At 35.1% G+C, this 337850-nt stretch carries 215 protein-coding genes, 2 pseudogenes and 1 riboswitch (1 of these 218 only partly in view); of the genes and pseudogenes, 103 read left to right on the top strand and 114 right to left on the bottom strand.

Annotated elements, in window-relative coordinates; genetic code table 11:
* The 10 genes and pseudogenes from EAH81_RS27835 to EAH81_RS11230 all read left to right on the top strand — a co-directional run.
* Window positions 1-193, top strand: a pseudogene (locus EAH81_RS27835) (integrase); the annotation flags it as partial.
* Window positions 194-788: 595 nt separating this feature from the next.
* Complete coding sequence (locus EAH81_RS11270; RefSeq protein ID WP_140507013.1) at window positions 789-4835, top strand: two-component regulator propeller domain-containing protein; 4047 nt, start codon at window positions 789-791, stop codon at window positions 4833-4835.
* A gap of 709 nt (window positions 4836-5544) precedes the next feature.
* Window positions 5545-6942 carry a hypothetical protein gene (locus EAH81_RS11265; protein ID WP_140507011.1) on the top strand — a complete coding sequence of 466 codons (1398 nt, stop codon included), beginning with the start codon at window positions 5545-5547 and terminating at the stop codon, window positions 6940-6942.
* Window positions 6943-6988: 46 nt separating this feature from the next.
* On the top strand, window positions 6989-10021 hold the full coding sequence (locus EAH81_RS11260) for a SusC/RagA family TonB-linked outer membrane protein (RefSeq protein WP_140507009.1): 3033 nt from the start codon (window positions 6989-6991) through the stop codon (window positions 10019-10021).
* Between the two features lie 11 nt (window positions 10022-10032).
* Window positions 10033-11634 carry a RagB/SusD family nutrient uptake outer membrane protein gene (locus EAH81_RS11255; protein ID WP_140507007.1) on the top strand — a complete coding sequence of 534 codons (1602 nt, stop codon included), beginning with the start codon at window positions 10033-10035 and terminating at the stop codon, window positions 11632-11634.
* Window position 11635: 1 nt separating this feature from the next.
* Window positions 11636-13270 carry a glycoside hydrolase gene (locus EAH81_RS11250; protein ID WP_140507005.1) on the top strand — a complete coding sequence of 545 codons (1635 nt, stop codon included), beginning with the start codon at window positions 11636-11638 and terminating at the stop codon, window positions 13268-13270.
* Window positions 13271-13521: 251 nt separating this feature from the next.
* Entirely contained in the window at window positions 13522-15108 is a 1587-nt protein-coding gene (locus EAH81_RS11245) for a glycoside hydrolase (protein WP_140507003.1), read from the top strand.
* A 111-nt stretch (window positions 15109-15219) separates the two neighbouring features.
* Window positions 15220-17640, top strand: coding sequence for a sugar-binding domain-containing protein (locus tag EAH81_RS11240; RefSeq protein WP_140507001.1), 2421 nt, complete (start codon window positions 15220-15222; stop codon window positions 17638-17640).
* A gap of 182 nt (window positions 17641-17822) precedes the next feature.
* Window positions 17823-19193 carry a glycoside hydrolase family 27 protein gene (locus EAH81_RS11235; protein ID WP_140506999.1) on the top strand — a complete coding sequence of 457 codons (1371 nt, stop codon included), beginning with the start codon at window positions 17823-17825 and terminating at the stop codon, window positions 19191-19193.
* Window positions 19193-21127 (top strand): family 43 glycosylhydrolase, encoded by a 1935-nt coding sequence (locus EAH81_RS11230; protein WP_140506996.1) that lies wholly within the window; start codon window positions 19193-19195, stop codon window positions 21125-21127. The genes EAH81_RS11235 and EAH81_RS11230 overlap by 1 nt, the downstream gene beginning before the upstream one ends.
* 83 nt (window positions 21128-21210) lie before the next feature.
* Here EAH81_RS11230 and EAH81_RS11225 read toward each other — a convergent pair whose 3' ends face one another.
* A complete protein-coding gene (locus EAH81_RS11225; RefSeq protein ID WP_140506994.1) occupies window positions 21211-21543 on the bottom strand; it encodes a YegP family protein in 333 nt (110 codons plus the stop codon).
* A 262-nt stretch (window positions 21544-21805) separates the two neighbouring features.
* On the opposite strand from EAH81_RS11225, the gene EAH81_RS11220 reads away from it, so the two are divergent.
* Window positions 21806-22318: a copper resistance protein NlpE gene (locus tag EAH81_RS11220; protein ID WP_140506992.1), complete on the top strand. Its 513-nt coding sequence runs from the start codon at window positions 21806-21808 to the stop codon at window positions 22316-22318.
* Between the two features lie 139 nt (window positions 22319-22457).
* Here the strand turns inward: EAH81_RS11220 and EAH81_RS11215 are convergent, their stop codons facing one another.
* The 16 genes from EAH81_RS11215 to EAH81_RS11140 all read right to left on the bottom strand — a co-directional run bounded on the left by EAH81_RS11215 (window position 22458) and on the right by EAH81_RS11140 (window position 50555).
* Window positions 22458-23870, bottom strand: coding sequence for a serine hydrolase domain-containing protein (locus EAH81_RS11215; protein WP_140506990.1), 1413 nt, complete (start codon window positions 23868-23870; stop codon window positions 22458-22460).
* Between the two features lie 120 nt (window positions 23871-23990).
* Complete coding sequence (locus tag EAH81_RS11210; RefSeq protein WP_140506987.1) at window positions 23991-24551, bottom strand: DUF2911 domain-containing protein; 561 nt, start codon at window positions 24549-24551, stop codon at window positions 23991-23993.
* Between the two features lie 101 nt (window positions 24552-24652).
* Window positions 24653-26476: a glycoside hydrolase family 2 protein gene (locus tag EAH81_RS11205; protein ID WP_140506985.1), complete on the bottom strand. Its 1824-nt coding sequence runs from the start codon at window positions 26474-26476 to the stop codon at window positions 24653-24655.
* 568 nt (window positions 26477-27044) lie between these two features.
* Entirely contained in the window at window positions 27045-29441 is a 2397-nt protein-coding gene (locus tag EAH81_RS11200; protein ID WP_140506983.1) for a glycoside hydrolase family 2 protein, read from the bottom strand.
* A gap of 143 nt (window positions 29442-29584) precedes the next feature.
* On the bottom strand, window positions 29585-30769 hold the full coding sequence (locus tag EAH81_RS11195; RefSeq protein ID WP_140506980.1) for a glycoside hydrolase family 88 protein: 1185 nt from the start codon (window positions 30767-30769) through the stop codon (window positions 29585-29587).
* 437 nt (window positions 30770-31206) lie between these two features.
* Window positions 31207-32718 carry a RagB/SusD family nutrient uptake outer membrane protein gene (locus tag EAH81_RS11190; RefSeq protein WP_140506978.1) on the bottom strand — a complete coding sequence of 504 codons (1512 nt, stop codon included), beginning with the start codon at window positions 32716-32718 and terminating at the stop codon, window positions 31207-31209.
* 209 nt (window positions 32719-32927) lie between these two features.
* The gene (locus tag EAH81_RS11185) at window positions 32928-35930 is read right to left on the bottom strand and encodes a SusC/RagA family TonB-linked outer membrane protein (RefSeq protein WP_140506975.1); all 3003 of its coding nucleotides are present in this window, start codon (window positions 35928-35930) and stop codon (window positions 32928-32930) included.
* A 213-nt stretch (window positions 35931-36143) separates the two neighbouring features.
* Window positions 36144-40235, bottom strand: a complete 4092-nt coding sequence (locus tag EAH81_RS11180) for a two-component regulator propeller domain-containing protein (RefSeq protein ID WP_140506973.1) — start codon at window positions 40233-40235, stop codon at window positions 36144-36146.
* A gap of 273 nt (window positions 40236-40508) precedes the next feature.
* The gene (locus tag EAH81_RS11175) at window positions 40509-42152 is read right to left on the bottom strand and encodes a DUF4955 domain-containing protein (RefSeq protein ID WP_140506970.1); all 1644 of its coding nucleotides are present in this window, start codon (window positions 42150-42152) and stop codon (window positions 40509-40511) included.
* A 227-nt stretch (window positions 42153-42379) separates the two neighbouring features.
* Window positions 42380-43753, bottom strand: a complete 1374-nt coding sequence (locus EAH81_RS11170) for an MFS transporter (RefSeq protein WP_140506968.1) — start codon at window positions 43751-43753, stop codon at window positions 42380-42382.
* 177 nt (window positions 43754-43930) lie between these two features.
* Window positions 43931-45343 carry a glucuronate isomerase gene (uxaC, locus tag EAH81_RS11165; RefSeq protein WP_140506966.1) on the bottom strand — a complete coding sequence of 471 codons (1413 nt, stop codon included), beginning with the start codon at window positions 45341-45343 and terminating at the stop codon, window positions 43931-43933.
* 212 nt (window positions 45344-45555) lie between these two features.
* Entirely contained in the window at window positions 45556-46740 is a 1185-nt protein-coding gene (gene uxuA, locus EAH81_RS11160; RefSeq protein ID WP_140506964.1) for a mannonate dehydratase, read from the bottom strand.
* Window positions 46741-47277: 537 nt separating this feature from the next.
* The gene (locus EAH81_RS11155; protein WP_140506961.1) at window positions 47278-48090 is read right to left on the bottom strand and encodes an SDR family oxidoreductase; all 813 of its coding nucleotides are present in this window, start codon (window positions 48088-48090) and stop codon (window positions 47278-47280) included.
* A gap of 104 nt (window positions 48091-48194) precedes the next feature.
* Window positions 48195-48875, bottom strand: coding sequence for a bifunctional 4-hydroxy-2-oxoglutarate aldolase/2-dehydro-3-deoxy-phosphogluconate aldolase (locus tag EAH81_RS11150; RefSeq protein ID WP_140506959.1), 681 nt, complete (start codon window positions 48873-48875; stop codon window positions 48195-48197).
* A 4-nt stretch (window positions 48876-48879) separates the two neighbouring features.
* On the bottom strand, window positions 48880-49329 hold the full coding sequence (locus EAH81_RS11145) for a YhcH/YjgK/YiaL family protein (protein ID WP_140506956.1): 450 nt from the start codon (window positions 49327-49329) through the stop codon (window positions 48880-48882).
* 218 nt (window positions 49330-49547) lie between these two features.
* The gene (locus EAH81_RS11140; RefSeq protein WP_140506954.1) at window positions 49548-50555 is read right to left on the bottom strand and encodes a sugar kinase; all 1008 of its coding nucleotides are present in this window, start codon (window positions 50553-50555) and stop codon (window positions 49548-49550) included.
* A 72-nt stretch (window positions 50556-50627) separates the two neighbouring features.
* On the opposite strand from EAH81_RS11140, the gene EAH81_RS11135 reads away from it, so the two are divergent.
* Entirely contained in the window at window positions 50628-51716 is a 1089-nt protein-coding gene (locus EAH81_RS11135) for a LacI family DNA-binding transcriptional regulator (protein WP_241676554.1), read from the top strand.
* A 331-nt stretch (window positions 51717-52047) separates the two neighbouring features.
* Here EAH81_RS11135 and EAH81_RS11130 read toward each other — a convergent pair whose 3' ends face one another.
* Genes EAH81_RS11130 through kduI form a run of 3 tightly spaced genes read right to left on the bottom strand, consistent with a single transcriptional unit; the run spans window position 52048 to window position 54865 of the window.
* Window positions 52048-53217 carry a DUF4861 family protein gene (locus tag EAH81_RS11130; protein ID WP_140506952.1) on the bottom strand — a complete coding sequence of 390 codons (1170 nt, stop codon included), beginning with the start codon at window positions 53215-53217 and terminating at the stop codon, window positions 52048-52050.
* A gap of 12 nt (window positions 53218-53229) precedes the next feature.
* Complete coding sequence (locus EAH81_RS11125; protein WP_140506949.1) at window positions 53230-54021, bottom strand: gluconate 5-dehydrogenase; 792 nt, start codon at window positions 54019-54021, stop codon at window positions 53230-53232.
* A gap of 4 nt (window positions 54022-54025) precedes the next feature.
* On the bottom strand, window positions 54026-54865 hold the full coding sequence (kduI, locus tag EAH81_RS11120; RefSeq protein ID WP_140506947.1) for a 5-dehydro-4-deoxy-D-glucuronate isomerase: 840 nt from the start codon (window positions 54863-54865) through the stop codon (window positions 54026-54028).
* 257 nt (window positions 54866-55122) lie between these two features.
* Between kduI and EAH81_RS11115 the strand changes: the two genes are divergently transcribed.
* From EAH81_RS11115 to EAH81_RS27830, 6 genes are all read left to right on the top strand, one after another.
* Window positions 55123-55761 (top strand): HAD family hydrolase, encoded by a 639-nt coding sequence (locus tag EAH81_RS11115; RefSeq protein WP_140506944.1) that lies wholly within the window; start codon window positions 55123-55125, stop codon window positions 55759-55761.
* 1201 nt (window positions 55762-56962) lie between these two features.
* Window positions 56963-59893 (top strand): triple tyrosine motif-containing protein, encoded by a 2931-nt coding sequence (locus EAH81_RS11110; protein WP_140506942.1) that lies wholly within the window; start codon window positions 56963-56965, stop codon window positions 59891-59893.
* An 879-nt stretch (window positions 59894-60772) separates the two neighbouring features.
* Entirely contained in the window at window positions 60773-64738 is a 3966-nt protein-coding gene (locus tag EAH81_RS11105) for a family 16 glycosylhydrolase (protein WP_140506940.1), read from the top strand.
* 557 nt (window positions 64739-65295) lie between these two features.
* The gene (locus EAH81_RS11100; protein ID WP_140506938.1) at window positions 65296-67965 is read left to right on the top strand and encodes a beta-1,3-glucanase family protein; all 2670 of its coding nucleotides are present in this window, start codon (window positions 65296-65298) and stop codon (window positions 67963-67965) included.
* A 198-nt stretch (window positions 67966-68163) separates the two neighbouring features.
* Window positions 68164-69801, top strand: a complete 1638-nt coding sequence (locus tag EAH81_RS11095; RefSeq protein WP_140506936.1) for a glycosyl hydrolase family 18 protein — start codon at window positions 68164-68166, stop codon at window positions 69799-69801.
* A 412-nt stretch (window positions 69802-70213) separates the two neighbouring features.
* Entirely contained in the window at window positions 70214-73078 is a 2865-nt protein-coding gene (locus EAH81_RS27830; protein ID WP_241676553.1) for an RICIN domain-containing protein, read from the top strand.
* A 271-nt stretch (window positions 73079-73349) separates the two neighbouring features.
* On the opposite strand, the gene EAH81_RS11085 is transcribed toward EAH81_RS27830, so the two are convergent.
* Window positions 73350-73724, bottom strand: a complete 375-nt coding sequence (locus EAH81_RS11085; RefSeq protein WP_140506934.1) for a YdeI/OmpD-associated family protein — start codon at window positions 73722-73724, stop codon at window positions 73350-73352.
* Window positions 73725-74058: 334 nt separating this feature from the next.
* On the opposite strand from EAH81_RS11085, the gene EAH81_RS11080 reads away from it, so the two are divergent.
* Window positions 74059-76032, top strand: a complete 1974-nt coding sequence (locus EAH81_RS11080) for a metallophosphoesterase family protein (RefSeq protein ID WP_140506932.1) — start codon at window positions 74059-74061, stop codon at window positions 76030-76032.
* Window positions 76033-76366: 334 nt separating this feature from the next.
* Here the strand turns inward: EAH81_RS11080 and EAH81_RS11075 are convergent, their stop codons facing one another.
* Window positions 76367-77428, bottom strand: coding sequence for a phosphatidylinositol-specific phospholipase C1-like protein (locus EAH81_RS11075; RefSeq protein WP_140506930.1), 1062 nt, complete (start codon window positions 77426-77428; stop codon window positions 76367-76369).
* A 443-nt stretch (window positions 77429-77871) separates the two neighbouring features.
* Between EAH81_RS11075 and EAH81_RS11070 the strand changes: the two genes are divergently transcribed.
* The 8 genes from EAH81_RS11070 (at window position 77872) to EAH81_RS11035 (ending at window position 88561) form a co-directional block, all read left to right on the top strand.
* The gene (locus EAH81_RS11070) at window positions 77872-78396 is read left to right on the top strand and encodes an RNA polymerase sigma-70 factor (protein ID WP_140506927.1); all 525 of its coding nucleotides are present in this window, start codon (window positions 77872-77874) and stop codon (window positions 78394-78396) included.
* A gap of 284 nt (window positions 78397-78680) precedes the next feature.
* A complete protein-coding gene (locus tag EAH81_RS11065; RefSeq protein ID WP_140506925.1) occupies window positions 78681-79604 on the top strand; it encodes a FecR family protein in 924 nt (307 codons plus the stop codon).
* Window positions 79605-79677: 73 nt separating this feature from the next.
* Entirely contained in the window at window positions 79678-82968 is a 3291-nt protein-coding gene (locus tag EAH81_RS11060) for a SusC/RagA family TonB-linked outer membrane protein (protein ID WP_140506922.1), read from the top strand.
* 3 nt (window positions 82969-82971) lie between these two features.
* Window positions 82972-84744, top strand: coding sequence for a RagB/SusD family nutrient uptake outer membrane protein (locus tag EAH81_RS11055; RefSeq protein ID WP_140506920.1), 1773 nt, complete (start codon window positions 82972-82974; stop codon window positions 84742-84744).
* Between the two features lie 720 nt (window positions 84745-85464).
* Window positions 85465-86112, top strand: a complete 648-nt coding sequence (locus EAH81_RS11050) for an outer membrane beta-barrel protein (RefSeq protein ID WP_140506917.1) — start codon at window positions 85465-85467, stop codon at window positions 86110-86112.
* A gap of 162 nt (window positions 86113-86274) precedes the next feature.
* Window positions 86275-87054 carry a DUF2490 domain-containing protein gene (locus EAH81_RS11045; RefSeq protein WP_140506915.1) on the top strand — a complete coding sequence of 260 codons (780 nt, stop codon included), beginning with the start codon at window positions 86275-86277 and terminating at the stop codon, window positions 87052-87054.
* 637 nt (window positions 87055-87691) lie between these two features.
* A complete protein-coding gene (locus tag EAH81_RS11040) occupies window positions 87692-88066 on the top strand; it encodes an STAS/SEC14 domain-containing protein (RefSeq protein ID WP_140506912.1) in 375 nt (124 codons plus the stop codon).
* Between the two features lie 87 nt (window positions 88067-88153).
* A complete protein-coding gene (locus tag EAH81_RS11035) occupies window positions 88154-88561 on the top strand; it encodes a hypothetical protein (protein ID WP_140506910.1) in 408 nt (135 codons plus the stop codon).
* Window positions 88562-88717: 156 nt separating this feature from the next.
* On the opposite strand, the gene EAH81_RS11030 is transcribed toward EAH81_RS11035, so the two are convergent.
* The 3 genes from EAH81_RS11030 to EAH81_RS11020 all read right to left on the bottom strand — a co-directional run bounded on the left by EAH81_RS11030 (window position 88718) and on the right by EAH81_RS11020 (window position 89994).
* Window positions 88718-88999, bottom strand: a complete 282-nt coding sequence (locus tag EAH81_RS11030; RefSeq protein WP_140506908.1) for a PrgI family protein — start codon at window positions 88997-88999, stop codon at window positions 88718-88720.
* Window positions 89000-89030: 31 nt separating this feature from the next.
* Window positions 89031-89429 carry a hypothetical protein gene (locus tag EAH81_RS11025; protein ID WP_140506906.1) on the bottom strand — a complete coding sequence of 133 codons (399 nt, stop codon included), beginning with the start codon at window positions 89427-89429 and terminating at the stop codon, window positions 89031-89033.
* Window positions 89430-89631: 202 nt separating this feature from the next.
* Window positions 89632-89994 carry a hypothetical protein gene (locus tag EAH81_RS11020; protein WP_140506904.1) on the bottom strand — a complete coding sequence of 121 codons (363 nt, stop codon included), beginning with the start codon at window positions 89992-89994 and terminating at the stop codon, window positions 89632-89634.
* A gap of 1132 nt (window positions 89995-91126) precedes the next feature.
* Here EAH81_RS11020 and EAH81_RS11010 point away from each other — a divergent pair.
* Complete coding sequence (locus EAH81_RS11010; protein WP_140506900.1) at window positions 91127-91513, top strand: helix-turn-helix transcriptional regulator; 387 nt, start codon at window positions 91127-91129, stop codon at window positions 91511-91513.
* 6 nt (window positions 91514-91519) lie between these two features.
* Here the strand turns inward: EAH81_RS11010 and EAH81_RS11005 are convergent, their stop codons facing one another.
* Window positions 91520-91948, bottom strand: a complete 429-nt coding sequence (locus EAH81_RS11005; RefSeq protein WP_140506898.1) for a DUF6326 family protein — start codon at window positions 91946-91948, stop codon at window positions 91520-91522.
* A 291-nt stretch (window positions 91949-92239) separates the two neighbouring features.
* Between EAH81_RS11005 and tnpA the strand changes: the two genes are divergently transcribed.
* The 4 genes from tnpA to EAH81_RS10985 all read left to right on the top strand — a co-directional run bounded on the left by tnpA (window position 92240) and on the right by EAH81_RS10985 (window position 95032).
* Window positions 92240-92701 (top strand): IS200/IS605 family transposase, encoded by a 462-nt coding sequence (gene tnpA / locus EAH81_RS11000; protein ID WP_140507032.1) that lies wholly within the window; start codon window positions 92240-92242, stop codon window positions 92699-92701.
* 127 nt (window positions 92702-92828) lie between these two features.
* The gene (locus EAH81_RS10995; protein WP_140506896.1) at window positions 92829-93227 is read left to right on the top strand and encodes a hypothetical protein; all 399 of its coding nucleotides are present in this window, start codon (window positions 92829-92831) and stop codon (window positions 93225-93227) included.
* 707 nt (window positions 93228-93934) lie between these two features.
* Window positions 93935-94414: a TlpA family protein disulfide reductase gene (locus EAH81_RS10990; protein ID WP_140506895.1), complete on the top strand. Its 480-nt coding sequence runs from the start codon at window positions 93935-93937 to the stop codon at window positions 94412-94414.
* A gap of 3 nt (window positions 94415-94417) precedes the next feature.
* Window positions 94418-95032, top strand: coding sequence for a thioredoxin family protein (locus EAH81_RS10985; RefSeq protein WP_140506892.1), 615 nt, complete (start codon window positions 94418-94420; stop codon window positions 95030-95032).
* Between the two features lie 53 nt (window positions 95033-95085).
* On the opposite strand, the pseudogene EAH81_RS10980 reads toward EAH81_RS10985, so the two are convergent.
* The 5 genes and pseudogenes from EAH81_RS10980 to EAH81_RS10960 form a co-directional block, all read right to left on the bottom strand.
* Window positions 95086-95658, bottom strand: a pseudogene (locus EAH81_RS10980) (Crp/Fnr family transcriptional regulator).
* Window positions 95659-95662: 4 nt separating this feature from the next.
* Complete coding sequence (ribB, locus tag EAH81_RS10975) at window positions 95663-96325, bottom strand: 3,4-dihydroxy-2-butanone-4-phosphate synthase (protein ID WP_140506890.1); 663 nt, start codon at window positions 96323-96325, stop codon at window positions 95663-95665.
* 156 nt (window positions 96326-96481) lie between these two features.
* Window positions 96482-96775, bottom strand: a complete 294-nt coding sequence (locus EAH81_RS10970) for a DUF3861 domain-containing protein (RefSeq protein WP_140506888.1) — start codon at window positions 96773-96775, stop codon at window positions 96482-96484.
* Window positions 96776-96788: 13 nt separating this feature from the next.
* Entirely contained in the window at window positions 96789-97520 is a 732-nt protein-coding gene (locus tag EAH81_RS10965; RefSeq protein ID WP_140506886.1) for a LytR/AlgR family response regulator transcription factor, read from the bottom strand.
* The gene (locus tag EAH81_RS10960) at window positions 97517-98566 is read right to left on the bottom strand and encodes a sensor histidine kinase (protein ID WP_140506884.1); all 1050 of its coding nucleotides are present in this window, start codon (window positions 98564-98566) and stop codon (window positions 97517-97519) included. The genes EAH81_RS10965 and EAH81_RS10960 overlap by 4 nt, the downstream gene beginning before the upstream one ends.
* A 265-nt stretch (window positions 98567-98831) precedes the next feature.
* Here EAH81_RS10960 and EAH81_RS10955 point away from each other — a divergent pair, with 265 nt between their 5' ends.
* The 4 genes from EAH81_RS10955 to EAH81_RS10940 all read left to right on the top strand — a co-directional run bounded on the left by EAH81_RS10955 (window position 98832) and on the right by EAH81_RS10940 (window position 105311).
* Entirely contained in the window at window positions 98832-99989 is a 1158-nt protein-coding gene (locus tag EAH81_RS10955; protein WP_140506882.1) for an efflux RND transporter periplasmic adaptor subunit, read from the top strand.
* A 9-nt stretch (window positions 99990-99998) separates the two neighbouring features.
* Window positions 99999-103166, top strand: a complete 3168-nt coding sequence (locus EAH81_RS10950) for an efflux RND transporter permease subunit (protein WP_140506880.1) — start codon at window positions 99999-100001, stop codon at window positions 103164-103166.
* A gap of 19 nt (window positions 103167-103185) precedes the next feature.
* On the top strand, window positions 103186-104589 hold the full coding sequence (locus EAH81_RS10945) for an efflux transporter outer membrane subunit (RefSeq protein WP_140506878.1): 1404 nt from the start codon (window positions 103186-103188) through the stop codon (window positions 104587-104589).
* 206 nt (window positions 104590-104795) lie between these two features.
* Window positions 104796-105311 (top strand): hypothetical protein, encoded by a 516-nt coding sequence (locus EAH81_RS10940; protein WP_140506876.1) that lies wholly within the window; start codon window positions 104796-104798, stop codon window positions 105309-105311.
* Window positions 105312-106496: 1185 nt separating this feature from the next.
* Here the strand turns inward: EAH81_RS10940 and EAH81_RS10935 are convergent.
* From EAH81_RS10935 to EAH81_RS10920, 4 genes are all read right to left on the bottom strand, one after another.
* Complete coding sequence (locus EAH81_RS10935; RefSeq protein WP_140506874.1) at window positions 106497-107504, bottom strand: FAD:protein FMN transferase; 1008 nt, start codon at window positions 107502-107504, stop codon at window positions 106497-106499.
* Between the two features lie 458 nt (window positions 107505-107962).
* On the bottom strand, window positions 107963-110152 hold the full coding sequence (locus tag EAH81_RS10930; RefSeq protein WP_140506872.1) for a PepSY domain-containing protein: 2190 nt from the start codon (window positions 110150-110152) through the stop codon (window positions 107963-107965).
* 233 nt (window positions 110153-110385) lie between these two features.
* Window positions 110386-110865: a DUF2271 domain-containing protein gene (locus tag EAH81_RS10925; protein WP_140506869.1), complete on the bottom strand. Its 480-nt coding sequence runs from the start codon at window positions 110863-110865 to the stop codon at window positions 110386-110388.
* A 96-nt stretch (window positions 110866-110961) separates the two neighbouring features.
* Window positions 110962-112440: an ankyrin repeat domain-containing protein gene (locus EAH81_RS10920; RefSeq protein WP_140506867.1), complete on the bottom strand. Its 1479-nt coding sequence runs from the start codon at window positions 112438-112440 to the stop codon at window positions 110962-110964.
* Window positions 112441-113204: 764 nt separating this feature from the next.
* Here EAH81_RS10920 and EAH81_RS10915 point away from each other — a divergent pair.
* Both EAH81_RS10915 and EAH81_RS10910 read left to right on the top strand, forming a co-directional pair.
* Window positions 113205-114179, top strand: coding sequence for a ribonucleotide-diphosphate reductase subunit beta (locus EAH81_RS10915; RefSeq protein ID WP_140506865.1), 975 nt, complete (start codon window positions 113205-113207; stop codon window positions 114177-114179).
* A 10-nt stretch (window positions 114180-114189) separates the two neighbouring features.
* Window positions 114190-115887 (top strand): ribonucleoside-diphosphate reductase subunit alpha, encoded by a 1698-nt coding sequence (locus EAH81_RS10910; RefSeq protein ID WP_140506863.1) that lies wholly within the window; start codon window positions 114190-114192, stop codon window positions 115885-115887.
* A gap of 1604 nt (window positions 115888-117491) precedes the next feature.
* Here the strand turns inward: EAH81_RS10910 and EAH81_RS10905 are convergent.
* Window positions 117492-119951 carry a hypothetical protein gene (locus tag EAH81_RS10905; RefSeq protein WP_241676552.1) on the bottom strand — a complete coding sequence of 820 codons (2460 nt, stop codon included), beginning with the start codon at window positions 119949-119951 and terminating at the stop codon, window positions 117492-117494.
* A gap of 552 nt (window positions 119952-120503) precedes the next feature.
* On the opposite strand from EAH81_RS10905, the gene EAH81_RS10900 reads away from it, so the two are divergent.
* Window positions 120504-125069 (top strand): alpha-L-fucosidase, encoded by a 4566-nt coding sequence (locus tag EAH81_RS10900; RefSeq protein WP_140506861.1) that lies wholly within the window; start codon window positions 120504-120506, stop codon window positions 125067-125069.
* Window positions 125070-125200: 131 nt separating this feature from the next.
* On the opposite strand, the gene EAH81_RS10895 is transcribed toward EAH81_RS10900, so the two are convergent.
* Together EAH81_RS10895 and EAH81_RS10890 are read right to left on the bottom strand one after the other, a co-directional pair.
* Window positions 125201-125527 carry a DMT family transporter gene (locus EAH81_RS10895; protein WP_140506859.1) on the bottom strand — a complete coding sequence of 109 codons (327 nt, stop codon included), beginning with the start codon at window positions 125525-125527 and terminating at the stop codon, window positions 125201-125203.
* A 179-nt stretch (window positions 125528-125706) separates the two neighbouring features.
* Window positions 125707-126270, bottom strand: a complete 564-nt coding sequence (locus tag EAH81_RS10890; RefSeq protein WP_140506858.1) for a Crp/Fnr family transcriptional regulator — start codon at window positions 126268-126270, stop codon at window positions 125707-125709.
* A 286-nt stretch (window positions 126271-126556) separates the two neighbouring features.
* On the opposite strand from EAH81_RS10890, the gene EAH81_RS10885 reads away from it, so the two are divergent.
* The 3 genes from EAH81_RS10885 to EAH81_RS10875 all read left to right on the top strand — a co-directional run bounded on the left by EAH81_RS10885 (window position 126557) and on the right by EAH81_RS10875 (window position 129813).
* Window positions 126557-127570 carry an alpha/beta fold hydrolase gene (locus EAH81_RS10885; protein WP_140506856.1) on the top strand — a complete coding sequence of 338 codons (1014 nt, stop codon included), beginning with the start codon at window positions 126557-126559 and terminating at the stop codon, window positions 127568-127570.
* Window positions 127571-127594: 24 nt separating this feature from the next.
* On the top strand, window positions 127595-128614 hold the full coding sequence (locus EAH81_RS10880) for an MBL fold metallo-hydrolase (RefSeq protein ID WP_140506854.1): 1020 nt from the start codon (window positions 127595-127597) through the stop codon (window positions 128612-128614).
* A gap of 353 nt (window positions 128615-128967) precedes the next feature.
* Entirely contained in the window at window positions 128968-129813 is an 846-nt protein-coding gene (locus EAH81_RS10875; RefSeq protein WP_140506852.1) for an oxidoreductase, read from the top strand.
* Between the two features lie 273 nt (window positions 129814-130086).
* Here EAH81_RS10875 and EAH81_RS10870 read toward each other — a convergent pair whose 3' ends face one another.
* The 3 genes from EAH81_RS10870 to EAH81_RS10860 all read right to left on the bottom strand — a co-directional run bounded on the left by EAH81_RS10870 (window position 130087) and on the right by EAH81_RS10860 (window position 134486).
* On the bottom strand, window positions 130087-132537 hold the full coding sequence (locus EAH81_RS10870) for a histidine kinase dimerization/phosphoacceptor domain -containing protein (protein WP_140506850.1): 2451 nt from the start codon (window positions 132535-132537) through the stop codon (window positions 130087-130089).
* A gap of 435 nt (window positions 132538-132972) precedes the next feature.
* Window positions 132973-133785 (bottom strand): SDR family NAD(P)-dependent oxidoreductase, encoded by an 813-nt coding sequence (locus tag EAH81_RS10865; protein WP_140506848.1) that lies wholly within the window; start codon window positions 133783-133785, stop codon window positions 132973-132975.
* Between the two features lie 113 nt (window positions 133786-133898).
* Complete coding sequence (locus tag EAH81_RS10860) at window positions 133899-134486, bottom strand: TetR/AcrR family transcriptional regulator (protein ID WP_140506846.1); 588 nt, start codon at window positions 134484-134486, stop codon at window positions 133899-133901.
* Between the two features lie 382 nt (window positions 134487-134868).
* Here EAH81_RS10860 and EAH81_RS10855 point away from each other — a divergent pair, with 382 nt between their 5' ends.
* The gene (locus EAH81_RS10855) at window positions 134869-135360 is read left to right on the top strand and encodes a GNAT family N-acetyltransferase (protein ID WP_140506844.1); all 492 of its coding nucleotides are present in this window, start codon (window positions 134869-134871) and stop codon (window positions 135358-135360) included.
* A 2-nt stretch (window positions 135361-135362) separates the two neighbouring features.
* Window positions 135363-135848, top strand: coding sequence for a MarR family winged helix-turn-helix transcriptional regulator (locus tag EAH81_RS10850; protein ID WP_140506842.1), 486 nt, complete (start codon window positions 135363-135365; stop codon window positions 135846-135848).
* 153 nt (window positions 135849-136001) lie between these two features.
* Here EAH81_RS10850 and EAH81_RS10845 read toward each other — a convergent pair whose 3' ends face one another.
* Together EAH81_RS10845 and EAH81_RS10840 are read right to left on the bottom strand one after the other, a co-directional pair.
* A complete protein-coding gene (locus EAH81_RS10845) occupies window positions 136002-136823 on the bottom strand; it encodes a helix-turn-helix domain-containing protein (protein WP_140506840.1) in 822 nt (273 codons plus the stop codon).
* A gap of 253 nt (window positions 136824-137076) precedes the next feature.
* On the bottom strand, window positions 137077-137538 hold the full coding sequence (locus tag EAH81_RS10840) for a hypothetical protein (RefSeq protein ID WP_140506838.1): 462 nt from the start codon (window positions 137536-137538) through the stop codon (window positions 137077-137079).
* 490 nt (window positions 137539-138028) lie between these two features.
* Here EAH81_RS10840 and EAH81_RS10835 point away from each other — a divergent pair, with 490 nt between their 5' ends.
* Window positions 138029-139255: a PQQ-dependent sugar dehydrogenase gene (locus EAH81_RS10835; protein WP_140506836.1), complete on the top strand. Its 1227-nt coding sequence runs from the start codon at window positions 138029-138031 to the stop codon at window positions 139253-139255.
* 104 nt (window positions 139256-139359) lie between these two features.
* Here EAH81_RS10835 and EAH81_RS10830 read toward each other — a convergent pair whose 3' ends face one another.
* From EAH81_RS10830 to EAH81_RS10810, 5 genes are all read right to left on the bottom strand, one after another.
* Window positions 139360-139776, bottom strand: coding sequence for a hypothetical protein (locus EAH81_RS10830; RefSeq protein ID WP_140506834.1), 417 nt, complete (start codon window positions 139774-139776; stop codon window positions 139360-139362).
* Between the two features lie 581 nt (window positions 139777-140357).
* Window positions 140358-140699: a hypothetical protein gene (locus EAH81_RS10825; protein WP_140506832.1), complete on the bottom strand. Its 342-nt coding sequence runs from the start codon at window positions 140697-140699 to the stop codon at window positions 140358-140360.
* Between the two features lie 31 nt (window positions 140700-140730).
* A complete protein-coding gene (locus tag EAH81_RS10820) occupies window positions 140731-141276 on the bottom strand; it encodes a hypothetical protein (protein ID WP_140506830.1) in 546 nt (181 codons plus the stop codon).
* A 193-nt stretch (window positions 141277-141469) separates the two neighbouring features.
* Window positions 141470-142465 carry an SDR family NAD(P)-dependent oxidoreductase gene (locus tag EAH81_RS10815; RefSeq protein ID WP_140506828.1) on the bottom strand — a complete coding sequence of 332 codons (996 nt, stop codon included), beginning with the start codon at window positions 142463-142465 and terminating at the stop codon, window positions 141470-141472.
* Window positions 142466-142791: 326 nt separating this feature from the next.
* Entirely contained in the window at window positions 142792-143460 is a 669-nt protein-coding gene (locus EAH81_RS10810) for a response regulator transcription factor (protein ID WP_140506826.1), read from the bottom strand.
* Between the two features lie 189 nt (window positions 143461-143649).
* Here EAH81_RS10810 and EAH81_RS10805 point away from each other — a divergent pair, with 189 nt between their 5' ends.
* From EAH81_RS10805 to EAH81_RS10795, 3 genes are all read left to right on the top strand, one after another.
* Window positions 143650-145686 (top strand): ATP-binding protein, encoded by a 2037-nt coding sequence (locus EAH81_RS10805; protein WP_241676551.1) that lies wholly within the window; start codon window positions 143650-143652, stop codon window positions 145684-145686.
* A 235-nt stretch (window positions 145687-145921) separates the two neighbouring features.
* Window positions 145922-146503, top strand: a complete 582-nt coding sequence (locus tag EAH81_RS10800) for a TetR/AcrR family transcriptional regulator (protein WP_140506824.1) — start codon at window positions 145922-145924, stop codon at window positions 146501-146503.
* Between the two features lie 60 nt (window positions 146504-146563).
* Complete coding sequence (locus tag EAH81_RS10795) at window positions 146564-147778, top strand: MFS transporter (RefSeq protein WP_140506822.1); 1215 nt, start codon at window positions 146564-146566, stop codon at window positions 147776-147778.
* A gap of 76 nt (window positions 147779-147854) precedes the next feature.
* Here EAH81_RS10795 and EAH81_RS10790 read toward each other — a convergent pair whose 3' ends face one another.
* On the bottom strand, window positions 147855-148967 hold the full coding sequence (locus tag EAH81_RS10790) for a PepSY-associated TM helix domain-containing protein (protein ID WP_140506820.1): 1113 nt from the start codon (window positions 148965-148967) through the stop codon (window positions 147855-147857).
* Between the two features lie 951 nt (window positions 148968-149918).
* Here EAH81_RS10790 and EAH81_RS10785 point away from each other — a divergent pair.
* Window positions 149919-152306 (top strand): TonB-dependent receptor, encoded by a 2388-nt coding sequence (locus EAH81_RS10785; protein ID WP_140506818.1) that lies wholly within the window; start codon window positions 149919-149921, stop codon window positions 152304-152306.
* A 751-nt stretch (window positions 152307-153057) separates the two neighbouring features.
* Here EAH81_RS10785 and EAH81_RS10780 read toward each other — a convergent pair.
* From EAH81_RS10780 to EAH81_RS10745, 8 genes are all read right to left on the bottom strand, one after another.
* The gene (locus EAH81_RS10780) at window positions 153058-154446 is read right to left on the bottom strand and encodes an AMP-binding protein (protein ID WP_140506816.1); all 1389 of its coding nucleotides are present in this window, start codon (window positions 154444-154446) and stop codon (window positions 153058-153060) included.
* A 15-nt stretch (window positions 154447-154461) separates the two neighbouring features.
* The gene (locus tag EAH81_RS10775) at window positions 154462-154704 is read right to left on the bottom strand and encodes an acyl carrier protein (protein ID WP_140506814.1); all 243 of its coding nucleotides are present in this window, start codon (window positions 154702-154704) and stop codon (window positions 154462-154464) included.
* Between the two features lie 289 nt (window positions 154705-154993).
* Entirely contained in the window at window positions 154994-156400 is a 1407-nt protein-coding gene (locus tag EAH81_RS10770) for an MATE family efflux transporter (protein WP_140506812.1), read from the bottom strand.
* Window positions 156400-158232 carry an IucA/IucC family protein gene (locus EAH81_RS10765; RefSeq protein WP_140506810.1) on the bottom strand — a complete coding sequence of 611 codons (1833 nt, stop codon included), beginning with the start codon at window positions 158230-158232 and terminating at the stop codon, window positions 156400-156402. The genes EAH81_RS10770 and EAH81_RS10765 overlap by 1 nt, the downstream gene beginning before the upstream one ends.
* 291 nt (window positions 158233-158523) lie before the next feature.
* Window positions 158524-159885 carry a lysine N(6)-hydroxylase/L-ornithine N(5)-oxygenase family protein gene (locus EAH81_RS10760; protein ID WP_140506808.1) on the bottom strand — a complete coding sequence of 454 codons (1362 nt, stop codon included), beginning with the start codon at window positions 159883-159885 and terminating at the stop codon, window positions 158524-158526.
* 17 nt (window positions 159886-159902) lie between these two features.
* Window positions 159903-162344 carry a GNAT family N-acetyltransferase gene (locus EAH81_RS10755; RefSeq protein WP_140506806.1) on the bottom strand — a complete coding sequence of 814 codons (2442 nt, stop codon included), beginning with the start codon at window positions 162342-162344 and terminating at the stop codon, window positions 159903-159905.
* Entirely contained in the window at window positions 162322-163845 is a 1524-nt protein-coding gene (locus EAH81_RS10750) for a pyridoxal phosphate-dependent decarboxylase family protein (RefSeq protein WP_140506804.1), read from the bottom strand. The genes EAH81_RS10755 and EAH81_RS10750 overlap by 23 nt, the downstream gene beginning before the upstream one ends.
* Before the next feature lie 30 nt (window positions 163846-163875).
* On the bottom strand, window positions 163876-164508 hold the full coding sequence (locus EAH81_RS10745) for a nitroreductase (protein WP_140506802.1): 633 nt from the start codon (window positions 164506-164508) through the stop codon (window positions 163876-163878).
* A gap of 267 nt (window positions 164509-164775) precedes the next feature.
* Between EAH81_RS10745 and EAH81_RS10740 the strand changes: the two genes are divergently transcribed.
* Window positions 164776-165891 carry a taurine catabolism dioxygenase TauD gene (locus EAH81_RS10740; RefSeq protein WP_140506800.1) on the top strand — a complete coding sequence of 372 codons (1116 nt, stop codon included), beginning with the start codon at window positions 164776-164778 and terminating at the stop codon, window positions 165889-165891.
* Between the two features lie 87 nt (window positions 165892-165978).
* Here EAH81_RS10740 and EAH81_RS10735 read toward each other — a convergent pair whose 3' ends face one another.
* Entirely contained in the window at window positions 165979-166509 is a 531-nt protein-coding gene (locus EAH81_RS10735) for an NAD(P)H-dependent oxidoreductase (RefSeq protein WP_140506798.1), read from the bottom strand.
* Between the two features lie 162 nt (window positions 166510-166671).
* Here EAH81_RS10735 and EAH81_RS10730 point away from each other — a divergent pair, with 162 nt between their 5' ends.
* Together EAH81_RS10730 and EAH81_RS10725 are read left to right on the top strand one after the other, a co-directional pair.
* Window positions 166672-167040, top strand: a complete 369-nt coding sequence (locus tag EAH81_RS10730; RefSeq protein ID WP_140506796.1) for a winged helix-turn-helix transcriptional regulator — start codon at window positions 166672-166674, stop codon at window positions 167038-167040.
* A gap of 133 nt (window positions 167041-167173) precedes the next feature.
* On the top strand, window positions 167174-167596 hold the full coding sequence (locus EAH81_RS10725; protein ID WP_140506794.1) for an MgtC/SapB family protein: 423 nt from the start codon (window positions 167174-167176) through the stop codon (window positions 167594-167596).
* A 344-nt stretch (window positions 167597-167940) separates the two neighbouring features.
* On the opposite strand, the gene EAH81_RS10720 is transcribed toward EAH81_RS10725, so the two are convergent.
* The 38 genes from EAH81_RS10720 to EAH81_RS10540 all read right to left on the bottom strand — a co-directional run bounded on the left by EAH81_RS10720 (window position 167941) and on the right by EAH81_RS10540 (window position 224759).
* Complete coding sequence (locus EAH81_RS10720) at window positions 167941-168789, bottom strand: outer membrane beta-barrel protein (protein ID WP_140506792.1); 849 nt, start codon at window positions 168787-168789, stop codon at window positions 167941-167943.
* 50 nt (window positions 168790-168839) lie between these two features.
* Window positions 168840-178094 (bottom strand): T9SS type A sorting domain-containing protein, encoded by a 9255-nt coding sequence (locus EAH81_RS10715; RefSeq protein WP_140506790.1) that lies wholly within the window; start codon window positions 178092-178094, stop codon window positions 168840-168842.
* Between the two features lie 14 nt (window positions 178095-178108).
* Window positions 178109-179047, bottom strand: coding sequence for a formyltransferase family protein (locus tag EAH81_RS10710; protein WP_140506788.1), 939 nt, complete (start codon window positions 179045-179047; stop codon window positions 178109-178111).
* Window positions 179044-180174: an ABC transporter substrate-binding protein gene (locus EAH81_RS10705; RefSeq protein ID WP_140506786.1), complete on the bottom strand. Its 1131-nt coding sequence runs from the start codon at window positions 180172-180174 to the stop codon at window positions 179044-179046. The genes EAH81_RS10710 and EAH81_RS10705 overlap by 4 nt, the downstream gene beginning before the upstream one ends.
* A gap of 72 nt (window positions 180175-180246) precedes the next feature.
* Window positions 180247-180786, bottom strand: coding sequence for a phage tail protein (locus EAH81_RS10700; RefSeq protein WP_140506784.1), 540 nt, complete (start codon window positions 180784-180786; stop codon window positions 180247-180249).
* 16 nt (window positions 180787-180802) lie between these two features.
* Window positions 180803-181342 carry a phage tail protein gene (locus EAH81_RS10695; protein WP_140506782.1) on the bottom strand — a complete coding sequence of 180 codons (540 nt, stop codon included), beginning with the start codon at window positions 181340-181342 and terminating at the stop codon, window positions 180803-180805.
* A 35-nt stretch (window positions 181343-181377) separates the two neighbouring features.
* Window positions 181378-181917: a phage tail protein gene (locus EAH81_RS10690; RefSeq protein ID WP_140506780.1), complete on the bottom strand. Its 540-nt coding sequence runs from the start codon at window positions 181915-181917 to the stop codon at window positions 181378-181380.
* Window positions 181918-182589: 672 nt separating this feature from the next.
* Window positions 182590-183756, bottom strand: coding sequence for a hypothetical protein (locus EAH81_RS10685; RefSeq protein WP_140506778.1), 1167 nt, complete (start codon window positions 183754-183756; stop codon window positions 182590-182592).
* Between the two features lie 63 nt (window positions 183757-183819).
* Window positions 183820-184929 carry a hypothetical protein gene (locus tag EAH81_RS10680; protein WP_140506776.1) on the bottom strand — a complete coding sequence of 370 codons (1110 nt, stop codon included), beginning with the start codon at window positions 184927-184929 and terminating at the stop codon, window positions 183820-183822.
* A 55-nt stretch (window positions 184930-184984) separates the two neighbouring features.
* Window positions 184985-186856: a hypothetical protein gene (locus tag EAH81_RS10675; RefSeq protein WP_140506774.1), complete on the bottom strand. Its 1872-nt coding sequence runs from the start codon at window positions 186854-186856 to the stop codon at window positions 184985-184987.
* A gap of 27 nt (window positions 186857-186883) precedes the next feature.
* Window positions 186884-187942: a DUF4157 domain-containing protein gene (locus EAH81_RS10670; RefSeq protein ID WP_140506772.1), complete on the bottom strand. Its 1059-nt coding sequence runs from the start codon at window positions 187940-187942 to the stop codon at window positions 186884-186886.
* Window positions 187943-188131: 189 nt separating this feature from the next.
* On the bottom strand, window positions 188132-188497 hold the full coding sequence (locus EAH81_RS10665) for a hypothetical protein (protein ID WP_140506770.1): 366 nt from the start codon (window positions 188495-188497) through the stop codon (window positions 188132-188134).
* A gap of 75 nt (window positions 188498-188572) precedes the next feature.
* Window positions 188573-189652 (bottom strand): DUF4157 domain-containing protein, encoded by a 1080-nt coding sequence (locus EAH81_RS10660; RefSeq protein WP_140506767.1) that lies wholly within the window; start codon window positions 189650-189652, stop codon window positions 188573-188575.
* Window positions 189653-189680: 28 nt separating this feature from the next.
* A complete protein-coding gene (locus EAH81_RS10655) occupies window positions 189681-191390 on the bottom strand; it encodes a DUF4157 domain-containing protein (protein ID WP_140506765.1) in 1710 nt (569 codons plus the stop codon).
* Between the two features lie 73 nt (window positions 191391-191463).
* Window positions 191464-193581, bottom strand: coding sequence for a DUF4157 domain-containing protein (locus tag EAH81_RS10650; protein WP_140506763.1), 2118 nt, complete (start codon window positions 193579-193581; stop codon window positions 191464-191466).
* Between the two features lie 5 nt (window positions 193582-193586).
* Window positions 193587-194408, bottom strand: coding sequence for a GH-E family nuclease (locus EAH81_RS10645; protein ID WP_140506761.1), 822 nt, complete (start codon window positions 194406-194408; stop codon window positions 193587-193589).
* Window positions 194409-194453: 45 nt separating this feature from the next.
* Window positions 194454-195092 (bottom strand): glycoside hydrolase family 25 protein, encoded by a 639-nt coding sequence (locus EAH81_RS10640; protein ID WP_140506759.1) that lies wholly within the window; start codon window positions 195090-195092, stop codon window positions 194454-194456.
* A 324-nt stretch (window positions 195093-195416) separates the two neighbouring features.
* Window positions 195417-195986: a hypothetical protein gene (locus EAH81_RS10635; protein ID WP_140506757.1), complete on the bottom strand. Its 570-nt coding sequence runs from the start codon at window positions 195984-195986 to the stop codon at window positions 195417-195419.
* A 6-nt stretch (window positions 195987-195992) separates the two neighbouring features.
* A complete protein-coding gene (locus EAH81_RS10630) occupies window positions 195993-197360 on the bottom strand; it encodes an ATP-binding protein (RefSeq protein ID WP_140506755.1) in 1368 nt (455 codons plus the stop codon).
* Entirely contained in the window at window positions 197350-198273 is a 924-nt protein-coding gene (locus EAH81_RS10625) for a hypothetical protein (protein WP_140506753.1), read from the bottom strand. Before EAH81_RS10625 ends, EAH81_RS10630 begins: the two co-directional genes overlap by 11 nt.
* Before the next feature lie 144 nt (window positions 198274-198417).
* Window positions 198418-199269, bottom strand: coding sequence for a hypothetical protein (locus tag EAH81_RS10620; RefSeq protein ID WP_140506750.1), 852 nt, complete (start codon window positions 199267-199269; stop codon window positions 198418-198420).
* A 12-nt stretch (window positions 199270-199281) separates the two neighbouring features.
* Window positions 199282-201228, bottom strand: coding sequence for a hypothetical protein (locus tag EAH81_RS10615; protein ID WP_140506747.1), 1947 nt, complete (start codon window positions 201226-201228; stop codon window positions 199282-199284).
* Between the two features lie 596 nt (window positions 201229-201824).
* Window positions 201825-205520: a contractile injection system tape measure protein gene (locus tag EAH81_RS10610; RefSeq protein WP_140506745.1), complete on the bottom strand. Its 3696-nt coding sequence runs from the start codon at window positions 205518-205520 to the stop codon at window positions 201825-201827.
* Window positions 205504-208254, bottom strand: coding sequence for a hypothetical protein (locus EAH81_RS10605; RefSeq protein WP_140506742.1), 2751 nt, complete (start codon window positions 208252-208254; stop codon window positions 205504-205506). The genes EAH81_RS10610 and EAH81_RS10605 overlap by 17 nt, the downstream gene beginning before the upstream one ends.
* Window positions 208255-212043 carry a hypothetical protein gene (locus EAH81_RS10600; protein WP_140506740.1) on the bottom strand — a complete coding sequence of 1263 codons (3789 nt, stop codon included), beginning with the start codon at window positions 212041-212043 and terminating at the stop codon, window positions 208255-208257.
* Window positions 212040-212477: a GPW/gp25 family protein gene (locus tag EAH81_RS10595; RefSeq protein ID WP_140506738.1), complete on the bottom strand. Its 438-nt coding sequence runs from the start codon at window positions 212475-212477 to the stop codon at window positions 212040-212042. Before EAH81_RS10595 ends, EAH81_RS10600 begins: the two co-directional genes overlap by 4 nt.
* Complete coding sequence (locus tag EAH81_RS10590) at window positions 212470-212769, bottom strand: PAAR domain-containing protein (protein WP_140506735.1); 300 nt, start codon at window positions 212767-212769, stop codon at window positions 212470-212472. The genes EAH81_RS10595 and EAH81_RS10590 overlap by 8 nt, the downstream gene beginning before the upstream one ends.
* A gap of 668 nt (window positions 212770-213437) precedes the next feature.
* Window positions 213438-215234, bottom strand: a complete 1797-nt coding sequence (gene vgrG / locus EAH81_RS10585) for a type VI secretion system tip protein VgrG (protein ID WP_140506733.1) — start codon at window positions 215232-215234, stop codon at window positions 213438-213440.
* Window positions 215234-215908: a hypothetical protein gene (locus tag EAH81_RS10580; protein ID WP_140506731.1), complete on the bottom strand. Its 675-nt coding sequence runs from the start codon at window positions 215906-215908 to the stop codon at window positions 215234-215236. Before EAH81_RS10580 ends, vgrG begins: the two co-directional genes overlap by 1 nt.
* Window positions 215909-216603: 695 nt before the next feature.
* Window positions 216604-216774 carry a DUF5908 family protein gene (locus EAH81_RS27410; protein ID WP_161595803.1) on the bottom strand — a complete coding sequence of 57 codons (171 nt, stop codon included), beginning with the start codon at window positions 216772-216774 and terminating at the stop codon, window positions 216604-216606.
* Between the two features lie 6 nt (window positions 216775-216780).
* Window positions 216781-217239, bottom strand: coding sequence for a phage tail protein (locus EAH81_RS10575; RefSeq protein WP_140506729.1), 459 nt, complete (start codon window positions 217237-217239; stop codon window positions 216781-216783).
* On the bottom strand, window positions 217239-217712 hold the full coding sequence (locus EAH81_RS10570) for a phage tail protein (protein ID WP_140506726.1): 474 nt from the start codon (window positions 217710-217712) through the stop codon (window positions 217239-217241). The genes EAH81_RS10575 and EAH81_RS10570 overlap by 1 nt, the downstream gene beginning before the upstream one ends.
* Before the next feature lie 54 nt (window positions 217713-217766).
* Complete coding sequence (locus EAH81_RS10565; protein ID WP_140506724.1) at window positions 217767-219344, bottom strand: phage tail sheath family protein; 1578 nt, start codon at window positions 219342-219344, stop codon at window positions 217767-217769.
* Window positions 219345-219380: 36 nt separating this feature from the next.
* Window positions 219381-220220 carry a hypothetical protein gene (locus EAH81_RS10560; protein ID WP_140506721.1) on the bottom strand — a complete coding sequence of 280 codons (840 nt, stop codon included), beginning with the start codon at window positions 220218-220220 and terminating at the stop codon, window positions 219381-219383.
* The gene (locus EAH81_RS10555; protein ID WP_140506719.1) at window positions 220217-220786 is read right to left on the bottom strand and encodes a Pvc16 family protein; all 570 of its coding nucleotides are present in this window, start codon (window positions 220784-220786) and stop codon (window positions 220217-220219) included. Before EAH81_RS10555 ends, EAH81_RS10560 begins: the two co-directional genes overlap by 4 nt.
* A gap of 835 nt (window positions 220787-221621) precedes the next feature.
* Window positions 221622-222482: a helix-turn-helix transcriptional regulator gene (locus EAH81_RS10550; RefSeq protein ID WP_140506717.1), complete on the bottom strand. Its 861-nt coding sequence runs from the start codon at window positions 222480-222482 to the stop codon at window positions 221622-221624.
* An 898-nt stretch (window positions 222483-223380) separates the two neighbouring features.
* Entirely contained in the window at window positions 223381-223815 is a 435-nt protein-coding gene (locus tag EAH81_RS10545; protein ID WP_140506715.1) for an META domain-containing protein, read from the bottom strand.
* Window positions 223816-224288: 473 nt separating this feature from the next.
* Entirely contained in the window at window positions 224289-224759 is a 471-nt protein-coding gene (locus EAH81_RS10540) for an Lrp/AsnC family transcriptional regulator (protein ID WP_140506712.1), read from the bottom strand.
* A gap of 188 nt (window positions 224760-224947) precedes the next feature.
* Between EAH81_RS10540 and EAH81_RS10535 the strand changes: the two genes are divergently transcribed.
* The 9 genes from EAH81_RS10535 to EAH81_RS10495 all read left to right on the top strand — a co-directional run bounded on the left by EAH81_RS10535 (window position 224948) and on the right by EAH81_RS10495 (window position 246731).
* A complete protein-coding gene (locus EAH81_RS10535) occupies window positions 224948-225763 on the top strand; it encodes a DUF1338 domain-containing protein (RefSeq protein ID WP_140506710.1) in 816 nt (271 codons plus the stop codon).
* Between the two features lie 226 nt (window positions 225764-225989).
* Window positions 225990-227543 carry an aldehyde dehydrogenase family protein gene (locus EAH81_RS10530; RefSeq protein WP_140506707.1) on the top strand — a complete coding sequence of 518 codons (1554 nt, stop codon included), beginning with the start codon at window positions 225990-225992 and terminating at the stop codon, window positions 227541-227543.
* A 159-nt stretch (window positions 227544-227702) separates the two neighbouring features.
* Window positions 227703-230825 (top strand): SusC/RagA family TonB-linked outer membrane protein, encoded by a 3123-nt coding sequence (locus tag EAH81_RS10525; protein ID WP_241676550.1) that lies wholly within the window; start codon window positions 227703-227705, stop codon window positions 230823-230825.
* A gap of 23 nt (window positions 230826-230848) precedes the next feature.
* Entirely contained in the window at window positions 230849-232348 is a 1500-nt protein-coding gene (locus EAH81_RS10520) for a RagB/SusD family nutrient uptake outer membrane protein (RefSeq protein ID WP_140506705.1), read from the top strand.
* Between the two features lie 401 nt (window positions 232349-232749).
* Window positions 232750-234756: an MGH1-like glycoside hydrolase domain-containing protein gene (locus EAH81_RS10515; protein ID WP_140506703.1), complete on the top strand. Its 2007-nt coding sequence runs from the start codon at window positions 232750-232752 to the stop codon at window positions 234754-234756.
* Between the two features lie 694 nt (window positions 234757-235450).
* A complete protein-coding gene (locus EAH81_RS10510) occupies window positions 235451-237586 on the top strand; it encodes a beta-galactosidase (RefSeq protein ID WP_140506701.1) in 2136 nt (711 codons plus the stop codon).
* 462 nt (window positions 237587-238048) lie between these two features.
* Window positions 238049-240346 carry an aminotransferase class III-fold pyridoxal phosphate-dependent enzyme gene (locus EAH81_RS10505; protein ID WP_140506699.1) on the top strand — a complete coding sequence of 766 codons (2298 nt, stop codon included), beginning with the start codon at window positions 238049-238051 and terminating at the stop codon, window positions 240344-240346.
* A 390-nt stretch (window positions 240347-240736) separates the two neighbouring features.
* Window positions 240737-243688, top strand: coding sequence for an FAD-binding and (Fe-S)-binding domain-containing protein (locus EAH81_RS10500; RefSeq protein ID WP_140506696.1), 2952 nt, complete (start codon window positions 240737-240739; stop codon window positions 243686-243688).
* A 628-nt stretch (window positions 243689-244316) separates the two neighbouring features.
* Window positions 244317-246731, top strand: a complete 2415-nt coding sequence (locus EAH81_RS10495; RefSeq protein WP_140506694.1) for a TonB-dependent receptor — start codon at window positions 244317-244319, stop codon at window positions 246729-246731.
* Between the two features lie 261 nt (window positions 246732-246992).
* Here the strand turns inward: EAH81_RS10495 and EAH81_RS10490 are convergent, their stop codons facing one another.
* The 5 genes from EAH81_RS10490 to EAH81_RS10470 form a co-directional block, all read right to left on the bottom strand.
* Window positions 246993-247676, bottom strand: coding sequence for a cytidylyltransferase domain-containing protein (locus EAH81_RS10490; protein WP_140506692.1), 684 nt, complete (start codon window positions 247674-247676; stop codon window positions 246993-246995).
* A gap of 225 nt (window positions 247677-247901) precedes the next feature.
* Complete coding sequence (locus EAH81_RS10485) at window positions 247902-248552, bottom strand: delta endotoxin C-terminal domain-containing protein (protein WP_206669082.1); 651 nt, start codon at window positions 248550-248552, stop codon at window positions 247902-247904.
* Between the two features lie 369 nt (window positions 248553-248921).
* Window positions 248922-250385, bottom strand: coding sequence for a glycoside hydrolase family 30 protein (locus EAH81_RS10480; RefSeq protein WP_140506689.1), 1464 nt, complete (start codon window positions 250383-250385; stop codon window positions 248922-248924).
* Between the two features lie 119 nt (window positions 250386-250504).
* Complete coding sequence (gene mgrA / locus EAH81_RS10475; protein WP_140506687.1) at window positions 250505-251500, bottom strand: L-glyceraldehyde 3-phosphate reductase; 996 nt, start codon at window positions 251498-251500, stop codon at window positions 250505-250507.
* Window positions 251501-251519: 19 nt separating this feature from the next.
* Window positions 251520-251960, bottom strand: a complete 441-nt coding sequence (locus tag EAH81_RS10470) for a GlcG/HbpS family heme-binding protein (RefSeq protein WP_140506684.1) — start codon at window positions 251958-251960, stop codon at window positions 251520-251522.
* Between the two features lie 318 nt (window positions 251961-252278).
* Here EAH81_RS10470 and EAH81_RS10465 point away from each other — a divergent pair, with 318 nt between their 5' ends.
* The 11 genes from EAH81_RS10465 to EAH81_RS10415 all read left to right on the top strand — a co-directional run bounded on the left by EAH81_RS10465 (window position 252279) and on the right by EAH81_RS10415 (window position 276044).
* The gene (locus tag EAH81_RS10465; protein WP_140506682.1) at window positions 252279-252860 is read left to right on the top strand and encodes a Crp/Fnr family transcriptional regulator; all 582 of its coding nucleotides are present in this window, start codon (window positions 252279-252281) and stop codon (window positions 252858-252860) included.
* 694 nt (window positions 252861-253554) lie between these two features.
* Window positions 253555-255510, top strand: a complete 1956-nt coding sequence (locus tag EAH81_RS10460; RefSeq protein WP_241676549.1) for an alpha-galactosidase — start codon at window positions 253555-253557, stop codon at window positions 255508-255510.
* A 10-nt stretch (window positions 255511-255520) separates the two neighbouring features.
* The gene (locus EAH81_RS10455) at window positions 255521-257497 is read left to right on the top strand and encodes a sialate O-acetylesterase (RefSeq protein WP_140506678.1); all 1977 of its coding nucleotides are present in this window, start codon (window positions 255521-255523) and stop codon (window positions 257495-257497) included.
* A 19-nt stretch (window positions 257498-257516) separates the two neighbouring features.
* Window positions 257517-259721, top strand: a complete 2205-nt coding sequence (locus EAH81_RS10450) for an alpha-galactosidase (protein ID WP_140506675.1) — start codon at window positions 257517-257519, stop codon at window positions 259719-259721.
* A 68-nt stretch (window positions 259722-259789) separates the two neighbouring features.
* Window positions 259790-260806: a GntR family transcriptional regulator gene (locus tag EAH81_RS10445; protein WP_140506673.1), complete on the top strand. Its 1017-nt coding sequence runs from the start codon at window positions 259790-259792 to the stop codon at window positions 260804-260806.
* Between the two features lie 3 nt (window positions 260807-260809).
* Window positions 260810-262402 carry a solute:sodium symporter family transporter gene (locus tag EAH81_RS10440; protein WP_140506671.1) on the top strand — a complete coding sequence of 531 codons (1593 nt, stop codon included), beginning with the start codon at window positions 260810-260812 and terminating at the stop codon, window positions 262400-262402.
* A 669-nt stretch (window positions 262403-263071) separates the two neighbouring features.
* Complete coding sequence (locus EAH81_RS10435) at window positions 263072-266095, top strand: SusC/RagA family TonB-linked outer membrane protein (RefSeq protein ID WP_140506669.1); 3024 nt, start codon at window positions 263072-263074, stop codon at window positions 266093-266095.
* A 33-nt stretch (window positions 266096-266128) separates the two neighbouring features.
* The gene (locus EAH81_RS10430; protein WP_140506667.1) at window positions 266129-267658 is read left to right on the top strand and encodes a RagB/SusD family nutrient uptake outer membrane protein; all 1530 of its coding nucleotides are present in this window, start codon (window positions 266129-266131) and stop codon (window positions 267656-267658) included.
* A 193-nt stretch (window positions 267659-267851) separates the two neighbouring features.
* Entirely contained in the window at window positions 267852-270797 is a 2946-nt protein-coding gene (locus EAH81_RS10425) for a discoidin domain-containing protein (RefSeq protein WP_140506665.1), read from the top strand.
* Between the two features lie 78 nt (window positions 270798-270875).
* On the top strand, window positions 270876-273215 hold the full coding sequence (locus EAH81_RS10420) for a glycosyl hydrolase family 95 catalytic domain-containing protein (protein WP_140506662.1): 2340 nt from the start codon (window positions 270876-270878) through the stop codon (window positions 273213-273215).
* A gap of 561 nt (window positions 273216-273776) precedes the next feature.
* Window positions 273777-276044 (top strand): GH92 family glycosyl hydrolase, encoded by a 2268-nt coding sequence (locus EAH81_RS10415; RefSeq protein WP_140506660.1) that lies wholly within the window; start codon window positions 273777-273779, stop codon window positions 276042-276044.
* A gap of 229 nt (window positions 276045-276273) precedes the next feature.
* Here the strand turns inward: EAH81_RS10415 and gldM are convergent, their stop codons facing one another.
* From gldM to EAH81_RS10390, 5 genes are all read right to left on the bottom strand, one after another.
* Window positions 276274-277818 (bottom strand): gliding motility protein GldM, encoded by a 1545-nt coding sequence (gldM, locus tag EAH81_RS10410; RefSeq protein ID WP_140506658.1) that lies wholly within the window; start codon window positions 277816-277818, stop codon window positions 276274-276276.
* Between the two features lie 48 nt (window positions 277819-277866).
* Entirely contained in the window at window positions 277867-278514 is a 648-nt protein-coding gene (gene gldL, locus EAH81_RS10405) for a gliding motility protein GldL (RefSeq protein WP_140506656.1), read from the bottom strand.
* A 558-nt stretch (window positions 278515-279072) separates the two neighbouring features.
* Window positions 279073-282387, bottom strand: coding sequence for a DUF5107 domain-containing protein (locus tag EAH81_RS10400; RefSeq protein ID WP_140506653.1), 3315 nt, complete (start codon window positions 282385-282387; stop codon window positions 279073-279075).
* A 21-nt stretch (window positions 282388-282408) separates the two neighbouring features.
* The gene (locus EAH81_RS10395) at window positions 282409-283815 is read right to left on the bottom strand and encodes a sugar porter family MFS transporter (protein ID WP_140506651.1); all 1407 of its coding nucleotides are present in this window, start codon (window positions 283813-283815) and stop codon (window positions 282409-282411) included.
* Window positions 283816-283943: 128 nt separating this feature from the next.
* Window positions 283944-284852, bottom strand: a complete 909-nt coding sequence (locus EAH81_RS10390) for an AraC family transcriptional regulator (RefSeq protein ID WP_140506648.1) — start codon at window positions 284850-284852, stop codon at window positions 283944-283946.
* A gap of 136 nt (window positions 284853-284988) precedes the next feature.
* On the opposite strand from EAH81_RS10390, the gene EAH81_RS10385 reads away from it, so the two are divergent.
* From EAH81_RS10385 to EAH81_RS10355, 7 genes are all read left to right on the top strand, one after another.
* The gene (locus tag EAH81_RS10385; RefSeq protein ID WP_140506646.1) at window positions 284989-286029 is read left to right on the top strand and encodes an aldose epimerase family protein; all 1041 of its coding nucleotides are present in this window, start codon (window positions 284989-284991) and stop codon (window positions 286027-286029) included.
* Window positions 286030-286265: 236 nt separating this feature from the next.
* Window positions 286266-288197: a glycoside hydrolase family 97 protein gene (locus tag EAH81_RS10380; protein ID WP_140506644.1), complete on the top strand. Its 1932-nt coding sequence runs from the start codon at window positions 286266-286268 to the stop codon at window positions 288195-288197.
* 597 nt (window positions 288198-288794) lie between these two features.
* Window positions 288795-289352, top strand: coding sequence for an RNA polymerase sigma-70 factor (locus tag EAH81_RS10375; RefSeq protein WP_140506641.1), 558 nt, complete (start codon window positions 288795-288797; stop codon window positions 289350-289352).
* 116 nt (window positions 289353-289468) lie between these two features.
* Complete coding sequence (locus tag EAH81_RS10370) at window positions 289469-290389, top strand: FecR family protein (protein WP_140506639.1); 921 nt, start codon at window positions 289469-289471, stop codon at window positions 290387-290389.
* Between the two features lie 300 nt (window positions 290390-290689).
* Window positions 290690-294076, top strand: a complete 3387-nt coding sequence (locus tag EAH81_RS10365; RefSeq protein WP_140506637.1) for a SusC/RagA family TonB-linked outer membrane protein — start codon at window positions 290690-290692, stop codon at window positions 294074-294076.
* A 20-nt stretch (window positions 294077-294096) separates the two neighbouring features.
* Entirely contained in the window at window positions 294097-295632 is a 1536-nt protein-coding gene (locus tag EAH81_RS10360) for a RagB/SusD family nutrient uptake outer membrane protein (protein ID WP_140506635.1), read from the top strand.
* 468 nt (window positions 295633-296100) lie between these two features.
* Window positions 296101-297924, top strand: a complete 1824-nt coding sequence (locus tag EAH81_RS10355) for an alkaline phosphatase (protein WP_140506632.1) — start codon at window positions 296101-296103, stop codon at window positions 297922-297924.
* Window positions 297925-298087: 163 nt separating this feature from the next.
* Here the strand turns inward: EAH81_RS10355 and EAH81_RS10350 are convergent, their stop codons facing one another.
* From EAH81_RS10350 to EAH81_RS10335, 4 genes are all read right to left on the bottom strand, one after another.
* On the bottom strand, window positions 298088-301684 hold the full coding sequence (locus EAH81_RS10350) for a hypothetical protein (protein WP_140506630.1): 3597 nt from the start codon (window positions 301682-301684) through the stop codon (window positions 298088-298090).
* Between the two features lie 24 nt (window positions 301685-301708).
* A complete protein-coding gene (locus EAH81_RS10345; protein WP_140506628.1) occupies window positions 301709-302494 on the bottom strand; it encodes a hypothetical protein in 786 nt (261 codons plus the stop codon).
* Between the two features lie 40 nt (window positions 302495-302534).
* Complete coding sequence (locus tag EAH81_RS10340; protein WP_140506626.1) at window positions 302535-307829, bottom strand: CHAT domain-containing protein; 5295 nt, start codon at window positions 307827-307829, stop codon at window positions 302535-302537.
* Between the two features lie 467 nt (window positions 307830-308296).
* Window positions 308297-308647 (bottom strand): winged helix-turn-helix transcriptional regulator, encoded by a 351-nt coding sequence (locus EAH81_RS10335; RefSeq protein WP_140507024.1) that lies wholly within the window; start codon window positions 308645-308647, stop codon window positions 308297-308299.
* Between the two features lie 273 nt (window positions 308648-308920).
* On the opposite strand from EAH81_RS10335, the gene EAH81_RS10330 reads away from it, so the two are divergent.
* From EAH81_RS10330 to EAH81_RS10300, 7 genes are all read left to right on the top strand, one after another.
* Complete coding sequence (locus EAH81_RS10330) at window positions 308921-309664, top strand: SDR family oxidoreductase (protein ID WP_140506623.1); 744 nt, start codon at window positions 308921-308923, stop codon at window positions 309662-309664.
* 377 nt (window positions 309665-310041) lie between these two features.
* A complete protein-coding gene (locus EAH81_RS10325; protein ID WP_140506621.1) occupies window positions 310042-311343 on the top strand; it encodes an epoxide hydrolase family protein in 1302 nt (433 codons plus the stop codon).
* A gap of 413 nt (window positions 311344-311756) precedes the next feature.
* Entirely contained in the window at window positions 311757-312164 is a 408-nt protein-coding gene (locus EAH81_RS10320; RefSeq protein WP_140506619.1) for a cupin domain-containing protein, read from the top strand.
* A 156-nt stretch (window positions 312165-312320) separates the two neighbouring features.
* Window positions 312321-313334, top strand: coding sequence for an alpha/beta fold hydrolase (locus tag EAH81_RS10315; RefSeq protein ID WP_206669081.1), 1014 nt, complete (start codon window positions 312321-312323; stop codon window positions 313332-313334).
* Between the two features lie 211 nt (window positions 313335-313545).
* On the top strand, window positions 313546-313956 hold the full coding sequence (locus tag EAH81_RS10310; protein ID WP_140506617.1) for an organic hydroperoxide resistance protein: 411 nt from the start codon (window positions 313546-313548) through the stop codon (window positions 313954-313956).
* 314 nt (window positions 313957-314270) lie between these two features.
* The gene (locus EAH81_RS10305) at window positions 314271-315287 is read left to right on the top strand and encodes a sensor histidine kinase (protein ID WP_140506615.1); all 1017 of its coding nucleotides are present in this window, start codon (window positions 314271-314273) and stop codon (window positions 315285-315287) included.
* The gene (locus tag EAH81_RS10300; RefSeq protein ID WP_140506613.1) at window positions 315268-316035 is read left to right on the top strand and encodes a LytR/AlgR family response regulator transcription factor; all 768 of its coding nucleotides are present in this window, start codon (window positions 315268-315270) and stop codon (window positions 316033-316035) included. The genes EAH81_RS10305 and EAH81_RS10300 overlap by 20 nt, the downstream gene beginning before the upstream one ends.
* Before the next feature lie 464 nt (window positions 316036-316499).
* Here the strand turns inward: EAH81_RS10300 and EAH81_RS10295 are convergent, their stop codons facing one another.
* Both EAH81_RS10295 and EAH81_RS10290 read right to left on the bottom strand, forming a co-directional pair.
* Entirely contained in the window at window positions 316500-317312 is an 813-nt protein-coding gene (locus EAH81_RS10295; RefSeq protein WP_140506611.1) for a DUF1223 domain-containing protein, read from the bottom strand.
* A 120-nt stretch (window positions 317313-317432) separates the two neighbouring features.
* Entirely contained in the window at window positions 317433-317831 is a 399-nt protein-coding gene (locus tag EAH81_RS10290) for a DoxX family protein (RefSeq protein WP_140506608.1), read from the bottom strand.
* A 206-nt stretch (window positions 317832-318037) separates the two neighbouring features.
* Here EAH81_RS10290 and EAH81_RS10285 point away from each other — a divergent pair, with 206 nt between their 5' ends.
* The 8 genes from EAH81_RS10285 (at window position 318038) to EAH81_RS10250 (ending at window position 326019) form a co-directional block, all read left to right on the top strand.
* Window positions 318038-318613, top strand: a complete 576-nt coding sequence (locus EAH81_RS10285; RefSeq protein ID WP_140506606.1) for a Crp/Fnr family transcriptional regulator — start codon at window positions 318038-318040, stop codon at window positions 318611-318613.
* Between the two features lie 685 nt (window positions 318614-319298).
* Window positions 319299-319832, top strand: coding sequence for a YceI family protein (locus tag EAH81_RS10280; protein ID WP_140506604.1), 534 nt, complete (start codon window positions 319299-319301; stop codon window positions 319830-319832).
* Between the two features lie 26 nt (window positions 319833-319858).
* Window positions 319859-320077: a tautomerase family protein gene (locus EAH81_RS10275; protein ID WP_140506601.1), complete on the top strand. Its 219-nt coding sequence runs from the start codon at window positions 319859-319861 to the stop codon at window positions 320075-320077.
* A gap of 4 nt (window positions 320078-320081) precedes the next feature.
* On the top strand, window positions 320082-320816 hold the full coding sequence (locus EAH81_RS10270) for an SDR family NAD(P)-dependent oxidoreductase (RefSeq protein ID WP_140506599.1): 735 nt from the start codon (window positions 320082-320084) through the stop codon (window positions 320814-320816).
* Between the two features lies 1 nt (window position 320817).
* Complete coding sequence (locus EAH81_RS10265; protein ID WP_241676548.1) at window positions 320818-321273, top strand: nuclear transport factor 2 family protein; 456 nt, start codon at window positions 320818-320820, stop codon at window positions 321271-321273.
* Window positions 321274-321291: 18 nt separating this feature from the next.
* A complete protein-coding gene (locus EAH81_RS10260; protein WP_140506596.1) occupies window positions 321292-322377 on the top strand; it encodes an NAD(P)H-dependent flavin oxidoreductase in 1086 nt (361 codons plus the stop codon).
* A 588-nt stretch (window positions 322378-322965) separates the two neighbouring features.
* Window positions 322966-323065, top strand: a riboswitch (SAM riboswitch).
* Between the two features lie 297 nt (window positions 323066-323362).
* Window positions 323363-324352, top strand: coding sequence for a TlpA disulfide reductase family protein (locus tag EAH81_RS10255; RefSeq protein WP_140506594.1), 990 nt, complete (start codon window positions 323363-323365; stop codon window positions 324350-324352).
* A 191-nt stretch (window positions 324353-324543) separates the two neighbouring features.
* Window positions 324544-326019, top strand: coding sequence for an aminotransferase class V-fold PLP-dependent enzyme (locus tag EAH81_RS10250; protein WP_241676547.1), 1476 nt, complete (start codon window positions 324544-324546; stop codon window positions 326017-326019).
* 138 nt (window positions 326020-326157) lie between these two features.
* Here EAH81_RS10250 and EAH81_RS10245 read toward each other — a convergent pair whose 3' ends face one another.
* Complete coding sequence (locus EAH81_RS10245) at window positions 326158-326541, bottom strand: winged helix-turn-helix transcriptional regulator (protein ID WP_140506590.1); 384 nt, start codon at window positions 326539-326541, stop codon at window positions 326158-326160.
* Window positions 326542-326633: 92 nt separating this feature from the next.
* Between EAH81_RS10245 and EAH81_RS10240 the strand changes: the two genes are divergently transcribed.
* From EAH81_RS10240 to EAH81_RS10200, 9 genes are all read left to right on the top strand, one after another.
* A complete protein-coding gene (locus tag EAH81_RS10240; protein ID WP_140506589.1) occupies window positions 326634-327632 on the top strand; it encodes an NADP-dependent oxidoreductase in 999 nt (332 codons plus the stop codon).
* The gene (locus EAH81_RS10235; RefSeq protein WP_140506588.1) at window positions 327629-328093 is read left to right on the top strand and encodes a cupin domain-containing protein; all 465 of its coding nucleotides are present in this window, start codon (window positions 327629-327631) and stop codon (window positions 328091-328093) included. The genes EAH81_RS10240 and EAH81_RS10235 overlap by 4 nt, the downstream gene beginning before the upstream one ends.
* A gap of 516 nt (window positions 328094-328609) precedes the next feature.
* Window positions 328610-330820: a lantibiotic dehydratase family protein gene (locus EAH81_RS10230; RefSeq protein WP_140506587.1), complete on the top strand. Its 2211-nt coding sequence runs from the start codon at window positions 328610-328612 to the stop codon at window positions 330818-330820.
* Window positions 330817-331725: a thiopeptide-type bacteriocin biosynthesis protein gene (locus EAH81_RS10225; RefSeq protein WP_140506586.1), complete on the top strand. Its 909-nt coding sequence runs from the start codon at window positions 330817-330819 to the stop codon at window positions 331723-331725. Before EAH81_RS10230 ends, EAH81_RS10225 begins: the two co-directional genes overlap by 4 nt.
* A 123-nt stretch (window positions 331726-331848) precedes the next feature.
* Entirely contained in the window at window positions 331849-332013 is a 165-nt protein-coding gene (locus tag EAH81_RS10220) for a class I lanthipeptide (RefSeq protein WP_140506585.1), read from the top strand.
* Window positions 332014-332078: 65 nt separating this feature from the next.
* On the top strand, window positions 332079-332900 hold the full coding sequence (locus tag EAH81_RS10215; RefSeq protein WP_140506583.1) for an alpha/beta hydrolase: 822 nt from the start codon (window positions 332079-332081) through the stop codon (window positions 332898-332900).
* Window positions 332901-333007: 107 nt separating this feature from the next.
* Entirely contained in the window at window positions 333008-334219 is a 1212-nt protein-coding gene (locus tag EAH81_RS10210) for a lanthionine synthetase LanC family protein (RefSeq protein ID WP_140506582.1), read from the top strand.
* A 17-nt stretch (window positions 334220-334236) separates the two neighbouring features.
* Complete coding sequence (locus tag EAH81_RS10205; RefSeq protein WP_140506580.1) at window positions 334237-336429, top strand: peptidase domain-containing ABC transporter; 2193 nt, start codon at window positions 334237-334239, stop codon at window positions 336427-336429.
* A gap of 2 nt (window positions 336430-336431) precedes the next feature.
* Window positions 336432-337721, top strand: coding sequence for an HlyD family secretion protein (locus EAH81_RS10200; RefSeq protein WP_140506578.1), 1290 nt, complete (start codon window positions 336432-336434; stop codon window positions 337719-337721).
* A 108-nt stretch (window positions 337722-337829) separates the two neighbouring features.
* On the opposite strand, the gene EAH81_RS10195 is transcribed toward EAH81_RS10200, so the two are convergent.
* On the bottom strand, window positions 337830-337850 hold the 3' end of the coding sequence (locus tag EAH81_RS10195; RefSeq protein ID WP_140506576.1) for a tRNA1(Val) (adenine(37)-N6)-methyltransferase. 687 nt of this gene lie beyond the right edge of the window; 21 of the gene's 708 nt are visible here — the last part of the coding sequence; its start codon lies beyond the right edge, outside the window; it ends in the stop codon at window positions 337830-337832.

The following is a 337850-nucleotide window of genomic DNA, read 5'->3' as shown; positions in this document are numbered from 1 at the left end:
GAACTTAGTCTATATCCGTGATTTATTGGGACATGTTTCCATCCAAACGACGGAAATATATGCAAAGGCAGATTCAAGATTTAAAAGGGAGGCTTTAGAAAAAGCTTCGGAAAACTTTTTTAATGTGGATATAAAAGAAGCTTCCTGGAATGATGACAAAGAACTGAAATCGTTCTTAAAGGGACTAGCTTAGTATATTATTATGAAAAGCTGTTTTTTAGAGTATCTCTGTAATTAATTGATTATCAAAGATTCTAAAAAACAGCTTGTGATAATTTACTTCTTCTGATTTTCAATATWATCAAAAGATATTGATAATATTGAAGAATCAAAAAAATAATATTTGTATTCAAAGACAAAAACCTCGTTTAAGAAATTAAACGAGGTTTTTTTATGCCTTGTCCTGAACGGAACCACTTAGTTACATAATCAGAAATAATAATGACCGTTGGGCAATGTCATTTAGTTAAGGAAAAATTGCGAAAATGATTGATGAAATTTGATTAACGATTTTTGATTTCAGATGTTTGAAGCAGTGTAAAATAGACAATCTTAATATTTACCATTATTAAATCAAAATCAGCAATCATTAATCTTCAATCTAAAATCAAGTCGGCTTTTAAGTGTATTGTTATTTTATAGGGATTGGTTTATTAAAAATATGAAATAAAGAAATAGTTGATGTAAATAAAGAGTAAACATGAATTTTGTTTGCAGTTTATTGTTAAATATATATAAAATTAGGTTATAATTGTACTTTATACACAAAATCAAAAAACACCTTTATTTTGAAGTATTTTGTTCTGCATTTTCTATTATTAATTGGTTTTACACCCATAATTAATGCACAGGATAATCCCGTTAAATTTCTGGATATATCCGATGGCTTATCGAACAATTCTGTAACAACAATATTTCAGGATAGTGATGGCTATTTATGGTTTGGAACCTATGACGGATTAAACCGTTACGATGGATATAATTTTAAAGTGTACCGGAATAGAATCAACGACAAAAATTCTTTGTTGTTTAATACCATTTACAATATCGAAGGCGATTCAGGAAACAATATCTGGATAGGAGGTTCTAACGGAATTTGTATTTACAATAAAAAGAACGCAACATTTCGTCCTGTTGAATATATTGTTTCAAACCAAAAGCCAAAAATCTTAAAAGATATTATTCACCAAACCAGCGCCGTTTCTGATAAGATAGTTTTGGTGGCATCACAAAATTTAGGATTAATTAGTTTTGAAAATGGTTCGCTTATTGGAAAACATATTCCGCTTCAAGCAGAAGGAAATAAAACCAACATCGATAATTATGATGCCATAGCAATTCAGGACGACAAGGAAAAGGCACATTCCTGGATCTATGTCAGAAATGTTGGTGTTTGCAGTTACAGTTATGGAACTAAAAAATTAAAAGTTGTTTTTCCGCTTTCGATCGAAGTAAAAGCAATGAAACGCACTGTTGATGGAAATCTTTGGTTGGGAACAGACGAAGGGCTTTTTTTATTTAATACGCAATCCGCCACTCTTTCGGAGAATTATTTCCCAAGTAAATGCAGTGTTACAGACATTCTTTTGGATAAGAAAAAAGATGTTTGGGTTACCACAGATGGCTGCGGAATTTACAGAGTGATTGGCAACAATAAAAAAGCAATCGCTTCGAATACTATAAAAGATAATAATCTTGTAAAAAGTAATTCGGTTTGGAGTTTGTACGAAGACAAATCAGGAAACAAATGGTTTGGTACTTTGCGAGGCGGAATCAGTATGTTGAGCAATACGCCCAAATATTTTAAAAGCATTCGATATAATGCCAATAATCCTGCAGAAAACTTTATTTTATCATTCTGTGAAGACGAAAAAAACAACATTTGGGTTGGTACAGACGGAGCAGGATTAAAATATTGGAACAGAAAAAACAATACCTACATCAATTATAGTAACAAGCTTTCGAGCTCATTTATTACAAGCATTATTAGGGACAATAATAACGAAATCTGGCTTTCGACGTGGGCGGGCGGCGTGAATAAAATAAACCCAAAGAACAATACCGTCACACATTATTCCTGTTACAATCCGTTTACGAAACAAACGGAAAAAAACATTTGGTTTGTTTACAAAGATTCCAAAGCCAATATTTGGGCAAGTGCCACAAACGAAGGTTCATTATATCTCTTTAACAAAGCTCAAAATAATTTTGAGCTCTTTGATAAATCGATAAATAATTTGCAATGTCTTACCCAAACCAGTGATGGTAAACTTTGGGGCGGAAATTATACGTCGTTATTTTCTATAGAAAAAGAAACAAGAAAAATCAATAAAATCACCATCGGGAATCCCGTAAGATGTATTCACGAAGACAAAGACAAGAATCTCTGGTTGGGCACTCAGGAAGGTGGTTTGTTATTATTTGATCGAAAAAAAAACACTTTCAAAAGATTAACTACAGATGACGGTTTGCCATCGAATACCATTTTAAGATTACTGGAAGATAAAGAAGGAAATCTCTGGATGAGTACCTATAATGGCGTTTGCAGATTTGATAAAAAGAGAAAAACTTTTAGAAATTTCTCTGTAAACGATGGACTTCAAAGCAATCAATTTAGTTTTAATGCCGGCATTAAATTATCAACTGGAGAATTTTTATTTGGCGGAATTAATGGTTTTAATATCTTTTTTCCGGAAGCCATAAAAGGATACAATCAGGAAAATAACCTTTTGCTAACAGATTTTTATGTAAACAATCAACCTATTGAAGACAGCAAAACAGATTTAGTTTCAGAATGGGATTCGGGGAAAATCAAAGAAGTGAGTTTGCCTTATGATCAAACTACATTATCGCTCGAATTTGTTGCCTTGGATTATAATAATGCCGACAAAATAAATTATGCTTATTTCCTCGAAGGCTGGGACGAACAATGGAATTTTGTGGGTCAGGCCCGAAAAGCAAATTATTCAAGACTGCCCGAAGGAAAATATACTTTTAAGGTTAAAACAACCAATTTTAAAGGTGGTTGGAATGCAGCAGAAAGTCTTATTACCATAAACGTTTTACCGCCATGGTACAGAACCTGGTGGGCATATACGCTTTATTTATTAGCAGGTATTGCAAGTATTTTTGCTTATTTGGAATACCATAAAAACAAAGAAAAACTAAAATATAAGGTTAAAATCGCCGAGCTGGAAAGCAAGAAAGAAAAGGAAATTGCCGAAAAACAATCTTCGATGTTTACGTATATCTCACATGAGTTTCGCACACCGCTTTCGCTAATTATAAATCCTTTGAAAAAAGCAGTTCAGAAAGAAAGTGTCCAAAACGGATCTTCAGGGAGTGATTTGGCTATTGCGCACAGAAATGCAAGACGACTTTTGAGTCTTGTCGATCAGTTATTGCTTTTTAGAAAAGCCGAAAACGATGCTGATTCACTAAGATTATCAACAATCAATGTGAACAGTTTATGCAATGAAGTTTATCAGTGTTTTGTAAATCAGGCAAAAGATAAAAACATCAATTACAATTTTAATATTCCGGATCACGAAATTGAGATCATAGGAGATTATGAAAAAATCGAAATCTCGTTATTCAATTTAATGTCAAATGCTTTTAAATACACGCCAATTGGCGGAACAATTAATCTTAATCTGGATGAAAATGATCGTGAAGTAATTCTCGAAATTGCTGATAATGGCGACGGAATCGAGAAGAAAGATATTGATATTATTTTCGAAAAATTCAAACAAATCAATTCAAAAGTTTCAGTAGGAACCGGTTTTGGAATTGGACTTTATATCGTGAAATATTTTGTAGACAAACACAAAGGTTCCGTAAGCTGTACGAGTGAAATAGGAAAAGGAAGCATTTTTAAGTTAACTTTTCTAAAAGGAAACAGCCATTTTGAAGATGTAGAGATTACAAATGAAATTCCGCAAAGAAGTCAGTTGTTTAATGAATTGATCGTTGATGAAATCGAAGAGAATAATCCGTTTTCTACTTCAATTTCAGAAAATGATTTCCAAAGAATTATGCTTACGGATAAACGCACCGTTTTAATAATTGATGATAATGCCGAAATCAGGGCTTATTTGATAAAATTATTCTCAGCTAATTATATTGTTTACAGTGCCGAAAATGGGGAAGAAGGTTTAAAATTGACCAAAAAACACATGCCGGATTTGGTTATAAGCGACATTACCATGGAGCAAATGGACGGTCTGGAATTGTGTCGAAAAATAAAAGAAGACAGTGCTTTATCTCATATTCCGGTAATCTTATTAACGGCCTCAAAAAATCCCGAAACACATCTACAGGGAATCAGCGATGGAGCCGATGATTATATCACAAAACCTTTTGATGATGATATACTTGTAGCGCGCGTAGAATCATTGTTAAGAAACCGCAGTAATCTTAGAACGTATTTCTTAGACAGTATTACACTTAAAGAAAACACGCAAAAAGTTCCCGTAGAATATCAGGAAATTCTAAAGAAATGTATTGATATTGTAGAAGCTAATATTCATAAAAGAGATTTCACCATTAAAAACTTTGCTCTCGAAATGGGAATGAGCCACAGAACGCTTTACACCAAAATCAAAATCATTTCCGGACAAACCTTAAACGCTTTTATCCGCTCAGTCCGGATTCGAAGAGCTGCCATGTTAATGCTCACCGAAGATATTAATATTACTCAGGCAAGTGCCGAAGTTGGTTTTGAAGATCCTAAATACTTCAGACAACAATTTGTGAAACTGTTTGGCATGACACCTTCAGAATACATTAAAAAATACAAGAGTTCGTTCAACGCAGATTTGAATGTTATCAAGTAAACTCTTTATTGTCAATTTCGACCGAAGGGAGAAATCACACTAGAAGCTCCGCACAGATAATTGTCAATCTTTGTCGAGTTACGAGTGTGATTTCTCTCCCGAAGCCTCGGGATCGAAATGACAAAGTAGACGTGCTTAGGTTTATGAAATATTCTTAAAAAATAACCGCAAACGTTTTAGTCGTAAAAACGTATCAAAATCTAGTAATTGCGTATTGTTTAAAAAAATGTAGTTATTTTTTCATAATCAGTAATTTTTAACCTAAAATAATAGTTAATTGCGATTTTGACCTCCTTTTTTTTCCATTTTGTCCCTCCTTAAAAGTTTAAACTCGACATTACTTTGCACTTATAGCAATATTTAAGTTGTATTACTGTGTATGTTATAAGTGTTTATTTTACGATAAGTTTTTTATCTGTTTAAAGGAATTGAGCCTTCTTTAAAATAAGATAGTAAGAGTTGGTTTTACGTAGTACTTATCATTCCCGCAGTCATGAAAAAGCTGCGGGTTTAAATAAATTTCAAAAGAATAATCAATTAGAAAATGAGATAATTAGTCAATTAAATAATTATTGTTGATGATCAATTTTCTCGTTATCGAATTATAAAAAAATAGAAAATGCGAAAATTATTAATCAGGCCAATTATCTAATTATCTCATTTTCTTATTATCAAATTAACTAACTAACCTAACCTTAAAATTAACGAAATGAAAAAAAATGTATTTTTATTTTTTCTCGCCCTTTTTGCCGTCCTTTTTAGCGGATGTCAAAATAACGAATCAGATTTCCCAAGTTCTGATAATCCTACGGTAGTAGTGTCTACAAAAGAAATTTACGGTGCACCAAGTAGAAAATTTGAAATCAAAGCCGCTTTGGCAGATGATTTAGGATTAAAAAGCGTACAAATTCAGATTCCGGAATTATCTCTGGATAAAGTAATCAGCTTTGCAACAGATCCTTTACTTAAATCGTATGATTTGAGCTATTTCTTTGAAATTCCCGCAAACAGAGGAACTTCTGAAGCTTTCAAAATAAAATTAATTATAACAGATGTTTCGGGTAACGCCATTAATGAAGAGATTAATTTACGTTTAGACGGAGAATTTGCTGCACCGGCAATCACAATGATAACGCCAAAAGAAGGAGCTGTAATTTTATTGTCGACAAGCAAAGAAATGCCCGTAAACTTTGTCGTTAACGACGATTCAGGAATTGATTATATCGAAGTTAAATGTGCTGAATTAGGCATTGATGAAATGGTTCAGCTTCAAGGAGCGCCACAATCTTACACCTTCAATAAAACATATACTTTACCTGTTACAGCGGCAAATTATGTATTGACAATTACGGCAAAAGATAAATTTGCGATTCCTAATACAGGAACACTAAATGTCAATATCGTAGCTACAAACGAGTATCCGGCAATCTATTTATGCGATCAGCCAAAAGGCACTAATCTTACTACAGATGCTGTTGGAGTACCAATGTATTTCCACGAGAAAAACGGACAAGATTTCGAATTCAAATATTATGCTGACAAAGACAATAAAGAAGTTTATTTCTTAGGTCAGGAATCAGACTTTGCCCCACATTGTTTTGGATTGAACGAAGCAGGAACTTTGGTTGATGATGTTGTTTCAACACCAATTATTTTGCCAACAAAAGGATATTACATTATAAAAGTAAATCCAAATACTTTGACTTATTCTGCTGTAAAATACACGCCATCAAGCAAAGTTTGGGCAGATGTTGCCAACGGTTTATGGCACGATGACGAAGCACAAAGAAGACCTTTCGTGAGTGTTTGCGGCGCCGGAATTCAAGGTGCAACATGGGATACATGGGACGCTTGGGTTCAAACAGGATTACACTTGGCAAACAACCCAAATAACCCTTACCAATTAGTAGGAGAATATACTTTGACAGGACAATTGGAAGCGACTTTTACAGGTCAATGGTGGAGTCCGTCATGGAGATTAATCAAAAATGGTATTTGTACAATGTCACCGGGAGAAAACGGAAATGCTAAATATCCTGCCGCACCGGGAGTCTATAAAGTCATTCTGGATACGGAATTGGAAAGAGTATTTATCACAAAAAAATAAGTTGTTGTAATCCCGTTATGACATTTAACTAATAAAAGATATTAAGATGAAATTTAAATATATAGGATTTTTTATTGCCCTGATGTGCACCGTTGCATCGTTTGGACAAATAAAAGTAAAAGGTACTGTAAAGGACAAAGGCAATGTGCCAATTCCCGGAGTTAACCTGCTTGTTAAAGGTACAGCTACCACAACCGCCACAGATTTTGACGGAAATTATGTAATTACCGTTCCGAATAAAAACGCACAAATCGAATTTTCATTTGTTGGTTTTACCAATAAAACGATTCCAGTAGGCGATAAAACCGCGATTGATGTCATCATGGAAGAATCCAGTCAGGCATTAGACGAAATCGTGGTTGTAGGATATGCCGCTGTAAAAAAGAGCGATATAACGAGTTCAATTTCTTCCATAAAAGGAAAAGAACTCCAAACAATGACCGTTGGTAACGTTGCAGAATCTTTGCAGGGAAAAGTTTCAGGAGTTCAGGTTACAGGACAAGGAGGTCCGGGAGCTCAGCCAAGAGTTTTAATTCGCGGAATTTCTACGGTAAACCTTAGCACAGATCCGCTTTATGTAGTAGACGGAATCCCAATGGGAACAAGTATTAACTTCTTGAGCAATAACGAGATCGAATCTATGGAAGTTCTTAAAGATGCTTCTGCAAGTGCTATTTACGGTTCTCGTGCATCAAATGGAGTTATTTTGATCACGACTAAAAAAGGGAAAGCGGGTAAAACAAGATTCAATTTTGATATGAGTTCAGGAATGCAATTGATGAATAATCCGTATCATATGGCTGATGCCGAAGGTTATGCTTCAATTATGAATAAGGCCTATAACAACTCTGGTTATGCTGATTATTTGCCAAATCCTTCTCAATATAGAGGAAAAACTACAGATTGGTGGGATGCCGGAATCAAAAAAGCTTCTCCCGTAACCAATGCTTCTTTGGGAGTTAGCGGAGGTTCTGATACACACACTTACTCAGTTAGTTTGAATTACTACAATTCAGAATCTATTTATGAAGTTGGAGGATGGGAAAGAATCACGATGAGAATTAACAATGATTTTAAATTCTCAGATAAATTTTCGGCAGGAGTTACTTTAAATCCACGTTATGAAACTTATGGAGCACCTGGAAACTGGGCAGATTTTGATAAAATCGATCCAATTACGCCAATCTATAAACCGGCGAGCCAATTAACAGGATTAGAAAATGAATACAGTATTTATGCCCGTTCTCCATCTTATATATGGAATCCGGTTGCCTCTGTAAAACGTTATGATGATTATACAGATCAGTACAATTTAAATACAAACGGATACTTGCAATACACGCCAATTAAGGGATTAGTGTTTCGTACACAAGCGTCTATAGAAGTTGGAGATAAAGTAAGAAGCAGATTTAATCCGGATTTCATCATCGATGCTGCACACGAAAAAGCAGAGATTAATACGATCGAAAGATGGAATACTACAAATGTCGACTGGACATGGCAAAATACAGCAACATATTCTAAAACAATCGCGGACAAACACAATGTTTCTTTAATGATTGGTAATACCATGGAAGAGTATAATGGTAAGGATCTTTGGGGATATGGAGAAGGCGTTCCTAACAACAGCGATGCAATGAGAGAGTTGAATGCAGCAACCAAAAACCGCAATAGTGGCGGTAACAGCTGGTCAAGTTCGTTGATGTCTTACATTTCTCGTTTTTCTTATAACTATGATAGTAAATATTACTTTACAGGAACCTTTAGACGTGATGGTTCTTCAAAGTTTATGACCAATAACAAATGGGCAAATTTTCCTTCGGCTTCCGTTTCATGGAGAATTCTTAATGAAGGATTTATGGAACCTGCAAAAGATGTTCTAAGCGATTTAAGATTTAGAGCAGGTTGGGGTAAAGTAGGAAATCAAGGTTTGCCAACAGCCGTTTATCAATCAAACATTGGGCAAGGTTTTTATCCTATTGGATCCGTGGTTACCGATACTTCTTTCCCTTCATCAATGGCAAACAAAGACATTAAATGGGAAACAGTTGAAGACATCAGTTTTGGACTTGATTTTGGATTATGGAAAAACAAACTTTCAGGATCATTAGAATATTATCAGAAGAAAACAGAAGATATGTTGTTTAAGAAACAATTTCCAACGTACAGCGGTTTTCCAAATTATTCAACAATCTGGACAAACGTAGGATCGATGCAATCGAGCGGAATTGATTTGTTGGTTTCTTATAAAGATAAAAAAGGAGATTTCACGTATGGAGTTGATATGACTTTTACGACTGTAAATGTAAAAATGTTGTCATTATCTGCAAACGGAGAAAGATTATACGGTGCAGGAAATAGAACATTAACTGTTCAAGGTGAAGAACCGGGATATTTTTACGGATATGTAGCTGATGGTTTATTCCAAAATCAAACGGAATTAAATGCTCATACAGACGAACACGGAACTAAATTACAACCGTATGCACAATTAGGAGATGTTCGTTTTAAAGATGTAAATGGCGACGGAAAACTGGATGATAAAGACAGAACTAAAATTGGTTCTCCGTGGGCAGATTATAACGTTGGTTTGAATTTTAATCTTGCTTACAAACAATTTGATTTAGTAGCAAATTTCTATTCAAGCATAGGAAATGATATCGTAAATCAAAATATTTCAGATTTATACAATGGTACAAGCCTTACAAACAAAGTAAGCGGATTAGAGCAAATGGCTTGGCATGGCGAAGGTACTTCAAACTCTGTTCCGCGTTTGTCTAAAGACGATAATAACGAAAACTACACCAAATTCTCTTCTCTTTATGTAGAAGATGGTTCTTATGTGCGCATGAAAAACCTTCAGGTAGGATTTTCATTCTACAATAAATTTGGGTTAGACAAATTGAGAATCTCATTATCAGGTCAGAATTTATGGACCTGGACAAAATACACGGGAGTTGATCCTGAAGTTGCTGGTGGAGATCCTAAGCAAGATGATGGAGTTAAAGGATCAGGTTTTGGAGGATGGAACTATCCGGTTCAGCCAACAATTTTGATGGGTCTTAATGTAGCATTTTAATAAAAAACGACATGAAAAAAATAATAATAGCAATAGTAACTTTTTCATTACTCGCAGTTTCATGCAGTGATTTTATCGAAAAAGAAGAAAGAGGAACTCAAACCCTGGAGAATTATTTTCAAACTGCGCAGGAATGCGAGAATTACGTTAATGAATTGACACGTAGGTTGTTGATTCCTAACGATTGGTACGCATTAGTAGCACCAAGAGTTACCAACGAAATGTCTACAGATGATGCCTGGATGGGAAATACAGGTCAGGACAACAGTGCACACAGACCATGCTCACAATACGTGATTACGCCTGATAATATGGGAGATATGAACAGTATTTATACCGCTCATTATTACACGATTCAATCGGCTAATATTGGTTTGGAAAAAATGGCTGCATCGCCAATTTCAGAAACTCAAAGGAATCAATATATGGGAGAATCATTATTCGTGCGTGCTTATTGTTACTACGAATTAGTGAATCTTTTTGGAGGAGTTCCGTTATATACAAAATCTCTAGGTACCGCCGATTTAAAATTACAACGCAGTTCTGCTGCCGACGTTTATGCACAAATTGAAGCCGACCTTAAAGAATCTGCTGCAAAATTAGAAACCATTCCGGTAAACAGAGAAGGAAGAGTAAACAAATGGGCAGCGTATGCTTTATTAGCTCGTGTATCTTTATTTCAGGAAAAATGGGCACAGGCAAAACAGTATTCAAACAAAGTAATTTCAGAAGGACCTTATGCTTTAGAAAGTGATTTCTTAAACATCTGGAATGTAAACAATCATAACGGAGTAGAATCGATTCTTGAAGCACAATCATCTTCGGTTCAGGATAAAAGTTTGGGTTCGATGTTGCCAACATTAGCCGGAGCAAGAGGCGAGGACAAAAAATATTTCCCAAGCAATGATGCCGTAGATGTTCTTGACGGATGGGGATGGTGTATGCCAACCAGCGATCTGGAAAATGCCTATTTGTCTGAAAATGATGAGATACGTCGCAGAAGCACAATCACCAAATGGGGAGAAGCAGCTTATGGAGACGAAGTTTTAAATCCAACACACAAATTCAGTTTAAACGATAATAAATCAGGACGTATCTGTCGTAAATATTATATTCCGGTAGCAACACGTCGCGCATTAGACAAAAAAGACGGGCATTTACCATTAAATATTCCGTTGATTCGTTTGGCCGAAATGTATTTGACAAGAGCAGAAGCAAATTATCATACAGGAGGAGATGCTTTGGCAGATATCAACATCTTAAGAGCGCGCGTAAAATTAGATCCAAAAACAGGATTGGCAGGACCAACACTTTTAAAACAAATCTATAAAGAACGTCGTCTGGAATTGGCTTTTGAAGGATTGCGTTTATATGATATCCGTCGTGAAAAAGATCCAACAACAGGAAGACCTGTAATTGAAGGTTTAATGGGACCAAGCGGAACTTTTGTTCAATACAATCTGAACTCTACAGATCCGTATGAAACTACAAACTTAAGAGAATCACAAGACAAAGGAATCAATTTTAATCCGGCTAAAAACCTTTTGTGGCCAATACCACAATTAGAAATTGATTTAAGCGGAGGTTTAATTACACAAAATCCTGGTTACTAAAATGAAGTTTATCAACAACAATAAAGTAAGTCTGCTATGTGCAGGCTTGCTTTTCGCAAACTCCATTTTAGTGAGTTGCGATTCCGAAAATAACAATTCAAACACTGAAAATACCACAACCGAGTTAAGTATCAATCTCGATGCAAATCTTCAAACAATGGAAAGTTTTGGAGCTTCAGATGCATGGCAATGTAATTTTATAGGTAGAAATTGGCCTTCGGATAAAAAGAATAAAATAGCCGATTTACTTTTCAGTAAAGAACTCGATACAGACGGAAATCCAAAAGGAATCGGATTATCTCTATGGCGTTTTAACCTTGGATCAGGAAGTTCAGAACAAGGAGATGCAAGCGACATTGGTGACGAATGGAGACGTACAGAATGTTTTACAACAGATGGCGTAACCTATAACATGAACAAACAAGCCGGACAGGTTTGGTTCATGAAAGCTGCAAAAGAACGTGGTCTTGAAAAATTGTTGGCATTCACTAATAGTGCTCCGGTTTATTTAACTCAAAACGGAAAAGCACACGCAACCATCAAAGAGTTTTATAATTTGAAAGATGGAAAAATGCCGGAATTAGCAGATTTTTGGGCAACATCTTTGGACAAATTAAAAACAGAACAAGGTTTAACAATCGATTATGTAAGCCCATTTAATGAACCGCAATATGAGTGGGACGGATCCGGACAAGAAGGTTCACCGGCTACAAATGCAAATATTTACAGTTTTGTAAAAGTTCTTTCTCCGGCATTACAGGCAAAAGCATTAGAGTCTAAAATTATAGTAGGAGAAGGCGGTTCTTATGAGCCACTTTACAAAACAATTTCAGGAAAAGAAAGCAGATCCAACCAAATTGATTATTTCTTTGGAGTAAATTCAGCTAAAAATATTGCAGCATTAAGCAATGTCAAAAAAACAATTTCGGCACACAGTTATTGGCAAGCGTGGCCTTTGACAGAGTTGGTATATTCAAGACAATCAGCCGCAACAAGAACACAATCTGTTGCAGGATTGAGTCTTTGGTCTTCAGAATATTGTGTTTTAGAAAGTCCGGGAACTTCAGAACTTCCGGGTGGCGGAGGTCCGGGAAGAGATTTAGGAATGCAAACCGCACTTTGGACCGCACGTATTATCAGCACTGATATTGCCGTTGGAGGCGTAACGTCCTGGCAATGGTGGACAGCCATTAGCCGTGGAGATTACAAAGACGGTTTAATTCACATAGACGATGGTTCAAGCAACGGTGCAGGAAACGCAGATTATTGCAAAAATGACGGCTATATCAGAGATGCAAAAACACTTTGGGCTTTAGGAAACTTCTCTTTCTTCGTAAAACCGGGAATGGTCAGAGTTCAAATTCCAAGTGTTGATAATGCCACTTCTGTGAATGATGTAATGGTAACCGCATACAAAGATCAGGCAACAAAAAAACTGGTAGTTGTGGCAGTTAACATCAGTAAATCGGCGAAAGCCTACAAATTGAATCTTGCCGGAGGAGCTTTAACAGATAACAAATTGACTCCGTATATAACTTCAGAAACATTGAGTTTGAAAAAAGGAACCGCAGTTGATGCAGCGAATTTTGTAATTCCAGCTAAGTCAGTTGTGACTTATGTTGGTAGTTATAAGTAGAAGGTTCTAAGGTGCTGAGGTACTAAGTTGCTAAGGTTTTGAGATACTTTGGCAAAGATAATACTCACAAAGTTTGTCATTTCGACGGAGGAGAAATCACACTAGAAGCTCGACAAAGATTGGCGACTTTAGGAACGGAGTTACGTGTGTGATTTCTCCTCTGTCGAAATGACAAAATTACGGAAAGAAAAGATTACGAAAAGACAAGAATTCGATTGAAAATAAAGAATAAAAACATTAGCATAAAATAAATGAGAAAAGTATATATCTCGCTTTTATTGGTCATGAGTTCGCTGTCATTTGCGCAGCGAACCGTAACCATTAGCACAGATAATGTAGTTCAGACAATGGATGGTTTTGGAGGTTCTGATGCCTGGAGATGTCAGTTTGTTGGGGAAAATTGGCCCGACCAAAAAAAGAAAGCCATTGCCGATTTACTTTTTAGTAAAGAAATTGATGCACAAGGAAACCCTAAAGGAATTGGACTTTCGATCTGGAGATTTAATCTTGGTGCAGGAAGTACAGAACAAGGCGAAAACAGTAAAGTTTCGGACGAGTGGAGAAGAAGCGAATCTTTTTTGCAAGCTGACGGAACTTACGATTTCAATAAACAAGAAGGGCAAAGATGGTTCTTGCAGGCAGCCAAAAAACGCGGAGTCGAGAAATTCCTGATTTTTACCAATAGTCCGCCGGTTTATATGACAAACAACGGATTATCTTTTGCAACTCAAAAGAATAAACTGAATCTAAAAGATGGAGCAATTCCAAAATTTGCCGATTTCTTAGTTCAAAGTATTCAAGGATTGGAAAAGAAAGAAGGAATTAAATTCGATTATGTAAGTCCAATAAACGAACCGCAATGGGAATGGATGCCAGGTAATAACGGAACAAACAGTCAGGAAGGAACGCCGGCAACCAATCCCGAAATTTATGATTTGACCAAATCACTTTCAGAAAAATTGAAGGCAAATAAAATGAGTACCGAAATTGTAATTGCAGAAGCGGGACAAATCAATTATTTGTACGAAAATGTAAATTCAGAAAACAGAGACAATCAGATTGAGTATTTCTTTGGAAAAACAAAAACAAATATTTCGAAATTTTCCAATGTAAAAAATGTGATTTTAGGACACAGTTATTTTACAACATGGCCAGTGGAGAAACAGGTTTTAAGCCGAAAATTAATCGCCGCAAACATAAAACAAAATCCGGGATTGAAATATTGGCAATCTGAATATTGTATTTTAGAAAATCCGGGAGAAGCAGAGATTCCGGGTGGTTCAGGCGGAGGAAGAGATTTAGGAATGCAAACCGCATTATTCGTAGCACGTTTAATTCACAATGATATTGCAGTTGCAAATGCCGCTTCATGGCAATGGTGGACTTCTCTCACACGTGTTGATTATAAAGACGGTTTGATTTATCTAGACGACGGAAAAAGCAACGGAGGAACAGCACCGGATTATGTTAGAAACGATGGAGAATTTCACGACTCTAAACTACTTTGGGCTCTAGGGAATTATTCCTTGTTTGTACGTCCCGGAATGCTTAGAATCGATGTTCCAAATCAAAACGAAATTGACGCTGCAAACGACGTAATGTTAACCGCATACAAAGATGTACAAAACCAAAAACTAATTGTAGTGGCTGTAAACTGTGGAAAATCTCCTCAGAAATACAAATTCAATTTATCAAAAGGAACTGTAAAAGACAACGAAGTAATACCATACATAACTTCTGAAAATTCAAATTTAAAAAGAACCAACACTCAGAAAATCGATAATCTTGAAATCCCTGCAAGATCTATTGTCACGTTCGTTGGAGAATTAGAATATTAGTATTCAGTCTCAGTTTTCAGTCTCAGTTTGAAAACTGAATACTGCGACTGCGACTAAAAACTTGAAACAAGAAAAACCTGAAACTAAAAAAACAACAGATAAAAATAAAAAATGTTTACAAAAAAGATCTTACTACCCGTACTTCTCTTCTCGTGTTTGTCTGCGTTCAGTCAGATATCGTTTGGAGATTCAAAAAAAATCAATGACAACTGGAAGTTTAATTTACAAGACATTCCTGATGCGCAAAAAATAACTTACGACGATAGCAATTGGCAATCTGTAAATGTGCCGCACGACTGGAGTGTAAAGGGACAATTGAGTCCAACATTAGCAAGCTGCACCGGTTTCTTGCCAGGCGGAATTGGCTGGTATCGAAAATCAATTAATATTCCGCAAGCCAAAACAGGCGAAAAAGTCTATCTCTATTTTGAAGGTGTTTATAACAGAAGCGAGGTTTTCATCAACGGACATTCATTAGGAAAACGTCCAAACGGGTATATTTCTTTTGCTTATGATGCAACTCCATATATAAAATACGGAGCAGAAAATATTATTTCAGTTCGTGTAGATCACAGTCAAAGTGCCGATTCAAGATGGTACACAGGTTCTGGAATTTACAGAAATGTTTGGTTGGTTTATGCCAATCCGGTTCATATTGCACAATGGGGCGTTTACGCTTATCCCGAAGTAAAAAACGGAACAGGAACTTTAAATGTTGAGGTTGATGTAGAAAATGGCGCTTCGACAAAATCAAGCGTTACTGTAATTAATGAATTGATTGCAAAAGACGGAAAATCAGTTGCAAAAACATCTTCTAAACTTGAAGTTGCAGCCAATAAAACCGGAAAAATTTCGACTAAGATAAACGTAAAAAATCCGCAGTTGTGGGATTTAGAAAATCCAAATTTATATCAGCTTAAAACCACCGTTTTAAAAGACGGAAAACAAATCGATGAAACCGTTACAAAAACAGGTTTTAGAACTTTTACTTTCGATGCAAATAATGGTTTTGCATTAAACGGAAAATGGATGAAGATGAAAGGCGTTTGTTTGCATCATGACGCGGGAGTTTTGGGTTCAGCAGTTCCAAGAGAAGTTTGGGAAACAAGACTTAAAACATTGAAAGAAATTGGCGTAAATGCCATTCGTACCAGTCATAATCCGCAAGCGCCTGTTTTTTATGAGCTTTGCGACGAATTAGGATTATTGGTTTTAAACGAAGCTTATGACGAATGGGAATTTCCAAAAAGAAAATGGTTAGAAGGTTGGAATTACGGAACTCCGGGATTTGAAGGTTCGTTTGATATTTTTGCCGAGTATGGAGAAAAAGACCTTGAAGATTTCGTACGTCGCGATAGAAATCACCTTTCAGTATTTGCGTGGAGTATTGGTAACGAAGTAGATTATCCAAACGACCCGTATTCTCACCCAGTTTTAGACAAAGGAAAAGAAGGTTTTGGTCAAGCTGCTTATGGTGGTTACAAGAAAGATGCACCAGATGCCATGCGTCTTGGCGTAATTGCAAAACGTTTGGTTGCTGCCGTAAAAAAATACGATAAATCACGTCCAACTACGGCAGGATTAGCGGGCGTTGCAATGTCTAACGAAACAGAATATCCGGGAGCATTAGATATTACAGGATATAATTATACGGAAAGTAAATACCAATCAGATCATGAAAAATATCCAAATAGAGTTATTTTTGGAAGTGAGAATGTGCATGATATGGCACCTTGGTTAGCGGTAAAAAATAACAAACATATTTTTGGACAATTTCTTTGGACAGGAATCGATTATTTGGGAGAATCAGGAAGATGGCCTTCAAGAGGATTTTACTCCGGATTGGTTGATTTTGCAGGAGTTATCAAACCAAGAGGATATTTCCGTCAGTCATTATGGTCAGATAAACCAATGGTATATATGGGAACTTATCCGTTGAAAGATGTAAAAGATGTTTCTAAGGACGCATGGGCAATCTGGAATTACACTCAAGGTGAAATGATTCGCGTGGTGTGTTATACAAATGCAACAAAAGCACGATTGGAATTAAACGGAAAAGTAGTTGGTGAAGCAAAACCTTACGACGAAAAAACAGGAATTATCTATTGGGATATTCCATTTGCATCAGGTAAATTAGAAGCAATTGGTTTAGATAAAAATGATAAGGAAGTAAGCAGATATGCAATCTCATCAACACAACAACCTGTTGAATTGACAATTGCCGATAAAAACATCACAATCTCAAAAGACAAAGGAGTTGCAAAAATAATGGTTCAGGTAAAAGATCAAAATGGTTTACCGATTATGCTTTCAGACAATGAAGTGACGTGTACGATTTCAGGACCAGGTGTCTTATTAGGACTTGAAGCCGGAAACAACAGCGACATGACAGATTATACAGATAATGTTCAAAGAGTTTTTCACGGACATATTGCCGCTTACATTCAATCAACTGGAGAAGCACAGCCTATAAAAGTAACGTTTACAAGTCAGTGGTTAAAACCCGTTGAAGTTACGATTAATGTGAAATAATTTAGCGTAAAGAAAGTTGGCAACGAAGACCTAACAGGTTTTTAAAACCTGTTAGGTCTAATCAATGCAATGTTATAAAAAATTAACCTGTCAGTCTTTTTGGTAAGCCTACAGGTTAATTTTATATAGTATCAAAAAGTTTATTATATTTAAAGTGTAAATTATACACATATTTAATTAAAATGAAAATAAAAAATATAATTACCCTGATAATCGGAGTTGTTTTGGCATCAATTTCTTCCAATGCACAAACCACAACTTCCAAAAAATCAGAGTTCAAACAATGGGCGCAAAGACCGCCAATGGGTTGGAACAGTTGGGATTGTTATGGTTCAACTGTTGAAGAACACGAAGTAAAAGCCAACGCCGATTATATGGTTAAAAACCTAAAAAAATTTGGTTGGGAATATATCGTTGTAGACATCAGATGGTTTGTAGAAAATGATAAAGCAGGAGGATACAACCAAACAGATCCGCGTTATGTAATCGATCAATACGGAAGATATTTGCCGGCGGTAAATCGTTTTCCATCGGCGAAAGACGGACAAGGATTTAAACCTTTAGCAGATTATATTCATAAAAAAGGATTGAAATTTGGTATTCACATTATGCGCGGAATCCCTAAAAAAGCGGTTGAAGACAAAATGCCAATTAAAGGCACAAACGGAATTACTGCAGATCAAATTTATACAACAGCTTTGCAATGCGAATGGCTAAAAGATAATTACACAATCTTGGCAGACAAACCGGGAGCACAAGAATATTACAATTCAATATTTGAACTTTATGCGCAATGGGGCGTAGATTTTATCAAAATTGACGATTTGTCAAGACCGTATCACGAAGGGGAAATCAACCTGATTAGAAATGCAATCGACAAGTGCGGACGTAAAATTGTATTGAGCACTTCGCCCGGAGAAACGCCTATTTCTGCAGCTTCACATGTAAAAGAACATGCCAATATGTGGCGTATGGTTGATGATGTTTGGGACACTTGGCCGCACATTACACATTTGATGGAAGTAAGTCAAAAATGGTATCCGTACATTGCAGCAGGAACCTGGCCAGACTGCGACATGATTCCGCTGGGACGTATTTCTTTAAGAGGCGAACGCGGTGAAGACCGAATGACCCGTTTGACAAAAGACGAGCAATATACGCTGATTACATTTTTTAATATCTTTAAATCACCGTTGTTTTTTGGTGGAGATTTACCAAGTAATGATGCATTTACTCTATCATTGTTAACCAACAAAAATGTGGTAAAAATGCATAACGAAAGCAATGATGTAAAACAGCTTTTTCAGAAAGAGGGTAAAATTGCGGTGACTTCAAAAAATCCCAAAGACGGAAGTGTTTATTTGGCTTTGTTTAATATCTCGGATAATGGTTCTGAGAAAATAGCGGTGAATTTTTCAGATTTGGGAATTTCGGATAATATTGAAGTTTTAAATATGTGGACTGGTGAAAAATCAAAGGTTTCTGGTAAAGAGATTTCTGCAGAATTGAAGCCGCATAGTTCTGTTTTGTATCAATTAAAAGGTAAAAAATAATGAGAAAATTACAATTTAGCTTTGTACTGTTTTTAATGATTTTTAATTTTTTACAAGCTCAGAATAACACAAAAGGGACTCCGCCAATCCTTGCTGACAAAGATTTAACAGCCTACTTATTTGTTTATTTTACAGGAAATAATATCGAAGAAGAAGCCGTAAGATATGCCATTAGCGCAGACGGTTATCATTATTATCATCTCAACGATAACCAACCTGTTATTGACAGTAAAACGATAAGCTCGACAGGTGGCGTTCGTGATCCGCATATTTTGCGTGGCGACGATGGTAAAACATTTTATATGGTTTTGACGGATATGACTTCGTCAAAAGGCTGGGATAGTAATCGCGCAATGATTTTACTTAAAAGCACCGATCTTGTAAAATGGGAAAGTAGTGTGGTGAATATTCAAACCACTTTTTCAGGAAACGAAAATCTAAAACGAGTTTGGGCGCCACAAACTATTTATGATGCCAAAGCTGGTAAATACATGATTTACTTCAGTCTTCAATATGCCGGAGGTCCTGATAAAATTTATTACGCTTATGCAAATAAGGATTTTACAGCTCTGGAAAGTGCGCCAAAATTATTATTTGTACCAAAATCGGAAAGAGCTTGTATTGACGGAGATATTATTGAGAAAGACGGAATTTATCATCTTTTCTGTAAAACCGAAACGGAGAAAGCAGGAATAAAAGTAGCGACAACAACAGATTTAACTTCGGGAAAATGGATTGAAAACGATAATTATCTGCAACAAACGAGTGACGGAGTTGAAGGTTCCAGCGTTTTTAAACTCAACAATTCTGATGAGTATATTTTGATGTATGACGTTTACACGAAAGGGAAATATCAATTTACAAAAACGAAAGATTTAGAAAATTTCACGGTAATTGATAAGAATATTTCCATGGATTTTAATCCGCGTCACGGAACCATTTTACCAATAACCCGTTCTGAATTAAAAAGATTGATTGCAAAATGGGGAGTGCCGAAGCAATTTCCAAAAATAAACAACAATCCGGTTCTTGAAGGTTATTATGCAGATCCTGAGATTTTATATTCAAATAAAACAAAGAAATATTATATCTACCCCACAAGCGATGGATTTGATGGCTGGTCAGGAAATTATTTCAAGACTTTTTCATCAGATAATCTAATCGATTGGAAAGACGAAGGAATTATTGTTGATCTTAGAAAAGATGTTTCATGGGCAAACAGAAATGCTTGGGCGCCTTGTATTGTAGAGAAAAAAATCAAAGGAAAACACAAGTATTTCTACTATTTCACAGCGGCTCAAAAAATAGGTGTTGCTTCTTCGGATAATCCAACGGGACCTTTTAAGGATAGTGGAAAAGCTCTAATTAGTGCAAGACCGGAGGGCGTAAAAGACGGACAGGAAATTGATCCGGATGTTTTTACAGATCCTAAAACCGGTAAAAGTTATTTGTACTGGGGTAATATGTATATGGCTGTAGCCGAATTAAATCCTGATATGGTTTCGATAAAACCGGGAAGTACCAAACTAATTAAAGTGAATGATAGTTTTCGCGAAGGAACGTATGTAATTTACAGAAATGGGCAGTATTATTTCTTTTGGAGTGAAGATGATACCCGAAGCCCGAATTATAAAGTAAGATACGGAATTTCAAAATCTCCTTTAGGTCCAATTGAAATTCCGGAAAATAATATCGTAATACAAGGTATTCCGGATCAGGGAATTTATGCTACCGGACATAACTCCGTATTACAAATTCCAAACAAGGACGAATGGTATATTACGTATCATCGTTTCTCTTATCCAACGGGAATAAAAATGGGTGATGCAGCAGGTTTTCATCGTGAAGTTTGTATCGATAAACTCGAATTTAATCCCGATGGAACTATAAAACAAGTAATTCCAACTCATACAGGAATTAACGCAATTAAGTAATTTTAGAATTGAGTTTTCATAAAAAATAAAAGACTGTTTCGATTTAAGAAACAGTCTTTTGTTTTTTTATGATAAAATACTTTTTACGCCGTTTGATCGTCTGTAGTAGCTGACGGAGCATTTGTTTTTACTGATTCAATGCCATTTTCTCTTGCAGATGTGCTTTCATACATTTCGCTGGCACCAATAATTTGACCGTTAGTAGCTTTCAAATTAAAATATGGTTTTCCATTACTAGATTCTTTTCTGTCAAATTTACTATCATCTTGTGAGTTTGTTTTCACAGATTCGATACCGTTTAGACATGCAGCTTTTGTTGTGTAGCCTTCACTTGTTAAAATTGTCTGACCATTACCTGCTTTTAAATTAAATTGAAATTCGCCGTTAGTTCTTTTAGTAATCACAAATTTTCCCATATAGTTTTTTATTTAAGTTAGGTATTAAATTATTTTGCTATCCATAAAAATACAAAACTTCACTATACAAATTATGTTTCGCTAAAATAAAATTGTAAGAAGAAAAAAAAGCAATAAATTTAGTTTTAAAGAGTTCCTAATATTAGAATATAATATCTTAATTCAGTTTCTGATATTTTTGTTTTCTAAATTTATTCAGTAAAAAAAATATTATTATATAAGTAAATTCTGTATTTTTGAATTTGTTTTAAAAAGTATAATTATGAAAAAATTAGTGCTAATATTAGCTATTTCAAGCCTTATAATATCTTGTAACAGTAAGAAAAAAGAAAACTTAACGAATACTTCAATTGATAGTACTGCTGCTATTATAGATGATACGAGAAGTCTGGTTTCAGAAAGTGAAAGCCTTGGCGAAGCAAAAACATATGAAGGAGTATTGCCTTGTGCTGATTGCAGCGGAATTAAAACGGTATTAAAAATTTATGCGGGAGATGGAACAATGGAAACTCACAAATTTGATTTGTCCAGTGTTTATCAAGGAAAAGGAGATGGAAAAGAGTTTACACAAAAAGGCAATTACAACACAGAAAGAGGATTAGAAGACGATCCAAACGGAACAATTTATGTCCTTAATTATGATAAACCAGAAGGAGAACAAATATTCTATGGCTATTCTGCCAAAAGTCCCGATAAATTATTTTTGCTGGACCATGATCGCAAAATAATAAAAACAAAACAAGTTTATGCGTTGACATTGCAATTAGATAATTAGAAAATTTGATAATTAGATAATGCAAATTGGAACTATAAATTTTCAATATAAAAAAAGGCTTTCAAAAATATTGAAAGCCTTTCTCCTTTTTTTAATTATCTAATTTTCTAATTGGCACATTATCTAATTGACACATTATCTAATTAGAGCTTTTTTTCGCACTAAACGAAGCCAAAATATATTTCTGGATCAATTCGTCACTTGGTGATTGTGAATTATAGTTTCCGCCTGTAATAATGGTCACCATATTTTGTTCTTCCCAGATATAAATTTTCTGTCCGCCGTTTCCTTGTGCCGCTTTTCCATTAAATTTAACTCCGTCGACATTTAGGTATTTAATCCACCATAGATAACCATAATTTACGCCCTGAACAACAGAATGTTTGGTAAGTGATTCTTCAACCCAGGCTTTAGAAACAACCTGTTTGCCATTCCACAGCCCTTTATTTAGATAAAGCAAACCAAATTTTGCCATATCACGAGAGGTTAAATATACCTGACAAAAGGTTTCGGCACTTGAAGCATCAGGTTTAAAATTCCATTTAAAATTCTTAATTCCAAGATCTTTAAACAGCGTTTGTTTGGCAAATTCAGGCAAAGGCATTTTTGTCGCTCTTTCGATAATTTTCCCCATTGTGATTGGATTTCCGGAGCAATACATTCCTTTTCCACCCGGAACATCGACCATTGGCAAATCCAAAGTAAATTGAATCCAGTCATCAGAATAATTCATGGTAGTTTCATTCCCTTCAGCTTTAGGATTACTCACATCACAATCCAATCCGCTTTGATTGGTTAAGAGATTTTCAATCGTAATTTGCTTTTTGTCATCGGTAAGATTTTTAAAAGTATAATCAGGAAAATAGGAGAGAACCGTTTCGCTTTTATCTTTAATAAATCCTTTATCAATTGCAATTCCGGTTAATGCCGAAACAAAACTTTTTGTGGCCGAACGAAGCTCGTGCAATTTAGCTTTGTTATTGTCATAGAAATATTCTTCAAAAACTAATTTTCCATCTTTAATAATCAAAACACTGTGAACATTTTGATAAGTTCCGTCGACAATTTTCTGCATCATTTCGTTCAATAATGCTTTATCAAGACCGGTATTATCGAGAGTTCCGGTTACTAAACCATCTAAGTCTTTTTTAGGCGGTTGATATACATATTTATAATCCTTTGAAGCATTTAATCTTGGGTACCACATTTCTTTCGGGAAAATGACTTTTTTGCTGATTAATTTATATGTTTTTTCATCAGAAGTATAACCAGTAATAACAGAAGCTTTATCTCTCAGGAAAATAACTTTTTCTTTGGCCATGTTTAGAAAAACATCTTTTTCAGATGGTTTCAGCGCATATTTACTTTCGTTGATAATCGCATACAAAATCGTGTCTTTTGGCGAAGCGGCAATTTGTAATGTTGTATTGTTTAGATATTCATAAATGCCTTCATACTCTTTTAATTGGTCATAGGTAATTTTAAACTTTTCTTGCGAGTATCCGAAATAAAAAGTCAACAAAAACAGTAGAAGTAAATTGGTTTTTTTCATTCTTTTGGTTTTTAGGTTAGTTACTGGTTATGAAATAATTGACCTCCGAAAAGATATAAAAAAAAGAGACACTTAATTAAAAAATTAGTGTCTCTTTATATAGGGAATTAATTGTAACAATTATTTTATTGTAATTGGTACTTCAACCGTTGTTTTATCCCAGCCTATCACAAGATTTGCAACAGAACCTTCAGTTGTAAAAGCAATTGATAAAGCTTCGATTACAGTTGAAACAGACTTAACCGGAACAGTTACTTTAGCAATATTTTTACTTTCGTCATAAGCATATGCGCCCCACATATCAACTTCTTTATTGATGATAATAGTCCATTTGTCTTTTTCAGGAATGGCAAATAAGCTATAAGAACCGGCAGGAATATTTGTACCTCCAATTGTAACAGCTTTGTAGAATTTGATTTCAGTATTTTCGTTTGCACCAACGCGCCAAACTTCTCCAAACTTAATTAAATCCCCAAAAATAGTACGTCCTTTAACCGAAGGTCTTGAGTAAATTACCTTAATAGCCGGAGATGGATTATCTGTTTTTTTGAATTTTACAGCTTTATTTGGGAAATAAGAAATGTCAACCGGACTTGCGTCAAGCGGAGCAAATTTAACTTCTTGTGCATTGACAGAAAAAGCAGTCAATAAGATAATTATTAATAAATTAAAATTTTTCATAGTTGTAAATGATTTATTATAGTTTACACAAAGTAAGTTAATAATGAAGAAAAATCATATAAGTTATAACCTGTTTTTTGTTAATGAATTGGTAATGGTTATTAGTTTTGCTCTTTTTTCTTCTTTGCGTACCAATTCTGCATGATATAAAAAGCTTTCTTTTTTTGACCGTCATTTGAGATCAGACCTTTTCTGTTATATTCGTCCTGAATTCCCGGTAAAAGTCTTCTAGGAGATCTGAAATCTACCAGAATCCAAGGGCTTGTACCACTAAGATGAGGTATTTTTTCGATCATTTTCAAATTCTGAATGTATAAGTATTCCTGAAATTCCTCAGTCCAGCGCTCATTTTTTTCTCCGTGTAAACCAGCTTTTGCATCACCGCCAAATTCAGAAACAATAACCGGTTTGTTGTATTTTGTTTTCCAGAAGATTTTTTCAGCATCTTCCAAATTTCCGCCGTACCAGCCTAAATATTGATTGAAAGCAATAATATCCAAATAATCACCAATTGCATCGTTGATAGTTCCAAATCCGGCGCTGTCACTTTGCGTCAATAAAGCCGCGCTGATTAATCTTGTATTGTCCAGAGATTTGGTGTGATCGACTAATTTTTTGATAAAAGCATTTCTGGCGTCAGATATTGGAGTTTCATTTGCCATCGACCAGATAATAATACAAGCCCTGTTTTTATCTCTCGTAATAGCTGCCGTCAATTGATCTTCGGCATTTTTGTAAGTAGCTTCTCTTGTAAATTCAACAGTCCAATATACCGGAATCTCTTCCCAAACCATTAATCCCATTTTATCAGCCGCTCTGATAATATTTTCGTTATGCGGATAATGTGCCAAACGAACATAATTACAACCCAATTCTTTAGCCCAGTTTAGTAAACGTAAAGCATCTTCCTCAGAATTGGCACGTCCGCCTTTTGCATTTTCTTCGTGAATCGAGATACCTCGTAAGAAGATTTGTTTTCCGTTTAATAAAATTTTGTCCTCTTGCGTTTCAATCGTTCTGAAACCAATATTATCTTTCAGTTTTTCTCCGTTGTAATTGATCGTTACATCATATAATTTTGGATTTTCAGGAGACCAATAAGAGATTTTTTTAGCAGGAATTTCAAAATTTACAATTCCGTCAGCGCCAACTTTTCCTTTGTAATTAATTTTTAATTCGGGAATAGAAATCGTTACCGCATTCAACGCAGGATTAGAATTACTGATTTTAACAAAACCCGAAATCAATTCCTTGTTACCTTTTTTAAGCTGAATATTGTAGTCTTCTACAAAAGAATCATTCTCTTCAATCAAAGTCACATCGCGCGTGATTCCGCCATAATTCCACCAATCTGTGTTAATAGTCGGAACATCTTCTTTATGTCTTGTATTATCCACTTTAATAACCAAATAATTGTCCTTTGGTTTTACAATCGAAGTAACTTCATAATTAAAAGGTGTAAAACCGCCTTCATGAGTTCCAAGTTTTTTTCCGTTCAAATAAACATCAGCTTTGTAATTGATGGCACCCAAATAAACAAAAAGACGTTTTTTAGCTTTCAAATCATAATCAAAAGATTTCTTGAACCAAACATTTCCTTCGTAATATTTAAGCTCCGGAACTTGCGAAGTCCAATCGCCCGGAATATTTATTTTTGGAGATTTATCAAAATCATATTCCACCAATTCTTGTTTATTTACCGCATGATAATTATTGAAATAAGCAGCATTGGAAGGTTTTGCCTGTTTATCATATTGATCGTGATGAAAGCTGTAAAAACCAGTTTCATAAGGATCGACAATATAATTCCAAACGCCATTTAAAGAAGTTGTGTTTCTATTGGGAACATTGGAGATTAGACTTTGATTTTGCGCTTGCGCGAAAATTGAAAAGGTTAGGAGTAATGTGGTTATTAGTTTTTTCATTAGTAAAATTGTTTTTGTTTTTATTTTTTTTCTGCCACGAAGGCACTAAGGCACAAAGTTTTTTTGTTTCACGCAGATTTGTTCCTTTTTTGTCATTTCGACGGAGGAGAAATCACACCAGAAGCTCCACATGCAAAATCGCCAATCTTTGTCGAGTTGTATGTGTAATTTCTCCTCCGTCGAAATTGACAAGTCAGCCCTTAATACAGATGATAAAAAATCTGCGATATCTGCTTAAATCATTTTAAAATCTGCGTGAAACAAAAAAATATGCAAAATCGCTAATCTTTGTCGAGTTCTATGTGTAATTTCTCCTCTGTCGAAATTGACAAGTCAGCCCTTAATACAGATGATTAAAAATCTGCGCAAATCTGCTTAAATCATTTTAAAATCTGCGTGAAACAAAAAAATATGCAAAATCGCTAATCTTTGTCGAGTTCTATATGTGATTTCTCCTCCGTCGAAATGACAAGTCAGCCCTTAATACAGATGATAAAAAATCTGCTCAATCTGCAAAATCTGCGAGAAAAAAAAAACTTTGTGCCTTAGCGACTTCGTGGCATTATTTTTATTGTGGCATTATTTTCAAATATTCTCCTTTAAAGCTCTGATTCAAAGCCGTCATTTCAATCGGTATTCCCGAACCATCAGGAACAACTTCAATAGACGCTTTTCCGTTTGCCATTTGAATCGATTCACTTCCTGTTGGCGTTCCTTGATTTTTCATTGTTTTTCCGCCTTTCAAACACTGAAAATAAACACTTTCTTCATAATCCAGACAACGCAAATTACCATTATCAATCGCAATTGCTGTAACCAGATAATTGCCATTTTTTAATTTTTCGAATGATAACTGTAAAGAAGTCGCCGTATCATTTTTCTTAAAGCGATAATTTATCTTTAAAGTATCCGAAACTTTTTTGCCATCTTTAGTCTCACCAATAGCAATCAGCGTGTTTTCTCCCTTTAAAAAATTCACGTCCCAAGTTAAACCATTTGCAGGATATAGCGAAAGATTTCTTTGTTTTTCTCCAAGAGATTTTCCTTGATGATAAAGCGTAACCTTCTCACAATTACTGAAAACGCTCAAAGTTCTTGGCGTATTTTCAGGTCCTTGACGCTCCGTCCAGGTATGGGATTCTATGTAAGTAAAAGGTACTGCGCTCCAATAACTTTTAAAAACGTAATAAGCATCTTTCGGAATTCCGTTTCGGTCTACAAGTCCTTTTTGATTCATATACGGAATAGCATCTTCGGGGCGCAATGGCGTTGCAAAATCCTTAAACGCCCACTGAATGTTACCCACAAACATCGGGTCGTTCTCGGATATATGCAAATGCCAATCGAATAAATCAACGATATAATTCTCGCTCCAATCGCCAATTTGAGCAATATTTGCCACTTTGGTTTGTACAATTGCTTCTTCCCAGCCTTCGGCTTTTATGACGTTTTCACCCGTAATTGGGTTTTCGCTGTGACGCCCCACGTGACTATCTCCACCATATTCGGCATGGATAAAATGTTTGTATTCTTTTTTGTAAACATCAATTGCTTTTTGATAGCTTTTATAACTTCCGGAATACCAGCCAGACCAGATAGAAGGAGAGAAGACATCGACAATTTGCGAACCTTCATAATATTTTCTAATTGCCGTTTTTCGGCTTGGATCCATTTTGTGAGCAATATTGTTTAATTCTGTCAGGAATGCATTTGTCTTTTCGGTATTATCACCATCAGGAAAATCAGGAAGCCAGTTCATTTCGTTACCCAAAGACCAGATAATAATACTTGGGTGATTGTAATTTTGATTGATAATTTCGGCAAGCATATTTTTAGTATTCGTTTGCCAAAGTTCATCACCAATTCCGCCGCGACACCACGGCAATTCATCCCAAACCAAAAGACCAAGTTCATCACAAGCTTTATAAATTTCAGGATCTTGCGGATAATGCGCCAAGCGAACAAAGTTTGCGCTCATACTTTTAATAGATTCCATATCGGCACGATGTTGCGCGTTGCTCATTGCGGCTCCAACTCCGGCTTGTTCCTCATGACGATGTGTACCACGAATCAGCAATCTTTTTCCGTTAAGAAAAAAAGGTCCGTGATCTTTAAATTCAAACCATCTAAAACCTACTTTTTCAGCAACAGTATCTTTAATTTGATTTTTCTCTGATAAAAAAGCGGTAACCGAATATAGATTCGGTTTTTCCGTATCCCAAAGCTCCGGATTTTTGATATTTTCAAATTTAATAGAAGAAGTTTTATCCAAAACAGAAACCGTTTTACTCGCAACTTTTTTCCCTTTCGGATTTTTAAGAATGACCGTTAACGATAAAGCTGCAGAATTTTCAGGATTCACAATAGATGCCAAAATATTTACAGAAGCATTTTTTGCAGAAACCTGAGGTGTTGTAATTTTTAAATTATCAATATGGTTTTTATATTGAGATACGAACCAAACATCTCTTGTGATTCCTCCATAAATAAAAAAATCACTCTTTTGAGACGGAATAATTTCAATATCATAACTATTGTCTACACGAACAAAAATATCGTTATTTCCCTCGTTTATGAAGTTGGTAATATTGATGCTAAAACCAATATATCCGCCAATATGTCCTCCGGCTTCTTTACCGTTTACATATACTTTTGTAGTAATATTTGATCCTTCAAAATATAAAGAATAACGTTGGTTTTTATCTATTTTCGGAATATTCAATTTCTTTTGATACCAACTTGCATCACGTCGGTAACCCGGATTCAGGTCCGTTGCATCTTCGGCATTCCAGGTGTGGGGTAAATTTAAAGAAGTCCAATTTGTCGCTTTTTGGGCTTCGTTAAGGTTTAAAGTATGGTTTTCTAAATAAAGCCAATTGTCATTAATATTCATTTTTGTCTGAGCAAAAATACTGCTCAGACAAATCTGAAAAAAAAACAAAAGCGCAAAAGTGTAATTTTTCATAAATTTTTAGGTTCAGAGGTTTTCAGGTTCTAAGGTTCAAAGGTTCAAAGGTTCAAAGGTTCTCAGGTTCAAAAGGCTGAAAAACCTTTGGCGCTCTGTAACTTTGTACCTCTGCACCTTTGAACCTTTGTACCTCTGAACCTTTAATATTTACTTTTTCTCAATAACGCTTCCAGAAAATAATAATCGGCATAGATTATAGGTTCGTCAATTTCGTCGTGTTTTGGCCAGTTTCCGGTGCTGTGATCCAGAATAAAAGGCGCTTTTACATTTGGACTCAAAACATATTTATCAGAACTTAAGGATGCGATTATTTTATCGGCGAAAGCCAAATAACTTTTGTTTTTAGTATAGCTGTAAAGTTCATATAAACCCGAAGCCATAACAGCCGCCGCAGATGCATCACGTGGTGAATTTGGAATACTCGGATCTTTAAAATCCCAATACGGAATCCCGTCTTCCGGTAAGTTTTTATTGTTCATGAAAAATTGCGCTGTTGCTTCGGCTTGTTTTAAATAAGCGGGATCTTTGGTATATCTGTAACACATTGTAAATCCATAAACCGCCCAACCTTGCCCACGCGCCCAAACCGAATCATCGTTATATCCCTGAAGCGTAGTTTTCTTTCTTACCGCTCCCGTATTTGGATCATAATCGATAACATGATAACAACTATTGTCTGCTCTAAACTGGTTTTTAAGTGTAGTATTGGCGTGTTTTACAGCAATATCATGATACTTTTGATTTCCTGATAATTTTGAGGCTTCAAAAAGCAATTCCAGATTCATCATATTGTCTATAATTACTGGGAAATCCCAAACATCTTTATTAAAATCCCAAGATCGTAATGAACCTACTTGTGCATTAAATCGTGTACATAATGTTTCGGCACCTTTAATGATAACGTCTTTGTATTCTTGCTTGTTTTCCACTTTTAGCGCTTCACCAAAACTGCAAAACACTTTGAATCCAACGTCGTGCGAATTACTATTTACACTTTCTTTTTTGCTAAAAGGAGTCCATTTTTCGGCTTGTTCTTTATATTTTTTATTGCCTGTAAGACGGTACAATTGCCACAAGTTTCCGGCAAAAAATCCGCTTGTCCAGTCTCTTGAAGGAACTTTTTTAATCAGATCGCTTTTTATGGTCATACTTCTTGGCATCGACATAGAATCTACGGGATATTCCAGTAACATTTTGTATCTCGCGTCGAGAAGATTATCTGTGGTTGCCGAGGTAACTTTTGTCTTAGAATTAATTCCGGATTTGCACGCTGTCGCCAGCAGTGCAAACCCAAGAATTAAAGAAATGAAACTAACTTTATTCATACTTACTAATCTTATTTTTTTGAATTAAAAATTGAGAATTAAAAATTAAAAAATCTGCGATCGTTTTGTCGTTTTGATTTTGATGATAAAAACTTTTTTTTTCAGGAGCTAATCCGGCTATTCGTTTCAAACGAAGTTCACTGAACTCCGAAATAAAATAAAAATTAAGTGAAGTAATCTTTTGTGTCCGCCGCGGCGGACACAAAAGGATTTCCTCCCGAAGCTTCGGGACTATCGGGGCTAGGCAATCATTTTCATAACAATATTTTCGTCTAGTTTGTCATTTCGACCGGAGGGAGAAATCACACTCGGGATTCGACAAAGATTGGCGATTTTGCATGGAGAGTTTCGTGTGTGATTTCTCCTCCGTCGAAATGACAAAACGATTGCAGATTTTTTAATTTTTAATTCTAAATTTTTAATTCATTTTTAATGTTTTAATACCCAGGATTGTTTGGAGCTAAATTAGGATTGATTGCTAACTCAGTTCCCGGCAATGGGAATAAATAATCTTTGTTCGGATTAAAATTCGCATGTGGTTCTAAACCGTTTGGACCAAAAACTTCAGGTCCGTTTTGCAGCCTTTTGATATCATACCATCTGATGTATTCAAAAGCAAATTCTAATCTTCTTTCGTCAATTACCATTTTTCTAAAGTCTGATTGTGATAATCCCGGCGCTACATTTGCAGGAAACGAAACCTGTTTTCCGGCTTTATTTCTTGCTCTTGCACGCACTCGGTTTACATAACCATTAGCTTCCGCAGTTCCCGGAGTGATTTCGTTTAGAGCTTCTGCCGCGGTCAATAATACTTCTGCAAAACGCATTGTAATATAATTGTGTTGCGAAGTTCTTCCGTTAGCGCCTGCTTTTCCCGGAAAACGGTAATATTTTGCAATATGCGGACGTGGCGCTTTTTCATTATCACTTGAAGGGAAAATTTTCAATTCTCCACCTACTTTTTTTCTAATAATAGTATCAAAACTCACAGCACGTCTGTAATCTCTTTGATCCCAAGTATTAAATACTTTTAAAGAAGGCACAGCAACCGAAAATCCTTGTCCGTAGCTATAAGTCTCATCTTTAAGCGAACCCGTAAAAAATGCCGTATAATCCTGACCGTAATTTCCTGATACTAAGTTATTAAAATCAATTGTAAACAAAGGCTCTTTTAACGAAGCTGCTTTTGTAGCATTAAATAAATCCTGAAAATCTGCATCTAATCCTAAACCAAATTTTGCTTCATTAGTAATAACGTATTTAGCTTCATCATAAGCCTTTTGGTAATTTTTTAAAGTCAAATAAACAGAAGCCAAATAACCTGCAGCAGTACCTTTTCCGGGAACAGCTTTTACTTTTGGTTTATCGTCTAAGTATTGTTTTGCAAATTCTAAATCTGCAATGATTTTAAGATAAACATCAGCTTCTTTGGTTCTTTTTAGAGAATTTACCTGAGAAACGTCATTAACCACAAAATCAACATACGGAATATCTCCAAAGATTCGAACCAGATGATAATACGTAAAAGCCCTTGCAAAGTGAGCCTGAGCTACAATTGCATTTACTTTTGCAGGATCTCCCGGTGTTTTTTTGGCACCTTCAATGGCTTGATTTGCAGCAGTAATAATGATGTAGGATTGTGGCCAGAAGTTCGCAACAAGTCCGTTAGTATCATTCATTTTCATGTCATTAACGTCGATACGTGCCGCCTGAGTGGTTCTGTCGCCAATATCAGCCATATCATCGCGCAACATCAGGGCAATTGTAAATTCGCGTCCCCAATAATTATTGTGAGCAATGTTGGCAAAAGCTCCATTTACGGCAGCTTGTAAGTCATCAGTATTGTTAAAGAAATTGTCAGGACGAATAATTCCGACTGGGTGTTCTTCAAGATCAGAACATCCAAAAGCGAATATTCCCAAGAAAAGAAAAGCTATATATTTTTTCATAATATTATTTTTTAGGTATTGGGTGTAATAATTTAACACATAGTCCCGAAGCTTCGGGATAGCTTTTCGGAACACTAAATAAGGCATTTCACTTGCATTAATAATCATAGCATTTTGCGTAGAGCTATGTGTGAAAACTAGTTTTTTTAATTTCCTCCTTTTGAGAAATAAAAACCTCTGTTTCTATGTGTTTAATATTATTTTTTAAACTAAAATTTTAAATTAAATCCGAAAGTAAAAGTTCTCACATTTGGATAACTTCCGTACTCTAAACCTAAGTTGGTATTACTTCTCGCATTAGTATCATTCAGGTAATTTCCTTCAGGATCAGAACCCGGATAATCCGTAATTGTCCAAAGGTTTTGCGCACTGATGTAAAAACGAACTTTACTCAAACCAATTTTCGAAACCACTTTTTCGTCTAAACTATATCCTATCGAAACGTTTTTTAGACGAATATAACTTCCATCATACACAAATCTTGAGGTAACTCTTTTTGTTCTTGCAGCATTTGCAGGAACATTAGTATCTGTGTGCGTTGGCGTCCATGCATCAAGAACTTCAGTGGTTGCATTGTTGTTTCCTGATGCCAATTCCATTAAAGTATAATTCAGGATTTGGTTTCCTTCAGAGCCTTGAAAGAAGATATTCAGGTCAAGATTTTTATAGGTGAAATCATTGTTTAAACCAAAGATAAAATCAGGATTTGGATTTCCGATAATCGTTTTATCCTGAGAATCCAGTTTTCCGTCACCGTTTACATCTTTGAATTTTTCTCCACCCGGAGCCGTTTCAAAATTCCCCGGAAGAACCGTTTCGCCTTGTTGAATTACACCATCATAAATAAAACCGTAGAAAGAACCAACTGGCTGTCCAATTCTCAAAATCTGAGAATCTGTGGCTAGAAAATGCCCAGGCGTAGAGTTGATTATAAGATCTTTATTATCGGCTAATTTCAACATTTTATTCTTGTTCGAAGAGATGTTGAAACTTGTTGACCAAGTGAAATCAGCACCAATAAAGTTTTTAGAATTAATTCCCAATTCCCAACCTTTGTTTTCTAATTCTCCAACGTTTTGAAGCTGAGAGGCAATTCCTGAAACTCCCGGTAAAGGTCTGTTGAACAACAAATCTTTAGTAATTGTTTTATAATAATCTGCCGTAAGGCTAATTCTGTTATCAAATAAACCTAAATCGATTCCGTAATCTTGTTGATAAGAGGTTTCCCATTTTAGATTCGGGTTATTCAATGAAGTCAATTGAACCGCATTTACAATCACGTCACCGCTTACATCATAAATTTCAGAAAATCTCGATAAAGTAGAGTAGGCGCCAATAGATGGATTTCCGGTTGCACCATAACTCGCTCTCAATTTAAGATTTGAAATTGTTTTGTTGTCTTTCAGAAAGTTTTCCTTACCAATATTCCAACCCACAGCTCCCGAAGGGAAAGTTCCGTATTTGTAGTTTTCACTAAAGCTTGACGAACCATCACGACGCGCTGTAAACGTAAATAAATATTTGTCGTCATAATCAAAATTCAACCTTCCGAAAGCCGAAATTAATTCCGTTTCAGATAAATTAGAATCAGGTTTTAAAAATACAGTTCCGGCACCTAAATTATGGTATGAATTTGTATTCGTCAAAAATCCTCTTGAAGCAGCATATGAACTTTCGTTTTTGTTTTTTTGATACGAATAACCACCAAGAACCGTCAGGATTCCTTTTGCGATAATTTCTTTTTTATACGTCAGATAATTTTCCGTTAGGAAAGAAGAAAATCGAGTATTGTTTACAGAAGCTTCACCCTTTATATTTTTTCCTGCAATCAAAGTTGATGGAATATATCGACCAGTTTGAGAGTTATTATCGGTTAGACCTAAAGTAGTTTTAAAGTCTAAGTCTTTAGTAATTTTATATTGAGCAAAGAAATTTGATCTGTTTACAATAGAAACAGTTTCCAGAATATTTTCCATTGCCGTTGCATACGGATTATCAATATCGTCCCCAATTGGAGCCGTTGTGGTATAAGATCCGTCTTCGTTATAAATTCCTTTATCAGGCATGAATCTGTAAGCCGCAGCAATTACACCAGCAGCACCAGTTCCTCCCGCACTTGTTTGGGAAACAATTCCATCTTTGTTTTGTTTGCTTTGAAATAAATTCAAACCAACTTTAAATCGGTCAGATAAATCAGCTTCAAGATTACTTACGATCGTATATTTATCGATTCCGGAATTAATTACAACCCCATTTTGATTAAAGTAGTTTCCTGAAACATAATATCTCACATTCTCAGATCCTCCGGAGAACGAAAGCGAAGTATTCGAAATCATTCCTTCACGATAAATTACATCCTGCCAATCTGTGTTCTCACCGCCCGGAGTATGTGATGTAAAGCTTTTTCTATACGCCACAAACTGATCTCCGGTTAATAAATCCAGTTTATGATTTACAGATTGTACCGAAGTTGAGTTACTGAATTCGATCACAGGTTTTCCTGGTTTACCTTTTTTGGTTGTAACCATAATAACCCCGTTTGAACCTCGTGATCCATAAATAGCCGTTGCAGACGCATCTTTAAGAACCTCAATAGAAGCAATATCCTGAGGCGCCGGCATAGAAACACCTGCAAAACCGTCAACTACAATAAGTGCATCACCGCTCGCATTGATCGAAGTTCCACCACGAACCCTGATTTTTACAGGAGCACCCGGTTCACCACCATTATTCGATTGTACTGAAACCCCCGCTGCACGACCTTGCAAAGCCTGTTCAGCATTTAATAAAGGATAAGCAGTCAGTTCTTTTGCCGTTACAGAGGATACAGATCCAGTAATATCGCTTTTTTTACGCGTACCGTAACCTACAACAATAACTTCATCAAGATTTTTAGTATCAGGTTTTAAGCTTACGTTTACGACAGTTTTATTTCCTACCGGAACTTCTACAGTTTGATATCCTACAAAGTTAAAAACTAAAACAGCATTTTTTTCAGAAACAAAAACACTGAAATTCCCATCCATATCCGCAGTTCCTCCCACAGATGAGCCTTTAACATATACATTCGCACCAGGAAGCCCGAGTAAATCTTCGCTCGAAGTAACTTTTCCGGTCACTTTTCTTTCCTGTGCATTCACAATGATATTTCCCAGTAAAAAAACTACCAGAAAGCACCATTTAAGCGACTTAATTTTTTGGTTTGTAAACATTCATTTTTTGGTTTAAGGTTAATGTTAGATAAAATAAAAAAGCAATAAACTCATTCCTATTATTAGCAATACAAATAAAATTTGAAGCAATATGAATTTTGTTTTTTTGAATTTCATACCGCAAATGTATATTTCGAAAACGATATAGAAATACAAAAAAGGGTATCTAAAAATACAGATACCCTTTTTTAAGCCTTGAAAACACTGGAATTTTTAAAATACCGACATTGGTTTCGAAAATTTGTCAGCAAATTGTGACGGAGTTTCTCCATATCTTTTTTGGAAGCATTTGCTAAAGTATTTCGGATTGTTAAAACCAACTTTATAACTCACTTCTGAGATGTTTAATTTGTTTTGTTCTAAAAGTTGCGCCGCACGTTTTAATCGAATTTCATGAATAAATTCGTTTGGCGTATAATTCGTCCAAGCTTTAATTTTTAAGAATAGCATCGTACGGCTAACGCCCAATTCTGAACAGAAAAACGGAATATCAAAAAGCTCGTTCGAGATATTATCTTCGACAATCTTAAATGCTTTTTTCAATAATTCCTCGTCCAGAGAAGAAACCGTGATTTCTGACGGAATAAAATTGTCTTCGCTTGAAAATTTAAGTTTCAGTCTTTCGGTAGAATTCAAAAGGTTTTTTACGCGAAGTTTAAATTCTATTAAATTAAATGGTTTACTGATATAATCATCTGCACCGCTTTCCAACCCTTCAAATTTATAGACTAATGATGATCTCGAAGTCAGTAAAATTACCGGAATATGACTCGTTTTTAGATTTTCTTTTATTCTAGAACAAAGTTCAGTTCCTACCATTTCCGGCATAATAACATCACTGATAATTAAATTCGGAACATATTGCAGGGCTTTTTCCAAAGCGACTTTTCCGTTATCAGCCTCAATAATATTATACTCTTTTTTAAGTAGGTTTTTCATGAAAGTTCTCAAAACCTTATGATCTTCAACAATTAGAATTGTTTGTTTTTCGGCATTGACAACAAGATCGTCAATGTCTTCATGAATTGCGATTTCCTGTGTTTCCAGTTGAGCCGTATATTGGGCAATATCATCGCTTATTTTGAAATCTTCGATGATTTCGCTGTCCAAAAGATGCGCGCGACCCAACGGAAGCGTGACTTTAAAAACAACACCTTCCGGTTTTTTATTGATCACATCGATGCTTCCTTTATGAAGTTTTACAATGTTTTTGACAATAGAAAGTCCAATTCCTGTTCCTTTATTGTAATTTTTCTGAACGTTATTGTGTAGCGGAACTTCAAAAAACAAGTCAAAAATTTTATCAATATGTTCCTCGGCAATTCCAACTCCGGAATCTTCAACCGCAATAAAAAGATTCTCGTGATCGTGATTGATTTTAATGTTGATATTTCCACCTTTTGGAGTATATCTAAAAGCGTTTGAAATCAAATTATAAAAAACACGCTCTAATTTATAACGATCAAAATACACCAGAATTTCCTCTTCAGACGATTCAAAAGTGTATGTATAGCCGCCGTCTTTGGCATATTCGATAAAAGACAAAAAGATTTCTTTAGTGAATTTTACAATATTTCCGTTAGCCGATTCCAGCGTAACCTGATCGTTTTCGAGTTTCCTAAAATCCATTAAGCGATTAATCAGGCTCAAAAGATGATTTGCGCTTCCTTCAATAACCAACAGTTTTTTGTACATTTCATTCGTTCCGTTATAATCGCCTAAAATCTGTTGTAACGGTCCTAAAATCAAAGTCAAAGGCGTTCTGAATTCATGCGAAATATTGGTGAAAAAGTCGAGTTTTGCACGATTATTTTCTTCGATACGTTTCGTTTCCAGATATTCCAGTTCCAGTTTTTGTTTCAGGCGAGCTTTCGATTTCATAATCCAGATTAAACCGTATAATCCCAAACCTATAACAATTCCATAAAATAAAAATGCCCAAATACTGCGCCACGGAGCAGGTTTTACAACAACTGTTAATGTAGTCGGAATGTGATTCCAAACGCCGTCATTGTTGGCGCCGCGAACTTCAAAACGATACGTTCCAGGATTCTGAATTGCAAATATGGCTTCGGTGTTTTTGGTAATCGTCCAGTTGTTTTCTAAGCCAATTAGACGATAACTGTATTGATTGTTTTTGGATCGAATGTAATTTGGAATCGCAAAACTAATCGAGAAATTTGCCTTGTCGTAATTCAAAGTTATATTTCGGGTATAACCAATGCTTTTCTCCAGAATTTTATCTTTTCCGTTTGGATTAATGGTCTCGTTTTTAATTTTCAAACTTGTAATTAAAACCTGAGGCGCATAGTCATTCAAAGAGATTTTCTTGGCATCAAAATAAGTAGCTCCAGACGGACTTCCGAAATAAAACTTATTCGAATCTAATTTTAAAGCTGCATTGTCATTAAATTCATTACTCGCCAAACCATCTTTCTGGTCATAAAGAACGAGCTTTTTCAGCGTTGTACTGTATTTTATAATTCCCTGATTAGTACTAATCCAAAGGTTTTTTTCAGCATCTTCAAGAATAGAATGAATCGAAGTGATAATCGTGTTTCCTACTTTAAGATTGATTTTGTTAAATTTTTTTCCATCAAAATAATGCAATCCTTTGGCTTTAGTTCCAACCCAAACTTTGTTTTGACTGTCCTTAAATAACGTTAGAATATCATCGCCGGACAAAGCCGAAGCATCAAAAAAGTAATGTTCTATTACATATTTATTTTGCTGAAAATCCTTTAGCGAAATACAATTCAGACCGTTTTGAGTTCCAATCCAAAGTTTATTTTTATCAACCAAAATAGTTCGAACGATATTATTCGTCAGGAAATTGGCGGAAGCCGAATCATTCCCAATGACCTGAAAAGTTTTGGAAATCGTGTTATACCGAATCAAACCTTTGCCAAAAGTACCAATCCATAAAATTCCGTTACCTTCTGTTTTAAGGGAATAAACACCACTTTCTTTCAGTAAATCACTTAATTCAGGAGCAATTCTATTGTCTTCAATTCTTTTTGAAATCGTGTTATAAGCCGATAATCCCTTAGAGAAAGTTCCAATCCAGAGAATATTATCTTCAGAAAGGCACATTGATTTAATGTCGTTTTTATTCGTCTGATTTGTTTTACTGTTGATGTAACTTACGGCTTCGGTATTTTTGTTGAAAATCGTAATTCCGCCGCCTTCGGTTCCAAAATAAATATTCTGATTCTTGTCTGAAATAATCGAACTTACGACATCAAAACTCATCGGAAGCTTTTTAGAATTCTGATTGTAATTCGAGAAATTCACATTTGAAACATCCCAAATATTCACGCCTTTATAATAACAGCCAATCCAAACCGAACCTTTTTTATCAATAAATACCGATTTTACCTTATCGATTCCGTTATTATTGGTACTGTTATTTATTTTCTGAATGCTCTTGTCTTTTCCTAAAATATAGATTCCGTCATAAGCTCCAATCCATAAAGAACCTTGATTATCAAAAGCTAGAGAACGAATATCAGTATTGATTTCTTTGTATTTATCAGCAGGTAAAAAAGAAATAAATTTGTTATCAGAAGTGTCAAATTTTAAAAGCCCTTTGTTTTTTGTTCCAATCCATAAATTCCCGTCATTATCTTCTTTTAGAGATTGAACATTAATAAGATCAGTATTGTTTAAACGATAATTTATAAAAGAAAGTTTCCCGAATTTCCTGCTTTTTACCAGACATAAACCTTTGGTGGTTCCAACCCAAATTTTTCCACTTTTGGTTTTTAAAATAGTGGTAATATTATTACTCGCCAATGTTGAATTATCAGTATCCGAATGAAAAACAGAGGTAAATTTACCTGTATTTCTATTATAAATCGTCAATCCTTTTGACGTACCAAACCACATTTCGTTGTTGATTTTCCTGATCGACCAAACGGCGTTATTGCTGATTGTATGATTGGTTTTGGTGTGCAAATATCTTTTAAAAGTATTCGTAACCGGATCATAACAGTTTAATCCGTTGTAGGTTCCAACCCAAATTTCCCCTGTATTATCCTCTTCAATAGACAAAATATCATTGTTGCTGATCGAGGTTTTATCTGTAACATCATTTCTATAAACAGTAAATCGGCTTCCATCATATTTATTAAGCCCGTCGCGGGTTCCAAACCACATTTGCCCAAATTTATCCTGATGAATAGCAATGACAGAACTCTGCGAAAGCCCGTCAGTAGTAGAAATATTTTTTAGGCGGTATTTATTTTGAGAGAATATATTCCCGGAAATAAATAGGATTACGAGAAAGGCTATTTTGTATTTCATAGCTTTTTTTTAAGGTGCAAAAGTTCAGAGTTGCAAAGGTTCAAAGGCTTTTTAGCCACGAATTCACGAATTTTTTATAATTATTATGCGCAATCATTCGTGAATTCGTGGCTATTTTTTTTTAACACATAGAAACATAGATTTTCTTTGTAAAAAGAAGGCAATCAAAAAAACTAGTTTTCACACATAGCGATACGCAAACTACTATGATTATTAATGCAAGTGAAACGCCTTTTACTTTCCAAAAAACTATGTTTCTATGTGTTTAAAATTTTACTTTTTCAACCGCTTTTTTAATTGATAATCATACAACGAAGGCACTTTGTCCATCGGTGTATTTAGGAATTCAATATAAGCGTCAGGATCATATTTTACTTCGAATTTAGCATTCCCATTCACGCCAATAATTCGGGCAAAAGGTCCATCTTTCATTCCATAAAGTAAAACGGGTTTTGTGATTTTTTCAGCATTTGTTATCTGAACATTCAGATTCCAAAAAGTACTGAAAGGTCCGTGTGAAGGTTTCCAGTAATCAGCGCCACCGCCACCAAACAAGGCGTAGCTATTATTATTGTCCGGCATTAAATGCACCGTAATATTGTCGAATAAATTTTGATGATTTGCTCCCGAATGTTGGTCCAAAACCGGATCAGCAAAGATTTCACAATTCTGATAGACATTTTTAGTCGCAAAAGTATTGAAGCTCAGCGGATGAACAGCTTTATTATAAATCTTTAAATTCTTAACCAAAACATTATGAACGCCGCCTAAAGTCACTGTATAATGCGCCATATGATTTCCATCCGTCACAATATCCTGGATCGTTACGTTCGAAATTTCTTCTCCCAAAATACCGCTGTCAGCATTAGTAATTGTAACATCTTTGACCCAACTATTAAAAACACGAGTTAAAAATATAGCATTATTTCCCGGTTCTACGTGATGCGCAACTCTTGGAATATCAGGAAAAGTAAAGCGAATATGTTCAATTCCAACTTCGTTTAAATGTTTCCATTCGACCAATTGCGCCTGATAACTTGGTTTTATGGCAATTGTCAAAGGCGTTTTTATGGTAATTTTAGAACCCGAAATTTTTACGATTTCGACTTGTTGTCTTACGATTGGTAATTTTGGAAATTTCCAATGATGAGAACCCGGTTTTACTTTGGCACCTTTGTATAAATCAGTAATGATTTCTCCATTTTCGCCATCTTTATTAAACAATTGAAGTTCTACGATATCACCAACTTTTAATCCTTTAACTTCAGAAGCAATTATAGTATGTTCGCCCATATTTCCCGAACTAACTTTAGCCAAAAAGCTTGGTGTTGGTTCGTATTTATCCAAATATGATTTTACACGTTCGCCAGGAATTTGTGTCCAAATAAACCCACCTGACCATGCATATTGCGAGAAAGGCAAATCAATATTATTTTCAGGTTCGCGTTGTCTTTTATCAAATGTGGTAAGATATTCTCTTAATTCCGCCAGAGATTCTGGATCTTTTAGATACATCATAGGTCTTGGGAAGTATATCTCAGTTCCGTTTTCTCCGGAACCTGTTCCGCGAAGTACAAAATTGCTTCTTTCGATATATAAAATATCACTCAGAATAATTTTCCCTGCAGGCAATTGCAAAATCACATTTCCTTCAACTGCATTTGCTGCTTTTACGGCTTTTAATAAAGCTTTAGAATCGTCTAAACCATCATTAGCTTTTAGACCAAAATCTGTGGCATTGATGATTTTTCCGCTAACTTCAGGGATTTGGCTTTCGCCGAAATGATATCCCGCATAACTAAAATCAGGAAGATAATTAGTCACAGGTTTCTGCGTAAGAATCTTAGGCAATTCTTGTCCAATCACATTTATACCGATGAAAAGGCTATAACAGATAAAAAGGGTTTGACGTTTCATGTTTTGTTTTTTATGGTTTATGAAATTGCCCGCGGATTGTACGGATTAAACGGGTTTACAAGGATTTTTTAATCATTTTAATCTCTTAATCTGTGGCAAAACTTTCACGCAATCTTGTCATTGCAAGGAAAGTCAAGTTTTGCGGCCTATTGTTAGTGTGATTACTTCGTTTCGCAATGACATAACCAGCGTAAATCCGTTTAATCCGCCAAATCCGTGGGCTAACATTACAAATCAGTAATTAATTTATATTTTGGAACCAATGTTTTCATGATGCTCCAAGCCACAAGATAGGCTACGGCGCAAAGCACAAACATGATTGTATATCCGGTTTCAATATGTCCCAAATCTTCGTAATAATCAAAAAGAGCGCCGCCTAATTTTGACACGATTACACCGCCAAGTCCGCCCGCCATTCCACCAATTCCGATGATGGAACCAATGGCTTTTTTTGGAAACATATCAGAAACCGTAGTAAAAATATTAGCCGACCAAGCCTGATGCGCTGATGCTCCAACACCAATTAAAAGAACCGGAATCCAGAAACTAATATAACCCAAAGGTTGAGCTAGAAGTACAAACAGTGGGAAAATCGCAATAATAAGCATTGCTTTCATTCGTGCTTCATAAGGATTGTGTCCTTTATTTATAAAATACATAGGGAAATAACCACCATAAATACTCCCAACCATCGTCATGCTGTATAAAACAGCTAAAGGAATCGTAATTTCGGTTTTTTCCATCCCAAATTGAGCTTCCAGATATTTGGGTAACCAAAATAAAAAGAACCACCAAATTCCGTCTGTCAGGAATTTTCCAATCGCAAAGGCCCAGGTTTGTTTGTAGCTTAAAAGTTTTAGCCAGGAGATTTTTTCAGGTTTTGCATTTTCGTCAGAAGGTTCTTGAAATGCGTCTCCTTCACTTATATAATTAAGTTCGGCCTGAGACATTCTTTTTTGATTTCTTGGTTTTTCATAAAACATATACCAGAAAAACATCCATATAAAACCAATTGCCCCAATGATGATAAATGCCATTTGCCAGCCCCAATGCACCGCAATCCAAGGCACAGTTAACGGCGCCAGAATTGCCCCAACATTCGAACCCGAATTAAAAATTCCGGTGGCAAGAGAACGTTCTTTTTTTGGAAAATATTCGGCAGTAGCTTTGATCGCTGCAGGAAAATTTCCGGATTCTCCAAAGCCCAGAAAAGCTCTCGAAATCATGAAACCGGCAATCGAAACGGGAACAGCACCAATACCAACCCAGACTAATAAGTTATTAAAAGTACTGCCAATCGGGATTGCATAAGCATGCATTATCGCACCAATTGACCAAATAAAAATGGCTAGAATATACCCCAGTTTTGTGCCTAATTTGTCGATAAGTCTTCCTGCAAATAACATCGAAAGCGCATATACAAACTGAAAAACGGCTGTTATATTGGCATAATCAGTATTACTCCAATGAAATTCTTCGGATAGGCTGGGAGCCAGTAAACTCAGGACTTGTCTGTCCAGATAATTCACGGTAGTAGCAAAGAAAAGTAATCCGCAGATGGTCCAGCGGTACTTCCCGATAGGTTCGTTTTTGATAGTCATGATAGTTAGTTAAGAGCATTTTGTTTTTAAATTGTAAAAGCCTGAGATGGTTATAAAAAGTAGTTTTTCAAACTCTTTTTCTCAAACTGTAATCTTGTTTTTATTCTTATAAATTATAATAGCCACAGATTAAAAATTAAATCTGCTCAATCTGCAAAATCTGCGAGAAAAAATATTTTATTTCTTAAAATTAAAGTAATGCTCAGCATTGCCACTGCAAATATTTTTCACCAGTTCACCAATAAGATTTATATCATTTGGCAACTGACCATTTTCAACTTCTTCTCCTAAAATATTACATAAAATACGACGGAAATATTCGTGACGCGGAAAAGACAAAAAGCTTCTCGAATCCGTTACCATACCCACAAATCGGCTTAGTAACCCAAAATTAGATAACACATTTAATTGTTTTTCCATTCCGTCTTTTTGGTCTAAAAACCACCACGCGGCTCCGTATTGCATTTTCCCGGGAATCAAATCATCATTAAAATTTGCCGCCATAGAAGCAAAAACTTCATTGTCACGCGGATTCAAATTATATACAATTGTTTTTGCCAAACCGTTTGCAGAATTTAATTTATCAAAGAAACCACTCATATTATCAGCCATATTCAAATCTCCAATCGAATCAAATCCCTGATCAGGACCAATGGATTGCATCATTTTGCTGTTATTATTTCTGATGGCACCTACGTGAAATTGTTGCGCCCAAGATCTTTTGTGATTCAATAAGGCAATCTCAAAAAGTAACGCCGATTTGAATTTTTCAACTTCAATCGTACTCAATTCCGAAACATTTAATCCTTTCTTAAAAATGGTTTCAATTTCTGATTCCGTATAAGGAGACGCATAAAATTTTATATGTCCGTGATCAGAAATTCGGCAGCCCATTTCATGAAAAAAGTCATGTCTTAAGGCGATGGCTTTTATAAAATCTGCATATTCTTTTATAGAAAAACCAACAGCAGATTCCAATTTCTGAGCCCAGTTTACAAACAATTGTCCTTTCTCGATTTCCGTTGCTTTATCAGGTCTGAAAGAAGGCAGAACTGAAATTTCGAATTGATCGTCACGAAGCTTTTTATGAAATTGCAAATCATCCGTAGGATCATCAGTCGTTCCCACAACTTTCACATTCATTCTTTTAAGCAGGTTTTTGACACTGAATTCAGGCTTTTTCAGCAATTCATTACAAGTATCAAAAACTTCCTTAGCAGTATCTTTATTCAATAATAAATCAATCCCAAAATAACGTTTCAATTCCAGGTGTGACCAGTGATACAAAGGATTTCTTAAAGTATGTGGCAATGTTTCAGCCCATTTTTCAAACTTCTCAAAGTCAGAAGCATCTCCCGTAATATATTTTTCAGAAATACCATTGGCACGCATCGCTCTCCATTTATAATGATCGCCTTCAATCCAGATTTGAGTAATATTTTCAAACTGACGATTTTCGGCAATATCTTTTGGAGACAAATGACAATGATAATCGATGATAGGTTGTGCTTTCGCAAAATCATGATACAAGGAAATTGCTGTTTTATTATACAGCAAAAAATCCTCGGTAATAAATTTATTTTCAGACATAAAATTGATTTTATAAACGTATTGGCGCAATTAATTTTAACACATAGAAACATAGATTTTGTACTCTTAAAAAAGACGTTTCACTTGCATTAAGTCACATAGCTATGTGTGAGAAACCTGTTTCTTTTTATTCTCTTTTTATTTATTCTACACATAAAATCTATGTTTCTATGTGTTAAATAAAATTTTAATAATTACAGCAAATAGGTATTTTATAAGCTTTTTTTAATTCCCATTTCAAGACCTCTTAACTCCGCTAAACCTCGCAAACGCCCAATTACTGAATAACCCGGATTTGTTTTTTTATTCAAATCATCCAGCATTTGATGACCGTGATCGGGACGCATTGGTAACGAAATATTATTTCTCTTTTCAACCTCAATAATCGCTTTTACGACTTCATACATATCGACATCTCCTTCAAGATGATTGGCTTCGTAAAAACTGCCTTCTTCGTCTCTTTGAGTACTTCTTAAGTGAATAAAATTCATTTTATCTCCGTGACGCCTCACAATTCCCGGTAAATCATTGTCGGCTCTTACACCGTAGGATCCCGTGCACATTGTGAATCCGTTTGATTTTGAATCGGCTGCAGCCATTAACTCTACTAAATCTTCCTCCGTACTTACAACTCTTGGCAAACCTAAAATAGGGTAGGGCGGATCGTCAGGATGAATTGCCATTAGAACGCCTTTACTTTCTGCAACCGGAATAATTTCTCTTAAAAAGAAGAAAAGGTTTTTCTTCAAAGTAGAGCTGTCAATATGATTATAACCACTTAAAGTCACCAGAAAATCCTCTACCGAATACGCTTCTTCAGCTCCGGGAAGTCCGGCAAGAATATTTTGCTGTAATTTTATTTTATCGGCTTCAGTCATCGCTTCAAAATATTTTGTAGCTTTTTCAATCTGAGTTGCCGAATATTCTTTTTCAGCGTTCGGTCTTTTCAAAATAAACAATTCAAAAGCCGCAAAAGCATTGATATCAAAACGCAAAGCCTTTGAACCATCTGCAACTTCATAAGCCAAATCAGTTCTCGACCAATCTAAAACCGGCATGAAATTATAGCAAACACATTTGATTCCGCATAAAGCCAGATTCCGAATACTTTCTTTATAATTCTCAATGTATTGAAGGTAATTTCCCGTTTGTTTTTTAATGTCTTCGTGAACCGGAATACTTTCTACAACTGACCATGTCAAACCCGAAGCGCCTTTTTTTGGATCTCCGTTTTGATGTTCAATTTCAACTTTTCGTTTTATAATTTCGTCAATACTCCAAACTTCTCCGTTTGGAATATGGTGTAATGCGGTTACGATTCCGGTTGCTCCCGTTTGTAAAATATCTTGTAAAGAAACAGGATCATTTGGTCCGAACCATCTTAATGTTTGTTCCATTTTGACTTATTTTTTGGTTTTCCTGCAAGGTTTTCAAAACCTTGTAGGTATGATTTTTATTAATATTTAGAAGCTATTCCCGCACCCGAGCCTGAAAGTGCGAACTGGCGAAGCAATGCGTTTCAATCTTTTGTGGCTCCCGAAGCCTCGGGACCGCCACAAAAGGATTTCCACTGCTATCGGGGCTAGGGCTCATATTTTCAAAAGAACTATTTCCTCAATTTTGTCATCCCGAGGAACGAGGGATCTCCGCAAGAAGCTCCATTAAGTGAATCGTCAATCTTTGTCGAGTTACTTGCGGAGATCTCTCGTTCTGCCAATAACGTTTCTAATTTTTCACAATCCCTTTGCGATCTCAAAGCAAAGCGGAATAAAGAGAAAGCTTTGCGAACTTTGCGTAAAAACCTTTGTGTGTCTTTGCGGTTAAATGTCATTTATATTGCTTTTTTTAATAACAAACAAACCTTGGTATGACAAACTAATTATTTAATACCTACAAGGTTTCGAAAACCTTGCAGGAATCGTCGAAATCAGATTTTAAATGCTTGATGCCGAAAATCCTCCATCGACTTTTATAATAGTTCCGGTAACAAATTTGGACATATCACTGCATAAAAATAAAAGTGCACCATCAATATCTTCCGGTTTTCCAAATCTTCCCATTGGCGTATGATCGATAATTTTTTCACCACGAGGTGTTAATTTTCCTTCCGGAGTCAATAATAAAGCTCTGTTTTGTTCTCCGATAAAAAATCCCGGAGAAATAGCATTCACACGAATTCCTTCACCATATTTTGAAGCCAGTTCAACAGACATCCATTGCGTGAAATTATCAATAGCCGCTTTTGAAGCCGAGTATCCCACAACTCTCGTCAAAGGTCTTTGCGCTGATGCCGATGAAATATTGATGATGATTCCTTGTTTTTGTTTGGCAAAAAGTTCTGAAAAAACCTGCGATGGAAGCATCGTTCCAATAATATTAAGATCGACTACTTTTTGTAAATCATCGACTTGCATATCATAAATCGCCTGATCAGGACTTATCGTCGCGCCGGGCATATTTCCACCCGCAGCATTTATAAGGATATCAAGTCGACCGTATTTTTCTACGATTAAATCTTTGGCTTTTTCCAGTTCTTCTTTGTTTAAAACATTTGCCTGAATCGCAAAAGCTTGTCCGCCATTATTTTCAATTGCTTCTACGGTTTTATTGGCTTTTTCAATCGATTGAGAAACGATTCCCGTGATAACGCCTTGTTTGGCTAAAACATTCGCAAAATTACTTCCTAATACGCCGGCACCACCAGTTATAAGTGCAATTTTACCTTTAAGATTAAATATTGAATCCATGTATATTTTTATGATTTTTCCAATTTGATTTATATGGAATGATTTTCTTTTTTAAGTAGAAACATAGTTTTCGAACTCACAAAAACTATGTTTCTATGATTTAATTATACAACTGCTTTTTTCTCGTTTTGTATAATCTGAACGATCTCAATCGCTTTTATAACTTCATTTTCAATTAGAGTGAAATCTCTATCCTGCATGCGTTTTTTACTGATAAGCTGACTTCCCATTCCAACAGCCGAAGCTCCGGCAGAAAACCAACTATTGATATTGGTATAATTAGATTCAACACCGCCTGTTGTCATAAAATAAAGCGATTGGAAAATGTCTTTTATGCTGCTCAAAAATTCAGGTCCTAATATGTTTCCCGGAAAAAGTTTAATTAATTTTATTCCTGCATTTTCAGCAGCAATAATTTCTGTTGGCGTCATACAACCCGGACAGTATAATATTTCTTTATTTTTTAAGAAATCCCAAACCTCAGGTACAAAACCCGGACTGATAAAAAAGTCTGCACCAACGGCATGAAATTCTTTTGCCTGATCAAGATTTTTTATTGTGCCAATTCCTAACAACATTTCAGGCATTTCGGCATTTCTAACAGCAACCATTTTTGCGAAATTCGGTAAAGCCTGCGAACCTCTGTTGGTATATTCTACAGCTCTGATTCCAGTTCTGTAAAGGGAACGTAAAACTTCAATACTAATATTTTCATCAGTATTAAAATACAAAGGCAAAATCCCTTGTTCCGAAATAATCTCAATCGTATTTTGAATTGTTTTCATGACTTTATATTTTAACTTTAATCACTATTTTTTTTAGTAATCCTTCGCCAATCATGGCTGCGTGAACATCTTCGGGAAATAATATGGAAAATTGTTCTTCCTGTAGTTGAAAAAACATATCTGGTTTATCATAAAAAAAGCGAACATCTCTTTCGTCACTATAATCCCCATTTGGACTAATGCATTTTTCTCTTGGTTTCCAGGCAAAAGTTTCTGGTCCTTTTATTGAAATCTGAATGTCAATATTTTGATCATGACATTCAAAACCTTTGATACTTTCTTCTCGTGTTGTCCCTTCACCAACAATTACAATCACTTTTAAACCTTCTGCAATTTCAAAAGCTCCTTCTTCAAGAACCGAAATATCATTCTGTTGCACATATTCAAATGCCTTTCGAAAATTAGGGTGTAAATCGTAATATTTTTTTGCGTTGTGTAATGAATCTACTATCATTTTTTTGTTTTTATATTTTAAGTTAATACATAGAAAGGTAGAAGTTTAAACTTAAATAAGTGTTTCATTTTTTCTAAAATATTATGTACAAATGTTAAATATTATCGTCCTGTTTTGTATTCTCTTTTAGAAAAAAATTATATTTCTATGTATTAAATAAATCAGTATTAATCTGTCAAATCTGTTTATCCCGATAGCTATCGGGAGTGGGCAATAAATTAACGAATAACCCGTCCGCCGCTTGCACCATTCATAAGCGCCGTAACATCATTTACGCTCGATAAATTAATATCTCCCGGAATCGAATGTTTAAGGCAGGAAGCTGCAACAGCGTATTCAAGTGTTTTTTGATAGGATTCCGGCCAGGTTATGAGTCCGTAAATTAATCCCGCCATAAAAGCATCACCGGCACCAATTCTGTCAACTATATGTGAAATCTTATATTCTTTAGATTTTAATAGTTTTTCATCGTTCCATAAAATGGCTCCAATAGTATTTGATGAAGCATTCGCATCATAACGCATTGTAGATACAATTGTCTTAAGTTTTGGGAATTGTTTTTTCCATTTTCTAAAAACAGAATCCATACTTTCCGACTCTTCAATTTTGATATTCAGACATTTTTCAGAATCATCAGAACCGCCCAATAATACATCGCAATACTGAACTAAATCCGGCATAATTTCAGAAGCTTTTTTGCCATAATTCCACAGCGTTGGGCGATAGTTTAAATCGGCTGAAATAGTTAATCCTAATTTTGAAGCTGCTTCGAGGGCTTCTTTTGATAGTATAGCAAGATCTTCGGTTAATGATGCTGTTATTCCTGACCAGTGAAACCAATCAGCGTCTTTGAAAATTACTTCCCAATCTATCATTCCTTTTTTAAGATTGGCAAATGAAGAAGCATCTCTGTCATATAAAACTTTCCCCGGTCTTTCAGAAGCACCTTGTTCAAAGTAATAAACTCCCAAACGTTTCCCTTGTTTTACAGCAATTGGTTCCACACCATACGAACGTAATTCGCTTAAAGCGGAATCTCCCAATTCGTTATCAGGAACTGAGGTTACAAATTTTACATCACATCCAAATAAAGCCAAAGATGCGCCAACATTTGCTTCAGCGCCACCATAATGCGCTTCAAATGTTCTTGATTTATAGAGTTTTGAATGGTTAGGAGGTGAAAGTCTTAGAAGGATTTCACCAAAAGTTATGATTCTTTTTGACATATCTGTAATTTTACGTGTACGCACACGGGTTGTTGCAAATGTATATAAAAAGTTAACTAAAACAACTTATCTTTGATAAAAAAAATTAATTTTACACTCTTACAGAATCTTTTTAACTTAAAAACAATCAATATCATAACGATTAAAAAAATTGCAGAACTAGCCAATGTTTCGCCGGGAACCGTTGACAGAATTATCCATAATCGGGGGCAGGTGACTCAGGAAAATGTCGATAAAGTAAATGCTATAATCGAGCAATATGGTTATAAGCGAAATATTCTGGCAAGTAATCTGGCGTTGAATAAGAAGTTTCATTTTGCAGTTTTCTTACCTAAATATGAAGATCTCGAATATTGGAAAAGTCAGATTTCAGGAATAGAAAAAGCAGCCGTAGAATTCAGTAAATTCGGAATCGTTTTGGATTATTTCTTTTATGATTTTAATATTTCTTCCTTTAAGGAATCAGTCAAAAAAGTACTGGAATTTGATTGCGACGGATTGTTATTTGCGCCTATTTTTTATGAAGAATCGGTTCGTTTTTTAAATGAATACGAAAAGAAAAATATTCCGGTTGTAATGATTGATTCAAATATAAAAACCAATGAAAATCATGCTTATGTGGGACAAGATGCTTTTCAAAGCGGATATTTAGCGGGAAGATTAATTAGTTTCGCAGTAAAAAACGAAAGACAAGTATTGATTTTTAAGATTACCAGAGAGATCGAAAGTACATCAGTTTACCTGCAGCGTATTGATGGTTTTTACTCCTTTTTTAAAGATCATGACGAACTTCAAAACTTCAAATTTTCAGAAGTTACAATCAAAGATTCCGGAATTGATCAATTGAATCTAGAAATGTTTGCAGGAATAAATAGTGTTTTTGTACCCAATTCAAGAGCTTATATTGTGGCAAGATTTTTAGAGCAAAACAATATCAAAGGCGTTCGGATTATTGGTTATGATTTACTAAAAGATAATATCGAATACCTGAATAAAGGCGTAATTGATTTCTTGATCAATCAAAGACCCGAAGAGCAAGGTTATATGGGAATCAACCATTTATACAAGAAATTAGTACTTCAGGAACCTGTTGAAGACACGCATTATATTCCGCTGGAAATTATTTTAAAAGAGAATTATTTTCCGGCTAGAAAAGCTTAGTTTTTGGCCCACGGGTTTTGCGGATTTAAACGGGTTTTGCACGGATTTATTTGTCATTGCGAGGAACGAAGCAATCTCACTTGCTAAATCAAACTTTGTGTCTTATTGTTAGTGCGGTTGCTTCGTTCCTCGCAATGACTTTGATTGTGAAATTTCTTTAGTTGCGCGTAATCTTGTCATTTCGACGGAGGAGAAATCACACTAGAAACTCCGTTGCTAAAATCGCCAATCTTTGTCGAGTTACGCGTGCGATTTCTCTTCCGTCGAAATGACAAAAAAAGAAAAAATCCGCGTCAAATCCGTTCAATCCGCCAAATCCGCGGGCAAAAAACTATTTCTTAACTTTCACAATAAGAGGATTATTTATTTTAGAAGCAAACGAACTCAAATAAGCTTCCCATTCTGCTTTAGTTTGAAACGGACTTCCTTTTTTCCATCCAAAGCCTGTATAATAAATCACTTTATTGTTTTTTACGGTTAGGTTTGCGTATAAATTACTGAGGTCTTTATCGTTTGTAATATAGTTGTCAAATCCTGTTAAAGTGTTTTTTGGAGCCACCAAACCAGTTCCTAATTCTGAATCGTCAAGAGGCTCCCAATGGCTGATCCAGCCTTCTTTTACATTAGTACCAATAGTTCCTTTTTTATCATGAAGTGTTAGTCCGGCAGCAATTTCTTTTGTGCCTTTTATGTTGATTTCAAAACGAGAAAGATAATTTCCATAATCGAGAGTAATTAGTTTAGATTCGGTTATTTTATTGCCTTTTGCATCCCAATTGGCATACGTCAGGATAAAACTCGTTCTGATTGGTCCTGTTGTAATGGTTCTCCAAGTCGTAAAATTTTTAGAAAAATAGTATTTATTATCCACTTTTACAGCGATTCCGCCCACGCCGCGACTGTCGCCAACATGAAAATTATCCAAACCTTCACCAGTATCTTTATGATACGTTCCGGTTCCTAAAGTTGCTTTTTCGTACCATTTATTAATAATAGGATAGTCAACTCTTTTTAGCCAGGCGTCAATTCCGCTGGTCAAAGTTCCGCCTTCGATATGATCTTCGACCATTTTTTGAGCAACGGGACCATAAGTTCTAAAAGCTACTTTATTGTTTTCCCAAGCATAATCATCGGTTCTTTCGGGAACAAATCTCGAATAGCAATTCACCACTTTTGTTGCATCCGGATTTGTAGCTACTAAAACCTGAAAATCTTTGTGTGAAGAAGCATTAATTTTGGGCTGAAATAATAATATATCTGTATTTCCGTCTCCATCAGTATCTACGATTTGGCTTTCTAAAAAGTTACCTGAACCTGATTCTTTAATTACATAATCTTCCAGTTTTGCCGAAGAAGGCAAACCGAGGGATTTCTTAGTTAATTCAATCGTTTCAAATTCTCTGTCAACAGAAAGAGAATTGGTAACGGTTATGGTTTTATTTTGCGAATGAACAGCAAAACTACTTGCCACAATTGCGGTTAGTAAAAGATGTTTTTTCAAAATTTGAGGGTTTTAGTTTTCGTTAGAAGGTTTGCCAATTGTAGCCAGAATTCCACCGTCTACATATAAAATGTGACCGTTTACAAAGTCACTTGCATTAGAAGATAAAAAGATTGCTGCTCCGGCCAAATCACTTGGATCGCCCCATTTTGCAGCTGGAGTTCTACTGATAATAAAATCATTAAACGGATGTCCGTCAACTCTGATAGGTTTTGTTTGTTCAGTAGCAAAATATCCCGGACCAATTCCGTTGATTTGAACATTGTATTTTGCCCATTCCGTTGCCATGTTTTTGGTCAGCATTTTCAAACCGCCTTTTGCCGCAGCATACGCGCCAACTGTGTTACGGCCTAACTCGCTCATCATCGAACATATATTGATTATTTTACCTTGTCTTCTTTCGATCATTCCTTTCGCAACGTGCTTGGAAACGATAAAAGGAGAAACCAAATCAATATCAATTACTTCTTTAAAATCGGCAACTTCCATTTCGATTAACGGAATTCTTTTGATGATTCCGGCATTGTTAATCAGGATTGCAATTGGTCCAACTTCACTTTCAATTTTCCTGATTGCGGTTATAACTTCTTGTTCATCGGTTACATTAAATTTATAACCAACCGCATTTATTCCTTCACTTTGAAGTGCTGCCACAGCTTCATCAATTTTTTGCTGAGAGGAGTTTCCGTTAACTATAATTGTTGCTCCGACTTGACCTAAACCTTTTGCCATTGCCATTCCCAGTCCGTGTGTACTTCCCGTAATGAGGGCAATTTTTCCTTTTATATCAAATAAGTTTGTCATGTTTTTATCTTAAATCAGTTATTTTAGCAACATCCATATCTCCGTAATCCAGATTTTCTCCAGCCATTCCCCAAATAAAAGTATAATTAGAAGTTCCTGAACCTGAGTGAATTGACCAGGGCGGAGAAATTACTGCCTGATGATTGTTCATCCAGATATGTCTGGTTTCCTGTGGTTGTCCCATAAAATGACAAACTGCTTGATTCTCCGGAATATCCAAATAGAAATAAACTTCCATTCTACGATCGTGAACGTGTGCTGGCATAGTGTTCCAAACGCTTCCCGGTCTGAGTTCCGTCATTCCCATTTGTAATTGGCAAGTCGTTACGATTCCGCCAATAATCATTTGATTTACAGTCCTGTGATTTGCCGTTTCCATCGTTCCAAGTTGTAGTTTATTGGCTTCAGCCAAACTTACCTTTTTGATCGGATGTTGTGTGTGAGCAGGAGCGGAGTTTAGGTAAAATAAAGCAGGATTTTCAGGATCATCACTTTTGAAGATCACTTCTTTATTTCCGCTTCCAATGTATAAAGCATCTTTATGACCTAATTCATACGAAGTTCCGTCGACTTCAACTGAGCCTTTTGCACCAACATTGATGACTCCTAATTCACGTCTTTCGAGAAAATATAGTGCTTTTAGAGGATCAATAGTTTCGAGTTTAAGCGGAGAAATAGGAACAGCAGAACCTGCAATATAACGATCGTAATGAGAATAGGTAAGAGCGATTTCCCCCTTTTTCATTAGATTGTCAATCAAAAATTCAGCTCTTAATTGTGCAGTGTCGTATTGTTTTACAGCTTGCGGACTTGACGCATATCGGGATTCATAGAATATTGACATTTGATATTTTTTTGAGTTCAAATAGGAATTTTATAACTCTATAAAAATACAAATCAAATGTTTAATAAAAATACATTATAGGGGTAAAAACGTCCAAAAGCTTGTTAATGAATTTATTATTTGTTTTGAATTGGGAATTTTGATGTATTGGAATGTCTTAATTTGTTTATTTTATTGTTGATTAATTTGATTTTTTTGTAATTTACATTGTCATCTGATTAAAGTTATCAGGTTATTTAAAATTGTAAATAAAGAATATGGAAGTTAAGTGTATTATTTTTGATTGTGATGGTGTTCTTGTTGATACTGAAAAAATTGGTAACGGAATTTTACTTTCTATGGCTGCCGAACATGGTTTTGAAATGAAATTAGAAGATGCGTATCGCGATTTCAACGGACGCAATTTGAAAGAATGTTTTTTACATATCGAAGATGCTATTGGTAAAAATCTTCCCGAAAATTTTGAAAACGAATATCGCCAAAGAAGTTTCGAAGCTTTCAAAACTCAGGTTAAACCAATGGAAGGCATAGTTTCATTCCTGAATAAATTAAAAATTCCGTATTGTGTAGCTTCCAGCGGTCCGGTTGATAAAATAAGACTGAATCTTGAAGTAGCAGGTTTATTGGATAAATTCGAAAATAAAATATTTAGTTCGTATCAGATTAACAGTTGGAAACCGGATCCCGGAATTTTTCTGCATGCTGCAAAAGAAATGGGTTTCGAAGTAAAAGATTGCATCGTCATTGAAGACAGTAAAGCGGGAGTTATAGCCGGAATCAATGGCGGTTTTAAAGTCTATGGTTTTGCGAATGGTTATAACAATCAAGATTTAGAGAAAGAAGGAGCGATACTTTTTAGTGATTATGAAGAGTTGAGTTTTTTGTTTCAGGTTTAGAAAGTTTCAGGTTTTCTTTGTTTCAAGTTTCAGGTTTTCAGTCTCAGTTTTCAGTATGCGTTTCGGAGGAGCAAAACATATTTTAGGTATGTCCCGATCCCGAAGCGCAATGTCATTAAGTTAAGGAAATATTGCCGAATAAATCTCGCGCAAAGTCGCAGTCCCGAGGCTTCGGGAGCAAAGAAAATGTATGTAAACTTGGCGGCTTTGCGACTTTGCGCGATTTTTTTGCAGTCTTAATTATCTAAAAAAGCTTAACTTAATGACATTGCCCGAAGCGTCGGGACGGGATTAATCCATTCTTCGCAATCCATAAATCCAATCTTGCACCAAACCCGACAGGTTTTTAATCCCGAGGCTTCGGGAGTGTTGCGTTTAAATTGTGTGCATTTCTCGTATAATTTCACAATAAAACCAATCGTATATGTGTAGTCCCTACAGGACAAATGTTTTGTGGGGATAATGAATATTCTACCAACAGATAATCTCTCCGAGATATACTTTTTGGATCGAATATTAGATGAAAAAATCGAATCAAAATAAGCCATTTCTCTGGAGTTTTAGAAAACGTTCCGAAGGAACAAAATATATTGTAGGGATGTCCCGATCCCAAAACGTCGGGACGGGATTAATCCATTTATCGCAATCCATAAACTCAATCTTACGCCAAACCCGACAGGTTTTTAATCCCGAGGCTTCGGGAGTGTCAGGTTTAAATTGTGAACATTTCTCGTATAATTTTGCAATAACCTCAATTGATGTGTAGTCCCTACGGGACAAATGTTTGCTGGGGGATAATGAATAATTCTACCAACAGATAATCTCTCCGAGATATTCTTTATGAATATTTGCAGAACAAATTACACATTCTATTTTCACATTTCACTAATTCTCTCATTATCTAATTCTCTCATTATCTAATTGACTCATTATCTAATTGACTCATTATCTAATTTCAAAATTGCCCCATTTTTCTCATTGTCAAATTATCTAATTAAAATGTAATTTGTTGCATTAAAATAAAATTTTATATATTTGGATATAGAGATTCATTTTTTTTATGGCTTTCAGTTATCAAATTATAATTTCTAGAGCCATAATAAACAACTTTATTTTGCCTTAAAAACAGCCTCTCCCCAAGTCGTTGTTTTTAAGATTGTGGGACTCATATACCACAAAATAACCTACACACCGCAGCAAAATGACGAAAACTTTTATTAGACTTTTAGGTCTATTCCTATACTTTATACCTATAATTGGAAATGCTCAAATTAAGAAAATTGGCGTTCCTTTTATCACCAATTACAATCCGAAAACATATAAAGCGGCTTCAGAAAACTGGGATCTTTTACAGAATTCTAAGGGAATGCTGTTTTTTGCCAATCATTTTGGGATTATGCAGTTTGACGGCGTGCGTTGGAGTATTGTCACGCAACCGGAAAACAGGAGCATGGTTCGTTCTCTTGCGATTGATAAAAACGATAAAATGTACGTGGGTGCTCAGGGCGATTTTGGCTATACAGTTCAGTTATCAAACGGGCAATATAAATATACATCTTTGGTGAAATTACTTCCGGATTCGGCTAAGAATTTTGGGGATGTTTTGCATACCGTTATTCGGAATAATGAAGTGATTTTTTTCTCGAATGAAGAAATATTTATTTATAAGAATAATAAAATCAAAGTAATACGTCCAAATGAGAAATTTGACGAGTTTTTTGAAGTCAATAAAGATATTTATGTTTCGGATGATGTGAGAGGATTGTTGAAACTAAAAGACGATGCTTTGGTTGAAATTCAAAATAGTGCTCAATTTATCGGAATGAAGATTCGGAAGATTTTCGAAACCAAGAACGGTTTGCTATTTCTGACGCAAAAAAAAGGACTTTTTCTGTATCAAAACAATCAGTTAAAACCCTTTGTAACCGAGGCAGATTATTTGTTTAAGCCGTATCAGATTTCAGCGGGAATCCAACTTTCTGATGGATATTTTGGTATCGGAACACGTCAAACAGGGTTGATAGTCATTGATAGTGCAGGACATTTGATTCAGCATATCAATAAACAAATGGGTTTGCAAAATGATTATGTAACCAACCTTAAAGTCGATACGGCAGGGAATTTATGGGTAACGTTAAAAGAAGGAATTTCAATGATTCAGATTGCTTCGCCATTATCCCGAATATTGGACAGTTCGAATGCCGAAACCAAAATATATTGCAGTCAAATTTATCAAAACAAACTATACATTGCTACAGATAATGGAGTTTTTTGGCTCGATTGGGAAGCTTATAAAAAAGGTGAAAATGAAAATATACGTTTTCAGCATATCTCAGGAATGTCTGAAAATGTCTGGAATGTTGGTGTTTTTGGAAATTCGCTTTTGGCTTTTGAAAAAAATGGAGTTTTCGAAATAAAAGGAAATTCCGCTCAATTATTAGCCAAAACAGATGGAGCCTGGCAAGGCGTACTAATTCCGAATCATCCTGACTTATTACTTGTGGGTGGTTATAACGGATTATATTTATTGAAAAACATCAATAATTCCTGGGTTTATCAGCATAAAATAAAAGGTTTTGATGAAAGCAGCAGAATTATTGTAACCGAAAAAAACGGGAGTATCTGGATTGCTCACGGCTATAAGGGAGTCTACAAAATCAAATTCAATACGACATTCGATGCCGTTTTAAATGTAGAGTTTTACAATCAGGAGGCGGGTTTTCCGTCGAGTTTGTTTTTGAATACTTTCAAAATAAACGATCAGATTTTGTTTGGAACAAGGAAAGGAGTTTACAAACAAGATTCTCATTCGAAGAAAATGATTCCCGACGCTCTTTTCAAAAAATATCTGGGATTAGAAAGTCATATTCGGTTGCTTAAAGCAGATAACCAAAACAATATCTGGTATATTTCCGGAGAAAATACAGGAAAAATGACTCAAAAAGCTAGCGGAAAGTTTGCTGTCGAAGAATTGCCTTTTAGGAAACTAAGGTATTTATATGTTCCGGGTTTCGAGAACATTCAGACAACTGCAAATGGTGATGTGTTTTTTGGTACACAAGAAGGTTTAATTCATTATAATGCGACCAAAAGCAGAAAATATCAATCCAAATATAAGGCAATTATTTCTGAAGTAAAATGCATTTTCCCGAAGGATAGTTTATTGTTTTCGAGTCGATATGATGTGCTTCCAACCAATACAGAATCTGCAAATGATACCCTTTCTCCAGTTTTGTCATATTCGAATAATGCGCTGCACTTTTCGTTTGCATCACTTTGTTATGACGAGGCTGATGCTACAAAATATGAATATTGGCTCGAAGGTTTTGAACCAAAATGGTCAGATTGGAGTCTTCAAACGGAGAAGGAATACACGAATTTGTCGGAGGGTGAATATGTTTTTCACGTGAGGGCAAAAAATATATATGATGTGGTGAGCGAAGAAGCCGTTTTTAGATTTGAGATTTCACCGCCCTGGTATCGTACAAGTTGGGCTTATATCTTGTATTTGATGCTCTTTGGAGTTTTGATTTATGCGATTATCAAGTACCAAAAGAATCTTGCAGAACGGGATCGTGAACAATTAATTCTGAATCAGGAGAAGGAATTGTTGCGAAATCGTGCCGAATTAAACGAGCAAAAATTAGCATTAGAACAGCAAAATATGACGATTATGCGGGAGAATCTCGAAACAACGATCAATCTTAAAAATGCAAAAGTTGCTTCAAGTACCGTGAATCTTATTCATTTGAATGAAATTTTACTTTCGATAAAAGAACTTATCGGGCAAATTGATAAGAAGAATGATCAAAATGTAAATTTCAGTTTACTGACAAAAATCAACCGAATTATTGACCACGAATTAAAGGGAGATCAGCATTGGAACGAGTTCGAAGAAATTTTTAATCAGCTTCATGATAATTTCATGCAACGCCTAAAGTCGAGTTTTCCGGAATTGACTCCGCGTGATATGCGATTGTGTGCTTATTTGAGAATGAATTTCAATACGAAGGAAATTGCTCCTCTTTTAGGAATTTCTGTGAGAGGAGTAGAAGATACCAGATATCGCATTCGTAAAAAACTGCAGCTTTCATCTGAAGCAAATATCACAGAATTTATTTTGAATTTTTAAATGGTTTTTCACGCAGATTTTGAAAGGATTTTAGCAGATGCACGCTGATATTTTGTTTTTATTTTTGAACGGATTAAAATCCTTCGCAATTATAATAACCGCAATCTTGTCAATTTCGACCGAAGGGAGAAATCACACGCGGGAAGAACGCACTGTTATTGAGCCTCTTTATGCGATTTACTTCGTCTGTTCGCTATCGCTCGGGTCTCCCTTCGGTCGAAATGACAAATTGTGGCGAAAATGCAATCGTTTCTAAACCCGACAGGTTAAAAAAACCTGTCGGGTTTGCTGCTCGGAATTTTACTAGCGTTCCATAGGAACAAAATATATTGTAGGGATGGATTTTAATCCATTCTTCGCATCGTAACCACAATCTTGTTCTGCGTACCATAACCGCAATCTTGTCATCCCGAGGAACGAGGGATCTCCGCAAGTAGCTCGACAAAGATGGGTGATTTTGATTGCGAAGGATGGATTAAAATCCATCCCTACAATATAAATCGAGCCGAAGGCTCTTTACAAAAGTTACGGAGGAACGATCTGTTTTGTAGCAACAGATTTTTATCCGTTGTAAAATAAAATTAATCTGCAGAATCTGCCTAAATCTTTTTAAATCTGCGTGAAACAAAAAATTATATCTTAAAATAACCCCACAAATTGAGCTTTTTATTATTAAGTAAAATCTGAAGTGGTTTTACGGGTTTTGACGCCTATTTATTACATTTTTTTACAAACACCGTAGTCAAACCGTATCCCTAAAATGACGTTTTAGGGCGTTTATTTGTTAATATTGTCATCTTATTAATACAAGACGATACTATTTTACCCAAAATAGGCTTTTGTTGTGTTAATAGACTTTACTAACAAAAAACTAAAAAAATGAAACAAAAAGACTCTTTTTTCGGCCGACCACCGAGAAGCAATTACTATTTTTTGAAGAGATGCCTCGTGCTGACAATCTTATTATTGTCTCCTTTTCTAAAACTTCACTCACAATGCAACACACTAGTTTGGTCAGATGAATTTAATGGTACAACAGTAGACGCAACCAAATGGCAAAGCATTTCCGGAAACGGTTGTCCTTCGCTTTGCGGTTTCGGGAATGGTGAAGCAGAACGTTACGATCCTAATCAGGCAACAATTGTCAAGGAAGGAACAAACAGTTATTTGAATATTGAAGCGAAGTACGATCCAAATGCTCAATTTCCGGCACAACCGTATTCTTCTGCAAAATTAACGACAGAAGGCAAATATGCAATAAAGTACGGAAGAATTGAAGCCCGTATGAAGTTATCATCGGGAATGGGCGCTTGGCCGGCATTCTGGATGTTACCAGCGGGGACTTCAAATTGGCCTTTTACAGGTGAAATTGATATCATGGAAGCCAAACACAGAAACCCAAAATCTATAGATGGAACAATTCACTATGATGGCGGCGGATATCATTATACAGGCAGAAGTTATAGTTCTCCAACAGATTTGTCTACAGAATTTCACGTGTATGCAGTAGAATGGGGACCAAATATCATAAAATGGTTTATTGATGGAAACTTATTTCATACAGCAACGCCACAGACGACTGTAAATGGTGGGTGGCCTTTTAATGATCAGCAGTTTTATATTATACTAAATCTGGCTGTTGGTAGTGCAGGAACACCGTATACAAGTGTAAACGGTGTGGGAGTTGAACCAATTCCGGCTGATTTTCCTTCGAAACTGCAAGTAGATTATGTTCGCGTTTACAGCGGTAGTTTTACCTATGGTGTTCTTGGTGATGCAAAAGTCTACAACAATGAAACCAACAAAACGTATTCTATAAATGCGATTGCAGGTGCCAGTTATAATTGGACAGTTCCTGCGGGAGCAACGATTACTTCGGGACAAGGAACAAACACGATTACTGTAAACTGGGGAACTTCTGGGGGAGATGTTTCTGTAGTAGCTACAGTTTCGGGTTGTGTTGCGAATACCTATAAATTGGCTGTAACGACAGAAGTGCCTTTGCCGGTTGAAAGAATTTATGAGGATTTTCAATCGAACAGAAATATTGTGTACGGACTTAAAACAGGAGTTTTGACGGAAGCAGTTGCAAATCCATCGGCTACGGGAATAAATACCTCAGCTTTGGTGGGGAAATATGTTCGTAATACAGCTGAATTATACGATGTTATGAATATCAAAAATGTTGTAATCAGCAATGCTAATGATTATGTTTATGGCAGAAAGAAAATCTCTTTTGATATCTATACTTCGGCACCGGTTGGAACTAAAATTTCTATGCAATTAGAGAATAGTCTGGTAACAACAGCTACTAATTTTCCGTCAGGAAGACATAGCGGTTACAAAGCCACAACAACGGTACAGAACAAATGGGAAACCATTGAATTTGAATTCGAAAAAGTCATCGATCCAAATACAAGTGCTTTGTCTATCAATAATGTAGTATTCCTTTTTGAATCCAATTCAAATTCAGGAACGACTTATTATTTTGATAATTTACTCACAAAAGCAGCGCCTGAAAAACCAATTATTGCGACAGATGTTTTACAAAACTATGACGGCATTAATAAAATCATCAAGGGAACTACAACGGGAGTATATTCTATTGTAGCAAATCCGGGTTCAAATTCGGTTAACAATTCTGCAAATGTGGCAAAATATGTCCGTAATGTTACGGAACAATATGATGTGCTTTTCTTTAATACACAAGATAACATTGAAGATGCAGGATTATTAAAAAATCAGACCAAAAAAATCATGATTGATGTTTATACTTCGGCACCAATTGGTACGGTGGTAAGTCTGAATTTAGAAAATAGTGCAACATCGCTTCCAGCTAATTTTCCAACCGGAAGAAACAGTAATTATGTTGCAATCACGACCAAACAAAATCAATGGGAAACGCTGACATTCTATTACAATTCAAGCCCTGACGAAGGAACTTCAAATCTGGCGGTAAACCAAATGGTGATATTAGCCAATTCAGGTTCTTATACAAGTGACACATATTATTTTGATAATATCAGAATTGGTTCTACGAAACTTCCGGATACTTTCACGCCTGGAGTTGTGTATGAAGATTATCAAACGGTACATAATATTACTTTTAGAGATGCTATTGGAACTTATACTCCAAACACAGCAAACCCAAGTGCAAGCGGAATCAACACCTCTTCAAACGTTGGAAAATATGTTAGAAAATCAACGGAGTTGTATGATAACTTTTCATTCAATACAACTTTAACTAATATTGGAGAATTCAAAAGCGGAACCAAAAAATTCGCAATGGATGTTTATACTTCTGCTCCGGTTGGATCCGTGATTTCATGGCAGGCAGAAAGCAGTGCTTCAATTCCGTCAAATTATCCTGTTGGAAGACACAGTATTTATCAAGCCGTTGTAAAACAAACTAATACTTGGCACACATTAGTATTTACTTATGCAAGTGCGCCGGATGCTTCAACATTAGATAGCGAAGTAAATCGTTTTGTTTTCTTGTTAGAACCGGGAACGAGTTCAGGAAATACTTATTACTTTGATAATATCAGAGCTGTAAATTTAGTGGGTACAGAAAATCCTCCTGCAACTTTACCTGCTCCGTGGGTGAGCACAGATTTAGGTGCTGTAACTCCTGTTGGAGAAGCTACTCACGCAAGTGGAACATTCACAATCAAAGGATCTGGAAATGATATTTGGGATACAGGCGATCAGTTTCAGTTTGTAAATCAATCTATTACAGGTGATGCCGAAATTATTGCCAAAGTAAATTCACTTACCAATACCAATACGTATGCAAAAGCGGGAGTTATGTTCCGTGAAACGCTTACGTCAACGTCTAAACATGCCATGACAGATGTAAGTGCAGCGGCAGGTCTGGAATTTTTAACGAGAGATACTGTTTCGGGAATTACAACTGCTACGGTAGCTGCAGGAACGGCTCCAAAATGGATTCGTGTTACAAGAGCAGGAAATGTATTTACATCTTATACTTCGGATAATGGAACTACATGGACACAATTGGGTACGCCAAAAACAATTGCCATGGCAAGTACTATCTATGTGGGAATGGCGGTAACTTCTCATGCAAACGGAACTTTGGCAACAGGAGTTTTCAGCGATGTTATTGTTCGAAATATTACTCCGCCTGTTAGCAATGTCAATTTGGCTCTAGCCAAAACCGCTACAGCTTCAACAGAAGAGAATGCAACATTATCTGCCAGTAAAGCAACTGACGGAGACGGCATAGGAACAAGATGGGCAAGTTCTTTTGCTAATGCATCAGAATGGATTTATGTTGATTTAGGAAGTAATTACAACATCAATCGTGTGATATTGAAATGGGAAGCAGCTTTTGCAACGCAATACAAAGTTCAGATTTCGACAGATAATGTTTTCACCGAAAATGAAACCGTAAACACACAAACTACCAGTGATGGAGGAACAGATGATTTGGTGGTAAGCGGAACCGGAAGATACATTAGAATTTTATGTACTACAAAAGCTTTGGCTCCATACGGATATTCTCTTTATGAAATTGAAGCTTACGGATCTGCATCAACTGCGAAGAAAGCAGCAGCTATTATGGAAGAAGCTGAAGCCGAAACAACAACATTTGCTATGTATCCAAATCCGGCGAGTAATTATGTTCAGCTTTCATTGCCTGAAAAATTAGACAACAAAGTCGTAACGATTTATGACGATGCAGGAACATTGGTTGCAGAAAGCAAATTTGATGCTAATGCTACTGAAGCTACAATTGATATCAGCAGACTTCGAAAAGGAATTTACATTCTGAATTTCAAATCTGATCAAAAAAGCTGGACTAAAAAAATGATTAAGCAATAACCAAAATACAGTTGGGTGTAATGATCCTTAATAGTTACATCCAACTTTTTATTAACCTTAATCCGTTAAAAATTATTTAACACATAGAAACATAGGTTTTATATATGAAAAAGAAGGCAAAAAAACATAATTTCTTGCACATAGTCCCGAAGCATAATGTCATTAAGTTAAGAGGGGATCTATCAAATTACTTAACAGTTTAATCTAGAAAGTAATTAGAAAAATCCGTTTTTATCAACGTTTTCGCTTTAGCGAATCAGTAAAATCAGCGTCTAATTTTAACGCGGATAAAACAGATTTACTTCGTAAAAACGCGGATAAAAACAGATTTGATCTGCAATAATTTTATTTTTTAAAAGCTTAACTTAATGACATTGCCCGAAGCATCGGGATGTGTTTTAAATAAGTGAAACGCCTTTTTTAGAATACAAATTCTATCCCGCCCGGACGTTTCGGGATTGGGACTATGTGTTAAAATTATACCCAATAGATTACCCATATTTTCTCATTCTTACTAATTAATTAAAGCAAGTTTATTAACCCAAAAAAATTAAACAATGAGAAATTTCAGATTACAAAAAAACATTTTTACGGCATTGCTGTTGGCATTGCTATTTAATTTTAGTTACGGTCAGGGCCCAATACCGTTTACGATAAGTAATGCCTCAACATTTAATGACAACGAATTGTATGTTGCCATTGTGGGGATTGATTATAATACGGGAAATCACGTTTGGGTGGATGCCAAAACGAGTCAGGTTTTACCCATGAGTTCGTCTTATAATACTGTTACAGGGCCTACAATTGGTGGAAATACCGGACCGGGACAAAACTCAAAATATGCCAATTGCTTTACCAAATTGAGTGATATTCCGAACAAAACTTTTACGCTTCCGCAAATTGCAGGCTGCAGGGTTTTTATCGCCAAAGGACAACAATTGTATTTCTACTTTTTTGGTGCAAGTGGCGCTCCTTCAGGATATACGTCACCGAATCCGTTGAATGTTACGGATCCAAATCAGGGAATTTTATATGAAATTATCGAATTGACGAATAATCAATATGGTTTCTTCGGAAATCCTTCAAGAGTAGATTCCTATAAATACCCAATGGGATTGGAATTATTTGGTGCCAATGGATATCAAAAACGAGTAGGAGAATTAAAGAAACATGCTGATATTGTGGCGGCTTTCAAAGCCAATGTACCTGCAGAATTTCAAGGTTGTGTAAATGATGCAACGGGCGAAATTACAGCACCATCAAAAACTCCCGCTTTCGCAGATGGAACAGGAGGAACTTCAGTTGGAGCACAAGCCAATTATTTAAAATCATATATCGACGCCATTTGGAATAAATACAAAAATGAAGATTTAATATTTTATGCCGGAGATGCCGGTGTTTTCAAAGGAAGAGTAAATGGTGAACAACTGGAAATGGTTGGACAATCTGGGGGTTTTGTGGGGCGTACAGGACGCGTTCAAAACAGACCATCGACTCAGGAAGCTCTTGAAGGAAAAGGTGTTCTGGACAGAAGATTGGTCGACGGAGATTTAGATCTTGTAATTCAGGCGCAATTAACCGCGGCGATAAATAGACACGTTGTAAATACTACAACGCCAAATCCGGGACAGCAAAACTGGTACGATGCAACGAAATTTTATCAGGTAAATCCAACGAATCATTATTCTAAATTTTGGCATTTACCGGGAATAAGTGTTGACAATCTGGCTTATGGTTTTGCGTATGATGATGTGGCAGATCAATCGCCATCGCTTCATACTCCGCAACCTACAAAAGTAATTGCCACTTTTGGCGGATATGCCGGAACAGTGCCATCAGTTCCTGCGACTACAGATGTAATTACGGTTTATAAAGATTGCAATTATACCGGATTTTCAGGAGGTTTAACGATTGGAGATTATAATTTGGCACGTTTAAATACTTTAGGAATTTTAAATGACGACGTTTCATCGCTTAAAATCACGCAAGGATTTCAGGCAATTTTATATCAGGATGATAATTTTACAGGAGCTTCAACTGTAATTAATTCTGATAATGCTTGTTTGAATACAACCTGGAATGATAAAGTAACTTCTATCCGAATTCTTGCCAACGGAACTACAACTTTAGGAAATCAAACTTTCTATTTACAAAACAGAAACAGTAATTTATACATGGATGTCTGGGGTGCGAGTTTGTCTAATGGCGCAGCAATTAATCAAGGAGCTTTAAACTCAGGAAACAATCAGAAATTTACGTTTACGCATATAGCTGATGGATTGTACAAAATTATAGCCAATCACAGCGGTCAGTCTTTAGATGTAAACAATTTCAATAAAGCCAATGGTGCTCATGTAGAACAATATCCATACAATGCAACTACTAATCAGCAATTTGTATTGGTTTCTACAGGTGACGGATTTTATAAAATTGTTGCAAGACACAGCGGTAGAATTGTTGAAGTGGCTGGAGCAAGCACAGCTTCTGGCGCAGTTGTACAACAATGGGATAACAACAACCAAACTTGCGGACAATGGAAATTAGTTCCTGCGACAACATCACAAACTTCTGTTTTAATTCAGGCGGAAGATTACTCATCTATGAGCGGAATTCAGGTTGAAGCAACTACAGATACCGGAGGAGGTTCAGATGTTGGTTATACTGAAACTGGAGATTGGTTGGCGTACAACAGCATTAATTTCCCGACTACAGGTTCTTATTTAATCGAATATCGAGTAGCAAGTGCCGTAACTGGAGGTAAATTATCTTCTGATTTAAACGGTGGAACTATTGTTTTAGGAAACGTTGATATTCCGAATACCGGAGGATGGCAAAACTGGCAAACCGTTTCGCAAACCGTAAACGTGAATGCGGGAACGTACAATTTCGGAATCTTTATTCAGAATACAGGAATGAATATCAATTGGATTAAAATTACCAAAGTTGGTGCTGGTTTAACCGCTAAAACAGTAGCTCCGGCAGTTGAAGAAGAGTCGATTAATTCGGCTTTAAATGTATATCCGAGTCCGGTAGAAAACACGCTTTTTGTTACGACAAATGTTACCGGAGAAACTATAAGTATTGTAGATTCTCAAACCGGAAGTATCGTTTCAAAACAGAAAATCACCAACAACAGTATAGATGTTTCGAATTTAAGAAGAGGCGTTTATTTGGTAGTTTTTGAAAAAGACGGCACAAAAACGATTAAGCGTTTTATTAAAAAATAGTTTTAAAAAGAGATTGTAGACTTTAGATTTAAGATTGTAGACTTTAGATTGTAGATTGAAATTGGTACCGATATTATTGATTCCAACTTCCGTTACACAGAAAATCTAAAGTCTGCAATCTAAAATCTACAATCAAAAATCAACAATAAAGTTTCCCCCATTATTTACAAATTTTTATTAATCTATTAAACAATTATTATGAAAAACAATTACAAAAAAATGCCGCTAAAATGGATGATCATTTTAGTTTTGGGAGTTTTCAATTTGTCAATGGCCCAGAAAAAAGTAATAGCGTATATCCCCAATTGGGTTGATCTGAATTCGTTTTCAAGCAGCGTTCAGTACAGCAAATTAACGCATATTAATATTGCTTTCGAAAATCCCGATGCAAACGGATATCTTTCCTGGAATTCAGGAAGTACTACCATTATTAACGCAGCGCACGCACAAAACGTAAAAGTATTTGTTTCCCTAGGTGGAGGCGCAGTATCTGAAGGAGGCGCTATTCGTGATAATTATTTCAATCTTATTACGAGTGGCAACAGAACGGCTTTTATTCAAAAAATATACGATTATGTCGTTGCTCACAACTTTGATGGTGTCGACGTAGATCTTGAAGGTCCGGCAATTAATGGTGATTATGGCGGATTTGTAATTGCTCTTGCAGCTAAATTACATGCAAATGGCAAGTTAATTTCGGCTGCACTTTCAGAAGGATATGGTGGTGCAAATGTACCTTCGTCTACTTTTGCGGCTTATGACTGGATTAATATTATGGCTTATGATGCTACAGGTCCGTGGGCTCCGGGAAGTCCGGGACAACATTCTCCTTATAGTATGGCTGTAAACCAGTTTAATTATTGGACAGGAAGAGGATTACCGGCAAGTAAAGCCATCATTGGACTTCCGTTTTACGGATACGGTTTTGGAGCTTCAGCTAATCAGGGGATTTCTTATGCTAATATCGTAGCGCAATATCCTGGAGCAGAAAATCTGGATCAGGTTGGAAACACGATTTATTATAATGGAATTCCAACGATCAAAGCAAAAACAACTTTTGCAGTTCAAAATGCGGGCGGAGTTATGATTTGGGAATTATCTCAGGATGCCACAGGAGCAAAATCATTATTGACAGCCGTAAATCAGGTTATTACGGGTAGTAATCCTCCAGGAACAGGAACTTTAATTCAAGCAGAAAATTACTCCACAATGAGCGGTGTTCAGACTGAAGCGACAACAGATACCGGAGGAGGATTAAATGTAGGTTACGCAGATGCAAATGATTGGATGGCATATTACAATATCAATTTCCCAACTTCAGGTAATTATGTAATTGAATATAGAGTTGCAAGTGCCGTAAATGGAGCCAGAATATCGTCTGATTTAAATGCAGGAACAATTCAGTTAGGAGCAGTTAATATTCCAAATACCGGAGGATGGCAAAACTGGCAAACGGTATCTCAAACCGTAAATGTGAATGCAGGAACTTATAACTTCGGAATCTTTATACAAGCTTCAGGTGTGAATTTAAACTGGTTCCGAATCACAAAATCTGCAGCAGGATTAGCAGCAAAAACAGCTTCACCGCAAATAGCAGCTCAGGAAGATTTTGCAAGTTTAAATGTGTATCCAAATCCAACGCAAGACACACTTTCCTTTACTACTGAAGTTTCAGGAGCAAATGTAAGTATTATAAATTCTGAAGGAGGTGCTACGGTTTCTTCACAAAAAGTTAATAACAACAGTGTTGATGTTTCGGGTTTAAAATCTGGAATCTATTTGGTTTTAGTAGAAAAAGACGGAATCAAAACGGTTAGACGTTTTATCAAAAAATAAGTTTTTTAAAATCACTATTTCTTCTTTTTAGCGAAAGAAGGAATGTGATTTTTTTATTTCACGTAGATTAAAGAAGTAAAATAATTTTTCTCGCAGATTTGGCAGATTGAGCAGATTTTTATTTCCCGTTTGAGTGTAGCTTGTCATTTCGACGGAGGAGAAATCACACTAGTAATTCGACACAGCTTAACTTTTGTTTGCGGAGTTTCTTATTGTGATTTCTCCTCCGTCGAAATGACAAAAAAAGGAATAAAATCTGCTCAATCTGCCAAATCTGCGAGAAATAAAACACACCGCTATGTGAATTTAAATCAAGTGAAACGCCTTTTTTATTTTAACAAATGTCTATGTTTCTATGTGTTTAAATACATATAACGTATTTAAAAAGTAACCCCAAATCCCTAAATTAAATATGAAAAACAATTACAAGTTTCGATTAAGCCTGCTCGTATTTCTAGCTTTCGGAAGTTTTGCCATTGCACAGACTTCTTTAGGTTCTAGTAAAACATTTCTGAATCACATAAAGAAAGAACTCGTCAATTCTGTAACTTCAAAAAGTACCGAAAGAACAGTTTTGCTTCAGGTAGACAATTCAAAAAACTTTAACGGAAAAATAAATTATAAAGAATCAAATGCTTCAAGTGAATTTTTGATTGGAGAAATCAAGAATGTACCCGAATCTTCTTTTTACATTAAAGTAAAAGATCAATCGCTTGAAGGTCATATCATTTTAAAGAAAACAAAAGAAGCGTACAAATATTATTCAGATGCACAGGGAAACGCTTATGTATCCAAAGTTGATATTAATACATTAGTTTGTATTGATTACAGAAATGTTCCTTCAAACACCAAAACAACCAGTAAAGTTGAAGCTTCTCAAATAGCACCTGCTTTATTGAATTTGCAAAGTTTACCGGGTGCGGCAGGTTGTGTTTTATTAGATTTCGATGGCTATAATATGCCAGCAGGAAATCTTTGGAACAATGGTAATGCCATTAATGCAGCACCATCAGGAATGAGCGATGCCGATGTACAGCAACATTGGGAAGTAGTTTCAGAAGATTACAGACCTTTTAATCTGAATGTAACGACGAGTGAAGCGGTTTTTAATTCGTATCCAAGAAACAGAAGAATGCGTGTGGTGGTAACTCCAACCAATACTGCAGCTCCGGGAGCAGGAGGTGTCGCTTATATTGGTTCCTTCAATTGGGACAATGATGTACCTTGCTGGGTATTTATTACTTCGGGTAAATCTGGTGGAGATGCCTCTGCGCATGAAGTAGGGCATACTTTTGATCTTGGTCATGATGGCCGTACAAATCCCGCAGAAGATTATTTTGTGGGTATCGACGGAACTTCATGGGCGCCAATTATGGGTGCAGGATATTACAGACCAGTTGTGCAATGGAGTAGAGGTGAATACAATTATGCCAACAATACTCAAGATGATGTAGCTTCTATTGCGGGTGCAAAATTTGGAGTAGGATATCGTGGCGATGATTACGGAAATACAACAGCTTCGGCAGCCACTTTAGATTATAACGCCAGCGGAGCCATCAATCAAAAGAATGGTATCATTTCAAGTGAAGCCGATTATGATTTCTTTACGTTTACAACCGGTGGAGGAAATGTTTCTATCAATGCCAATACTGTTGGAAGAGATGGAAATCTGCACCTTTTAATCCGATTGTATAATTCGGCAGGAGCCGAAATGGGAACGTATTGGAACTCTGATCCTTTTGCACTAAATGCTTCTATGAATGTAAATTTGCCAGCCGGTAAATATTTTATAGGTATTGATGGAAACGGAGCTGGAAACGTTGGCTATGGCGGATATTCGGCTTATGGTTCTATCGGAAGTTATTCGGTTACAGGAACGATTCCGCCGGGAGGAAATATCGCTGCTTCAACAGATGTAATTACCGTTTATAAAGATTGTAATTATACCGGATTTTCAGGAGGATTAACTATTGGAGATTATAATATGGCGCGTTTGAATTCGTTAGGAGTTTTAAACGATGATATTTCGTCGCTTAGAATTACTCAGGGATTTCAGGCGATTTTGTACCAGGATGATAATTTTACCGGAGCTTCAACCGTAATTAATTCTGATAATTCTTGTTTGAATACCACGTGGAATGATAAAGTGACTTCTATTAGAATTCTGGCAAATGGAGTTACGACTTTAGGAAATCAAACCTTCTTTTTGCAAAACAGAAACAGCGGTCTAAATATGGACGTTTGGAGTGCCAGTTTATCAAATGGAGCAAATGTAGCACAAGGAACGCCAAACTCAGGAAACAATCAAAAATATACCTTTACACATTTAGGCGATGGTTTGTACAAAATCATAGCCAATCATAGCGGACAATCTCTTGATGTAAATGGTTTCAATACAGCAAATGGCGCCAATGTAGAGCAATATCCGTATAACGGAACAACGAATCAACAGTTTGTTTTGGTTTCTACAGGAGATGGATTTTATAAAATAATCGCCAGACACAGCGGTAGAGTAGTTGAGGTTGCCGGAGCAAGTACTGCAAATGGTGCCAATGTTCAGCAATGGGATAATAACAACCAAACTTGCGGACAATGGAAATTAATCTCGACAACTACAACGCAAACCTCAACATTAATTCAAGCGGAAGATTACTCAGCAATGAGCGGAATTCAGGTTGAAGCAACGACAGACGCAGGCGGAGGTTCGAATGTTGGTTATACCGAAACTGGTGATTGGTTGGCATACAACAGTATTAATTTTCCAACAACAGGTTCTTATACGATTGAATATAGAGTTGCAAGTGGTGTAACAGGCGGAAGATTATCATCTGATTTAAACGGAGGAACTATTCTTTTGGGAAATGTCGACATACCAAATACCGGAGGTTGGCAAAATTGGCAAACGGTGACACAAACCGTAAACGTGAATGCCGGAACCTATAATTTCGGAATTTATATTCAGAACACGGGAATGAATATTAACTGGATCAGAATTACCAGAATTGGCGCTGCAGCAGCAACTTTGCCAGTTATGGAGGAAAAAACAGATTCGTTAGCCTTAAATATTTATCCAAATCCGGTTGAAAATATACTTTTTATTACCACAGATTTAACGGGAGGAAATATAAGTATTGTAGATTCTCAAACAGGAACTATAGTTTCAGGACAGAAAGTCTATAATAACAGCATCGATGTTTCTGGTTTGAACAGAGGTATTTATTTTATTGTTTTGGAGAAAGACGGAATCAAAACGATAAAACGTTTTATAAAGAAATAAATAGTTAGTTATATTTATTTTAACCTTTGTCAAAGTTTTAACCTTTGACAAAGGTTAACTCTCAAAGCTTATATGCGCATTTTTGTCATCCCGAGGAACGAGGGATCTCCGCAAGTAGCTCGACAAAGATTGATAATTTACTTTGTGGAGATTCTTCCTCCGTCAGGATGACAAGATTGTAGCTTTTCTTTATCAAAGTTGAGCACTTTGATAAAAATTTATACTCAAAAATTGTTTGTTAGTTGAAGGCTGTCAGAAATGGCAGCTTTTTTTATACAGATTCCCATTTTCCGTTTTGCTTCGCGATATCGATCAAAAGCTGACCGTGTTCCGTCATTAAACCTTGCTCAATCATTCTTTCAGCACGATCTCTGTTGGGTTGGCTCCATTTACTTTTTTTGGGATTTCTGGGTGTGAAAGTCAGATAATAACTTTCGCCATCCCGTTTTTTACATAAGCTATCAATCCATCCAAAACATAAAGCTTCTTCTGTGGCATCGATAAGATTAATGCTTTCAACTTTACTTTTTTTATGGTATAAAATCAACCAGACCGATTTCTCAATTTGACTGTTTTGCAGGAGCCAATTGCGCCAATCTTTTCTGGTTTGAGCATAAACGGCTATTTTTCCATCTTTTGTTTCCATAAGCTTAGAATTGAAAATGGATATAAATTTAATGAAATTTTACTGGAAAGTTGAGGTGATTTTACAGCAAAGTGCACAAAGGTTTTTTCTCACGTTGCGAGTAGCAAACACAAAGTTCGCAAAGCTGATTATCGACAAAGCTTTGCGAACTTTGTGTTTTTATAAATTCATGCATATAAAAAAACTTTGTGCACTTTGCGGTAAAATTTTAAACTACAATAAACATTATCATTCGATAACAATAGGGTAAAGGTCTTTCCGTATTTAATCCATAAAATTGCAAGTTCTTTTTATGATTGCGCCACTTCATAAATCCCTTTAAAATTTTAACCTAATGAATTTAAAAATTATATTCAGTCCTAAAACCTATCTTATATTTCTATTTTTTCTTTGTTTTTATTCTACTATTTCAGCTCAAAAAACAAAGAATCTTGATGGAACTCAAATTGCTTTTTTATCCGATGTTCATTTGCAGGATTTGTTCGGAACATTTTCAGATAATGATTATAAAGGTATTTTAAATCCGAAAACAGGCAAATATGTTTTGATGAGAACGATGGCTTCTCAGCTGCATTCAACCCGAATCTTCAATGAAAATTACTTTGCTTTTATAGCCGCTTTAGAAGATATCGCCAAGCGAAAGATAAAATACGTCGCACTTCCGGGCGATTATACAGACGATGGTCAGCCAATTCATGTAAAAGGTCTGGAAAAAATCTTAGATCAATATCGAAAAAAATACAATATCGAATTTTTTATCACTACAGGAAATCACGATCCCGTAGGACCTTTTGCACAAGAAGCAGGTAAAGAAGATTTCTTAGGTACTGACGGAAAAAATCAACCTATTTATAGCAAACAAGATTTGTATAAACCAAATTTAAATTTAGAAAATCCTGTCGTTGTAACCGCCGATATTGCAAAAATGGGATATCTGGGAATTACCGACAATCTGAAAGATTTTGGCTTTTATCCAAATAAAAAATACAAATTCTGGGCAACGCCATTTTCTACTTATACGAGTCAGAATTATAGTTTTGAAAAAGCTAATCAGGCGGCTCAATTGTCAAATCGAGTATATAATGTTGCACCGGGTTATGAAGTTCCGGATGTGAGTTATGTCGTAGAACCTGTTGAAGGGCTTTGGTTAATGGCGATTGATGGCAATGTTTATATTCCGAAGAAAAATGATGGAGATCCTAAAGATCCCAAAAACTATTCAGAAGCAAGTACGGGTTATAATAATGTACTTTCGAATAAAAAACATCTGATAAAATGGGTCGAAGATATTTCGGCGCAAGCCAAACAGCAAGGCAAAACCTTAATCGCTTTCAGTCATTTTCCGATGATTGATTTTAATGATGACGCTTCCGCGGAAATAAAAGAGTTACTTGGACCCAATAAATGGCAATTGAACCGTGTTCCGGTCGAAGAAGTAGCGCAGGTTTTTGCCGACGCGGGATTAAAAATTCATTTTGGCGGACATATGCATATCAATGATACAGGAGTTAGAACAACTGCAAAAGGAAATACGTTGGTAAATATTCAGACACCATCATTGGCAGCGTATATTCCGGCGTATAAATTATTGACGATTCAAAAGGATAATCTTGTAGACATTCAAACCATAACAATTGATGCCGTTCCGAGATACAATGAACTTTTTGATTTGTATAAAATGGAATATAAATTTCTGGAAAGTCAAAACACAAAAGACATTTGGAATATCGATATTTTAAAAACTAAAAACTATCATGATTTCACCGATTTTCATTTGAAGGAATTAGTTCGTTTGAGATTCCTAAAAGATGATTGGCCAGAATCTTTCAAGAATTTTATTTTGAAGGTTTCTGCAAGAGATTTGTTCATTTTAGCTAATATTCAATCTGATAAAGATTTTGATTATTGTCTTCAGCATAAAGATGATTTTCAAAAACAATGGATTGAGGCTGAAATTAAAACAGATATGCTTTTACAGCAAAAGAAAATAAAACCTGAAGATTTAAATTGGACAGGTTATGATTTATTGGTTGATTTCTACCGTTTTAGAAGTGCCGATGAACTGGCTTTAGCCGATGTTGGAACAGAAAGAGCCAAGCAATATAAACTATTGTCTCAATTGTTTTTTGAAAACCATAAAGATGATTCCTCTAAAGAAAAACCTTTGCAAAACCAAATGCGATTGTTCCTAATTATCTTCAATAAATTCATGCACGAAGTTCCGGCAGATCATTTTAGTGTTGATTTGAAAACGGGGGAGATTAAAAGTCTTCAGTCTCGGTCTCAGTTTTCAGGTGGGAAAGATTAAGAGTTTGAAATGAGAATTGGCACACGGATGACGCGGATTTAAGCAGATTTATGCTGGTTTTATAATGCATTAATCGCAATATTGTCATTTCGACGGAGTAGACTCGAGCGATAGCGAACAGGCGAAGCAAATCACACACGAAACTCCGTTTCCATAATCGCCAATCTTTGTCGAGCTACTTTATGTGATTTCTCCCTCCGGTCGAAATGACAAAAAAATACGGCTAAAACAAAAAAATCCGCGACAATCCGTTTAAATCCGCGTCATCCGTGTGCCATACATAAGTCCCAATTTTCAGTCTCAGTTTACTAAAAACTGAGACTGAGACTGAAAACTATTTAACGCCATTAACAGGATTAACTCTCACATAACCCCCATTATCATACTTTATCTGATAAGGAGAATTAAAAAAGGTACTTGGCAAATAATAATCTGTGGTGATGATTTGTGCGCCTGATTTTTTGGCTGCTTCGAAGTGTGAATAATCATTTTTGCGGGCTTCTTTAGTGTCAGAATCGGCTCTGGTGCGGATGATGTATCCTTTTTTGACTAAATCTGTAATCTTTGGATCTTCAGAATTACCAATTAATAATGCTGCGGCTTCCGGTTTTCCCGGTTCTGCGCAAATGAAAGCGGCACGTCCTTTTAACGAAGGATGATTTAAGGCATACAGATCTCTTTTGGCTCCGTTATTATCCAAAATAAACAAGAACTTACCTTTTGCTTTTTTCAACGTTGGCCAATTGTTTTTTAAAACTGCTTCTTCAAGGGTTTTGTATTTCCCACGAACCATATCCGGCGTGATTAGTTTATTTCCTAATCCTTTGCGAAGTTCTTTGTCTAAAGCATCAAATAATTCAGAAGTAAATTTCTCCGCTTTTGTACCTAAGAAACTGTCATCATCTTTTGGTTCCAGCGTAATAAAAACGGGAACGTGATTTGGGTTTGCATCAGACCATTTTTTTAATTCGGCAAGAGCGATTTGTAGCGTATAACAAGAAGTTCTGAAATCAATATCGATCATATGAAAAACTTTGAAACCTGGTTTATTCATTTCACCTTTTGGATCATAAGCGGCTTCAGATTTTACAAGATCCAATCCTTTTGGATGTGCATATTTTCCGCCTTTAGAATCAGGCTGAACATCAATTTCTAAATTCCTAAGACCTTTATTTAATTGTTCTGTTAGCGAAATATGCGTGTATTGTAGCCCTTTTAAGGAGCGAGAAGTATCTTTTGCCTGAATAAGATTGTATAAATCTTTTTCGATATTCTGACGATAGCTATTATGCGATCCGATTACTTGAATTTGATTGATTTTTAAAGTGTCATTTTGCGCTTGAATGTTGTGGTGTATTGCGCCGATAAGTAATAATGTAAACAGAATTTGTTTCATGATTTAAAAGTGTAAAATTTCTATTAATACTATGGACGCAGCATTAGAAAATTACCTTTTAGTCAACATGTTGACATAAATATTCTAAATCAGTTTAGAACACGAATTGCACGAATTTGCACAAATTTTAATGCGTTAACCTTGTTTGTGAAATTAATTTCACGAATGAATTAGTGACAATTAGTGCTCCCGAAGCTTCGGGATCGTGTTATTTTATACTTGTATTCAAACGGTATTTTAGAGAGCACTAAATTAGAAGCTGTGTTTGGTTTTTGTGTTATTTAAAGAAAAAGAAATTGCAAGCCAATTGTCATTTTTGCTTTAAAATAGTAGTATTTATACATCAAAATAATTCTTTATTTAATTTAAACATAACCTTCAGGCAAAAAACTTTGGTATAACATTTTATTATTTTACATCACCAAATAGTTCCCAAATAAGTTATGAAAAACCCTGAAATTTTTGAAAAAACGTATAATGAGTACTGGAAAAAGCTCAATGCCTTTTCATATACAATGACTCAGGATAAAGACTTGGCACAGAATATCGTGCAGGATGTTTTTATTGATTTATGGGAAAGAAAAGATGATCTGAATATAAATGCAATCGAACCTTATTTGTTTCGGGCTGTAAAAAATCAGGTTTTTAAACATTATCAAAATAACCGCTTTGATAAGACGATTCTGGAAGATCAATTTGAAGATTACATTATAGATAATTTTGCGACGATTGATCCTGAATTAATGGATTTACTTTATTCCTTATTAGATAAACTTCCGGAGAAAAGAAAAGAAGTTTTATTAATGTATAAATTTCAGGATATGTCGATTGATCAAATTGCGGATGAATTGGGAATTTCCAAACAAACCGTTAAAAATCAAATTTCTTCTGCCTTAAAACAATTACGAGAAGGCTTAAAAGACCTTGCCTGGCTTGCTCCATTCATTATTTTGAATCAAAAGTTTTAAGATAACTTTCTGTTAATGGTTTCATAATATTTCCCGATAGTACGATTTCATGATTCGGGTACTTATAGGTAACAATAACCTGTTGCGTGTGATTAACAATTTTATTTTAAACACATAGAAACATAGATTTTTCTTTAAAAGAGGGAATTTAAAAAACTAGTTTTTACACATAGCTAAACGTGAACTGCTATGATTATTAATGCAAAGTGWAACGCCTTTAATAAGTAAAAAAACTATGTCTCTATGTGTTGAAAGAATTACACCAACAGTGACCAATAAGTATTATGATAAAAAGAATAAAACATAGTTTAGAATATCTTATAGATAAAAGTTCTCGCAATAAAACTTCAATAGCAGAAGAAAATCTATTAAACGATTTCGCTTTTACGCAATATCAACTTTCAAAATGGAATGATGCTTCGATGGGAAATTCAGATGAAGTTTCTCAGGAGATCTACGATAATATACAACTTAGAATAGGGAAAAAGAGAACCTTTGGCCCTTATTTAGAATACATGGCAGCTGCCAGCATTCTTTTTCTTGTTGGTTTGGGATTTTTCTTCCAACCAAATATTGCCTTCGAAAAGCAACTGTCATTTAAAACCTCAGATTCCCCCAAATCTATCGAATTAAGTGATGGCTCGAAAATTTATCTGGCAGCAAATTCATTATTTCAATATCCTGAAAAATTTGAAGGAGACGAAAGAAAGGTTTCGCTATTAAAAGGAAATGCATTTTTTGAAGTTGCCAAAGACAAAAAGCATCCTTTTATCATTTCTTCGGGCGAAATAAAAACGAGAGTTGTGGGAACTTCATTTCACATTCAGTTATCAAAATCAAAATGCGAAGTAATTGTCGTTACCGGAAAAGTAAATGTTTCCTCAAAAGGACAAAGTGTTGATCTGGTTCCAAATGAAGAAGCTTTGTTTGAATCTCAAAAACTGAGCAAACTGATGGCGGATAAAGCATTTTTGGTCAATTGGTACAATACTGATTTAACGCTGAATCAAACTACACTTAAACAGGTTATTACCATTTTACAATATAAATACGGGGTTTCATTTCAATACAATAATGAGCATGTATTAGCAACGCCATTAACGGTGTTCATAAAGAAGGACGCATCATTAGAGAATGTTTTAGAACAAATTAATTATATCACAAACCTAAAATTCAAAGTTTATGGCGAAATAGTAAAAGTGAATTAAAAACAAAAAAGCAGTTGCTGAGAACAACTGCGATTAATAATTAAGTATCGATAAAAAACCAATAACTTAAATCATGTATTTTAAACTTTCCTATTTAAATCTAAAGAGAATTGTCTTTTTAGTACTGGCGTTACTGGCCATTCAAAATGGTTACAGTAAAACTAATCTTCTTAAGAATTCAAAAGTAAAAAATAAAACAGAAAAAGCTACGCTTGTTTCTATTTTTTCAAAACTAAGCAAACAAACCGACTATAAATTTAGTTACGGACAAGCAATTATTACTGATAATACGGTATATACTGTAGATTTTTCAGATGATTCTGTAGCTTTAATTTTAAATGATCTTTCTAAAAAAGCTAATTTCAATTATAACATAAACGGAAAATTAGTTCTAATTCAAAAAACAGAAGCACCTAAAACTATTTCGCGTAAAGCAATAGACAGAGTTAAGGTAAAAGGAAAAATTGTTGACGAAAACAAAGTGCCAATTCCTGGTGCGACTGTTATGGAAACGAATTCGTCAAACGCAACCACTTCTAATTTTGATGGAGAATTTGAAATCACAGTAGGCGAAGGCAAAACAATCGACGTTTCGTACATGGGTTATAAAACCAAAACTGTTGTTGTACAAAGTAGTTTCATGACGATTCAGTTAGAACCAAATACAGCTGAACTAAACGAAGTTTTGGTTGTGGGTTATGGTAAACAAGCTAAAAAAGACGTTACCGGAGCTGTTACACAACTTGAAGCAGCAAATTTTAGACAAGGAGTTACGATTTCGCCGGATAATTTATTGCAGGGAAAAGTAGCCGGAGTTCGTGTTGTAAGTACAAGTGGAGAACCGGGAGCAGGAGTAAATGTTACAATTCGTGGTGTTGGATCCATCAGAAGCGGAAGTACGCCTTTGTTCGTAGTTGATGGTATGCCATTGTCTAATGATGATGTAAGCCCAAGCGGAACTAATGTTGGTTTTGGAAGTTCAACTGCAAAAAATCCGTTAAACTTTTTGAATACAAGTGATATCGAATCGATTACAGTTTTAAAAGACGCTTCTGCATCGGCTATTTATGGAGCAAGAGGGTCTAATGGAGTTGTTTTGGTTACGACTAAAAAAGGTTCTAAAGGTGAAGGAACATTAACTTTTGATTCTTATATGGGAGTTTCGAATGTGGCTCACAAATTGGACGTTTTAAATGCAGGTGAATATAGAAATGCGATAAAAGATAAAGCATTTGATCATGGTGGAAACACAGACTGGCAGGATGTAATTTTTAGATCTGCGATTACTACAAACAACGCTTTGTCTTTTGCTAAACAAACTGAATCAGGGAATTATTATGCATCTGTTGCACAAATGGATCAGGAAGGGATTATTCGTAACAGTAATTTCAAACGTCTTTCTGGTAGAATTAATGCTGCTGAATCGTTTTTGGACAACAAACGTTTAAAGTTAAAAGTGAATCTTACGGCGAGCCAGACTGTAGATGATGGCGTTCCTACAAGTGATGACGGTGGTTCTAACGGACAATTGGTCGTACATACTTTGATGGCCAATCCAACAAGGTCGGTTTTTGATGCAAACGGAAACTACACCAACTTTAATATGAATGCACATTATAATCCTGCTTATTTATTAAGCATTTATGAGGATCAAACAAATACGTTGAGAGTTTTAGGAAATATTGAAGCTTCTTTCAGAATTGTGAACGGATTAGAATATAAATTGAACATTGGTATAGATCGTTCGACTTCTGAAAGAAATACTACTATTTATCCAAACATAACTGATATAAGTAAAATAGGTAAATATGTTCAAAATAATTTGGATTCAAAGAATTCATTAGTCGAGCATTATTTAACCTACAACACCACATTTGGCAAACATAAAATCGAAGCTTTGGGTGGTTTCTCTTATCAAAAATTCGAAAGATCAGGTACAAGTTTTAGTATTGAAGGTATTACTGAAAAAGGGGTTGGCGTAAAACCGGAAATCAATCCCGGATTTAAAGGTATACTTCCTATACTTTCCGGATATGCTCAGGAAAACGAATTGCAGTCTTATTTTGGCAGATTGAATTATACTTTTAATGATAAATACCTTTTAACGGCTTCGATGAGAGCGGATGGTTCGACTCGTTTTGGTGATAATAACAAATACGGTTACTTTCCTTCATTTGCTTTAGGATGGAATATTTCTAAAGAAAGTTTCTTAGAAAATGTAGAGGTTCTAAACAACTTAAAGTTAAGAGCAAGCTGGGGACAAACAGGAAATCAGGAAGTTGAAAATAAAATTACGAAAGCAAGTTATTCTTTATCTGGTGCTGACGGGTATTATTTATATGATGATTTAAATTTAGTAAACGGAGTTTCTGTAGTTAGAACACCAAATCCTGATTTAAAATGGGAGGTTGTAACACAATACAACGCAGGTTTAGATTTTAGTTTATGGAAAGATAAATTGTACGGAACACTTGATTATTTCAACAAAACGACTACAGATGCGATCTTAAATATTCCTTCGCCGCCATTAAGCCCAACACCAACAATTTGGACGAATCTTAGCAATCAGGGTAAAATCATAAACAAAGGTTTTGAGTTTATGTTAGGATCAAAATTAATTGACACCAAGGATTTTAGCTGGAATGTTGATGTGAACGGAGCAACATTAAACAATAAAATTGAAGATTTACCAATTTCAGAAATCTTAACAGGAACTATTTCAGGTCCCGGGCAATCTGGTGTAAATGCTAATATTTATAAAAGTGGTTATGCTGCAGGATCTTTCTACTTGTTGCAACACATAGGATTTGACAGTAAAGGCGGAAACATCTTTAAAGACCAAAACGGTGATGGTAAAATTGATAATAGCGACAGAGTTATTATCGAAGGAGCTTTACCAACTTTTTACTACGGGATTAATAGTGATATGAGATACAAAAACTTTAGTTTTTCATTCTCAATCATTGGTCAGACAGGAGGTTATTTGTTGAATAACACAGGATTAAACGCCTTAAATATCAATAATCTGGCTTCTGACAGAAATGTTGCTACAAATTATTATGAGTCTGGTGCAAACCCAACAAACTCGCCAATATTGTCGACTCTTTTCTTAGAAAAATCTGATTTTATCCGATTAAATACAGCACGTATTGGTTATAATTTCGACTTAAAAGGACTGAACTGGTTAAACGGATTAACACTTTATGTAACTGGAAATAACCTGATTACAATAACACATTACTCAGGATTTGACCCCTTAATTAACAGCCCGAAATCAAACGGAGGAAACCAATCTATAGGTATTGATTATGCGGCTTATCCAACTTCGAGAACGTTCAGTTTTGGAGCAACTTTAAAATTATAAATCATGAAGACAAAGACATTTTTTAGCATAAAAATTTTAACAATATTCTCTTTTATTTTTCTCTTAAACAGTTGTACTGATTTAAATGAAGTTGTTTTAGATGAAAAATCAGGAAATGCTGTTTCAGATCCTGCCGGCTCACTTGCTGCAGCGTATGACAGACTTGGAGATGGGACTTTTACAGATCACGGAGCAATTTTTGCAATGCAGGAATACACTACTGATGAAGCTATTTTGCCAACTCGCGGAAGTGACTGGGGAGATGGTGGAAAATGGAGAGATATGCATGAATTCACCTGGAGTTCAACGAATGCTATTATCGTTTCTAACTGGGATTTATTGAATAACGGAATTACACGTTCTTTGACGGCAATTAAGTCAGCACAAGAAGGCACTTTTTCTGAAAAGACATTGTTTTTGGCAGAATCAAAAGCACTTTTGGCTTATTATACCTACACAACATTAGATCTATACGGACAAGCGCCATATAGAGATCCGTTGAATGTAACAGCACCTTTGCAAATTTTAAAAGCGGATACACAAATTGACCAATTAATAAAAGATGTTGAAGCGCTAATCCCTGATTTGGCTGATTCTGGTACTCAAAGAACACACCACGGAAGATTTACCAAACAAGCTGCTTATGCTTTTTTAGCTAATATGTATTTGAATCGTGCAGTTTTTAAAGATCGTTTCAATGCTTCATCTGCTTTTAATTTTAATGAACCGGCAGTAGCAGGAAGTACAGGAACAGATATGGACCGTGTTATTTATTATACATCATTACTAATCGATTCAGGAAAATACAGCTTAGAGAGTGATTTTTTCAAAAACTTTGCAAGAACTAACGAAAATGGTACCGAACTTATTTTTGCGATTTCTCAAAAGATAGATTATATCCGTAATGGTTCTAACAGTTTTGCTTATGTAAGTATGGAGCGTAACCAGAGAACATCTGCGGCAAACAGAGGAACAAATGCTGCTTGTACAACTCCGGAATTCTACGCATCATGGGATGGTAATCATGATGATCCGAGATTTGAACAGCATTACCAATATCCTGATGGAACGTGGTTTATGAATGATGGTACAGATGTAAGTGTTCCTGCAACAGACATTGTACCTAAAAGCAGTCCGGCGTTGCCTTGGTTCCATTTTAACAGAGGAATTCAGGCGGGACTTCAATATGGTCCTATATTATTACCTTCAGGATCTCTTGAAATGACAGGGAATCGTATAAAAGTTTCTCCATTAGTTATGGAAAAAAGTACGACTACAAGAATGAATTTTACACCATCATTAACATTTGCAGATCCTACTAAATCTGTTTTTGCCCAAAACGAAATCAATCAGGGAGCGCGTGTTTTTAAATATGAATTTGACCCAGAAGGAGGAAACGGTAACAGTAATGTTGATATGCCATTATTCCGTTTAGGGGGAGTTTATGCGATGAGAGCTGAAGCTTATTTTAGAAAAGGAAGTGCAGGTTTAGCCATGATCGATCTTAATAAATTGCGTACCAGCAGAAAAAGAGAATCGTTATTTGGAAACGCTCCCGGAAAAGCACTTACAACGTTAGACTCCGATCAGCTGTATAAAGAATTAGGTTTTGAATTGTACTGGGAATTACAAAGAAGACCGGAAAGTATTCGTTTTGGAAAATTCGATTTACCGGGAACTGCAAAAGCAGCTACTCAACCGTTTAGAAGAGCATTCCCAATTCCGCAAACCGTTATCGACCAAAAGGTATTCAAACAAAATCAAGGATATAATTAAAAGTTTTGTGTTAGTTTTATTTTTTTACAAAATGCCTGTTTCGAAAGAAGCAGGCTTTTGTTGTTATAAGGTAATTCATAATTTACAGATTTTAATTTTTAGAGATGTCCGTAGAGGTACACAGCAGTGCGTCTTACGTTCCAATTGTCGACTTTTGTTGAAGACATGCTTCATGTCAGATGCACTGCTGTGCATCTCTACGAAAAAACCTTTATCCCTTTGCGCCTTAGAACCTCAATAACCTCAAAAATAGGGGCATGCCACCATCCCGATAAGAGGGCAAATTTACTTTACGGTTATTCGCCCTCTTATCGGGATGCTGTCGCGCTATCCACGTTACTTCGGTAACTTGCTCCTATCGCTCATGCGGGATTCGGATTCAAAATAAAATTTAAGATATAACAAATAATGAAATTTGAATTGTAAATAGATTGTGTTAGATGCACTGCTGTGCATCTCTACGGAAAAACCTTTGTCCCTTTGTAGCTTAAAAACTTAGAACCTCAGAGCCTCAAATCCTAAAAATAATGGTTTCAAATTAGAATTTGCAACCATTAAAGGGCTTTATCTTAAACATTTTTATTTTCATTTTGGATAATTTTGGGAAAATGTAAAATCAAAGCTATAGAAGGGATTAACAAAAGTATTGTAAGGGAAAATTTATAATATAAAACATTAAACTGCTGTAGTAAAATTGCAACCCATTAAAAAAATCAAATTATGAAAAAGAATCATTTATTATTCGTTGTTTTTTTCTTCTCGCTGGCAGTTTCTGCCCAAAGTTCAAAATCATTTTTATTAAATCTGTACGGAGGATATACTTTCTCTGATAACGTAGATTATGGTAATTCTTATGGTTCTGTAGAAGATGGTTTTGAGTATGGCATAGGATTGGAATATTTCTTTATGGAGAATAGTTCTATTGAGTTAAAATATAACAGACTTGATACAAGCATGCCTCTATATACAAATGTTGCCATACCTAGTAGAGGTATTGCCGCCGGAACTCAGCTTAATGCCGGAGATGATAAAGGTGCTATTAATTATATATTAGCAGATTATACGTATTATTTTGGTCCAAGTACACAAAATTTGCAACCGTTTTTAGGAGCCGGCGCAGGTGTTTCGATTCTTGAAACACCAAATAGTGGCAGCGGAACTTATTTTGCCTGGGAAGTCAAAGGTGGTGTAAAAATAAAAACCAGTTCGCCATTATCCATAAACCTTCATGCTTATTTGCAATCAATGTCGGCAGCGGTTGGTAATTCTTATTACTGGACTTATTATGGTCCTGTTGGTGTAACAGATTATGTATCAACATATCAATTTGGTTTAGGAGCTTCTTTAAGTTACGATTTCAGTAAATAAAAAAGCATCTTAAAAGCTTCAATTTATTGTTGATAAAAGAATAATTTAGATAAAAGCGAAAACACATTCAATTGTGTTTTCGCTTTCTTAGCTATCTGTATTGCCTTATAGGATTATATAAACAAAAGTAAATTCAGTCTTACTTCAGACACGAAATAAAGGATGAGATATATTATTTATTTTATTTTACTGACATGCACAATCGTGAATGCACAAACTGACGAGCGAAATCAGTTTTGGAATGAATACATTTTTACAAAAGATTTAAGCCAGAATTGGGTAGTCGAGTTAGACGGAGGTTTAACTACCAGCAGCACACCGGAAAGCAAAAATCTTTTTCATGATATGACCCAAGCCTACATAAGAGGCTGGGCGCATTATTATCCCGGCGATCGATGGAAAGTATCCATTTTTTATGCCTATTATTCAAATAAGAACGTACCGGAACTCAATCAGGCAGAAGCACCGGAATGGCGTTCAGCACTACAGGGAACCTATAGCTTGTTAAAAGATTATAGAATAAAAGTAAATTTAAGGTTCCGACTTGAAGATCGGCATTTACATAACGACGAAGGCTATTTTGAAGCTGTAGAGCGTTTTAGGCTTCAGGTCAAATCAGTATATCCTATCAATGATGTAAAAGTACACAAAGGAGTATTATATACTTTTGCTGAAGATGAGGTTTTCTTTAAAACCAAAAGTCAGGTGAGTGGCCCTGAAAATTTTGACAGAAACAGATTTACATTAGGTCTTGGTTATTCGTTTGAAAACGATTTGCAGGTTGAGGTTTCTTATGCCAATGAATTCATGCCAAGAACGGACGTTGATAAATTTGTCAATGCCATACAGGTACATGTTATCTTTAATAACTTCCTGCCAGACCTTATAAAAACATTCAAACGAACCAAAAAAGTAGTCGACGAAGGAAATGGAGGGTCGTAGAAACGCAGTTCTCCGTATTTAGTAAACAGTCACAGTCTCAGTCTCAGTCTCAGTATTTAGTAAACAGTCTCAGTAAACAGTATTCAGTAAACAGTCACAGTAAATAGAGATTGGAAAAAACTTGTAATTCAATGTCATTAAATTATTTTTTTTGATTATAATTTTTTTCTTAAAGTAGCCAAGTTTAAACACAATCTTGTCATTTCGATTTCTATAATATATTCGTACGAAATTTCAGAAAGAGTTCCGGAGGAACAAAATATATTGTAGGGATGGATTTTAATCCATTCTTCGCCAAGTTTAAACAGGATCTTGTCATTTCTCCTTAGTCAAAATTGACAAAACCTTTCTGATTTTGCGGTTTTGTGGAAGATTTATTCAGTAAAGCATTGTAGCAATTTCTTTAACTTTATGAAATTGCCTTAAAACCTCAGAACCTCAGTACCTCAGTACCTCAGTACCTCAGTACCTCAGTACCTCAAAAAAAACACATTGTTATTTTATAAAAATACAATGAGATGATATAATACCCCAATACTATTCTATAGGTATTTTTGATATGTTCTTTCAATAAAAAAGTAATTAAAAATTGAAAGTCACGATAACCCGGCATTAATAACATTCAAATAGAAATATCATGATACATCAAATTGACACTACAGATAATATCGTAGCATTTAGAGCATTAGCAGAAGTAACAAAAGAAGATTTTCTGGCTGTAGTAGTTCCTGCAGTAGAACATCTGGTAAAACAAACAAATGAAGTTAATTTTTTATTGGTTCTGGATACTGATCTCGAAAATTTTACAGCCGGAGCGTGGCTGCAGGATGCCTTACTGGGACTCAAACATCTTGGAAAATGGAACCGAGCCGCCATTATTTCCGATTCGGAAGAAATAATTTCGTTCACCAACGGATTCAGTTACGTAGTTCCGGGAGAATTTAAAGGATTTAAAAAAACAGACTTCAATAAAGCCCTCAATTGGGTTGAAGGAAATATAGAAGTTAAATAATTCGTGCCTGCACGTCTATAGATTGATTTTGATTAAATAACTTTAATTTAAGATTGGTCTACCCATTATTAATTAAAAATCAATAGTATGAAAAATTTATTCTTAACATGTGCAATGGTTTTGTTTACAGGAGCTGTATTTGCCCAGCAGCCTGGCCAAAAAAGCAACACTACAAAAATAGTATCAGATCCAACGGCAAATCCTAATAAGATCGATACCATAAAAAACACTGCAAGTACGTCTCAAAAAAGGCATTCTCAAAAAACAGAAGCAGGAAAAAAACAAAAATCCAATACAACCAAAGTAGTGTCAGATCCAACGGCAAAACCAATGAGTATTGATACCATAAAAAATCCTGCGAGTACTTCAAAGAAAAGAAATTCTCAACAAGTAAATAATGGAAAAAAACAAAAAGCAAACACTACAAAAGTAGTATCGGATCCAACGGCACATCCAGTCAGTATAGATACGATTAAAAATCCTGCTAAAAAGTAAGTCTTAGTTTAGTACTCAGATTAAGTACAAAAAAAACAGCCACGAATTCACGAATGATTGTCTACAATAATGTAGAAAGATTCGTGAATTCGTGGCTATTTTTTTAGACAAAGGTAAAAACCTGAAACTTGAAACAAATTTTAACCCTGATTTTTTTTAATGATTATATTCAATACCACTACTGTCTTTTAATTCGCTTTTCGCCTTCGATACTTTGCAATATTGTTTGTAGGCAGCAGAAGCTATTAAAGGCAATCCAATACTGCCAACAATTGCAGCTGTTTTATTTTGCCCTGCTTTTTTTAGAAGAGCACTTGCGATAAGCGAACCTACTCCTGCAAAAAGCAATTGTTTTGTAGATAGATTTGGAATTTTGTTATTTGTTATTTCAGGAGTAATTCCGTGAAGTAGTGGGTCTATGAAATTTAAATTTTCCATGATTTTTTGAATTTTGTTTGTTATACTTAATTTAGTTAGATAGCTTTTCGGTATCAGTTTCCTGTTCGATTTTTTCAATTTCGACTTTTTCTTTTTTAATGGCTTGTCTTAATAACGCAAAAAGGCTCATATATACATTTGCCAAAAAAACGAGCGAAAACCCTGCCAAAATATAGCCTCGCCAATCATTTAAGAAAAGTTTATAATTACAAAGAATCAAAAAAGCAATTGTGACATAATGGCTAAAGCAATACTCGCAGGTAAAGAGATAGAATAGTTTTCTGCCCAAAAGTGTTTTTTCGTTTTTAGAATGTTTTACACACCATTCGCGGGGTTCTTTGAATATTTCTTCATGCGTTACCGTCCAACTGATACAGGCAATTGGAATGGCAAGAACAAAGAGCCAAATGATTTGAATCGTAATATCCATTATCTATCACATTTTCTAAAATCAATTTTAGTTTGTTAAAATTGATAGCTTAAAATTACTGTAATCCTAAGTAAAAAAATTATATAGTTTTGATTTTTTATTATAGAATTACATCTTGTAAACATTTCAAACCCGACAGTTTTTACCCCGAGGGATTCGGGACTGTCGGGGTTTGAAATGTTTACAAATGCTAAAATCTAATCTAGAAGTTTCCCGGATCAAGACTGGGAAAAGGGTCGTGAGATACATCTTCAAGATCATCATCAGAATCGTTGTCATCATCAGAATCATCATCGTCAAGATCGCCGTCTTTTTCTAAAGTGTCATCTAGGTTTTCCGGATCTTCATCATTCGTAATTTGATCTTCTCCATTAATGATTCCTTCTTGATGCGGATTATTTTCGTTTCTGTTAAAATCATTTGTTTCATGATTAACATCATTTATCAATTCTTCATGATTTTGATCTTCGGCATTAAAAATGGTATCAGAATAGTTTTTTTCATTTTCGATAAGAGTATCAAGATCACTATAATCGCGATAATCCTGGTTGTGTAGCTTTTCCATGATAATTTTTTTAAGTAATTTTTTCGGCTTGTTTTCGGACTAATTTTTACTGGCTTATAGATTTACTAAATTTACTCCAGTAATTTACGCAAAATATTACAGAAAAAGCGTTTCCATTTCTATAATTATCAGTTGTTTAGGATGTAATCTTTCTTAAGAATCATATAACAGGACTTAACTAATAACTTTTGTTTTCTTATTTTGGAAGAGAAAAAAAAATTTGAAAAAACCTCAAAATTGTGTATGTCTAAAAAAATAATTTTATGTAAGAGCGGGAATGCTAAAAAGCAAGACATGGTTTACACAAAAAAGGTAATTATAGTTAATAAATTGAGTTTTGGATTTAATTATAACTTTTAGTTATAATCTATGAGATGTATTGTAAGAAAAAAAAGAAGTTATTGCGTAATATTGCGGAGGGGAGTTGTTATGCATAAATGTAGCACAATATTCCTTAAACAAAGTCCTAAATTGTTTTTTTACCACCATTATTATGTTTGTTACCCTTACCCCAAATCAAGTCCATTTTCGTTATGGCAAAAATCAATGGCAATATACTTTTGATGAAATAGCTGAACTAGGTATATCACGAAAAAAGAAAACTTATTTTTTCGTTAATACCCTGTTTATTCTCGTCACGGCGATAGCGTATTATTGCATGATTTTTTCAGATATAATCGAAGTGTATTATATCATTCCAACCCTATTATGTTATACTTTTCTTATTATTCTGAGATTTAACGATCGAGCAGAATTTGAATATTCTGTTTTGGTTCGGGATATTTATGAAAAAGAAACTACAATCAAAATCAAAGCCGAAGATCGGAATCTCATAGGCAGGCAAATAGATCAGTACTTAACCCTACAGTTTGATCGAATGATAAAGAAAACTGCCTAATCTTCTAAAAATTACCTAATGTTATTATCCCTAATTTCCAGTTACGATTTAGTATGTATCGTTATTGCTGTAGTATACGGATTTGTGATTACTACCAGAAAAAAATAACAAAATATTCGATTTCATTTATCTACAAATGAAAAAGTTTTAGCATGCATTTCAAGATGGAACCGCTGTAATACTAAATTCTGGTATTGAGTTGTTTCAGCTATTCCACATCCCAAAAGAAAAAATATGCCCACTTCAATAAAAAATAAAATTAAAAGTATCAGAGAGCTAAAAAATTATACACAAGAATATATGGCAGAACAACTTGGGGTTACCCAGGCAGGTTATAGCAAAATTGAAAAAGGAAAAACCATTTTATCCTATATTAAACTCGTTGAGATCGCCCGTATTTTAGAAGTCAGTGTCGAGGATATTTTAAGCTTTGATGGTCAGAGATATTTTGGAAATTTCAATAAAGTGATAGGAAATAATAACGGAAGTATCCTGATTAATACCGAAAATACTACGACTCTAAAAGTTCTGTATGAAGACAAAATAAAGCTGCTGGAAAAACTTCTTCATAAAACAGAAGCCGAATTGGAAAGATATAAAGAAAAATTTGGAGAGATTTAGAGATTATTATACTGCTTTTGGCCATTTCCAGGCAAAAATGACAATCAAAATTGTAATGGCACTTTCGAGTAAAGCCAGAAAAACATAAAAAGTTTTCCACGGCGTTAGCGATGTAAAAGCAATCAAAACCATTATCAATGTAAAAAATAGTCCAAAAAAGATATTGAGAAATCTATTGATTTTGGGTTCTAAGAGAATAGAAAAAAACACCATCACAGCCGGAATAGCAAGTAAAAATGCAGTCATAAATAATTTTACGGGATTATCAAGCAAATTATCTCTACTTACAAGTCCTGCAGTTTTATTGGGAACGTACAATTCAAAATAGTCTCCGTATAAATAACACAAGGTTACCGATGTCCAAAGAAAGGCAAGTTTGATTTTGATATTTACTTCGAAATCTTTTAAACCGTTGGCATTCTGTTTTGTATCCATGATTTTTAGTTTTTAAGTATGACGAATTATGGGAGTTTTTGTTACATATTGCCGATTTTTAAATTGGTAAAATTTGCCTTAATTTAATATATCTAAATCTTTTTAAGAAAACATTCATATTCAAAATTTTATAGTTTTGAAAGGTTTATACAATGAATCTTTACAAATTAATTTTGGTAAAATCAGGAGATGCATATTTTGTATAGAACCAAATGTTCCATCGGAACATTTCGTCGGTAGATAATGAAAAAATAATGGTTTTTAATGTTCCATCGGAACATCTCATTGGTAATGGCAAATACATACACACAGTTGCATATACAATTTGTTTTCGCAGTAAAATATCGTAAGGCATTAATTGATAAAGAATGGAAAGACAGATTACATCAATTTATAACTGGCATAGTTCAGTCAAATCAGCATAAAATGCTTTGTATAAACAGCATGCCGGATCATATTCATATATTTATAGGAATGCGTCCAACACAATCTATTTCCTCGCTTATTCAAAATGTAAAAACAGAAACAAGTAAATGGATTAAACAAGAAAAACTATGCTTGGCTTTTGCTTGGCAGGAAGGTTATGGTGCTTTTTCATACTCAAGAAGTCATGTACCCAATGTAATTCGATATATACAAAATCAAGAGCAACATCATAAAAAAGAAACATTTTTAGAGGAATACCAAAAACTACTGAAGGCATTTGAAATAGAATATGATGAACAATATATTTTTAAAGAACCAATTGTATGATTCTACAACCAACTAGATGTTCCGATGGAACACGAACTTTTTATCAATTAAATGTTATTTTTGTAAAAGGAAAAACAGTTTCTAAAATAGGAGTAAAACTCAACCTAACAACTAAACAATAAAAAACATGAAAAAGCTATTTTTAATTTTACTATTGTTATTACAATTCCCTACAATCTTTGGAAATAACCAGGAAGAAGATCCTTCATCAAAAAAAATTATTGGAACTTGGTATAATAGCCAAAACCACAGTACAAAATGGGTGTTTACCCAAGACGGAAAAGTTTACAATTATCTCAATGATGCTTTCAAAGTAATGTATCGATATACAATTTCTCATTCCTGCCAAAATAATTCAAGTGATAATGTTGAGTATATAAATTTAATGGACAAAGACGGGAATGAATTTTGTTTTAAAATAAATGGCATAAACGAAAATAAAAATGGCATTTTGTCCCTGATTAATATGAGTAATATGGAACCGCTTTTGTTTGTGAACAGTTTAAATATAAAAACAGGGAATTAGCCTTTTGCAATTCGAATTAGAGGTTAAAATATCACCAACAAGATTTTGTTCCATCGAAACATTTCATTGGTAGCCCCCGATAATAAAGTGTTTTTTGCATTCCGTAGGAACGTTTGGCTGATGGTAATAACAAATAAATGCCAATACAATTTATTAAACATCCCTACGGGCAATGTCATTAAGTTAAGAGGAAATCTATAAAATACTTAACAGTTTAATCCAGAAAGTAATTAGAAAAATCCGTTTTTATCAGCGTTTTCGCTTTAGCGAATCAGTAAAATCAGCGTCTAATTTTGACGCGGATAAAACAGATTTACTTCGTAAAAACGCGGATAAAAACGGATTTGATTTGCAATAATTTTATTTTTTAAAAGCTTAACTTAATGACATTGCCCTACGGGATGATATCGTACCATATGCATTTTTTTTCTACCGATGAAATGTTCCGATGGAACAATATCTAATGGAAATAGATGTTTTTATATTGTATTTAAAATAAAATAAATTTTTAATTATCGAAATAAATTATACCGTTTAACTGTCGATAACAAGATTTTGTTCCGTTGGAATATATTTAAATGAATGGCTCTCTAAAGAAATCTTAGCATCTTCGTGATGAATTTTCGAACCATTAAACTTTCATTAACAAAAAATAGTTTTTCATTAGTTTATATTTGTAAGGCATATCACCTTAAGTATTTACAAATATGAAAATCCACGCTTTTAAAGTATCCACTTTTTTGTTTTTTGCTTTTTCGATAACGTCTTTCGGTCAAAACGTAAAGCTGATTAATATCGATCAGTTAAACGAAAGAATTAAAAACGGAAAAGACAGTACGTATGTCGTGAACTTTTGGGCGACCTGGTGTGCGCCGTGTATTAAGGAACTGCCTCACTTTGAAAAACTGAATGCAGATTTTAAAAAGGAGAAATTGGCTGTATTATTAGTCAGCGTTGATTTTAAATCAAAACTGACATCGGCTGTAATTCCCTTTGTAAAAAGAAAAAACATGAAAAGTGAAGTTTTTCTTTTGAATGAAAGCAATCCACAAGAATATATCGACCGAATTGATAAATCATGGTCTGGAAGTATTCCCGCAACACTTTTTATTAAAGAGGATAAAAGAAAATTTATCGAATCGGAATTTACTTACGAACAATTATTAACTGAATATAAAAAACTATAAATTATGAAAAATTTTATTACTGTTGTGACAGTGTTTTTATTTAATATGTTGCTTTCTCAGGCACAAACTACAACACTTAAAGCCGGAGATACTGCACCGGATTTCAAATTGAAAAATGTAGATGGTAAAGAAGTTTCTTTTGCGAGTTTTCCAAAAGCCAAAGGATATATTGTTGTTTTTACCTGTAATACTTGTCCATATGCAGTGGCGTATGAGCAAAGAATAATTGAGTTGGACAAAAAATTCAAATCACAAGGATATCCGGTAATTGCGATTAATCCAAATGATCCTGAAGCTTCAAAAGCTGATTCGTATGATAAAATGCAGGATTTAGCAAAAGACAAAAAATATCCTTTCCCTTATTTATTTGACGCTGGACAAAAAGTAACAGATGAATACGGAGCAAAACATACACCACATCTTTTTATTGTGTCCAAAACCGATAAAGGAAATGTTGTAGAATATGTAGGAGCAATCGATAACGATCCGGAAGGAACTAAAGCGGAAAAAACAAAATATGCCGAAGATGTAATTGCAGCATTAAAAAGCAATCAAAAACCAGCAATTACACAAACTAAAGAAATTGGCTGTACCGTAAAAAGAAAAGCAAAAGCTTAATTTTAGAAATATGGTTTATAAAAAAAGTGTTGATTATAAGATCAACACTTTTTTTAAACCTTAGATTTTAATCGACTCAAAGTTTCCTGAGAGATATTAATATAAGAAGCGACTACTTTATTAGGAAGTCGTTTTACAATAATCGGATTTACTTTTAGCAATTGAGTGTATCTTTCTAAAGCATCCATAGTTGTAAACTACATTAGTCGATTGGTATTATTTACATATGCTTTTTCTAGATAGTGGCAGTAAAATTCTCTCCATTGCGGAACAATTTTCATTAAATGATTAAAATCATCATGGCTAATATGTAAAAGCTCTGATTTTTCGATTACCTGAATGGATTCCATCGAAGGCAATTTGGTTATAAAACTCACTAATGCTGTTGCAAATTGATTTTCGAAAGTAATATAACGCGTAATATCTTTTCCTTCTTCATTTATAAAAAAAAATCTCAAACATCCTTTACCTACAAAATAAGTTCGCTGGCTTATTTCTCCCTGCGAAAGCAACAAATCATTTTTATTATGCTTGTGAGGTTTAAAATAAGAAAGAATAGTGTTTAAATCCTGATCTGTAACAGCAATACTCTTCTTTATATAGGCAGCAAGTTGATCGTATATCATAGGGTTAAATATAGTCTCGGACAAATTTACGGTAATAGATAATATCTTCGATTGATAAAACCATTAAATCGTGTTCTTCTGCAAAGCTTATAATTTTGCCAAGTTTAGCCATACTGCCATCTTCATTCATCAATTCGCACAGTACCGCTTCGGATTTTAATCCGGCTAATTTCATTAAATCGACACTTCCTTCCGTATGTCCATTTCTTTCCAGAACACCATTGTTTTTTGCACGTAGCGGGAAAATATGTCCGGGTCTTGCCAAATCTGAAGGTTTTGCATTTTCATTGCAAGCCGCCTGAATAGTGGTGATTCGGTCCGTTGCTGAAACTCCAGTTGTTACACCTTTTTTGGCTTCGATTGTAATTGTAAATGGAGTTTGAAAAGTACTGGTATTTTCTTTTACCATGTAGGGAAGATGTAATTGGTCCGCTTTTTCATTCGTTAGGCAAAGACAAACAATACCGCTGCATTGCCTAATCATTAAAGCCATATTTTGGACATTTATATGTTGTGCCGAAAAAATTAAATCAGCTTCATTTTCTCTGTTTTCATCATCTGTGAGTAAGATACCTTTTCCGTTTTGCAGCTGTTTTAAAGCATTTTCAACACGTTCCTGACTTGTAAAACCAAATTTATATAACGGATTTAATTCTGTGCCTATCATTTTAATATGTAAAAGTTTAGATTTATGAAATAGCAAATCTAAAGTTGTTTATCCTCTAAAAGTTTGATGTAAGTCAATAAAATGAAGTTTTTGATTTATTTTTTATTTGGAAATAAATAAAAAAACGCCTCAATTATTGAGACGTTTTCTATGATTTTACAAACTTTTCAATTTTTTCATAAATGCAGGAAATACTTCATTTAATTCTTCAAAAAGCGGGTTCTTGCGGTGCTTCAATTTTATTTCGCTGAACAATTTTAAACCTATTGCAAATTGTGTGGCTTCGGATGCATTGCTAAATATGTTTTTTCCTTTAATTTTTTCGATGATGCCAAATATTTCGTCGTGATTGTCAAATTCTATTCCGAGTTCTTTTGCAGGTTCCGTTTCTCCGTTTGCGTATTCCTTTAAGCTTAATGTAAGGTAATATTTATTCGATTTTTTTTCCATGTGGTATTTATAATTATTTCAACCATTTTTCGACAATGGTTTTAAATGCTTCTTTGTATTGTTCTCCAACCGTTATTTCGGTTTTACCAATAAATATTGAATTTTTGCTTATCGCATTTATTTTCTCCAATGAAACAATAAATGATCGATTGATGCGCATAAATTTTGCTGAAGATAATTTTTCTTCCAGTGCTTTAAGCGAAATCAAAGACATTAGAGATTTCTGGGAATCTTCGAGATGAACCTTAACATAATCCTTTAAACTTTCGATATATAAAATATCTTTCAAAGGAATTCGAACCCATTGATATTCGACTTTTAGAAAAATAAATTCATCATCGGCCGAAATGGAGTGAAATTGATTCGCTGCTTCTTCAGATAATTGTAAAACCTTGTTGGCGGCTCTTAGAAACTCTTCGTAACTAAAAGGTTTCAGTAAATAATCGACCGCGTTAACCCTGTAACCTTCAATTGCATAATGATTGTAAGCGGTTGTAAAAATGATTTTTGGCAACGGTCCGGGTTGTTCCTGCAAAAGTCTGGCGAGTTCCATACCCGTTAAGTTGGGCATATTGATATCCAGAAAAACAATGTCCGGTTGTTGCTCCCGTATTAAACTCATGGCTTCAACAGCATTATCACAACTGCATGCCAATTGCAAAAACGGAGTTTGTTCTATAAAGGTTTCCACCAATTTTAAGGCAAGTGGTTCATCGTCTACTGCTATACATTTTAATACAATCATTGTTCTAAAGTTATTTGCAGATTAACATTGTATTTCCCTTTTTGGTCAATACCGGCGGTCATAAAATGCTTATTTGGATAAATTAAATGTAATCTGCGTTTTGTATTTGTTAATCCAATTCCGCCCTGATCAGTTGTAGAAGTTTTTTCGAAGAAAGTATTTTCTACTTCAAATTCAAGATCGGCTCCTTTTTGCTTTAGCGAAATATGTATTTCACTTTTATCAATCGCATTTACACCATGTTTAAAAGCATTTTCTACTAAAGGTAATAATAACATTGGGACAATTTGAAAATCATGAATTTTTTCCGGAATATCGGTTGTTATGGTTAATTTTTTATTGGCACGGAGCTTCATCAAAGCGATAAAATCTTTCATGAATTCGACTTCTTTTAATAATGTAGTTCGTTCACCTTCTGTACTGTAAAGTAAATATCGCATCATACGGCTTAAGGTATGAAGGGCACTACGGGAATCTTCAATGTTGGTATACGTAAGGGAATAAATACTATTTAGTGAGTTAAAGAAAAAATGGGGATTAATTTGCGCTTTCAACATCGCCAATTCTGCCATGGTTTTGTCCTGCTCTAATTTTTGTTTGTGCTGTGCAGCTTTTTGCCAATGCTGTAACATGGCATAACTGGTACTGATTCCTAAAACCAATAAGGTTAAGCTGAAAACGTAATTGTCAAAATAATTGTTTCTGTATTTTTTAAAACCCAAAAGAAGCGCCAGTTTATTATGCAAGTCAGTGTTTGTATTGTATAAGTAGGCAACAAGCTGCATGGCAAAAATACTCCAGAGTGCCCAAAATAAAAAAGGTCCAATTTTGTCTTTTATAATCGTTTTCGGGACTATTATTTTGGCATTGTAGTAAAAAATCAGAATCATAAAAAATAAGACGATCGTTTGCCAAAGCCAAAAAATCGGTGGAAGTACAAGATTCCACGTAAGTGGTATATAAAACAACTGAATATATCCCAGCAATATCCAGGCAAGGATATGCAATCCGGTAGACATATACGGTTTAAAAAAGTTGGGTGCCATTATATTTTTGTGATTTTATTGGCAATATTACACTATATTTGAGTAAGATGGGAAAGCAATCGTCAAAAATGGAATCATAACCCCCAAAAACCATTTTATAACCGATGAGCTTGTTTTTTAAAGCTTTATTATTTTGAAACAACTTCTATCGGTTGTCATCTCATGTCTATCGATTGTTTCAAGGTTTCCGTCTATTTGAAATTTTTTGTTTGTAATATTTTAGTTCTTTTGTTCGATATAAATTGATAATTACACATTTTTCACAATGAATAAGCAATCCTTTTTAAGCATTCTTGCAGCATCAGTTATCATCGTATCGTGTGGTAAAAATGACAAATCGGCTCAAGCCGGAGGTGCACCTCAAGTTAAAGAGTATAAAACGCTGACTTTACAGCAAAAATCTACAACATTATATACAGACTATCCTGCCAGTATTCAGGGACAGCAAAATATCGAAATCCGACCGAGAGTAGAAGGGTATATTGACAAAATTTATGTCGATGAAGGTGCTGTTGTGAGAGCGGGACAGCCTTTGTTCAAAATCAGTGCGCCGGAATATGAGCAACAAGTTCGTACAGCAGCAGCAAGTATAAAAAGCGCTCAGGCGAGTTTAAGCTCGGCAAAACTGGCTGTAAATAAAGTAAAACCACTTGTTGATCAGGGGATCATTAGTAAATATGATCTTGAATCAGCACAATACACTTACGATTCAGCTTTAGCAACATTGGCTCAGGCAAATGCAGCTTTGGTAAATGCCAAAACCAATTTAGGATACACAACCGTAACAAGTCCGGTAGATGGCGTTGTAGGTTCTATTCCGTTTCGTTTAGGAAGTTTGGTTAGTTCTAATACAGCTGATCCTATGACTACAGTTTCTAGTATAGGGAATGTTTTTGCGTATTTTGCTATGAACGAAAAAACGTTGTTGAATTTCGCCCAAAGCGGTTCAGGAACTTCATTAGCTCAAAAAATCAAACAAATGCCTCCAGTTTCATTATTGCTTTCAGATGGTTCTACTTATGATGAAAAAGGGCGTATTGAAACCGTAAACGGATTAATCAATACAGAAACAGGTACAGTAAACATTAGAGCTCGTTTTTCAAATCCAAAAGGAATTATCAGAAGCGGAAGCAGCACAACAGTAAGAATCCCAAATGAAGTTAAAGACGTAATATTAATTCCTCAGAGCGCAACATTCGAGCTTCAGGATAAGATTTTTGCGGTTACAGTAGGGAAAGATGGTAAAACTAAAAATGTCAATATCACTAAACTTGAAAATACAGCAGGTAATTATTATGTGGTAACTAGTGGTTTAAAAGCAGGAGATCAAATTGTGTTAGAAGGAGTTGCTGCGTTGAAAGACGGAAGCGAGATCAAAACGCATAATGAAAGTGCAGAAACGGTATATGCAGACTTAAAATAAGATAAAGAAATGTTTAAAATATTCATACAAAGACCTGTACTCTCAACAGTAATATCTGTTATTATTGTCATTCTAGGGGTTTTAGGCCTTATAGAGTTGCCTATTTCCCAATATCCGGATATTGCTCCGCCAACGGTAAACGTTTCGGCAAGTTACACGGGAGCAAATGCTGATGTGGTATTAAAAAGTATTGTAATTCCGCTGGAAGAGCAAATTAATGGTGTAGAGAACATGACGTACATGACTTCTACAGCAACAAATGACGGAAATGCATCTATAAAAATCTTCTTTAAAGTAGGAACAAATCCTGATTTAGCAGCGGTAAACGTTCAAAACAGGGTTTCCAGAGCGACCAGTTTATTACCGGTAGAGGTAACTCAGGCAGGTGTTACGGTAACTAAAAGTCAGAGTAGTAACTTATTGATTTTCTCTTTATATAGCAGTGATCCGGCTTACGATCAGACTTTCCTTCAAAATTATGCTAAGATCAATCTTGTTCCACAAATTCAACGTGTTGTTGGAGTAGGAGATGTAACCGTTTTTGGGGCAAAAGATTACTCTATGAGAATCTGGCTGAAACCGGATATCATGCAACAATACAAATTGATTCCGAGTGATATTTCGGCTGCTTTGGCAGAACAAAATATTGAAGCTGCGCCAGGTAAATTTGGAGAGAATGGCGATCAGGCTTTTCAATACGTAATTAAATATAAAGGGCGTTTAACAAGTGACAAGGAATTTGGTGATATCATCATAAAATCTGTTGGAAACGGACAAATGTTACGACTAAAAGATGTTGCTAAAGTAGAATTAGGATCGCTAAGTTATGCTTCAACGATTAAAACAAATGGCGTAGAGTCTGCGGCTATGGCTATTAGCCAAACTCCGGGATCAAATGCACGTGATGTAATCAACAACTCTAAAGCACTGATTGAAGAAGCTGCAAAGAACTTCCCAAAAGGAGTAAAATATACCATTCTTGTTGATGTTAACGAAAATTTGGATGCTTCTATTGAGAAAGTAATTCATACTTTGATTGAGGCCTTTATATTGGTTTTCATCGTAGTATTTATTTTCCTTCAGGATTTCAGATCAACATTAATTCCGGCTATTGCAGTTCCTGTAGCGATTGTGGGAACGTTCTTTTTCCTGAGTTTATTTGGGTTTACGATTAACTTATTGACACTTTTTGCGATGGTTCTTGCCATTGGTATTGTGGTCGATGATGCCATTGTCGTCGTCGAGGCAGTGCATGCCAAACTGGATCACGGATATAAATCGTCTAAAAAAGCTACAATTGATGCTATGGATGAAATTTCGGGTGCGATTATCTCGATCACACTTGTAATGGCCGCGGTATTTATTCCGGTTACCTTTATTACGGGTTCTACGGGGGTTTTCTACAAACAATTTGGTATAACGTTAGCCGTTGCGATTATCCTTTCGGCAATTAATGCTTTGACTTTAAGTCCGGCATTGTGTGCTTTGCTTTTAAAACCGCATGCAGACGATCACAAACATAAAAGTTTTATTCAAAGATTTTATACGTCGTTTAACGTTGCTTTTGATAATGTTACGGGTAAATACAAACGTTCTGTTCAATTTCTTTCTGTCAAAAAATGGATTGTATTAGCGGCTATTCTTATTGCCAGTACAGCTTTATTTTATATGATGAAAACTACGCCATCAGCTTTCGTTCCTGCAGAGGATCAAGGTACTGTTTTTGCCAATATTAGCTTGCCGCCATCGGCTTCTATGGAGCGTTCTGATATAATAGCGAAAAAAGTAGATAGTATTGCGAATACCATTCCGGGAGTTAAAAACACACTTCGTATTGTAGGGCAGAACTTTACTGCCGGAGCAGGAAGTGCCTACAGTATGGTTATTGTAAAACTGGAAACATGGGACAAACGTGACTTAAGTGTTAATGACGTAATTGGTCAGCTTTTTGCCAAAACAAGTGGTATTCGTGAAGCTAATATTTTCTTCATTTCTCCACCAACAATTTCAGGATTTGGACAAAGTGGTGGATTCGAATTCCAGTTACAGGATAAAGGAGGACATACAACAGCTGAATTCTTTAAAGTAAATACTGAGTTTTTAGAAAAATTATCAAAACGTCCTGAAATTCAATATGCAACAACACCTTTTAACCCGGGTTTCCCTCAATATATGATGGAGATTAATCTGGCAAAGGCCAAAGATGCAGGTGTTCCGGTAAATACAATTTTGTCAACGATGCAAGGGTATTACGGAGGTTTGTATGCTTCAAATTTCAATAAATTTGGAAAGCAATACCGTGTTATGATTCAGGCTTCAGCAGAATTTCGTACGAATACTGAGGGATTGAACAAAATTTTCGTTAGAAACAGTGCAGGAACAATGGCGCCAATTACAGAATTTGTAAAAATGACGAGAGTTTTCGGGCCGGAATCTATTTCAAGATTTAATCTTTTCTCCTCTATTGCGATTACAGGAGCTCCAAATCCCGGGTTTAGTTCAGGAGATGCCATTAAGGCCATTCAGGAAGTTGCTGCAGATGAATTACCAGCAGGTTACGGATATGAATTCTCAGGATTAACGCGTGAAGAGTTAGCTTCAGGAAGTGAAACTATTTTCATCTTTATATTATGTCTGGTATTTGTTTACTTCTTATTAAGTGCACAATACGAGAGTTATATTTTACCTTTTGCGGTATTATTATCAATTCCGTTTGGATTGGCAGGAGCCTATTTATTCTCGATTATATTCAAATTAAACAGTAACATCTATTTACAGATTTCCTTAATCATGTTGATCGGACTGCTGGCGAAGAATGGTATTTTGATTGTTGAGTTTGCTTTGGAAAGAAGGCGTAAAGGAATGCCAATTGTACAAGCTGCAGTTGAAGGAGCAGTAGCGCGTTTACGACCAATTTTGATGACTTCTTTCGCTTTTATTTTAGGACTTGTTCCTTTAATGTTTGCTACCGGAGCGGGAGCTGTCGGGAATAAATCAATTGGTACAGGAGCTGTAGGAGGTATGTTAATCGGAACCGTTTTAGGAGTATTTGTTATTCCGGTATTGTTTATCATTTTCCAGACTTTGCAGGAAAGAGTGAGTGGTCCTCCAAAAGACGGTTATGATGAAGGTGATGATGACGAGGAAGTACAATTGATAGAAGCTCATAAAGAGTAATAATTTAATTAATACAGAGATGAATCATAGTTCAAATAAATATATTATAATGGTAATTGCAGTTACTCTTTTGAGTGCCTGCGTTACCAAAAAATACGAGCGCCCCACAACACTATCGACAGATAAGCTGTATCGTGATCAGGCTTCTGCCGATTCGACTACGATGGCGACGATGCCCTGGCAAACTGTTTTTAAGGATGAAAAACTGAATGCTTTAATTCAAAAAGGATTAAATCAAAATCTTAATTTAAAAAATGCAATAGAAAACATCGTTCAGTCCCGTGCTTCTTTGCGTCAGGCTAAATTAGCGTATTATCCCACTTTGAATATTGATGCTAATGCAACGCACACGAAACAATCTGAAGCAGGATTGAATTTTCCGGCAGGAATTAATATCAATACCTTAACGACGACTTATAAATTAGGTTTAAGCACGTCTTGGGAAGCTGATATTTGGGGAAAACTGAGCAGTTCTAAAAGAGCCGCTCTTGCAACTTATCTTTCTACAGATGCAGCAAAACAAGCAATTCAGACACAATTGATTTCGGATATTGCCAACAATTATTTTTTATTGTTAGCCTATGACAAACAATTAGAAATCACAAAAGCAACATTAGAAAGCCGTATTAAGAATGTTGAAGTTATAAAAGCATTGAAAGAAGGCGCAATAGTTACCGGAGCTGCCGTTGTGCAAAGTGAAGCCAATCAACATGCTGCCGAAGTATTGATTCCGGATTTAAAAAGAGATATTCGGGAGACTGAAAATGCGCTTAATATCCTGTTAGGACAAACACCGGGAGCAATCGAAAGAGGAACATTGGGAAATCAGGTTGTTCCTGAAAATCTTGCTATAGGTGTACCGGCTCAATTGCTTGAAAATCGTCCGGATGTCCGTCAGGCGGAATTTAATTTCAGAACGGCTTTTGAAAACACAAATATGGCTAAAACTTATTTTTATCCAAGTTTGACATTGACGGCAAGCGGAGGATTCTCGAATCTGCAATTGACGGATTTTTTCAGTAATTCTGTTTTTTATTCTTTGATTGGAGGATTGACACAGCCACTTTTTAATCAGGGATTGAATAAAGCAAGATTAACAACAGCACAATCGAGACAAGTGCAGGCATTAAACAATTTTCAACAAAGCCTTTTGGTTGCCGGACAAGAAGTTTCAAATGCTTTGTATGCTTATGAAATGGCGGTTGAAAAAGAAGATTCAAGAAAAAAACAAATTGAAGCATTGATAAAATCAGTCGATTTTACACAACAGCTTTTAGAATATAGTTCAGCTACCAATTATACAGATGTATTGACATCAGAACAAAATTTATTAGCTGCTCAATTAAGTGGTATCAATGATAATCTACAAAAATTACAAGCTGTAGTTGATTTGTACCGTGCTTTGGGCGGAGGATGGAAATAGATTGAAGATACCTGCATTGTTAATTAAAATTGTTGAAACGAAGAGCGCCTCATTTTTTGAGGCGTTTTTTCATATAATTATATATCGGTAAAAAAGTACTATTCGTCGATTGGCAGGTTGGTTTCGTATAATGAATAGGAGAAAGGCAAATAAATGGCACTACTTTAGCTTTGTTTCAAATCAAATTAATACTTAATACCACAACAATGAAAAAATTAGGATTTGCATTAATACTCTTGATGAGCGTTTTTGCACAGGCACAAGTTTCGATAAACGTAAATATTGGTACACCTCCTAACTGGGGTCCACAAGGGTATGACGACAGTAGATATTATTATCTACCGGATATCGATGTATATTATGATGTCAATCAAAGCCAATTTATTTATGAGAATAATGGTAAATGGATGCGTGAAAAAAGATTGCCCGCGCAATACAGACAATATGATCTTTATGGAGGTTATAAAGTTGTTCTAAATGATTATAAAGGAAATACACCGTATTCGTATCACAAAAAACACAGAACTAATTATCCAAAAGGGTATCATGGACAACCTCAGAAAAATAGAGGTAACAGACCGGAAAAAAACGACAAACCGGATCACAATAAAAAGGATTACGACAATCATAAGGGAAATTCAAAAAATGATCATTCAAAGAATTCTAATGATCATTCAAACAAAGACAGGGATCAGAATCATTCGCACGATGATCACCATTAATTAAAAACATGACTAAATTGGAAGAGCGCCTCAGAAATGGGGCGTTTTTTTTGTGTGTAAATTTTTGTCAAAGTTTAAAACTTTGACAAAGAAAACCACAAAATTGTCATCCCGATTTATATGATATAAAATTAGTTTTTGCCGTTTCGGCGGATTTTAATTCATTCTTTGCAATAATAAGATAATCTTGCCCTAAAAGTTTATCTCGGAGAGATTATCTGTTGGTAGAATATTATTACAGCCAGCAAACATTTGTCCTGTAGGGCAATGTCATTAAGTTAAGATATTTTAGATTTTGTTCCATCGGAACATCTCATCGGTAGAAAAAAAATGTATCGAGAGAAACATCGTCCCATTGGGACGTTTGAGAAATTGTATATGTAATCTGTATCTGTTTTTAACAATTATTATTTATAAAATCAAACGTTCCTACGGAACGCAAAAAAAAAATACCGTATTTATTGGACTACCAATGAGATGTTCCGATGGAACAAAAACAAATTGTTCTATTGGATTTTCCCTAACTTAATGACATTGCCTGTAGGGACTAGACATGCGATTGGGTTTAGATTTCGAATAAATTGTCAAAACTACAAGGTTAAAAAAAACTTGCAGGAACTGTCCTATGTATTAAAAGAAACAATGGTTTTTGATGAAGAAGCAATCTCCGTAAGAAACTGAAAACATGACAGTGTAGTCCCTAAAGGACAAATATTAATAACATCTTTATGTTCTACCAATAGATAATCTCTCCGAGATATATTTTAGAATTTAAATATTTGATGGAAAGTTTCAATGAATTAATTACGGCTCAACTTTTCGGGATTGGGGCATTGCTGGAAAATAAACTATTCCATAGGAATTTTTAAAGCAGTTCCGAAGGAACAAAACATATTGTAGGGATGGATTTCAATCCATCTTCGCAAAGTTTAATCACAATCTTGTCATTTCGACCGAAGGGAGAAATCACACGCGGGGATAACGCACTGTTGACGAGCTATTTTATGTGATTTACTTCGTCTGTTCGCTATCGCTCGGGTCTCCCTTCGGTCGAAATGACAAGATTATGGTTATTTTGCGTGAATTTTTTTTTTAATCTTTGTTAAATTAAAGTTCCTTACAGTCTTGGTTTTAAACTTTGACAGAGATCAAGTCAATAAAGAATTTCTTTGATTATACTAATCCCTAAAACTTAGCTTTAAACCTCTTGATCTTAAAGTTCTCTGATTTAACGACTTTACCCTTATCGGTAATCATTAAACAACTGTACTCAGGATATTTTTGAAGTAGAATAAGACCTTCTTTTTGTCCTAAAACCATAAGAGAAGTACTCAAGCCGTTTGCGGTTTCGGCATCGGGTCCAAGAACGGTTACGCTGCATAAACCAGTTGCAGGATATCCTGTTGCAGGATTGATAATATGAGAATAACGCACACCATTAAAAACAACAAATTTTTCATAGCTTCCTGAAGTCGTTATGGCGTGTTGCTCTAAAGGAATCGTCGCAATAAGTTTTTCAGGATCAAACGGATTTGTAATTCCAATTTTCCAAGGATTTCCATTAGGTTGTTTTCCCCAAGTGCTCATATCTCCCGATCCGTTTATAATTCCAGCTTTTATACCCTTTGCAATCATCATGGCTCGGCATTTATCGGTTGCATATCCTTCGCCCAGCGCTCCAAATCCGATTTTCATTCCTTTTAATTTTAGAAAAATAGTTGATTGTACACTATCCAGAATAATGTTTTTGTAACCCACTTTTTCTACTGATTTTTTTATGGCTTCCGCCGAAGGCATTTCGGTCATCGATCCGTCAAATTTCCAGATTTTGTCCATTGCAGCAAAACTAACATCAAAACCGCCTTTTGTGGCTTCAGAAAATTGAATCGCTCTTTGTGTCAATTCAAAAACCTCACGATCAACTTTTACAGGTCGGATTCCGGCATTCTGATTTACTTCAGAAACTTGTGAATCGGGCTTCCAGTCTGATATTAAGTTTTCAATTCGGGTGATTTCGGCAATAACAGCATCTATATTTTTTTCCGCTTCAAGCGAATCATTTGCGACAATAGTAATGTCAAAACGTCCGCCCATAAGTAGCGTAGTGCGTTTTCGGAGAACTTGTGCATTGCCTGAGAAGCTTTGCAGAATTACAAAAAGAACTAAAAAGGTATTTAGGATTGATTTATACATGAAAATCTTTTTAAAAGGGAAATTTTTAAAAGCTCCGGAGGAGCGAAATATTTATAGCCAATTTAGTGCGATATTTTTTATGTGTCAAAATATGTCACCCCGATGGGGTTTTAAAACAAACAACAATTCTATATGCTATAAATATAACGTTCCGTTGGGCAATGTCATTAAGTTAAGCTTTTAAAAAATAAAATCATTGCAAATCAAATCCGTTTTTATCCGCGTTTTTACGAAGTAAATCTGTTTTATCCGCGTCAAAATTAGACGCTGATTTTACGGATTCGCTAAAGCGAAAACGCTGATTAAAACGGATTTTTCTAATTACTTTCTTGATTAAACTGTTAAGTAATTTTATAGATTTCCCCTTAACTTATTGACATTGCCCGCTGGGTCTATAAATATAACGCCCCGCTGCGGTCTATAAATATAACGTCCCGCTGGGACTTATGCTAAATATATTAATAACAATCAGTTAAAAGCTGACTGTTGTTTTTATAATACGAAATACTCTTCATTTCTCTGGCAAGACATAAATTGTCCAAAATAGACTCAACATCTTTTTGCATGGCAAGAGAACCGCAAATCATGATTACTCCGTTTTGTTGTAACAAATCAATAAAAAAGTCAGCATCACGTTTGATTAAATCCATTACATAATGGTGATTTTCTGCACGTGATAAAGCCAAATGAAATTTTTGAAGCTTTTGCTTTTCAATCATTTCGGCTGTGAATTTTTTATAACCCAAAACAGTCTCCGTTTCCATTCGAAAGCCGGAATACAAATGAGTTTCTACTTTCTTCTTATTCTGTTCGATCATTCCAAGAAAAGGAGCAATACCGGTTCCGTTAGAAATTAAGGCAACCTTAGACACTTTTTTAGGAAAGTGAAAAGCATGATTATTAATGATTCTTGCTTTGATGGTATTTCCGGGAACAAGATTATTTAGAAAGTCCGAACCTAATCCGTGCGGATGTAATTTTACAACCAATTGAATGTTTCCGGAATGATTTCCAATCGAATAAAGACGTTCTCTTGTATCATTTGCAGGATAAATAGCGAGTAAATCTCCAGATGCAAATTTGGCTCTCATATTGGCACGTAATGTAACCAGGAAAGTTTGTTCGGTTTCAGAAACCAATGTTTTATCTAAAACCATTAATTTTTGTAGCCCTTTTGGTGCGTGATTGTATAAGGAAGGCGTTGTTGCTAATGGAATTTCAGTTTTGACACTCCATAATTTTATCCACTCTACAAATTCTTCCGCCGATTTATCGTTTACGGTTTGCAATTTTAATACGCGTTCTGCCCAATTTTGAGTGGCTAAAAGTTGATCAATTTCAAAAGCAAAACCACAAAAATCCGGATAAGCTTTCGAACCAAAACCAACTACTGAAAAATTAATTTTTTGCTGTTGATTGTGTTTCTTTAAAAGCGATAAGAATTTATTTCCGTTAGAAGGCGCATCTCCCAATCCGTGCGTTGAGGAAAAAACGATAATATGTTCTGCTTTTGGGAAAGCTTTAAAACTATTTAATTCGGTAATATGTGCTTTTTCTCCCTGATCAATTAATTGTTTCTGGATTGCATTAGCAAATCGGAATGTGCTTCCGTTTTCAGAACCCGCCAATAAAATGTATTTGCTTTCGTAGGCTTTGTATTTATTTTTAATTCGGCTTGACCTTCTTTTTAATGTCATCGCAAAACCGGAATAGATAAAAAAGAGAATATTAACGCAGGCAATGGCAAGGATTATCGCCCAAATCCCGTTTATTCTTCCCGTATGAAGATCAAGACTTAAATCAGCAAATTGAACTGTCATTGGCGAGCGTTTTTCTGTAATTACAGCGCCTGTTATTTGATTGACTTCAATTTCTCTGTCTTTTAATTCTATGATATAATATTCTTCAGGATCATCTGTAAAAGGAAATTCTATTTTTTTTACATCAGCTAAAAGCGTTGTAGTAAAAATATTGGCAGCACTTTTTTTGGCAGGATTTATAACTTCTGTCTTTTCTTTTTCCTTTTTTTCCTTACCCATGAAAAAGTTAAATCTTTCCAGTGATAAATAAGTTCCTGTAAGCGCAATTATCAGAATCGGAATCAAAGCCAGTCTTCCTAACACAACATGATAATATTGAGCAAAATACTCTTTTATTACTATCGAAAAGAAATTACGGATTCCTCTTTGTCTGTTTAAAACGAGAGCAAAACCTGAAATGGAAATTAATATCAATAAAAAGGAAATTACACCAACAAAAAAGCGTCCGGTTTCATGAAGAAATAAAGAGCGATGTAAGCCGGTTACCCATTGAATAAATTCGGTCTTTTTTACCGGTTTCCCTAAAGTTTTCCCATTTTTAGGATTGATATAAGCGTTGATATCATTACCATCGGGATCAATTGCCTGCAAAGTTACAAACTGATTGTAATCGACACTTAACTCAGTAATTTCAGAATATTTCTTTTTTAAAACGGGCAGTGTTTCCCCTAAAGTTATGGTGTCAAAATTTTCTACTTTGTACGGAAGTGTTTTTTCCTGCACCGCATCTACAGCCAAAATAATACCTGTAACAGATGCCAACAATAAAAATAAAGAAGAAAACAAGGCTAAAGCCAAGTGTGTGTAACGCCAAAAAGAAAGAGTCATTGAGTGTGTGCTAAAAGGTAATCAAATATGTTTTAAGCTTTGTTAAAAGTTTAAGTTCAAAGTTGGTCTGCCTGTTTTTGTCATTTCTACCGAAGGGAGAAATCACATAAAGTGGCTCGACAACAGTGCGTTCTCCCCGCGTGTGATTTCTCCCTTCGGTCGAAATGACAATGATTGTGGTCATTTTGTGTAAAATATGTTTTAAGCTTTGATAAAGCTATTTTGAAGATGTATTAAATCTTATTTAATCTCACGTATCTGATATAACCTTTTCCTTCTGTTTTATCAGCTAAACCTTCTGTTGTAAGTGGAATTTCTACATCGCTTACATGATATTTTTGATCTTCAACAGCCGATTCAAATCTAAGTTTGTATCCTTTGTTGATTTTAGAATCTTCAATTTCAATTGTTGTGATGCTGCGATCTCCACCAGTAACAGATGCTCCGGTTTTTGCACTGATATCTTCCGTTTTTTTAGCCTGGAATTTATTCCATTCTTTTAGCGATTTATACCATTTTTTATCATCGCCCATTACATAAAGTGTTTTTTCGTATTCTCCGGCTGGATTAATAAGAGAAACTACGATATAAGCGCCTTCTCCCATATAATTTGCCATTTGCAACATACATTTGTATTTGCTTTGTGCCGATGCCTGAAAGGAAATAAGGCAGATTAATGCAGCTGTAAGGACTATTTTGAATAATGATTTCATGTTAATTATAAATTGTTAATTATAAATTGTGAATGATGAGTTTAGCTTTATATTTTTAACTAAAAACTTATAATTCATCACTGATAATTTTCTGTGCTATTTTAAAAATTCAATTGATACATTTTGTTTTGTCAACGACTCGTTTTCTTTTGCTAAAGCGTAGGCACTTTCGTCGAATTCAGTTGTCATGTCTTTTTTGGCACCTATCGAAATTAAATATTTTAAGATCGAATCGTCTTTAGCGACCATTGCAGCTTTATGCAGTGCCGTTATGCCATCTTTGTTTTTAGCATTTACATCAATCTTTAAATCGGCTAATTTTTTTACCAAAGATAAATCGTTTTTAGCAATGGCAAAATGATATAAAGTACTTCCGTCTTTTTGAGGAGCAGCAAGATCTAAACCTTTTTCCTGAAGTAATTTTACTTTAGCGTCAAAAGATTCCTGTTTAGGTCCCGGTTTGAAAGATTGCACTAAATACACGCCTAAATTATTGCCCTCTTTATCTGTAATTTTCACATCTGCACCTTTTGCTAAAAGTGCTGCAACAGCTTCTGATGTTCCTGATTTTACAGCTATTGTCAAAGCTGATTCTCCTTTTGTATTTTGCAGGTTGATGTTTTTTGCTGTAGGTAATAATTGCTCTAATGCACCATTTTCTCTTGCTCCTGCTGCAATCATGAACGGAGTATTTCCATCTTTATTAACTTTGTTGGTATCTGCACCTTTAGCTAAAAAATAAGTAATGATTTCAGACTGATTTGGTTTTCCTGCTAAAAGATGCAACACATTTTCGCCGGATTTATTGGTAGAAGTTGCCTTAATCTTTACTTCTTGAACCAGAAATTTATAAGTTTCAAGCGGAGTCGTTTCTTTACGAGTACCTTGTGTTGCGATAAGAAGTGCAGCATCTGTATTTTTTACTTTTCTTTCTAATATCTTTTTTAGAAGCGTGATATTTCCGGTTCTCGCAGCATAATCAAAAGCAGTAGTTCCGTTATTGTCAACGTCTTTTATGGATAAACCTTTTGTAGTAAGATAATCCGTAAAAGTTAGTTCCTTATCAAATGGAATCGAGATTAATAATAGGTTGGCGCCATCTGTATATTTTTTCTTAGGATCAATTCCAGCTTTAAAAAAAGCTTCACAAACACCTGAATTTAGCATTCCATTAGATGCAGCAAATGCGATAGGAGTAGTACCGTGGCTGTCTTCAAGGTTAACATCTGAACCTTTGGCAATAAGATATTCTACCAATTCTGTATTTCCTCTATAAGCCGCCCAGTGCAAGTAAATACGATTGTCATGGGTCATTTTATTTAATGGATTTCCCGGTTGATCTAATAAGAATTTTATAGTTGCTAAAGGTGCATCATTATTAATGGCAAGAGTGGTAACATCAAATGCATTTACATTTGCTTCAGATGGGCTGTTTCCTTTGGCTATTTCAGCTTTAAGAGCCGTAACATCCGGAGCAGTTTTCCAAAAAGAAGCTTCTAACAGGATATTTTTTTGTTGGGCACTAACAAATAAAGTAGCAGCTAATGTGAGAGAAAGAAATAGGTTCTTTTTCATATTGAAGGTATTTATGTTTTAGAATTGTTTCTGATTTGTTTTTCTAAGTAAATAGCTTATTTAAAAGTAACCTATTTAGAATAAATAAAAATAAGGCAAATGTAAAAATTAATATTAGTAAATCAATTTATTTAGAGAAGAAACTCCAATTTTAATCCAATTTTAAGTTTTGAAAGGATATAAGGGTGTTGAACATTTCAGATCACTTTTGAATTTTAGATTTTGGAAAAATAAAGAAAGAAATATATTTTTTATAAAGTTGAAATCAATGAAGAAACAACAATTTATTTTTGAAAAAATTATCGTAAGATGTTTAAAATTAATTTGTTAAATGATTTTAGAGTTCGTAATTATTTTGTTGCATTAAACCAATTCAATTTTTTTTTTGAGCCATAACCAGTGTTCGTTGTTCTTTTTAAATCTAAACTTTATAGTAAAATACTTTCTTTTTTTTGGTGTTAATGTTGATAACTGTTTTGCCGAAGAGCAGGTTTAGCATCCCTTTTAATGTTGATAACTTTATTTAGAAACTTTATAAATAGCTATGAGTTTGAGATTTAGAAAGTATTGTGCGTGTTGATAAAAAGAAAAGTTTCATCCGTTTTCAAGACCCCAAAGGCTGTTGATAATTGGTCGGTTTTTTAACATCAAAATGGGCACGAAAGAAGAACAGTGGCTTAATTTTGTAAATACAAAAACAACATTATACTTCTTAAACGAATGTTTTTTTTCATTATTCAAGTCATCATTTAATACTTATATATATGTCTATTTTCGATAAAAGAATCAATTATAAACCTTTTGAGTATCCTGAGGTCCTACAATTTACAGAAGCCATCAATAAAGCCTATTGGGTTCATAGTGAAGTTGATTTTACGGCTGATACACAAGATTTTCACTCTCATTTAAACACTGCTGAAAAAACAGCAATCAAAAACAGTTTGTTGGCTATTGCACAAATAGAAGTTGCTGTAAAGAGTTTTTGGGGTAATATTTACGAACATTTTCCCAAACCGGAATTTAACGGATTAGGAAGCACTTTTGCCGAATGTGAGTTCAGACATTCAGAAGCTTATTCTCGTCTTTTGGAGGTTTTGGGGTATAATGATGAATTCGAAACATTGATGGACATTCCTGTAATCCGCAAACGTGTTGATTATCTATCGGATGTACTTAAGGATACAAAATCACAAGACAATAAAAAGTATGTAGTATCACTAATATTGTTCAGTATTTTGATCGAAAATGTCTCGCTTTTTAGTCAGTTTGCGATTTTGTTGTCTTTTACAAGATTCAAAGGATACATGAAAAATGTAAGCAATATTATTGCATGGACTTCTATAGACGAACAAATACATGCAAATGGCGGGATTTTTATTGTAAACAAAATACAAGAAGAATTCCCTGATTTTTTTGATGAAGAAACATTAACGCTTATTACAGAAACAGTTAAGCATTCGATCAAAGTAGAAGCTGACATATTAGATTGGATATTTGAAGAAGGTGAAATTGAAACCATCAAAAAAGAAGATTTAGTGAACTTCATGAAGTTTAGAGTAGATGAAAGCCTTACTCAAATTAATATTCCAACAATATTTAACGTTCCAGCCGAAGATTACAGCGCAATGGCATGGTTTGAAGAAGAAGTTTTTGCCAATAGCCTGGATGATTTCTTTGCAAAAAGACCGGTAGAATATACCAAACACGACAAAAGTATTACGGCAAACGACCTTTTCTAATTAGATTAATATGAAGACGATAGATACAATTACAGGAAATAGTGCTCCGTTAAGTGATGCGGACAATAAAATGTGGTGGAAAAACTCTGAAAGTGAACAAATACTAAACCGTGGTTATCTTTTAAAAGGAGAAACTGTAGAAGGAGCGATTGACAGAATTTGTACCGCTGCGGCAAAAAGACTTTATAAACCAGAATTAAAAGATTCTTTTGTAGAAATGATCGAGCGCGGCTGGATGAGTATAAGCTCTCCGGTTTGGGCAAATATGGGAACAGAACGCGGTTTACCAATCTCCTGTTTTAATGTTCACGTTCCGGATGAAATCGAAGGAATTACACATAAGTTGGGCGAAGTGATTATGCAAACTAAAATAGGTGGAGGAACATCCGGATATTTTGGAGAATTGCGCGAAAGAGGAAGTGCCGTAACCGATAACGGAAAGAGTAGTGGAGCAGTAAGTTTCATGAAACTTTTTGATACTACGATGGATACAATCTCACAAGGTGGCGTTCGTAGAGGAGCATTTGCTGCTTATTTAGATGTAGACCATCCCGATATTGAAGAATTTTTGAAGATAAAAAGTATCGGAAATCCAATTCAGAATTTGTTTACCGGAATATGTGTACCGGATTATTGGATGCAGGAAATGATTGATGGAGACAGTGAGAAAAGACAAATTTGGGCAAAAGTTCTCGAAAGCCGTCAGCAAAAAGGATTGCCGTACATCTTCTTTAGTGATAACGTAAACAAGAATAAACCACAAGTCTATAAAGATAAAAACCTACGTATAAATGCCAGTAATTTGTGCAGCGAAATCATGCTTCCGTCTGATATTGATGAATCATTTATTTGCTGTCTTTCGTCAATGAATCTGGAGCTTTACGAAGAATGGAAAGATACTGAAGCGGTAAAATTAGCCATCTTTTTCCTTGATGCGGTTTTACAGGAATTTATAGAAAAAACAGAAGGGAATTATTATCTTTCGGCAGCCAATCGTTTTGCCAAAAGACATCGTGCCCTTGGACTTGGAGTTTTAGGCTGGCATTCGTATTTGCAAAAAAATATGATTCCGTTCGAAGGTTTAGAAGCCAAAATGAAAACCACAGAAATATTCAAACACATTAGTGATAAAGCAGATAAAGCAACTCAGGATTTAGCAAGAATCTACGGAGAACCTGAATTACTAAAAGGATACGGAAGACGCAATACAACCACAATGGCAATTGCTCCAACGACTTCATCATCGGCTATTTTAGGACAGACCTCACCTGGAATAGAACCATTTAGCAGTAATTATTACAAAGCAGGTTTGAGCAAGGGTAATTTTATGCGTAAAAATAAATATCTTAAAATTCTATTAGAAGAAAAAGGACTTGACAATGAAGAGGTTTGGAGAGAAATCATGCTTAATGGCGGCAGCGTGCAACATATGAGCCAACTAAGTCAGACAGAGAAAGATGTTTTTAAAACTTTCAAAGAAATTAGTCAATTAGAAATTATTCAGCAAGCCTCTATAAGACAAAAATTTGTAGATCAGGGCCAAAGTATTAATCTTAATATCCCATCAGAATTACCAATTAAAGAAGTAAACCGCCTACTTATTGAAGCTTGGCAACTGGGAATTAAAAGTCTTTATTACCAACGCAGCCAAAGTGTTTCAAAAGAACTGGTTACAAGTCTTGTTACTTGCAGCAGTTGCGAATCATAAGAATAAAATAAAAAAAATCAGGAACAGTATTCTAAATACCATTCCTGATTTTTTATTTATCATCGAGGCGATTTTCTAGGGTCAATAGTAAATAATTTTAACGAAAAGCACGCTAAGATTTTATCTAATAGTATGTTTAAAAAACACAATCCCGAAGCCTCGGGACGCAATGCCGTCCCGTCCCGACGCTTCGGGCAATGTCATTAAGTTAAGCTTTTGCTCTATAATTTTTCGCGCAAAGTCGCAAAGTCGCAAAGAAAATGTATGTAAACTTGGCGGCTTTGCGACTTTGCGCGATTTTTTTGCAGTCTTAATTATCTAAAAAAAGCTTAACTTAATGACATTGGGCTTCGGGATTGTGTTTTCTATGTGTAAAGTAAAATTAAATCTTAGCGCGCTCCTATGTTTGCCCACAGATTAGGAGATTAAAAATGATTTTTTGCCACAAATTTCACAAATTATCACAAATTAATTCGTGCTGATTCGTGAAATTCGCGGCTGATAAACTTTGTGAACTTTGTGTTTTTACAAAACCTCGTTGCGAAAAAAATCTTAGCGCGCTCCTATGTTTGCCCACAGATTAGCAGATTAAAAATGATTTTTTGCCACAAATTTCACAAATTATCACAAATTAATTCGTGCCGATTCGTGAAATTCGCGGCTGATAAACTTTGCGAACTTTGTGTTTTTGCAAAACCTCGCTGCGAAAAAAATCTTAGTGCGCTCCTATGTTTGCCCACAGATTAGGAGATTAAAAATGATTTTTTGCCACAAATTTCACAAATTATCACAAATTAATTCGTGCCGATTCGTGAAATTCGCGGCTGATAACTTTGCGAACTTTGTGTTTTTACAAAACCTCGCTGCGAAAAAAATCTTAGCGTGCTCCTATGTTTGCCCACAGATTAGGAGATTAAAAATGATTTTTTGCCACAAATTTCACAAATTATCACAAATTAATTCGTGCTGATTCGTGAAATTCGCGGCTGATAAACTTTGTGAACTTTGTGTTTTTACAAAACCTCGCTGCGAAAAAAATCATAGCGCGCTCCTATGTTTGCCCACAGATTAGGAGATTAAAAATGATTTTTTGCCACAAATTTCACAAATTATCACAAATTAATTCGTGCTGATTCGTGAAATTCGCGGCTGATAAACTTTGTGAACTTTGTGTTTTTACAAAACCTCGCTGCGAAAAAAATCATAGCACGCTCCTATGTTTGCCCACAGATTAGGAGATTAAAAATGATTTTTTGCCACAAATTTCACAAATTATCACAAATTAATTCGTGCCGATTCGTGAAATTCGCGGCTGATAAACTTTGCGAACTTTGTGTTTTTACAAAACCTCGCTGCGAAAAAAATCTTAGCGTGCTCCTATGTTTGCCCACAGATTAGGAGATTAAAAATGATTTTTTGCCACAAATTTCACAAATTATCACAAATTAATTCGTGCCGATTCGTGAAATTCGCGGCTGATAAACTTTGTGAACTTTGTGTTTTTTAAACATACTATTAGATAAAATCTTAGCGCGCTTTGCGGTAAAATTCATCCCTAATTTATAGCTCCTCAGGTTTTTGCATTGATCTATTTTCAAAGCATATTATCTTCTGCCTCTAAATCCACCACCACTAAATCCTCCACCTCCTTTAAAATTACCGCCGCCTAAACCGCCACCGCCATTTCTTTGAAAGTTTTGAAATTTTTGGGTTTGCATATCGCCTCGATCCCTGGAAGATGCAGAGCGATTAAGATCATTTGTAACATCAGGACGACCTGCTTCTCCCAGTGGCTTGTTTGGCTGTCCGAGTGTTTGATCCGCTTTTGGGAAGTTATCACGTTGTGTTTCGCCACCAATTCGGTTTGCTCCGCCAAGATTCTGATTGGGTTGGATTCTGTCACCCGTGCGGGTTGCACCGCCAAGATTCTGGTTGGGTTTATTACGCTGAATATCGTTACCTGATTTTTTTGTTGAACCCAAAGTACCTGCTTGTGACCATCCTCCGTTGCCATTGTTATAATGACTCCAGTTTCCGTTAGCATCTTTTTTATAGACATGTCCGTCGTGTCCGGCATACAAATTATTGTTAGTATGAATAGTGGTTCCACCACCTCTGCGGTGTGTAATTACACCTTCTTTACCTCCTGAAGTTTCATAACCAACTGCAGTACCGCGTCGTGTTGTAACATGCCCAGATTGCACCCATTGGCGACCGTTTGTAGCTGCAGAATGTCCCCATTGTGCATAGGCATTATGACCTTGTGCTGTTCTTGCATAATTTCCTGTCCAAGGATTATAAGAACTTGCTACAGTACGACCTCCATACCAGCCCTGCACACTTGCAGAACGTCCGTATCTTCCTGTTGCGGGATTATACCAAGCCGATGTTCCTGCTGCACCATAAGGTCCGTAAGCTCTTCTGCCTGCAGCCCAACCACCCGTCCACGGATTATAAATTGCTCCGGCACCATAAGTACAAGGCCAAGGACGATAAATTGGATATAAACCTCCATAATACATATAAGGCGGATAGAAATATCCTGTGCCATACGTTAACAGAGCACCTACTGTTGCACCAATAATAAATGCACCAAAATAACCGGCTGTTGTACTGCTTTCAACTGTTGTATCAGTTGTGGTTTGCGTTACATACGTCACATTATATACAGGTGAACTTGGCGGAATGGTATAAATTTCGCTAGGAACGGAACTAGTCACTTTCCAGGGTCCGTTAGGAGAAGTTGACATGAACCAAACGGCCTGAAAACACAAATAATACAAATCTCCTACCTTTATAACCTTATCCTGAGTATTGCTTGCGCATTGCATTTTTGTACCTTCGATAGGCTTAAACTGTGGTGTTCCGTCATAGGTAACTTTTGCCTTAGCTTCTGCATCCGCTTTGTTTATAATGGCTGTTGTGGGAACTTGGGCTAACATCACGGCATCCTGAGCTTCCTGTGTTCCGGGTACAGATGCCAGAACGTTGGCTCTTGGAGAATCTTTCGGAATCTTAGCAAAATCAGCTGGAAGACTATTTCCAGCATACGTCCACGGTCCGGTCAACTGCTTAGATTGAAACCATCTTCCGGATAATAATACATAATATTGACCATTGCCTTCGCTGGCAAAAATATCATTTTCGGTATTGTCAATATACAATAATTTGGTTCCTTCTATTTTAACAAATTTTGGAGTTCCATCTACCGCTATTAATTCAGCTGGTTTATTACTGAAGAAAACCTGAGGAGCTGTACCTGCTGTTGGCGGAGGAATCATTTTTTTTACATCATCAAAATTTTGACCTGAAGGCAAATTACTCAAACCGGTAGGCAGGTTAGTGGCTTTTGTCCATTTTCCGTCTAAAGTTTTTGAAGTAAGCCAGATATTATCGGCAAGCAAAAAGTAATCTTTTGTCGTTTTATCAAAAAACAAATCCCAATTTGTATTCACTACATATTGTATATCTGTTTTATCAACCGGCACTAAAACAGGCTCTCCCTGTACAATTAGCAAAATTGCCGGATTTGTGCTGTAGAAAATTGGAGGTGCATCGTTCTTTGCTGCAATTCCTTTTGCCGGACTTTTTGTTTGGTTTAATTCGGCCAAAATTCGATCCACAGCAATAGGATCTCCGCCTTTAGGCAGTGTTTCTTTGAACAGCTTTTCCATTTCCGGAACTTTCTTTGCATCAAGCGCAGGAAATCGCACATCAGTTACCTGAACATTTTTAAGAAAAACACTTCGGTTATCTTTATCGACTAATGTTTCTGCTTTTACAGAAGCCACGCCCAAAACTTGTTTTCCATCAGCAGGAGTTAAAGAAAAGGCAAGTCTGGCTGTAATTTCTTTATAATCTTTCCAGTCATCGACCTGAGGCTGATAATAAACCAGTTTTGTACCATTATTTGTAGTTTCTCTTGGCCAGCCGTTATCGGCAAGAGCGGTTGAATCAGAAGCGACAGACTGCGGTGCATCAGGATTTACCTGATCTTTATCTTTCTTGCAAGAGAAAAAAATTGAACTAATACAAAGTGCAACTATTAGAAACGCTTTTTTCATAAATTAAAAAATTTGATTAGTATTTTTTGAAAAATTTACTTTTACAGATATCCCCATAAAATTGTTGTGTATAAAATTAAACGTAGACAAATTATAAAGCTATTATTCAGGTGGTTAATTGGTTTCATTTTCTAAAATGAAACGTCTCTTTCAAGTTTTTATAAACGAAAAATAATTTTTGAAGAGTAACATCATAAAATAAATTAAGTACTATTATTCTTTCATGTTTAAGTAAAAATAAATATATTTGTGTGTGTAAATATTTGATTTTCAGTTGTTATAAGGGATTTTGTTAAAGATGTGTTTTGGAAGATGATAAGATTTAGCAATAATAAATAGCAGTAGTCAATTATCATGATTAATCTGAAATAGAGAATCGATAGAAAACTTAAAAACTATCTTTTGAAATGCGAAATGTATACACTGAATTTAAAAATACCGATGCTTTTTTTGTTTCTAAACACTTGTCTGTAAAGTGTTTTTGATTTATTTGAAAAACGACAATAACATACTGCTATACTTACTATTGTTAATACGTTAATCAATTATTCTATGAAAAAAATTACTTTCTTAGCATTACTGTTTCTATCTATGAGCTTTTGCGCAACATCCCAAACGCAAATGACAGATGAAGAGTTACTTACTAAAACGCAACAATACACTTTTAAATACTTTTGGGATTATGCAGATGCAAATTCCGGAATGGCACACGAGCGGCTTCCAGTATCGGGAACCCCTGGAAATACCGTTACCACTGGCGGTTCAGGATTTGGAGTAATGGCTATTTTAGTAGGAGTAGAGAGAGGATTTATAACCAGGGAACAAGGACGTCAGCGCATCGAGAAAATTGTTGATTTCTTAACCAATTCCGCTACAAATTACAAAGGAGCCTTTGCCCATTGGATCAATGGAATTACAGGAGCAACTATTCCGTTTAGTGCAAATGATAATGGAGGGGATTTGGTTGAAACCTCTTTTCTAATGGAAGGTTTGATTACGGCGCGTCAATATTTTAACCAGTCAACATCGACAGAACTAAATCTGGTCGCTAAAATCAATGTACTTTGGAAAAATGTTGACTGGAATTACTTTACATTCGGATCCAATAAGTTGTATTGGCATTGTAATAATGCGTTGCAAAATGTAATTCAAATGCCGGTGACAGGTTGGAACGAGTGTATGATAACATATTTGTTGGCGGTCGCTTCACCAACTCATTCCGTCAGTCCCAGTGTTTGGCAAAGCGGTTGGTCATCCGGTGGTACTTACCAGACCAAGAATCAAAAGTTTTATGATATTACACTTCCTATAGGCAGCGGAAGCGCAAAGGGAGGACCATTGTTTTTTTCTCATTATTCGTTTCTGGGATTTAACCCGAAGAATTTAAGAGATAGTTCGAATGATGTCAACTATTTTCAACAAAATCAGGCTCATACCTTGATAAACAGAGCCTATTGTGGACAAAACCCACTTGGATATACCGGATATGGCGTGAACAAAGCCTGGGGTTTGACTGCTTCTGATGGAAATACGGGTTATAGCGCCCATTCTCCCGGAAATGACAAAGGTGTGATTGCTCCAACAGCAGCTATTTCGGCAATGCCTTATACTCCAAAGGAATCCTTGGCAGCCCTGCGTTATTTTTATTATCAGTTGGGAAACAAAACCTGGAACGAAAAAGCAGGATTTTTAGATGCTTTCAATGAGACAGCCAATTGGAGTGATCCGTACTATTTGGCGATCGATCAGGGACCTATTATTGGTATGATTGAAAATTACCGTTCGGGTTTGCTTTGGAATTATTTTATGTCGGCTCCAGAAATTCAATTGGCATTGACCAAACTAAATTTCACAACAGATTTTTATCCGCGTGCAACAATTAGGGATCCTCTTGTTTTTGACAATTTTGAAAACGGACAAATTAACTTTACAACTCAAATTAATATCAACCCAACAAGCGACATGCAGATTACGGTGGTGGATAATCCAAGTAAAACAGGGGCTAACCAAAGTAATAAAGTGCTGAAATTTCAACGGGTTGCCAATACTGCTAAGTGGGCAGGATTTTATAGTACTCCAACTGCCACCAATTCGGAGTATAAGTATCTGTACATGAAGTATTATCGCAATAATCCGAATTCTCAAATACGGGTTAATATTTCAAATGGACCAAATAATGAATTTATGTCTCAGAGTCCATTGGATAAACAAAACGAATGGGGTGTACTGGTCTTTGATTTATTATCGAACAAAGTAAAAGATATTACCAAGTTTGGTATTCAGCCCGATTTTAGTGATAGCCGAGCAATTGGAGATATTGTTTATGTTGATGATTTGATTTTTAGTGATTCCGAAATTGATATAAACACTTTCTACAATAATCCGCCTCAAGGTTTAAAAGCAAATAATGTACAGACCAATTCTGTTTCTTTATCGTGGGATGCGCTTCCCGGAGCGACTTCTTACGATGTATTTAAAGAAGGAGTTTTTTATCAAAATGTTACGACCAATTCGGCAACTATAAGCGACCTGAATTCATTTGATATTTATGATTTAACTGTAAGAGGCAGGGATAGTCACAATCTTTATACTCAAACTAGTAATAGTGTTTATGTAGCTACAAAAGAGACAACAGTACACAAAGACCAACGGATGGCATGGTGGCGCGAAGCTCGTTTTGGGCTGTTTCTCCATTGGGGCGCTTATTCAGGACTTGCCGGACATTACCAGACTTCTACGACCGATTATTATTCGGCCTATCGTCCGGAATGGATTAATACAGACGGAACTATTAAAACCGACCCAGCTACAGGACAACCTTACAATCGTGGTCAATATGCTGAGTGGATTATGTTTGCGGCTCAGATTCCCAGAATAGAATACAAAACACGTTGGCAGCAAAATTTTACAGCACAGCACTTTAATGCTTCTCAATGGGTAAGAATGGCAAAAGATGCCGGTATGAAATATATCGTAGTTACCGCCAAACACCACGAAGGTTTTGCTTTGATGCACACGCATCACATTGGATATAATATTGAAGATGATACCAATATTTCGGCTGATGTTTTGAAGAATTTAGTGACCGAAGCTCATGCAGCCGGATTAAAAATTGGATTTTATTATTCGCAGGCTCTGGATTGGATGAATCCCGGAGGAATGGGATGGATTCCTCAAAATGCAACACCAAGTCATGAAGCTTCTTATCAGGAAATGGCACAATATACCGATAACATTGTGGTTCCTCATATCAGGACTATGATTAATGATTATAATATTGACCTGATTTGGTGGGATATGGGCGGTGGAAGTACACCCGAATTCCGTTACCGAATGATGAAAGCAATTAAAAATATCCCCGGATCGGATCGTTTGATATTCAATAACCGAATGGAAGATGGATTGACAGGAGATTTTAAAACTCCTGAACAAAGTATTCCCAATATGCCTTCAAACGGAGATGGAACAGATTGGGAAACGTGTATGACCATGAATGATAATTGGGGATATGCTGCACATGATACCCGTTGGAAAACCCAAAAAGATTTAACTCAAAAACTAATTGATATTGTGAGTAAAGGAGGTAATTTCCTTCTCAACGTAGGACCTAAAGGAGACGGAACATTTCCTGCTGAAGCAATTGACAGACTTGATGGTTTTGCCGATTGGATGAGTGTAAATAAAGAATCAATAGAAAAAGCACAACCAAGCCCATTTACCAAACAATTGCCTTGGGGAAGGGCTACCCGAAAAATAGTGGACGGAAAACAATACCTGTACCTGCATGTATTTGCCGATAATTGGCCTCAGAACGGGAAGTTGGCAGTTCCAAATCTACGCGAAGGAAGTGTAAGCAAATCGTATTTCCTTGGTGATACGACCAAAACAGCATTGAATATAAGTCCAAATAACGAAGCTTCGGGATATATTATTCCCGTCCCAGCCACTCCTCTGGATAATATTAGTACAACTATTGTCTTAGAAATGGGAACGGTTGTAGATACTTTGGACACTTTTGTCAAACAATTGGAAGATGGAACGCTCAATTTGAATGCGGGTGATGCTACCACAAACGGATTAAGTATTGAAAATGGACCAACTTACAATCTTGGATCGTGGACTAATGCCGCCAACTATGCTACATGGAAAGTTGAAGTTACGCAACCCGGAAACTTTCTTTTGGATGCAGTTGTATCAGGTTATTCGGGACAGTTTACACTGAAAGTTAACGGAGTAAATCAGGGAGCATATCCGTTTACAATTACAACAAGCGGTTTTGATAACTATCAAACCGTATCTCTTGGAACAATTAATTTGCCTGCAGGTGTTTATGACATCGAGCTGCATCGTATTTCTAATGGAGGATGGGATCCTGTAAATGTGCGTCAGATTTCGATTCATCCTCCGGTTGATCCAACTCCAATTATTACTCAAAACGCAGATTTGACGCTCGTTCTTCCTGCTCAAAGCGCCATAATGCACGGAAGCGGCATCACTATAGAACATGCCCCTAATTATAACATTGGCGGATGGACAAATGCAGCTTCTTATACAGCATGGAGAGTCAAAGTAAATGAAGCAGGTACTTATCACTGGCAAAGTGAGCTGGCGGGTTATTCCGGTAAATTTCAATTGTTGATAAAAGATAGTTTAAGTACTATTTATACATTTACCACAGCAAATAGCAGTTTTACGAACTATCAAATCAAGCAATTGGGTGATGTTTATCTGAAAAAGGGAACCTATTATATCGAGTTGCATCGTATTTCCAATGGAGGATGGGATCCTGTCAATGTACGTAATCTTACTTTCTATAAAAATCAGGTTCTAAATGCTATGAAACTAAGTCAGACAGTTTTGAGTAAAGAAGAAGAGCTGACTCTCCGTTTACAGGAAAATCCGGTACGGGGACAATTAGCCTGGAGTATAAATAAAGACGCTAAAAACGTTAAAGTAATCATCGTCAATACAGCAGGACAGATTATCAAATCTGAAGAGACTAATTGTGAAGAAGACGGCGAGAATTATATCAAAGTTTCCTCTTTAGCGTCCGGAGTTTATTATTTAACTGTAACTGTCAATAATCAGCGAAAGAGTGTAGCATTTATCAAGAAATAGAAAATCCATACTATTTATGGAAGAACGAAAAAAGCTCAATTCTTACGAATTGAGCTTTTTATAAATATCAGGATTAGATTTTTAAAGTTTACATCAGTAACCATAAAAATTTAAAATGCGATCAGTTTTGATTAATGTGAAACTGCTTTAAGACCTATGATTGAACCAACCAATGTAGTTAGAAAAACCAATCTCCAAAATTCAGCAGGTTCCTTAAAAACAAAGATTCCCATTAATACTGTTCCTACAGCTCCAATTCCCGTCCAGACAGCATAAGCAGTTCCAATAGGTAAGGTTTCAGTTGCTTTGATAAGTAACAGCATACTTACGGTTAGTGATACAAAAAAGCCTGTGTACCATAAATAAACATCCGTACCAACAGCTTCTTTTGCTTTTCCGAGACAAGTTGCAAACGAAACTTCAAACAGTCCCGCAATAATTAAAATAATCCAGTTCATATTGTTAAAATTTTATTTGGCAAAGTTCCGTTTCCTGGCATAAATAAAATTTAACAAATGATAAAAAATGAATTTATACCAGTTTTATTTATATTTTAGTCCAATGTTTTCTGGTATAATGCTGATGTAATATGAAAATAGTACAATACAATTGGACTATATTGAATATACAATCGGTATTATTTTATCTCCGCTCTTATTCTGCTTAAGCTAACTTGTGTAATTCCGAGATAAGAAGCAATATGTCCCAGTTGGATTCTTCTAATTAATTCAGGATGATACGTTAATAATTCCAAATAGCGATCAGTAGCATTTTTAAATTGACGGGAAATCAATCGTTCTTCTGTTTTTACAAGTTCAATTTCTGCAAATTTTCTGCCCCAATTTGCAATATGAATATCAGTTTCGAATAATTTTTGAAGGTTTTCTTTTTTTAATTCATAGAGTTCACAATCTTCAAGAAGCTCAATATCTTCATATCCTTTTTCATCCTGCGTATAACTTTTCATCGAAATTACAGTTTGACCTTCTTTCCCAAACCAAAAAGTAATTTCATTATCATTCTGATTTACATAAGCACGAACGATTCCTTTTTTTATAAAATAAATATTCGATTCGACTTTGCCCGCATTTAAGAGAATGTGCCCTTTTGGATATTTTATCTGAGAAATATTTAGTTTTAAGGCAGTTTTTGATTCTTCAGGTAATTTAAATATTTCGTCTAGAATTGTGTCGATTTCCATTTTGAATTTGTTTGGACAGAAGCTTTAATCTAAAGTTTGCTGAGCTTTATTAGAAAACGATAAAGTTATAAAATTTACCGTATTGAAGGATAAAAGAATCTTCGTATTGTAAGAATCAAAGCAGCTTTGATTTTAGTGTTATATCGTCAATATTTTATAAATAATAACGATATACAACATTTTATTTCATTTTTTAAATGTGTAAAACCTTGTATTTACTGGGTTTAGCGTCTTAGGCACAATTCTAGCCTTTTAGAAAGCATTTAACAACTTTAAATATAAAATCATGAAATCAATTTCTAACCAAAATTTATGGTCAAAAACTTCAAAAGGTTTTTTAGGCCTTTTAGTAATCAGTTTTTTATCATTTGCATCATGCAATAAAAAAGAAGAACCTATAAAAACAGTTGCCGAAGAGTCGACTGCAACAGCAGATTCAGCAGTAACAAAACCAGCAGATCCGCCGGCAAATTTTAAACATGAAACGGCATTGGTCAATGGTGTAAAAATTCATTATGTAATTGGCGGAAAGGGCGATCCATTAGTATTAGTTCATGGTTTTGGTCAAAACTGGTACATGTGGAATCGCCTCCTTCCGGAACTATCCAAACATTTTACGGTTATCGCACCGGATTTAAGAGGAGTAGGCGAGTCTGACAAACCGGAAGGTGGTTACGACAAAAAAACGATGGCAACAGATATTCACGAACTGGTCAAAAAACTTGGCTACACAAATATCAATCTTGCAGGTCACGATATTGGGTTAATGGTAGCGTATGCTTATGCGGCGCAATATGGCAGCGAAGTAAAAAAGATAGCTTTAATGGATGCTTTGCTTCCGGGAATTGAGCCGGTTTGGTCAAAAGTATCAGCTTCAGCATGGTGGTTTGGATTTTTTGCATGGCCAGCTTCCGGAGATATTGTTAAGGGAAAAGAAAAAGAGTTTTTGACCAATTTCTGGCCAATGGTTGGACACGTAAAAGATCCTTTTACACCAGAAGAAACAGCTGAATTCGTGAGAGCGTATGCAGTAAAAGATGCAGCAAAATCAAGTTTTAAATGGTTCGGAAATTTTCCGCAGGACGGAAAAGACAATTTAATCTTTATGAAAACAAAACTAAAAATGCCTTTGCTCGCTATGGGAGGAGAATATTTTGCGGCAGCATTCTTAAAAGACCATTCAAAATTGGTTGCAGAGAATGTAACGGAGTCCAAAATTGCAGGTTCAGGACATTGGCTGGTTCAGGAAAATACGGCTCAGGTTCAAAAAGATTTATTGGCTTTTTTCCTTGCAAAATAACTTTAGCATAATAAAATAATCATCATGAAAACTCAAAAGAACATCTTAGGTTTTGCATTCGTAGTATTGCTTTTTTTGTGTAATACGGCAATGTACGCACAGTTTCCAATGCCGGATCATGTCCCAATTTGGGATGCTAACAAAGTGGTTTTAAAACTGAATAAAATCTCAGAAAATGTTTATTCGGTTGCGCCGGAAACTGCTGAAACTGAAACCACAAAAGGTATCGCACAAGCGACTTCGGCAGGATTTATTGTAGGTGATAAAGGCGTTTTGCTTATCGAAACTATGTTATGCAAAAGACTTTATGACCAGCTTTATAAATTAATTAGAAGTGTGACTGATAAGCCAATCGTTTATGCCATAAATACCAGCGATCACGGCGATCATTGTTTTGGAAATTATTTGCTTCCAAAAGAAACAATTGTTATTCAGAATCAATTCTGCAAAGACAATCTTTCTAAAAATTACGATAATATCAAACAGTTTATGATTATGCTTTTTGGTAAAGGAAGAGGAATTGAAGAAAGCGTTTATCGTCCCGCAGATATTACAATCTCAATCAATGAAACCATGAAAGTTGATATGGGAAAAGGAAATATCGTAGAAATTATAAACGTTGGAACGGCACAATCTCCGGCAGATTTATTCGTGTATTTAAAATCGGCTATGGGAAATGTATTGTGGGCAGGAAATCCTTTTATTGCTGAAAGTCCAACGATTCCGTGGTTGTTTGATGGCTATTTTCTGGAACCGGTTAACAATCTGAATAAAATTTATAACATGATTGGCGATAAAGATGTTGTAGTTCCCGGTCATGGCCGAGTTACGAATAAAGCAGGAATAAAATATACCATTGATTATGTCGAAGCATTAAAAACAAATGTTGAAGCGGCAGTCAAAAACGGTCTGACTTTAGAGCAAACAAAGACTTCGGTTACAATGAAAGAATTTGATAAAGGATACGAACTTTTCAATTGGCTTCATTTTAATTTCAATGTTCCAAATGCTTATAAAGACATTAAAGAAAATGGAAAGAAATAAGTTTCTATTTTATAAATAAAATAATAAACATAACTCGTTGGGTGTAATTGCAGAAATTTCATTTAACACATAATCGCGGAGCTCAATGTCATTAAGTTAAGCTTAAACACAATATTGTCATTTCGACGGAGGAGAAATCACACGCGTAATTCGACAAAGATTGGGGCTTATCGGTACGTAGCTACTAGTGTGATTTCTCCTCCGTCGAAATGACAAAACCTTTGGGATTTTGCACCTTTGCTAGAGATTAAAAAAGTAAAACGCCTTTTTTGAGTTTGCAAAATCTATCACGAAGCTTCGGGACTATGCGTTAAAACTAATTACCCCAACGAATTAAAATTAATAATAAGATTATGAAAAATCAAGATAAAACGTGGTTTATAACCGGAACTTCCCAAGGAATTGGACTCATTTTGGTCAAACAATTATTGGCACAAGGATATAATGTAGCCGCAACGGTAAGAAATGTTAAATCATTAAAGAAAGCTGTTGGAATTTCGTCGCCAAACTTTCTTCCGCTTGAGGTCGATTTGGTCAATGAATCAAGCGTAAAACAAGCGGTAAAAGATACTTTGGCACAATTTGAATCTATTGAATATCTAGTAAATAATGCCGGATACGGTTTAATAGGCGGGATCGAGGAAAGTTCTGACGCGGAGGTACGAGCCAATTTTGATGTCAATGTATTTGGATTGCTAAATGTGACCAGAGCAATTTTGCCACATATGAGAGCAGCAAAATATGGACATATTATAAATCTTTCTTCTGTATTTGGATTACTTGCCGGCGCTGGCTGGGGAATATATTGCAGTACAAAGTTTGCAGTAGAAGCGATCTCTGAGGCACTTGTACAAGAGGTCAAACCCTTCGGGATAAAGGTAACGCTTATTGAACCGGGTTATGTTCGCACGAATTTTTTAAACAGCAGTTCGTTGATCACATCTTCGGAACCAATCGAGGCTTATACGGGAATTCGTGATGCTGTGCGTTCGCATCAGGAAGATCTTCCGGGAAAACAATTGGGTGATCCCGAAAAAGTAGCTGCATTAATTGTAGAAGTTACAAAATGGCCGGAACCGCCGCTTCATTTATTGACGGGATCTGACGCGTATCAATTCGCTAATTATAAAATCGATTCCTTAAAAAATGAAATCGAAGCGAATAAAGATTTTACTTTTTCTACAGATTTTGGAGCTTAAACCCATATTGTCATTCGACCGAAGGAAGAAATCGCTTTACGGATTCGCGTTTCGTCGCTCTCTGGATGTGATTTCTCCCTTCGGTCGAAATGACAAAACCTTTGCGTCTTTGCGTCTTTGCGCGAAATTTATTCACGATAGCATTATAGATTTTTCCTTAGTTTAATGACATTGCCTGAAGACTGCTTTGTGCATTTTGATAAGTGAAACGCCTTATTTTCAGTAAACAAAACTATGTTTCTATGTGTTAAAAATAATCGCATGATTGCGTTGTTATTCTATTTTCAATTCTTTTTTTGATATTGGAAGTTCCGGTAAAAACTCGATTTTCAATATCGTTCCATTATTGTTTTCCATCGTGAATTTAGCGTCCAAATCGGCACTTAATCCTTTGATTAAACTTAACCCGAAAGAATTGATTTTTTTTGAAGAAAAGTCACCGTCGATACCAATTCCGTTATCCTGAATGGTCAGTAAATAATAGTTTTCTGTTGTTGCTTCGAGCGTTACATAAATCATTCCGTTATGATCGTCCGGAAAAGCATATTTGATTGCATTTGTAATGGCTTCATTCAAAATAAGTCCTAACGGAATTGCTTGTGCAACATCTAATTCTAAGGAATCAACTTTGATTTCAAAACGAATTCTTTGACCAAGATTAAACGATACTTTCAAATATTCGATTAATTCCCGAATATAATTGGACATATTTATAGTCGAAATATTATCAGAATTATAGAGTTTCTGATGTATCAATGACATAGAATGAATCCTATGCTGACTATTTTTTATTGCTGACAACGCCATATCATTATCCAAATATGCCGATTGAGAATTCAAAAGACTGATAACCGTTTGAAGATTGTTTTTCACCCGATGATGAATCTCTTTTAAAAGCCATTCTTTTTCATTCAGTAAATGCCTCAGATTAGTATTTTTCTGTTTGATTTCCTTTTCTTTAAGTTCCAGTTTAGCATGATTTCGTTTCTTTAATCGGTATCGGTTATAAAGCAAACCAATTGTGATTGATAGTAAAATCAAACTCCAGATCGACAGATTATTTAAGAGTTTTGATTTTTGCAATTCACTTTTTTGCAATGAAGACTGATTGTTTAAAAAGTTTATTTTTTGCTCTTTATTTAAAGTTTCATATTGAATTTTGAGCTCTTCAATTTGTTTGTTTTTGGAGAAATCCACCAAAGAATCATTAATTTTTTTATAAAGCTGAAAATGCTTCAACGCCGATTGATAATTGCCATTCAAAGAATCTGTTATAGACAACGAAAGTTCCAGATTTTGTGAAATATAATTTCTTTTATACGCTTTTGATAACGCCAGAATCTTGTCTGCATAAAATTTAGCTTCCACAGGTCTATGTCTGTGAGCATAAAAAGCAGTCATTGCCGAATAGGAATTTAATACATCAAATATCGTTTCAGGACCGGTAAGCTTTTGTGCGCAGAGATCCATTTCTTTAAAATAGTTTTCTGCCAATGCATAATTCTTTAAGTTTTCATAACAAACGGCTCTGACATGATTAACAATCATTTTATCAAAAAGATCTTTTGGCGGATATTTCAGTACAATCGAATTGATATAATCAACCGCTTCCTGAGTTTTTCCTCTTGAAGAAAGTGCCGAAACAAGACTCACAAAACTTCTGTAAAATCCACCGCTGTTAATGTTTTGATGTCCGGCTTCTATGCTTTTTTTATATAAATCCAGTGCTTCTTCATAATGACCAAGTGTGAGATATACATTGCCAAAACGGAGATAGAAAATATCAGCAAAGTTATAATCGTTGATAGTTTCCATTGTTTTTATACTTTTTAGAGCATAGTATAAGGCACTTTTGGTATTGTATCGCAAAAGCTCGACATAGGATATTGTAGCTTCGGTAAAGTGCGTATGTTTAAAACCATATTGGCGTTGGTAATATAAACTTTGGTAAAACTCTTTAAGAGCCAGTTTGATATTTCCGGTCCAATAATGCACAGTTATAAGCTTCATGTGCATTTCTATTTTTTTATCGTCCAGCCCTAATTCCGTGTATAATTTTATAACTTCATTTAAAAGAATTTCTTTCTGCGGATCTGTGTTTGGTAAAAATACTGCCTGATTTGCAAGAGCATCAGCCAATGCTTTTTTATCATTTTGTTTTTTGCATTCGGCTACGACTTTTGCAAAACAATTTTTGCTTTCGTCTAAATTATTCGCCTGAGCATAATATTTCCCCAGAAGCATTAAACTCTGATGTTGCAATTTCTGAATTTTAAGCGTATTGCTAAGTTCAAGTGCTTGTTTGATATTCGAAAAAGCATTTTGAAGATCTTCCGGTTTTTTTCCGGGTTTAAAAAGATAAAAACTTCCAAGCTGAAGCAATAGTTTAATTCGATCCGAGTCTTTTGAATTTTCTAAAAGTCGTTTTACCGCGTTGATATTTCCTTTTTCAATAAATTCAGTTCCAATTATAATGCTTCCTTTATTGTCATTATATCCTTCGTCATAACTTAGCGAAAGCGGTAAATTATAAGCTTTTGCCGCTAAAACTGCCGAACTGTCTTCGTCAATTTTTCCTTGATTTTTGCCATACAAAAACATAGAGCAAAGTTGTATCAACACTCTCTTTTTCCTGATATCGTAGTGCGCTGTTGAGGAAGGTAATTGCGAAAATGAAGGGAAGGAAAGAGTAATAAGGAAAAGAAAACAGTAAAATTTTTTCATGAATTACTAAGTGTTTATAACAGTGGTTTTTATAGTAATCAAATATAGAAATAAACAAAGAGAATTGTTAATTTTATGAGGATTAAACTGAAATAATGGAGTAATTTATGATTATAGCATTAGAAGAGAGATGATTTTTAGAAATAATGATTTTCGAATGTATAATTTTCAGAATATTTATTTCTTTTTATTACATTATAAGTTAATATTTTTCTTTTAAAGCAGGGTTGATAGATTGAATATAAAAAAATCCGTTTTATCCGCGTTTTCGCTTTAGCGAATCAGTTAAATCCGCGTCTTTATAATGACGCGGATAAAACAGATTTACTTCGTAAAAACGCGGATAAAAACGGATTTTTAAATTTGATGCGTAAAAAAACTGCGTAAAAATTATTAGTTTTTACGCAGTTTATGTTTTAAAAATGCTGGATTTAATTAACCGTGAGCAGCCACGGAAACATCAGCCCATTCTTCCCAGGTTGCAAGTTTTTGTTCGTAGGTTTGTTTTGCAAATGGCAATGCAACTTTTCCTAAGAATAAACGTAATGGAGGATTTTCTGCTTCAACCAATTTAACAATTGCCGGAACGGTAGCGCTTGTTTTTCCAAAAGAATCAGAATTGTCTTGTTCAGCAATTGCTTTTTTGATTCCGTCGTAAGCATCAATGCTTTCGCTGTTGAATCCGTTACCCCAGATATCAGTTACATAACCGTTTGGTTCAACCAAAGTAACATTGATTCCAAATTGTTTTACCTCTTGAGATAATGTTTCAGTAAGACCTTCCACCGCAAATTTAGAAGCATTATAAAGACCTAAATTTGGCAAAGTTGCTATTCCTAAAATAGAAGAAACCTGAATGATATGACCGCTTTTTTGGTTTCTCATAATTGGTAAAACCGCTTGTGTTAACCAAAGTGTTCCAAAGAAATTAGTTTCAAATTGTGCTCTGGCTTCTTTTTCGCTTGCTTCTTCAACAGCGCCATTTAAAGCGTAACCGGCATTATTGATAAGGATGTCTATAGTTCCAAAATGTTCTTTTACTTTTTGTACAACAGCAAACGAATCTGCACGATTGTTTACGTCAAGCGTAAGTGGCAAAATTGCATCTCCGTATTTAGCTTTCAAATCCTGAAGAGATTCMATATTTCGGGCTGTTGCAGCTACCTTGTATCCTTTTTCTAAAAATGCTTCTGTCCAGGCTCTTCCAAATCCTTTTGTTGATCCTGAAATTAAAATTGTTTTTGACATGATTTCTTAATTGTTAATTGTTAATGGTGAATTGTTAATTGATATTGAACTTATTTTTTTATTGCTATTGATATTTAAAAAGACCGAACGGTCATTTTTATGGTAAAAAAAATTTAGATGCTGTTTTCTTCTATTATTTTTTTTAGGGTTTTAATGATTACTTTCATCTTGTCATTATTGCCGGACATTCTCGAAATTAAGTGACCGCCTTCCATCATGGCAAACATAACGATTGCAAATTCTTCAGCATTCCATTCTGGTTTAAACTCACCGTTGGCGATTCCTTTGTTGACACTATTCGCTAATAATTGTTGATTAGCGTTACATCCTTTGTTTATTTTTTCCTTTACAATAGGGTTGGTGTCATCAGCTTCAGTACCAAAATTCAGTAAAGGACATCCTCCCGCAAGAGGTGGATTTACAGCATTACTAAAGAAGTCAATATAAGTAAAAAGCTCTCCTTTTGCCGTTTTGCTTTTGCTGATTTCAAAGAGAAGTTTATCGCCCAGTATTTTCATATTATGATCTACTGCGGCACAAGCCAATACATCTTTGTTCTCAAAATGAACATACATACTTCCTTTAGACAACTTTGTAGCCTCCATAATATCACTCATAGCGGTGGCGGCAATCCCTTTTGTATTAAAAATCGGGGCGGCTTTTTCTATAATGAATTGTTTGGTTTCTTCTCCCTTTGTCATGGTAGTTTTCATTTTACGAGTACAAATATATGACCGATTGGTCATTTACGCAAATGTTTTTGAAATTTTGTGATAAGTTTCACATTTTTTAGTAAAGTATTATTGCCACGAAGGCACTAAGACACAAAGTTTTTTCTTTCACGCAGATTTTAAAAAGATTTAAGCAGATATTGCAGATTATTTTCAATCAGTTTGTTTCGCCTGGATTTAAATTTAAAAAATCTATTTAAAATCAGCTTAAATCTGCTCCCGATAGCTATCGGGATTGCGAGATTCTTTTAAAATAAAACTTTGTGTCTTAGTGCCTTCATGGCAAATAAATCATGAAATATTTTTATTTATGTATTTAACTACGTAGTTTTGTAATATAAATTCTTAAGATATGAAACCAATAATTATTTCCATTGAAAATAAATATGCAGATGCTGTAGTAGATTTAGTTTTAAGCATTCAGCAGAAAGAGTTTAATGTTCCTATTACATTAGAAGATCAGCCGGATTTATTGAATATAAGAAACTTCTATTACGCAAGTGGCGGTGGATTTTGGGGTGCTTTTATAGATAATGAATTAGTGGGCACGATTGCTTTGGTGAAATTTAGTCCTACCGAAGCTGCGATAAGAAAGATGTTTGTAAAAAAGGAATTCCGCGGAAAAGAGTTCTCCATTGCGCAGAAATTATTAGAGACTTTGATTGATTATTGTAAAGAAAATGAAATTGATGATTTATATTTGGGAACAATAACGATATTGGAAGCAGCTTTGCGTTTTTACGAAAGAAATGATTTTGTGCGTATTGCCAAAGAATCACTTCCAACAACATTTCCGGTTATGAGCGCAGACAATGTATTTTGTCATTTAAAACTAAAAAAATAAGGATGAATATTATTAACGAATCTGGAATTTTAGCTATTTCAACACGTTTGCAGCGTCTCAGTGAGCAATTGCGTAAAGATGGTGCCTTATTTTATAAATCATACGGCATTGATTTTGAGCCTAAATGGTTTCCGGTAATTTATACCTTGCATCACAAAGGAGTTTTGAGTGTTGTTGAAATTGCAAACGAGATTGGTTATACACATCCGTCCACAATTAGTTTGCTAAAAGAATTAGAGAAACAAAAACTGATTCGTTCCAAAAAAGATAAAGTAGACGAGCGTAAACGTCTTATAGTTTTGACTGTAAAAGGGCAGGAGCTCATTCAGGAAATGAAACCTGTTTGGGCTGTAATGACACAAGTTCTCTCTGATATTGCCGACAATCAGAATAATTTGCTCAAAGCCATTGACGAAGCCGAAAATAAGATTTTACATCAAAGTTTTTTGCAAAGAGCTTTACAATTAAAAAGTGAGAATGAAAGTTGATAAAGGATAAGGTACAGAGGTTCAAAGCGGCATAGGTTCAAAGGTTTTATCGTAGAGATGCACAGCAGTGCATCTTGTTTTGTCGTACCTAAATGTTTTTTAGTTCAAGTTCGATGTATTAAAATTAATTAGATCCAATAGTTTATTCGTTGTCTAATTTATCTGATGATTAACTCGAAGTAATTCTGTGGCGGTATAACCAAATTGCTTTTTAAACGCATAAGAGAAATGGGATAAGTTCTCAAAACCAACTTCATAACAAACATCAATTGTTTTTTTCTTGTTTTTAGTTAACTGATAATGTGCGAGATCAAGCCTTTTTTTGGTCAGCCATTTTTGCGGAGTGGTATTAAAATATTTTTTAAAATCTCTATTAAAAGTCGATAAACTTCTGCCTGTGAGATAACCCAATCTTTCGAGTGGCATATTGAACATAAAATTGCGTTCCATAAAATTAACCAAATCAATTTTTCCCGGTTCTTCAAAATTTGCCAGGACATTATCAATTTCACTGTCAATTGATCTGAGAATACTAATTGCTTCGGTTATTTTTAGATCAGCGATATTTTCAGGAAGTGCGGTCATTTCAAAATACGGAATTAACGACGCAAGACAGCTTTCGAGTAAAGGATGATTGTTATAAGAATATATTTTTGGCTCTAGATTTGTTTTCGGTTTTACATCTAGTTTTGCATAGAAATTTTTCAGTTTTTCGGTAGTTAAATGCATCACAACCGTTTTATGCGGTTGCCCGTCTTTGGGATAATTTATAATCGTCGCCAATTGATTTCTTGGAATCAGAAAAATATCTCCTTTTTTAAAAATATGGATTCCATCTGTTTGCACAATCTTGGTTTCACCCGATATAAACCAAACCAGCATATGCTGATCAAACATGATATCAGATTTAAAAAAGGTATCCTCATAACAGGAAAGCTTGATATCCGGAGTTATATATTTTGCTTCGTATTCCATTTTGTGGTGATTAGATGGTCTGTTTTTTTTAAATAACTATTGAGTTACTGATTGCTGTGCGAAGTCTCCCGACTTCGTACCACTCCAATAATCCGCAAAGAGAATCAAAAAAATTGGAACGGAATATAGCAACGGGTACGAAGTCGGGAGACTTCGCACAGCAATTATGAATACTTCGTTGAGCGGGGATTTTATGATAATATTCAAAACTGTTCCTTTGTTTTTCTAATTGCTTTTTGAAAAATTCATATTTTTAATACTTATAATTAATATCCATATCATATTTATTTGAAGTCCAAGTACCTTGTAACATTTGAATTAAAACCTCTATTATTTGAATTAATTCTGCAACAGGAAATGGATTTCTACTGTATAAATACTTAAAATCTTCATCATCAGTTTGAATTGATTGTAATTCAGAAACTGATATAAAAGCCCCTTTATTCTGTAAAGTTATTTTAACATTTTGCAAAATTTGAATCATCGTCTGTTCTTCTTCTGTACTTACTAAAATTCTTTTCCAAGGAAGAGTTAAATAACTACTTGAAATACCATTAATAATACCTTCATGTCCGATAATAAATAAATTTTTATTTATAAAAGCGTATTGAGGTTTTTCAAGTTCTTTATGAATATAGTATATCATTAATTGCATAAATTCTTCTGCAATATTGAAACCTTTACCATTTTGGTATTGAATAAATGCTGATGCCATGTTTTTAGTAGTTTAACTTTATTAATTTATCAATGTACTGATTATGATTTTGTATAATAAACTGATCTATTTGATCTTTAAAAAAAAATGGATTAGAATTCACTGCCAATGAAATTTGATCAAAATATTTATAATCTATTACTACCTTATCTATAACAGGTATCCTCATAACAAGAAAGCTTAATATCCGATGTAATATATTTTGCTTCGTATTCCATTTTTCTGGTAATTAGATGTTATGTTTTTTCGATTGTATCCTACGTTAGACAAAGTTAAAGACATTTGCGCAAGATTTAATTTTTTTCCGTTCTTTAGCTTTTAACCTTATCTAATCTATCGTTAAGGGATAGAAAATTTATATTTAAAAGAGTATAATTGTATAACTTTTCTCATAAATTGTATAACTTTTTTTAATTTTAATTTAAGATTTTTGGTTTGTTGTATAGAATATCTGCCATTTGTATTTTTTAATCATTAAAATCCCAAACCTATGAGAACTATTAACCAAATTACTATTGTTTCGAGCGTGCTAATGACTTTATTTAGCTGCGCAAATGATAAAGATATCGATTCAAATCCAGGTACAGTCACCAATCCTGTCGAAGGAAATGCCGCTAACACAACCTACAAACCCGCATTCGCAGGGCAAACCCGTATAAATGGCGTTCAAACCAATACGCCTTATGCAGGAGTTGTTCTTGCTACAACCTTATCAAGCCCTTGGGGAATAAAAAGTCTTCCGGATGGCAGATTATTAATTACTGAGAAAACCGGAACTATGCGTATTGCCACTACAGCCGGAGTTTTGACTCCTCCTATAACTGGTATTCCTGCTGTTAATGCTGCCGGACAAGGTGGTTTATTAGGTCTAACTATTGATCCTGATTTTACTGCAAATCGTATGATTTACTGGGTTTTTGCAGAAGCTACAACAGGCGGAAATAATACGGCTGTGGCCAAAGGGAAATTATCAGCTGACGAAAAAACAATCGAAGGAGCAACCGTAATTTACAGAGCTAAACCAGCCAACGCAAGTACGCTGCATTATGGCGGACGTATTCTTTTTGATAAAACGGGTGCTCTAATAATAAGTACCGGAGAACGTTCTGTACTGGAAACAAGACCATTGGCACAATCAGTTGCAGCAGGTTTGGGAAAAGTAATCAGAATAACAAAAGACGGGCAGCCTGCAACCGGAAATCCCACTTTTACACAAACTGGAGCTTTACCGGAATTGTATAGTTATGGCCATAGAAATCCACAAGGTTTAGCACTTAATCCCGTGACAAACGAAATTTGGCTGGCAGAGCACGGACCAAGAGGAGGAGATGAAATAAACCGCATAAAACCAGGTGCAAATTACGGATGGCCAACAATTACATACGGAATAGAATATAGCGGAGAAAAAGTTGGTGCAGGAATTCAGCAACAAGATGGTTTAGAACAGCCGGTTTATTACTGGGATCCGGTAGTTTCGCCAAGCGGAATGACTTTTTATACCGGTAATCGTGTTCCTGAATGGCAAAATAATCTTTTCATAGGTGCTTTAAGCGGAATGCATATCGTACGTCTTGCTATAAAAGACAATAAAGTAATTGGCGAAGAAAGACTTCTGGCTTCAGAAAACCAACGTTTTAGAGATGTAACACAAGGAAACGACGGAGCTTTATACGCCGTTACTGACGGTGGAAGATTATATAAAATCGACAAAAAATAAGAACCAGCTCTGCGAAGTGTTCATTTATTAAATTCGCACAGCAATTATGAACACTTCGTGGAGCGGGTTAAATCCATTAGCTAAAATGGCTAACTCACTTTGCTTTATTCCTGCTTTGCATTTGTTGAGAATATTATTTTATCATGTTGCAAATTAAGATTATAATTGAATATTCTATCCTCTCTATCCCAATGATTAGTTGCAATTAATAAACCTCCTGATATAATGTAGTATTTTTTATTATCAGAAATGATTTCAAATATTTTCCTGTTAAATTTGCATAAGTCTTTGTCTATATCTGGTGGTAATAAGTCTATTGCTATTTCTTTAATTTCTATATTATCTAAAGAAGTAGGAATGCCTATATATGTTACATCCCATATCTCGATGTCAATATTAAAGGAGTTTTCTGATGAATAATCTCTATCATCAGAATATAACATATTGCTTCTTAAAAGTAAAGAGCTATGACTAACAGTATAAGCCCAAATTCTAAAATATCGGTTTGATTTATAAATCATTTTATATAATATTTGTATCAATTAATTAGGTGAGAAGCCAGAATAAACTTCATAACTGTCGCCCGAATTCGTATAAAAAGTTGTTTTATTACTTTGCTATATTACCTAAAAATAAGTTTCATTTGCCAGGTAAATTGCGGTCATATAGAAAACAAGAAATGTTGCTAAAGAATATAAAACTCCAATCCATGCAATTTTTTTATTGTGTTCTTTATAAATATTTTCATAAAAAGAGATGATTCTTTTGTAATTTTTTCTCTTTAAAAGGTAATGATTACATATAAAATACCAAACGAGAAAAACGGATCCAATCATTAATTTTAAAATGATATTATAAGGAAATAAACTAAAATAACCTTTTGGGAAAATATATTTTAATAGAAAAAAGATCATTAATGAATTGGTTGATAATAAAACAGAAAAAAATATCGACGCCAAATTCTCATCTTTTTCTCCTTCTCTTTTTATTGATGCAAACATTCTATATAAACAATAATACAAAAAAATCAAATATTCTCATTTTCAAAAATAATTTAGTACAAATTTTAGATCTAATTCATCAAAGATCGTTTACATGCATGTTATGAGTTCCTAAATTCGAACCATTCTGTTAGTAAAAGTTTTAAATCATCCATATGAATCGTTAGCGAATTTTCAATAGAAAAATACGGATTAGAAAAAGCTACCTCAAATACAGAAAAGTGTTCTGCACTATCAAGAAAAGATGGATCATAAGTTTCATTATTTTGTATTAAAGTAATTGTTTCTATTAAATCAGCAATTATAATTTTCGGTAATAATCCAATAAAATCTAAGCGCTTATAATTTGTAGGAGCATTGCTGGAATCTAATATATCCATAATCACATCAAAGGGACCATTCTTTCTACAAAATTTTAAATTCAGTTCTTCGTGTTTTTTCATATTTGTGTTTTAATATTGTCATAATAAGTAATTAATCGCCCCATTTTTTTATTTCCGTCCATTTTTCTGGTGTAATATCAAATCCTTGGATAGTATCGGAACCCCTATGATATTCAACAGATTTCATTCTCTCATATTTTACAGTATCAATTTTTGAAGCATCTATAAAAAAAGATCCTTTCTTAAATTCTGAGATTTCTAAATAAAAACTGATACGTTCATTTTTGTCAAATTTCGCTACGTAAATTACCATTTTGTCTACGTCTCTTATTTTGTGAATATAAACAGAATCTTTTAAATATATTTTTTTCCCTTTCCATGTGTCATCGCTGGCATCCGTAATATTTTTATAGATTTTAATTTTAAAATATGCAATGCCTAAACTATCCTTGATATAAGACGGGTCTATAAAAAAACAATCATTAAGATTAAAACTTGGAGATAAGCTGCATTGCAATTCCTCATTTCCTTTTAAAGCTATTTTTATTCCTGTTTCAGAATAACATTCATGAAGAGGCTGAGCATTTAGAGAATAAAAAGAAATAAGTAAGATGGTAAATAATATTAATTTTTTCATGCTTAAAATTGATTATTGGCTATAGGAGTAATTCTTTTTCCAAAATAGAACTTTTCCCAAATTTAATGAAATCACAATCATTCCGAAATTTAACATAAATAAAGAAACCGATCTGTATTCAATAGAAAGTTGCCGCTTCAAACAACGGCAACTTACCATTAATATTTTTCATCTCACAAAAAACATTTTACATTTAAAGCACATCAAATGTTATTCCCGTCATTTCTTCGCTTAACAACCATAATCTTTTGGCATTGTCTTCGTCAAGCGAATATAATTTTACACCGGGAGTTACAGAAGGTTCAGTTGAAATAGACGCGATTTCAGCATCTTCACAATAAACACCTCCAATAGCATCAAGAAGCGGACTCGTAGCGCACCAAACCGTTGTAGCAGCGCCTTGCGGAATCGTTTTTAGGTTTGCCAGTATTTCCGGTCGAATATTACCATCAGCATCACAAAGTCCCATTTTCTGAAATAAGTCTAAAGAAGCTTCTCTGGCTAATTCGGTACCATTAATAGATCCCGGATGTAAGGAATAAGATCTCACGCCAAATTCTTTACTGCGATTGTCCAATTCGACAGCAAATAAATTACAAGCCGTTTTGGATTGTCCGTAAGCTTGTAAAGTTTCGTATTCTTTGTGTAAAAAATTAGGATCATCAAAATCAAAAGTACCAAATTGATGTCCTTGCGATGATACACTGATAACTCTTGCGCTTTCAGCTTTTTTAAGCGCTGGCCATAATCTTGCTGTAAGTTGAAATTGTGCCAAATAATTCGTTGCCAACTGCGATTCGATTCCGCGATTGTCACGACGATACGGAACCCACATAATTCCTGCATTATTAATCAATAAATGTAAAGGTCTTTGTGATGAAAGAAACTTTTGTGCAAATGCATCTATAGAATCAGGATTCATTAAATCCATAATTTCCAATTCGACATTCGGAATCCCGTCTAATTTTTTCTTTGCTTTCTCAATATCTCTCGCAGGAACAATTACTGTTGCGCCTGCGTTGGCAAGAGTTTTTACGGTTTCCAGACCAATTCCGGTATTACCGCCAGTTACAATGGCAATTTTTCCCGTAAGGTCAATTCCTTTAATTACTTCGTTTGTTGTTGATTTTGCATTAAATCCTGAACCAATTGGTTTCTGAAAAGCTCCCTGATAATTATTCGTTTTCATTTTGTGTGTTTTTTATCTAATTGTTATAGGACAAAATTATAGCGAATTCAAAAGATGGAGTTTGTTCAGAATGTCATTTTACTTTGTTTAAAACGTCATTTCGGTTGGGTTGTAATTTTCTCGCGAAGCCACAAAGCTTTTTATTTTAAAGCCACTCCGGATAGCTATCGGAATAAAAGATTAAGAAGATTTAAAAAAAATCTGCTTGATCTGCTAAATCTGCGTGAAAAAAAAACTGGTTGCTTTTGTTGGAGATTTATTGCCGTAGGGCAATGTCATTTAGTTATGCAAAACTTCATTTAAATGCATTTAGAGTTATTATTTTTTTACAAAAAACCTAATTGCCTGGCTTTATTTATTAATTCGATATCTCCTCCTTTTTCCGGTAATAAATGACTTTTAATATAAGCTTTTCGTTTTTCTATTGAACTTAATGATAACGGTAAATGATTTGGAATGTCAATCATTTTAACACCTTGCGAAAGCAAAATTAAAATCTGAATGTCATATTCGCCCCAATCTAAATTTCTTTGGCTTATTTTTTTTTGAGATTTTATTATTTCATCGCTATAAATGATTTCGCTTAATAGAATTTTTTTGCAAATGTTGGGAAATGATTCAAAATTGACCTCACTTTTAGAAATAAATCCTTCGGGTTGAATTTCATTTATAACTCTGTTTACAATAAATGCTTCTGTGTGCATGGTTAATAATAAAATTTTGCATGCAGGGTGAGTTTTTCTAATTAAAGCGGCCAAGTCAATACCATTAGAGATATTTTGGTCAGGATAAGGAGGTAAATTAACGTCAATTATTGCAAAATCAATTTTTACATTTTGCTTTTCAAGTAACACTATTTTTTTATAAGCCGTTTCACAATTGTAGCTTTGAATAAAAAAGGGCTCAACAGTATTAAAACCCTCTTCAGACAGAAGGTTAACATAACTATCTACTGTCATTGGATGATCGTCAACAATCAGAATATTAAATGTCATTTAGCAGGAATTTATGTAAAAGTAATTAATGCAATTCAGAAATGATAAAAAAGTTGGGTTTTCTATTCCAAACAATTTTTTTTAAATCTAAGTTGTTTTATTAACCTTTTATAGTGTGCGATAGTATTGTTGAGCCGTAAATTGTCTTCTTTAATTTATATATTTGGAGTGAACTAATAATTAGTAATTTTGAAATTTAGCTTTAAATTTTTTCTTCCTGCAATTCTTTTAATAGTGATAATCTCATTTGTGTTGTGGGAGAGAAAACAATCTGTAAGCACACGTAAGAATACTATTAATATTGATCAGAAATACTTTAGCACAATTTCAGGTTCTGAAAAAGAGAAATATTTAGATTCAATTGTTGCATTACTTAAGAATCAAAAAAACGACTCTGTTATTAGAGAATTGTATTTAAGAACTGGTGAAGAATATTATTATTTAAATAACTTAAAAAAATCATATTCATCCAGCTTAACCGCACTACAATTATCCAGAAAAGAGAATGATAGTTCGAGGATTGCCAAATCTCTTTATTATCTTGGAGATTGTCATGAAATTTCACAAAAAGACAGTGCTTATTTTTACTATCTGCAAGCTCAAAAAATTTATGCTAAGATTAAAGATTATGAACATTTAGGACGTATGCATTTTAATAAAGCTTACGTCTTGTTTTATGATGGCAGATTTGTGGAGTGCGAAGTAGAACTGTCGAAAGCTTTTAAATCTCTAAAAAACTCTGATAATATGAATCTTTTGTATTCCTGTAATACATTAATGGGTAATTGTTTAGAGAAACTTTTGATGTATGATCAGGCGTTAAAGTACCATCAATTGGCATTGCAAAATTTAAATATTCTGAAGAGTAATGGTTCAGATATTGATAAAGTTACTAATTATAATATATCTTCAGTAATAAATATTTGTAATTTATATGATGTAAAAGGTGATTATTCACGGTCCATAAAAGAACTAAGTCCTCTGGTAACAAATGATTTGAAAAGTCAGTGGCCGGATTTGTATGCCAGTGTTTTATCAAATTTGGCTTATTCTAAAATGAAAAATAAAGACTATAAAAATGTGGAGTCTATGTTTTTAGAATCTTTACATATTCTGGACAGTCTTGGAGATCGTTATAAAGCATTAGCATTGTATAAGAAAGTTCATTTGGGAGAGTTTTATTTAATACAAAAGGATACTGTAAGATCTTTAAAAAACTTAAAAGAGGCATATAGTATTGCGGTTAAAATAAGAAATACAAATGAGGTTTTAAGTACTTTAAAGTTGCTTGCGAAAGTCGATGAAAAGAAAAAGATGTTTTACGCAAATCAATATATTAAGGTAAGTGATAGCATAAACGGTATTCAAAGCAGAACCAATAATAAATATGCCCGAATAGAATATGAAACAACGAGTGTAGAAGGCGAGAACAAGGTTTTGACCAGAAAAAACTTTTATATTCTGATCTTTTCATTTGGTCTCTTTTTGATTTTGTCCGGAATTTTTGTTTTTGTTTATTTGAAATATAAAAACAAGGAATTAAAGTTTGTGAAGCAACAGAAAAACGATAGTGATGAAATATATCAACTTCTAAGTGAACAGCAGGAAAAGATAAATAGTGCCAAAGAAGAAGAAAAAAATAAAATAGCCAAAGAATTACACGACGGCGTCATGAATAGGGTTTATGGAGTAAGAATGAATCTTGGTTTTTTTAATTCTAAAACAGATGAAAGAAACATCGAAAAAAGAAAAGAATACATTTTTGAGTTAGAAAATATTGAAAACGAAATTAGAACAATTTCTCACGATCTGAGCCGCGATTCATTTTTTGAAAGCATTGATTTTAACACATTATTATCAAATTTAATAAAAAGTCAAAAAGAGTTAAGTAAAACAGAATTTAATTATATAATTGACAAAGAATTTGATTGGGAGAATATTCAGAATATCTACAAAATAAATTTTTATCGTATACTTCAGGAAGCACTTTTAAATATTCATAAGTACTCTAATGCTCAGAAAGTCGATGTGAAAATTCAGTTAATTGACAGTCATATTTTAAAATTATCAATTATAGATGATGGTATTGGATTTGATGTTAATGCTGTAAAAAAAGGAATCGGTTTATATAATATTAAAGAAAGAGCAAACTCCTTAAAGGGGCATTTTAAAATAAAATCTAAAATTAGCGAAGGCACAGAAATCACGGTGATATTTACAATTTAAATACCTGCCTTCTCTATGAGCAGGTATTTATTCAAAAGGGGCATATTTTTTCTGTTAAAATAAACACCATTTTGAAATCGCGTAAAAGCAAAAAGAGAATCCGTTTAATCCGTACAATCCGCGGGCAATTTTCGATAAAAATAAAACCCATAACTCTCTTAAAATTAAAATAAAAGTTAAAATATTTGCAAATAAAGACCGAACGGTCTAAATTTGTTCCTTCAAATAAAAAGCGATGAGTAAAGCAGAAAGAACCAGACAATTTATTATCGAAGCATCGGCTCCTATAATCAACAAAAAAGGAATGGCAGGAACTTCTTTGAGCGATATTATGGAAGCTACAAAACTGGCAAAAGGCGGTATTTACGGTAATTTTGAAAGCAAAGAAGAGATTTGCAGAGAATCATTTTTATACCTGAGATCTCAATTGTCTTCTAAATTAAATACAGCTGTTGCCGAAGGAAAATCAAGCAAAGAGAAATTGTTTAATTTGTTAAATGTTTATTCTAATGATATAAACACAATAGATGGCTGTCCGATTTTGAATTTTGGAGCAGAAGCTGACGATACTAATCCTGTTATGAAAGAGCAGGTAAAAAAAGCCATTCATTCCGCTCAAAATAGATTTTTTACCATAGTCGAAGAAGGAATAAAAAGCAAAGAATTATCAGCAAATATAAATGCGGAACATTTTAGCATTAAAGTTTTTGCCATGATTGAAGGTGCTATTTTGTGTAGAAAAATTTTAGGAACTGATGTGCAAATGAAAATCGTTATTGACAGTATCAAGACCGAATTTGAAAGCTATTTGCAATAGTTTTTTTTTGAACTTTTTTAGACCGATCGGTCTAATTTAACATTAATTACTTTTAAAAAAATGAGAAATCTACAAGAAAACCATAAGGGCTTTAGTACCTTATTAGCCTTATCGCTTATTCCTTTATCGGGATTTGCAACAGATATTTATTTGCCTTCGCTTCCAGCCATGGCAAAAGACCTGCATGTTTCCGCAGGAGCCATTCAGCTTTCGCTTGTCTTTTTTATGTTTAGTTTAGGCGTGAGCCAAATTTTTATAGGAAGTATCTTGGATAGTTTCGGACGCTTTAAAATCAGTATTGCATCGCTTGCTGTTTTTTCTATAACCAGTTTTGTTATTGCGCTTGTTCCTGATATTTACGTTATTTATGCCATGCGAATTATTCAGGGAATTGCCATTGCTTTTATTGTAATTGCAAAACGAGCTTATTTTGTAGATCTGTATTCGGGCGAAAAATTAAAAAGCTATATCAGTTTATTTTCAATAATATGGGCAAGTGCGCCTATTATGGCACCGTTTTTAGGAGGATATTTAGAACATAATTTTGGCTGGAGATCCAACTTTTATTTCCTTGGCGGATTATCTTTTCTTTTCCTGATTTTAGAGCTTTTATATAGCGGAGAATCTTTAAAATATTATCATCCATTCAAACTAAAAAGCATTGCACAAACTTATTCTGGAATGCTAAAATCTGGTGATTTTACTTTAGGAGTATTAATTCTGGCAATTTGTTTTGGACTTGTTGTAGTTTACAGTTTATCGAGTCCTTTTATAGTAGAACGAGTATTAGGTTATTCAGCGATTACAACAGGTTACAGTTCCTTATTATCCGGTTTGGCAGTCATGACGGGAGGTATTATTGCTAAATCTCTTATTCATAAACCATTGGCTAAAAAAGTAACAATAGCAGTTTCTGTACAGGTTATTTTGGTGTTATTAATGATTTCTACAGCTTCTGTAACCAGTAATATTTATACACTAATTGGTTTTACAATGGGAATAAATGTCTGTGGTGGTTTTATTTTTAATAATATTTATGGCTATTGTTTAAGTCGTTTCTCTAAAAATGCAGGAGTTGCAAGCGGACTTACCGGCGGTGGAACGTATATGTTAAGCTCGATAATGAGTTACGGCTTTGTTAATTTATATGCTGTAAAAAGTCAATTGTTATTAGGCTTTGCAAACATTTCACTGATCTTTATCGTTGTTGTTGTTTTCATGATTTTTAATAAATACAGAACACAAAATCTTGCAGCTATAACGATTAAATCATAAAGGTTTAAATCCCAATAAAAAAATTCCAAATTCCAATTGATATTAGAGTTTGGAATTTTTTTATTTTATTGTTCAATTATTTTTTAGTTTTTTTCTTTCTTCCTAACCAAATTATAAGCCCCGTTATAGGCAATGTCGCTGCAAAAAGACAAACCAAAAACGCGATTATTTTGGTAGGCAATCCATAAATACTTCCGGTGTGAATAGGGTAGTTTAAACGTCTTATTTTGTCTCCGGTTGAAAATTTGTCATAAGGTCTTGCCTCAATTTCTTCGGTTGTATATTTGTCAAAATAAGCCGCACTGGATTGATTTGGAACCGTTATTTCTGAATATTCTTTTAATACCAAAATACTGTTGATTGTATCCGCCGGCATTCTAATTTGAATGTTTCCTTTGTAGGGAAAAATACTGTCGGCTTTGTTGTAAATATTTTGATAAAAGGCAGTATTGTTGAGTTTAGGATCTATTTTGGTTGGGTTTTCTACTTTAGCCGAAGGTTTTTTCGTTGTACCTTCCGTTAAAAAATAAACACCATTTTGAAACCAGGTAAAAGCAAAGGATAATCCGCTTAGCGAAATAATCAACAAAATTAAAAAGCTGTAGAATCCAAAAGTAGAGTGAAAATCCCAATTGACTCTTTTGAAAGAACCACTCCATTTTACCTTTAATCTTTGCTTTAGGTTTTTTACTTTTTTTGGCCACCATAAAATAAGCCCTGAAATAAGCATAAAAGCAAAAATCAGGCAAGAAGTTCCCATGATAATTTCACCTGATTCTCCCAGTAACAATTGCCTGTGAATGGATAAAACCACAACAAAAAACCTGCTTTCTTGTGGAGTTGTTGCCAAAATTTTTCCTGTATAAGGATCAATAGAAAAAAACTGTGCTTTTTTATCAGAATCCTTTCCCAAAATTTGCATTGTGCGGGAAGGATCACTATAGGTATAAATGCGGGTTATTTTTTTTATGGAATACTGCTTCTGAAGCGTATCAGTACAGTAATCTATACTTTTTTTTGTTTTTCCAATAGTAGAAACATTGTAGTATTCAGGATTAATAGCATTATCAATTTCTTTTTCGAAAACCAAAATACTTCCCGTTAAGGCGGCGATAAAAACAATTAAACCAGAACCAAGTCCAAGCCATAAGTGCAATAAACCAATATTTTTTTTTAATCCTTTCTTCATAAAATGCTATCAAATTGATTTTGTTGTTATATGCTAATTTTTTCACGCAGATTTTAAAAAGATTTAAGCAGATGTGCGCAGATGATAATATCAAATTTTATCTGCTATAATCTGTACAATCTGCGTTAAACGGCAATTTTTTAATCCTTGTTACTATATGCTAATTTTTTCACGCAGATTTTAAAAAGATTTAAGCAGATGTGCGCAGATGATAATAYCAAWTTTWATCTGCTATAATCTGCTTAAATCTTTTTAAAATCTGCGTGAAACCGATATTATTTTAAATCCTTATTATTCTAAATTAAATTATTCACTATAAATTCTCGCGCAAATTTAGGTTTATTTAGACTAAATATGTGTAATGTTGCAAAAAAWATAATTTTGCTGTATTGCTAAGTATATTCTTATTTGATAAGAATATGAAAGTATTTTGACGGGTGATTTACTTACTATTTTATTATAATAGTTCTTGTGTTGAAGTTCTTGAAACGAAATATGATTATATCTCGAAATACTTAATAAACCAGTTGGATGTAATTAATTTTTAAGTCCCAGTGGGACAACATATTTATAGAAAATAAAAAATAGCAGACAACAAAACCCCATCGGGGGTGGCACATTTAGAGAATACAATAAAAAATTAGAATGCCGCCCGCCGCGGCGGGCTTGATTTGAAATCTTATATTAAATTACTATAAATATAATGCTCCGCTGGAGCTTTTCTAAGAATTGATAACTTGATAGTTTGGATTTGAAATGCGTACGAAAACTTACACCCAACGGGTTTAATAATTAAAAAACATCTTGATTTTCTGTGTAGTAAAAAACACCAATATTAAAATTCTATAGAATAAATAGAAATATTACTTGTTAAACTACTATTAATTTTTATTTTTGCATTGTTTTTATTGATTCTAAATAAAAACAAATACTAACCAAAATTAAAAATCAATGAAATATCTTAGTTTAAGAACGTCAAAGTTTTTATTTATTATTGGCCTTTTATTTTCAGTCTTTTCTTCTTTTGCACAACAAAACAGTGGAAAAATAAAAGGAGAAATCACAACTTCTGACGGAAAATCAGCCTCGGGAACAACCATTATTCTTAAAAGTTCAAAGTATAAAACAACAGTTAATAGTGACGGTAGTTTTAGATTTAATAAAATTATAGAAAATATCTACACAGTACAAGCTTCTTTGCCTGGTTATGAAACAATCGAAAAGGAAGTTTATGTTACCAATAATGAAACTGCAACGGTGAAATTACAATTGATATTTTCCGGAAAAGTTGAGGAAACTTCAGATAAAAGCGGTGATCAATTGGATGAAATTATTGTATCGGCAAGCAGAAAGGTGGAAACTTTATCAAAGACACCATCTTCTGTAACCGTAATCAACGCTAAGGATATTGAAGATTTATCTATTGTGAGTCCAAATATTGCTAATATCGCGGCTTATGCAGTTCCCGGTTTAGGTTCAGCAACAAACAATACGGGTAATTACGGACAAACACTTCGCGGAAGAAATCCACTAGTTCTTATAGACGGAATTCCGCAATCGACTCCATTGAAATCTGCCGGAAGAGAAATTCGTTCTATTGATCCTTCGGTAATCGAGCGTATCGAAGTTATCAAAGGCGCAACGGCAATTTACGGAAATGGTGCCGATGGCGGATTGATTAATTACATTACAAAATCTAGTAAGACGCAAAAGAAATTTGCCGGATACAGTGAGGCCGGAACTAACGGAAACATAAAAGGGGATAGTACAGTTGGATATAGATTTAACCAACAGTTTTACGGAAAAATCAGTAAATTCAATTATATGGTTGCTGGAACTTACGAAAAAACGGGTGTTTTTCGTGACGGAGAAGGACAGGTTATTTCTCCGGAATATGGATTGGGCGAGACTAAAACCTATAATATTTTTACAAAACTGGGTTATGATTTAACGGATAACCAACGAATTGATGTCATGTATAATTATTTCAGTTCAAATCAGGATTCGGATTTTATTCTTAAAAATGGTGTTTATGGCGTAAGTCCGGCAATTGGTATTCTGGGTAACAGACCGGGAGTTGACGAAGGAACGCGTTATAATCATAATGCCAATCTTCAATATGTGAACAAACAGCTTTTTGGAAATACTTCCTTTACGGCGAATCTGTATTTTCAGGATTTCCTGACGATATTTTCGAACTCAGCTTTCTTCTACGGAAGTGGACAATCCCAAACGGCATCTGCCAAAAAAGGGGTAAGAGTATATCTGAATACACCATTTACAATTTCTTCAAATTTTACGGGAGATGTTACGTATGGTCTTGATTTATTGAACGATAAAACAAATCAAAAATTAGTTGATGGCCGAGTTTGGGTTCCGAATATCAATATGGTCAATTTGGCTCCTTATGCACAATTATCTACGCAGATTTTTGGTGATTGGACTGTAAAAGCAGGTTTACGTGCCGAAAATATTAAAATAAACATTGACGATTATAATACACTTGCAACAGGCGCAAACGGAGCAGGAAGTATCGCTGTAAAAGGCGGAGATCTTACGTATGATGCTTTCGTTTTTAATACTGGTGTGAGATATTCAAAATTTAAATTCTTTAATCCTTTTGTGAGTTTTTCTCAGTCATTTTCTGTTTTTGATCTTGGTCGTGTGCTTACTAATGCCAAAGAAGATGCAATCTCAAAACTACAGACAAAACCTATTATCGTTAATAATTACGAAGGAGGATTTAGCAGTCAGTTAGGGAAATTAAATTTGAGTGCGGCGTATTATTTCAGTACTTCAAAATTAGGAACAAACTTAGTTCAGGTTGATGGTTATTTAGTTGCAGAACGTTTACCGGAAAGAGTTTGGGGTTACGAAGTTCAGGCCGATTATCAGGTATTGAAACAATTGACTGTAGGAGGAAACTACGCATATGTACAAGGTAGAGGTGATAAAGATTCTGATGGGACTTTTTACGGACCAACTGATATTTATCTAAAATCAAACCGAATTCCTCCGGTTAAAGTTACGGGTTATGCAAAATATGGCGACAAGAGATTAAACATAGAATTGTATTGGATGCTGGTTGGCGATCGCGATCTTTTTCAGCCTAATGCCAAAGGTGCTTATGCAATTGGTGAAGGTCCAATTCATTCTTTCAATTTATGGAATCTGGCTACAGCTTACAAAGTTACGGACAGTATCAGAGTAAAATTGGGTATAGAGAATATTTTCAATACGGATTATTATACTACAACTTCTCAGTTTTACGGTACAAATGCCAATTATACAAGAGGGAATGGCTCAAGATTTAATCTGGCTCTTGGGTATAGTTTTTAGTATTTAGTCTCAGTCTCAGTATTCAGTTTACAGTTTACAGTTTGCAGTTTACAGTATTCAGTTTCAGTTTACAGTCTCAGTATTCAGTTTACAGTCGCGGTCGCAGTGCTCAAAACTGTAAACTGCGACTATAAACTGCGACTGAAAAATCATAATATATTTTGTTTTTTTATTAAAGGGTTTCTGGCGATTTTTTGTCAGGAACCTTTTTTTTGACCCCAATCTTGTCATTGCGATTTCTATGATAAAACCAAATTTTAAAAGAGTTCCGGAGGAACAAAATATATTGTAGGGATGTCCCGATCCCGAAACGTCGGGACGGGATTAATCCATCTTTCGCAGGGTAACCACAATCTTGTCATAATTTCGACGCAGGAGAAATCTTCGTTAGAAGCTCGACAAAGATTGGAATTACACACTAAATAACCACAATCTTGTCATTTCGACAGAGGAGAAATCACACTAGTGACTCACGCACAGTACGTTGCTCTCCGGATGTGATTTCTCCTCTGTCGAAATGACAAAAATGCGATGAAAAATTAGTCTCAGTATTCAGTTTACAGTATTCAGTCGCAGTCTCAGTGTTCACAGATGTACTGAGATTATATACTCCACTAATAAAAACAGAGACTATATACTCTACAACTGCAAACCGCGACTGAATACTGCGACTGCGACTGCAAACTGAATACTGCGACTGCGACTGCAAACTGAATACTGAAAACTGAGATTGCAAACTGAATACTAAAAACTAAGCATAACTCTCCAACTCAAGCCATTCCTTAATAAGCGGATAATTCACTTTTCCGTTTGGCGTAAGCGGCACATCTTCTATGGGCATTACTTTAAGGGAATTGGCGTGAAGATTTAGTTTTGCTTTTAAGACTTTCAGAATTAACTCTTTGTTTAAATTCTTGTCCGTGTATATAACGGCTAAATATTTATCGTTTATTCCTAAACAAATAAACGTTTGTCCGCCCAAAGCATCTTTCAAGAGAAGCTCTGTTTCGTCGAGATTGAGACGTACACCAAACAATTTTACAATTCGTTTTATTCGGCCCACAATATAGTAGTAACCTTCATCGTCTATTCGGGCTTTGTCTCCGGTATGAAGTTTTTCCTGTTGCTCAAAAAACTGAAGATCACCTCTAACATTGGCATATCCGCCAAATATATTTGGACCGCTATAAATAAGTTCATCGGTTTCATTGTCAATTTCGAAACTTCCGTTTTTGACAGGTAAACCAATCGATGTTCCTTTTCTCAAAAGATCTTTCGGGGGAAGATAAGCCATTCGACCACAAGCTTCGGTTTGACCGTATTGGGCGAAGAATTGTTTTCCAAATTTCTCGCTGAAATCAGAAATAGCTTCAATTAATTTATGATTTAGCATTCCGCCGGTATGCGTAAGATATCTTAGCGAAGGATGATCTTTCTTGAAAAAACCAATGCTGTACAACATTTCATAAAAATAAGGAACTCCGCCTAAGGTAGAATATCCATATTTTTTGAAATCTGCCCAGAATTCTTTCTGAAAAGCATCTTTATCCGTACAAACAATTTGATTTGCCTTAATGCAATTGGTTGTAAAAATTGATAAGCCATACACAAAATTAATAGGCACATTTAAAGGCACAACATCATCTGTTCGAATAGGCATATATTCCATAATGGATTTTGCGTTCTGTACCAGGTTTTCATCGGATAGTCTGACGAATTTTGGCGAACCTGTAGTTCCGGAAGTACTCAACAAAAGTTTGATTTTGGGATGTATTGGATAAACTAAATTTACATTTCGCTTAAACAATACTATCGTGTCTGAGGCATTCACGGAAGTGTAACCTTCTATTTCGTTGCGCGTAGGATCGAAGATATAATAAGGAGTATATTTTTGTTCTAAATTCTCCTTAAAATCCTCTAATAAACCCATTCCTAATAAGGCAATAGTGTATCTGCTTTGATAAAAATTCAGTAGCGTTTCGATTGCCGGTAACTGATTATCATTATAGATAAAAACTACAGAACGTAAATTTTCAATTTCCAAAGATTGATGCATTTCTGCAATGGATTTTGAAATTCCTGTACCGGAATCTGTAAAGGTCAGTTTTTCGTTTTTCCTGATTAAATCGTATAGTTCCATAAGTTTAGGTCTATTCTAATTAATTTCGAATCCGTATTTTTTCAGGATGTCTTTTATTTTTGCTACACTTCCCATTTCCAGGATATCTTCCATTCCGATAGAGATATTATAAGTGCTTTCCAGTTCTTCGACTAATACTAAGTGACTCATAGAATCCCATTCGGCTATAGCCTGATATTCTAATTCGTCGTTTACTGCATCAACAGGAATTTCAAACGCTCTTGCAAATACTCCGTGTAATTGTTCTATTGTACTCATTTTTTTATTATTTAAATTGTTGTTTTAATATATTGTGCTAATTTTTTCATTCCTCGCAATCATCACCGCAATCTTGTCATTCCGACAGAGGAGGAATCCCCGCAAGAAACTAACACACAGAATTTTTCCTAAATTGTCGAGCTACTTGCGGAGATTCCTCGTCCCTCGGAATGACAAAAAATGCGCAAACCAACTTTGAATACTCACATTCTTAGCTAAATCTGCTTAATCTGCGAGAGACAAAAAACTTTTAATCCTTTATCCCAATATTTATCAAGAGTGCTTTCTATTAAACCTTAGTATGTTTCCATTTTCCTTTCCGAAAGACAATAATACAGGCAACTGCCAATACAATTTCAGAAACAAGAATAGCTGTAAAAACACCATTTGATCCCAAATCAAACGAGATTCCTAAAGTATAGGCAAGAGGAATCTGAACGATATAAAACATCAGGATATAAAGCCATGTCACGACTTTGACTTCGCCCGCTGCGTTGAGCGCTCTTGAAATTACCATCGTATATCCAAGAAGAATATATGCCATAGAGATAAGATGGATATACATGGTACTAAAGGAAATAACTTCGGGAATATCAGTAAAGATTTTGACAACGGGAACGGCTAGGAAAATCCAGCAAATTCCAATTAGAATCAGGAATCCCATATTCAGCATTCCGGCTCTCCAAACCGATTTTTCGGCTCTTTCGGGCTGTTTTGCACCAAGATTTTGTCCGGTTAATATTCCGGCGGCATTCCCAAGTCCCCATGCGGGCATTGTCGCGATAGAAGTTACTCTTTGTGCTAAAATATATCCTGCCAAAGCATTGGGTCCAAAATGAGACATAATCTTAATCATAAATACCCAACTTGAAGCTGGAATAATAAACTGAACCGTTCCGCCAAAAGCGATTTTTACAACTCTTTTGAAAATTGCCAGATTGAACAGGAGCTGAGCCATTCCGATTTTCATGACTGTTTTTCCTCTCACCAAGTACCAAGCCTGATAAAGCACACCAACAACTCTCGCAACTAATGTAGCCAATCCAACCCCGAATAAACCGTAAGCGGGAATTGGTCCCCATCCAAAAATAAATAATGGACACAATACAATGTTTATCGCATTCGAAACCCAAAGAATTCTCATAGCGGTTGAAGCATCTCCGGCACCACGAAAGATTCCGTTTATTACGATACGAAGAATTAGAAATCCGCTGGACGCAAACATGACGATTCCGTAGGACGTTCCTTCCTGCACCATAGCGTCAGAAAGTCCCATTGCGTTCATAATATCTGTTGCCCAAACGGCGCAAACAACACTTATAAGGATCGCAATTGGTGTCGTTACATAAATTACCTGCATCGCTGTCTGACCTGCAGCTTTGAATTTTTTCTCGCCAATTCTTCTCGAAATCATCGCCGATGCAGCAATTCCCAAACCTATCGAAACTGAGTAACAAAAGGTAATAAAAGTCGTTGTTGCTCCTGCGATAGAAATTGCATTGGTACCTAATCTACTCACAAAAAACAGATTGGAACAAACGAATAAAGATTCCATCAAAAGTTCGGTAACCATTGGTACAGATAATAGTATAATGGCTTTATTGATGCTGCCCGAAGTAAAATTACTTTCAGTTCCGGCAAGCGAACGCCTTAAAAGATCAAAGAAAGAACGTGTTTTTAAAATAGCTTCTTTCATTAGTTTTCTTTTTCTATTAATACTTTTTCATTGACCAATTGATGCAGCGGATTTGGAATAAAACCACTTTTTTTCATGTGTGGAAAACCAGCTGTTTCTTCGTAACCGTTGTATAAACGTCGGCTATTGAAAATAAGACGTTTGAATTCCGGAATAAACAAATTGTATTTATCAAACATATCCTGAAGTTCCGGATGTTCCTGCTGATATTCTAAAATGATATCGTGAACGCAATTCCAAAAAGAAGTTTCAGAATAGTTCGCCGTTGTAATCATGACATCGCTCAGGTATCTGAAAAAAGCATCAAAAACCGCAATAAGTATCGTTAATGGCGCATTCTCGGGATTAGGAGAAGCTACAAACATATTCTCGATAAATTCCTGCGGAAGTTTTTTCTTTCCTTCTTCATTAATCAAAATATCTCCCACAAAATCCTGCAGAGCGATACGCGTAGGCACATAGTCCTTTAGAATAAGAATCACATTTTGTCCGTGCGGATCGATGCATAATGAATGTTGGTAATAGATTTGAAGTACCGGTTTAAGATACGCCGTCATATAAGCATTTAGCCATTGTTCTGTCGAAAGTCCTGATTTTTCTATCAGTTCTTCAACAAGACTTTTGCCATGATCGTCGACATAAAGTAATGCCGCCATTGTCATTAGATTTTCTCCGTGTTTTAGAAAATTTACAGGACTTTCGCGCCACATCGCACCCAAATATTCATTGTATTGATAAGGAGGATTTACAATCTTGCTATAACTTGGATGTGTATACGTAACCGAAACCATTTCGCCAAGAAGCACAACATCCATTTTTTGCAAGTGATGATCTTTTTTAAGCATATCTTTCAGATAACCTGTAAGACGCGGCGCAACCGACAATTGTCTCGGACACAAACCTCTAATATGACTTGTGTTTAAAATAGACATCGATGTTTTTATATAATGCTTATTGGGTTTGCTCTGATTAAAAAAGGTACGAATACTTTGTTGCGGACTGTAAATATCTTCTGTTAATTCTAACGGAATAAGATGTTTAGACGCAATGTCATTCGCAAATTGCATTACCAGTTTATTCTGCCATTGCCATAAATGTACGGGAATAAAAATATAATCGTCCGGATTTACTTTGGACAGAATTAACTTGTTTCTAAAAGTTTCAATTTTTTCTACACCTATTTCATTTTCATAGAATTTTTGTTCATTCATATCGGTTTGCAGGCGCAAAGTGGCTCTGTTTTTATGAGCTGCAACCCAGACCAAACGTGTTTTTTGACCAGATTCGGGTGTGTAATTCTCGTAATCTTCGGAGTCGAAACCAATTCGGCCTTTGTTTACAATCACCCACGGATGACCGTCAAGACTATGTTCTATGGTTTGAAAATCGGCATCGGCTAATTTTGAGGCAGACAAACGACGTTTTGAATGTATGAAAGCATCGGCATATAAGGTATGTAGCAACTCTTCAATATAATGCGCAAGCGTAAAAGAGTTGATGCCAAATGTTTCCTGAAGTTCTATAAAGAAATTAGGGACATCAATGCGATCCAGTTTTACTTCATCCTCGATTTTATAAATGCTTTCTTTGACGATATGCCAATAGTTGAGAAATCTTGGATAAGCAGAAAAACTATAGTAAATATTCTCTTTGTCTGTGTCCAGGACAAAATGGGTCAAACCATTTTCTTCTCTGCTAACGATTTGTGGTTTTGCGACATCTTCACGCATGAGCTCAGAAATGCTTTTGGCCAGTAGGTTTCGGTTTACTTTATCCCAAATGGCAGCGTTGAGGTGCTGTGCGTCTTTGAATGTGTTTTCTGGGGTTATCATTCTAATTGTTTTTTTCTAATTATTTAATTGCTTGTTTAGTATAATTCATTTTAACACATAGATATATAGGATTTTGATTTGATTTCTTAATTTTTGATAACCATTTGTAAGGCTGAGCGGAGTCGAATTGTCAGGCTGAGCGGAGTCGAAGCCCACGTGCCAATTGGGACGCCCTTCGACTCCGCTCAGGGTGACAATTCACAAAGCAAACTATGTGAAAGAAATGTATTTCTCTTTGGTATTCTTTTTCGCACCTAATAATCTATGTTTCTATGTGTTTAAATAAACATTTCAGGAATTATACCCAACAACTTGCTCATTGATTAATTCCATAACACTGGATTCAGACAATTCTGATGTTGCTTTTTGTACACCAAATTGTTGAAATGCAATTCGTTTCTCGACCTTATAAACTTCGCGATTGGCAAGTTGGTTGATGATGCACGAATTTCTGTAAGCGCCCATTCCTAAGTCGGGAGTAGAAAGTCCGTGCGTATGTAATTCGGCATTCTGAACAAAAATATCAGTCCCGTTTTTGTCGATTGTATAATTGCGATTTACATTGAACAAACCATTTTGTAAACGATTGATTTTGGTTTCAATTCCGGAGAGAATTGCAGGTTCTTTGTATTTATAGCCAGTCGCCAGAATCACATAATCGGTTTGATCTTCATAAGGCTGATCAAGTTCTGTATGTGTGAAATCCAGATTATAAGAACCGTCCGCTTCTTCATTAACAGAAGTTAAGCGCATATTCGAACGCAATTCTACATTCAACGGAGTATCTTCTAAACTCATTTCATACAAACTATCAAAGATTTCATTAATCAATTCCTGATCGATACCTTTATAAAGTCCATGTTGTCGGGCCAAAAGCTGTTTTCTTTTCTCTTCGGATAAACTATGAAAATGATCTACATATTCCGGAGAAGTCAGTTCCAGAGTCAGTTTTGATTTATTATCCAAAGGAAAAAAGTGAGAAGAACGAGTAAACCATTTCAGTTGTAATCCGTTTTCGGTTTCCGGCAAAAGATCACGGAATACTTCGGCGGCACTTTGTCCGGAACCTATAATTGTTACCGATGCATTTTTGCGAATGCGGGATTTGAAATGCAAATATTTTGAAGCATGAATGACATTATGTAACGCTTCATCATCAATAAACTCAGGAATATGTGGTGAAGTTCCTGTTCCTAAAACAATTTTATGCGCATAATAAGTAGCGGTTATGCAAGTCTGCGTGTTGATGACTACTATTTTATAAACATCATCGACATGATCTATAGAAACTACTTTATGAGAGAATTTGCAATTGGGCAATTGCGACGCGACCCATTTGCAATATTCATTATATTCTCTTCTGTAAATGAAGAAGTTTTCGCGGATATAAAATTTATACAAACGTCCGCTTTCCTTGATATAATTCAAGAAGCTGTATTTGTTTGTAGGATCAGCCATCGTAACCAAATCGCCTAAAAACGGAACCTGAAGCGTAGCATTATTCAGCATAAGACCCGGATGCCAGTCAAAACTTTCTGACTGATCAAAAAACAATGCCGATAAATCTTCTACGGGTTCGATAAGAGCGGCAAGCCCAAGATTGAATGGACCAATCCCGATGCCTATTACCGAATATATTTTTTCTGTACTCATTGTGGTATTTTTATGAATTAAACTTGGGATGCCGAAACGGTGTTGTTCTGAAAATCTTTGGCAGCAGGAAATTTTGCCCAATACCATTCTCTGTAACAGAAGTTTAGATTGGCTTTTTTATGCGGCATTTCGATCACTTTTTCGATTTTGAAACCTACGTGAGCTTTATTCATCATTGATGCAATTGAATCTACAGATCCTTCGCCAACCATTTTACCAACCTTTGGCTCAGTCAAAACAAAATCCATCATAGATTGCGTTGCCGGCGATCCGTATTTTAGTTTAGGTTCAGTTGGCGCAATAAATTGATGCGTTCCATAATCGGATGGAAGAACATCATAATATTGTCCCACAATGTCACGGGTCGCCCAATAAACTTCGATATTGAAAGTCGGAACACCATTTGCTTCGCCAATAAAACTGTGCGCATGATCTCCCGGAAGTAGCATTCTATAATAGGCTTCTAACTCACGGATTGACCAGTTCATCTGCCAGATTTTCAGCGCATGTTCACGATGAAACCATTCATGAAGCATTTCCAAATCTTTGTCAATATCTACGGAACGTAATGTGATGGTTACATTTTCTTTTTCGAAAAAACGGCTGAAAACAGTGGTATTTTGTTTTGGATTAATCAGTTTTTTAGAGAAAAAGTGTTTGTTTAAAGGATTAGGAGATGTTCTGTAAACCGCTGGATTTGTGCGTGGTGCACTGGCTTCATCCATATTGTTTAAGCTCGTTAACAGATTTCCTTTTACGACCAATATTGTACTGTTTGTAAAATGCGAAACTAAACCTGTAGTATCTTTATCTTCTTGTTTTTTAAGAGATTCATAGATCAGATTAAGCAATACGTTTTCGTCGGCTAGTTTGTTTTTACCCAGAATACTCGCCACTCCAAACAAGTGATTTACTAAAAGATAATAACCCCAGAAATCAATAATTCTTTTTTCGGCTATAAAAGATCTGCTGTCTTTGCCAAAATCTGGGATCAAACTTTCCAATTCTTCCACTTTTCCCTGACGGAAAAAATAACCCTGATTGTCTCTGAAATAGAGCTTTGCAGGAAATAGATTTTCATCAAATTCAACAAGCATATTCTGCTGATGAAATTCAGAACCAAATCCGTATTCATTAAAAATACCAACCAGCGGTGTTATGGTAATATTTAGATATTGCTTGAACCATGAAAGTGCCGTATCAGTTACGGATGCATCTTTTCTTTTGGCTGCTTCATTGATCAGATTAAGTATTCTTGGTGATTCGCCCAAAATTCCGTCCTGACAAAGTGAAGCGACCATTGTTACATTTTTCTTGGCATTTGCTCCATGAAACGGGTTCTGACGCACACTTGTACTGAAACCATCAATCACTTTATCATTGTAAGTAACGGCTATAAAAGCAGGATCTGTGATAAGCTGAATTTGCGGATAATCTTGCTGAATACCTTTTCCCCAATCGGTTTTCATAAGTAATGCAGCATCATAACCACGATTTAATTCATGAAGATAATTGACACGAAAAGAATTGGTGATTTTGACATGCAAAGAGAATTTGTACATCCACTCACTTTCTTCATTATAAACCGTTCGAACAGATGAGGTTGCGGTATAAAAAGGTCCAAATTGACCAAGACTGAAGAGAAGCTGTTTCGACTGCATTTCTTTAACTTCTGCCTCTTCCAGTAAATATTTGGCTTCCCACGGATGGGTTGGAACTACTTTATAATTGCTATAAAAATCCAATAATTCTTTGGAAGTTTTATCTGCATATTTTAAAATTTCCTTTTTTAAATAATCGCTCATCAGGTAATCTTCGGCACTTTTTTCGATCACATTTTCAGGGTGAATCAGGAAAAAGTGCAGTGGAAATTTTCCGGCTGTTTCAGGAGAATATTGAAGCAATTCTTCTTTGGTAAAACCTTCTCTGCTTTTGGGTAATGGATGCGCACTATGTCCTAAAATCAAGGATTGTTCTCCTTGTATAAAAGTTTGCTCCGGACTATTGGCAGTGTGATCGCTATTTTTATAATGCTCCAGATATAATGCCAGATTATCGATACTGTTTTGCATGCGTTTTTGCGTAGAAAGTGCCTCCATATCAGGATATTCTGCTTTTGCATATTCGCTTACCAGTTCCGTAAATTCCATTGGATTTATTTCTCTGAATTCATCTGATGCAATATCACGGGACACAATTGGAAAACCAAAAGAATGAATACCGCTTTCTGAAAAATAGATTAAAGGTGCAAAAACTTCATGACCAATTGTGGAGAAATCAAACCTAAAAAACGAACTATGATCGATAGTCTGCATAAAATCGGCAAGCGTTTGATCGTATTTTGGGATTCCTTCGTAGCGGCTCCAATTACTGAATTCTCTGCAATAACAATTGAGCAGGGATTTGAAATTTACCTGTTCAGCCAGCTGATGAAAATTAGTTAAGTCTGTGGTATTCATTTCCATTTTGTTTTATAAGGTTAAGTATGTTTTTAATGTCATTTAGGGTTGTCAACGGATTGAAAATGGTGAATTTGAGATAGAATTCTCCGTTTACTTTGGTGCTTGCAACGAGAACTTCTCCGCTAAAAAAAAGTTTTTCCTTGATGTATTGATTCACTTCGCAAGAGGTAGATTCGGCGGGACCGTCCAAATATCTGAATACTAAAACGCCCAAATCGGAGTGGCATAAAAGTTGAAAGTTTTCATCAGATTCTATCAGTTCGGCCGTTTTTTGGGTAGTTTCGATAATGGTATCCGTAAACTGTCCCAGTTTTTCTTTGCCCATATAACGAAGCGTAAACCAGAGTTTAAGAGCATCAAAACGACGCGTACTCTGAATAATAGATTTATTGATCTGAGCTGGAAGTGCGTCGTAATTCTGCTCTTTTGGATTTAAATAATCAGCGTGATGCTTGATAATATTTAAGTGAAGTTTGTTTTTTACGATAAAAGCGCTGCTGCTTATCGGCTGAAAGAATGATTTATGATAATCAATTGTTACAGAATCTGCGAGTTCGATACCGTTTAAAAGATGTCTGTGTTTTTCCGTCAATAATAATCCGCAACCGTATGCAGCATCAACATGAAGCCATAAATTATGGCGTCCCGCAATTTCAGCAATAGCTTTTAAGGGATCAACATTTCCGAAATCTGTAGTACCTGCAGTCGCTGTAATCGCAATTGGAATATTCCCTTTTTGGATTTCCTGAGCAATAGCTTTTTCCAGTTTTTCGGGATCCATTCGGTATCTTTTGTCAACGCCAACATGTACAATGGCTTGTTCGCCAAGACCTAAAATCCATGCATTTTTGTGATTACTGAAATGAGCTTTGTCAGATACAAAAACTCTGAATTTTGAAGCATCAGGCGGAAGACCGTTAAGTTTTATATTCCATTTTTGATATTCAAGCGAAAAGTAATCTCTTGCCAAAAGCAGTCCCATAAGATTACTTTGAGAACCTCCCGCGGTAAAAATGCCATCGCCCTGTGTGTAACCAATTTGTTCGCTTGTCCAGTCAATAAGTTTGCGTTCCATAAAAGTTCCGCCGGCACTTTGATCATAAGTATCCTGCGATGAATTAATGGCACTTATCAGGACTTCGGCAGCCAAAGCCGGTATTACAACAGGGCAGTTTAAGTGCGCGATATATTCCGGAAGGTGGTACGCTGTGGCATGTTTTACATAAATCTCGTCTACTTCGTTTAGCAGACTTTCGTAATCGGGAAGGGGAGTATCAAAATCTACGTTTTCGACTTTTAGCCTCATTTCATCTGGTCTGATTCCGCTAAAAGGTTTGCGATTGTTTTTAAGAAAATTAGAAACACGTTCCTGTGCTAATTTTACTGCCTGAGCATATTCGGTACCGGAATTTTGATGAAAAATATCTTTGTAAAAATCCTGTTCAGATAAAAGTGCTTTATCCTTTGGCACTTCTTCATTGATTAGTGTGGTATTCATAAAGTGATTATTTAGGGTTTTAATTTTTATTTACTCGAGGTAAATGACTTTTTTAGACAGGGGAGTTCTCTTTTTTTGGGATTGTTTTAAATCCTTTGGATAATATCCCAGATAGAGAAGTCCTAATGATTTTTCATTTTCTGCGAGATCAAACTGTGCAACATAATCAATGGCGACGCCTTTGGTACTCCAAAAACTGCCAATTTTATGTGCTGTACAAGTGAGCGCAATATTCTGCACGGCAGATGATATTGCAGCAATTTCTTCCCATTCCGGAAGATTGATTTTGGTATTTCTCACCATAATGACCCCAATAAGACAAGCGGCATTCAGCGGATAATTGGCGAGATAGCGAAGTTTTTCCTTTTGATCTTCAGGAGATAATTCGCTATAGAAATCCTTGTAATAATGTGCCATGTATGCTCCATATTCTTTTAGATATTTCCCTTTAAAAACAATAAATCTCCAAGGCTCTGTCATTTTATGATTTGGTGCCCAAGTAGCATTAATCAGGATTTCTTCGAGCAATTTCTCCGGCAATTCCTTTTTGATAAAGACATTGGCATAAATGCTTCTTCTGTCCCGAATATTCTTCGAAACTTTCTTGAGTTTATCAGAAGAATCTGATTGCTTGATTTTACTGGGTTTGTTTTTGATTTTCATACATTTTTGAAATTTTTTTAAGAAAATTCTTTTTATTTAAATGAAATACAAATATATTTGTAAGTAAATCTTATTTAGAATAAATAAAAACAGTATGATGCAAAAGTATAAATTTATCTGAATAAAAAAAATAAATATGAAAATTTTATACGAATGTCCGTACATAATAAAAATATTGTTATTGTATTTAGTATGTAACTATCATGTTATTAAATGTTTAAATTTTTACTATCCCTATCTATTATTAACTATAAATGAATTAAAAAAATGAAATCACAATCAATTATTGCAGATGAAAGATCTGCGAAAGCAAGTATAAGTTTTGATATTCCTACAAAGCCATTTATTGTAGAAGTTACGCCGCAGGAAAGAAATATTTTATCGAATGTTGGGAACCTTTTGGTAAAAGCCTTTGATCATTATGAAAACCCCGATTATATAGCAGCACTTCATCTGCACGCTTTTCAATTACTTCCGGAACGTATCAGCAGAATTTTAAGTCAGTTTGGTACTGATTTTTCTGCCAGTCAATATGGCGCTATTGTTTTTCAGGGTCTTTTAGAAGTAGATCAGGAAGATTTAGGGCCAACGCCTCCAAACTGGCAAGGTGCGGATTATGCAAAGCTGAATAAATACGGATTTATATGTTCGCTTCTTCATGGTGCAGTGCCTTCTAAACCGGTTCAGTATTATGCCCAAAGAAAAGGAGGAGGACTTTTGCACGCTGTGATTCCGGACGAAAAAATGGCGGTAACACAAACAGGATCGGGTTCAAAAACGGATTTGTATGTACATACTGAAGATGCTTTTTTGAGCAATCAGGCAGATTTTTTGAGTTTTCTTTATTTAAGAAATGAAGAGAGAGTTCCATCAACTTTATATTCGATTCGTTCACATGGAAAGATAAATTCGGTTATGGAGAAATTATTTGATCCTATTTATCAATGTCCTAAAGATGCGAATCATGATGATGAAGATGCAGCTCCTGGACCAACGGCTTCTGTTTTATACGGAAACAGACAGCTTCCTTTTATCCGTTTTGATGCTGCGGAGCAAATATTCAACGAAAATGCCGGGCAAACTCCGGAAGCTCTTTATAATTTGACGGAGTTTTGGAATGAGGCAAAAGAGCTTATAAACAGTGAATATGTTCCAAATTCCGGAGATATTATTTTTGTCAACAATCATTTATGTGCACACGGACGCAGTGCTTTTGTAGCAGGACAACGTGAAGAAAACGGTAAGATCGTTAAATGCGAGCGCCGACAAATGCTAAGAATGATGAGTAAAACCAGTTTAATTCACATGAGATCTGTTACCCAGACCAATAATCCATATTTTGTGATGGAGGAGCATTTGGGTAAAATTTTTGATTTGGATTAGTTTTCTTCGGTAAAATGTTTTCTGTGAAATGTGAAAGTAACATACATTTTACATTTCACAGAATACCTTTCACTAATATAAATGTTTTTACAAAGATTCCAGAAACGAAATATATTCCAGAGTATTTTCTTCGACTCTTTCTGAGGTTATATTATGCTCTGCTCCATAAAAAGCAAATAACGGCTTGTAATCAGCTTTGATATAATCAAAAGTGACTTCAAATGGCGCTGTTAGTTGTTCTACTGTATATTTATATCTTCCGTTTGTGCTGTAATCTTCTTTATTAATACCTGCAGAAATGCTTAAGGCAATTTTTTTATTGGCTAATTTATAGCCGCTTTTACTACCGTAAGCAAATCCGGAGATTATTACTTCGTCTAACCATTTTTTTAATAGGGGAGGACAATTGAACCAGTAGAAGGGAAACTGAAATATAATCGTATCATGATTTTCTAATAATTGCTGTTCTTTTTTAATGTCAATTTTTTCATCAGGATATAAGTTGTACAAATTATGCAGTGTATATTGATCGGGGTATTTATTTAATTCTTCAATCCATCTTTTGTTTATTATAGATTTTTCAAGGTTGGGATGAATTATAATTACAAGTGTTTTCATTTTATTAGTATTAAAATTTGCAAATACAAAGTTCGAATACACTGGTAAATACTGCAATAAGGGATTAATTAATCACATAGTGATAAATTAATCCCTATTTATTTTTCCTGTAAAAACTGTAATTGTTTTTACTTTTGTAATTGCATTTCTAAATGAATTTTTATGTATCAACGAAAAATACCAATTGATTATAATTGTGGACTTAATGTGGCGATGGAAGTCGTGGGTTCTAAATGGAAATTTTGTTTGTTGGATGAGATTTCAAAAGGAATAAAACGTCCTAAGGATCTTGTTAATGCGATTACTGATATCTCAAAACGTGTATTGCAAAGCCAACTTAAGGAATTGGAGTTTCATGGGCTTTTAGGAAAAACAGTTTATAATGAAATCCCATTGCGAGTAGAATATTTTCTAACGGAAACTGGAGAATCTCTCTTGCCTTTAATTTCTGCTATTGATAAATGGGGATTAGAATTTGCACCTCAATTAAAAATTATATTAGAAAACCAAATCATTGAAGTGGAAAGCTAGATTTCTATGTCAGAAGTTTTACATTTTGAAAACTATTTGGATTTAAGATTATTATCGTTAAATTTATTTATCTAAAGTGAATCTTCTTTTGATAATGAAAACGAAAATTTTAATCTTATAAAAAATAACAATTTTGAGTACAACAGAATTTTTCACCCGACTTATAATTGCTTTATTATCCGGATTAATTATTGGTTTTGAGCGACAATGGCATCATAAAGAAACCGGTCTAAAAACTAATATGCTGGTCGCAACAGGTGCAGCGGCTTTTGTTTTGTTGTCTATAAAAGTAGCGGGAACAGCGCCTAATATTGATGTTACCCGTATTACAGCTCAGGTTGTTATGGGAGTTGGTTTTTTGGGTGCAGGAGTTATTTTTAGAGAAGGACCCAATGTACACGGATTAAATTCGGCTGCTACAATATGGTGCAGTGCCGCAATTGGCTGTATTGCTGCTTCGGGTTATTTTGTCGAGGCTTTGATCTGTACATCTTTAGTAACTATCGTAAACACAGTTCTTGAACCAGTAGAGAATTGGTTACGAAACAGGAAGTAATGTTTGTTTTTTAATCGCAAAGAAACATTAAGATTTAATTTTATTTTTACCAATAGAAAACACAAAGTTCGCAAAGCTATTCTTCACATTCAAAAACACAATGTTGTCATTTCGAGGAACGAGAAATCACATTACGGATTCACGGTGTGTTGCTCTCTGGATGTGATTTCTCCCTTCGGTCGAAAATGACAAGAATGCCTATGGACAAACGTCTCCATATAGTACAGCAAACCCGTCAGGTTTTAAAAGGTGAATTTAAACACATAAAAAAGCCGATTTTCTTTAAGAAAATCGGCTTTTAAATTTTTCCATTTTAAGGAAAGATTATCTAAATTGTAAAAGATCTATCTCAATGCGTATCTTAGTTTAAGCCCGTAAGAAACCAACCTTACATCGTTTGTATAAGGTGTGCTTAATGTACTGTTGTAGTGAAGCTGTACTGGTATTTCGGGATTGTAGTGAACCAGATTTTTGTTGTTGTTTTTATCCATTATGTCATTTAATCCATAATCAAGATAAAGTCCTATATATACAGAACTTCTGTCTCCCACTTTTTGTTTCAAACCAGTTTCAAAAGTTGCAGCATAAGAGGTCTTTGTATTGAGATCTTGTTTGTTTGCTGTTACATTATCGGTGCTTGCAAATCCGGCAAATGTCGGACCAAATAATTCAACATTGTATTGCGGATAATAGCCGCTTGTGGTCAGATTTTCCATTTTTGTTTCATAGCTTCCGCTTACTGCGAATCCTATTTTAACACCGGCTGCAAGATAGAATTTTGTTGGTCCCGGATTCTCATATTGAATCGTAATTGGCACATTTACATAGCCTAATTTTTGTTTCTCTCTTAGCTCAGTTGCTTTATATCTGAATTGAAATGACTCATTTTCGGCATCTATAGTTGTGTATTGTCCCGAAAGATATTGGAATTTTACATCTGAACTATAAGTCTGATATTCGGCACCAATGCCAACACTTATTCCTTCATTTAGATAATACGAATAACGAAGTCCCGCACTAATTCCGTTTCCGGGCACTATTTCTCCGCCAGTATTATATTTCAGAAATGAAAAAGGACCTGCGACAGAAACAGATAGTTCCTGTTTTTTATCCTGAGCGTAACTCTTTAGGCAAGTTCCCAAAAGTACGGTAATCATCACTGCTGATGTTATATAGTTTATTATATTTTTCATCTTAATTGTTTTTTATGCCAGTACTATTAAGGAAATAGTACTGGCAGATTTTATTTATTTACAATTACTTTAAGTGTTTTCTTGATATTAGCAGTTTCAATAACTACAATATACATACTGCTTTCTGCTTGTGGCAATTCTATCTCAGTTTGTATTGTAGATGATTTAACTGTTTTGATCAATTGACCTGACACAGAATAAAGGCTAATTTGCATGCTTGCCAATTCTTCTACCGGGAAATCTGCTTCAACAGTAATTGTTTTTCCTACTTGAATTGGATTTGGATAAAGTTTAGCTTCCGCTGATTTCGATAGTGAAATTTTGCTTTTGCAGGTTTGCAGTACTTTTCCATCTTTTGTAGTCATTTTTACGCTATAATCTGCGGTAGGATCTAGTGTAGTTCCTAAAGCATTTCCTGCAGTATAATATTGACCGGTTCCAATCGATTGACCATTTTTAAACCATTCGTAAGAAACAAATTCATAACCTCCATTGGTTAAAGGATTGTTATTTACAAGAAGAACGTTATTGAATTTTTGACGTACAATGTCAAAGAACCCAAATGGTTTTTCTACGGTTATTGTATAGTTGGACGTTGTACTTCCGTCTTCCGATGTAACAGTTATGATTTGTGTATAAATTCCCGGTTTTGGAGTATTGACACTAAAATTAGCAGATGGAAAAATTGTAGCATTTGTTTCGTTTAAGATAGAAACGCTTGGATTATTTTCATCACATAACATTACATATTTAATATTCGCATTCTTGGCTGGAGTCAGAAATACTTGATTACCAATAGTAATTTTTGCAATCGTTATGTCATTATTCTTAACAATAAGAAGTTGTGAAACGTCTGGAGCTGCTAAGTAATTAGCGTCACCATCCTGATGTGCAGTAATTAATATTGAACCTGGTCTCAGTAGATTTACTAAGCCTGTAGTTGCAGAAACATTTGCAGCCGGCAGGGCAGTAGGAGATGTAAATGAGTAGCGTATTGCCAATCCTGAATTAGCAATTGCTGCTAAATTAAAGGTGTTGGTTCCTCCCAGAGTTTTTACTGGTAATGCTCCAAAAGTAATCAGCTGTGCTGCTTTTTTAATAGTAAGCTGCGCAGTAAGAGTAATTGGAGAACAATTTGGCGTACTTACAGATGGTGTTACTGTTGCAGTTATGCTGTAAACCCCCGCATTGGTTGCACCGTTTGCTGTTCCTGTTATTGGAGTAATAGCATAAGCTACTGTCGCTCCTGCAGGAAGATTTGCTACTTGTAATGTGCTAAGGCTTCCGTTATAAGTAAATTGAGCATCGCTAAAAGTTACCAGATTTAAAGGAGAAGCAGTTACATTAAGTGTTTGATTTTGAGTCGAAATGTTTCCATGTCCGTCATCATAACTCCATGTAATTACATAAGTACCAACCGTTGTATAATTTAAAGGATTTGTTGTTGTTGCATTAATTATTCCTGCACAGTTGTCAGTCGCTGTTGGAACAGAAATCTGAGCTGATAAAATGGAACAGTTACTGGTAATAGTTGGCAGAGTAGCCAAATTTGGTACCGGAGCTGTTACATCAGGAGTTGTTAGTATGCTTATTGATTTTATTATTGTACATCCTTTTGCGTCAGTTATAGTTACGGTATAATTTCCTGCACTAAGTCCTGTAGCTGTGGCAGCATTTCCTCCTGATGGAGACCATGCATAAGTATATAAACCTGTTCCGCCAGTTGCTGCTACGGTTGCTGATCCATTATTTGCTCCACAAGTTACATTTGTTTGTGTAGTTGTTGCAGCGAGAATTATAGGCTCAGTTATGGTAACGGTTTGTGTTGTAGTACAGTTATTAGTATCAGTAATAGTTACTGTATAAGTTCCACCGTTAAGTCCCGTTGCCGTTGCAGCAGTTCCACCTGATGGTCCCCAAATATAGGTGTAAGTACCAGTTCCGCCAATTGCACTTACTGTTGCAGATCCATTACTTGCTCCATAACAAGAAACATTTGTGTGAGCAGTAATCGAAGCAGTTAAAAGAGCTGGTTCAGTTAGGGTAACAGTTTGAGTTGTTGTACAGCTGTTAGCATCAGTAACCGTTACGGTATAAGTTCCTGCAGTAAGTCCTGTTGCGGTTGCAGCAGTTCCTCCAGAAGGTGTCCATGCGTAAGTATAAGTACCAGCTCCGCCAATTGCAGTTACTGTTGCCGCTCCTGTAGTTCCTCCGTTACAGCTTATATTTGTTGGAGCTATTGTAGCAGTAAGAGCGCCAGGTTCTGTGATTGTAACACTTTGAGTTGCAGTACAGCTTTTGGCATCGGTCACGGTTACAGTATAAGTTCCCGGACTAAGTCCTGTTGCGGTTGCAGCATTTCCGCCTGATGGAGACCATGCGTAAGCATATGTACCATTTCCGCCAGTTGCGGTTACGGTTGCAGCTCCATTGGCTTGACCATTACATAAAATATTGGTTTGACCCGTAATAGCAGCAGTTAATAAAGTTGGTTCTGTAATTATAAAATTTTGAGTTGCAGTACAACTGTTTGCATCTGTTACGGTTACGATGTAAGTTCCCGGGCTAAGTCCTGTTGCTGTTGCAGCAGTTCCGCCTGATGGAGCCCAAACATAGCTATACGTACCAGATCCTCCGGTTACGTTTACCGTTGCAGATCCATTGTTAAGTCCGTTGCAGGTAACATCAATTTGACTTCCTGCAGAAGCTACTAATTGAGATGGTTCCGTTAGGGTAACAGTTTGAGTTGTTGTACAGCTGTTAGCATCAGTAACCGTTACGGTATAAGTTCCCGCAGTAAGTCCTGTTGCGGTTGCAGCAGTTCCTCCAGAAGGTGCCCATGCGTAAGTATAAGTACCATTTCCTCCAGTTGCAGTTACTGTTGCGGCTCCTGTAGTTCCTCCGTTACAGCTCACGTTTGTTGGAGCTATTGTAGCAGTAAGAGCACTAGGTTCTGTGATTGTAACGCTTTGAGTTGCAGTACAGCTATTAGTATCGGTCACGGTTACAGTATAAGTTCCCGGACTAAGTCCTGTAGCTGTTGCAGCATTTCCGCCTGATGGAGTCCATGCGTAAGCATATGTACCATTTCCGCCAGTTGCGGTTACAGTTGCAGCTCCATTGGCTTGACCATTACATAAAATATTGGTTTGACCCGTAATAGCAGCAGTTAATAAAGTTGGTTCTGTAATTGTAAAATTTTGAGTTGTAGTACAACTGTTTGCATCTGTTACGGTTACGATGTAAGTTCCCGGGCTAAGTCCTGTTGCTGTTGCAGCAGTTCCGCCTGATGGAGCCCAAACATAGCTATAAGTACCAGATCCTCCGGTTACGTTCACCGTTGCAGATCCATTGTTAAATCCGTTGCAGGTAACATCAGTTTGACTTCCTGCAGAAGCTACTAATTGAGCTGGTTCAGTTAGGGTAACAGTTTGAGTTGTTGTACAGCTGTTAGCATCAGTAACCGTTACGGTATAAGTTCCTGCAGTAAGTCCTGTTGCGGTTGCAGCAGTTCCACCAGAAGGTGCCCATGCGTAAGTATATGTACCATTTCCTCCAGTTGCAGTTACTGTTGCCGCTCCTGTAGTTCCTCCGTTACAGCTTATATTTGTTGGAGCTATTGTAGCAGTAAGAGCGCTAGGTTCTGTGATTGTAACACTTTGAGTTGCAGTACAGCTATTAGTATCGGTCACGGTTACAGTATAAGTTCCCGGACTAAGTCCTGTTGCTGTTGCAGCATTTCCGCCTGATGGAGCCCATGCATAGGTATATGTACCATTTCCGCCAGTTGCGGTTACAGTTGCAGCTCCATTGGCTTGACCATTACATAAAATATTGGTTTGCCCCGTAATAGCAGCAGTTAATAAAGTTGGTTCTGTAATTGTAAAATTTTGAGTTGTAGTACAACTGTTTGCATCTGTTACGGTTACGATGTAAGTTCCCGGGCTAAGTCCTGTTGCTGTTGCAGCAGTTCCGCCTGATGGAGCCCAAACATAGCTATAAGTACCAGATCCTCCGGTTACGTTCACCGTTGCAGATCCATTGTTAAATCCATTGCAGGTAACATCAATTTGACTTCCTGCAGAAGCTACTAATTGAGCTGGTTCAGTTAGGGTAACAGTTTGAGTTGTTGTACAGCTGTTAGCATCAGTAACTGTTACGGTATAAGTTCCTGCGGTAAGTCCTGTTGCTGTTGCAGCAGTTCCACCAGAAGGTGCCCATGCGTAGGTATAAGTACCAACTCCGCCAGTTGCAGTTACTGTTGCAGCTCCTGTAGTTCCTCCGTTACAGCTTATATTTGTTGGAGTTATTGTAGCAGTAAGAGCACTAGGTTCTGTGATTGTAAATGATTGTGTGGTCTGACATAAGTTAGCATCTTTAATAGTAACTGTATAAGTTCCGGCACTAAGTCCTGTTGCTGTATTTGCAGATCCACCAGATGGCGCCCATAAATAGGTGTATGCACCAGTTCCTCCTGTTACGCTTACAGAAGCTTCTCCTGTAGTTGCACCATTACATAACAGATCGATTTGCGATGGAGTAACTACTAAAGCAGCAGGCTCAATAATTGTAAAGTTTTTTACAATAGAACAACCATTAGCAGAAGTTATGGTTACATTATAACTACCTGCAGTAAGATTGCTTGCCGTATTGGCATTGCCTCCTGACGGTGACCATACGTAAGTAAAGGGACCCGGAGCTCCGGAAGGTGTAACGGAAGCTGAACCTGTATTTGCACTATTACATAAAACATCTGTTTGAGATGTAGCAGCAACAAGTGTGTTAGTTGTATTAATAGTCGCGGATTGGGTAGTTGTACATCCCTTTCCGTCGGTAATAGTAACTGTATAACTTCCCGCACTAAGTCCTGTTGCCGTTGCAGCAGTTCCACCAGATGGAGACCATGAATAGCTATATGGAGTTGTACCGCCACTAGCACTCACTGTTGATTGACCTCCTACTAAACAAGTTGCATCTATTTTGCTTATTGAAGCAGTAAGAACTGGAGGTTCGGTAATTAAAAAGTTTTGAGTAAAACTACAACCATTACCATCTGTAACCAGACAAGAATAGTTTCCTATATTAAGTCCTGTTGCCGTTGCAGCAGTTCCACCAGATGGTGACCATGCATAAGTATAAGTTCCAGTTCCACCGGTTGCTGTTACAGTAGCTGTTCCGCTTGCTCCTCCATTACACAATACATCTGTCTGAGATGGTGTAACTGTTAAAACAGCTGGTTCAGTTATAGTTATAGGTTCAGATACAGTACAACTATTTGCATCAGTAACTGTTACGGTATAAGTTCCCGCAGCAAGTCCTGTTGCAGTTGCAGCATTGCCGCCAGTAGGAGACCATATATAAGTATATGTACCAGTTCCTCCGGATGCAGTTACAGAAGCAGATCCGTTAGTTCCTCCATTACAGCTTACATTTGTCGGTGCAATTGTTGCAGTTAGCTGAGTAGGACTTCCTACATTGATAGTTTTAGTTAATGTACAACCTTTTGCGTCTGTAATGGTGCAGTCATAATCTCCAGCAGTTAATCCTGAAGCAGTAGATCCTGTTCCTCCAGAAGGTGCCCAAGAATAGCTATAAGCTCCTGTTCCTCCTGATGCAGTCACACTTGCAGTTCCGTTTGCTCCGCCAAAGCAGCTTACTCCTGTTGAAGAAGTAGTTGCTGATATAGCAAAAGTAGGCTGATTTATTGTGAAAGTTTGTGTTGTCGAGCATGAGTTAGCATCGGTAACTGTTACTGTATAAGTTCCGGCAGTTAATCCTGAAGCAGTTGCAGCAGTACCTCCTGATGGTGCCCATGAATAAGAGTAAGTACCGACTCCGCCTGTTACATTTACGGTTGCAGATCCTGTTGCAAATCCATAACAATCTACATCTGTAGTCGAACCTACGGTAGCAACCAATGCAGCAGGTTCCCATATTGTAAAACTTCTTGTTGTAGAGCAAGTATGGCTGTCTGTAATAGTTACCGTATAAGTTCCTGCAGTTAGTCCTGATGCTGTATTATTACTTCCACCGGCGGGTGCCCATGAATAAGTATAAGGTCCTGTTGCTCCACTAACTGTCACAGCAGCAGCTCCAGTTGGGGCTCCATTACATAGTACATCAGTTTGTGAAGTCGTTACAGCAAATGGAGTTGGCTCTACAAGTGTAAAAGCTTGTGTTGCTGTACAACCTTTGCCATCGGTAACGGTAACAGTATATGTACCGTCCGAAAGTCCTGAAGCTGTAATCCCTGTTCCTCCTGATGGTGACCATGAGTAAGTATAAGGTAAAGTTCCTCCTGAAGCGGCAACAGTTGCAGATCCGTTAGTACCACCATTACAATTAGGATTAACAAATGTATTCTGAGCAGCTACTAATACAGCAGGCTCTGTGATGGTAAAGCTTTGTGAAGTCGGACAAAGGTTAGCGTCGTTTATGGTTACGCTATAATTTCCTTGTGTTAAATTAGACAATGTTTGTGTGGTAGCACCAGTAGACCAAAGATAAGTATATGATCCGGTTCCTCCAGAAGGAGTAACTGTTGCAGAACCTGTATTACCACCATTACAACTTACATTTACTTGGGTTGGATTGGCAATGATATTATATATTGTAAGAGTTGCACCATTTGAAACTGCTGCAGGAGCACAAGTTCCTGTAGCGATAACTCGGTATGAATTACCATTCATTGCTGTAGTAGCACCTGTTATAGTAAGTGTCGCAGTAGTAGCGCCTGAGTATATAGAACTATTACTTAGGTTTGAATAACCAGAGCCAGTGTTTTCTTGCCACTGATATGACGTAGCATTAGAAGCAATTGCCGAAAAAGTAGCATTTGACCCCACACAGATAGCACTTAAGCTAGGATGTGTCGTTATTGAAGTTAGTCCTAAAACAGTTATTGGTATTGTAATAGGATTTCCGGGGCAACTATTAATTAATGGAGTTACGGTATAAGTAACGACTCCATCACCTGAAAGAACCTGATTTAAGCTTGTTCCTGAGCTATCTGAAAAACCAGTAACCGTACCACTAGTAAGAGCCGTTGTCCATGAAAAAGCAGCTCCTGTTGGTGTTGATGTTAAAGCTATATTAGGAGCTGTACCGCTGCAAATTATTTTTGAAGCTGGAGTTGCTGTTGCTGTCGGCAAAGGATTTACGGTTACAGTTATTATACTTGGAGGACCCGGACAACCGTTTAAGGTTGGAGTTACCGTATAGTTAACCGTACCGTTGCCCGTTAAAGTTTGAGCAATAGTAGTTCCTGAACTTCCAGAAGCACCATTAACTGTACCGGTTGCTGTCGCTGTTGTCCATGAAAAAGTGGCACCAGTAGGAGTAGAAATCAATGCTATGTTTGTAGAAGATCCGCTACAAACGGTTTGAGAAGATGGAATCGATGTTACTATTGGTAATGGCTTAACAGTAACAGCTACTGTAATTGGCGCACCAGGACAACTATTTAAAGTTGGAGTTACCGTATAAGTAACCACACCGTTACCGGTAAGAGTTTGATTTATAGTTGTTCCTGAACTGGCAGAATATCCGCTAACGGTACCAGATGTAAGAGTTGCCGTCCATGCAAAACTTGCTCCTGTAGGTGCCGAAGTTAGTGCAATACCAAGTGAGCTTCCGCTACAGATTGTTTGCGATGATGGAGTAGCTGTAGCAACCGGTAATGGAGTAACACTCAATTGTGCCACACCATTTGATACTATAGAATTTGTACATGAACTTGTAAGTACAACTCTATAGGAATAACCATTCATTCCTGTTGTAACAGATCCAATGTTAAGATTTGTTGTATTTGCTCCCGAATAACTTGGAGTTATTCCTCCATTAGTGATATTAGTATAACCTGAACCATCATCTACCTGCCATTGGTAAGTTACTGTATTAGTTGCTGTAACACTAAATGTAGCAGTCGATCCTGCACAGGCTGTGTATGCAGCAGGCTGTGAACTAACAGATGGTGAAGAAGCGGCCAGGGTAGGCTCGCTTATAGTGACAGGATAAATTTTAGGACATCCAATATTATCCGTAACTGTCACTGTATAACTTCCTGCAGGAAGTGAGCCGGCTGTTGCCGAAGTAATTCCTGATGGCGACCATAAATAGGTATATGGTGGGATTCCTCCTGAAGCAGCAACTGTTACAGATCCGTTATTACCGCCATTACAACTCACATTAGTTAAAGAAGTCGTAGTAACAGTTGTATTAGGAACTGTTAATGTAGCGGAATTAGAATTTATTGTTCCTACTCCGGTTACCACGCAACGATACAAATAGCCACTCATTGCAGCAGTTACATTTGTTATAGTTAAGGTTGCTGTCGTTACAGTAGAATAAGGCGCAGCATTTGATAGATTTGCAAAACCACTTCCGGTATCTACTTGCCATTGAAAAGAAGTTGCATTAGATGCTGTAATTGGTAGAGTAGTACTGCCACCTACGCAAAGCGTTCTGTTAGGCGGGTTAGCAGTAATTGTTGGTGGTACTCCCAGAAAAGGAGCGCCAGATGGCATAGTTTGAGTTGTTGCAGAAAACGACCAATTCGCCGGATTCATTACAGCAGTTTTAATTGCCGCAGCGTTTGCAAAAGGTCCTGTACCCGTAAATTTAGCAGATTGTGGTACGGCACCACCAGCTAGTGTACCCGTATAGAATGCACTTGTACCATTGGCAATACCCGGAGGCATGGCAGAGGTACTAGGTCCAATTGTACAGGTTGCACCGGGAACATCCCAAGTTGCAGCTGTGGTAGTAGCGGCATTACATGTTGCATAGCTAAGCCCGCCTTTTAGACTTACACCACTACCGGTAATTGAACCAGAACCGCCTTGAAAAGCAACGATCTGATCACCAACGGTAGATAAGGACAAGCCGTTTGCAGGAGTTCCTTCCGTAACTGTCACTACACCATTTTGTGTTAAGGCAAGCGTAGTTGGATTATAGGTAGAAGCAGTGAGACCACTAATTAAGATTTCTGTACCCAAAGGAATAGCGGTCGCAGAAGTCCATGTAACAGTTGCTTCGGTATTACCAACTATTGCTTGCCAGGTACTACCGTTATATCCTCTGTCAGTAAAACTAATTACTGTATTGGCAGAAATAGGAACAAGCAGTACAAACGAATAACTGTCACTAGTCGAAACCGAGGGAGTAGCTGTAGCATCATATCCCGTAAAGATGATATCTCCAACTGACAAAGTAGTTTGAGAGCTGGCTAAATAACTTTGCATAAATATCCCTAAGAATAAGGCGATATTTAGGAAGTTTTTAATTTGTGAGTAAAAATGTTTCATAATAGATTGATTAATTATAAAGTGGCAAAGTGCTCGCCGTTTTTTAGACCAAAAATGAGCAACTTGTGCCCACTCATAAATGCTTCATCCGTATAAACAATATTTATACGAAGTTGTGTATCATTATAACACTGAATAATAAGTCCCTTTTCTTCGTTTATGTTCAAAATAGTTCCGGGGTTTTGAGGTTTTTCAGATTTAAAGCTTGTTAGAGAAGCTTCCAGAATACGTATATTCCATCCGTTCCATTGTGTATAAGCGCCTTTATTCCAGGGATTGCAGGCTCTTATTAATGCTTCTACAGATTTTGCATCTTGGTTTTGCCAATTGATACATACGTCCGAGGCATTAGGTCTTTTATAATAATGTGATATTGTTTCTTCTTGTTGAATTCCCTTAGTATTAGCTTCAAGTAAAGTCAATACTTCAGGAATAATATGTGAACCTAAATAAGAAAGATTCGTACACAATAAACCATGTGTAACAGGAACATCCAGCGGTAATTCCTTTTTAAATATAATTGCACCACGGTCAATTTCTTTCTCAATAACATGAACTGTTATTCCGGTTTCCTTTTTTTGTTGTCTAATAGATTCGAATACAGGATCAGATCCTCTCATTTCAGGTAAAAGCCCATAATGAAAATTGTAAAACAGGTTTGGATGCTGTTCTAGACTTTCTGAAGGTATTTTCCATGGAAATGTCATCGTAAATACATATTTTATATCAGTGTCTTTAGTTAATTCTTCTAACTGGATATTTAGTTTTTCTTTTTCAAGCAGTACTAAATTAATACCCGTTTGAGAGGCAAAAGCAAAGCAGAAATCTTTAATATCATCATTATGTATTGGTATTGCAATCGTGTGCAATCTGCCAATAGCAAAAAATGTTTGTATAGCAGCAAAAGCCATACGATGATTGCATAAGACAATTATGTCGCGTTTTGCACTCATGAATCTAAACAGGCATAAGCATTAAGCCAGGAGTTCGTTAACGTATCTTTTATAGCATTGATGTTTTGCTGTAAACTTTCTCGTTCCTGATCCAGATTTTCTACTTCTGTTATTGTATCTAAATGGCAATTGCCGGTTTCTTCATTTTTGGTAACATTCGCATAATAAACAGGAGCTTCTGAGAAGCCCGTATTAGGATTTATAAATACAGATCCTCGTGGCGAATTGATGATAAGCCCATCTAATGAATTTTTGTTCATTATCGAAATAAACAAAGCAGCTTCCCATCCTAAAAGAGAAAAAACATTTGCTTTATTTGCTTTAATGCTTTCCATAGCATTTACAAATTCACTATTCTCTTTTGATTCTATTTTTGATGACCACGGAACTGAACAGCTCCAGTCATATCCCGGATAAGGTATTTTACTGAGCCATAATTCTTCTGCAGTAAAACCGCTTCCGTATGTTTTTGCAGCTGAAATACTTTCGAATTTTTTAGCTTCTCTAAAAAAATCTTCCGCCATATCTCCACAAAAGGAAGTAAGTACCGCAACATCTTTATTATTTTCCAGATATTGGGCTAATGGTTCTAAATTAAAGTCTGATTTTTTTAAAGGTGTAATGTGATTATACCTAACTGCACCTCCTTTTTCTTCCGCTGCAACAGCATAAGCATATGGAGAGCGATAACCGGCATCATAAAAAGAACAGGTAAAAGCAAAATTATTTTGACCATCTTCAAATGCTTTACGCACAATGGCGCGAGAACACAAACTTCCTTGCAAGGAAAGAAAATATACATTTGATAGTTTTCCTTCAAAAGAATGAAAATGATAACCGCTATCCAGTACGATTAATATTTTGCCGGAACTTTCAAAAAGAGGTTGAACAAATTCAGCCGAAACAGGATTCATGTATCCCACGATTACATCAGTATCATTTAATAATAGCCCTTCGCAAGTAGTATGAATTTCTTCGTTTTTTGCGGCAACGCCTATACTGGCAGATACTATTTGATGTGCTCCGTCAAGACCCAAATTTTTTAGGCAAGTTTTTAATCCATCCATAATATCAAAAGATATGGAAGGATAAAGAACAGAGCGGGGCAAAAGTAAAGCTATATTCATATGTTTTTGGTTATGGTAAGGGCGTTCAACGAGAAGATCAACGTTAGGACGCCCTTATATTGGCAATTAAATTTAATTTCTTGAAGGAAAGACTCCGTACAAACAAATAATGTAGTTCAAACCTAAGTAAGGTTGTTGAACTGGTATTGGTAAATTATTTCCGGTTACACCTACTGTTATGGTTGGTGTAATAGCGCGCAGCGCAGTATCAGGTGTCGCAACAGAGTAAAGTCCTGTCAGAGCTGCCAGATTATTTCCTGTTGGAGTACCTACATCTCCTCCGTCTGATAAAGCACCCATCGAATATGAACCCGTTCCTACGTGAGTATGACTAGGTAAGTTTGAAAGAAGTGCTGTTACAGTAGGTGCGCCAGACCTTTGTCCCAATACGTACGAAGGTACGCTAGGCGACTGTCCGGTACCCATAGGAGCGCGTCCTCGAAAATCCGGTAATGCAAATGTTTGAATTCCATTGCCGCCATAGGTTGTACCCAAAAGGCTAAACAATGCATTATTAGTATTTATTGCTAGTAATTGTCCTGCACAATAGGCCCAGTATTTAGGCGCGAAATCGGCAGCAAATAAGCGAATTTCTGATACATTTCCTTCCATGGTTATATTTTTTTAGTTAATTTCTAGTTGGAAAAACACCTTCCATACAAATAATGTAATTTGTTGATAGGTAAGGTTGTATAATGCTAAAAGGGATTCCCTGTCCAGTTATTGCAAGGGTTATAGCTGAGGTTTCAGCCTTTAGGCTAGTATCTCCCGGCTGGCTCGAATAGGCTCCTGCCAAACCAGCTAGTATAGCATCGGTTGGAGTACCTACAGTGCCAGGTCCTGCCAAAGCCGGAGGGGCAATAGTGGCCGTTCCCACATGGTTATGTCCCGGCATTTGAGAAGTTGACATTGTTACTGATTCTGAACCGGCTGACTGACCAAGTAATATGTTAGAAAGGCCTGGTCCCTGTCCTGCTCCTACAGGAATTCTCCCGCGAAGATCAGGAAGATTAAATGTTTGTACTCCATCTCCGCCATATGTTGTGCCAATTAATGCAAAAAGAGCATCATATAGTGATATACTAATTTGTGTGCCGTCACAAAAATGCCAGCCTCTAGGTGCAAAGTTGCCTCCAAATAAGCGAACTTCTGCCATTGTTCCTTCCATAATAATTTTTTTAAGAGTTAAAAATGTAATCAGAATTAGTTACGATAAGGAAAAGCCCCATACATACAAATAATGTAGTTCATACCTATTGATGGTTGATTTAGCTGTAAGGGTTGATTATTACCAGCCAAACTAACTGCTACAGGATAAGGAATTGGTTTTAGACTAGTGTCTGCACCTCCCGAACTAAACATACCTGTCTTGGCTGCCAGAACATTTCCATTTGGAGTATTTACATCGCCTTCATCTGAGTATGCGGAAACCACAACATTTGCAGAAGAAATGTGAGTATGCGGAGGGATTTCTGCAGTTGTTAAAGTAATACTGCTCGATCCGGCAATATCTCCAATACTGTAATCAGATAAACCCGGGCCTAGTCCGGCACCTAAAGCTACACGACCTCTAAGGTCTGGTAAACCAAAGCTTGTGGTACCATTTCCGCCATAATAAGTTCCTAAAATCGAAAACAGGGCTGTGTTACTTTGAATGGCAACTAGCGCTCCATTGCAATAAGACCAATTTCTAGGTGCAAAATTTCCCGCAAAAAGGCGAATTTCTCCTATTGTTCCTTCCATAATTTGTTAGTTTTAGTAGTTAATATTTATAGTTGCTTTTATATCAAATCTGTTTTTAGGTTATAGCAGTTTTTAATACTATGCTAAATTAGTTTATATAACTCTCTCAGGAGCAGGTGTTTTTACCTGTTTTAAAGAACCTTAGCTAATTCGATCTTCTTTTTAAGAAGACATTTTTTAGCAACATTCCGGAACTATCATTTCTCTTTTCAACTTTTAAAATTAAATATCGAACACATAAAATCTGAATAATATGACATAGAACAGTTATTTCTTGTCATAGAATCGTTTTTTAGTGTCACAGTAATTTTGATTGATTGTTCCTGAATAAGCTTGATTATTTTTCAATCAAAATGCAGAAATTGTATGGAAAGATTTGATGAGGAATATCTTTGTAGGCTTATATTGAAGTATGCTTTGCCGATTTGAAAGAATAAATTTATAAAAAAATATGATATAACTATCTGTTATACAGAGTTTTTTTAAGGATATTCTTATTTTAGCCCAAGAATAGATTTACTTCTGAATAATATGGCAGTAATTTTTACTAAATTTTACTAAATAATTCCCGAAGGTATTACCACTTTCGAAATAAATAAGATCCTGTACCTTGTTTAAAACAGAGTTAAAATTTAAACCTCTCTCAGGCAGAAATAGTAGAATAAAAATGGATTACCTTGGATATTTATTTTCAGGATTATTTGTTTTATACAGTTCATATGCATCCCAATCGCCCTGATTCATAATATACAAAGCACCTCTTACTGTTCTTCCCAGAAGAATCATTACATCCATTGGCGAAAGAGATACTGATTTTCCTTTTTTGTCTTTGTGTTTATGTTCATCGTCCTTTTCTTTTTCTTCGTCACTGGAATCTTTATATAATTTTTTGCGTTTGCTTTTAAAATTATGGTAGTTATCCTGACTTGTAAATTTTGCCTTATCATCTATAGAAGTTTCAAAATCATCCTCTTTGCGCTCGCCTTTATGTTTAATTCTACCGCTAGAAACTTTAGTTCCTTTGCCATATACCGTGTAGGGATTAAGTTGTATAAGGCGCATAAGTAATTCATGACCTTCGCCTTTGTAATTTTCTTTAGCGCCTTCAATTATTTTATTAAGCCTCTTGTATGATATTTTATAATCCTTAATTAAACGCTCACGCTGGTTGTCTTTGAATCTCTTTGGAGCTTCGGTTTCTAATAGTTTAATGAATTCCTCGACAGTTACAACCTGTTCATCCCGTAATTTTTTCAGCGTAGGGCTTTTTCTTATTTTTTTAGAAAGTCGATACGAAAGAGAAGAGTGACTTACCGTGTGCGGACCAGCTTTCCCAACAGATGGTGGGACATTATGAGAATCTGTATTATAATGCGTAAATACTGTAGGATATCGGGCTTCTTCATCAAAGTTATTCTGTTCATTTGCTAATCTCGTATCGAGTCTCCACGCATCAAATTGATTTTCAAATTCCTGGCTTGGATCATAAGTGGAATAATAAACAATCTGTGTTCCGCCTTTTCTTAGACTTTGCACTTTAGAAAGTACCGTTCGCTGTACAACAGGACTAGGTATCGGATTTAGTTTTTGTAATTGTATCTGAGGTTGAGAACTTGCAAAAGATTTTGTCTGTAAAGCTTTCGCAACTATTTGATTAGCCTCAATTTCTTTTTTTTGAATGGGTTTAAAAGTAGATTCCTGACCAACAGCTTTTTTAAGAAGCGTTTTTTGTGCAGAACTTGATTCTCTGTTATCCTTTAACTGAACAGCATTATTACCGGCATTTGCCGCAGAAGTTTGTGTTTCGTTTTGAGATAACTTTTCGTGTTGCTGTACCATTTTTGTGGTTTTTAGGAATCTGCTTTTTAACTTATGATTTTAGCTTTTGAAACTAGAAAAAGATTAAACCTTCTTATAATTTTTTACAACAACATCATAGAGTGGGGTATGGACCAAGTTATTTACATTTAGCGGAACATTTTGAATGTCTTTACTATCCCAGTGTGTAAAATCGCCATTGACGTAATTTATCGTACACAATTTTCCGTCTCCCTGACTATTTGCGCCAAAAGAACCTTCAGAAGTACCCGCTTTCCATACCTTATCGGCAAACTGAAAGAAACATATTCCAACTAGTTTGTTCGGATTCTGGGCAGCATAACTAATACTTCCAGACAATTGTCCTTGTACAACTTGCTCATAATTAGCATTTGTTCTGTCATATCCAATTTCTGTAAATAAAATTGGCTTTTGATATTTTTCATAAGCTAGATCGACATAGCCTTTACCGGAACCCTCTGCATTTTTAAAAAGATATTCTGCTTGGTTATAAGTTTGCGGAGCCAGAAATAATCTTTTATTTAAGTTTTTTGCAGTAACATTATTTAAGCTTGCGAATAAAGTGTCCCAAAAACCAAAACATGGATAAGCCCCTCCGTATGTATTAAAATCTACAGGATGACCAATAGGTAACTGTTTATAACTGCTAAATTTTGAAGCTTCAACTTCTGCAAATGTAGTGGTAAAGGCGATACAATCCTGAACAGTAAAATGGCTGACTCTAGGTTCGTTTCCAATAATGATTCCTGCAATTGCACTGTGATAATCTGTACCATTGCTATTAGAAAAAGAATGGATCAGTTCTGGAATTTTGTCATTTCTTAACGGTAAACCTTCTAATAAAAAGTAATTAGAAACAGGTACTAAAACTTTTATATTATGTGCTTCACAATAATCTAAAAATTTTAAATGAGGATTTCTTGGGTCCCAATCATACAATCGAATTAGATTAACGCCCATGTTCTGCAAAGTCGGAATGTCATTTCTAGCTTTATTTGGACCTTGCAAGTTGCAGGAGCTGCCACCTTTTGACGTATAATGATCTCCCCAAATTGGTGCCATAGCATCATAAGCAATATCGCTTCCAAAAAAAATAAGCGTGTTATTTGCCAATGATGGATCATATCCATGAGGAAATGGCTGATAACAGATTCCGTTGAAATTTGTGTTCATAATAATTGGTTTTTAATGGTTAATGAATAAATATTTATTGTTAAAAGTTCTTATTCTAAAACGGCCACAAACGGCTAAAAAATCCGCCTTGTTGTTGTGGCGCTGGTTGCGGAATCGCCTGAATTCGGGCATTTGCCTGATTGATTAATATAATTGACTGTGCAATATTTGCTTCTGCTTTTGCCAATACATCAGCGTGAGCAGAATTGACATGAGTTTTGAAGTCGTCCAATTGAGTTTTTATAGCACCTCTTTCTGAAGCTAAAAACTGCGGAAATACAGTATGTATATGAGTAGTAAAACTTGTTGCAGCACCTTTGATTGCCACACGCGCTTCAGGGATTTTCATTTCGTTGCTTAGATTACCGGCTTGCCCCAAAAGATCATTAACAGCTGTTCTGTCATCCTCGGGTTGCAGGTCGCATAATGGTAAGAAAGCATTAATAATTTTGTTTAAAAGTTCCCATTGCACAGTAGACTGATTGATGTGTCCAAAACGCTCTTTCATTCCATATTCTTTTCGAATTGAGTTTTCAACAGAATGAATATTACCATATTCTTCCATATTGGACCATTTCAATTCCTCTGCACCGTGTACGCCAACCTGAGGAAATAAATGATCACTTACTTTTGAATTATTCAAAGAAACTCCGTCAAGCATATGTGTAGCATGCCCAAGTTCGTGCCCCAACGTTATAAAATTTGGAGCTGGAATTTCATTTCTGTTTTCATCTACAGATCTTGAAGTATGATGATCTTCGGCATCACGAATATCTCTTGTTATGGTAACATTAACTCCAATGCCAGAACCAAATAAAAAATATTTATCACCTATTTTTAGCCCTTTTGCCTTTGGATTATTTTTACGGGCGTTATAGATAGCAGTGGCTTTCAATTTATTATCAGCAATTTCTTTTAAATCAAGCTCAATAAATTGCTTTTTATAATTTTCTCGTTTTTTGTTCGCATCTTTTTGTCCTTTAAACATTTGATTAAGAGGAACAGGAAGCGGTGTTAGCTTTTCACTATTATTAGAAATAGTTGGTCCGGCAGCAAATACGGCAGCAGGAGCACCTTGTGATGGATGCGCAAATCCTGGCTTGATAGTTACAGGTTTTTCACCTTTGGTATCTTTATTTACATGACTTACAATGTTTCTTCCGGTTTCAGTTTCTAATAAACGGGCAAATTGAGCAAGAACTTCAAATCGAAAACCTTCATGAATACGAGAACCTGCGAGTTTGGTCTCTGTGTTAGTATAATTTTCCTCTTCAGTAATATGAACATTTCCGGTTCCTTTTACCAATTGATGCCAAATAGTTGTTACTTGTTTTTGTTCTTCTGCTTTTAATGTATTGAAATTTGCTACCGGAGGTAAATCATCGTTATTTTGAATACTTGTTTTTACCAGATTTTGATGTTCTGCTTGTACGTCGTTCATCAACTCTTTTACCCATAGTGCGTTTTGACTCACATTTTGATCAGGAACACTATACTCATCCAGCCATTTCATAATCGAAACCTGAAGAATATTTAACTCATTGAGGCGCATTGTACGCGTTTTTCCTTTGCGATGTGAATTGTAATTTAAAGCTTTATGCAAAAGATCTTTGATACGTTTATCTCCGCCTTTATTCGAAAGTAGAGCAGGATCGAGCCAACGTTGTACAACAGGCTGATTGCTTTTTGCCTGAATAGGATTTGGATCTGTAACATTCAGGCTTTTACTTTTCTCTTGTAAATTTTTACTAATAAGCTGTCTGACGTTATGATTCCTTAAATCCTCAATTTGGTTCTTTTTTCCAATAGATTTAGGTCTGTTGTCTTGAAGCGGACTACTGGATTTACTATACGAAGCACGCTGCACAGGTGCGGTTGCATCAGCACTGGCATTGAAATTTCCTGATATATTTACAGATGCGTACATAGTATTGCTTTCTCTTTTTAAAACGTTTTAACTAATTGTCCAGCCATATTGTTTAACCTTTTCAGTAGCTTGTGTTACAAGAGTTTCTATTTCTATCCATTTAATAGGCGGTATTTTTCCGCCCGCCTGATCTGCTTGTGTCTTGTAAGCATAGTCTAGTAAACCAGTATTTCCTTTTGGCAATAAAGGAGCACTTGCGCCAGCTTTCTTACTGCCAAAACAACTGGTAAAACAACTGGTAAAACAAGACCAGAAACCACCTTCTTCATCTTTTTTAGGCTCATAATTTTTAAAGCCGAATTTTTTTGCCACCAAAGCACCACTCTCACTTAAAGAACCTCCACCTAAATACATAATCGAATGCCCACCTTGTGAAGCAGCGAGATAGGTTAATAAATATGAAATTCCTTGTCGGCCAAAACTAGATTCGACTTTTATGTAATCTTGAGAGACAACGCCCATGCCTATAGAAGTATAATTCACATAACCTATTTCTTTTTCGTTTGACGTTAAAGAAACTTTTCCATCAGAATAAACAACATCCAGTACCGTACCCTCCTTATTTGTTGCACTTAGCAGTTGGGCTATTGAGTTATTTTGTACTGATTTATTATTTGTAGAAACCTTTGCAGATTCCGATTTTGATTTCGTTTGCAAAGCTTTCGCACCCATAACATCAGCTTCGTTCTCCAAACCCTTGTCATCATTTACATTAACCTTGCCCTTCATTTGCAAAGTAGGTTTTACCCGTCCTTGTTTTTGCTGTATAACGTGCCACGCTTCATGAGGCAAATGTTTTTCTTGTCCCGAAGCTATATGAATATCAGTTCCCTGAGCATAAGCATGAGCATTAAGCTGTGCAGGTTTATCAGAGTTATAATGAACTTTTACATCATCCATAGAATGACCCGAAAGATTTTCTATTCCCGATTTCAAATTATTGGGCAAGCCAGTATTATTTACTTTTCTTTGTAAGAGAGAAGCAGGGCGATTGTCTTGAAGTTCTTTTGCCTTATTTTGAACGGTTCTCTCGTTTAAAGTATTGGCAACAGCTTGCGTTTTGGCTTTTTCATAACTATTTTCCATATCGTATTTATTAGAATATTGGGAACGCGTTATCAAATTATTAGAGCTATTGTTTTTGTATTTTGTCTGTATACGTTTTCATTATTTTTTTAGGTTTACTCTAATTTTCTTTTTAAAACAAAGTCACTTACTACTTAGGTGTCTAAAAAGAGCTAGTTTTAACACTTAAATAATTCTTTATCAAATTTCTTATTTACCAGCAGCTTTTTTTTCCTCTTCTACAGCTCTTTTTTCTTGTAACCGCTCACGTTCTACAGCTTGTTTTGCTCCTCTTTTTCCGTCTTTTTTTGCTCGAGCGCCTGCATGTTGTTTACTTTTTACATTTCCATGACCTGGGTCTTTTCTTTTCATCCCTGCGCCTGAAGCTTTTTTGGGATGTAATTGTGCCACAATTTTTTTACTATTAGATATTGCATCTCCTATTTTTCTTTGCAAAATAGATTTTGGACGGTTATCCACAATTACTGAATTCTTACCAGTATCTTTTCTCTGTGCAACAGCATTTGCGACAGATTGGCTTTTATTATCGGGTGTTTTATCAATGTGAGTATTCATATTTTTTTAAAATTTGGTTAATTAATTGTACTAATTAAAGTCAAATAGTTTTCTGCCAGGTTTTGTTATAGAGTTTTAAGGTTGTATTATACCATCTCCTGGATAAGCTTCTTCCAGTATATGCCCATCTATTGTATACATAGGTAAACCTACAGGGTGAACATGTAGGGTTTGTTTAAATTCTATTGGAAGGTTTTTAACGGTTTTTACCGCGTTTTTTACTGTTGCTCTTTTAAGGATTTTCATTTTGTATTCAATTTGAGTCCCATTACCCGCACTTAGTAGATTGTTTGCTCGATTCTCAATGGTTTTATGTAGCCCATTCATTGAAGAAGTAATCGGGACAATATTTTTGAAACTTCCACTGCCCCCCAATTGATCATTAACCATGTGTCCTCCAATCCAGCTACCTCCAAAAAATTTCTTTACCTTTTGTGCTTCCGCTCTTGGTCCACTCTCAACTCCGGTCGCCCGACTTAAACCATTTATTAATCCAGAGGTATAGCTATCTTTTTTATTTCTTACAGTCATTGTTTGTTTTTTAAGATCAATCGCATGTTTAGGAGCTTTTTTAGCCTTTGCCTTTGGCTTTAGCTTTTTACCTTTTTGTATGACAAGAGATTTAAATTGATTGGTTTTATTAGAATTGTAATGGAGAGACTTTTGATCTACAGAAGAGTTTTTATTTTGAGATTTTAAGCTATTTTCTTTTGGTTTAGTCTGCAACGATTTTGCTCCCATCACATCCGCTTCTTTCTCCAAGCCTTCATCATCATTCACATTTACTTTGCCTTTCATTTGCAAAGTAGGTTTTACACGTCCTTGCTTTTGTTGTACAACATGCCAGGCTTCATGAGGTAAGTGTTTTTCTTGTCCGGATGCAATATGAATATCTGTTCCCTGAGCATAAGCGTGAGCATTAAGCTGAGCAGGTTTACCAGAGTTGTAATGTACCTTGACATCATCCATAGAATGACCGGAAAGATTTTCTATACCGGATTTTAGATTATTGGGCAAGCCAGTATTGTTTGCTTTTCTTTGTAGGAGAGAAGCAGGGCGATTGTCTTGAAGTACTCTTGCTTTGTTCTGAACAGTTTTCTCGTTTAGAATATTGGCAATAGATTGCGTTTTGGCTTTTTCATAACTATTTTCCATATCGTATTAAAATATTAGGAACCCGTTATTAAATTTGTGAATTGGAGCTTTTTTCTTCTAATGTTTTGTCTGTATTAATTTTCTTCATTAAAATTTCGAGCTGCTCAGCTAGAGATCCCAACTCTGTAAAATATTTTTGTGCTCTCTCATGTTCTGTTTTAAGGGATTCGAGTTTATGGTTCAATGAGAATACAAGTTTGGCCGTTGGCATTCCTGATATAAAACCTAGGAAGCCAAGTGGCATATTAAGGGCATCTTCTACCTTCTTTATGCTTTGAGGAATTCCTGTTTGTATTTGATTATGAGCATGAAGACCTTCAGATTCTGCCATTGTCAGAAGTTGCTTCGCGGCTAACTTAGTATCTGGAGCATCGTGATTGCTTTGCAAAAATTCTTTGATAACTTCTATAAGACTTGGAAGATCTTTGGCTTTTTTGAAACCGGTATATTGAACAGGTAATGGAATAATTAAATGCTCTGTCCCACTATATGGATCTGTTATTTTCTGTACTCTATTCCACGCTAGTGCAGCATCCATAAACCGTGGTGATGGAACACCCATGCTCTTCAAATTTATAGCTCCAGGGTGCAGTTGTGCCGATTTCCCTGCCGCTGCCTCATATCCCCATTCTATTGAACCCAGATAAGTCTTTTGCATTGGACCATCCAGAATGATCGCTGCAGTTTCTGCAAGAAATTTTGAACCTCCATTTTTTGGGTGGGTTGGGGTATCTTCCAGTATTGCAGGTATTATCGTATTATTTTTTCTATAACCTGTTTGAGTTTTGTTTCCTTTATACCCATGAGACGGTAAGGTAGCTTTTGGGTTGGGTGTATCGGAAAGTTTTTCTGGCAATGCTTCATGACCTGAATGATAGTTTGAGAATCCATATGCTACTGGACTAGTGGTTTGTAGAAATTTCTTTTTCCCATAACCGAGCACTCCTTTTGTTTCTCCAAACGGAAGTTGATCTACTCTCCAGCCTTTGTTATCCCCTCCAAGAACCTGGCCTTTCATTGGCCCAAAGTCGCTGTCTTTTGTAGCATGCTCACCTTTATCTGTATAAAGATCTCTTTTTACTGTTTGGACAAGACCTATTCTTCCCTCAACTTTTTCATTGGGTTCAAATTTCAGCTCGATATGTGCCCCCGATACAGGTGCCATAGCTGGAATGGTTTGGTACGGATCAGCAATAAATTTTCCATAATCTGTAGTTTGCTCGCTTTTTAATTGTCTTACAGAGCTACTTCCATTATTATTTCCTGCCTTAAGCGTATTGGGTTGCTTAATTTCTTTTTTCAATTGGACTGCCTTTGCACCCATAAGATCAGCTTCCTTCTCCAAACCAGTATCATCATTTACATTCACTTTGCCTTTCATTTGCACAGTAGGTTTTACCCGTCCTTGTTTTTGTTGTACAACATGCCAGGCTTCATGTGGCAAATGTTTTTCTTGCCCAGAAGCTATATGTATATCCGATCCCTGAGCATAAGCGTGAGCATTGAGCTGCGCAGGTTTATCAGAGTTATAATGAACCTTTACATCATCCATAGAATGACCGGAAAGATTTTCTATTCCTGATTTTAGATTATTGGGCAAGCCAGTATTGTTTGCTTTTCTTTGTAAGAGAGAAGCAGGGCGATTGTCTTGAAGTTCTTTTGCCTTATTCTGAACGGTTTTCTCGTTTAGAATATTGGCAATAGATTGCGTTTTGGCTTTTTCATAACTATTTTCCATATAGTACTGTATTAGAATTGGGGATCCATTATCACATCAATTATTAGTTTCACTTCTTATTTCACATCAATTTTTACGGTGCCAAAAAAGCATCTGTTGATAAATTTGATCTTAATTCAGCTAGGTGCAGCGTTCTTCCGGCAGAGCCTGGAATATTGGCATAAGTGTCCTTACGAACACCATTACCTGTACCAAATGTTTCAGCAAGAAAAGCCGTTTTGGTATTGTTGCCTGCCACTTCATTATGCGCCGTTAATCTTGTTTCAACTGCTGTAAGACAGGCAAGAGCTTCTGCTTCCGCCTCTTTTTTAAGACTGGTAGTTTCACCTGCCTTAGTGTCAAGTATATTATGTGCAGCTCTCATAGCGTCAAGAGCTGGATTTGGAACTTCTTTTTTGGTTTTTTCTGAAGGCTTATATTTAGGTATTTTTGTTAAAATATGTCTTGATATCCAATCTTTTTCACTGGTTATAATACTTTTTAAATCATTCTGAGCTACATTCTTCCCTTTCAAGGCCGCTACTGTAATATTTGGGACACTATCTTTAACCCAGATGCCATGCAAGTCTTTAACATGAGAATGTAAATCAACGCCTACCCAAGGTTTTCTTGTACTTGCAACCAAACGTAATGTCGGGATAGCAATGGAATTAGAGATACCTTTTGACAATAACAATATTGCAGGGTCTATTGCAGTTTTCCTTTCAGGTGTTAATGCAGCATATATAGGATTTATGCGAAAACGGTTTAGAATACTGCCATATACTGTTTCATGTTCAGCTTCTGCACCAGGTGCATTTGCTTTAAATTGTCCGGCTATTTCATCAGGGGTAAGCGCAATGTTCAATTGATATCCAATTTTGTTTGGCTTGTTATCCCATTTATTTCTTGTCACTGCAATCTTGATTAAATTACCAGATTCATTCCAGGTCCAACCGGTACCTATGTGATCATTAAATGGTAAATCTTTTGCACGTACATTTGCATTAGCTGCTCTAAATGCGACTAAATCAGCAACAAACAAAGCATGGACCTGCGAAATGAATGCTTTATTTATTACCCCATTTGCACCTCCTGCTAAAAGGGGAGGGGCTACTAATTCCAGTTCTTCCTGAGCATCTGTTTCTAGTATAAAAGGGATATTAAATAAAGGGCTGAAAGGCCCGGATTTTCCTACCTCTGTATGTGAGTCAACAGGTTTTTTATTAGGAGGCTGAACTTGCCATGTTGCAAATTCATATTCAAAACCAAAACTACGATGTACAGAAAGTATGTCTGGCATAGGTATTTTACTATATGATAAAAAATCTTGCCATTCCTTTTGGGCATCAAGTAAAACAGATAATGCAACTCCTGCATTTTGCGACGCTAGATATAAACCTCTTGCAGTAATTTTTACGGCTTCATCTGTAATTTCTGCTGCTGCTAAAAGGGGTTCAATAATGGGATCAACCGTTTGGGTCAAATGTGTCCAGCCTGCCTGCATCCTAGCAAATAAATCAGCATTTCCCTGTAAATCAGTAGACGCTTTTGTGCGTTGTGCAAGCGTTAAATCGTCACTTTCTACTATTTTCCCCGTTGCATGAGTGTCAGGAAAATAAGTTTCTCCATCCAGTTTGATAGTAACGCGTTGATATACAGTTTGTATTCCAGAAGAACTACTTTGCTGCATACTGGACTGTGAGCCGTAGTTTTTTAATTGAACCGCTTTCGCACCCATAACATCCGCTTCCTTTTCCAAACCGCTATCATCATTTACATTCACTTTGCCCTTCATTTGCAGAGTAGGTTTTACCCGTCCTTGTTTTTGTTGGACTACGTGCCACGCTTCGTGAGGTAAATGTTTTTCCTGTCCTGATGCGAGATGAATATCAGTTCCCTGAGCATATGCATGAGCATTAAGCTGAGCTGGCTTAGCCGAGTTATAATGCACTTTGACATCATCCATAGAATGACCCGAAAGATTTTCTATTCCGGATTTTAGATGATCTGGTAAACCAGTATGATTCGTTTTTCTTTGAACAGGCATAAAAGAAGCCAATTGCGTTGTTGTAGTTCCTTCGGCAAGTTTTCGTTGCACAACAGAATATTCCCGATTGTTTTTTAACTGAACAGCATGAGCGCCGCCACCCGCATATGCGGCAGTTACAGCTATTTTATTTTCGGATATTTTTTCGTGTTGTTGTACCATTACTTTTAGGTAGTTATGCCCGAGCTGCCAGAACCGGGATCAGGATCTTTGCGAAAATCTTTGTAAAAACCTTTATTTTCAGGCTCATCATCCGGAGTATGATATCCTTCTTCGTCAGTATCACTTTCATAATCGACTTTTTTCTTTTTCTCATATTTATGGCTTTCATTACATACCTTGCAAAAAGCCCTTAGACGATCGGGATCATTATGATCTTCTTTTATTTCTTCATCAGTTGCACCTTTCGACTTTAAAGCATGCTCACGCGGCGCCCAGGTAGGATAGTGGTCCAATGCCAAAGCGCGTTGTTCGTGTAAATTGCCACTTTTACTTGTAAAAGCAAACCTTGTCAACTCCAAATTTTTACTTCCTTTTTTTGTAGCAGCTAGTGGTCGTCTGCAAGCAGGACAAGTATAAATCTCCTTATATTTTTTGTTCACGTTAATGCGTTTGTGAGCAGTTTCTCTTATAACGTCCTCAGTAGTTTCTGCAGGAATATGAAATCTCTTTTGTTTTTTAGCACTTGGAGGAGCATAATCACCGCTGCCATCTTCCTCATCGCTATTTTCCTCATCGCTTTCTGAATCTTCTCTTTTTCTTTTCTTCGATTTTTTTTTATCCTCTTTTTTACCACCTTTTAACTGCGCAACACCCACATTAGAGATTGTATTTTCCTGTAGACTATTTTCTACATGTTCCTGCAGTTTTCGTTGCACAATAGAATGTTCCCGATTATCTTTTAGTTGCATCGTATTTTGACCACGAGCAGTATGTGCAGCAGTAATAGCGGTTTTATATTCAGATATTTTTTTGTGTTGCTGAGTCATTTCTTTCTTCCTTTTGCATTGTACAACTACATTTTTTTTGGCATTTTAACTAGATTGAATGAAGTTTGAAAATGCATTACTATCACCATTAAAAACGTCATAATCATTAAGCTGACCATTCAGTTTATAACTTGGAGATTGTTGCCAGATCGTCCAGTTTTTCCATACATTCGGGATTTTTGGCGTACTGCTGTAATTCGCAATCCATAAACTATAACCCCCAAAAGCAGGATCAGTCAAATAAGCATTTGCCGTATTATTGTCCGTATATATCAATGGTTTTCGTCCTGTTCTTTGTTCCAATAAAGTCAGGAACTGCAACAAATTGGGCTGAATACTGGCTTTATTAACACCCGCATCAATACTACTTTCTTCAAAGTCAACAATAGGAGGAAAGTCCGTTGCCAAAAAAGTACCCACAACACCCAGATAATTGGCAACCTGTTTTGAAGGATCATCATTGCAATGGTAAAAATGATACGCACCACGAACATATCCTTTTGCCTGAATTGCCGGCCAGTTCGTTTTAAAACTAGAATCAGTATACGTAATTCCCTCAGTAGCTTTGCAAATTATAAAAGAGAGTTTATCAACCTGCTTGTTTAGAAAATTGATTTCATTGCCCTGATATCTCGAAATATCAATACCAAATACGGTGAAATTATTGATTGCTGTTGTAGTCATTTTTTTATGGTTTTGTTTAGTTAATTGTTTTTATGATTTGCTTTTTTATTTTTTGTCAGGCTGAGCGAAGTCGAAGCCCGTGCCAATTGAAACGCCCTTCGACTTCGCTCAGGGTGACAAACTATGTGTGAAGAAATTTGTTTCTTTTTTATATTCTTTTTTAGGCAGAGAAAACTATGTTTCTATGTGTTAAATTAAACTTTTACGAATTGCATGAATTCGCATAAATTTCAATGCGTTGACCTCGTTTGTCAAATTAATTACACTAACGAATTAGTGACAATTCATGCAATTCGTGTTAAATGAAATTTTATAAGTTGTATTCTACTGTTTTTTTGAATCTTTAATTTCTTCCATTTCTACAGGATCTATACCTCCTAAATAATGAATTGCCGAACAAAAAGGATGGTTATGAATCAACGCTTTCAATTCCTTAAGGTCTCGATCAAAATAAGGAAGCGTAACTTTTTCTCCGGTAATAAGTTTTACTAAATGACCATTTTCTAAAGGATATATTTTAAATAAAGGTTTTCGTGCTTCATAAAAAAAATTTTCATCATCAGCAATAAAAGAAGTTTCTCTCCTGTTTTCTTTTAGTTTTTGAGGATTGTTTTTTAATAAAAATATAATCTTAATCTCAATTTTATGAACCATTTTCTCTATGCTTTTTTCAGTAGTTTGTACAACCAAATAAAGATTTTGACTCGTAATAAGATATCCTTTTATATCAAAAGAAATGTTGTCATCAAAATCACTCAAAGCCATTGCAATTATTGTATTTACATAATTTAGATCAAAATGGTTTTTCCAGTTTCCAATTTTAAGTTTCACTTTATGACGTTGTAATTGCGGCTTAGCAATGGCAATCTTACTTATGTTTTCATTGTTTTTCATAATGCGTCAATTCATTTGTGAAACATGCAGCGTTTTGTTCTCTTTTTTAAATTCACGTCTAATGCCCTCCAGTAAATCCTGAAGACTTACTACAGTTTCATTTTTCTGAATAGCCGTCAAAGCGCAAAATCTCAAAACATTGATAATCGCTCCGCCCGCCAACTCATAGTTTTCGGCAACAGTTTCGATATCAATATCAGGATCAAGCTGGCATTTTCCGGAGAAAGCTTTTTCCCATAACAGAATTCTTTCCTCGGCAGTTGGCATTGTAAAATGAATCATCGATTGAAACCTTCGCGAGAAAGCCTCATCCATATTTTCTTTTAGATTAGAAGCTAATATTACAACACCCGGAAAATCTTCAATTCTTTGCAATAAATATCCCGTTTGCTGATTGGCGTGTCGATCATTTGAAGAAGATGCAGCAGTTCTTTTCCCAAAAAGGGCATCAGCTTCATCAAAGAATAAAATCCAGTCTTTATGCTGTGCCACATCAAATATTTTGGAAAGATTTTTTTCAGTTTCACCAATATATTTAGATACAATCATAGAAAGGTCAACTCGGTAAACTTCCCGATTGGTGCTCTTTCCTAATAAAGTTGCTGTAAGCGTTTTACCCGTTCCCGAAGGTCCGTAAAAAAGCGTTCGATATCCCGGTTTTATTTTATTCTCGAGACCCCATTCCTTCATAAGAGTTTCACCATGATTGAGCCACGCATTAATTTCCATAACCTGATTCATAACATGTTCTTCGAGAACGAGATCGTCCCAGTTCATATTGGTCGAAATTTGCTGTGCAGGAAACGAAACACTATGTTCTAGTTTAGGCAAAGTACCCGTTATAAAATAATGCAGCCAACGCTCGTTAATCGTAATAATCTGATTCAAAACAGGCATATTAGATTCACCCGCTTCAAGAACCAAAACCTGTTCTTTTGCGAGAATATTTGCCGTACTCAGAATATTGAGTATTTCGATTCTCAATTCAGGATTAACCGCCGTAATCAAAAAAGAAAGCGTTTGACCGGTTGGCAAAAAACCACTGTGATTTTTATTGATAACCCCGCCAAATTCCGTAAAACCACGATCGTACATGGCATTTTTACTAAAGAAAATATCCAGAACCTCAGGTTTAATCTGAGGCGCAAGAATCAAAGCAAGACAAAGACGCTCGTAGAGATTCAAATCCCATTCGACTATTTTTTGATAATAAACGCTGTCCTCATTTTCGATATCAGCTTCGGGCAACGGAATATCCTGCCACCGATTTTCATGACCATCCTGAAGTAAATAGCTGCAAATAACCTGATCGATTACCTTTTGCAGCCAATCCATTTCATCATATAAAACAAGAATGTCGGGATTAGTTTCCATATGCACCAAAAAGTTTTTCGACATCGTCGAGATTGGCATCCACCCATTTAAAATACAACAAAGCCGTATTAGGATTTAACTCATTCGATTGCAGCATATCCAGATAAAAGCCCTGCGCATTTTGCATAATCATTTGCGTATTATAATCGATATCATTGTGAAAATTCGAATCAAAAAAGGAATCTGTCCATTCGCTGAGGTTATTTTCTTTGGCAATAAAATCACTGATAAAATAAGACAGCTTTTCATCCTGAACCACTAATTTTTTAGCTTTAAAATAAGCCGGTTTTCTTTTGGTTTCGCGATGGTAATATTCAATATCTTTCGATTGAATAGTTTTGGTATTCTGATGTCCAAAAATATCAACCAGACCAAAACTCTCTGCATCACTTGCCAGTTCCAATTCAGCATTTGCTTCGCCCGCCGTTGCCAGCGTAGTGTTTGCAGCCGTAGCACTTTCCGTCACCACATAAAGTTCGCGGAAAGAGAATAGCGTCTGTGTAAGTTTTATAATGAGCTGTTGCTGAATATCATTCCAATTATTAATCTTTACAGATTCCGGATCTTCGGCCCTGAAAATAAAACTTCCTTTATTGGCAAAAGCCAAAATTTGTTTGCTAAATTCAATCTGACCATCAATTGCCCCATGTCCGTGCGCTCGCCCCGAATAGGGTTTTGAAATCCCATCGCTAAAATTCCAGTTCGAGTCATTCAAAGCAATCACGCCGCTTATATCAACATCCTGACGCGCCACAATAGCATTGCGGTAAATGTTTCCCAAGAGAATTATTTCACCATTTTTTATTTGGAAATAATCACCCGGAAAAAGATTTTTATTCAACGGTTTTGTAGGCAAAAATCCTCCTGTTTTAAGATAAAATTGTCTGTAAAAGTTCTTGTAAGTGCGATCCATAACCTTAAAATTTATTGATTAAAAAAACAAACACGAACTTCACTAATCGGCACCAATTTTTATTAGCGTACTTAGTTTGTAATTAAGTTCACGTACGAATTAGCGTCAATTCGTGAAATCCGTGTTTAAAATCATTTTAATGTCTTAAGAAGCCAAAGCCGCTGCAGTTGCTGCCGCTAAGGCAGATTGAAGCGATTGCAGTTTGACCTGAGCTTTATTTAAATTAGCAGTTGCAATGCTTAATTGTCTTGTAGTCTGATCATTTGCTGTATGTGCAATCTCATAGGCACTTTGAGCATCTTTATAGGCTTGATACAACAATACTTTGATAGAAGGATTAGAAAACTGATGTGATGTTTGATGTGATGTTAATGTATGAATAGATTTTTCATTTGTTAAGGTCAAATAAAGGTTAAGAGCCTGTTTGCTTTCCAGTGTAATCGCTCCTTCAGATTCCAGAATAGAAGCTTCTGCCGCCAATGTCGATTTTAAGGCAATCAGCGTAAGTGCAACAGCATTATTGGCATCTGTACCAGCAGTATTTATTCGTGTAATTAAGTCATCAGAAATCAAAGGATTAAGCGCTTTTTTGCGAATAACAAGATTTGCCAGTTTATTAATTATTTCTACGGAGTAAATAAGCTTATTGATTAGATCACTAACATTTGTGGCAACTTTTGTGGCAACCAAAGTAGAAGATACGGTGCTGCTAAAAGCATTTTCAGAATTAGAACTTAAGTCGTAGGCATTTTGAATAATCTGATCAATTAAGTTTTTATTGCCTAATGCATGCGTACGATTACTTTCAGAAACTAATAAATAACCCTGATACTTTGTCGCTTTTTCATTCAGCGAACTCACGATTATCTGCTGTTGCTGCACAATTGCTGCTGAATCGACTACTTGATTTTTTAACCAGTCCAGTTCAGCTTTTTTTGCTTCTGTAATTCCATATCTTTTCGCTTTTGGAGCAGATGGTAATAGTTGAGTTTCCATATAGTTGTAGTATTAAATAGTTGGTTTGTTATGATTTTCGATTGCAGAATAAGGAATCGGCGGCGTATTTTGCCAATCAGAAAGACTGTTTGTGTATTTGTTATTAAAAATCTCTGCGCCTTTGTAGTAAGACAAAACAACCGGGATATAATTTTTATCCCCAATCAGCGGATTTCCAAAATTATCAGTAGTTGTATGATCAATGTGAGCAACAAGTTCAGTGCCGGAAGTACCCTTGTGATGTCTGGCACTTGTATAGTTTCCAGCGGGAATGTTCTCTGCTAAGTTTAAATTGAAGAAAAAAGCGTTGACGTTAATAACCTCTTTAGGCGCATTTTTTTTCGCTTCTTTTAGTTGGACGTTCAAAGCTGCCAATTCACTTTTAGAAATAACTAATTTTGCCTTAACATCTGCTATAGCAACTTTTAAACTATTACTTTTTTGTTTCTCTAATTCCTGATCTTTAGCATTTTTAGCCGCATCAGTATTTTGATTCGGAGTGTTTAAGATTTCCAGTTCTTCGTTAAAAAACTTAATTTCCGCTTCAACAGCTTTAATTCCTTCTTCTAACTCAAGTGTTTCAATGTCATAATCAAGATTATTCAAATCAATATCCCCCAGCGGCTGATCAGGATAAGGCAGGAAGAAACATCTGTAATCAATTTCATTAGCCTTTAATTCCTCTTCTTTTGGAACATCAAAACTAATTTTAGATAACTCTTTTGCAGAATTTTCGTCTCTGGAAACTTTAATTTCACCAACATTTTGCAAAGTATAAGTTAATGTAAATGTTTCAGATGGAGCAGATAAGTATTCATCAAATGTATTGATCTCTTTTTTGTAGCCTTCTGTAAAAATGATTAAAAGAAAAGCAACATAATTTTCACCAAGTATTACTGGATCATTATCAGAATCCCTAAATTCCTTATACGCTATAGGTACACTATAATTTCCTTTATCATTTGTATCCTGAAGTACCGTTATTCTTTTAAACTGAGATGGGCTATTTAATAAATCTTCTGCCGTAGAAACACTAAAGAATGATTTCTTACTGTCTTTTACCAGAACGATATTATAACTTTGCACAGGTTTTTTTAATCCAATATTTTGGGTTGAAGAATCTCTGTCCTCAGGAGTAAAAGGACTTTTATACTTATCAAACAAAACGGTAAAAGTACCTGCCGCAGGATCAAAAGGTTCAGCAACTTCGACAATCAAGTTTTGATTGAATTGTTTGTTATTAGAAACGTATGCTTTTTTTGAAGCCTCGTATTCCACTTCACTACATTTTATGGCGCCTTCTGCGGCTCTGGTGGCTATACTAGCTTTAGAGTTTGTATCGTTATCTACAGTCAGTATAGCTGTAATTGCTGTTAAATCAGCAGTAGTAACCTGTAATAAATTGTTAACAGAAGTATTTGTTAGTTTAGCACCATCGGAAACTGTTGCAGTTGCAACTGCAGCAATAGATGCTGTGGCTTCCATTGCAATTTGAGAAGTTTCCTCGGCATTATAAGCCGTTTTATTGATCAGATTATAAGCCTCAAAAGCCTGTTGGTAAATTTGAGTTCCATAATCTGCAGCATTAATAATACTGTAAATACTGCCAATATCACTTGCTAGACGTACAATCGAATTTGAAGCAATTTGTATGTTTGACGCACAAACAGCCATATTGGTAACAGATTGTGTTATATACGTTTTTTGCTGATTTGCAGAAAGTAATATATTGTCTGCAATGTTCTTATTCTTAACAACTTCAGTATTTATAATTTGCTTCTCCTTGTACATACTGGTTGTTGCCGCAAGTTTTTCCTGCGCAACAATTTCGGCTCCTTCGGCATAATAAAGCGTAAACGTCGAAGCGTTCAATTGTGTACCCAATTGTTTTTTGGTCATCTCCTGACTTTCTAATGAAGACAATACACTAGAATGTAGATTTTCATTGTAGCTGTTCATAATAGTTTTTTTTAGTTGATTAATTTATATTTCAAGATCGTATTTAATTTTTTTTTATTTTTTAAAATGTGGTAACCCCAGTTTTGTCATTTCGACCGAAGGGAGAAATCACACACGAAACTCCGTTCCCATAATCGCCAATCTTTGTCGAGCTACTTTATGTGATTTCTCGTTCCTCGAAATGACACAAAATGTGCAATCTTGTCATTTCGACCGAAGGGAGAAATCACACACGAAACTCCGTTCCTATAATCGCCAATCTTAATGCACTACGACAGCTTTGTTAAAGTTTAACACATAGTAACCCAGTTTTGTCATTTCGAGGAACGAGAAATCCTCGCAAGAAACTCCGTTCCTATAATCGCCAATCTTTGTCGAGCCACTTATGTGATTTCTCGTTCCTCGAAATGACAAAAAATACGTTGATCAATCTTTGTCGAGCCACTTACGGAGATCCCTCGTTCCTCGGGATGACAAAAATGCGCTGACCAATCTTTGTCGAGCCACTTACGAGGATTTCTCGTTTCTCAAAATGACAAATACTGCAAAAAAACTTTGCGCCTCTGCGCCTTTGCGCGAGATTAAAAAAGCATAACTTAATAAGCCCACATCACATGCAACGGCTTATCCATCCAATGGTATTTTATAATCGAAAAAGCAAATGGTGATCTGTTAATGAGCACATCATACGCCTTTTTGTCTACTGTAAGTTCCCATTTATCCTCCTGTTCAACCAGAATTCCTTCACGAACCAGCCAGTTTCCCCGAAAACCATCAATCGAGCAATCTCCAATTTCCGGCCAATGCGAAATCGCCGCTTGTATCAAACCGTTTATTAAATTTTTATCGTCATCAGATATTTCAATAAAATCCGGCACAGTATCCGTCAACGGCAAACCACACAAAACTTTATTTAGAGGCAAATAAACCTCCTCCGTTTCCTGCATTCCCGTAATCACATATTGCAAATACTGCACAGCTTTGACCTGATGTTCATTGCTTATAAATTTATTATCTGTAAGCAAATTCAATCTGTCAAACAAAATCGCTATATAATCGTTCAAGAGCACAATTCCGGCGTTTCTGACCGAAACTCCTTGTTTAAGTGGCGTTTTTGGACTTTTTTTGATTGTAATTAATTCCATTTTCGAAAGTATTTCAGTTTGTTTTAAGATAGGAACAGTTTGTTTTTCCGTCCTTATAATTTCTTTGAAACCAAGTTGCAAAGCAGGCGGAAATTGATAGAGATACTTTTCAATATCAGCTAGAAAACTTTTTTTAGGAATCCCTTTTTTGGCAACAACTTCCCATATTAATTCATTCCAGATTTTATCAATCGCAATAAGTCTCCAATTATCATTGGCGGCAGCCTTTAGAAGTTTTCGCAATAAAATATTTTGCAATTCTTTCGAAGCCAATCCTTTAATCACGACAACGCCCAAAATGTGATTGAACTTTTCCAAAATCCTCAAATACGATTCCCTGTTTTTGTCCAATTGACTTATTGCATTGCAAAAAGTATGAAAGCTGATATTGCGGCAAAGCCAATCCATTTGCGCCTCAGGAACAAATTCTTTTTTAATTATTCTAAAGAAAATCTTAGGCTCTTTTACAATAATCGCATTCAGAATATCTTTGATTTCATGCGTTTTTGAAGCCATAAAATCAATCGGAATTTGTCTTTTTATGATAACCGACGAAAACCATTCGTATTTTTCTTTTTCCGATAATCGCTCAATCTCAAACAAAATATTGGCGTGAATAGTTTCTGTAATTTCATTTGAAACCACATAATCCGAAAGCATATTATTTTCAAAAAAATGATCAATTTCTGTTACTGAATTTGCAGATTCAAAAGAATTTGTTTCGTTTTGAAGCTGAAATTGATCCTTAACAATATTGTTCTTCAAATACGATTTCAGTTCTTTCTGCAAGAGTTTTTCAAAAAGAATTTCATTTCCTTTATAAGCCGAATATTTTAAAATCGTTTTCCAGAAAAGCTCGTTTAATTCAAAAGTAATTTTGGTTTTTGAAACCGATTTTACATTTCGAATTATCGTAGCCGAAGTTTTCTGAATCCAATTTTTCTTCAGAGAATTTCCATTTGTCAGGAAATAACGCAATATGTTTTCACTTTCTTTTCGATCTTGTTTTCGCAATATTGCAAATCCCGAATCATTAAAATTACTCGTCAATAATTGCGATAATTCAAGTTGATCTTGTTGCGACGTATTCTGAATAAGCAATGCAAGCGCAAGAGTATCAATAGAATTGGTATTCTTTAATTGATTGATAAAAGTCTTTTTAATCGCAACGCCAAAAGATTTAATTCGCTTGGACTGAATCAGTTTTGCGATAAACTGAAAGTAATCGTTGCGTCTTGTATCCGTTATTTTTTTGGACAATTGTATAATAATCGTTTCCAGAAATAAAGACGAGTTATGCTCCGGATGAAACAATATTTCCTGCATTCCAACCAACAATAAATTATCCGTCATTAATTCTTCGGGAAAATCATATTGATCTTTTTCGTTCAGTATTTCATACACAACTTGTATCGTTTGTACCAGTTTAGTCTTTTTGTAATTGGCCGTTTTAACCAATAATTGCAGCATTTCCCGATTTAGAATCAACGGAAGTATTTTCTTTAAAACTTCTTTATTTCCATACGAAAGCATCACCTCAAAAGCCATTTTGGGATGCAATAAAATCGTCTTAATCAGCGATCTTTGCAAGTCAATAAAAAAGATACTTTTGGTAGCGTTTTTCTGCAATTCGAGTTCCAGTTTTGCAACAAGATTCTTGAAATGAATTGCGGGATAATTGGAGTTATTGTTATTTATTTCTTTGCAATAAATGGCATTTAAATTCGTGTAAATAGTTGCCGAATTATTGTTTTTAACTGCAGCAGGAATTTTAGCATTCGTGAACATAGCCAATAAATGCTCGTGATTCAGATTGTTTTTTTTGCTTAATTCCTTAATGCAAAAAAGTAGAAATGTTGTATTATCGGCATTTTTATGTTTGAGAAGAAACAAAATTCCAATTTCCCATAAAGCCTTACTATTTGTTTTTAATTTAAAAGTCTGGCTCAGTTTATTCAAATAAATGATGGTTTCCATGTGAAGCAACGAAGGCGTTGTATCTACTTTAGAAAACAGAATTTTAATCGACGTTTCATTCAAATCCTGAAGCAATAAAATCAATGGATTTTCATCATTCAAAACCGAACGAATAAGGGTATTAAATTTTGTTTTATTCTCATTACTCAACGCAACAATCAATTCATTTAGATTGTTTTTATCCGCTTTAAATCTTCGGTCATTTTTATTTTTTAGTAATTGCTCCAGTACATTCCAGTAATTTGTTCGTGTTTCAGGTTGGTAATTTTCACTTTTTTGCGTTTCATATTCCTGAGTTAGTATTTTAAGGCAATCAATAAAATTATTGTTCTGAGACGTTTTATCAGACAGTTTTACAATCGTGTTTTCGATCAAAAGAATAAGTTCTGAGTAAGCGATATTATAATGATTTGCCATTTGCAGAATACTGCTTTTCATGAAAGCCAATTTGTTAAAAAGTGTTCCGCGTTCCAGCAGCAAAAAGTTTAGAATAAAGAACCAAAGATTCTTTTTGAAACTCGCCGTACTCGTCTGGATAATCGTTTCCTTGACCTGAATATTGGTCATAAGCGAGCTGAATTCTATTATAGAACTGCTATTATTAGGCTCGAGCGCCGCAATTATTCTGGTTATATTTTTCTCATCAAATTGCCATGAAATTCGCTTTCTCACTTCCTCGTGCGTCATTCCGGTTTCTTTGATAATTGTCACAACTTCGGCTAAATTATTCTGAAGTAATTCTGCCATAATCTGGTTTACAGAACCCTCTTTGTTTTGATAATTCCAAGGCAAATAACCTTCTAACAAAAAGACCGTAAGATTCTCCAGAATCGATTTATCCTTGTTATAAACCGCGATTCCGTTTTGCTTCTGACTGTTTTGATAGAGAATTAATTCCGCAATTTTTTCTCTTAATAAATTGCGTATTTTTCGACTTAAATCAAATTCAAGATCACTATAATCGCACGCGCCAAGATCCAATTCCAGCGATTCTATTCGCCAGCTTTGTTCCGGCGGACATAATTCGCTAAAAATATTGGCGACTTCTCTGGGCAGCGAGATTTTGCTCCAGGTACTCAAACGTTCCTGAAGTCGGTAACTTTCTCGTTTTTGGTCAAAAGTTGTGTCCCACTTTAGACTCGATACAATATGGCTATTTATTTCTTCCATTTTTTGTTTCTAAAATTGAGGTTAAACTATTGATCATATTCACCGCAGCTTGTGCAGGATCTGAAATTATTGCTTTTTCTGAATTACCTTCTTGCGTATCCGTTACATCCGGAACATTTTTGAAACGCAAACTTTGGTGCCAATTGCTGTAATCAGGAATCAACATTTCTAATTCTGAAATGCTTAAAAACAGACATTCGCATTTTATATTAGTTGGAAAACTGATTTTAAGAAACTGTTTCAAACGTTTTTTAAACTCAGGAGTTTGTAGTTCCGGAATGAAATCTGGAAATATCAAAAGTGTATTTTTCTTAAAAAGTTCGTCATTTATCGTAATATTTCCGTTTCCGGAAGCAACCGTAATGCGAAATAAATAATCTGAAAAATTTGTTTTTATATAGTTATCAGGAACAATCGTTTCGGGATTACTGATTGAAAAAGTATATTTTTCATTCGAAAATTCCAGATAACCTTGCTCAAGTTCCCCGTCCAGAGTAGCTTTATCAATCGTATTTAAAACATAATTGATCTTAGTAATAGTTTGAAAGTCAGTATTCTGTATTTCATAAGAAGTATTAGTTTCGTTTTGCTGTACGATTTCAAGATTGTATTTTAAGGGATTTAACAGAAGCGGGGTTTCGAGAAAAATGGTGCCATTTCTTTTTTCTTTAAGCCAATATGTTTTCTTTAAGGTTTTAAAAATATTTAATCGATCATCAGGATTATTCTGTGGAGCTTCAAATTGAGACGTAATAAAATTGGCGTAGATATTTTTTAATCCGAAGAATAAATTCAGTTTTAATTCAAATGCCGAGAAATTATTGAAATCATTTTTGCTCAGTTTTTCCTTTTTATTGATTTTATCTGATTTAAAAATAAAATCAGTCGTGTTTTCATTTATATAAGTATAATGCTCGTCTTTAATACTGGACAAATTCACATCAATATTTTGATTAATGCCCGCAGTTATTTTTGACGCACCCAGAAAATTGTATGCTTTTTGWCTGTTATAAGATAGCAAACCAAGGTTTTGCAAATACAAACTTTTCAGTATTATCTGGTCTTTTTTTGCGTTTCCGGTATAAATCGTGTCAGCAATAAGTGCGTCAATAACCATTGGTGATTCGCCGTGTCTGGCAAGCAAATGATCCAGTAATTTGTTGCGGCGATCGAGGTTTGTTTCTTCCTCTTCCATGATTTTCATCATCCCGAAGATGTAGGGATTATAAGGATCTTGCTGATATTCGGACCAACTTTTCTCTTTTAGTTCCGTTTTCGTTTCTATGTCAAAAGTGAAATCAAACACTTTATTGTCTTTTAATAAAGGTTTGATATGAGGCACATTATACAAGGATTGATAGAAATAACTTGGAGAAAACATTTTGTACGGAACTGGATATTCCAAATGTTTTCGCTCAAATTTATCTTTCAAAGCATAAAAAGTTTCCAAATCAGAAGGCGCTCCACAAACCGAATTGGTGAACGAAAACAATTTTGAAACATTCGCCAATTGCGAAAATTGATTTGCCAAAACCTGATCAAATAAGGTTAAAAATCCTTTTAATTGTCGGGATTGTGCGACTTGAATTGGTGCAGAATCGTCTTCGATTTTGTCATCGCCAATACCATATTGCTGCGGAAATGTATTTTGAATCGAATAATAACTATTGATGTCCCTAAAACTGCTTTTAGGTAATTTGAAACTTGGCTGGTTGTTTAAACTTACCACACTCGTTTCAAATTTATTGCTATTGATTTGCAATGGACCAATAGGATCCATGGGCAAATCTTTTCCGTTGCAGCTTAAGATCAGGGTTTTGTTTTTGTAAGAAGTCAAAATATCGATCGACACTATTTGACCCAAAGCCGATTGCAATGTCGAAACTGATTTTGTATTCTGATAAAACTCTAATCCTGAAACCGAAACAATCCCGGATAAAGATTCGATTACGGGAATCAAATCAAGGACTTTTATAGTGTCTTTTTTATCGATTAAAGATTCGGTCAATATCCAGCCATTTTTAAGATATGGTCCATCGTATATTTCGGAGGCATTGTAACCGTTTTCTTTTAAAGAATCATAATTCGCCTGAATTACTTTCGGAAATATATAAGTTCGGATTTTGTTCTGAAGCTCTAATAAAACCGCGTATTCGTCGGCTTCTTTTTGAAGTTCTATTTTACCGCCAATCAAGTAATGTTGAGCCTGAAGCGTAATTGGCATATTAAAAAGTTCTCCAATATTGCGGCTTTGATTCAAATAATAAAATGCTTCTTTACAAATGTTATTTAACTCAATTGTATCTGTAATATCCGGATTTATATAGAGATAAACCTGGTAAACTCTATTAAAAGGCTGGATATTATTATTGAAAGCGGTTATTGTAACATTATAAATATCCTCGATGCCGTCGACAAGATATTTTATATAATCGTCGATCGTATAAGGCGCTGTTGTCAGGATTTTATATGGTAAATAAAACTGATTTTCAATTTCCATATTCCCTTCAGAATCCGTTAGAATATCCGGAATCGTAAAATCTGTACAATACCCTAATTCTGTAAGCGCATAACAAACCTGATCGAGAATCGTCATTCCGGGATCGCTTGGATTAAAGTTAGTCCATTCCGTACCAATATGTTTTTGGATATAATCAATAGCTTCGTCCTTCAGGAAATTAAAATCCTGATGTGGCGGAAGCTGTACTTTTGATATGTGATTAATTGTATCCATTTATAAGTCAAAAATAAAATTATGAGTTGGTGCCGAAACTAAAAGTGTCGTTGGCCCATAAGGCATCAAGGTTCTTTTTTTTGTTTTTAAAGTAGTTTGTAATCCCGTTTTAGGATTGATATAATAGGTCGAAAATGTAACACTTTCAACTGCTGCAATTCCTTCAATATTTTGAATAAAAGTGCTCACTTTGGCATTAATAAGCGGTTGACCAATTTCAATCAGAGAAGGACAATTTGCGATCCACGGCGATAAATATTCCTTTAGAGCAAGATTTACCGTATTATTCATTGGTGTTTTTTGATAACCGCTTTTAATTGAAAATGTGGCATTAACGCAAACATATTCAAGGTTGAAATTGGAAACTTGCAGGTTTGTAAATGGCGACGAATTTGCTTTTAGAAATTTTATTACGTCAATTTCAAGAGAATTTGTAACCAAAGGAACAAACGCACTCGAATCTGTATCTGATGCTACTTTTTTTACCAAATAGACATTTGTACTGTTGTCGCTTTTTTTGGTTACGACTTTCGAATAATAAACGGTATCATAATTTTCGGCAATCAAAGTATAATAATCTGAAGGCGTACTTGCTCTGTTTTTGGTTTTAATTGTATTGCTGACTCTTTTATTTCGATCGGTTTTGTCTTCGGCAGCTTTTCCTCCAAAAGAAGCAAAAGGTTGAATTATGGTACCTATTTCCGGAATCTTAATTTCTGGTTTTGTGATTGTATTTGCAGCAATTTGCGGACTTTGTGTATCGGTTAAAAATGTTGTTCCGGTTCTTTCTACACTAAATCCGTTCGTTTGCATAAAAATAGTTTTAGAAAACGAATCAATATCGCCGTTAGCCACAATTGAAATCCAGTTATTAGTTCCGGGCATCATAGTTTCGTTATTGTTGCAATCTTCAGGAATAGGAATTTCTATAATTCCCGAACGTCTAAAATCGTTGGTTCCATCAGATATTGGCTCAACTCTTTTCCAACCTAAATCGGTTAAATAATAGCATTGAATATGATTTTTAGTAGTAAGTGCAGTTGAGTTTCTGGCGAGTTCAAAGTATAGATTTAAAGTGCTGTTGCAAATTAAATTATCCAATTCTATAAATAAATTTCCATCATAATCGCAAGTAGGATAAAGCGGAAAACCTTCTGTAAGATTGCTGGAAGATTTGCCCATTACTGCCGTGTCGAATACCTCATTTTCGGTTTGGTCAATTGTGGCACTATCAAATACGAGATAGTTTAAAAATGGAGTATAAATAAAATATTCCAGCGGATAATCTCCTTCAGTTCCGTCCAATTTATAGGTTTCACTTGCGGTATAAATAGCTGATAACGTTTGTATTTTTGGTGCAAAAGGAACATTGGCAGAAGGCAGGAAATCAGTTACTTCTTTGTCTTTTGCGACCGTAATCTTATTGCCATTTTTTAATGCAATACTCGAAACGAGATTTGCATATAATTCAGATCCAAAACCATATTCCGGATTTGATAATGTCATTTTTATGAATCCTGACGAACTTTCTTCTGTGAAATTTAAAGTCTCTTTTTGAATATTTGGGTTCGGTTCCCAGATTTTACCAACAGTTTGTGTTGTACTTGCAGTTGTATTTGTATCCGCATTTGAAGTCGAATTTGCTTTAGAATACACATAATAACTGCTTGATGTATTAAGAAAAACCGGAATAATAATAGGCGGATTAACAATAGGAAGTTTAGGATCTACAGGCGCAGGATCAAATAAGCAAACAGGTTGGGGAGTATTATCAACCGCAACAAAAACTTTGTCGACATCGCTACTTTGAATTTTTGTCATTTTGAGACCTTTCCATAATTTGTCCTGCATGATATTAAGATCGGCAGTAAAACTGGTATTTGAGAAAAAAGGTATTGGTTCAGTTTTTGGAGAATCGTCGTTTGAAGAGAATAGATTCCTAACAGTTCCTGCAAGTCCTGTAGTTGCTGGTTTTTTTGGCGGAGTCAAATAATCATTGTATTGTTGGTAATACGTTGTAAAATTGGTGGGTCTTTTGTCCCAATCTATTTCTACGATAAGACTGTCCAGCGGTTTGCTGAATATTTCATTGTTTCCGATAATAAAATTGGCATTTACTAACGGAATTGGTCCAAAAGGAGGGTAGGGATTTTTTGTGTTTAGTTCTCCAAAATCGTTATACAATTGAAATGTTTTGACACCTGTTACTTTTAAGGCAATTGTCATTGCAGTAATTTTTGGCGGCATATAAGAATTTGGAATATTCTGAAACAAGATTTTCATCATTGGCCAATCACTTTTTAAACCGTCCGAATTAATCAGGAAAGGTTCAATTGCCGCCATTGTTGGATCAAGATTAATAATGATCACACAATTACTGGAAGTGGTTTGTGTGAAATTTGCAGGAAGTAAACTAAGTTTTAACCACTCTTTTTGAGTGCTCAAAAAATAATTGGCAGTTTGCAATAGTGCTAAATCTATTGAATTATCAAATTGAAGCGTTAGGGTTACAGTTCTTTGTCCTTCGCGTAATAACAACATTGGCGAGGCGAACGCAATACCTATTAAATTAGGATTTGCAATAGGATCTACAACAGGATTACTGGATCCAAAAGTGTCCCAACTGATTACTTTATTTTCAAGATCTAATTGAATAGCCGTTGGTTTTGCAATAGTTTGTAAATTATAAGACGGCGTGTTTTTTGCGTTATAAGAAAGTGTATGAACACTTGTAATCGTTGCAGGATTTAGATTTACATTTTTTTGAGAAGCAAACAAAATTGGGTTCTTTTGCGCATCGACTCCCGCGTTGAACAATGTTCCTGCCGGTAAAGTATATGCCTGCGTTGGTTTTGCCAGTGTTGCGCACAAATAAGTGTGATCTGCTACGGCAGGTAATTTGGTTTGCTTTAAAATGTCTTTATAATAAAAATCAAGATGTTTCTCTGAAATACCATTCAATCGATCTTGCTGAACTTTCAGTACATTTACAAATGAGCGCAAAAGAGTGGTATCCGGAAATTGTCCTTTTTTAAGACTTAATCTCTTAAATTCTTTTGTTGCATGATGAATTACAGTTTCTAAAAATTGGAATAACCGATCTCCAATTTTTGTTAGAATATCCAAACTAAAAGTGGTTATTGTTGCCGTTGTCTGCAAAATAGCCTGCTCCGTTTCAAAACCAAAAACTTGCCAAAAAGGAGTTCTGTCTTTGTTTATATTCCAAATGTTTTTATCAAAAGAATCAAATTCTCTAAGAGGTGCAGGAACAATAAAAACACCTTCTACAGACAATCTGTATAAATATTCCCTAAAGGATTGAATCGCCCAAAAGTCAATGCTTAATCTCGTTTTTACTTCTTGCAGAATATACGTTTTGAGATCGTATATTTCGTTGCTGCTTTGCATGTAATGTGTCCAGCGTTCGATGATTTTATAAATCGCCGTAATACGATCAAACAGCTTATTTAAAGCATTTGAATGAGGATTGCCGCCATTTTCGTTTTGAACTAATCTTTGAATCTCGGCACAGCTGTTTTTATAATCGGAATGTAGGTTTTTGTAGTTTGTTTTTGAAATTGAAGCCATCAAAAAAACGGGATCTTTCAATAAAAACGGACTCCAGTTTCCTTCGATTGTATTGCTGTCATTATAGAAATTGATCAATTTGCTAAATTCCGTCAAAAAGTACAACCAGTCTTGCTCCGTCCTTCCGTCTATCAAATGCGGATTTGGAACGAGTGCTTCGTTGAGGGAGTTTATGGCGCTATTTTGATCAATTAAAATCATTTTTTTCGATCTAAGTTTGTTCCTTCTTTTAAATAAAATGGGAACACATAATTGTGTCTTGTATTTGTTTTTGAATAGATGTAACTAATCAGTATTTCTATTTTTCCGTTTAATACATCTGTCGAAGCCACTTTTACATCTTGTACCAATATTCTGGGTTCGTAGCGTAATAAGGCGTACTTGATGGTTTCTATAATTTCGCCTTTAAGCGTATTGTCAATTTTTCTAAACATAAATTGCTGTATTCCAGAGCCAAAATTAGCTTCAAGAGTACGTTCGCCTTTGCGGGTGTTTAAGATCACATTGATAGATTCGTTGATATTGGTTTCATTGGCAGACAAACTCACCTGATGATTGTCTACAGAAAATGACACAGGAAATGCCCATCCTGAACCCAAAAAAGCGGTCTCTTTATGTTCTTTATTATTATCCACCTATCATAACATTAAATGCTCCAAGGACAATTGATCCTCCATGAGCGGTTGAATCTCCTATTCGTGCGGCTGGCATGCCACATATCATAACCGTCGCTGATCCTTTTATTATAGAATCCGGCGGTCCTACACAAACCAGCATATCGCCAACTCTGGCTGCCGGTAATCCTGCGATCAAAACCGTTGGTGCTCCCGGACCAACAATTGGTCCGCCAACATGCGGAATTGGTGGTACACCCGGAGTTACCATCGGGCACTGGTGAAAGTCTGTAAGTCTTGCTGCTGGAGGCATTTTTTTTAATTGTTAATTATTAATTGTTGATTGTTGATTGTTGGTTGTTTTGTCTTCAATCTTGTCATTTCGACCGGAGGGAGAAATCACACACGAAACTCCGTTCCTATAATCGCCAATCTTTGTCGAGTTACTTTATGTGATTTCTCCCTCCGGTCGAAATGACACAAAATGCGGTGAACGTAAACTAATGTTTATATACTATTGTCTACAATCCTTTACGGCAGCTTTGTCAAAGTTTCAAACTTTGACAAAGCCTATCGTTTACTACGTAACCCCAATCTTTGTCATTTCGACCGGAGGGAGAAATCACACACGAAACTCCGTTGCTATAATCGCCAATCTTTGTTGAGCTGCTTTATGTGATTTCTCGTTCCTCGAAATGACACAAAATGTGGTGACTAATCTTTGTCGTAACCCCAATCTTGTCATCTCGAGGAACGAGAGATCTCCGCAAGAAACTCCGTTGCTATAATTGCCAATCTTTGTCGAGCTGCTTTATGTGATTTCTCCCTCCGGTCGAAATGACACAAAATGCGGTGAACGTAAACTAATGTTTATATACTATTGTCTACAATCCTTTACGGCAGCTTTGTCAAAGTTTCAAACTTTGACAAAGCTTAATAATCGCCACTAATCATTAATAATTAACAATCAACAATTAATAATTAGTTTATCATTACCATTGCGCCTTTCAATGTCAATTGCATTCCTCCGGAAACCTGCGCCATTTGTCCGCCTTGTGCGCTGAATTGCATGGAGGCATTTTCTTTGATATTTAATCCCGTTGTTTTTACGTCACCGCCACTGGATTGTATGTTAATGCCTTGTGCTCCTTTGATGTTGACGTTTTGCTGTGCCGATATATTGATGTCTTTTGGGCTTGATAAATCAATACCGCTGCTTGACATTACGATGCTGTTACTGTTTTCATCCTGAATCGTGATTTTTTTGTCTTTATCACTGATTATGATGGTGTTTTTGCCGGGTGTTGCAACGGTCCAAATTTTGTTTTCATCATCAAATTCTACCGAAATTCCCGATTTTGAAACGATGGCTTTTATTGAATTTTTCTCATTTGGATCTAATCCTGCAAACGGTTTTATTGTTGTACTGCTGTAAACGCTTCCCAGAATCACAGGATAACGCGGATCTTCGTTTATGAATCCCAGAATTACTTCGTCTCCAACTTCAGGCATGAAAAAAGCTCCGGCGCCGCTTGTGGAATAAAAATTAGTCAATCGCGCCCAAATTCCTGCACCATTTGGGTCTAATAACGGAACGTCTACTAAAATTCGATATTGAGAATCGGGATCATCAAACATCTTTTTTACGGTTGCATTAAAAAGGCCTTTTGCTCCGGGAAGAAGTCCGGAAGCTGGTGGTGCCATTACATCCGGTTCTTCAGTAAACCAAAATGGAGATAATCCAAGTGTTGCCTCAGAAACCCAGTTTCCTGCCGATAAATCATGAACAACTCCGCCAATGAGGTAATCGCCATTAAATCGATCTCCAAGACCATCGAAGGTCATGTATTTTCCGGGATCAATTAAGTTTGTACCTTGAAATTTGGCTTCTCCCATAATTTTAGCATACTCACTTTTTATGATTTGTGCTTTGGACCAATTTGTTAAATCGGCAGTTTCTAAGGGTGCCGAAGTTTGCAATTGATACGTGCTTAATCCGATTACATCGGATAGTTTTTTGGTGGTTAAATTTCCGGCTCCTGTAACATTTGGTGACGCCTGAGCGTTTACAACGGCTTGAGTTTTAAAATCCCAACTATTTGAGGTTACGTTTCCTAATTGTGTAACGGCGTTTAGTTTGGCATTAAATTCAAGAAGGTTATCTCCATAAGTTACTTTTAGTACAGAGGTTGTGTTTTTTTCAGGAGCATTTACAGAAACTTTTCCGTTTAGAGTGGTTACAATCAAACCATTTGCTTCGGCAAGGGATAGTATATAATCCCAATCTGTTACATAATATTGTATTTGTTCCGGCCAGGTTGTAGTTGTTGCGGTGACATCTGAGCTCAATCCGTAAGTTCCTATTATGGACGAAATAATATCGCTGTCTTTTTGTTTGTTGAAAGTAAGGCTTTTACGTCCTACGATCATTTTTATGGCTTTGTCACGACACTCAACTTCTAAAGCTGAACCTACCAAAGAATCAATACGAATCGTTTGACTCATAATCAAGCCTGAAAAAATAACAGTGTTATCGTTGTCATATCCTGCTTCAATGCTAACTTCTGCACCAGGCACAAAAGTCGAAGACGAACTGGCATCAAATTTACCCGTATTTGCTTCTCCGTCCAGAATTGTGATTTTAGCGGAAGCGATTCTGTTGACCTTTTTTTCGATATGAACAGAAAGCACACTTAGTTCATCAACTATTGCTGTACCATTGACTTTGACTACGAATGTTGCGGTTCCGCCACTTGCTATTTCGGTTGAAGCACTCATTAATTAGAAGTATTTATAGGTGGAAATATTAATTTGTCGATACCATTTAGGTTTCTGAATTTGTTGAGTTTATTAAATTGTGCCACTTGTATATAATAGGAATCATCATTCCATACTTTCTGGCACAATTGCGGTAATGACATTCCCTCTGTAACGGTAACGATATGCGTAAGATCCGGAGATTCCGGAGCATCTGTCATGGTTACGGTTTTGGGAGAAATATAGCGGCTGAAAGACAATGATAGTTTGGCTCTCAGTGGACTTCCGTCTGGTTTAAACAGGGTGTAGGAGATGTCGATTGAATCGAGAACTCCGTTGAATGTGATATTTTGTCCCCATTGTACTTTTACAAAATTAGGACGATGTATTTTTCCGTTATAGGTATAAATAATCGTTTCTAATGCTGTTACTTCTTTAGCCATATCGATACGTTTTGCATCAACGATACCGGTACAGTCGATCACCATTTCAAAACTTAGTTTATCGCTTGGTGTACTTTTGTACTTCTGCGATGCTGAGCTTGTTGCCGGGGCTTGCTGCTCGTTGTATTCAATGCTTTTTTGTATTTTGATATTGTCAGGATTAATCATGAAGGCATAGGGATTTCCGGAGAATTTATTCTGAAATTCTTCGTCTGTGTATCCTGTTATTTTCATTAATTCTAAACTTGCCATTGGTTTATTCTTTTAATCCTAAAAGGTTTTTAAAACCTGTTAGGTTTATTATTTTTAATCTTTTTAATCCTTTATCCCGATAGCTATCGGGAGTGGCAAAAAAGTTCTCTCGCAGATTTTGCAGATTGAGCAGATTTTTTTTCTTTTTAATCTTTTATCTGTGTTTGAAATTATTTCACGCAGATTTTAAATGGATTTAAGCAGATTTTAATCTTTTAATCCTTTATCCCGATAGCTATCGGGAGTGGCAAAAAATTCTCTCGCAGATTTTGCAGATCGAGCAGATTTTTTTTTCTTTTTAATCTTTTATCTGTTTCTGAAATTATTTCACGCAGATTTAAATGGATTTAAGCAGATCTCGCAGATTTTAATCTTTTAATCCTTTATCTGTGGCAAAAAGTTCTCTCGCAGATTTTGCAGATCGGGCAGATTTTTTTTCTTTTTAATCTTTTATCTGTTTCTGAAATTATTTCACGCAGATTTAAATGGATTTAAGCAGATTTTTCTCTTTTTAATTCTTTAATCTTTGGCAAAAAGTTCTCTCGCAGATTTTGCAGATTGAGCGGATTTTTATCTTTTTTCTGTGTCTAAAATTATTTCGCGCAGATTTTTGTAACTATATTAAAATTAAATCTGCTTTCATCTGCAAAATCTGCGTGAAACAAAAATTATTTTAATCTTTTTAATCTGTGGCATTAGCGTTTATAACTGTTCTCCTGATTTTTTTCGGCAATTAATCTTTTGCATTCTTCGAGCAATTGTTTTCTTAAAATAGAAAATTCTCTTTCTTTGGCTACAGCCGAATTTTTCGTATTTGTACTTACGATTTCGGTCTTGATAATGAGTTCTCTTATTTCGATTGGCATAATTGTTTACGTAAAAAGTTTATCAAATTTTGTATCCTTAGAAATATCAAAATAGGTGTAGGCAAGTTCAATAGATTCTATCGCAATATTGCTTTCCTGAGAGTTTAGGTCAGAAACGGAATATTTTACCGGATAGGCATTGTTAAAAGTCCATTGCATGCATACAACACCTGAGGCATTGAGCAGTTTTAAGATCACATTTTTGGGCTGGATTGGGTTTGATAATCCCTGATCGATGCAGTTGGCACACCAATTTACCAACTGTGATCCTGCAGGCACCATGGCTCTTTTAAGAACTAAGTTTGAACTATTAGAAACCGTTGGGAGGCGGTATTTAAACCTGTTTTCGCCTCCACAAACAATTTCTTCTACGCTTAATTCTTTAGAAATTCCGGACACTTCTTTGAAAGCTGCATCTACACCGGCAAAGGACAGCGTAAAATAAAAGCTAACTGGATAATCCATTATTTACCGCCATTTTTTATGATCAGTTGTTCGTGCGCAATTTCTATAGTGTCTACCGCAACCTCGTTTCCATCAGATTTTAAATCTGTACTGGTAATTTTAGTTGGCCATGCATTATTTAGAGTCCATTGCATGGTTACACCGCCTTTTTCGTCTAATAGTTTTATTAGAACCGTTCTTCTTTTAATCGTATTCATTACGACTTGCTGATGCCAATCCCAGAAGGTATTGTCATTTACAAAGATGCCTCGCTTCATAGTAATATTTCCGTATTTAGTTATTCCCGGCATTTTCTCTACAGAAAAAAGCGGACTGTTACTTTTACGATATTCTATAATTTGATTTTCGACATCCATTCCTGTAACTTCCTGAAAAGCTACTTTTGTTAATTCGGTTCCAAGGTCTACTTCGAACCTAAACTTTGGCATCGGCCATGTTGCGCCTTGTGCGCTTCCGTCATCTGGTGGTGGCATAATATTTTATTTTTAAATTAAAAATGTATTTGATTTACTAGAGTATTGATTTGATTAACTGGAAGTTGCCATTTGCTGTTGAAATGTCAATACGATAAATTCAGCAGGATGTACAACTGCTACTTTTACAGTAACATTCATAAAACCATTCAAAAGATCGTCGGCAGTCATTGTAGAACCTAATCCACAGGATACTGAAAAAGCATCAGAGGCGCTCGCTCCCTGTAAACCGCCTTGTTTCCAGATCGAGTTAAGAAAACTACTGATCATTGAGATTACGGCTTCCCAGGTATTCTTGTCATTAGGTTGAAAAACATAAGCCTGAGCCGCCAGTTTACAAGATTGCTCCAAGAAAATCATGGTTCTGCGTACCGGAATATATCTCCAGTCCTGACTGTTTCCGTCTAATGTTCTTGATCCCCAGATTAAAATTCCTAAACCATTAAATGTTCTGATCGCGTTGATAGATTTACCGGAAACGGCATCGACATTTAGATTGCCTTGCTGACTCTCAGAAATAGAAATTGGCAATGACGATACTCCAACAATAGAAGTGTTTGCAGGCGCTTCCCACGGACCAATTGCATTGTCTACAGTAGTAATAACTCCTGCCATAGCACCACTTGGAGGAAGGATATTAGCATCAGACAAGATGTGCTTAATCATCAAAGAATACGTTTGGCTCGCAATCAAAAGTGCATTATTGTTTTGTGTTACTGTCAAAGTACTTGTAGGACTTTGAATATTGGCAATAATTGTTGCAACCGCTGCGTTGGGAGCACTTGGAGGATTAAGAATTGGCTCTAGTTGTTTTAAATCTCCGCCAAATAAATTCGTGTAATCAATATCAGAATTTTGCATTATTGTAGTTCCTACAAAAGGATAATACGCCATTCCGTAGTTTAATCCGTTTGAACCTGTGTTCATTCTGAAATTTGCAATGTCCTGAATGTACAAGATTGGATCCGGATCGTCGCCTCCAATAATGTCAAACAAGCACATTGCCGTTTGCATTTGTGTCGACTGAAGAAGCATTGCCTCCATCAATGTACCATTGTTTTCTAAGCTTAACAAAGTAGCTTCCGGACAAATGTACATCGTTGGTTCCTGCTCATTTTTCAATAACGCAAGACCGTTTGTCAAGTCATTCAATTGCACATTTGGGTTTACAACGGGAATTCCCGGAGTTGCTGGTTTTTGTGACGGAGGTCCGTAAGAACCAACCGAAACAATATAAGCATCTCCACCGCCATTTTCGTAAAAAAGCCTTACGCTATTGTACAGATAATAAACCGTGTTAGGATCGGGAACGATTGAATAATAGGTTCCGGCAATTTGCATATAATCTCCCCTTAGAGGTTGACTTTTTTGCGCTGCCAGATAATATTCAGGGCTGTATTGCTTAGCGGGACTTGCAGGAGCAGGTGGGTCCGGTAAACAGAAAAAAGCTTGAAAATCAGCAAATGATGTGATTTTTACCGGCACATTCGTATACGATTTTCCTTCGTAAGAGGCCTGAGGTGTGTACCCTATAAATGCTGGTACGGCTGTAGCAACTGCAACAACTGAATTGGGAAAAGCATTTAATTCTTGAATGTAAACACCAGGAGTTTGGATGGTAGATAAATTCATTGATTTTAGTTTTTAATGTTCATTTTTAATAGTTTTTTATAGATAGATATACATTGGTGATGCGACTTGGTTTTGATCATTATTCTCGATAATTCCTATTCGGGAAACATCAGGAACAGGAAGACCTTTTATGATTACTTTGCTCTTTGTATTATTTTGACTGGATGAATTTGAAGCACTTTTGGTTATTAAATCAAACTTGTATTTCGGTTTTTCGCTAAGTGTAATAAAAGTTTTATCTGAAGTAAATAAGAGTGCCGACTCGCCGGTTTGAATTGTTACTGTTTGTGGTCCGTCAAATTGTATGTTTTCTTTTTCGGTAATCGAAGGATTGTTTAGCGGAACAGCATTTTTATTGATAAAATAATATTGCCATTGCGTTGCTCTTGCAGTGAAATTTATTTTAAAAAGTATATCAGAAGCATTATTTTGCTCCTTCAATATATCGGCGAAGTATATTTTTAAATGTCCAAAATGTGAAGGCATAATCTCAGTTTCCAAAGTTTGGCTGAGTGTTATTGTGCCATTATTGTTTTGGTTTTTAGGATCCTGACTGGAATAATTAATTGCTCCAATCCAGTTAACGGGAATTGCGGTAAAAAGAATGAAATTGGGATTACTGCATTTGATATCAAATTCAAAATAATCTTGTTGCGTAGTTTTAGAAATATAATCTAATAAGTCTGATAAAGAAGAAGTTGTATTTGAATATAAATTAAATCCGTTTGAAATAGGATTTATTCTAAAGCCGAATTTTTTTAACGTTTTGTCAGTTTTATGATTTGGAATAAAGTGAAGGCAATTGCATTTTCCGTTATCAAAAAAAGTGTGATAAGCTGCAGTGCCAAAGATCTTTATGTAATTAGTATTCGTCATTGGGCTATATTGTTGTTGGTACTTTTTACAGCCGGTATAATTTCCATAATTTCGTGACCCTGAACTTTTATCAGCTTCATTTTGTAAATAATAGAAGGCTGATATTTTGCCGCCATTGCAGTCCACAAACTATGCATCTGGTGGTACGATATTTTTTCATATTCAAATTCTAATCTGCTCAAACCGTCGGGTATCGAAGAGGAGGATGAAGAATCGACATAATTATTAATCTGAAAGAAGGCAATAATCGCATCCAGAAATTTTAGGGATTCCGTATAATCGTCAAAGTTGCTGCTAATCAATAAGTCGATGTTGTATTTTTCTGTTGGATTGAAATTAGAGTAACTCCCGTCTTCTAATTTTTTGTTTCTGATATAAAAAGGCTGGTTGGTTTCTTTTTCAATATTGATTAAGGATAAAACGACTTTGTTCTGATTTACTTTTGGTAAATTACCACTTGGCTCAATAAGATAATTCAGGACTATTTTGTCTTCATCCAAACCAAAACGGTTTTTTAAAAACTGTCCCAACAAATTTTTCGTAAATTGAAGTGATTGATTGATCATCGTATTAACTCTTAAATTGATTAACCATAATTGCTAAATAAATTAGTGATGGCTATTGTAAAAGTAATTGAGAATTAGATCTGTACGAATAATTTGTAATGTACTTTTCGTGTACATAATCAAAAGATATTTGATGTTGTTGTAGACAAAATATAGACAAAATGCACTTTTTATAGACAAAATGCATTTTGTCTATTTATTTTGTAGGATAGAAAGTGTGTGGGAGATTTTGGTTTTTTGCTATTTCGATTTCGTTTCAACGGATTAATTCATCATGCACAAGCTTGTCAATTTCGACCGAAGGGAGAAATCACACTTGCAATTCGACAAAGATTGGCGACATTCTGTGCGGAGTTTCGTGTGTGATTTCTCCCTTTGGTCGAAATGACAAAGCAGGTGTTGGAATTTTTCTGAGCAGTTCCGCAGGAACAAAACATATTGTAGAGATGTCCCGAAGCCTCGGGATCAATCCATCATTCGCAATGTAAACGCAATTTTTTTTCGCTCCAATAAACCCAAGAGTTTTTTAAAACTTGTTGGGTTTGGTGTACGTGTCTTGAAATGACAAATCGTGGAGTTACTTTGTGTTAATTTCGTGTGTGATTTCTCCCTTCGGTCGAAATGACAAAGCAGGTGTTGGAATTTTTTAAGCAGTTCCGCAGGAACAAAATATATTGTAGGGATGTCCCGAAGCCTCGGGATCAATCCATCATTCGCAATGTAAACCCAATCTTGTCTTTCTCGAATTTCGTGTGTGATTACTTCGTCTGTTCGCTATCGCTCAGATCTCGTTCCTTGAAATGACAAATATTGAGGTTGTTTTGTGTGGATTTATCTAAGAAACAGTTCTCAGGTACGAGATAATGTCTTGTTCTTTTTTTAGGGTCAATTTCTTTTTCAGGCGGTACTTATGGGTTCGTACGCTTTCCTGATTGATACCAAGGAGATTTGTGATGTCATTGTTGCTCATATTCATTTTGATGTAACAACAATATTTTAAATCTTTGGAGCTTAGCGAAGGATGTTTTTTGGCTAGAGCCAAAAGAAAATTGGGATTCGATTGTTCAAAATAGATTTTGAAATCATCCCAAAGCTTATTATCGTTGGCGACGGTTTTTATCGAATTTACAATCGACATTAATTCGATTCTCGTGCTATCGTCAACATTGGGATAGAGATATGAAATGCGTTCTTTTACTTTTAATAGCACTTCAATCTTTTGATCAAGTTCCATTACGTAATGGCTTAATTTATTGTTGTTATTCTTTTGAAATGCTGCTTCTGCAAATGACATCGGAATATTATTTTTTGTTTCTCCTTTTTTGAGTAGAAATATAGATCGGATTCTATAGAGTAAATATTCGGAATTATGTAAATGGTTATAAGAATACGTAAAAACAATACAATTTTTTGACCAGCATAAGGATTCACATTCATCACTTTTGGTTAAGCACAGAATTGGAATACCATCTTTGCAGGAATTAAAATTGGGATCATTTATAATGGACTGGTTGTTTCTGAAACACAAAAAAATCAAGTCGGGATTTAATGATTCTGCTGTAGGATTTAAATCGGCGGCTCTTGAAACGCAAACTGTTGAAATTGTAAAATCGGATATCATAGACACGATATTTAATACTTTGGCTAAAACCATAGTATCATCACATCCAATCAATATTGTTTTCTTTTCAAGCATTTTTTTTTGGGGAGTATTATTGTGCCTGGTTATTTGTTTAATTCGTTATTAAAATTAAATATCTTTTTATCACAGAAAGAAAAATATGCTACAGAATGGTTTTTTTCTGTCATGAAATTAATTTTATCACGGAATATTTTTTTCGAAAAAAAGTTTCAACAGATTCATTTTTATGTGGAGGTGTTTCATCAAAAAGAACTTGACAAAAGGATTCTGTTAGGCTTATAAAAGGAGTTTGATTTTTTATTTGGAGGTGTAAATTTAAGAAATAAATACGAGATGGTGATGATTAATAGTACCTGTTTTTTCAGTATATTCTTATTTTAATTATTTTTTAATGTAATGTGTTTTTGTAAATATTTACATTATTGAATAAGAAAGAAGGGACTATAGATTTAAATGCCCGTCTTTTAAGATAATTAGTTTTCAATACCAACCAAGGTGACACATTTATTGAAGATATAAATACTTCTATAATAGAACTTCATTTAAGGGTGATATGTAATTATTATACAAAAAGAATTATTTCGCTCCTCTGGAGCTTACTTTTATGAATTAATACAAATTTGCTATAAATATATTGCTCCTCTGGAGCAAATCAAGCCTTGTAAATTGGATGTATCTGTTTTAGTCCCAACGGGACGACATATTTATAGAAAATAAACACGTGTCCATAATAGAACCCCATCGGGGTGAAATAAGATTTTAATTATTTAAATAGAAATAATTATTTGGCTTCTCTGAAATTCGATTTTATTTCAATTAGCAGACGGTTTCAATCGTGCGAGACTTGATTATAATGTGCTCTATATTGTAAAAGTTGTAATACTATTACAAACAAAAAAGCCCTTCAACAGATTGAAGGACTTTTTATATATCTAAGGAAATAGCTTTTTGTTTATTTAGCCACTTTTTTAAATCTCATCATTGGCACATCTTTTATCAATAGATTAAGTTTGCCGTCTTTATCAATAGAATACGAATCGATTTTTCTAATCATTTGTGTAAATGTTTGTTCACCGCCACCTTCGCAATACATCATGGTAGCCGGACCTTGTTCTCCAAAACTAAGAGATTTTCCATTTAAAGTATAAGGAGCGCTATATCCGTTGCAGCCTGCATTTCCGAAAACTTCTTTTTTGCTTTCGTCAAATTTTATAAACGGTTTTTTGTCCGGAAACAGACCTTCAAAAGCAATACGAGGACCAGAAATATATTCTAATTCCCAAGTTGTATTGTAAAGATCAGAAGAGCTGGTGGTATTCTTCATCGTTGTACAAGAATTAAATGATAGTGCCAAAACAGCAACAAATAGTAAGATGTAATTTTTCATAAAAAACGATTTTAGAACATAAATTTAGTAATTATTAATAGAATTTACATCATAAAAAGGGTGAATTTTTCATTTTACGTGTTTCGTTTCTTATTTAATTTTCAAAGATAAAGTCCCTACGGGCAATGTCATTAAGTTAAGGAAACCTATAAAATTACTTAACAGTTTAATCAAAACAGTAATTTGAAAAATCCGTTTTTATCCGCGTTTTTACGAAGTAAATCTGTTTTATCCGCGTCAAAATTAGACGCTGATTTTACTGATTCGCTAAGCGAAAACGCGGATAAAAACGGATTTTATTTGCAATAATTTTATTTTTTTAGACATAACTTAATGACATTGCTGATTGGGACTCAACGAACAATGTAATTAAGTTAAGAAAAGATATATAATCTAATGGCGAAGAAATCTCGCGCAAAGACGCAAAGGCGCTAAGTCTTTCTTCTATAATCTTGCTTCTACGAGTCTAATTTTTAAACCGGCAAATTCTTCTCAAACGCAGCACCAAAGGAGAAAAACGAATCCGTACTTCCAACACCTTCAATTTGGTGGATTTGTTCGTATAAAATCTTACGAAGTTCTTCATTATTAAATGAAACAATTTTTATAAATAAAGCATATTTTCCGGAAACCCAGTGACATTCGATCACTTCCGGAATTTCCTTCAGTTTTTCGGCAATAGAATAAGAGTATCGGGCTTCTTTGGTAACGATTCCGGTATAGGTAATGGTTTCAAAACCAAGTTCTTTGGCATTTAACTTTACAGAAAAACCTGTAATAATTCCTGCTTCTTGTAATTTTTTGACTCTTAAATGCACCAATGAATTTGATATGTTTAATTCTTTGGCGAGATCTGAGAATGGTATTCTCCCGTTCTCACTGAGTTTCTGCATGATTTCTCGATCTAAATAGTCAGTATTTTCATTCTTCTTAATGCTTGCCATGGCCTGTGTTTGTTTATTGATTCTACAATTTTGACAATTCTTTTGTTAAAACTCCTTTTGAAAGTGTCAAAAATACAAAAATTATCACAAAATATGTCGTGTTGTCAATAATCGTACCTATTGAATGTTATATCAACACTATATTGTATAGATTTGTGTCATACTAACACTATTTTTATATTACTGAAATGGATAAAAATCAATTACTTACAAAATTATGGGAGCAATATGCAGATATTACTCCATCTGCAAAAAAAATACATGAATTACTGGAAGAGAGAGGTGAAGAAATCCAGAATGATCATATCGCAATTCGTACTTTCAATGATAAGCGTGTTAATATTGATGTATTAGAAAAACCTTTTTTAAATGTTGGTTATGAGGCAAAAGGCGAATATAATTTTGAAACTAAAAAATTATATGCCAAACATTATGAGCATGCAACGGATAAAAGCGCTCCAAGAATCTTTATTTCTGAATTGGAATTAGAAAAATGCTCCACTGAATTACAAGAGACAGTACAGAATATATTGAACAGTTGTGATCAAAATGTATTCAACGATCCTGAATTGGTTTTAAGTGGATCTGTTTGGAAAGGAAACTCACAAGCGATCTACAAATCATTATTAGAAGAATCTGAATATGCAGCGTGGATGTACGTTTACGGTTTTAGAGCGAATCACTTCACTATAAATACGAATGCTTTAAAAGAGTTTAAAACATTAGAAGAATTAAACAATTTCGTAGAAGAAAGTGGATGGAAACTTAACGCATCTGGTGGAAAAATCAAAGGTACTCCGGAACAATTACTGGAACAATCAAGCACATTGGCTGATTTATATGTAGTAGACTTTGAAGAAGGGGCAATTGAAATTCCATCTTGTTATTATGAATTTGCACTTCGTTACCCAATGGCAAACGGAGAATTGTACCAGGGATTTGTGGCTTCATCTGCTGATAAAATTTTTGAAAGTACTGATGTAAAGTTGCAGGAAACTAAATAATTAAACTCGTTAGGCGCAAATATTTTAACACATAGAAACATAGTTTTTTACTTTGAGAAAGGCAATAAAAAAGAAACACATTTCTTAACACATAGCTATGTGCATTAATGCTAAGTGAAACGCCTTTATACGCAATATAAATCTATGTTTCTATGTGTTAAATATTTTTTTTGATTTATCCGCAAACGATTGAGGAAGACAGAATAACAAATAAAAAAAAGTCGGAATGACAAAAACAGAATTAGGATTCGGAATTAAAGAAGCTTTGGACCAATTAGGAATAAAGGAAATTAACGAAGGAACTTCAACAGGATTAAATAATTTTTCGAACGGAGAAATTTTAGAAAGTTATTCTCCGGTTGATGGAGAATTAATTGGAAAAATTAAAACGTCGACTGCGGCAGATTATGAGAAAGTAATGGAATCGGCGACAGCTGCTTTCAAACAATTCAGAGTAATGCCAGCGCCACAACGTGGAGAAATCGTTCGTCAGTTTGGAGAAAAATTACGCAAAAACAAAGAAGCTTTAGGAAAACTGGTTTCTTATGAGATGGGTAAATCCTTGCAGGAAGGTTACGGAGAAGTTCAGGAAATGATCGATATATGTGATTTTGCCGTAGGACTTTCGCGTCAGCTACACGGTTTAACAATGCACTCAGAGCGTCCGGGACACAGAATGTACGAACAATACCATCCTTTGGGAGTTGTTGGAATCATTTCGGCATTCAACTTTCCGGTAGCAGTTTGGGCATGGAATACAGCTTTGGCTTGGATTTGCGGAGATGTTTGCGTTTGGAAACCTTCTGAGAAAACGCCTCTTTGCGGAATTGCCTGTCAAAATATTATTGCTGAAGTAATCAAAGAAAACAATCTTCCGGAAGGAATTTCTTGCCTGATCAATGGCGATTACAAAATAGGAGAGTTGTTGACAAGTGATAAACGAGTACCATTAATTTCGGCTACAGGTTCTACTCGTATGGGTAAAATTGTTGCGCAGGTAGTTGCGGGACGTTTAGGAAGTTCATTATTAGAATTAGGCGGAAATAATGCCATCATTGTTACGCCGGATGCAGATATTAAAATGACCGTTATTGGAGCCGTTTTTGGCGCTGTAGGAACTGCAGGACAAAGATGTACGTCAACACGTCGTTTGATCATTCACGAAAGTATTTATGACAAAGTTAAAGATGCGATAGTTTCTGCCTACAAACAATTACGCATTGGAAACCCATTGGATGAGAACAATCATGTTGGTCCGTTAATCGACAAACATGCTGTTGAAATGTACAACCAAGCACTTGAAAAAGTAGTTGCCGAAGGTGGAAAAATCCTTGTTGAAGGCGGCGTACTTTCAGGAGAAGGATACGAAAGCGGCTGTTATGTAAAACCTGCAATTGCTGAAGCTGACAACAAATTTGAAATTGTACAACACGAAACTTTTGCCCCGGTATTGTACTTATTAAAATATTCAGGAACTGTAGAGGATGCAATTGCAATCCAGAATGGTGTAGGACAAGGATTGTCTTCGGCAATTATGACCAATAATTTAAGAGAGGCCGAGTTGTTTTTATCTGTTACAGGATCTGATTGCGGAATTGCCAATGTTAATATTGGAACATCAGGTGCCGAAATTGGAGGTGCTTTTGGTGGAGAAAAAGAAACAGGCGGAGGGAGAGAATCCGGCTCTGATGCCTGGAAAGTTTACATGCGAAGACAAACGAATACAATCAACTATACCACTAGTTTGCCGTTAGCACAAGGAATTAAGTTTGACTTATAAGCCGAATTAGAACTAAAGCTTATATCAAAGTCCCAAGAATGAGAATACCGCAATTTATTTGGTCAGTGCTTTACCACCATTGATTAAATAAATTGCTTGCATACAAATAAAAAAAAACAAAAAAGAAAAATTTTAATTAACCAAAAAACCATTGCCAAAATGAAAAAACTACTAGTTAGGAACCTTAATTGGATTCCACTACTGCTATGTTTGTGGTTGCCAAACATCAATTTTGCACAAGCGCAAAAAACAATTTCAGGAAAAGTTACTGATGATAAAAACAATACACTGCCAGGTGTAAGTATTTCTATCAAAGACTCTAAGTACAATGCAGCAACAGATATTGACGGAAATTATACGCTCGTATATTCGTCAAGTATTTCAGATCCAATTATCGTTTTTTCGTATATGGGATTCATAGGAAAAAGCGAAGCCGTAAATAACCGCACAGAATTTGATGTGGTTATGCAGGAAGAAACCAATAAATTAAATGAAGTAGTAATTATTGGTTACGGTTCTCAAAAGAAGAGTAACGTAACCGGAGCAATTTCTACCGTTAAAAAAGAAAGTCTTGAAACCAGAGCCACAACAAGTCCTGCCGAGGCACTTCAAGGTTTAGTTGCAGGGGTAAACGTGCAAAAAAGCGGTGGTGTTGCAGGAGCTTCTGTAAGCGTAAAAATCCGTGGGGTAAATACCTTTGGAGCAACAGAACCACTTTATATTATTGACGGATTTCAGGGATCTATTAACACCATTAACCCAACCAATATAGAATCTATGGAGGTTCTTAAAGATGGTGCTGCGGCTGCAATTTACGGATCAGTTGCCGCCAATGGAGTAATTATCGTTACTACTAAAAATGGACAAAAAGAAGGCGTAAAAGTTGATTTCAGCTCCTTTTTAAGCATTACAAACCCATCAAAAACATTAGATTTATTAGACGCTGACGGATATCGTACGGTGAATAAAAGAATGTATGATGAGTACAATAAATATGCAACTACACCAAAACCGCTTCCCGCTTATATAACGGCTCCGTCGAATGTAAATACAGATTGGCAGGATGAAGTTTTCCGTTCTGGATTTACTCAAAATTACGGTTTAGGAGTTCAGGGAAGACAAGGTGATTTTAAATTTGCGTTATATGGTAATTTCGTAAAGCAAAAAGGTATCGTAATCGATAATGAATTTGGTCAGCAAACGGCCAGTGCAAGAGTCAGTTTCAAAAAATCTATTTTTGATGTTGACGGAAAAATGGCATATATAGGAACACAAAATGCATTACCCAACTTTCAATTGAAAGAAGTCTATACAATGGCACCTTTAGTTCCTGTTTATGATGCAACACAACCATACGGTTACGGATTGGCTGACAAAGACGGTTTACCGGCTGCAACAAACCCAGTTGCCGAAGAACACTTTAGAAAAAGCAATGACGTAGGACAGGATTTAACTGCAAATATTGCCATAACAGCAAACATTGCACCTTGGATAAAATACAAATTAGCATATTCTTATCGCGTTAAAAACAACCAGCAAACAGCACATTTTCCGCCGTTTATTGCAAATCCAAAAGAAGTGCATCTTTATCCAATGCAATCTGAATTAAGAACAACTTGGAACGAGCAAATCTTAGACAATATCATCACAATCGATAAAACCTTTGGAAAACACGTTTTTGGATTAATGCTTGGTAATACTTTCAACAGCCAATCATCAAACTGGAATGAGGTAAGCGTAGAAGGAAAAACAACAGATTATACGGTAGAAAACGGACAATTAGTTTCCGTTGATCGTCCATCTGGATTTCTGGATCCCGGATTTGAAACCATTGGAGCAGGAAGAGGAGGAACCTATACTGCAGATGGTTCAAAATTTCAATACAATCGTGTGTCATTTTTTAGCAGGTTAAACTATTCTTACAACGATCGTTATTTATTACAAGTAACTGTTAGAAAAGATGGTTCGTCTAAATTTGGAGAAGACAGCCGTTGGGGAACATTCCCATCTGTAGCTTTAGGATGGAAAATCGAGCAAGAAGATTTCTTTCCAAAAGATATGATTCTTTCTACTTTAAAATTACGTGCAAGCTGGGGACAATTGGGTAACGAAGCTGCTTTAGGATATTACTCAGCAAATACATTAATTAAAACCGGAAATACTTTAGGAAATGGTTATGTACAAGGAATTGGAAGTAATCCGTGGCCGGGAAGTATTGCAACAGCATTAGAAAACAGAAACCTACAATGGGAAACTACAGATTCTAAAAATATTGGTCTTGATTATACCCTTTTGAAAGGAAAAATCAGCGGTTCGATGAACTACTATCATAATGTAACAGACAATTTACTGATTACCAAAAAACTGGCTCCATCAGCAGGAATCGACGATCCGGTTCTTAACGTAGGTAAAATCAGCAACAGCGGATTTGAATTTGAAGTAAATTATCGCGATCAGGTTAACGAATTCAAATACAATGCAGGTTTAAACTTTACTACACTTAAAAACAAAGTTGTAGAATTGGCAAACGAAGGACAGACAATCTACGGACAAGGATTGAAATTCGATACAGAACATTTTCCAACTCAGGCACGTGTAGGAAGCCCAATTAGTGCATTCTATTTATACCGTACAGATGGTATTTTCCAATCTGTAGAAGAAGTAAACGCACACAGCAAAAACGGAGTTTTATTACAGCCAAATGCCCAGCCCGGAGATATTCGTTTCAAAGATTTGAATGGAGACGGAGTTATTGACGAAAATGACAAATCATATGCAGGAACAGGATTACCAAAATTAGAAGTAAACCTAAGTTTAGGCGCAAGTTATAAAGGTTTCGATTTCTCAGCTTTAATTGGAAGCGGTTGGGGTAATAAATTATATAATGGAAACAGATATTTCTACGAATCTATGAATTCAGGAACCAATATGTTGGCTTCGACATTAAATTCATGGACACCGGAAAATCACAGTAATATTCCACGTGCAGTATTGCAGGATCCTAATGGAAACAGTCGTGAATCAGATCGTTTTCTTGAAAGTGGAGATTTTATTAGAATGCGCCAATTGCAATTGGGATATACTATTCCGAGCAAAATGTTAGGAAAAGCAAAAATCGACAAACTTAGATTTTATGTAAGTGTTGAGAACTTGTTTACCATCACCAATTATTCAGGAATTGACCCTGAATTCTCACGTGCCTCAGTAATTGACACAGGTGTTGACCGTTTTGTGTATCCATTTACAAGATCATTTGTATCTGGAGTTCAGTATATATTTTAATTCTATTTAAAAAAGACATTATCATGAAAAAGATATTTTTAATATTATCAACTATAGGTCTGTTCACTATCACAAGTTGTAGTGATTATCTGGACCAACAATCTCCGGACCAACTTACTTCAGATAATTTCTGGAGAAGTAAAGCCGACGCCGAATCTGCTTTAGCATCAACGTATTCTCAGCTTGAATGTGCCGTTGACCAATGGGCTTTCGCCGAAGTAAAATGGCCCGTTGAGGCTTATCGCGAAGACATAAACGAATTAGGAAGCGACGCTTTGAACTACCAAAACTGGGTAGAACTTTCGACATTTACCTACACCAACGGAAACAGTCAGTTTACCAGTTATTGGAAAATTAATTACAGAGGAATCAGTAATGCCAATCAGGTAATTGACAAATTGCCACAAGTTCCGGCAGCAACATTAAACGATGCTGATCGCAAACAAATTGATGCAGAAGCTCGTTTTTTACGCGCTTATTATCACATGAAATTGCTGCTTAACTGGGATCAGATTTATATCAGAAATAAATATGTTACTAAAGAAAGCGATCTAAATATTCCATTGTCAACACGAGTAGCAGCCTGGGATTTTATTACAAGTGAATTCAAAGCCGTTGCCGATGTACTTCCTGCAAAACAATCAGCAGACAAAACAGGTCGTGCAACTAGTGGAGCAGCAAATAGTTACCTTGGATTTGCTTATTTGACAAGAGCCTATGAAGAAACTTCTCAAAAACAAGTATTCTTAAACGAAGCACTTGCAGCATTGAATAAAGTGCAAGGATATGAGTTGGTAAAAGATTATGTTTCAATGTTTGACGGAACTACCAAAAATACCAAAGAATCGATCTTTGAATTGCAATTCACAGAAACTACAGCAAATGGAGCTTTCTATCGTAACGCGCTTCACTACTGGATGGCATCATCTGAACTTGGAGGTTGGGACGAAATTCTTCCGAGTGCAATGCTTGTAAGCGAATTCAAAAAAGAAGGAAAAATTGCAACTACAGGAAATTACGATACACGTCTTTACAGCACAATTTTCTTCAAAGATCCTTATTTCAATGATCCAAATAACCCATTGGTATTAGGAACAACTTATGATGAAAAATTTGGAGGTACAGACAAACCTGTATATCGCAGATATATACCAAACACTCAGGAAAAAATGAATCAGGAGTTTACCGCAATCAATATTCCGTTGATGAGATATGCGAACGTATTATTGATGCAAGCCGAAGTATTGAACGAATTAGGACGTCCGGCAGAAGCGATTCCGTATATTGACAAAGTTCGTGCAAGAGCAGATATGCCGGGAATGACGGGAACAAGTACTGCCGAAGTAAAAGCACAAATCGAGCACGAAAGAATCATAGAATTTCCTCTTGAAAACTACCGTTTTTACGATTTACGCCGTTGGGGAAAAGCAAAAGCTGCACTTGATGCCGTTGGAAGAACAGGTTTTGATGCATCAAAAAACAACTTTTACCCAATTCCTTTGACAGAAGTACAAGCACATTAATCATCTGATAAAAGAATTCAATTAAAGGTTTTTTCGCCACGAATTCCACGAATCTACACTAATTTATTAAGTTGATTATTTTTAAAATAATTCGTGATAATTTGTGCAATTCGTGGCGAACTTTTTTTTTAAAACATTTAACACACTGTGATTTGAAAACCTTGCAGAATTATTGTTTAAAAAAAGAAGATTAGAAAAAAAATCTGCTCAATCTGCAAAATCTGCGAGAGAAATATTTAGTATAGCGAAGAGATATTTGCGTTTAAAAAATGCCACTCCCGATAGCTATCGGGATAAATGATTTAAAAGAATTAAAAAAATCTGCTAAAATCTGCGAAATCTGCATAAAAAATATTAGTATATTATATCTAAATAAAAACACACCATAAAAACAAAATAACATGGGCAAAAAGAAAATATTTTTCATTCTTGCATCCTTTTTTATAGTCCAATTGGGTTGGTCACAAAAGAGCTTTCCAATATTAGAATCTGCCAAAAACAGTATAAATTATAAGGGAAACCCAACAAACGCTACAGACAGAAAATCATTGGCATTCTCAGACAAAGGTGCATGGTTTGGATTTGGTTTTTTAGAGCCGACAGAAGTACAGGCGGGGTTTTCAGGACCATTTTTAATGACAGAACAAAATGGCGTTTGGTTAAGTCCTTCGTTTGTTTCGCTGCAGCTAAAGGATGAAAATAACCAAGAAGTTATCAATTGGAAAAGTTCATTAGTTAGTCAAAACAGCTACAACAGCCATTTAGAACAAGAATTTAAAAACGAAAAACTGGAGGTAAAACAGCAATTGGTGTTTTTATCCGGACATTCGGCATTACAGAAAACAAGCATTACTAATAAATCAGGGAAGGAGATCACACTTTTTCCTTCGTATGATTCGAATATATTTTTAGATGATTTACAACTTTCTAAAGAAGGTAAGACTTTAAAAATTGTTTCCACGAAAAGTACAGCGACAGGTTATATTCAGTTTTTGAATAGTAATCCTGAAATTGAAATTACAAAACAAGGATATAAAGCGCAGACAGAAAAACTGGTATTAAAACCAAATGAAACTAAAGAGATTGTTGTTTCTCAGACATTTATTTTTGCACAATATTCATGGAAAAATGAAAATGAAGCCATTACAAAAGCAACATTCAATATCGTATTGAGTAACACACAAAAAGAAAAAGAAAAGCAATTGGCGCAATTGATTGCCAAAAAGAAAAGCATTTACAAAGACGTTGTTTATTCTGATTTAGTTGCAAAACTAGTATTGACATTACAAAACAATACGAGAATTGCTGCGGAAGGATTAAAACATGGCGGACTTTTTCCGAGTTATAATTACGAATGGTTTCACGGTTTTTGGGCTTGGGACAGTTGGAAACATGCTGTTGCCATTGCCAATTATGACGGTGAGTTGGCAAAGAATCAAATGCGTGCTTTATTCGATTATCAGGAACCAAACGGATTTATTCCGGATTGTATCTATAGAAATAATCTTCTGGAAGAAAACAACTACCGAAACACAAAAGCGCCGCTTGCTGCATGGGCAATCTGGAAAATTTATAAAAAAACGAAAGATGTCAATTTTCTAAAAGAGTTTTATCCAAAATTAAAATCATATCACAATTGGTGGTATAAAGAGCGCGATCACGATCAGGATGGTTTATGCGAATTTGGTTCAACAGATGGAACCGTAATCGCAGCAAAATGGGAAAGCGGAATGGACAATGCGGTTCGTTTTGATGATAGCAAAATCCTGAAAAACGGAGAAAAAGCCTATTCATTAGATCAGGAAAGTGTTGATTTAAACTCGTTTTTATACGCTGAGAAAAACTATTTGAATAAAATGGCAGAGGTTTTAAAATTGACTGAAGAAGCTAAAAAATGGAAAGACGAAAGTGTAACTTTAAAAGCTAAAATTCAAAGTCAGTTTTGGGATGCTGAAACGGGTTGGTTTTACGACACAACAATCGACGGAAAAACATTGATAAAAGCAATGGGATGCGAAGGATATTTACCAATTTGGGCAGAGGTAGCGACAGCAGAACAAGCCAAAGCAGCAAAAGTAAACATGCTGGACACTAATTCGCTAAACACTTTTGTTCCGTTACCAACATTGGCGGCAAATCATCCTAAGTTTAAACCGGAAGGCGGCTATTGGAGAGGACCGGTTTGGTTAGACCAAAGTTATTTTGGAATAAACGGATTAGAAAAATACGGCTACACAAAAGAAGCAAATGAATTGGCCCACAAACTAATTTATAATGCCGAAGGAGTTTTAGACAAAGGCACGACAATTAGAGAGAACTATCAGCCAGTTACTGGAAAAGGATTAGAAGCCTTTAGCTTTAGTTGGTCTGCCTCTCATTATTTAATGCTACTTTTAGAAGATAAATAGTTAAAATTAAATCTAATTGGTAAAAAAGATTAAAAAGAAATCTGCTTAATCTTCTAAATCTGCGAGAGAAAATTTTTAACACATAGAAACATAGATTTTGTACACGATAAAGAAAGGCGTTTCACTTCGCATTAATGCACATAGCTATGTGTGAAGAAATATATTTCTTTTTTATAATCTCTTTTAAAGAATAAAACCTATGTTTCTATATGTTTGATTAATTTTAAGTCCCAGCGGGACGACATATTTATAGAAAAATGAAAAAAGATATAGGAAAACCCCATCGGGGTGAGATATTTATTGATCTGGTAGGAAAATGATAATGTCGCCCGCCGCCTCGGGCTTGATTTAATGAGCTTGTATATTGACTATAAATATATTACTCCTCTGGAGTTTTGATTAAATACATAATTATATAAATGATAAAACATTGAAAAGAAATCTGCTTAATCTTCTAAATCTGCGAGAGAAAATTTTTAACACATAGAAACATAGATTTTGTACACGATAAAGAAAGGCGTTTCACTTCGCATTAATGCACATAGCTATGTGTGAAGAAATATATTTCTTTTTTATAATCTCTTTTAAAGAATAAAACCTATGTTTCTATGTGTTTAATTATATGGTTTATAAATTACACGCAGCGAGTTAAAACTAACTATCTAAATTTGATTAACACACAACAATACAAAGTATGTTCAACCAAAATATATCATTCACAAAAATTTTATTAACGACGTTGCTTATTGCGAATTGCATTTCTATACCAGTTTTTTCGCAAAGCAAAAAAACTACAGCAACAGAGAAAAAAGATCCGCAGCGTTTTTTCTCAAAGCCTGATTTAATGCAAATCGGGGTTTATTATTATCCGGAACAATGGCCAAGAGAACAATGGGAACGTGATTTAAAAAACATTAAAAAGTTAGGATTCGAATTTACGCATTTTGCAGAATTTGCCTGGACTTATATGGAACCTGAACAAGGGAAATATGATTTCAAATGGCTTGATGATGCTTTGGCTATAGCCGAAAAAGAAGGATTAAAAGTAATTCTTTGCACGCCAACGCCAACTCCTCCGGCTTGGATGGGAGAGAAATATCCTGAAATTTATTTGGTGGATGCAAACGGACGTCGCAGAGAACATGGTAATAGAGCGAATGTATCTATTACAAATGAAAAATACCGTGAATTTACAGATCAGATTGTAACCGAATTAGGAAAAAGATACGGTAAGAATAAAAACATTATGGGTTGGCAAATCGACAATGAACCTTTGGGGACTGCCGATTTTAGTCCTTCTGCCCGCAAAGCATTTCAACTTTGGCTTAAAGCCAAATACGGAACAATCGAAAAACTAAATACAGAATGGGTAGGGAATTTCTGGAGTACGCGCTATAATAACTTTGAACAAATTGTTATACCGAATGCAGAAATTTATGTTGAAGACAAACTAAGTCCGCATGCAGTTTTGGATTTTAAAAGATTTACATCAGATGCGCAAGGAGAATATTTAAACAGACAAGCGGAAATACTTCGAAAGTATGTTGATCCAAAACAATGGATAACAACCAACTTTACGAATGTAATCTATGATGCTGATCCAAGAAGTGCCAACAAAATGGATTTTATCACTTACACAATGTATCCGGTAAGCGGAAGAAATCCGTTAGGTGGTGAAAGTTTTAGAATAGGACATCCTAATAAAATCTCGGAAGCCGATGATTATTACAGATCTATTACCGGTGTTACGGGTGTTATGGAATTGCAACCCGGACAAGTAAACTGGGCAGGGATAAATCCGCAATTGCTACCGGGAACGGTTCATATGTGGATTTCGCAAGCTTTTGGCGGAGGCTGTTCTTTTACGTGTACGTACAGATACAGACATCCACTGGGAAGCAGTGAAATGTATCACGACGGAATTGTTGGAACTGATGGAGTAACACTAAGTGAAGGCGGAAAAGAGTTTGTACAATCTATCGAAGACATGAAAATGCTTCGTAAAGAATACAATCCAAAAGCGGTAATTCCGGAGAATCTTTCGAAAAGAAAAACAGGATTTTTATGGAGTCACGAAAACCTTTGGGATCTGGAAAACCAAAAACAAACTGAGTTTTGGAATACGTGGAAACATAGAAACACCTACACATCTGCTATAAAATCGACTGGCGCGCCTATGGATTTTATTACAGAAGAAGATGATTTTTCTGCTTATCCGTTTATTGTCGCTCCGGCTTACCAATTGATTGATCAGAAATTGGTCGACAAATGGACTAAATATGTGGAGAACGGAGGAAACTTAATCCTATCTTGTCGTACAGGTCAAAAGGACAGAAACGGACATTTCTTTGAAGCCAAATGGAGTGCACCAATCGTTCCGTTAATTGGAGCCGATGTAGAGTTTTTTGATATGCTTGTAGAAGACGTAAACGGTACAATTACTGCCGGAACGAATACCTACAAATGGAATACCTGGGCAGATGTGCTAAATCCGAAACCAGGAACAGAAGTTTTGGCTACGTATACAGATCAGTTTTATAAAGGTAAAGCAGCAGCAGTTACCAGAAAATTAGGAAAAGGAACCATTACGTATATTGGCGCAGAAAGTAAAGACGGAAACTTAGAAAGACAAGTAGTAAGAACGGTTTACGAACGTGCCAAAATAGCCATCGAAGACTTGCCAAAAGGAGTTTATGTAGAATGGAGAGATGGTTTTTATGTAGGTGTAAACTACACAAACGAACCTATAAACTTACCAATTCCACAAGGAAGCAAAATACTGGTAGGACAAAATCCATTGCAACCGGCACAAGCCGTAATTTGGAAATAAGAGTTAGCTGGGAAGTAAAAGTTAGCCACGAATTTCACGAATGAGCACGAATTTTTTTAAATAGAATACACATAGTAATTAGTGTAATTAGTGTAATTCGTGGCTAAAAAAAACATAAGAACATGGAAATAAAAGTTAGCCACGAATTCACGAATTTTTTTTAAGTATAGTGCGTAAAAATTTGTGCTAATTTGCGGAATTTGTGGTAAAAAAAAATAGCTACAGACATTCCTGTAAGGTTTTCGAAACGTTGTAGGTGTAATAAAGAAACAAAAAAAGTTAGCCACGAATTCCACGAATGAGCACGAATTTTTTTAAATAGAGTAGGCATAGTAATTAGTGTTAATTCGTGGAATTCGTGGCGAAAAAAAAACTGTAATCATACCTACAAGGTTTTGAAAACCTTGCAGGATTATGGAATTCGTAGCGAAAAAAATATAAAAACAATTTAATATAATAGCAATGACTTTTTCAGAAGCAACTATTCAGGATTTAGTAAAAGAACATTACGGATTAATTGTGACCGTAAAAGCATTAAATGGATATGACGAATTAAATTTTCTTTTATCGAATGAGAAAAATGAAAAATACATTCTGAAAGTATCCAATGAGAGTCATTCGTTTCCTTTTTTAGAAGCGCAGATAAACATTATTCAGCATCTTAAAAAAAGCAATATTTCAGATTGTTTTCAGCATTTTAGTATCAATAAAGAGGGAGAAGAGTTAACTAAAATAGTAAGAGATTCTAAAACCTATTACATCAGAATCCTAAACTTCTTAGAAGGCACTTTTTGGGTTGACGAAAAAGTAAAAACAAATGAATTACATCATAATTTAGGTTCTTTTTTAGGCAAAATGGATCATGCATTACAAGACTTTTCGCATCCGGGAATGCACCGCAATTATATCTGGGATATTAGCCGTGCGAGTGAGGCGGGTGATAATTTAAAACATATTCTGAATCACGAAAAAAGACGTATTGCAGGATATTTTTTACTTCAGTTTGATACAGAAGTATTGCCGCAAATATACCGACTGAGACATGCTTATATACATAACGATGCCAACGATTACAATGTATTAGTACAAGGCAATCGCATAAACGGTTTAATTGATTTTGGCGATATGGTTTATACTTCGCTTATCAATAATTTGGCAATCGCTTGTACGTATGCGATGCTGGACGAGAAAGATCCGTTGGCTGTAGCGGCTTTGATTGTGGAAGGGTATCATAAAGCATACGCACTTACAGAGCAGGAATTAGATTTATTGTATTATTTAATTGCCGGACGACTTTGCATAAGCGTAACCCAATCGGCATATAATGCGTCATTAGACAGTAACAACGAACATCATTTTATCACTGAAAAACCAGCTTGGGATTTGTTGTATAAATTGATCGAAATAAATCCAATCAAGGCACAGGATGCTTTCAGGAGAGCTTGTGGTTTTGAAGGAGTAATCAATGATGATGATTATAGCAATTTGCTTGATATTCGAAAAAAGAAAATAGGAAGAAATCTAAGTATTGGATACAAAGACAAATTAAAAATTGTCAAAGGAGCTTTACAATATTTATACGATGATAAGGGAAGAACCTTTGTAGATTGTGTAAATAATCCGTCGCATGTTGGGCATTGCCATCCCGTTGTGGTTCGAAAAATGCAAAAGCAAATAGCAACTTTAAATACCAATACCAGATACCTAAATGACGCTATTACCGAATATGCTGATAAACTAACAGCGACATTACCCGCAAAATTAAGTGTTTGTTACTTTGTAAATTCAGGAAGTGAAGCCAATGATTTGGCGATCAGAATGAGTCGTCATTTTACCAAACAAAAAGATATTATTGTACTCGATCATGCGTATCACGGAACTTCGACTGTGGCAATGGAAATGAGTCCGTATAAATTTGACAGTAAAGGTGGATCTGGACAAATGCCGTGGATACATAAAGCGATGAATCCGGATTTGTATCGTGGTCCGTATAAATATGGAGATACAAATGCAGGAGAAAAATACGCTGCAGATGTACAAAGAATCATTGAAGACCTAAAAAAAGAAGATAAAGCGCCAGCCGTATTTATTTGTGAAACCTTACTGGGAGTTGGAGGACAGATTCCGTTACCGGAAAATTATCTAAAAACAGCCTACGAATATGTTAGAGCAGCCGGAGGAGTTTGTATTGCAGATGAAGTTCAGGTTGGATTCGGGAGAATTGGAGATCATTTTTGGGGATTTGAATTGCAAAATGTAGTTCCCGATATTATTGTTCTAGGAAAACCAATTGGAAACGGTCATCCCTTGGCAGCTGTAATTGTAACAGAAGAAATTGCAGATGCTTTCAATAACGGACTGGAATACTTTAACACTTTTGGCGGTAATCCCGTGTCAATGACTACAGGATTAGCAGTTCTTGATGTTATTCAGGAGGAAGAAATGCAAAAACATGCCTTAGAAGTTGGAAATTATTTAATGAATGGATTGAAAGGTTTAATGGCAAAACATCCTATTATTAGTGATGTTCGCGGACATGGATTGTTCATTGGTGCCGAAATGGTAAAAGACAGAACAACTATGGAACCTGCTGTTCCCGAAATAGATATCGTAGTAGAAAAACTGAAAGCCAACGGTTATTTATTAAGTACAGATGGACCTTTGCACAATGTTTTAAAAATAAAACCACCAATGCCATTTAGTAAACAAAATGCAGATGAAATGGTGCGATTGTTAGATGTCGCTTTAAGTGAATTGTAGAAAAAAATCTCGCCGCAAAGACACAAAGTCGCCAAGGTTTTGTCATTTCGACGGAGGAGAAATCACACTTGGGATTCGACAAAGATTGGCAATTTTGATTGCGTCCCGAAACTTCGGGATAGTGTGATTTACTTCGTCCGTTCGCTATCGCTCGGGTCTCCCTTCGGTCGAAATGACAAACTAAAATAAAATATTGTTATGAAAACGATTGCCCTAGCCCCGATAGAAGTGGAAATCCTTTTGTGGCGGGGTTCGCCACAAAAGATTGAAACGGATAGCGGGATTAGCTTCTGAAAATTGCTTTTATTGGGAAAATCGCAATGACAATATTGTGTTTAAGCTTTGCGCCTTTGCGCCTTTGCGGCAAAATTTATATAATAAAGTATTAAAATGAATGATAATAATATCCTTTCCAAGAGTTCGATTAATCTTGAAGGTTTAGAAAAACAATTAGAAGGTAAATTATTTTACGATCATACCATGCGTTTGCTTTATGCAACTGATGCCAGTGCTTATAAAGAAATGCCTTTGGCGGTAGCGATTCCGAAAACAAAAGAAGATATTCAGAAAATTATTGCCTTTGCAAGAGAAAATAATAGCAGTGTAATTCCGCGAGCAGCGGGAACTTCGCTTGCGGGTCAGGTTGTGGGTAACGGAATTATAGTTGATATTTCGCAAGAGTTTACAAAAATTATTTCGGTTGATCAGGCAAATAAATCAGCTTGGGTTGAACCTGGGGTAATTCGTGATGAGCTGAATCTTCATTTGAAAACGTATAAACTCTTTTTTGGACCTGAAACTTCTACCAGTAATCGCTGTATGATTGGCGGAATGGTAGGGAACAATGCTTGTGGCGCGAGATCTGTTATTTACGGTTCTACACGAGAACATTTACTTGAAATAAAAGGTTTTCTTGCTGATGGAAATGAAGTTACGTTTGGTTCTTTAACCAATGCTGAGTTTGAAGATAAATGCAACGGAATCAATGTAGTGAGTCCGTTGGAACAAGCGATTTATGTTCAGGCAAAAGAGATATTATCTTCTGAAACAAACAGAACTTTATTCGACGATAATTTTCCTAAGAAATCAATTCCAAGGAGAAATACAGGTTACGCTTTGGATTTATTGGCAGATTCTATGCCTTTTGGAGATTCAGATGAAAAATTCAATTTTTGTAAATTAATTGCAGGATCAGAGGGAACATTGTTCTTTTCGACCGCCATAAAACTGAATTTAGTCGATGCTTTAAAGCCTTTTGCAGCTTTGGTTTGCGTACATTTTGAAAGTATAAATGAATCCTTAAAAGCAAATATCGAAGCTTTAAAATTTAATCCGGATAGTGTAGAGTTAATCGACCATTATATTCTGGAATGTACTAAGGAAAATATAGAACAAAGCAAGAATCGTTTTTTTGTAAAAGGAGATCCTCAGGCTATTTTGGCTGTCGAATTTTTGAGAGATTCGCAAGAGGAAATTGATGCTATTGCAAAAGAAATGGAAGCTTTAATGCGTTCTAAAAATCTAGGTTATCATTTCCCGATTGTTTACGGCGATGATACCAATAAAGTCTGGACATTGCGAAAAGCTGGATTAGGTCTATTATCGAATATTCCGGGTGATGCAAAAGCGGTTGCCGTAATTGAAGATACCGCTGTAGATGTTAATGATTTACCGGATTTTATCGAAGACTTCAATGCTATTCTAAAAGAACGAAACTTAAACTGCGTGCATTATGCACATGCCGCAACGGGAGAATTGCATTTGCGCCCGATTATAGATTTAAAAACAAAAGAAGGTACAGCAATCTTTAGAACCATAGCTACCGATATTGCACATTTAGTTAAAAAATACAAAGGTTCTTTAAGTGGAGAACACGGTGACGGAAGGCTTCGAGGAGAATTTATTCCGTTGATGTTAGGCGAAGAGATCTATCAATTGTTTATTCAGATAAAAGAAGTTTGGGATCCGTGGGGAGTTTTTAATCCGGGTAAAATCGTGAATACGCCTCCTATGGATTCTAGTTTGCGATATACAGCGGGGCAAGACACGCCAATGCCGGATACCTATTTTGATTTCTCTGAAAATAACGGAATCCTGCGTGCAGCCGAAATGTGCAACGGATCCGGTGATTGTAGAAAAACAGAGAAAAGCGGAGGTACAATGTGTCCAAGTTATATGGCAACGCGAGATGAAAAACATACAACGCGTGCGAGAGCAAACATGTTGAGAGAAACGATTACAAACTCGACAAAAGCAAATAAGTTTGATGATGAAAATCTTCTTGATGTACTTGATTTGTGTTTAAGTTGTAAAGGATGTAAATCTGAATGTCCGTCGAATGTAGATATGGCAAAATTAAAAGCTGAAACTTTACAACAATATCATGATAAAAACGGTGTGAAATTCCGTTCCAGATTGATCGGAAATACACCAAAAATAAACCATTTGTTTGCTGCAATTCCGTGGATGTATAATTTATCTACTAAAGGTGCTTTGGGAAATGTGATTAAAAAAGCAACTGGTTTTGCCACAGAAAGGAAATTACCTTTAATGCACAAAATCACTTTTGCCAAATGGATAAAAAATTACATTCAGAGCGGAGATTTTGTAAACGGAAAGGTGTATTTATACAATGATGAATTTCTGAATTATTATGATGTCGAAATTGGTCAGACAACCGTTAAACTTCTGAATCGTTTGGGATATCAAGTTGAAATTCCTAAAATTGGCATCAGCGGAAGAACGTATCTTTCGAAAGGAATGCTAAGAGAAGCGCGAGAAATAGCGGAACAAAATACAAGGGATTTCGAAACAACAATTCCGGAAGAGGGTATTTTAATCGGAATTGAACCTTCAGCAATATTGAGTTTTCGGGATGAATATCCTGATTTATGTCGCGGAGATTTAAAAGCAAAAGCAAAAGCATTTGCGAAAAAGACCTTTTTGATAGAAGAGTTTTTAGCCAAAGAATTAGACGAAGGACGAATTTCATCAAATAGTTTTACAGATAAAACAGAACGAGTACGAATGCATGGACATTGTTTTCAGAAAGCTTTATCGTCATTGGTTCCGTTAAAGAAAATTTTGCTTTTGCCAAAGAACTATACCGTGCTGAATATTCCGAGTGGCTGTTGCGGGATGGCAGGTTCTTTTGGCTACGAAAAAGAACATTATGATATTTCTATGAAAATAGGAGAGTTGGTTTTATTCCCAACGATTCGTTCAGAAGAAGCTGCGACATTGATTTCGGCTTCCGGAACAAGTTGCAGGCATCAAATTTCGGACGGTACAGGACGAAAAGCGCAACATCCGGTAGAAATACTTTATGAGGCGTTGAAGTAGGTTATATTCCTTAAAAATAATTTAGTGAAGTTTTTTGTTGCAAGTGCCTGTGTTCTTCCAGAAAGAATACAGGCATTTTTTTGTATAAGATTTGGTTTTTTTGAATTGGCTCCAGCTTTAGCTGGAGTTTATATAAGATCAATCTGAATGGCTTTAGCCAAAAATACGTGATTTGGTTAAAGCCTTTTATTACATGTGTTAATTACCTCCAGCTGAAGCACAATGTCATTAAGTTAAGCTTCTTTATTTTAAAGCCACAGATTAAAGGATTAAAAAGATTAAAAAAAATCTGCTAAATCTGCTAAATCTGCGTGAAAAAAAAATTTTTTGCTTCTTCTGTGAGAGATTATTTCAGCGAAGCATTATAGATTTCCCTTAATTTAATGACATTGAGCTGAAGCAGGAGGCTAGTCAAAAAATTAAGATTAAAAACATTGCGACTCTTTGTGCGAAAATTGTTTAATCATAATTCTTATTGTTATAATATGGATTAACATTTGTGTAGTATATTTTTTACGCTTCTTTAAAAGGATTTATTTCAGAAAAAAATAACAATTTACTATTGATAGATTGAAATTTATATTGTTCTTTTGCGCTTTAATTTAGAATTAGTTTAAATAAGAATAACATGACAAGACTAGTACCTTTAATATCCTCTTTTTGCGGATTTTTTCAGAAAAGAAACCAAAAAACACACTATAATTTATCGCTATTCCTTTTAATATTTTCCCTGTTGAATGTAGGCTTCATTCACGCACAATCAGGAACTACAGGACAAATTTCAGGAACTGTTATCACTAATGATGGTAATGCGGGTCAGGGAGTTGTAGTAAAATTGATCGAAATAAATAAGAGCGCCGTAACAAATGCATCCGGTAATTACGAGTTCAAAAAAGTACCTTTTGGTAAATATACGCTCGAAGTTACGATGACAGGATATGCTTCATCTACTGAAACTGCGGAGATTTCGGAACAAGCCCCATCTGTGATTGTAGACGTGCAAGTAAACTCATCTGTAGAGAATCTTGAAGATGTTGTAATTCGTACGGGAGGAAATCGTTTTGCTAAAAAAGAAAGTTTTGATGTGGCAAAAATGCCTTTGAAAAACATCGAAAATTCACAGGTTTATATTGTTGTAAGCAAGGAATTAATGAAAGAGCAGGTAATCACAGATTATAACAGTGCCTTCAAAAACGTTCCCGGAGCCGGTATTGCCGAAGTTAGAAATCAAGGTCGTACAACTTCTATTTCACGAGGTTTTCCAACTCCACAAGTAGTTAGAAATGGTGTTGGGAGTTTTACTTATACCACTATTGATCCTTCAAATTTAGAGCGTATTGAGGTTATTAAAGGACCATCTGCAACACTTTTTGGAAGTACATTATCATCCTTTGGTGGTTTATTTAACCGTGTTACCAAAAAGCCTTTTGACAGTTTTAAAGGTGAAATATCGTATTCTGCAGCAAGTTGGGATTTGAACCGATTTACAGCTGATATTAATACTCCGCTTAACGCAGATAAAACGGCATTATTAAGAGTCAATACGGCTTTTCACAGCGAAAGGAGTTTTCAGGATGCAGGATTCAACAAGAATTTTTCTATTGCCCCAAGTTTTTCATACGAAATCAATGATCGATTAACGCTTTTAATCGATGCCGAATTTAGTTTATATAAAGCAACTTCGCCAACAAGACTTGCTCCGTTTGCTGTAAAAGGAACAGAAAGTGGTATTGAACAACTTGATATTCCATATAAATTATCTTTTGCCAATAATACTATTAATTACACGAGCCAACAATACAATGTTTTTGCTCAGTTAAAGTATAAAATGTCTGATGAATGGACTTCTCAAACCATTTTATCGAGAACAAGATCATCATCTGACGGTTACACGGTGGCATTACAAATGATGTCTCCTACAACATTGAGACAGCAAGTTACGTATCAGGAATCTCCTTTTTACGGAACAGATATTCAGCAGAATTTCATTGGAGTTTTTAAAATCGGAAAGCTAAAAAACAGAGTAGTTGCAGGTTTAGATTATTATAGTTTGCGTGCTACGCGTAATGACGCAACTGTAAATATGCCGGCAATGGATTATAAAAAGCCGGGTGATGCGTATAATAATTTTAATGTAGACAAAGTGGCGCCAATGTTTGCTACGGCTAAATTCACCAATTACGTATCGAATGATGAAGTTACCTATAGCGCTTATGTTTCGGATGTTTTAAATGTAACAGACAGATTATTAGCGATGGGTGGAATTCGTGTAGATAAATATGAAAACAAAGGAGTTTATTATCCAAGTAAAGATTCTATCGTAGGAAATTATAATCAAACAGCTTTCTCTCCAAAATTTGGATTAGTTTATCAAATTATGAAAGAAAAAATTGCTGTGTTTGGTAATTATATGAACGGTTTCAGCAACGTTTCCGGTTCTGATTTTGACGGTAATACTTTCAAACCAAATCAAGCGAATCAGTGGGAGGGAGGTTTTAAATTTGACCTGAACAAAATTTCGGCTACATTAAGTTACTACGATATTCAAGTAACAAATATCACTCGTGATGATCCCGATCATGCAAATTTCTCCATTCAGGATGGAACTCAGGTGAGTAAAGGTTTTGAAGCAGAGTTAATTGCCAACCCAATTTCGGGATTAAATATTGTGGCAGGTTATACTTATAATGACAGTAAATACGAAAAGAGTAATGCCAGCGTTCAGGGATTGCGTCCAACAACTGCAGGATCACCAAGAACGGCAAACTTATGGGCAAGTTATAGAGTTACAACAGGTCAGGCTCAAGGTTTAGGAATTGGTTTTGGAGGAATTTACGGAAGTGAATATTACCAAACAAATACCACAGCTTTCAAGTTCTCAATTCCGTCATACACCGTATTAGACGCTTCGCTTTTTTACGATCAGCCAAAGTATAGATTGGGTCTTAAAGTAGATAATATAACCAACGAAAAGTATTGGTCTTACAGACTTGCAGCTCAAAATCCAACTCGTATAACAGCAAATGTTACGTTTAAATTCTAAGTTTATTTCTGAGTAAATAGTTTTTAAATTTATAAAAGGGGATTGTTTCATCACAAATTGAAACAATCCCTTTTTTTTAACACATAGAGACATAGACTTTGACTGAGTAGAAAGACGTTTCACTATTTATGAATTCACATAGTTGAGATGCTTACTATGTGTTAAAATCTAGATTTTTTTTAGCTTTCTTAATCTATATAATTTAAAACTATGTTTCTATGTGTTAAAGTAAATTTTCTAAACCTTAAAATAGTTCTTTTTTTAAACTCCACTATGGAAAATAGCTGGAAACTTATCCTGATTATCAAAAACCAGTTTTACTAATTCATAATTAGTTTCTGAATCCAACAGTGTGTTTTCAATTTCTTTTACATCATAAAGCGTAGCCATTTTTCCAATTTTTTTTCGATTTTTGAGGAAAGTTTTACGATTAAATCCATGAAGGATTCCGTTTTCGATTATTGAAAAAGGGAATGCATCATTCATTTCCATTTTATCGATATCAAAATTTCTCCATTCATAACGCTGCATACTGAAAAGTGAATCATAATATTCTCCGGGTACAAGATAATCAATATACGTTTTGATGAAACTTTCTATCGTAAAATGAGTCACTAATGGATTAAAACTTTGAATTTCGATAAAATGTTCGCCCGAAATTTTCTCAAGCGTATAAGCCGTGATTTGATCCGATTTTACATCTTCGCCAATCAAATGTTTTGGTCGGTCAATAACTCTTAATTTACCATTCCATTTACAATATTCCTTCACTTCCTCAGAATCTGTATTGATCACAATACTTTCAAACTGATCGAATTTTAGTAATTTTTCGATCATATATTGATACATCGGTTTTTCATTAAATGGAAGAAAATTTCTATTTGGTAAATAGTGTGGAAATTCTTTTTGTATTGGTAAAAGTGCAGTAAGATGAAAATTGCTCATAACGTCTTTATAAGAGAATTAAAAATGGCGATCATTTTGTGCCGCTAATTTATAAAGATAGAATGAACTGGTTTTACGTAGAAATACTTGTTTTAGAATACTATTTTTACCATATAAGTCATATAAGTAAATATAAGCTGTACTATAATATAGTTACGCGTATACATATAGTTACGCACAAAACTTAAATGAACTTATATGACTTATATGGTAAAATTTAATTTTTTAATTGGGCGAAAAAGTCAAATAGTCTAAGTTCATATTGCCGTTTTCTACAATATGTAAAGTCAGCAATTGCGTGCCTTTTTCGAGTTTAATAGTTCCGATGTTTTTCGAACTATTCCAATGATGCCATTGTCTCCATGCAACAGGATCTTTATCATCGTGTGTCGATTCGATTTTGATATTTCCTGTGGCGTCTTTTCCGTTTACGGCAATAGAAATTGCACCATCGCCATTTGCAGTATATAAAACGCCAATTTTGTACGTTCCGGATTTCTTCACCTGAACCGTATAATTAATCCATTCTGTAGGTTGAGTCCAGCCCACATACAACTGTTTCATCTTGATAGGTACTTTAGTATAGGGTGTGTCATCAATACTATCAGTTTTGGTATACGAAATATCTACAGCTTCATTTATTCTGAATTCGTTCAAAGGATTTCCGTTTACAGGATTCAGTTTTCCGCTGCCATTATTGACTTCGTCAGTGTCGTGATACGCAATTCCTTCGCCGCCAAGATCGTAGAATTCGCATTCTATTTTCCCAGGAATTTGCTGTAACTTCATTGGTTTTGACTTTTCAGCCGATGTTTGGGCTATTGCCGATGTGCCAATCAAAACGAAAATATTCAGGATTATTAAAGCTCTTTTCATATTATATTTTTTAATTTTTACAACGTAGAGATTATAAAGCACACAAAGATTAGATGCACTGCTGTGCATCTCTACGGTAAAACTTTGCGATTAAAATTATTTAATAGACAACGAATATCCGTAGAGACGCACAGCGGTGCGTCTTCACATAGTTTAGACACAAATCCAAAAATCTATGTTTCTATGTGTTAAAAGAGCTAGCGTATTTCTAAAGTAATTAATTCTAACACATAGAAACATAGATTTTTATTTATATTAAAAGGTTGCAAAAAAGAAACACATTTCTTCACACATAGCTATGTGCATTAATGCTAAGTGAAACGCCTTTTTAAGCACAAAATAGAGCTATGTCTCTATGTGTTAAAGAATCTATTTTATTTCTAAAGTAGCAATAGAATGTGCCAAACTTGTTATTTTTGAAGCTTTTCCTTTTATCCAAAGAAAATACTCAACATTATCATCAGATTGATTCATGACAACGACTTCCAGATTATTATCCTGATTTAGAAATGCTGTAGACAAAAGTTTATTACTGCTCGAATTACAAGCCACACGTTTTGCGCCCGGATGAATGAATTTAGAAAAATGTCCTAAGTAATAATAACCGTTTGTATAGATCAGTTTTCCGGTAGTAAGATCGGCGTGAATAGGTGACATGCAAAAGTTTTGAACGTGGTTTGGTCCGCCTTTTTCATCCAATAAAATATTCCAATCTGTCCAGGCGACAGTTCCAATATTGAAATCATTAATCATCGACATTCCGTATTTTTCGCCGTAAGTCCAATCCGTTAATAATTTTTGATCAAAATCAGCTGCGCAACCTTCTGTCAGGATAAGTGGTTTATCAGGGAATGCTTCTGCAACACGACGTTCCGCTTCAAAGTTCATTCCGTTTTTATGCCAGTCTTCGTACCAATGATATCCAATGCCCCAAACATATTTTTCCGCCTCTTTATCTTCCAGAACCGTGCTTACACGCTGGTACATTAAATCACGATTATGGTCCCACATTATTAATTTCTTTTTAGATAAACCTGCTTTTTGCATAGTTGGTCCAAGAAAGTTTTTTATAAAATCACGTTCTTCTTCAGCCGTAAAAATGCAGGATTCCCACTTTTGAACTGCCATAGGTTCGTTTTGAACGGTATAACCCCAAATCGGAATTCCTTCTTTTTCGTATTCCTTTATAAACTTCACAAAAAAGTTAGCCCAACTTTGGTGGTATTCCGGTTTCAAAGTTCCGCCTTGTAATACATTATTGTTCGTTTTCATCCACGCAGGCGGACTCCACGGCGAAGCGTATAAAGTTAGTTTCCCTCCGGCTTTTGCAATCGCTTCTTTAATTAGCGGAATTCTATATTTTCTATCATGGCTAATATCGAAGGTTTTTAGGTCTTTGTCACCTTCAGCAATATAACTGTAAATATCAGAGGAGAAATCACAGCTTTGCATATTAGTCCTAGCTAATGTATAACCAATTCCCTTGTCTTTATCATAATAAGCCGTCAGGATTTCTTCTTGTTGGGCTTTCGAAAGCTTGTAAAAAACTTCTGCGGAAGCATCAGTAATTGCGCCGCCAATTCCCAACATGGTTTGATACGTTTTAGAAGGATCAACAAATACCGAAAATTCTTTTTCCGTTGGTTGTGGTTTAGAAACAAACGACAGTGTTTGTGTTTTAGTCAGTTTATTGTCGGTATTTTTTGCCGTTACATAAACCGAAATACTTTTGTATTCTGTAGCTTTTGGAGTCTTTTTCTGTGCCGCCAAATTTGCCGCCAGAAATCCGGATAACATGATGGTCAGGCATGTTGTAAAATGATATTTTTTCATAATTATGGTTAAATAGTTAGTATGATTATTCGTTACAAATAGCCCACAGATTGTGCGGATTAAACAGATTGGTACAGATTTTTTTTATTTAAAACTAGTGCCAATTCATGTAATTGCTTTTATATCAGAATTTGATTGATCGCCTTTAATTCGTCTGTTGTAAACGAAGTATTTTTAAGACAGCCTACAGAATCAATTACTTGTTCCGGTTTGCTTGCGCCAATAATAACCGACGAAATTCTTTTGTCTTTCATTACCCATGCCAAAGCCATTTGAGCTAAGGTTTGACCACGTTCTAATGCCATTTCATTCAATTTTTTAACCTTAGAAATATTCTCAGGCGTGATCGCATCTTCTTCAATTGCTCCGTTACCGCGATGTGCTGTCGCTCTTGAGTTTTCAGGAATCCCGTTTAGGTATTTATTAGTCAAAAGACCTTGTGCAAGAGGAGAAAAAGCAATTCCGCCAATGCCGTTCAATTCTAAAACATCCAATAATCCGTCTTCTACAGAACGTTCCAACATCGAATATTTAGGCTGATGAATCACGCAAGGAGTTCCCAGTTCTTTCAAAATAGTAAATGCCTTTTGAGTTTCCGCTGGACTATAACTCGAAACACCTACATAAAGCGCTTTTCCCTGACGTACAATTAAATCAAGCGCTGCCATAGTTTCTTCCATTGGCGTGTTTGGATCAGGTCTGTGGTGATAAAAAATATCGACATAATCCAAATCCATACGTTTCAGACTTTGGTCTAAACTGGCAATTAAATGTTTTTTGGAACCAAAATCTCCGTAAGGACCGTCCCACATTGGCCATCCGGCTTTCGTAGAAATTAAAAGCTCATCGCGAAAAGGTTTAAAATCCTGTTTGAATAATTCTCCAAAAGTACTCTCGGCAGATCCCGCCGGAGGACCATAATTATTGGCAAGATCAAAATGCGTAATACCGTTATCAAAAGCGGTGTGCAATATGTTTCGGGCGTTTTCGATGCTATCGATTGCGCCAAAGTTATGCCACAAACCAAGCGAAAGAGCTGGAAGCATCAATCCGCTGTTACCACAACGGCGGTATTCCATATTTTGATAACGGTTTGAATTGGGTAAATAAGTCATGTTTTTTTAATTATGATTGTTATATTTTTTTGAATGCTTTGGTTACAATTTCTAAATCGGTAACACCTCTAAAACCACTAAAACCAACAGAAAGCTGTGTGCCGTCATTTAGTATAATAGGTTGTCCGCCCTGCCAGCCAATAAGATCGGGAGCTTCTATTCCGTTAGCGTTCTCCTCTACAATTTTATTAAAAACCAATCTCTCATAATCACCCGTTTTAACTCCCGTAAGCCAAACCTGACTTGCTTTTGTCCAGGCAATTTTATAGGAATGTCTTTTCCGTGCTTTATCATTTCCATACATTTGGCCATAAACGGAGCCTTCTTCGTCAATAATACAAATTGCAACGTTGCCATTAGAAATTGCTTTATCTTCTTCAACTTGCATATAAGCGGGAATAAGATCCTCAATTGCCGATAATGCAAGGGTGATTCTTAGATGGAGAACTTGATCTTTCATTGAATTATAAATTTATAGGATGTTTAATTTTCAAAGATCAAATATTAAATTACCTAATTTCTTAAACTAGATCAAGAAATAATAATAAATTGTGTTATTCATGCGAATCATGATTCGTGAAAAATGTGCCGTTAGGTACTAATTTTGGGTTGTAATTTTATGTGCAATCTATACGGAGACGCACTGCTGTGCGCCTCTACGGAAATTCGTTGTCTATAAATTACGTTGATAAAAACGACCACAACAAACACCTTAAATAAATACATCTTATATTTACGACTTGTTACCAAAAGCAATCCTACTAAACAAGTTTTAAAGATGTTTGAAAAAATCCATGATTATCTTTCCAGATTTGCCCGACTATCAGAGCAAGAGATTAAAATTTTTGAAAACAGTCTCGAGTTAAGAAAAATTCCCAAGAAAACAATTCTGTTGCATGCTGGAGAAATCTGCAATTTTGAAGCCTATATAAATAAAGGTTGTATTCGGGAATATTTTGTTGATCGTGACGGAATTGAATTAACCTTACAATTTGCAACCGAAGATTGGTGGGTAAGTGATATCACGAGTTTTGAAGATCAGGTACCGAGCGATATGTATATTGAAACGCTGGAAGATTGCGAATTGTTGGTTTTGACCCGTCAAGCGAAAGAAAATCTGATCAATGAAGTTCCACAATTAGAGCGTATGTTCCGATTAATGATTCAAAGACATTTGTCTAAATTGCAGAAGCGTTTGTTTAAAACCGTTTCTTCGACTGCGATGGAACAGTATGTAGAATTTCTTGATCGTTATCCGGCATTGTCGCAGCGGGTTTCACAACAATATATAGCTTCTTATTTAGGAATCACGCCTGAATTTTTAAGCAGATTACGGGCAAAACATTTAAAGAACGGATAAGTTTAGTTTTTCATTTAGAATAAAATAGGAGTTTTTTAAGCTCCTTTTTTATTTATCCGTAATCCTGCAAGGTTTTCGAAACCTTTTAGGTATGCATGTTTTTGCGCTAAATACTTTTCACGCAGATTTGGCAGATTAAGCAGATTTTTTTTAATCTTTTAATCTGTGGCATTATTTCGATATAAAGATATGTTTTCGAAGCCTTGTAGTATTACAAGCAAATCTACAAGGTCAGAAAAAAACCTTGCTTGAATGTCAGTTTTTTTTGTGTTTTCCTAGGTTTTAAATTTTCTTCTCGAAGAGTAAAAAGATTATAAAAATAAAAATCTGCTTAATCTGCAAAATCTGCGAGAGAAAAAATCAAAACACGAATCTGTTTGTTTAGTAAATTTTAGGGATTACTTTAGCTATATTATTGTCAAATTGACTATTTCACAAAAAAGTGTAATATTATTTATTTTTAATAACGTCTGATTTTCTGATGTTTAGCATTGTTTTTATACGAACTACAGAACAATTTTTTTGGAAGCTCTTGTAGAATTAATTTTAATTTGTATTATTGTAGTATAGAATAGTATAATAACCAAAACTTTATTTAATGAAACAATACCATTTCCTCTTAAAAAACTCGTTTTTGTCCGTATTGTTAATGGTCATTTTTTGCAATTCGGCGAAAGCCCAAAGTAGCATTAAAATGACTTTTGGGAAAAGCGGAATTATTACTTATGATGTTAAACAGAAAACAATTGCGGTAAGTCAATCGGGAAAAAGTATTTTTTCGGATGCAAAAGCTTCGGTTATTGTAAATGGTAAAACAATTTCGGTTAACGATTATTCAGCGGCTGTTTTATCAAAAGAAAAGATTAATGATAATTTGGGAAAAGGTCTAAAATATACGCTTACTTATACCGATAAAAATAATCCAACGCTAATCCAAAGTTTTCTAACTTATAATAATAAGGAATACTTTATAACTCAAATTGAAATTTCAGGCAACGGAAAACAAATCGCTACCAATTATATTTCGCCTTTAGATTTAGGAAAAATTAGTTTTGATAAAATCGAAAATCTGCAAACCGTTTTTGTTCCTTATGATAATGATGCTTTTATCAGTTATGATTCGAAAAAATTTGATGCAGTTTCTCAGAACACAAGTGCAGAAGTTGGAATCCTTTTTAATAATACTTCCCGAAATGGTTTTATAATAGGCTCTCTTGAGCATACAGTTTGGAAAAGTGCTGTAAAAACAATCAATAAAAACAAACAACCGTTCTTTTCTACCTGGGCAGGATATTCTGAAAAAGAAGTAACACGCGATAGTATAGCGCATGGTATTGTAAAAGGGGATAAAGTTTCTTCGCCAAAGTTTTTCGTTGGATATTATTCAGACTGGAGAAACGGAATGGAAGAATATGCTAAAACGAATCGTATTGTAGAAAAACCTTTTGTTTTTAATTGGGATAAACCAACTCCGGTTGGCTGGAACAGTTGGGGCGTTTTGATGGAGAAAATTAATTATGATAACACGACTAAGGTTGCTGATTTCTTTGCCAGTTCAATTCCGCAATTTCGTGTTGGGAATACCGCTTTCATCGATTTGGATTCTTTTTGGGATAATATGGTCAAAGGTGGTTTTACAGGAGATTTTAGTAAACTAAAAGAATTTGCAGATTATTGTAAAAGCAAAGGTCTGGAACCGGGAGCTTATTGGGCGCCGTTTACAGATTGGGGTTGGAAAGATGGTCCGAATCGTAAAGCGGAAGGAAGTGATTATAATTTTGGTGAAATGTGGACAAAAACCGGAAATACTTATTTTGATTTTGACGGTGCTCGTGCTATTGATCCTACACATCCGGGAACGCTTAAACGTGTTGATTATGTGATTAATAAATTAAAAGCATGTGGTTTTAAAATGATTAAAATCGATTTTTTAGGTCACGCTGCCGCGGAATCGACTTCGTTTTACGACAAAAATGTTACGACAGGAATGCAGGCTTATAAAGTTGGAATGGAGCATTTGGTGAACGCGTTAGATGGAAAAATGCTTATTTATGCCGCAATTTCTCCAAATATGGCAACATCACGTTACGCACACGTTCGTCGTATTGCGTGCGATGCCTGGAAAACAATCGAACAAACACAATATACTCTTAATAGTGTCAATTATGGTTGGTGGCAAACCTATGCTTACAATTATATTGATGCAGATCACGTAGTTTTTGCAGATGTGACCGAAGGGGAAAATCGTGCGAGATTAATTTCGGCTGTGATTACAGGAACATTGATTACGGGTGATGATTATAGTAAAGACGGAATTTGGAGTAAACGTGCTAAAGAATGGCTTCAGAATAAAGAATTACTTCAAATTGTTTCTCATGGCGTAGCATTCCGTCCGGTAGAAGGAAATACAGGAAAATTGACTACAGAAGTTTTCGAACAAAAAATTGGAAATGATAGGTATGTTGCGGTTTTAAATTATGGTGCTTCAAGCAAAAGTTATGCGCTTCCGTTAGAAAGATTAGGCGTAAAAAATGGCAGCTATAAATTGCAGGATCTTTTTACTTCTGAAAATATTGAGGTAAAAAATAATATTATAAATGTTACGCTTGGCGCCAAAGATGCTCATTTGTATAAAATCGTAAACCGTTAATTAAAGCAGCATGAAAAGAAACTTTTTTAAGAAAATGATTCTGGTATTGGCGTTGTTTGTATTATCGTCAAATGTAGTTACTGCTACAGTATTATTGCCTTCGTTCTTTACAGATAATATGGTTTTACAGCAAAAAAGCGCAGTTCCGTTTTGGGGAGAAAGTGATGGAAAATCGGTAACGATCACAACTTCATGGGATAAAAAATCATACACTAAGAATGTCACAAATGGCAAATGGAATGTGGTTTTGAAAACTCCCGTTTACGGAGGACCATACACGATTACGATACACGACGGAACAATAAAAACGCTCAATAATATTTTAATTGGTGAAGTTTGGTTGTGTTCCGGGCAAAGTAATATGGAAATGCCTCTGGAAGGTTGGGGAAAAATAAATAATTATAAGGAAGAGATAGAAAATGCTAATTATCCTCAAATAAGATTATTACAAGCAGAACACATAGAAAGCACTTTACCATTAAATACACTTACAGTACAACACGACGGATGGAATGTTTGCAGTCGAAAAACGGTTGCTGATTTTAGTGCAACGGCATATTTTTTTGCTAGAAAAATTTATAACGAAAAAAAGATTCCCATAGGGTTAATCCATTCTTCATGGGGAGGAACGCTAATTGAAGCCTGGACAAGTTCCGGAGCGTTAACTACAATTCATGATTTTGATACCGAAATTCAGGCGATGAAATCAGAAACTGATGGAGCCGCATTATTGCAAAAATATAATGCAGATTTGGCAGATTGGGAAATGAAAGTAATAGGTTCTGATAAAGGATTTGAGACGGGAAAAGCAATTTGGGCAACACCCAATTTTGATGACACTTCGTGGAAAACAATGAAACTGCCTTCATTTTTTGATAGCAACGGATTAGGCAATTTTGATGGCGTAGTCTGGTTTAGAAAAAAGGTTACACTTTCAGAAAGTATTATAAAAAAAGATTTGAGCATTAGTTATTTGGCAGATGATGACGATATGATCTGGGTAAACGGAAATTATATTGGAGAAACTAAAGGTTATAATGTAGAGCGTCATTATACAATTCCATCAAAATTTCTGAATAAAGGAGAAAATACGATAACCATCAGAGTTTTTGACGGATCAGGAAACGGAGGAATTTATGGGGATGAAAACTTCGCTTTAAAATCAGAAAAAGAAACTATTTCATTGGCCGGAAACTGGAAATATTCTATTGGAATTGATAGCAAAGATTTACCTGCAAAACCTTATTTGGCTCAAGGCCAAAACAGACCAAGCGCTATATACAATGCAATGATTGCGCCTTTGTTGGACTATAAAATAAAAGGAGTAATCTGGTATCAGGGCGAAAGTAATGCCGAAAGAGCGTATCAATATCAGAAGTTATTTCCGCTGTTGATAAACGATTGGAGAGGTAAATTTAAAGATAAAAATTTACCGTTTTTCTTTGTTCAATTGGCAAATTATAAACAGAAAAAAGAACAACCTACAGCTTCTGATTGGGCAGAGTTGCGTGAAGCACAATTCCTGACTTTGAAATTACCAAACACTGGAATGGCGGTGACAACAGATATTGGAAATGGGGAAGATATTCATCCAAAAAACAAACAAGATGTAGGTGGTCGTTTGGCAAATATCGCTTTGGCAAAAGTTTATAATACTAAAATTGAGTATTCGGGACCGCTTTATAAATCGTATAAAATCGAAAGAAATATAGCGACGTTAGATTTTGATTTTAAGGAGAATATTAAAGCTAAAAACGGCGAATTAAAAGGTTTTTCGATTGCAGGATCAGATCAGAAATTTTATTGGGCTGAAGCAAAAATAGTAAACGGAAAAGTTGAAGTATATGCTCAGGAAGTTCCAAATCCGGTTGCAGTGCGCTACAATTGGGCTGATAATCCTGACGGAAATTTAACAAACGCATCAGATTTACCGGCATCTTCTTTTAGAACAGATGTTTGGGCAGGTATTACACAAGAAAAGAAATAAAAAAATAACATATAATAAAATGAAAAAGCAATTTACAACATTAAGGCAGTCTTTTACGATCGCATTTTTTATTCTGACGAGTTATTGCAGCACAATAACAGCGCAACAAATTATCTCTGTAAAAACAAAAAGTAATGCTCTTGTTTTGCAAGTTACTCCCGGAAAAGAATTGAATACTATTTATTTAGGAGAAAAATTGGCAAACGATTTTGATTATGTAAAAATACAAGCTCAGTTTCGTCAGGGAACAGATTATTCAGGAATTTATAACGCAGCATATACACCATCCGGATCTAAAAATTTATTAGAACCTGCCATTGCCGTAACACACGCTGACGGAAATACTTCACTTGATTTATTATATGTAACGCATAAAACAACAACGGTAAGTACAGGAATTTCTCAAACCGAAATCACGCTTAAAGATCCTGTATATCCGGTTGAAGTTCATATGTTTATTCAGGCTTATTATGATACTGATGTTGTTGAGCAATGGACTACAATTCAGCACACGGAAAAAAGCAATATAACTTTGAATAAATATGCTTCGGCTAATTTATATTTGAAAGGATATAATAATTTCTATTTGAACCAATATCATGGTGATTGGGCTAAAGAAATGCAGCCTGAAGAAACTAAACTGACTCACGGAATTAAAGTTTTAGATACTAAATTAGGTTCTCGTGCCAATTTATTTCAGCCTTCAGTATTCATGGTGTCTCTGGACAAACCAGCAACAGAAGATGAAGGAAAAGTTTTGTTTGCAGGATTAGAATGGTCAGGAAATTTCAGAACAGATTTAGAATTAGATCCTTTAAATAATCTTCGTGTTATTTCTGGTATTAACAATGCCGCGGCGGCTTATTCATTGCCTAAAAATGAAGTATTTACAACGCCTAAATTTTGGTACACTTTATCTTCAAAAGGAAAAGGAAATGCAAGCCGTAATTTGCACGATTGGTCAAGAAATTATAAAATATTAGACGGAAAAGGAAGTCGTTTGACATTGCTAAACAACTGGGAAGCTACTTACTTTAATTTTGATGAAAATAAACTAAAAGTGCTTATCGCCGATAGTAAAAAACTGGGTGTAGATATGTTTTTACTGGATGACGGATGGTTTGGAAACAATTTTCCTCGTAACAACGATGACGCGGCTTTGGGAGATTGGGACGTAAACAAAAAGAAGTTACCAAACGGAATTGGAACTTTAGTGAAAACGGCTAAAGACAATCAGGTAAAATTCGGAATTTGGATTGAACCTGAAATGGTAAATCCTGCGAGTGATTTGTATAAAAAACACCCGGAATGGATTGTAAAACAACCGGGAAGAGCAGAACATTATTTCCGTAATCAATTGGTTTTAGATTTATCGAACCCAAAAGTTCAGGATTTTGTTTACGGAGTTGTAGACAATCTTTTTACAGAGAATCCGGAATTAGCATATATCAAATGGGATTGTAATGCGGTAATTTATAACGCTTATTCAAGTAATTTAAAAGACAAACAATCTAATTTTTATACGGATTACGTAAACGGACTTTATAAAGTTCTCGAGCGTATTCGTATAAAATATCCAAAAGTACCAATGATGCTTTGCTCCGGTGGTGGCGGAAGAGTTGATTATGCCGCATTGAAATATTTTACTGAGTTCTGGCCAAGCGATAATACAGATCCTTTGGAGCGTGTATATATGCAATGGGAATACTCGTATTTTTATCCTGCCTTGACTATTGCGGCGCACGTTACAGATTGGGGAAAACAGTCTATTAAATACCGTACAGATGTTGCTATGATGGGCAGATTAGGTTTTGATATTGTGGTTAAAGAGTTAAACGATAATGATTTATCTTATGTTCAGCAGGCTATCAAAAACTACGGAGCTTTGAGTAATACAATTTGGCAGGGCGATCAATATCGTCTACAAAATCCTTGGGGTAATGATGCTGCATCTGTAATGTTTGTGAATAAAAATGGTAACGAAGCAGTAGTTTTTAGTTACTTGGTTAATTCAAGATATGAAGCAGGAACACATCTCCCAATAAAACTAAAAGGACTTGAAGCAGGAAAAAACTATAAAGTAGAAGAAATTAATATTTATCCGGATAAAAAACCGGCGGTAGAAACCACAACTTATTCCGGTGATTTCTTAATGCAGGTGGGAATTAACCCAAATGTAAATTCTTCGAATAGCAGTGTTGTTTTAAAAATTACGAAGGCCTAAAACTTAATCTCGAACATTAGTATATATTTGTAATATATTTCTAATTAAATACCAAACTATAACGTTTTATGAAGCAAATTATTCAACAGATAAAAAATCTTGAATCTATAAATTCCTTCTCTAAACATGAGCAACTGGTTCAGGGAATAATTAATTCTATTGATGAAAAGGTAGTTACCAAGGGTGATTTGCTCCCGTCTGTAAATACTTTTATAAGTGAATTAGGTTTTGCCAGAGAAACAATTGCCAAAGCTTACAAAGAACTTGTACACAGAGGAATCATCGAATCAAAGAATCGACTGGGTTATTTTGTGGCTACAAATGATGTTAAACAAGAGCTAAAAGTAGCTTTGTTAATATTTGCATTTGATATTTTTCAGGAAACATTTTATGAAAACTTCAGAAAAGGACTAGGAAAAAATGTGCAGTTGGATATCTTTTTCCACCATAATAATTTTGATACCTTCGAAAGTATCATCCAAAATATAAAGGGAAAATACGGAATGTTTGTTATCGCTCCAATTCCAAGTGTAAAAACGCCTCCTGTTTTAAAACTATTGCCAACCAACAGGGTTTTGTTGGTAGATCGATATATAGAAACGGATGAAGATTATAATTATGTTGCGCAAGAGTTTGGCGATTCGTCTTACAATGCTTTTGTACAATTAAAAGATAAAATTAAGAAATACGATGAGATTATTTTCTTCTTTAAGCCATCGTCTGCTGAACCGGATGAAATTTTGAATTCATTTAAAAGATTCATGAAAGATCACGATATTAAGGGAGTAATTAAAGAAGAATACGTTTCAGGATCTTTAGAAAAAGGAAAAGTATATTTTACAATTCACAATCTTGAACTTTGGGAAATGCTGAAAGATTCTAAAATTAAGGGTCTTAAGATTGGCTCGGATATTGGGTTTATTTCGCACAATGATGATATTGTAAAAGAGATTATTTTTGACGGAGTTACCACATTCTCAACTGATTTCTCTGAAATGGGAAAAAAAGCGGCGAATTTTGTCCTGAATCGTAAAAAGATTCAGGAGATTATTCCAACGGTTCTTGTTGATCGAAATTCGTTGTAGTTTATGAGTGTATTGTCCATTGTTAGTTTTTTACTAATTACAGGTCTTATTGCCCTAATTTCAGCAATTAAAACGCGTAAAAAAAAGGTACAAACCACAAATGGACTTTTTTTTGCAGATCACAACAATAATTTCTTAATAGTAGGAGGAGCATTGTTGCTGAGCAATATAAGTGCGAATCAATTTATAGGCGAAAACGAATCTATATATACCAATAATATGAGTGTTATAGCATGGGGCGTAAGTTCTGTGCTGGCGATGTTATTAGTTGCGGAGTTTTTTTTGCCTATTTATTTTCGTACCGGAGCCATGACAATTCCGGATTATTTAGGGAAACGCTACGATCAATCGACCAAGAGATTAGTTTCAATTATATTTCTATGCAGTTATATTGTTAATTTACTTCCCGCAGTTTTATACGGTGGAGCAGTTGCCCTTACCGGAATGTTCAATTTTTTACAGCCGTTGCAATTAACGTATTGGCAAAATATCTGGATTATGGTCTGGGTGATTGGGCTAACGGGTTGCGCATATTCGGTTCTTGGAGGTTTACGCGCTATTTCTATAAGTGACACCATTTTAAGTATCGGATTATTGACCATTGGTATTGCTTTTCCTTATTTTGGATTTAAATTTCTGGGTCATGGCGATTGGTCACAAGGTTTGCATATTATGCTTTCGCAGAATAAAGAACACCTTAATGCAATTGGAGGTCCTCATGACGCAGTTCCGCTTAGTACCATTTTTACGGGTATGTTTATCATGAATCTGTATTATTGGGGAATGGAGCAGTTTATTGTTCAACAGGCTTTATCAGCAAAAAGTCTTTCTCACAGTCAAAAAGGAATGGGATTGGCGTGTTTGGGAAAATTATTATGTCCGTTTATTATCAATATTCCCGGATTGATTGGAGTTCATTTGTATAAAAACCTTGAAAATACTACCGAAGTTTTTCCATTAGTTGTAAAAGATACGTTGCCAACGATTCTAATTGGTTTAACCGCTGCAGTAGTTCTTGGTGCTGCAATTAGTACATTTAATGCAGGTTTAAATAGCAGCAGTACGTTGTTTGTACTGAACCTTTATAAACCGTGGTTAGAAAAAAGAAATAAGGAAATAACAGAGAAACATTTGGTATATACAGGACGTAAATTCGAAATCATTGTTTCGGCTTTAGCCATGTTTTCAGCTCCGTTTATAATGTTTAGCAAAGCTGGTTTTTATACGTATTTGCAACAACTTGGTGGAATGTTTTGTTTACCAATTTTCACCATTATTCTGGTTGGTTTTGTTTCGAAAAAAGTACCACCACAAGCTGCTAAAATTGGAATGATATTCTTTATTTTAAGTTATGTAATCTTTAATTATATTCTCGATATTAAGCTTCATTATTTGCACATGCTGGCATTATTGTTTGTATTTACTACAATATGTATGTTGGTTGCTTCCAGATTTTATCCCAATTATAATTATACTGAAATCAAACTTGAATCTGTTGAATTGTCACCATGGAAAAACCGTTATTGGTATTTCGCAGCGCTTTTAATAGGGATGGTGAGTATTTTTATTTTATTCTCTAAATGGGGGATAGCGTGAGGAAGGTTCTGAGGTTCTGAGAAACAAAGGTTCAAAGGTTCTGAGGTTCATAGGGACAAAGGTTTTATCGTAGAGACGCAAAGCATTGCGTCTTTTTTTGTTTTTATGGACAAGATAACCACAATCTTGTCATTTCGACGGAGGAGAAATCACACGCGTAATTCGACAAAGATTGACGATTTTCGGGACGAAATTTTTGGTGTGATTTACGATGTTTATTCTTTATAGTCACTGTTTTCTGTGTCCAAATGACACAAAGATCCAACAATATTTATTAAGAATGATTTGACTAATAATTCTTCTTTTTAGTTATTTTTTTTCTTTTTCTTTCGAATTATTTAAAAAATAAATTCAGTACTACAAAAATCACTTTAAAGTACTTATTTTCCTTTTTTTAGGGCACATGTGCTTTATTTTTGTCTGAGATTTCTTGATTTTATTCCATGATTTATTCTCTTATTCTTTTTAAACATTGATATTTATACAAATGCTGAAATAATTCCCGCAAAAAAATAACAAATTCTTAAAACATAATTTGGATGTTATGAAAATATTTGTATGTTTGTAGTGTTGTAGTATAGTATAGTATAAGTCAATTCGTTTTCTCGTATTTAAGTGCTCAATAAAAAAACTAACTCAATAATTTTATTAACTAAAAACCAAATCATTATGAGAATTGCAATAAGATACTTATGCTTCTTAGTAGTTATGATGTCCGCCGGTACACTTTATTCCCAAACCATCACCGGTAAAGTTACAGATAATGAAAATTTACCATTACCAGGAGCTACAGTTATTGTAAAAGGTACACAAACCTCTACTGTAACAGACATTGATGGTAGTTACAAACTATCAAATGTTAAAACCGGATCGACTTTAGAATTTAGTTTCATCGGATTTCTTATGAAGTCAGTTGTTGCAAATAGCGCTGAGATTAATGCTTCTCTGACTCCTAACACTCAGGAATTGAATGAGATTATTGTAGTAGGAGCTTCAGTAAAAAGAAGCGATCTTACCGGTGCGGTAGCAAACGTAGAGGGTAAAAAACTAACCGAAACACCTACATCCAATGTTGTTCAAGCCATGCAAGGACGTGCTGCGGGTGTGTATGTACAGCAAAGTTCAACTCCTGGTGGAAATGCTTCGATTAAAATTAGAGGAAACAACTCGATACAATTTGGTACAAACCCAATATTTGTAGTCGATGGTCTTATTATCGAAGGTGGTTTTGACTCTATCAATCCTAATGATATCGCCAATATTGACATCCTGAAAGATGCATCTTCTACCGCAATTTACGGAGCTAGAGGTGCAAACGGAGTTGTAGTAATCACAACCAAAAAAGGTACAAAAGGAGAAGGTAAAGTGAATTTTGATACTTGGGTTGGATTATCTGAGTTTAGCAAAGCAATGCCATTAATGAACGGACAACAATTGTTTGATCTTAGAGTTGATGCATTTGCAAATCAATATATGGATAAAAATCCAGGTGCTGATCGTGCTGCTTATATCAATCAAATTAAATCAGACGGTTCTACAGTTTTTGCTCCGTACGAATTAGCATCTTACAGAAACGGAAAAAGTTATGATTGGTTAAATGAAGTAACGCGTACAGGAGTACAAACAAATTATAACCTTTCATTTTCTGGAGGAGGTGATAAAGGTTCGTATTTTATGAGTTTTAACTATGCTGATGAGGACGGACTTCTTAAAGATTCATCTTTCAAAAGGTATAACGGAAAAATCAACTTAACACAAGATGTGAAATCATGGTTGCAAGTGGGTACAAATACCACTTTTTCTCGCAGCATCGCCACTTATATTGAAGGAAGTGCTTTTGGAAATGCTTTAGGAGCGAATCCTCTATTGCCAATTGACCCAAATGCAACTTATTTAAAATACGGAGATGTATTGAATTCAGACGCTTACAACCCGATTAAAAGTTTGACAATTGACAATACGAGTTCTAAAAACCGTTTGATGTCAAGCAATTTCGTAAACATTAAACCAACATCGGGATTAAGTTTAAGAACTACATTTTCTGTTGATATTACAGATCAGGCAAACTTCTCTTATCAGCCAATTGATACGGGACAATCTATTAGAAATTCGGCAAACGGAGACGCAAATCACTACAGATATAGTGAGTTAAATTACCAATGGGATAATACAATAACGTATGCCAAAACTATTGGAAAACATGATTTCAGTGCACTTGGAGCGTTTTCTGTTCAAAAAAACACAAACAATTACACACAAGTTGATGCAAGAGGTTTTGCCTCAGACGACTTTACTTATATGTATTTGAACGGAGCTTCGCAAAAACAAGATTTTACACTGGGTTCAGATTTTGTAACCACGTCATTAATGTCTTATACAGGAAGATTAAACTATTCTTATGATAAAAAATATTTTGCAACAGTTACAACTCGTTTAGATGGTTCGTCTCGTTTTGGACCTAATAATAAATGGGGAACTTTCCCATCTGTAGCTTTAGGCTGGGATATTTCTAAAGACTTTTTGCAATCTGTAGAATCTATTAAATTATTAAAACTTCGTGGAAGTTATGGTATTGCAGGAAACCAAAACATACCAAACTATTCTTATGTAAGTAAGTTTAGACCAGTTTATACGAATGGTACAGTAGTGTATCAACCAAGCGGATATCTGGGGAATCCTGATTTACAATGGGAAAGACAAAAGCAATTTGATTTCGGTTTAGACTTCGCAACTGCTAATAACAGATTGTCTATGACCGTAGATTATTTCAACATCAAAAATGATAATTTATTAATGGTAATTGGAGTAACTAAGTTAAGTGGTTTTGGTTCTCAGGTAGATAATGTGGGAGAAATGGTTAATAAAGGACTTGAATTTAGTGCAAACTATAAAATCTTAAGAGAAAATGATTTCAATTGGGATATTTCAGCAAACATTTCATCTGCAAAAAATAAAGTAACAGCATTGTACGGAGATACTTCGGCAATCTATAACAAAGGAGGTTATACAGGAGTAGAAATCCAAAGAACAGGAAATTTATTCGTAGGTCAATCTATCAATTCTATTTATGTGTTTCAGTTTGATAAAATTGCACAAACATCAGATATGGCCGATATCAGCAAGATTGATTTTGGAGGAAGAACTGTTAAACCTGGAGATATAGTTCCGGTTGACAGAAACAAAGATGGTAAAATTGACGATAACGATCGTTATGTAGTAGGAAATACAGATCCTGATGCATACGGAGGATTTGCAACTGATTTCAGTTACAAAGGTTTTGGATTAAATGCGGTATTCGCTTATTCTATTGGAGGAAAAAGAATCAGTTCAGCTTACGAAAGTTTTATGAGTTCTGGTGGAATGAGTGCTGCTCACACCGATTTATTAGATCGCTGGACTCCGGAACATACAGATACAAATGTACCGAGAGCTTATTATGGCGGCGGAAGATTCAATAGTTATGAAACATCATTAGCAATTCAAAATGCATCATTTCTGCGTTTGAACGCCCTAACATTATCATACAATTTACCAAGTCAACTTTTAGAAAAAGCATACCTTAAAAATATGCGTCTTTATGTTACAGGATCTAACTTGTTTACAGCCACTAAATATAAAGGATATGATCCTGAAGGTGGAGATGGATATCCTAGCTCAAGAATGTTTGTTTTAGGTTTAAATGTTTCACTATAAAAATAATTTTCGACAATAATTAAAAATATAATTATGAAAGTAAAAATTTTAACCGCAATGGCATGCGTAATGTTATTGACTTCCTGTACCGATTTTTTAGAGGAGGATCCAAACACTGCTCTTACAGAAGAACAGACTTTTTCGAAATTGGATAATATAGAACCACTTGTTTTAGGAATGTATTCTTCATGGAGAAACATACAAAAAGACAGAGGAGGATTAATGTTTCAATTAGGAACAGACGAAACCCAACAAGGAGCTTTTCAGGTAATGACAACTCCGGGACAAGCAGGATTAGATTACTATAATGGATTCCTTTCTCAGGAAAACACAGCTTTGGCAGAGCAATGGGATTCCCGTTGGCCATCTGTACATTATGCCGCACAGGCAATTTATGCACTGAACAATAATACAGAAGCTGATGCTGCTCGTAGAAGTATCTTACTTGGAGAAGCGAGTTTTATCAGAGCAAGTTTAATGTTTGAATTGGCTCAATATTGGGGAGAAATTCCAATTTTGGATCAAGCTCGAACTAAAGAATTAGGATACGCAAGACAACCGCTAAAAGACGTTTATACATATATTATAAATGATCTAAAAGTTGCCGAAGCCAATTTGCCAACCACACAAAAGAACTTAACTTTTCCTGTGAAATACCTAGCTCAGGCATTATTGGGTAAAGTATTTTTATACGCTCCTGAAGCTTCGGGCGCACGTGATTATACACAGGCAAAAGAATGGTTTGGTAAAGTAATTACGTCTGGAAAATACAGTTTATTAGCAAATTATGCTGATGTTTTTAGCCCAGATCACGCAAATTCTTCAGAGTCACTTTATGAATTTCAGTTCAATAATACCTATCCTGATAACAACCAAATTCAATGGCAAACTGGGTCAAGGGCATTAGCAAACATAGATCAATATGCTTATTTTGGAGGATATGATTTATTGGTTCCAACCAAATATTGCTATAGTGATAAAACAAATGGCGGAATCTGGGAACCGGGAGATAAACGTAAAGATGCAAGTATCCGTTATGACTTTACTTATAAAGGAATTACACCAACAATTCCTGCAGGTTTTGGTGGAGATGAATTAGATCCGCACGTAAAAAAATACGAAGATATTCGCGTCGATGGAAAGCAATCGTTTTGGAATTCAGGAAAAAACAAACCATACATTCGTTATTCAGATGTATTACTATGCTACGCAGAATGTTTAAATGAATTGGGAAGTACTTCTGATGCCGAAGGATATGTAAATCAGGTTCGTACTCGTGCTTTTGGAGGAACATTACCAACAGGAATGGAATGGAGCGGACTTTCTCAAGCTGATTTCAGAGACAGAATTCTTGACGAACGTATGCGTGAATTAGCGTTTGAAGGATGGAGAAGAATGGATCTTATCCGTACAGGAAAATTAGTTCAAAATGTAAAAGCGCGCAACAAATGGGCAGCTGAAAGCGGTACAATTGCCGATTTTCATAACAGATACCCAATTCCTCTAGTAGAAATTCAGCAAAATCAGGATATTGGACCGGAAGATCAAAATCCAGGATATTAATATCCTTAAAAATAGTTTTAATGTAATTTTTTTTGATCAAGTGATTTTTGGTTAATCACAGTTTTGATTTGCAATGCCATTTTGGATTTAGGTAATAACAGTACTAAGTGAGTTTTCTGTTAGAAAAAACTTATTCCAAAATGGCATTCTTATTTTTTAATGTTTACAATCTGTAAACCAATTAAGTAACAATATGAAGTTTATTAATATTCAGATTTATACAATTTTATTGGTTCTAAATGTTTTATCATTACGTATTTATTCTCAAAGCAAAATAAGTTTAAACTCTTCTGATATAGTTTGGAAGCTGAAACCACAAGCAGAAGTTGGGCAGGATAGTCTTAAAATATTCACCTCAAATTATTCCGATACAAACTGGGTAAAAGCCGTTGTTCCGGGTACAATTTTCAATTCTTATGTTGTAAGCGGAGTAGAGAAAGATCCGAATTTTGGAGACAATATTTATCAGGTTGATAAAGCAAAATACGATCGCAGTTTCTGGTATCGTTCAGAATTTAGTGTTCCGGAGAATTTCACAAAAGACATTATCTGGCTAAATTTTGAAGGAATTAATCGTGAAGGAGATATTTACCTTAACGGAAAAAAATTAGCCACTTTAAACGGAATGATGCAACGTGGTAAATTTGATATCACGAAATTGGTACATCGCAATGAAAAAAACGTGTTGGCAATTTTGGTAAGTATTCCAAAACAGCCTTTAAACAATTACGGAAGTCCAACCTATATTTCAAGTGCAGGTTGGGATTGGATGCCTTACGTTCCGGGATTAAACTCAGGAATTACAGATGATGTTTATCTTAGTAATACAAACAAAATTACCATTGTAGATCCTTGGATTCACACTGATTTACCGTCTAACGGACGCGCGGATCTTGAAATAAAAGTAGACCTTAAAAACTCTTCGGCACAAAACCAGGAAGGAATTTTGACAGGCGTAATCATGCCGGGAAATATTACTTTTTCGAAAAAGATAAATCTGGATGCAAACGGACTTACAAGTATAAAATTGAGCAAAGAACAGTTTCCGGAATTAGCCATTCAGAATCCTAAATTATGGTGGCCAAATGGTTACGGAGATCCTAATTTATATACGTGTCAATTTACTTTCAAAATTGGTGAAGTAGTTTCTGACGCTCAAAAAGTAACCTTCGGAATTAAAAAATACACTTATGATACAGAAGGCGGCGTTTTGCATGTTTCGATCAGTGGTAAAAGAGTATTTCTAAAAGGTGGAAACTGGGGAATGAGTGAATATATGCTTCGTTGCAGAGGTGATGAATATGATCTTAAAGTAAAACTTCATAAAGAAATGAATTACAACATTATCCGTAATTGGTTGGGTTCAACTACAGATGACGAATTTTATGAAGCTTGCGATAAATATGGAATTATGGTTTGGGATGATTTTTGGCTAAATGCAAATCCTAATTTACCTTTGGACATTCATGTTTTTAATAATAATGTTGTTGAAAAAATAAAACGAGTAAGAAATCATGCCAGCATTGCTGTTTGGTGCGGAGATAACGAAGGAGTTCCGCAAGCTCCATTAAATGGTTGGATTGCAGAAAATATTAAAACTTTTGATAATAACAATCGTCATTATCAGCCTTGTTCAAATACAGGAAATTTAAGCGGAAGCGGACTTTGGGGCAATAAAGATCCAAGATTTTATTTTACCAAATATCCCGCAGCTTATGTAGGCACAGGAGATGGTCCGGGTTGGGGTTTAAGAACCGAAATTGGAACAGCAGTTTTTCCGAATATTGAAAGTTTTAAAAAATTTATTCCGGAGAAAGACTGGTGGCCACGAAATGATATGTGGGACAAACATTTCTTTGGACAAAAAGCCTTTAATGCTTCACCGGATAATTATGATAAAAGCATAACAGAACGATACGGAAAACCAAATAATCTGGAAGAATATACCACAAAAGCCCAATTATTAAATATCGAAACCAACAAAGCCATGTATGAAGGCTGGTTAGATCATATGTGGGAAGATGCTTCGGGAATTATGACCTGGATGAGTCAGTCGTCTTATCCAAGTATGGTTTGGCAGACTTATGATTATTATTATGATTTAACAGGCGCTTATTGGGGCGTAAAATCGGCATGTGAACCTTTGCATATTCAATGGAATCCAGTTAATAACTCGGTTAAAGTAATCAATACAACAGGAACGGATTTTAAAAACCTAAACGCCGAAGCTGTTGTTTATAATTTAGATGGAAAACAAGTTACTAAATACAATCAAAAAGCCGTTGTAGATTCCTACTCGAATACAGCTACAGAGAGTTTTGTGATTCCGTTTTATTCCAATCAAAAAGATCTGGCATTTCAAAAGAATGTTGTAGCATCTTCTACAGATGGAGGAAATACAAGAGATATTACAGATGGAGATTCAAATAGTCGTTGGGCAAGTAAATCAACGGATGATGAATGGATCTACGTAGATCTTGAAAATGAATATGTTGTAAATCGTGTGGTTTTGAATTGGGAAAATGCCTACGGAAAAGAATATAAAATTCAGATCAGTACAGATGCAAAAAACTGGACAGATGCCAGTATTATAAAAGACGGAAAATCTGGACTTCAAACTATTTCGTTTGATGAAATGAAAGCACGTTATGTTAGAATGTTAGGCGTAAAACGTGGTTCTGGTTGGGGATATTCATTGTATGATTTCAAAGTTTTTGGAGCTGAAACAAATACTAATTCTTCTGATTTGAATCCGGTACATTTTATTCGCTTAAAGCTAAAAGATGCTCAGAATAAATTAATCAGTGAGAATTTTTATTGGAGAGGAACTAACATGAAAGATTTCACAGAACTAAATAAATTGCCAAAAGCAAAAGTTGATGTTTCCACTAAAGTTGTAAAAGAAAATGGAAAATATGTTGTAAAATCTAAAGTTTCAAGTCCGTCTGGAATTGCTTTTGGAGTTCATATTCAAGTATTAAACGACAAAGACGGAACTCAGATTTTACCTGTAATTGTTAGCGATAGTTATTTTACTTTACTAAAAGGAGAAAGCAAAGAAATTACAATAGAATTTGACGAAGCACTTTTAAAAAATGGAGAAAAACCACTTGTAAAAGCTGTTCCTTATAATAAATAATTGAGATTTTATCCTAACAGGTTTTAAAAACCTGTTAGGTTTAATAACCGATCCAAAAGACTAAAAAAAACACACAATATGAATATCAAGAAATACAAATCAATCCTATTTTTAGTACTGCCTTTTTTAGGCTATTCTCAAACTAATCCGTTAGAGTTATGGTACACGAAACCTGCATCTCAATGGGAAGAAACATTACCACTAGGAAATGGCCGATTAGGAATCATGCCAGATGGAGGAGTAACAACCGAAAAATTGGTTTTAAACGAAATTACCTTATGGAGCGGATCTCCGCAAGACGCTAACAATTATCAGGCATATTCTTTCTTACCTCAGATAAGGGAATTGTTATTAGCTAATAAAAATAAAGAGGCTCAAAAATTAATTGATGAGCATTTTATCTGTAAAGGAGCTGGTTCCGGAAGTGGAAATGGGGCTGATGTACCATTTGGAGCGTATCAGGTTTTGGGAAATATGACGTTGAAATTTGATTATAAAACTAAATCACAAGCGACAAATTATACCAGAAATCTGGATATTCAAACCGCAGTTGCAGCAACTCAGTTTACCATTGACGGAGTAACTTATAAGCGTGAATATTTTGCCGGTTTTGGCGATGATGCCGCTTTTATCAAACTGACTTCCAGTAAAAAAGGGAAACTGAATTTTACCGTTCAGTTAGACCGACCAGAGCGTTTTAAAACTGTAAACGGCACCGATAATTCTTTAGTAATGAGAGGGCAGTTAAACAATGGAACTGACGGAAAAGGAATGAAGTATAAAGCTAAAGTAAAAGCTCAAATAATAGATGGTAATGCTTTGTACACAAATAATTTGATTGAAATAAAAAACGCAACAGAAGTTGTGATTTTTATATCGGCAGGAACAGATTATAAAGATAAAAATTTCGAATCTTCAGTAGATAAAATTTTGGATTTAGCAATGCAAAAGAAATATCAGGATCAGAAGAAATTGCACATTGAAAACTATCAAAAGTTATTCAATCGTGTGACTTTGAATTTTGGAAAAGCTACAAAAAAAACATTGCCTACAAATGAGCGTTTGGACACTTTTATAAAAGAACCGGATGCAGATACAGAGCTCCCGGTTTTGTTTTACCAATACGGTCGTTATTTAAGTATCAGCAGTACCAGAGTTGGATTATTGCCGCCAAACTTACAAGGAATATGGGCAAATAACGTTCAAACACCTTGGAACGCAGATTATCATTTGGATGTAAATGTGCAAATGAATCACTGGGCATTGGAAACAGCTAATTTATCAGAATTAAATCTTCCGTTAAAAGATATGACCAAAGCAATGGTAGCGAATGGTGAAAAAACCGCAAAAGCATATTACAATGCCGATGGTTGGGTAGCGCACGTAATTACCAATGTTTGGGGATTCACAGAACCAGGCGAAAGTGCTTCATGGGGAATCACAAAATCAGGATCTGGTTGGTTGTGTAACAATTTATGGAGCCATTATTTATACACAAATGATCAGGCATATCTGGCTGAAATTTATCCAGTATTAAAAGGAGCAGCACAATTTTATAAAAGTATGTTAGTAAAAGATCCGGAAACGGGTTGGTTAGTGACATCACCGTCTGTATCGCCGGAGAACTCATTTTTATTACCAAATGGGGATACGTCACATGTTTGCATGGGACCTACAATTGACAATCAGATTATTCGCGAATTGTTTAACAACGTGATAATTGCATCTAAAAAACTAGGTTTAGACAATGATTTAAGCATTGAACTTGAAAAACAATTAAAATTATTACCGCCACCGGGAGTGGTTGGCCCTGACGGAAGAATACAGGAATGGTTAAAACCATATAAAGAAGAAGATCCTCAACACCGTCATATTTCTCATTTATATGCCTTATATCCGGGATCTTTGATTACGCCTGAAAACAAACCTGAACTTGTTGATGCGATTAAGAAAACCCTTGAAGTAAGAGGAGACGATGGACCAAGTTGGTCAATCGCATACAAAATGTTGTTTTGGTCCCGTTTGAAAGAAGGAAATAAAGCGTATAGATTATTAAAAACAATTCTTAGACCTACTCTTGCAACTAATATTAATTATGGAGCAGGAGGTGGCGTTTACCCTAATTTACTTTCTGCCGGACCACCATTTCAAATCGATGGAAATTTTGGAGCAGCCGCCGGAATTGGTGAAATGCTGATCCAGAGTCATGCAGGATTTATAGAATTATTGCCTGCAATGCCGGATGTTTGGTTAAAAGAAGGGGAAGTAAAAGGGCTTAAAGCCGAAGGGAATTTTACCATAAACATCAAATGGGAAAAAGGTAAAGTAACGAAGTATGAAATTTTATCTGCAACACCAACAAAAGTAAAAGTGAAGGTAAATGGAGAGTTGAAAGAAATTACTTCTTCTAAGTTATAGTTTAGAATTCCTGCAAGGTTTTCAAAACCTTGTAGGTTTAGAAAACACAGGTAAAGAATTCAACACAATCTTGTCATCCCGAGGAACGAGGGATCTCCGTAAGAAGCTAACATACACTATGTCTATGTTGTCGAATTACTAATGAAGATCCGTCGTTTCTTGTAATGACAAACAAAAAGAGAAATATTAAAAAGATTAAATTCAAGTTCTGAATAGCCTCCAGCTTTCGCTCAATGTCATTAAGTTAAGGGAAATCTATAAAATTACTTACCAGTTTAATCAAGAAAGTAATTATAAAAATCCGTTTTTATCAGCGTTTTCGCTTTAGCGAATCAGTAAAATCAGCGTCTAATTTTGACGCGGATAAAACAGATTTACTTCGTAAAAACGCGGAAAAAAAACGGATTTTATTTTTTAAATGCTTAACTTAATGATATTTAGCTAAAGCTGGAGGCAGTTTAAAATAAAGATGAAATCATATTTCATGAAATTCATATAATGACTATCCATCATACCTAACAGGTTTTTGAAACCTGTTAGGATAATTAAACAAGATTTTGAATGACTATAAATAAAATAATACTCTTTGGGACTTTAATAAGTTCCATAGTTCTTGGAGCACAGAATAAAGAAAAAACTACCACGTATGTTAATCCGCTTATCGGTACAGGAGCAGCACACGGATCACCGCTTTCGGGTAATAATTATCCTGGAGCAACAGTTCCGTTTGGAATGGTGCAATTGAGTCCCGATACTCGTAACACACCAGATTGGAGCGTTGCCTGTGGTTACAATTATAATGACACAACAATCGCGGGTTTCAGCCACACACATTTAAGCGGAACTGGTGTAGCCGAATTATTCGACGTTATGTTGATGCCTTTTAGCGGTCCAATAGTTAAAGAAGAGACAGGACAAAATGCCTATCAATCTAAATTCTCTCATGAAAAAGAATCAGCAAAACCGGGTTATTACAGTGTAGAACTCTTAGATTATCAGGTAAAAGCAGAATTGACAGCAACTACGCATGCCGGTTTTCATAAATATAGTTTTCCTAAAAATAAAGAAGCACATATTGTGATCGATTTGGATCATTCGATGAAAAAGTCAGATTGGAATACTAAAATTATTGCATCACAACTCTCATTTCCAAATGATCATACTATTAAAGGTTATCGTATTATTACAGGTTGGGCACCAATGCGAAAAGTATTTTTTCATGCTGAATTTTCGCAGCCAATAATTCGTAATCATATTACTGATGGTGGAAATGTTTATGACAATGCCAAGGTAGTCAATGGAAACGCAATTCGGGCTATATTAGATTTTGATACCTCAAAACAACAAGAAGTTTTGGTAAAAGTTGGGATCTCGGCAACCAGTATAGAAAATGCACGTTTGAATGTACAAGCAGAAATTCCTGCATGGGATTTTGAAAGAACTGTAAATGCCGCGGATGCCGTTTGGGAAAAAGAACTCGGCAAAATAAAAATTGAAGGTATAGCAGAACGAAAGCAAATTTTCTACACGGCTTTGTATCATACTTTTATTCAGCCCAATACTTTATCAGATGTGAGCGGAGATTATCCATCTGCTGATTTTACAACCAGAAATTCATCAAAACCTTATTATTCAACATTCTCTTTGTGGGATACCTTTCGTGGCGCGCATCCGTTGTACACGATAACACAACCGGAGCGTTCTGTTGATTTTGTGAATAGTATGTTGGCGTATTACAAAGCCTTTGGCTATTTACCAATATGGCAATTATGGGGACAGGAAAATTACTGTATGATAGGCAATCATGCGATTCCGGTAGTTGTTGATGCAGTACTTAAAAACTTATCAGGTATTGATGCAAATTTGGCTTTTGAAGCTGTAAAGAATTCGGCAACACGAGAGCATCCGGGATCACCGTTTGGGATTTGGGAAAAGTACGAATACATTCCTGAAAACCTAAAATCACAATCGGTTTCCTTGACATTGGAAATGGCTTACGATGATTGGTGTGTAGCAGAATTAGCGAAGAAATTAGGGAAAACGGATGATTATAATCATTTTACAAAACGTTCCCAATTCCACAGAAATCTATACGATAAACAAATTGGTTTCTTCAGGGCAAAAGATGATAAAGGCAATTGGATTGGTCCTTTCGATCCTTTAAAATATGGTGCAAACGGCGGATATCCGTTTACAGAGGGTAATGGCTGGCAATATTTTTGGTACGTTCCGCAAGATGTAAAAGGATTAGTAAATTTAGTGGGAGGAGATAATTTATTTACTAAAAAGCTGGACACCTTTTTCACCTTAGAAGACAAACCAGAAGAAGTAAATGACAATGCTTCAGGTTTCATCGGACAATATGCACACGGAAACGAACCAAGTCATCATATTGCTTATTTGTATAATTATGCGGGTCAGCCTTGGAAAACCCAACAGTATGTAACAGAAATTTTAATGAAAATGTACAACACAACTTCATCCGGTTATTCCGGAAATGATGATTGCGGAGAGCTTTCGGCTTGGTACGTGTTTAGTGCGATTGGTTTTTATCCTGTAAATCCTGCAAGTAGTATTTATGTTATTGGGGCGCCAATACTTAAAGAAGCTTCAATTGAATTGAAAGACGGAAACATTTTTAAAGTTATGGCAAACAATGTTTCTGATAAAAATATTTATATCCAAAGTGCCAAATTAAATGGTAAAAGGTATACAAAAACTTATATTCATCAAGCGGATATTGATGCTGGAGGAGTTTTAGAATTTATTATGGGACCAAAACCTAATAAAAAATGGGGAGTTAAATTAGAAGATAGGCCGACTAATTAAATTATTCAGTTTTAGTTTTCCTGCAATGTTTTCAAAACCTTGCAGGTTTAAGAATAGCAAATAAAAAAAACCGCTATTTCTCAATAACGGTTTTATACATAAGTTTTTTTAGCATTGGAAAAAAAGCCTTTCGGAAAATTAGTTAAGGAATCACTTAATAAATTTTCGAAAAATCTAAGTTTTTTTTAGAGATGATAATTTTTCCTATAATGCCAACTACTTATGTTTATTATTGTATTTCAAAAATTACCGGAGCAGTTCTTGGTAATAAATAACTGCCAGCTCCGGCAAGTTTAGTTTTAATTTCAGAAATAGTAACCTGATCTCCTTTACCCGCTCTTGAAAGAACTTGTTTACATTGTGCATTCAATTTATTACCAGTAACAACAACTGTAGGCTGTCCGGTAATTTTCAAGTTAAATCCAACAACATCTAAACCAACTTCAAAATCGAAATCAAGTAAATTGGCACCAATAGTAGCAATTTCTAAGTTAGATTTAGGTCCTTTAACAATACCTATTTCACCTCTAATTGTACCTGTTGGACTCGGAATACCTTTAATTCTGAATGTTTTCTTATCTGTAACTTTATCTCCGTTTGGTAATGTACCCGTTACAGAAATTGTAGCTTCAGTACCTGAACCAGGACTCATGTTATATTTGCCTGGTTTTCCTGCGGAAGATAATCCAGGAGCATTTGCAATAACTTGGTTATCAGCAACACCTGCGAATGATACAGAGATTGGGTTAACAACACCTCTGTAAACAACATTCATTTTATCAGCAGAAATTGTGGCGGAGTTTGGTCTTGGTACTACAACATATTTACCTTCAAATTTTAACGGAATTGTTTTTCCATCTTCAATAAAAGTAAACTGACCACTAATATTTTGTTCTCCAACGCCACCCGCAGTTAAGGCAATTTTCGCCTGACCAGTTGAAGGATCAAGTTTCGCTCCTGTAACACTTGTAGGTTTAGTGTTTTCGTCATATCGGCCTAAAACAACTTTACCAGTAACAGGTTCTCCTTGAAAATAAGCATTTTTGTCTAAAACTACAATTGCTTGGTAATTGCTATAAGAAGCAGTAGAAAGAGCCGCTTTTCCTAAAGCACGACTATAAACATCAGCTTCTGTTTTTTGAATATCATTTTGCCAAGCTGAAAGTTTTGCAGCTGTTGCAATTGCTGGAAATCCTTTAAAGTGATACGCTAAATATTTTTCTTTAATACCTTCTTTGTTTTTAACATCAGAAACATCAAATTTTTTCTCAATTTCAGAAATAACATCAGCGTACTTTTTATCTGTACCCAGAGCGACTTTAATATCTGATTTATATTTTTCAATTTTAGCGATAATTTCATTTCCTTTTGCAGCATAACCATCTCCTGTAAACCAGTCATCGATATTATCACCTCTGTCCATAGACTCGTATGGTAATTTGCCTGTTGCTGCATCTATTTCAAAACCTTTTACAGATTGAGCTTTTAAAGCTCCGATGTATGAATAAAAATCTTTCGTAATTGCTTCAACTTTATGAGAAGTTGCTGCAGCTAACGCAAATTCTCCTTTTGCTTCAGCAGCTTTTTGATCTAAAGATGTTAGTAAGCTTGCGTTTGTTACAACTGAAGAAGTATTTGAATCTTCAAATTTTTCATTCATCAAACCAAAAGCAGATATAACTTCTTTTGATACATTCATTGCTAACATTGCGATGAAAACCAGATACATCAGGTTAATCATCTTTTGTCTGGGGGTTAATTTTCCTCCTGCCATTTTTTCTAATTAGTTCTTATTAATAAATTTATATAGTCAAAAACTAATTTATCCTTTGTTACTCATTGCAGAAAGCATACCACCATAAACACTGTTCAAAGAAGCGATGTTTGCGGTCATAGATTGCATTTGTTCCTTCAATTTAGAGGCATTTTCAGCGATTTCACTGTTTGCTTGTGCATTTCTTGAAGCACTTTCTAATTGCACTCTATATAAGCTGTTTAATGATTCCATTTGTGCAGCAGCCATAGACATTTCTTCAGCATATTTCTTTTGTCCTGCAATAGAATCTACTGTTGGAGAAATTGCTTTTGCAGCTCCTTCGAAATTTTTGATGGAATTTCCTAAACTTGACATTAATTCACCGTCAATTTTAGCTTCTTTCAACATAGTGTCTAATTTTTGAGACAATAATCCTTGGGTATCAGATGGAGTTTCAACTTTATCCGTTTTTTTTCTGGCTTGACCGTTTGCTAATTCAGGGTAAACAAGAGTCCAGTCTAACTCATTATCTACTGGTTCAAAAGCAGAAAGTGCAAAGATTAACGCTTCTGTTACTAATCCAACTGAAAGCATCAATGTTCCTGTTAATGGTCCAATTTCAAAGTGAGTAATTTTGAATAATGCTCCAATAATTACTACTGCCGCTCCCATACCATAAGCGAAATTCATTGCTTTTTTACTTAATAATGCCATAATTTTTCTTTTAAATTTTTTAAATTTTGTTTTCGGTTTAATAATAAGTCCAACCAGCGTTTTAATTTTTGTTATTTCATCGTCATGTAATTTGATGTAATACGCCGTCTATTAAAAACATGCAAAGGTATGTCGCACAAAAAGACATTAAAAAGGGGAAAGTATCAGATTAGGACATTTTTTTTGGTGCCTCTTTTGTTCTTAAAGACCAACAGGTTATTAAAATCTTTCAGGTCTAATACTTGAATTGCCTCCAGCTTTAGCTGGAGGTGAAGAATTAATTACAAATATGGCTTTAGCCAAATATTCTCAATCCTATTTTGGCTAAAGCCAGGATATATTCTCCAATTTATACCTCCAGCTAAAGCTGGAGGCAATTCAAAAAAAATTTGAGACTCTCTATTATTTAATAGAAAACTAGTCGGGTTTGGAATTTTCTCTTCTGCAAGATTTTGAAAACCTTGCAGGATTACAAACGCCAAATATTAAGTAATACAACAAGCCCCGACAGGCTTCAAAAACCTATCGGGGCTAAACATATAAACTACCAATACTAACTTACATAGAAACCGATTCTTCGCTCTTCAATAACGATAAATGTATCGTAACTCCTGAATGACTTTTTTCTTCTGAAAGAACAGTTTCAAAAACTTCCTCAGCTTCAGCTTTTTTATCGAGACCTAAAAGCCCTATTCCCTGCATATATAAACAGTGAATTTTATTTCGTTTATCTAAATCGTCTTCCCAAATCATAAGATCAGGAAGTGATACCGCAAAATAATCAATCGTAACATGATCGTTCAGATGTTTTTTTGAGTAAGCGACTAACTTCTCGAAACGTTTATCAGCTTCAGATTGTTGGTTTAATTTTAGGAAAGCCAATCCCTGATAGAAAATTTTATCCGGTTGCTGATCGTTATAGAAAATCGCAGCCGTTGGTTCGTCTAATCCTTGTGTTGCTTTGTTCCACCAATTTTTAGCCTGTTCTAAGTTGTTTTTCTTTTCGAAAGCAACACCCAACCAATAATGAATATCATTTTCCTGTGCGCCGGGTAATTTTCCTTCGCCTAAATTATCAGGATACGTTTGAGCTTGTTCTAAAAGTTCAATCGCGTTATCATAATTTCCTTCTGAGATTTGTTGTTTGGCGATTTCGGTTAAAGAAACCAAATATTGTCCGCTTACTTTTCCTTCGCCACCTTCCCACGGATGGAAAATTCGGTTTTGTAATAGGGTTAGGGCTTTGTCATGTTTGCCTAAAAGGTTGTATAAAGCAACTCTTTCTAAGTAAACATCATCACGCTGAATCACCAATTCTAAATGTTTTTCTAAGAACGCCAATCTGAAAACCAAATCTCTGTTCAAACGTTTGTACAATTGATCTAATTCCATCAGAATTCGGGAATCTTGTAAATCCAATGAGAATGCTTTTTCTAAACTAGCAAGTGCTTTTTCAGGATTGTTCAATTTATTGTAATACGCCAAAGCCAAATTACGATGTACAGTCGGGAAAGTATCATCTATAACTACCGATTGTTCCCAACATGAAATCGCGTCATTATAGAATTTTGAAGCATACCAAAAATTCCCTAGATAATATAAAGCTTTTGCATCATTGTTTTGTTTCTGAATCACATTTTGAAGTACCAATGCAGCTTCAATTTGATTTGGAAAACAGTAATCAGGTTTTGCCTGAGACGCCATTTTGAAGCATTTTTCGGCTTGACCAATATTATTTAACTTCTCATAAAAATAACCCGCATAATACCACGCCATCGGGTAGGTTTCTTCATCTTTTAGCCCTTCGGTTAATAAACCAATAGCTTCTTCATATAAACCTGCAGCAGCATAATCTAGTGCATATTCTATATACGTATGAATGTTGTTTCTGATAAGCGAATTAAAGTAAGCAAGGTCTTTTTTGTCATTGCTTAAAAGATACTTTTCGTAAAGTAATCCGAAATTGAAACAGTCATTTTCAAGATAAAGAGTAGTATGTAGTGATGCTTTTTTCTGCTGTCCCAGTTTTCGAAGGAAAGCCACTTGCAAATGCAATGCTTTATGATCCTCAGTATTTTTAGAAATTGCTTTTTTGATGTGTGTCAACGCCAATTCATAATCGTCATTTAAAGCATCCAATTGTGCTACGTAGAAATAACCTTGATTTTGCCACGCCGCATTCCACGTTGATTTGTAGAAAGCATCGTAAGCTTCTTTGTTTTTATTCTGATATTTAAGACATAAACCTAAATTAAAATAAGCTTCTCCTTCATACGGATTTGGATTTCGTTGCGTCAATGTTTTTATGGCTGCTCTAAAATAAGGCTCACTTTCTTCAAATTTGGCTCTTCGCATCAACCATAATCCCATTGCATTATTCGAGCGAATATCTCCGGCATCACGTCTAATAGCTTCTTCATAATACGGAATCGGACTATAAGTGGCGTGTCTGTATTGTTCCAGATGCTGTGCTGTCAGGAACAATTGTTCGTTGTTCTCAATATCTTCAGGAGCAAGGGCAGGTTTTGCAGCTTCCGGAATTTCATCTTCATTTGGTCCTTCATAAGTCCAATCGACCAGAATTTTATTATCAGCATCTGTTACAAAAATTGATAATCCTTCTAAAGAAGCATTGTAATCAAAGTCAATAGTTTCTTCGAATGAATTGTACGGTGAAGCATCGTATTGCTTTTGGAATAAAACAGTATCATTGTTCTTTAAAGTAACCGTTGTATCTGGATAAACGCCAGTTGTATAAGCTTTGATAACTAATTTATTATCGATGCTTTCGAGATTAACCATTGCATTTTTGGTCGCATTTTTCACAATACCTAAATCACGATACGGCATAAAATACTGTGTAAAATCTTTCTGTTCACCCGGCATAATCCACGAGAAATCAGGCTGATTATCGGTGTAAACGCCACACATTAATTCGATATACGGACCATCTTCATCGGTAAGGTTGCGATCCCACGCACGACCGAAATCTCCGTGACCCCAAGTCCATTGTTTTTTTCCCGGGGAAACGTGATGATTGGCTACGTGAAGTAATCCGCCTTTTGAATCATTTTCGTATCCGCCCACAAAATTATATTTGGACGCAATCGCCATATAAGAGGTTGGAACAGGGATATTTTTATAGCGGGAAATATCTGTTCCCGGGGAGTAATCTACTTTATAATACGTTCCTTTCGCAATTGGGAAAGACGAAACATCACGTTTACCATGATCAAAAACAGCATTTACATCCGGTGGAAAAACCGATTGATAATCGTCATTTACTTTCACAGCAGGATTTGCCCACCATAAAAAAGTCTGAGGGAAAGAGGTTCTATTGTACAATTGCGCTTTAATTTCCAGATACGCTTTATCAGGATATAAGCGGAAACCTGCCATTCCTTTGGTCCTAAACATACGCTCGACTTCGCTGCACCAAACGGTTGCGCTTCCGTCTTCGTGTTCTTCAATCGTAAAATCAACCGGATCAAAAGTCGTTGGCCTGTGGTGTTGCGGCCAGTTGAATTCGATTCCGCCAGAAATCCACGGACCAGTAAGTCCAACCAAAGCCGGTTTTACAACCTGATTGTAATATACAAAATGACGTTGTTTGGTTTTATCATACGCCATATGAACGCGTCCGCCAAGTTCCGGTAAGATCATTATTTTAACAAACTCATTTTCAAGATAAACGGCCTGATATTCTTTGTCAATTTTTTCGTCTGCGATTTTTTCAATAACCGGATAAGGATATACAGATCCGTTACTTCCCTGATAAACTCTTTTCTCAATAAATACAGGATTTTTTTCAGGTTTGCCCACCTCATAGGTTGGTAGGATTATTTTTTCCTTCCAAACATTTACTTTTTGCATGATGTAATGAAATTTAAATTATTAAATTTTCTTTGATTTTTTATCAGAAACCATCATTTCTTCAATCTCTTCAAGACTTTTGTTTTTGGTTTCAGGAAGTTTTTTGAATACAAACACAAATCCTAAAGCACAGATAATACCATACAGCCAGAAAGTTCCTGATGTACCCAAGTATTCATTGAAAATTGGAAAGGTTTGTACCAATAGTGCAGAGGCGATCCAGAGTGCAAATGTGGCTACAGACATCGCAACACCTCTGATTCGGTTAGGAAAAATTTCAGATAAAATTACCCATGTAATAGGAGCAAGGGACATTGCATAGATGGCAATGGCTAATAATACCAACAATAATAAAGGGAATCCGGTAACATTGGTATAATAAAAATAACCCAATAAGGCATAAATTATGGCAAGCGCTGCGGAACCAAAAAGCATTAACTTTTTGCGCCCAATTTTGTCTACAGTTCCCATCGCAACCAATGTAAAAATAAGATTGATGCTTCCGGTAATGACAATATTCATAAACAAATCATTGATGCTGTAACCTGCCGAAACAAAGATTTCCTGAGCATAGTTAAAAATGATATTTATACCGCACCATTGCTGAAAAGCGGCTAATACAATCCCAATTACAAGTATTGGTAATGCTTTTTTATCCAGCAGCATTCTGAAATCGGTTTTCTCGGTTTCATGCGAAAAAGTTTCTTTGATTTTTACGATAGCTTCTTTTCCGTAAGCTAGTCCACCAATTTTAGTAAGTGTTTTTTCTGCCGTATCATGATTTCCTTTTTTAGCCAAATATCTCGGGCTTTCAGGAATAAGGAACATTAATATAAAGAAGAGAATCGCAGGGAAAAATCCTGCCCAAAACATCCATCTCCAACCCATTTGTCCGTTCCACGAAGCAAGAATCTGAGCGTGCGTATAACCTGACGGGATAACCTCGGTAATCAACATATTGGTAATTTGCGCGGCAAGAATACCAATAACGACCGTAAGTTGATTAATAGATACAAATAGTCCGCGGGTTTCTTGTGGAGCGATTTCGGCAATATATAAAGGTGAAATTGTCGATGCGATTCCAATTCCGATTCCGCCAATAATTCGCCAGATGATAAATACAATAAAGGTTTCAGATGCTCCGGTACCAATTGCACATATAGAGAATAATACTGCGGCGGCAATTAACATAGGGCGTCTTCCGTAAGTGTCTGCCAGTTTTCCTGCAACAGCTGCACCAGCAACACAACCTACAAGGGCACTACTCATTGCCCAGCCTTGTAAAGCCGGAGAATCTGAAATGCCAAAATAAATTTCGTAAAATGGTTTTGCACCACCTATTACAACCCAGTCGTATCCAAAGAGTAGACCTCCTAAGGCTGCAACAAGGCTAATTGATAGTAAAAAGGTATAATTATAATTTTTCATAAAAAGGTTTTAATAGCTTTTGTAAAATTAGCAGAACAGGAACCTTTGATTTATGGATATTTTTTTTGAATAGATGGATTATAATCTGATTTTTTTATGCTCAAGGCTAAAATACGAAAACAATTGCGCTACTGCTTGTATTCCGTACGATATTGTATGGGAGAATTACTCATTATTTTTTTGAAAAGACGAGAAAAATACAACGGATCATTAAACCCCAAAGCAAAGCTTATCTCTTTTATACTCATAGTTGTGAAGCTAAGGTACTGACAGGCTTTTTGCATTTTTAAGTAATTGAAATAATGAATGGGAGAGTAGCCTGTTTGTTTCTTGAACAAGGTAAAAAAATGTGAGGACGAATAGTTAAAATGAGTTGCTACTTCGTTGATTTTTAAAGGTAAATCAAGATGCTTTTTCATATAGTCAATTGCGGATTCAATAGTATTATCCTCTGAAAATTGCCTATTTTTTTTGATAAAAAATCGCTCGTATAAAAAAGCATTCAGTAATTGCCATAACGAAAGATTGGCATATTCGAGATTACTGGCGCTGTAACCGTCTTCCATAACATCTAATATGTTTTCGAAAAGTTCGATTCGTCTTTCTTCCAACGATAATTGTGGCGCAGTGTCGGGATATTCAGTTATGAATTTATCATAAAAATGCGGTGCTTGCGGACCTGTAAAGTGAATCCAGTAAATGCTCCACGGATTTTGTTTTAAAGCATAATAATCGTGTGCAACTTCCGGAGGAATAATATAAAAGGTATTCGCTTTAAGCGTTATGGTTTTGTTTTCTTTGCTAATAATGCCTTCGCCTTTATAACAATAAATCAAAATATATTGTTTGCTTCCGTGTTTACGTTTCATCGAGTGATGACTTGCGTTGGGAAAAACTCCAATATCGGTAAAATACAAACTTGATATAAGTCCATTATTTTTTATTTCGGAAAGTATGTTTTTAGGAATCACGATCATACGTTGTCCTAAAAAACCTTCTCTAACTTTTATCTTTTCCTTTTGTGATGAATTCTTCATTTTGCGAGTACTATTTTTCAAATATCGTAATTTAATCCATGTATTTAAAAAAAATGTCCATTTTGATGATAATAATCAACGGTACTTTTGAAATACTATTATACAGATAGTGTTTTTACCATTTTTATAAAACAATATGAACCCCTCAGATACTATTACTTATGAGCCTTTTGGTTCATACAAAGGAAAAGAAATTTTTAAATTCCGAATAAAAAATGTTCACGAAAATTACGTTGAACTGCTTAATTATGGAGCCATAGTAAAGTCCATAGTTGTACCGGATAGAAACGGAAATAAGGAAAATGTAGTTCTTGGATTTCCGACCTTAGAAGGATATTTACAAGACACTTCTTATATAGGAGCAACAGTTGGACGCTTTGCCAATAGAATCAATAATGCTGAATTTTCTATCGAAAATACAACCTATCATCTCGATAAAAATGATGGTAAAAACAACAATCATAGTGGTTCTGCGGGTTTTAATAATAATGTATTTGATTTTATTATAAAAGAAGATTCGATAATTTTTACGCTCGAAAGCAAAAATGGTGAAGGTGGTTTCCCAGGTAATCTAAATACGAAAGCCATTTATAAATGGACGGATAAAAATGAACTTAAAATTGAATTTTTGGCTGTAGCCGATGAACCAACGCCGTTAAATTTAACCAATCATTCTTATTTTAATTTATCCGCTTGTAAAGAAAAAATCCATAATCACAAACTGAATATACAGGCGACTAAAATTCTCGAAAGCACATCGGATTATATTCCGACAGGAAAAATTATACCTGCAAATGAGTATTTGTTTTTTAATTATAAACTGGCAGATGTAATGCAAAATAGCGGACTTAATATCTACTATATTTTTGATAGAAGTTCAGCCAATGAAAATGCTGTCTGCGAATTGTTCGAAGAGAAATCCGGAAGATTAATGCGTGTTTTTACTTCTTATCCGGGTTTGCAATTGTATACCGGAGATTATTTGAACAGCGCAACAATCGGTGAACATTCGAAATATTACGAACCTTTTGACGGGCTTTGTTTAGAATGTCAATTTTATCCTGACAGCCCTAATCACAAGCATTTCCCAAACACAATATTCGATGCTGGGCAGGTTTATAATGAAACGATTACTTATACTTTTGATGTTATGCTTCCAAAATATGCCACAGAATAGAATGATTTTTTTCGCCACGAATTCACGAATCAGCACGAATTAATTTGTGAAAATTTGTGCAATTTGTGGCTAAAAAAACTTAGCGTAAAACAATGTTCACGTTATTTTTTTGCCACAGATTGTAAGGATTAAAATGATTTTTTTCTGCTACGACTTGCAAAAATTAATTCGTGGAATTCGTGGCTAAAAAACTTTGCAAATTAATAAAATTAAAACTAATCTCTAAAAACTATATAATGAAAAAAACGTTTATTCATCGGTCTTTAAGTTTACTTGCGCCGGCACTATTTTTTGTTCAGGCGAACTGTAAAGCACAAAATGAAAAGCTTGATCTGAAATCTAAGGACAATCTAAATAAAATAGAATTGTCTTTGGCGGAAGGAGGAAAGCTGTCTTATAAAGTTACACGTCGTGACAAAACTATAATTCTTGATTCTCCGCTTGGTCTGAGTTTCGAAAACAATGATTTTACATCTGGTTTATCGGTTGTAAAAATTTCGCCTGTCGAAGAAAAACGCGAAAAATACGAGCTTAAAGTTGCCAGTAATAAAGTTGCTGACCATGTTTTTGAAACTAAAAGTATAACATTCAAGAACAAACAAGGCGCTTTAATGACAATAGATTTAATTGCAGGCGAACAAGGCGTTGCTTTTAGATATAAATTTACTGATAAGGAAGAGCAAAAAAGAGTTCTTAAAAATGAATTGACAGGATTTCATATCGAGCAAAATGCAAAAGGCTGGCTTCAACCTTATAATAAGGCAGGAGATTATACTCCGGGTTACGAGGATTTTTATGTTAGTGTAAAGTCGGGAGATCCAATAAATGGTGCACGAAATGAATCGGTTGGTTGGTGCATGCCGGCTCTTTTTAATGTAAACAATACTAAAAATTGGGTTTTAATTGCAGAATCAGGAACTGATGGTTCATTTTCCGGATGTCATTTACAACCGGATTCTAAAGACGGAATTTACAGCATTGCATTTGCTAATAACGACGAAAAATTCACCCTGCCTTTACCCGATAAAGGAAATGCTTATCCAGAATCGAATTTGCCGTGGACAATGCCGTGGAGAGTGATCATGATTGGCGATAAAGCAGGGGATATATTATTATCGACTATGATTACAGATTTGGCACCAGCCTCTAAAATCGAAGATACTTCATGGATTATTCCCGGAAAAGCCGCTTGGTCATGGTGGTCACATCCTGAAGATTTTACGCCTGAAATGTATAATAAGTTCACAGATGTTTCGGCTTCATTTGGTTTTAGATATACACTTTTTGATGCCGGATGGGAAAAAGCCAATAAAGAAGGAAAAATTATTGATTATGCTTTGTCTAAAGGAGTTCAACCCTTAGTTTGGGGATATTCGGCAGAGTATTTTGATTCGGAAAAAAGAAAAAAGAGATTTAGAGAATTGGCTCAAATGGGTGTAAAAGGTGTTAAAATAGACTTTTGGTGCTCAGATCGTCAAGAAGTTATGGCAGCGCTGCAAGGAGTTTTTCAAGATGCCGCCAAAGAACATTTATTGGTCAATCTACACGGTACAACAGTGCCAAGAGGCTGGCACAGAACATGGCCCAATTTTGTAACGGCAGAAGCTATTTTAGGAACAGAAAGTTATTTTTATGAGCCAAGATTCCCAGAAAAAGCAGCGGAACAAAACACCGTATTACCATTCACAAGAAATGTAGCTGGCCCTGCTGATTATACACCATTTGCGCTGACTTTTAGAAAATATACGCGTTTAAATACTGCAGTTCATGAGCTTTCTATGGCTATGATTTATACATCTGGTGTGATCCATTTTGCTGATTCAGAAGAGGTTTTTAATTCACTTCCCAATGAACTTAAAACCTTATTAAAAGAGATGCCTGCGACCTGGGATAAAACGGAATGTATAATTGCAGAACCGGGTAAAAGAATCGTTTTGTCCCGTCAAAAAGAGCAACTTTCTTATATTATCGGGATAAACGGAACGAATACGGCATCGCCAGTTTCAATAGATCTTAAAAAATACAGCAAAGGTTTTTCAAAATTCAGAATTATCTCCGAAGGAAAAGATGCATTAATGGAATTTAAAGTAGAAACTTATCCAATAACTTCAAACTGGAAATATAATTTAGCCCCAAAAGGAGGATTTATTATTCAGTTTATAAAATAATTCAAGATTGATTTTGGTTTTAAAATAAACTGAAATAGTGCAAACAAAAAAGGTGATTTCTTAATTGATTTCACCTTTTTGGTTTTGTAAATGTTCGTATTAATAAGCATTAAATATTGGTAAAAAAAACATGGATTTGAACTGATTTTAGCGTGCCGTAGATACGCAACAAAACAATAGTTGTTCTGTGCCGTTAGGCACTAAATGTTGGTAGAAAAAAAAATATTGATATAGAAATAGCGTGCCGTAGGTACGCAACAAAACGACCGTGGCACGCAATGAAACAAGTATTGAGTCCGAAAATATAGACTTCACCCTTTAATTATCGGATTTACATCATCAATATAAATTATATAATGCTACTTCATAACAAATACTAAATGAAATGTTAATACAATGTTTTATAAACAGACCTTTTTATTAATATAACCATAACCTTGTTCACCTACCCTCATTTCTAATTTTGGAGACATATTATAAACAACACACTGTAGAATATGTCATTTTTTAAATTAAGAACAAATCGCAAGAAAATAATCGGAATTGGTAATTTGATAATTGCCATTCATTTACCAAATAATACAAAAGCGACGTATTATGTATAAAAGGTTTACCGATGAAGAACTTGTTGAATTGTTGAGACAAGGAAAAGATAAAGCGTTTGATGAATTGTATTTTCGCTATCGGGATTTATTAGTTCGCTTTGTTTATGTGAGAATGAAATCTATTCCCGTTTCTGAAGAAATTGTTCAGGAAGTTTTCACCACAATCTGGGAACGTCGAAAGACTTTGGTAATTCAAAAGAAATTTTCGGCTTATATCTATACCTCAGTTCGTTATGTGACTCTGGATTATATAAAATCACATACTATAACGGACCAATATATTAAAGAAGTTATTGATCGAAATAGTGAAGAATTCAGCAGTACAAATGCAACCGAAGATTCTATTTATTATGAAGAATTACAGGAAGCAGTTGATAAAGCGGCTTCGTTACTTCCTAAAAAATCCAAAGAAGTTTTTATTCTAAGCAGGATTAAGCATTACACCAACAAAGAAATAGCCGAAGAATTGAATGTTTCGCATGAAACTGTAAAGTATCATATTGCTTATGCGCTAAAATTTATGCGCAATTATTTGGGCGAATTCAACTGACAACTCATTTCGAAATTAAAAGGTGCGTTTTGTTTTCTTAACAAAAGCGTAACCTTATCCGCCTACCTGAAAATACCATTTCAAAGACATACTATTAAAGAGATAAACAAATTATAATGCCTGAAAAATTACATCGAGATATAAAACTTTTTTTAGAAGGAAAACCGGATCCAAAAGGGGAAGAATTATGGAATAACTGGTACAATCATCCAGAAGAAATATTGGATAGTATCGAAATTATCAAATCTGATCGTTCGAAATTAAATAAGGAAATCAGACAAATAAAGAAAACAAACAAAGTTATTTTTCTTCAGAATAAAAACTGGGCAATAGCAGCTTCTCTATTGATTTTAATGGGATTGTCTTGTTTCTTTTATTTATCTGCCGAAGAAGGAATTACCAAACAATATGCTACAAAATCAGGAGAACACGCCAAAGTAATTTTGAGCGATGGAACTCAAATTTGGCTAAATGCCGGAAGCCGTATTAAATATCCTGCCGAATTTAAAGGGGATACAAGAGAAGTTTATTTAACCGGAGAAGCTTTTTTTGATGTTGCCAAAGACAAAAAACATCCTTTTATCATTCATACCGATAAAATGGATACGAAAGTTCTGGGAACCAGTTTTAATGTTCAGGCATATCCGGATCATGCCACACAAGAAGTTTCGGTTTTAACCGGAAGAGTAAATGTAAAATCGACCGTTACTGAGGAAAATGTATATGTAACGCCGGGGCAAAAAGTAGTTTTTAAATCACAAAGCAATAAGATGCAAGCCTTTACAGATATTCCGATGAATTCTATTTCGCTATGGCGGAAAAATATCATTGTTTTTGAAGATGCTCCTTTACCGGAAGTTATTGCAACAATTAATCGTAATTATAATGTTACGATAGAAATTGGAAACAAGAATTTAAACAATCTAAAAATCAGCGCTTATTTCAAAGAGCTTCCTGTAGATCAGGTTGTTGCTTTGGTGTGTAATATCATAAATGCTAATTATAAACAAGAATCAGGAATTTATATCATAAAATAAAATAGAAAAACTTAACACAGAAAAAAATTAAAAATTGAGAATTAAAAATTAAAAATCTGCTCGATCTGCTGAATCCGCCTGAAAAAACATTTGAAACAGATTAAAGGATTAAAAAGATTAAAAAAAATATTTAAAGCAAAAAATCTGCTAAATCTGCGTGAAAAATTATACACACAGTTATGCGATTTATTAAAAGTGAAACGATTTTTAGAGGTAACAAAAACAACAGATTACAATACTAATTTTTTAAGAAGCTACGTAGAAAACCAATCATAATCAAAACAATTAAAACTCAAAAACATGACTAAAAAGCAAATGCGGTTTATCCAAAACTGTCAGAGCATTAAAAAATGGGCATTGAAGAAAGCACTACTTTTTGTGGCTTTATTTTTTATCGGATTATCAGCAAAAGCAGCCAGCGTAGATATTGGCAAAAGAGTTACTCTAAAAGTGGAGAATGAAAGTATCAAAAATGTTTTTCAGAAGATAGAAAAGCAAATTGATGTGCATTTTATGTACGAAACGAATCAGGTTAATACCAATCAGAAAATTAGTTTAAAACTAAGTAATGTTACGCTGGAACAGGCATTGGATAAAATATGCAGCAATTTTTTCCTTAAATATGAAATTGTAAATAATAATATTGTTATCAAAAAAAGCCAAAAAGTTTCGGATGCTGATCAGAATAAAATCAGTATTTCGGGAACGGTTTATGGCGGAAATGACGGAATGCCATTGCCAGGCGTAGGCATAAAAGATAAAGGTTCTGATGTCGCAGCAACAACAGATTTTGACGGAACTTTTAAGATCGAAATCAACGCATCTGAAGCAATTCTTGTTTTTTCGTATGTTGGTTATGTAGATCAGGAAGTTAAAGTAACTCCATCTGATAAAAACATCACAGTCAAATTAGTAGCCGACATGAAACAGCTGCAGGAAGTTGTAGTTATGGGTTATGGAAGTGTGAAAAAGAATGAAGTTCTAGGATCTGTAGGATCTGTTTCTATGAAAGAAACTTCGAGCAGAACCTTCAACAGCGCTGCCGAATTACTCCAAGGTACCGTTGCGGGTGTTACGGTGCTTAGTAATGGTGGTGACCCAACGGCTGAACCTACAATTAATATTCGTGGAATTGGTTCTTTGAATGCAGAAACGCCTTTAATTGTTTTGGACGGAATTATTTACAGCGGTTCTTTGAATACTTTAAATCCAAATGATATTGCTTCGATAAGTGTTTTGAAAGATGCAGCTTCGGCAGCAATTTACGGAGCAAGAGCTTCTGGTGGCGTAATTTTAATTACATCTAAAAAAGGAGTTTCTGAGAAAGTAAATATAAATGTAAATTATCAGGGAGGTTTTCAGAATGTAGCCAAAAAACTGGATGTTCTTAATGCTGCCGAATATGCAGATGCTATGAACTTGGCAAGAGATAATGCAGGTATGCCAAGAATTCCGGCTTTTGATCCCGCATTTGAACCAACGGCGAGAACTACAAAAACAAACTGGATGGATGAAATTTTTCATACAGGAGAAATTCAGGATTTGTCCCTTTCTATAAACGGTAAAACGGAAAAATCTAATTTCTTTGTTTCGGGAAGTTATAGAAAAAATGAAGGAATCTTATTGAATACTTTTGGTGAGCGTTATACAGCGAGAGCAAACTCCTCTTTTAAATTAGCGCCAAATTTTACCATTGGAGAAAATTTATCGTATTCATTAACTAATGGTCAGAGCGCCAATACATCAAGCGGTTATACAGGAGCAATTTTGGCAGCAATTTTTTATCCGCCAAATGCCACTATTTATAGAGAAGATGGTTCCGGAAAATTTGGAGGTGTTCCGGAGAAATATATTGGTTCTTACGGAGATGTTATCAATCCGGTTGCTTATTTGAAAAGACTAGACAATAGAAATCCTGTGTCGACTATTTTGATCAATCCTTATGCAGAATGGGAAATTGTCAAAGGATTAAAAGTAAAAACAAACTGGGGTTACACGAGAATTCAGGATAATGCAAAAGATTTTGCAGTAAAAATTACAGAGCCTGGAAAAATATTTGACTTTAACCGATTAACGCAAAAGTCACTTACAACTACAGATTTATTAGGGGAACAAACGATTTCTTACGAAAAATCTTTAGGAAAACACAATTTCAAAGCTTTGGCCGGATATACGTATCAGGAAACAAAGAGAGAATTTTATACAATTGAAGGAACTGGTTTTGATAATGAAGATCCATCGCAGCGTTATTTGCTAAATGCGAAATTAATTCAGCAAACGGCAGCAGGATTATCTGATGAAATTATTTCATCTTATGTTGGAAGGTTGAATTACGATTTTAATCAGAAATATTTATTCTCAGGAATTGTTCGCCGTGACGGAACTTCAAAACTGTTATCAGAGAATCGCTGGAAAGTTTATCCTTCTGTTTCTGCAGGATGGTTAATTTCTGAAGAAGAATTCATGAAAAATAGTTCAATCGTAAGCAATTTAAAACTACGTGCAAGCTGGGGACAAATAGGAAATTTAGGAAATCTTGGACCCTACCAATTTAGTGTGCCATTGAATCAGACTCAGGCTTTGATTGGTTCAACTCCAACAATTAATTATGGTTATGCCGAAGGTGAATTATCAAATCCTAACTTAAAATGGGAGAGTTCAGAGCAGACAAACATTGGTTTGGATTTTACAATGTTGAACAATACTTTGACAGGATCTGTAGACGCGTATATCAAAAAGAATAAAGATATGTTGGTTCGCGATCAGCTTCCGGGTGTTTCAGGAACTCCACAAGGTCGAATTGTAAACTCGGGAGATGTTGAAAATAAAGGTATCGAAGCTAGTTTGACATACCAAAAAACACGCGGAGAATTTAAGTTTGATGTAACAGCAAATGCAGCATTTTTAAGCAACAAAATTATCTCTATTAAAGATGGTTTAACTTCTCTTGAACCATTAAATATTAGCCGCGTTCGTAGTTTGCCTTTAGCCAATATTTATCAGGTTGGAAGCCCGGTTGGTGCGTATTACGGATATGCTACAGACGGATTATTTCAAAGTAATGCCGAAGCAAAAGCATATGTAAACAGTTCTGGTGCAGTATATCAGCCAAATGCAGTTGCGGGAGATATTAAATTTAAAGATGTAAACGGAGATGGCGTAATTAACAATAGCGATAGAGTAGTTCTTGGAAATCCTTTTCCAAAAACAACTTACAGCTTAAATGCCAACTTTAGATATAAAGGTTTTGATATGAATATTTTCTTTAATGCCGTAGCAGGAAATAAAATGTTTAATGCTGTAAAATATACAGGTTTGAACGCTTCTTTCCCTGGATATAATTTATTGGCAGATTCTAAAAATGCATGGTCGCCAACCAATACAGATACTAATATTCCGGTTCTTTCATCAACAGATAATAACAATAACTTCGGGAGAATCTCTGATTTTTATATCGAAGATGCTTCATTTATAAGATTAAAAAACGTTTCGATTGGTTATACGGTTAAAGATAATTGGCTGAACGGAAAAGCGAAACTTAGATTCTTTATTTCAGGACAAAATTTATTTACAATCACAAATTACTCCGGAATGGATCCTGAAGTGGGACTTAGCAACTTTGGTCTTGACTTAGGTAAATATCCACTTTCTCGTATTTATATGACGGGTGTAAATGCTACTTTTTAAAAAAATATAAAACAAATAAAATGAAAAATTTAAGTCTTTTATTATTGAGTTTTGTGCTTTTACTAGGCACTTCGGCTTGCGAAAGTGAACTTGATGTGATTCCGCAAGGAGCGCCGTCAAGCGGAAATTTCTGGAAAACACCTGCTGATGCAAAAGCGGGAGTAAATGCCATTTATGCCTTATATTCTGATGATAATATGTATGGTCGTGGTTTTTTCTGGCTGAATAATGCAAGTGATGATATAGGAACCAAACCAAGACAAAATGCCGAACGTATCAAGAATTTTATTGTTGATGGAGCAGAATCTGATACTAAAGATATTTGGAGATTGCACTACGAAGTAATGAAACGCTGTAATGATGTGATTCGCAATATTCCGAAGATTTCGCTTGACGAAAAAACAAGAAATATGATGTTAGGAGAAGCTTATTTCAATCACGCTGTAATGCATTTAGAATTGGCGTATCATTACGGAGATGATCGCGCTGGAATCCCAATTCAGGATCGTGCAGATCCAACAAATGTATATGTTCCTCGTGCAAAAAATGTAGCAGAAAACTATGCTTATATCGCCGCAGATTTAGTTAAAGCTGCCGATTTATTACCGTATTTTAATGAGCTTACGCCTGATAATTACGGACGTGCTCATAAAACTGCTGCTTGGGGATATTTAGTTCGTACCTATTTATATGCAAAAGATTGGGACAATGCGATTAAATACGCAAATATGATTGTAAACAGCGGAAAACACAAATTGCTTGACGATTTTGCAGATGTATTTAAAATTAAAAACAATTGGTCTTCAGAGTATATCTGGTCGGTTACTTCAAGTTCAGAAAACACAGGTTTGGGTTCTATTTTCCCAGGGGTTTGTCTGGAAGATAAAGGTTGGGGAGTTTACAACGGTTGGGGAAATTTTTATCCTACCAAAGAATTGTTTGATACCTATGATCCGGCTGATAAAAGACGCAGCGCTACAATTTTGCAAAAAGGAGATAAGTTTATGTATTTTGGGGAACTAGTAACTTTCAACGAAGGAAAATATGTTGTAAGTTCCAGTAACAGAACAGGATATCAGTTCAATAAATATATGGAGCCATTTGGTTATCCAAAAACAACTTCGGGCGGAATCGATATTCGTTATGTAAATGCAAATGGAGATAAACCTTCGACAGCGTTGAATGTACCTCTTTTACGTTATGCTGATGTAATTTTAATGTTGGCAGAAGCCAAATTAATGAAAGGTCTAAGTGCTGATACCGAAATCAACATGATTAGAAAACGTGCAGGTTTAGGAAATCTTTCAGGTGCTACATTAACGGATCTAAAAAGAGAAAGACGTTGTGAATTGGCTGGAGAATGGACAGATCGCCATTTTGATTTAGTCCGTTGGGGCGATGCTCAGGCGACTTATGCAAAACCATTACACCATTATAATGGTAGCGTGATTTATCCTGCCCGTAATTTTAATCCTGCAGTTCACCACGTTTGGCCAATACCACCAGATGAAATTGCAGTGAGCAAAGGTGCGCTTACACAAAATAAAGGCTGGTAGTTTGTAATTATGAATTGTAGATTATGAATTATTAATTAGCCATTCACAATTTATAATTCACTATTAATTAGTTTCAGTTTGTTTGTTTTTTTTTACGCTGCAAGCTTGTTGTGGAGCTTGCAGTTGTAACAAAAAAAGAAATGAATCTTATATAAAAAATAAACCAGTCTTTTTTTAATGAAAAAGGCTGGTTTGTGTTTAAGAAAGTTACCGCAATATTGTCATTTCGACCAAAGGGAGAAATCACACGCGTAACTCGACAAAGATTGGCGATTTTGATTGTAGAATTTCTAGTGTGATTTCTCCCTTCGGTCGAAAATGACAAACTACGTGAGCTATGATTGTTTAAATAAGTGAAACACCTTTTTTTAGCCCAGTAAACTATTATTTCTATGTGTTTAAAATATAATCCCAATATGATAATTCGTAATAAAGCCACCTTCAGCTTTTAAACAAACCCCAATTACAATGAAAAAATTAATCACCCTTTTTTGCCTTCAATTCTTCCTGTTTGCGCAAGCGCAGGAATACAGTTCTTCAAACATTCATTCTCATAATGATTATGCGAGTAAATTACCTTTTTACGAAGCATATTCTAATGAAACCGGTGTTATCGAAGCCGATGTTTTTCTGGTAAATAATGATTTGCCAGTTGCTCATACTTCAAAAGAAATTACAACGTACAACACGCTTAGAATTATGTATTTGGATCCTTTATCAAATAAATTAAAGACTTTAGGCGGAAAAGCATATCCGAGTAATAAGCCTTTAATTATAATGATCGACATTAAAACAGAAGCAGAACCAACTTTAAAATTAATCGCACAGCAGCTTAAGTTGTATCCGGATTTGATTTCGAATAAAAATCTGAAAGTGGTTATTTCCGGAAACAGACCTTCGCCTGCAAACTGGAAGGATTATCCTGAGTTTATTTATTTTGACGGAAGACTGAATGAGAATTATACTCCGGAACAATTACTCCGTGTTGAAATGATTAGTGAAGATTTGAAAGAAATTACAATCTGGAATGGGAAAGGGGTAATGACACAAGCCGATTCTGAGAAAGTGCAAGCAATCATTAAAAAAGTTCACGGTCAAAATAAAAAAATCAGATTTTGGGGAACTCAGGATAATGTGAATACGTGGATGACTTTGATGAATTTAAAAGTCGATTATATTGCAACGGATAATGTTCCAACATTGACACAATTCATCAACAATATCAAAACGACTTTTTATCAAAATACCGAGTTTCATCAAGCTTATGTTCCTAAAAATGGCGTGTCATTTTCTAAAAAGAAATCAAAAAATGTAATTTTATTAATTGGTGACGGAATGGGTTTGACGCAAATTTATTCGGGTTATACGGCAAATAAAGGTCAGTTGAGTTTATTTAATATTCCAACACAAGGATTGTCTATAACGAAATCTTCGGATAGTTACATCACAGATTCGGCTGCGGGAGCAACCGCAATGGCAACGGGACATAAAACCAATAACAGATTTATTAGTGTTGATGAAAATGGAAAACCGTTGGAATTAATCACACAACAATTGGTTAAGAAAAATTATAAAACTGCAATTATTTCAGCAGGAAATATTACAGATGCTACTCCGGCTGGTTTTTATGCACATCAGTCTGATAGAAGTTATAGCGAACCTATTGCAGCAGATTTTTTAGCGAATCCATCTGATATTTTAATTGGTGGAGGACAGAAAGAGTTTTATTCCAGAAAAGATGGTAAAGATTTATCTAAAATATTGATTGAAAAAGGATATACTTTTTCGGATAAATTCAGCAGTCTGGATACGATTAAAAATAGCAAATTTGTAGTTTTAGAAGATGCTTCGGTAGTTTCTATGAAAGCGGGGAGAGGGGATTTTTTGACTAAATCTTTGGCGAAAGCAACCTCAACTTTTGCTAAAACAAAGAATCCATTTTTCATCATGGCCGAAGGGGCGCAAATCGATTACGGCGGACATCAGAATAACGTAGAATATGTAGTTCGCGAAATGCTGGATTTTGACAAATTGGTTGGACAAGCTATGGAATTTGTAGACAAAAACCCTGAAACACTTTTAATTGTCACAGCAGATCATGAAACTGGCGGACTTTCTTTAATCGACGGAAGTATAGAAAAAGGATTTGTACACGGAAGTTTTAGTACAAACGATCATACAGCGGTTCCGGTTCCGGTCTTTGCTTATGGTCCTGGAGCTCAAAATTTTATGGGCGTTTACCAAAACACGGAAATTTATACTAAGATTATGGCAGTTCTTTTTGGGAAGTAATTGTCGATTCGCGAAATTTTATTGTTAAGTTTTTCGACTGATTAGAAATTTTTTTCGCCACGAATTCACGAATTAGATTTAAAAAAATTCGTGAATTCGTGGCGAATATTACAATATACTATAAGTCAAATGTTTTTATTATTTACTTATTCTTATTATTGAATTAAAGACTTTTATTGGCTTCAAGGAATTTATTAAGTAAAGCAATTACTGAGACTATACTGCCTCCCATTACTGCAACTCTGTCGTAGCTGTCTTTATTGAGATACATTAATAGTAACAATGCACTTATGGCAACAATAAAAATTGGAATTTTCAATTTGCTATAGGTTCCATTCTTGCTTTCATCTTTAAATTTGGTGATAAACTTATCCTGCTTACTTTTAGACAAGATAAATATCCTAAAACTCAGGTTCATCATCTTAAGTCTTCCCGTTAACGGATGACAGTCAATTATTCCTTTTTCCATAAGATCCATTATGATACCTTTATTTTTGTAGTTTACAAATTGATCCTGAGCAAAATCATAAAGAACACTTCGGGTTTGACCGTCTCTTGGCAACGACTTCCATATTTTATTGTATTCGGCAGAAAACTTATTATGGTTGTAATTAAGTATAAAGTTCATTCTTAAAAAAGGAGATATTTCATTGTTGCCATTGTGTTTTTCATCCTCTTTATCTTTAGTATCCTTTTTAATATCCTCCTTATTTCTTCTATTATCTTTATCAAAGACTTGATCGATACTTATATCACGATAGACACATCCTGTCATATCTTGATATATGTCAGCGTTTGTTTTTATTGGACCAGGTGGAACCTGAATTAGTTTTTTTATATCATCATTATTCACCATTGCTATAAAAATGTGGTCATTTGCCAACTCATGTTTCGTACAGGGATAATATTTCTCATAAGCCGCCTGCATCAAATCATAAAAAAAGAAATGATTACTGTAGTAGTTAAGTAAGTGATAGACTAGAATGATAAGGAAAAAGAGCCCGATAAATAAGGTAAGAATGATCACAAAGCTTTGGTGTATATTTTCATTTTTTAGAAAGGAAGTTGAGCTGAGATAATATAGGTCTTTAAAAGGATAAAATGTGAAATTTTTAATTTCATACATTGCCGGACGATCCAAGAAACCAATATTTGCTTTTTCTATTAAATAGTCTTTACTATTGGATACTATTAACGGTTTTTCTTTTGTTTCTGTACAATCACAACTATAAGCATTTACAGCATAATCTTGGCTTTGTTCTTGGCTTTGTTTTTTGGTTTGTGCTGTGATTTTCTCTTTGATTTGATCCGAAGAACAATAATAACTTGCAAAATCATTCAGTTCGTTAATATAAAATGCACTGATCAAAACAAACGGAAAAATAGCAAAGTGATAAATTAGCCTGACTGTCATGAATCTCGTATAAGCTTTTCTGTTAACTCCTTTATTTTGCTTTTTAAACTGTTCAAGATTTTCGGTGTCTTCTTTTCTCCAGTTTCTATAATAAAAGATTAGGACCGCATGTGCACTAAAAAGAATAAAGATTGCAATTGGAAAACTGTTAAAAAAGAATATTATCCCGAGTAAAAGAATGGTAATAACGAATAAAATTAATACTAATATAATAAGGTCTTTTTCACGTTTTAAAGTACGAATATTTAGGGTTATTAAGTTTGTAAGAACTAAGTTGAAACCAGTTATTATACAAGTAGTAAGTGCTATTGATGGAGAAGATATTAAAGAGACAATTACAATAAATAGAATTGCAATGGAATTGACAATTAATAATTGTTTGTATTGATAAGTCCGACTGTTATCCGGAAAAAGGTGATAAAAATGCTGGTTTGATAGTAGACTAAGACGACCAGTGTAAAAAAGAGCCGAATAAATGTAAGTGATTAATAATATAAAGAAACCATAGAAAAGGGAAATTAAGAATCCATTGCTAAAAGTAAATATTGCTAAACGATCAAGATGTGACAAATTACGGATACCGAGAATATATAAAGGAGAGTCAATCTTAATATCTAATTTTTTTGCATATACCTGATAAAAAGTACCTTGATATTCTAACTCAAATGATTTCTGGTCTACACCGGATAACAAACTTATAAGTTCAAGATTTCTTTTTGATCCGTAACGCAAATTTTGATAGAGATTTTTTTCAGGATCGTTTTGCATTAATACTTCGCCACCTCTGTCTATAATCATGTAGCCAGTTCCTGGCGGTAATATTATTTTTTCGGAGAAATATTCTCTGAAAGCAATTCCTTTAATACCTTTTTCTTCTGATATTGGATTTCTCTCGGCATATATCCATTGGTATCTATTATTTTCTCTTGAGAAAACTGCAGTTAGTAATTTATTTATTTTTCTTTCGTTTTGATTATTCTCATTTTTTCGCTGGAGTATTTCAAAATACATTCGATCAGCATATTTTCTTCGTATATTAGGAATTGAAGTACTTAGATCTGTTGTGATCAATCCGTAATTGTTCATGCGGAAATAGTTATCTAAATGCGCAAGTTTTATTGAATCTTTAGTAGCTTTTTGTAATGTAGAGCTTTTAATATCGATATACTTTTCTTCATTACGAAGTGAGATATCATCTTTAGTAAGAGAATCTCCATTTACAGAACTAATTTTCGAACCCGTTTCTAAATATATTTTGGTAAAATTATTTTCTGAAGCTTCACGTTTGTCTTTAAATCTTGAATCAGTTGGCCAATTTTGGTAAGACTTAATTTGGTCTTTAAAATTCGTATCTATTCTGTCCACTAACGTTTTTAGATCATTTGTGGTTCTGTTTTTTATGGAATTGTCCCAGTAAGAGATTATACTAAATACAACTAAAACTGCAATCAAAATTCCGATGGAGAATGCCACACTAATCAAGTCTTTTTGACTAAGTCTTTCTTTATAACTACTTACAATTGGTTTTATAAAATTTATTCCTAATACTAAAACAATGACTAAAAGCAAGCTGATAATTAATAAGTTGTTGTCAATTTCCCGGATATTGATTTGAAAAGTAGTATTATCAATTCCTGTAGCTAAGAATATAGCATAATTGGTATTTGGAATTTTTACTTGATTGGCATAATAATGTTTTGTAGATCCTTGGAAATCAAAAGGACCATTTTTTCTACTATTATCAATCAGACTATCTTGATCAGCCAAGCTTACATTTTCGGATATAAATGATTTATAAGCTTGACAGGTTCCATTTTCTATTGGACAGATGAAAAACGAAGTGAAATGTGTGGTAGAATTAACTTTAGTCAGAAATTTAGCTAAATCAATACTAACAGGATCATCAATTGTGTCAAGACTAGCACAATTTTCTTTAGGATATTTACTGGAATTTTTAGGCCTTCCTGATAATACAATTTTTCTGGATAGATTGATTGTTCCGTTTTCTACCTCTCCAATTTTCTCTTTCTTAACTATTATGGTATCTATATATGTACTCAGTGAGCCTTTATAGCATAAGAGTCCAAGACTTTTCATTTTATCATCGTCAATATATTTTACCTGATCATCTATATATGATTTCAATTGCTGTTCGATACCTTGTAAAACGGCAATGTTATTTCTATCCTCTTTCGCTTTATTATTAGGAAGAATATAGAAAAGATATCCACACGTTAACAAAGCAATAATTATTGCTGTTATTATAGAATAACCATGTTTTTCACCTATTGATGGCTTATCCTTATTATTATCCTGAGATTGTTCAGTAGTAGAAGCCTGTTCCATTTTGTTTTAGAATTAGTTATAGCATTAAACTCTTCTTGGATCTCCTTTTAAATAAGTATTACTGAATTTAAAATAAGCGGTAGAAGTTTTTTCGCCGGCTTTACCATCGACTCTAAGTACACTTCCGGCACTGTTAAGCAGCGTTTGCAATTCTTTGGCTTCGTTGGAAAAAGTATTAGGAGCATAATTTGTTTTACTGCCTTGAGTCAGTATTTGTTCCAGTATATGATTATCGGGTAACGATATCAAATGCTGCTCACTAAAACGACGTAATAATACAGCAGCTCCGCATTGTTTAGAAACTGCGTTGGGATCATAGCGTCCGTCCTGAACATATTTGCCTTTGGTATATTGGTTGGAATAACTCCATAAATAAGGCGAATTAATACCTTGTTTGTAATATCCTAATCCGTTAAATAATTCCAATTTGTAGAGGATTCCGGCAATGCTCCAATCGGTCCATGAGTTTAGTTTGTCATAAGTCAAGGCATCATTAGCACTTACTTCCCATGTAAATGGAGGATGTCCGGTTTTTGGACGCCCGGCAGGAACCTGAACTGTGCGTGCCGTAAGTGGATCGCCATTGTGTAAGTGAGTGTCAAATCTCAAACTGGCTTCCATACAATGAATAATTGCGATTACGTACCATGGGATATTCAACGGATCACCAACGGATTTATATCTGGCTTTATTCGAAACCATTTTTGCTATTAAAGCATCTATTTCAGGATATTTGGCTTCTTTTATAATGCAGGAAGCAAATAATTTTTCATAATTATTCTTTTTGTCAAAAGGTACAGTTGTGGCCATATTTGTTTAATTAAATTTGATTCATAATTAAAAATCTAAACTATTCAAGTTTTAATGCGTTGATTTTGGTTTGTAAGATTTGCGCGTGTTTATTTTTAAATAAGCCCTTTTCATCTTTAGCCAAAACATCTAAAGCACCCAATATCAAAAGGAGATTAGACATCTCTGCTTTTTTCTTACCAATAGATCCGTATTTTTCACGTGTTTCTTTATATGACTGATACAGTTTTTCCCATTCAGAGTCTTCCTTGGATATTTTAGGATCTAAGAAGAAAAGTGCCAGTTTGGTATAATTATAATCCGCTTTTTCCCAATAATCCATATTAATTTCAGAATCAGTCAATTCCTGAATTTTTCGGGTCAATGAAGTTTTATATTCTGTTTTTTCGCCAGGAGATATGGGAATTCCAGTTTTCAGAGTGTCCATATCAAGAATACTTTGATAAATCAGGTAATTGTTTAAGGCATAAGAATGTTTATGAGAATCATAAGCTTTTTTATAAAGCTGTATTGCGCTGTTATAAGCTTCTAATTTTTCAGAAATGGTTTTTGAAACATATCCTATTCTTTTGTAGGTTCCTGCCAGTAAACATTTTCGTTCTGAAGTGTCGTTTATTTCAGATAAATATTTGTAATTTTTTACAATTTTATTAAAATCAGTTATAGCTTTATCACTTTCTTTTTTATCACTTTCGTCTTTATCAATTTTTTCTTCTTCAAGGTAATTTTCAAAATGTAAGTACGTTTTATTCGTGCAGTATTTTTCCAGGGTAACTACTGAAAATTTGGCATCTTCGTTAGTGTTTAAAGCTACAAATTTAAGATCTGCTTGCTCGTACATTCCAAGTTCATAGTATATCAAGGCTTCAATTTCTGTTATTCTCGTGCAGGAAGGAAAAGCAGCTTTGATTCGGCCATTAGAGATAATTTTCAGGCTATCAAGTATATCGCTTGATTTTGTGCCTCTTACATCAAGACTGTTGAGAAGATTTTCCAAGTCAATGATTGCTTCTTCTTCAATCGTATAATTTTTCACTTCTGCAGCAGCTTTTGATCGACGTTGATAAAGTCTGTAATAAGGATCGCCATAACATTGATAAGCTCCCCAAGTATTATTTTGAGGATCAGCTTCGTTATAAATTGATGTACGAGCTCTTTTAACAGCATTTCCAAAAGACGCTCCATCAAATAATTCTTTGTAAAATTGGTCAGCAAATTTTTCAGCAGCATTATCCTCTACTTGCCAACCTGCGACAATAACAGCTTTTACTCCAATTTCTATCAATTGTGTTCCAATGTTGGCAGCCAGTCGATAGCGTTGATGGTATAGTTCATCGTCAACACCCACTATTTTTCCTAAATGACAACAGTTTACAAAAACGAATTCCGGAACATTTGACATTTGGTTAATTTGCGAAGGTGTCAGAAATTTTTCGTCTCCGATAACCATTCCTGTTCTTTCGGGATTGTCCGGATCATAAATTCCGTGACCCGCTAAATGAATTATTTTATAAGATTCCGCAAATAGGGCAGTAGTGATTTCAGCTGCACTTTGGTTGATTAAGGATTTGTAGTCGTAATTTTTAATATTCATTCGGTTTTCGACCGCATTTCCTTCTCTTACTGCTCCTGCCAATTGGTTCAGTGTTTTTGAGTTCAAGAGCGGATCGGCTACAATCAAGGCTTTTTCAACAGTAACCCTGTTAATTTGAAGTCTGTAATTTTTTGTTATAAGTTGTCGAATCATTCCGGCATCGATACAAAGTGGTTTTGCATTTGCTGAATTATCCTGTAATAATTCCCATGGATATGCGGCACTTTCTTTGTCTAAAACCCAGGAAATAGATCCTTTTCGTTTTAATTGATCTTTAAAATTATTTGGAATCAGTAATTCAAAAAGTGTTTGAGCACGTTGTTTTGACCAACTATTTTCAACTGAAATTTCATTTATAAAAGCATCTATTAATGATGTGCTTGAAAATAATTCGTTTTCTTCCTCGCGAGCATCCGATGTGGTGGCGTTAAAATTTAATCGTTTTAAAGTTCTTTCATTTATGATGGTTTCCACAGTTTTAATTGTAATTCTGTTCCACCAGTCAATTTCACTCTCTACATTAAATCTTTTTCTTGATCCGAATAGTTTTTTTACAGTGCTTCTTTGTAAAACAATATTGTGGCTTTCATCTTTGTCATTTTCCATTTTCTTGGCAGCAAAAAGACAATTGACAGCAATAGATTCATCCTGCTCAATAAATTCAAGGTTTGAAATCCTGCATTGATGAATACCTGTTAAAGAAGCTATATTTTGATTTGCCTTTGTAATACCTTCTACAATTGCTACTGCTGAGTTTTGAATCGATAATCCACCATAACCACTTCCCATTAATAAACTCGAAACGCCTATGATATCAGGACAGTTTTTAGCGCTGCATAGTCGTAATAAATAATCTGTAATTCCAATTTCGACAGTTTTTGCCAGAGAGAAAGAAGTTAATTTACCGGGTTCTCCGATGCCTACAATTATGGCACCTTTGAAAAAAGGAGTGTCATTATCAAAGATTTCACTTGTTCCGATATCTCCCGGATAAGAGCCAATACTTTGCTTGTATTTAAGGATAGAATTCAGATTGGTATCAATAGCTTTTTCTGCATAAAGTATGGCATCATTTTTAAAATGTCCTGCCATTACATGGAATGATGCATAGGATAAATCACCTTGACTAACAGTGACTGTGATAGGGGTTTCACTACTTTTTTCTTCCTGAGGAGAACCAATTCCTAAAATCGTGTTTTCAAGTCCATTTTCAGAAAGATCAAAATCAAAATGTTCTGCTACTCTAAAAGTTGCTGAACCATCTCTAAAAGAAGGTTTTACCTGAGATAATTTTGACGTACTTCCTTTTGAAAGAATTTCTTCTATTCCTGAAAATAAAGAAGGTGCGTTTGCCAGATCTCCGTGCGTTATAGAACTATAATACACTTGGTTTTTTTCTTTAAGTTCTTTAGGAATACCTAATTCCCATGTTACACTATGATCTCCCTCATGCGTATATTCAAAAAAGAGTTTATTTTTTTCTATCGTATAACCACATGCTGTTTTATCATCCTGACCCGCAATGTAAACGATGTTGGTATAATCGATACCATTTTCATTTACCAGTTTATTTACTTTAGTACGATAGTCTTTAAAACCGTCCAAAACGCCTCCTGCAGTAGCTACAGGAAGTGGCCAGGTTCGATCGCCCAAAGCAATACGCATTTTACTCCAGATTTCTCCTTTAGAATAATCTTCTTCAACTGTTTCTGTCAAGGGTAATAAAGCCAGAATACCGGGTAATTGGCTAAAAATAGAAATTAACTCTTTTTTAGTATGGGTTATATCAAGACTGCTCAACTTATTAATGATCTTATCTTCTCCAAACAGAACCGCCAGAATACGATGAGAACCTTTTAAAGGTGTTCCTAAAAAAAGAAGTTTAAATCCGAGTGTCGCATTCAGTGCTTTCCATGTTTGAGAATGATAGACCATAAAATCCCGAACCAAAACACCTCCCATAGAATGTCCGATAATTTTAATTGGTTTATTTAAAGCCATCAATTCTATGATTTTGTCATTAAGAAGGCTTGCAGTTACGGCCATAGGTTGTCTCCAGTCAAACGGGAACAGGACTACATCATAGGTAAAAGATAATTGTCGGTATAATTTTGCATAAGATGTTTTTATAACAGATTTCGCTTCTGAAGCAGCCAAAAGAGGCATATTTTTCAAATCACCGCTGATAATTCCCCAATAATTCAGCCATAGACGGTTTGTTGGCGTATAAATATTAGATCCCATAATACCGGGTAATAATATAACGATTGGTTTTTTTCCGGAAGGTGGTTTTGAATCTGGAAACAATTCGCCGCTATCTAATCCAAAAATTCCGCGATCGCTTGCAGGGACTTGAAATTGCATTACACTTTTATATCCCGGTATAATTTCTCCAACAGGTGTTTTAAGGGCATTCAGTAAAGCTGTTTGTGTAGTAGGATTAACAAAATAATGAACATGGTCTACATAACTTTCTTCCTCAAAAAAGTATTGAATATTAGTATTTCGCTGTGCTCCCAAATACATAGAATCTGTATTGACAACTAAATCATTTCTTTGCTGATACAGTAATTTTCCCAAGATAACGAGAACGCCATGAAAACTAAGATTAAGAGCACCATTTCCTGAAATGACCATTAACGGTTTACCATCGATAGCTGTAGAAGTACGTTTATAGTTCAGAACTTTTATAAATGGAGACCCGGGATTCATAGCCTCCAAACCCGGTAAAGAATCTACGTTGTTTTTTTGATCTAATACAGAACTAATCAATTCATGGGTTAAATCGGCGATTATATTTAGTTTGTCACCCAATAAATTAAACAATATATTAATGATATGGTCAATGCGCTCAGAGGCTAATAAAGTTCCTGCCGAAGGAGAAGCCACTCTGACAAATTTTTCGACAGTTATCTTTTTGCTGTTGAATAAATTATTCAGTTTTTCTATTTGTATTACATCATCAGTTCGATCTTCCTTTTTTAAAAGATCTGAGTCTTCTTTTATAAATCCTTTGTTAGAGGCATATTTAGAAAGAATGTCTCCAATTAATCCTCCTCGGGAATGACTAATAATATGTAATGTTATATTATCCGGCAATTTCTCTACTAAGGCAGCAGCATTTGATAAAGGACTTTCTGTAAGTGTACGATGCTGAAATGCCAGGATATTTTCTCCATAAGAAGTAACAATTTTACCAAAGGCACCATTGGTTTTCAAAGCACTAAATGCTCCTATAGTATCTGAATTGGTTCCGTGGATAAAAAGCAAATAAGGTCTGTCACCGGGGCTTTTATTCGAATCGAAATCAACCAATTCAAACTTACTGTTCAAACGATTAAGACCTTCCCTTAAATTTAAATGTCTATTTTCTAAATCACTGGCAATATCCTTTACTTTTCGGGCAAGGACAGGTTTAGCAAAAATCCTGATTATTTTCAATATAATTCTTCCGGCTAATCCTCTGTTCTCAGTTGAAGCGTCCAGATAAATAGGTATTTGAAAAGTAGTGGCGGCATCGCGATTAGCATTCTTAATTTCCGGGAACAATTCATGTATTGTTTCTGAATCCGAAAACCAGGTCGTACCGTCATCATAAACAAACTGAATATATTCTGTTTCTGTAAGGGTAATTTCTTTATTATTACTATTACCCCTTGTATCAGAACCTATTAAGTAGGTTTTCTTAGCACCATTTAGTGAATCAATAGGATCTTCTTTTATCGGAAATTGTATTTTCATGGTTTAGAAATTAGGTTCATGGGAATAAAAAAGAAATCTGGAATTGTTTGAGATAATAGCAATGTTATTTTTTTAATAGGTCTGGCTCAGTAAATCCTTTCATGTCATTACTGTATGTTTTTAATATTTAAAAGGAATGAAAACAATATTGTATTGCGGGAAACTTTGCAAAACAATAAAAAGCAGGCATGTAGTACTATTTTCCGTAGAGGTGAAGTTTAATTAACTGGAACGCAGTGAATTAAATAAAGTGAGCTCAAATTTAGCAATATAGAATAAATGAAAAAAGGGTATAAATACCCTTTTTTAATATTTATTATAAAGAAAATCAAGCGATTAGAAGTGAAATTTAATATAAAAAAAGAAGTCCAAATCAATTGATTTGGACTTAGATGTATTTAAAGAAAATAGAATTTTAACAACTTCTGGTTGTGCTATTTTAATGTTTTAAATATTGAATTTGAAAGTTATACTGTAGTATTAGTTTTCTTGTTTCTGATGTGTTCCCGATGCGATATTCCCCAGTTAATCATTTCGGTGATAATAGGACCAAATGATTTGCAATAATCAGTAGATTCATAAAGTATCGGTATCACAGCATCTCTGTCTTCGGTTCTTTTTACAAGATTATTTAGTTCCATATCTTTTAATTCTTTGGAAAGCATTCGTGCAGTAATTCCAGGAATGCTTTGCTGAATTTCTTTAAATCGGGTATTTCCATTACAGATGGAATTGATAATAGGCAATTTCCATTTGCCGCCTAAAACATATATCGTATCCTGAAGTGCACGAACTTCTTCTTGTTGATTTCTTGCCATTAGTATATATTTTATACTAAGGTATAAAAACATTTTATAATTTTTTAGGGTGTGGGTTGTTCACCATATAAGTGATATAAGAAAATATAAGTTTGAATTCTGATTTTAATAATTTAAATGAAGCAAATACAGGCTAACCGTTTAATAAACAGCAAACTTAAATGAACTTATATCACTTATATGGTAGGAAAATTTGGTATACTCAATGATACCGGAGAAAAAGTAATATGTTCTGCGTTTTAACTTTGTACCGTTAATTTAAAACATAGAAAAATGGACAATTTAAAAAATAAAGTTGCAGTAATAACAGGCGGAAATAGCGGAATAGGTTATGCTACTGCAAAACAATTAAAAGAACAAGGAGCTACAGTTATTATTACAGGAAGAAGAAAAGAAGCAATTGAAAAAGCAGCTTCAGAATTGGGTGTGACAGCTATTGTGGCAGATCAATCCAGTGTTTTGGATATTGATCGTTTAGCTTTAAAAGTAAAAGAAGATTTTGGACAAGTTGATATTTTATTTATTAATGCAGGAATTGCAGGTTTAGGAACTATTGAGCAGGCAACAGAAGCTTTATATGATGATATTATGAATATAAACCTTAAGGGAGCGTATTTTACTTTAAGCAAATTTATTCCAATTTTGAAAGAAGGTGCTTCGGTTGTGTTTCTTTCTTCTAATACAGCAAGTATGAGCGGAGCAGGTTCGTCAATTTATTCTTCGAGCAAGACAGCTCTTAATGCCATAATGAAAATTGCAGCGCTGGAATTGGCCCCAAGAAAAATCAGAGTAAATTCAGTAAGTCCGGGACCAACAGAAACTGAAGTAATGAAAAAAGTAGGTTTAGACGAAGAAACTGTAAAATCTATTATGGATGTTGTTGTCGATAGAATTCCGCTCAAGCAAATGGGAACTGCTGCCGATGTTGCCAAAATGGTTTCCTACATAAGCAGTGAAGCTTCTGTGTTTATTACTGGTGCAGATATTATTATGGATGGCGGAATGGTTTTGGCTTAAGCCAAAATTAAAAAAGCAAGAGTTAAAAGTGAGATGTTAGAGGTGAAAATTCACAATTAGCATCTCACTTTGATTTTAGAAAAATTGCCATAATTGAATCCAATCTTGTTTTTGCTGAGCTACTTACGAAAATTTACTTCATAAAAAATCTACTTAATCTGCTTAAATCTGTAGAATCTGCGTGAAACAAAAATCATTTTAATCTTTAATCCATCATTCGCAAATTGTGGCGGGTTAAATTTTTCAAGTTTGCGAATGTCCATTTGGGCATCAACTTCGCCTGTTTGAGATATTTTTTGATTTTAAAAGGCTTGTTATCAGAATACTTTTGACGAAGAAATTAACTGATAAACAAATAATTTAAAATCAAAAACACAATGGAAACAATTCAAACAAACAAACGAAGCATTGCAAATATTTTTGCTGTAAGTGCTTTTATCTTGCTTAGCACAATCGGTTTTGCACAAAAGAACTTAGAGAAAAGCAAAACAAATCCGGAAGCGATTCGTCCTTATCACATTAGTATTTCAGAAAAAGCAATCACAGAACTTCGTGAGCGTGTAAATGCAACAAGATGGCCACAAAAAGAAACGGTTACAGATCAGTCGCAAGGAGTGAAATTAACACAAATTCAAGGTCTTGTAAAATATTGGGGAACAGATTATGACTGGCACAAAACAGAAGCGAAGCTAAACGCATTACCTCAATTTATTACGAACATAGACGGATTGGATATTCAGTTCATTCATGTAAAATCCAAACATAAAAATGCATTGCCAATAATCATAACACACGGTTGGCCGGGATCTTTCTTTGAACTTCTAAAAGTTATTGATCCGTTAACGAATCCAACTGCTTATGGAGGAAAAGCAGAAGATGCTTTTGATGTTGTAATTCCTTCCATGCCCGGATATGGTTTTTCTGAAAAACCTACAGGAACAGGTTGGGGAGTAGAAAAAATTGGAAACGCCTGGGATGTGTTGATGAAACGTTTGGGATATAATCATTATGTTTCGCAAGGCGGTGACTGGGGCTCTGTAATCGCAGATGCGATGGCTCGTCAGGCTCCGGAGGGATTGTTGGGAATTCACGTGAATATGCCTGCGACTGTACCGGCAGCTATTGCTAAAGCATTACAAGACGGAGATCCAGCACCAGCAGGATTATCAGTTAAAGAAAAAGCAGCATTTAATTCGCTTAATAAATTATACACTCGAGGTGGAGGATATGCCGGAATCATGGTAACACGTCCGCAAACTATAGGATACGGACTTACAGATTCGCCAGTTGGTTTGGCTTCATTTTTTCTTGATAAATTCAATGATTGGACTTACAGCGGCGGAAACGCAGAAAAATCATTGACAAGAGATGAAATTCTTGACGACATATCGTTGTACTGGTTTACTAATACAGCCAATTCTTCGGCAAACTTATATTTGGAGAACAACAATAACAACTTTAATGTTGTGGAGCAAAAAACAAACGAAATCAAAATTCCGGTTGCTGTAACAGTATTTCCGGGAGAGATCTATCAGGCGCCAAAAAGCTGGACTGAAAAAGCCTATAAAAATCTAATCTATTTCAATGAAGTAAACAAAGGCGGACATTTTGCTTCTTGGGAAGAACCTCAGCTTTTTACAGAAGAACTACGTGCCGCTTTTAAAACGTTAAGAAAATAATTAAAAAATCCGTGTGTGGTTTATTTAAACACATAGAAACATAGATTTTAATTTTAGGAAAGAGTAAATAGAAAATTAAAATTTCTTCACATAGTTCCGAAGCGCAATGTCATTTTAAGTTAAGTTTTTTTATTTTAAAGTCACTCCCGATAGCTATCGGGATAAAGGATAAAAAAGATTTAAAAAAATCTGCTAAATCTGCTAAATCTGCATGAAACAAAAAAACTTTGCGACTTTGCGCGAGATTTATTCGACAAAAGTCCCGAAACTTCCGGACGGGATATACTTCCTTAACTTAATGAGATTGCCCGAAGCATCGGAATGAATTCATGTAAAGTGAAACGACTTTTCAACATTAAGGAGAACTATGTTTCTATGTGTTAAATAAACCACACAATCTATATACAAACATTATGAAAACAAATAAAAACTTTGGATTATCAGCAATTGCAATATTACTTTTTATGGCTTTTGCTTCAAATAGTGCTTCGGCGCAACAATCAGGAATAAAGCGTACCGATTTACAAAAACATGATCTTAGTATTCCGGGAAAAGAAGCTGTTCAGGTAAAAATTGATTTTGATGCTCATACTGCTTTTGGAAAACACTTTCATCCGGGAGAAGAAATCATTTATGTACTCGATGGTACATTAGAATATGAAGTAGAAGGACAAGGAACGGTAACTCTAAAAGCAGGCGAAGTTTTGTTTATTCCGGCAGGAATAGTTCATTCAGCAAAGAATAATACCAATGCAAAAGCTTCAGAACTCGCGACCTATGTAGTCGAAAAAGGAAAACCAATTTTGGTACTGAAAAAATAAACATTTATGAAAAGGCAGAATTTTCAACTTTCGCTCTGTCCGTTTCACCATTTACTTTGTCCGTTTGAACTCTTTTCTCATTTCAGAATAACGATTGTCGGGCTACTTTTGACGAAGAAATTAACTAACAATCAAATAATTAAAACATCAGAAATTATGAAAACAATATCAAAAATCACAAACAATATTGCTGCTTTAACTTCCAAAGTATTTTTAATAGCACTTCTTTTCTTTGGCGCAACAGTTGTCAATGCACAATCAATAAACTCTTCACTTGGAACTTTGAAACAAATCAATGCAGGTTTATTAAACGTAGGATATACAGAAGCAGGACCTTCAAACGGAACTCCCGTAATTTTACTTCACGGCTGGCCTTACGATATTCACAGTTATAACGAAGTCGTTCCAATTTTAGTTTCAAAAGGATATAGAGTAATCACACCTTATTTAAGAGGATCCGGAACAACAACGTTTCTTTCTAAAGATACTTTTAGAAACGGACAACAAGCTGCATTAGCAAGTGATATTATTGCTTTGATGGATGCGCTTAAAATTGATAAAGCTATTATTGGAGGTTTTGACTGGGGAGCAAGAACTGCTGTAGTTATGGCGGCACTTTGGCCGGAACGTTTACAAGGATTGGTTTCGGTAAGTGGTTATTTAGTAGTGAATCTTGAAGCCAACTTAAAACCATTGCCTCCAAAAGCCGAACTTGGTTGGTGGTACCAATATTACTTTGCTACCGAAAGAGGAAAACAAGGATATGCACAAAACACTTACGAATTTAACAAACAGATCTGGCAATTGGCTTCTCCGTTATGGAATTTTGATAAAGCCACTTACGATCAAACTGCTCAATCTTTTGACAATCCGGATCATGTAGCAATTGTCATTCATAATTACAGATGGCGTCAATCACTTGAAGCCGGAGAATCTAAATACGACAGTTTGGAGAAACGCCTTGCAGCAAGACCAACAATAAAAGTTCCGACGATTACAATAGCAAGTGATTTTGATGGCGCTTATGCAGATGGAAAAGCTTACGCAGACAAATTCACAGGAAAATACGCCCATAGAATTTTAAAAGGCATCGGACATAATGTACCGCAAGAAGATCCAAAAGCATTTGCGCAGGCAATTATTGATGTAGATGGGTTTGGGAAAAAGTGAAGATTATAGATTTTAGAGTCAAGATGAAAGAGGCAAGATGAAAGAGGCAAGATGAAAGAGTCAAGATGAAAGAGTCAAGATTATAGACTAAAGATTATAGACTAAAGATTATAGAATAAAAAGGCAAGAGGCAAGATTATAGAATAAAGATTTAGGATTGAGTCAACAATATTTAACAATTAATAATCAACAACTAACAATTAAAAAAGTCATGGAAACAAAAATTTTATACACGGGAAAAACGCATACTACCGGTGGTCGCGAAGGAGCATCAAAAAGTTCAGACGATCAATTGAATATTAAACTTAGTTCTCCGGGATCTTCACGTCCGGGGACAAATCCGGAACAGCTTTTTGCGGCTGGATGGTCAGCGTGTTTTATTGGCGCAATGGGAATTGCCGCTTCTAAACTAAATATTAAATTGCCTCCTGATACAGCCGTAGATACAGAAGTAGATTTATGTCTGACCGATGGAGCATATTCTCTTCAGGCACGTTTGAATATTAGTCTTCCGGGATTAGATGCTGAAACTGCCAAAAATCTGGCTCATGAAGCACATCAGACTTGTCCATATTCTAAAGCAACAAGAGGAAATATTAATGTAGAAATTAATATTCTGTAACAACAAATTAGTCATCCTGCAAAGTTTTTAAAGCCTTGCAGGTTTTGTATTTAAAAGAGAATTTATTAGAATAAGTTTAAAGGAATTAAAATCATTTTTTCAAGCATGACAAAATGATAGTTTATGTCTATTTTTGATTTTTAATAGCTAAAAACCAATTAGTTATTGTTATTCATGTAAAGTTATAATTAAATATAATTTTTCGTAAGATTTAGTACTAATTTAAAATTCAGAATCCTTGATTTCAAGATAAAATCATTTTAAAAAAGTTCTATCTTTGACAAAGCAAGAGCTAAAAAACAGATAAAAAAATTATGGAAAAAGTAAAAAGCTTTCACGTTTCCCGCAAGGTGATTTGGGGAAGTTCTATAGCGTTGGCAATTCTTGCTTCGATACCCAAATTATTTGATGCCGATTCTACGCCTGGAGATATTGTGATCAATTCTTCGATTACTTTAATGTTTTCCATTTTTATATGGTATTATAACATTTACAGCCTGCCTAAATTTTCGGCTCAGCGCACAAACAAAAGTTTATTCAACTGGAAACTCTTATTGAGTGTTGTTTTGGGGATTTTGATCATGGTTGTATTGGTAATTGGACATCAGGAACTTTTTCAAATTTCTAAAATGGACGCACCAATTATGTTCGAATTGCGAGGCGTTCTGATCAATTTGATCGTTTATATGTTTCTGCATTTGCTCTTTCAAAACTACCAAACGCAGCAAATGGGAATGGAGTTAGAACGTACTCACGCAATAAATCTTGGCGCACAATACGAGCTTCTAAAACAGCAGGTTAATCCACATTTCTTATTCAATAGCTTGAACACACTAAAATCAATGGTAGATATTCAGGATCCTCAGAGTTCTGACTTTATTTTGAAGTTATCCGACTTTTATCGTTTTACACTCGAAAGCCGTAAACTGGATTTGATTCCGCTTCGGGAAGAACTTCAAATTTTAGATTCGTATGTTTATTTGCTGAAAGCCCGTTTCGAAGACGGATTTGTTCTCATAAACGAAGTCGATCAAAAACAATACGACTCCGCAATTCCGCCTTTTACTTTGCAATTATTAATCGAAAATTGCATCAAACATAATATTGTTTCTTTGGATAAACCTTTGCAGATTAATTTATATTCTGAAAATGATTTTCTGGTTATAGAAAATAAAATACAACTCAAAAGAGGCGTATTATCTACAGGCGTTGGTCTTGATAATATCAATCAGCGTTTTGCACATCTAATCCATAAAGAAATTGAAATTGACAAAACCGAAACTATTTTTAAAGTAAAAATACCAATGATCTATGACTATCGTAATAATTGAAGATGAAGTAAAAACCGCCAAAGCCCTTGGTCAGCTTATTTTGAGTATCAGACCCGATGCTCAAATTTTGTCGTATATACAAAGCATAGAAGGCGCAGTGAGTTATTTGCTGGAAAATGATCAGCCTGATCTTATTTTTATGGACATTCAGCTCGCAGATGGTTTGTGTTTTGAGATTTTCAAGAACGTTGAGGTCTTGTCTCCAGTAATATTTTGTACCGCTTTTGATGATTATGCAATTGAAGCTTTTAAATCAAACGGAATCGATTATGTACTAAAACCCTTTTCAAGAGAAAGCATTGCCCAGGCAATTAAAAAAGCAGGTGAATTGAAGAACTTCTTCCAAAGAAATAAAAAAGCGATGCCTGATTTTGAATACCTATTGACCAGAACAGGCGAGAATACAGGAAAAAGCAGTTTTTTAGTGTTTAAAAACAATAAATATCAAACTGTATTAACAGAGAATATTGCGTTCTTTTATATTAAGAATGAAACCCCAACAATTATGTCTTTTGACAAAACGGAATATCAGATAACACAATCCCTCGATGAGGTTCATAAACTATTGTCGCCAATACAATTTTTTAGAATCAACCGACAATATTTGGTTAATTTCTCGGCTATAAGAGAAGCGGAGCATTATTTTTCACGCAAATTAATCTTAAAATTAACCGTTCCTACCGAAGAAAAATTATTAGTTGGAAAAGAGAAAGCAACTGCCTTTTTGAGCTGGCTGGAGAATAGGTAGACTATTGTCTATTATTATTATTATTATTATTATTATTAAAAGCTCCGGAGGAGCACAATATTTATAGCCAATACAACACGCTCGTTCAATTAGCTCCAGCGGAGCGATATTTTTGTTTTCTTATGATTCTAAAATGTCACCCCGATGGGGTTTCTTTGAAAATGGGTAAAATTTCTATAAATATAACGTCCCAATGGGACTCATCTACCAGAAATAAATTCTTTTTATCCCGATAGTTATTGGAGGGAGGAAATAATTACACTCAACGGGTTATTATTATTATTATTATTATTATTTACGCAGTTAGGTTTAATTTAAACACAATATTGTCATTTCGACCAACGGGAGAAATCACATAAAGTAGCTCGACAAAGATTGGCGACTATTAGAACGGAGTTTCTAGTGTGATTTCTCCTGCGTCGAAATGACAAAAAACTTTACGTCATCTATAAACAAAAGCTGATTTATTGTAAATCAGCTTTTGTAGTTATAACAATTCTTCCGGTAACAGTATTTTGAATAAACCCAATTAATTCAAAGTCTTGCGAATTGAAATTCTGAGGTTTGAGAACTGTAACTTTACCTTCTTTATTATCCAATTTAAAAGAATTGAGCTGTCTCACAATTTGAGTATGATGTAACATTCTGCCTGTATTTTCTCCGCGAATTACCTTAGAAGTTCCTTGTTTTTGAACCGTCGCAACAAACAAGCGACTATCTTTTTCGAGCACATTTGTTTTAAACTGGATTTCTAAAGCATCTTTATCTGATTGTGCTGTAAGAGTTAAATCTGTCGATGTTTTGGCTTCTAAAGCATCTGAAACTTTTTTGTTTAATGCCGATTCATTATAACCTGCAAATTCAGTAGTTCCGTTAATGATAAATTGTGGCGTGTACATCACCTGCAAATGAAGCCAATCCTGGTATTTTTGTTGGCGAAGTGTAAATTCATTCGAACTAAACTGATCTTTCCATCCCAAACGATCCCAATAATCTACATGATAGGCTAAAAGATAAAGGTTTTTGTTTCCAGCTTCGCTTTGCAATTTTGTTATTAATTCATCGGCAGGAGGACAGCTAGAACAGCCTTCTGAAGTGAAAAGTTCTACAACGACGAAGCTATTATTATTATTATTATTATTATTATTCGAAATTTTGATCGTTGTTGCTTTAGAATTTCCAATTAATTCCTCCTGACTGTCGGGAAACATGAAACAGTTGAGAAAGAAAAATCCGGAAAATGCGATTGTTCCAAGTATTATAAGTGTATTTTTCATAATGTTTTATTTTAAAATTATAGATTATCTATTATTTTCGGCCTGTATTTTAGCCTGCAAATCATAAATGCCCAAGATTAGTTCTCAGGCATTTCTTCGCAATTTCTAATTAGAGTAAAATTAGTTAACTATTATATTTTTGGTATAATTTGCAGCGTACAATTCTCTAAACATTGCATACGTGACACTTACCATGGCAAAAGCAATAATAGCGTCGATTGTAGCAGGAAAACCTAATACAGCCAGTTTTGAGAAGAAAGCAAAAGTGATGTCAAAGAAAATGCCTGCAAATACCCATTCTTTCAATCTCAATAATTTATTTGGAATTAATAAAGTAATAACTCCCGATACTTTCAATACGCCAAGCAAATAAATAAAATGCTCAGGATAACCCAATTGTTGTGTAATTTTCCAAACCACAGGATTTGTTGTAAGTTCAAAAAAACCGCTGGCACCAAACCATAAAGAGGTTAGAATAATTCCTGTCCAATAAATAATTTTTGTAGTTTTTGTGTTCATGATTTTAAATTTTTAAGTTGTTAAACAGGACAAAATTGCGTCAGATGCAATCAAAATCATATTGCTTTTTTGCCGAAACGGACAATTTTAGATTTGAATCAGACATTCTAAAGTTTGAGCTTTTCTATAAAATCGGAATATTGATGTGATGTGATTTTGTAACTTTGAGAATTACTTCGTGAACAAGTTAAATTCATATTATAAGAATGGGAGCCAAAGAACTATTACAAGAACATATTGCCAAAACTGCTGTATTGACAGAAAAGGAATTCGATTACTTTTTTTCCCATTTTTCACCCATTTCTTTCAAGAAAGGACAAACTATTGTGAGTGCCGGAGATCATGTTGATTGCGAGTATTTTGTGGTTTCGGGTTGTTTAAAAGCCTTTTTTATAAATGATGAGATAAAGATGTATATACTTCAGTTTGCGATGCCAACGTGGTGGACTTCTGATTATAATGCTTTATACAATCAAACAACTGCAACAATAAACATTGATTGTATCACAGATGCCGAAGTGCTTTGTCTTTCGAATAGTGACCGCGAGAAACTATGCAAAGAATTCCATCAGGTAGAACATTTTTTTCGCTGGAGAACCAATAAAGGATATATAGCATCACAAAAAAGGCTTTTGTCTTTTATGAATAACAATGTCAAAAAACGCTATGAAGAACTTTTAGGATTATATCCTCAATTGTATAATCTTGTTCCAAAGCATTTAATTGCTGCTTATTTGGGTGTTTCAAGAGAAACCCTAAGTAGATTGCAAGCTCATAAATAATTTTTGTTTCACGCAGATTTTAAAAAGATTTAAGCAGATTTTTTTATAATGTTTGCGTTTAGTTTGTCAATTTCGACGGAGGAGAAATCACACACGTAACTCGTCAAAGATTGGCGATTAGGAATGACGGATTAAGATTAAAATAATTTTTGTTTCACGCAGATTCGGCAGATTAAGCAGATTTTTTTATAATGTTTACGTTTAGTTTGTCATTTCGACGGAGGAGAAATCGCACACGTAACTCGGCAAAGATTATAGATTACGAATGACGGATTAAAATTAAAATAATTTTTGTTTCACGCAGATTCGGCAGATTAAGCAGATTTTTTTATAATGTTTACGTTTAGTTTGTCAATTTCGACGGAGGAGAAATCACACACGTAACTCGTCAAAGATTGGCGATTACGAATGACGGATTAAGATTAAAATAATTTTTGTTTCACGCAGATTCGGCAGATTAAGCAGATTTTATATTTATGATTCGTTGAAAATAAATATCTGCACACATCTGCTTAAATCTTCTTTAAATCTGCGTTAAAAAATTTTAACAACCCCATGAGAAATAAACCTTTGCAACTTTGCAACTTTGTCCCTTTGAACCTCAAAAAAAAGAATGTGATCTAGGTCACGTAACCAATTTCTATATCCGCCGTTCCTTTGTATTGTACTTTTAAATACAATAAAAATGGAAACAACAAATTTTAAAATCGTAAGCTCAAATAGCAACGTAGAATGGACTGGTAGAAAAGTTACCGGTGCACATAATGGTACAATTGGTATCAAAGAAGGTAATTTCATCTTGAATGGTGGAAAAGTAAAAGGAGGTAATATCGTTATTAATACTTCTACAATAAAAATTCTGGATGTTACAGATCCTGCAACAAACGAACAGTTTGCGGGACACCTTGCTTCAGATGATTTTTTCTCTATCGAAAAATTTCCAACCGCATCTTTTGATATTCTTTGCGTAAAAGAGTTATCAAGTGACACTTATTACCTTGAAGGGAATCTTACTATAAAAGATATTTCGCATGTTGTTGGTTTTGAGGCGAGTGTAGCCAATAACGAAAACGCAATTACACTTTCAGGTAAACTGATTATTGATCGTACCAAATATGATATCAGATTCCGTTCCGGTAATTTCTTCAAAGACTTAGGAGATACATTGATTTACAATGATTTTGAATTGGATTTCAATATTTCTGCTAAAGCACTATAATTAGAACAACCTAAAAAATTAAAGTCATGCCTTACGTAAAAATAGAATTGACCCGCGAGGGAGTAACCCGCGAGCAAAAACAAGAATTAATAAGCGGAATAACCAATTTGATTACAGAAGTTTTAAACAAAGATCCGCACTTAACTCACGTTGTAATTCAGGAAATTGAATTGGACGATTGGGGTTATGCAGGAGAACAAGTATCAGTATTAAGAGAAAAAGGCATAACAGCCGATAAAAAATAAAATCATGAAAAAACAAACCATAATTGTAACAGGTGCTGCATCTGGTATAGGAAAAGGGATTGCAAAATATTTTTTGGACAGAGGTGATAATGTTGTCATCAATTCCTTAACGCCAAGCGCATTAGAAAATACTTATAATGAATTTGGAGCAGGGGATAATCTTGCAAAATTTGCCGGCGATGTTAGTAATATAGAAACCGGGAAACAATTGGTTGCTTTGGCAATCGAAAAATTTGGATCGGCAGATGTACTGGTAAATAACGCGGGAATCTTTGACAGCAAACCATTTTTGGAAGTTGACGAAGCGTATTTGGATAAATTTTTGAAAACAAATCTAAAAGGAACTTTTTTCACTACACAAGCAGTGATTCCGCAAATGCTGCAACAAAAAGGCGGAGTAGTAATCAACATCGGAACGCCGCTTGTAAATCACGGTTTGGGCGGATGGCCGGCTTCGGCTCCGGTATCAAGTAAAGGTGCAATTCATGCCTTGACGATTCAATTGGCAGCCGAATTTGGAAAACAGAATATTCGTGTAAATACTGTTGCGCCAGGAGTTATTCGTACGCCAATGCACGGTGATAAAGCGGATCAGAGTGCAGGTTTGCATTTATTAAACCGAGTGGGAGAAATCGATGATGTTGCCGAAATGGTTTATACGGTAGCAAAAAGTAATTTTATTACCGGATCAATTATCAATGTTGACGGTGGTAAAGGAGCCGGACATAATTTAAACTAAGGTGAAAAATTTTATAGTATTAATAGTTTTAATGTCCTGTGTAACAGCAGGACTTAAAGCACAAAACAGAATCAAAATGGAAAATCAGCAAGTAGATATAGCAGCAATTACAGACATAGTAGAAAACTATTATTTTAAAGGAATTTACGAAGGCGACGAAATGTTGCTGGGAAGTATTTTTCATCCGGGGACATTGGTTTTTGGAGATGTAAAAGGTCAGCCGTACTTCAAAACGATAGATCTTTATTTGGATGGCGTCAAAAACAGACAAAGCCCAAAAGATTCCGGAAAACCTTTTAAAGGTGAAATTTTGAATATAAAAATCGTAAATTCAATTGCGATTGCAGAAATTAGTGTTAAAATGTACGACTTTAATTATTTGGATTTTTTATCTTTCCATAGGATTGATGGTCAGTGGATTATCGTCAATAAAATGTTAACAGACGTAAGCAAATAAACTCTAAAAATTAAAGTGATGTGGTACAATACAGAAGCTTCAAAATTGTTAGGAATTCAATATCCAATTCTTCAGGGACCATTTGGAGGAAATTTATCATCAGTAGAATTAACAGCCGCTGTGTCGAATGCAGGAGGACTTGGCGGATACGGAGCTTATACAATGAGTCCGCAGGAAATCTTTGAAGCAGACAAACAAGTAAAAGCAGCAACTAATAAATCGTATAATCTAAATCTTTGGGTATCTGATTCTGATATGGATCCGGAAGGTATTTCAGACGAACAATTTAATAAAGCAAAAGAAGTATTCAAACCGTATTTTGACGAAGTTGGAATTCCGTTACCGGAAAAACCAGCATCTTTTCAATCGAGATTTGAGAATCAGCTTGAAGTAGTTTTAAAGGTTCGTCCAAAAGTATTCAGTTTTATGTTTGGCGTTCCTTCCGCAGATATTTTAGAACAATGCCGAAAATCAGGAATTGTTACAATTGGTGCAGCGACAACGCTAGACGAAGCAATCTTTCTGGAAAATGCAGGCGTAGATATGATTATTGCTTCTGGTTTTGAAGCGGGCGGACATCGACCTTCATTTTTAGCTTCGGCAGAATCATCTTTAACAGGAAGTTTTGTCTTGTTGCAATTAATTCGGGAAAAAGTAAAAGTTCCTGTTATTGCAGCTGGCGGAATCGCTAACGGAAAAGGTGTTGCAGCAGCTTTGGCTTTAGGCGCAAGCGCAGCTCAAATTGGGACTGCATTTTTGGCTACTGATGAATCGAATGCATTGCCAATTCACAAGCAAATGTTGTTTTCAGAAGCATCAAAATACACCACTTTATCACGTGCTTACACAGGCAAACTCGGACGCGGATTAACAAGTAGAATTGCAAAAGAAATTTTAGGTAAAGAAGCAGGTATATTACCATTTCCGTTACAGACTACATTCATGTCTCCGTTACGAAAAGCAGCGCTAGATCAGGAAAAATGGGATATGATATTGTTTTGGGGCGGACAAATAGCGCCAATTCTAAAACACACAAAAGCGAGTGAATTAATGCATTCTTTGATAGAAGAAACTACAGCTTATTTTGATGGATTGAAGTTATAATGTAATTTTTTAGGAGATAATCCCGCTATCCGTTCCAATCTTTTGTGTCCGCCGCGGCGGACACAAAAGGATTTCCTCCCGAAGCCTCGGGACTATCGGGGCAAGGGAATCATTTTCATAATAATATTTACGTAATCTTGTTGTTTCGATTTCGATTATAAAATCAAATCTTTTTTCAGCAGTTCCGAAGGAACAAAATATATTGTAGAGATGGATTTTAATCCATCATTCGCAGTCAGAACCCAATCTTGTCATTCCGAGGAACGAGGAATCACACGTGAAATTCCGCACATAATATCGTCAATCTTTGTCGATAAAACGAACTCATTTCAAAAAACGTAATGAGTTTTTTTATGTTTTTTCAACATTATAAAATGAGATTTTATGTTTTTTACCAATTTTCTATCTGAATTTCTATTATAAAATGAAAAAACAGTAAAAGATTATTCCCTTTGTAAGTATCTATTTTACAGTATTTTATATTGTAAAAAACGAGTTTTATAAATAATTTTCGAAAAAACACCTTTAAACTATACTAGTTTTATAGAATTAGTATATATATTTGTATCACAGAAAACTTCTGTATGATACTTATCCAGAAAGACTGAGGGAATAGGCCCAATGATGTCTTAGCAACCTGTTACCGAATAAGGTGCTAAATCCTTCCGCACAGGCGGACAGATAAGAAAGATTTGCTTAATCTGAATAAGATCATTTTGTTAAATATTATTTATTTTAAAATGAAAAGCAAACATTCTTTACACGCAGATTATGAAATTTTAAATTCAATTTTCGAAGAAAACTGCTTTGGTTTTTTGCGAATGCGAAAGCGTTAAATTCTCTCTTTTCCTTTTTTACAACAATTGCTAGAGGTCTTAATTATTCTGACCTGAATAATTCTTTTGTCCAATCTTAAACTAAAACTACAATGAAAAAAAACGTACTACGATGCTTTGAGAAAGCGCCATTTAAAAATCAAAATATAATGAAAAACATACTATTGGGCTTTGCGCTATTTTTTGCAGCAACACAAATTCAGGCGCAAGACACCGCTTTACAATTAAAAGGAACCGTTACAGATACAGTTGCCCAATACGTTTATCTGCAGAAATTCCACAATAAAATGTTTACCACAATTGATTCGGTAAAAGTGAAAGACGGAAATTTTAGTTTTAAAACAAAAGTAAAAACACCCGAATTATACGGATTAAGTGTAAACACAGAAGATTCTCCATTATATATTTTCCTTGAAAAAACTCCAATAACGGTAAAATTAAACCCGAAGAAATATTATACAAATTCTGTAGTTGAAGGTTCTGAATCTCAGAATTTATTCGAAACGTATAAAAAATCAAATGATGTGGAAATCAGTAAATTCATTACAGAAAATCCTAAATCTATTGTTTCGGCTTATGTATTGTACAGAAACTGGTCGTACAGATTAACGCCGGAACAAATAACTCAAAACATTGCTTTATTTGATAAAAGCCTGCAAAGTACCACTTACGTGAAAGAATTAAAAGAACTGGTTACTGTTTTAGACGGATTAGCGATTGGTAAAAAAGCACCTGATTTTACAGCAAATGATCCACAAGGGAAACCAGTTCGCCTTTCAGAAAATTTAAAAGGTTACACTTTAGTCGATTTTTGGGCTTCATGGTGTGGACCTTGCCGTAGAGAAAATCCAAATATTGTGGCAGCTTACAAAGAATATCACGACAAAGGTTTTAACATCGTTGGTGTTTCTTTAGATAAAAAGAAAGAAAACTGGATTAAAGGAATTCAGGATGATAATTTGAATTGGCTGCACGTTTCTGATTTACTTTTCTGGAACAGCGCTATTGCTAAATTATATGGTGTGAGAGCGATTCCTGGGAATTATTTAGTCGATTCAAAAGGAATTATCGTTGCAAAAAACCTGCACGGAGAAGAATTACAGACTACGCTTAAAACACTTTTAGAGAAAGGGATTTAGAGATTATTTTCATTTCTGTCATTCCGAGGAACGAGGAATCTCCGTTAGAAACTCGACAATCATAATCGACAATCTTTACGAAGCTACTTGTGGAGATTGCTTCGCCAGTTCACTATCGTTCGTGTCCTCGTTCCTCGGAATGACAAACAGAACTTATATAATCCCAAATAATAATTAAAATGATAAAGGAAATGAATGCTATTGAGACAGAAACGAAACCAATTGAATTAGAGTGTTATTTTTCTAAATTTAGAGAAAATACAGTAGGCGTAGGTCATAGTTTTAAATCGGTTTATGGAAAACAAAATATGCTGTATGCAGATTGGGTTGCCAGCGGAAGATTATACGCTCCAATCGAGGATACTATGCTTAATAAAATTGGACCGATGATTGCCAATACGCATTCACTTTCAAGTCAAACAGGAAAAACTTCTACATATGCCTATCAATACGCGAGAGATATTATAAAAAAATCAGTTAATGCCAATGAATCTGATGTTTTGGTTACAACCGGAACCGGAATGACGGCGGCTATATCAAAATTGCAAAGAATAATAGGGCTGCTTAAGAATGATAATGATGAAGACAAACCTGTCGTTTTTATCACGCACATGGAGCACCATTCTAATCAGGTTTCATGGTATGAAACTAACGCCGAAGTGGTGATCCTGCCTCCTGATGAAAATAATTTAGTCGATCCCAATACGCTTTCGGAAGAATTAAAAAAATATAAAGACAGAAGCATAAAAATAGGCTCATTTACAGCTTGTTCGAATGTTACAGGAATTATTACGCCTTATCATGAATTAGCCAAAATCATGCATAAAAACGGCGGACTTTGTTTTGTTGATTTTGCAGCTTCGGCGCCCTATGTCAAAATCGATATGCATCCAAAAGATCCGGAACAGCAATTGGACGCTATTTTCTTTTCGCCTCATAAATTCTTAGGCGGACCTGGAACTTGTGGTGTTTTGGTTTTTAATGAAAAATTATACAAATCTGATTTTCCTGATAATCCGGGCGGAGGAAATGTAAAATGGACCAATCCGTTGGGTAAATATTGTTATAGCGAGGTCATAGAAGTTAGAGAAGATGGTGGGACGCCAGGCTTTCTACAAGTTATAAGAACTGCCTTAGCTTTAGAATTAAAAGATAAAATGGGCGTTTCAAACATTAAAAAAAGAGAAAAAGAACTGCTGGATCTTTGTTTTTCCAGACTTCAAAAAATAAAAGGATTGTCCATCTTAGGCGACCTTAAAACAGAACGAATTGGTTGTGTTTCTTTTGTAATCGAAGATATTCATTATAATCTGATCGTAAGACTTTTAAATGATCGTTTCGGAATTCAGGTTCGTGGCGGCTGGTCTTGTGCGAGTACTTATGCACATTATCTTTTTAATATAAATGAGAAAAAATCAGACATAATTACAAACGAGCTTTTGGAGAAAAACCAAACCAATAAACCGGGCTGGGTTCGTCTATCACTGCATCCAATTATGACAAATGATGAACTTTCGTTTATCTGTGATGCAATTGAACAAGTTTCTTTGCATGCTAAAAAATGGCAGAAAGATTATGAGTATAATTTAGTTACAAACGAATTTGAAAACCCTGAAATTAAAGAAACTATAACCGAAGAAGTAAATGAATGGTTTAAGTTAGATTAAAAATTTAACACATAGATACATAGAATTTTCTAGTTGTATAAAAAGTTAATCAAAAGAAACTAGTTTCTAACACATAGCTATGTTTGTTTAGATAAGTGAAACGCCTTATAGCCAAAGAAAAACTATGTATCTATGTGTTTAGAATTTATTTATTGACTCAATAATTTTTTCTCTATGAGAAAGTCCCCAGTTTACCAATGTTTCCGTTACAGGAAGTACAGATTTTCCATATTCAGTAATAGCATATGCAACAGTTGCAGGTTTAGTATCTTGCTCTGTTCGGCTTACCAGTAAATTTGTTTCCAGTTCTTTTAATTCCTTACTAAGCATTTTTGCCGAAATTCCTCCAATTTCGCGCTGCATTTTTTTAAAATGAATCGTTTGGTGCGTTCTATTGGTTAAGAAACGCAAAATCATAAGTTTCCATTTTCCTCCCAATACGTCCAGACTATCACGCATCGCCATAAGTTCTTCTGAACAATTGGCTTCGCGAAGTATTCCGTTATCATTAATTTTTGCCATACTAGTTTCTCTGAGGTAACCGGTTACCAAGTGTTAACCCATAACAAAAATAAAGTTTTACGGCTATACTTTTGTATAATAAAACAATAAAAATGAAAGCAATCGTACTACAACAAAATAACGAGTTTCTATTGGAAGAAATAGATATTCCTCAACCTGCAGACAATCAAATTCAGATAAAAATTATAGCTTCAGGTTTCAATCCAATTGACTATCAAATGACCGAAAACAGATCCGAAAAGAAACTTTTACATTCTAATGTTTTGGGTCGTGAATTCTCTGGTATTGTAACGGCATTAGGAAAAGAAGTGAAGGATTTTAAAATTAACGATGCCGTTTTTTGTGGCTCGGGAAGTATGGGGTCAAATGGTACTTATGCCAATTATATTTGCGTTCCTGAAGCAATCGTGATGCATAAACCGGACACGATTTCTTTTGAAGAAGCTGCGGCGATTCCATCAGTTGGTTTAACGGCATTACAATGTTTGAATCGGATGAAAGCTTCTTTTTTAGCTTCTATTTTGATTACCGGTGCAGCTGGCGGAGTAGGGAATATGCTGGTGAAGTTGCTTATTGCAAATGGTTATGAGAATTTTATTGTTACTGCAGGAAATGATCACAGTATTGCATCGTTAATGGATCTTGGTGTAAAGGAAAATCAGATTGTTAATTATAAAAATCAAAAAATAAACGAAGCTGCAATCATACTAAACAAAGGCAATAAATTTGATATTATAGTAGATTTGGTTGGAAATGAAATAGCCGAAATAACCGCACCACTTTTAGTAACAAACGGAATTTATGTAGATGTTACAACATTTTCTACGAGTCTCTCTCGTGAATTGCTTTTTAATAAAGGAGCGACAATAATCAATATTTCGAATTATGCTTACGGTATCGAAAAAAAATATGATTACTACAAGCAAGGATTAAATCAATTAAGAATTCTTTTGCAGAATAAATTAATTACACCGCCAACTGTTGCAATAGTTGGAAATATGGAAGTTGCTACGGTTCTTGAGGCTCATAAAATATTAAGGGAGAATAAAGCACAAGGAAAGAAATTAGTAATGCAAATTGATACAGTATGAAAACAATTCCAAGAAGAGTGGTAACGGGAATATCCAACGGAAAATCGATAATCGAACAAGATAATATTGTAACCAAAGTTTCGGAACATTTTCCGGGTCTGATTATTTCTGATATTTGGTCAACAGATTGTAGTCCAGCAAAATTTGAGGAGAAAATTATAGAGAATACAGCTTTTCCCAATACACCTTTAAATGGTAGTTATTTTCGATACGTACAAATTCCGCCTGATAAAGATTTGGGAATTGTAACGCCAGTAAATCAACCTCATCCTTTAATGCACCAGACCGAAACTCTTGATTATATTATGATTCTTTCGGGCGAGATTTATTTGATTGTAGATGAGGGCGAAACTTTATTGCAAGCGGGAGATATTGTCATACAAAGAGGCACAAATCATGCGTGGAGTAACCGATCTGATTTGCCTTGTATTCAATTGGCTGTATTGTTGGATGCGTCTTAATGAGTGATGTGCATTTTTGACAAGCAAATAAAAAAACAAATGAGCAAGAATTTACTCTGATATTAGATAATTATTTTTTGATTAATGATTCTTAAGTACTCCCGAATGTTGGCTAATTGATAAAAAAAAGTATTTGAAATAAAAAAAATATAAGTTTTTTAAGCCACAGATTAAAGGCAGATAATTTGTAATAAGGGTAAGATAATTTGGATGTACAGCTTATATAATATTTGATAATGTTTTGAAAACATGATGGTTATTTAAGACAATATGCCATGGTTAGAAATTGCTAATAAAAGTAATTTCATTTTGTAATCTTTATCGTATTTGAGATTAATTTTAAAAATTTTCTACAAATGAGGGAACCCGTAATGAAGTAATAAACAAACGATCTACATTTGGCAAAAAAAGGACGTTATTTTTCTTAAAATAAATAAGAAGATGTAGTAAAAATGAAGGAGGTTATTATAGCAAATTTTAATAAATGATTAATTAATCTTATAAAAAGTTTAAAAGTTGAGCAAAACAAGTTTAAATGAGTCCCAAAAAAACGGGAGTAAAAAAATCACTTACTTGTCTTTTGATAAATATGTCCTAAGAACACCTTATCTTACATTTAATGAGGTAAAAGATTTAGATATAGTAAAGGTTAGAGATTTTTGTTCATTACCATCAATATCTGAGGCGATTTATTTGGCATCTCCAGAATTACATCAGGAAATGTTAAAGTATTTAAACAGAGATCACGAGGAAACTGATGAAAAATTAGTATTTGCACTTCTTAAATACCTTTTAAGAATGGGAACACGTTGTACTCCTTTTGGATTATTTAGCGGTTGTTCTGTTGGTCAAATGGGGAATGAGACAAATATTACTCTAAAAGACTCTTCTGACTATAAGAGAGTTACTCGATTAGATATGAATTATTTGTGTTCTTTATCTCAGAAACTAGAATCTGATAAAGAAATTAGAGAAGAACTTTTATACTATCCTAATACAAGTTTATACCAGATTGGTGATGAACTAAGATATGTTGAACATAAATATATAAATACAGAAAGAAAACACTTTTTAATGTCAATTGATGCAAATGAGTTTATCAATGACGTTATGAAAACATCTGAAGCAGGAATCACGATACGTGATTTAGCTTCATTTATTGTTGACCCTGAAGTTTCATTAGAGGATGCGACAGATTTCGTACATGAGCTCATAGATAATCAATTACTAATTAGTTCTATTTCACCATTAGTCACAGGTCAGGATTATCTTAAGGTTTTAAGCGATAGTATAAAATCAGAACCTATTAAAAATTGGTTTAGTGAAATTAAAAGTAAATTAAGCAAGTTAGATAATAATAATGCTAAGGGTAATTTGTTGCTTTATAATGAAATAGCTGATTTAGCAAATTTTTTTGATGTTAAGGTTAACAAAAAATATCTTTTTCAAACTGACCTTAACGTTACTTATATTAAAAATGAACTTAATTCCAGTATTTTGGAAGATGTCAATGATGCGCTACAAGTATTAAATAAATTGTCTTCAAAAAAAACAAATTCGAAACTTGAATATTTTAAAAAGAAGTTTTACGAAAGATTTGAAGAAGAAGAAGTGCCATTGACATTAGCATTGGATGTAGAAACAGGTATTGGATTTGGAGAAGAATACGAAGACGCAGATAGTTTTAGTGTTTCAGAACTTATAGATGATGTATCTGTTGCAAGACCAATGGTTATAGAGGATACAACTAAAGTTGTTCAAACTAAATTAGATAAGCTATTATTAAGTAAATCATTATCTAATCGTAATAAGGGAGCGATAATTGAGATTGAACACGATGATCTTATTGACTTTAAAGAAAATTGGGACGATGTACCCAATACTTTCTCGGTAGTAATTAGAATCTGTGAAGTAAGAGATTCTAAACCTCTCATTTATTTGCCTGGTTTTGGTGGGTCAACGGCTACTAATTTATTAAATAGATTTAGTCATGTTGATGCAGAAATGTACAATTATGTAGAAGAAATATTACTCAAAGAAAAGCAAGAAAATATAATTTTTGCCGAAATTGTTCATCTTCCCCAAGCTAGAGTTGGAAACGTATTGTCACGAGCTAATTTGAGAGATTATGAAATTCCATATTTGGCGCAGAGTTCTTTGCCAATTGAGAAACAAATTTTAATAACTGATTTACTAGTTTCTGTAAGAAATGGTCGTGTAGTGTTGCGTTCTAAAGCAAATAACAAAGAAGTTCTACCAATGTTATCCAATGCACATAATTTTGATGCTGACCCTTTACCTATTTATAGTTTTTTATGCGAAATGCAAACCCAAAATACCAGAAGCTATTTTGATTTTAAATGGGGAGATTTTCTAATAAACGAGAGTTATTTACCTCGCGTGGTTTATAAAAACATTATTTTTTCTTTAGCAACCTGGAAATTTAATAGAAATGAACTCAAAAAAATAAGTAACAATCAAGAACTGGAAATTTGGTTAAAGAAGAATTCTATACCAAACAGAGTGCATATTTCGGATATGGATAATAATTTATTTATTGATTTTGAAAATGAATTGAGTAGTAAGATGTTTCTATCAATTATTAAAAGTAGGGATTATATAATTCTTAAAGAATATTTATTTAACGAGGATATGCCCTTAATAAAAAAAGATAATTACGGCGTTGAAAATGAAATTATTCTTTCATTTTATAAAGAAATCATATGAAAAATATTTCACTAGAACCTAAAAGATTATTTATCGTTGGCAGTGAATGGTTATATTTTAATATATATATAGGCCCACAAACTTCTGATAAATTTTTGATTTCTATTTTAAATCCGCTATCAAGTCAGTTAATTGAGGAAAATGTAATTGACAAGTGGTTCTACATACGTTATAAAGATGAGTGGGGACAACATTTGAGAGCTCGTTTTCATTTGTTTGATGTTAAGAATGTTAGCGAAGTCATATTTAGATTCCATGATTTAATTATGCCTTTTTTAGAGAATAAATTAATATCTAATATCACAATTAATACTTACAAAAGAGAATTGGAACGATATGGAATTAATACTATTGAAGAGTTTGAAACATTGTTTTTCATAAATAGTAAGTTGATATTGAAAATTATAGAATTAACTGAAGATAGTCAGGAAAACAGATGGCTTTATGGAATGAGATCAATTGATACTTTTTTAGATTTATGGAATTTTGATACAGATCAAAAAAAGGGATTATTAGAATCTTTAAAAACAAGTTTTGGTAAAGAATTTGGAATTGATAAAGAAATAAGAAAGCAATTAAGTAAAAAGTATAGAGATAATAAAAGTAAGATTGAGAATTTGTTTAGTGACACAAATGAGGAATTAGATAATATCCTGAAAGTTTTTAAAGTTGAAAGTAAGCCGTATGTTGATGCAATTTTTCAAAAAATAGAAATTAAGGATTCAGATGAAACATTTTTAATTAACGATTTACTTAGTAGTTATATTCATATGCATTGTAACAGACTTTTTCAATCTAAGCAACGCAGGCATGAATGGATATTGTATGATTTATTGTTTGAGTATTATTACAGTAAGTCAGCGAGATATAAAAATACTATAACAATGAAATTAGTAAATAACTAATTATTATGAAATATTTTGGAAATCACATAGATTACCAAAAATAACAATAAATCTGCGCAGATTGAAGGAGGACGCTGAAAATCCTATATAAAAGTGTAAGCAAAATATTTATAATTTTTTAAAATGAAAAAGTTACAATTAAACAAAAAAACAGTATCTGTATTAAACAAAAAAGAAATGAGCACTGTTAAAGGTGGTCAACAAGCTGAATTTTTATCAGTTTATAGCTGTAGAGCGTCAAGAAGTGGGAATGATTGTTGTGGAAGCAGTGTACCAGGTATACTATAATAATTTCTGAATTACCTTAGCGCAATTTTATTGTGCTAAGGTTTTTTTTAATCAATTTTAAGTAGATGAAGAAAAATATACTTCTTATTTTACTTTTGGTAACCCATATTTTGATATCTCAAAATAATCAGGAATCAGGAAGAAAAAAAATTAGTGATCAAAAATATAATTCTCAAGATATTGAATTTATTAATGATGAAGACCACATAAAATTGTATGGTACTTTACTAAGTCCTGATACTAAATACTCAAAAATTGCAATAATTGTCCCGGGAAGTGGTAAAAACACTAGAGATTCACATTATTTTTTAGCACAGGAACTTTTAAAAGAGGGTATTGCTGTATTTAGATATGATGAACGAGGAGTCGGCATGTCCGAGGGAAAATATAAGTTTATTGAAGATAATGATGATTTATACTATGCGATCAAAAAGTTGAAAGAATCAAGTATTGTTTCTAATATTAAGATTGGAGTAATCGGGCATAGTATGGGAGGTTTTTTAGTATTATCTGCTTACGAAAAGAATAATAATTTAGACTTCCTTGTATTATTATCAACACCTATTGAGAAAGACGGAAAATTCAGAAAGCGTTATTTTATACATAATGATCAAAAAACAGTGTCTTTACAAAATGTCCTCACCAATATTAAAACTCCAACTCTTTTTATGATTGGTACAGAAGATAGTTTCTGCAATCCTGAAAAAGCTGTTACATTACTTAGTACTCTTGAAAATCCAAAAATAACGATTAATAAGGAAAAGGAGATGAATCATTTTCTAATAAAGGGAAATGACAGCTGGAGGAAAACAGAAAGTTACGATTTACTTTATGAAATGGATCAAAAAACATTGAGCGAAATTGTCAATTGGTTGAATACAATGTAATACCGAAAATTAAATTGTAGAGTATCTAATCTAATTTGTTTTTATACCGGATTATTCTTTGATCCTTTAATAGTTGTCTGAAATATTCAGCGCACGCTACTTTAATTATGGAAAAATTATTTCAAAAAATAGAACAAAAATTATTTCAATCAGCTAGAAATATGTCTCGCCCAGTACTTAATAATGATCTGGGAACGTTGGTTTATTTTGCAACAAGATATAAAATAAGTGGAGATGAAAAATATAAAAAGAAAAGTATTTTTTTACTAAAAGAAATGCTTGTTGTTTTTAATAATTACGATTTTTCATCAGGGGCATTAGATGGATTTGAAAGTATTTTTTGGACTATTGATTATCTTGAAAAATGCAAAATAATTGAAGATTCTAATGAATACTTAGAGGATATCACGGAAAACTTATTTCAATCGATAGATTTGGATATCGAAAACGAAATGTTTGAGGTTTTTTATGGAAGTATCGGAAAAATGCAATACTTTTTAAATGAAAAAAGAATTACAGACGAAAAAGTTATTGAGTTAATTAACCGCTTAATATTGTCATTATGGAATAGTAAAATGGAAAAAGATGGCAGATTTTACTGGATTGACAAAGTAAGTTTTAAAAAAGAATTAGAATTTGTAGATTTAGGTTTAGCGCATGGTATTGCAGCTATTTTTCTATTTTTAGTAAAATTAAAAGAACTTAATTATGAAAATAAATATTTAGATCTTTTAATAAATGGATTGGTAGAAACATTTAAAAATGCTGAAAATGAAATAAAGGAATCGTCATTTTTTCCTGATCGCTACAACATTAAAAATAAAATATTGAATATTTTTAATTCGAGATTAGCCTATTGCGTTGGTGATTTGCCTATTTCATATGCTTTTTCGTATGCTGGAAATATCACGAATAATTTGGAATGGACAGAATATTCCAAACAAATTATAAAAGCCAGCTTAGTAAAAGAAGTTTCAAATTCTCAGTTAAAGCAGTTTGGAGATTATGATTTTTTCGATATCGGTTTTTGCCATGGAATTAGTAGTATATTATTTTTGTTATATAAAATCAATAAGTATCATAATGATGATTTTCTTGATTTTAAAATCGATTATTGGAAAAAGGAATTGGTTAGAAATGTAGTTAAAGTCATAAAAATAGATGGGCCCATTTATTATTCAAAAACATTTGGTGATAAAGAAAGTAAAATTGAATTAAATAAGAACTCTATCTTGAATGGCCTTTGCGGAGCAGCATTAGTTTTACTAGCTCTGGAGCATGAAGAAACAGATTGGAGTTCATGTTTATGTCTATATTAGTTATTATAATTCCTTAAATGAAAGATTTTCCATTTTACAAACAAGCCGATTTTAAAGATTGCGGTCCAACCTGTTTAAAAATAATAGCCAAACATTATGGTAAAACATTCAAAATACAGAGATTAAGAGACATTAGCGAAACAACTCGTGAGGGAAGTAATTTGCTTTTTATAAGTGATGCTGCTGAGAAAATTGGTTTTAGGACTTTGGGAGTAAAGTTGGATTCAGAAAATTTGGAAGACATGACTCTACCCTGTATTCTGCATTGGAACCAGAATCATTATGTGGTGCTTTATAAAATAAAAAAAGGCACTTACTATATTTCAGATCCGGCTTTTGGACTAATTCAATACAACAAACAGGATTTTATTAAATTCTGGATCGGGAATAATGCCGATGAATCCACCGAAGAAGGAATTGCTCTATTGCTGGAAGCCACGCCAAAATTCTTTCAGTCCGATTTTGATAAAGAAGAAAATAAAGGACTGGGATTTAAACTCCTGTCGCAATATATTTTAAGATACAAATCATTTTTAATACAGTTAAGCATCGGATTATTGGCCAGCAGTTTACTGCAGTTGATCTTTCCGTTTTTGACCCAGAGTATTGTGGATATCGGGATTCAGAATCAAAATATCCATTTTATCTATTTAATTCTTTTTGCGCAATTGTTTCTTTTTGCGGGAAGAACTGGTTTAGAACTTATCAGAAGCTGGATCTTACTGCATCTTTCAACCCGAATCAATATTTCGCTGATTTCAGATTTCTTTATAAAACTGATGAATCTGCCCATTTCGTTTTTTGATGTGCGTATGACGGGCGATATCATGCAGCGTATTAATGATCATCGAAGAATCGAAAAAATCCTGACCACTTCATCAATAAACGTTTTGTTTTCCGTGATTAATATGTTTGTCATGGGAGGCGTTTTGGCGTACTTTAACCTGCAGATCTTTTTTGTTTTTTTTATCGGAAGCTTTTTTTACTTCGGATGGATTACCCTGTTTTTAAAACGAAGAGAAATTCTGGATTACAAACGATTTGCCGAAGTTTCGCAAGAACAGAGCAAAGTCATGGAGCTTATCAACGGAATGCAGGAAATCAAACTCCACAATGCCGAAAAACAAAAACGCTGGGGTTGGGAGTATGTGCAGGCAAGACTCTTTAGAGTTTCCATAAAAGGATTGGTTTTAGAACAAACCCAAACCATAGGTTCCTCTGTAATCAATGAATTAAAGAATATTTTCATCATATTTTTATCGGCCAAATTAGTTATCGACGGTTCGATCACACTGGGTATGATGCTGGCGATCAGTTCAATTGCGGGAAGTCTGAACGGACCAATCGCCCAGCTTATTGAGTTTGTGCGAGAACTTCAGGATGCAAAAATTTCCCTGGCAAGATTGTCCGAAATTCATGAAAAAGAAGATGAAACCGAGCAGGAAGCCCATCAAACCAGCGAAGTTCCCTATGATTCCGATATCGAGATCAAAAACCTTTCGTATCGTTATTTAGGATCGGATATTCCGGTTTTGGACAATTTGAGTTTAATAATTCCTGCCAATAAAGTAACGGCAATAGTAGGGGTGAGCGGAAGCGGAAAAACAACACTCATGAAATTGCTTCTGAAGTTTTATGAACCTGAAAAAGGAGAAGTCAACATTGGCAATTCACAGTTAAAGAATATTTCGCAAAAAGCCTGGAGATCCAATATTGGTGCCGTGATGCAGGAAGGCTTTATCTTTAACGATACCATTGCCAATAATATCGCAATTGGAGTAGACAAAGTCGATAAGGAACGATTAGTATATGCTGCAGATGTAGCCAATATAAAAGAATATATATCAGGCTTGCCACTGGGTTATAATACAAAAATTGGCTCAGAAGGAACCGGAATGAGTACCGGACAAAAACAAAGACTGCTAATTGCAAGAGCCGTTTACAAAAATCCCGAGATTTTATTCTTCGATGAAGCAACATCAGCTTTGGATGCCAATAATGAGAAAGAAATTATGCGAAAACTCGATATTTTCTTCAAGGAAAAAACTGTGGTGGTAATCGCACACCGACTCAGCACGGTTATGAACGCAGACCAGATTGTAGTTTTGGACAAAGGAAAAATCATCGAAATAGGATCACACTCGGCATTAGTACAACAAAAAGGAAATTATTTTGAATTGGTTCGAAACCAATTACAATTAGGAAATTAATCATGGCAGAAGATACATTTGAATTAAGAAGCGAGGAAGTTCAGGACATTCTCACCAAAGTYCCCCACTGGATGATACGCTGGGGAACCGTTTTGATATTTGCCATTATATTTTTGCTGTTTTTTGTGTCMTGGTTTATCAAATATCCGGATGTTGTAAATACTGAAATTGTGATAACCACCAATATTCCGCCCGAGAAAATAGTTTCGAAATCATCCGGAAGGATTGAAGCTATTCTGGTAAAAGACAAATCGATAGTTCCCAAGAATACAACATTGGCAATTATAGAAAACACAGCCAATTACAAGGATGTTTTTTTATTAAAAAGTATAGTGGATGCTTATAATGTCAACGATCCCAAAAAAGATTTTCCTTTTGCCTTGCTTAAAAACAGTCAGTTGGGCGAAATTGAAAGCGCGTATGCCGTTTTTCAAAAAGATTATCAGGCMGATAAATTAAATGAAGACTTGCAGCCTTTTGAAGTCGAGAACAGAGCACAGGTTTCAGAGAAAGTGCAAATCAAGGAAAGATTGGAAATCCTGCAACAGCAAAAAGTGATAAACGAAAGCGAATTGCAGCTTCAGAAAAATGAAATTGCACGTTTTGAAACCCTTTTCAATAAAGGAATTATCTCAGCCCAGGAAATGGAAGCCAAAAAGCTGACTTACCTGCAGGCTCAGAAGAGTTATAAGAGCTTATTGTCTTCGATTTCGCAATTAAGGTCCTCTTTGATAGACAACACAAAATCAAGTCAGAGTTCACATATAAACAGCACCAAAGAAGAAGTTAATTTGGGACGTAACATGGCACAATCATTTTATCAGCTCAAGAAAGTGATAAAAGATTGGGAATTGGCCTACACACTAAAAACATCCATAAGCGGTGTAGTTACCTTTTTGCAGGTTTGGAATGAAAACCAAACGATAAATGTTGGTGATAATGTGTTTTCAATAATTCCCGATGCCAAAAACGGTTTTGTTGGAAAAGTAAAAGCACCGGCACTTAATTCAGGAAAAATAAAAGTGGGACAAAAGGTAAACATCAGATTGGCAAATTTTCCAGATAGGGAATTTGGAGTTCTGCGAGGAAAAATCCAAAATATATCACTGGTTCCCGATAAAGACGGAAATCTGCTATTGGATGTTGCACTCCCAAACGGACTGGAAACGTCTTATAAAAAACGAATTGTATTTCAACAGGAAATGAAAGGAAGTGCGGAAATCGTAACCGAAGACCTAAGATTGATCGAGAGAATTTTGTATCAGTTTAAAAGTATCTTTGAGCAAGTTTAATTTTGTTTTAGTAAATAGTATGTCTGAATTTTTATTAGAATTTATGGTTAATTAATAAAATGAACAAGTGTTGTTTTTTATTCCAATAAAAAAGAAAACCAAGAATGTTTACATCTTCAAATAAAACGC

It is taken from the genome of Flavobacterium pectinovorum (assembly GCF_006438875.1).
In the GTDB taxonomy this organism is placed as follows: Bacteria; Bacteroidota; Bacteroidia; order Flavobacteriales; family Flavobacteriaceae; genus Flavobacterium; species Flavobacterium pectinovorum_A.
The sequence above is the reverse complement of the archived record's forward strand: the minus strand, read 5'-3'. Positions and strand labels throughout refer to the sequence as shown.

What these genes read in the sequence shown, in the direction of transcription:
- EAH81_RS11240 (WP_140507001.1), top strand. Translation starts at nt 15,220, where the DNA reads ATGTTTACAAAAAAGATCTTACTACCCGTACTTCTCTTCTCGTGTTTG.
- EAH81_RS10465 (WP_140506682.1), top strand. Translation starts at nt 252,279, where the DNA reads ATGTTTGAAAAAATCCATGATTATCTTTCCAGATTTGCCCGACTATCA.
- EAH81_RS10245 (WP_140506590.1), bottom strand. Translation starts at nt 326,541, where the DNA reads ATGGCAAAAATTAATGATAACGGAATACTTCGCGAAGCCAATTGTTCA.
- EAH81_RS10275 (WP_140506601.1), top strand. Translation starts at nt 319,859, where the DNA reads ATGCCTTACGTAAAAATAGAATTGACCCGCGAGGGAGTAACCCGCGAG.
- EAH81_RS10965 (WP_140506886.1), bottom strand. Translation starts at nt 97,520, where the DNA reads ATGATTGTATTAAAATGTATAGCAGTAGACGATGAACCACTTGCCTTA.
- EAH81_RS10775 (WP_140506814.1), bottom strand. Translation starts at nt 154,704, where the DNA reads ATGAGTACAATAGAACAATTACACGGAGTATTTGCAAGAGCGTTTGAA.
- EAH81_RS10705 (WP_140506786.1), bottom strand. Translation starts at nt 180,174, where the DNA reads ATGAATATAGCTTTACTTTTGCCCCGCTCTGTTCTTTATCCTTCCATA.
- EAH81_RS11035 (WP_140506910.1), top strand. Translation starts at nt 88,154, where the DNA reads ATGAAAAATTTATTCTTAACATGTGCAATGGTTTTGTTTACAGGAGCT.
- EAH81_RS10710 (WP_140506788.1), bottom strand. Translation starts at nt 179,047, where the DNA reads ATGAGTGCAAAACGCGACATAATTGTCTTATGCAATCATCGTATGGCT.
- EAH81_RS10735 (WP_140506798.1), bottom strand. Translation starts at nt 166,509, where the DNA reads ATGAAAACACTTGTAATTATAATTCATCCCAACCTTGAAAAATCTATA.
- EAH81_RS27830 (WP_241676553.1), top strand. Translation starts at nt 70,214, where the DNA reads ATGAAAAACAATTACAAGTTTCGATTAAGCCTGCTCGTATTTCTAGCT.
- EAH81_RS10700 (WP_140506784.1), bottom strand. Translation starts at nt 180,786, where the DNA reads ATGGAAGGAAATGTATCAGAAATTCGCTTATTTGCTGCCGATTTCGCG.
- EAH81_RS11150 (WP_140506959.1), bottom strand. Translation starts at nt 48,875, where the DNA reads ATGAAAACAATTCAAAATACGATTGAGATTATTTCGGAACAAGGGATT.
- EAH81_RS11235 (WP_140506999.1), top strand. Translation starts at nt 17,823, where the DNA reads ATGAAAATAAAAAATATAATTACCCTGATAATCGGAGTTGTTTTGGCA.
- EAH81_RS10280 (WP_140506604.1), top strand. Translation starts at nt 319,299, where the DNA reads ATGGAAACAACAAATTTTAAAATCGTAAGCTCAAATAGCAACGTAGAA.
- EAH81_RS10925 (WP_140506869.1), bottom strand. Translation starts at nt 110,865, where the DNA reads ATGAAATCATTATTCAAAATAGTCCTTACAGCTGCATTAATCTGCCTT.
- EAH81_RS10685 (WP_140506778.1), bottom strand. Translation starts at nt 183,756, where the DNA reads ATGGTACAGCAACACGAAAAGTTATCTCAAAACGAAACACAAACTTCT.
- EAH81_RS10335 (WP_140507024.1), bottom strand. Translation starts at nt 308,647, where the DNA reads ATGGCAAGAAATCAACAAGAAGAAGTTCGTGCACTTCAGGATACGATA.
- EAH81_RS10875 (WP_140506852.1), top strand. Translation starts at nt 128,968, where the DNA reads ATGAAAAATCAAGATAAAACGTGGTTTATAACCGGAACTTCCCAAGGA.
- EAH81_RS10260 (WP_140506596.1), top strand. Translation starts at nt 321,292, where the DNA reads ATGTGGTACAATACAGAAGCTTCAAAATTGTTAGGAATTCAATATCCA.
- EAH81_RS10480 (WP_140506689.1), bottom strand. Translation starts at nt 250,385, where the DNA reads ATGAAAAAATATCATTTTACAACATGCCTGACCATCATGTTATCCGGA.
- EAH81_RS10905 (WP_241676552.1), bottom strand. Translation starts at nt 119,951, where the DNA reads ATGAAAAAAGCGTTTCTAATAGTTGCACTTTGTATTAGTTCAATTTTT.
- EAH81_RS10800 (WP_140506824.1), top strand. Translation starts at nt 145,922, where the DNA reads ATGAGTAAAGCAGAAAGAACCAGACAATTTATTATCGAAGCATCGGCT.
- EAH81_RS11215 (WP_140506990.1), bottom strand. Translation starts at nt 23,870, where the DNA reads ATGAAAAAAACCAATTTACTTCTACTGTTTTTGTTGACTTTTTATTTC.
- EAH81_RS10530 (WP_140506707.1), top strand. Translation starts at nt 225,990, where the DNA reads ATGACAAAAACAGAATTAGGATTCGGAATTAAAGAAGCTTTGGACCAA.
- EAH81_RS10425 (WP_140506665.1), top strand. Translation starts at nt 267,852, where the DNA reads ATGAAGTTTATTAATATTCAGATTTATACAATTTTATTGGTTCTAAAT.
- EAH81_RS10565 (WP_140506724.1), bottom strand. Translation starts at nt 219,344, where the DNA reads ATGAATTTATCTACCATCCAAACTCCTGGTGTTTACATTCAAGAATTA.
- EAH81_RS10995 (WP_140506896.1), top strand. Translation starts at nt 92,829, where the DNA reads ATGAAAAAGCTATTTTTAATTTTACTATTGTTATTACAATTCCCTACA.
- EAH81_RS10650 (WP_140506763.1), bottom strand. Translation starts at nt 193,581, where the DNA reads ATGGTACAACAACACGAAAAAATATCCGAAAATAAAATAGCTGTAACT.
- EAH81_RS10385 (WP_140506646.1), top strand. Translation starts at nt 284,989, where the DNA reads ATGAACCCCTCAGATACTATTACTTATGAGCCTTTTGGTTCATACAAA.
- EAH81_RS10390 (WP_140506648.1), bottom strand. Translation starts at nt 284,852, where the DNA reads ATGAAGAATTCATCACAAAAGGAAAAGATAAAAGTTAGAGAAGGTTTT.
- EAH81_RS10935 (WP_140506874.1), bottom strand. Translation starts at nt 107,504, where the DNA reads ATGTATAAATCAATCCTAAATACCTTTTTAGTTCTTTTTGTAATTCTG.
- EAH81_RS10580 (WP_140506731.1), bottom strand. Translation starts at nt 215,908, where the DNA reads ATGGCAAGTTTAGAATTAATGAAAATAACAGGATACACAGACGAAGAA.
- EAH81_RS10900 (WP_140506861.1), top strand. Translation starts at nt 120,504, where the DNA reads ATGAAAAAAATTACTTTCTTAGCATTACTGTTTCTATCTATGAGCTTT.
- EAH81_RS10210 (WP_140506582.1), top strand. Translation starts at nt 333,008, where the DNA reads ATGGAAAAATTATTTCAAAAAATAGAACAAAAATTATTTCAATCAGCT.
- EAH81_RS11065 (WP_140506925.1), top strand. Translation starts at nt 78,681, where the DNA reads ATGATAAAAAGAATAAAACATAGTTTAGAATATCTTATAGATAAAAGT.
- EAH81_RS10740 (WP_140506800.1), top strand. Translation starts at nt 164,776, where the DNA reads ATGAAATCACAATCAATTATTGCAGATGAAAGATCTGCGAAAGCAAGT.
- EAH81_RS10435 (WP_140506669.1), top strand. Translation starts at nt 263,072, where the DNA reads ATGAGAATTGCAATAAGATACTTATGCTTCTTAGTAGTTATGATGTCC.
- EAH81_RS10845 (WP_140506840.1), bottom strand. Translation starts at nt 136,823, where the DNA reads ATGGAATACGAAGCAAAATATATAACTCCGGATATCAAGCTTTCCTGT.
- EAH81_RS10215 (WP_140506583.1), top strand. Translation starts at nt 332,079, where the DNA reads ATGAAGAAAAATATACTTCTTATTTTACTTTTGGTAACCCATATTTTG.
- EAH81_RS10655 (WP_140506765.1), bottom strand. Translation starts at nt 191,390, where the DNA reads ATGGAAAATAGTTATGAAAAAGCCAAAACGCAATCTATTGCCAATATT.
- EAH81_RS10820 (WP_140506830.1), bottom strand. Translation starts at nt 141,276, where the DNA reads ATGAAAAAATTAATATTATTTACCATCTTACTTATTTCTTTTTATTCT.
- EAH81_RS11030 (WP_140506908.1), bottom strand. Translation starts at nt 88,999, where the DNA reads ATGGAAAATTTAAATTTCATAGACCCACTACTTCACGGAATTACTCCT.
- ribB (WP_140506890.1), bottom strand. Translation starts at nt 96,325, where the DNA reads ATGATAGGCACAGAATTAAATCCGTTATATAAATTTGGTTTTACAAGT.
- EAH81_RS10235 (WP_140506588.1), top strand. Translation starts at nt 327,629, where the DNA reads ATGAAAACAATTCCAAGAAGAGTGGTAACGGGAATATCCAACGGAAAA.
- EAH81_RS10550 (WP_140506717.1), bottom strand. Translation starts at nt 222,482, where the DNA reads ATGCTTGAAAAGAAAACAATATTGATTGGATGTGATGATACTATGGTT.
- EAH81_RS10610 (WP_140506745.1), bottom strand. Translation starts at nt 205,520, where the DNA reads ATGGAAGAAATAAATAGCCATATTGTATCGAGTCTAAAGTGGGACACA.
- EAH81_RS10625 (WP_140506753.1), bottom strand. Translation starts at nt 198,273, where the DNA reads ATGGATCGCACTTACAAGAACTTTTACAGACAATTTTATCTTAAAACA.
- EAH81_RS10360 (WP_140506635.1), top strand. Translation starts at nt 294,097, where the DNA reads ATGAAAAATTTAAGTCTTTTATTATTGAGTTTTGTGCTTTTACTAGGC.
- EAH81_RS10395 (WP_140506651.1), bottom strand. Translation starts at nt 283,815, where the DNA reads ATGAAAAATTATAATTATACCTTTTTACTATCAATTAGCCTTGTTGCA.
- EAH81_RS11055 (WP_140506920.1), top strand. Translation starts at nt 82,972, where the DNA reads ATGAAGACAAAGACATTTTTTAGCATAAAAATTTTAACAATATTCTCT.
- EAH81_RS10315 (WP_206669081.1), top strand. Translation starts at nt 312,321, where the DNA reads ATGAAAACAATATCAAAAATCACAAACAATATTGCTGCTTTAACTTCC.
- EAH81_RS10970 (WP_140506888.1), bottom strand. Translation starts at nt 96,775, where the DNA reads ATGGAAAAAAAATCGAATAAATATTACCTTACATTAAGCTTAAAGGAA.
- EAH81_RS11050 (WP_140506917.1), top strand. Translation starts at nt 85,465, where the DNA reads ATGAAAAAGAATCATTTATTATTCGTTGTTTTTTTCTTCTCGCTGGCA.
- EAH81_RS10840 (WP_140506838.1), bottom strand. Translation starts at nt 137,538, where the DNA reads ATGGCATCAGCATTTATTCAATACCAAAATGGTAAAGGTTTCAATATT.
- EAH81_RS10560 (WP_140506721.1), bottom strand. Translation starts at nt 220,220, where the DNA reads ATGACGAATACTAATTACATAAAGATCTTTGGCACTGCAGCTTATCAC.
- EAH81_RS10495 (WP_140506694.1), top strand. Translation starts at nt 244,317, where the DNA reads ATGACAAGACTAGTACCTTTAATATCCTCTTTTTGCGGATTTTTTCAG.
- EAH81_RS11115 (WP_140506944.1), top strand. Translation starts at nt 55,123, where the DNA reads ATGGAAGTTAAGTGTATTATTTTTGATTGTGATGGTGTTCTTGTTGAT.
- EAH81_RS10810 (WP_140506826.1), bottom strand. Translation starts at nt 143,460, where the DNA reads ATGACATTTAATATTCTGATTGTTGACGATCATCCAATGACAGTAGAT.
- gldL (WP_140506656.1), bottom strand. Translation starts at nt 278,514, where the DNA reads ATGGCATTATTAAGTAAAAAAGCAATGAATTTCGCTTATGGTATGGGA.
- EAH81_RS10270 (WP_140506599.1), top strand. Translation starts at nt 320,082, where the DNA reads ATGAAAAAACAAACCATAATTGTAACAGGTGCTGCATCTGGTATAGGA.
- EAH81_RS10930 (WP_140506872.1), bottom strand. Translation starts at nt 110,152, where the DNA reads ATGACTCTTTCTTTTTGGCGTTACACACACTTGGCTTTAGCCTTGTTT.
- EAH81_RS10795 (WP_140506822.1), top strand. Translation starts at nt 146,564, where the DNA reads ATGAGAAATCTACAAGAAAACCATAAGGGCTTTAGTACCTTATTAGCC.
- EAH81_RS10730 (WP_140506796.1), top strand. Translation starts at nt 166,672, where the DNA reads ATGTATCAACGAAAAATACCAATTGATTATAATTGTGGACTTAATGTG.
- EAH81_RS10770 (WP_140506812.1), bottom strand. Translation starts at nt 156,400, where the DNA reads ATGAAAGAAGCTATTTTAAAAACACGTTCTTTCTTTGATCTTTTAAGG.
- EAH81_RS10785 (WP_140506818.1), top strand. Translation starts at nt 149,919, where the DNA reads ATGAAATATCTTAGTTTAAGAACGTCAAAGTTTTTATTTATTATTGGC.
- EAH81_RS11025 (WP_140506906.1), bottom strand. Translation starts at nt 89,429, where the DNA reads ATGGATATTACGATTCAAATCATTTGGCTCTTTGTTCTTGCCATTCCA.
- EAH81_RS10220 (WP_140506585.1), top strand. Translation starts at nt 331,849, where the DNA reads ATGAAAAAGTTACAATTAAACAAAAAAACAGTATCTGTATTAAACAAA.
- EAH81_RS11225 (WP_140506994.1), bottom strand. Translation starts at nt 21,543, where the DNA reads ATGGGAAAATTTGTGATTACTAAAAGAACTAACGGCGAATTTCAATTT.
- EAH81_RS10910 (WP_140506863.1), top strand. Translation starts at nt 114,190, where the DNA reads ATGAAGACGATAGATACAATTACAGGAAATAGTGCTCCGTTAAGTGAT.
- EAH81_RS10325 (WP_140506621.1), top strand. Translation starts at nt 310,042, where the DNA reads ATGGAAACAATTCAAACAAACAAACGAAGCATTGCAAATATTTTTGCT.
- EAH81_RS10500 (WP_140506696.1), top strand. Translation starts at nt 240,737, where the DNA reads ATGAATGATAATAATATCCTTTCCAAGAGTTCGATTAATCTTGAAGGT.
- EAH81_RS10790 (WP_140506820.1), bottom strand. Translation starts at nt 148,967, where the DNA reads ATGAAGAAAGGATTAAAAAAAAATATTGGTTTATTGCACTTATGGCTT.
- EAH81_RS10670 (WP_140506772.1), bottom strand. Translation starts at nt 187,942, where the DNA reads ATGGAAAATAGTTATGAAAAAGCCAAAACGCAAGCTGTTGCCAATACT.
- EAH81_RS10635 (WP_140506757.1), bottom strand. Translation starts at nt 195,986, where the DNA reads ATGAAAAACAATGAAAACATAAGTAAGATTGCCATTGCTAAGCCGCAA.
- EAH81_RS10575 (WP_140506729.1), bottom strand. Translation starts at nt 217,239, where the DNA reads ATGGATTATCCAGTTAGCTTTTATTTTACGCTGTCCTTTGCCGGTGTA.
- EAH81_RS11230 (WP_140506996.1), top strand. Translation starts at nt 19,193, where the DNA reads ATGAGAAAATTACAATTTAGCTTTGTACTGTTTTTAATGATTTTTAAT.
- EAH81_RS11220 (WP_140506992.1), top strand. Translation starts at nt 21,806, where the DNA reads ATGAAAAAATTAGTGCTAATATTAGCTATTTCAAGCCTTATAATATCT.
- EAH81_RS11175 (WP_140506970.1), bottom strand. Translation starts at nt 42,152, where the DNA reads ATGAAACGTCAAACCCTTTTTATCTGTTATAGCCTTTTCATCGGTATA.
- EAH81_RS10285 (WP_140506606.1), top strand. Translation starts at nt 318,038, where the DNA reads ATGGGAGCCAAAGAACTATTACAAGAACATATTGCCAAAACTGCTGTA.
- EAH81_RS10470 (WP_140506684.1), bottom strand. Translation starts at nt 251,960, where the DNA reads ATGAAAGATCAAGTTCTCCATCTAAGAATCACCCTTGCATTATCGGCA.
- EAH81_RS10870 (WP_140506850.1), bottom strand. Translation starts at nt 132,537, where the DNA reads ATGAAAAAATTTTACTGTTTTCTTTTCCTTATTACTCTTTCCTTCCCT.
- EAH81_RS10850 (WP_140506842.1), top strand. Translation starts at nt 135,363, where the DNA reads ATGAATATTATTAACGAATCTGGAATTTTAGCTATTTCAACACGTTTG.
- EAH81_RS10695 (WP_140506782.1), bottom strand. Translation starts at nt 181,342, where the DNA reads ATGGAAGGAACAATGGCAGAAGTTCGCTTATTTGGAGGCAACTTTGCA.
- EAH81_RS10645 (WP_140506761.1), bottom strand. Translation starts at nt 194,408, where the DNA reads ATGACTCAGCAACACAAAAAAATATCTGAATATAAAACCGCTATTACT.
- EAH81_RS10420 (WP_140506662.1), top strand. Translation starts at nt 270,876, where the DNA reads ATGAATATCAAGAAATACAAATCAATCCTATTTTTAGTACTGCCTTTT.
- EAH81_RS11080 (WP_140506932.1), top strand. Translation starts at nt 74,059, where the DNA reads ATGAATTTAAAAATTATATTCAGTCCTAAAACCTATCTTATATTTCTA.
- EAH81_RS10600 (WP_140506740.1), bottom strand. Translation starts at nt 212,043, where the DNA reads ATGATTTTAATTGATCAAAATAGCGCCATAAACTCCCTCAACGAAGCA.
- EAH81_RS10955 (WP_140506882.1), top strand. Translation starts at nt 98,832, where the DNA reads ATGAATAAGCAATCCTTTTTAAGCATTCTTGCAGCATCAGTTATCATC.
- EAH81_RS11140 (WP_140506954.1), bottom strand. Translation starts at nt 50,555, where the DNA reads ATGTCAAAAAGAATCATAACTTTTGGTGAAATCCTTCTAAGACTTTCA.
- EAH81_RS11155 (WP_140506961.1), bottom strand. Translation starts at nt 48,090, where the DNA reads ATGGATTCAATATTTAATCTTAAAGGTAAAATTGCACTTATAACTGGT.
- EAH81_RS10660 (WP_140506767.1), bottom strand. Translation starts at nt 189,652, where the DNA reads ATGGAAAATAGTTATGAAAAAGCCAAAACGCAATCTATTGCCAATATT.
- EAH81_RS11010 (WP_140506900.1), top strand. Translation starts at nt 91,127, where the DNA reads ATGCCCACTTCAATAAAAAATAAAATTAAAAGTATCAGAGAGCTAAAA.
- EAH81_RS10675 (WP_140506774.1), bottom strand. Translation starts at nt 186,856, where the DNA reads ATGTACGCATCTGTAAATATATCAGGAAATTTCAATGCCAGTGCTGAT.
- EAH81_RS10380 (WP_140506644.1), top strand. Translation starts at nt 286,266, where the DNA reads ATGAAAAAAACGTTTATTCATCGGTCTTTAAGTTTACTTGCGCCGGCA.
- EAH81_RS10520 (WP_140506705.1), top strand. Translation starts at nt 230,849, where the DNA reads ATGAAAAAGATATTTTTAATATTATCAACTATAGGTCTGTTCACTATC.
- EAH81_RS10920 (WP_140506867.1), bottom strand. Translation starts at nt 112,440, where the DNA reads ATGAAAAAGAACCTATTTCTTTCTCTCACATTAGCTGCTACTTTATTT.
- gldM (WP_140506658.1), bottom strand. Translation starts at nt 277,818, where the DNA reads ATGGCAGGAGGAAAATTAACCCCCAGACAAAAGATGATTAACCTGATG.
- EAH81_RS11245 (WP_140507003.1), top strand. Translation starts at nt 13,522, where the DNA reads ATGAGAAAAGTATATATCTCGCTTTTATTGGTCATGAGTTCGCTGTCA.
- EAH81_RS10570 (WP_140506726.1), bottom strand. Translation starts at nt 217,712, where the DNA reads ATGCCACCACCAGATGACGGAAGCGCACAAGGCGCAACATGGCCGATG.
- EAH81_RS10745 (WP_140506802.1), bottom strand. Translation starts at nt 164,508, where the DNA reads ATGAAAATCAAAAACAAACCCAGTAAAATCAAGCAATCAGATTCTTCT.
- EAH81_RS11020 (WP_140506904.1), bottom strand. Translation starts at nt 89,994, where the DNA reads ATGGAAAAGCTACACAACCAGGATTATCGCGATTATAGTGATCTTGAT.
- EAH81_RS10460 (WP_241676549.1), top strand. Translation starts at nt 253,555, where the DNA reads ATGACTTTTGGGAAAAGCGGAATTATTACTTATGATGTTAAACAGAAA.
- EAH81_RS10510 (WP_140506701.1), top strand. Translation starts at nt 235,451, where the DNA reads ATGTTCAACCAAAATATATCATTCACAAAAATTTTATTAACGACGTTG.
- EAH81_RS10960 (WP_140506884.1), bottom strand. Translation starts at nt 98,566, where the DNA reads ATGGCACCCAACTTTTTTAAACCGTATATGTCTACCGGATTGCATATC.
- EAH81_RS11200 (WP_140506983.1), bottom strand. Translation starts at nt 29,441, where the DNA reads ATGAAAAATTACACTTTTGCGCTTTTGTTTTTTTTTCAGATTTGTCTG.
- EAH81_RS10755 (WP_140506806.1), bottom strand. Translation starts at nt 162,344, where the DNA reads ATGAATACCACAGACTTAACTAATTTTCATCAGCTGGCTGAACAGGTA.
- EAH81_RS10305 (WP_140506615.1), top strand. Translation starts at nt 314,271, where the DNA reads ATGGAAAAAGTAAAAAGCTTTCACGTTTCCCGCAAGGTGATTTGGGGA.
- EAH81_RS10505 (WP_140506699.1), top strand. Translation starts at nt 238,049, where the DNA reads ATGACTTTTTCAGAAGCAACTATTCAGGATTTAGTAAAAGAACATTAC.
- EAH81_RS11110 (WP_140506942.1), top strand. Translation starts at nt 56,963, where the DNA reads ATGACGAAAACTTTTATTAGACTTTTAGGTCTATTCCTATACTTTATA.
- EAH81_RS10295 (WP_140506611.1), bottom strand. Translation starts at nt 317,312, where the DNA reads ATGAAAAATACACTTATAATACTTGGAACAATCGCATTTTCCGGATTT.
- EAH81_RS10855 (WP_140506844.1), top strand. Translation starts at nt 134,869, where the DNA reads ATGAAACCAATAATTATTTCCATTGAAAATAAATATGCAGATGCTGTA.
- EAH81_RS10490 (WP_140506692.1), bottom strand. Translation starts at nt 247,676, where the DNA reads ATGAGCAATTTTCATCTTACTGCACTTTTACCAATACAAAAAGAATTT.
- EAH81_RS10765 (WP_140506810.1), bottom strand. Translation starts at nt 158,232, where the DNA reads ATGATAACCCCAGAAAACACATTCAAAGACGCACAGCACCTCAACGCT.
- EAH81_RS11265 (WP_140507011.1), top strand. Translation starts at nt 5,545, where the DNA reads ATGAAAAAAAATGTATTTTTATTTTTTCTCGCCCTTTTTGCCGTCCTT.
- EAH81_RS10555 (WP_140506719.1), bottom strand. Translation starts at nt 220,786, where the DNA reads ATGATCAATCAATCACTTCAATTTACGAAAAATTTGTTGGGACAGTTT.
- EAH81_RS10525 (WP_241676550.1), top strand. Translation starts at nt 227,703, where the DNA reads ATGAAAAAACTACTAGTTAGGAACCTTAATTGGATTCCACTACTGCTA.
- vgrG (WP_140506733.1), bottom strand. Translation starts at nt 215,234, where the DNA reads ATGAGTGCTTCAACCGAAATAGCAAGTGGCGGAACCGCAACATTCGTA.
- EAH81_RS10860 (WP_140506846.1), bottom strand. Translation starts at nt 134,486, where the DNA reads ATGACAAAGGGAGAAGAAACCAAACAATTCATTATAGAAAAAGCCGCC.
- EAH81_RS11195 (WP_140506980.1), bottom strand. Translation starts at nt 30,769, where the DNA reads ATGAATAAAGTTAGTTTCATTTCTTTAATTCTTGGGTTTGCACTGCTG.
- EAH81_RS10225 (WP_140506586.1), top strand. Translation starts at nt 330,817, where the DNA reads ATGAAAAATATTTCACTAGAACCTAAAAGATTATTTATCGTTGGCAGT.
- EAH81_RS10940 (WP_140506876.1), top strand. Translation starts at nt 104,796, where the DNA reads ATGAAAAAATTAGGATTTGCATTAATACTCTTGATGAGCGTTTTTGCA.
- EAH81_RS10715 (WP_140506790.1), bottom strand. Translation starts at nt 178,094, where the DNA reads ATGAAACATTTTTACTCACAAATTAAAAACTTCCTAAATATCGCCTTA.
- mgrA (WP_140506687.1), bottom strand. Translation starts at nt 251,500, where the DNA reads ATGACTTATTTACCCAATTCAAACCGTTATCAAAATATGGAATACCGC.
- EAH81_RS10255 (WP_140506594.1), top strand. Translation starts at nt 323,363, where the DNA reads ATGAAAAACATACTATTGGGCTTTGCGCTATTTTTTGCAGCAACACAA.
- EAH81_RS11255 (WP_140507007.1), top strand. Translation starts at nt 10,033, where the DNA reads ATGAAAAAAATAATAATAGCAATAGTAACTTTTTCATTACTCGCAGTT.
- EAH81_RS27410 (WP_161595803.1), bottom strand. Translation starts at nt 216,774, where the DNA reads ATGCCAATCGAAATAAGAGAACTCATTATCAAGACCGAAATCGTAAGT.
- EAH81_RS11105 (WP_140506940.1), top strand. Translation starts at nt 60,773, where the DNA reads ATGAAACAAAAAGACTCTTTTTTCGGCCGACCACCGAGAAGCAATTAC.
- EAH81_RS10895 (WP_140506859.1), bottom strand. Translation starts at nt 125,527, where the DNA reads ATGAACTGGATTATTTTAATTATTGCGGGACTGTTTGAAGTTTCGTTT.
- EAH81_RS11210 (WP_140506987.1), bottom strand. Translation starts at nt 24,551, where the DNA reads ATGAAAAATTTTAATTTATTAATAATTATCTTATTGACTGCTTTTTCT.
- EAH81_RS11205 (WP_140506985.1), bottom strand. Translation starts at nt 26,476, where the DNA reads ATGAAAAAACTAATAACCACATTACTCCTAACCTTTTCAATTTTCGCG.
- EAH81_RS10665 (WP_140506770.1), bottom strand. Translation starts at nt 188,497, where the DNA reads ATGAATACTCACATTGATAAAACACCCGATAATAAAAGCCAATCTGTC.
- EAH81_RS10445 (WP_140506673.1), top strand. Translation starts at nt 259,790, where the DNA reads ATGAAGCAAATTATTCAACAGATAAAAAATCTTGAATCTATAAATTCC.
- EAH81_RS10515 (WP_140506703.1), top strand. Translation starts at nt 232,750, where the DNA reads ATGGGCAAAAAGAAAATATTTTTCATTCTTGCATCCTTTTTTATAGTC.
- uxaC (WP_140506966.1), bottom strand. Translation starts at nt 45,343, where the DNA reads ATGTCTGAAAATAAATTTATTACCGAGGATTTTTTGCTGTATAATAAA.
- EAH81_RS11085 (WP_140506934.1), bottom strand. Translation starts at nt 73,724, where the DNA reads ATGGAAACAAAAGATGGAAAAATAGCCGTTTATGCTCAAACCAGAAAA.
- EAH81_RS10535 (WP_140506710.1), top strand. Translation starts at nt 224,948, where the DNA reads ATGGATAAAAATCAATTACTTACAAAATTATGGGAGCAATATGCAGAT.
- EAH81_RS10340 (WP_140506626.1), bottom strand. Translation starts at nt 307,829, where the DNA reads ATGAAAATACAATTTCCGATAAAAGAAGATCCTATTGATTCACTAAAT.
- EAH81_RS10455 (WP_140506678.1), top strand. Translation starts at nt 255,521, where the DNA reads ATGAAAAGAAACTTTTTTAAGAAAATGATTCTGGTATTGGCGTTGTTT.
- EAH81_RS10545 (WP_140506715.1), bottom strand. Translation starts at nt 223,815, where the DNA reads ATGAAAAATTACATCTTACTATTTGTTGCTGTTTTGGCACTATCATTT.
- EAH81_RS11185 (WP_140506975.1), bottom strand. Translation starts at nt 35,930, where the DNA reads ATGTTTACAAACCAAAAAATTAAGTCGCTTAAATGGTGCTTTCTGGTA.
- EAH81_RS10415 (WP_140506660.1), top strand. Translation starts at nt 273,777, where the DNA reads ATGACTATAAATAAAATAATACTCTTTGGGACTTTAATAAGTTCCATA.
- EAH81_RS10365 (WP_140506637.1), top strand. Translation starts at nt 290,690, where the DNA reads ATGACTAAAAAGCAAATGCGGTTTATCCAAAACTGTCAGAGCATTAAA.
- EAH81_RS10780 (WP_140506816.1), bottom strand. Translation starts at nt 154,446, where the DNA reads ATGGAACTATACGATTTAATCAGGAAAAACGAAAAACTGACCTTTACA.
- EAH81_RS10945 (WP_140506878.1), top strand. Translation starts at nt 103,186, where the DNA reads ATGAATCATAGTTCAAATAAATATATTATAATGGTAATTGCAGTTACT.
- EAH81_RS10815 (WP_140506828.1), bottom strand. Translation starts at nt 142,465, where the DNA reads ATGAAAACGAATAATTATCAGGGAGCTTTTCAGAAACCAATTGGTTCA.
- EAH81_RS10690 (WP_140506780.1), bottom strand. Translation starts at nt 181,917, where the DNA reads ATGGAAGGAACAATAGGAGAAATTCGCCTTTTTGCGGGAAATTTTGCA.
- EAH81_RS10370 (WP_140506639.1), top strand. Translation starts at nt 289,469, where the DNA reads ATGCCTGAAAAATTACATCGAGATATAAAACTTTTTTTAGAAGGAAAA.
- EAH81_RS10310 (WP_140506617.1), top strand. Translation starts at nt 313,546, where the DNA reads ATGGAAACAAAAATTTTATACACGGGAAAAACGCATACTACCGGTGGT.
- EAH81_RS10915 (WP_140506865.1), top strand. Translation starts at nt 113,205, where the DNA reads ATGTCTATTTTCGATAAAAGAATCAATTATAAACCTTTTGAGTATCCT.
- EAH81_RS11100 (WP_140506938.1), top strand. Translation starts at nt 65,296, where the DNA reads ATGAGAAATTTCAGATTACAAAAAAACATTTTTACGGCATTGCTGTTG.
- EAH81_RS10880 (WP_140506854.1), top strand. Translation starts at nt 127,595, where the DNA reads ATGAAAACTCAAAAGAACATCTTAGGTTTTGCATTCGTAGTATTGCTT.
- EAH81_RS10620 (WP_140506750.1), bottom strand. Translation starts at nt 199,269, where the DNA reads ATGGAAACTCAACTATTACCATCTGCTCCAAAAGCGAAAAGATATGGA.
- EAH81_RS10825 (WP_140506832.1), bottom strand. Translation starts at nt 140,699, where the DNA reads ATGAAAAAACACGAAGAACTGAATTTAAAATTTTGTAGAAAGAATGGT.
- EAH81_RS10830 (WP_140506834.1), bottom strand. Translation starts at nt 139,776, where the DNA reads ATGATTTATAAATCAAACCGATATTTTAGAATTTGGGCTTATACTGTT.
- EAH81_RS10250 (WP_241676547.1), top strand. Translation starts at nt 324,544, where the DNA reads ATGAATGCTATTGAGACAGAAACGAAACCAATTGAATTAGAGTGTTAT.
- EAH81_RS10890 (WP_140506858.1), bottom strand. Translation starts at nt 126,270, where the DNA reads ATGGAAATCGACACAATTCTAGACGAAATATTTAAATTACCTGAAGAA.
- EAH81_RS11045 (WP_140506915.1), top strand. Translation starts at nt 86,275, where the DNA reads ATGAGATATATTATTTATTTTATTTTACTGACATGCACAATCGTGAAT.
- EAH81_RS11145 (WP_140506956.1), bottom strand. Translation starts at nt 49,329, where the DNA reads ATGATAGTAGATTCATTACACAACGCAAAAAAATATTACGATTTACAC.
- EAH81_RS10590 (WP_140506735.1), bottom strand. Translation starts at nt 212,769, where the DNA reads ATGCCTCCAGCAGCAAGACTTACAGACTTTCACCAGTGCCCGATGGTA.
- EAH81_RS11180 (WP_140506973.1), bottom strand. Translation starts at nt 40,235, where the DNA reads ATGAAATACAAAATAGCCTTTCTCGTAATCCTATTTATTTCCGGGAAT.
- EAH81_RS11190 (WP_140506978.1), bottom strand. Translation starts at nt 32,718, where the DNA reads ATGAAAAAATATATAGCTTTTCTTTTCTTGGGAATATTCGCTTTTGGA.
- uxuA (WP_140506964.1), bottom strand. Translation starts at nt 46,740, where the DNA reads ATGGAACAAACATTAAGATGGTTCGGACCAAATGATCCTGTTTCTTTA.
- EAH81_RS11170 (WP_140506968.1), bottom strand. Translation starts at nt 43,753, where the DNA reads ATGACTATCAAAAACGAACCTATCGGGAAGTACCGCTGGACCATCTGC.
- EAH81_RS10630 (WP_140506755.1), bottom strand. Translation starts at nt 197,360, where the DNA reads ATGGAAACTAATCCCGACATTCTTGTTTTATATGATGAAATGGATTGG.
- EAH81_RS10640 (WP_140506759.1), bottom strand. Translation starts at nt 195,092, where the DNA reads ATGACTACAACAGCAATCAATAATTTCACCGTATTTGGTATTGATATT.
- EAH81_RS11005 (WP_140506898.1), bottom strand. Translation starts at nt 91,948, where the DNA reads ATGGATACAAAACAGAATGCCAACGGTTTAAAAGATTTCGAAGTAAAT.
- EAH81_RS10750 (WP_140506804.1), bottom strand. Translation starts at nt 163,845, where the DNA reads ATGAATACCACACTAATCAATGAAGAAGTGCCAAAGGATAAAGCACTT.
- EAH81_RS10300 (WP_140506613.1), top strand. Translation starts at nt 315,268, where the DNA reads ATGACTATCGTAATAATTGAAGATGAAGTAAAAACCGCCAAAGCCCTT.
- EAH81_RS10485 (WP_206669082.1), bottom strand. Translation starts at nt 248,552, where the DNA reads ATGAAAAGAGCTTTAATAATCCTGAATATTTTCGTTTTGATTGGCACA.
- EAH81_RS10450 (WP_140506675.1), top strand. Translation starts at nt 257,517, where the DNA reads ATGAAAAAGCAATTTACAACATTAAGGCAGTCTTTTACGATCGCATTT.
- EAH81_RS11095 (WP_140506936.1), top strand. Translation starts at nt 68,164, where the DNA reads ATGAAAAACAATTACAAAAAAATGCCGCTAAAATGGATGATCATTTTA.
- EAH81_RS10330 (WP_140506623.1), top strand. Translation starts at nt 308,921, where the DNA reads ATGGACAATTTAAAAAATAAAGTTGCAGTAATAACAGGCGGAAATAGC.
- EAH81_RS10950 (WP_140506880.1), top strand. Translation starts at nt 99,999, where the DNA reads ATGTTTAAAATATTCATACAAAGACCTGTACTCTCAACAGTAATATCT.
- EAH81_RS10430 (WP_140506667.1), top strand. Translation starts at nt 266,129, where the DNA reads ATGAAAGTAAAAATTTTAACCGCAATGGCATGCGTAATGTTATTGACT.
- kduI (WP_140506947.1), bottom strand. Translation starts at nt 54,865, where the DNA reads ATGTCAATATTCTATGAATCCCGATATGCGTCAAGTCCGCAAGCTGTA.
- EAH81_RS10885 (WP_140506856.1), top strand. Translation starts at nt 126,557, where the DNA reads ATGAAATCAATTTCTAACCAAAATTTATGGTCAAAAACTTCAAAAGGT.
- EAH81_RS10985 (WP_140506892.1), top strand. Translation starts at nt 94,418, where the DNA reads ATGAAAAATTTTATTACTGTTGTGACAGTGTTTTTATTTAATATGTTG.
- EAH81_RS11070 (WP_140506927.1), top strand. Translation starts at nt 77,872, where the DNA reads ATGAAAAACCCTGAAATTTTTGAAAAAACGTATAATGAGTACTGGAAA.
- EAH81_RS10375 (WP_140506641.1), top strand. Translation starts at nt 288,795, where the DNA reads ATGTATAAAAGGTTTACCGATGAAGAACTTGTTGAATTGTTGAGACAA.
- EAH81_RS10290 (WP_140506608.1), bottom strand. Translation starts at nt 317,831, where the DNA reads ATGAACACAAAAACTACAAAAATTATTTATTGGACAGGAATTATTCTA.
- EAH81_RS10400 (WP_140506653.1), bottom strand. Translation starts at nt 282,387, where the DNA reads ATGCAAAAAGTAAATGTTTGGAAGGAAAAAATAATCCTACCAACCTAT.
- EAH81_RS11075 (WP_140506930.1), bottom strand. Translation starts at nt 77,428, where the DNA reads ATGAAACAAATTCTGTTTACATTATTACTTATCGGCGCAATACACCAC.
- EAH81_RS10345 (WP_140506628.1), bottom strand. Translation starts at nt 302,494, where the DNA reads ATGGCCACAACTGTACCTTTTGACAAAAAGAATAATTATGAAAAATTA.
- EAH81_RS10205 (WP_140506580.1), top strand. Translation starts at nt 334,237, where the DNA reads ATGAAAGATTTTCCATTTTACAAACAAGCCGATTTTAAAGATTGCGGT.
- EAH81_RS11040 (WP_140506912.1), top strand. Translation starts at nt 87,692, where the DNA reads ATGATACATCAAATTGACACTACAGATAATATCGTAGCATTTAGAGCA.
- tnpA (WP_140507032.1), top strand. Translation starts at nt 92,240, where the DNA reads ATGGCAAATACATACACACAGTTGCATATACAATTTGTTTTCGCAGTA.
- EAH81_RS11060 (WP_140506922.1), top strand. Translation starts at nt 79,678, where the DNA reads ATGTATTTTAAACTTTCCTATTTAAATCTAAAGAGAATTGTCTTTTTA.
- EAH81_RS10350 (WP_140506630.1), bottom strand. Translation starts at nt 301,684, where the DNA reads ATGGAACAGGCTTCTACTACTGAACAATCTCAGGATAATAATAAGGAT.
- EAH81_RS11260 (WP_140507009.1), top strand. Translation starts at nt 6,989, where the DNA reads ATGAAATTTAAATATATAGGATTTTTTATTGCCCTGATGTGCACCGTT.
- EAH81_RS11250 (WP_140507005.1), top strand. Translation starts at nt 11,636, where the DNA reads ATGAAGTTTATCAACAACAATAAAGTAAGTCTGCTATGTGCAGGCTTG.
- EAH81_RS10440 (WP_140506671.1), top strand. Translation starts at nt 260,810, where the DNA reads ATGAGTGTATTGTCCATTGTTAGTTTTTTACTAATTACAGGTCTTATT.
- EAH81_RS10680 (WP_140506776.1), bottom strand. Translation starts at nt 184,929, where the DNA reads ATGAACACAAATTTCAACGGAATCTGTTATCAGCCATTTCCTCATGGA.
- EAH81_RS10320 (WP_140506619.1), top strand. Translation starts at nt 311,757, where the DNA reads ATGAAAACAAATAAAAACTTTGGATTATCAGCAATTGCAATATTACTT.
- EAH81_RS10540 (WP_140506712.1), bottom strand. Translation starts at nt 224,759, where the DNA reads ATGGCAAGCATTAAGAAGAATGAAAATACTGACTATTTAGATCGAGAA.
- EAH81_RS10760 (WP_140506808.1), bottom strand. Translation starts at nt 159,885, where the DNA reads ATGAGTACAGAAAAAATATATTCGGTAATAGGCATCGGGATTGGTCCA.
- EAH81_RS10835 (WP_140506836.1), top strand. Translation starts at nt 138,029, where the DNA reads ATGAGAACTATTAACCAAATTACTATTGTTTCGAGCGTGCTAATGACT.
- EAH81_RS10240 (WP_140506589.1), top strand. Translation starts at nt 326,634, where the DNA reads ATGAAAGCAATCGTACTACAACAAAATAACGAGTTTCTATTGGAAGAA.
- EAH81_RS10355 (WP_140506632.1), top strand. Translation starts at nt 296,101, where the DNA reads ATGAAAAAATTAATCACCCTTTTTTGCCTTCAATTCTTCCTGTTTGCG.
- EAH81_RS10990 (WP_140506895.1), top strand. Translation starts at nt 93,935, where the DNA reads ATGAAAATCCACGCTTTTAAAGTATCCACTTTTTTGTTTTTTGCTTTT.
- EAH81_RS10615 (WP_140506747.1), bottom strand. Translation starts at nt 201,228, where the DNA reads ATGAACAGCTACAATGAAAATCTACATTCTAGTGTATTGTCTTCATTA.
- EAH81_RS11125 (WP_140506949.1), bottom strand. Translation starts at nt 54,021, where the DNA reads ATGACAAACTTATTTGATATAAAAGGAAAAATTGCCCTCATTACGGGA.
- EAH81_RS10720 (WP_140506792.1), bottom strand. Translation starts at nt 168,789, where the DNA reads ATGAAAAATATAATAAACTATATAACATCAGCAGTGATGATTACCGTA.